This window comes from Bradyrhizobium sp. USDA 3262 (assembly GCF_054060035.1).
Genome location: NZ_JBSSCT010000001.1, coordinates 2,171,384 through 2,618,449, shown reverse-complemented (window position 1 = coordinate 2,618,449; position 447,066 = coordinate 2,171,384). Strand labels below are relative to the sequence as shown.

Below are 447,066 nucleotides of genomic sequence, written 5' to 3'. Positions count from 1 at the left end.
CACATCGCGGAAGCGCGCTCGCACGGCGATCTCTCGGAGAACGCCGAGTATCACGCCGCCAAGGAAGAGCAGTCGCACAACGAGGGCCGCATCGCCGAGCTCGAGGACAAGCTCGCGCGCGCCGACATCATCGACATTTCGAAACTGTCAGGCGACACCATCAAGTTCGGCGCGACCGTGACGCTGATCGATGAGGACACCGAGAAGAAGGCGGTGTGGCAGATCGTCGGCGAAGTCGAGGCCGACGCCAAGAAGGGCCGCATCTCCATCACCTCGCCGCTTGCGCGCGCGCTGATCGGCAAGAAGAAGGGGACCACCGTCGAGGTGATGGCGCCGGGAGGCGCCAAGGCCTACGAGATCACCAAGGTCGAGTGGCGGTAGTTACCTTCGCGTGACTGGTGCAGAAAAGCCGCGTCCCGCACGCGGCTTTTTTGTTGTGCAGTACGTCAATTCCTCACAGCTCTGACAGGATTGTGAGTTGTCAAATCTGCTTAACTTGTTAATAATTCCGACCCGGAATTATTATATATCATAACTATCTGGGACGAGCAATATGATCAGCACTCTCGCCGGGCGGTATTCGCCCGGCCTTCTAAGCATCCTTCGCATCTACGTCGGACTCAGCCTGCTGCAGCACGGTACCGCGAAGATTCTCCATTTTCCGACCGTTCCGATGTTCGCCAACGTCGACATCAGCTCGCTGATGGGCGTCGGCGGATTGATCGAGCTCATCGGCGGCGCGCTGTTTATTGTTGGCCTGTTCACGCGTCCGGTGGCGTTCATCCTCTCGGGATTCACCGCCGTCGCATACTTCATGGCGCATGCGGGCAAGAGCTTCTATCCCATCCTGAACGGGGGCGAACTCGCCGCGGTCTACTGTTTCGTCTTCCTTTATTTCGTGTTCGCCGGCCCCGGCCCGTTGAGCCTCGACGCGATCCGCGAGGGTAAGACCGCGTAGCGCTCCAGCAAGGAACCGCACACCAGGCGTGACAGCGCCGTTTCATTCTCCATAATGCGCGCTCGCAACGGCGCGCATTTTCTTTTGGAGAGCAACATGGACCTGGACCGCCTCGGCAGGATCGCTCAGCCTTATCTGCTGAGCGTTCTTCGCTTCATCACCGGGCTGCTGCTCCTGCAGTTCGGCGTCGCCAAGCTGTTCAAGTTTCCGCATGTCGAGATGTTCGCCGAGGTGACGCCGTTCTCGCTGTTCGGTGTCGCCGGCATGTTCGAACTCGTGCTCGGCGGAATGCTGATGCTGGGTTTGCTGACCCGGATCGTCGCCTTCATTCTCTCCGGCGAGATGGCGTTCGCCTATTTCATCGAGCACGCGCCTGTCAGTTTCTTTCCGCTACTTAACGACGGCACGCTTGCGATACTGCTCTGCTTCACCTGCCTCTACCTGGCCGCGGCAGGCGGCGGGCCGCTCAGCCTCGAGGTCTTGCGAAAGCGGAGGCCATAGCACGCTGGCGGCAGAAGCGTGTTGATATGACGGCCTTACGGCGAAATCCGACAGCATGCGCACCACTCCACCGAGGGCGCAACGTAAGGGCGAAGATACCCTTCACGTATGAAACCACGAACTTGTAAGGACGTTGCGGTCTCGCGATCGCACCACCTCTTGAACCAAAAAGCTCCGCCATTGTTGACGCTAGGGACCAATGGTGGAGAGCGCGATGAATGTGGATCGATTTGCGGCGAGCTTTCAACCGTATCTCTTGAGCCTGTTCCGGTTCATCACCGGCCTGCTTCTGTTTCAGTACGGCGTTGCAAAAATCTTCAAGTTTCCGGCGCTCGCCCCCTTCGCCAATCCGCCGCCGCTCATCATGACGGCCGGCGCGATCGAGTTGGTGCTCGGTGGATTGTTGATGATAGGACTGCTCTCGCGGATATCTGCCTTTATCCTGTCCGGTGAAATGGCCTTTGCCTACCTTCTCGGCCACATGCTGAAGACGGGCGAGCCCGTGCTTCTGCCGCTCAACAACGGTGGAACAGCTGCAATATTGTTCTGCTTTGCCTGTCTGTACCTTGCAACGCTAGGCGGCGGACCGGTGAGCGTGGACGCGGTAATCGGGAAGGAGCGCGCGTCGCGCAATGAAGAGTCGCACTTCAGACCAGCAGCGGAATAGCGCTAGCGTCAGCCGACCGCCTTCAATCCCAGCGGCACCGCCGCCTCGTATTTCGAATTGTGCAGCACCAGTGACGTCCTGACGTTGCGCACGTGCGGCGCCGCCGTCAGATGGGTGACGAAATCCTGGAATGTCGCCATGTCGGGCGCCACGCATTTGAGGATGAAATCGACTTCGCCCGACAACATCCAGCATTCCCGCACCAGCGGCTCGGCGCGCACGAAATTCTCGAAGGCGCGGAGATCGGCGTCGGCCTGGCTCGACAGATGCACCGAGGCGAACACCGTGACGTCGTAGCCGAGGCGGCGCGGATCGAGCAGGCCGCGGTATCCCTGGATGTAGCCTTCCTCCTCCAGCGCCCGGACCCTGCGCAGGCAGGGCGGCGGCGAGATACCGACGCGTTTGGCCAGTTCCACATTGGTGATTCGGCCATCGGCCTGGATCTCGGCGAGGATTTTGAGGTCGATCTCGTCAAGGTTCTTCGACACGCGACTACAGTTCCCTAGGGTTTGGAAGGCTTGGCAGGTCCGCCGGCAACTCTCATAGCGCAGCCAGCCGGCATTGCGCAATTTTATTGCGCGTGCAGCGCAAGATTTCGCGAATGTGACTTCAGTTCCGGGGAAAAATCGCTGCCATGGATTGCAAATCTTGCATAGCTTCCCAGATATCCTAGACTTGGATTTGACACTTTTAGCACCGCCGTGACCTGCCTCCGGGGTGCTTCCCACACAAGTCCCCGTCAAAGTCCCCAGAAGAGAGGGATCAGCTAATGCCCGCGCCTGTCCACGCCAAGGTCGTCATCATCGGGTCCGGCCCCGCCGGCTACACCGCAGCGATCTACGCGGCACGCGCGATGCTCGAGCCGGTGCTGATCCAGGGCATCCAGCCGGGCGGGCAGCTCACCATCACCACCGACGTCGAGAACTATCCGGGCTTCGCCGATGTGATCCAGGGCCCCTGGCTGATGGAGCAGATGGAGAAGCAGGCTGCCCATGTCGGCACCAAGATCGTCACCGATCTTGTCAACAAGCTGGAACTCGGCCAGCGCCCGTTTCGCCTGACCTGCGATTCCGGCGACGTCTATCTCGCAGAGACCGTGATCCTCGCCACCGGCGCCCAGGCGCGCTGGCTCGGCCTGCCCTCGGAAGCAAAGTTCCAGGGCGGCGGCGTGTCAGCCTGCGCGACCTGCGACGGCTTCTTCTACCGCGGCAAGAACGTCGTGGTGGTCGGCGGCGGCAACACCGCGGTCGAGGAAGCGATGTACCTGACCAATCACGCCTCCCAGGTCACCATCGTGCATCGCCGCGATCATTTCCGCGCCGAGCGCATCCTGCAGGAGCGGCTGTTCAAGAATCCCAAGATCAAGGTGGTGTGGGATTCGGCGATCGACGAGATCTGCGGATCGGAGAACCCGAACAAGGTCACCCATGTGCGGCTGAAGAACGTCAAGACCGGCGCGCTCACGAACCTCAAAACCGACGGCGTCTTCATCGCGATCGGCCATGCGCCGGCGACGGAGCTCGTCAAAGGCCAGATCAAGCTGAAACCGTCGGGCTATGTCGAGGTCGCGCCGAACTCCACCGCGACCTCGATGCCCGGCCTGTTCGCCGCGGGCGACGTGGCGGACGAAACCTTCCGGCAGGCGGTCACCGCCGCCGGCCTCGGATGCATGGCGGCGCTCGAGGCGGAACGCTTCCTGGCTCTTCGCGCGAGCGATCGCGCAGCGGCGGAATAATCATGGCACGATCTCGCGACGGATTTACGGATATGGATTGGGACAAGCTGAAGGTCTTTCACGCAGCGGCGGAGGCCGGCAGCTTCACGCATGCCGGCGAACAGCTTGGCCTGTCGCAATCGGCGGTCTCCCGCCAGGTCAGCGCGCTGGAGCAGGAGCTCTCGGTGTCGCTGTTTCACCGCCACGCCCGCGGCCTGATCCTCACCGAACAGGGCGACCTCTTGTTCCGCACCGCGCATGACGTGTTCATGCAGCTGCAGGCGGCCCGCGCAAAGCTCACCGACAGCCGCGAGCGGCCGAGCGGCGACCTCAAGATCACGACGCCGCCGGCGCTCGGCATCAACTGGCTGATCCCGCGGCTCGACGAGTTCACCGCGCTCTATCCCGACATCCGGATCTCGCTGATCGTCACCGACGAGGATCTCGACCTGTCGATGCGCGAGGCCGACGTCGCGATCCGCACCCGCAAGCCGACCCAGCCGGACCTGATCCAGCGCAAGCTGTTCTCGATCGGCTTCCATGCCTATTGCTCGCCGGAATACATCAAGCGCTTCGGCACGCCGCGCACGCTCGATGATCTCGACTCGCACCGCATCATCATGCTCGGCGACTCGCAGGTGCCGGCACATCTGCAAAACCGCAGCTGGCTGATCGATGCCGGCCGCAACGGCTCCGGTCCGCGCGAGCCCTACTTCAAGGTCAACAACATCCTTGGCCTCGTGCGCGCCTGCCAGCAGGGCCTCGGCATCGCCGCGCTGCCGGACTATCTGGTCGAACAGAACAACCTCGTGCAGCTTTTCGGCGAGTCCGACTCGATCGCGCTCGACACCTACTTCGTCTATCCGGAAGAGCTGAAGACGGTGGCCCGGGTGCAGGTGTTTCGCGACTTCGTAGTCAGCAAGGCGCAGCGCTGGCCGTCGTGATTAAGCGGCCCTTATAGGGCTGATTTATAGGGATATCCGTGCTGCCCCCGGTCTCCGCATGACTGACATGCGACCTGGATAGTTGCTGCAGGCCGTCGATGGGGATCATAGTGCTTACACGCTGAGCGTTCGCGTCGCGCATATGTCCCCCTCCTCCAGTGGCGCGGAAGTTCAGTAATCCCTCTTGGAAGGTGATTGTGTCGGCCTCACGTGGCCAATACCTTAAGCCGGGCTCACTCGAGCCCGGCTTTTTTTCATCGCTGTGCCTTTTCACCTCCGTGTCATGCGCAAAACGCACCGCACGCGCCGATCAGCATGTGCATTGACAACAACCTCGCAGCGCAGCATCATTATCTGATGATCACGACTTCGTGCGCCGTTCTGTCGTCGAAAAAAGCTCCCCTCCCGGGGACACGAGATCGCGCGCGATAAGATCACCTTCGCATTCAAACCGATCCCGAAACCCCGCCGCCTGGACGGGGTTTTTTGTTGGTCCCGTCTCCGGCTTTGCCTTCTTGAGGAGATGGAACATGACCGATCTACACCAGCAATTGCAGGGCCTCTGGCTGCCCCTGATCACGCCATTCCGTAACGGCGAGCTCGATGTCACGTCGCTGCGGCGTCTCGTACGGCACTACGCCAATGGCCCCGTCGACGGGTTCATTCTCGGCGCAACCTCCGGCGAGGGCATGGCGCTCAGCATGGACGAGCTGGAGGGGCTGGTGAGCGTCGTGCTCGACGAACTCAGTGCCAGCTCCCGCCATTTGCCGGTCTGTCTCGGGCTCTCCGGCGCCTCGACCGCCCGGATGAAGGAAGCGCTGGATGACACGGCCGACTGGCCGATCAACGGCTATTTGATCGCCAGCCCCTATTATATCAGGCCCTCGCAGCGCGGGCTCGTGCAGCACTTCAACGCGCTCGCCGATCACGCGTCGTGGCCGATCGTGCTTTACAACATCCCCTATCGCACGGCGGTGAATCTGACCAACGAGACGCTGCTGGCGCTCGCGGACCATCCGAACATCGCCGGCATGAAGGATTGCTGCGCCGACCGCGCGCAGTCGATCGACTTCCTCAACCGCCGGCCGGCCGGCTTCCGCGTGCTGACCGGCGAGGATGCGCAGACTTTCGATGCGCTCTCGGACGGCGCCGACGGCGCGATCCTGCTGTCCGCACATCTGGAAACAAACACCTTCGCTGCGATCCGCACGCTGTTGCAGCAGGGCCAGCGCCACGCGGCGCTGGCTGCCTGGCAGAGCGTCGTCGGCCTGACGAGGCTGTTGTTCGCCGAACCGAGCCCCGCGCCCGCCAAGCACTGGCTGTGGCGGCAGGGGCTGATCGACAGCCCCGAGGTGCGGCTGCCGATGGTCGCGGTGAGCGAGGATCTCGCAACCTGGCTCGATGCCGAGATGGAACGCCGCGCCCAGCTGTTGCTGCCGGCGTGAATGCCCCGGCCATACTCTGCTCCCTCGCCCCGCTCTTGCGGGGAGAGGGTTGGGGTGAGGGGCTGCTTCCGCGCAAACGGTGAGAGATAGACTCGTGGAGAGTCCCCCTCACCCGGATCGCATTTCGCTTCGCTCCATGCGATCCGACCTCTCCCCGCAAGCGGGGTGAGGTAAGAAAGTTCAATCCAGCTTCACCCGCGAAAGCCGCAGCGCGTTGCCGATCACGCTGACCGAGGACAGCGCCATCGCGGCGGCGCCGACCATCGGCGACAGCAGGATGCCGAACAGCGGATACAGCACACCGGCTGCGATCGGCACGCCGGCGGCGTTGTAGACGAACGCGAACGCCAGGTTCTGGCGGATGTTGCGCATGGTCGCGACCGACAGCCGCCGTGCGCGGACCAGGCCCATCAGGTCGCCGGTGAGCAGCGTGATGCCGGCGCTCTCGATCGCGACGTCGGTACCGCCGCCCATCGCGATGCCGACATCAGCAGCGGCGAGCGCCGGCGCGTCATTGACGCCGTCGCCTGCCATCGCGACGGTGCGGCCCTCGCCGCGCAGCCGCTGCACCACCTCGCTCTTGCGCTCGGGCAGAACGCCGGCCTCGACCTCGTCGATGCCGAGCGTCTTCGCCACCGCCCGCGCGGTGGTCTCATTGTCGCCGGTCAACATCACGATGCGCAGGCCCTCGGCACGCAGCGCCTGCAGCGCGCTGGTCGCGGACGGCTTGACCGGATCGGCGATCGCGACCACCCCGGCGATGCGGCCATCGACCGCGACATAGATCGCCGTCGCACCGTCCCGCCGCGCGGCCTCGGCCGCCTCGTCGAGCGCTGCCGTCGCGATCTTCAGCTCGGCCATCAGTACCGCGTTGCCGAGCGCAACCTGCCTGCCGTCGACCATGCCGGTCGCGCCCTTGCCGGAGGGCGAGGCAAAATTGCTGACGGCGGACGATGCAAGCTTGCGCTCCCTGGCAGCGGCGATGATCGCCTGCGCCAGCGGGTGCTCGCTGCCCTGCTCGACACTGGCGGCCAGCCGCAGCAGATCGCTCTCGCCGAACCCTTCGGCGGCAATGACGCGCACGACCTTCGGCTTGCCCTCGGTGAGGGTACCGGTCTTGTCGATGACGAGCGTATCGATCGCCTCCATCCGCTCCAGCGCCTGCGCGTCGCGGATCAGGATGCCGGAATGCGCGCCGCGGCCGACACCGACCATGATCGACATCGGCGTCGCCAATCCCAGCGCGCAGGGGCAGGCGATGATCAGCACCGTGACGGCGGCGACCAGGGCGAAGGTCAGGCGCGGCTCCGGACCGAACACCGTCCAGGCGATGAAGGCGAGCACGGCGGCGGCGATTACCGCCGGCACGAACCAGCCGGCCACGCGATCGGCGAGCCGCTGGATCGGCGCGCGCGAGCGCTGCGCCTTCGCCACCATGTCGACGATCCGCGACAGCATCGTGTCGCGACCGACCTTCTCGGCGCGCATCACGAGGCCGCCGCTCTGGTTGACCGTGCCGCCGATCACCCTCTCGCCTTCGGCCTTCGTGACCGGCATCGACTCGCCTGTGACCATGGACTCGTCGATGACCGCTCTGCCCTCGACGACGACGCCGTCGACCGGCACCTTCTCGCCCGGTCGCACGCGCAGGCGGTCGCCGACCTTGATTGCGTCGATGTCGATGTCCTCGTCGCCATGCGCGGTGATGCGCCGCGCGGTCTTGGGCGCGAGGCCGAGCAGCGCGCGGATCGCGCCCGAGGTCTGCGCGCGGGCGCGCAATTCCAGCACCTGGCCGAGCAGCACCAGCACCGTGATCACGGCCGCCGCCTCGAAATACACCGCGACCGCGCCATGCATGTCGCGGAAGGCGGGCGGGAACAGCTGCGGCGCCAACGTCGCGACCACGCTATAGACATAGGCGACGCCGGTGCCCATCGCGATCAGCGTGAACATGTTGAGATTGCGGGTGACGAGCGACTGCCAGCCGCGCACGAAGAACGGCGCACCGGCCCACAGCACGACCGGCGTCGCCAGCACGAACGAGATCCAGTTCGACCAGCCCTGTGGCACCAGATGCATCAGCCCGAGATGGCTGCCCATCTCGAGCACGAACACCGGCAAGGTCAGCGCGAGGCCGATCCAGAATCGCCGCGTCATGTCGATCAGTTCAGGATCCGGTCCGTCGTCGAGCGAGACCTGCTCGGGCTCCAGCGCCATGCCGCAGATCGGGCAGCTTCCGGGGCCGACCTGGCGCACCTCGGGATGCATCGGGCAGGTGTAGATGGTGCCCGCGGGCGCCGGCGGTTCGGGTTCACGCGGCTTGAGGAATTTCTCCGGCTCGGCCTCGAAGCGCTCGCGGCAGCGGCCGCTGCAGAACAGGTACTCCTCGCCCTTGTAGCTGAAGCGGTGCTTGGCGGTCGCCGGGTTGACCTTCATGCCGCAGACCGGATCGATCGCGAACGCCACCTCGGCCGGCGGCGTGTCGTGACCGTGCTTGCCGCCGCAGCAGGAATGCGCGGCCGCGCCGTTGTGGTGATGATCCGCGTGCGAATGGTCGTGCGTTGCGTGTGCCACGAAACTCTTCCCGGCCGCTAACCCGGCCTCTTGATTTGCATACCCTAGAGGGGTATATGAGACCTATGAGAGACGAGGTCAAGACATCCTGCTTAAAACGGCTCAAACGGATCGAAGGTCAGATCCGCGGGTTGGCCGCCATGGTCGAGGACGACCGCTATTGCATCGACGTGGTGACGCAGATCGCGGCCGCGCGCGCGGCGCTGCGCCGCGTCGAGGAAGAAGTCCTCCGCGATCATGTGGCGCATTGCGTCGAGCATGCGATCTCGTCCGGCGACAAGGCCGACCAGCGGCGCAAGATCGCCGAGCTGATGGACGTGATCGGGCGCGCGGATCGGTGATCTAAGCGCCACCCCCATGCTCGATGTCGTCCCTGCGAAAGCAGGGACCCATAACCACAGGACGTGGCGATGGAGCGAGCTGGGGCCACAGCTCGCTTCAACAACGCAACCCTGTGGTTGTGGGTCCCGGGTCGCGCTTCGCTCGCCCGGGACGACGTGGGAAAGAGCGCCACCCGCACACTCAGTGTCGTCCCTGCGAAAGCAGGGACCCATAACCACAGGACGTGGCGATGGAGCGAGCTGGGGCCACAGCTCGCTTCAACAACGCAACCCTGTGGTATGGGTCCCGGGTCGCGCTTCGCTTGCCCGGGACGACGTGGGAAAGAGCGCCACCCGCACACTCAGTGTCGTCCCTGCGAAAGCAGGGACCCATGACCACAGGACGTGGCGATGGAGCGAGCTGGGGCCACAGCTCGCTTCGACAACGCAACCCTGTGGTTATGGGTCCCGGGTCGCGCTTCGCTTGCCCGGGACGACGTGGGAAAGAGCGCCGCCCGCACACTCAGTGTCGTCCCTGCGAAAGCAGGGACCCATAACCACAGGACGTGGGGATGGAGCGAGCTGGGGCCACAGCTCGCTTCAACAACGCGACCCTGTGGTTATGGGTCCCGGGTCGCGCTTCGCTTGCCCGGGACGACGTGGGGATAGAGCGGTGCCGAATTCGCTGCCGCTTCTTGCGCGGCTGAACAGTGCGATCAGGTATTGAATCTGAAGTGCATGACGTCGCCGTCGGCGACGACGTACTCCTTGCCTTCAAGCCGCAGCTTGCCGGCATCGCGCGCGCCGGCTTCGCCGTTGCCGGCGATGTAATCGGCATAGGCGATGGTCTCGGCGCGGATGAAGCCCTTCTCGAAATCGGTATGGATCACGCCGGCGGCGGCGGGCGCCTTGGTGCCGCGGTCGATGGTCCAGGCGCGCGCTTCCTTCGGGCCGACGGTGAAATAGGTGATGAGGTCGAGCAGCCGGTAGCCGGCACGGATCAGCCGATCGAGCCCGGCCTCTTCCAGGCCCAGCGTCTCCAGGAAGTCGGTGCGTTCTTCACGCGACAGCGTCGCGATTTCGGATTCGATCTTGGCCGAGATCACGACCGCGACCGCGCCCTCCTCCTTGGCGCGCTCGAACACCGCCTTGGAGAAATTGTTGCCGTCCTTGGCCGAGCCTTCCTCGACGTTGCAGACGTAGAGCACGGGCTTCGAGGTCAGGAGCCCGAGCATGCGGAACGCCCGCTCCTCCTCCGGCTTGCGCTCCAGCGCACGCGCCGGCTTGCCGTCGCGCAGCAGCACCAGCGCGCGGTTGACGAGCTCGAGCTGCTCCTTGGCTTCCTTGTCGTTGCCCTTGGCCTTCTTCGAGAGGTTGTCGACGCGCTTCTCCAGGCTGTCGAGGTCGGACAGCATCAGCTCGGTCTCGATGGTCTCGATGTCGGCGAGCGGCGCGATCTTGCCCTCGACATGGGTAATGTCGGAATCCTCGAAGCAGCGCACCACATGGGCGATGGCGTCGACCTCGCGGATGTTGGCGAGGAACTGGTTGCCGAGGCCTTCGCCCTGCGACGCGCCGCGGACGAGGCCCGCGATGTCGACGAAGGTCAGCCGGGTCGGAATGATCTGCGCCGACTTCGCGACCGCCGCGAGCTTCTCCAGCCGTGGATCGGGCACCGCGACCTCGCCGACATTCGGCTCGATGGTGCAGAACGGATAGTTCGCCGCCTGGGCGGCCGCCGTCTCGGTCAGCGCATTGAACAGCGTCGACTTGCCGACGTTAGGCAGCCCGACGATCCCGCATTTGAATCCCATGTCTTCCTCAATAATCTCTGGTTCGTCATGGCGGGCTCGTGCCGATGACGATTAAGGGAGATCAGGCCGGCTTCTCGCCGCCGTTCTCACCCTTGTCGAAAAATCCCTTGGACTGCATCGTCAGATGCACCTTGTTGGCGAACGACGCGTCATGCCCCGCAGCCAGCAGGCCGGCATTGTCGGCGACGGCCTGGCACAAGGCCTCCACCCACGCCCGGTCGCTCTTGGCGAAGTCCGACAGCACGTGGCTGTGCACGAGCTCCTTGACGCCGGGATGACCGATCCCGAGGCGCACCCGCCGATACTCGTTGCCGATATGCGCGGAGATCGAGCGCAGGCCGTTGTGGCCGGCGATCCCGCCGCCGATCTTGACCCGCACCTTGGCGGGCGGCAGTTCGAGCTCGTCCTGGAACACGGTGATGTCGGAGGGCGTGAGCTTGAAGAAGTTCGCCGCTTCCTGCACCGCGCGCCCGGACTCGTTCATGTAGGTGGCCGGCTTCAGCAGCACGACCTTCTCACGATCGACGACGCCCTCGGAGGTCTCGCCCTGAAAGCGACGGCGCCATGGTGCGAAACCATGACGCCGTGCAATCTCATCGACCACCAGGAAACCGATATTGTGCCGGTTGCTGGCGTATTTCGCGCCGGGATTACCGAGACCGACAAAAAGGCGCATGGCGCGGCATCCCGCGTCGGCGCGCCATCAGACGATCGCGCGCCGACCTGATCGATTACTTCTTCTTGTCGCCACCGGCGGGAGCCTTGGCACCCGCGGCCGGAGCCGCAGCACTCGCAGCCGGAGCCGCCGCGGCGGCCGGAGCCGCAGCACCCGCGGCCGGAGCAGCGCCACCGGCAGCAGCCGCAGCCGCGGCCTTCTGCTCTTCGGCGTAGCCGGACGGCGGCACGATGGTGACCAGGGTTGCGTCCTCGCGGGTCAGCGACTTCACGCCCGTGGGCAGCTTGACGTCGGAGAGATGCAGCGAGTAGCTGATCTCCAGCGCGCCGACGTCGGCCTCGATGTATTGCGGAATGTTGTCGACCGAGCACTCGAGATCGAGCGCGTGGGTGACGATGTTCACGGTGCCGCCGCGCTTGACGCCCGGCGAACTTTCACCGTTCACGATGTGAAGCGGCACGCTGACGCGGATGGTGGCGCCTTCGCCGAGCCGCATGAAGTCGACATGGAGCGGGAAGTCCTTCACCGGATCGAGGTGGTAGTCGCGCGGAATCACGCGATGCTTCTTGCCCTCGATATCGATGTCGAACAGCGTGGTGAGGAACCGGCCCGCCAGGATGCGCTGGCGCAGTTCACGATCGTCGACCGAGATGGTCACCGGGGGTTGGTTGTCTCCGTAGATCACTCCGGGAACTCTCCCGGCGCGACGCTCTGCCCGGGCGGCCCCCTTGCCGCTCTTCGGACGCGCGGTCGCCTTCAATTCCTTGACGGTCGCCATAGCGTTAAGTCCTTGTATTTAAAAAGTTAAAGGCCGCAGCGCGGCCCATGCTCAGGTCCACAGCAAGCCTCCAGGGGTGCGGGGGCCGCGGACGTGGCGGGCTTTTAGCCCCAAAGGGCCGAAATGACAAGGAAATGAAGGGATTTTTCTTGGGTTACCGAGGGAGGATCGTAGCCCGGATGGAGCGAAGCGCAATCCGGGGCCGGCCCCGCGGAGGCAGAGGTCTCGGATTTCGCTTCGCTCCATCCGGGGTACATGCCGTTTCAGCCCGCCGAGCCGCCGAGCTTGGCCTCCAGCGCCGCGATCCGGGCCTTCAGCGTCTCGTTCTCCTCGCGCGCCAGGCGGGCCATGTCCTTGACCGCGTCGAATTCCTCGCGCTTGACCACGTCGAGGTCGCGCAGGATACGTTCCGCCTGGTTGCGCATGACCGTGTCGACCTCGCGCTTGACGCCCTGGGCGGCGCCCGCGGCATCGTTCATCAGACGGCCGATCTCATCGAAAAACCGGTTGCTGGTCTGGGTCATCTCGCAAAACTCTCCGCGTTCACTGGCCTCGCGCCAAAGACAATGGCGATCTCAGCCATCCGGTTCAAGTCCGCCGCGAATGGCAGGCCTCCCGAGGCTTGCCTTGTCATGCTCCGGTTTCCTTGCAATCGTATGAACTCACAACAGAAATCGCACACATAACGCGAGCAGAAACGCCATGATCGAAGAGACCGTCGAGATCCCGACCAAGGACGGCAAGACCACCACCTTCATCACCCATCCCGAGCGCGGCGGCCCCTTCCCGGTCGTCATCTTCTACATGGACGCGCCTGGTATCCGCGAGGAGCTGCGCGACATGGCGCGCCGGCTCGGCACGTCAGGCTATTATGTGATGCTGCCCAATATGTATTACCGCGCCGGCGTGATGGAGCTCGGCCCGATCAATCCCGATCCGGAATCGCCCGAGCGCAAGCGCATGTTCGAGCTGATGCACTCGCTCAACATCCCGCTGGTCATGGAAGACACCAAGGGCCTGCTCGCCTATGCCGAGACGCAGAAGGCCGCGAACACCAGCATCATCGGCACCGTCGGCTATTGCATGAGCGGCCGCTACGCGGTGAACGCGGCGACGCATTTCGGCGATCGCGTCAAGGCCGCCGCCTCGGTCTACGGCACGCATCTGGCGACCGACCAGCCCGACAGTCCGCATCTTGCCGCGCAAAAGACAAAGGCCGAACTCTATTTCGCCTGCGCCGAGACCGATATCTACGCGCCACAGGACATCATCGAGCAGGTGAAGGCCGGCATGAAGGGATCGAACAACGAGGTGGAGATCTATCCCGGCACGCATCACGGCTTTGCGTTCCCCAAGCGCCCGGTCTATGACCGCGACGCCGCCGAACGCCACTGGGAGCGGCTGCTGGCGCTTTACCGCCGCAACCTCGTGAGCTGAGCCTCAAGACGCACGATGCCGTTCCTGCTGATCGACTTTCCGGTATTCAATCCCGTCGCGCTCTCGCTCGGGCCGATCGTGATCCGCTGGTATGCGCTGGCCTACATCGTCGGCATCGTGCTGGGCTGGATCTACGCCCGCTCGCTGATCAAGAAGGAGCGGCTGTGGGGCGGCCCGGCGCCGATCACGCTGCCGCAGCTCGACGATTTCATCCTCTGGGTCACCATCGGCATCATCGTCGGCGGCCGCACCGGCTATGTGCTGTTCTACAATTTGCCCTTCTTCATCGCGCATCCGGCCGAAATCCTGGAATTGTGGAAGGGCGGCATGTCGTTCCACGGCGGCTTCCTCGGCTGCGTCGCGGCGGTGATGCTGTTTGCCCGCCGCAACGACATCCCGATCCTGTCGCTCGGCGACATCACCACCGCGGTCGCGCCGATCGGGCTGTTCCTCGGCCGGCTCGCCAATTTCATCAACAGCGAATTGTGGGGCCGTCACGCCGACCCGGGCCTGCCCTGGGCCATGATCTTTCCCAATGGCGGGCCGCTGCCGCGGCATCCGAGCCAGCTCTACGAGGCCGGGCTTGAAGGCATCGTGCTGTTTGCGGCGCTGGCCGTCATGATCCGGATGGGGGCGGCTCAAGCGTCCCGGCCTGATCCTCGGCAGCTTCATTGCGATCTACGGCGTTGCCCGAATCATCGGCGAGCACTTCAGGGAGCCCGACCCGCAGCTCGGCTTCCTGTGGGGCGGATTAACCATGGGCATGCTGCTGTCGGTGCCAATGATCATCGTTGGCGTTATCCTCATCACGGCCGCCGTCCGCCGCAGGGCGGGCGGTCCGGCGCCGAGTTCAACCTGAACAAGTTCAATCCAAGGCAAGTGCACTCCAAGGAAGGCCGTGAGCGAACCCTCCCCGCTGCTGGATGAGATCAGGAAGCTGATCAAGCTGTCCGGGCCGATGCCGGTCTGGCGCTACATGGAATTGTGCCTGATGCATCCGCGGTACGGCTACTATTTGTCGCGCGATCCGCTCGGCCGCGAGGGCGACTTCACCACGTCGCCCGAGGTCAGCCAGATGTTCGGCGAACTGCTTGGGCTGTGGAGCGCCTCGATCTGGCGCGCGATCGGCTCGCCTGAGACGCTCCGCCTGATCGAGCTCGGCCCCGGCCGCGGCACCATGATGGCGGACGCGCTGCGCGCGCTTCGCGTGCTGCCGCCGCTCTACCAGTCGCTCAGCATCCACCTCGTCGAGGTCAATCCGGTGCTGCGCGAGAAGCAGTACGCGACACTGACGGGCGTGCGCGATATCACCTGGCACGACAGCATCGACGACGTGCCCGAGGGACCGGCGGTGATCCTCGCCAACGAATATTTCGACGTGCTGCCGATCCACCAGATGGTCCGGCGCGAAACCGGCTGGCATGAGCGCACGGTCGGGATGGATGCCAACGGCAACCTGTATTTCGCTCCCGCCCCCGAGCCGACACCGCATTTCGAGGTGCTGCTGCCGCCGCTGGTGCGCGCCGCCCCGCTCGGCGCGGTGTTCGAATGGCGGCCCGACAACGAGATCATGAAGCTGGCTACGCGGCTGCGCGACCAGGACGGCGCCGCGCTGATCATCGATTACGGCCATCTGCGCAGCGACGCCGGCGACACCTTCCAGGCGATCGCGCGCCACAGCTTCGCCGACCCGCTGAAGAACCCGGGACAGGCCGACGTGACCGCGCATGTCGATTTCCAGGCCCTGGCGCGGGCCGCCGAGGATGTCGGCGCGCGCGTCCACGGACCTGCGACGCAGGGCGACTTCCTCAAGCGCCTCGGCGTCGAGGCCCGCGCCGCCGGGCTGATGGCGAAAGCAAGCCCCGAAGTCTCCGCCGACATTGCCGGCGCGCTGAAGCGGCTGACCGATTCCGGGCGCGGCGGGATGGGCTCGATGTTCAAGGTCATGGCCATCTCCGACCCGCGCCTCACCTCGATCGCCGGATTGAGCGATCAGCCTGACGAGACCGAACAATGACATTGGGATCACCGCTGCTGTCGGCCATTCCGGGCCTGCGCCATGCCTTCTTCTCGCGCGAGGGCGGCGTGTCGGAGGGCATCTATGCCGCGCTGAATGGCGGGCTCGGCTCGCGCGACGATCCGGCCAAGGTCGCGGAGAACCGGCGGCGGATGGCGGCGCAGCTCGGCGTGCCGCTCGATCACCTCGTCAGCGTGCATCAGGTTCACTCGCCTGACGTCGTGGTCGTGACCGGTCCATGGAATGGCGCCGTGCGCCCGAAGGCGGACGCGCTCGTCACGCGCACCGAGGGCCTTGCGATATCGGTCACGACGGCCGACTGCGGCCCGATCCTGTTCGTCGATCCCAATGCGCGGGTGATCGGCGCGGCGCATGCCGGCTGGAAGGGCGCGCTGACCGGGGTGCTGGAATCGACCATCGACGCGATGGAGAAGCTCGGCGCCGAGCGCGGCGGCATCGTCGCCGCCATCGGCCCACTGATCCGCAAGGAGTCCTACGAGGTCGGCAACGAATTCATCGAACGCTTCATCGAGGCCGATGCTGAGAACGGCATGTTCTTCATGCCCGCCGAACGCGACGGACACGCGATGTTCGATCTTGCCGGCTTCATCCGCATGCGACTGGAAAATGCCGGCGTGCTGATGATCGACGATCTCGGCATCGACACCTATTCCGACGAGCGCTGCTTCAGCTACCGCCGCTCCGTGCATCGCAAGGAAGCCGATTACGGCCGCCTCGTTCACGCCATCGCGCTGGAAAGCTGACGCCGGGCGTCCTCCTCATTTTTGTGCGACAAGCGTCTTGACTCTCCACCTGCTGGAGACCGGACAAGCGGCGCATGACACAACGCACCTACAGCATCGGCGAGGCGGCGCGGCTCAGCGGAATTTCCGTCCGCAAGCTCCGCTTCTATTCGGACCAGGGGTTGCTGCCGCCGGCCGGCCGCACCGCGAGCGGCTATCGCGTCTTCACCGACGACGAACTGGTTCGCCTCGACCTGATCCGCTGCCTGCGCGATGCGGGGCTCGGTCTCGACGCCATCCGCGAGGTCCTGACCAAGGAGCTCTCGCTGGTCGAGGCGCTGCAGCTTCGCCTCGAGACGCTGGAAGCGGAGATCGCGGCGCAGCGCCGCGTCGCCTCGGCCCTGCGGGCTGCGTTGCGTTCACCGCAACTCACCGAAGCAGACTTGAGGAGATTCCTGACCATGACGCAGCTGTCCCGCACCGAGCGCAGCAACGTCGTCGAGCGCTTCTTCGAGAAAGTGTCCGACGGCATCAACATCGACCGGAAATGGATCCGGCAGATGATCGAGACCAGCGTGCCCGAATTGCCCGACGAGCCGACGCCCGAGCAGTGCGATGCCTGGATCGAGCTTTCGGCGATGCTCAACGACCCTTCCCTCGTCGCCAACATCCGCGCCAACGCGGAGGACGTCTGGAATCATCACGTGCTGGATCTCGCCGCCTGGCAAGCGGCCAACGAAACCGTACTGGCGAGTGCCAAGAAGATTATCGCGCGCGACCTCGGCCCGACGTCGGAGGCCGCCCAGGCGCTGGCGCGCGACTGGCTGGAAACATCGGCGCGATTGCTGAAACGAAAACCTGATCTGGAATTCCGCAACTGGATTCGCGGCAAATATGCCCTGCACGACGCCCGCGCGGCGCGCTATTGGGAGCTCGTCGCCATCATGCGCGGGCAATCGCCGGACGCGAGCCCGAACCGCGAATGGGCCTGGATCACCGCAGCCATGCGGCACCATCTCTCTGACTGAGCAGGGAAATCCGAAACCTCGCGGCGCGCCGCCCGGATCGGTTAAGTGCTGTGGCCGTCCTGCCCTAGACGTTAAGCCGTTTTAACGATATCGCAGGACGCAATGAGGGAAGCGTCGAACCGCCAGTTTCAAACTGGGACAGCCGCGCGCGCCGCGATCGCAGGCACGTGGCTCGCGATCGCGTGCGCGCTTGGCGGCTGCGCGGCCGGCGGCAACGTGGCCGACTCCTACGCCATGGCCACGCCGGCAAGCAGCGGCGCAACGGTTGCGTTCGAATCGATCGACGGCCCGCCGCCCCAGGTGTTCGACCGCATGGTCGGCGTGCTCGACAGCGAGTCCAAGCTGCGCAGCCTGTCGATCGTGTCGCGCCAGGGCGCTGCCGCCTATCGCGTGCGCAGCTATCTGTCGGCGCAGGTGGTGCGCGGCCGCACCATGATCTCGTGGGTGTGGGACGTCTACGACAGCAACCAGCAACGCGCGCTGCGGCTCTCCGGCGAGGAGCCCGCCGGCAAGGCCGGCCGCGACGCCTGGGCCGCCGCCGACGACCTGGTGCTGCGCAAGATCGCCCAGGCCGGCTTCAGCGGCCTCTCCAGCATGCTCAATGGCGGCCCGGCGGACAGCCCCGCACCCGCCCCGGCACCGGACCTCCGCGGGCCCACGGTGGCAAGCGCCCCGGCCCCCGCCGCGCCCGAGACCGTGGCGCTCGGCTATTCCGCCGACTAAACCCCGTTATCTCCCGGGGAAATGGGTTTTTTGCCCAGGAAAAACGGCGGCCAAGGCCGGCTAATGGGTTGCCATCGGAGGCGCCTGCCTGATATTCCCTCGCGCACCGAAAACCCGCCGGTTCTGTAAGGACTTGAGATGCTGAACGTCGTATCCAGCAAGGCGCGGGGGGAAGCATCGATGTCGGCAAAGAACGGATCAATCAAACTCGTCGCCGGCAACTCCAATCCTGCGCTGGCGCAGGACATCGCCAAGGGACTTGGCATCGAACTGACCAAGGCCGTGGTCCGGCGCTTCGCCGACATGGAGATCTTCGTCGAGATCCAGGAGAACGTCCGCGGCTCGGACATGTTCATCCTGCAGTCGACGTCGTTTCCGGCCAACGACAATCTGATGGAACTGCTGATCATCACCGACGCGCTGCGCCGTTCCTCGGCGCGCCGCATCACCGCGGTGGTGCCCTATTTCGGCTACGCCAGGCAGGATCGCAGGTCCGGCTCGCGTACGCCGATCTCGGCCAAGCTCGTCGCCAACCTGATCTCGCACGCCGGCGTCGACCGCGTCATGACGCTCGACCTGCATGCCGGCCAGATCCAGGGCTTCTTCGACATCCCGACCGACAACCTGTTCGCGGCGCCCCTGATGGTGCGCGACATCAAGGAGAAGTTCGACCTCGCCAAGGTGATGGTGGTGTCGCCCGACGTCGGCGGCGTGGCGCGTGCCCGCGGCCTCGCCAAGCGCATCAACACCCCGCTCGCCATCGTCGACAAGCGCCGCGAGCGCCCGGGTGAGTCCGAGGTGATGAACGTGATCGGCGACGTCGCCGGCTACAATTGCATCCTGGTCGACGACATCGTCGATTCCGGCGGCACGCTGGTGAATGCGGCCGAAGCGCTGATCGCGCACGGCGCCAAGGAGGTCTCGGCCTACATCACCCACGGCGTGCTGTCCGGCGGCGCCGCCGCGCGCATCGCCTCGTCGCGGCTGAAGGAACTGGTCATCACCGACTCGATCCTGCCGACCGAGGCCGTCAACAAGGCGCCGAACATCCGCCAGATCTCGATCGCCGGCCTGATCGCCGAAGCGATCGGTCGCACCGCGGCGGAAGAGTCGGTCTCGAGCCTGTTCGATTAGATCGATATTTGCTGTCGTCCCTGCGGAAGCAGGGACCCATAACCACAGCCGCTGTTGTTGCGAAGGCTGTGGCTCCAGCGTTGTAAATCAATTCGCATTGGTGGTTATGGGTCCGGCTCAAGGCCGGGACGACACCGAGTATGTGGCGCCAGACGCGTTAGAACCCCGGCCGCGGCACGTGGCTCATCAGCGTCCGCGCATAGCCGCCATCGACGATGATTTCCTCACCGTTGACGTAAGACGAGCGATCGCTGGCCAGGAACAGGGTCGCGTCCGCCATGTCCTGCGGTGCGCCGATCCGGCGCATCGGCACCACGGCGGTGCGCCGTTCGGTGACCCCGGGCGTGTCGTAGAAGGCCTGGCTCATCGGCGTCACGACAAGGCCGGGGCTCACCACATTGCTGCGGATGCCATGCGGCCCCCATTCCGCTGCGAGTTGCTGCGAGAGCATCACGACGCCGGCCTTGCTGACGCTGTAGGCGCCGCTCTGCCCCTGCGCATTGCTGGCGGCGATCGAGGCGACGTGGATAAGGCTGCCGCGTCCGGCCTTGCGCATCTGGCGGCCGAACGCCTGCGCGCAGATGAAATAGCCGGTGAGATTGACCGCCAGCACCGCATTCCATTCCGCGAGCGCGAGCGTATCGAGCCCGCCCGGGCGCAGCACCGCCGCGGTGTTGACGAGGATGTCGCAAGCGCCAAACGTGCGCGCGACGGCGTCGGCGACAGCGGCGACATTGTCCTCGCTGGTCGTATCGCAGCTCGCGACGAGATGACCGTCACCGAACTCGCGAAGCGTTGCCTTGGTCTCCGCAAGGGAGCGCTCGTCGCGATCGAGCGCGGCAACCCTGGCACCGGCCCGCGCGAAACTGACCGCGGTGGCGCGGCCGATACCGCCGCCTCCGCCGGTGACGACGGCAACGCGGCCCGACAGGCCGAGCCAGTCAGAGGAATGTTGTTCGGTCATGGGCGCCTCCCGCGCGTTTTGGTTTTATGCCGCAAGCATAACCGAACGCGCCGCAGGCGAGAGCGATCCCGGCACGCATGCCGGAATCGCTTTTCCGCCGATGCTAGCCGGGGATTCCCGCCGCGACCTGGCCGCGCAGCCGCTCGAGGCTGAGCAGCGTGTTGGCGCAGGCTTCCGCGACCTCGATCCCCTTGATCACGAAGTGCTTGCGGAAGAACTCGTAATGCACCTCGGTCTCGTGGAATTGCTGCGGCGTCAGCACCGCCGAGAACACCGGCACCTCGGTGCGCAACTGCACATCCATCAGCGCCTTGATCACGGTATCGGCGACGAATTCGTGGCGGTAGATGCCGCCATCGACCACGAGCCCGGCCGCGACGATCGCGGTGTAGCGGCGGGTCTTCGCCAGCAGCTGCGCGTGCAGCGGGATCTCGAACGAGCCCGGCACCTCGAACACGTCGACATTGGTGATGTGACGCGCCTCGATCTCCTTCAGGAAGGAGATGCGGCATTCTTCCACCACGTCGCGATGCCAGGACGACTGCACGAAGGCAACGCGCTGCGGCTTTGCGAAGTGCGGATGCTCCGGCGTCGGCGGATTTGCCGGCGTATCGGGAGCACTTTCTGCCTGGGAGGTTTGGACTTGAGAAGCTTGAACGTCTTGGTCTTGCAACATCTGATTCATGGCTTTCCTCTTTCAGGACCAGAATCAGGGCACACGGACAACGACACGAGCCCACGCGAAAATCGCGTTGGCCGCCGCAACCGTTCTCTTTCATCCGGACTGTAACCGTCGGCTTCGGAATTGCACCGAATCTGCTGACCCTTCCCCCGGCTTCGCGGAGGAAGGCGCTCGCGGGCTTGGGCTCATCACCCTTACCGCCGGTGGGGATTTTCACCCCGCCCTGAGAACTCGGCACGCCCGGGATGGACGTGCCTGAGGCGAAATATGACCAAAGCGCGACAGCCGGGCAAGGCCTTTGGCATGGGGAAACGGCATGTCCCCATGAGCGCGTTGCGGCTCTGCGAGGTTGATGTGAGGGCCCGACCACTGATTCACAGGCGCGGCGAAGCGCCGGCAAATGGTTAACAAAGCGTTACGCGAACGCTTAGATTCCGATTTGTTCTCAAAATCACAGATGTGGCGGAGATCAGCTGTGGACGATGCGCGCTTTGGCTGTGGACGGACTCGGCGTGCGGTTGCGCGGATTCCGCAAATCACATCACTTCATCGGCGTCAGGTCCAGGGGCATCCGGAAGCCCGCATCAGGAACTGCACTCGGCCACGACGCAGTATGTCGCAAGTGCCGGCTTCCGTGTGCGTATCAAGCGATCATAAGAACAAGGTCCGAGACGGCATGTCCCTCCTCGAAAGCATTATCGATTCCCGGAACAACCCGCTTGCGGTGGTCGAAGATATCGCCACCGACAACAACTGGGCGTTCGAGCGTTCCGGCGAAGACGAGGTGACGATCGTCTCCAAGGGAGACTGGATCGATTATCAGCTCTCGTTCACCTGGATGGGCGAGATCGAGGCGCTGCATCTCGCCTGCGCCTTCGACATGAAGATGCCGCAGGCGCGCCGCGCCGAGGTGCAGCGGCTGGTCGCCGCGATCAACGAACAATTGTGGGTCGGCCATTTCGATCTGTGGACCCACACCGGCATGGTGATGCACCGTCAGGCGCTGGTGCTGCCCGGCGGTCTCACCGCCTCCACCGCGCAGTGCGAGGCCATGGTGGTCAACGCGATCCACGCCTGCGAGCGCTACTATCCGGCATTCCAGTTCGTGGTGTGGGCCGGCAAGTCGACCGCCGAGGCGATGGCCGCGGCGATGTTCGACACCGAGGGCGAGGCGTAACGGTTTCGCTCCAGCAATCCACACCCTCAGTGTCCGTCCCTGCCTAGTGCGCAATTGCGCACGGGAGCAGGGACCCATACTCCGTGACCGCGGGGCTCACGCAAACTGCTTGTGGCTGGCGTCACGCTTCACTAGAACCGCCTGTGGTTATGGGTCCCGGCTCAAGGCCGGGACGACACCGGGTTTGTGGAGACGCCTGTGAACACGAGCAGCGCACTTAAGAACACCACCGGCACCATCGCGCTTGCGGGCGCGGGCAAGATGGGCGGCGCCATGCTGACCGGCTGGCTCGCGCAGGGCCTCGCGCCCGAGCGTGTCGCGGTGATCGATCCGCATCTCTCGCCGGAGATCTCCGCGCTTGCCGCAAAGGGCGTGCGGCTCAATCCGCAGGCGAAGGATCTCGGCACGGTCGACACGCTTGTCGTCGCGGTGAAGCCGCAATCATTCCGCGACGCCGGTGCGGCGCTGAAATCCTTCGTCGGTCCCTCGACACTCGTCGTCTCGATCATGGCCGGCACGACCATGTCAGCGCTGGAAGAGGTTGTCGGCGGCGCGGTGGTGCGCGCGATGCCGAACACGCCGGCAGCGATCGGCCGCGGCATCACCGTTGCCGTACCGTCGAAGCGCGTCACCGCCGCGCAACGCGCGATGACCGATGCGCTGCTGAAAGCGACCGGGCTCGTCGAATGGGTCGACGATGAGAGCCTGATGGACGCGGTGACCGCGGTGTCCGGCTCGGGCCCCGCCTATGTGTTCCTGCTCGCCGAGGAGCTCGCGCGTGCCGGCGTTGCGGCCGGCCTGCCCGAGCAGCTTGCGACCACGCTGGCGCGGGCGACCGTCGCGGGCTCCGGCGAATTGCTGCATCGCTCGGATCTGCCATCCGCGACCCTACGGCAGAACGTCACCTCGCCCGGCGGCACCACCGCTGCCGCGCTCGAGGTGCTGATGGCCAATGACGGCATGCAGCCACTGATGACCCGCGCGATTGCCGCCGCGACAAGGCGCTCAAGGGAATTGGCGAAGTAGTCTTTCGCCGACCCATATTCGTTCCCCGTCACCCTGAGGCGCGAGCGGAGCGAGCCTCGAAGGGTGCACGGCCCGCGGCCCATCCTTCGAGGCGCGCAAGGGCGCGCACCTCAGGATGACGTCTGAACAAGTGGATTAGTGCGCGCCGGCAACTCGATTAATGCGCCTAGCCCGACGCTCCCGCCAGCCGCTTGTTAAAACTCTCGACATTGATCAGGCCGCGGGCGTGGCGGCCTTCGCCGAGCTTGCGCGTGCCCTCGAAGGCCTCGACCTCGAAGCGGATCACGCGGCGCTCGACCGCGACCACCTTCGCGGTGGTCCGCACGGTGGCGCCGACCAGCGCAGCGGCGAGATGGCGGACATCGACCTCGGTGCCGACCGTGACCCAGCCGGGCCGCAGCGCGGCGCGGATGGCATCGCCCGACGCCATCTCCATCTCGAGGATCATCATCGGCGTCGCATAGACCATCGGCATGCCCGCCACGAAATGCCCGACGGTGCGCTCCGGCGGCACCACGAGCATGCGCTCGGCGCTCATGCCGACCTTGATGAAGTCGCGTGCGTCCATGTGGCCTCAAAAAGACTGTCGTCCCGGCCTTGAGCCGGGACCCATAACCACCAAAGCTGGTTTGTGCGAACGCTGGAGCCCCAGCGAACGCAACAACGGGCATCGGTGGTTATGGGTCCCTGCTTTCGCAGGGACGACAGAGGTGAATTACTTCTTCGCCGCAGCCGCGCGCTCGACGAACGACTTGCCGCCCTTCATCTTGTGATGCAGCGGCGCTTCGTTGATCTGGATCACGACCGCGTCGGCATCGACGCCGAGATTCTTCACCAGCGCCTGGGTGATGTCGCGCATCATGCCGAGCTTCTGCTCGTCGGTGCGGCCGGCGGCCATGCTCACGGTGATCTCAGGCATTGTTGCTCTCCCTCTTGTTGTCGCCATGGCCGGGCTCCTCCCGGCCATTCACGTCGCCGCGCATCAAACAAGAGGTGGATGCCCGGCACAAGGCCGGGCATGACGTCACAAGCGAATGGCTATCCCCACGCTACGTCATGCCGCGCCAGGACCTCGCGGACCCTGGCGACCAGATCGGCTTCCGTGCAGGAGAACTGCGCCGGACGCGTTTCACGCCATTCCTGGTTGGAGGCGATCGCAGCCGCGGCCTTGGCGCCCTCGATCAAATCCTTGATTTGCACCTCGCCGCGCGCCTTCTCGTCGGAGCCCTGGATGATCACGCAGGGCGAATTACGGCGATCGGCATATTTGAGCTGGTTGCCCATGTTCTTCGGATTGCCGAGATAGAGCTCGGCGCGGATGCCGGCCTGGCGCAGCTGCGCGACCATCTTCTGGTAGTCGGCGACACGATCGCGGTCGAACACGGTGACGACGACAGGCCCGAACTCGGCCTGCGTATCGAGCTGGCCGAGCATCGTCAGCGCGGCCTGCAGGCGCGACACCCCGATCGAGAAGCCGGTTGCCGGCACCGGCTCGCCGCGGAAGCGCGAGACGAGGCCATCGTAGCGGCCGCCGCCACCGACCGAGCCGAACCGCACCGGGCGGCCTTTCTCGTCCTTGGTATCGAGCAGCAGCTCAACCTCGTAGACCGGGCCGGTGTAATATTCGAGGCCGCGAACAACGGTGGGATCGATGCGGATGCGATCCGCGCCATAGCCGGACGCCGCGACCAGCTTGGCGATCTCTTCGAGCTCACTCACGCCGGCCTGACCAACTTCGCTCTTCGCCAGATAGGTCTCGGCCGCAGCAATCGCCTCTCGCCAATCGTCGCGCTTTTCGGTGACGGCCAGAACGACATGGGCATCAGCCTCACTGAGGTCGGCGCCCTTGGTAAAGTCGCCCTTGCCTTCTTCGCCGCCATCCCATCGTCCGGGACCAAGCAGCTTGCGAACTTCATCGGCGGGAAATTTGTCCAGCTTGTCGATCGCGCGCAGCACGGTGAGGCGACGGCCCGCATTCTCCTCACCGCCGAGGCCGATCGCCTCGAGCACACCGTCGAGCACCTTGCGGTTGTTCACCTTCACGACATAGGAGCCGCGCGGAATGCCGAGCGCCTCCATCGTGTCGGCTGCCATCATGCAGATCTCGGCGTCGGCTGCCGGCGTCGCCGAGCCGACGGTGTCGGCGTCGAACTGCATGAACTGGCGGAAGCGGCCGGGACCGGGCTTCTCGTTGCGGAAGACGTAGCCGAACCGATACGACCGATACGGCTTCGGCAGCGCGTCGAAGTTTTCCGCGACATAGCGCGCGAGCGGCGCGGTCAGGTCGTACCGCAGCGATATCCACTGCTCGTCATCGTCCTGGAACGAGAACACGCCCTCGTTGGGCCGGTCCTGGTCGGGCAGGAACTTGCCGAGCGCGTCGGTGTATTCCATCGCCGGCGTCTCCACCGGCTCGAAGCCGTAGAGCTCGTAGACGGCGCGGATCTTCTCGACCATCGCCCGCGTGGCATTGATCGCGGCCGGGCCGCGATCTTCCAGCCCGCGCGGCAGGCGCGCCTTCAGTTTCTGGGGTTTTTTGGGTTTCTCGGCCATGAGCGGCCGTTTACCAGCCGGCGCGCAAGGCGGCAACCGGTGCCGCTACGCTGTCATTCCGGGGCGCGTCGAACGACGCGAACCCGGAATCTCGAGATTCCGGGTTCGATGCTGCGCCTCGCCCCGGAATGACGTTGCGTCCGTCACTGGACGTTCCTGATCCAGTTATGCGGGTCGTTGGTGCGACCGTACTGGATGTCGACCAGCTTCTTGCGCAGGCCCATGGCGACCGGGCCGGCCACGCCGCCGCTGATCTGGAAATCGCCGCTTGCCGAGCACACCTTGCCGATCGGCGAGATGACGGCCGCGGTGCCGCAGGCGAACGCCTCTTTCAGCTTGCCGCTGGCGGCGTCAGCGCGCCATTGCTGGATCGTGTAGGGCTCCTCGCGCACGCGCGTGCCGGCATCCTTGGCAAGCGCGATGATGGAGTCGCGGGTGATGCCGGGCAGGATGGTGCCGAGCGGCGGCGTCAGCAGCGAGCCGTCGTCGAACGCGAAGAACACGTTCATGCCGCCGAGCTCCTCGATGTAGCGGCGCTCGACCGCATCGAGGAACACGACCTGGTCGCAGCCCCGTTCGATCGCCTCGGCCTGTGCGCGCAAGCTTGCTGCGTAGTTACCGCCGCACTTGACGGCGCCGGTGCCGCCGATCGCGGCGCGCGTGTAATTCTCCGACACCCAGATCGACACCGGCGCCGGGCCGCCCTTGAAATAGGAGCCGACCGGCGAGGCGATGACCGAGAAGATGTATTCGGCCGAGGGCTTCACGCCGAGGAAGATCTCGCTCGCGATCATGAAGGGCCGCAGATAGAGACTGCCCTCGCCGCCCGGGATCCAGGCGCGATCGATCCGCACCAGCTGCTCGACCGCATCGATGAACAGATCCTCGGGCAGCGGCGCCATCGCCATGCGCTCGGCCGAATCATGGAAGCGGCGGGCATTGGCGTCGGGGCGAAACAGGTTCACGCCGCCATCGTCGCGCCTGTAGGCCTTGAGGCCTTCGAAAATTTCCTGGGCGTAGTGCAGCACCGCGCCGGCCGGATCGAGCGGAAAATTCGCCCGGGCCTCGACGCGGGCGCTGTGCCAGCCCTTGCCCTGGCTGTAGCGGACGATCGCCATGTGATCGGTGAAGACCCGGCCGAAGCCCGGGTCCACAAGCTTCGCCGCCCGATCCTTGTCGGACGTTGCATGCGGCGAAGGCTGGATGTCGAATTTCAAAGTCATTTTTCTTGCTTTCCGCTGTCGGAACCGGCGCGATACCCGGCGCCGGCCTGTTTCCCCCGGAGCCATCAGGCTCGGCTGGCCCGAACTTCACCACCGCCGGCCGCGCCGCCGGCTTCCATCGCCAACATGCCGTTTAGACATGCTTTTGCGGAATGCTGAAGTCCAGTATGTTTGCCGAAATGCCGCTCGACAATCGCACGGTAGTCCAATTTGCGGCCCAAACCGCCTCACAGGCTCGTTCAGGCCGCCTTAAACGCTGTCGAGGACAAAACGACCTAATGTTTCGTCGTGACAGGCAGTTTTGTAACATTGAACCCAAGATACGTCAATATGACTGACATAAATTTCTCAGGGGCTGCCAAGCCCGATTCGCAGGGAGACGACCACGCTCCTGCGGCGGGGGCGCGCGACCTGCGCTGGGACATCATCGAGCTGTTGTTCTTCGCCTACCGCGACTTCGTCGGCGACGCCGACCAGGAGCTGGAGGCGTTCGGCTTCGGCCGCGCCCACCACCGCGTCATCCACTTCGTTACCCGCTATCCGGGGCTGAAGGTCGCCGACCTGCTCGACGTCCTGCGCATCACCAAGCAGTCGCTCGGGCGCGTGCTCAAGCAGCTCTTGGACGAGGGCTACATCGTGCAGAAGACCGGCAACAACGACCGCCGGCAGCGCCTGCTCTACGCCACCCCGAAGGGCGAGGCGCTGGTCGCCAAGCTCGCCGGGCTGCAGACCGACCGCATCAACCGCGCGGTCGCCGGCATCGATCCGGCCGGCGTCGAGACGGTTCGCCAATTCCTCCGCGCGATGATCGACCGCGACGATCCCGACAAGGTGCTCGAAGCGATCTTCGGCGGCGGCAAAAAAACGAGGGAGTGAGCTGGTGCAGGCTGCAACCATGATGCGCGCGCCGGTCGAGCCGGCCGACGACGCGCCGCATCTTCTGTTGGTCGACGACGACCGCCGCATTCGCGACCTGCTGTCGCGCTTTCTTTCCGGCGAGGGCTATCGCGTCACGACGGCGATGAGCGCCACCGACGCACGCGCCAAGTTGCTCGGGCTGCATTTCGACCTGCTGATCCTCGACGTGATGATGCCCGGCGAGAACGGCTTCGACCTCGCCCGCTTCATCCGCAGCTCCTCGACGGTGCCGATCATCATGCTGACTGCCCGCCACGAGGCGGAAGCCCGCATCGAGGGACTGCAGATCGGCGCCGACGATTATGTCGCCAAGCCGTTCGAGCCGCGCGAGCTGGTGCTCCGGATCGGCAATATCCTCAAGCGCACCGCGCCGCCGCAGGTCGCAGTCGTCGAGCAGATCGCGTTCGGCCCCTACATTTTCCACATCGAGCGCAGCGAACTGCGTCAGGGCGAGGAGATCATCCATCTCACCGATCGCGAGCGCGAGATGCTGCGCATCCTCGCCAGCGCGCCCGGCGAGACCGTGCCGCGGGCCGAGCTGACCTCCGGCGGCACCGTCAACGAACGCGCGGTCGACGTGCAGATCAACCGCCTGCGCCGCAAGATCGAGCACGATCCCGCCAATCCGCTGTTCCTGCAGGCGGTGCGCGGCATCGGCTATCGCCTGGTGGCCTCGCCCTGAAGCGCGATGAGACCGGGATGAATCGTCATCGCGCTTCAGATCCTTGTTTGAGCATGATCTTGCCGGAAAACCGCTGCGCAGTTTTCCGGATCATGCCGTAGAGCATCCGCATGAGCACGCTCGACTCCGGCCTGACCCTGATCAAGAACGCCTCGCAGCGCGTCTCGAAGGCGAACGGCTGGATGGGCAATGCGTTCAAGAGCTGGATGCCGACCGGCCTCTATGCCCGCGCGCTGCTGATCATGATCGTGCCGATGGTGATCCTGCAGACCGTGGTGGCGTTCGTGTTCATGGAGCGGCACTGGAACACGGTGACGCGGCGGCTGTCGGCCGCGGTGGTGTCCGATATCGCCGCGCTGATCGACGTCTACAAGAGCTACCCGCAGGACAAGGACCGCGCGCAGCTTCGCCGCATCGCCCAGAAACTGCAGCTGGTGGTCGACTTCCTGCCCGCCGGCGACATGCCGCCGCCGGGGCCGAAGCCGTTCTTCTCGCTGCTCGACCAGACGCTTTCGGTGCAGCTCGGCCGCCAGATCAGCCGTCCGTTCTGGATCGACACCGTCGGCAAATCCAATTTGGTCGAGATCCGCGTGCAGCTCGACGATTCGGTGATGCGGATCTTCGCCCAGCGCAGCGCGGCCTACGCCTCCAATTCGGAGATCTTCATCTTCTGGATGCTCGGCACCTCGACGATCCTCTTGATCGTCGCCGTGCTGTTCCTGCGCAACCAGATCAAGCCGATCCTACGGCTGGCGGACGCCGCCGAAAGTTTCGGCAAGGGCCGCGAGGCGCCGAACTTCCGGCCGCGCGGTGCGCGCGAGGTGCGGCGCGCGGCGCAGGCCTTCATCGAGATGAAGGCGCGCGTCGAACGTTCGATCGAGCAGCGCACCGCGATGCTCGCCGGCGTATCGCACGATCTGCGCACCATCCTGACCCGGTTCAAGCTCGAGCTTGCCCTGATCGGCGAAGGCCCCGAGATCGACGCGATGCGCAAGGACGTCGACGAGATGTCGATGATGCTGGAGGACTATCTTGCCTTCGCGCGCGGCGATTCCGGCGAGGTCGCGCAGCCGACCGATATGGCGTTGGCGCTGGAGGAACTGCGCAGCGACGCCGAACGCCACGGCCACACCGCAACCGTTGCGTTCCACGGCCTGCCCGTCGTCACGGTGAAGCCGGCCTCGTTCAAGCGCTGTCTCGCCAACCTCGTCTCCAACGCGGCGCGCCACGCCAACACGATCTCGATCACCGGCCATCGCGACCATCGCTATCTCAACGTCACGGTCGACGACGACGGGCCGGGCATCCCCGCCGACATGCGCGAGGAAGTGTTCAAGCCGTTCCTGCGGCTCGACGATGCCCGCAATCAGGACGAAGGCGGCACCGGGCTCGGACTTGCGATCGCCCGCGACATCGCCCGCTCGCATGGCGGCGACATCATGCTCAGCGAAAGCCCGATGGGCGGCCTGCGCGCCGTCGTGCGGGTGCCGGTGTAACATAGCGTTTTCGAGCGAAGTGGACGCCGGTTCGCGTGAAGACAACGCGTCCAAACAACAAATTCGAACTACCAGCGGTAGGACAAGGTGCCGATGACCTGCCGCCGTTCGCCGGCATAGCAGTAGCCGGACTGGCAGGTCTGGTAGTGCGTGTCGAACAGATTGGTCGCGTTCAGGCGCGCGGTGGCACCGAGGAAGCGCCGGTCCAGCTTGCCCAGATCGTAATCGATCACCGCATCGAACAGCGTCGTCGCTGCGTTCTGGAACGTGTTCTGGTCGTTGCCGAAGTTCGTGCCGATATAACGCACGCCGAGACCAAGCCCGAGCCCTTCGACGGGCACGCCGGACTGGAACGTGTACTTGCCGAAGGCGGCGAAGGAATTCCTCGGAATGCCGGAGAGCTCATTGCCGGTCGTATCGGGATTGCCTTGCGTGATCACGACGTTGAGATGGGTGTAGGCGGCGGTGAGATCAAATCCCTGCTTGAGCGCCAGCTTCGCCTCGAGCTCCACGCCCTTGGATTCGACCTGCCCGGTGGCTGCCTGGAACGCCATGTCGTTCGGATCGGTGCGCAGCACGTTGTCCTGCGTGATGTCGAACACCGCGGCGGTCAACAGCACCGGAAGGTTCGGCATCTGGTACTTGATGCCCACTTCCTTCTGCTCGCCGGTGGTCGGCCTGAACGGCAATCCGGATGCATCGACGCCGACCTGCGGGGCGAATGCCGTCGCATAGCTGACATAGGGCGCAATGCCGTTGTCGAAGACATAACTAAGCCCCGCACGGCCCGTGAAAGCGGTGGCCTTCTGCGTTGACGGCACGCCGTCCAGACCAGCGGTCGTCGTCTGCGACACCCAGCTCTGACGGCCGTTGAGCGTCAGAATGAAGCCTCCAAGCTTGGCCTGCTCCTGCGCATAGACACCGACCTCGTCGGTCGACTGCTTGTTGAAGATCGAGAATGCCGGCGTCGCGATCGCCTGGGCGCCGTAATTCATGGTCAGGAGATTAAGATCGGGCGCCGGCCCGTAACCGATCTTGTCATTGTAGTAGGAGTGACCGTAGTCGACGCCGAACAGCGCCGTGTTCCTGATCGCGCCAAGCATGAACTTGGCCTCGGCCTGATTGTCGAGCGTGACCGTGTTGAAGCTGTCCAGGATCCGCCAGGCCGACCGCGACGCGAGATTGGTGCTGCTGTCGATCGAATCGATCTGTGTGTATTTCGCGTCGACGTCGACCTGGTAGAAGCGGAAGTTCTGCCGCACCGCCCACACGTCGTCGACATTGTGCTCGAACGCGTAGCCGATGCGATACTGCTTCTGATCCATTGCGCTGAACGCCGGATCATTCGAATAGATGTTGGTCAACTGTCCGTCAGGCGTACGGAAATTGCCGATGCTGGCGGCGGTTCGGCTCTTTTGATATTCGCTGAGGATGGTGAAGGACGTATCGGCGTCCGGCCGCCAGGTCAGCGCAGGCGCGATATAGGCGCGATCGTCGTCGTTGCCGGGGTACCAGGTCTTCGCGTCGCGCAGCAAACCGGTCAGCCGGTAGTACAGTTGATCGCTGCCGGGCACCGGACCACCGACATCGAAACTGCCCTGGTAACGGTCGTAGGTGCCGCCTTGCAGCTGCACCTCACCGAATGCCGTCAGCGGCGGCCGCTTGGTCGTGACATCCACGATGCCTCCCGGAGAGCCGAGGCCATAGAGGCCCGAGGCCGGTCCGCGGAGGATCGACACGCTGTCGAGACCGTAAGGTTCGATCTTGGGAATGGCGAAGTTGCCGCCGCCCTGACGCAGGCCGTCGCGATAGATCCCCGTATAGGTCGCATCGAAGCCACGGATGTAGAAACTATCGAACCTTGGATCATAGCCGAACGCCGTGGTCGTCACGCCCGGCGTGTAGCTGACGGCGTCCTTGAGCGTCTGAACGTTGCGATCCCGGAGCTCCTTTTGCGTGACGACCGATAGCGACTGCGGCGTTTCGATCAGCGCTGTGCTGGTCTTGGTCCCGGCGGTGCTGGCGGTCGCGACGTAACCCGTCGTCGTACCGATCGCGCCACCTGTGCCTTGCGACCGCGGAGCCTGACTCTGGGCGGGCGCCGCGGCATTGCGGCGCCGGTTCGCCGCGACCGCGCGCGAAGCCCTGGTATTCTGGCTTGAAACGACGGCACCGCGCTTCTTTGCGGCGGCAGGTTCATCCACCGTCACTGCGGGAAGTTCGCTGACATTGTTCTGCGGAGGACTGGTCTGCGCCTGAGCGCAGGCGACGTCTGAGCCCATTGGCACAAGCATGACCGAACCGAGCAGCGCTGCATTGATCGCAGCCGTTGATCCGAGCAAGCCGCGCTTGCACCGCAACGAAGCCATTCCCACCGAACAAATCCCCACATTGCCTTACGCTGACATCGATCGAGCCGCGTTCGCGACAAGGCCGGCATCGATTGGGGCGGACTACTATCGGCGGGATGAACGAAATTCCACACGCGCAAAATAGAATCCATTGAAACGCACACGATGCGAAACACTGGAACGATTCAAGTTGCGCAACACTGGAAGGGTTCAAAACGACATGTTGGTGGATCACGCTTCCGACACGACGAACGCGATGCGCGTCGTCGCTCGCAGAGAGTCTCGAACGCGAGGCACTCGGTGATCATTCAATGATGTTGCATCCCGTCGACGTCATCGCGCTCCAAGGAGCGCACGAATGCGGTGATCCGTCATCCCCGCGCAAAGGCTATCGCATTTCGTGGCGGTGTGCTCGTGGCCATCCTTCGAGACGCCCGCCTTCGGCGGGTTCCTCAGGATGAGGTCTTGTTCTGCGGCACAATAGTAGACCCTCATGGTGAGGAGCGCCGGTTGCGGCGCGTCTCGAACCACGAGGCCAAGCACTTGCGCGGTCGCCAAGGGGCATATGCGATAGCCCTGGGGGTGACCGGGAGGGATCGGATGGATTGCGCATCGCCTCAGCGCAAGATTGCTCCGCAGTTTCGTCGCGAACTGCTCGCAATGACTGTGGTGCAAGGCGACACAGCCTCTCGGCATGCGAGGCGATGCATTCAGGCGCGCGGCAATGGCCGAATGCGCTGCGCGCTACTTCTGCTTGGGCAGCAGGCCCTTCAGCTTTTCCATGTCCTTGACGTTCATCTTCATGCCGCCGGGCATGATGATGTCACCGGCCTTCTGGTCGCTCTTGCAGGCGCCGAGCCACTTCGCCTCGATGGTCATCGTGGTGTCGCGCGAGCCGGCCGCGCCGCCCTCGGCATGCGAGGTGCTCTTCACCGTGTAGGCGGAATTGAAATCGCCGACGATCTCCGCATGGCTCTGCATCGTCATGCCGGCGACGCTGCAGACGCTGTCGCTGACATAGCCGGTCGCGGTCTTCTGGATATCCTGCTTGGAGCAGACTTCCTTGGCCATCGGCGAGGCCGCCGCGCTCATCTCCTTGTCGGTGGTCTCGTCGGTGCAGTGCTGCATGGTGATTTCCGGCATCGGCCCGCCGGTGCGCACCATTTTCATCTCCCACAGACCGGCCTTGCGGATCGGCAGGTCGACGGCACTTGCGGCGCCAGCGGACAGGACAAGGCACACAGCCGAACCAAGCAAGGCAAGCTGTCGGGTCATGCGGTCGGCTCCCGGCTGAACGATCGAAAGATTTGAAGCGCGCTCAGTAGAGCGTGCGCAACGGCCTCTGGGCTGCGCCATAGGGCACCCAGCGACAGGCGAACGAGATGTAGCCGCCCGGATAGTTCTGCATCGCAAGGAACTTGACCACCTTGCCGTAGGAGGCGCAGTGATCGACGGCGAGTTGCCGGGCGTCGCTCTGGGTCGCCAGCGTATAGGCGATGATACCGCCGGTATCATTGCCCTTGAACGGCGGCACCGGCTGCATCCAATCCGCCCGCGCCGGCACAACGGCCAGCATCCCGCAAACGGCAACCAGGCAAGCGGCCAATTTCCTTCGCATCGCAGACTCCATTTCGCTGAGACCAACATAGAGTGCGCCGGCGACCGTGAAAAGAACGAGCCGGCTCCCCAAGGTGGACTTCTCCGCAGGTGTTGCCGCGCTGCACTTGACCTTGCCGAGGCTTCGCGGCACCGTCCGCGGCATCGGATAATCGGGTGGATTCCCATGCGCAACCTGTTCAGCTCCCGCAATAAACTCGGCCGCAAGCTCGGCCTCGGCGCCGCACTCGTGGTCGGCACGCTGGCGTTCGGGGGCACGGCCCAGGCCGCCAATCCGTTCGAAATGAACTTTTGGCTGTCCGGCCCGCGCTATGACGGCAATGTGGCCCCATGCGAGAAGGCCCTGACGGTCATCAGCACGCAATTCCAGGAAAAGGAAGCGACCTTCTGGAATTCGCCGCTCGTGATCACCGGCTTCAACGGGATTCACGAAACCGCCTTCCGTCCCTGGCAGTCCGACAATATTCCGCGCCGCTATTGCAGCGGCGAGGCGATGCTGAGCGACGGCAAGGTGCGCAAGGTGCACTATTCGATCATCGAGGACGGCGGCTTTGCCAGCATCAATCAGGGCGTCGAATGGTGCGTCGCAGGACTCGACCGCAACTGGGCCTATAACCCGTCCTGCAAGGCCGCCCGGCCCTGATCTCCGACCAGACTGCTAAAGCAGGAGCCGCCGCCATTTGGACGGCGGCTTTTTGTTCTTGAAATGTTCTCGCGGCCTGCTAGGTTCTGGGCGGTCGAGTGAGGGGAGCGTTTGATGCCTCGGTTGGACACAATTTCCCGATTTTTGATTTCGGTTGCCATTATTCTGTGCGGTGCGGTTGGGGCCTCGGCCCAGGATCGCCGCCAGAATGCGCCCGGTGAGTTCGATTTCTATGTGCTGTCGCTGTCGTGGTCGCCCTCGTTCTGCGAGGCGGCGAGCGAGCGCGGCAACAACGGCCGCGGCACGCAGGCGCAGTGCGGCGGACGGCCCTATTCCTTCGTGGTGCACGGCCTGTGGCCGCAATATGAGCGGGGCTTTCCGGAATACTGCCAGCGGCCTTCGCCGCGACTCGCCCGCAGCATCATGAGCTCGATGCTCGACCTGATGCCGGCGCCCGGGCTGATCTACAACGAGTGGGACAAGCACGGCACCTGCTCGGGTCTCGGCGAACGCGCCTATTTCGAAGCCATCCGCAAAGCCCGCGCCACGGTGAAGATCCCCGAGGAATTCCTGCAATTGTCGGAGCCGAAGACGGTCGCGCCCGACGAGCTGGAGGCGGCGTTCATCAAGGTCAATCCGGGCCTCAGCAACTCCGCGATCTCGGTGACCTGCGACAGCAAGCGGCTCAGCGAGGTGCGGATCTGCCTCAGCAAGGATCTGCAATTCCGCTCCTGCGAGGAAATCGATCGCCGGGCCTGCCGCCGCGATCAGGTGCTGATGCCGCCGGTTCGCGGCGGCTGAAACTCTCTGCGTCATGGCCGGCGGACCCGCGCCGTGCGTCGTCGCGCAAAACGTCCCGACCACCTGCGCCATCGCGAAACAAGCAAGATAAGGCGCAGATGCCCGGGAGCCGGCTACGCCAAGCCTTCGCCGAGCTCGGATGTTAACCCCGCCGAAGCTTTAGCGAAGGCCGGGACAAGCCCGGGCATGACGAGTACAACATGCGCGACCCTTTGAGAGCGCAGCACGATCATCACATGAACTACCGTCACGCCTTTCATGCCGGCAGCTTTGCCGACGTCATCAAGCACATCGTGCTGGTGCGCATGCTCACCTATCTGCAGGACAAGCAGGCGCCGTTCCGCGTCATCGACACCCATGCCGGCGCCGGCCTCTATGATTTGACGTCGAACGAAGCGCAGCGCGGCGGCGAATGGCTCACCGGCATCGCGCGACTGATGCAGGCGCGGCTTTCCGACAAGGCGTTGCCGCTGATCGCGCCCTATCTCGACATCGTCAGGGCATTCAATCCGAGAGGCGAGCTGAAAGCCTATCCGGGTTCGCCGTTGATCGCGCGGGCGCTGATGCGTCCGCAAGATCGCCTCACCGCCTGCGAGATCGAACCGACGGCGCGCAAACAACTGATCGACGCCTTGCGCCGTGACGCGCAAGCGCGCGTCGTCGATCTCGATGGCTGGATGGCGCTGCCCGCATTCGTGCCGCCGAACGAGCGGCGCGGCCTGGTGCTGATCGATCCGCCGTTCGAAGCGAAGGACGAGTTCGAGCGGCTGGCCAGTGCTTTCACGGAAGCATTCGCGAAGTGGCCGACCGGCACGTATCTTTTGTGGTACCCCGTAAAAACCCGGAGAGCCACCGATGAGCTAGCGCGCAGCGTGGCCGCTGCAGCAGCAGCGAGTCGGCCCGCCGGCAAATGCCTGCGCTTGGAATTCAGTGTGGCACCGCAAGAAGCAGGCGCAGGCCTCGTTTCCACAGGGCTTTTGCTGGTGAATCCGCCGTGGACGCTGGCGAATGAGTTGAAGATCATCCTGCCCGAACTCGAGAGGCCGCTCGGTCAAGGCGGTGCGGGACGCTTCAGACTCGAGACGCCTAAACCTTGATCGACAGCTCCTACTGAAAAGTTCAATTTTGAGCATAGGCAATTTGCGCGGAACCGTATTATGCTCATCCTGTTACGACTGGCTTTACGTTCCGCTTCCGCGAATGGTTGCGGCGGAGTGACAAGGCCGAAATAAATCCAGGCAGACCGGCGGCGTGACGCTGGCCTGTTCAGGTGGCCAAGCTTCCGACAAGCGAATGTCGGTCAACCGCTACGCGGCGTGCGCGTAGCGGTGGAGCAATACGGGGGAGGAGTTTCCCGATGGCCATGACTGGGACAGTCAAGTTCTTCAACGGAGAGCGTGGCTACGGCTTCATCAAGCCTGATGATGGCGGCCGCGATGTGTTCGTTCACATCACAGCTGTCGAGCGTGCAGGATTGAAGGACCTGACTGAAGGACAACGCATTACGTTCGAGGTTGAGCCCGACAAGAAGGGCAAGGGCCCGAAGGCCGTCAACCTGGTGGTCTCATGACGAGCGCTCGCGATTCGCGGCTCGTGGTGAACGCCGAATGAGGCGTTGCGTGTGAGTTGACCGCCGAGCGCGCGGCTGGCGTGCTCTGGATGACCACCTGCATGATGCGGACGCGACTGGCGGTGCCGCATATCCCACACGTGCGGCCCACCGATTGGATTCGCGGACGCCGCGGCGTGTACGCCGCCATGCGCGACGTTGAGATCATCAACACAAAGAAAAACCCGGCCGCGCAAGGCGCGGCCGGGAGTTGATGGTCGACGTCTTCTTGTTCTCAAAAGTGATAGTTGATGCCGGCGCGAACCAGGCTGAAGCTGTAGCCGTTCGACACGCCACCGGTGATCGTGAAATTGCTGTTGGCAAGGTCGACGTAGAGATATTCGATCTTGGCGCTCCAGTGCGGGGCAAAGCCCATTTCGGCGCCGGCACCGACGGTGAAGCCTGCGTTGGTGTGGCTCTCCGTGATGCCGAACGTCTCGCCGCGCAGTTCGCCGAAGGCGAGACCGCCGGTCGCGTAGAACAGCACGTTGTTGACCGCATAGCCGGCGCGGCCGCGCACCGTGCCGAACCACGGGTTGGAGAATTTCCACGGCGCGAACCGGTCGTCGGCCGTGGTGCCTTGGATATCGGCCTCGATACCGAACACCCAGGGGGAGCCGTTCTGGAAGTTGTAGCCGGCCTGCACACCGCCGACGAACCCGGACGGCTTGGTCGGGTTGTTCTCGACCGAGCCCCAGCCATAGCCGACATTGCCGCCAAGATAGGGGCCGGCCCAGCTATAGGCATTGAGCGGCTGATAGACCGTATAGGGCGATCCGTAGTTGAGGTCGGCCGACGCCGCCGAGGTCGTCCAGCCTGCAACGATCAGTGCCAGCGCACGCGCGACAAACCGGGTCATTGGTACTCTCCACCACGCAACAGCCGCAGCCCGCCGGCCAGGGCCGGCGTGGTTACGGAATTCCACTTTTTTCGCTAAGGTTTATCGAGAGTTTTAAGTTAAAGGGCTGTTAAGCCCGGTTACCGGCCCGCTCATCAGTCTTAACAAGGTGTTACGCACCCCGTCCCGGCGTCCGCGCGGGGCCGGTAACCTCCTGCAATCGAGGTGGTTTTCTTGGTGCCGCCAACGCTGGCGACCGGTCGCCCAAGCACTTAGTTTACGGCCCATGGTTCACGATTCTCCCGAGCGTCCGACGCCGGCACCCAAAGCTGATCCCAAGGCTGCCCCCAAGCCACGGCGCGGTTCAAAGTCCGACCTGCCGCAGGACGATCTGGCGCTCGATACAAGCGACGTCGATCCCGAAACCTCCGCCGCCGAGGAGGAGGACGAGGCACGCCTGCCCGAGGCTTCGGAGGACGCCGCCGAGGCGGTCGCCGAGGGCACGCTCTCGGTCGGGCATGCCGCGATCGAGAACGCGGTCCGCCTCGCCCCGACCTCGCCCGGCGTCTACCGCATGCTCAACGCCGCCAACGACGTGCTCTATGTAGGCAAGGCGAAGAACGTCAAAAAGCGGCTGTCATCCTATGCGCGTGCCAACGCGCCGCTGCCGGCGCGCATCCTGCGCATGATCGCGGCGACCACGCAGGTCGAGATCGTCTCGACCATGACCGAGACCGAGGCGCTGCTGCTCGAAGCCAATCTGATCAAGCAGCTCCGTCCGCGCTTCAATGTGCAGCTGCGCGACGACAAGTCGTTTCCCTATATTCTGATCACCGGCGACCATTGGGCGCCGCAGATCCTCAAGCATCGCGGCGCGCAGTCGCGGCCGGGGCGCTATTTCGGCCCGTTCGCCAACGCAGGCGCGGTCAACCGCACCATCACGGCGCTACAGCGCGCGTTCCTGATCCGCTCCTGCACCGACGGCTTCTTCGAAAGCCGCAGCCGCCCCTGCCTGCTCTATCAGATCAAGCGCTGCGCCGGCCCCTGCACGCGCGAGATCGACTTCCCCGGCTATAGCGAACTGGTGCGCGAGGCGACCGAATTCCTGTCCGGCCGCAGCCACGCCGTCAAGGAGCTGCTCGCGGCCGAGATGGAGAAGGCCTCCGGCGAGCTCGAATTCGAGACCGCGGCGCTGTACCGCGACCGTCTCGCGGCGCTGTCGGCGATCCAGTCGCAGCAGGGCATCAATCCGCGCACGGTCGAAGAGGCCGACGTGTTCGCGATCCACCAGGAGGGCGGCTATTCCTGCGTCGAGGTGTTCTTCTTCCGCACCGGCCAGAACTGGGGCAACCGCGCCTATTTCCCCAAGGCCGAGAAGAGCTTCACGCCCGAGGAGGTGCTGTCCTCGTTCCTCGCGCAGTTCTACGACGACAAGCCGCCGCCGAAGCTGATCCTGCTGTCGCACGAGATCGAGGAAAGCGCGTTGCTCGCCGACGCGCTGTCGGTCAAGGCCGGATCCAAGGTCGAGGTCTCCATGCCGAAGCGCGGCGAGAAGAAGGAGCTGATCGGCCACGCGCTCACCAACGCGCGCGAGGCGCTTGGCCGCAAGCTGGCCGATACCGCGACGCAAAGCCGGCTGCTGGAGGGCATGGTCTCGACGCTCGGCCTGCCGCACACACCCAAGCGGATCGAGGTCTACGACAACAGCCACATCCAGGGCACCAACGCGGTCGGCGCGATGATCGTGGCGGGACCCGACGGGTTCATGAAGAACCAGTACCGCAAGTTCAACATCAAGTCCGAAGGGCTGACGCCCGGCGACGATTACGGAATGATGCGCGAGGTGCTGGAACGCCGCTTCAAGCGATTGCTGAAGCCGCCGGAGGGCGAGGCCGCTGCCAGGACAAAAGCGGATGACGATTCGTTTCCGCAATGGCCCGACCTCGTCATCATCGACGGCGGCCGCGGCCAGCTCAACGCGGTCCGGGAGATTTTCCAGAATCTCGGGCTGACCCAGGTCTCGCTGATGGCAGTGGCTAAGGGTCCGGAGCGCGACGCCGGGCGCGAAACCCTCTTCATGCCCGACCACGAGGCCATCAAGCTGGAGCCGCGGGACCCGGTGCTCTATTTCATCCAACGGCTGCGCGACGAGGCCCACCGCTTCGTGATCGGCTCGCACCGCAAGCTGCGCAAGAAGGACATCCGCGAGGCCGGCCTGCAGGAGATCCCGGGCATCGGCCCGTCCCGCAAGCGTGCCTTGCTGCACCACTTCGGAACGCTCAAGGAGATCGAGCGGGCCTCGATCGCCGACCTCGGCAAGGTTCCCGGCGTCAGCGCCGAGAGTGCCCGCAAGATTTTCGAGTTTTTCCACGCGCAGCCGGGTTAAACCAAAGGCGAGTCATCAGGGCGTCGCCTGCGACAGGGCATCTAGGGCATGATGCGAAAAAGTGTGAGGCAGTTATCCGAAAAGATCATGCTTAAACAACGAGCTAAGGCGCTATGACGATCCAGCGCAATCTGGTCGCGACTGACGCGTCCGCACGGTTGACCTTCTCGCTTCAGCGGTATTGGTAGAACGGATGAACATCGCCACGACCCGGGGACAGACCAAGACCATGTCCCTCCCGAATATCCTGACCTACGCCCGGATCGCCGCGATCCCGGTGGTGATCGGCTGCGTCTACTGGCAATCGATCCTGGACGGCCCGTTGTGGCTGCGCTGGGTGGCGCTGGCCGTGTTCATTGCGGCGGGAATCACCGACTATCTCGACGGCTATTATGCCCGGATGTGGGACCAGCAGTCCGCCTTCGGCCGGATGCTCGATCCGATCGCCGACAAGCTGCTCGTCGCCTCCAGCCTTCTGATGCTGGCCGCCGACAATTCGATCCATGGCTGGACGCTGTGGGCGGCGATCGTGATCCTGTGCCGCGAGATCCTGGTCTCGGGCCTGCGCGAATATCTCGCAGGCTTGCGGGTCAGCGTTCCCGTCACCAAGCTGGCGAAATGGAAGACGACGATCCAGCTGGTGGCGATCGGCTTTCTGATCGCCGGCGAAGCGGGCGAGCAGGTCTTCCCGGCCACCACTCTGATCGGCATCGTGCTGCTGTGGATGTCGGCGATCTTCACGATCTACACCGGCTGGGATTATTTCCGTGCCGGCATCCATCACCTCATCAAGGAGGATGAGGGATGAAGCTGAAATATTTCGCCTGGGTGCGCGAACGCATCGGCAAGGCTGAAGAGATCGTCGAGCCGCCGGCCGACGTGCGCACCGTCGGCGACCTGATCGGCTGGCTTGCCGCGCGCGACGATGCCTACGCCTATGCCTTCGAGAAGCCGACGGTGATCCGCGCTGCGATCGACCACGCCCATGTCAAATCGGACGCGACGATCTCCGGCGCCCGCGAGATCGCGTTCTTTCCGCCGATGACCGGCGGCTAAATCCCAACATGACCATCGCAGCGACCATCCGTATCCAGCAAGCCGACTTCGACATCGCGCAGGAGATCGCCGCCTTGAGCAAGGGCCGCACCGATGTCGGCGCGGTCGTCAGCTTCAGCGGCATCTGCCGCGGCAGCGAGCAGGGCGAACCGATCGCGGCGCTGACGCTCGAACATTACCCTGAAATGGCGGAAGCCGAGATTGGACGCCACGCCGACGAGGCGCTGTCGCGCTGGCCGTTGCAGGGCCTCACCATCATCCATCGTTTCGGCCGCATCGCGCCGGGCGAGAACATCGTGCTGGTCGTGACCGCCTCGGCGCACCGGCAGGCCGCGTTCGAGGCCGCCGAGTTCCTGATGGACTATCTGAAGACCAACGCACCGTTCTGGAAGCGCGAGGAAAGCGCGCGCGGCGCGAGCTGGATCGAGGCGCAGGACCACGACGACGCGGCCGCCGCGCGCTGGACCAAATCCTGATGGCCAAGCGCAGCAAAGTGCCGGCCAAGCGCAGCCCCGCCGTGCCGAAAGCGCCGAAAGTCGGTGCCGGCGAGCTTCACACCCTGTTCGATTTCCTGCGCTATGCCGTGAGCCGCTTCAACGCAGCCAAGCTCGTGTTCGCACACGGCACCACCGATCCGGTGGCCGAAGCCGCGTTCCTGATCTGCGAGACGCTGCACCTGCATCCCGACCAGTTCGAGAATTTTGCCACCGCGCGCGTCACGATTGCCGAGGGCAAGCAGATCCTCGACCTGATCGAGCGCCGGATCGCGACGCGGAAGCCGGCCGCCTATCTCGTCAACAAGGTCTATATGCGCGGCCTGCCGTTCTATGTCGACGAGCGCACCATCGTGCCGCGCTCCTTCATCGGCGAATTGCTGGATTCGCATTTCGGCGGCGACGAGCACGGCACCTCGCTGATCGGCGATCCCGAAGAGGTCGAACGCGTGCTCGACCTCTGCACCGGCTCCGGCTGCCTTGCGATTTTGGCGGCGCGACATTTTCCCAACTCCGCGGTCGACGCGGTCGATATTTCAAAGGATGCGCTCGAGGTCGCCGCGCGCAACGTCGCCGACCACGGCCTCGACGATCGCCTGACGCTCCATCGCGGCGACCTGTTCAAGCCGCTCGGCGACAGCAGATACGATCTGATCATCTCGAACCCGCCCTATGTCGACGCCGAAGGCATGGCGGCGCTGCCGCGCGAGTGCCGTGCCGAGCCGAAGATCGCGTTCGATGGCGGCGCCGACGGGCTCGATATCGTCCGTCGCCTGATCGATGAGGCGAGGCAGCATCTGACCCCGCAGGGCGGGCTGCTTTGCGAGATCGGCCGCGGCCGCGACAATCTCGAGGCCGCCTATCCGAACCTGCCGCTGCTCTGGCTCGACACCGAGGACTCCGAGGGCGAGGTGTTCTGGATCGCTGCCGCGGACCTCTGACCGGCGTGCCGCCGCCGGCTCCGGCGATTTACGGAGCCCGATCCGGGCGAAACGAAAATCGTGTGCAGTTCCAGCCGGTTCCGAAGATCGCTGGCCCGTCGAATCAACAATGGTGCTAAGGTCGCGGTCCGGGGACGTTCGGACAGAGGGCGCGGGCGCGCGACATGATTCGCATTTCGACGATCTTCATCGCCATCTGCATGGTGCTGGTCGCAGCCTCGCTCGGCTTCGTGCTGTATTCGGTGGCGGGCATCAGCGGATCGGAATCGGCGATCGTGGCGCTCGCCGCCCTCACCTGCCTGATCCTCTACAACGCGGTCTCGATGCGGCTGCGTGACCGCAGCGACGTCGGCGGCCAGATCGCGGATCTGTCGCGCGGCACCGCCGACCTTGCCCGCCAGGTCGCCGAATTCGGCCGCCGGCTCGCCGCAGTCGAGGGCCGCGTCGCCTCGGCCAACTCCACCGGCGCCGACCGGATGCAGGGCATGGCCGGCGAGATCAGCGAGCTCGGCGGACTGGTGCGGCAGCTTGCGGCATCCGTCGCCCATCATGAGGATCTGCTGGCAGCGGCTCCGGTGCAGACGGTCGCGTCCCCGCGCGACGATGTGCTGCAACGGGTCGCGCCAGCGCCGACCGTCGTGGTTGCGCCTCAGCCGACACCTGCGGCTCCGCCGGAGGTCTCGCGCAGCGAGACCCAACTGATCGGCGCGATCAGGCAGGCCATCGACGAGAACCGCCTCGACATCTACCTGCAGCCGATGGTGACGCTGCCGCAGCGCAAGGTGCGCTACTACGAGGCGGTGACGCGGCTGCGCGACGAGCGCGACCAGGTGCTGGCCGCCGAGGATTTCATCGAGGCGGCCGAGGCCGGCGGCCTGATCGGCCGCATCGATCACATGGTGATGCTCCGCTGCGTCCAGGTGCTGCGCCGCCTGATGATCCGCAGCAAGGATGTCGGCGTGTTCTGCAACGTCTCGGCGGCGACGCTATCCAGCCCGCAGCACTTCACCCAGTGTCTCGACTTCCTCGAGGCCAACCGCGCGCTGGCGCCGTCCTTCGTGCTCGAGTTCAAGCAGGCGACCTTCCGCAATCTCGGCCCGACCGAGAGCGAAAACCTCGCGGCGCTGGCACAGCGCGGCTACCGGTTCTCGATCGACCATGTCAGCGACCTTCGCCTCGAGCCGCGCGAGCTCGCCGATCGCGGCGTCCGCTTCATCAAGGTGCCGGCGGCGCTGCTGCTTGACGCCAGGCAGATCGCGACCACCGATATCCATCCTTCCGATCTGTCCGACCTGCTCGGCCGCTACGGCATCGACCTGATCGCCGAACGGATCGAGGGCGAACGCTCGGTGGTCGACCTGCTCGACTACGATGTCCGGTTCGGCCAGGGGTTCCTGTTCGCGCCGCCGCGGCCGTTGCGGCCGGAGGGGGCATCTGCTACCGCCGAGGCTCCGCAGACCAACCCCCAGGATCTTAATGGCGCCAGCACTTCAGCCCCTGTCTCCAGCCCCGCAGCTCCGCCGCGCGCAACCGGCAGCGCCGCGTTGGCGCGCCGCGCCCTCGGTCCAAATTAGCCGGCAATTCGCATCATGACCTCGCTGCGTTACGTAGAGCGGCTGCGCGATCTCATTGGCGGCGTCGACGTCGTGCTGTCGGACATCTGGGGCGTCGTGCACAACGGCCTCGAGTCCTTCCCCGAGGCCTGCGAGGCACTGCACACGTTCCGCCAGAAAGGCGGCACGGTCATCCTGATCACCAACGCGCCGCGGCCGGCCGATTCCGTGCAGCGACAGCTGCGCAAGCTCGGCGTCGCCGACGAGACCTATGATGCGATCGTCTCCTCGGGCGACCTGACGCGCCACTTCGTGGCCGATCATCCCGGCCAGAAGATCTTCTGGATCGGCCCGGAGCGCGACAGCTCGATCCACCGCGGCCTCGACGCCACGCTGGTGCCGCTGGAGCAGGCCGACTACATCATCTGCACTGGCCTGTTCGACGACGAGACCGAGTCGGCCGAAGATTACCGCGACACGCTGCTGAAGGCGCTCGAGCGCAAGCTCACGCTGGTCTGCGCCAATCCCGATATCGTGGTCGAGCGCGGCGACCGGCTGATCTATTGCGCCGGCGCGGTCGCCGAACTCTATCGCGAGCTCGGGGGCGAAGTGATCTTCTACGGCAAGCCGCACCGGCCGATCTATGAGCGCGCCATGGCGCTGGCCACCGAGCGCCGCGGGGGTCCGACCGAGCTCAGCCGCGTGCTCGCGATCGGCGATTCCGTGCGCACCGATCTCACCGGCGCCCATGGCTTCGGCATCGATCTCCTGTTCGTCACCCGCGGCATCCATTCCGAACAGTTCGAGGGCATCGAGCAGCTCGATGCGGCCTCGATCAAGGAATTGTTCGGCCATCCGCCGCGCGCGCTGATGCGCGAGCTGAAGTGGTAGCGGAAGCAACCCATCGCAGGGGCGCGGGCCAAAATATCGAAAACAACCCCATGCAAAGGAGCCGGCGGCGGCCGACGTTCGACCAGCCAACTTGACACGTCGGGCAACTCAGGGATATTCTTCTAATATTCCGAAATCGTGCAATCCGCGTCATGCTTTAGCCCCGTCATCCTGAGGAGCGCGCTCTTGCGCGCGTCTCGAAGGATGCACGGCCACCAGCCAGGCCGTCGACCCTTCGAGACGCCGCTTCGCGGCCTCAGGGTGACGGTGAGGCGGCGCTGGTCATTCGCTAACGCGCGATGAGATGAGGATGAATCGTGATGCGATGGGCGGGCGGTTACGCCGTCGCCATGTCCGGGAACACCGCCTCGATCTTGGTCTTCAGCGTGGCCGCGTTGAACGGCTTGACGATGTAGTTGTTCACGCCGGCCTTCTTGGCCGCGATCACGTTCTCGGTCTTGGATTCCGCCGTGATCATGATGAAGGGCGTGGTCGCAAGGTTGGGATCGGCGCGGACTTCCTTGAGCAGGTCGTAGCCGGTCATCGGCTCCATGTTCCAGTCGGAAATCACCAGGCCATACTTCTTGCCGCGCATCTTGTTCAGCGCTGCGGAGCCGTCGGAGGCATCGTCGATATTTTCGAATCCAAGCTGCTTGAGAAGATTCCGGATGATGCGGATCATGGTGCTGTAATCATCAACCACCAGAACCGGCATGGACAAATCAACCGCCATCTTTCCCCCCAAAACGACAAACGCAACTTGGCTTCTGCACAAACGCAGCTTTCCGCCAACGACTAACAGCAGGCGTTAAACAGCGCGTTAACCGGCTGAATCCGGATTGTTACGGATTTGACGCGATTTTCGTTAGCCTTGACTTCCACGCCGCCGCCGCGTCACGGTCCGGCCCGCACCAATCATGCTTAAGAATCCTTGAAGAATACCGCTCATGAGCACCGGCTTTACCGTTATCCGCGACAACACCCCCGCAAGCGCCATTCCGAAAGGCGCCGTGGTCGCGATGGGGAATTTCGATGGCGTCCACCTCGGTCACCGCGCCGTGATCGGCGCGGCGCTTGCGATGGGCAGAGCACACGGCGTGCCCGCGCTCGCCGTGACCTTCGAGCCGCATCCGCGCAGCTTCTTCAGCCCGAACACCCCGCAATTCCGTCTCACGGACGAGACCAACAAGCTGCGGCTGCTCGCGGCCACCGGGCTCGCCGGCGCCGTCGTGATGACCTTCGACAAGGCGCGCGCCGGGACCTCGGCACAGGATTTCATTCACCATGACCTGATCGGCCGGCTCGGCATCAGCGGGATCGCGGTCGGTTACGACTTTCATTTCGGCAAGGGCCGGGTCGGCTCGCCGAGCCTCCTGGTCAGCGAAGCGCCGCGGCTCGGCATCGAGGTCGATGTGCAGGCCCATGTCGACATCGAGGAACGCCCGGTTTCCTCCAGCGCCATCCGCATGGCGCTCGCCGAGGGCGAGATCGCGGATGCGACCACGATGCTGGGCGGACCGTGGTTCGTCACCGGCAAGGTGGTCCACGGCGAGAAGCGCGGCCGCGACCTCGGCTACCCCACCGCCAATATCCGCCTCGACAAGCATTGCGGCCTGAAGCACGGCATCTACGCGGTGCGGGTCGGCAAGGGCTCGCAACGGTTCGACGGCGTCGCAAGCTTCGGGCGCCGGCCGACCTTCGACAACGGCGCGCCGCTGCTCGAGGTGTTCCTGTTCGACTTCAAGGGCGATCTGTACGACGCGGTCCTTGATGTCGCATTCATCGGTTTCATTCGCGAAGAGCTGAAATTCGACACCATCGAGGCGTTGATACGCCAGATGGATGACGACAGCGCCAAGGCGCGCGCGCTACTTGCCGCGGCGCCCGACGCGTTCCCGCAGCTCGGAGTGATTGGTTGAACAGGACTGAAAAGCAAAAAATGCTGGCGGGCGAGCTGTATCGCCCGGATGCGGAGCTCGCCGCCGACCATACCGCGGCGGAACACTGGATGACGCGCTACAACGCATCGGGCGCATCGTCCGCGGCCGAGTTGCACGCGCTGCTCGGCGAGCGCTTCCGCAAGGTCGGCAGGGATGCCGTGATCCGGCCGCCGTTCTTCTGCGACTACGGCAGCAATATCAGCCTCGGCGACGGCGTGTTCCTCAACTTCAATTGCGTGATCCTCGACGTCGTCGAGGTCACGATCGGCGATCGGACCCAGATCGGACCCGCGGTGCAGATCTATACCGCCGACCACCCGCGCGATGCCGAAACCCGCCGCGCCGGGCTGGAATTCGGCCGCCCGATCCGGATCGGCAGCGACGTCTGGATCGGCGGGGGTGCCATCATCCTGCCCGGCGTCACGATCGGCGACGGCGCCCTGGTCGGGGCCGGCAGCGTGGTCACACGGAACGTCGCCCCCGGCGCGATCGTGGCCGGAAATCCGGCCCGGGCACGGCTGGCCTAGAGCGGGATGAAGTCAGGTTGAATCGGTTTGACCGCGGGTTCGGTCCACCTCTCCCCGGCGGGGAGAGGTCGATTTGCGCAGCAAATCGGGTGAGGGGCCGCAGCTCCACCGAGAGACCTTAACCCCTCACCCGGCGCTTCGCGCCGACCTCTCCCAAGGGAGAGGTGAACTCGCCGCCGTCGCTCCAGCTCAACCAAGTCCCGCTCTAGGGGCGGTCCCGCGGTACGGGCCGCAGGCCACCGGGGGCTTTGCGATTTCCCCGTCCGGCTGCTATGGAAACCCCATGTTTTCGCGGCGCATCATACGGATTAGCTGCCCGGCTTCCGCCTGAGCCTGAAGGCTCGGCGCAAGACCGGGACTTCGCCGTTTCACCCGCGATTGATCGCGTATCCGCGCCCGCACCTGCCAAATCAGAGCTTTCATGTCCGACAAGCCGCAAAAGACCGACGCCCAAAAGACCGACGTTAGGGACTATTCCAAGACCCTTTACCTGCCGCAGACGGAATTCCCGATGCGCGCCGGCCTGCCGCAGCGCGAGCCGGAAATCCTGAAATACTGGAACGAGATCGGCCTCTACGACAAGCTCCGCCGGGAAGCCGAGGGCCGCGCCAAATTCGTGCTGCATGACGGCCCGCCCTACGCCAACGGCAACATCCATATCGGGCACGCGCTGAACAAGATCCTCAAGGACGTCGTGACCAAGAGCCAGCAGATGCTCGGTTTCGACTCCAACTACGTGCCGGGCTGGGACTGCCACGGCCTGCCGATCGAATGGAAGATCGAGGAGGAGAACTACCGCTCCAAGGGCAAGCAGAAGCCCGACTTCCGCGACTCGGCGGCGATGGTCGCGTTCCGCAGGGAATGCCGTGCCTATGCGACGCACTGGATCAACGTGCAGCGCGAGGAGTTCAAGCGGCTCGGCATCATCGGCGACTGGGATCATCCCTACCAGACGATGAGCTATCCGGCCGAAGCCCAGATCGCCCGCGAGCTGATGAAGTTCGCGGCCAACGGCACGCTCTATCGCGGCTCGAAGCCGGTAATGTGGAGCGTGGTCGAGAAGACCGCGCTTGCCGAAGCCGAGGTCGAATACGAGGACCACACCTCCGACATGGTGTGGGTGAAATTCCCGGTCACCTCGCCGGCGCATGGCGCGCTGGCCAATGCCTCGGTCGTGATCTGGACCACCACGCCGTGGACGCTGCCCGGCAACCGCGCGATCTCGTTCTCGCCGAAGATCGCCTACGGCCTCTACAAGGTGACGGATGCGCCGGCGGACAATTGGGCGAAGACCGGCGATCTGTTGATCCTGGCCGACGCGCTTGCCGCCGAGGTGTTCAAGCAGGCGCGCGTCACGTCCTATGAGAAGGTCCGCGATATTCCCGGCGACACGCTGGACGCCGTGGAATGCGCCCATCCGCTGCGCGGCTTCGGTGGCGGCTACGAATTCATCGTGCCGCTGCTCGCCGGCGAGCATGTCACCGACGACACCGGCACCGGCTTCGTGCACACCGCGCCGAGCCACGGCCGCGAGGACTTCGACGTCTGGACGGCCAACACCCGCGAGCTCGATGCGCGCGGCATCCCGACGGCGATCCCGTATACGGTCGACGAGAACGGCGCGTTTACCGCGCAGGCTCCGGGCTTCACCGGCAAACGCGTGCTCAACGACAAGGGCGAGAAGGGCGATGCCAACGAGGCCGTGATCAAGGCGCTGATCGAGGCCGGCAAGCTGCTCGCGCGCGGCCGCCTCAAGCATCAGTATCCGCACTCCTGGCGCTCCAAGAAGCCGGTGATCTTCCGCAACACGCCGCAATGGTTCATCGCGATGGACAAGCCCATCGTAGACGCCCCGGGCAAGCCCGGGGCTACGGACATCGCCGAGAATGGCCATGCGAAAAAGGGCGACACGCTACGCGCCCGCGCGCTGCACGCGATCTCGGTCACGCAATGGGTGCCGCCGGCCGGCGAGAACCGCATCAACGGCATGATCGCCAACCGTCCCGACTGGGTGATCTCGCGGCAGCGCGCCTGGGGCGTGCCGATCGCCGTGTTCGTGCGCGAGAACAGCGACGGCTCGGCCGAGATCCTGCAGGACGAGGTGGTCAACCAGCGCATCACCGAGGCGTTCATGGAGGAAGGCGCCGACGCCTGGTACAGGGACGGCGCCCGCGAGCGTTTCCTCGGGTCACGCGCGTCCGAGAACTGGAAGAAGGTCGACGACATCTGCGACGTCTGGTTCGATTCCGGCTCCACGCACGCCTTCGTGCTGGAAGACCGCCAGAATTTCCCGCAGCTCGGCAACATCGTCCGCAAGGTCGATGGCGGCGACGACACCGTGATGTATCTCGAAGGCAGCGACCAGCATCGCGGCTGGTTCCACTCGTCGCTCTTGGAAAGCGCCGGCACGCGCGGCCGCGCGCCCTACGACATCGTGCTCACCCACGGCTTCACGCTCGACGAGAACGGCCGCAAGATGTCGAAATCGCTCGGCAACACCGTCGAGCCGCAGAAGGTGATCAAGGATTCCGGCGCGGACATCCTGCGCCTGTGGGTGTGCGCCACCGACTATGCCGACGACCAGCGCATCGGCCCGGAGATCCTCAAGAACACCATCGAGACCTACCGCAAGCTGCGCAACTCGATCCGCTGGATGCTCGGCACGCTGCATCATTTCAAGCCGAGCGAGAAGGTCGCCTTTGCCGAGATGCCCGAGCTCGAGCGGCTGATGCTGCACGAGCTCGCCGGCCACGCCGAGACCATCCGCAAGGCCTATGCCGACTTCGACTACAAGACCGTGGTCGCAAGCCTTGCGGCGTTCATGAACTCCGAGCTGTCGGCGTTCTACTTCGACATCCGCAAGGACACGCTGTATTGCGATCCGCCGTCCTCGGTGGCGCGCAAGGCGGCGCTGACCACGATCGATCTGCTCTGCGACGCGATCCTGAAATGGCTGGCGCCGATCCTCAGCTTCACCACCGACGAAGCCTGGCGGATGTATCGGCCGAACGCCGAGCCTTCGGTGCATCTGACGCTGTTCCCCGAAGGTCTCGAGCAGTTCCGCGACGACGCGCTTGCCGCGAAATGGGAGACGATCCGCAACGTTCGCCGCGTCGTCACCGGCGCGCTCGAACTCGAACGCGCCGCCAAGCGCATCGGCTCCTCGCTCGAGGCATCGCCGGTGATCTACGTCGCCGACAGGCAGATGCTGGCCACATTGTTCGACATCGATCTCGCCGAGGTCTGCATCACCTCGAACTACGAGGTGCGCGAGGGCGAGGCGCCGGCGAACGCCTTCCGCCTCGATGCCGTGCCTGGCGTTGCGGTCGTGGTCGAGAAGGCGGTCGGCACCAAATGCGCCCGTTCGTGGAAGATCCTGCCGACGGTGGGCGAGGACCCCGAATATCCCGACGTCTCGCCGCGCGACGCGCAAGCGCTGCGCGAATGGAAGGCGCTGGGGGGCAGCGCCTAACGTCCTCTGTCGTCCCTGCGAAAGCAGGGACCCATAACCACCGCTGCCTGCAATGGATTGAGGTTGATGACTCCGAGTCATTCAAGCAACGCCCGACACGGCGTATGGGTCCCGGCCTTCGCCGGGACGACACCTTTGGTGGGCTGGCAATGACCCCTCCCGTTCGCGCCGGTGTGCTTGCGGCGATCATCACCCTGATCGCCGACCAGGCCTCCAAGCTCTGGCTGCTCCACGTCCTGGATATCGCGCGTCACGCCCCGGTGCGGGTGACGCCGTTCTTCGACCTGGTGCTCGCCTGGAATCCAGGGATCAGTTTCGGCTGGTTCCAGAGCGAGACCCCGGCGGCCCAGATCCTGCTGATGGTGATCAAGGCCGCGGCCGTGATCGCGCTGGCGATCTGGATGGCGCGGTCGCGGACCTGGCTCGCGACGGTGTCGCTCGGCCTGATCATCGGCGGCGCCATCGGGAACGGCATCGACCGCTTCGCCTATGGCGCGGTGGTCGATTTTGCCCTGCTTCATGCCGAGATCGGGGGAAAAACCTTCAATTGGTACATCTTCAACCTTGCCGATGTAGCCATCGTTGCTGGCGTGGCAGCCCTATTGTATGATTCCGTGGTGGGGACCCCCGCCGTAAAAGCGCCCTGATCCCGGCCGATACGAGCCGGTCAGCGGTCGACACCTGCTCAAGCGGAACTGTGCCTAAGCCAGTGATCGCTTTGGCGAATTTTGAGATGGGAATGGCGCGATGCGCAACACCAAAGCCCGCGGTTACCTGATCGAGACGTCCCGGCTGCCGCTGATGCGCGGCCTGCGCCTGGCGTTCGTCGCAGCCGGGATCGGCCTTGTCATGACGGCCGGCCCGGTGCGCGCCGGCGACGATGAGGATGACGGCGACGACGGCCTGACCTTCGAAGAGCGGATCGTCGACAATCTGATGACCGGGCTCGGCGCCAAGAGCGCGGCCAGCAAGGGCATCGACTACCGCGAGCGCTCGCCGCTGGTGGTGCCGCCCAAGCTCGATTTGCCCCCGCCGGCATCGACCGCCCAGGTCAACGCGCCGAACTGGCCGAAGGACCCTGATCTCGCGGCGCGCAAGGCTGCGATCGCGGCGCGCAAGAAGGAAGTCAAGAAGGAGCCGTGGCAGTCGGCGGTGGCGTTGACGCCGGCCGAGATTGAGGCCGGCCGCAAGCAGCAGACCGCCACCGATGGCCGCAAGGAGCCGCTCGAGCCCGGCGTGAGCACCAATCCGTCGCTGATGCCGAGCCAGCTCGGTTACACCGGCGGCCTGCTCGGCATGTTCAAGGGGAACAGCAGCGAGTCCAAACCCTTCAAGGGCGAGCCGACGCGCGATTCCCTGACTGAGCCGCCTCCGGGCTACCAGACGCCGTCCGCGGGCTATGCCTACGGCACCGGCCCGCAGGCGCCGATGGCGAAGGAAGGCCAGTACGACGTCATGACCGGAAAACCGGTGCAGTGATCGCTTGGCCCGTTCGGGCGAAGGCTGACATGAGCAAAGCTTAATGCGGGGCGGCGGGTGTCTCTCCGCTTCGTGACCATGGGCACGGCAACGACCGTGTACGATGGCTTGCTTTCGCGCCCCGGCTGTGTATCCGGGCTTTCATAAGGACCATGATGCGCTCTCGCCGATCGATCGCCCTGTTCGCTGCCGCATTTGTTTCCACCATCCCGCTGCCGGGTGCCAGCCTCCGCGCCCAGACCACCGTCACCTCGGAACGCCCCGCCAGTTTCACGCTCGATAACGGCCTGCAGGTCGTGGTGATCCCCGACCACCGCACGCCGGTGGTGACGCAGATGATCTGGTACAAGGTCGGCTCGGCCGACGAGACGCCCGGCAAATCGGGCCTCGCGCATTTTCTCGAACACCTGATGTTCAAGGGCACCGCCAAGCATCCGGCGGGCGAGTTCTCGCAGACCGTGCTGCGCGTCGGCGGCAATGAGAACGCCTTCACCTCGGTTGACTACACCGGCTACTTCCAGCGCGTGCCGCGCGAGCAGCTGCCGACCATGATGGAGTTCGAGGCCGACCGCATGACCGGCCTGATCCTCAAGGACGAGAACGTGCTGCCCGAGCGCGATGTCGTCCTCGAGGAGTTCAACATGCGGGTTGCCAACAACCCGGATGCAAGGCTGACCGAGCAGATCATGGCCGCGCTTTATCTCAACCATCCCTATGGCCGGCCGGTGATCGGCTGGCACCAGGAGATCGAGAAGCTCGACCGCGAGGATGCGCTCGCCTTCTACCGGCGCTTCTATGCGCCGAACAACGCGATCCTGGTCATCGCCGGCGACGTCGACGTCAAGGATATCCGTCCGCTGGTCGAGAAGAATTTCGGCCCGATCCCGGCACAGCATGCGATCCCCGAGAAGCGGGTCCGGCCGCAGGAGCCGACACCGGCCGCGCCGCGCACCGTGACGCTGTCGGATCCGCGCGTCGAGCAGCCGAGCCTGCGCCGCTATTACCTGGTGCCCTCGGCGACGACAGCGGCTTCAGGCGAGAGCCAGGCGCTCGATGTGCTCGCGCAGTTGATGGGCGGCGGCGCTAACTCCTATCTCTATCGCTCGCTGGTGATCGACAAGGGCCTCGCGATCTCGGCCGGCGCCGGCTACCAGGGCACCTCGCTCGATCCGTCGCAATTCTCGATCTCGGTGACGCCGAAACCCGGCGTCGAGTTCGCGCAGATCGAGGACGCGATCGACAAGGTGATCGCCGACCTCGCGCAGAACCCGGCGCGCGCCGAGGATCTCGAACGGGTCAAGACCCAGCTCATCGCGGAGGCGATCTACGCCCAGGACAACCAGGCGACACTGGCACGCTGGTATGGCGGCGCGCTGACCACCGGGCTCAGCATCGAGGATATCCGCAGCTGGCCGGATCGCATTCGCGCCGTCACCGCCGAGCAGGTGCGCACTGCCGCCGCCAGCTGGCTCGACAAGAAGCGGTCGGTGACCGGCTATCTGATCAAGGACACTGCGCCGAAACGCGAGGAGAAGCGCTCGTGATCTATTCCCTCACCCGCCGCGCGGCGCTGATCGGCGGCGCCTGCGCCGCACTGCTGACGCTGACGTCGGCGCCCTCGCAGGCCGCGGCCAAGATCCAGCGGCTGGTCTCGCCCGGCGGCATCGAGGCGTGGTTCGTGCAGGACGCGACCGTGCCGCTGATCGCGATGGAATATTCCTTCAGCGGCGGCGCCAGCCAGGATCCGCCCGGCAAGCCCGGCGTCGGCAATCTGGTCGCCGACCTGCTCGACGAGGGCTCCGGCGATCTCGATTCCAAAACCTATCATGAGCGGCTCGAGCGCCGCGCCATCGAGCTCGGCTTCCAGTCGAACCGCGATCAATTCCGCGGCTCGCTGCGCATGCTCAAGGACAACAAGGACGAAGCCTACGACCTGTTGCGGATGGCGCTGACCTCGCCCCACTTCAAGCCGAAGGACGTCGAACGGATCCGCGCCCAGGTGATCGCCAACCTGCGCCGCGAATCGACCAATCCGTCCTCGCTCGCCGGCCGCAAGTTCCTCGAGCTCGCATTCGGCGATCATCCCTATGCCAGGACGGCCACCGGCACGCTCGACAGCGTGCCGACCATCCAGATCCCGGATCTCAAGGACTATACCCGCCGCATCATCGCCAAGGATACGCTGCGCGTTGCCGTGGTCGGTGACGTCGATCCCGATACGCTCGGCAAGCTGCTGGACAAGACCTTTGGCGGCCTGCCGGCGAAGGCCGAATTGACGCCCGTCCCCGACGTCGTGGCGACCAGGCCGCCGCAGCGCGCCTTCGTCCCGCTCGACGTGCCGCAGACCGTCGTCACCTTCGGCGGCCCCGGGATCAACCGGCACGATCCGGACTTCATGGCGGCCTATGTGGTGAACCACATTCTCGGCGGCGGCGGACTGTCGTCGCGGCTCTACAAGGAAGTGCGCGAGAAGCGCGGGCTGGCCTACTCGATCTATGAAGCGCTGGTCTGGATGGATCACTCCGCGCTGTTCATCGGCAACACCGGCACCCGCGCCGATCGCGCCGGCGAGACCGTCGATGCGATCGAAGCGGAAGTCCGCCGCATCGCCGACGAAGGTCCGACGCAGAAGGAGCTCGACGAGGCGAAGTCCTACCTGAAGGGCTCGCAGATGCTGGCGCTCGACACCTCCTCCAAGCTCGCGCAGGCGATGCTGCAATACCAGCTCGACAAGTTGCCGATCGATTACATCGAGAAGCGCAACGCCATCGTCGACGCGGTGACGCTCGACGACGCCAAGCGGGTCGCCAAGCGGCTCTGGGGCAACGGCCTGCTTACCGCAATCGTCGGCCGCGCCCCGCAAGCCGCGGCGCAGCCGGTGTCCGCGCCGCCGAAGGCGAACTGACGCGTTTCGGCGGGCGTCCGCTTCTTCATACACCACCGTTGTGGCCACCCCTCTCCCCACCCTCCCCCGCAAGGGGGGAGGGAGCCTGAGAGGCGTGCTCACCTCACAGCGAGTCACCGCAAACACTACCGCTCATTCTCGGGCCGTCAGGGACGTATAGGCGGTAGGGCTCCCTCCCCCCTTGCGGGGGAGGGTGGGGAGAGGGTAAGCCGCGCGCGGCGCTCTCAGACGTACCCAACGCTGCATCTACGCAGCTGAAGCACGCACAGCACAAACCCGCTATCCTGCAGCCTGCCGATTCTTCCCTCCATGGGTGATGTCATGCTGCGGGTGTCCCGCGACCTTGCGATCGACGAGAACGACATTGAGATCGTCTTTGTCCGCGCCTCCGGCCCGGGCGGGCAGAATGTCAACAAGGTCTCGACCGCGGCGCAGCTTCGCTTCGATACCAACAAGATTGCATTGCCGGCGGACGCCGCGCAGCGGCTGGCGCGGCTCGCCGGCAGCCGCATGACCAAGGACGGCGTGATCGTGATCCACGCCTTCCGCTTTCGCACCCAGGAACGCAATCGCACTGATGCGATCGATCGGCTGCTCGAGATGTTGAGGGAGGCGATGGTGCGGCCGACACCGCGGCGGCCGACCAAGCCGACGCTCGGCTCCAAGCAGCGCCGGCTCGAGGGCAAGAAGCGCCGCAGCGACATCAAGGCGGGACGCGGCGCGCGCCGTTTCGACGATTAAAGCGTTTTCGAGCGAAGTGGATACCGCTTCGCGTGAAGAATACGCGTTAAACCAGAATCTAGAGCCCCCGTTCCGATTCAATCGGAACGGATCATGCTCCAGGGAACGCCGGACGCAGCGCACGCGGCACTGCATCCGGGATCCGGTCAGCGTACCAGACGCGTTTTCGCGCGAAGCGGATGTCGGTTCGCGCGAAGGAAACGCGTCAGAGCAAGAAGCTGGAGTTCCGGTTCTGATCGATCAGAACCGGCAAGGCTCTAGTACTTCTTGGTTGCAGGCGCCATCTCGGAACCGCCCGATTTCGGTGCCGTGCGTCCGCTGCCGACCGTTCCCTTGCTGCCTGACTTGGCGGTGGCACCGCTCTTCTGCGTCGGCGCAGTCGGCTGCGCCGCCATGTCCTCATCGCCGCTGCCGGACATGCCGCCGCCCTGCTGCATGGTACCTCTGCCCTGTGCACCGCCGCGAAGCTGGGTATCCGGTGCAGTCGTTCCCTGTGCCAGGACCGGGCCGGCCATCGCGGCCGAGATGGCAAGGGCGAGCACGCTGGTTTTTGCAAACGTCATCCACTTCTCCTGGGATTTTAATTGACGATGGAGGAGCGGCGCAGGTGGTGCGCCGTTTGCAGCGCCGACCCTGAACCCCATCGCGCGAGACTGCATTTTCCGCAAACGGCGCACGCGAGATGCAAGCTGCGTCGTGTGGTGATCGTGCAGGGATTTCGCGGTCATTTTGCGAAATTGTCGTCCGCATATGCGGCAACCACCGGTTCCGCGCCAGATCACCGCCCAGCTTTGTTCTGCTGTGAAACAGCCCGCTACTACCAACGGCGGATTTCAGCCTCTTACAGTCACCGCACAGAGGCGGTGATGTAGATGACAAAGCTGCGCGCAAGGCGGACGTTGGGGCTGGGATTTTGCAGCGCAATGCTTGCAGTGCAAATGGCCGGCGCGCAGATGCCCTTGCCCGCCGCCAAGCCGCCCGATGGGGCGACGCTGTTCAAGCAGCAATGCGCGACCTGCCACACCACCAACATGTCGGATGCCGTCCGGCAGGGACCGTCGCTCTACGGGATCGTCGGCCGCCATGCCGGCAAGGCCGACGGATTCAAATATTCCGCGGGCTTCGGCAAGGCCGATTTCGTCTGGGACGACGCCAGGCTCGATGCCTGGCTGACCAATCCGCAGGAGGTGATCCCTGGCGCCGTGATGGCCTACCGGCAGGCCAAGCCGGAAACCCGCGCCATGATCATCGCCTATCTGAAGGAGCTGAACTGAATGGCGAAACCCGTGCATTCGATGATCCGCGTGTTCGACGAAGCAAAAGCGCTCGACTTCTACCAGCGCGCGTTCGGCCTGGAGATCGCGGACAATCTGAGATTTCCCGATTTCGCGCTGATCTATCTGCGCCATCCCTCCTCGCCGTTCGAGGTCGAGCTCACGGTCAATTTCGATCGCAAGGAGCCCTACACGCTCGGCGACGGCTACGGCCATCTCGCCGTCATCGTCGATGACGTCGATGCCGAGCACGCGCGCTTCGAAAAGGAGAACCTGTCGCCCGGGCCGCTGCGCGACTTCAAGCATGACGGCAAGACGCTGGCGCGCTTCTTCTTCGTCTCCGATCCCGACGGCTACAAGATCGAGGTGATCCAGCGCGGCGGGCGCTTCGGCTAGAGCATGATCCGGAAAAGTGGAGACCGGTTTTCCGACAGGATCATGCTCAAGCAAAAAGAGCATGCTCAGACAACAAGGCAATTGCACAAATAAAAATTGACGGAGGAACCCATGAGAGAAATCGATCGACGCAGCAGATATGACCGGCGTGTCTTTCTCAAAGGCGCGGCCGTGACCGCACCCGCAGTCGCGATTGCGACCTCGACGGGGCTCGGCATCACCGATGCGTGGGCCGAAGGCGCCACGACGCTGACGCCGGCCACGCTGAAGACGCTGCTGAAGATGGCTCGCGATATCTATCCGCACGATTTCCTCGGCGACAGCTACTACATCGCAGCGGTCAAGCCGTGGGATGAGAAGGCCGCGAAGGATCCGGCGGTCAAGTCGCTGATCAATGACGGCGTCACGAGGCTCGATCAGGCGGCCAACGACCGCCACAAGATGCCTTATGTCCAGGTCGCCTGGGAAAACGACCGCGTCGTGCTGCTGCAACAGATCGAGCAAAGCGCGTTCTTCCAGAAGATCCGCGGCGACCTCATCGTCTCCATCTACAACAACAAGGAGGTGTGGCCGCGGTTCGGCTACGAGGGCTCCTCCGCCGAGCATGGCGGCTACATCAAGCGCGGCTTCGCCGATATCGACTGGCTGCCGAAGGTCTGAACGGGTCGGGAGGAAACAATGGCAAAATTCGATCTGAATGACAGCGGCGTTGTGGTGATCGTCGGCTCCGGTGCCGGCGGCGGAACGCTCGGCAATGAACTGGCGCAGAAGGGCGTCAAGGTCGTGATCCTCGAGGCCGGCCCGCGCATCGAGAACCAGGACTTCATCAACGATGAATGGGACAGTTTTACCCAGCTCGCCTGGTCCGACGCGCGCTCGACCTCGGGCAGCTGGCGCGTCCACCAGGACTTTCCGGGCCTGCCGGCCTGGATCGTGAAGGCGGTCGGCGGCTCGACCACGCACTGGGCCGGCGCATCGCTGCGCTTCGACGAGCACGAGTTCAAGATCAAGTCGGCCTATGGCGCCATTCCCGGCGCCAACCTGATCGACTGGCCGATCACGCTCGCCGAAATGGAGCCGTGGTACGCCAAGGCCGAGGACAAGATGGGCGTCACCCGCACCAACGGCATCCCGGGATTGCCCGGCAACAACAACTTCAAGGTGATGGAAGCCGGCGCGAAGAAGCTCGGCTACAAGGAGGTGCACACCGGGCGGATGGCGATCAACAGCGAGCCGCGCGACGGCCGCGGCTCCTGCCAGCAGATCGGCTTCTGCTTCCAGGGCTGCAAGTCGGGCGCCAAATGGTCGACGCTCTACACCGAGATCCCGAAGGGCGAAGCCACCGGCAATCTCGAAGTGCGTCCCGGCAGCATGGTGATCAAGATCGAGCACGACCAGTCCGGCAAGGTCACCGGCGTGGTCTATGCCGATTCGACCGGCGCCATGCAACGCCAGAAGGCCCGCGTCGTCGCGGTCGCCGGCAACTCGATCGAGAGCCCGCGGCTGCTGCTCAACAGCGCCTCCACCATGTTCCCGGACGGGCTCGCCAATTCATCCGGCCAGGTCGGCCGCAACTACATGCGGCACATGACCGGCAGCGTGTATGCGAGCTTCGAGAAATCGGTGCACATGTATCGCGGCACCACGATGGCCGGCATCATCCGCGACGAGGCCAAGAACGATCCGAAGCGCGGCTTCGTCGGCGGCTACGAGATGGAGACGCTGTCGCTCGGCCTGCCCTTCATGGCCGCGTTCCTCAATCCCGGCGCCTGGGGCCGCAGCTTCACCAGCGCGATCGAGGGCTATCCGCGGATGGCCGGCATGTGGCTGGTCGGCGAGGACATGCCGCAGGAGACCAACCGCATCACGCTGGATCCGAAGATCAAGGACAAGTTCGGCATGCCGGTCGCCAGCGTGCATTTCGACGATCATCCGAACGACGTCGCGATGCGCGATCACGCCTACAAGCAGGGCTCCGCGGTCTATGAGGCGGTCGGCGCCACCGTCACCTATCCGACGCCGCCCTATCCCTCGACCCACAACATGGGCACCAACCGGATGAGCGAGAAGCCGCGCGACGGCGTGGTCAACAAGTTCGGTCAGACCCACGACATCAAGAACCTGTTCGTCTCCGACGGCAGCCAGTTCACGAGCGGTGCTGCCTGCAACCCGACGCTGACGATCGTGTCGCTGGCGATCCGGCAGGCCGACCACATCGCCGGCGCAATGCAGCGCAAGGAGATCTGAGACGGTGCTGCGCTCCCTCGCCCCGTTCTTACGGGGAGAGGGTTGGGGTGAGGGGCTTTCTCCGCATATCCGGCGCTAGCTGCGTTTGCGGAGACTCCCCCTCACCCGGAACGCATCTAGCGATGCGTTCCGACCTCTCCCCGCACGCGGGGCGAGGTAAAACGGAGTGAGCTGCTCGATACGAAGTAAACTCATCTCGGTTCAGCAAGAAAATCCAGTTCCCCTCTCACTGAAGCGGCCTTGCCCAACAGGACAAGGCCGCTTTCTTCTTTGCGTGATGGACCGGTGCGAAATCTATTCCGCGGCATCCATGATCGCCGCCGCCCCGCGATAGTCCGGAACGACCGCCGGCGCATTCGCCTTGGCGCGGTAGATCAGGCAGGAGCAGCGCAGCAGCGAGGCGAAATTGTTCACCTCGCCGTGATGATCCAGCACCTCGTTGTGCAAGGTGGTGAGGAACTTGGCCAGCGTCATGCCTTCCTTGGCCGCGATCTCCTCAAGCGTATCCCAGAACGACATTTCCAGCCGGATCGAGGTGCAATGGCCGTCGATCCGCAACGATCGGGTCTGCGATTCATAGTCGCGTTGCGGCTGATGCGCGAAAAGATGGCACATGGCGTTCCTCCGGCGAGAACTTATAATTTTTCTAAACGATATACCTGTGCGCGCGACCCCACAATCGGGACGTAGGGCGTAACGCACCGGCCGCCGAAGCCAAGCGTCTTCAAGGCGATAGGCCGGACTCATCCCCAACCCGCGTCCGGCCGCCTTATCGGTCCCATGCATTTGCCGGCGCGGCGACTTATAGTAGCGGCCAGCCTCGAATCGCTCTCCAAACGTCCAATCCATGCCCGTCCGCCAGCTTCCCGAACAGCTCGTCAACCGCATCGCCGCCGGCGAAGTGGTCGAACGCCCCGCGAGCGTGGTCAAGGAACTGGTCGAGAACGCAATCGACGCCGGCGCCAGCCGGATCGACGTTTTCACCGATGGCGGCGGGCGGCGCCGGATCGGCATCACGGACGACGGCGGCGGCATGACCCGCGCGGACCTTGCGCTTGCGGTCGACCGTCACGCCACCTCCAAGCTCGACGACGAAGACCTGCTGCGCATCCGCACGCTCGGGTTCCGCGGCGAGGCGCTGCCCTCGATCGGCGCGGTCGCAAAGCTCGGCATCACGACGCGTCATGCCAGCGAGCCGCATGCCTGGTCGCTGTCGGTCGAAGGCGGGGAGAAGTCCGAGGTCATGCCGGCCGCGCTCGGCCAGGGCACCCGCGTCGAGGTCAACGAACTCTTCTACGCCACGCCGGCGCGGTTGAAGTTCCTCAAGACCGACCGCACCGAGGCAGAGGCGATTCGCGAGGTGGTGCGGCGGCTCGGCATGGCGCGCCCGGACATCGCCTTCACGCTGGCCGGCGAAGAGCGCGCGCCGGTCACCTGGGCCGCGGCGCTGCCCGGCGCGGCCGGCCGGCTGACCCGGCTCGGCGATATCCTGGGTGCGGACTTTCGCGCCAGTGCGATCGAGGTGCGCGCCGAGCGCGAGGGTGTCGTGGTCGAAGGCTTTGCCGCCGCGCCGTCGCTGACCCGCGCCAATGCGCTCGGGCAATATCTGTTCGTCAACGGCCGCCCGGTGCGCGACAAGCTGATCCTCGGCGCCGTGCGCGCGGCCTATTCCGACTATCTGCCGCGTGACCGCCATCCCGTCGTGGCGCTGTTCGTGACCTGCGACCCGCAGGAGGTCGACGCCAATGTGCATCCGGCCAAGACCGAAGTGCGCTTCCGCAATGCCGGCCTGGTGCGCGCCCTGATCGTGCACGCCTTGAAGGAAGGCCTCGCGCGCGAGGGCAAGCGCACCGCGGCCAATACCGCCGACGGCGCCGCGCTCTCGGCCTTCCGCCCCGCCTTCACGCCGCCGCGCCCGGGCAATTGGGACTGGCGCGGCTCGCCGTCCTATCCGACTGGTCCGATGCGCGCGTTCGACGGCGCGCCGGCGCCTGCCTTCGCCGAGCCGGGACAGGCCGCCTTCGACGTCGGCACGCCGACCGCCGATGTGCGCTTCGAGGCCGCGCCCGCACCCGACCTGCTCGACCGTCCGCTCGGCGCTGCGCGCACCCAGATCCACGAGACCTACATCGTCTCGCAGACCCGCGACGGCCTCATCGTGGTCGACCAGCACGCGGCCCATGAGCGCATCGTCTATGAGAAGCTGAAGGCCTCGCTGGCGAAGAACGGCGTGCAGCGGCAGATCCTCCTGATCCCCGAGATCGTCGAGCTCGATGAGGCGACTGTCGAGAAGCTGCTCGATCGCGGCGAGGAGCTGGCGTCGTTCGGGCTGGCTATCGAATCCTTCGGCCCCGGCGCCGTCGCCGTGCGCGAGACGCCCTCGCTGCTCGGCAAGTCCAATGCGGCGGGCCTGTTGCGCGACCTCGCCGAGCACATGGCCGAGTGGGACGAGGCGCTGCCGCTGGAACGCCGGCTGATGCACGTCGCCGCGACCATGGCCTGCCACGGCTCGGTCCGCGCCGGCCGCCGCCTCAAGCCGGAGGAGATGAACGCGCTGCTCCGCGAGATGGAAGACACGCCGAACTCCGGCCAGTGCAACCACGGCCGCCCGACCTATGTCGAATTGAAGCTGAGCGATATCGAGAAGCTGTTCGGGCGGCGGTGAAGATTCCGTAGGATGGGTAGAGCGCTAGCGAAACCCATCATCTCGCCGCACAGACGTAGCTTGATGGGTTTCGCTGCGCTCTACCCATCCTACGAATTTTGCCGAGTGAACACCTCCAGCGCCGTGCGCAACTGCGCGATCCATTCGTCGCCATCCTCGAACCCGCCTGCCGCGATCCGCTGACAGGCCTGATCGAGATCATCACCATCGGCCGCGCGCTTGCCGACCTGCCGGACGATCGCGGCATAGCCGTCCACCAGCAGCACGAGGCCGGGCGCGCTCGCTGCAACATATTGCTCCCGCGCATCGCGGAACAGCCGGGACGCGTCGTCGTAGCGGCCGAGCGCAAGGTCGAAGGCCCCCACCATCCAGACGCCCGTTCCCTCGCGCAGCGGTGCGAGCCCCAGGCTCCGCACCAGCGCTAACGAACGTTCCGCAAGCTCGCGTGCGGCCAGCAGATTGTCCTGATTGATCGGCTTGTCGGACACGCTCCAGCCCGGCCAGCAATCGGCCGCCGCATTGAACGTCCAGCGCTGGACCATCATGAGCACTTCACGTTCGTCACCATCCTGCGCGCCGCGACGGCGTTCGATCTGGTCGGCGGCATCGCGCGCTGCGGCAAGCAGCGCCGCATCATCGCCAGCGCCGCGCAACGCCTTGACCTGCGTCTCCAGCTGACCGGCCAGCCCGGCAAGAGTGTCGGCCATGGTTCGCGCTCCGCTAGCGGTGATGAATCAGTATCGCGTAGGATGGGTAGAGCGCGGCGAAACCCATCATCTCTCCCGCGGCTCAGAAGTTGATGGGTTTCGCTTCGCTCTACCCATCCTACGAATTCTGCTTTCGCAGGGACGACAGATTAGATTGCGGCGACAGCTCGCAAAAACACGAACTCCGTGTCGTCATAGGCGCGCCGCTCGAGCTCCTCGAAGCCCTCGGGCGCCGCGAACGCCGCGGCCTTTGCCTCTTCCACCACAAGCAGCGCACCCGGCGTCAGCCAGCCGCCATCGCGCAGCGAGGCGAGCGCCTTCTCGGCCAGCCCCTTGCCATAGGGCGGATCGAGAAACACCAGCGAGAACGGCTCGACCGGATGTGCAGGTCCAAGATCGGTGGCATCGCGGCGATAGACCTTGGTCGTGCCGCCGAGGCCGAGCGACTCGACATTGTTGCGCAGCAGCGCCCGCGCCTCGGCGCCATTGTCGACGAACAGCGTGAACCTGGCGCCGCGCGAGACCGCCTCGATGCCGAGCGCGCCGGTGCCGGCAAACAGATCGAGCACGCGCGCATCCTCAATCGGATTGTCGTAGGCGTGGATCAGGATATTGAACACGGACTCGCGCAGGCGGTCCGCGGTCGGGCGGATCTCGTGGCCCGACGGCGAAGCCAGGTTGCGGCCCTTCAGCCTGCCCCCAACGACACGCATTGACCGTTACTCGTCCTTCGGCGTGAGATCGCGCTTGCCGTGATAGCCGCGCTTGGGACGGCGCGGCGGGCCGTAGCCGCTGGCCTCGTCCTCGTTACGGGCACGCGCTTCCTCGCTGCCGGTGCGCTGCACCAGCACGCGGCGGCCCTTGCGATCATTGATGGTTTCGCGCTTGCTGGGCTTCGGCTTCCTGGCGGGCATATCGTCGCCGTCGGCTGGGTCACGCTGCTCCGGCCGCGTGAAGTCGGCACCCGCGATCTTGGCGATCTTCTCGCCGAGCTGCTCGCGCAGCACCCGCGTCTTGACCTCCTCGACCTTGCCCTCCTCGAGCTCGCCGAGCTGGAACGGGCCGTAGGAGATCCGGATCAACCGGTTCACCTCGAGCCCGAGATGCGCCATCACATTGCGCACCTCGCGATTCTTGCCCTCGCGGATCGCGAACACCACCCAGACGTTGGAGCTCTGGTCGCGCTCCAGCGTCGCGTCGATCGGCCCGTATTTGACGCCGTCGACCTCGACGCCACCCTTGAGCTGGTCGAGCTGGCCCTGTGTCACTTCGCCATGCGCGCGCACGCGATAGCGGCGCAGCCATCCGGTGTCGGGGTGCTCCAGTGTCCGCGCCAGGCCGCCGTCATTGGTCAGCAGCAACAGGCCCTCGGTGTTGAAATCGAGCCGGCCGATCGAGATCAGCCGCGGCAAGCCCTCGGGCAGATTGTCGAACACGGTCGGCCGCCCCTCGGGATCGGCATGCGTCGTCATCAGCCCGCGCGGCTTGTGATACATGAACAGCCGCGTCCGCTCGCGCGGCGGCAACGGCTTGCCGTCGACCGCCACCACATCGTTCTCGGTGATATCGAGCGCCGGCGAGTTGATCACGCGTCCGTTGACCGTGACCCGGCCCTGGGTGACGATCTCCTCCGCATCGCGGCGCGAAGCCAGGCCGGCGCGCGCCAGCACCTTGGCGATGCGCTCGCCGGTCTTCTTCGGCTTCGGCTCGGGACGCTCGCGGCGCTCGTCGTAGGAGCGTTCGCGATAGGCGCCGCGGCCGCCGAAGGCCGGGCGCTTCGCAAAGACCTTGCTGTCGTCTTCATTGTCGCGGCGCGGCCGGTCGGAGAAGCGGCCTTCGCTGCGCGGATGTTCCTGCCAGTCGGTGCGGCCTTCGGGGCGCTCGCGGCGGCGATTGTCGCCACCAGCCTCGTCCCGCTCCCAGCGCGGCCGGCTGAACTTCGGCCGCTCATGGCGATCGCCCTGCTCGCGATCGTCGCGTGAGCGCGAGAACCTGGGCCGCTCGCCGCCGCCACGATCATCGCGCGGCCTGTCGTAACGCGGCTTGTCGAAATTGCGCGGGCCGTCGCGGAACGGACGCGAACCCCGCTCCGGACGATCGGAGCCGCCCTCGCGCTTCTGCCATGGCTTGGATTCGCCGCGCGGCGGCCGATCGCCAAAGTCCTTGCGCGGGCCGCGATCGCCACGATCACCCCCGCGATCCGCCGCACCGCGCTTGAACTTGCTGTCGCCACCGAATTTCGGCGCGGGCCGGTCGCCGCCGCGCGAGGGACGATCGCCGAACGATCGCTCGCCACGCGGCGTATACGGCCGCTTCTCGCCGTCGCGCTCGCGCGCCGCGTAAGGCTTGCGGTCGCCGAACTTCCGATCGGAAGACCGCCCCGCCGGGCGGGCATCATCGCGATCGCGCCGCGGCGCGCGGTCGTCGCGATTGAAGTTCGGGCGGTCGCCACGGGGCGTGTAGGGTCGCTTTTCGCCGCCGCGGTCTTCGCGCGGCTTGAACGTGCGCCTCTCGCCATCGCCGTCACGCGCGGGCCGATCACTAGGGTCGCTGTTGCGATCCCGGCGGACCGGCCGATCGCCGCGGGGGCGGTCGTCGCGGTTGAACCTCGGCTTGTCGCCGAACTCGCGGCGCGGCGGACGGTCCTCGCGATCGCCGCGGTAGGGCCGCTTTTCGCCATCACCCTTGCCGGCAAACTTCTTGTCGCCAAAGCCGCGCTTCGCAAACTTCTTGTCCGGGCCACGGGCGGCACCGGAGCGACCCTTGCCGCCGCCGGGTCGATCCCGCCGGCCGCGGGAATCGTTGTTTTTGTCGCTGTCGCGGGGCATGAATGTTCTCGCCTGGAGGTTCAATTGGGGCGCAGGGCAACCGGCGATACGCGCGCCATCTGGGCGCGACTGACGCAAAACCGGCATCCACTTCTGCTGAAGGCGACGCTACTAGCAGGTTTCTTCCGATGATACGAGGCATGTCTGCCCCTTCTTTCATGGATCTGGCGCTAAAAACCGCCGAAAATGCCGGAAAAGCGGGCGAGGTTCCGATCGGATGCGTGATTGTGCGGGGCTATGAGGTGATCGCCACCGCCGGCAACCGCACCCTGACCGACCGCGATCCGACGGCCCATGCGGAAATCCTCGCGATCCGGCAGGCCGCCGAGGCCATCGGCACCGAGCGGCTGGTCGATTGCGACCTCTACGTGACGCTGGAGCCCTGCACCATGTGTGCCGGCGCGATCTCCTTTGCCCGCATCCGCCGGCTCTATTACGGCGCCGCCGACCCCAAGGGCGGCGCGGTCGAGTCAGGCGTCCGGTTCTTCGCGCAGCCGACCTGCCACCATGTGCCGGAGGTCTATGGCGCGGTCGGCGAGACCGAGTCCGCGCGCCTGCTGCGCGAGTTCTTCAGGGAGCGACGCTGACGATCGCGTAGCGCGGACGAAGCGCAGCGCAATCTCTCCCCTCGTCGTCCCGGCGAAAGCCGGGACCCATAACCACAGGGTTGAGTCGTTAGAAAGCTGTGGCCCCAGCGTCGTGCAACAATAACCTTCGGTGGTTATGGGTCCCGGCTTTCGCCGGGACGACATCGAGTGTGTTGCGTCATCGAGAGTCATATATTCACGGTCTCTTCGGATGACGGTGCGCGAGCGGAGTCACCCCGCCAGGAAAAACTCCCGCAGCAGCTTCGCCGTCGCCTCCGGATTCTCCTCGGGCAGGAAGTGCCCCGACGCCACCGGCGCGCCGCTGACATTGGTGGCCCAGGTCTTCCAGGTGTCGAGCGGCGTCGTTGCGGCGCTCGCAACCCCGGCATCGCCCCACAGCGCCAGCATCGGGACCGTGATCTTCTTGCCGGCGTCGACATCGGCCTTGTCGATCTCGTAGTCGGCATAGGCGCCGGCGCGATAGTCCTCGCACATCGCGTGGATGCGCGCGGGATCGCGGAATGGCGCAAGGTAGTGCGCGAGCGCGCGCGGATCGATCGCCTCCAGCGTCTTGCTTTTGGTCTGGCTCGCCATCTTCTCCTTGAGGAAGAATTCGCCATTGTTGGAGATCAACGTCTCCGGCAGCGGATAGGGCTGCGCCAGGAACGCCCAGTGGTAGATCTTCAGCGCCGACAGGCGATTGAGCTTCTGCCAGTAATCATAGGTCGGCGCGATATCGAGCACCGCAAGCTTCGACAGCCGGCCGGGATGATCGAGCGCGAGCCGGTACGACACCCGGCCGCCGCGGTCGTGGCCGGCGAGCGCGAAATGCACATGCCCGAGTTGCTCCATCACCTCGACCATGGTCTTTGCCCACGCTCGCTTGGTGTAGGGCGTATGGTCCTTGTCGCTGTCGGGCATATCGGACCAGCCGTAGCCCGGCAGGTCGGCGATGATCAGCGTGAATGCATCGTCAAGCTTCGGCGCAACTGTGTGCCACATCACATGCGTCGAGGAGAAGCCGTGCAGCAGCAGCAAGGGTGGGCCCTTGCCGCCGACGCGGGCGAAGATGCGGCCCTGCGAGGTGTTGATCCATTTTGATTCATAGCCGGGAAAAAGATCAGCGAGATCAGGCATCGGTAGCTCCTCCCGGTCGCGTGCGCCGTGCTTCAAACTTTGTTCGGCGTTGCTGCTGGCTCAGGTCAGGTTTATGCCATCCTCAAGTCCTGCCAACAACAACATGAAACGAGGAAGTGCCATGTCGATCGATTTCGAAATCCCGGCCGAAGCCAAGGCGATCCGCGAGAAGGTTCGCAAATTCGTCCACGACGAATGCATTCCGGCGGAAAAGGAACTCGACACCAAGCCGCTTGCCGAGGTGCTGGGACCGCTGCGGAAGAAGGCCCGCGCGCAGGGCCTGTGGTGCCCCTTCGTGCCCAAGGAGTACGGCGGTATGGGGCTCGGCCCGCTCGCCAACGCCCTGGTGCAGATGGAGCTCGGCGAGAGCATGCTCGGCGCGCTCTCGATGAACACGCAGGGACCGGACGACGCCTCGATGATGACGATCCTGGCGCACGGCACCGAGTACCAGAAGGAAAAATTCCTCAAGCCCCTGCTGAACGGCGAGAAGCGCATCTGCTTCTCGATGACGGAAAAGGCCGCCGGCGCCGATGCCACCGGCATGCAGACCACCGCCGTGAAGGACGGCAACGAGAACTACATCCTCAACGGCGAGAAATGGTTTTCCTCGTCGGCGAGCGTCGCCGACCTCGCGCTGGTCATGGCGAAGACCGATCCGAACGCGCCGCGCCACAAGCAGTACTCGACCTTCATCGTCGAGCTGCCCAACCCCGGCTACCGCATCAAGCGCAACGTCGCCAACATGGCGATCGAGGGGCCGCATGACGACGTGATCCACGGCGGCCACTCCGAGATCGAGATCAAGGATCTGAAGGTGCCGGCCGACAATCTGCTCGGCGGCGAAGGCAACGGCTTCAACATGGGGCAGCACCGCCTCGCCTACGGCCGGCTGCGCCACGGCATGCACAACGTTGCCAAGGCGCAGCGCGCGCTCGACATGGCGGCCGCCCACGTGACAAAACGCTCGACCTTCGGCCAGCTGCTGGCCGACCGTCAGGCGGTGCAGTTCATGCTCGCCGACTGCGCGAGCGAGCTCTATATCGGCCGGCTGATGCTGCTGCATATCGCCTACAAGGCCGAGAAGGGCCTCGACATCCGCCAGGAGAACTCGATCGCCAAGATCTTCCATGCCCACATGGTGCACAAGGTGATCGACACCGCGATCCAGCTCCACGGCGCGCTCGGCTTCAGCCAGGATACACCGCTGGCGAAGTGGTACACCCAGGTGCGCTCGCAGCGGCTGGTCGACGGCCCCGACGAGGTGCACAAGTGGAAGATCGGCAAGAACGTCATCAAGGCGTTCCGCGAGCACGGCACCACGGCGTCAGCGGCGGGCGGGGATCTGCTCTGACCACTTCGTCATTCCGGGGCGGCGCAACGCGCCGAACCCGGAATCTCGAGATAAGGTGAGAAGGTGCCCACAACATCGAGATTCCGGATCGGCGCGCGATGCGCGTCGTCCGGAATGACGGCGTGGGGCCGAGCCTAGTCTAGCCACTCGCCGCAAACAGCTCCCATGTCCCGGGCAGTCCCTTCAGCTCGAACGCGCCGCGCTCGGCGAATTTCAACCCGGCGCCCGCGACCAGATCGGTCACCACGCGTGACACCAGCACCTCGTTCGAGCCGCACTGCGACATCACGCGCGCCGCGGCGTGTACCGCTATGCCGCCGATATCCGCCCCCCTCACCTCGATCTCGCCGGTGTGCAGGCCTGCTCGCACCGGCAGGCCGATCTGCCGCGCGGCCGAGCCGAACGCCAGCGCACAGCGCACGGCGCGGCCGGGACCGTCGAAGGTCGCCAGAATGCCGTCGCCAGTGCTCTTCACCAGATGGCCGCGATGGCGGCCGACCATCTGCTGTGCGAGTTGATCGTGATCGTCGAGCAGACGTCGCCAACGATGATCTCCCATCACCGCGGCGCTTCGGGTCGAATCGACGATATCGGTGAACAGCACGGTCGCAAGCACACGGTCGAGTTCGGCATCACCACCATCGCGATGGCCGGTGACGAATTCCTCGACATCGCCGAGCATCGCCTCGGTCTCGCCGACCCAATAGTAGTGATCGCAGCCCGGATATTCCACGTATTTCGCGGCGGGGATCGAGCGCGCGACAGCACGGCCGAGCGCCACGGGAACGCGGGCATCGCCGATCCGATGCAGGACAAGCGTCGGAGTCTGGAGCATCGGCAGGATCGTCGTGACGTCGATCGCGCGATTGAGAACGAGCAGCGTCCGCAACGCTCCCGGACTGCTCGACAGCCGCTCGAATTTCGCGATCTGCGCGATCACTTCTGCATTCGTTGCCTGGCTCGGCGCGACAGTCTTGACCGTGTCGCCGGAACCCCAGTTCCGCACGATCTCGTCGCAGCGCAGCTGCCACACGTCGTCCGGCAGGCGATCCTTCGAGCGGGCAAAACTGCCGAGCAGAACGAGATGCGAAACGCGGTCCGGATAGGTCGCTGCAAACAGCACACTCATCGGACAGCCCTCGGAGAAGCCGAACAACACCGCCTTCGTGGAGCTGATGGCATCCATGATGGCCCGGACGTCGTCCATGCGCTGCTCGAGGGAGGGCGCGCCGGTCATCCGATCCGACAATCCCTGTCCGCGTTTGTCGAAGGTCACGACCCGGGCGAAGCGCGACAGGCGGCGCAGCACGGCGGTGTAGCCGGGCATCTCGTGCATGAACTCGATGTGCGAGAACAAGCCGGGGACAAGGATGATGTCGACAGGACCATCGCCCATCACCTGATAGGCGATGCTCGCGTCGGCGCTTTGCGCATAGTGCGTCTCGGGCAGTCTGAAATCCGTCATTCGAAGGCCCCCGGGCGCGCCATTGTCGCCGCTGAGGCCGGATCGATCAACCCTTCTCCGCCTCCACCGCCTGCCAGGCAATGTCGCGACGGCAGAATCCGTCCGGCCATTTGATCCGATCGACAGCCTGATAGGCGCGGTCGCGCGCCTCGGTGACCGTCTTGCCCATCGCGCAGACGTTCAGCACCCGGCCGCCATTGGCGATGATTGCGCCATCCTTCGCCACCGTGCCGGCGTGGAAGATCTCGACGCCCTCGACCTTGGCGGCGTCGTCGAGACCGTCGATCCGCGTGCCCTTGATGTAATCGCCGGGATAGCCCTTGGCCGCCATCACCACCGTCAGCGCCGGGTCCGGATACCAGCGCAGATCGAAGTTCTTCAATTGCCCGTCGATGGAGGCGAGCAGCGCCGGCACGATGTCCGACATCATCCGCAGCATCAGCACCTGGCACTCGGGATCGCCGAAGCGGACATTGTATTCGAACAGTTTTGGGCCCTGCGCGGTCAGCATCACGCCGGCATAGAGCACGCCCTTGAACGGCATGCCGCGGCTCTTCATCCCGGCCACCGTCGGCAGGATGATCCGCGCCATGATCTGGTCGTGCACCTCTGATGTCACGAACGGCGTCGGCGAATAGGCGCCCATGCCGCCGGTGTTCGGCCCCTTGTCGTGATCGAACACCCGCTTGTGGTCCTGCGCCGAGGCCAGCGGGATCGCGGTCTCGCCGTCGCACAGCGCGAAGAAGCTGATCTCGCGACCCGAGAGGAATTCCTCGATCACGACCTCGGCGCCGGCCGAGCCGAACGCGCCCTCGAACATCATCGCAATCGCGGCCTCGGCCTCGGGCAGCGTCTGTGCCACCACGACGCCCTTGCCGGCCGCAAGTCCATCGGCCTTGACCACGATCGGCGCGCCCTGGGCGCGGACATAGGCCACCGCGTCCTTCGCATTGTCGAAGCGGCGATAGGCACCGGTCGGAATGTCGAACTCGCTGCAGAGGTCCTTTGTGAAACCCTTGGAGCCCTCCAGCTGGGCGGCCTGCTTGCTCGGCCCGAACGCCTTGATGTCGACCGCGGCGAGGTCGTCGACGATCCCGGCGGCGAGCGGCGTCTCCGGACCGACCACCACCAGATCGACCGCATTGCGCCGGCAGAATTCGATCACCGCGGCGTGGTCGGCGACGTCGAGCGCGACGCATTCGGCCTCGCGCGCGATCCCGGCATTGCCCGGCGCGCACCAGAGTTTCGTCACCAGCGGGGACGCGGCGATCTTCCACGCCAGCGCATGTTCGCGGCCGCCGGAACCGAGCAGGAGGATGTTCATCTGTGTCGCCGATCAGAGGGGTTGTAACGCCATTTCGTCCGGTTTAGCACGCTCCCGAACCGCAGCAACACGCGGTTCGATCAGATGTGGATATGTGATTCGACGCCCGAAACGCGGCGTCCGGACCTTGCACACGGGGTCGAAAACCCCGATTCTATAGATCAGATGACCGCTGCTCCGAATCTCGTCAACGCGCCTGAATTCACCGTCTCGGAACTCTCCTCCGCCCTGAAGCGGACGGTGGAGGACCGCTTCGGCCATGTCCGTGTCCGCGGCGAGATTTCGGGTTTTCGCGGCCCGCATTCCTCCGGCCACTGCTATTTCGCGCTGAAGGACGAGAGCGCCAAGATCGAGGCGGTGATCTGGAAGTTCGCCCATGCCCGGATGCGCTTCAAGCCGCAGGAGGGCCTCGAGGTCATCGCCACCGGCAAGCTGACCACCTATCCGAATTCCTCGAAGTACCAGATCGTCATCGATTCGCTGGAGCCCGCCGGCGTCGGCGCGCTGATGGCGCTGATGGAGGAGCGCAAGAAGAAGCTCGCCGCCGAGGGCCTGTTCGACGAGGCCCGCAAGCAGCTCTTGCCCTGGCTGCCCGAGGTGATCGGCGTCGTCACCTCGCCGACCGGCGCCGTGATCCGCGACATCCTGCACCGGCTGGAGGACCGCTTCCCCCGCCATGTGCTGGTCTGGCCGGTCAAGGTGCAGGGCGACGGCTCGGCCGAACAGGTGGCGGCCGCGATCCGCGGCTTCAACGCGCTGCCGGAGGACGGCCGGATTCCACGGCCTGATCTCTTGATCGTCGCGCGCGGCGGCGGCTCGCTGGAGGACCTCTGGTCGTTCAACGAGGAGATCGTGGTCCGCGCCGCGGCCGAGAGCCACATCCCGCTGATCTCGGCGGTCGGCCATGAGACCGACATCACGCTGATCGACTTCGTCGCCGACAAGCGCGCGCCGACGCCGACCGCCGCCGCCGAAATGGCGGTGCCGGTGCGCAGCGAGCTGTTCGTCGAGGTTCGGGCGCTCGCCCGCCGCACCATGGTGTGCTGGCAGCGCGCCCAGGAGGCCCGCCGCAACGAGCTGCGCGCCGCGGCGCGGGCGCTGCCGGCGGCGCACGAGCTGCTGGCGATCCCGCGGCAGCGGCTCGATCATCTCGCAGCAGGGCTGCCGCGCGGGCTGAAGGCCAATACGCACGCGCATTTCCGCCGCTTTGCCGCCAGCAGTTCGCGCCTCACCATCGGCGTGCTGCGCGGCCAGATCGCCCATGCGCGGCAGCGGCTCACCGCATCCGGCGAGCGCATCACGCTGTCGGCGCGCGCGCTGCTGCATCGCCGCCGCGAGCGCTTCAGCGGGCTCGAAATCCGGCTCAAGGCCTCGAAGCTCGCCAATGCCAAGGCCCAGCGCAACGCCATCGCCCGCGACCTCGAGCGCACCCACCGCCTCGCCGAGCGCGCCCGCCGCGCATTGGTGACGACGATGCAGCGGCTCGAGGCACGCGTCGCCCATAGCGGACAGCTGCTATCGGCGCTGTCCTATCGCGGCGTGCTGGCGCGCGGCTTCGCGCTGGTGCGCGACGCGCACGGCCACGCCCTGCACTCCGCCGCGGCGGTCGGACCGAACGCCGGCCTTTCGATCGAGTTCGCCGATGGCCGCGTCGCCGCCACCGCTGACGCCAATCAGCCCCCGGCAACATTAGCGCCCGAGAGCCAGCCGAAGCCTCAGCCGCGCGAGGCAAAGCCTGCGGCGTCGAAGCGCGCCACCAAGCCGGTGGATCAGGGCAGCTTGTTCTAGCCCGGCAACAACTGTCTTAGCGCGACAGCCACTCGGCGACTTGCTTTTGCGCATCCTTGCGCGCGCCGCTATCGGTGCCGATGTGACCGCGCTCGGCGATCTCGGCATCGGAGGCCGCGACCGCGTGCAGCGGCAGGTTGGGACGGTCGAAGTCGTGATAGGCCTCGGGATAGACCACGATCCGCGCCAGCGCGCTGCGGCCGCGGGCGCCGTCGACCATCTGGTGGCAGGCCGATGATGATGTCACGTCGTCACGCGCGCCGATCAGCACCAGCGTCGGCACCCGCGCGCTCCAGCCGAGGCCGAACGAGGCGCGGCAATCCGGATAGAACGCGACCGCCGAGCGAAAATCCGGCTCGACGTTGCGCGACCACATCTGCGGCCGCACCGCCCACAGCAAAGCGGCGGCGCCGTTGCCCCAGCCGATCAGGCTGATGCGGCGCTTCGCCACCCATTTCTGCTGCACCAGCCATTGCCGCGCCGCATTGATGTCGGCGACCCGTGCACGGCGGGTCTGGACCTGATGCTCCCTGATGCGGCACTGCGGACCGAGCTCGCGCGAGCCGTAGCTGTCCGGCAGCAGTACCGCATGGCCGGTCGTCAGCAGTTGCTCGGCCCAGTCGCGATAGCGCGGCAGGACCGGCTCGGAACGGCCGGCGAGACCGCCGCAGCCATGCAGCGCGATCACGGTCGGGAACGGGCCGTCGCCATCGGGCCGGTAGAGCTGTGCGTGCAGCGTGACGTTGCCTTCGGGGATTTCGACCTGATGTGGGGCCGGAAGCGGCGCCGCGGCCGCGGCCGGCACGGCAAGCATGGCGAGGCACATGAAAACTGGCTTGAGGCGCATCCGATCCGGCCGGCTCGTTATGGCGCCGCAAACACAGCGGACCACGGCCGCAAGGCTACCATGCGCGTCCGCCGCCAAATCATCACAAGTCGGTGGTTTAACGGGCGGACATGACACCCTATCTGTGATAGACGGTTTCATCGACATCCAGACGGCCTCGTTGGAGGCAAGGCGGAGAGCTCAATCGTGCTGAACAAGTTCGGTCCCTCGGGCCATGGCGAAGCGCAGGTGCAATATCTCGACGGCGATTTCCGCGTGATCTCGCCCGGCACCTTTGTGCGTTGTGCCATCACCGACGTCCGGATTCCGCTCGACGAGCTGAAGTACTGGAGCGTCGATCTGCAGGAGGCCTACGCCACCCCGACTGCCGTGCTGCAGCGCCACCATCCCGGCGTCCTCAAGCCGCAGGCCTAGGCTCAAGGCCGGGTTCATTTGCGCAGCCTCCTGTCCCGCGCCCTGAACAGCTGATCGGCCACCAGCCGCCGCAGCGCGTCGCCATCATCGAATTGCAGCGTCACCGCGAACGGCACGATCGCCTGGGCCCAGGCCGGCATCCCGTCCGGACCACGCAACCGCGCGAGATCCTTTTCCGTCGTCACCAGCGTCAGGGCATCGCCACGCGCGTCGGCAACGAGCCGCTCGATCTCCTCCTTCGTGAAGGCATGATGATCGGCGAAAGCTTTGCTGCGCACGACGTCGACGCCGCTTGAGCGCAACGTGTTGAAGAAGCGCGCGGGATCGCCGATGCCGGCAAAGGCGAGCGCACGTGTTCCGCCCAGCGTCGCCAGCGAAGCCTGGTCCGGCTTCAGATGCGCCGACAGCACCGGCTTGCCGCGGGACGCCAGCTCGGCCGCAATCCTTTGCGCCGCGCTCCCCTCGCCGACCACGATCAACGCGTCGGTCCCGTTCCAGCTGCGGCGCCAGCGGCGCGCGCAACGGTCCGGCCGGAATCACGCGCCCATTGCCGACGCCGCGCGTGCCGTCGATCACGATCAGGCAGGTGTCCTTGAGCACGCTCGGATTCTGGAAGCCATCATCCATCAGGATCACGCTGGCATCCTGCGCGCGCGCCAGCGCCAGGCCTGCGGCGCGGTCGCGCGACACCACGACCGGCAAGCTCGCCGCCATCATCAGCGGCTCGTCGCCGACATCGGCCGCCGTGTGGCTGTCGCGATCGACCTTGACCGGGCCGCCGAGCCTGCCGCCATAGCCGCGGCTGAGCACCACCGGCCGCTCGTCAATTTCGCGCAGCAATTTTGCCAGCGCCAGCACCGTCGGCGTCTTGCCGGCGCCGCCGACATGGTAATTGCCGACGCAGACCACGGGAATGCCGGCGTCGACGCCGGATTGCCGCATGCGCCGTGCGGCGACCGCGCCGTAAAGCGCGGCAAGCGGTTGGAGCAGTTGCGATGTCCAAGACGACGGCCGGTGCCAGAAGGCCGGCTCACGCATTGGCGGCTCCCATCTCGAGCCGCAACTGCAACAGATAGGGCTCGAGAGCGGTCACCGTGCGCTCCAACGCGCCACCGAGCTGTTCGACGACGCGCTCGGAGGCGGCCAGCGACGTGTCGCGTGCCGCGGAATCGGCAAGGAACTGGCCGAGCTGCTTGACCAGCGCTTCCCGATCATCGGCGCGGCGCGCGCCGCCGGCGCGATCGAGCGCCTCATAGACATCGGTGAAGTTGAACACATGCGGGCCGTGCACGATCGCCGCGCCAAGCTTGATCGCCTCGATCGGATTCTGGCCACCATGCGAGACCAGCGAGCCGCCCATGAACACGATCGGCGCGAGGCGATAGAACAGGCCGAGCTCGCCCATCGTATCGGCGACGTAGATATCGGTGGTCGCGACCGGCAGATCCTCATGCGAGCGCAGGCCGGGGCGCAGGCCCGCCTCCGTCACCAGCCGCGCCACCGCCCCGCCGCGCGCGGCATGCCGCGGCACGATCACTGTCAGCAGGCCGGTGAAGAATCCCGCCAGCGACTTGTGCGCCTCGATCAGGATCTCTTCCTCGCCGGGATGGGTCGACGCGGCAACCACGATGGCGCGGCCGCGCGTGACCGACATCAGCCGCTCCAGCTTGGCCGGATCGGCCGGCGGCGCCGCGACGTCGAGCTTGAGGTTGCCGGTGACGACGACGTTTTGGCTGCCGAGCGCGGCAAAACGTTCGGCGTCGGTGTTCGACTGCGCGAGGCAGATGTCGAACCGTCCGAGCAGCGCGCCGATGGTGTTGGAGACCCGGCGCCAGCGCGGGAACGAGCGCTGCGACATCCGTCCGTTGATCAGCACCATCGGCAGCCGCCGCGCGGCGCTCGACAGGATCAGGTTCGGCCACAAATCGGATTCGATGAACAGCGCCAGCGACGGATGCCAGTGATCGAGGAAACGCGTCACATAACGCGGCGAGTCATACGGCACGTATTGATGGATGACGTCGGGCGGGAAGCGCTTGGCGACGATCGCGGCCGAGGTCACCGTGCCCGAGGTGAGCAGGATGCGCAGATTGAGCGCGCGCAGCCGCTCGATCAGCCCGGCCGCCGCCAGCACCTCGCCGACGCTGGCGCCGTGAATCCACACCAGCGGGCCCTGCGGCCGGGTATCGGCGCTCACGCCGCGCCGCTCGCCGACGCGTTCTGGATCCTCCTTGCCGAGCTTGAGCCGCCGCTTGATCAGGGCAGGCGCGAGCGGCACCATCGCGGACGACAGCTTGCGGTACACACGCAACGTCATCGGTAGCGAGCTAGCCAAGCGCTGCCTCCGGCCGCCCGACCGCTGCATAGGCACGTCGGGTCGCTTCGTTGAGAAGTTCCTCCACGTGCTGCCGAAGCTTTTCCATCGTCGCGGCGTCGGCATCGGGCGGCACATAGACCGGCTCAATACCTACCACTGCGCCGCGCCCGAATGGCAAATTGATGGTGGTCGAATCCCAGTTTTTCAACCGGATGAATCGGCTGGTGACCATCGCAAAGGGCATGATCGGCCGGCCGGTCTCCCGCGCCAGCATGATAGCCCCGAGGCCCGCCACCCGCGCCCGCTTCGGCACATCGGCGGTGGTGGCCATGTTGCAGCCGTCTTCCAGCGCCCGAACCATCTCCAGGAAGGCGCCGACGCCGCCCTTGCGATGGAACGCGCCGGAATGATCGCCGGAACCTCTGATCGTGCCGATGCCGAGCCGCTCCACCGCGAGGGCGTTGAATTCACCGTCGCGGTGGCGGGAGATCAGCACCTTGGCGCGGTAGCTCTCCTTGGTCTTGATGAACGGCGTCATGAAGTGCTGGCCGTGCCAGAACACGAAGATCGCCGGCATCAGGGGCTCGACGATCCCGTACACGTCATGCGGCTGGTAGCTGAAGCGGTTGGTGTACCACACCAGCCTCAGATACTCGGCCGCAAGCACACCCAGCGCGCGCTGCACGAAGCCGCTGCGCAGCAGATCGCGAAAAAGTCGTTTCAATGGGAATGCTTTGTGTCCTGCTCAGGATCGAGCAACCGGTGGAGATGAACGACGAAATAGCGCATCTGGGCGTTGTCCACGGTCTGCTGCGCCTTCGCCTTCCAGGCTGCATAGGCGGTCGCATAGTTCGGGTAGACGCCGACGATCTCGACTTCGTCCAGATTCTTGAAGGTGTTGTGCTCGAGATCGGTCAACTCGCCGCCGATCACGAGGTGAAGCAGCTGGGGCTGGGCATTGTCTGACATGATGGTGGTTTTCCTAACGAGATGCCCGGCAAACAAATGAAGTCGTGGTCGTCACAGGTCTGGTCGTCACAAGGCTGTCGCAGCAGGTCTGGTCGTCACAATCGGAAACGCGGCGCGGATCGGCGGGGCCTCACGGCAAAGGACGGCTGCGAAAATGCTCGACAATGCGTGCATGACGTTCGCGTCCTGCTGCCACCAGCACCCCATGCGTCACCTCCCGGCGATTGTACTCAATCGCGTCCCCCGAGAGCGCGGTCATCTTACCACCCGCTTCCTGCACGATCAAATTCGCGGCGGCAAGATCCCAGTCGCGGCTTTGCCCGCCGGCAAAGGCCGCGTCAAGTCGACCTTGTGCTACACGGCACAGCCGCAGCGCCAGCGATCCGATCCGCGGATAGAGCGTGATCTCGTCCGGCGTCGGGCTGAGCCGCTGCACCAGCGGCTTCGGTCCCGCCATCCGCGGAAAGTTGAAATCGGTGCCTGCGGTTGCATGCACCGCGCCGTCGTTCAGAGTGGCGCCCTGTCCGCGGGCGGCGAAGAAGAATTCCTCGCTGACCGGCGCATACACCGCCGCGAGCACCGGCGCTGCATTTTCAACCAGCGCCACACTGACGCACCAATCCTCGCGGCCGGCGAGATAAGCGCGGGTGCCGTCGATCGGATCGACGATCCAGGTGAAGCGCCTGCCAAGGCGGGTGTCGTTGTCGGCGCTCTCTTCCGACAGCCAGCCATAGCCAGGCGTTGCCGAACGCAGCTGCTGCTCCAGGAGATCGTTGACCGCGATGTCGGCCTCGGAGACCGGCGAGGACGCGCCCTTGATCCAGTTCTTCAATTCGGTGCGGAACAGCGACGATGCGAGCCGGCCCGCCTCCTGCACCGATCTGGTCAGCAAGGCGGCATCGCGCGCCTTGGTCCAGTCGTCCGTATCAGCGTCCGCCAAGCGTCAGGCCCTCGATGCGCAGCGTCGGCGAATTGACGCCGTAGCGGAATTCCAGATCGTTGGCGGCGACCAGCGACTTGAACATCGGCAGCAGATGGCCGGCGATGGTCACTTCGCTGACCGGATAGGTGATCTCGCCGTTCTCGATCCAGAAGCCGGACGCGCCACGGCTGTAATCGCCGGTCACGCCGTTGACGCCGGAGCCGATCAGGTCGGTGACATAGAAGCCCTGCTTGATGTCGGAGATCAGCTCCTTCGGCGTCACCGCACCCGGCTCGAGATGCAGATTATACGTTCCGGGCGACGGCGAGGACGACACACCGCGATGCGCATGCCCCGTCGTCACCAGGCCGAGCTCGCGCGCGGTCGCCGAATCCAGCACCCAGGTGGTGAGCACGCCCGCATCGATCAGCGCCGTCTTCTTCACCCTGACGCCCTCGGCATCGAAGGTCTGCGAGCGCAGGCCACGCACGCGCAACGGATCGTCGATGATGCGGATGTCCCTGGAGAACAGCTGCTCGCCGAGCTTGTCCTTCAGGAAGCTGGTCTTGCGCGCGATCGAGGCGCCGTTGATGGCGCCGACCAGATGGCCGACGATCGAGCCGGCGACCCGCGGATCGAACACCACCGGCACCTTGCAGGTCTCGACCTTGCGCGGATTGGACCGCGCCACCGCGCGCTCGCCGGCCTTGCGGCCGACGGTGGCAGGTGAATCGAGATCGGAGGCATGCGGCGCGCTGGTGAAATCGTAGTCGCGCTCCATGCCGGTGCCCTCACCGGAAATCGCCGTGGTCGAGATGCCGTGGCTGGAGCGCAGATAAGAACCGTGGAAGCCGGTCGACGTCACCAGCACCATGCCGCCGATCCCGGTCGAGGCCGACGCGCCGCCGGACTTGGTGACCCCCTTGACCGCGAGCGCCGCGGCCTCCGCTTCGATCGCGCGCTGCTCGAGTTCGGCCGTGCTCGGAACCTTGCGATCGAGCAGATCGAGATCGGGGAAATCGCGGGCGTGGAGCGCCGGATCGGCGAGACCGACATATTTGTCGTCCGGCGCCACGCGCGCCATCGCGACCGCACGCTCGGCAAGCTTGGCGACCCCGTCGCCGCTGACGTCATTGGTCGACACCACCGCCTGGCGCTGGCCGACGAACACCCGCAGGCCGACGTCATCGCCTTCGGAGCGCTCGGTTTCCTCGACGCGGCCATCGCGCACCTCGACGCCCTGCGAGACGCCGCGCACCGCGATGGCGTCGGCCGCATCGGCCCCCGCGCGCTTTGCGGCATCGACCAGGCGCTGCGCGAGGTCGCTCAGGCCCGATTGGTCGAACAGATCGGAGGTATCGCCGTGTCGCGATGCAGATGGTGAAGAGTTCACGAACGAATTCCTGCGGATTGAGGGGGGCCCGGAACGAGGTCGACAGATCCACCAGATGTGCCGGTTTCACAGGGATTTCAAGCACTTTGCACCGGCAGGCAACAAAGATTTGAGTGATCGGGGCAAGGCTTCGTCAATCATGCGGGCCAACCTCTTGTCAATCATGGCACAAGGTGAGGAGGGGTTAACCAGGCTTTTTAAGGGGGAACGGACATCGCTCGGCTAGGCTCTCACACAACGACTGGGAACAAAATCCCGGCGGGGAGACAGAGCTTTGAGGCGTCAAACACCAACAAGCGGAATCAATTCCGCCGGGTCGAGCTGCGCATTGCGGCTCGACCCTCTTTCCCTTCCGCTCAGCTTCCACGCGCAGGATTCGCGCGCGGATGGCGGCATGCGGCAGGTCGAGCTTCATCGCGAACATGTCGTGCTGCGCCGCGCCGTTCTCGGCATGCGGATGGCGGTCAATGTTCGCGTCAGCGACTTTCTCGGCGTCGCGGTGCGCGGCATCGACGACGCGCAGATGCTGGTGCTGGTTCACCGCGATCCCGCGCTCTCTATTCCGCTCGGCTCCAGTTCGGATGCCGACGAGATCAGCTCCGCCTGGCAGATGTGGAGCGACATCTTCCGTCTCCCGCAACTGACCGAGCCGGCGCCGCGGACGCCCTCCCCGCGCCGCCGTCGCCGCAACGCGATCCGCGCGCGGAGGCCGAAATTCCTGGTCCGCCGCCGTGGCGGCGTCAGCCTCAACGGCACCAGCGTGCATCGCGACGAGCGCGAGATCATCGCGCGGGATTAGTTTTATCGTTTCTTCGTACACAGCTCGCCTCACAACCGCTGTCGTCCCTGCGAAAGCAGGGACCCATACGCCGCAGCCGACGTTGTGGAGACGCGACTTGTCGTTCCAGCCTCGCTCAACAATGAATGTTGGTGGTTATGGGTCCCTGCTTTCGCAGGGACGACACCGAATGTGTGGTTCGGCCGGTGAGTCAGACATCCGCGTGAGGGAGCGCGGCTACGCCGCGCGCAGCACCGCGTCGACGATCAGGCTCGCGAACAGGATGAAGCCGGCGTCGCGGTTGGACTTGAAGATGCGCAGGCAGAGCGCGCCATCGCTGATGTCGAGCCGCCGGACCTGCCAGGCGAGATGCAGCGCGAACGCCGCAAGGCCGATCCAGGCGGGCCAGCGCGCTCCCGCGAGTGCGAATGCCACGCCGATCAAGAGCACGGCGAGACCATAGAAGATCACGAGCGCACGATGGGTGCGTGCACCGAACAGGCGCGCGGTGGATTTGACGCCGATCAGCGCATCATCCTCGGCGTCCTGATGGGCGTAGATGGTGTCGTAGGCGATCACCCAGGCGATCGACCCAGCATAGAGCGCAATCGCGGCCAGATCGATGCGCGCGAGTGTCACCGCAAATCCCATCAGCGCGCCGTAGGAGAAGGCGAGGCCGAGCACGACCTGCGGCCACCAGGTGATCCGCTTCATGAACGGGTAGATCGCGACGATCAGAAGCGAGGCGATGCCGGTCATCACCGCGAAGCGGTTGAACTGCAGCAGCACGAGAAGCCCGATCAGCGCCTGCAGGACCATGAAGACCACCGCCTGCGTCACCGTGACCTGCCCGGCGGGGATCGGCCGCGACCGCGTGCGTTCGACCTTGGCGTCGAGATCGCGATCGGTGATGTCATTCCAGGTGCAGCCGGCGCCGCGCATCACAAAGGCGCCGATGAAGAACAGCAGGACCACGAGCGGCAGCGAGCGGACATCCTGCGCGACGCCGGCGGCAAGCGCCGCCGACCACCAGCACGGCATCAACAGCAGCCAGGAGCCGATCGGCCGGTCGTAGCGCGCAAGCCGCAGATAGGGCCGCGACCAGACCGGCGCATGGGTATCCACCCAGTTGCCTGTGGAATCGGCAACGCGGGTGGAGACGTCGCTCATGGGTGATCCATCAACGGGTGAGGACGTTGCCGTTCAGCGTATCGAAGGTGCTGCCGCCCTTCTTGGTCGGCGTCGCTTCCGGCAGCGAGGCGGACGAGCCGAGCACGTCGCTCAAGCTCGGCCCCGCAGGCCCGCGCGGCTGCGCCGCGGCCTGCTCCGCGACATTGCAGACCTTCTTCAGCAGCGCTTCGGTATTCTTGTGCCCGGCCTTCAGCTGGTCGGCGATCTGCGGCGGAATTCCGCACTTCTGCGCGTTGGTGTCGACATATTTGATCATCTTGATCTCGGCCTGGCTGTAATTGCCGATCAGCTTGCAGGCCTCCTGGGGGCTGGCGTGGCGATCGCTCGCCGCCTTGATCGCCTTGCCGCGCTTCTCCGCATCCTCACGCAGCGGCGTGAAATTCTTCATGCAGGCGTCGGCGGCACCACCACCCGCACCTGGCGGGGGCGGCGACGACACCCCGCCGCCGGCGATGGGGGCCGCGCCACTGCTCGGAAATGCCGATGGCGTGGCACCGACCCTGGCCGCCGGCGCGCCGTTGACCGGCGGGAATGCGGAATCCGAGGCGGTTCCGGCCTGGCTTGGACGCATACCATTGACCGGCGGAAACGCGGGGTCGGACGCGGTGCCGGCCTTACCGGCCTGATTGGGCAACGGGGCCGGAAAGGCGCTCTGCGCGGCGGCTTGCCCCACGGACAGGGCGGTCGCGGCAACGGTCAGCACGATCAGTCGGCGGATCATCGAGGGTGTTTCTCCGGCAAAAGGTCCAGGCAACCCCAGCGCAACAAAAACGAAGCAACGAATTTTGGGGGCGTTTTACGATTCCTGTGAGGCCTTAACAACCCGTCGATTTGGGCGACAGCGCGGCGTAGGGCCACACCGGCCACATTAAATTGTTCCCCGATTCTAAGCCTTTAGGCTACGAACGGCGGTAAAACCGGACCATCAAATTTGCCTGAACGCGATTTTCGGCAAGGCCTCGGTTTGGATTAACGGCCGGATTGCCGCGCACGGGCGACTGAAAAGCAAAAGGGGCTGCGTGCAAGCGGCCCCTTTGGACTAAAGAAATGACTTGGTGACTGAAGCAATATATCGACGCCTCCTTACTACCCGGCCGGCGAGTTCCTGACGAGTCCGCGGGACTACGGTGTCGCATCGTTTGGTAAACCTGCCACACCGCAATGAAGCCGCCTCGGACATGCCTGAACACGATTTTCGCAGCCCCCGCCTGTTTGTCGATGCCCCGCTCGGCGCCGGCGCAACCGTTCCGCTCGCACGCGATCAGAGCAACTATCTCGGCAACGTGCTGCGGCTTAACGCCGGCGACAGCGTGCTGGTGTTCAACGGGCGTGACGGCGAATGGCGCGCGGAGATTTCCGGCCGCAAGCGGGCCGACATGCTGACGGTATCAGCACAGACCCGCGCGCAGGACCGCCTGCCCGACGTCAGCTACGTGTTCGCGCCGCTGAAGCATGCGCGGCTCGACTACATGGTGCAGAAAGCGGTCGAGATGGGCGCCGCGCGGCTGGTGCCGGTGCTGACACGCTTCACCCAGGTGTCGCGGGTCAACGGCGAGCGGATGCGCGCCAATGTGGTCGAGGCGGCCGAGCAATGCGGCATCATCTCGCTCGCCGAGGTCGCCGATCCCCTCCCCCTCGAACGTTTCCTGGCGGGGCGCGATCAGGCGCGATTGCTGGTGTTCTGCGACGAGGCCGCCGAGGTCGAAAGCCCGGTGCGGGCGCTGCAAACCGCAAAGGCTGCGAATGCCGGGATCGATGTCCTGATCGGCCCGGAAGGCGGCTTCGCCGAGGAAGAGCGCGCGCTGCTGCTGCGCCAGCCCGCCATCCTCCGCCTCGCCCTCGGCCCGCGCATCCTGCGCGCCGACACCGCCGCCGTCGCCGCGCTGGCACTGGTGCAAGCCGCACTGGGGGATTGGCGTTCTGCGTAGCCCGGATGAAGCGAAGCGCAATCCGGGAAAGCCCGTCGGCGGCGCGAGAGATGCCCCGGATTTCGCTGCGCTTCATCCGGGCTACGGCCACCCGGTTGTGGGGAACATCTGCCCCTAGCCAAGCCGTCGTAAAATCGTTAACGCACGCAATCATTAAGCCACTTGGCCGATCGCTGTCGAAACCCCGATCCGGCCATGGTAAGGGCTGCCCCGAACCACCCTTGGAACCCCCCCCCCCACCGGAACCGAATCCGGACCTATTGGACGTCGCGATGACCGAAGCTGCCGCACCACGATCCGCCGCCGGATCCGCCGTCTGGGCGGATGCGCTGCTGGCCTCGTTCGCGCAGGCCGGTTATCAGAGGTCCGAGCCCGCGATCCTGCAGCCGGCCGAGCCGTTCCTCGATCTCTCCGGCGAGGACATCCGCAAGAGCCTTTACCTGACGACGGACCCGAGCGGCGAGGAGCTCTGCCTGCGCCCGGACCTCACGATCCCGGTGGCGCGCGACTACCTCGCCTCCGCCCGCGCCGGCGAGCCCGCCGGCTTCAGCTATCTCGGCCCGGTGTTCCGCTATCGCGGCGGTGCGCCGAGCCAGTTCCTGCAGGCCGGCATCGAATCGTTCGGGCGGCAGGACCGTGCCGCGGCCGACGCCGAGATGCTGGCGCTGGCGTTGGAGGCGACCACGGCGTTCGGGTTGAAGGACGTCGAAATCCGCACCGGCGACGTCGCGCTGTTCAACGCGCTGATCGATGCGCTCGACCTCTATCCGGTGTGGCGGCGCCGGCTGATCAAGGACTTCAACCGCAAGGTCTCGCTGACCGACGACATCGAGCAGCTGACGCTCAAGACCGCGCCGGGCCGCAACGAATATGAGGGCGTGCTCGCTGCGCTGGCCGGCTCCGACCGCAAGGCGGCGCTGGCGCTGGTCACCGATCTGATGTCGATCGCCGGCACCACCAATGTCGGCGGCCGCACGGTCGCCGAGATCGCCGATCGTTTCCTCGAGCAATCGACGCTGAAGGGCGGCGCGCTGCCGCGTGACGCGGTCGCGACCATCAAGCGCTTCCTGGCGATCGCGGGCGATCCCGACGACGCGGTCGCGCAGCTGCGCGCGCTTGCCTCCGACGCCAAGCTCAATCTTGCCGCCGCGATCGACCAGCTCGAGAGCCGGATCGGCTTCATGGCCGCGCGCGGCATCGACATCCGAAAGACCCGGTTCTCCACCGCGTTCGGCCGCGGCCTCGACTACTACACCGGCTTCGAGTTCGAGCTGCACGCCAAGGGCAACGGCGCCGAGCCGCTGGTCGCCGGCGGGCGCTATGACGGGTTGATGACGCAGCTCGGCTCGGCGAGCCCGATCCCCGCGGTCGGCTTCTCGGTCTGGATCGAGGCGATGACCCGGCATGGCGAGGCCACCTGCTTCGGAGGCGCCCAATGAGCACGCCCTTCGTCGTCGCCGTGCCCTCCAAGGGGCGGCTGCAGGAAAACGCCGAAAGCTTCTTCGCCCGCGCCGGGCTGACCTTGTCGAAGGCCGGCGGCGCCCGCGACTATCGCGGCACCATCGCCGGCGTCGACAATGTCGAGATCGCCTATCTCTCGGCGAGCGAGATCGCGGCCAATCTGGCCCGCGGCTCGGTGCATCTCGGCGTCACCGGCGAGGACCTGGTGCGCGAGAGCATTCCCGATGCCGACAAGCGCGTGCTGATGATCGAAGGCCTCGGCTTCGGCTACGCCAATGTCGTGGTCGCGGTGCCGCAGGCCTGGATCGACGTCCGCACCATGGCCGACCTCGACGACGTCGCAAGCGGCTTCCGCGAGCAGCACAATCACCGCATGCGGGTGGCGACCAAATACATCAATCTGACGCGCGGCTTCTTTGCCAGGCACGGCGTCGGCGACTACCGCATCGTCGAAAGCGCCGGCGCCACCGAGGGCGCGCCCGCCGCCGGCACCGCCGAACTGATCGTCGACATCACGACGACAGGGGCGACGCTCACCGCCAACGGGCTCAAGGTGCTCGACGACGGCGTCATGTTGCGCAGCCAGGCCAACCTCGTTGCGTCGCGGGATGCCGACTGGTCGACCGGAGCCCGCGAGACCGCGCGCGTCATCCTCGACCACATCGCGGCGCGCGCCCGCGCCAGCAAGTATCGCGAGGTCCGCACCCGCTTCGCCGGCTGCAACGATGCGCTGCTGTCGGAGGCACATAACCGCTTCGGCGTCGTCGCCCCGTTCGGCGGCCCGACCTCGTCGGGCATGCTTACGCTGCACTGCCCACCGGGCAAGCTCTACGCGCTCGGCAGCTTCCTGCGCGAGCACGGCGCCGAAACCGTGTCGGTGGTGTCGCTGGACTATGTGTTCGATCGCGAGAACCCGCTGTTCGCCCGGCTTGAGGCGTTCCTGCGACAATGAGGCGGCCACGCCGTTCATGTTGGCGACAGCTGCCCTGCGGTACCATATTGTGTTCGAGGGATCTCTCGTTTTGACGCGGCTTCTTCGTGCGAGGCGGAAGGCCATTTCGCTCGAAAAACGCTCTAGTTCCGGAACCTGACCGATGATGCTGGGCTCTGACGTTTCCAGCCTGACCACGACCGCCAAGACCGCCGCCGGGCAGGGTCTGTCGATCGTCGTGCCCGTCTACAACGAGGCGGCCGGGCTTGCGGCGCTGCATGAGCGGCTGGTCAGCCTCGCCAGGACGCTGCGCGCCCGCTACGGCCTCGCCTGCGAGGTGATCTATGTCGATGACGGCAGCGCGGACAACACGCTGACGATCGCGCGCGGCCTGCCCGCCGACGGGCTCGACCTGCAGGTGGTGTCGCTGTCGCGCAATTTCGGCAAGGAGGCGGCGCTGATGGCCGGCCTCGACCATGCCCGCCGCGGCGCGGTGCTGTTCATGGACGGCGACGGCCAGCATCCGCCGACGCTCGTGGAGCAACTGGTCGCACACTGGATCGATGACGGCTACGACGTGGTCTACACGGCGAAGGCGCATCGCGACAATGAATCGGCCGCGCGGCGGCTGGCCGTACGCGGCTTCTACGCGCTGATCAACTGGGGCGCCCGGCAGCAGATCCCGGAGGATGCCGGTGACTTCCGCCTGCTGTCGCCGCGCGCGGCCGCGGCCCTGCGGCAATTGCCGGAGCGCAACCGCTTCTTCAAGGGCCTCGCCAGCTGGATCGGCTTCAGGCAGATCCGCGTCGACTACGAGCCGGCGCCGCGCGCGCATGGCGTCACCACCTTCAATGCCGGCCGGCTGATCGGCCTGTCGATCGAGGGCCTGACCTCGTTCTCGGTGGCGCCGCTGCGCTTTGCCAGCCTGCTCGGCGCGCTGCTCGCGGGCGCGGCGTTCCTGTTCGGCCTCTCGATCCTGTGGGAAGTGCTGACGACCGGCAAGCAGGTCCCCGGCTATCCGTCGCTGATGATCGGCATGATGACGATCGGCGGCGTGCAGCTGATCATGATCGGCATCGTCGGCGAATATATCGGCAAGATCCTCTCCGAGCTGAAGGCGCGGCCGATCTACTTCGTCGCCGAGCACACCGAGAAGCACGCCGACGGCGGCGCGGCGCAAAATGCCTCCGAGCGGACCGCCGCGGAATGAACACCGATACGCCGCGCCGGATCTGGCTGTGTGCTGACGATTATGGCTTGAGCGACGGCGTCAACCGCGCGATCCGCGATCTGATCGAGCGCGGGCGCCTCAATGCGACGTCGGTGATGATGGTGACGCCGGCGATCGGCCGCGATGCAGCCAGCGCGCTCACGGCGTCGGTGGCGAACAGCCCGCGCTGCGCGATCGGGCTGCATGTGACGCTGACCGCGCCGTTCCGGCCGCTGACGATGCATTTCCGCCCGCTCGACGGCGACATGTTCCTGCCCTTCCCACGGCTGCTGCGCGCCGGGTTGATGCACCGGCTCGACGCCGAACTGGTCCATGCCGAGGTGCTGGCGCAGCTCGACGCCTTCCACGATCTGTTCGGCCGCGCACCCGACTTCGTCGACGGCCACCAGCACGCGCAGCTGTTCCCGCAGGTGCGCGACGGCTTCCTGCGCGCCGTGAAGGAGCGCGCGCCCGACGCCTGGGTGCGGCAGTGCGGACGCGAAGGCCCGCTGGCGCGCCAGCTGGCGGCGCCGAAGGCGCTGGTGCTGAACGTGCTCAGCACGCAATTCCGGATCAAGGCACAGCGAGCGGGCCTGCGGTTCAATCCGGCCTTCGCCGGCGCCTATGATTTTACGCGCGGCAATGATTTCGCGGCGCTGATGCAGGGCTTCCTCGACGGCATGCCGGAGGACGGGCTCGTGATGTGCCATCCCGGTTTCGTCGACGAGACGCTGAAAAGCCTCGACCCGCTGACGACGCAGCGCGAGACCGAGCATGCCTATCTGGCAGGCGACGATTTCCCCGCGCTGCTGGCCCTGAATAAAGTTACACTGGCCTGAACCGGTCCCTACCCCGCATCAAGTGCGGGGCAGGCTTCGCTCGAAAACGCTTTAAGGTTCACGAAAAACCGCCGGTCGTATTGTCGCATACATAAATTTAATTCTGGCCCCCACTCCTTGCGCCACAAAGCCCGTCATACATCCCGGACGCGCCGATTCGATCGGCGCGATGGAGAACGCCATGACACCGCAAGAACGCCAACTGATCGACGATCTCTTCGACCGGCTCGCCAAGCTGGAGAATGCCCCGCGCGACGGCGAGGCCATGTCCGCGATCGTGCAGGGCCTGCGCAGCGCGCCGAATGCGGTCTACGCGCTGGTGCAGACCGCGCTGGTTCAGGACGAGGCGCTGAAGCGCGCCCATGACCGGATCCAGGAACTCGAGGCCGCGGTCGGCCAGCAGCAGGGAGCCCAGCAGCAGGGCGGCGGTTTCCTCGATTCGATGCGCGACGCGATCTTCGGCGGACAGGGCCAGCAGCATGGTTCGGTGCCGCCGGTGCGGGCGCCCGACATGGGCGGCCGCGATCCGGGCGGCCGCCCGGTCTGGAACTCGGGCCAGGCGATGCAGCAGGCCGGCGGCGGCTATGGCCAGCCTTACGGCCAGCCCGCGCAACCCTACGGCCAGGGCTATGGCGGCCCGCAGCCGCCGGCGTTCGGCGGTGGCGCTCCCGGTGGCGGCGGCGGTTCGTTCCTCGGCACCGCAGCGGCGGCCGCAGCCGGCGTGGTCGGCGGCGGACTGTTGCTCTCCAGCATCCGCGGCATGATGGGTGGCGGCAGCCACCAGTCGCTGGCGGACGCCAGTGGCTTGGGCGGTTCGCGTCCTTGGGGCGGCGACCAGTCGTCGAGCGACCTCGCCCGTGACGCCGGGATCAACGATGTCAGTTCGTCCGGTCGCGACAGTGATTCCGGCTCGCGCGCCGGCGCGTTCGACCAGGCGCAGGCCGACCGGGACAGTGACGATGATCAGGACGCCGACGACTTCGACAATGATGACGACGGCTTCGATGGTGGCGGCGGCGACGGTGACGACAGCAACTACGCGTAAACGCGATCGCTGAAACGACAACGGCCGCTCCAATCGAGCGGCCGTTTTGATTCCGTCGTCCCGGCGAAAGCCGGGACCCAGAACCACAACCGTGCGGGATTTGACACGGCTGGGGTTACAGCTTCTCTCAGTAACAACCGCCTGTGGTTATGGATCCCGGCTTTCGCCGGGACGACACCATCTTTGGGGCAGCTGCTTCAAAACCAACCTCACATCACGACGACCTTGGCCCCGACATTGACGCGGCCGTAGAGGTCGATGACGTCCTCGTTGCGCATCCGGATGCAGCCGGACGAGACGTTGGTGCCGATCGTCCAGGGCTCGTTGGAGCCGTGGATGCGGTAGAGCGAAGAGCCCAGATACATCGCGCGGGCGCCGAGCGGATTCTCCGGGCCGCCTTCCATGTGCCGCGGCAGGTCCGGACGGCGCGCCAGCATTTCCGGCGGCGGCGTCCAGGCCGGCCACTCCTTCTTCGCCGAGATCGTCTTCACGCCGGCCCAGGTGAAGCCGGGCCGGCCGACGCCGATGCCGTAGCGCAGCGCGCGGCCGTCGCCCTGCACCAGATAGAGAAACTTGTTCGGCGTATCGACGACGATGGTGCCGGCGCCTTCCTTGCCGGAATAGTCGACCAGCTGCTTCTCGTATCTCGGATCGAACGGACGCTGCGCGGGGTCGCCCGCGGCCTCTTCCTGCTGCCGGAGCATCTGCTGCTGCGGATCCATCGGCGGCAGCTGACGGTTGCCGTAATAGCCGGGCTGCTGCTGATACATCGGCTGCGGCGAATAACCCTGCGACGACGGTGCATCGCCGAACAGGAATTCGATGAAGCCGCCGCCCATGTTGGAGCGCTGCGGCTGCACATAGGCGGTGCGCATCGGCGGCTGTGGAGCGCCTTGATTGGCATAGATGACGGCAGGCTCGGCGGGCGCTGCCGCGTCGATCGCCATGGCGTGATGTGGAACGGCAATAAGAGAAGACGCGCCGGCGAGCAGCGCAAGCGTAGTTTTCCTGAACATCGACGTACTCTGTACTGGTTTCGTCGTGACGTGATGAGCGAGGGCGCCGACTTTGCGCCATTGCACGTGGTCAATAAGCAATGAAAACCGCATCGGTTTGGTAAACGGGTCGGCCGTTTCGATTCACCACGTCGGCAATGGAGCGCGGTTTTCCCTGACAGCGTTTATTTTGCGTGAACGGCGCGGCGACATGGTTAATCGCCGGTATCGCCGCGCTTGCGCGCTATCCGCGCAAACAGTTCCGGCGTGAACCTGACGTTAAATCCGCTCTGTTTAGAACGGACTTCAGTGAAGGGGCGGGAATGAAAATCATGTCAGTGAAGCGCAAGCGTTTTCGTGTCGAGCAGGCGATGGGCGAGGTTGTGGTGCCGGAGCCGGATGTTTCCAGCGGCGCCGATCTCGGTCCGATGCATCGCGAGATCATGGCCGAGCTTCGCTCGATCCGCGCCCAGATGGCCGCAGCACCGGCACAGCGCAGCGGCGACAGCGTCGATGCCGCGGTCGCCCGCGAAGTCGCCGAGACCCACGCGCTGCTCGAGACCTACCGTGCGCAGGTCGAACAGTGCGAGAAGCTCAAGGTCGAGCTCGATCTGATCCACGACGCGATCAGCCGCACCAAGCGCGAGATCGCCGTGCTGCACGGCAAGAGCTTCAACGGCGAGGAGATGGCCAAGGTCAATGGCGAACTCGGCGCCGTGGTCGGCGGCACCGAACAGGCCACCCAGCAGATCCTCGAGGCGGTGGAGGCGATCGACCAGGCTGCGACCGCGCTCGCGAACAACGTCACGCCCGACCAGCAGAAGCGGCTCAGCGAGGATATTCAGGAGCGCGTGGTCTCGATCTTCGAGGCCTGCAACTTCCAGGACCTCACCGGCCAGCGCATCAGCAAGGTGATGCAGACGATGAAGTTCATCGAACAGCACATCAACGAGATGATGAACATCTGGGGCGGCGTCGACGCCATCAAGTCGCACGTGCCGGCGATCGTCGATACCCGCGAGGGCGATGCCCGCCTGCTCAACGGCCCGAAGCTCGACGGCGACGCCGGCCACGCCTCGCAGGACGACATCGACGCGATGTTCAACTGAGCGCTCGCATCGGCAGAATACAAAACGCCGGCCTCGAGGGCCGGCGTTTTTGTTGAGCCATGGTCGCTCGCAGCGGGTCATCGGAGACAGACGAACCACCCGAATCGCAGCCACCACATGCAGTTTGTGCCAATTGCGACAATTGGAAATTTACTGGCAGCCTCAGCGTCGCTGACGCATACTGTGCGTGAGGGGAAATTGTCATGCGTATGCCGGGAGCCAACATTGGGTGCCGGTTGCATGGGACTTCCGGAGTAAATCCGGTCGTCCCCGCGCGGTACGTCCACTCATCACACCATCACAGGTTCGCGGCCGCTCGCCGTGCGTATCCAACGAGGGCGAACTGCCATCCCTCGCACGCTGCTGAAGCGCGAGGCCGCCTTTTGTAGCTGTGACGATGAGCGGCGGGTTTCATTCATTCGCGCTGACCGCGTCCGCCTTGTTATCGGATCACTGATTTTGGGGGGAGCCACTGGAGTACTCAACATTGGAGATTGAACATGACGCAAGGAATTGTCAGGAATACTGCAATTGCGCTCTCGACTTTCGCTTGTGCGACACTGTTCTCCGTCACCTGGTCTGAGCAGGGCGGCATTTCGGCTTCGGTCGAAAGCGCCCAGGCGCGTGTGGGCCGACCGCTGACGCCCGTGAGCGTCGCGGGCGTTGCGCGTCGCCAAACCCGGCGCGCCGCGTACGGATACGGGGTTGGCGCGGGTGTCGCCGCTACGGCAGCCGTCGCCGCAGCGGCCGCTACCGCGCCGGCCTATTCCGGCTGGGGCACAAACGATTGGACCAATTCGTATGCCGCCCAGACGGATCCCTACTTTGGCCAGCCCTACTATCCGGCACGAGCCTACCAAAGGATCAGTCCGTATTACGGATACGCCGGATGGACGGAGTACAAGGCAGCTAATGGCATCGGCTGCGAACCTGGCACGATGACGAAGATGGCTGACGGCCGCATGTACGTCTGCCAGTGACGTCGGCGCAACGGCGCTCCAGGAGGGCGGCTCGTTGAGCCGTCCTCATTCTTGATGAGGCAAATCGATCTCACGGAGCGACGGGTCGCGCCCGCCGTTGATCTACGTCAACGTCACCTCCCCCTTGCCGCTGAAGATAACCTTGGGCCGCATCTGAAGCGGCGCCATCACCTTTCGGTTCGCGTGCGATGAGGAGGATCACCATGCGTCGGACGAACATTCTCTCGACCAGGTCCGTGACGCTTGCGGGCGTTGCGGCGAGCCTCATGTTGGGGATCGCCGGTGTCGCCGTCAGTTCAGCACCGGCCAAGGCCGTGGTTTACTGCACCTATGTCGGTTATCCGCAGGGTTGCGTGGCGAGGGCGGGCGTCGTGCTCAGGCCGCGTCCGGTGGCGCGCGCCGCGGTCCGTCACAATGCGGGCGGCAACCTGAATGGCGGCGTCAATCGGGTTGGCGTGCGGCGATAAGACAGTTGTTTGCGGCGCCGGATGAATGGGTGTCGCCGCACACGCGGATCGCGAGAGGATCACTCGCGAAGAGAGACCCCTCACCCGGATTGCATCTGGCGATGCAAGCCGACCTCTCCCACAGGGGGAGAGGTGCGCCGACTGTGCGGCCCTATGTCGGCAGATAGCTCGAAGTCCCGCCGTTACGCCCTCGGGGCGCAGCGGACATAGACCATGTTGCCGTAGCGGACCCCGGCGTCCTTGTCGACGAAGCGGGTGATCATGACGCGGCCGTCGAACGAGACGATCTCGCGGTCCTGCTCGCCGGGCGTCGGTCCTGGCGGGCCGATATAGTTCTTGCCGCTCGGGGAACCCTTCAGCCGCAGTTCCTGCGGGGTGGCCTGGTCGGCCAGATGCATGATGACGCCGCCGTTCTGGCCGGCGCCGATCACGTAAGGCTGCTTGCACTGGCCGCGCGCGGCGGCCTCGGTGCGGGCGCGGTCGGCGGGATTCTGGAACGAGGCGAGACCCCAGCGGCCGACGATCTCGTCGGCGCGGATGCTTGCGGGCATTTCGGGGGCTACGCCCGGCTCGGCTGGCGCCGGCTCAGGATTCGACGACAACGACGGCAGGCTCATGCTGCCGCACGCCCCCAAGAGTGTCGTCAGCGCCGAAACAGCCGCGAACCGTGCGACCAATCGCGCGTTGAGTGACCTGATCATATGCATCCCCCGACTATGTCCCGGCCGCACCCGTCCTGCAGCCAAGCGTAAAACTTAAGGCGGAGCAATGACGTCTGACAAAATTACGTCATCGCTACGATTTGGTTTCTGGTCCACCATCCTATATTGGCCTCACCAAGGCCTTAACCCGTTTGCTTGACAGAAACTGCGCCAAGCCATATTTCCCGGCCCACAATTAGCACTCTCGCACCACGATTGCTAAGAGCGCCGGGCGTCCTGCCCAGCGCCGACCGGCCGGCATCCAACGCCGGTCCCGATGAACCGGACCTGAAACCGAGCCTCCAAGAGGGAACGTCATGGCTAAATCCACCTTCCGCCCCCTGCACGACCGCGTCGTGGTCAAGCGTATCGATGCCGAGGAGAAGTCCAAGGGCGGCATCATCATTCCCGACTCGGCCAAGGAGAAGCCGTCCCAGGGCGAGATCGTCGCCGTCGGCCCGGGTGGCCGCGACGAGGCCGGCAAGCTGATCCCGATCGACCTCAAGGTCGGCGACCGCGTACTGTTCGGTAAATGGTCGGGCACCGAGGTCAAGCTCGACAACCAGGAACTCCTGATCATGAAGGAGTCCGACATCATGGGCGTGCTGGCGTAACGCCTTGGACTCCGAGGGCCGCCGCGCCCTCCGCTGTCATGCCCGGGCAGAAGCGCGTCTTCGCGCTAGATAACCCGGGCATCCATCAATCTTCTGAAGCGATGGATTGCCGGGTCATCTGGCACGAAGACGCACTTCGTGCTTTCGCCCGGCAATGACGAGAAAAACGAGCGACAAGCAATCCACAGACATTCCAGGAGTTCAAATCAATGGCTGCCAAGGACGTAAAATTCGCCGGAGAGGCCCGCGACCGCATGCTGCGCGGTGTCGACGTGCTCGCCAACGCCGTGAAGGTGACGCTCGGCCCGAAGGGCCGCAACGTCGTCATCGAGAAGAGCTTCGGCGCTCCCCGCATCACCAAGGACGGCGTCACCGTCGCCAAGGAGATCGAGCTCGACGACAAGTTCGAGAACATGGGTGCGCAGATGCTGCGCGAGGTCGCTTCCAAAACCAACGACACCGCCGGTGACGGCACCACCACCGCGACCGTGCTGGCGCAGGCCATCGTGCGCGAGGGCGCCAAGTCGGTCGCCGCCGGCATGAACCCGATGGACCTGAAGCGCGGCATCGACACCGCGGTCGCGGCCGTGATCAAGGACATCGAGAAGCGCGCCAAGCCGGTCGCCTCCTCGTCCGAAGTCGCCCAGGTCGGCACCATCTCGGCCAATGGCGATGCCGCGATCGGCAAGATGATCGCGCAGGCGATGCAGAAGGTCGGCAACGAGGGTGTGATCACCGTCGAGGAGAACAAGTCGCTCGAGACCGAGGTCGACATCGTCGAGGGCATGAAGTTCGACCGCGGCTACCTCAGCCCCTACTTCATCACCAACGCCGAGAAGATGACCGCCGAGCTCGAGGATGCCTACATCCTGCTGCACGAGAAGAAGCTGTCCGGCCTGCAGTCCATGCTGCCGGTGCTGGAAGCCGTGGTGCAGTCCGGCCGTCCGCTACTGATCCTCGCCGAGGACGTCGAGGGCGAGGCGCTGGCGACCCTGGTCGTCAACCGCCTGCGCGGCGGGCTCAAGGTCGCCGCCGTCAAGGCGCCGGGCTTCGGCGATCGCCGCAAGGCGATGCTGGAGGACATCGCGATCCTGACCGGCGGTCAGCTGATCTCCGACGACCTCGGCATGAAGCTCGAAAGCGTCACGATCAACATGCTCGGCCGCGCCGGCAAGATCGTGATCGACAAGGAGAACACCACGATCGTCAAGGGCGCCGGCAAGAAGAAGGACATCGACGCCCGCGTCGGCCAGATCAAGGCGCAGATCGAGGAGACCACCTCGGACTACGACCGTGAGAAGCTGCAGGAGCGCCTCGCCAAGCTCGCCGGCGGCGTTGCCGTCATCAAGGTCGGCGGCGCGACCGAGGTCGAGGTCAAGGAGAAGAAGGACCGTGTCGAGGACGCGCTGAACGCGACCCGCGCCGCGGTGCAGGAAGGCATCGTGCCGGGCGGCGGCGTCGCGCTGCTGCGCGCCAAGAAGGCGGTCGGCCGGCTCACCAACCCGAATGCCGACGTCCAGGCCGGCATCAACATCGTGCTCAAGGCGCTCGAAGCTCCGGTCCGCCAGATCTCGGAGAACGCCGGTGTCGAGGGCTCGATCGTGGTCGGCAAGATCCTCGAGAACAAGTCGGAGACCTTCGGCTTCGACGCCCAGACCGAGGACTATGTCGACATGGTCGACAAGGGCATCATCGACCCCGCCAAGGTGGTGCGCACCGCCTTGCAGGACGCCTCCTCCGTGGCCGGCCTGCTCGTGACCACGGAAGCCATGGTCGCCGAACTGCCGAAGGACGCGGCGCCGGCAATGCCGGGCGGCGGCGGCATGGGTGGCATGGGCGGCTTCTAAGCCTCCCACATCCCTATCGAGTTCGAAGGCCGCCTCCGGGCGGCCTTCTTTTTTGCAGTTTGATTACGATCGGGATGCAAGGATCATCGCATGTCCCGCGACGCCAAATCACTGACGTCAACGCTCGTGCTGTTCTACGCGATCGGCACGTTGCTCGCTGTCGGCGCCTATGCCCTGGACAGCATCGATGATCTTGCGGTCGTCTTGACGTTCTGGCTCAAGCAAACGCTGACGTTCGTCGTTCTCGGCGCGGGCTATGGGCTCTATTACGTCATTTCCGGTTCTGCCGGTCATCGTCCAAAAGCGCCGCTGCGATTTCTGGACATATCGTTTCTCGCCGCTGCGGCCACGCTCGGGGTTGGCATGCTCGTGCACAGCTGAGCGTTTGACGCGTCTCCAATGTTCGCTTTCGCCTGCCCCGACGAAGCTCTGATGCTTGGCACGCCGTCATTGCGAGGAGCGATAGCGACGAAGCAATCCGCTTCTCCGCTTGCGGCGCCATGGATTGCTCCGCTTCGCTCGCAATGACGTGGATGGAGCAGCGCACGGTATCTGTCGCGCTTCAAGCAACGCACACGCCCGGGATCGCCACCTTCTGGAACAGATGCGGCGAGGCCACCGCCGAGGCCGGATAGGCCGAGAGCTTGGCCCTGAACTCCGGGTTCATGAACGCGGCGCGGAAGGCGGCGGTGGATTCCCAGACGGCGTAGTTCAGATAGGCCGGGCTCTCGCCGATCGCGCGGTGCAGCTGGGTCGAGATGAAACCCGGCTGCCGCTTCATGATGGCGGCGTCGTCCTGCCAGGCCTTGAGAAAGGTGTCCTCGTCGGCCGCATCGAGCGTGAAGAGGTTGATGAGCACCACATTGGTGGCATCGACCGCGAGCTGGCGGTCGATCGGGAAAGCGGGGTCCAGGGGGCGCATCTGCGGCATGGTTGGCTCCGTTCTATATGGTGTTATGATGTCATTCCGTCATGATGGATACATATAGAAGTTGACACTATGATGTCAATACGTTTATATGGTGACAAATGCCGAATGCAAAACGAACGCCGGCGGGCGAAGCCCTGAGCACCCTGATTCCCGACCTGTTCAGGCTCAACAGCCTGCTGTTCACATCAGGCGACCGGCTGGTGGCCGGGCTCGGACTGACCAGTGCACGCTGGCAGATCCTCGGTGCCATCGTCGCCGCCGAGCGCCCGCAACCGGTCGCATGGCTGGCGCGCGACCTCGGCGCTGCCAGACAGAACGTGCAGCGGATCGTCAACGATCTCGAGCGGGACGGGCTCGTTGCCTTCGAAACCAACCCGCATCACCGCCGCGCCCAGCTCATCGTGCTGACCGCCAAGGGGCGGCAAAGCTTCGACGCGGCGATGCGCCTGCAGCTGCCCTGGGTGAACGGCCTCGCCGACGGGCTGTCGATGAAGGACCTCGAGACCGTGGGCCGCGTCGTGACGGTGCTGCGCGGCCGGCTGGAGAACGGCCAGGAACCTGACGAACGCACATGACCGCGATCGCGGCGCGAGGCCGCCGTTAGGCGGCCTTCTTTTTTGGCCAATGACATGGAGGTTTGCTAGTTACGACGGAACCGATTCTGCCCTTCGAGGACTTATCGTATGCGCGCGCTCCCGCTCCTGCTGCTCGGTCTTGCCGTCGCCTCGGCGCCTGCTCTCGCCCAGATGAAGCTGCAATCGAAGGCGGCGCCCGCCAGTGGCCCCGAGACGCGCTATTTCACCTCGATCGACGGCCTGATGGACGGCAATGCCGACGTCGTCCTGAAGGAAACCCGCCAGGGCAAGACCGTGACCGCGGCCGTGCTCGACGTCTGCTATCCCGCCGACAAGAGCTCCGACCGCAAGGATCGCTTCGTCGCCAACCTGACCGTCAGCGGCCAGACGCTTTCCGGCACCACCCAGAGCGTCGCCGACAAGCAACCGGTCACCATCAAGCTGAACCGCAAGCAGAGCGGCGACGGTTTTGAGTTCCGCGGCCAGATCACGATCGGCCAGACGGTGACCGAGGTCGCCTCGACGGACAATTCCGATCTCAGCGAGAAGGAATTCCAGGACAACCAGGCCACCGAGGACGGCATCACGCCGCAGCCGAAGGATTTCACCGACGTTTCGCCGGAATCGATCGGTGTGCGGGTGAAGCTCGACGCGGCGGCGGATTTCCTCAAGAGCCTGAAGGGCGAGGCCGTCGAGATCGGCACCTCCAGCCTCGCGGTGACCTGCGATGCGATGCGCTCCGGCGAGCAGACCATCAACCTCACCGTCGATCCCGAGCACGCCGGCGCGCTGCTCGCCAAGGCAAAATCGGCGCCCGGCGTGACCGCGGCCGGCTGGACCAGCGGCGTCGTCGAGATGGACCGCACCATCCGCTTTGCTGCAGCCGATTGGCGCGAAGGCGACAAGATCAACAAGGACAAGCTGGCAACCGCGATCGCGGGCGTGCTGGCGAAGACGCTTGCCGCAAAGCCCGCCTCGGCGACGTGGAACGCGAACACCGGCAAGCTCAAGCTGGTGCTGAAGCGGCCCAGCACGATCTACCCGGCACTCGGCCTCACCCAGAATTACGAGGTCACTGCCCTGGTCTCGCCCGACAAGCCCGGAAGTTCTGACCGGCTGATACTGTGGGTCTCGAGCCCCACCGTCTCGACATCGGATGACAGCGCCGGCGCCAGGCTGAATCTGTCCGATGATTCCAGCAACGACGAGGAAGGCAGCGAGACCAGGGACGACAACGGCGCGATCGACGCGCTGCTCAAGGAGTTCAAGGGCCAGCGCTGGGACGCCGACAAGTCGGTGTGGCGGTAAGGCCGCCGCTCTCCTGATTCAGGCCGCCCGCGTCTTCAGCGGCACGACGTTGTCGCGCACCGCCTTCGGGGTGGCGTCCGGACCGGACTGAAGCATCCCGTCGCTTCTGACGAACAATTCAGAACGGGGCTCGATCGCAGCGCGATCGAGCAGCGCCCGCAGCTCGGGACGAAGTCCGTCGCCGCGCAGCGCAGCGATCGCATCGAAGTTGCGCATGATGTTCTCCTGTGTGTGATCGCGAAGATGGTCTCGCGTTCGCTTTCCGCGAACCACCCGCTTCCCGATTCCGCGACGACGATCGAGAAGCGGTGCTAAGCGCCATATCGACACAGCGGAATCTCGCTTGCACGCCGACCGAGCCCCCGATCTGAAATCGGGTGGCACGACACACGCCTCCAAATGTTCACTGCGCGCATCGACAGAACGCCGGCCGCGATACCGGCAACGCGCAAATGGAGACGAAGAGATGTCAGAGGAAAACAAGAACGTCGTCGGCCGGTGGTTCAAGGAGTTCTGGGGCAATCCCTGGAATCCGCGCATCATCAACGAGCTCGCCACAGCAGACATTGTCGTGCACTACCCGATGCACGAGCCGAAGCGCGGCCGCGCCGCGGTCATGAAGTTCATGACCGAATTTCGCGAAGCGTTTCCGGATCTCAATTTCTGGGGCGTCGGCGATCTCATTGCGGAAGGCGACCTCGTCGTCGGCCGCTGGGAAGGCGGCGGCACCCACACCGGACCTGCCTTCAGCGACTTCCGGCTCGGTTCGCTGCCGGCAGCCTCGGGCCGCAAGATGACGTTCGCCGGCACCACCGTGCTGCGCGTGCAGGACGGACGGATCGCCGAGGAGCTCGGACAGGAAGATGCGATCACCGCCATGCTTCAGCTCGGCCTCATCCGCCTGCCCGAACACGACGGCGCCGCGTCGCGGCCGGGCGGCGAACTGCCCGCCGGCTGGAACAACATGCCGGGATATCCGGAGGGGCCACGCTGAACACGGCCGGAGTGCATGGCTCCATCGACAATCGCATCATCACTACCCGAACGCGCTTGATGCGTGTTCGGGTAATGCAATCGATCGGTGCGGTGAACTTGAAGGTCTCTAAGCCGCAGGCTTGTTGGAGGCATAAAAATATTGCTGCGCCGGCATCGCATCTTCCGATGCAGTGCCGGCGCGGTCTCGCGGCCGCAATTTGCGTCAAGACGGGAAGATCAGGCACGTCGTCGTGCCGTGGGCGAGCAGCCGGCCCTGCTCGTCGGTGACCCTGCCTTCGGCGGTGCCGATGCGACGGCCGCAATTGAGCACCTGGCCCTCGGCTCTGATCGGACCGGTGTCAGGCGTGATCGGACGCACCAGCGAGATCTTGAACTCCAGCGTGGTCTGGCTGGTGCCGGCATCGAGCGTCGACTGCACCGCAAGCCCCATGCAGCTGTCGAGCAGCGTCGCGGTGAGGCCGCCATGCACGGTGCCCGCCGGATTGAGATGCGCGTCGGTCGGCACCAGTGTGACGACGACGCGGCCGCGCTCGGCCTCGGCGACGTCATAACCGAGTGTCCGCGCGATGGTGTTGAGCGGCAACGCGCCGCTGGCGAGGCCCTGAACGAATGCGAGGCCGCTCATCTCAAGTTTCTGTTCCGCACTGACGGTGCCGTAACTCTTGGCCATTGCCGATCTCCATCGGGGTTCGTTGCATCGTGACGGCTGGCCGCTTGCGCCGCAGCGACGCGGCGGAGCGGCCGTAGAGTTTTGCGAATGCGGCATTCATGCGCCGCGCGCTCGAGAAGCCGGCGCGCTGCGCCACCAACGCAAGCGGCAGCTCGCTGCCGTCGATCAGGCGCTTGGCGCGCTGCACGCGCAGTGACAGCGCGACCTGGAGCGGCGAGGCATCGAGATGCTCGGCGAACAGCCGCGACAGATGCCGCGCGCCGACGCCAAGCCGCCCCGCCAGCGCCTCGACATTGCCGCGGTCGAGCGCGCCCGCCTCGATCAGCGCCAAGGCGCGCTCAACGGTGGTCCTGGTGCCCTTCCATGCCGGGCAGAAGGGCGCCGCCTCGGGACGGCAGCGCAGGCAGGGCCGGAAGCCGGCGCGCTCGGCCGACGCGGCGCTGCCATAGAACCGCACATTGCTCGCGAGCGGCGTGCGCGCCCGGCAGACCGGGCGGCAATACACGCCGGTGGTCTTGACCGCGACGAACACGATGCCGTCCCACGCCGGATCGCGGCGTTGAAAGGCTGCATATTGTGCGGCGAAATCGAGCATGCGACCGCTATAGCCCCGCCCGCGCGCCGCGACGACCCACTTTGCGGAGACGACGTCCGGAGTCGACCGCTGCAGGCAGAAGAAACCCGTGCATCTACGGGCCTGCGACCAAAAGACTTCGTGCTGCCGCAGTTCGGTCACCGAAAATTAAGGCTCGATTTAGTTTCGAGGATCATGCTTCGCGCCATCGAACACAGGTCACGCCATGCAAGACCGCGAGCCGATCAGCGCTGCGAGCATCTGGCCAACAGATGTGACGGAAGGGCATTCGCCGGCACAGACGGCGGACCTCTGGGATGTCACCGGCGAGAATCACGACGCCGCCCTGCTGCTGCGGGAGCCGTTTGCCGACCGCATCGGCACCGCGCTCTTGGCAGCCACCGCGCTCGCCGCAAGCTTCGTCTTGGGATGGACCGGCGGAGCCAACTGGCACGACCTCGCAGCTCCCGCCCAGGTCCCGATGGCCCAGAAGGAGGCGCCGGCCCCGCACATTGCGGAGGTGGCGCCGAGCCGAAAGAACGAGGGCCCGCGCCGGGCCGCGTCCAACGCCGACCCCGTCGTCACCGGCAGCATTCCGAGGACCACGCCGGCCGGCCCGCGCCCGCTCGCCTTGGGCGCCGCGCCGACGACCTTGAATGCACAAGCCGCCGCATTGGGGCCGAAGCAGCCGCAGGCGGCGGCGCCGGAAACGCGGCCGAGCACCATCCCGGGATGGTCGGTGGTCGAAGTCCGCGACGGTACCGCCGTGCTCGAGGGGCCCGAGGGCGTCAAGATGGCCGCGCGCGGCGATGTCGTCCCCGGCCTCGGACGGATCGATTCCATCGTGCGCTGGGGCAACCGCTGGATCGTCGCCACCGCAAGCGGACTGATCGCAACGCCCTGAGCGTTTTGCCTTGACGCGTTTTCTTGACGCGAACCGGCGTCCGCTTCGCTCGAAAGCGCTTTAGTTGCTGTTGATCACGAAACGCAACGACTTGCTGCCGGTGAAGGTTACTTCGTCACCGTGCCGCCGCCAGCCCGTCATGTCGCCGAGCGCAGCCAGCAGATCCTTGTCGGCCTGCGCCCGCGCCGGCGTGCAGTTGCGGTTCTCCATCGCGCCGGGAACGAAGACGATGGTGCTGCCAGCCACCGAAAACTGGCCCTTGCCGCCGTCGCACCACAGCTCGAGAATCACCTCGCCATTGTCGCCGACCTCGATCGAGGGGATCCGCTTGGAGCCCGGCATGCGCGCGGCATCGAGCGTCATCACGAAGCCGAACGGGAACTCGTCCTGAGCCCGCGCCGGACCCGCGCCGAGAGCCGCGGCAACCAGCGCCAACGCGGCGATGCCGCCGTTCAAACTTCGCCTCATCGAAATCCTGCCAATCCTCGAAATGCGACGCGCAACTGCGGGCTCCTTCTATGGGAGCAGAACGCGATTGGCCAGATTGGCAACGCCGGAAAATGGGCTTGAAAAGCAAATCCCCGCAAGCCGTCCGCTCGCGGGGATCCCTGGTTCGACGGACGCGTTGTGGCGCTATTTCAGCACCAGCATCGTGAACGGATAGACATAGGCCTGCAGGGTCACGAACAGGCCGACCAGACACGCCAGCACGATCGAGTGCAGGAACACGTAGCGCAGGATCGAGCCCTCGTGGCCGTACCAGTTGGTCGCGGTCGAGGCGACCACGATCGATTGCGCGTCGATCATCTTGCCCATCACGCCGCCCGACGAGTTCGCCGCCGCCATCAGAATCGGCGACAGGCCGAGCTGCTCGGATGTGATCTTCTGCAGATTGCCGAACAGCACGTTCGATGCGGTATCCGATCCGGTCAGCGCCACGCCCAGCCAGCCGAGCAAGGTGCCGAAGAAGGGATAGAGCACGCCGGTCGCCGCGAAGGCGAGGCCGAGCGTGGCGTCGACGCCGGACAAGCGGGTCAGCGTGCCGATCGCCAGCATCGCCGAGATCGTGATCAGCGAGATCGCGCAGAGGCGGATGGTGCGGCCATACTCGGCGATCAGCTTGAGCGGCGAGAAGCCCATCAACAGACCCGAGATGATCGCGGCAATCAGCATGCCGGTGCCGGTGAACGACAGATAGGTGAAGCCGAACACGGCGCCTTCCGCAGTCGGCTTGGCAGCCACCGGCGGCACCTTGAAGATCAGCTTGTCGAGCTCGGGGACCGGATAGTTCCAGACGAAGTTGGCGTTCGCCCAGGCCTTGAAGGCACCGTTGCCCCAGATCAGCATCAGGATGCAGACGATGATCCACGGCAGCAGCGCGCTCCACATTTCGCTCTGGGTCAGCGGCGTCTTGTCGAGCGGCGGTGCGGCGGCCATCGTCGCCGCCGATTCATCGCGGCCGCGCAGCGCCGGCGACAGCCACAGCTGCCGCGGCTGCCAGACCTTCAGGAACAGGATCAGTGCGCCCATCGAAATCAGCGAGGCGCCGATGTCGACGATCCAGGGATTGATGTAGTTCGAGATCACGAATTGCGGGACCGCAAACGACACGCCGGTGACCAGGATCGCCGGCCACACCTCCTTCATGCCGCGCCAGCCGGCAAACGCCCACACCACCCAGAACGGCACGATCAGCGAGAACAGCGGCAGCTGCCGGCCGACCATCGCGCCGAGGATGTAGGGGTCGAGCCCGGTGACCGAGGCGAGGCCCTGGATCGGCGTGCCGAGCGCACCGTAGGCAACGGGTGCCGTGTTGGCGATCAGCGACAGGCCGGAACGCGGCGAGCGGCGAGAAGCCGAGCCCGATCAGCACCGCGCCGGTGATCGCGACCGGCGTGCCGAACCCGGAGGCGCCCTCGAAGAAGGCGCCGAACGAGAACGCGATCAACAGCAGCTGCAACCGCCGGTCCTCGGTGACGCCGCCGACCGCGCGCTTGAGCAGCTCGAACTTCCCGCACCTCACCGTGACCTGGTAGAGGAAGATGACGTTGAGCACGATCCAGCCGATCGGGAAGAACCCGGTGATCACCCCGAGCAGGGTGGCGCGGATCGACATGTTGGCCGGCATGGTGAAGACGAAGATCGTGATCAGGTTGGTCACGATCACGGCGATGATGGCGGCAATGTGCGCCTTCACCTTGCCGCTGGCGATCAGGACCAGCAGCGTGACCACGGGAATGGCGGCCGCAACCGTCGACAGCGCCGCGTTGCCCAGCGGATTGTAGATTTGATTCCAGGTGTTCATCTCGGGATCCTTCCCACATTTTTTATGCAGCGCGCCGGCCTGCATGCGGGCAGGCGCGACTGGTGCGATTGCGGGAGTCCGTCGGAAAATCTGCAGCCCCGGCTCGCGAATGAACGATCGGTAAGGATCGCTCACATCCTCGCGAAAAATCGAAGGTCCCCCGCCCCTCGCCGTTGTCCTCATGCTAGGGTTGACTCGATTGCCGGGACAAGCCAACGCTTGCATGCCAGACCTACGACTTTAGTCGAGGATCACCCGGATTGTTCCGATTCTTCAGGCCTTTGCGGCCCCTTCCCCGGAGACGATAATCTGTGAACAACATTCGCTCGACGCTCGCGACCGTGTGGCGGATCGCCTCGCCTTATTTCAGCTCCGAGGACAAATGGGCGGGCCGCGGGTTGCTTGCCGCGGTGATCGCGATCGAACTCGCGATCGTCGGCATCAACGTCCTGCTCACGCAGTGGAACAACCGCTTCTACAACGCGCTGCAGGAACGCAATTGGGACTCCTTCGTCAGCGAGATCATCTACTTCTCCGTCCTGGTCGCCTTCTTCATCCTGCTGGCGGTCTACCAGCTCTACCTCAATCAATGGCTGCAGATCCGCTGGCGGCAATGGATGACGACGCACTATCTCGGTGACTGGCTGCGCCAAGCCAATCACTATCGGATGCAGCTGCAGGGCGACGCCGCCGACAACCCCGACCAGCGCATGACCGACGACGTCAAACTGTTCGTCGATCGCACGCTCACGCTCGGCCTCGGCCTGTTGAGCTCGGTCGTCACGCTGGCGTCCTTTCTCACACTGCTGTGGGGCCTTTCCAATGAGGCACCGCTGCATTTGTTCGGTACGGAGTATTCAGTTCCTGGCTACCTTGTCTGGTGCGCGCTGATCTATTCGGCGCTCGGCACCGTGCTGACCCATCTGATCGGCTGGCCGCTGGTCGGCATCGATTTCAAGCAGCAGCAATATGAAGCCGATTTCCGCTTCAACCTGGTGCGCGTACGGGAGAACTCCGAGCAGATCGCGCTGCTGCAGGGCGAACCGGCCGAGCGCGAGCGCCTGCGCGTTCGCTTCGGGCGCGTGGTGGAGAACTGGATCGCCCTGATGAACCGAACCAAGAAGATCACGGCGTTCACGGCGAGCTATAATCAGGCCTCGGTGATCTTCCCCTATGTGCTGGTGGCGCCGGCCTACTTTGCGCAAAAGATCCAGCTCGGCGGCATGATGCAGACCGCATCGGCGTTTTCGAACGTCCAGGGCGCGTTCTCGTACTTCGTCACCATCTATCGTCAACTGGCCGAGTGGCAGGCCGTGGTGAACCGGCTCGATGGTTTCGAGGCAGGCATCGCGGCGGCATCGAACCTTGCCAAGCGCGACCACCGAATTCATCTCACGGCGACGCCGGGCGGCGGCGCCGTCAGCCTGCAGGACCTGGTGCTGCGGCTGCCCGACGGAACGCCGCTGCTGAACGCGGACCGGTTCGACTTCCGCAAGGGCGAGCGCACGCTGATGACTGGCCCCTCCGGCGCCGGCAAGTCGACGCTGTTCCGCGCGATCGCTGGCATCTGGCCGTTCGGCGATGGCGCGGTCGAGATCCCGGCCAATGCCAGCCTGATGATGCTGCCGCAACGTCCCTATCTGCCGATCGGCTCGCTGCATGACGCCGTCGTCTATCCGGGCGAGGCCACGCAATTCGATGCCGGACGGGTCCGCGAGGTCCTCACCGCCGTCGGACTGCCGCAGCTTGCGGCGCGGCTCGAGGAACAGGCGCATTGGAACCGGATGCTGTCGCTCGGCGAGCAGCAGCGGCTCGGCATCGCAAGGGCGCTGCTGCATGCGCCGCAATTCCTGTTCCTGGACGAGGCGACAGCCTCGCTCGACGAGCCGGCGGAAGCCGCGCTGTACAGGCTGATTGCCGAAAGGCTGCCCGGCACCACGGTGGTTTCGATCGGCCACCGTTCGACGCTCGACGCCTTCCATCAGCGCAATGTCACGCTGGTCCGCGACGGCGACCGCTTCACCTTGCGCGACGCGGCCAAGGTCGCCGCGTCGTAGCGGCACTACGGGTCAGCCGCGGCCACGGCTTGTGGCTTACCCCATTGGGGGGCAGCCCACAGGTCTCGCGAGCGCCTTTCGCCATTGTCCGCCCAGTGCCCATCAGACCTATCCGCAAAAACAAAAAGGGCGGCAGATTGCTCTGCCGCCCCTCGATCTCCGGAAGGAGAGATTACTTCAAGTTGGACATCGCGGTCAGGTCGACCGAGAGCTTGGCGATGCCGGCCGCGCCGCACCAGTTGGAGCCCGTGCCGCCCGGATTGATCGGGGTCACGTTGGTATTGCCGCCCGCGGTAAAGTCGCTGGTGAAGGCGCTGCAATCACCCTTCGACATGTCGGTGTCGGAGTAGCGCAGATCGAGCGTGAACACCTTGTAGGTGAAGCCGATGCCGATGTTCCAGGTGTTGTAGTCGGCATACTTGATGCCGTTCGGGAAGGCCGGAACGCCGTAGAAGCTGTCCGAAGTGCCGAGCCACTGCCGGCCGAACTCACCCGACACATACATGCCGACGCCGCTGGAACCGAACACGGTGCTGGGCGCTGTGTACTTGCCGATGATCGACGAGTAGTTGCCCCAGGCGCCGGTGTTGAGGAAATTCGGCGAGTAGTACTCGTTGATGGTGAACGCCCAGTTGTCGTTAATGGTCCAGGTCGCCTTGCCGTAGACTTCGAAGAACGAGACGTCCTTCTTCATCACGTTGAAATTGGTCAGAGTGTTCGCCTGGCATTCTGCGCTCAGCGGATTGCCCGCGAAGTCGGCCACGGCACCGCCGCCGTAGTAGCAGGTTCCACCCGGATACAGGTAACCCCAGACACCGATGTCGAAGGCGAAGGCGCCGAAGGTCGGGCGGATACCGCCGTAGACGTCGACTTCAGCCGCGGCGCGGTTGGCGAAGGAGATGCTTTCGGTCGACGTACCGACGTAGAGCTGCAGGTCCTTGCTGACGTTGTAGCGCGGCTCGAAATAGGCGGTGACCGACGGATTGTGGTTGGACTGGGTGACGCCGCGGAAGATGTAGTCGCTCATGATGCCAGCGCCAAAGGCGATGTCCCACGGGTCGAACGGAGCCGGCGGCGGCGCCTTGACGGCCTTCACCGCCATGTCAGCTGCCATTGCCGAGCTCGAAATCATTGCTAGCGCCGTTGCTAACAAAGCCAGTTTCTTCATGACGATCCCCATCTAACTTTTCCAGACAGCCCAGCTCCGGTGGCCCCCAGGGCGCGCGCTAACGGACTGCAACTAAATCGCGTGGATCAATCTGAGGCCCGTGCACGGTACCGTGAAGCCAAAAAGACATGCATGTGCCGCCTTTTTAGGCGTTCTAGCCATCTTGCCGCATGTTGATTTGCGGGTGTTGCATTTGCACCACAAGACTGCGGCTCCCGCACCGGTTGAACGGATCATCTGGAGAGGGAAACGGCAACAGTCGGCCCAGCGCGAGAGCATCGGCGCGAATCGCCGTGCCCGCAAAAGCACGGATCGTCACCGCACCTACGGAAGAAGCCGCAGCGTGGTGCGCCGCGGCTTCGATCAGTTGAACCTCGGCAATGTGGCAGCGGCCTAGAGCATTTTCGGTTCTGATTGAATCAGAACCGAAGCTCTAGATTCTTGTTTTGACGCGTTTTCTTCACGCGAACCGGTGCCCACTTCGCTCGAAAACGCTCTAGTGGTGCTCGCCCCCGTCGGCCGACCCGGCAATCCAGCCCGGCGCCGGTTCGTGGCTCGGTGTGGCCCAGCTCGGAGCCGGCTGCGGCTCGGGCGCCGGGGGTGCCGCGACCGGGGCGGCCGGCTTCGGCGCGGCAGCCTTCTTCGGAGCAGCGGCCTTCTTCGGCGCGCTCTTCTTGGCGGCGGCTTTTTTGGCGGCCTTCTTCGGCGCAGCCTTCTTTGCAGCTTTCTTTGCCGTTTTCTTTGCAGCCTTCTTGGCCGACTTCTTCGCCGATTTCTTTGCAGTCTTCCTGGCGGATTTCTTTGCAGCCTTCTTGGCCGACTTCTTCGCGGACCTCTTCTTCGCCGCTACCACCTTCTTGGCCTTTTTGGCCTTCTTGCTTTTCTTCGCCTTCTTCGACTTCGCCATCGTGGTCCTCCTGTTGCCGCTATCTGAGTCCACCGGGCGCATTGAAGTGATCGCTTGCCGGACGTTGGCTGCACCTCGAGGAGAGGCACTCTCCACTTCGCTTGTCGGGCATGATGGCCGCGCGATCGCTTCGCGTCTGTGGCAAGGAAGCGCCGGTCCTTCACGTTGCGTCAGGGCAAGGCTGAGGTCCGGATCATGCTCGAGTGGCAGTCGATCAATTCAATCCTGGCCGGGGACCTCCTGTCGCCCAATCGAGAAGCTCAATCGTGTGCACCACAGGAACTGACGTACCGCCGGCAATCTGAACCATGCAGCCAATATTGCCCGCAGCGATCATGTCCGGTTTGACAAGCGCAATATTGGCGACCTTGCGATCGCGCAATCTGCTCGCAATGTCGGGCTGGAGAATGTTGTAGGTCCCCGCCGAACCGCAACACAAATGGCTCTCGGGCACATCTTTCACCACGAATCCATTCTTGGAAAGCAATTCTTTCGGAAGTTGAGTGATTTTCTGTCCATGCTGCAACGAACAAGCGGAGTGATAGGCGACGGTGACGTCGCCTTTCTGCGTTGAAGGCGCGAGCTCGAGAGCCGAGAGATACTCGGTGATATCCTTTGCCAGCGCGGAGATTCGCTTGGCCGGCTCGGCGAATGTTTTGTCCTCGCGCAGAAGATAGCCGTAGTCTTTGACAACTGTCCCACAGCCCGAGGTCGTCACCAGGATGGCGTCGAGCCCGTTCTGGTCCGCTTCCCTTTGCCACACCGTGATGTTGGCCCGCGCTCGCGCCAGCGCGTCGCCGTCCAGTCCCATGTGATGGGTCAACGCGCCGCAGCATTGCTCGTCCTTGACCAGCACCACCTCGACGCCGTGCCGGGTCAGGACGTTGATCGCGGCCTGATTGATGCGTGGCGCCAGCACCTGCTGGGCGCAGCCCTGCAGCAGCGCGACCCGACCGCGCCGCCGGCCGATCGGCGCAAACACGGTTCCCGCAGCCGGCCCCGGCTGCGGCAGGCCGCGTGGCGCGAGCGCCAGCATCGCCTTGATCCGCCGCAGCAGACCCGGGCTCGACGCACCGACCGATGGCGTCGGCAGCAATGCGGCGAACGGACGGGCGAGCCCGGCCACGATCATGCTGATCCGGAACAGGCCCGGCCGCGGCAGCACGAGGGCGAGCACCGAGCGCAGCAGCCGCTCGGTCAGCGGTCTCTGGTAATCCCGCTCGATCCGGACCCGGGCCTGGTCGACGAGGTGCATGTAGTTCACGCCCGAAGGACAGGTGGTCATGCAGGCGAGGCACGACAGGCAGCGGTCGATATGCTTGACCACGTCGGCCGTCGGCGGCTTGTTCTTCTCCAGCATCTCCTTAATCAGGTAGATGCGGCCGCGGGGGCTATCGAGCTCGTCGCCGAGCAGCACGTAGGTCGGGCAGGTCGCGGTGCAGAAGCCGCAATGCACGCAGGCGCGCAGGATCTTGTCGGCTTCCTTGATGTCGGGATCGGCGAGCTGCGCCAGGGAAAACTCGGTCTTCATGCAGCCCCGCCTCGCATCATCCGGCCGCGGTTGAGGACGGACCTCGGATCGAAGCTCGCCCGAACCCGTTCACCGAGCGCGGCAAGCCCGGCCGCCTGCGGCTGGAACACATCGACCGCCCGGCGTACATCCTCGGTGGCGCGGATCAGGGTGGCGTGTCCGCCGATCGCCTCGACCTGGCCGCGGACCAGCGTGGCCTGGGCGTCGGCGCCCGGCGGCACCGCGGCCCAGATCAGCCCGCCGCCCCAGTCGTAGATCACGTCGCCGCCGGTGGCGCGCGACAACGCCTGGCCCAGCGCGCCGCCAGAGGCCGGCGGGCAAACGATGCGCCACACCGGCCAGGCCCCGAGCGCGCCGTTCGCCGCGAACGGCGCCACGTCGCGCAGCGCGCTCCAGATTGCGGCCGACGCATCGTCGGCGAGGCTGTCGACCGTGCCATAAGCCGAGAGTGTCTGGCTCAGCGAGGCCGCCCGGTGTGCCGCCGACGCCGAAATCCCCTCGAGCCGCACCAGCGTGACCGGCTGGCCGGAGGCGAGACCGGCGAGCGCACCGCCCCCGGACCGCAACGCCGAACCCGGCAGATGCGCGGCGCCCGAGACGTCGAAGGGCGAGCCCAGCGCCGCCGTCATCGCCTTGTTGGCGGTGGCGTCGTCGAGCCCGCGCAGCACCAGCGTCCGCTCGGCTTCCGGCTTCGGCATGACCTTAAGCGTCACCTCGGTCATGACCGCGAGCGTGCCCCAGGAGCCGGTCAGCAGCTTGCAGAGGTCGTAGCCGGTAACGTTCTTCACCACCCGCCCGCCGGTCTTGAAGCTGTCGCCGAACCCGGACACCGCGTGCGCGCCGAGCAGATGATCCCTGATACCGCCGGCCTTGATGCGGCGGGGACCGGCCAGTCCGGCGCCGATCATGCCGCCGATCGTGCCGGCGCCCGCGGTGCCGAACAGCACAGACGTGTCCATCGGCTCGAAGGCGAATTGCTGGTTCTTGGCGTCGATCAGGGATTGCACGTCGGCGAGCGGCGCGCCGGCCTGCACACTGATGATCAGTTCATTCGGCTCGTACGAGGTGACCGCATTCAGCGCCGAGACGTCGAGCAGCGCATTGGTCGCCATCGGATGGCCGATGGCGCGCTTCGACCCATGTCCAATGACCTCAAGTGGCTGCTCGCTGGCAACCGCCGCGCGCACCACCTCTTCGACGTCTTTTGCGTCTCTGACCTTGAGCGTATCCACGTCCTAGCCGGTAACCAAATTCGGCTCCGAAATCAAATGCGCGCGCCGAACAAATTTCTGAATGCGAGGAGTCCGGCGTCGGTGATTTCGACGGAGCGGCCCTGCGGCCGGCGCCGGATCCAGTCCCGTTGCAGCGCAAGGTCGGCAACCGCGGCCCCTGCCCGCCCGGCCAGATGCGGACGCCGCTCGCTCCAGTCGAGACACGGCCGGCACAAGATCCGCCGGCTCCGCGCCGGCGCATGCAGGTCGATGCCGAGATCGCCGAGCAATGCACGGCCGGAAGCGGTCAGCTCGCCGGCCTCCTGGTCCAGATTGAGGTGGCCGCGGTCCCGCATCGCATCGGTGACGGCGACGCCGAGCTCGCCGGCAAGGTGGTCGTAGCAGGTCCGGGCCCGGCGCATCTCGGGATCGATGCGCGGCGGTGGCCGGGACGGGTGCGGATCGATCGCGGCAACCGTCATCATGCCCTCGAGCATCTGCGCGACCAGCGGGGTGGCCAGCCGGTAGAAGCGGCGCGGACCACGCCGCTCGACCTTGAGCAGCGCCCGCTCGACCATGCGCGAAAGGTGCCAGCTCGCGGTCTGGGGCGTCACGCCCGCGACCAGCGCCAGTTCGCTTGCAGTCTGCGGGCGTCCGTCCATCAGCCGCGACAGGATGCCGGCGCGGCCGGGATCGGCGATCAGCCCGGCGAGTTCGGCAAGCTCTGGTGCGATGGTCTGCATGGCCGGCTCCGCATTGATCGAAGTCATCTGTTTGTCGCATGTCATGCCGCTGCAACGCTTCGATCATGATCGAAATGTTCACGACATCGACATTTCGATCATCACCGAACTCGGTTCGCCGAACGATCGACTATCTCTCGCATTGCGGTTCGGCCGGCAGGACGGTTGGCGCGAATCATCTGGAGGCGAACATGAAACGTTCGGAAGTTTCGACCACGACGATGATGCTCACCCGGCGATCGGCCATCGGCTCGTTCGCGATCATGGCGATCGCCGGCGTCTCGCCCTTCGCCGGATCGCAAGCTCGATCGGAGCACAGCAACGGAGGACTGCCAATGAAGCACTATGCGATGAGCACGAGAACCATCAGCGATGCAATCAACACCGCTGGCCTTCTGGTTGTGGCGCAATGGGAAGCCAAGGAGGGACAGGCCGACAAGGTTGCGGAAATCCTCGACGGCTTCCTGCCCGAGGCGCAGAAGGACCCCGGCACCAAGCTGTTCCTGATCGGCCGCGGCAAGGACAATCCGGCGCAATTCCTGTTCTACGAATTGTTCCAGGACGAAGCCGCGTTCAAGGCACATCAGGACAGCGCGGCTTTCAAGACCTACATCGCGGAGCAAGCGCTGCCGCTGCTCGCCAAGCGCGAGCGGTCGCAATACGCGCTGCTGTGAAGAAAGGCGCGGCGGGGAGGATGGTAGAGCGTTTTCGAGCGAAGTGGACCCGGTTCGCGTGAAGAAAACGCGTCAAGACGAGAAGCGAGAGCTTCGGTTCTGATTCAATCAGAACCGAAGCTCGTCCTTCCCGCCGGCGCGGGGTCAGATCGACGCGCCGCTGTTGCCGAGCGTTGCGCGCAAGCCGGCCCGCTCGGGCGGCCTGCGCCAGAAGCCGACGATCGAGATCCGCGACAGCACCGCGGCCTCGAGGCTCTCGACCTGGGTTCGGAGCCGAAGCGCGTGTTTCTCGACGAGATACCAGGACGCGACGGCGACGCCGAAGGCGAGCGGCAGGCTGATCAGGAGGTTTAGATACCAATGCTGGACCGGCGGGCCGAACGTGGCGACGCATTGCTGGATGACGAAGCCGTAGAGATAGAGCCCGTAGGAGTAGTCGCCTGACGAGACGATCCAGCTCCGCCGCGGGTTCATCAGGCCGAGATAGCACGCGACATAGGCGGCCGGCACGGGAGCCAGCGCGTCGCCGCGGCCGGTCGCCATGCCGGCGGCGCACAGCACCAGCGCCAGCAGGCACACAGTGCGGTTGAACGGCACCTTGTCGCGCCAGAGGTAGAAGCCGACGCCGGCAAGGAAGCAGAACACCAGAAGGTGCGGGCGAAGCTGGATCGGCACCTCGTCCCAGCGGTAGATGTCGTAGACGATGAGCCCGATCTGGGCGATCACCATGAACCCGAGGAACGCCGCCCGGTTGAAGCAAATCGTGAGCACGGCGAGCAGCGCCAGGATGACGTAGCACCACAGCTCATACGGCACGGTCCAGAGCTGGGCGTTCACCAGATCCGGCAGCGGATTGTGCAGGAATACGCCCGGCAGCTCGTAATGAATGTCGCCGACGATATTGAGAAAATAGGCGTGGAATTTCGGATCGGCGAGATATTGGGCCAACGGCAGCTCGGTGAAGACCGAACCGATGATGATTGCCGATAGCGTGGTTTCGACCGCGAGCGCCGGCCCGATCCGCAGCACGCGCAGGCCGAGGAAGGAAATCAGGCTCTTGCACCGGAGCAGGCTTGCGGTCACCAGGAAGCCGCTCAGGGCAAAGAACAGCGCGAGGATCATCGCGACGCCGATACGCAGCGTGCTCTGGATTTCCAGCGCGCGGCCGAGCCCGAGCGTCACGTTCGTGCTGTGCAGGCCAATGATCGACGCCGCCAGCGCGATCCGCATATAATCGAAGCCCGCGGGCCGATTGCGCGAAAGCGCCAGCTGATCGGCCAGGCTGGGCATCGATGTGCTCCCGAAGACATGCATCTGCGGAAAATACCGAGCAACAGTCTAAGGCCGTGTAAATGGGTCCGCGCTGTAATTGCAGCGACGCGCGACGGCGGCCGCCGCGGCAAGCATTGGTTAAGGTTATCGAATGGCTAGGGCGATCCGTCGAATTGTATCGACCGGCCCTCGCGCGTTGGTGGCTCTGGGCGCACGCTCACGCATGTTGGCCTCGGGACCAATAGCTGACGTGGCTCCTGATGCCGTGGAAGCAGGGCTTGTTATCGTCATTCGGCAACCGTTGATTTGAACGCGGCTCCGCCAGGAGAACCATCACGATGCACATCAAACCGATAGCCATCGCGCTGCTCGCGATGATCGCGCCAGGACAGGCGCGCGCCGCTCTGCTCACCGACGCCGAGGCAACGTTCCTCGACCAGCTCGCTACCGCAGCCGCGGTGCTCGAACAACGATGCACCGGCTATGAGGCCAATGGTGCCGGCGGCGTTCAAACGGGCGCCAGACTCCTCGGCAGCCCCGACGCCGCGATGGCCATGATCAATGCGTTCGACGCGGCCATCAAGGCTCACGACGGCAGTGACTACGATCCGCGCAAATTCCGCCCCGAGGTGTCCGAAGCGGCGGGCAAGACCTTCAAGCGAGTCCGGGCGGCGTTGACCAGAGACCCGGAAGCGGCCTGCGCCGGCTATGGCGATGCCGGCGCGGCGTCGGGGCTGCTCAGACGGTACTAGAACCGCGGGATATCCGGGAACGCCAGCTTGCCGGCGTGGACATGCACACGGCCGAGCTCGGCGCAGCGGTGCAGGGTCGGAAACACCTTGCCGGGGTTGAGCAGGCCCTCGGCATCGAAGGCGCATTTCAGCCGCTGCTGCTGGTTGAGGTCGATCTCGGTGAACATGTCCGGCATCAGGTCGCGCTTCTCGATGCCGACCCCGTGCTCGCCGGTGAGCACGCCACCGAGCTCGACGCAGCAGCGCAGGATGTCGGCGCCGAACGCCTCCGCCTTCTCGATCTCGCCCGGCTTGTTGGCATCGTAGAGGATCAAGGGGTGCAGATTGCCGTCGCCGGCGTGGAACACGTTGGCGACGCCGAGGCCGTATTTCTCCGAGAGGTCGCGGATCCGCGCCAGGGCCTTCGGCAAGGCGCCGCGCGGGATGGTGCCGTCCATGCAGAGGTAGTCCGGCGAGATCCGCCCGACCGCGGGGAACGCCGCCTTGCGGCCGGCCCAGAACAGATTGCGCTCGGCCTCCGAGGTCGAGATCTGGCAGGAGGTCGAGCCGCAGCCTTGCGCGATCGCCTCGACCCGCTTGATCAGCTCGTCGACCTCGACCTGAGGGCCGTCGAGCTCAATGATCAACAGCGCCTCGACGTCGAGCGGATAACCGGCATGGACGAACGCCTCCGCGGCGTGGATCGCGGGCTTGTCCATCATCTCCATGCCGCCGGGGATGATGCCGGCGCCGATGATCCGCGCGACGCATTCGCCGGCCGCTTCGACCTCGGCGAAGCCGACCATCAGCGCACGCGCCGTCTCCGGCTTCTGCAGGATGCGCACCGTGATCTCGGTGATGACGCCGAGCAGCCCCTCCGAGCCGGTGATGATTCCCATCAAGTCATAGCCGGCATTCTCGGCCGACTTGCCGCCGATGCGCAGGATCTCGCCCGACATCAGCACGATCTCGCAGCCGAGCACGTTGTTGGTGGTCATGCCGTATTTCAGGCAGTGCACGCCGCCGGAATTCTCCGCGACATTGCCGCCGATCGAGCAAGCGATCTGCGACGACGGATCGGGCGCGTAGTAGAAGCCGGCGTGGGCGACCGCCTGGCTGATCGCGAGGTTGGTGACGCCGGGCTCGGTGACAACGACGCGGTTGTCGAAGTCGATCTCGCGAATCCGCTTGAACTTGCCTAGTCCGAGCAGCACGCCGTCGGCGAGCGGCAGCGCGCCGCCGGACAGCGAGGTGCCGGAGCCGCGCGGCACCACCTTGATGCCCTGGCCCTGGCAATATTTGAGGACCTTCGACACCTGCTCGGTGGTATCGGGCAGCACCACGACCATCGGCGGCTGCCGATAGGCGGTCAGGCCGTCGGATTCATAGGCCAGCATCTCGGCGGCACTGTCGATCACGCCCTCGCCCGGGACGATTGCGCGCAAGGCGGCCACGATTTCGGCGCGGCGAGCGAGGACGGCCTGGTCGGCCGCCGGCATCATGATGGACATCGTTGTTCCCTCGGCTGGGCTTTTGCCCTTCGCCGATTTGTTACGACAAATCAATCACGTCTGCACCTGTTTCAGTGGGCCGGCCGAAGGTCGGATTGCCCCACCCCGCAATGGCGAGTTCTCTCTCGGACAAGCGGGCGGCCTCGAAACCTGTCAAAGTTTCGTGGCTTGTCCTGTCCAAGCCGGACATGCCACAAACGATCACTACCTCCCGGGACGAAACGAAGAGAACCCCATGAACCTAAAGACCTTGAGCGCGCTGGCGGTCGTCACATCGCTGGCTTCCGCATCCTCCGCGCTGGCGCAGGATGCCGCCGCCGGCAAGACCTCGTTCAATAAATGCCTCGCCTGCCACGCAATCGGCGAAGGCGCCAAGAACAAGGTCGGCCCCGAGCTCAACGGCCTCGACGGCCGCCATTCCGGCTCCGCGCCGGACTACAATTATTCCGATGCCAACAAGAATTCCGGAATCACCTGGAACAAGGAAACCTTCCTCGAATACATCAAGGATCCGAAGGCCAAGATCCCCGGCACCAAGATGGCATTCGCCGGCATCAAGAACGAGAACGAGGCCAACAACCTCTGGGCCTACGTCTCGTCGTTCGACAAGGACGGCAAGCAGAAGTAATCGGCGGTATCGGTCGCCGTCCGCCCGGCGCCAATGCCGGGGCGGACGTTAGAAGGGATGGCTTTTCTTCGAAACGCCATCCCGTCTGGCTCTCTGATTTGAACATGATCTCCGCGCGGACGCGTCCCGCGTTTGTCGCGAGGGAAAAGCGGCACACGCTTCCGGATCATGCCTGGCCGCCGCGATCAGCGCGGCAACAGATTGGTCTTGGCGAGATCGACCACCTCGTCGCCGCGGCCGCTCATCACCGCGCGCAGCACCCACAGGCTGAATCCCTTCACCTGCTCCAGCGTAATGGTCGGCGGCATCGACAGCTCCTGCGTCGCGGTCACGACGTCGAGCACCGCCGGGCCGTCATGCGCGAGCACGTCGCGGATCGCGCCCTCGAGCTCGCCGGGATCCTCCACCCTGACGCCGTGAATGCCCATGGCGCGGGCCATCGCCGCGAAATCCGGATTCTTCAGATCGACCCCGGTCTCGATGAAGCCGGCGGCCTTCATCTCCAGCGCGACGAAGCCGAGCACGCTGTTGTTGAAGATCACGACCTTCACCGGCAGCTTGGCCTGGGTCAGCGTGATCAGATCGCCCATCAGCATGGCAAAGCCGCCGTCGCCGGACATCGACACCACCTGCCGGCCGGGCTGCGCCGCCTGCGCCCCGATCGCATGCGCCATCGCATTAGCCATCGAGCCATGCACCCAGGAGCCGACCAGACGGCGGCGGCCATTCATTTTCAGATAGCGCGCGGCCCAGATCGTCGGCGTGCCGACGTCGGCGGTGAATACCGCATCCTCGCTCGCCTGCTCGCTGAGCAGGCGCGCCAGATATTGCGGATGGATCGGCTTTTGGCCCGGCTTGCCGCGGGCGAGATCGTCGAGCCCGGCGCGGGCGTCCTTGTAATGCGCGAGGCTGGCATCGAGATGCTTGCGGTCGGTCTTCACATGGAGCTTCGGCAACAGCGCGGCGATGGTCTCGCCGACGTCGCCGACGATGCCGAGATCGAGCTTGCAGCGGCGGCCGAGATTTTCGGGGCGGATATCGACCTGCGCGATGTTGATGCCGGTCGGGAAGAACTGCTTGTAGGGAAAATCGGTGCCCAGCATCAGCAGCACGTCGCAGCCGTGCATGGCGGCATAGCCGGAGGAGAAGCCGATGAAGCCGGTCATGCCGACGTCATAGGGGTTGTCGTATTCGACATATTCCTTGCCGCCGAGCGCGTGCACGATCGGGCTCTTCAGCGTCTCGGCAAGCTTGATCAAGCCGTCATGCGCGCCGGCGCAGCCGCGGCCACAGAACAGCGTGACGCGCCGCGCGCCATTGAGCAGCGCCGCCAGCGCATTCAACTCAGGTTCGGCCGGACGCACCACCGGCGCCGGCGGCAGCAGGCCGGCATTCGGTGCAATGTCGCGCTTCGGCGCGGTGCGCATCGCGACGTCGCCCGGCAGCACCAATACGGCGACGCCGCGCTTGCCGACCGCGGCGCGGATCGCGTTCTCCAGCATGTAGGGCAGTTGCGCCGGATCCGACACCAGTTCGCAATAATGGCTGCATTCGCGAAACAGGTCCTGCGGATGGGTCTCCTGGAAATAGCCGCCGCCGATCTCGGCCGACGGGATCTGCGCCGCCAGCGCCAGCACCGGCGTGCGGCTGCGATGCGCGTCGAACAGGCCGTTGATGAGATGGAGATTGCCCGGGCCGCAGGAGCCCGCGCACACCGCGAGCGCGCCCGTGATCTGGGATTCGGCGGCGGCGGCGAACGCGGCCACCTCCTCGTGACGCACATGCAGCCAATCGATCGTGCCGCGCTTGCGCAGCGCCTCGGTCAGGCCGTTGAGGCTGTCGCCGACGACACCGTAGATGCGCTTGACGCCGGCCTGGGCAAGGGTTTCAGCGACGAGGTCGGCAATGTTGTCGATCCGCATGAGACGTGTCCTTTGCTGCAATCCGAAACCGGTGAGCCGCATGATGTTCGGCGCTACGCGGCGGCGCAAGCCTTGCCGGATCACATTCGCGCGGCGCAAAGGCGCGGCAGCTATTGCGCCGTCACCACGTCCCGCACCACCAGGCCGGCCATCGTCTCGATCTCGGACGCCACGAGGTCAGGCACGACGTACTGCACCATGTGGCCTGTGCCCGGCAGCACGATCAGCTTCGCGTTCGGCGCCGATGCGGCGAGCGGCCGCGAGTGGATGCCGGTCGAGACCGTCTTGTCGACGTCGCCCGAAATGATTGACAGCGGCGCCCTGATCTCGGCATAGCGCGGGGCCTGTTCGACAACGGCAGCCTTCAGCGTGACGAGGTCGCGCGCATTGGCGATGAATTCGCGCGGGCGCAGCAGGAGCAATGACTCGCTGTCGCGGACGAAATCGACCGGCATGGGCTGCGGCGCGAACACGCCGCGCGCAGCCGAACTAGCAATGATGAGACCGAGCGGCAGCGTGATCGTGTGCGCGAGCAGCGGTCCGATCAGTGGTGTCGCGATCACATCATTGTAGCGTCCGGCGCCGCCGCGCCACGGATAGGCGACAGGGGCGAGCAGCACGAGGCCGGCGACGCGATCCGGATGATCCAGCGCAATGCGCAAGGCAAGCGCACCGGCCCAGGAATGCGCCACCACGATCGCCCGCTCGACGCCGAGCCTGGTCAGCGCCTCCACGATCATCCGGCCCTGGATCGCGGGCGTCGAATCCGCGACGCGCTCGCGCGGACTCCAGCCGTGGCCCGGCCGGTCGATCAGGATCACCCGGCGCATTTTGGCAATGCGATCGCCGAGCGGCTGCATCGCGCGCAGATTGGAGCTTGCGCCATGCAGCATCACGACGGGCGGTCCGACCGCGTCGCGCGGGCCGAGTTCGACCACATGCAGCCGCGCCCCGGCCACATCGATCATTCGGCCCCGAGGCGGAAAGGTACGCTGGATCAGCAGGGCGCCGAGCTGTGTCGCCAAGGCCAGCGCCAGCCCGGCTACCGCCAGCACAATGATTACGGTCAACATCGAGGGGATCCGAAAGGGCTTAGGCACCTGATTGGGCACCTGACAATTACGACGAAGCCGAAATCAGGTTTCGCGCGGATGTTCCCCCTGCCCGGACATGCTCTTGTTCGAAAAGCCAATTGTCGATTTTCCGGCTCGCGCCCCGGCGCGGAGTTGTCCACAATGCGCCCAGCCTGTGGATAGCGGGTTCATACCTGCGTCATTAGTAATTTCATAGATTGGCGGTGGCATTTTCGCCATCAGACGCGAGGCTTCATCGAAACCGGGACGCCACTGGAACGCTTCCTGGCTTGTACACAGTATCCACAGGAACCGGCGTCCGCATGACGAGTTCAACGGGAAGTAATCGGAGGAGTACCATGATTTCCGACCCTAGCGATGCGGCCATCGATCAGATCGTGGCGAGCTGCAATGGCGACCTGCGCGGCGCCCTGAAGGCACTGTTGCTGGTGAATGAGCACCTGGAGGCGGAGCTTCAGCAATTCTATGCTGCCATAGCCCAGGACACCGCGTCCCGCGGCAAGTTCTTGCACTAGCCTCCTGCGCCGGACCGTATCGCGAGCAAGCATCAGGCTCGTGAGCAACGCGCCCATTCGCGGCCATCGCCCCACGATCGCGATCAATCGCACGCTATCAGATATCGCGGCCTTCGACCTTTTCGGTCAGCTGCTTGACGATCTGCGGCACCTTCTCGAGGTAGGGATCGACAGCCAGCGCCTTGCGGAAGGCGTCGAGCGCACGCTTGTCGTCGCCCATGTCCTGCATGATCATGCCGACGCCCGCCAGCGCGCCGAAATGGCGGGGTTCGCGGGTCAGCACCTGCTGAAGGTCTCCCAGCGAACGAACGTAATCGTTCTTCAAATAGTAGATCGTCGCACGCCGGTTCCAGGCCTCGACATAGTCGGGGCGGAGCTTGATCACCGCGTCCAGCAGCTTCAGCGCGACATCGACATTCTGGGCGTCGATCGCCGCCTTGGCGCGCACCATCAAAAGCGCCGCGGTATCGCTCGGGGTTTGCAGCCACAGCGCCCAGATCCGCGCCTCGACATGGCGGGCGCTGTCCTCGTCGGGGGCGGCCTTCAGGGCGCCGAACAGGAAATCCAGCCCGCGGGTGCGGTCGGCCGGCACCTTCGGCAGCTTGGTCGGCGCTTCAGGTAGTTTTTTCTGGGCCTTGGGCGGCGGGACCACCCGCGGATCGTCCTGCGCGACGGCTGCAACAGGCAAAGTCAAAACAGGCCCGGCCAGAAGCCCGGCGATCAGGATCGCCAGCCGGCGGTTGGCGGGCCCCAGGAACTTGAATCCGAGCTTTAATCCCATGGCCGAAGTCTAGACGCACAACGCCGCACTGCAAAGCAGCGCGGCGTCAAAGACCTGTGAAGGAAGGATCGAAATCGGCCGGCGATCCCGGCGGGATCAGCCTTGTCGATCAGCCTTGGTGGATCAGCCCTGGCGCGCCTTGAAGCGGCGCTGGACCTTGTTGATCACGTAGACGCGGCCCTTGCGGCGAACCAGACGGTTGTTGCGATGGCGGCCGCGCAGCGACTTCAGCGAGTTACGGACCTTCATGGGACAATCCTGTTACTTCGAAAGGCCCGTGTTGGAGGCCGTACCTGATCAATGCCAATATTTGGCAAAATGGGATTTATCCCGATAAGCGGCCTGCCGCCCGGGACGGCCGGGTTCTAAGCCATCGGACCGTTAAATGTCAACCGAGACGGGCCGATTTTCGGGCCTATCCTGGCCCGGAACCCGCGGAAGGCACCGCGCCACACCCTTGAGATCATTTCGGAAACGGCGACGGCCACAATTATCCGGGCCATCGAGGCGACCCGCCATCTCCCTTTGACGATGGCGTCACGGCCGCCGAATCGCGGTTTCGTCCTCCTCGCGGCCGCCCCGGACCGTGACCGAACCGGACTTTGCGCCGGATTGAGCTCCGCGCGCGGCCAGAATCCTTCAACTCCTCGGCGCTTGCGAAAATAGTTATATCATATAATTATTTTCCATCACCAATGAACACGCCGCCGGGGAAGCGCAATGCCCAAGCTCAAACTGCCCGACATCGAAAAGGTCACCGCGATCGACATCCACACCCATGCCGAGGAGCCGTGCGGCATGCATGGCGACGACGGCTATGACGACTTCCAGGCGCAGATGGCCGACTACTTCAAGTCGCCGCACAAGCATCCGCCGACCGTGCCGGAGACCGCGGCCTACTATCGCGCCAAGAACATCGCCGCGGTGATCTTCCCGGTCGACGCCGAGCGCGAGACCGGCTTCCGCCGCTACAACAATTACGAAATGCTCGAGGTCGCCTCCGACCATCTCGACGTGCTGATCCCGTTCGTCTCGATCGACCCGCACAAGGGCAAGCTCGGCGTCCGCGAGGCACGCAAGCTGATCGAGGAATACGGCGTCCGCGGCTTCAAATTCCACCCGACCATGCAGGGCTTCTACGCCAACGACCGCATGGCCTATCCGCTCTATGAAGCCATCAATGACGGCGGCGCGATCGCGCTATTCCACACCGGCCAGACCGGCGTCGGCTCCGGCATGCCGGGCGGCATGGGGATGCGGCTGAAATATTCCAACCCGATGTACATGGACGACGTCGCGGCCGATTTCCCCGACCTCAAGATCATCCTCGCGCATCCCTCCTTCCCCTGGCAGGAAGAGGCGCTGTCGGTCGCGACCCACAAGCCGAACGTCTATATCGACCTCTCCGGCTGGTCGCCGAAATACTTCCCGCCGATCCTGGTGCGCTACATCAACTCGATCCTGCAGGACAAGATGCTGTTCGGCTCCGACTGGCCGGTGATCACGCCGGACCGCTGGCTCGCCGATTTCGCCAAGCTCGACATTCGCGACGAGATCCGGCCGAAGGTCATGAAGGCCAACGCGCGGAAGATTTTGGGGATCTAGAGCATGATCCGGAAAAGTGCGAAGCGGTTTTCCGAAAAGATCATGCTCAAACAAGGAGATGAGATCATGATGCGATTCCGTGGAAGCGCATCATGATCTAAGGGAGTATCATCGGCGGCAAGCTTCGGAGGTGGTTCATGACGAACTTCACCGGACTTGCCACCCTCTCCGCACTCCTGATCGGAAGCGCAGAACTCTGCTGCGCGGCACGCGCCGGGCAGCCGGCCGCGTTCGTCGAATTCGAGAGCCCGCTCGCAAGTGCGCAGCCACTGCAAGGTTATCTGCGAACACCCGATGGACCGGGCCCCTCGCCCGCCGTGGTGCTGCTGCACGGCTGCAGCGGCTTCTTCAAGCAACTCGACGAGCGCTGGGGCAAGCGGCTGGCGGCCTGGGGCTATGTCACGCTCACGGTCGACCGGTTCGGGCCGCGCGGAATCACCAGCGCCTGCACGGGCGGCGCGCCGGCCGCAACCGTCCATGACGCCTATCGTGCGCTGAGCTATCTCGCGCGGCAATCGGCGGTCGATCCCGATCGCGTCGCGGTGGTCGGGTTCTCGCAAGGCGCCTGGCTCGCCCTGCTCTCGGTCGAGCGTGGCGCGATCGAACATAACGCGGCAGAGAAATTCCGCGCGGCCGTCGCGTTCTACCCGCCCTGCCTCAGCATCAAGGGCGACATGACGGTGCCGACGCTGATCATGGTCGGCGAGCTCGACGACTGGACGCCGGCCAAGGAGTGCCGGACGCTAGCCGAGGGCCGCGACGACTACGGCATTTCCCGGCAGAATCGTGCGGGACATCCGATCGAGCTGATCGTCTATCCCGGCGCCTATCACGGTTTCGACGTGCAGCATTACAGCACGCCGGTGCAGATGTTCGGTCATCACCTCGAATTCAACGAGGTAGCCAGGGATCAATCCATCGACGCACTCAGGAAATTCCTGTATGCGACAATCGGCGGGCAAGAGAGATCACAATGACCATCAAGGCAATCGTCTTCGACGCCTACGGCACACTCTACGACGTCCAGTCGGTGGCCGACGTCACCGAGGATGCGTTCCCCGGCTACGGCGACATCATCACGCAGATCTGGCGCATCAAGCAGCTCGAATATAGCTGGCTGCGTTCGCTGATGCGGCGCTACCAGGATTTCGCCGGCGTAACTCGCGACTCCCTCGCCTACACGCTGCGCTGCCTCGGCCTGCAATATGACGCGGCGACCTTCGCTCGCATCATCGACAAGTATCAGCATCTGGCGCTGTATCCGGATGCGGTCGCCGCGCTCGAGGCGATGAAGGACAAGAAGCTCGCGATCCTCTCCAACGGCAGCCCCGACATGCTGAATGCGCTGGTGCGCAATTCGGGGCTCGACCGCGTGCTCGATGCGACCATCAGCGTCGATGCCCACAAGGTGTTCAAGCCGGCGCCCGAAGCCTACACGCTGATCGAGGAGGTGCTGAAAGTACCGCCGGCGGAGGTGCTGTTCATCTCCTCCAATCCGTGGGACGCCTGCGGTGCCAAGTCGTTCGGCCTCAACGTCGCATGGATCGAGCGGGTGACGCCGGAAGCGATGGCGCTGGCCTGCGTCGAAAGCGAGACGGTCGCCCCATTGACGATGTTCAAGGCACTGCGTACCCAGATGGACGAGCTCGGCGTCGTGCCCGATCACCGGATCCACGGTCTCTCCGAACTTCCCGCTCTGGTGTCTGCAAGGTCCTGAACATTATGAGTCTCGACTCCGTCCGCGCCTTCTTCGCCGAGAAGGCGCCCGAAATCTCCGTGATCGAATCCACCACGAGCTCCGCGACCGTCGTGCTGGCGGCGGAGGCCTACGGCGTCGAGCCGGCGCGGATCGCCAAGACGTTGAGCCTGCGGGTCGGCGACCGCGTGGTGCTGATCGTTGCCGCCGGGACGTCGCGGATGGACAACAAGAAGGTCAAGGCGGCGTTCGGCGGCAAGCCGAAGATGCTCGGCCTCGACGAGGTCGCCGACATCACCGGTCACGAGGTCGGCGGCGTCTGCCCGTTCGGGCTGAAGACGCCACTGCCGGTCTATTGCGACGTATCGCTGAAGGCATTCGATGTCGTGGTGCCGGCGGCGGGCTCGACCCACAGCGCGGTCCGCATCACGCCCGACAGGATGGCGGAGCTGACCGCAGCCGAATGGGTCGACGTCTGCGAAGTCAGACCCGAGAATTAGTCCTCATCGTCGAACGGTGGCCGCGATGGCGCCGGCTGCACCGGCTGTGGTGCACGCGGCCGCTGCTGCATCTGCGGCGCACGACCCTGCATTTGCGGCTGTTGGGCCCGCCCTTGTGTCTGCGGCTGTTGCGCGTTCGATTCGAACACGGCACGACAACTGTTGGAAAGTTGCGGCGTGTTCTGCCGCAGGCAAGCCACGATGCGCTGCACGTCGGGCACCCGGTCGCTGCAGAGCCGCCACACGTCCGGTGTGCACGCCATCTGCTGTTCCCAGGTTCCCCGATACTCCTCGGCGACCGCGGCCGTTGCCGTGGCAGCTCCGCCGATCGCTATGGCAAGGCTCAGGACGATCCGCTGCGATCGCATGTCGGGCTCCCGTAGTTCCAGATGTTGGCCCGCGCGCGCAAGTTCCCGCGCCGCGATTTGCTCCAAAGCTGCCCAATGAATGCGGCCAAGGATCGTTCACGCGGACAACTAAAAGTGAAGAGAGTTTGTCCCGGAGGGAGGGACCTATTCGACCTTGCCGATCTTTTTCACCGCCGCGATCAACCGCGCGCTGTCGTCTGCAACAAATTTTGAGAACGCCGGCGCGTCCATATAGGCGACCGGACTGCCTGCGGTTTCGAAGGTCTTGATCACCTCCGGCGCCTTCACGGCATCGGCCATCGCCGCGCGCAGCCGGTCCATGATCGGCATCGGCAGCGCTGACTGCGCGAACAGTCCCGCCCAGATGTAGAACTCGACGTCCTTGTAGCCGAGTTCCTTGAACGTCGGCAGATCGGGGAAGCTCGCGATCCGCTCGGCGCCCCAATTGGCGAGCACGCGCATCTTGCCGTCCTCGACCTGCTGCTTGAGCGTGCCCGGCGCCGACGCCAATGCCTGCACGGTGCCGGAAAGCAGCGCGGTGAGCGCCGGGCCTGCGCCGCGGAACGGCACGTGCAGCAGCTTTATCCCTGCGCTCGCCGCGAACATCTCCATCGCGACATGCAGCGTGCCGTACGGACCGGACGAGCCGTAGGGGATCTGTCCCGGGCGTTTCTTCGCGTCGTCGACGAATTCCTGCAGCGATGTCCACGGCGCCGAGGCCGGCACCGCCAGCAGCGTCGGATCGGCGAGCACGCGCGCGACCGGCGCGAACTGCGACACCTCATAGGCAACCGGACGATCGAACAGCCGGTCGGCCTCCGGCAGCACCGCGAGCGAGGACAGCGTCATCAGCAGCGTATAGCCGTCGGGCTCGGCGCGCGCGGCCTGTGCATTGCCGATCGATCCGCCTGCTCCGCCGGCGCGATTGTCGACGATCACGGGCTTGCCGAGGATGCGCTCCAGCGCGAGCGCCACCGGCCGTGCCGCAAGGTCGGCCTGGCCGCCGGCCGGAAACGGCACGATCATCGTGATGTTGCGGTTGGGATAGGCGCCTTGCGCAAACGCGGAGTTGGCGAGCGCAGTCTGCGCAAGCGGCAATGCGGCAGCGGCGCGCAGGAGTTCGCGGCGGTTCATCGAGAGTTTCTCCCCAGTCATCCTTCTTGGCGATCGCAGCCGATCGCAATGCCACGGTCATGGCCGCGGCTTGGTCGCATGGTGCAGGAGCGGGACGCGCATCTCAAGCGTCCCGCTGCCGCATCCGGTGCGGACTGACTAACGAAGAAGATCGAGGCCAGCTGGGTCAGGTCCTAGCGGTTGACGGAATTAGGCCAAGTGGCAGTCGCAAAGGCGGTGCGCCCCCTCTCCCGCTTGCGGGGAGGGTTGGGGTGGGAGCTCTCTCCACGAGTCGTATCGTGGAGAGAGCCCCCACCCCGTATCGCATCTCTGATGCGATACGACCTCCCCCGCAAGCGGGAGAGGTTCAGCAGTCTGCCGCGAGGCTGGTTCAGCCTGACTCCATCATGCACTAGCTAACGCTTGCGCGCCGCCTTGCGGGTCTTTCCGACCGACCGCTTGCTGGCCGCGCCGCGCTTGGTCGCGGTCTTCTTGCTGGCGGCCGCGCGTCGGACTGGAGCTGCTGCGGCCGGCCGCTTGCGTGCCGGCGCCTTCTTCGGCGCCTTCCGGGCCGTTTCCCTCGCAGCTTTCCTGGCGGCCTTCTTCGCTGCTTGCGGACGCGCGCGTCGCGCCGTTGTCGCGCTGCGGCGCCGCGTGCTGCTTCCTCCGATCGGAACGAGGTGGTCGTCGGCATCCAGCGTGAGCTGCTGGAGCGGGAACGCCGGCAGGAAGCTCGGGTCGTTGTAGAGCTTGCTCAAGCTATCCTGATCGAACTTGCCGCCCTGCCCGCGGTCCTCGCCCGCACCGGCGCGCCAGGCCGCTTCCCAGACCCGGGCCAGGGTCTTGGCACCGTCCTGCATGCAGGCCGCGGTGGCGTCCTTCAGCTTCGACCACAGCGCCTCGACCTGGCCGCTGCCCATATGCGAATTGAACAGGTTGACGATGGTCATCGGCGGCAGCCGCTTCACGGTCCGCTGCATCAGCGCGACCACGGCAACCGCGGCGTCGCGGCCGGTCGGCGTGCCGCCAGGGACAATCTCGGCAACGTCGCTGGTCCGGGCGTCAGGGATCATCTTGATGAGATCCTTGCCGTGCCGGCCGATCATCGTGGTCTCGTACACGCTGTGCACCTTGGCATGCGCCTTGTCGTTCGGATCGAGGCCATGGTGGAATTGCGAGATGTGCAGTGGCTGGCAGGCATCGCCGATGTAATGCGCGACAATGCCCGCGGCGCAGACGAACTCCAGCTTCTTGTTGGCGGCGGCGTACTCCACCATCTCGTCGAAAATCTGCCAGACCCGGAACGGCAGCGCGCCGCGCCGGTCCTCGCCGATCCCTTCGTAATAGTCGTTCCAGACCTTCGGATCGACGTTGCGCGTCGACTCCGCGCAAAGATCGAGCAGCGTCTTGCCGTCCCTGCCCGGCTTGTCCATGTCGGCGAAATGGTTGCTTTCGTCGGTGTGCCGGGTGAAGCGCCAGACCAGGTCGGCGACATCGGCCAGCGGCGAGAACGTGCCTCGCTGATGCGGCTTGAGGTCGGCAAGCAGCTTGTCGTCGAGGCCGATATTGTCGGAATTGGCGTCCATCATGGTGGCGAGCTTGGGCAGCTTCGCATCGATCAGACCGGTCGCGTAGGCGCCGATCTTGACGTGGCCCCATTCGCCCCAATACTCGGTGTGGCCGGCGTTCCAGTCGCCGATCAGTTCGACATCGAGCTCGCGGCACAGCGTCGCCATGCAGATGCCTAGCGCAACCTGCATCGGGACCTTGCCGCTCGATCCGAACAGTTCCTGGCCGCCCCATTCGAGCGCTAGGGGACTGAGGATCCGCGCGCCGCTGGCGTTCTTCTTGGCGTCCGGATCGTCGACAAACCAGACCGTGCCGGAGTCGCCCGGATAATTGTTGAGCGGCGTGTCGCCGTCGCGTGGGCCGACCACGAAATCGCTGACATATTCCATGCCGCCGACGGTCTTGTAGCGATAGAACAGGCCGAGGATCTTGCCCTTCATCAATCCGCTGGTCGCACCGAACGCGATCAGCGGCTGGTTGATGATGTCGAGGCGGAAGGTGCCGACATTGAGGTCGACGACGTCGCCGACCTGGCCGACGCCGTAGACCTGTGCGGTCCAGCCCTTGACGTCATCGACGCGGATCAAGCCGGCATCGAGATTGGCCACCACGCGCGAGCCGGGCCAGCCGGGATAGACCTCGCTGAAGGCGCGCTTGCCGAGTTGCAGCGCATCGCTGACGCCGAGGCGGCGGTCGGTGTTCTTGAAGCCGGCGAAGATCTCGCGGCCGGCGGCGCCGACCACGTGACGGTTGGACAGCGCAAACACCGTCTCGCCATTGGTGACGAGACAGCCGATCGAGCCACGGTGGATCTTGCCCTGGATCATGGTCTGCACCGGAAAGCCGCCGCCGACCAGATCGCTCTTGAACACCGGCGGATCGACGCTGCCGGGACTGCCCTCGTTCGGATCGACCTTGACGACGCAGGTGGGCACGACGCGACCGTCGGGCAGATACAGGAACGGAGGTACCAGCTGGTCCTGCTTCTCCGGATGGTTCTTCAGCTCGGAGCGCTTCATCCAGTCGCGGACGAAGACGAGGATGCAGGGCCACGACCAGTCCTTGACCGACGAATTGAACAGCGTGCGCGGACCGAGCGCCTGCGGTTTGGAGTGCGCCTTCCTTTCCGTCGCGTTGCGATCGTTGTCCCGGATCAGATAGCGCCCGATCGCCGTGGCGTAGACCGATTGCAGATGGGCCAGATGCACGTGATAGGCCTCGCGGGCATCGAGCAGGTCCTTGACCGACAATGACGTGAAATCATGCTTGGTCAGATCAATCATCTGGTTCCTCCGAAAATGCGCTTTGCGGCAACACCGGTTCAGGACGCAGAAATAGACGATCGCGGCAGCCCACGATCATGGGTTAGTTCACATAAGTTATACAATTTAAAAGGGATGACACGAATGTGACGGGCCGCACGGCGGTTGGCCGGTGCGCGTGCGGGCGTCTGTTTCCGCTGAGCGCGGTGCTCTATTTCCGCTGGGCGCGCCCTTTGGCGAAATGCTTGGCCAGGAAATCCGCCAGCACCTCGACCCGCGCAGGACGCGGGCCGCCGGGCGGTGTGACGAGATGCACGGCGCCCTCGGGCTGCTTCCAGCCTTTCAGGATCACCTCGACCTCGCCGCGCGCGATCGCGTCGCCGACGATGAAGTCGGGCAGATCGGCGATGCCGAGGCCGGCGAGCAGCGCGGGCATCACCGCCTCGCCATTGTTGACGCGGAGCTGGCCGGCGGGACGCACGCTCGCCTGCTCGCCCGACGCGTTGGTGTAGTGCCAGACGCCCTGGGTCGAGAGATAGGCGTAGCCGAAGCATTTGTGCTCGGCGAGATGCATCGGATGGGTCGGCCGGCCGTGGCGCTTCAGATAGGACGGCGCCGCCACCGTGTAGCGCGGCATGCCGCACAGCCGCCGCGCGATCAGCGAGGAATCCGGCAGCCGCGCGATGCGCAGGCCGGCATCAAAGCCCTCGCCGATCAGATCGACCGTCGCGTCGCTCAAATGCAGGTCGATCGAAACCTCCGGATAGGCCTCCATGAATTCCGGCAGCAGCGGCGCCACCGTCTTGATGCCGAAACTCATCGGCACCGCGAGCCGCACCAGGCCGCGCGGCGTGGTCGATTGCGCCAGCGCCTCGTTCTCGGCGGCCTCGCCGTCGGCGAGCAGCCGCGCGGCGCGCTCCGACAATTTCTGGCCGGCATCGGTCAGCGCCAGCCGCCGCGAGGTGCGGTTGAACAGCCGGGCGCCGAGCCGCTCCTCCAACCGGCTGACCGCCTTGGACACCGTCGCCTTGGACAGCGAGAGCTCGGTCGCGGCCGCCGCAAACGACCGTAATTCCACAACTTTTGCGAAGATCGCGAGCGCCTCGAAGTCCGGCAGTTTCGACATGGGCCGCTGTCCTGATTGCTCAATACTGGAAACAATGAGTTTCGATAGTTTCTATTTCTATACCACAGCCAAAGGCATATCCAAGTGCCATAAAATTCAACCGATGGAGAAATCCAATGACCAACAAGCTCTCAGGCAAGGTCGCCCTCGTTACCGGCGGTTCGCGCGGCATCGGCGCGGCCAGCGCCCGTGCACTCGCGGCGGAAGGCGCGAGCGTCGCGATCAGCTACGTCGCTTCTCCCGAGAAGGCCGAGGCCGTCGTCGCCGAGTTGAAGGGCAAGGGCGTCAAAGCCCGCGCCTACAAGGCCGACCAGGCCTCGTCATCCGATGTCGATCAGTTGGTGAAGACCGTCGCCAAGGATTTTGGCCGGCTCGACATCCTGGTCAATAACGCCGGTGTCGCATCGGGCGGCGCGGTCGACGATCCCAAGGCCGATACCGCGACGCTCGCCCGCCAGGAGGCGATCAACATCGACGGCGTGATCACCGCGATCCGCGCCGCCTCCAAGCTGATGGGCGAAGGCGGCCGCATCGTCACCGTCGGCTCCATGCTGGCGGATCGCGCCTCGTTCCCGGGCCTTGCCGACTACGTCGCCACCAAGGCGGCCGTCGTCGGCTACACCAAGGGCGCGGCGCGCGACCTCGGACCGCGCGGCATCACGGTGAACGTGGTGCAGCCCGGCTCGATCGACACCGACATGAACCCGAAGGACGGTGGCGAGTTTGCCGAGACGCAACGCCTGCAGCACGCGCTGCAGCGCTTCGGCCGCCCCGAGGAAGTCGCAGCCGGCGTCGTGTTCCTGGCAAGCCCGGAAGCCTCATTCGTGACCGGCACCGTGCTCAACGTCGACGGCGGCTTCGGCGCCTGATCGAAAAATTTTCTGGAGACGCCGGGCGCAGTGCGCCCGGCCCGCTCCTCAACATCGACATCAAGGGGAATGACCATGATCGAACTCAGACCATTCGCAGAGCTTGGCGGCGCCGACCACGGCTGGCTGAAGGCCAAGCACCACTTCTCGTTCGCGAGCTACTACGATCCCGACAATGTCAGCCACGGCGCGCTGCGCGTCTGGAACGACGACGAGATCGCGCCCAACTCCGGCTTCCCGGCGCATCCGCACGCCAACATGGAGATCATCACCTATGTTCGCGAAGGTGCGATCACGCACCAGGACTCGCTCGGCAACAAGGGACGCACCGAAGCCGGCGACGTCCAGGTGATGAGCGCCGGCAGCGGCATCCGTCACTCCGAGTACAATCTGGAGCCGGCGAAGACCAAGATCTTCCAGATCTGGATCGAGCCGACGACGAAGGGCGGCCACCCGACCTGGGGCTCGAAGCCGTTCCCGAAGGCGGACCGCTCCGGCAAGCTCGTCACCATCGCCTCGGGTATCGACGGCGACGACGACGCGCTGCCGATCCGTGCCGATGCGCGGGTGCTCGCCACCACGCTGAAGGCCGGCGAGAGCGCGGAATACGCCGCCGATAAGGCCCGTCACCTCTATCTGGTGCCGGCGGCCGGCAGCATCGAGGTCAACGGCGTGCGCGTCAATGCCCGCGACGGCGCCGCGATCCGCGATGAGGCCAAACTGAAGATCACCGCGCTCGAGGATGCCGAGCTCGTCCTCGTCGACGCGGCGTAAGTACCACATCCACACTTCGTCATGCCCGGGCAAAAGCGCGAAGCGCGTCTTTACGCAGAAACCCGGGCATCCATCCCCTTCCGAAGAGTCTCTGAGACGATGGATTGCCGGGTCAAGCCCGGCAATGACAACCCTTAACCCAACTTCTCTCCCCCACCCAAAGGAGGCCATCATGGCCAAGGTTCTCGTTCTCTATTACTCCGCCTATGGTCACATCGAAGCCATGGCGAATGCCGTTGCGGAAGGCGCGCGCGAGGCCGGCGTCACCGTCGACATCAAGCGCGTGCCCGAGCTGGTGCCGGCCGAAGTCGCCAAGGCCTCGCACTACAAGCTCGACCAGGCCGCGCCGATCGCCAAGATCGACGATCTCGCCAACTACGATGCGATCATCGTCGGCACCGGCACCCGCTTCGGCCGCATGGCCTCGCAGATGGCCAACTTCCTCGACCAGGCCGGCGGCCTCTGGGCCAAGGGCGCGCTGAACGGCAAGGTCGGCGGCGCCTTCACCTCGAGCGCGACCCAGCATGGCGGCCAGGAGACTACGCTGTTCTCGATCATCACCAACCTCCTGCATTTCGGCATGACAGTGGTCGGCCTGAACTATGGTTTTGCCGGACAGATGAGGCTCGACGAGGTCACCGGCGGCGCGCCCTACGGCGCCACCACGATCACCGGTGGCGACGGCAGCCGCCAGCCGAGCGAGAACGAACTCGCCGGCGCCCGCTATCAGGGCCGTGCGATCGCGGAGACCGCGAGGAAACTTCGCGGCTGAGCCGCATGGTGAAGCCAGTTGAGTTTCAAACCTCGGCCGGATTCTCGCGCAACAGGGCGGCACTCTCCTGACGATTGCCGCCCTATCCGCTGTTTTTGGAAGCGCCGGTTCCCGAAGTCATCGGGACCACTTTCGTGCTATGCCGCAAGGCAGCTTGTCGGCGCAGCCCAGAGGTTTGTCATGACCAACACACAGAAGACCCGCTGGCCGGAACTGCCGACCGCGGCGTGGCGCGACAGCTGTGCCACGCTCCAGCTCTTCACCCAGATCGCCGGCAAGATCCGGCTGGCGAAGTCGCCCTGGCTCAATCACTCCTGGCACGTCACGCTCTATGTCACGGCGCGCGGGCTGACGACCTCGCCGATCCCCGACGGCGATCACACGTTCCAGATCGACTTCGATTTCATCGATCACGTGCTCCGCATCTCAACCAGCGACGGCACCGAACGGCAATTCGCGCTGGCCGGTCAATCGGTCGCGAGCTTCTACGCGGCGGTCACGACCAATCTGAAGGACCTCGGCATCGACGTCGCCATTGACGAGATACCGAACGAAGTCGCCGACCCGATCCGCTTCTCGCAGGATACGCAGCATGCATCGTACGATGCGGATGCCGTGCGCCGGTTTCACCAGATCCTTGTGAACTGCGATCGCGTGTTCAAGCAATTCCGGACCGGCTTTCTCGGCAAGGCGAGCCCGGTGCATTTCTTCTGGGGCAGCTTCGATCTCGCGGTGACGCGGTTTTCCGGCAGAACCGCGCCGCGACATCCCGGCGGCGTGCCCCATTTGCCCGACGAGGTGGCGCACGAAGCCTATTCGCACGAGGTCAGCAGCGCCGGCTTCTGGCCAGGCGGCGGTGTGATCGATTATCCCGCATTCTATTCCTACGCCTATCCGGAGCCCGCGGGCTATCGCAGCACGCCGGTACGGCCCGACGCTGCGTTCTTCAGCGAGACACTCGGCGAATTCATCCTGCCCTACGATGCCGTGCGAATGGCTGCAGACCCGGACAAGGCGCTGCTCGAATTCCTGCAATCGAGCTATGAGGCCGCGGCCATCAACGCGAACTGGGACCGTGCTGCGCTGGAATGCGCACCGGGCCAGCCGGGCGTGGTCCGAGGGATCTAGCTCCGGCGCGCAGCACCGGCGGCTCAATCCTCTTCGCGCGACGGCGTCGCCTTGCCGAGCGCCTGCATAAGTTAAATTTTCGTGTTACGTCTTTACCGCATCGTTGCTTGGCCGAGCTATCTTTCGGACGACGCCCCGCAACCCCGGCCGGCTCGAACACAACAGGCAGTAAATTCGTGAGCGCCCCGCAACCCGTCACGATCCCGCGACAACCATCGCACGCTGATCGGTCATGACGCGGCCATCGATCCTTGCCCTCGCGGTCAGCGCGTCCATTCTGCTGTCGGTCGCCGCGCGGGCCTGTCCCGCCTTGATCGAAGGCGTCCCGGCCGACCGGCTCAAGGCGCTGTCACGCGGCGTCAATGCCGACGGCTGGATCGCCGATCCGCGGTCGGCGCCGCCCCGCGCCCTGCTGCTCGAGCTGCGCAAGGCCGGCATGACCCACGTCCGGCTGCCGGTGCCCGCCGACTTCGTCATGCCGCGCTTCGCCGCGAAAGCGGAGATCGACAGCCGCCTGCGCACCGTCGATGCCGCGCTCAAGACCCTGCTCCCGCTCGGCTATGCGGTGTCGATCGACCTGCATTCCGGCGAGCACTTCAACGCGCTGCACAAGGACGATCCCACCAGTGCGATGATCGAAATGAAGCGCGCCTGGACCGAGCTCGCACGGGTCATGCAGCGCTATCCGTCCGACCGTGTGTTTGCGGAACTGTTGAACGAGCCGGATGTCGAGGCCGCGCAATGGCAGGGCGAAGTCCGGGAGCTGGCCGGCTTCATTCGCGGCCTGCTGCCGCAGACCACGCTGGTCACCGGGCCGGTCAACTGGCAGCGCGCGGATTCGCTGCCGGATTTCACTCCGCTCGACGATCCGAATGTCGTCTATGCCATCCACTTCTACGATCCGATGGTGTTCACCCATCAGGCCCATTGGGATCCGAGTGAGCCGCTGCACGACGTCACCGGATTGCCTTATCCGGTCCGCGCCGACGATCCCAGGGTTCGACAGCTGCGGGAGCAGCTCACCGCACTGGACAAGCGCAAGGCACTCGCGATGGTGGACCGCGCCATTCCCGACCGCGGCATCGACAAATGGCTCGAGCCTGCCGCCGCCTGGCAACGGCAATATTCGCGGCCGATCATCATCAATGAATTCGGCGTGCTCAAGGCCGGCGCGCCGCGCGACAGCCGGCTGCGCTGGCTCGCCGGCGTTACGGCCTACGCCCGGCAACAGTGCTGGGGCTGGACCCATTGGGAGCTCTCGCAGGGCTTCGGCCTCGCCGACGCCGTCACCGGCAAGGTCGACCGCGATGCGCTGAGGGCCCTGCTCGGCACCCGCTGACCCATCTGGTTAACCGGTTCTTACACAATGAGCGGCTAGATCGACGATGCTGGTGTGGCACGCCCACACGTCCGGTCACGTTAGGTCAGAGCCTGTGCGAGCAGAGATAGCCCCGCGGCCGCTGTTGGCCGGCGATCTGATTCCTGCACTCGGCATCGCCGTGGCATCGATCGCATTCGCACCGATCATGCAGGCGGCCAACGCCGGGCTCGCGATCGTCGTCGAAAGCCTGATCGGCTGCGCCATCGTGCTCGCGGTGCCGGCCTACGCGCCGTCGATCGCCATCTTCATCATCTTCTTCCAGAATCTCTTCGTCTCGATTCTGTCGTCCTATATGACGACCGAGCAGGAGATGGATTTCGTCAAGGGCTACAATTTCCTGGTCTGCGCGGTGATGTGGCTGGTCACGCTGGCGCTCTATGCGCTGCACCAGCGGAAACATTCCGCCGAGATCGACCGGATCATGAAATGGGGGCTGATCACCCTCGCAACCGTGACGGCGTATTTCCTGCTTGGCGCCACGCAGGATTCGCACGCGGCCCTCGTCTATCTGCGCAACATCGCGCTGCCGCTGTTTCTGTTTCAGCTATCGCTGCTGACGGCCGCAACCTTCGAGATCCGCATCACGCCCTTCCTGGTGACGGTTGCCGCGCTGCTGATCGTCTGCGGATATGTCGAACTGCTGTTTCGCGATTTCTGGCTCTCCATCACCAACGGCTACACGTTCTGGCATTTCGACGAGCTGAAGGCGACCCGTTCCGGATCCTGGGAAGCCGAGATGCGCGCAACCGGCAGGGTGCCGGTGGATCTGATCGATCGCTTCCGTTTCAGCTTTCTCAACAGCCCGTTGTTCGAGGACCTCGGCCTCTCGTCGTTGCTGCGCATCTTCGGACCGAATATGAGCCCGATCAGCTTCGGTTACGGGATCGCCTTCTCCATCCTGTTCCTGTTCGCGGTCGGATATCGCTGGCTGGCGCTGGCTGCGATCCCGCTGCTGATTTGCTGTAGCGTGAAAGGCGCGCTCATCCTGGTCATCTTCGTCGCCTTGGGCTGGACGGCAACCTGGCTGCTCGGCGCCACCATCACCCTTGCCGTGGCGCTGATCGGCCTCGTGCTGTACGCCATCGCGGCGATCTATATCGGACTCCAGATCGGCGACTTCCACGTGATCGGCTTCATGGGCGGATGGGACGGCTTTCGGCAGAATCCCATCGGCCGCGGACTTGGCGTCGGCGGCAACCTCTCCGAAGGTTACTTCTCGATCGACTGGAACGCCGCGCAGGCGGCCGGCACGATGGACGGCGCGGTGGAGAGCGCCGTCGGCGTGCTGCTCTACCAGATGGGGATCGGCTCGCTGGTGCCGCTCGGCTACTTCCTGGCGATGGCGCTGAAGGCCTGGCGGCTCTACGCCTCGTCGGGAATTCTCATCCAAGGGCTCGCCGCTTTCGGCACGATGGTCGTGCTGGTGAACGGCATCTTCCAGGAAGAGGCGCTGTTTGCGCCGCCGGCACTTGGGCTGTTGCTGTGCCTGACCGGGCTCGTGATCGGCCATCATCTGCGCACGCAAGGCGACGATCGGAAGGTCTCTACGACCGACAGTGCTCCTCAATAAGGAGGGGCCTCGTCGCAGTGCGACCGAGGCCCCGCTCAACCGACGCCGTCAGAGCGGCTTGATCTGCACCTTGCGGAACTTGACCACGCCCGAACCATACTGGAGCGCGATGTAGCCGTTGGCGTGCTTGGAGTCCTGGGCGTCGACGGTCTTCTGGCCGTTCAGCGTCACGACGAAATGCGGCCCTTGCGCCGTGATCTCGTAGACGTTCCACTTGCCGGCCGCCTTCGGCATCGGATCGACCTTGCCGACGTCGACAATCGCGCCGGTGCCGTAGGTCGGGTCCGGCCGCTTGTCGAAGATGTTGACCTCGTAGCAAACCTTGGAGTCGATCACCTTGTTGCCTTCGCAGCGGATGAAGATGCCGCTGTTGGCATCCTCGTCGGTCCAGAACTCGGCCCGGATCTGGAAATCCTTGTATTGGGTCTTGCTGACGAGATAGGAGAGATCCTTGCCGTCGAGCTTGTCGGCGACCAGCGCACCGTCCTTCATCGCCCAATTGGCCTTGCCGACCTCGTCCCAGTCACCCTTCTTGGAGCTGTCGAGCAGCGTGACCCAGCCGTCGTCCCCCGAGGCGGTGGTGGAAAATTGCAGCGCGGCCGCACCGATCACAAGTCCCGCCGCCAGTATCGACAGATGCTTCTTCAAGGTTATCCTCCCGTCTTTTGGTTGGCGCGCAACCTATCATCGTCTGCGGCGGCGTAAATGCTTTTTCATATTGCAACTGCGTTGTGTCACGGATCGTTGTCGCAATCCTGAGATCAGACATGCACGGACGCGTCTTGCCGGGCGGAAGCGAGGACGACTAGCATCGCGCGGCATACGGGCGCGGCAGTCGCCCGAGAAATCCGATCTGGGAGCATACCGATGACGGCATCGAACCGATCCTGGCGATACCTGATGATGCCGTTGGCTCTCGCCGCGACGCTGAGCGTCAGCTCCGCGGCCGAGCTCAATCCGGCCGCCGTCACCTACAAGCTGCCGGATCAGATTCCCTGGAGCCCGGTCGATGCGCGCGGCGCGCAGAATGCCGTCGTGGTCGGCGATCCCTCGAAGCCCGGCTTCTACATGGTCTACACCAAATGGACCAAGGGCAATCACTTCAGCCGTCCGCACTTCCATCCCAACGACCGCTACATCGTCGTGCTCAAGGGCACCTGGTGGGTCGGCTCGGGACCGAAATTCGATCCCGATCACGGCACCGTGGCGATGCCAGCCGGCAGCTTCGTCACCCATTTCGGCAAGCAGGTGCACTGGGACGGCGCCAAGGACGAGGATGCCGTGCTGCTGATCATGGGCGAAGGCCGGCCACCGCGACCGAGGTCGAGCAGAAGTAGCCGGAACCGGCTAGCAACCTTTGCATCCACGCGGCGTTTCATCCCCTCATCATCATGACGAGGAGATGACGCATGGCAAACGCTGCCGACATTCGGGAACATATGGATGTGATCTCGTCGGACAAGAAAACGGTCGGCAAGGTCGACCACATGGAAGGCACCGACAAGATCAAGCTGACCAAGCAAAGCTCGCCTGACGGTCAGCACCATCACTTCATTCCGCTGTCCTGGGTCGACCATGTCGACCAGCACGTCCACCTCAACAAATCGGGCTCCGACGTGACGGCGCATTGGCAGCACGGCCGCCAATAGCCGCGTTGCGCGAGGTGGGAGCGATGCTATCATCCCGGCCCAAGGAAGGGCCTTCGATGCATCCCGCCGCCAAGCTACAATTTGCCCGCATCGTCGACGAGTTCGCGCGCTGGCGCGCCATTCCTGAACCGGAACGGCCGCCCGCGCCGGCCTGGTGGTGGGGGCCGGCATTCGAGATGCGCGATGCCGCCGATCCGCTGCCGCCCACCTGGAGCCGCCGGCTCCGCCTGCCTGACGGCGCGAGCTTCGCGGAAGCTGCCCTTCTGTTGCGCCAGACTTTGGCCGGCCAGGACATCCTGCCATGGCCCTATGATTTCTCGCGCAAGATCGCATCCACCGATTCCGACGTTCGCGACCTGCCCGTGCAGCCGTCAGACGACAGCGCGTTTCCGCCCTAGATCCGGCCCGGCCTCGCTGGTCGCCTCGCCATCCAGCGACGGCTGCAACGGCGGCGACGCCTCTGCCTGCGACGGCTTCAACAATTCGGCGAGATCGCGCGGCGGCAGCGGCCGGCTGAACAGGAAGCCCTGCATCTCGTCGCAGGCGTGGGCGCGCAGGAATTCCTGCTGCTCGGAGGTCTCGACACCCTCGGCGACGATGGTCATGCCGAGCGCCTTGCCCATCGAAATGATCGCCTGCGCGATCGCGACGTCCTCGGAATCGTTGGGCAGGTCGCGCACGAAGGAGCGATCGATCTTGATGGTGTCGATCGGGAACTGCTTCATCAGCGACATCGACGAATAGCCGGTGCCGAAATCGTCGATCGCGAGCCGAATGCCGCGATTCTGGATCGCGTCGAGCACGCGCACCGCGCGCGTCACGTTGCGCATCACCATGCTCTCGGTGACCTCGAGCTGCAGCAGCGCCGGTGACATGCCGCTCTGCTCCAGCGCTGCGTCGATGTCGTCGAGCAGATTCGGATCGCCGAACTGCCGCGGTGAAAGGTTGACCGCCATCGTCACGGCCCTGAGGCCGCGGCGCTGCCACGCCATGTTCTGCGCGCAGGCTTCCTTCAGCACCCAGCGGCCGATCGGCACGATCAGGCCGATCTCCTCGGCGAGCGGAATGAACTGCCCCGGCGATACCTTGCCGAGCTCCGGATGGGTCCAGCGCAGCAGCGCCTCGACGCCGCTGATCGCTCCGCTCGCCATGTCGACCTTGGGCTGATAGTCGAGCGAGAACTGGTTGCGCTCCAGCGCGCGGCGCAATGCGCTCTCCAGCGTCAAGCGCTCGATCGACTGCGCCCTGATCTCGTTGGAGAAGAAGCGGAAACCGTTCTTGCCGTCTTCCTTGGCGAGATACATCGCCATGTCGGCATTCTTGGTCAGCGTCTGCACGTCCGAGCCATCGGTCGGATACATCGCGATGCCGATCGAAGCCGTGGTGTGGCACTCATGCCCGCTGATCGTCAGCGGCTGGCTGAGCGAGATCAGCAGATCGCCGGCGATGCGCTCGACGTCGTCGCGTTCGGCGGTCTCCTCGAGGATGACCACGAACTCGTCGCCACCGAGCCGCGCCACCACGTCGCTCGCACGCAACGATCCTTGCAGCCGCTCGGCGATCGCCACCAGCAGCATGTCGCCGGCGTCGTGGCCGAGCGAGTCGTTGATCACCTTGAAGCGGTCGAGATCGATGAACAGCACCGCGAGCTGCCGGCGGCGATCCGCCGCCGAGATCGCGTGATGCAGCATCTCGTTGAACGTCTCGCGGTTGGGCAGATTGGTCAGGCTGTCGTGCGACGCGAGATATTCGATGCGCTCGTCGGCCTTGTGCTTCTCATCGGCGCGATCGAAGCTCTCGAGCGCGAACGCCAGATTGTCGGCGAGGCGCTGCAGCAGCTCGGCGAACTCCGGCGTGAAGGTGTCCTTGTCGAGCGCGACGAAGATCATGACCCCGACCACCCGCCCGCTGACAACAAGCGGAAAGGAGGCGCTGGACTGCGTTCCATCGAGCCGGGCGCGCTCATGGAAAGCGGCGGTCTCGGCATCGGCAAAATAGTCGTTGATGATGCACGCCTTGCCCGAGCGGAACGCCCGGCCGCAGGCGCCGCGGCCCTCGGGGTGGGCCTCGCTGGTCGAGAGCGTCACCTGGCGCGCGCCCTCCGCCGCCGGCCCCGCGATCGCGACGATCCGCAGATAGTCGCTTCCGGTCTGCGCCAGCGCGATCGTGGTCGAGGTGAACTTGCCGCCGGTCGCCGCCGCCGCGCAGACCAGCCGATACAATTCGGCGCGGGACTTCGCCCGCATGATCGCCTCATTGGTCGCGCTCAGCGCCGCGAACATCCGCGACAGCCGCTCCTTCTGCTCGTCGTCCCGCGCCTTCTCGTCGGCGCGATCGAAGTTGGCCAGCGCAAACGAGACGTTCTCGGCAAGCCGCTGCAACAGCGCCATCATCTCCGGGCTGAAGGTGCCGAACTCGCTTGAGAGAAACACCAGCGCGCCGATCGCCTCGCCGTTCTTGAGCAGCGGCAGGGCTGCGCCTGATTTGCTGCCGCTGTCGCGCACGGCCGGATAGACGTGCGATTCGGAGCCGAAATCGCTGAGATAGTCGTTGCTGATGCAGGGCCTGCGCGTGCGGATCGCAACGCCGGTCAGCGTCTGTCCCTCCGGGCGCGTCGCGTCGGCCGACAGCTGAACCTCGCGGGCCCGCACCCGGTCGGGGCCTGAGGCGGCCACATTGTCCAGGAAAACCTCGCCGGGGCGCACCAGCCTGATCGTGGCCGAGACGAACTGGCCGCCCACAGCCGCGGCATCGCAGACCAGATCGAACAGCTCGCTGCGGGATTTCGCCCGCATGATCGCCTCGTTGGTCGCGCTCAGCGCCGCGAACATCCGCCGCAGCCGCTCCTTCTGCTCCTCGGTCCGTGCCTTCTCGTCGGCACGGTCGAAGCTGCCCAGCGCGTACGAGACGTTGTCGGCGAGCCGCTGCAGGAGCTCGGCGAATTCAGCCGAGAAGGTGTTGCGCTTGGCGGAGATGAACAGCATGACTCCGACCGGCTCGTCGTCGACGATCAGCGGAAATGCCGCGCCCGATCGCGCATCCTCGCGGTCGATGACGTCGCGGAACGGGTTGTTGGCAACGTCGCCCAGAAAATCGTTGTTGATGCAGGCGCGCCGCGAGCGGAACGCCCGGCCGCAGACGCCGCGCCCTTCGGGGCGTGCCTCGCTGCGCGAGACGTTGAGACGGCGCGCATTTGCCGCGGTAGGCCCTGCGACCGCCATCATCTCCAGGAAATCGTCGCCGGGCTTCGCGATCAGGATGCTGGTGGAGTTGAACCCGCCGCCATGCGCCGCGGCCGCGCAGACCAGCTCGAACATCTCGAGCCGCGACCTCGCGCGCATGATCGCCTCGTTGGTCGCGCTCAGTGCCGCGAACATCCGCGACAGCCGCTCGCGCTCGGCGTCGGCCTTGGCCTTTTCGGTAGCACGGCCGAAATTGTCGAGCGCGACCGAGACATTCTCTGCGATCCCCGCGAGCAGCGCGATGATCTCCTCGTCGCGCGCCCAGGAATTGCCGGTGAAGAAGATCAGGACGCCGACGCTCTTGCCGAACCGGGTGAGCGGCAGCGCCACGCAGGCCATCAGGCCGCTGCCGCCGATCGGCTCATGCGACGGGCTCATCGATATCGGGATGTCGTGCTCGACGCAGGGCCGCTGGGTCCGGAACGCCTCGCCGCAAATCCCCTTGCCGTAGACGTTGTCCGGATCGGTCGAGAAGCGCGTCTGCGTGATCAGGTCGAGCGCCTCGCCGGTGCCGGCGACGGGCTCGAACCAGTGCGTGTCTGGTTCGGCCAGCAGCACCACCGTGGCGAAGGACTTTCCGCTGAACACCGCGGCATCGCAGACCCGCTGATAGAGATCGTGCTCGGTCTTGGCGCGAAGGATCGCCTCGTTGGTTGCGCTGATGGCACCGAACATGCGGTTGAGCCGGCGCATCGCGCGCTCGCCGCTCTTGCGCGACGCTTCGTGGTCGAAATTGTCGAGCGCAAAGGACACGTTCGCGGCCATGCGCTCCAGCAGCGAAACGATCTCGTCGCCGAGCGACTGGGCCTCGCGCCGCGTCACCATGAAGACGCCGACGCTGCGCCGGTTGCAGACCAGCGGCAGGGCCGCCGCCGCGCCGACGCCGGCCGCCGCGGCACCGCTGCGCCAGGCGACCGAACGGGCGTCGTTGACATAATCGTTGGCGACGCAGGCGTTCTGATCGCGGAACGCCCGGCCGGCGACGCCTTCTCCCTCCGGCGTATTGGCAAGCGCGGAAATGGTGATGCTGCGCAGTCGCGCGACATCGTCGCCGAAGCCGGCCGCGAACTTCAAGAGACCGGTATCCGGCTCCAGCAAAAACACGGTCGCGGCCAGGAAGCTCCCGCTCGAGAACGCGGCTTCACAGACCTTGCCGTACAATTCTTCTGGTGATTTCGCGTACAGGATCGCTTCGTTGGTGGCACTCAACGCCGCGAATGTACGCCCGATGCTCGACTGCACGATCCTTGAAGGCCCCGGGGCCAACCCCTTCAATCTGGCGGGGGAACATTGCCCGCGAGAGGCCTAAGTGGTGGTTAGCGTATCCGGCAAGTTGCACGACAAAGTAAACGGCTGACGAACGCGGACCGAGGTTTTCCGGGATATTACGGACACCGGTGTGCCAGCCTGAGGCGGAGGGCCGTAATGCCGGGATCTGCGCCGTGCCGGCGCCGCCGGAGCGACCAAATTCCGCATCGCGACCGCGCCCGTTCCACTCTGTGAAAACATCGCCGTGAGCACCCTGCTGGCGGTATGGCCGCCCGGATTTTCTGCCCTTGCTCGCCCTGCTGCGCTTTGAGAGCATGATGCCGACAACAGCAAGCAAGACCCGCGCAGCACGCGGGCCGACCACGAGGAAAATCCCATGCCGATCGTCCAGGCCGACCGTCTCACGCGCATCGGCGCGGCACTCCTTAGGGGTGCCGGCGCATCGGAGGAGGAGGCGAACGCCGTCGCCTCCGGCTGCGTCAATGCCAACCTCGCCGGCCACGACTCCCACGGCGTGATCGCAATCCCGACCTATATCGACCGCATCAAGGCCGGCCACATCGTGCCCGGCGCGAAATGGACCGTCGTGCAGGAGACGCCGACCACGACCGTGATCGACGGTCATTGGGGCTTCGGCTTCCACGTCAACGCCAAGGCGATGGAGATGACCATCAACAAGGCGAAGACCGCCAATGTCGCGGCCTGCACCGTGTTCCGGCAGAGCCATGTCGGACGGCTCGCGCATTACCCGATGATGGCGATGCGCGAAGGCATGATCGGGATTGCGGCCGCCGATTCCGGCCGTTCGCCGAAACATGTGGCGCCGTTCGGCGGCCGCGAGGCGCGGCTCGGCACCAACCCGCTTTCGATCGCGGTGCCGTCCGACCTCGAGGCGCCGTTCTACCTGGATATGGCGACCTCGGCGGTCGCCGCCGGCAAGATCCAGCTCGCGGTGGCGCGCGGCGAGAGTATCCCGAAGGGCTGGATCATCGATGCCGAGGGACGCGACACCACTGACCCTGCGGACTATCGCAAGGGCGGCGCGCTGCTGCCGCTCGGCGGCAGCGAAGGCTACAAGGGCTCGGGCCTTGCCGCGATGGTCGAGGTGCTGTGCGGCCTGCTGACCGGGCTCGGCTTCGGCGTCGAGCCGACCGGCCGTCACAACGACGGCTGCTTCATGGCGGTGTTCAACGTCGCCGCATTCCGCCCGCTCAAGGATTTCAGGAAGGAGGTCGCCGACTTCGCCCGCTATTTGAAATCGACGCCGCCCTCGGAAGGGAGCCGCGGCGTGTTCTATCCGGGCGAGATCGAATATCTGCGCGAGCAGCAGCGGCGCAAGGACGGCATCGAGATCGAGGATGCGACCTGGGACAAGCTCAAGGCGCTCGCCGCCGATTACAAGCTCACCGACCAGCTCGACCTTCGCTGATAGTTCCGGACACAGGAGAACGACATGACACGGCAAATGGCGCTGGTTGGCTTTTTGCAGGCGCAGAACTGCACCAACCTGCCGAGTTCGTGGCGCCACCCGGAATCGCGCGACGATTCGATGTCGGCGGACTACTATCAGGAGATCGCGCGCATCCTGGAGCGCGGCAAGTTCCACATGGCGTTCTTCGACGATCGTCTCGCAATGCCCGATCGCTACGGCAACGATCACGCCCACACCGTCGAATACGGCATCCGCTGCGTGAAGATGGACCCGATCGTGGTGCTGACCACGATGGGCATGGTCACCACCAAGCTCGGCCTCGCCTCGACCGCCTCCACCACCTATTTCGAACCGTTCGACGTCGCCCGCCGCTTCGCCACGCTCGACCTGATGACGGGTGGCCGCGCCGCCTGGAACGTGGTGACCTCGGTCAATGACGGCGAAGCGCTCAACATGGGCCGCGAGCAGCATCTCGAGCACGATCACCGCTATGACCGCGCCGACGAGTTCATGGAGGTGGTGCTCGGCCACTGGGACGCCTGGGAAGACGGTTCGCTGGTGATCGACAAGAAGAGCGGCCGTTTCGCCGATCCGACCAAGGTGAAGCGGCTCGACCACAAGGGCGCATTCTTCACCTCGCGCGGCCCGTTCACGGTGCCGCGCTCGCCGCAGGGCCATCCCGTCGTGATCCAGGCCGGCGCTTCCGGCCGCGGCCAGCGCTTTGCCGGGCGCTGGGGCGAGGTGATCTTCACCGCGGCACGCAACCTCGCCAATGCCAAGCAGGGCTATGACGCGATCCGGGGCGAAGCCGCCAAGGCCGGGCGCGATCCCGACCAGATGTTCCTCTGCAATTTGATCACCCCGGTCACCGGCGCGACCAAGGCCGAGGCCGAGGACCGGATGGCGGTGATCCAGAAGCTGCCGCTCGAGATCGACGCGCTGTCGCTGCTCGCCGAAGGCCTCAACTTCGATTTCGGCGCCAAACCGATCGACGAGCCGCTGACATCAGAGGAGCTGCAGGGCATGCAAGGCATGCTCGGCATCCGCGACGGCGTGCTGCGCACCTCCGGCAAGAGCAATCCCTCGACCCGCGACTTCATCACTTTCTCCGGCCGCGGCCAGGTGCAGGACGCGATGGTCGGCGGCCCGAAGGAGATCGCCGACCGGCTGGAGGAGATGTTCGAGGGTCGCGGCTGCGACGGCTTCGTCGTCGCGGCAAGCTACGTGCCGGGCTCCTATGCCGACTTCGTCGACCACGTGGTGCCCGAGTTGCAGAAGCGCGGGCTGTTCCACAAGGACTACGCCGGCACGACGCTGCGCGAAAATCTCGGGCTCAAGCGCCCGGCCGCGGGCGCCTGGAAGACCCGCGCGCAGGCCGCGGAATAGAGGGACATCATCATGCGCTGGCTGAAATTCACCGCCGCGGGTACGACTTCCTGGGGCCTCGTCGAGGGCGACACCGTCACCACCGTCAACGGCGATCCGTTCGGCGAATGGAGCAAGACGGCGAAGACGCATGCGTTGAAGGACGTCAAGATCGAGCTGCCGCTGATCCCGCGCACCTTCTATTGCGTCGGTCTGAATTATTTGAAGCATCTCAAGGAAGCCGCCGACAAGGCCGGCACCGTGCCGAACGTGCCTGACCGTCCCGAGATCGGCTACCGCGCGCAGAACGCGCTGATCGCCCATGACGAGAACGTCGTGATTCCGGCTGGTGCCACCGAGAAGATCCACTACGAGGGCGAGCTCGTCGTCGTGATCGGCAAGAAAGCCAAGCATCTGACCGAAGCCGACGCGATGGACTGCGTGTTCGGCTACACCATCGGCAACGACGTCTCCGAGCGCAGCTGGCAGAAGGCCGATCGCGGGCTGTGGCGTGCCAAGAATGCCGACACCTTCAAGCCGATGGGCCCGTGGATCGAGACCGATGTCGACCTCGACCGCATGGAGACCGCGATCCGCGTCAACAGCAAGGAGACCGGCCGCTTCCACACCAACGAGATGATCTTCGGCATCGTGCCCTTCCTCGTCGAGCTTTCGAAATACTTCACGCTGTCGCCCGGCGATGTGATCTGGATGGGCACCGACGGCGCCTCGCCGGACTTGAAGGACGGCGACGTCGTCGAGATCGACATCACCGGGATCGGGACATTGCGGAACCGGTTCGTGAGGGAGAAAGTGTGAGGCACGCCGCACCGCTTTAGAGTCGTCATCCTGAGGTGCTCGCGAAGCGAGCCTCGAAGGATGCACGGCCCCCGCTCCATCCTTGCGTCGAGAGCCGGGCCGTCGTGCTTCGAGGCTCGCTGCGCTCGCACCTCAGCATGACGGTGATGGAGCTGGTCGCTTCTCTCTCCATTCGTCATCCCTGCGAAAGCAGGGACCCATAGCCACAGGGTTGAATTGTTGAAGAAAGCTGCGGCCACGGCGTCGCGCAACAATGAGCATCGGTGGTTATGGGTCCCGGCTTTCGCCGGGACGACGGCGACTTTATGGCTCGGTTCTCGCGACATGAACCGTCCAAACCTTGCATTTCGTTTCGCCGCTCTCGCAGCGGCAAGCAAAACATGCTGCGTAGGATGGGTAGAGCGAAGCGAAACCCATCGTCTCGAATCCACTGCACGACGATGGGTATCGCTTCGCTCCACCCAACCTACATTTGGCTCCCCTCACCGCCCGGCCCGCGGACTGCTCTTCACGTGATCGATGAAGGCGCGCAGCTTCGGCATGATCTGGCGGTGGCCGGGATAGTAGAGAAACACGCCCGGCGTCGTCGGCGCGAATGCATCCAGCACGCGGACGAGCTTCTTCTCCTTCACGGCGCCTGATACCAGCGGCGCCGGCACTTGCGCCAGCCCCACACCTTCGACCGCCGCGCCGACCAGCGTCGGGAAATCATGGCCGATGAAGGATCCCGACACGGCAAGCTCGATCGAACGGCCATTGTCGTTCAGCGACCACGGCGCGAGCCCGCCATTCGATCGCCGGAGGCGCAGGCACGCATGCGCGCGCAGATCGTCCGGGCGCTTGGGGCGGCCGCGGCGCGCGAGATAGTCCGGGCTGCCGACGATGGCAAACGGGAACGGCTTGGTCAGGCGAACCGCGACCATGTCCGGGTTGATGAACTGGCCCATGCGGATGCCGGCATCGAAGCCGCCGGCGGCGAGGTCGACCAGTTCCTCGCTGGCGGCGAGCTCGACCTCGATCTCAGGATAGGCCTTGCAGAACGAGGCGATCAGCGGCTCGAGCAGGATCGGCACCACCGAGCGCGGCACGGTGAGACGCAACAGCCCGGCGGGCTTCTGCCCGAGCTCGCGCGCCGCCCCGCTCGCCGCGACCAGCTCCTCGAATGCCGGTCTTGCGCGCGCCAGGAATCGTTCGCCGGCGTCGGTCAGCCCGACGCTGCGGGTGGTGCGAATGAAGAGCACAGCGCCGAGGCGCGCCTCGAGCGCGCGCACCGCCTGGCTGATCGCCGACGGCGTGACGCCGAGCTCGGCCGCCGCGCGGCGAAAGCTGCGGTGCTGGGCGACGGCCAGGAATGCCTCGACGCCGTCGAGCGCGCCCTGCCGGACTGTGAAGCTCTGCTTCATGGCCCGTGAACATTATCGCGAATAGTCGCTCGCGGAAAGCCGCATTACATCGGAGCCACAAGCGGCGGCAGCGCGACACGCGCTGCTCACCCGACATCACGACATCACGACATCCGTCGTGAACGGAGACATGCGACCGATGCAAGCAATCCGTCACACAATCCTGGCTCTCACCCTCACTTTGACAGGCACCACTTCCATGACCACTCCCTCCCCTGCCCAAGCTCAAGCCCAAGCCACCTCCACCGTCACCACCGGCGTGATGGTCATCCTCACCGCGAAAGCCGGCGTCACCCGCGATCAGGTGATGGCCGTGATGCCGGACGAAATCCGGCAGACCGTGCAGCTCTATCTCAACGGCAAGATTCGCGAATGGTATTCGCGGTCCGACGGACGCGGCGTGGTCCTGCTGCTCGATGCCAAGGATGCCGCCGAGGCGCACGCGATCATGGAGGGTCTGCCGTTGTCCAAACTCGATCTGATGGATCACGAGTACATCGGGGTCGGCCCGCTGCTGCCGCTCCGCCTGTTACTCGCCAGGCCCTAAGCGCGTTTCGAGCGAACCCAATCGACAACAGAAGGGAATCCGCCGATGCCCCCGGGCTTCAATCTTCCATTCGTCCTCAGCGTCGCCGGTGCGTTTCTGACAAGTGCTGTCGTAGCCGTCACCTATGTCTGGCCGGCGGTCCGCGCGATGCCACGTGATAACGCGCTCAGACTGCTCGCAGCGTTCCATGCGTTCAGGTTTCTGGGCATGAACTTCATGGTCACCGGGTTCGTGTCGCCGCAGTTGAGCGCGGATTTCGCGGGGGAGGTCGGATGGGGCGATCTCACCGCGGCCGGTCTCGCGCTGCTTGCCATGGCCGCGCTGTCCTGGCGCTGGACGATCGCGATTCCGATCGTCTGGGTGTTCAACGTCTGGGGCACGCTGGATCTGCTCAACGCCTATTACAACGGCGTGAAGATCGGCGATCCCGGCCTGTTCGGCGCCGGCATCTACATTCCGGCTCTCTACGTGCCGCTGCTGCTGGTCAGCCATGTCATGGTGTTCATGCTGCTGATGCGGGCCAAATCGGCAGAACAGGCGGCATGACCCGTATCCTCGTAGGATGGGTAGAGCGAAGCGAAACCCATCAAGCGCACCCGCGGCACGAGTGATGGGTTTCGCTGCGCTCTACCCATCCTACGAAGCGCTGCAACGAGCTAAAACGGCAACGCCACGCCGGTCTTGATTTCCTTCAGGATCACGTTGGTGCGGACGTGGCGGATGCCGGGGATGCGGAACATGAACTCGTCGAGAAATTTGTTGTAGGCGTCCATGTCGCGCACCACGACGCGCAGATGATAGTCGGCGTCGCCCGTGGTCGCGAAGCATTCCAGCACCTCGCGGCGCTTCATCACCCGCGCGACGAACTCGTCGACGAACTTCACGTCGTGCCGCTCCAGCGAGACGTGCAGGATCGCCGAGGTGGCGAAGCCGGCGCGCTCGCGCGCGACCAGCGCCGAATAGCCCGAGATGACGCCGGACTCTTCCAGCGCGCGGACCCGGCGCCAGCACGCGGAGGTCGACATCCCGACGGTTTCCGCAAGCTGCTGATTGGTGGCGCGGCCGTCCTTCTGCAGCTCGGCGAGGATTTTCTGGTCCTGCTCTTCGATCACTGCGAGCCCTCCGATTTGGTAGATTCTACCGAATTATATCACTTTCAGCAACATCCTGCCGATTTTTCCGCGACGAATGAATGGATAGGTAAGACCTACCAGGCCCACAGGCATAGCCTTGTCGGATCAGACATCGCGATTCCCGGAGGGGTCAGTCATGGGCCAGATGCCGTTGCTCGACGCCTACCAGCTGTCCGAGCGCTACAGCCGCGACCGCGGCCGCGTCTTCCTCACCGGCACGCAGGCGATCGTGCGCATCGCGCTCGACCAGGCGCGGCGCGACCGCGCCGCCGGGCTCAACACCGCGGGGTTCATCTCCGGCTATCGCGGCTCGCCGCTCGGCGGCGTCGATCTCGAACTGTGGAAGATCGGCGAGCAGCTCAAGGACAACCGCATCGAATTCCTGCCCGCGGTCAATGAGGACCTCGCGGCGACCGCGGTGCTCGGCTCGCAGCAGGTCGAGACGCAAAGGGATCGCGAGGTCGATGGCGTGTTCGCCCTGTGGTACGGCAAGGGCCCCGGCGTCGACCGCTCCGGCGATGCGCTGAAGCACGGCAATGCCTACGGCCCCTCGCCGCATGGCGGCGTGCTTGTCGTCGCCGGCGACGACCATGGCTGCGTGTCGTCCTCAATGCCGCACCAGTCCGACGTCGCCTTCATGAGCTGGTTCATGCCGACGCTGCATCCGGCCGATGTCGGCGAATATCTCGCGTTCGGCGAATATGGCTACGCGCTGAGCCGGTTCTCCGGCATGTGGGTCGGCTTCAAGGCAATCTCGGAGATCGTGGAATCCGGCGCCTCGGTCGAACTGCGGCCGCCGCGCCGTTTCGTGCAGCCGGATTTCGTGCCGCCGGCCGGCGGCCTGCATTATCGCTGGCCGGATCTGCCGGGCCCGCAGATCGAGGAGCGGCTGGAGGCGAAGAAGCACGCGGTCTACGCATTCGCGAAAGCCAATCCGATCGACCGCCACATCTACGACATCAAGGGAGCGCGCTATGGCATCGTCACCACGGGCAAGGCGCATCTCGATTTGATGGAGGCGCTGCGGCTGGTCGGGCTCGACGAGGCGGCCTGCCGCCGCTTCGGCATCGACATCTACAAGGTCGGCATGGTGTGGCCGCTGGCGCTGCACGATGCGATGGAGTTCGTGAAGGGCAAGCGCGAGATCCTCGTGGTCGAGGAGAAGCGCGGCATCATCGAGAGCCAGTTCAAGGAGTATTTCTACGACTATCCCGGAGCCAAGCCGGAGCGGATGGTCGGCAAGCATGACGAGAGCGGCGCGCGGCTGATCTCCTGGACCGGCGAATTGTCGCCGCGCATGCTCGCCGACGTATTGGCGCGGCGTCTCGACCCGATGTTTCCGGAATTGCAATTGGCCCGCCGCGTCGCCGCGCTGGTGCCCGAACAGGACCGCATGATCGCGGTGCCGGGCGCGACGCGGACGCCGTATTTCTGCTCGGGCTGCCCGCACAACACCTCGACCAAGGTGCCGGAAGGCTCCAAGGCGCTGGCCGGCATCGGCTGTCACTTCATGGCAAGCTGGATGGACCGTGAGACCTCGTCGCTGATCCAGATGGGCGGCGAAGGCGTCAACTGGGCGGCGTCGTCGAAATTCACCGGCAACAGCCACGTGTTCCAGAATCTCGGCGAAGGCACGTATTATCACTCCGGCTCAATGGCGATCCGGCAGGCGATCGCCGCGAAAGCCAACATCACCTACAAGATCCTGTTCAACGACGCGGTGGCGATGACCGGCGGCCAGCCGGTCGATGGCCCGGTCAGCGTGCAGGCGATCGCTCACTCTGTCCGCGCCGAGGGCGTCGCGCGGATCGCGCTGGTGTCGGACGATCCCGCGCATTTCTCGCCGGCCGACCTGCCCGCCGGCGTCACCATCCATCCGCGCGAGGAAATGGACGCCGTGCAGCGCGAGCTGCGCGCGATTTCCGGCGTCACCGTGCTTATCTATCAGCAGACCTGCGCCACCGAGAAGCGGCGGCGGCGCAAGCGCGGCACGATCGAGGATCCCGCGCGCTTCGCCTTCATCAACGACCTCGTCTGCGAAGGCTGCGGCGACTGCTCGGTGGAATCGAACTGCCTCAGCGTCGAGCCGAAGGAGACGCCGTTCGGCCGCAAGCGCCGGATCAACCTCTCGACCTGCAACAAGGATTTTTCCTGCCTCAACGGCTTCTGCCCGAGCTTTGTCACCATCGAGGGCGGCAAGCGGCGGGCGAAGACGGCAAGCGCGATCGATCCGCTCGCGCGCGCGGCGGCACTGCCGGTGCCGGAGCTCGCGGCGCTCGAGCGTCCCTACGATCTCCTCGTCACCGGCGTCGGCGGCACCGGCGTCATCACCGTCGGCGCGCTGATCGCGATGGCCGCGCATCTCGAGGGCCGCGGCGTCTCGGTGCTCGACTTCACGGGCTTCGCGCAGAAGTTCGGCCCCGTGCTGAGCTATCTGCGGCTGGCGGCTACGCCCGAGGCGCTGCATCAGGTGCGGATCGACCAGGGCGCGGCCGACGCGCTGATCGGCTGCGACCTCGTGGTGAGCTCGTCGGCGAAGGCGTCCGGCACCTATCGCCAGGGGATGCGCGCTGCGGTCAATATCGCCGAGATGCCGACCGGCGACGTGGTTCGGTTTCGCGATGCCGACCTCGCCTCGCCGGCTCGCTTGCGCGCGATCGAGCGGGTGATCGGGTCGGGCAACCTCACCATGATCGACGCCAACGCGCTGGCCGAGCGGCTGCTTGGCGACAGCGTCTATGCCAACATCATGATGCTCGGCTTTGCCTGGCAGCGGGGCCTGGTGCCGGTCTCGCTGGAGGCGCTGACCCGCGCGATCGAATTGAACGGCGTCGCGATCGAGCGCAACAGGCAGGCGCTGGCCTGGGGCCGCATCGCCTTTGCCGATCCGGATTTCCTGCCGAAGGCTGACGGTGCCTCGGCCAATGCACCGGAGACGATCGAGCAGATGATTGCGCGCCGCGCGGATTTCCTCAGTGAGTACCAGGACGCGGCTTACGCCGCGCGCTATCGGACCACGGTCGATCGCGTCCGCCGCGCCGAGGCCACGCTGAGCAGCAGCCGCGACGGAGGTGCGCCCCCTCTCCCGCTTGCGGGGTCCGAGGCGAGCGAAGCTCGCTCTCGAGGTTGGGGTGGGGGTCTCACCACGAATCGTATCGCGGAGAGAGCCCCCACCCGGATCGCATCTGTCGATGCGATCCGGCCTCCCCCGCAAGCGGGAGAGGCGGACGGGGCACGCGGACAGATCGAATCAAGCAGACAAGATCTTCCCCTCACCGACGCCGTCGCCCGCGCGCTGTTCAAGCTGATGGCCTACAAGGACGAATACGAGGTGGCGCGGCTGCATATGCAGACCGGCTTCCTTGACGAGCTCAAGCGCGAGTTCGACGGCGACTTCACGGTGCAATATCACCTTGCGCCGCCGTTCCTCGCGGCGCGACGTGATGCACGGGGACGGCCGAAGAAGCGCGCGTTCGGCCAATGGATCCAGACGCCGCTGCGGTTGCTCGCGCGGCTCAAGGGGCTGCGCGGCACGGCGTTCGACGTGTTCGGTTACAGCGCGGAGCGCCGCGCCGAGCGCGAGCTGATCACATGGTACGAGGCGCTGATCGAGACCATGCTCGGCAAGCTCGACAAGGCACGGCTGCCCGATCTGGTCGCGCTGGCAAAGGCGCCGATGGAGATTCGCGGCTATGGGCCGGTGAAGGATGCCGCGATCGAAAAGACCAGGGCGGAGGCCGCGCGACTCACCGCGCGACTTGCCTCCGCCCCGTCAGACCAAGGCGACGGCTCAGGCCGCCGCGCGGCGCTTGGCGGGTGATATCAGGCCGACCACGACGGTCGCGAGCACCGCCACGACGATGTTGAGCAGCAGCGCGCCGAACCCGACATAGAAGCTGTAGCTGGAATCGCCGAACGAGATGCTGGCAAGCGGCTTCAGCCCGTTGCTCCACGCCGTATACGTGCCCCAGCCGATGCCGGCCGCCCAGCCGAGCAGCAGCCCTTCGGCGCGGAACCAGACGGTGAACAGGCCGAACACCAGCGCCGGCAGCGTCTGCACGATCCAGAGGCCGCCGAGCAGTTGCAGGTCGAGCGCATATTGCGTCGGCAGGAACAGGATGAAGGCGAGCGCGCCGACCTTGACCACCAGCGATGTGATCTTCGCCACCGACGCCTCACCGGCGTGCGAGATCTCCGGATTGACATAGGACTTCCAGACATTGCGGGTGAACAGATTGGCGGCGCCGATGCTCATCACCGCCGCCGGCACCAAGGCGCCGATTGCAATCGCGGAGAACGCAAAGCCCGCGAACCATTCCGGGAACAGCGTCTTGAACAACATCGGCACCACGTCGTTCGGCGACGTCACCTTGATGTTGGCGGCATGGGCCATGTAGCCGAGCAGCGCGATCAGGCCGAGCAGCAGCGTATAGGCCGGCAGCAGGATCGCGTTCTTGCGGATGGTATCCGCCGACTTCGAGGCGAAGATGCCGGTCAGCGTGTGCGGATACATGAAGGCGGCGAGCGCCGAGCCGAGCGCCAGCGTCGCATAAGGCAGATATTGCGAAGGCTTCAGCGTCAGGCCGGTGGCGCCGCCCTTCGCCGTGAAGGCGTCGTTGGCCGCCGCGAACACCGCGCCATAGCCGCCGAGCTTTGCCGGCACCACGACCACGGCGGTCAGCACCACGATGTAGATCATGATGTCCTTGACGAAGGCGATCAGTGCCGGCGCCCGCAGGCCAGAGCTATAGGTATAAAGTGCGAGGATGACGAAGGCAGCGATGATCGGCAGTTCGCCGGACAGCCCCATCGCCTTGATCACGACCTCCATGCCGATCAGCTGCAGCGCGATGTAGGGCATGGTCGCGACCAGGCCGGTCAACGCCACCGCAAGCTCGAGCGCGCGCGAGCCATAGGCGCCGTGGACGACATCGGCGGCGGTGACGTAGCCGCTTGCATGCGCCTTCTTCCACAGCACCGGCATGACCGCGAACACGAAGGGATAGACGATGATGGTGTAGGGCAGCGCGAAGAAGCCATAGGCGCCGACCGCATAGACCAGCGCCGGCACCGCGATCACGGTGTAGGCGGTGTAGAAATCGCCGCCGACCAGGAACCAGGTGATCCAGGTGCCGAACTGGCGGCCGCCGAGGCCCCATTCGTCGAGATGCTCGCTGACCGGGCCGGATTTCCAGCGCGCCGCGAAGAAGCCCATCACGGTGACGAGCGCGAAGAAGAAGATGAAGACGCAGAGCGCCACCCAGGCGATGTGATCGGTCATGGCTGTCCCCTCACCGCGGCTCGTCGGCATCAGGCCGGCGGCTGCGATAGACCAGCCAGATCAGAAGCGAGGAGATTGGCACCCAGGCGAGCTGGTACCAGTAGAAGAAGGGAAAGCCGAACAGGGTGGGCTCGACGAAATTATAGAACGGCACCCACAGCAAGCCGATGAACGGCAGCAGCAACAAAATCCACATGGCCTACTCTTTGACGCAAGACACAGCTCAAGGCGGCAGGTTCCGCTGATCATGGCAGCGATCCAGGAACCGGTTCGTTGCGTCTAGAATCACGGTTACGGCAATGCGACGCAAAAAGATGTGATCGTCACCTGGCGCATGCCGCCTATTCGGCCTTGATGCCGGCGTCCTTTATCACCTTGCGCCAGCGCGCCTCCTCGCCGGCAAAGTAGCGGTCGAGCTCGGCCGGCGGTGAGGCCACCATCACGAGGCCTTCATTGACGCTGAGCTTCTTGAAGGCCTCTGCCTGCACCGCCTTGGCTGCCGACTTGTTGAGGCGGTCGATGATGTCCGGCGGCGTGTTGGCCGGCGCGTAGAGGCCGTACCAGGATTCCGCGACATAGCCGGATGCGCCGGCTTCCGACACCGTCGGCAATTGCGGGAACGCGGCCGAGCGCTCAGCCGATGTCACCCCGATCGCGCGCAGCTGCCCGGCCTCGACCAGCGAGGCGCAGCTTGCCACCGTGGTGAACATCACCTGGATCTGGCCGCCCAAGAGGTCGGTGATGGCGGGCGCCGCGCCCTTGTAGGGAACGGTGGTGAGATTGACCCCGGCCATGTGCTTGAACAGTTCGCCGGCGAGATGCGCCGAGGTACCGGTGCCATAGGTGCCGTAGGACAGCTTTTCCGGATCGGCCTTCGCGGCCGCGATCAGATCGGCAATCGACTTGATCGGCGAAGCCGGATTGACCACGACGACGTTGAACGAGCGCGCCACCAGCGCCACGGGCGCAAAATCCTTGTGCGCGTCATAGGGCAGCTTGCTGTAGAGGCTCGGATTGACCGCGTTGGCGAAGGTCGCCATCAGCAGCGTGTAGCCGTCGGGCGCGCTCGTCGCGACGCTCTGCGTGCCGATGATGGTGCCAGCGCCCGGCTTGTTCTCGATGATGACGGTGACGCCGAGATCCTTCTGCATCTCCTGCGCCAGCGTCCGCGCCACGACATCGGTGCCGCCCCCCGGCGCGAACGGCACCACGATCTTGACGATGTGATCGGGATAGGCGGCGCGCGCCGGCAGTTGCAGCAGCAGGTTTACTGCGATCGCGAACAGGAGTGATGCGAGAAGACGAAGCGGCATGGCAGGCCCCAGCGGCAGACGGTGCCGTCTTCATACACGCGAACGCCATGCAAGGGATGCCGGGCCGTCATGATACGGAAGGATGCGCGACGCTGCCAGTCCCGTCATCCTGAGGTGGCCGCTTCTTCGCGGCCCTCGAAGGATGGACGGCCACTTCTCTGGCCGATTCATCCTTCGAGGCTCGCTCCGCTCGCACCTCAGGATGACGGAGATGGATTTGCGTACGCGGCACCTTCGCTCACGAATACGGATTGATCAGCTTCTGCTGCTCGGTGGCGTGACGGACCAGGAGGTCGATGAAGGTGCGGACCTTCGCCGAGAGGTGATGGCGGTGCGGATAGACCGCGTTCATCGTGAGCTCGACCGGCCGGTATTCGGGCAGCAGGCGGACCAGCTGTCCCGACTCCAGCTCGTCGCGGACCAGGAAGCCGGCCGCGAGGAAGACGCCGACGCCGGCCAGCGCCGCGAGCTTCAGGGTTTCGCCGCTGTTGGAGATCAGATTTCCGGAGACCCGCACCGCGGCCGGCGTGCCCTTGCGGTCGGCGAAGCGCCACTCGTCGCCATAGGGGTAGTTGGCGTGACGCATGCAGTTGCGCGTGGAGAGATCGGCCAGCAGCGTTGGCTTGCCGTTCTGCTCGATATAGCCGTGCGAGCAGCACAGCACGTGGCGCCAGGTCGCGATAGTGCGCACGATCAGGCTGGAGTCCGGCGGCGGCACCATGCGCACGGCGAGATCGTAATTCTCGTCGATCAGGTCGGCATTGCGCTCGCCGATCGTGAGATCGACCTTGACCTCGGGATAGGTGGCGAGGAACTCGGCCACCGCCGGCGACAGGAACTGGACGAGATGGGTGTTGGTGAAGATGCGCAGCGTGCCGCGCGGCACCGATTGCTGGGCGCCCGCGATGTCGTCGGCCTGCTCGATATCGGCGAGGATCTGGACGCAGCGGTCGTAATAGGCCTGGCCGACCTCGGTGAGGCTGACCTTGCGCGTGGTGCGGTTGAGCAGCCGGGCGCCGAGCCGGTCCTCCAGCGACTGCACGTGGTTGCTCACCATGGTGGTGGACATGTTGAGCTTGCGGCCGGCGGCGGAGAAGCCGCCGGAATCCACGACCCGGACGAAGGCGGTCAGGCTGGTCAGGCGATCCATTCGGCAAGGTCCGGATTATCAGCGCTGGCTTGATAATGCTTCCAGTTTTATCGGGATTATCACAGCGGGGAGGACATTGCATCTAAGGGCCGTACTGGGCGCCCTTTCTGGAAGGACGCAAATGTTCGACCCGGAGGATGCCATGTCGACCACCACTTATGTCCCTGAAGAATCGGCAAAAATCGGTCTCCGCCCGTCGCGGAAAACGGTCAAGCGGGTGGCGCTCGGGCTCGCCGCAATCATCGGCGCCGCCGTGGCAGCCGACTTTGGCTACGACTACGTCACCACCGGCCGCTACCTCGAAACCACCGACGACGCCTATGTGAAGGCGGACTCCACGATCATCGCCCCGAAGGTCTCGGGCTACATCGCCAAGGTGCTGGTCACCGACAACCAGCCGGTGAAGGCCGGCCAGCTGCTGGCCGAGATTGACGACCGCGATTACCGCACCGCGCTCGGCCAGGCCAGGGCCGATGTCGACGCCGCCACAGCCTCGGTGCGCAACCTCGATGCCCAGCTCGAATTGCAGCAGCCGATCATCGACCAGAGCACGGCCGACGTCACCGCCGCCGAGGCCAACCTGAAATTCGCGCAGGAAGAGCAGACCCGCTACGACGGGCTGATGAAGTCCGGCTCCGGGACCATTCAGCGCGCGCAGCAGACCGACGCGGCGCTGCGCGCCAACACCGCGCAATTGCAGCACGCGAAGTCGGCGCTGTCGGCGGCCCAGCGCAAGGTCGACGTGTTGACCACGCAGCGCGCCCAGGCTGTTGCCCAAGCCGACAGGGCTCGCGCGGTCGAGCAGCAGGCCGAGCTCAACCTGTCCTACGCGCGGATCACCGCCCCGGTCGACGGCACGGTCGGCGCCCGCACGCTACGCGTCGGGCAATATGTGCAGGCCGGCACCCAGCTGATGGCGGTGGTGCCGCTCGACGCGGTGTATGTGGTCGCCAATTTCAAGGAGACGCAGCTGACCCATGTGCGCAACGGCCAGCCGGTCGAGCTCACCGTCGACAGTTTTCGCGGCACCACGCTGAAGGGCCATGTCGACAGCCTGTCGCCGGCCAGCGGGCTCGAATTCGCGCTGCTGCCGCCCGACAACGCCACCGGCAATTTCACCAAGATCGTGCAGCGCGTGCCGGTCAAGATCGTGCTCGACGATCACAGCCTCACCGGACTGCTGCGCCCGGGCATGTCGGCGATCCCGACCGTCAACACCAAGGCAACGGTGCTCGCCGAGCGCGAAGAGAAGCGGCGGCTGGCGTCGGCGACGCGGGCGAACGGCGGGTAGCGGCGAACGCTTCTTCGACTGACCTCGCGCGATCGATCACCCACGCGGTGGTCGATCGCGTTTTGCCGTGCCCTTCTTCGCTCCGCGCACACCGGTGGAAGGGCTCCCTCCCCCCTTGCGGGGGAGGGTTGGGGAGAGGGGTGCCGCTTGTGCTGACGTCTGTTGGTAGCGGACGCTCCTGCTGAGAACGCGCACGGCAGCATTGAAGCAGTCTGCGCAAATCTTTGACGTCAGCGCCCTGGGCTTACCCCTCTCCCCACCCTCCCCCGCAAGGGGGGAGGGAGCCTGAGAGGCGTGCTCACCTCACCGGTCGTCATCATGCAGACCAAACGCTGCGCCGTGCCGCTGGCCGCAGCGCGGTCGCAGCCGCGCTTGCCGCCACCATCCGATTATCAACCTCTGCCTGACAATCCTTCCACTGTTTCCCGGATTATCGAAAGGCGCCGCTTAATACATCTTGTGTGGGCAGCAAGGACGACCCCCGATGACCGCGCTCCAGCCCACCGCCAATGCAGCCGACGCTGCAAACCTCACCGCCCCCGCCACGCCGGCGACGCCCGCGATCCCGACAAAGACCTGGATCGCTGTGATCGGGGCGACGCTCGGCGCGTTCATGGCGGTGCTCAATATCCAGATCGTCAACGCCTCGCTCGCCGACGTGCAGGGCGCGATCGGCGCCGGGATCGACGACGGCGGCTGGATCTCGACCTCCTATCTGATCGCCGAGATCGTGGTGATCCCGCTCTCCGGCTGGCTCGCGCAGGTGTTCTCGGTGCGCATCTATCTGCTCACCAACGCCGCCCTGTTCTTGGTGTTCTCGGCGGCGTGCGCGCTGGCGCAGGACCTGCCGCAGATGATCGCGCTGCGCGCCGTGCAGGGCTTCACCGGCGGCGTGCTGATCCCGATGGCGTTCACGCTGATCATCACGCTGCTGCCGAAGGCCAAGCAGCCGATCGGGCTCGCGCTGTTCGCGCTGTCGGCGACGTTCGCGCCGGCGATCGGCCCGACCATCGGCGGCTATCTCACCGAGAACTGGGGCTGGCAGTACATCTTCTATGTCAACCTGGTGCCGGGCGCGGTGATGATCGCGATGCTCTACGTCTCGCTCGATCCGAGCCCGATGAAGCTGTCGCTGATCCGCCAGGGTGACTGGCTCGGCATCATCACCATGGCGATCGGCCTCGCCGCGCTGCAGACCGTGCTGGAGGAAGGCAACAAGGACGACTGGTTCGGCTCGCCCTTCATCGTCCGCCTGTCGGTGATCGCGGCGGTCGCGCTGGTCGCCTTCCTGATCGTCGAATTCACCGTGGAGAAGCCGCTGCTCAATCTGCGCCTGCTCGCCCGCCGCAATTTCGGCTTCGGCATGCTGGCCAACTTCCTGCTCGGCATCGCGCTGTACGGCTCGGTGTTCATCCTGCCGCAGTATCTGTCGCGCATCCAGGGCTACAACGCCGAGCAGATCGGCATGGTGCTGGCATGGACCGGGCTGCCGCAGCTGGTGCTGATCCCGCTGGTGCCGCGGCTGATGCAGCGCTTCGACCCCCGCATCATCATCGGCGTCGGCTTCGCGCTGTTCGCCGGCTCCAACTTCATGAACATCTTCATGACCAACGACTACGCCACCGACCAGCTGTTCTGGCCCAACATCGTCCGCGCGATCGGCCAGGCCCTGGTGATGGCGCCGCTGTCGGCGGTTGCGACCGCGGGCATCGAGCTGGAGAACGCGGGCTCGGCCTCCGCGCTGTTCAACATGATGCGCAACCTCGGCGGCGCCGTCGGCATCGCCGTGCTGCAGACGCTGCTGACCAAGCGCGAGCAATATCATTCCAACGTGCTGATGCAGTCGGTCTCGCTGCTGGAACAGGCCACGCGGAACCGGATTGAGCAACTGACGCAGTATTTCATGAACCACGGCGTCGCCGACCAGGCGGCGGCCGCGCACCGCGCAATCGCGGCGATTGGCAAGGTCGTGCAGAAGCAGGCCTACATCCTCGCCTTCAGTGATACCTTCTACCTGCTCGGCGTCGCGCTGATCATAGCACTCGCGGCGACACTCTTCCTGAAGAAGCCGGGCCAGCTCGCTGGCGGCGGTGCGCACTAACCCAAACCACAACCAAGGAGAACGACATGAAGCCCCGCATGAATTTCTACCAGGCCGCACCCGAGACAATCAAAGCGCTGGTCGCGGTGGAAAACCAGATCGCTGCCAGCGGCCTCGAGCAATCGCTGATCGAGCTGGTCAAGACCCGCGCCTCGCAGATCAACGGCTGCGCCTATTGCATCAACATGCACACCGAGGACGCCCGCAAGCACGGCGAGACCGAGCAGCGGCTCTATTTGCTCAACGCCTGGCGCGAGTCACCGCTCTACAGCGAGCGCGAGCGCGCGGCGCTGGCCTGGACCGAAGCGTTGACGCTGGTTGCAGAGACGCATGCGCCCGACGCCGACTATGAGGCCGTGCGCGCCCAGTTCACCGACAGCGAGCTCGTCAACCTGACGACACTGATCGGCGCGATCAACGCCTGGAACCGCATCGCCATCGGCTTCCGCGCCGCGCATCCGGTGAACGTGAAAGTGGCGGCGTGAGCAGCGCGGACGATCCATCCCCGTCATCCTGAGGAGCCTGCGCAGCAGGCGTCTCGAAGGATGCACGGCCATAGTCGGGCCGTCGACCCTTCGAGGGCCGCTGAAGAAGCGGCCACCTCAGGGTGACGGTGCCAAGGCGATGCGCAGACCGTAGGGTGGGTTAGCCGAAGGCGTAACCCACCATTCTCTCCGCGGTGAGCAAAGTCGGTGGGTTACGCTGCGCTAACCCACCCTACGCGGTGTCAAACCGCAGTCGCGCGGGCGAACTCGATGTAGATCTCGCGCAGGCGGTCGGTGATCGGGCCGACCTTGCCGCCTCCGACCTTCTTGCCGTCGATCGCGACCACACCCTGCACGAACACCGAGGCGCTGGTGATGAAGGCTTCCTTGGCGGCGAGCGCTTCCTCGACTGTGAAGGCGCGCTCCTCGATGCGCAGCTGGCGCTCTTCGGCGAGCTTGACCACCGCCTTGCGGGTGCAGCCGGGCAGGATCTCGTTGCCGTTCTGCCGGGTCACGATGACATCGTCCTGGGTGACGATGAAGGACGAGGACGAGCCGCCCTCGGTGACCTTGCCGTCCTCGATCATCCAGGCTTCGCCGGCGCCGGCCGCGGCCGCCGCCTGCTTGGCCAGCACCTGCGCCAGCAGCGCCACGCTCTTGATGTCGCGCCGCTCCCAGCGGATGTCGGGCACCGTGATGACGTTGATGCCGGTCTTGGCCGAGGGCGCGTTGATGATGTCCTTTTCCGAGGTGAACATCACGAGCGTCGGCTTGACGTCGGCCTTCGGGAACGCGAAGTCACGGCCCTTGTCGGCGCCGCGGGTGACCTCGAGATAGACCATGCCGTTGACAAGGTCGTTGCGCGCAACCAGCTCCTTCTGGATCTCCTCGATCCGCTCCAGCGTCTCCGGCAGCGCGAGCTGGATCTCGCCGACCGAGCGCTTGAGCCGCGCCAGATGCGAGGCGTTGTCGATCAGCTTGCCCTCGAGCACCGCCGCCACCTCGTAGATGCCGTCGGCGAACAGGAATCCGCGGTCGAACACCGAGACCTTGGCCTCCGAATGCGGCACGAACGAGCCGTTGACGTAAGCGATCTTTTCCACGCGAGTTCTCCTGCGGACGAAGGGGGTTTCAGGCCTTCGTATACGCAAATTGTTAACGGGGGAAAACCCTGTAGCCGTCGTCATTCCGAGGCGATGCGCAGCATCGAACCCGGAATCTCGAGATTCCGGGTTCGCCTCTTCGAGGCGCCCCGGAATGACGGGTGGAGAGGCGCCCTCTGCCTCAGTGCTGCAGGATCTTCGACAAGAACTTCTGCGCGCGGTCGCTGCGGGGCTTGCCGAAGAAGTCGGCCTTCTTGGCGTCCTCGACGATCTCGCCGCGGTCCATGAAGATGACGCGGTCGGCGACCTTGTTGGCGAAGCCCATTTCGTGGGTCACGACCATCATGGTCATGCCCTCGCCGGCGAGGTCGACCATCACGTCGAGCACCTCGCTGATCATTTCCGGGTCGAGCGCCGAGGTCGGCTCGTCGAACAGCATCGCGATCGGATCCATCGCCAGCGCCCGCGCGATCGCGACGCGCTGCTGCTGGCCGCCGGACAACTCCGCCGGAAACTTTTTGGCATGATCCTTCAGCCCGACGCGCTCCAGAAGCTTCATGGCCTTGGCGGTGGCGTCCTCATGCTTGCGGCCGAGCACCTTCTCCTGCGCGAGGCGGAGATTGTCGATGATCCGTAAGTGCGGAAACAGCTCGAAGTGCTGGAACACCATCCCGACGCGCGAGCGCAGCTTCGGCAGGTCGGTCTTGGGATCGTTGACCTTGACGCCGTCGAGCGTGATGTCGCCGCCCTGGATCGGCTCCAGCGCGTTGACGCATTTGATCAGGGTCGACTTGCCCGATCCGGACGGGCCGCAGACCACCACCACCTCGCCCTTGGCGACGCTGGTGGTGCAGTCCTTCAGCACCTGGAAGGACGGCCCGTACCATTTATTGACGTGGTTGATCTCGATCATGCGTGACTCAGGCGTTGCAGCGAGCGCGCTTCCACCTCTCCCATCGGGAGAGGTCGGCGCGCGGCGCCGGGTGAGGGATTGCGGTCTATCGATGGAGCAAAACCCCTCACCCGGATCGCTGATGCGATCCGACCTCTCCCGATGGGAGAGGTAAAGGGGGCCGGGTCTCGAATGTTCGAAAGCATGACTGGCTACCGGACAATCGCAATGCGCGCCTGCAGGCGGCGAACGCCGTAGGACGCAATACAGGAAACGACGAAGTAGACCAGCGCGGCGAACAGGTACATTTCGACCAGGCGGCCGTCGCGCTGCGCGACCTTGCTGGCGGCGCCGAGGAAATCCGGGATCGACAGCACGTAGACCAGCGAGGTGTCCTGGAACAGCACGATGGTCTGAGTCAGCAGCACCGGCAGCATGTTGCGGAACGCCTGCGGCAGCACGACGTAGCGCATCGACTGCGCATAGGTCAGGCCGAGCGCGCTGGCCGCGGCCGGCTGGCCCTTCGAGATCGACTGGATGCCGGCGCGCATGATCTCGGAGAAATACGCTGCCTCGAACGCGATGAAGGTGATCAGCGAGGAGGCGAAGGCTCCGACCGTGATCGGCCGCGACGCGCCGGTCAGCCACTGCCCGATATACGGCACCAGGAAGTAGAACCAGAAGATCACCAGCACCAGCGGCAGCGAGCGGATGAAGTCGACATAGAAGCCCGCGATGCGCCCGAGCACCTTGTAGCTCGACAGCCGCATCAGGGCGATCAGGGTGCCGAACACCAGGCCGCCGAACGCTGCGAGCGCGGTCAACGTCAGCGTGAAGCGCATGCCCTCCAGGAACAGGTAGGGCAGCGAGCGGCGGATGACGTCGAAATCGAAACTGCCGATCATCGTCATTTGCCCGTGATGTAGCCGGGGATCGCGACATAGCGCTCGAGGAAGCGCATCGCGGTCACCACGACGAAATTGAGGAGCAGGTAGAGCACGGTCGCCGCCGTGAACGCCTCGAACACCTGGAACGAGAACTCCTGCATCGAGCGGGCCTGACCGGTCAATTCGATCAGGCCGATGGTGATGGCGACCGCGCTGTTCTTGATGGTGTTGAGGAATTCGGAGGTCAGCGGCGGCAGGATGATGCGGAATGCCATCGGCAGCAGCACGTAGCGATAGGTCTGCACCGTGGTGAGGCCGAGCGCGGTCGAGGCCTGCTTCTGCCCGCGCGGCAGCGAGGTGATGCCGGCCTGCAATTGCACGGCGACGCGCGCCGACATGAAGAAGCCGACGCCGATCGCGGCGGTCCAGAACGGCGCGTTCGGCAGTTGCTTCAGCCACAGCCCGGCGGACCGCGGCAACAGTTCGGGCAGCACGAAGAACCACAGGAACAGCTGCACCAGCAGCGGCATGTTGCGGAAGAACTCGACCCAGCAGAAGCCGATCCACGACGCGGTCCGCGACGGCAGCGTGCGCAGCACGCCGATCACCGAGCCGGACACCAGCGCGATGATCCAGGCCAGCACCGACACCTTGATGGTGACCACTAGTCCCGCCAACAACAGGTCGAGATAGGTGCCGGTCCCCATCGGGTTCGGCTCAAGGAAGATGTGCCAGTTCCAATTGTAGTTCACAGGTCCCCCACGCGGCCGCGCCGGTCACGGCATTACGCCGGCATCGCGCGCGGCGTCCATGCAAATGTCCGGCCATTCTCCTCCAAAAATGGCCGGACATGCAAACTTTCAGGACCCACCGCCGCGAGGCGGCAGGTCATACGCAGCAACGCGATCAGTTGACCAGATACGCATCCGGATCCGGTGAATCCGACGGCTTGGCAAGCTGCTTCTTCATCTCCGGCCCGAGCGGCACGTTGAGGTTCAGGCCCTTCGGCGGGATCTTCTGGTTGAACCACTTTTCGTAGATCTTCTGGCCGTCGGCGCTGGTGTAGAGCGCGGCGGTGGCGGCGTCGACGACCTTCTTGAACGGCGCGTCGTCCTTGCGCAGCATAATGCCGTAGGGCTCGGGCTTGGAGAACGCATCCTTGGAGATCACGTAGTCATCCGGCGACTTCGAGCCGGCGACGAGGCTCGCGAGCAGGATGTCGTCCATCACGAAGGCGACCGCGCGATCGGTCTCGACCATCAGGAAGGCCTCGGCATGATCCTTGGCCGGGATGATATTGACGCTCAGCCCGCGCGCGAGGTTGGCCTCGGTCAGCTGCTTGATGTTGGTGGTGCCGGCGGTCGAGACCACCGTCTTGCCCTTCAGATCGTCGATCGAATTGATCTTGCTCGCCTTCTTGGTGACGTAGCGGCTGGCGGTCAGGAAGTGGCTGTTGGTGAAGGAGACCTGCTTCTGGCGCTCGGCATTGTTGGTGGTCGAGCCGCATTCCAGGTCGACGGTGCCGTTGGCCATCAGCGGGATACGCGTCGCCGAGGTCACCGGGTTGAGCTTGACCTCGAGCTTGTCGAGCTTGAGCTCCTTCTTCACGGCATCGACGATCTTGTAGCAGATGTCCATGGCGTAGCCGATGGGCTTCTGGTTGTCGTCGAGATAGGAGAACGGGATCGAGGAATCGCGGTAGCCGAGCGTGATCGCGCCGGTGTCCTTGATGTTCTTCAGCGTGCCGGTCAGCTCCTGGGCTTGCGCCTGGCTCGCGCCGACCGCGGCGGCGAGCGCGAGGCCGATGAGATACTTGCGTGTCATACGTCTACTCCTTGCGTGGAAACGGTCGATTTACTGTGTGAGAATATCGGCGAGGACGGGTGCGATGTAGCGGCGAAACTGTTCCGGATTCTCGCTCATCGGAAAATGACCGAGCTTCTCCATGATCGTGACGCTGGCGCCCCCTATTGCCGCTGCGGTCCGCCTCGTGTCCTCGGGCGTGCAGGAGAAATCATACTCGCCCGTGAGGAGATAGAGCTTGCATACTTTAGTCTCGATTGACGCGACCCGGCCGCGCAGGTCGCCGTCGACACGGTAGAAATACAGATCGCCCTTGAACACGCCGGGGCCGCCCTGCTTGTAGGCCCACAGCGTTTCCATCCGCGCAGGCTCAGGGCTTTGCGGCGCGATCAGCCCGGACACCAGCGCGGCGCAGACTTCGCCGCCGTGAACGTCCGGCCGGTTCAGCCAGTTGGTGTCATACCACGGCGCCTGGAAATCGGCAGCCTCGAGCCCGATCAGCGCGCGGAACTCGGCGGCATATTCGATCGCAAGGTTAAGCACGATGCGGCCGCCGATCGAGCAGCCCATCACCACAGGCTTCTCCAGCCCCAACGCCCGACAGAAAGCGCGGATGGTCTCGGTGTAGCGCGCAGTGGTGAGTTGGTATTCATCGCCGGTCCAGCTCATCGGCGGATTCGACTTGCCATGCCAGGGCATATCGAAGGCAATGATGCGGAAATTTTCGGCAAATTGCGTATCCGCGAGCAGATGGCGCCACTGCCGCGCATCTGATCCCGCGGTGTGCAGGCAGACCAGCGGAATGCCCTTGCCGTTCTCCTCGAAATAGATGCGGTGCAGCTCGCCGCCGATCTCGACGTGAACGTAGCGGCCGACCATCGGCTCGATGTGGCCGTTCATGATCTTGCCGCTCATGACACGGCAGCCGCGAAATGCTGCCGCGGCAGCGCCAGCAGGTCCTTGAAGTATTGCAGATGCGCCATGAAGGGATGCAGGTCGCCTTCCAGCACCGCCTCGCCGCGCTTGGTCAGCGCGAGCAGATCGTGCCAGCCGGGCTTCGGCTCGACCTGCCAATAGGCGGCCCAGGCCTGCGGCGTCGCGCGATAGGAAAAGCGCCAGGAGCGCATCAGGACCGGCGACGGCGCAAGCTCGACGATCCGGCCGGCGCGGATCGCGGCATGAAACGGCCGCGCCATCGGGCCGATCAGGCAGTCGCAATCGAGCAGCCGCCCGCGCGCAACCAGCCGAGGGGCCTCGTCGAGCAATGCGGGAAGGCCGGCAAACACCTTCGTCACAGCGTCGTCGGTGGCGTCAGGCGATGGCGTCATCTGTCGGGCGGCGTTCCTGCAGCTGGCGGCACCATGATGACGGCAAGCGCGCAATCCCGCAAGGCGCCGATACCCTTCGATACCCTTGGGTTCCCTGGATTATTCGCTTGACCAAACCCGGCTTGCCGGTCAGGCGCGCACACCCCGCGCCCTCCTCGCATGTTGTCGGGAACGGCCAATCCGTCAGACCAAATGCCGATTGAATTCCGCCGCTCGGCAGGTCGCGGCAGACCAATTGTCGCAGCCGGCGCTTCGAGCGCAATTCGCGCTTCCGTTGCCCGCCCCGTTCTGTCCAATGCGCCCTCGGTCCCAGCATGACGGGGACGATCATTGCCAACACCGAACAAGACAGGGCCGCGATCGAACGCGGCCACAAGGGAGAGATCGAGATGTCGCACCGCAATCGCTTGATGGTCCTGCTCGCCGCCGCCGGCATGCTGGTGTCAACAGCGGCGCTCGCGCAGGACTATCCGACCAAGCCGATCACGCTGATCGTGCCCTGGCCGGCGGGCGGCTCGACCGATATCTCGATGCGCGCGATCGCCGAGAGCGCCTCCAAGGTGCTGGGCCAGCCGATCGCGGTCGACAACAAGGCGGGCGGGGGCGGCACCGTGGGCCCCGCGACGATGGCCGCCGGCGCCAAGCCCGACGGCTACACCATCGCCCAGATCCCGATCACCGTGTTCCGCCTGCCCTTGATGCAGGAAGTGTCGTGGGATCCGGCGAAGGATTTCTCCTACATCATCCACCTCACCGGCTACACCTTCGGCGTCACCACCAACGCGGAGTCGCAGTTCAAGACCTGGCAGGACGTGGTCGATTTCGCCAAGAAGAACCCGGGCAAGGTGACCTATGCGACGCCCGGCACCGGCACCTCGCTGCATGTCGGCATGGAGCAGATCGCCCTGATGGCCGGGATCAAGTTGACCCAGGTGCCGTTCAAGGGCGGCGCCGAGACCAATGCCGCCGTGCTCGGCCAGCACACCATGCTGCAGGCGGATTCCACCGGCTGGCGGCCGCTGGTCGACGCCGGCAAGCTCCGCCTGTTGATGGTGTGGACCGGCGCGCGCTCGCCGAACTATCCCGACGTGCCGACGCTGAAGGAGCTCGGCTACCCCATGGTCTATGACTCGCCGTTCGGCATCGCCGGCCCCAAGGGCATGGACCCCAAGATCGTCGCCAAGCTGCACGATGCCTTCAAGAAGGCGATCGAGGACCCGGCGGTGATCGCGACCCTCGCCAAATACGACATGGTGCCGAACTACAAGAACACCGAGGACTACAAGAAGTTCGTGGGCGAGGTCACCGAGTCCGAGCGCAAGGTGATCGACACGCTCGGGCTGGCGAAGAAGTAGAGAAATCGAGTTAGGCTCACCACGAACACAGGCGTCATCCTGAGGTGCGCGCTGTTGCGCGCCTCGAAGGATGGACACGGGCACCGCCGCCCTTCGAGGGCTACGCTGCGCTCCGCCACCTCAGGACGACGGTGATCTAAAGGCCGCTTCCCATGACAGACCAAACCAACGTCAAATTCCGCCTCAACAACTCCGAGCTCTGGGGCGGGCTGATCGGGCTCGGGCTCGGCGCCTTCGTGATCTGGTCGGGCCTCAAGCTGAAGCTCGGCACCATCAACGATCCCGGCTCCGGCTACGTGCTGTTCTACACCGGCATCCTGATGTGCGTGTTCGCGGCCTCGATCATGATCGCGGCGGTCACCGAGGGCGGCCCGACCTTCGCCTCGCGCTGGGAGCATGCGCGCTGGGGCAAGCCGGTGCTGGTCATCGTCTGCCTCACCGCGTTCGCCTTTGCGCTGGAGCCGCTCGGCTTCCTGCTGTCGGCGATCCCGCTGATGCTGTTGCTGCTCCGCGTGATCGATCCGGTGCGCTGGTCGCTGGCGATCCCGCTGTCCATCCTTGCCCCGCTCGGGATGTGGTGGGTGCTGAAGCATCTGCTCGCGATCCAGCTGCCGAGCGGCATCTTCGAGATCGGTTGAACGCCCATGGATACTCTCGTCAATGTCGCCCACGGCCTCGGCGTCGCGCTGCTGCCGATCAACCTGCTCTACTGTTTCATCGGCGTGTTCATCGGCACGCTGGTCGGCGTGCTGCCCGGCATCGGCCCGATCTCGGCGATGTCGCTGTTGCTGCCGGTGACGCTGTCAGGCACGCCGGAATCCGGCATCATCATGATGGCCGGCATCTATTACGGCTCGATGTATGGCGGCTCGACCACCTCGATCCTGGTCAACATCCCCGGCGAAGCGGCTTCCGTCGTCACCTGCATCGACGGCCACCAGATGGCCAAGCAGGGCCGAGCCGGCCCCGCGCTCGGCATCTCCGCCTTCGGCTCGTTCATCGCCGGCACCTTCGCGCTGATCGCCCTGATGCTGGTGGCGCCGTCGCTTGCCAGCGTCGCGATCGCGTTCGGGCCGGCCGAATATTTCAGCCTGATGGTGCTCGGCCTCGTGGTGCTGACCTTCCTCACCCAGGGCTCGATGGCCAAGGCGCTGTTGATGGCCTGCATCGGCGTCGTGCTCGGCCTGGTCGGGCTCGACAGCATCACGGCGCAGCCGCGGCTGACCTTCGGCCGCCTCGAGCTGATCGACGGCATCGGCCTCGTGCCGGTCGTGATGGGCCTGTTCGGCGTCGCCGAGGTGCTGCTCAACACCGAGCAGGCGATCAAGCGCGACATCATCAAGACCAGGATCAACCAATTGCTGCCGAGCAAGGAGGACTGGAAGGCCAGCGCCGGGCCGGTGGCGCGCGGCACCGTGCTCGGCTTCTTCCTCGGCATCCTGCCCGGCGGCGGCGCCGTGGTGGCATCGTTCGCGTCCTACGCGCTGGAGAAGCGGCTCTCGAAGCATCCGGAGCGCTTCGGCCATGGCGCCATCGAGGGCGTCGCGGGGCCGGAATCGGCCAACAATTCCGCGGCCGGCGGCGCCTTCATTCCGCTGATGACGCTCGGCATCCCGCCGAACGTGGTGATGGCGCTGCTGCTCGGCGCCTTCGTGATCCACGGCCTGCAGCCGGGACCGCTGATGATCTCGCAGAACCCGACGCTGTTCTGGGGCATCGTCGCCAGCATGTATATCGGCAACCTGATGCTGCTGGTCCTCAACCTGCCGATGATCGGCATGTGGGTGCAGCTGCTGCGGCTGCCCTACAACGTGCTGTTCCCGCTGATCATCCTGTTCACGATCATCGGCGTCTACTGCTCCAGCAACAACGTGTTCGACGTCCACGTCATGATCGCGTTCGGCGTGATCGGCTATTTCATGCGCAAGCTCGGCTACGAGCCGGCGCCGCTGGTGCTTGCCTTCGTGCTCGGGCCGATGCTGGAGAACAATCTGCGCAAGTCGCTGATCCTCTCGCAGGGCGATCTCATGACCTTCGTGGAGCGGCCGATCTCGGCGATCTGCCTCGCCTTCGCGCTGGTGCTGCTGGTCGGCCCGCTGCTGCCCTCGCTGCGCAAGAAGCGCGAGCTGGTGGCGCTGGATGAGGGAGCGTAGCGCGCGACGAGAGGGAGTTGAGTCGCATCAAGTCGGTGGTGCGCCCCTCTCCCGCTTGCGGGCAGGGGAATCGCATTTCGTGGCGGTGCCCTCGTGGCCATCCCTTCGAGACGCCCGCCTTCGGCGGGCTCCTCAGGATGAGGTCTTGTTTTGCGGCACAATAGTAGACCCTCATGGTGAGGAGCGCCGCTTGCGGCGCGTCTCGAACCACGAGGCCCAGCATTTGCGCGGTCGCCAAGGCCACATGCGATAACCCTGCGCTTGCGGGGGAGGGTTGGGGTGGGGTATCTCCACGAGTCACATCGTGGATAGAGCCCCCACCCGGATTGCGTCTTCGACGCAATCCGACCTAAGAGCGAGCTTCGCTCGTCTCGACCCCCGCAAGCGGGAGAGGTGAAGCCAGTCCGCGGAAGGTCTTACTCCCAACCGGCCTCAACCCATCTTCGCCGCCCGTCCATTCTTCGGCGCCTGGGCCAGCGCGCGCGCCAGCACTTGGGCTTCCTTCTTCAGCATGTCGGCGAGCTCGCCTTCGCGGCGGCGGATGCGGTCGGACGCGGCGCCGATCGAGAGTGCGGCCACCACCTCGCCGGCATCGTCGCGGACCGGCACGCCGACGCCGCCCATGCCGGGGAACGCGGCGTCGATCAGCACGGTGTGGCCGGCCTTGCGCGCCATCGCGATCCGCTCGCGCAGGAACTTTGGCGTGATGCGCGGCGATTTCGCCAGCCGCGGCACGATCACCTCGATCACAGCCTCGATCTCGGCATCCGGCAGCCAGACCAGCAGCGCCAGCGCGCCGGCGCCGACGCCGAGCGGACGGCGGCTGCCGATCTGCAGATAGTTCGGTTGCAGCGGATGGTTGCCGACCGAGCGCGCCAGATAAAGCGCCTCGACGCCGGAGCGCACCGACAGCAGCGCCGTATCGGCCGAGCGCTCCGACAGCCGCAGCAGGCTCGGCTGCGCCAGCTCGGCGATGTCGACCGAACGGCGCGCGCCGACCGCCATCACCCGCGCCTCCTGGCCGAGCTCATAGGTCTTGGCGCCGGCGACGCGGCTGACGAAGCCTTCCTCGATCAGCGAGTTGAGGATGCGCAGGGCAGTCGCCTTGTTCAGCGAGGTAGTGTCGGCGATGTCGGTGAGCCGCAGCGGCGAGCGCTGCGCCAGCACGCGCAGGATCGCGCAGACCTTCTGGATCGCGTTGAACTTGTCGGGTTGGCCCGGCTCCGGCGGTGGCCTCTTGCGGCTGGTCCGTGCGGTCGCAGTCGTTGAGGCGTTCATGCCCTGGCCTTCCTTGCCGTCAATTCCAAATCCTGAACCGGGCACGACGAAGAGACGCGCCCGGCCGACATCATCCTAGGACGGATGACGTGCGCCGGACACCGTATATTTTCGTCAGATGAAACTTTGATTTCGACTATCTACGCTGCTGTGCAACAATAAGGATATTTGAATTTCGCATCACGAAATCTGATGCGGTTAGCATGATCCTTTCGAAAAAAACCGCTTCGCACTTTTTCGGATCATGCGCTACGCCAGCCGCAGCCTGCGGATCGTGAACAATGCGCAGAGGCTGAGGATGCAGACCGCGGTGAGATAGTAACCCGGCGCGAGCTCGCCGATCGCCGCGAAGCCGCCCAGCCAGGTCATGATCGCCGGCCCCATGCCGCCGAACAATGTGACACCGATATTGTAGCTGAGACCGAGCCCGGTCGCACGCGTCGCCGCCGGAAACAGTTCCGACATCAGCGCGGCCAGCGGCCCGTAATACAGCGACTTGAGGACGCCGAGCCAGAGCACACCGATCAGGATGATCACAGGCGTCGGCCTGCCGGTGAGCAAGAGGAAGGCCGGGAAGATCGACACCAGCAGCAGCAGCGCGAACAGGATCATGTGGGTGGTGCGCCCGATCTTGTCGGAGACCATGCCTGCGATCGGCGCCAGCAGCGCAACCGCAGTCTGCGCGGCGAACGAGGCGATGAAGCCGACCGACGGCGCGAGGTTGAGCGTCTTCACCACATAGGTCGGCATGTAGACGATCAAATAGTTGACCGCGGTCGACACCGCGAGCGCGCCGATCGCAAGCGTCGTGGCGAACTTCTGCCGCGCGAACACTTCCCTGACCGGCGATTCCTGCTTCGCGGCCGGCGGCGGGGTCGCGTCGTCGACATGGTTGCGGATGTAGATGCCGACCGGGCCGATCAAGACGCCGAACAGGAACGGCAGCCGCCAGCCCCAGGACTGCAGATCCTCCGGGCTCATCAGCGAGGTCAGGAGCGCACCGAAGCCGGCGCCGAGCAGGCCGCTGACGCCTTGGCTCGCGAACTGCCAGCTCGCCACGAAGCCGCGCCGCTCCGGCATGTGCTCGACCAGGAACGCGGTCGAGGAGCCGAACTCGCCGCCGGCTGAAAAACCCTGCACCAGCCGCGCCAGCAGCACCGCGATCGGCGCCAGGATGCCGATGGTCTGATAGGTCGGCATCAGCGCCAGCACCAGCGTGCCGAACGTCATCAGCACGATCGACAGCATCAGCGAGGCCTTGCGGCCGTGACGGTCGGCATAGGCGCCGAGCACGACGCCGCCGATCGGGCGGATCAGAAACGACAGGCCGAAGCTTCCGAAAGTCAGGAGCAGCGAGGTGGTCGGATCATTGGCCAGGAAGAACGCCTTGGAGAGGTAGACCGCGAAATAGGCGTAGACCGAGATGTCGTACCATTCGAGCGCATTGCCGACCGAGGTCGCGACGATCAGGCGGGTGATGTTTTTCTTGTCGACCGCTGTCGTGTGCTGAGCGTCGGCCGAAGTCGATAGTGTCATTAGATTTCCTCTGCCGGCGAAGGCACCGACCTTTCAACTTGTCCCGGCCATCCCCACCATCCCCGTCATCCTGAGGTGCGAGCGGAGCGAGCCTCGAAGGATGCACGGCCCCGCTGGTGGCCGTCGACCCTTCGAGACGCCGCTTCGCGGCTCCTCAGGGTGACGGGGAAAGTGCGCGCTTAGCCCCTCACCCCTTGTGCGGCGCCTCGCCGAGATCCCAGAACAGGCCGGCCATGATGGTCAGCGCCTCCTCGGTCACCGGCAGCAGGATGTGCTCGTCGGGAGCGTGCTGCGAGCAGCCCGGATAGGAATGCGGCACCCAGATCGTTGGCAGGCCGAGGCCTTCGGAGAACACGTCGTTCGGCAGCGAGCCGCCGAAGTTCGGCAGCACCGCCGGCGCCTTGCCGGTGGTGGCGCGGATCGAGTTCGCCGCCCAGTCGATCCACGGACTGTCCATGTCGGTGCGCGAGGCGGCAAAGCGCTGCGTGCCCGAGACCTCGACCATCGGGAAACCGTTGTTGTGCAGATAATCCCGCACCGCGTCGATCACCTCGAGATGCCGGGTGCCGACGACGAAGCGAAGCTGCAGCACGGCATTGGCCTTGCCGGGAATCGCGTTGGCCGGCTTTTCGATATTGCCCGACGACATCGCCAGCACTTCGAGCGTATTCCAGGCATAAAGCCGCTCGGCCGCGGTCAGGCCCTCCTCGCCCCAATCTTCCGCCAACGCCGGCTCGTCCGCAGTCGGCTCGATCTTGACGTCGGCGAGCGCGGCGCGGACGCGGTTGGAGATCGGCGGCGGTTTCAGGATATCGAGCTTCATGCGACCCTTGCCGTCGACCAGGCTCGCGATCGCGCTCGCCAGGATCGTGGCGGGGTTGGCCAGCACGCCGCCCCAATTGCCGGAATGGTTGCCGCCCTCGCGCAGATTGACGTCGAGATGGATGCGGTTGCCGCCGCGGCAGCCGAGGAAGATGGTCGGCCGCTCCGCCGACAGTCGCGGTCCGTCAGAGGCAATGAACAGGTCGGCCTTCAGCTCCTCACGATGCGCCTCGCAGACCTCGCGCAGATCGGGCGAGCCGATCTCCTCGCCGGTCTCGATGATGAATTTGGCGTTGAAGCCGAGCTTGCCGCCGCGCGCCTGCTTCACCGCGCGCAGCGCCGCCATGTTGATCGAATGCTGGCCCTTGTTGTCGGCGGTGCCGCGGCCATAGACGCGCTCGCCCTTGACCGTGGTCTGCCAGGGATCGAGCCCGTCGCGCCATTCGCCGACCATGCCGTCGACGACGTCGCCGTGGCCATAAGTCAGCACGGTCGGCCGCGAGGCGCCTTCCTGATAGTCGGCGATCAGATAGGGCCCGCGGCCGGTCGGCGACTCGATCAGGTGGGTCTTGAAATCGAGCTCGGCGAAGGCCGGCTGCAGATTCTCCACCAGATAGGCGCGCAGCGCATCGGCCTTGTCGGCATTCAGGCTCTCCGTCTGGTAGCCGACCCTGCGGTCCAGCTCCTTCAGGAACTCTCCCGATTGAAAATGCTCTCGCACGTTTGCGATTGCGTCGGCCCGTGTCGCCATGATTGTTCCTTCGTCCGGTCGCGTCTTGGTATGGTCTCTTGGCATGATCGCACTGGAACGCCACGCTTTGCGTCCCGATCATGCTTCTGGAGAGGCGCAACCTATCGGGATCGGATCGCGACCGGAAGGGCGTGAAATGCGAATGGGCCTTGCCAAAACGTGTGAAGTCGCAACAAGTTGATGCGGGACGCCCGGCATCGACCGGGCAGCAATCGAAGCGGCGCGCAAGGTTTCGACCAAGGTTTTCGACAATGACAAAACAAATCCGGCTCAACGCCTTTGCCATGAACTGCGTGGCGCATCAGTCGCCGGGGCTGTGGACCCATCCGCGCGACCGCACCAAGGACTACAACAAGCTGTCCTACTGGATCGATCTGGCGAAGACGCTGGAGCGCGGCCGGTTCGACGGGCTGTTCCTGGCCGACGTGCTCGGCGTCTACGACGTCTATGCCAATAGTCCGGACGCGGCGCTCCGCAACGCGGCGCAGACCCCGGCCAACGAACCGTTGATGCTGATCCCGGCGATGGCCGCGGTGACGGAAAATCTCGGCTTCGGCGTCACCAGCAATCTCTCCTTCGAGCCGCCCTACCCGTTCGCGCGGCGGATGTCGACGCTCGACCATTTGACCGGCGGCCGGGTCGGCTGGAACGTGGTGACCGGCTATCTCGATAGTGCCGCACGCGGCGCCGGCAAGGACAAGCAGACCGCGCATGACGACCGCTACGAACTCGCCGACGAATATATGGAGCTGGTCTACAAGCTCTGGGAAGGCAGCTGGGAGGACGACGCCGCGATCCGCGACGTCACGCGCGGCATCTTCACCGATCCGAGCAAGGTGCATCCGGTACACCATGACGGCAACAACTACCGGCTCAACGCGATCCATCTCTCCGAGCCGTCGCCGCAGCGCACGCCGGTGCTCTATCAGGCCGGCACCTCGCCGCGCGGGCGGCAATTCGCCGCCGAGCACGCCGAATGCGTGTTCATGTCGGGGCCGTCAGCCAAGGTGATCGGCCCACGCGTCTCGGCGATCCGCGAGCTCGCCGCCGCGAAGGGCCGCAACCCGGCCGAGATCCTGATGTTCTCGATGATGTGCGTCGTGGTCGCGCCGACCGAGGCGGAGGCGAAAGCGAAGTACGCCGAGTATCGCAGCCATATCAGCCATGAAGGCGCGCTGGCGCTGATGTCGGGCTGGACCGGCGTCGACTTCTCGACCTATTCGCTCGACCAGGAGGTGCGGCACGTGCAGAACGACGCCGGCCGCTCCGCGATGGACAACGTCACCCGCGCCGATCCCGACCGGGTCTGGACCGTGCGCGAGGTCGCCGAGCATGTCGGCATCGGCGGCGCCGGCCCCGTGGTGGTCGGCACGCCGGAGCAGGTCGCCGACAAGATCGAGCAATGGTTCGAAGACACCGACGTCGACGGCCTCAACGTCGCGTTTGCGATCTCGCCCGGCGATTTCGAGGACATCGCCGACATGCTGGTGCCGGAGCTCGTCAAGCGCGGCCGCTACAAGCGGGAGTATGCCAAGGGCACCTTGCGCGAGAAGCTGTTCGGCGAAGGGCGTGCGAGGCTGGACGCGACTCATCCGGCAAGCCGCTATCGCGTGAAGCGTAGCGCTGCGGCGGAGTGATCCGCGCCGTCATTGCGATCGAAGCGAAGCAATCCATCGTTCCGCATATGCGGGATCATGGATTGCTTCGTCGCTTCGCTCCTCGCAATGACGCGGCACACACATCTGCCGTCCCGTCATCTGAGGTGCGAGCGGAGCGAGCCTCGAAGGATGCACGGCCCGGGCCTTGTGGCCGTCGATCCTTCGAGACGCGCTACGCGCTCCTCAGGATGACGGTGTAGGAGCTGGCGCCCCGTGCGCTCAATTCACCGAATTGCTCACCACCACCTCGATCAACTTCGCACCGGGCCGGCTGAACGCCGACTTCATCACGCCTTTCAGCTCCTGCGGGTCGGTGACCTTGATCGCCTCGAGCCCGAGCGAGCGTGCGAGGGCGGTGAAATCGACCGGCGGATCGATGAAGTCCATGCCGACATAATTGTCATCGCCGTGGAAGGCGAGCAGGCGCTGCTTGATGATGCGGTAGCCGCCATTGTTGACGATGACGAAGTTGAGCGGCAGCTTGTGATTGGCTGCGGTCCACAGCGACTGGATCGAATACATCGACGAGCCGTCGCCGGAATAGCAAACCACCGGGCGCTGCGGATTGGCGAGGCTGACGCCGACCGCGGCCGGCAGGCCCCAGCCGATGCCGCCGGAGGCCAGCGCATGATAGCCGTAGCGGTCGCGATGCGGCCGCAAGCCAATGATCTGGCGCGACGAGGTCAGGCCTTCGTCGACCAGGATCGCGTTGTCGGGCATCGCCTCCACGACCTGCAGCGCGAGCCAGTCCGGATCGATCGGCGAGGTCTGGCTCGCCTTCGATATCTGCTCGACCAGCGCCTTGCGCTTCGCCGCCCAGTTCTTGGTCGACAACGCCGCGAGCCCCTGCCTGGCACGCGTCTCCAGCGCGCCGCCGCCGGCCTCCTTCAACGCAGGGACCAGCGCGCGCAGCGTTTCCTTGACGTCCGCCTTCACCGCGATCTCGGCGCCGTAGTTCCTGGCGAGGTCGCTGTCGACCAGCCCGACCTGCACGATCGAGAGCCCGTCCGGCAGCGGATCGACCTCGCTGTAAACGGACATCCGCAGCGGATCACCGCCGAGTGCGATCAACAGATCATGCGGCGCCAGCACGTCGCGCGCGACCTTCTGCAGCCGCGCGATCGCGCCCATGAAGCTCGGGCTTTCGGACAGGAAGTGCGAACCATAAGGCGTCGGCGATTGCCAGGCCGGGCAGCCCAGCGTCTCGGCAAGATCGGCCGCCTCGCGCAACGCATCGCTTTTGACGATCTCGTCGCCGACGACGATCACCGGTCGCTCCGCTTTCAGGATGCGCGCGGCCAGCGCCTTGAGCGACTCCTCCGACGGCCTCACCCGTGTGTCGATCCGGGTGGAGCGGCCGAGTTCGATGCCGGCTTCGGAATTGAGGATGTCGCCGGGCAGCGAGATGAACACCGGCCCGGTCGGCGGCGTGGTCGCGATCTTGGCGGCGCGGCGCACGATCCGCGGCAGGTCCTCGAGCCGCGTCACCTCGACCGCCCATTTCACCAGCGGCGTCGCCATCTGCACCAGCGGACCGTAGAGCACCGGTTCGGTCAGGCCATGGCCCTGTTCCTGCTGCCCGGCGGTCAGGATCAGCGGCGTGCCGGTGAAGCTGGCATTGTAGAGCGAGCCCATCGCGTTGCCGAGGCCAGGCGCGACATGGACGTTGCAGGCGACCAGCTTGCCGGAGGCGCGGCTAAAGCCGTCGGCCATCGCGACCACCAGACTCTCCTGCATCGCCATCACATAGGTGAGATCGGGATGATCCTTCAGTGCGTGCATGATCGGCAGTTCGGTGGTGCCGGGATTGCCGAACAGGTGGGTGACGCCCTCATCCTTCAGCAGTGCCAAAAATGCCGAGCGGCCGGTAATGCGATTTTTCATGTTCCCTCCAGGCCTGTCGGCGCGTTGGCCGACGGGGATCAAGGGAGATGACCAAACTTGCGCAGCTGGGGCAATCGAGCGAGCGGTCATGGCCGCATTCCGCAGGCGCGCGCCTGAGGTGAAACGCTCGCTAGAACATCCCCTCGCGCTCGCTGCGCTTCTTCTTTTTCGAGCGCTGCCACACCACGCCGGGATAGCCCTTCAGCGGCACCAGCGGCTCGCCGGTGTAGGCCCATTCCTGCAGTTCCTCGATCGCGATGTGATAGAGCGGCTGCCGGCCGGTGCGCCCCGAGAACAGCGCACGCGGGATGTTGACCATGTGCGGTGACCGCGCGCGCTCGTAGACGATCGGCGTGCCGCAATTGGCGCAGAAGCTGCGCGCCGTCTTGCTTTTCGCATCCTCGTAACGCGACAGCTCGCTTTCGCCTTGCGTGATACGGAAGCGCTTCTTCCAGCTGCCGACATAGGTCGCATAAACCGCACCATGGGCGCGGCGGCTGGCGGCGGTGTGATCATGCCAGGCCCAGCGCGCCGGCACGTCGATCTCGAACCGCACCTTGCCGCACAGGCACTGGCCGGCCGCGGGCTTCGCCAGCGCCACGGCTTTTGGTTTCTTGGTCGGCTCGAACTCGTCGTCCGGAAACATCGGGGTCTCCCATCAAGGCATTGCAGCCCGGACGAGCGAAGCGATATCCGGGCTACGAAGACCTACGCCTGCGCCAATTCGTCGTGCACCGGATAATCCGTGTAGCCCTTCTCCTCGCCGGCATAGAAGGTGGCGCGGTTGTACTTGGTCAGCGGATAGCCGCGCTGCAGCCGGCGCGGCAGGTCCGGGTTGGAGATGAAGTAGCGGCCGAACGCGATCGCATCGGCATGACCTTCGGCAACCGCGCTCGCGGCGGTTTCGCCGACGAAATTGCCGGCGGTGATCAGCACGCCGCTCCACATCGGACGGTACAGCACCATCGCGGACGGCACGTTCTGCCAGTCGACCTCGGCGCGGCCGGTGCCCGAGGCGCGCGGCTCGATGAAATGCAGATAGGCGAGCCCGAGCTTGTCCAGCGCCGTGATGGCGTGGCTGTAGAGCGGCATCGGGTCGGCCTCGCCGCTGCCATTGGCGATGCCGTAGGGCGAGAGCCGCACGCCGACGCGGCTCGCGCCCCAGACCTCGGTCACCGCCTGCGTCACCTCCATCAGGAAGCGGACGCGGTTCTCGATCGAGCCGCCATAGCGGTCGGTCCGCAGATTGCTGCGCGACTGCAGGAACTGCTCGATCAGATAGCCATTGGCGCCGTGGATCTCGACGCCGTCGAAGCCGGCGGCGAGCGCATTCTTCGCGCCCTGCCGGTAGGCCTCGACCATCAAGGCGACCTCGTCGGTCTCGAGCGCGCGCGGCGTCTCGTAGTCGACCACCTTGCCGTCCGCCGTCATGCACCTGAACTCGGAGGGGATCGCGACCGCCGACGGCGCCACCGGCAGCGCGCCGCTCGGCTGGAACGAGGAATGCGAGACGCGGCCGACGTGCCAGAGCTGCAGGAAGATGAGGCCGCCCCTGGCGTGCACGGCATCCACCACCTCGCGCCAGCCCGCGATCTGGGCCTCGCTGTAGATGCCGGGAACACCCGGATTGCCGAAGCCGGTGGCGACCACCGGCGAGGCTTCCGCGATCAGCAGGCCGCCGGGCGTGGCGCGCTGCGCATAATATTCCGCGTTCATCGGCCGCGGCGCGAGGCTCGGCCGCGCCGCCCGCATCCGCGTCAGCGGCGCCATCACGACGCGATGTTCGAGTTGGTAAGGACCGATCTTGAGCGGAGAAAACAGCGACGGAGGATTCATGCCTGCCCCAAATATTCTTATGTGGTTTCCGTTATAGTGTGGGCATGATCCGCCCAGAAAACCGGTTACCACTTTTCCGGATCATGCCCGTTATCTAACGGGTTCATCTTGTTCATGAAAGCGGGTAGTGGCAATCTGTTGCCACGAGAACAGGTCTCCCATGTCGAAATCGAGCGCCTCATCGCTCCCCTCCCTCAGCGTCCGCATCGACCTCGATGCCGAGGACCGGATCGGGCCGGGCAAGATCCTGCTGCTTGAGCGGATCAGGGAATGCGGCTCGATCTCCGCCGCCGGCCGCGCCATGGACATGAGCTACAAGCGCGCCTGGGACCTGGTCGACGAGATCAACCGCATCTGCCGGCAGGCGGCGGTGGAACGGCAGACCGGCGGCAAGAATGGCGGCGGCGCGGTGCTGACCCCGTTCGGCCTCTCTTTGGTGGCGCGCTACCGCAAGATCGAGCGCGACGCGGCAAGCGCCGTGCGCAAGGACCTCGAGGCGCTGCGCAGCGACATCGGCAGGCCGAAGAAGGCCGCCGGGCGGTAAACGCAGGAACTGGCGGCCGCAGCAAGGGGCGCTTACGAGAATATCGAAAACAACCCCATGCAAAGTAGCCCGCGGTGGCCGGCGTTCGACACGCAACTTGACGCGCCGGGCAAATCAGGGGTATTATTCTAATATTCCGAAATCATGCGGGCGTTGGGGTGAAGGGCTTCCCTTCTGCGAGCACGCCGAGCGTTGAGACCTGTACCCCCTCACCCGATTGCATCTGACGATGCAACATAGCCGAAGCTTAGATTCGGCGTCGATTTCATGGACGGCCGCCGAAGGCGGCCTATGCCTCTCCCCGCAGGCGGCAGGGCTATCGCATTTCGTGGCGGTGCCCTCGTGGCCATCCTTCGAGACGCCCGCCTTCGGCGGGCTCCTCAGGATGAGGTCTTGTTTTGCGGCACAATAGTGGACCCTCATGGTGAGGAGCGCCGCTTGCGGCGCGTCTCGAACCACGAGGCCAAGCCCTTGCGCGGTCGCCAAGGGGCAGATGCGATACCTCTCCCCGCAAGCGGGGAGAGGTAAGAAGCAAGCGCTAGCCGGTCTTGATCCAGACCGCCTTGACGTTGAGATATTCCTCGACGTGCTGCTTGCCGGACTCGCGGCCGTAGCCGCTCATCTTGTAGCCGCCGAACGGCACCGCCGGGTCCATCGCCTGGTAGCAATTGACCCAGACCGAGCCGGCGCGCAGCGCCTTGGCGACCTGGTGTGCCTTGCTGACATTGGTGGTCCAGACACCGGAGCCGAGACCGAAGGTTGTGGCGTTGGCGCGTTTGATCAGCTCGTCCGGATCCCTGAACGAGATCGCCGAGATCACCGGGCCAAAAATCTCCTCCTGCGCGATGCGCATGTTGTCCTGCACGTTGGCGAACACGGTCGGCTGCACGAAATAGCCCTTCGACAGCGCGCCCTCGGTGAGGCGGCCGCCGCCGGCAAGCGCCTTGGCGCCTTCCTTCTGGCCGATGTCGAGATAGCCCGACACCCGATCCATCTGCTGCTGCGACACCAGGGGACCGATCTGGGTGTTGGGATCGAGGCCGTTGCCGACCTGCAGCTTCTTGCCGAACTCGGCGACGCGGCCGACGAATTCGTCATAGACCTTCTGCTCGACGAACAGCCGCGTGCCGGCGCTGCAGATCTGGCCGGAATTGGCGAACACCGCCATCGCCGCACCCGGCACCGCGGCGTCGAGATCGGCGTCGGCGAACACGATGTCCGGCGATTTGCCGCCGAGCTCGAGCGAGACGCGCTTGAGGTTGCCCGCCGAGGCGCGGATGATCGACTGGCCGGTGACATGCGAACCGGTGAAGGCGACCTTGTCGACATCGGGATGCGAGGCGAGTGCGGCGCCCGCGGTCTCGCCATAGCCCGGCACGACGTTGACGACGCCGGGCGGAATCCCCGCCTCCATGCAGAGCTCGCCGATGCGCAGCGAGGTCAGCGGCGATTCCTCGGCCGGCTTCAGCACCACGGTGCAGCCGGTCGCGATCGCCGGGCCGATCTTCCAGATCGAGGCGGTCAGCGGCCCGTTCCAGGGAATGATGGCGCCGACCACGCCGATCGGCTCCTTCAGCGTGTAGGAGAAGATCTCGCCGGGCAGCGAGTTCTCGATGGTCTCGCCATGGATCGCGGTTGCCTGGCCGGCATAGTAGCGCAGCATGCCGAGCGCGCGCAGCCGGTTGCCGCGGGTCCGGCTGATCGGCGCGCCCATGTCGAGCGTGTCGAGCTGGGACAGTTCCTCGAAATTGGCTTCGACGAGTTCGGCGAGCTTGAGCAGCATGTTCTGCCGCTCGAACGGCTTCACCTTGCTCCAGGGCCCTTCGAACGCGCGGCGCGCCGCCGCGACCGCACGGTTGATGTCCTCGGCATCGCCCTCGGCGACCGACGCGAGCAATTCACCGGTGGCGGGATTGTGGGTCTCGAATTTCTTGCCGGAGGCGGCGTCGACCCATTTGCCGTCGATCAGCATCTTCTTGTAGGAGCCATCGGCATAAGGATGGCGCGTGATCGGAATAGCCTGCGAAACAGCCATGTTTGCACTCCCTGTCAAATTGTCGGCTGAGGTCTTTTGGAAGCGTTATATGCCGAATTCTACAGCGCAGACGCGAAACCGTAAAGCCGAGCCGGCGTTGATCAGGACGGCACGTACGAAAACCTCCCATGCGCCTGCGTGCATGGTACGTGCGGTATGCTCGATCACGGCCTCGTGGTTCGAGACGCGCGGCGTTGCCGCGCTCCTCACCATGAGGGTCTGATATAACACCTCATCCCCGCGCAAAGGCTTTGCCTTGTCGCTGGAGGAGCCGCGAAGCGGCGTCTCGAAGGATGAAGCCACCGAACTGCACTATACCCTCAGCCACATATGTGTCCGGAGACCACCCCATGCCCCACCCCGTGATATCAGCCAATCATGTTGCCGTGATCACCGGCGGCGCCTCCGGCATCGGACTTGCCGCCGCATTGCGGTTCGCGCAGGCCGGCATGAAGGTCTGCATCGCAGATCTCGGCGATGACCGGCTGAAGGCCGCTGCGACAAAACTGTCATCTGCAGCACCCGGCGGCGCTGATGACATCATGACAGCAGCGGTAGATGTCAGCCGCGCCGACGCGGTCGCAAGCCTGGAGGACACGGTCGCGAAAAAATTCGGCGGCACCGACATCCTGATGAACAATGCCGGCATCCAGCCCGGCAGCGCGATGTTCGGGCCCGCGGACAATTGGCAGCGCATCCTCGGCGTCAATCTGTGGGGCGTGATTAACGGCACGCAGGCGTTCGCGCCCAACATGATCAAGCGCGGCCGGCCGGGGCTGATCATCAACACCGGCTCCAAGCAGGGCATCACCACGCCGCCGGGCGATCCCGCCTACAACGTCTCCAAGGCCGGCGTGAAGGCATTCACCGAGGCGCTGCAGCACGAGCTGCGCAACACCGACGGCTGCGAGATCACGGCGCATCTCTTGATCCCGGGCTTTGTCTTCACCGGGCTGACCGCCCGCGGCCGCACCGAGAAGCCGGCCGGCGCCTGGACGGCGGAGCAGACCGTCGACTTCATGATCGAACGCCTCGAGGCCGGCGACTTCTACATCCTCTGCCCCGATAACGACGTGCCGCGCGCGCTCGACGAGCGCCGCATCCTGTGGGCCGCCGGCGATATCGTAGAGAACCGCCCGCCGCTGTCGCGCTGGCATCCGGATTACGGCGACGCGTTCGCCGCGTTCGTGAAGGGGAAGTAAGCCGCGGGGAATCGTAGGATGGGTAGAGCAAAGCGAAACCCATCATCTCTCCCGCGGCCAGCTATTTGATGGGTATCGCTTCGCTCCACCCATCCTACGCGGCTATTTATCCCGTCACCCTGAGGAGCGCGAAGCGCGTCTCGAAGGGTCGACGGCCCGACTAGGGCCGATTCATCCTTCGAGACGCCGCTTCGCGGCTCCTCAGGATGACGGTGATAGTCCGGAGCGTGGGTTGGCCGAGCGTAACCCACCTCTTCTCCCGCCGCGGCACAAATGGTGGGTTACGCCTTCGGCTAACCCACCCTACGAAGCTACGATCTTAATTCGCCCGCACCTGCACCCTTGTCGCCGGCTGCGCCACCAGCGCCTCGCCGAGCTCGCTCTGCTGGGCGCGCGGGATCGAGAAGCAGACGCTGAAGCCGTCCGACGTCTTCAGCGTCATCATGCCCTGCGCCGGATCGGTCGACTGTTCGATCACCCAGGAATCCAGCGGATAGGCGTAGCGCAAGGTCTGGTCGCCGAAGCGGGTCTGCAGCGCCTTGCTGATCAGCCCGGGCAAGGTCATGACCAGCGCGCCGACCTGGTTGATCGACAGGCGGATGGTTGCGGGCTCGCCCTTGCCGTCCACGAACCCCAGCGAAATGGCGCAGCCGTCGGACGCGACTTCGCAGGTGGTGAGCTCCTGGGTTTCGATCTGCATGCCGGCACTCCGGATCATCGTTATATTCAATTCAATATATCGCGAAGACGATCAGCGTCCAGCCCTTAAAAGTATAGCCGCGGCGGCTACCGGCAGAGGCGCGCGCGGCATTAGAATCCATTGAAGCCCGCGGCGCCCCGATTGACGCCGGGCGGGCAACCGCGAATAAATCAGCGCAAAGCTCAGGCTGATTTTTCTTCACGATTTTCCAGAGAATTCATTCGGTTCGGCAGTGCCGCGCGCGTGCCCTGAATGGCCGTGGCGTCCACGCCGCAGCCGTGATATACACATGAATATAGCGAGGTCCGCGAAGGACCCGTTTGACCAGGGAGAGCAAGGCCAATGAGTGATTACAAGCTTCTCATCGACGGCAAGATGGTACCCGGCGACCAGACCATGCCGGTGCTCAATCCGGCGACCGAAGAGGTGGTGGCGCAATGCCCGCGCGCCTCCAGGGAACAGCTCGACAAGGCCGTCGCCGCCGCGAAGGCCGCCTACCCGGCCTGGGCCGCCACGCCGATCGAGGAGCGTCGCAAGCTGATCATCAAGATGGCCGAGGTGATCGAGACCAACGCCAACGAGCTCGCGCATATCCTGACCAGCGAACAGGGCAAGCCGCTCGCCGACGCCACCGGCGAGGTGATGGGCATGGCCGGCTTCTTCCGGTATCTCGGCTCGCTCGAATTGCCGATGCGCGTGATCGAGAATTCCGGCGACCGCAAGGTCGAGGCCTATCGCCGCCCGCTCGGCGTGGTCGGCGCGATCATTCCCTGGAACTATCCGCTTCTGATCCTGGCGTTCAAGCTGCCGTCGGCGCTGCTCGCCGGCAACACGCTGGTGGTGAAGCCCGCGCCCACCACGCCGCTGGCCTCGCTGCGCTTTGCCGAGCTGGTCAAGGACATCCTGCCGAAGGGCGTGCTCAACTTCATCGCCGACGCCAACGATCTCGGCGACCATATGACCAAGCACCCTGACATCCGCAAGATCTCCTTCACCGGCTCGTCGGCCACCGGCCAGAAGGTGATGGCGAGCGCATCGCAGACCTTGAAGCGGATCACGCTCGAGCTCGGCGGCAACGACGCCGGCATCGTGCTCGACGACGTCGATCCGAAGAAGGTCGCGCCCGGGATATTCGAGGGCGCGTTCCAGAACTCCGGGCAGGTCTGCCTCGCCATCAAGCGGCTCTACGTGCATGAATCCGTCTATGACGAGATATGCAACGAGCTGGTCGCGATCGCCAAGAACACCGTGGTCGACGACGGCTCAAAGCAGGGCACGAAGCTCGGGCCGCTGCAGAACAAGATGCAGTACGAGAAGGTGAAGGCGTTCCTCGACGACGCCCGCAAGAACGGCAACGTGATCGCCGGCGGTGCCGCGATGGACCGCCCCGGCTATTTCATCGAGCCGACCATCGTGCGCGACATCAAGGAAGGCTCCAAGCTGGTCGACGAGGAGCAGTTCGGTCCGGTGCTGCCTGTGATCAAATATTCCGACAAGGATGACGTGATCCGCCGCGCCAATGCCACCACCTACGGCCTCGGCGCGTCGGTCTGGTCGTCCGACATAAAGCGTGCGCATGAGATCGCGACCCGGATCGAGGCCGGCACGGTGTGGATCAACAAGCATCTCGACATGGCCCCGAACATTCCGTTCGGCGGCGCCAAGCAGTCGGGCATCGGCACCGAATTCGCCGAGGAAGGCCTCGCCGAATTCACCCAGCTGCAGATCATCAACGGCCCGCCGGCCGCCTGATCCGCAAATCCTGCGGCCGCGACGCCTTGGCTCCCCTTGGCGCCGCGGTTGCCTCCCTCCTCCACAACGAACAGAGCCCGTCATGTTCGACGCCGAATGCGACCTCGCCGCCCTGGTCTATGACGCCAATGACGATCCCGACGCCGTCCTGCGCGATTTCGCCGGCGATCTGAGAGCACACGGCGCGCGCGTCGTCGGCATGGTGCAATCAGGCCAATGCGCCGATTCCAGCCTGTCGGCCGTGCTGGTGCATAGCGGCGAGACGCTGCTGCTGGCGCAGCCGCCGAGCCAAAGTCCTACGAGTCCTGGCGCCACCGGCTGCAAGCTCGATCTGTCACGGCTGCAGGCCGCCGGCATCCGCGTCGCCGATGCGCTCGCTGACGGCGCCGATCTCGTCATCATCAACCGCTTCGGCAAGCGGGAGCGCGACGGCAAGGGGCTTGGCTTCCTGATCGAGCGCGCGCTCGGCGCCGACATTCCCGTCGTGATCGCGGTGTCGCGCGCGAGCTTTGCGGACTGGATCAAGTTCGCGGGCGGGATGAGCGTGAAGCTCGCCTGCGACCGTCACGCGCTCGATGCCTGGTGGCGCAGCGTCTCGCTGCGGGCCGCGGCCCGGACCGCACCGGATCACACCACGGTCTGCGAGGCGTTCAAGTAAAGGGGCTTCGTAGGATGGGTGGAGCGCAGCGATACCCATCATCTCGCCGCGCGGATGCAATTGATGGGTATCGCTTGGCTCCACCCATCCTACGCGACTGCGCACTATCACCGTCATCCTGAGGAGCGCGCACTTGCGCGCGTCTCGAAGGATGCACGGCCCGGTCGGTGGCCGTCGATCCTTCGAGACGCCGCTTCGCGGCTCCTCAGGATGACGGGACAAATAGAATCGTAGGATGGGCAGCTAACCCACGCTACGGACCACGGCCCGGCTCAGAGCGTCTCCTGCTTGTGGTCGCAATTCTTGCAGGTGAACTTGACGCGGGACTGGCCCTTTTCCGCCTGCACCCGGTTCGGCGCACCGCATTTGCCGCAAACGGCCTCGATCCGGGTCGTGCCCTGCTTGATGACCAAGTTCCGCTTTTCCATGGTCTCGCGGATGAGGCGTTCAGCCTCCTCGCGCAGCGATTGCTTCGACATCATCTCCACCGGTCGTTGGTTAGCGGGCGGCGTCATAGCACGACCGCGTGAAGTTTTGACAGCGGGGATTGCAGCTTAATTTTCAGACAATGAGCCGGTCAACCGGCAACCGGAAATGCCGCGGTTTGATCGGTTTTGATGGCCGGCCGATGCGGAACACGTTGACGAGGCGCAGATCGGCGCCAATTTTGCCGAGCTTTCGCAGCCGGTCGTTGAAATCAGGATGATCTGATAGCGCCGAGATCGGGCACGCCGCGAAACCGGCGCGATCGATCTCCAGCCAGGCGCGGTAGAAATGTCGTCCGGTCGTGAGTGGATCCTCACCGACGGGACGGCAAAACAGCACGATCGCCGATGCCGACGCGGTCTTGGCGCCGTCGGCAAGCAACGACGCGGCGAGGCCGAGACGATCGAGCGGCTTGAACAGGGTGCCGAGCACGTAGCGCGCGGCGGCGGCCTCGACCGCATTCATGGCGAGCGCATCACGGTTGAGCCCGTCGAGCAGATAGTGCGGATGGCCGGGCGACAGCCGCATCCATGCAAGCAGCTCAGCCCGGTAGTCGTCACCGCGGACAAAGGAGAATTCGGCCCGGTCGGCCCAGCCGGCGATATCGGCAATCGCCCCGCGATCGCCAATGCAGATCACATCGTCGCGCGCGGCGGCCAGCTGCGCGAGCGCCGCCGCATCGTCAGCCGACGCCACGAACTTGCCGCGCCACGACATGCGGCGTGCCACGAGGTCCGCCAGCGGATCGGGCTCGGCTCCTTGCCTGATCGCAAAAGAGCAGAGCAGGGAGAGTTGCGGCGACAGCGGCTGCTCGATCGTGGTCATGCCCGTGATTGCGAAGCCACGGCGGTTAAGCGCGAGGCTCATACCCTCCAGCGCCGCGCCGTGCGACACCCGAACGTCATGCCCCGCGGGGTCGGCGACCGGCGCGCGCACACCGGTCGCGTCGACCAGCGCCAGCCGCCCATCGTCGAGCAAGCGCCAGCGCGTCGGCTGGATGTTGTGGACGCTCGGCGCCAGCCGCGCCTCCGCGACCACCTCGCGCAGCAAATCCGGCGTCAGCTCGCTCATGCCGCGGCCAGCCGCTTGGTGAACAGATGCAGCCGATGCAGCGGCGTTGCGCCGACCTTCTCGACCTGGCGCAGCGAGGGACCGTTGATATCGGCGATCCAGGTGCCGCCCAGCGTGCGGTAGCCGGCCTCCTGCAACGCCAGCGCGGTGCGGTAGAGCATCGCGCCGTTGAGGCCGCGATTGTGCAGGTCGCGGCAGACCGACTGATAGATCAGCACCGCGCGCCTGTTCATCACGCGGTGCTGCACGAATTTGACCGGCGCTGACAGCCCGACCCGGCCGCCGATCGCCTTGATCAGCGGATTGAGGTCGGGGATCGCGATGATCGCGCCGGCGGGGCGGCCGCGGTGATAGACCACGGTCGAAATCCGCTTGTCGATGATCCACATCATGTCGCCCGCCTGGAACAGATATTCGGCGGCGGTCGGCGGCACGAACATCGGATTGTCGGCAAAGCCGTCATTGAGGATCAGCCGCGCATCCTCCAGCCGCACCTTGAAGGCGGAACGCTTGATCGGCTGCCAGACGAAATCCGGGTCAGTGAGCACCGCGCGCTGCTTGTCGCCGAGCAGTTGCTCCGGCTTGCCGCCGTCGAGCGCGATCTCGAACGTCGTCATCGGGAAGGTCGCGGCGTAGCCGGCGCGTTCGAGATGCTTTGCGATGTGCGGCGGCGACCACATCATGTCGGTGAACGGCGCATGGTCGAACCCGTCGGTCATCACGCCGATCTGCTGCATGGCCGTCAGATTGAAATTGCCGGCGACGCGGCTCATGCCGCGCGCCGACAGCCATTGCTCGGCGGCGTGCAGCAGCGCATCGGCCACCTCGACCTCGTCGATGCAATCGAAGAAGCCGAATGCGCCGTGGCGGGTGCCGTGCTTGCGGTTGGACGCATCGTGGATCGAGGCGGCAATGCGGCCGACCGGCCGCCCATCGCGATGCGCGGAGAACAGCGCATAGCGGCCGTGGCCTTCGGTGACGAACGGGTTCTTCGCCGGATCGAACATCCGGTCGAAATCGCTCCACAGCGGCGGCACGTAGAGGCTGTCGCGCCCATAGGCATTGAGCGCGGCGTCGAATGCCGCCCTGCGGTCGCCCTCGCGGATCTCTGATGTCATTTGGCCTCCGGGGTCAACGCCAGCAGCCGACGTACCAGCGCCAGCGCGGTTTCAGTGGCGGGATCGGCCGCGGTGACGGGCACCGCGAGCACGATCAGGTCGAGCGGATCATGTCCGAGCACGATGACATGGGAGGCGTTGTTGGCCGAGATCAGCGACACCATGCGCTCGGCCGCGGGATCGGTCGGCGCCAGCCCCCATGGCGCGTCGGACCGCCGCAGCACGCGCCGCGTCGACAGGAAGTCGTGCAGCAGCGGCGGATCGTAGGGCGCGAGCTCGTTCTCGCGGAAGCGCCGCGCGCTTTCGAAGATCGGATGCCGCGCCAGCTCGGCGATCAACTGCTCGCGGGTCTGCGCCGGCGATGCCGCGACCGAATTGAGCACGCCCGGCTCCTGCGATTCGAACAGCGCCCGCAGCGCGTCCGTCATCAGACCGATGGTCAGCACGCCGGCGATCGCAACCGCGACGAAACGGACCATCTGCGCGGCGTCGACGTCGGGCGCCATGAAGGCAGCGGCGAGGCCCAAGAGGCCCGACGAGATCAGCCGCAGCGCCATCATCGCAAGGCCGTGCCGGCGCGTCTCGGCGCCGCCGCCGGCAATCAGCATCACGGTCACGGTGAGCAGAGCGCCCAGCGCGCCGAGCCGCACAGGGATATCAGGAAACAGCGTGCGGAAATCGGTGAGGATGAACGGGATCACGACCAGCGCGCCGACCGCCATACGGCCGATGCTGCGGTTTTCCGAGGCCATCAGCGCGGCGCGATCCCGCGTCGCCAGCAGGAACGCGCAAGTGGCGAAGCCCAAGAGCTGGAACAGCGCCAGCGCGATCGCGTAAGGCATCGCCAGCCGTTGCAGCCCGAACAGACCACCAAGACCGAGCAGGATGCCGCCCGCGAGCGCCGCGATCTTGACCGGGCGCGGCGCGTGGCGCCGCAAAATGCCTTCGGTGACGATCAGGGCGCCGAGCGGGACCAGCGAGGCCGGGATCACCGAGAGGCGGTCGAGCAGGCGGCTTCCGGTCGACCAGGCAAGGCCGCGGTCGAGGAACAGGATCGCGATCACGCCGAGCGCGAGGAGCAGGCGGCGCGTCAACGGGCTCCTTGGATCGCGCCGGTAGAACGTCATCATCGCCACGGCAAGCCCGATGGCGCCGCACAGATTGACGATGGAATCGGCGATCACCCCGGAGGTCATTTGCTGCCAGTCAGTTCATCGATCGCCCGCCGCACCAGCGGACGCATCAGGGCGGCAACGAGCGCATTGCGCGGCTTCTCGATCGCGGGCCGATGCGGGTTGAGAAACCAGCCGCGGCAATCGGTGCCGGAGGTGCGGCCCAGGATCAGCGCGACCGCCTCGTAGGCCATCAGCATGCCGGTCGAGATCACCATCGGCGCGAACGACATCCGGCTGCGGCGACCGGCGGCGACTTCGCCCGCAATGGCGAGGTCGACATAGTTGCGCGACGAGGAGTGCAGCATCACGTGCTCGATCTCGGCGCGCATCGCGGCGCGGCGGTCGTCCTCGGTGATATCGGTCCAGTCCTTGCCAAGGGTCGGGAAGCCGAGGCGCTGCTCGGGCCGCGGATCGTGCGGGCGCACCACGATCACCGACGGCAGCGGCGACATGTAGGCGTCGATCACGGTTGCATCGGCGTGCTTCGCGGTCCGGTACAGATGAACGCCGGCAGCGATATCGTCCATGCCGTTGACGATGACCGGGCACTGCGCGGCGATCGCGGCGAGCTCGCTGGTCCAGTTCTCGCCAAGCACCTCGATCTCGATGGTCGGATTGATGCGCCTCGCCGCTTCGGCGGCGACCGCCGCCTTCTCTCGCCCGACCTCGTCGGCGAAAGCGAACACCTGGCGGTTGAGGTTGGAAACCTCAAAGCGGTCGATGTCGGCGATCACGAATTTGCCGACGCCGGCGCGCGCCAGCGCCATGAAGGCCGCGCCGCCCATGCCGCCGACGCCGCAGACGAACACCCGCGCCTGACGCAGCAGCTGCTGCTCGTGCTCGTCGATGAAGCCGATATTGCGGCCGGTGAAGGAGTAGTAGTCGAAATTCATCGCGCGGCCCCGCTATCCTGCTTGCGCGGACGCAGCGTGCCGAAGGCGCGGCTGTCGTCCATCCAGTAGACCACCGGCAGCACCAGCCGCTGCAGCGCCAGCATCGCGGACGCCGCGAGCAGCGACGGCAGCGAGCCCGAGGGCACCTCGCTCATGAGATAGCGGCGCGCGCCGGCAAGATCGACGCGGCCGATCTGCAGCACGTCGTCGCCGCGGCCGTAGTCCAGCTCGCGCTCGCAAAACTCGTTGTAGACGGCATCGCGGTGCTTCGGCGCGATCTCGAAGGTCTTCTTCAGCGCGTCCGAGCCGCCGGTATAGGCGTTGGTGATGACCGAGCGCGCCTCGTCGAACCCGGCCTCCTCGCCGACGCCGAACACCGCGCGATGCCTTGCCATGATGCCGCGCGCCAGCTGCAGATGCGCAAAGCTCTGGCGCGCGCCCGGCAACGGGGACGGAAACACGTCCGAGAATGTATCGCTGACCATGCCGACCACCGCGGGCACCTGGGTGACGTTGGAGATCCATTTCGGCCGCAGCCCGTCGCGGGCGAACAGCACCAGCGCGGTCAGGCCGTAGAGCACCCAGGACAGCCCCTGCCCGCGCACATCGGGATCGACCATGACGAGGCCGAGATGGGTGACCTCGGCCGGCTCGCCGTCGAGCGGCACGTCCATCACCGACAGCGCGTTGAAGGCGATCGGCCGCCCGGTGTCTTCCTCCGAGATCAGCGTGACGATGGCGCGCGACAGCCGCTCGGGTTCACCGGAGAAGATGCCATAGGTCAGGCTCTCCTCGGGCAGCGTCTTGGCGGCAACGATACGCAGCTGCTCGACCAGCGCGTCGAGCTCGTCCCTCGGCAGCGACAGGCCCGGGGATTCGACGACGCGGGTGCGTTGGCCGGCCTGGGTGCGCAGGCTGAGATCGATGGTCGGCTGCGACAGCGCCTTCAGCCAGAAGCCGCCATGGCTGCGCAGACCGTCAAAGGCGGCGCGCGCTCTGCCGAGACTCTTGGCAAGGCTCTTGCCGCCGCGCGAAGCCGGCGTGGGATTGTCCGTGGACGCCATTTCTCTGTCCCTCGGGCGCGATCTCTGCACTCGCCCCTGTTAAGGAGCCATGAGCGCAACCTGACGCTGTTTGCCGCAGGGTAAACAAGGCCTTCCGGAAACGAAACAAGTTGGCCGTAAGAGCTGGCGACTCATCCACCGTCATTGCGAGGAGCAAAGCGACGAAGCAATCCATCGATCCGCATACGCGGAGGAATGGATTGCTTCGCTCCGCTCGCAATGACAACGGGAGGCAGCTTCCGCCACCCAAGGCAAAAGCGGCGAGTGCGAAACACCCGCCGCTTCCTGTCGGCCGCCTTCTCACCCTGCCTTGGAGACTTCCATCAGCAGGCGCTCGGCCTTGGCGTCCTCGATGCGGTTCACGAACTTGCTGCTCTCGTAATTGTCGCGCACCGTCTTGGTCAGCGTGACGCAGGTCTGGATCAGCATCACGATGCCCATCGTCAGATAGCCCTTCATCCAGAGGTCGATCGGCAGGAAGAACACGCCGATGGCGACGAGGAAGGCGGAAGCCGCGAAGGACGCGTAGGTGAAGGTAACCCAGCTGCCGCTGTGGGGTTGGATGGTCTGGTTCATGGCAATCTCCTTGATGTTGCGAAATTTGACGAAGGATCAATTTCAGGCTTGAGGTTTCAGGCTGCGTTCGGGCGCTTGGCTTTCAGCCGCGCCAGCACGTCGTCGGCGGTCGATTTCATGCGCGGGCCAAAACCCTGCTCGGCGAGCTTCTCGGCGGTGACTGATGGTCCCGCGGCGGCGTCGATCTCGATCAACGCCTCGTCGGCGGCCTGGATCTCCATCTGCCGCTCGCGCAGCCGCTTCAGCGTCGCCTCGGCTTCCGGCAGCGTCGACTCGTAGGGGCGGGCTGCCTCGATGCCGCTCCGGCGCAGTGAACGCACCGCTTCCGAAGCGCGGGCCAGCCGCCGGCCGCGGTCGAGCTCGGCGATCCGCGCCTCGGCGTTGCCGACATGGCGCTTCAGCCGGGTGATCTCGGAGGCGAACAGCGCGCGTGCGGTCATCGCGGCATCGCGCTCGGCTTCGAGATTGGCGATCGCCTGCGCGGCTTCGCGGGCGAGATCTTCCCGGCCGCCCTCGAGTGCCGCCGACGCGCGCACCTCGAGATCGGCGATCCGGGCGTTGGTGGCGTCGAGCCGTCGGCCCTCCTGCTGGTCGCCGGCGATGGCCAGCGCCAGGGTCCGCTTCGAGCGGTCGACGGCGGCGGCGGCATCGCGCATCTGCTGGTCGAGGATGACCAGCGCGGTCCGGTCTTGCAGTTCCTCCTCCGCTGCTGCCACGCTGCCGCGGAAAAGAGTGAAAACAGTTTTGAACATTTCATCGCTCCCTGTTATGAGCATCGCTCATGAATCTCTTGTACCACATAATGAGCAACGCTCAAGAATTATTTGAGCATCGCTCAAAGTTGTGGTTAACGAAGGATCAAAGATGTCCAAGGCATTGGAACGACGTGCAAAACTGCGGGAAGCGCTGATCGAGGCGGCGGAACGGGCGATTGCGGCAAAGGGTCTCGGTGGCCTGAAAACCCGCGAACTGGCCCAGGAAATCGGCGTCGCCAATGGCGGCGTCTACAATCTGGTCGAGGATGTCGACGAGCTGATCCTGCGCGTCGGCTCGCGCACGCTGGCGCGGCTCGATGCGTCGCTGTCGCTGGCCGAGATCGGCGGGGCTGCGGCGCCGCGCGAGATGCTGGTGCGGATCGCGGTCGCCTATTGCGACTTCGCCGCCGACAATCTCGAACTGTGGCGCGCGCTGTTCGAGCATCGCATGCAGCCCGGCAAGCCGGTGCCGGAATGGGCGATCACCGAGCAGATGGAATTGTTCCGCCACATCTACAAGCCGCTCGCCGCGCTGTTTCCGCAGCGTTCGCCGGCGCAACTCGGCGTCACCGCGCGCAGCCTGTTCTCCGCCGTGCATGGCATGGTCGCGCTCGGGCTGGAGCACAAGCTGATCGCGGTGCCGATCGGCGCATTGCGCAGCGAGATCGCCACGTTGACGCGCGCGATGGTCGACGGGCTGACGGCGAAGAAGGATTAGGACGTGTGGCCCCGCACGACGTCCCCGCCAATGCGGTCAAGCAAAGGTGCCGCAGAGCACCGTGAATTGCAGCCGTTGCCCCAGGGGGACGCAGCGGCCGAGGTCAGAAAGGGAGAAAACCGCTTGCGGAATGACCGAACCGTAGCCATATACCACAGATGGAGTTTCGGCCGAACGACTTGGCCTCGCCGCTGATAGCGTGCCTGACTGACGACCCTCACCCCCTAAACTTCGAATTCGCCTGCTGCGCTCGTGAGTGCGGCTCCAAACACGCATCTATAGGACGATTTTCCATGAGCATGGGAACTGTGAAGTGGTTCAACAGCCAGAAGGGTTTCGGCTTCATTCAGCCGGACCAGGGAGGCCAGGACGTTTTCGTTCATATCAGCGCAGTCGAACGCGCCGGCATGAGCACCCTCAACGAGGGACAGAAGGTCTCTTTTGAGATCGTTGCAGACCGCCGGACCGGCAAATCTGCTGCGGACAATCTGCGCGCGGTGTAAGCTGCGACAATCGGCCATGCTGCTTTGACCACGGATGAACTGGCAAAGCCTCTGGTTACGCGACCCCGCGACTGGTCACCCGGCCGCGGGGTTCTCTTTGTCAACACCGCGCGCGATGCCCGCCAGGATCAGGACTTGAACCGTCCGCCTGCGAAACGGCCTGCGCATTGAAGCAGCCGAGGTCGCGAGCGTGTCCACCAATATCGATCCAGCTCCGCAGCACGACGACATCATGTACCCGCAGGTCCTCCCGTTCCTGTTGGTGCACGCAGGATGTCTGGCGGCGGTCTGGACGGGCGTCTCATGGCCGGCGATTGCAATTTGCGTCGCTCTGTACTGGCTGCGCATGTTTGCGATCACGGCCGGGTATCATCGCTACTTCTCGCATCGGGCTTACTCAACAAGCCGGGCGTTTCAATTCATCCTTGCATTCCTCGCCCAAAGCAGCGCCCAGAAAAGCGTCCTTTGGTGGGCCGCGAAACATCGACATCACCATCTTCATTCGGATACGGGGCAGGATGTGCATTCACCGGGGCATAAGGGCTTCGTGTACAGTCATCTCGGCTGGATCTTTTATCGACAGCACGATGCAACGGATCTGACGAAAGTTGCGGATTTCGCCTCGTATCCGGAGTTGATGTGGCTGCACAGATTGGAGGTCTTGCCGGCGATCGTGGTCGCAGGTCTGTGCTTCCTCATCGCCGGATGGCCCGGGCTCGTGGTCGGTTTCTTCTGGAGCACCGTGCTGCTGTATCACGCCACGTTTTGCATCAACTCCCTCGCGCATGTTCACGGGCGCAAGCGGTATGTTACGGGCGATGACTCCCGCAACAATTGGCTGCTGGCTCTGTTTACGATGGGTGAGGGTTGGCACAACAATCATCACGCCTACCAAAGCAGTGCGCGGCAAGGCTTCCGGTGGTGGGAGATTGACGTGACCTATTATGTCTTGGTGGCCTTGTCCTGGCTCGGTATTGTCTGGGATCTGAAGGCGCCGCCCATGCAGGTCCTCCGCAACGAGCAGCGCTTGGGATCGCGCGTGATCAAGCGAACGGCTGAGCAGCTCGCTGGTCGCTTCAATCCCGAATACATCGCGCTGGCTATCAAATCGTCGGTCCACGAAACCGGACTGTCGGTGCGGGAAGCGCTTGCTCTGTTGCAGCATCGTGCCGACTTGCATCTGCCCAGCATACCAACGCGTGACCGGTTGTTGGCTGAAGCCCAGGCCATGTTCGCGAAGACGAGTTCGTTGGACGACATTGTCGACCGTGCACATGAACTCCTGGTGGAATCGGTTTGCCTCCTGCTCGCCGTTCCACCTCCGCTGGCTGGCGCAAACCCGAAACCTCAAGCGAGCCAGCGGTAGTATTTTGCCTCTGGCCTTTTCGCAACCTCACGGCTCCATCGTGTAGGCGCGCCCGGGTTCGAGCGCGTAGATCGTCAGGAAGCGCAGCGGCCGCTCCGGATCGCGATTGCGAAACAGCGTGTGCGGAACGTCGGGTCGATCCTGCAAGGTCTCGCCTGCCCGATACTGGCGCGGCGCCTCGTCGCCATAGGCGGACTCGGCAACGCCTTCGACGATGAAGACCACGCCGCCAACGGGGTGGCGGTGCAGCGGAGCGACGCCGCCGGGCGGATAGGTCACCTCGGCAACGACAAGCTCGCGATCATCGCCGGGCAAAGCGAGACGCTCAAGGGTCTTGCGGGTGACGCCGGCAAATCCGGCTGGTTGAGCGTTTGCCTGACCGTCGTTGCTTTCAGCCATTGGAACCCTTCCCTGTCGCGCGCGCCTTTGCCCCGATCGGATCAAGGCTGCGATGACTATGGGGACGCTTCAGCGACGCAACAAGCGCCCAGGCATTTCAACACATGTCGCGCGGGCGAGGCGAAGCCCTTGCCACCCCTGCCCCCACGTTGCAGGATTCCTGCGCCGAGAACCTTCAGCAGTGGGCCTTGCATGAAAACGAGTATCGTCACGACGCGGGCGTCGGGGGTCGCCGCCCTGGCGCTCATCTTTACATCAAATGTCACGCCAGCGTCTTCGGCGCAGCCCGTGCCGGAATGCTCGATGTCGGTGACATTGGCGGATTGGGGCGAGAATTCGACCGGCGATATCGACGTCGCATCAGGCCAAAGCTGCCAGATCCCGATCGGAATCCGCGGCACGGTGACGGACTCCTCGATCTCGCAAAAGCCGGCCTACGGCAAGCTGAAGAAGATCAACGCATCGACCTTCGAATACAGGGCGAAGGCCAAGTACAAGGGCAGCGACACGTTTGCCATCAGGGCAACGGGCCAGGGGCCGAAGGCATCCGGCACCTCGGTCATCACCGTGCACGCGACGATCAAGTAGTCACTCGCTCGCACGCCGCACAAGCGACGCGCGAGCATTCCGTGGTCGCGATCGCACCTCCTGTCGTATCGGTACTTTTTTCACCCTTGGCTCGTCCTGACGTTCTGTTAGCCTCGGCACGCTTGGGAAAGAACCTCAATGCTGACGTTGATGTTCGCCGGCGTCTCGCTGCTCTATGCTACGGTTGGTCAAGCTGGCGGGACAGCATTTCTTGCTCTCATGGCATTCGCCTCGTTCCCTTCGAACGAGATGCGTCCAACGGCGCTGCTACTCAATATCATCGCAGCTACCTATTCGACCTGGCGCTTTCATCGCGCGGGCCTGGTTGATTGGGCCAAGCTAAGGCTGCTCCTCATTGCGTCGCTCCCGACCGCTCTTGTCGGCGGGTTCATCGTTCTTGACGAACGTCTGTATGACGTCGCGACCGGAGCGGTTCTTCTCGCTGCTGCGGCTATCCTTGCCTTCCGTCGTCCTAAGGCTGGTGAGCCGGATCGACTGACGCCGGTATGGGGCGCGGGCGCAGTAGGCGCGGGTGTCGGCCTTGTCTCCGGGCTAACCGGCGTCGGCGGAGGGGTCTTTCTCGCGCCCATCTTGGTCGCATTACAATGGGCGTCACCCAAGCAGACAGCGGCGCTGTCAGCGCCGTTTATTCTCGCGAATTCGGCGGTCGGATTGATCGGGGCTGTTTATGCCGGCCAAATGCCTACCAGCGGCACATGGCTTTACGCATTGGCAGCGCTGGCTGGCGCCATGATCGGGACGACGATAGGTCTGCGGTGGCTATCGCAAACCGCTACCAGATATGTTTTGGCCTTCATCCTGGCCGCGGCGGCTATTCAACTGCTGTTCTTCACCGGTCACAAGTCGTTCGGATAAAAATTCGAAAACTACTGGCCTTGCGGCTGCGACGATCTCGCCCCGACGTCTCAAGATGCAATGGTAAAGGCGGCACGAGTCACGCGAGGCCGTTGGAATCGAGGCCTAGGACACTTTGCCGCACGCGACCTAACTGATGGGTGTGACACCCATCATAGATGCTGCATTGAAATTCTGCGATCCTGAATTTGATATTAACGATTTCTTTGGAATGCGCTGATCCCAGCCGAACGACACTGGACCAGGAATAGCCCGCCTCACGGTCCAAAATTGATTGCCTTGCACCTTGGAAATTAGCCGGTCTCGACCGGCGCACCCCACGAGGACGCAAACCATGGCCAATACCGCACCGGTCGTCACGATTGGCAACCACAGCCTGTTGTCCAATCACTGGCAAAAAATACAGCCATGGCTCACTTATTCCGACGCCGATGGCAATTCCGCGGTCAGCTATCAGTTCTTCGACAGCGGTACGTCCGCGACCAGCGGCTACTTCTGGACTCCAACCAATTCCCACTGGGACGCCAACACCGTCATCGACGTCGCGGCGTCTGACCTCTCCGAGGTGTGGTTGCGTTCCGGTTCGGTCAGCGGCTCGGAAACGCTGTGGGCACGTGCCTTCGACGGGACTGCCTGGAGTACCTGGACGTCGTTCACCTTCACGACGATTCCGAACAGTACGCCGGTTGCCACGATCAGCGACCAGTCGCTGCATATCAACACATGGGTGCAAGCCACGGATTGGCTGAATTACACCGACGCCAACGGGGATGCCGCCACCAAATACCAATTCTGGGACAGCGGCACGTCCGCAACCAGCGGCTACTTCTGGACTCCAACCAATTCCCACTGGGACGCCAACACGACGATCGAGGTGTCGGCGGCCGAGCTGGCCGATGTCTGGATCCGCGGCGGTTCGACGACCGGCTCCGAGACGCTGTGGGTCAGGGCGTTCGACGGATCGGACTGGGGCAACTGGGACAGCTTCACGTTGACGTCAACGAACTCGACCCCCGTCGCGACGATCGGCGATCATTCCACGCACATCGATCAGTGGGTCACCATCAGCAGCTGGCTGACGGCGACGGATGCCGATCATGATGCGATCACGAAGTACCAGTTCTGGGACAGCGGCACGTCTGCCACCAGCGGCTACTTCTGGACTCCAACCAATTCCCACTGGGACGCCAACACGACGATCGAAGTCTCGGCGGCCGACTTGGCCGACGTCTGGGTGCGAGGCGGCTCGACGACCGGTTCCGAGACGATGTGGGTCAGAGCGTTCGACGGAACGGGCTGGGGCAACTGGGACAGCTTCACGTTGACGTCGACGCCGAACACGGCTCCGGTCGCGACCGTCAACGACCAGTCGCTGCACGTCAATCAATGGATCAAACCGCAGGGCTGGCTCACTGCCACCGATGCCGAAGGTGACACGATCACCAAATACCAGTTCTGGGACGGCGGCGCGGGGACGACCAGCGCCTATTTCTGGACGCCCGACAATTCCCACTGGGCTGCCAACACGACGATCGACGTTTCAGCATCCGATCTGGCCAATCTGTGGATTCAAGGCGGCTCGACCACCGGTTCCGAGACGATGTGGGTGAGGGCATTCGACGGTGCCGCCTGGAGCAATTGGGACAGCTTTACTCTGACGTCGACCAATACGGCTCCGACCGCGACGATCAACGATCATACCCTGAACGCCGCGCAATGGGCGCAGCTCGTCAACTGGACGACGGCATCCGACGCTGACGGCGATGCGATCACCAAATACCAGTTCTGGGACGGTGGCTCGGCCGCCAACAGCGCCTATTTCTGGACGCCGGCCAATTCACACTGGGCAGCCAACACGGTGATCGACGTTCCGGCGTCCGATCTGTCCAGCATCTGGGTGCAAGGCGGCACCGCCGGCGGCTCCGAGACCATGTGGGTCAGGGCGTTCGACGGCACCGCCTGGAGCAATTGGGACAGCTTTACCCTGACGTCGCTGCCAAACCACGCACCCGATGCCTCGGTCAGCAATCAGACCTTGCACATCAATGAGTGGAGCCAGGTCAGCAATTTGTTGTCCTATTCCGACGTCGACGGAAATCCCGCGGCCGCATACCAGTTTTGGGATGGCGGCAGCAACGCCAACAGCGGCTATTTCTGGACCTCTGCGAACTCCCATTGGGCAGCCAGCACCGTGATCGACGTCAATGCCGCCGACCTCGATGACATCTGGATGCGTGGCGGCGCCACCACCGGCACTGACAGCATGTATGTGCGAGCGTACGATGGCATTGACTGGGGTGCGTGGCACGCGTTCACGCTCTCGACCATCGTCTAGCTGGCCCGGCTTGCCGCGATTTCGGTCCACCTCTCCCCCTCGGGGAGAGGTCGGATTGTGCCTGGCGATGCGAAGCATCGTCCGGTGCAATCCGGGTGAGGGCTCTCTCGATAGACCGTAACCCCTCACTCGATTTGCTGCGCAAATCGACCTCTCCCAAGGGATCTCCCAAGGGAGAGGTGAACCTTCGACGCGGTTTACAGCTCAACCTAATCTCATCGTGCTCTAGCTTGGCGTGAAGATCACCTTGCCCTTGAATGCCGACGCCTGCGCGATCGCCTGCGAAAAATCCTCCAGGCGATAAGTCCCCACGACCGGCGCGCTGATCGCGCCCGATGCGACCATCGGCACCAGATGGTCGTACATTCCGGCCAATGCCTGATCGGTCGCGGTCTTGCCCCAATGGCCGAGCCAGAAGCCGCGCACCGACACCTCGTTGAAGATCACGCTCAAGGCCGAGCCGGAGAACGGCTGGCCGCTCATCGCGCTGTAGATCACCAGCACGCCCTTTGACGCGAGGCAGTTCATCAGGTTCAAGGCGGATGAACCGCCGACGACGTCAAGCGCCAGCTGGATCGGCGCCCGACCCGTTTCCCTGGCGACGCGCTTGGCGAGATCCGGCCCGTCGAGCAGCACGATATCGCCGCCGATCGCCTTGACCTCATCCACGACCTCCTCGCGCCGGACGATGTTGACGGTCTTGAGCCCGAGCGATCTGGCGATTGCGATCACCGCGCGGGCCGTCGCCGAGTTGGCGCCGTTCTGGATCACCCAGCCGCCGGGCGCGACTTTCACGAAATCGGTCAGCAGCAAATAGGCGGTGGCCGGGTTGACCCCGATCATGGAGAGCTGCCGGACATCCGCATTCTCGGGCAGCGGACGCTGCCATGACGCCGTGAATTTGACCCGCTCGGTCCAGGTCGGGACTGTGAACGGAATCAGCGTGCGGTCGCCTTCCTTCAGGTTCCTCACCTGTGATCCTCTGGCGACGACCCTTCCAACGCCCTCGATCCCGAGCGTGGCCGGCGGCGACGGCAGATAGCCGTATCGCCCGGCGATGATCATGAAATCCGAATTGTTGATCGGCGCGGCCTCCACCGCGACCACGACCTCGTCGGGGCCGGGGCTGCCCACGTCCGGCACCTCGTTGAGCTTGACCACCTCCGCAGCACGTCCGAACGCAACGACCTGAACAGCTTTCATGGCGTGACCTCCCGATTTCATTATGTACTTCTAAGTACAGAATAGAGATTACGTCAATAGCCGGACCTGCCTTCACGGCAAGGTGAAGGCTTCACATCCGACGCGAGAGTACATAAAAGACGGATATGGCAAGGCCGCGCAGCTTCGATCCGGACGATGTCCTGGAAATCGCCCGCCAGATGTTCTGGCGGAAGGGCTTTCAGGCGACTTCGCTCGACGACATCACGGCGGCGAGCGGCGTCGCCAAACCCAGCCTCTACGCGGCGTTCGGCGACAAGAACACGTTGTTCCTGAAGGTGCTGGACCGCTATCACGACGGCATCCTCGGCTGGGCCGAGCGCGTGCTGGCGCAGCCGGGGCCCGCGCGGGACATCATCAAGCAGTGGCTCACCGGCTTCATTCCCTATTGCTCGGGCGAGAAGGGACAGCGCGGCTGCCTGTCGATCAATTCCGCGACCGATGGCTCGCTCGACCAGGTCGAACTCCGCAAGAGCATCGAGCGCTACAACCGGCGGCTTGAAGAGCTGCTCCGCACGCGGCTGCGCACCGATCGCGCCCAGTTCAGCAAGGGCTTTGACCCCGACGTCACCGCCCACACCATCATGGTGGTGCATGCCGGCCTGCTGGCGCTCGCGCACCAGAGGCCGGATTCGAAGCAGGTGAAGGCCGTGATCGACCAGGTGATGAGCCTGCTCGCCTGAGCTGGCCAGCCCCCGGCCTTCCGGCAGCGCCCCGCGCGCCTCTCACGAATGTGATAAAATGACGATCATCATCTGATTGATGTCCTGATCCCGATGACCATGTCCGGGTTGGCTGTCATGGGCTTTCCGGATTTGAGGATCAGATGAGCAAACGGTTTTGGCGTGCGACGCTCGTTGCAGTCACCGCCTTCTTGGCGAAGCCGGCGATCGGGCCGGCGCAGGCCCATGATCACCAGCAGCCCGAGTTGAACGGCTGGTATGAGAGCCTGCGCAGCGTCAAGGGACCCTGCTGCGACGGCAGCGACGCGAAGCGTGTCGATGACGCCGATTGGGACACCAGGGACGGCCACTATCGTGTCCGCCTCGAGGGTGAGTGGGTCGACGTTCCCGATGACGCCGTCGTCGCCGGACCGAACCGCGCCGGCCGCACCATGGTCTGGCCGTATTACCTGGACGGACATCCGAGGCCACGCTGCTTCATGCCGGGCAGCATGGGCTGAGCATGATGAAGTCAGTTCGATCAATCTCACGACGCACTGACTCCACCTCTCCCGCTTGCGGGGGAGGTCGCATCGCATCAAAGATGCGATGCGGGTGGGGGCTTTCTCCGCAGCGTGACTCGCGGAGAGAGCCCCCACCCCAACCCTCCCCCGCAAGCACAGGGGAATCGCATATGCCCCTTCGGCGGCTGCGGAGGTAACTCGGCCTCGTGGCTCGAGACGCGCCGCAAGCGGCGCTCCTCACCATGAGGGTCTACTATTGTGCCGCAAAACAAGATCCTCATCCTGAGAGCCTGACTGAAAAATGGGGTGAGTGATCTCAGTGGGGTGTGATTCCATCGGATTTGCAAAGATTCGAGGGAGAGCACGATGCCCTGGACTGAGATCACTCGGGAGCAATATCGGCGGGACGATCTGCGTTATGCAAGCGATATGACCGATGCGGAGTGGGCGCTGATCAGACGCCTGTTGCCGCGAGCGAACCGGCGCGGCCGGCCGCGTAAGACGGAGCTGCGTCGTGTGGTCGAAGCGATTCTCTATATCGTTTCGACCGGCTGCCAGTGGCGGGCGCTGCCGCGGGAGTTCCCGCCCTACTCGACGGTGCAGGGCTATTTTTATAGATGGCGGGATACAGGCCGGTGGCAAAGGATTGTCAGCGTCCTTGTCCGACGGGCGCGAAAAAAGCTTGGACGCGCACCGAAGCCGACGGCAGCCGTGATCGACAGTCAAAGTGCGCCGACCACGCAAGCTGGCGGACCGCGCGGCTACGATGCAGGCAAGCGCATCTACGGCCGCAAGCGGCATATTGTGACGGATACCAATGGCCTCCTCCTCGGGGTTCATGTTCATCCGGCCAACGTTCAGGACTGCCATGGCGCCGTACCGCTGCTGAAGAACGTGCGGATGAACTTCCCCCGGCTGCGCCACGTCTTTGCCGACCGGATCTACCGCGGAAATCAACTCCTCGACGCGCTCTCAGACTGCGGTCCATGGACTGTCGAGATCGTCGAGCGGCCCCAAGGCGTCAAAGGCTTCCAGCTTCTGCCGAGGCGGTGGGTGGTCGAACGCACATTCGCTTGGTTCGGCAGATGCCGCCGCCTCGCCAAGGACTTCGAGGCGACGGTGGCAACCGAAGCTGCCTGGCTGCTGATTGCACACATGAGGCTCCTGACCCGCAGACTTGCCGCTGCCCGCAAGGATGGGTGACTTATGAGTCAGACTCTGAGGAGCCCGCCGAAGGCGGGCGTCTCGAAGGATGGCCGCGAGGATACTGCCCGACAGATTTCTTTCCATATGCGATTGCCCTGCCCGCAAGCGGGAGAGGGGGCGCACCACCTTGCGATTGCCATTCAACCTCATCTCTTAGGCGATCAAGTTGCGCAGGCCGGCGTCCTGCGGCACGGCTGATCAGAGATCAAGCTGGATCCGATCCTCGCCGTCGGCCGCCCCCTTCGCCGGCACCGCGCAGCAGATCAGCACCTCGTCGTCGGCCACCTCTGCAGTGGGCTGCTTCACATAGGTCACGGCACCTGCCAGCAATCTGGTTCGGCAGGTTCCGCAATTGCCTTCCCGGCAGCTGAAGGCGGGGCTGAGGCCGCGCGCTTCCGCCAGTTCGAGCAGCGTCCCCGCCTCCGGCGTCCAGCGCGCCTCCTTCAGCGATGTGGTGAAGGCGACCGGGATCGGCGTCGTCGCCCGTGGCCGGCGCGGCGGCGCTGCAGTGACGAGGTCGGGCTTCCGGACCAGCGATGAAGGACCGAAGGCTTCGGCGTGAACCCTGCCGTCGGCAATGTTGTAGCCGCGCAGGGCGTCGTAGAGCGATTGGGTGAACTGCGGCGGCCCGCACAGATAGAAGTCATAGTCGTTGAACGGCAGGACGCGCGACAACAGCGCCATGTCGATCCGTCCCGCAGCGTCGTAGTCTGTGCCCTGCTCGGCGCCGTCGACATCGCCGAGGACGCGGATGATCCGCACCGCGCCGCCGGCGGCATCCACCAGCTGCTGCAATTCATCGCCGAACGCGCGGTCCCGTTTCGCATGCGCGGCCTGGATCAGGGTCGTCGGCCGGATGCCGCGGGTGCGCAGCCCTTCATAGACCACGTGGCGCAGCATCGCGAGCAGCGGCGTGATGCCGACGCCGCCGGCGAGCAGCACCGCGGGACGCTTCTCGCGCGCATCGATCGTGAAGCCACCAGCCGGCGCGCGCGCTTCGATGATGTCGCCGACATGGATGGTGTCGTGGAGATGCTGCGATACGACGCCGTCGCGCTTCACGCTGATGCGGTACATGTCGTCCGACGGCGCGACCGACAGCGTGTAGGTGCGGATCACCGGCTTGTCGATACCGGGCAACGAGAGACGGATCGGCAAATGCTGTCCCGCCTGGTGCGGAAGCAGCCCCGCGCCGTCGTCCGGCTGCAAATGAAACGAGCGGATCGATCGGCTCTCGTCGACGATCCCAGTCACCTTGAACGGCCGCCACTGCGTCGCGCGCTCGGCCGCGCGGACCCGCTCGGCGGCCTGCGCCCAGTCGCCGGTCATCAGCGAATTCGGCGACCAGCCTTCGGCCCGGAACGCCCAGCGCAGCGGCAGCGCGCCGCGCCTGCGCACCACGCGGCGGGCACGGAAACTCCACAGCCGTTCGGCGCCCTGAAACGCCGCGATCTCCGGCGAGTCCAGCATCACCTCGGCATCACCGCTCAGCTGCAGCAAGTCGCCGGTTTCGAAATCGACGAACACCAGCCCGGCCTTGCCGTTGACGAGGATGTTGCCGAGCGTGTTGAAGAACAGGTTGCCGGCGAAATCGGGGATCGTCAGCGTGCCGTCGTCGGCGACGCGGACGAAGCCCGCGCGGCCGCCGCGATGCGAGACGTCGACCTGGCGACGGTCCTCCCGCTCGGCATAGGACGCCACGAAGAACGTGTCGGCCGCCTTGATCGTGTCGCGCGCGGCCTGATCGAGCGTCGTGCTCGCCTCGACCTCTCCCGCAAAAGGTTCATCCGGCTCGCGCACGAAGGCGAAATCGCGAAGCTGGATGTACTGCGCGCAATTGCCAAAGCTCTGATCGAGCTCGAAGCTGAGCGTCTTGCCTGATCCTGCGCGCAGCAGCCCGTTCGCACGGTTGCGGCGCCGCGTGTGCAATTCGATTCCGAGCAGTCCGATCGCATCGCCGTCGCGCATGCCTTCGCTGACGGGATCGCTGGCGTCAGGCCGCGCATCGATCTCGAGGCTGCGCGGCGTCGGCGAGGAGATGAAGCCGGGCCGGCCGGTCAGCAGCGAGGCCCAGGCGTCGCCGCTTTGGTCCACGCTGCCGACGACGATGAAGGGAATCTGCGCGAAGAAATCGCGATGCTGGTCGGGCATGAAGTCGCGCACCGCGCGCTGGCCGACGGCCTCCATCTTCTCGGCGACACCAACCTGCTGCTGGATCGCCTTTTCGCCGGCATGCCAGGTCGCGAGCTTGTGCTTGGTTCGTCTGTCGCTCATCGTATCGCCCTCCCCTTCGGGGTTGGACGGGCGCGCCCGACGGCACGCCCGGTCAGCAGGTCACGCAGCCGCCAGACCGACAGGGGTCTTGGCGAAGGCCACGAAGCCCGGCAGCGCCTCGATCCGGCGCAGCCACGCGTTGACGCGCGCATAGGCGGAGAGATCGACATTGCCTTCGGGCGCACTCGACAGATAGCTGTAGAGCGCAACGTCTGCGATCGTCGGCGCCGTACCGACCAGCCAGTCGCGACCGGCGAGATGGGCTTCGAGCCGCTTCAGCAGAACGTGCGCCCGCGCGATCACGTCGTCCGGATTGTGCTTTGCGCCGAACACGGTGATGAGGCGTGCCGCAGCGGGCCCAAACGCGAGATCGCCGGCAGCAACCGACAGCCAGCGCTGGACCGCGGCAGCGCCCTTTGCATCCTGCGGCAGCCAGTCGGTGCGGCCGAGCTTGGTCGCGAGATAGACCAGGATCGCGTTGGAGTCGGAGATGATGACGTCGTCATCGTCGAGCACCGGCACCTGGCCGAACGGATTGAGCGCGAGGAATTCCGGCCGCTTCTGCGCGGCGGACTTGAGGTCGACGTCAACCAGTTCGTGCGGAATTCCCAGCAGGGACAAAAACAGCCGCGCGCGATGCGCGTGGCCGGAGAGAGCGAAGTGATAGAGCTTCATGTGCCGTTCCTGATGTGGTGGACGGGTTCATTCCCGACCGCGACCTCAAGGTGGCCCATTGCAGCGGTTATTATAATTGCCGTTGACGGCACTTCATTATTGCATAATCCGCAACAACCTTATCTGGGTTACGGCCGGGCTTGTCCCAGGCATGACGAGGTCCGCGGCGGTGCGCACGGTCGCACGAACTACGCCAACGCGCCGGCTAGATCTCGACGATCACGTAATTGTCCTCGATGTGCACCGGGAACGTCTCGGCGACATACGGCCCCTTCTGCAACTCGGCGCCGCCTTCGACCGCGACCGGATAGGAGCGGATCCTGAACCGCTTGGGATCGAACCAGGACTGCCCGTTGCGCATGTCGAATTCCCAGCCGTGCCACGGACAGCGCAGCATCTCGCCGACGCGGTCGCGCTGATAGATGCCGGGCTCCGGCGAGGTCAGGCGCGCGACGCAGGCCGCCTTCTCCAGCGGCGCGCCTTCATGCGGACAGCGATTGAGCAGCGCGAAGAACTCGCCATTGACGTGGAACACGACGATGTCGCGGCCCTCGAGGCCGAACACCTTGTTGCCGCCGGCCGGAATCTCACTGGTGCGCGCGACGATGTGACGGGTCATGATCAGAACTTGTAAACCGCGCGGGCGTTGGCATTGAAGATCTTGCGCCGCTCGGCGTCCGTCAGCGGCGTCTTGAAGGCGTAGCGCGCGTCGTCATAGTCCCAGTGCGGATAGTCCGACGAGAACAACAGCCGGTCGATCCCGACCCATTCGATCAGCTGACGCAGGTGCCTTGCTTCATCCGGCTCGTCGATCGGCTGGGTCGTGAACCAGAAATGCTGCTTCACATATTCGCTCGGCCTGCGCTTCAGATGCGGCACCTCGCTGCGGAAACGTTCGAAGTGCTGATCCATCCGCCACATCGTCGCGGGGATCCAGCCGAAGCCGCCCTCGATGAACACGATCTTCAGTTTCGGGAAGCGCTCGGGAACACCTTCCAGCACCAGGCTGGTGAGGTTCGAGGCCACCGTGTGCGCGTTCGACTGATGCTCCTCGCAATAATAGGACGGCCAGCCGCCGCCGGTCGGCGCATGCCCGCCATAGCCGCCGACATGGATGCCGAGCGGCAGATCGAGCTCTTGCGCGCGTTCATAGATCGGCCAGTAGCGGCGGCGGCCGAGCGGCTCGTTGGCGCGCGGCGAGACGTTGATCTGGATGTATTCGCCTGATTTGGCGCAGCGCTCGATTTCGGCGAGGCCGAGGTCGGAGCCGTCCTGCCCGACCAGGATCGAGGCCTTCAGGCGCGGATCGCGATGCGCCCAGAACGCCAGTTGCCAGTCGTTGATGGCGCGCTGGATAGCGGCGCCGAATTCCAGATTCTGCTGCGAGAAGATGAAGAGGTCGAGCACCTGCAGGATCCCGAACTCGACGTCGAAGGGATCGAGATGCTGCTTGCGCATGAAATCGAGATCGGAGCCGGGCACGCCGCCGGTCGGCGGCCAGGCATCGCGCCGCGCGATCAGCGGCGAGGAGCGCGGATACGGCGTGGTGCCGATATAGGGCGTGCGCAGATGGCTGCCATATTCCTTCAGATGCTGCTGCCAGCGCTTCGGCAGGAACTCGTTAAGGTCGCTGTGCGCGTGAATGCTCGGATGGATGTCGCAATCGATGATTCTGAGCCGCGACGCGGCGGTCTTCTCCTGGTCGAGCATCGGGCGGTCGATGACGTCACTCATGCGATCCTCCTTTGAATTTGGTCAGGCGTCGAGCTTCAGACGCGGGAACGTTTCAATCGGATTGTCCTCGCACATCCGCTTGACGATGCTGTCAGGCAGATATCGCGGGATCGGATCGTCGCCGTCGAACTGCCAGTGCGGATAGTCGGATGCGAACAGGAACATCTTGTCGGAACCGATCTGGTCGATGATGTCGGCAACGCTTGTTGCATCCAGCGGCGCGTCGAACGGCTGCATGGTGACGCGGAAATGGTCGCGGATGATCGCGGCCGGCTCGCGCTCTACCCACGGCACCTCGACGCGCACGCCGCGCCAGGTCTTGTTGGCGCGCCACATGAAGGCCGGCAGCCAGCTGACGCCCGACTCCATCAGCACGACCGTCAATCCGGGATACTTCCCGAACACGCCCTCATAGATCAGGCTCAATGTCTGCGCCTGGAACGCCTGCGCTTCCGCGAGATAATATTCGTAGCGATAGGACGGCCAGCCGATCGAGCTCGGCGCACCGCGGTAGGCGCTGCCGGCGTGGATCGCGATCGGCAGCTTGTATTTCTCCGCCGCCTGATAGATCGGCCAATAATGCCGCCGGCCGAGCAGCGTCTCGCCCTGCGAGGGCACCAGCACCGAGACGAAGCGATTGTCGCCGGCCCTGCGCTCGATCTCCTCGACCGCAAGGTCCGGCGCCTGGATCGGCACCACGATCGAGGCGCGCAGCCGCTTGTCCCTGGCAAGCCACTCGGCCGCGATCCAGTCGTTGATCGCCTTGCAGAAGTCCGCCGCCATGTAGGAATCGAACACCGCCTGCGCGCCATAGACGACGTTGCAGATCGCGTGGCTGGCGCCGAGCTGGTCGAATGCCCCGCGCTGCACCATGGCGAGATCGCTGCCGGGCTTGCTGCCGTCGGCCGGCCGCCAGTCGGCGCGGCCGGACAGCGGCATCGACGGCGGATAGGAATTGAGGTCGAGCCCGTCGATGGCGCGGCTGACGACCTGTTCCTTCCAGTGATCGCTGAGATAGGGCAGCAGCGTGGTGCGCGTTCCCCCCACCGCGGGATGGATGTCGCAGTCGATGCGCGTGGCCGCCATGGCGTTCCCCGGATTGATCTTCTTGTCGTCATTGTTGGCGGCATCGCTGCCACGGATCGGACTGTGCCGCCGATGGCGCTATCGTGCAAGCGGGTCCACGCGGGGCCGCCCTGCCCTGTGCGCATCCGCGCCTCACGCGAAGTTGCGGGATCGCGTGTGAATGGCGTCACCTGTTCAGTCCGCAAGACGTGCTAGCGATTCCGCGCCGCGGAAAGCGCAGATACAGGAGATGGGAATGAGACTGGGCCGATCGACGATCCTCGCATGTTCGATGTCGCTGGCCGCGTCGGCCGCGTGGGCTGCGCCTGCGACCACCTCGGGCTCGGTCGCGCTGGCGCTCGCCGGCGTGGTGGCGCCCTACTCGCCGTTGCCGGCCAAGGAGAAGAAGGCGGTCGCCGCGTTCTTCAATGGTGACAGCAACGTCCCCTATGCCAGGAAGCTCGCCGTCACCGCCGACAAGGTGGTCTGCCGCGCCAGCAATGTCGCCATCACCTCGCGTTCATGCGAACTGAGCTTCGGCAGCAAGACCCACACCGTGAAGGGCAGCGAAGCCAACGCGATGTTCGCGACCGTGGCGCTGGCCGGCGTGCCGCCCGACGGCGCCGCGGGCACGATCTACGAGGCGCTGTCGAAATTGTCCTGCACGCTCGATCCAACAGTGATCAAGGACAAGGCCGGCGGCGGCGCCGACTGCAGCTTCGAGCCGGGAAACTAGTCCACGCTCAGACTCCCTGCACGACGACGCCCAGCCTCGCAGCCACGCGGCGCGCGGTCTCCTCCCGCTGCGCCGTGATCGCGCGCACGGCCTGGCGGGCCTGTTGCAGGATGGCAGGCGGCGCCGTCTCCGGCGTGCCGCTGTCGAACGGCGGCTCCGGTGCATAGGCCATGTAGAGCTGGATCGACCGCGCGGCATCGTCGCCACGCAATTCAGCGGCCAGCCGCAACGCTCCGTCGATGCCCGAGGTCACGCCGGCGGCAAAGATGTAGCTGCCATCGATCACCACGCGCTCATTGACGGGAACGGCGCCGAAGAATGGCAACAGATGCAGCGAGGCCCAATGCGTCGTCGCCCTGCGTCCCTTCAAGAGGCCGGCCGCTCCGCACAGCAGGGCGCCGGTACAGACCGAGAAGATGCGGCATCCGCCCGCCGCCTGCCGGCTGATCCAGCCGAGCACCTCCGCATCTTCCATCAGGGCTTCCTGACCGAACCCGCCGGGCACATGCAGCACATCGAGCGGCGGCGCATCGGCCAGCGTCGCGTCGGGCAGCAGCTGCAATCCCTTGAGGTCCCGCACCGGCGCGATGGTCCTGGCATAGATGCGGCAGGTCGAATTCGGAATCCGTGACAGCACCTCGAACGGCCCGGTCAAATCGATTTGATCGACGCCTTCGAACAGCAGCGAACCGATCCGCAGATGAACATCGTGAGCAATCATCGAACTTACCTCGAACTTTCCTTGCGCTATGGACAAAGCGAATCTAGCGCGGCAGGTTTCGGCGATGACGCCAACCAGCCCACGTTTTTCGCCAAACCGCCGCTCGATCGAAGTGCTGGCCTATCCGGCCGTGCAGTTGCTCGACGTCACCGGGCCATTGCAGGTGTTCGCATCCGCCAATGCGTTGGCCGCCAAGGCAGGCAACGCGGAGCCTTATGACGTCCGCGTCGTTGCCAAGGCTGGCCCGAACGTCGAGTCGTCCGCCGGCGTCGGGCTCGCGGTGCATCCACTGCCCGCCATCGGCACCACGGTCGACACGCTGGTGATTCCAGGCGGTGACGGCGTCAACGCGGCGGCGAACGATCGCATGCTGGTTGACTGGGTGTGCAAGCGCGCCGGGCAAGCGCGCCGCACCGCGTCGGTCTGCACCGGCGCGTTCCTGCTCGCCGCATCCGGCGCCCTCGATGGCCGCCGCGCCGTGACCCATTGGCAATTTTGCGCAGAGCTCGCCGAGCGCTTTCCCGATGTCCGCGTCGAGCCCGATCCGATCTTCGTGCGCGACGGTTCGTTCTGGACGTCGGCCGGCGTCACCTCCGGCATCGATCTGGCGCTGGCGCTGGTGGAGGAGGATCTCGGCCGCACGGTGGCGCTTGCCGTCGCCCGCTATCTCGTGGTGTTTTTCAAGCGGCCGGGCGGACAGGCGCAATTCAGCGAAATCCTGTCGCTACAGGCAACCGACGACAGGTTCAGCGCGCTGCACGACTGGATCAGCAACCATCTGGCCGGCGACCTCTCGCTGTCGACGCTGGCGAAACAGGCCGGCATGAGCGAGCGCAGCTTCAGCCGCCACTACGCTGAAGCGACCGGCTTGACGCCGGCGCGCGCGATCGAGCGGCTCCGGGTCGAGGGCGCGCGGCATCTGCTCTCGGAAACGCGCCTGCCGATCAAGCGCATCTCACAGCGCTGCGGCTTCGGGTCCGAGGAGACGATGCGCCGCAGCTTCCTGCGCTTGCTGTCGACCACACCGCAGGACTACCGCGCCAGATTTGCGGTCTAGGACATGAAGCTATTTGCGGTCGGCACGCAGTGAAAGACGCTGAAGCGCGATCGCCTCAGCCGTTCCAGGCATATTCCTGCAACGCCGCCTCCAGCGGCGGATTGGTGACGCTGCCGGTGTAGTTGGTGATGGTCGACGCCGCCACGATGGTGATCACCTCGAGCACGAGGTCCTTGTAGAACCCGGCCGCCAGGAATCGTTCGATCTCCTCTTCGTCGAGCCGGCCGCGCTTCTCGATCAGCGACCGCGCCAGCGTCGAGAGCGCGCCGAGTGTCTTGTCGGCAGGCGAGCGGCCGGCACGCATCGCATCGACATCGGCCGGATCGAGGCCAGCCTGCAAGCCGAGCGCGGAATGCAGCGCGACCGCCCAGGTGCAGCGATTGGTCACGGCATCGGTAAGCAGCACGGTCTGGATCTGCTGCTCGGTGAAGCTGCCGCCGTGAACCTTGTCGAAGATGCCGATGAAGCTCTGGATCAGCACGGGTGAGGTCGCCATCGTCGCCGCAAGGTTCGGGATCATGCCAAACCGCGCCTCGACGTCACGCAAAGCAGGCCTTGAGGCTTCGGGGGCAGACTCGAGCGTATGGACAGGAAAACGTGCCATCGGAAATGCCTTTCGCGGTGTTGATTGAACCCGAAGCCTCCGGTCGCAACCAGGCTGTTGCGATCGACGCGCCGGCATCAGGATTCGATGGGAGCTATCTAGCCGCGCCCTGACGCGCGCGTTCGCCAAACTTCCCACATTCCGCGCCATCCGGGCGGCGGTGCGAGGCTCGCTGAGCTTCAGCTCCGTCCACTGTCATTGCGAGCGAAGCGAAGCAATCCATGTTTCCGCGCAACGGATGGATGGATTGCTTCGTCGCTTCAGCGCAAAATTGCGCGCAATTTTGTCGCGAGCTCCTCGCAATGACGATTGCAAGTCCCGCTTAGACCCCGGCACGGTCCTTCACCCGCCGCGAGACGATCCCGAGCAGGCGGCCGAGCGTGCCGCCGGCGGGGCCTTTCTTGCGCGCCAGCGCGAGCGGCGCGACGAGGCCCGTGGCGCGGTCGAGGCGGAGATAGGACACGCCGGCGGTCTCGAGCCGCGCCATCGATTCCGGCACGATCGAAATGCCGAGCCCTGCCGCGACCAGGCTGAGCGTCGACACCATCCGCGTCGCCTCCTGCGCCACCTTCGGGCTGAAGCCCGAGGCGCGACAGGCGGCGATGATGCTGTCGTAGAGGCCAGGCCCGGTCGGACGGCGGTAGAGGATCAGCGGCTCGTCGGCGAGCGAGGCCAGCGAAATCCGCCGCCGGGTGTCCTTGCGGGCGCGCGGATGATGGTCCGGCAATGCGACCACCATCTCCTCGTCGAGCAGATGCGTGATCGTGAGGTTCTCCAGCCGCTCGCTTGGCGCGCGCACGAATGCGGCATCGAGGCGATCGGCCTCGACAGCTGCGATCAGCTCTCCGGTCGAGGCCTCCTCGAGCGACAGCGTGATCGCCGGCGCGCGTTCGCGCATTTCGCGCATCACGCCGGTGACGAAGGGATGGAATGCGGCCGAAGAGGTGAAGCCGATGGCCAGTTGGCCTTCCTGGCCGCGGCTCGCGCGGCGCGCGGCCTCCACCGCGAGGTCGGCGTCGCGCAGGATCGCGCGCGCCTTGCCGACGAAGGCACGGCCGGCGGCGGTCAGCTCGACCCCGCGCGGCTGCCGGCGAAACAGCGGCGCGCCGATCGCGGCTTCCAGCGCGCGGATCTGCTGGCTCAGCGGCGGCTGCTGGATGCCGAGCCGCGCGGCGGCGCGGGTGATGTGGCCTTCCTCGGCCACCGCGACGGCATAGCGGAGATGGCGCAGTTCGATCATCGGCAATCCATATCGAAAAGATATGCGAATTCCCGTATCCATATATTGGATATTTGGCACGCGGCCAACTAGAGTCGTCTCAAAGAACAAATCGAACCGGAGCCGCCCCGCCGATGGACGCCATCCCCGCCGCGCAAACCACCAAGCATGTCGCGCCTGATGTCGGCGAGTTGTTCACGGGCTTCTTCATCCTCGGACTGACCGGCTTCGGCGGCGTGCTGCCGATGGCGCGCCACATGATGGTGGACAAGCGCCGCTGGCTCAGCGGCGCGGAGTTCACCGACCTGCTCGGGCTGTGCCAGTTCCTGCCCGGCGGCAACATCATCAACATGTCGGTCGCGGTCGGGCTGAAGTTTCGCGGCATTCCCGGCGCGTTCGCGGCGATCCTCGGCCTGATCGCGGTGCCGACCGCGGTCGTGATCGGCCTTGGCGTGATCTATGGCCGCTTCGCCGACGACCCGGTCGTCCGTCACCTGTTCGGCGGTCTCGCCGCCGCAGCAGCCGGACTGCTGATTTCCACCGCGATCAAGATCGCCTGGCCGCTGCGGCGCGATGTGCTCGGCCTGTTCATCGGCGCGCTCTGCGTGCTGGCGATCGCCGTGCTCCGCTTGCCGCTGCTGCCGACCCTGCTGACGCTGGCGCCGCTCAGCATTGTCCTCAGGTCGAGGCAGGCGTCATGAGCGCAACTCTCGTCACGCTCGCGCTGATCTTCGCCGAGCTCTCGCTGCTCGCCTTTGGCGGCGGCAACACCATCCTGCCGGAGATGCAGCGTCAGGTGGTCGACGTCCATCACTGGATGACGGCGCAGGAATTCGGTGCGCTATTCGCGCTGGCGCAGGCAGCACCCGGGCCGAACATGATGGTGGTGCCGCTGGTCGGCTGGCATGTCGCGGGCTTCTCCGGCGTGCTGGTGACGTCGCTCGCCAAGTTCGGGCCGTCGTCGCTGGTGACAGGCTTCGCGCTTCGGCTCTGGGAACGCTTCAAGGACCGGCCCTGGCGCCGCACCGTGCAGGCCGGTTTGGTTCCGGTCACCGCCGGGCTCGTCACCGCCAGCGCCATCGTCATCACCCACGCATCGGCCTCGAGCTGGGGCACGATCCTGATCGCGGCAATGGTCGCGATCGTCACCACCACGACGCGCATCCATCCGCTTGTCGCGCTTGCCGCCGGCGCGGTGCTCGGCCTGTCCGGCATCGGACAGCCCTGACGTTCGGCCTGCTTGCGGCGATGGCGCATCGTTCCACGCGGCCGAGTGCGCGCTTTCGCCGCAATGGATGCGACGTCGCCAGCGGCTATGTTGATGGTGCCATGATCAACACGCTCCGCATCGACACCCGCATCGCGCGCCGCGAATTGCGCGCCGGACGTCTGCACGCAGGCAATTAGCCGGCCGGCGATCGCACGCCGTCCGGATTCCTCGACGCCATCAAATCATTTCAGTCCGTCGCGTCGCGAGATATCCGCGCGCCGGCGCTCGTGCGCCTCCGATCAACCGCAAAGATCAACCGACATGACCCGAACCATTCAGAGCAGCTTTACCGCCCCGGCATTGCCGCCGATCGTGATCACCGCGAGCGAGGCGCATCGCCTCAGCGCGCTGGCCGATTCCAGCATGGCGGTGTTTCCCCGCGTCGCCCAGTTCCTCGCACGCGAGACAGACCGCGCCCAGCTCGTTGCCGACGACGCCGATTTGCATGACGTGGTCCGCATGGGCTCGCTTGTGCGCTACCGTGACGACGAGACCGGCGACGTCAGGGAGGTCGTGCTCGTCTACCCGCACGAAGCCGACATCGCGCTGCGGCGCATCTCGGTGCTGACGCCGGTCGGCGCCGCGCTGATCGGATTGTCGGTCGGCCAGACGATCGATTTCCAGACGCCGAGCCAGCAGACGCGTTCGGTGACGGTTTTGGCCGTGACGCATCAGGGCTAGCGGTCGCTTCGCGTTGGTGACTAACTTCTCGTAAGGGAGCCACTGGCGGAAGGGCTCCCTCCCCCCTTGCGGGGGTCCGAGGCGAGCGAAGCTCGCTCTCGAGGTTGGGGAGAGGGGTGCGACACGGCACGCTCTCTCCATTCAGTAGAGCACACACGACACGTAGCCGAGATTGCGCGCTGACTTCATTTCGATCATCTCGCCCGGAGCCACCCCTCTCCCCACCCTCTCCCGCAAGGGGAGAGGGAGCCTGACCGGCGTGCTCACCTCACATGCGCTATCGGAGCGCTGAGCGTGTAGCTCATGCCGCCTGATGACACTGCCCCATCTCGATCCCGTGCCGGCGCCCGCGCGCGATACCCTCCGCGATCGCCTTCACGACGATCTCGGCGTCGTCGGGGGAAAGATGGTCGAGCGGCTGCCAGGCGCGCATGATATCGCGTGCGCGATCGAGGTCGCCGTAGATTGCAAGGAGAGGAAGCGATTTGCTCGGCATGTCCGTTGCTCCCAACCGCAGCTGAGCGAGTCTATCTCATCTGGACAGGTCGAGCCATGCGTCCGGCAACCGCGATTGCGCACATTGCAGATCGCCGATGCATGGCGAGGGCGTTCCTGCCCCCGCCATCAACGCATTCGGTCACTCCGCGCCGGAGCCGCCCTGCACGATCTTCTCGTTCAGCTTCTGATCGACGGTCTCGACCGTACGGTCGATCTCGGCGCTCGGCGTGCCGAGCTGGTGCGAGATCAGCTTCACCAAGAGGTCGACGCGCTCGATGAAGGGCGCGCCGGCGGCGACCGCGCGGGCCGCCGATGACGGCTTGAGCAGGCTTTCCGCGGCCTTGGCGTATTTTGCGAACGGCACCTGATCGGCTGGGTCGGCGCCGAGCTTGCGCGCGATGGCGTCGACGTGATCATAGATCGCCTGCGAGCGCGTCAGGTCGCCGTGCACGGCGTCGCGGATCGACTGCGGCTCCGTCGGCGTGATGCAGCGATAATTGCCGGTCAGCAGCATCGACCACTTCGCCAGCGGCACGAACAGCGAATCGAACACCTTCAGCTTCACCGGAACGTCCTGGCCGTCGAGCGTCACCGCGTCGATGTCGGCTTCGAGCTCGCGCAGCACCTTGTTGTGCTTGTCGTCGGCAAAGACGGAGGCCTTGAAGTTGGTCGGCAGGCCGACATGCAGCACGTTGGCCTTCTCCTCCGGCGGACGGAAGGCCTGCGGATCGGGCGAGCACAGCGTGACGAGGCCCGGCTCGAAGCGCTCCCACACCTGCGCGTTGGTGTAGGCCTCCTCGAGGTCCATGCCGGCGAGTGTGGGAATCCGCTTCAGATACGGCAGCGGCGGCATGTTCATGATCGACAGGCAGGGCAGCTTCGCCGCCGCGATCTTGATCATCAGCACGCGAACCGTGTGGTTGGTGTATTGCGGCTCCTGCATCGCAAGGCCGACCATGTCGTAGCGCGACACGTCGACATCGGCGGGCGTGACGGCATCGAGCTTGCCCGGCAGATCGCGCGAGAAGATCGAGCGGTGCTCCTTCTCGTCGCGCAGCTTGATCCGCACCTCGGTGCCTTCGCGGTTGATCAGGTCGGCGGTGTTCTTCCGGCACACCAGGGACACGTTGTGACCCGCCATCAGCAGCTTGGTCCCCAGCAGGGAGCCGTAAGAAGCTCCCAAAATCAGAATGTTGCGCGCCATGCTCTCTCCAATAGCCCTCCTCACGAAAGGCTTGCTCTCCAAAATCCTGTCCGAAGCTGCTGCCGAACCGATGCCCGGTCGATATTGGCCGTCCCGCATCCACGGGCCGACGGTCGCCACATCACCAGACAATCAAGACCCGCTGGTGTATGGTATGCCACCGTCTATCGCAGATCGACAAGCGGCTGCCAAGGGGATTATCTCGCGTGCGGATTTTCGTTCCGCGATCAGGAAGGGCATTCGAGCTTGCAAGTCGCCGCCGACCCGACGGATCGGGCTGAAGAAATCCTCGTCTCAGCTTCCCGGCTGTTTGCCCGTCACTCCTATGCCAACGTGACGATGGAGCAGGTCGCAGCATCGGTGCAGGCCGTACCGGGCGCGCTGTACCACTATTTCCGCGACAAGGAAGATCTCATCTTCCACTGCTATCTGCGCGGCCTTGCAATCTATCGGCACGAAATCGAGGCGGCAGCCGAGCCCGGCATCGACGGGCTCGAGATCGTCAGGCGCTTCGTGCGCGGCAGGCTGCGGCCCGAAGGCCAGCGCATGATCCTGTTCAGCGATATCGATGCGCTGGCCGCGCCCTACAGCAGCGAGGTCCATGCCAAGCGTTGGCAGAACGCCGCGCTGCTGGCGGACATCCTCGATCGGGGCGTGGCGGACGGCTCGATCGCCTGCGACGAACCGCTGCTCACGGCGGTGGCGCTGATCTCCGTCCTGGATTGGGTGCCGTTCTGGCTATCCGAACGCGACTACTACACGCGGCAACAGGCGATCGATGCCATCGACGACATCATCACGCACGGAGTCTACCGGCGCGAGATCGCGCTTCCCAAAATGCCCGAGGCGCTCAGCCTCGCCCCGTTCCTCGAGGCTCGCACAGCGCTGAACAAGCGGGCCGCAAAGTTCGACCGGATGCTGTCGATTGCCTCCGACAGTTTCAATCGCAGGGGCGCGTCGGGCACGTCGCTCGAGAGCATCGCCGTGGATGCGGGCATGACCCGCGCCGGCATCTACTATCACTTCAGCGAAAAGGAGAGCCTGCTGCTGGCCTGCCTGCGACGCGGGCTCGCCGGCGAGGTCAGCATTCGCGAACATCTGCAAGAGCACAGCCTTGGGGCATTCGATCATATCGTTCAGCGAATCCGCCTGCTGTTGATGCTGCACGACACGCCCTGCGGCCCAAAGGCGACCTACCACAACATCAACTATCTCAACGACGCCGACCGGAAAGCCTATGTCGGAGACGTACTGGCGACGATCCGGCAAGACCAGAACAGCTATCAGCGCTGGATCGACGAGGGCCGTTTCCGCCGCATCGATACCTATTTCGCGGAGCGCATTCTCACCGGAATGGGCCATTGGTATCCGATCTGGTTCAAGACCAGGCGTGACTGGTCTCCAGCCGAGATCGCCGATCATTTCGCGCGGCTATTCCTCGCAGGCCTCAAGCCGCGGCGACATCCGGGCTAGTCCGCCACGGCAGCGATCCAGTTTTCTCCTTCCCCTTGAAAGGGGGAAGGTCGGGATGGGGGTCAGCGGCAGGCTATGATGTATGCGGAGAGAGCCGATCCCCACCCGCTTCGCTCTGACGAGCGAAGCGACCTCCCCTTTTCAAGGGGAGGTTTTGAGGCAAGCCCGGACGACGTCAGTTCCAAATGGTGAACCAGCGAGTGAGCGAGTGCTGCTTCATCCAAAAGTTTACCTGTAATTCAAAACAGCGCCCGATTCCGACGATATATAGCCTATAACATCATAATACCTTCCGCTAAAACTTGACGCAGTATTCAAAGCGAAAGTTGCGAAGGCTCGGCGATTGGGGTTATGAGACGGCCTCGATCGCTAAAGATCAAGAAACACGAGCAAGGGAGAACGCAGGATGCATAGGCTGATCGTTGCCGCCGCGGCAGCGCTGACGGTGTTGGGAGGCGCGGCGTCCGCGCAGGAATCCATCAAGATCGGCTATATCGATCCGCTCTCCGGCGGCGGCGCCAGCGTTGGCGAAGGCGGCCTGAAGACGTTTCAGTATCTCGCCGACGAGTTGAACGCCAAGGGCGGCATCCTCGGCCACAAGGTCGAGATCGTGCCGCTCGACAACAAGACCAATCCGCAGGAAAGCCTGGTGCAGGCGCAGAAGGCGGTCGACGCCGGCGTCCACTACATCACCCAGGGCAACGGCTCGTCGGTCGGCGCGGCGCTGGAAGACTTCGTCACCAAGCACAATTCGCGCAACCCCGGCAAGGAAGTGCTCTACTTCAACTACGCCGCGGTCGATCCGGCGATGACCAACGAGAAGTGCAGCTACTGGCATTTCCGCTGGGATGCGAACTCGGACATCAAGATGGAAGCGCTGACCAACTACATGAAGGGCCAGCCGTCCATCAAGAAGGTCTATCTGATCAACATGGACTATTCGTTCGGCCAGTCGGTGCGATCAACGGCGCGCAAGATGCTGGGCGAAAAGCGGCCGGATATCCAGGTCGTCGGCGACGAGCTGCACCCGATGCTCAAGGTCACCGACTTCTCGCCCTACATCGCCAAGATCAAGGCGTCCGGCGCCGACACCGTCGTAACCGGCAACTGGGGCCAGGACTTCGCGCTGCTGCTGAAGGCGGCGGCCGACGCCGGCCTCAAGGTCAACTGGTACACCTATTATGCCGGCGGCGCCGGTGGACCGACCGCGATCAAGCAGGCCGGCCTCGAAAGCCAGGTGTTCCAGATCAGCGAAGGCGTCCCGAACTCCGGCAACAAGGCGGCGATGGATTTCGAGAAGGACTTCCGCGCCAAGACCGGCATTTCCGTGTGGTATCCGCGCGCGGTCAACGAGATGCGGATGTTCAAGGCGGCCGCCGAGAAGGCCAATTCGATCGATCCGGTGAAGGTCGCGGCCGCGCTCGAAGGCATGAAGTTCGAAGTGTTCGACGGCGGTGAAGGCTTCATCCGCAAGGATGACCACCAATTCTTCCAGCCGATCTACATCTCCTCGTTCGGCTCGCTGGCCGACAAGACCAAGGAGCCGTTCGACGAGGAAAACACCGGCTGGGGCTGGCGCATCGTGTCCAAGATCGACACCGCGCAGACGATGCTTCCGACCACCTGCAACATGAAGCGGCCCTGATCGGCCGTCTCAGTCATTCCGGGGCGATGCGCAAGCATCGAACCCGGAATCTCGAGATTCCGGGTCTGGTGCTTGCGCACCATCCCGGAATGACAAGCAGTTCATTTCAGCGACAGGTCTTTGATCACGTGAACCGTTCCAGTCTCAAGCGAGTGCGCCGTGGCTGAGCTGATCGTCATCTCGACGCTCAACGGCGTCCTGTTCGGCATGCTGCTGTTCCTGTTGTCCAGCGGGCTCACCGTCATCTTCAGCATGATGGGCGTGCTGAACTTCGCGCATGCCAGCTTCTACATGCTCGGCGCGTTTTTCGGCTTTCAGCTCACCCGCTGGATCGGATTCTGGCCGGCCCTGGTGCTGGCGCCGCTGCTGGTCGGCGCGGTCGGCATGGCGGTCGAGCGCTACGGCCTGCGCAACACCCACAAGCACGGCCATGTCGCCGAACTGCTGCTGACCTTCGGACTTGCGTTCGCGATCGAAGAGATCGTCTCGATGATCTGGGGCAAGAGCCCGGTCGACTACCGCGTTCCGGCGGCGCTCGACTTCCCCGCCTTCACCGTGTTCTCCACCAATTACCCGGCCTACAAGATCTTCATGCTTGTCGTGTCGGTTGTGATCTTCATCGCGCTGCTGGTGACGCTGAAGAAGACGCGCGTCGGCCTGATCGTGCAGGCCGCGCTGACCCATCCGAGCATGGTCGGCCATCTCGGCCACAATGTCGGACGCGTGTTCATGCTGGTGTTCGGCGTCGGCAGCGCGCTCGCCGGCCTTGCCGGCGTCATCGCCGGTCCCTCGCTGGTGACACAGTCCGACATGGCCGCGCTGCTCGGCCCGATCCTGTTCGTCGTCATCGTGTTCGGCGGCCTCGGCTCGCTGCCCGGCGCCTTCATCGCTTCGCTGTTGATCGGCTTGATCCAGACCTTCGCGGTCGCGCTGAACGGGTCGCTCGCCAGCGTGTTCGGCCCGCTCGATCCGAGCCTCGGCCCCTCGCCGCTCACCGACATCTGGAACGTCACGATCGCGCAGATCGCGCCGATCCTGCCCTATGTGCTGCTGGTGCTGGTCCTGATCTTCCGCCCCATGGGCCTGTTGGGGACGCGCGAGTCATGACCAACGCTTCCACGCCCTCCATCGCTGCGGCCAAGCAGGAGCCCGGCAGCGCCCTGAGCTTCTATGCCATCTGGCTGCTCGCAGCCATCGCGCTGGTCGTGCTGCCGCTGGTGTTCGGCGCCGGCGGCTCGCTGACCTCGTTCTGCCTGATCGGCATCGCGATCATCTTCGCGCTGTCCTACAACATCCTGCTCGGCCAGACCGGGCTGCTGTCGTTCGGACACGCGGTGCAGTACGGCCTCGGCGGCTTCCTCGCCGTGCACGTCATGAACGCGGTCGCGAGCCACAACTGGCCGATCCCGCTGCCGGTGATCCCGCTGGTCGGCGGCATCGGCGGCATGGCATTCGCCCTCCTCGTCGGCTGGGTGATGACCAAGCGCGCCGGCACCGTGTTCGCGATGATCTCGCTCGGCATCGGCGAACTGGTCGCCTCGTCGTCGCTGATCCTGCGCAGCGTGTTCGGCGGCGAGTCCGGCATCACCACCGACCGCACCTCGCTGATGCCGATGTTCGGCTGGACCTTCGGACCGCAGATCCAGGTCTACTACCTGATCGCGTTCTGGGTGATGGTCTCGGCGATCGCGATGTACGCGCTGACCCGCACGCCGCTCGGGCGGATCTGCAACGCGGTGCGCGACAATCCGGAGCGCGTCGAGTTCATCGGCTACGATCCGCATGTGGTGCGCTATCTCGCCTACATGTTCGCCGGCTTCTTTGCCGGCATCGCCGGCGGGCTGACCGCGATCAACTTCGAGATCGCCAACTCGGCCTATCTCGGCGCGACGCAATCGGGCCTCGTGCTGTTCTCCGCGTTCATCGGAGGCACCGCCTATTTCTTCGGTCCGATCCTCGGCGCCATCCTGGTGACCTATCTGCAGCTTGGGCTGACCAGCGTCACCTCGGTCTGGCAGCTCTATTTCGGCATCATCTTCATCGGGATCGTGATGTTCGCGCCCGGCGGCATCGCCGGCATCCTGATGAAGCACCGTCCGCTGATCCGCGCCGGAACGCTTGGTTCCGTGATCCCGTCCTACCTGGTCGCGGCGATCCCGACGCTGGCGCTGGCGCTCGGTATCATCCTGACCATCGAGACCGTCGCGCGCTTCTCGGGCGGCGACGCGATCAACCTGCTCGGCATCCCGTTTGTCGCCACCGCGCCGACGACCTGGGTCGCTGCGGCAGTCCTGCTCGTCGGCGGCTTCCTGGTCGCGCGCATCACCTGGCGGCGCGTTGCGGAAGCCTGGGATCGCGCCGCGACGGTGGCCCGTGACCGGGGGTATCTCGCATGACCGCAGCCATCCAAGTCAACGCCGTCGAGAAGAGCTTCGGCAATGTCGCCATCATCCGCGACCTCAATCTGAGCGTCGCCAAGGGCGAGCGTCACGCCATCATCGGCCCCAACGGCGCCGGCAAGTCGACGACGTTCAACCTGATCAGCGGCCACATCAAGCCGACCTCGGGCGAGATCCGCCTCAACGGCGAGGTGACCTCGGGCTTGCGGCCGTTCGAGATCAACCGGCGCGGGCTGTCGCGCTCGTTCCAGGTCACCAACGTGTTCGCCCGCATGACGGTGTGGGAGAACGTCCGCTGCGCCGTGCTGTGGGCGACCGGCCACCGCTACGCGTTCTGGAAGAACGTCGACAATCTGCCCGAGGTGAAGCAGCGCACCGCGCAGATCCTCGACGACATCCATCTCAGCCATCGCCGCGACGTGCCGGCGGGACTCTTGACCTATGCCGAGCAGCGCGAGCTGGAGATCGGCATCACGATCGCGGGCGGCGCCAGCGTCATCATGCTGGACGAGCCGACCGCGGGCATGAGCCATGCCGAGACCGAGCGCGCCGTCGCACTGATCCGCCGCCTCACCGAAGGGCGCACGCTCGTCATCGTCGAGCACGACATGAGCGTGGTGTTCGGCCTCGCCGACCGCATCTCGGTCTTGGTCTACGGCCACATCATCGCCTCCGGCACGCCCGAGGAGATCCGCGGCAATCCGAAGGTCAAGGAAGCCTATCTCGGCGAGGAGGTCGACTGATGCTCGAGGTCAGGAATCTTCACGCCTATTACGGCAAGAGCCACATCCTGCAGGGCGTCGATCTCGACATCGCGGCCGGCGAGGTCGTGAGCCTGCTCGGGCGCAACGGCGTCGGCCGCTCCACCACCGTCAAGGCGATCATGGGCGAGGTGCCGCCGCAGGGCACCATCCGCTTCAAGGGCCAGGACATTGCGGGCCTGCCGAGCCACAAGATCGCCCGCCTCGGGCTCGGTTATGTGCCCGAACATCGCGACATCTTCCCGGGGCTGACGGTGCGCCAGAACCTGATCCTCGGCATCAAGGACCCGCGCCGCCCCGGCAAGTGGCGGCTGCAGGAGATGCTCGACATGTTTCCGAACCTCGCCGCGCGCGCCGACACGCCGGCGGGCGTGCTGTCGGGCGGCGAGAAGCAGATGCTGACCACCTGCCGCACGCTGCTCGGCGACCCCGAACTGATGATGATCGACGAGCCGACCGAAGGGCTGGCGCCGCTGATCGTGCAGCAGGTCGGCGAGCTGATCGCCCGGATCGCCAAGGCCGGCGTCGCCATTCTCCTGGTCGAGCAGAAGCTGTCGATCGCGATGAAGATCTCGAACCGGGTCTACATCATGGGCCACGGCCGCGTCGTGTTCGAAGGCACACCCGACCAGCTCAAGAGCAATGCGGCCGTTCGCGAGGAATGGCTCGAGGTGTAGGCGGGCAGCGGCGGATCGACAAAGCAATCAAACGTCGGCGTAGCAGCGCCATAAGTCAGTTCGCGAACACGACCCAGACCAGCGCGACCAAGAGACTGTGGAAACAAATTATCGAAACCAGGAATAGCCAGTCGTCTCTGGTCATCGGGCCGAAGGCCTCGGCCGAAGCGCGGCGACAGCGACACGCGAGTTGGGAAAGGAGGTTCGACCGCATGGAACTGCCCTAGCGGAGGACGATCCGCCAGGTCTTGCTAGTCTGTGCCAGCTACTTGATACCTCGTGTCAGCCCATCACCGACCGCCATTCGAACTGCGATAGGCCCTCGGCGTGAGGCCGGTCCAGCGGACGAACGCATGTGTGAAGGAAGAGACCTCGCTGTAGCCCAATAGCCATGCGATCTTGGAAATGGGCAGCTCCTCATCTTCGAGGTAATGGCGGGCAAGGGCAATTCGAAACGCCTTGAGAACGTCTGAAAAGTCCGCCCCTTCCGATGACAATGCTCGAGCGAGAGTTCTCCGGCTCATGCCAAGACGACGCGCGACCGCCTCGGCATTGGCTTTGCCGTGCGGAAGCAAATGGGCGATGTGTCCTTCGACGCGAGACCGCAAGCTGCTTCGTCTTGGTGCCCGGTTACGAAGCGCTTCGTCGGCATATTGAAGCAGCATCCTGTTGAGATGCAAATCCGCACCGACGACAGGCAATGCGCCGATCCGGGACGGAAACAAGAGCTCGTCCCTGTCCGCTGCAAATTCGATCTCGCATCCGAGAAGAGATCGAACATCCAACGGCGTTTCTCGTCTGGCGTGCCTCAGCTTGATTTGCTTCGGCACCAGCCTGCCGTCAGTCAGTGCGCGGCAAATACGGATCAGCGTAACCAGCCAGAACTCCGCATGGTGACGATCCGACGACCGATCGATGTTGACATATTCGAACCCGATGGCGAAGCCGCGATCCAGAGAGCTCCGCAACCGCACGCCCTCGTTGTTGATCGAGCAGTAGCGTCCGCCGATTCGCAAGGCGTCAACGAGATGCTCCGATGAAGCCATGACGTAGTACAGAAGCCCGATCTCGCCCAACTCGAAGCCTTGAGCCAGATGGAGTCCGAAGCAGTCGTCCTGCAATTCCCTTGCGGCGAGTTCGAGCAGCCTGACCTGCGCTCGCGCATCGATCCGGCGCTTGCGGTCCTCGACGTCGTCGATTGCCAGGCCTGCAGCCGACACGATCGGGGCCGGATCAACCTGCGCATCCCGCAGCCGGGCACATGTGAGACGCGCGATCCCCCCGGCAGAGCTCGGTATCGACGGCAAGGCGCTTGCAAGGCGTGTGGCGGTTTTCATTCGGCACCGAACTGTGTTCGTGGCTCAGCGTCGGGAGCTTCCGGAATCGTATTTTGACCTATGTCAAACGAGCTCATGGGTTCGGGGCATCCGCTGACACCATCTCGCAATTTAAAGACCCAGGATCACAAGACGCAACGGACACAAATCATCTAGCCGATTGCTTCGCGGCCACTCCATTTCTGCCTTAAACGACGGCAGTCGGCTTCCAATGGGCCCGCGCAGGGGCGAACTCGTGATGGGCTTGGTCAAGCATGCAAATTCGCTGGGACAGGCGATTGGCGCCGAAGCGAACAGCCATATGAGCTAGGTCGTGGTTGGAGAAACACGTGCCCAGCATAGCGGCATTCATCGTTCAATTCATTACATGATCATTGAAGGCGAGGCCGCCGGCACCTGGCGTTACTCGTTTTCCATCGGCAATCGCAACTTCTCAGGAACGGTCCAGGCGGTCCTGGGATTGCTGGCGGCACGCCGCGTAAGGATGAAGATCGATCGGATGCTAAGGCAAAACGCGTCAACCGATCATCAAGGCCGGCAGCGGCCGGAGAAAGAGGGCGAGACGCCCTCTCCGCCCGTCCCACCGGCCGATCCCAAGGACTAGCGCGGCCGTGTAGCCGCGCTAGCCCGGCCGGAGCAACGCCACGACATCGCCCGCGCGCAGCGTCTGGCCGGGCTTCACCGGCACCGACGCGATACGGCCTGCCGCGGGCGAGAGCACCGAAATCTCCATCTTCATGGACTCGATGATCGCGAGAGTGTCGCCGGCTGCGACCTCGGCGCCCTCCTCGACCAGGATCTTCCAGATGTTGCCGGGCACTTCCGAGAAGGCCCCCAGCTGACCATCGGGAATACCGGTCGCGGCGACGCTCGCATCGACCGATTCCGCCGGCGCCTCGTCGAGCTTCATCTCGCGCCAGCGCTGGCGCTCGGCGTCGAACGCTGCCTGCTGCGTTGCCTTGAACGCGGCGATCGACGGCTGCGTCTCGGCCAGCGACTTGGCGTAGTCGGCGTAGGAGAATTCGCCCTCTTCGATCCTGATGTCGTACTGCCCGTGCGGGAATGCAGCGCGTGCGTCCAGGAGCTCGTCGGCACCGACCGGGAAGAAGCGGATCTTGTCGAAGAACCGCAGCAGCCAGGGATGGCCTGATGCAAACACCCGCGTGGTGCGCCAGGTGTTCCAGACCTGGACGGTGCGGCCGAACAGCTGATAGCCGCCCGGCCCCTCCATGCCGTAGATGCACATATAAGCGCCGCCGATGCCGACCGCGTTCTCGGGCGTCCAGGTCCGCGCCGGGTTGTACTTCGTGGTCACCAGCCGATGCCGCGCGGTCGAGCGGGGTTGCCACCGGCGCGCCGAGATAGACGTCGCCGAGGCCGAGCACGAAATAGTCGGCGTCGAACACGATGCGGCGGACATCGTCCTCGCCGGCGAGGCCATTGATGCGCCGGATGAACCCGACATTCGACGGACACCACGGCGCATCCACGCGCACCAGCTCCTGATATTTGCGCATCGCAAGCTCGGCCTCCGGATCGCGCCACGACAGTGGCAGATGCACGGTGCGGCTCGGCACCCGCATCGCGTCGACCGGCGGCAATTCGCGCTCGATCCGCTTGAGCACGTCGAGCAATTTTCCGCGCGACAACGCTGTGCCGTCATAATGGATCTGCAGCGAGCGGATGCCGGGCGTCAGATCGATCAGGCCGCCGAGCTTCGCCTCCTCCAGCGCCTGCGCCAGCACATGCACGCGCAGCCGCAGCGCGATGTCGAGCTCCATCGGGCCATATTCGACCAGGAGATTGTCGTCGCCGGCGCGGCGATAGACCACCGGGATCGGGCCGTCATCATTGCGACCGACGATCGCCGATCCAAGTTCGGGCGCGCGCAGCACCGTGGGGCCGGCAACCGGATCGTCGCGTTTGACCGGCACGAAGCGGACGGTGTCGCCGGGCCTGAGCTGGCCAACCTTCCAGAGCTCGTCGCGGGCGACGACGGCCGGACAGACGAAGCCGCCGAGGCTCGGTCCGTCGGGCCCCAGAATGATCGGCATGTCGCCGGTGAAGTCGATCGAGCCGACGGCATAGGCGTTGTCATGGATGTTCGACGGATGCAGCCCGGCTTCGCCGCCATCGGCGCGGGCCCAGCGCGGCTTCGGCCCGATCAGCCGCACGCCGGTGCGGGCGCTGTTGAAGTGCACCTCATAGTTCGCCGCGAACAGCGTCTCGATATCCTCATCGAGGAAGAAGTCCGGCGCGCCGTGCGGGCCATAGACGACGCCAATCTGCCAGGCCGATGTGAGCTGTGGCCGCTCGTCCTCCGCGGCGCGCCGCGGCGCGACAAGGCCCGGCCGCTCGGCGCCGATATGCAGGACGTCGCCGGCCTTCAGCGAGCCCGTCGCATGGCCGCCGAAGGCGCCGAGCGCAAACACCGCCCGCGACCCGAGAATCTGGGGCACGTCGATGCCGCCGCGCACGGCGAGATAGCTGCGCTGGCCCGGCCCCTTGATGCTGCCGATCGCAAGCGTCTGGCCGGCGCGCACCGTGACCGGCTCGTCATAAGCGACATCGGCACCGTCGAGCGACGCCTTCATCCGCGCGCCCGAGAGCGCGACGATCGCGTCGGTGTTGAAGCGCAAGGTCGGTCCGTTGACCGTCAGCTCCAGCGCCGTCGCTACTTCCGGATTTCCAACCACGCGATTGGCGAGGCGAAACGATCGCTCGTCCATCGGCCCGCTCGGCGGCACGCCGACATGCCAGAGATGCAGGCGGCCGGGCAATTCCTGCACCCCGCTCTGCGCCCCCGGCGCGACGACGTCGATGGTGCGCGGGCGATAGGCGAAGGCGCCGAGCACACTCGTTGCCACCTGGCCGCCGCGGAACACGTCGGAGGCTGCAATGGCGCGCAGATAGTCCAGATTGGTCTCGATGCCGGCTACGACCGTATGGTCCAGCGCCTTCGAAAGCCGCGAGATCGCGGCCTCGCGCGTCTCGGCCGAGACGATGATCTTGGCCAGCATCGGATCGTAGAACGGCGACACTTCGGTGCCGGTCTCGATCCAGCCGTCGATCCGCGCATCCGGCGAAAAGCTGACCTGCGTCAGCCGGCCCGCGCTCGGCCGGAAGCCGGCACCCGGGTTCTCGGCATAGAGCCGCACCTCGATCGCCGCGCCCTTTGGGGCGAGCGCGCCCGCCTGGCCGAGCACGTCGTCGCCGGCCGCCTGCCGGATCATCCATTCGACGAGGTCGACGCCGGTGACCTGCTCGGTAACGGGATGCTCGACTTGGAGACGGGTGTTCACCTCGAGGAAGTAGAAATCCTCACGCTCGACGTCGTAGATGAACTCCACCGTGCCGGCGGACTCGTACGACACGGCCTTGCCGAGCGACACCGCGGCCGCATGCAGCCGCCGGCGGATGTCGGCCGACAGTCCCGGCGCAGGCGTCTCCTCAAAGACCTTCTGGTTGCGCCGCTGCAGCGAGCAATCGCGTTCGCCGAGCGCGACCACGTCGCCCTTGCCGTTGCCGAAGATCTGCAACTCGATATGGCGGGCCCGGGCGACGAACCGTTCGAGATAGACCCGGGCATCGCCGAAGCTTGCCCGCGCGGTGCGTTGCACCGATTCGAAACGCTCGCGCAGCGTCGCCATGTCGTGGCACAGCTGCATCCCGATGCCGCCACCGCCCGCCGTGCTCTTCAGCATCACCGGGAAGCCGATCGCTTCGGCCTGCTGCACCGCCTCGTCGATGGTCTCCAGCAGCCCGGAGCCCGGCAACAATGGCACGCCGCTGCGCTCGGCGATCTCCCGCGCCTTGTGCTTGAGACCGAAGGCGTCGAGATGCTCCGGCCGCGGCCCGATGAATTTGATGCCGTGCCCGGCGAGCCGCTCGGCAAAGCGGCGGTTCTCCGACAGGAAGCCGTAGCCGGGATGCACCGCCTGCGCACCGGTCGCGAGGCACGCCGCCATGATCGCATCGACATTGAGATAGCTCTCCGCGGCGGGCGCAGGACCGATCCGCACCGCCTCGTCGGCGTCGAGCACCGGCCGGGTGAAGCGGTCGGCGTCGGAATAGACCGCCACCGAGCCGATGCCCATGCGGCGCAATGTTCTGCCGATCCGCCCGGCGATCTCGCCGCGGTTGGCAATCAGGACCTTGCTGAACATGCCTCACGCCTCCGGCTCGACGATCGCGACGTCGAAGATCGTCACCTGAACCGGCGTCGGAAAGAATCCGTTGCAGGGGTTGTTGATCTGCGGACAGTTCGAGATCAGGCACAGCACGTCCATCTCGGCGACCAGCTCGATGGCGTCGCCCGGCTTGGAGACGCCATCGACCACGGTGAAATTGCCGACGGGACCGATCGGCACGTTCATGAAGAAGTTGAGATTCGGCACGATGTCGCGCTTCGACATGCCGTATTTCGCGGCTTCAATCACGAAATTCTCGCGGCAGGCGTGCTGGTAGCGGGTCTGGTGCCCGAACCGCACGGTGTTGCTTTCGCAGGAGCAGGCACCCGCCGAGGTGTCGTGCAGGCCGCAACTGTCTGCCGTCACGCGCAGCATCACGCGACCTTCGTTGGACATGATCCTGGTGCCCAGCCCGACATAGGCCGAGCCCTGCGCGCACAGCGTATCCTGGCCGCTGTAGCGCTCGCCGAAATCACCGGCGCAATAGAACAGCGTGTCGACCGCCTGCTGGCCATGGCTATCGGTGATCCGCAGCGTCTGCCCCTTGCGGATGATCGCCGACCACGGCTTGCGCGCGGGAATTTCGACATCGAGAACGATGCGGCCGCCGGTGCGAACAGATTGAACAGTCATCGCACGGCTCCTTCCAGGGTTTCGCCGAGATACAGCGCGTTGTTCTCGTAGGCGCGGACCGCTTCCGCGGTGGCGGTCCGGCACAGATCGTCGGCCGCCGGCGCGGCCGCGCGGTAGCGCACGATCTCCACGCCCGCCTGCGGATAGGCTTTCGCGGGATCGAGCGGATGCGGGCAGTTCGACAGCGCGATCAGAAGGCCCATCTCCGCGCGCAGATCGACGAAATCGCCCTTCTGCCGCCGCTGCTCCGACCAGACAAACTTGCCGTCGGCGTCGATCGCGACCGGTGCGAAGAAGCTGACGCAGGGATGGACGTCGCGGCGATCAAGGCCAAGCTTGGCCGCGGCGAGAATGAAATTGTCACGTGTGTTGCGGAAATTGCCTTCGCCGTATTTGGCCACGTTGGTCGCCGCGGTCGAGCCGCCGACCACAGCATCATGCGCGGCGCCGCTGTCCTCGGTGATGCCGAGCAGCGCGCGCCCCATGTCGGACAGCAGCACCCGGCCCTTCTGCAGCCGCGCCGCCCACTGCACCTTGATGGTGTCGGCGTGGTTGAGCCGCTCGGTGGTGTCGGCGCTGTTCCAGGCGAGCAGGCTGACGGTCGACGTCCCCGACGTATTGACGATGCGTAGCGTATCGCCGCGGTTCAGCCGGGTGGTCCAGTACCAGCCGGACGGGATCGTCTCACGGTGAATGACCGTGTCGGCGTCGATCGGCGCGGTGTCGCGCGCAGTCGGCGCCGGCAGTGCCCGCGGCGCGTGCTCCTGCCCCGCCGCCTTCAGCTCGTTATACCGCCGGGTATGCGCGGCGATCTCGGCCTTTTGTTCCTCTGACAGGATCATGGTTGCTCCTTCAAGACGAGAGCGCCGGGCCGTCCCGGCTGATGCTCCTTGCCTGACCGGGTCGTCCCGGTCGGAGCTGGTTGAACTGACGACCGCAGCTCCGCGCTGCGGCGCGGAAAGATCTCGAGGTCGCGCGACACCGTGGCGCCGTAGCGGTCGCGCTCCTCAGGCCGGTTGCGCTGCCGCTCCAGCGCGATCACGCGCGTCGCGAGTCCGAAGGCTTCGCTGAGGTCATGCGTCACCATCACGACCGTCAGATGGGTCTCGTTCCAGAGCCGCTTCATCAAGAGATGGATGTCGGCGCGTATGCCGGGATCTAGCGCGCCGAACGGCTCGTCGAGCAGCAGGATCTTCGGGCCGCGCATGATCGCCTGTGCCAGCGCGAGCCGCTGCTGCATGCCGCCCGACAGCGCCGACGGATATTTGCCCTCCTGGCCGGCGAGCCCGACCTCAGCGAGCAGCTTCATCGCTTCGTCAGTGGCGGCGCGGCGCGCGGCGCCGAACAGCCGGCCGGTGAATTTGGCGTCGCGCAGTTCGCGGCCGAGCATGACGTTCTGCAGCACGGTCAGATGCGGAAACACCGAGTAGCGCTGAAACACGACGCCGCGATCGGCGTCCGGCTCGCCGGGCAACGGCTTGCCGTCGACCAGGATCTGCCCGCGGGTGGGCTGCTCCTCGCCGAGCAGCATGCGGAGCAGCGTGGTCTTGCCGCAGCCGGACGGGCCGACCAGCGCGATGAAGGCGCGCGGCTCGACCTCCATCGTGATGCGCTCGAGCACGATATGGTCGCCATATTCCTTCCACACGTCGTCGAAACGGATCGCGCTCATTCCGCCCTCACCGAGGCAAACCACGGAAATAGTTTCCGCTGCGTGACGCGCAGGCCGACATCGATCAGGAACGCCAGCAGCGTGATCCAGGCGACGTACGGGATGATGACGTCCATCGCGAGATAACGGCGGACCAGGAAGATCCGGTAGCCGAGCCCGGAATCGGATGCGATCGCCTCGGCTGCGATCAGGAACAGCCACGCCGGCCCGAGCTGCAGGCGCAGCACGTCGATCAGCCGCGGCAGGGTTTGCGGCATCGCGACGCGTAGCGCGATCTGCCAGGTCGAGGCGCCGAGCGTCTGTGCCTTGACGATCTGCTCGCGCGGCAGCTCCTGCACCTTCATGGCGAGATCGCGGATCATGCAGGGCAACGTCCCGATCACGATCAGCGCGATCTTGGAATTCTCCCCGAGCCCCATCACGATGAACAGGATCGGCAGCAGCGCCAGCGGCGGCACCATCGAGGTCACCGACACGAATGGACCGAGCATGGCATTGGCGCCCGGCAACAGCCCGATCACGATGCCGAGCACCAGGGCCGCCACCGTCGAGATCGCCAGCGCCGAGCCCAGCCGCCCCAGGCTGGCGACGGTGTCGGAGGCCATCAGATAGCCGCCGGTGCGTGGGTCAACCTCGAACGCCATCTGCTTGACCGCCTGCACCATGCTCGGTAGCGCCGGCAGCAGCTTGTCGTTCGGGTTCTGCGCGAGCCGCGCGCTGGAGCCGGCGAAGTACGCGATTGCGACCAATACGAACGGCAGCGCGAGCAGATAGAACCGCGTCTGCCGTCCCGGCCGTATGTTCACAAGTCGCATGGTCGGCTCCTGCCTGATGCGGCACTACATGGTCACAGCTTGCCCTTGGCGGCTTCGTCCATGTAAGTCGGGTCGAAGCGCAGCTTGACGTTCGACTTGTCGCCGAGCACCGACTTGTCGGCGAGTTCGATGCCGACCGCGTCGGCCGACTTCGCGCCCTTGCCGAGCAGGTCCTTCTCGAACAGGAACTTGCGCACGCGATCCATGGTCACGCCGACCGTCTGGCTGCGCGTGAAGGCTTCGGCATCGGTCGCCTTGTCGAACAGTTTTGTGGTCGAGAGCTGGCTGTCGAAGCCAGCAAGGTCGGTGCCGGAGGCCTTGGCCATCGCTTCCTTGGCGGCCTTCGCGGCAGGATCGTTCGCCGTCATTTTCGACAGCGTCTCGTACCAGATGCCGACCAGCGCCTTGGCGAAATCCGGATTGTCCTTGGCGACCGCGGTGTTCACCACCATCAGGTCCATGATCTCGCCGGGGATCTGCGAGGAATCGAACACCTTCTTCGCATCGGGCGAGCCGAGGATTTCCGTCACGATCGGATTCCAGGTCACCACCGCGCTGACGTCAGGCGTCTTATAGGCGGCCGCGATATCGGCGTCGGAGGTGTTGACGACCTTGACGTCCTTCTCGCTCAGCTTGCTGGTCTCGAGCGCGCGCGCCAGCAGATAATGCGACACCGAGAACTCGACCAGGTTGACCGTCTGGCCCTTGATCGCGGCGAGATCGGCCTTGTTCTTCAGGATCACGGCATCATTGCCGTTGGAGAAATCGCCCATCACGACCGCTGTCGTGTCGACGCCGCCGGCTGCCGGAATCGACAGTGCGTCCATGTTGGTGATGGTGACGGCGTCATAGCCGCCGGCGGTGTACTGGTTGATCGATTCGACGTAATCGTTGAACTGCTTGACCTCGATCGCGATGCCGTATTTATCGGCCCATTTCTTGACGATGCCGGTGTCGGCCGCATAACCCCACGGCATCCACCCGACATAGATCGACCAGGCGACCTTGAAGCTTTTCTTCGGCGCGGCGTCGGCCGCAGGCGCAGCCGCCAGCACGACCGCGCAGCCGATGACAACAGAGCGAAGGAAGAAAACGAATTTGTTCATTGCCGATCCCTCTTGCGAAATTTCACAAAAAGGGACTGGCGAAAAGACCATCGCTCCGCCAATCCCTTGGCTGACGAGGTCTCCCGGGCTTTTATCCCGCCGTGCACCTGCGGGGATGTCTCCCCCGCAAGCGGCTGCTCTCGGACCAGCATCTTGCTCGGCAAGATCGGAACCCTAGCGGCCAACTCGACGCCATTGATGCACGAGGCGTGCCAGCCGACCGGCAATTGAATCTCATGAGATTTTTTCGCACGCACTGCGCCGCAGCGACGGCGCCTTGCTTAAAGATTGCGCAGACCTGCTCAGAATTGGCTCTGTCCTCTCGCCACCGACGTCAGCAGGATCACACGATGGCTGATGTCGAGGGGAGTTCGATGCGCAAGCTTCTGAGCATTCTGTGCGCCGGCCTCTGGCGCGGGCTGCACGGCCGGTTCGGCCTGGTGCCGAAGTCCGACGTGAAAGGCTGATCGCAAGATCAAAAAAAAGGGCCCCGCTCTGCAGCGGGGCTCCTGTCCAAGGATCCTATTTCCGATCGGAGTTTTGCGCCGGCGTCTGCGGGCTTTGGCCTGGGCCTGACGACGGCGGATTGTTGTTCTGGTTGGGCTGGCTGGGCTGCGCATCCCGGCCGGCATTTGGCTGGTTGCCGCTGCCCTGACCGACGGTCGACTGGTTCTGCGGTGCAGCCTGGCCCGTCGTATTCTGCTGCGGAGCCTGCTGCTGAGCGGACGGCTGATTTCCGCTCTGGCCGGTTGTCGACTGGTTCTGCGGCGAGTTCGCCTGACCCGTGGTCTGCCCGATCGTATTCTGCTGGGCAGGCTGCTGAGCGCCGGTCTGGCCGGTCGACTGGTTCTGCGGCGCGTTGTTGGTCTGACCAGTCGTCTGTCCAGTCGTGTTCTGCTGGGTGCGGCTCTGGCCGACCGTCGACGACGCGCCCGCGCCCTGACCGATCCGATCGGACAGGCCGAGTGCGGTCACCGTGCGCGTGTCGACGCTGCCGCTGGTCGTGATGCCTTCTCGACGCTGGAAGGTGATCAGCGCCTCGCGAGTCCGCGATCCCAATACGCCGTCGGCCTCGCCGACCAGCAGGCCGCGGTCGATCAGCACCTGCTGCACCTCGCGGATCTGCTGCGGGTTCAGGTCCATCATCGCAACGCTACCGCCACCACCGCCGCCGCGATGGCTGAAGCGCGTCCGCGGTCCGACCGGGACCACGTCGACGACACGGCGCTCGCGATCGAGGAATACGACCTCATCCTCGACGACGAAGAAGCTGTCGTCGCGATAATACGGGAACGCATCGATCAGCGCCGGGAAGGCGGCGACCGACACCACGTTGAACCTCCGCGGCACCACCACGCCCGGATTGACCGCGAAGTTGATCGTGCTGACATTGACGCGCGGGGCGTTACGCGCCGACAGCACCGAGCGCTGGATCGTGCTCTGCTGCTGCGCGGTCACGGTGCGCCCGGCCTCGGTCTGGACCGTGGCGTTCGACTGGGCCTGGGTCTGAGCGGTTGTCCCGGTTTGTCCCTGCGCCTGACCGGTGGTCTGTCCGGAGTTCATCCGGTTTTGCGTCGTACCGGACTGCGGAGCGGCCGCGCCCGTGGTCTGGCCGGCTCGCGTATTCGGGGCCGCCGTTGTGCCTTGGCCGGTGGTCGTGTTCGCGCCCTTTGCTTGGCCCGTGGTCCTGCTCTGGCCGGTTGTCGTGTCCGCCTTGCCTTGAGTTTTGCCTTGAGCCTTGTCCTGAGCCGTCCCTTGGCCGGTCGTGGTGCCCTGGCCGCGGTTCGCGGTGTTGGCGCGATTCTCCTGCTGCTGCTGGCTTTGCCGCGTCGTGGCGCTGCCGCGTTCGCGGGATTCAGATCGGCCCATCTGCTCGCGCTGGTTTCGGCTCTGGCCGACGGTCTGCTCCTGCTTGCTCTGGCTGCGCTGACCCTGCTCGGCGCGGCCGCTCTCGCGGGCCCGGCCGGTGGTCTGGCTGCGCTCGGCCGCACCGCGGCCCATTTGACCTTCAGCCCGACCGCTCTCAGCCCGACCGCTCTCTCGTGCGCCGCCCTGGCCGCGGCCGGCCGTCATGCCTTCGCTTCGAGACGCCCCGGGACTGCCATGCATTGCGCCGCCGGAACTACCGCCCGACGGGCCTGCGGATCGGCCGTGTTCACCACCGCCGCCGCCCGCGCCGACGCTTCCGCCGCCACCCACGCTGCCACCGCCGCCGCCCTCGCGCATGCCCTGCGCCGATGCGAGACTGACGCCGGCCAACAGTACAGCCGTCGTCAGCAGAAATTTGCTCTTCATGATCTTGCTCTGCATTACCGATTCCTCCTGGAGTTTGGCGGCTACCCGAATTGCGAAGCCGGCACCAATGGCCGGCACGCTCCGCACCGCGGCCGCATTCCAACAAAGCCGGCGAGGACGCGGCACAGCCGTGCGCGCTTTTCACCGGTGAACTGTGAGAAAACAGCGTCGCCGCCCGCACCGTTCCTAGATGCCGGCGCGACGCGACATTTCGCGCGACATTTCGCGCCAAGGGAACTGCCGCGCGATCATCCTTCAGGAACCGATGGCCGCGCTTTCCCGTTTTGAAATGAAGCGTGGGTTCGCCGTCACGTCGATGTTCAGCGAGCTCGCGCGGATCATCATCCGCTGCGACCGGCGGAAGATCGGAACAGGTTCCGTTCGGCTTTGAACATTTGCTTCGCCGTCAACGGCAGCACCACTGCGCCCACCTCGCCAGCCAGGCCTGTTGCAGGCCCGGGTTCGTTGCAGACGCCGCCATTCGCAACCAATGCCCCCCTACCCCGTTGACCGGCTGGGCAATCATCATCGAGGAGGATCCCATGAGGAAGACAGGGCTTGTTCTTGCAACAGTCGGTGCGCTTGGGGTGAGCGCCATCGCAGCCCCGGCGCCCGCCGAAGCACGGTGGGGACACGGCGGGTGGGGGTGGGGTCCCGCGCTCGCAGGCGGATTGATTGCCGGCGCAGTCGTCGGCGGCCTCGCCTCGTCAGCCTACGGCTATCCGGGCTATGGCTATGGTTACGGCTACCCCGGCTACGGTTACGGCTATTCGCCCGCCTATTACGGCGGCGGCTATGCCTATGATGACGGCTATTACGCTGCGCCCTATCGTTGGGGCGGCGGCTACACCACGACATATTATAGCGGATACCGGCCGGCCTATTACGGCTACCGCTATCGTCACGTGGTGCGCCCGGCATACGCCTATTATCGCGGCGGCTACCCGCGCTGGCATCATCGCTGGCGTCATTGGTGAGATCGGCCGGACCGACGCGGCGCGGCCAGCCGGGCTGACCGGCGACGGCACGGGTCGACCGGGTTGAGCAGCAGCGCTACCCGGCGACCCGCAGCGCGGTCACCGCGACGCAAGAATTGCCTAACGGAATCAGCACCACCTGCGCGCCGTTCGGCAGCGCCATCGTCGCGAGATCACCGAGCGAGCCGGTCTGTCCGTTGATTTTGGCGAGCTCGGCGGCAACCGTCGAGCAATTCTCCGTCCGCGGCGTCACCCGCACCAGATTGCCTTCGCAGGACGATCCGACCGGCGCGGCAAACACGATGCCGGCGGCCTGCTGATTGGCGGCGGGCGTGGTCTGGCTGGGCTGGTTAGATGCGAGCGCGACCAGCGACTGCACCGAATGCGAATTGCCGGCCTTGGCGTCCCACTGCGACTGCGCGGTGTAGTTGGAGTTCATCGCGAGGCCGCGGCCGAGCGTCCCGAACAGATTGGCGCAGGTCACGATGTTGCCCTGCCGCGCGTGCTCGTCGAACACGGTCGGTTGCTGGCCCGCCTGCTGCGGCGAAACAGATGCCGCGGCCGACGGCAGCGTCGGTGCTTCCTGCGGGCGCTGCTTGTGCGGCTGCGGCTTCGCGGCGGCGGCGGGCTTCTTGGCCGGCGCGGGCGTGGCCGGCTGCAGCGGCATCGGCTGCGACTGGGCCGGCTGCATCTGCTGGGCATAGCCCACGACGCCGGCTGCACTGAGCGCCGCCACGACGACCGCCGTGAAAATCAGGATGGGGGTCTTCAGTCGCATCGACGTATTCATCCTCTCGTCCCGCACTTCGATGCGTCGCTCCGGATTCCGGATCCGCATGCAGCTTGTCGTCTCATTTCAGTTTCGCCAGCACGCCTGACAGTCCGTCCAGCGGCGCCTCCAGCGCGATCGGCCCTTGCGGCAGCTGATAGGACACGCGGCACGGCGTCGCCGCGCGGATGTGTCGCCTCAGCACATTGCCGATCGCGACCGTGGCGAAGCAGAAACTGCCATCGCAGCGGTCGGTCTGCGCGACGATGCGGTCCGGACTGTCGCCCATCGCGAGCTCGATCTGCGCGCCGACCCCGGCGGCGGCGGGAATCCGCATCGCCATCAGCGGTTTGCCGTCGGCGGTCGCGATCAGCGACCAGTTGAAGGCGACCGCGCCCTGCGCATTGACGATCGATTGCGTGACGTTGCAGACGCGGCGCTTCGATTTGAGACTCTCGTCGCAAATCAGGGTCCAGTTCTTGAACGGCTGGATCATCCGCCTGAACTCGCCGAGCGTCTCGCCCTCCGGCACCACGACGTCCGACGGCTTCACGGCGTAGGCGCCAGGCGGCGCGCCCTGCGCGGCCGCGTTCGCCGCCGCCCCGAGCCAGATCGCCAAAGCCAGACACGCCAGCCGCCTCGTCGCCGTCAGCGTCAATTGAGCGTCAGGCTCACGCCGGCGCTGACGCCCCAGTCGCCGCCGGCGGTGGTTGCCGCGGCGTTGGTGCGCAGCTTGCCGTTCTCGCTGGTGTAGCCGATGCCGAAGGCGAGCGCGCCCTGGCTGCGCCAGACGCCGCCGCCCGCCGAGGCGCTCACCTTGCCGGGCCGGTCGTCATAGCGCAGCGATGCGGCAGCCATGCCGATCGCGGCCGCCCGCCAGGCGTCCTGCCGTACCTCGCCGATCTGGCCGTTGAGCTGCTGGAACGCGCTGTTGAGCTGATTGACGTTGACCGCATCGGTGCCGAGGACGCCGGGCGCCACGTTGCTGATGGTCACTGGCGCGCCGTTGCCGCTGTTCAGCGTCAGCTTGTTGGTGGTGTTGCCGGAACCGTCGGAGTCGTAGCGGATCGAGCTCGACGCAACCGCCTGGAGCTGGCTGACATTGACCGCATCGGTCGCCGCCGAGCCCGCGGCAACGTTGGTGACGCGGCGTTCGGCGCCGGATGAGCCGACCGACACTTCGCCGGTCGCAACGCCGGCGACGGTCTTGCCGACCACAGGCGTATAGGCCGCGTCGCTCAGATTGGCCGTGGTGGTGGCGTTGGCGCCGAGCGCCAGCGAATTGGCCGCCGTCGCCTTGGCGCCGGCGCCGATCGCGACCGAGTTGTCGGCCGACGCCGCAGAGCCGTTGCCCATCGAGATCGCATTGCTGCCGCTCGCGACCGACTGCGGCCCGATCGCGACGCTCTCCGCGCCGGTCGCGATGGAATCCGCCGCGGTCGAATTGGCGTGGAAATATTTCACGCCGCCACCGCCGGTCGAGATGTTGCTCACCGTGGTGTAGAGAGCGGCAAGCGAGGTGTTGGTGGCCCAGAGCTGCGAGCCGTTGATCGCGTCGGTCGAGGTCTGGGTGATCTGGCCCGCGGCCACGTTGGTGATGGTGCGCTCCGCACCGGCGCTGCCGACACTGACGGTCGAGGTCGGCGTCGTGCCGGCGAAGTTGTAGGTGGTGCCGCCGATCGAGGTGCTCGAAGTCGCGACCACCGCCTGTGTGGTCGAATTGGCGCCGAGCGCAACGTCGCCGGCCTGCGCCGTCGCCTTGGCGTTCGGACCGAGCGCAACGCTGGTCGGGTTGGTGGTCTGGGATCCGGCGCCGATCGACACCGACTGGACGCCGCTCGCCTGGGCATTGGTGCCGAACGCGATCGAATCGGCGAAGTTGGACACCGAATTCTGGCCGATCGCGATGCCGCCGGGCGCGGTCTGCGCCACGGTTGCGCCGAAGCCCATGCCGATGCCGTTGTCGCCATTGACCACGGTCGCAGGGCCCACCGCGACCGAATTGTTGCCGACCGCGAGCGAGTCGGCGAGCGTCGAGTTGGCGTGGAAGTATTTCGTCGTCGTGGTCGCGAACGACGTCAGTGCGCCGGTCAGCTGCCGCACGGTGACAGCGTCGCTGTCCTGGGTGCCGTCGGCCACGTTGGTGATCTGCCGATAGCTCGTCGCATTGCCGACCGACACCGCGCCGAGCAGCGCGAGATCGGTGGTGTTGTAGGGAATGATGGTGCCGCCGATCGTGCCGGAAGCCGGCGCGAGCGCGCGATTGGATATCGACCCCGAGCCGATAGCGACGCCGCCATCCACCGATGCCTGGGTGTTGAAGCCGAGCGCGGTGGAGTTCGTCGCGGTCGCCGAGGCGGCAACGCCCGCCGCCATCGAGTTGGTTCCGGTCGCACCGTTATTCGTGTAGTTGGCCTGCTGCGTGCCGCCGTCGTTGACGGCATAGTAGTGCGTCAGGCCGTTGGAGACGACGGTCGAGAGGCTGTCGATCGCCGAGGTGGCGGCGAACAGCTGCGAGCCGTTGATCGCATCGGTCGAGCCGTTGCCGACCCGCCCCGCCGCGACATTGGTGATGGTGCGCTCATTGCCGACCGAGCCGACGCTGACCGTCGAGGTCGGTGTCGTTCCGGCGAAGCTGTATGTATTGCCGCCAATGACCATGCTGGCGGTTTGAACCGCCGTGCCGGTCTGGCTGCCCGAGCCGAGCGCGATGTCGTTGGCGTTCGCGGCGTTGGCGCCGTTGCCGATCGACACCGAGCCGCTGCCGGTCGCGGTCGACACCGGTCCGATCGCAACCGAATCGGTGCCCACCGCAGAGGAATCCGCCAGCGTCGAATTGGCGTGGAAATACTTGATGCCGCCGCCGGTGTTGATGTTGTTGACGGTGGTGGCGAGGCCGTCGACCGCCTGGTTGGTGGCCCAGAGCTGCGAGCCGTTGATCGCATCCGTCGAAGAGTTGCTGATCCGGCCCGCCGCGACATTGGTGATGGTGCGCTCGGCGCCGAGCGCGCCGACGCTGACGGTCGAGGTCGCCGTCGTCCCCGCGAAGCTGTAGGTGGTGCCGTTGATCACCGTGTTCGGCGTGTTGACAGCGGCGGCGGTGACGCTGCCGGAGCCAAGCGCGACATCGCCGGAGCTTGCCGCCGCCGTGGCGCCGTTGCCCAATGCGACGTTGCCCGCAAGACCGGCGGCGCCCGCGGTGGAGCCATTGCCGAGCGCCACCGAGCCCTGCCCGATCGCCTTGTTGTTGTTGCCGATCGCAACCGCGCCGTTGGCCTGGTTGGCGGCGGTGGCGGTGGCGGTGCCGTCACTGTTGGCGATATTGTTCGCGCCGCCGGTGAAGGCGCCGGTGCCGCTGGCATAGCTGGGATCGCCGATCGCCACAGCGCCGTTGCCAAAGGCGACGTTGTTCGCGCCGATCGAGACGGCCTGCCCGCCGGAAGCCGTCGCATTGGTGCCCACGGCGACAGCATTGGCGGAACTGGCCGCGGCATTGTTGCCGACGGCGATGGCGCTCGTAGCCGACGCATTGGCGCCGATGCCGAGTGCGGTACTGGCGATTCCGCTGGCGCTGGCGCTGACGCCGGCCGCAAGAGAATTGTCTCCTGTCGCGTGCGCTCCAGACCCGAATGAGGAGGCGTTTTGGCCGCTGGCAACGGCCGTGTTGCCAACCGCAGTGCTGGCGGCAGCACTCGCATTTGAGGCAGTGCCAATCGCCAGCGAACTTGTGCCGGCGGCACTGGCCCCAACGCCGGTCGCGAGCGAATTGATGCCGGCGGAGGCCGCGTTGTTGCCGATCGCGATGCCGCCCGTCGCTGCACTGTTGACGACCGCGCCCGACCCGATCGCGACCGAGCCCCCGGTGCTGAGCGCCTGCGCTTGATTGCCCACAGCCACGGCAAAATCTGCGGCTGCGTTGCTGGAGCTGCCTCCGGCGAATGAGTTGATCCCCGACGCGGTCGCCTGCTTGCCAAGCGCAGTCGCACTGTCCGCCGAGGCAACGGATGCCCAGCCTCCGGCCCACGAATAGTTGCCGCTCGCCAAGGAGCTGACGCCGACCGCGGTAGCATTGCCTCCGGTGGCATTGGCGAAGGTGCCCAAGGCGCTGGTGCCGGCGCCTGTGGCGATGGCTTGAACGCCGAGCGCGACCGAGTTGACGCCACTCGAGACCGTGCCCTGGCCCAGCGCCATCGCGCCGCCAGTGCCCGTCGCCTTCGCGTTCAGGCCAAGAGCCACCGAGTACTGCGCTGACGCAACGGATGAACGCCCAACCGCAATCGCGTCGACCTGAGATGCTGTCACGTCCGTGCCGATGCCGATGGCACTCGTAGCAAGCGCACCGGTTCCCGCGGCCGTGCGCGAGCCGAGATAGAGCGAATTTAGCTGTGAAGCGATCGACTGAAAACCGATCGCGATGGCGTTCTGGGCGCCTGCGCTGGTGCCGGTGCCCTGGGCAACGGCATCCAAGCCGGCCGCGTTTGCTCCACTTCCGATCGCGATGGCGCGCAGGCCGCTGGCTGACGAATTGGTATCGATCGCTACGGAATCGGTGCCGGTCGCACTTCCACCACCGAGCTGCACGCTTCCCGCGCTCGCGGCCGAGGCGGTCAGCACCGCGACGGCTAACGCGAGTGCCGTCGCGACGGCCGACCCGCCGATTCCCAGTGACCCGAGGCTTAAGCGATCCCGCTTCACGCCAAGGACACGGTGCGCCTGACGCAGCACGGCCAGCAGCCGTCGCCGCAGCGAAGTGCTGCCCGCATCGCCCGATGCGACCCAGCTCCGGACGAAGCCGGCGCGCCCTCGACGCTTCAGCGATTTTGTTGAGTTGTGTGCGACAGCCATGGTGCGCCCCTTTCGCGACATCTGGTCCAGACGCCGGAGGCGACGCGCCATGGACCGGGCCGACGCGCGGGCCCGCCGGCCGCACGCGCGAAAAAATAACGATGATCGTGCACACCATCATCGTCCCGTCCTGGCCAACGATGTGTCGAATTCAACGAGCGCATCTTGCCACCCAGCGCTCGCTCGACTGCCCCATCAATGTGCCCCGAGTCGTCATGTTGCAAAATGATAGACACAATTTTGCCAGCGTCACTCAGCAGGCCGTCCAAATAACACGCAGATCGTCTCACAAGTTGAAGGATTCGCTCGATGCACCATGAGTTGTTTTCATACACCTCAACCGGTAGTTGATCGGCGGCGCATGCGTTCGCGCATCTCGCGCGGGCTGACGCCGAATTCGCGGCGGAAGGCGCGGGTGAAATCGGACGCCAGCTTGAAGCCGTGGCGATAGGCGATCTCCTGCACCTGCCTCTCGGCGGACGAGACAAGTTCAGCATGCGCCGCGCGCAGCCGCTTGCGCAGGATGTAGCCGGCAACGCCGCCGACGCTCTCGAATGCACGGTAGAGGGCAGAACGCGAGATCCGCAATTGCTGCGCAATGCGGTCCGGCGTCAGGTCGAAGTCGGCGAGATGCGACTCTATATAAAGACGCGCACGCTCGAACAACACCGACTCGATCGCGCCGTGCGCCTGCTCCAGCCGATCCGAGGAGAGCTGGATGCACGCGGCGATCATCTGCGCGGTCGCCCGCCCCGCCTGCCTCAACTCCTCCGAGGACATGAAGGTGATGCGCGTTTCGAGTCGGTCGAAATAATCGGCCAACAATTCGATCAGATTGCCTTCGAGTAGAATATTGCAGACACCGTCGAGTCGATCGGCCACATCGGCGAACGACTGGCGCGGCAAACCCAGCACCAGGCCGTCATAGTCCGTGATGCTGCCGCGGAAATCCTCATCGAGCGAGATCAGGAACATGGCGCCCGGCCCGGCGTGAATCCGCCGGTCTGCGGTCTCGAAGCGGGCTTCGCCGGAGCGCACCCGGTACAGCCACCAGATATCGACGGGCGTGCCATGCGACGGTTTGATGACACGGGCGAATGATTGCGCGGCGAATCGCCCCGACGTGAAGACGACATCGGCCATGTTGCAGGTCAGGTACTCCACCAGGAACCCGTGCGCAGGGCTATGACCTTCCGGTGGCGCAACGTCGACCAGCGAAGCCATCCGCGTCTTCCAGACCTCGAACTGCTCCGAGGGCGGATAGTGTCGTGTCGAGAACAGCCGCGGCGGCGCGGGGGTTACATCCCTGATGTTCCGCGGCTCGCGCGGCAGGGGAACGTGTTCCAGAAGCTGCGCTGCGTGTGCCGGCGTCTTGTCGTCTGGTTGCATGTACTTTCGTGCCCCGTTGGCGCGAACGACGAACGTTGGCTCAACGGAAGCGCATTCCCAAGGTTGCGTCGCCGGCCGCTCACAGACCGGCGAATTTCGGGGAGACAAGGAAGAGGCATTTCGGGATTCGGACATCGACGGCTTACGCCGGCCGCTCCCGATAGGGTTGACGCAGGTTCCTCTGGCAGTCGTGCTCGCACATGGCGTTCATCATTGTCGCGTCATTGCCGTGTCCGGCTCGGATGCTCCGTCACGAGCAGGCTTGACTGATCTAGAGAACAATCTGCGCGAGAACCAGAGGGGCGGCAACGCGCGGCGTGCAGAAATCCAAGATTGCGTTCATGCGATGCGATCGGGCAACGCATCATCGCAGAGTCTTCAGAAAATTTTCTCGATCTCCGCGCCTGGACGAAACGCATGTCGCTGCAAAGGCGCCACCTAAGCACGGTAGATGACATATCGAGAATCCCGCGCATGATCGCATTGCGAACGCTCCTGCCCAATCATGCGGCAATCCACCGCGCACGACGTGAATGCAATCCGTACGAATCGAACACGCGCGAGGCGTACATGCGCGCGCACGCTGCGGCATTCACATGTGAGCGTCGAGATGACGAAAGTCACAAGTGCCCGTCGAATTTTTCTGCGAGCACAGCGCGCTAAGCAAAGCGATTGCGTCGCGGGCGGCTCGCGCCGTCCCGCGAGGTCATGCCGAGCGCAACGCGAGAGAAGGCCTTGCCGCTGGTGCTTAAGCCTGCATGCGCGCGGACTTCCTGTAATCAGCGGTTTCGGCGCGCAGCAGATCGCAGAATTGAAGTGCGAGACGGCTTCGCGGCCGCTGCGACGGAAGCAGCAACATGGTGGCGATCTCCAGCCGTGGCACGAACGGCTTGAGTACGATTTTGGAGCTTGCAAAATCCCGAGCCACGATCGGGTCGACGATCGAGAAACCCAGTCCCTGTGCAACCAGGGCGCAACGCTGCATGCTGTACTGGATCTCCGCGACCGTCTTGATCTCGACCTTGGCCTCATCGAGGATGCGTTCAAAGCGGGATCGATGCGGTGCGCTCGGGGAAGCTGCGATCATGGGCTCTCCCCGCAGATCTTGCGCTGCGATCGATCGCTTCGAGCGCAACCGGTGCTGGCGGGGCAGGACGCAGACCGCCTCCTTTATCATGAGGAGCTCGTCGTCGACCGCGGCAAACCCCGCCTGCGGCCGCGCCAGTCCGACGTCGCATTGTCCCGAGGCCACCAGACTCCAGACGCGCTCGGGGCTGTGGACAGCCACGGATACGACGATGTCGGGATTCTTCCGCAGGAAGCTGCTGACGATCTGCGGCATCAACGAATAGGTGAACGCCGGAAGACATGCGATCCTGAGTGTCCCGCTGCCGCGCTCGCGATTGCCACGCGCGGCGCGCGCCAGATACTCGAGGCCGGCCTGGTTTCTCTCGACCTCGCGCAGGAATATCTCGCCTTCCGGCGTCAGCGTGACGCCGCCTCGCCCGCGTTCGAACAAAGCAAAACCGATCTCGCGCTCGAGACGTGCGATCGCGCGGCTGATGAAAGGCTGCCCCACCCGAAGGCTCAAGGCGGCCTTCGTGATTCCGTTGTGGCGCACGACCTCTCGAAACAGGTCGATATGTCTTGGATTCAGGGGCATAACCAATTTGCATATGAACTGGCGTTCCGGTCATTTGACGGCATGCTCATCGGGTGCGTCAATAGGGCATGTACCTGTCGAGCAACCATGCAAGCTTCGCCACCGACCGCATCCTGTTGACCAGGATCACCGGCCCGGAGTCTTCGCGCGCACAGCAGCTTCGCGAGGCAGCCATGCTGCGGCGGCTCGATCGCGGCACATCTGACCGGCCGAACACCGCGCGCCTGGCGGCGGCACGGGAGCAGGTCGACACCGCGGCTGCGTTCGCAATCGAGGCCGCGGGATCGGGAGACCTGCTCGGCGTTTCCGGGTTCGGCGCGATCGACCGGCACGAAAAGCGGGCTACGTTCGCCCCCATCTGGAGCATCGGACGGCTGGACGAGGCCATGCTCGTCAGTCACGTTGCACATCTCATGACGCGGTATGCGTTCGAGGTGCTCGACGTCGAGCGAGCCGAGCTGCATCTGGACTGGCGCCTGAGGCACATGCTCGATCTCTACGCCGCCCTCGGCTTCCGCCGCGAAGGAAGGCTTCGCGCATATTTCGCGGCCGATGAAGGTCCGTCCGCCGATGCTGCGGTCCTGAGCATGGTTCGCTCCGAATGGCCCTCCGTTGTGCGTCGACAGCGCGGGGTTCTCGCCGGCGAAACGTGGCGCTACCGGCTTCCGTCCGACCGCCCTCCATAGCGGCGGCCAAGCTCGGACAAAACGATGTCACGCGAATGCGGGCGTATGACTCGCCGGCAGCGCAATACATCCGGTGTCGTCCCTGCGAAAGCAGGGACCCATAACCACCGAAGGTGATTGTTGCGCGATGACTGAGCGACGAATCCCTTCAACAGCATCCGCCGCGGAGTATGGGTCCCTGCTTTCGCAGGGACGACGCCTGGAGGGAGCCGCGGCCCCTCGGTTCAAACACTGCTGTCTCTGGAATACCCGCCTGCGCGGATGACATCGCGCTGTTTGACAGGTTGAAGCAGAAACCACGATTTCGTCGTTGTGACGCGTGGCTTGCCGAGCCGAAGCTCGCGGCCACAACCCCGCCTCCGCCCGTCGGGCTTCGGCGCGGCATCCTTCTCTCGCTGCGCGAGCGAAGGATGGTGGGTGCGACAGGGATCGAACCTGTGACCCCTACCATGTCAACGAAGCAGCAAGGCTGAGAAACGCATTTCGGTCAGATGCTTACGGTGTCGTTGACTATAGAACGTCGGTAGATCAGACGGCGAACGGAAGCGGTGCAACGCGCAAGTCGCGCGCAAGTCCGGATGTCCGAAAAGTGCGAAGGGCCGGCTCTGGAAAGCCGACCCCAAATCGCACCGCTGCTGTATCTAGCACCACGACAATGCACGACGACGTCACAGACCGTCAAGCTTCCCGTATCGCCCGCACATTCCTAGTTGGCTATGCGGTAGCCAGCACCATCGCGGCCTTGGCCTTCGGAGTCGCCCGATGACGGTTCGGCGCGCTCCTCCGATCTTTGCATCCGACATCCGCCGGCTCGGCGGCTTCGTCAGGGTGACCCCAGTCCGAGATCGTCACGGCGGCGAGCCGGCCTTCGCCGTGGTCCACACCAGTCGCGGCGGCGATTGTGTGTTCCAGTCGCGTGGCTTGGTCGACCAAGACCGAGCCGACGCTGCAGCTCGGGTGCTGGCCGAATTCACCGGAGCGACGTTCCGGACATGAATAAGATCGTTGCCCTTACTCCATCGATCGAGCCTTTGTCGTTCCCCCCACTCACCGACCTGACGCCCTCGATGGCGAACGGCGAGTACGCCAAGGCTAGATTTTTGCTCTCCGGACGCGAGCCCGGGGACGAATTGCGGGCGCTGGCGGCGTTAAGCCAGCGTCTCACCCGCGTGCAGTTGAATGGCTTCTTGGCCGACAAAGACGTTCCGGAGCGCCTTTGGATGGCTGCCGAGCTGTGCGGCATAGTCGACCGTCACGACGCCGACACGGTGCAGAACATCATCTCAGCGGCCTGCGACGCGGCAGCAGCCGACCCCTACGAACGGAAAGACTTGGAGGGTCCCGCTGGCGAAGCCCCGATAAAGGCGACACCCTACCTTTGGCGGTCGCCCGAGACTTTGCCGCAGCGGGATTGGCTGTACGGCCATCTACTGGTCCGGAAGTTTCTGTCCGCAACCGTGGCGCCTGGCGGCGTTGGTAAGTCCGGGCTGGTCACCGCGGAGACCCTTGCCCAGACGTCCGGCAAGCCCTTGCTGGGCATCAAGCCGGCCCAGCCGTTGCGGGTGTGGCTCTGGAACTTGGAGGATCCACAGGAGGAGACCGCGCGCCGGATCCAGGCGGCAGCCCTGCATTTCGGGCTGTCCGCAGATGACATAGCCGATCGGCTCTTCGTCGACAGTGGGCGGGATCAACGGCTTGTTATCGCAACGGCGATACGGAACGGCGCCGTGATCGTCCGGCCCGTCGTCGAAGGGCTCATAGCCGAGATCAAAGCCCGTCAGATCGACGTCATCGTGATCGACCCGTTCGTGAGCTGCCACGAGGCCAGCGAAAACGACAACGGTGCGATGGACATGATTGCAAAGGAGTGGGCCGCGGTCGCCGACCGCGGCAACTGCGCCGTCCAGCTTGTTCACCACACGCGAAAACTCAGCGGCACCGAGACGGAGGTAACTGTCGAGTCCGCTCGAGGCGCGAAAGCCCTCACAGACGCTTGTCGGGTGGTACGCGCCATCAACCGCATGTCGGAGAAGGAGGCGCAGGACAGCGGCGCCGACAACCCGCGCCTGCACTTCCGTGCGTTCAATGACAAGGCCAACCTCGCCCCGCCGGCCGACAAGTCGGACTGGTTCAAGATCGAAAGCGTAAGGCTCGGCAACGGGCCTGATGGGCTCGGGGATAGCGTTGGCGTGGTTATCCCCTGGGAATGGCCGTCCGCGTTCGGCGACGTCACCACGGACGATTTGTTCCGCGTGCAGAGGGCAATCGCCGGGGGTGAATGGCGGCAGAGCTCCAGTGCGAAGGGCTGGGCTGGCAACGCGGTCGCCGATGTGCTCGGCATCGACTTGGCCGATCTGGCCGGTAAGGCGAAGGTGAAAACCTTGCTTCGGACATGGATCGAAAACAGGGCTCTCAAGGTCGTCCAGCGTCCAGACGAATCGCGTCACGAACGACCGTTCGTCGAGGTGGACCAGTGGGCAAATTGCTGATGCCTGCGACACTATTAAAAACTGTCGCAGCAAAGGTGCCGCAACTGTCGCAACCCCGATCAAGCTTGCGACACTGCGCCAGCTGCCTTTCCCCCTATGGGGGGAAGGCACCTACTGGCGCGGTGTTGCTGAGAGGGTTGCTGGCGCAAAACCAGAGTGTCGCAAATGAGGCTGTTGAATGAGCTCAACAGACAGTCCGCCATGCGACCCGGTGGCTAAGAAAAGACGACGACAGCATGCTCGTCACTCGAAGGAATCTCGGCTTCGCAAGAAACTGGGATTGATCCGCATCTGGGTCACCGTCCCACGGACGGCCGCGGATTTTCTCCAGGATCGCGGTTACCTCCCTGAGTGGGACACCGAGGACCGCGAGGCAATTAGCGCCGCAGCTTCGAAATTCATCTTGGCCAATCGTTTATTCGATGACCGTGCGTGACACCACACGCGGTCGACATAGCGAGATGGGGTAATGATTCGGAAACTAGCGAAGTGGGTTTTGCAAATGGGAACACCCAACCGGGAAGCGATCAGGGCAGCGGCACGGCGTGCGATGCCGGCCACCATGGCCTCTGCAGAGGCTGAACTCGCTGAGATCCAGCGAGCGCAAGGTGATCTGTGCACCGAAATCCGTACTCAACAGGACATCGCGAGCGGAGTGTTTAAGTCCGCGCTGAGGTTCGTGTCCGAGGATGATCGGCGCGCGGCTCAATCTCGACTCGACAGCCTCAACGCTGAAGCGGTTAGGCTAGACCGGTCGGCCGCAGCAGTTCGTGAGCGTATCAGGTCCTGCAGCTCGGAGAATGCGAGTGCCGTTCGCGACGCGATAATCCCTCTCCGCAAAGCCGCAGCGGAGCGCATCGTCTGCAATATCAATGAGCTAACATCAGCGATCGATGCCCTCAACGCATCAGGCCTCGCCTTAAAGGAGGCCGGCATTCGAGCGGTCTCGATGCCGGCGCCGCTGCTCAGCGGCATGCTGGCGATCGCGCAATCAATCATCGCGGCGAGCGCGCCGGAAGAGGAGAAACACTGATGCCGCCCGTAGTCAGGTTAAAGAGATCGAAGCCCGTCAAAATCCTGCCCGAGGTCAAAGACCTGCACAGGATACGAGCGCTTCGGAAAGAGCTGGCGCGCGACCTCGATCTTGCCCGCGTCGGCGAATCCAGACCTATGGGCGCCAGAGCCCGGCACCTCGCTCGGCTGGAGCTCGACTACGCGCGCCGCTACGGGCGCGCCCCCGATATCCGATAGGATTTGGGGGTAACGCAATGGCTCGAAAATATTTGATCGATGGCGTGTCCATGACCGCCGAGGAAGTCGGTGCGATCAAGAATCCAACCGAGTCCCAAAAGCAGCAATTCATCAAGCAGTCCGGGATCTCGGATCAAAAATTGCGAGAGATCGAGACGCTTATGGAGGCGATTGCTCCTGTGATCAGGGATTACGTAGTCAAGGCGGTGACGCCTCTGGTTGATCGCCTCTGTGCGGTTGAGCAAAAGACGTTCGAGCTGCAAGAAAAGCCGCTCGTGCCATGGGTTGGCACTTGGGATTCTGAGAAGGAATTTAAACGCCATACTTTTTGCAGCGATCGCGGAGCGATGTGGTTCGCCGTGACCGACTCGAAGGGCGTACGCCCCGGGTCTGGGGATGGCGTTTGGAGGCTGTGCGTCAAGGCCGGACGGGATGCGCGATGACGAAGGTCAGCGACATCGATGCCATCATGACGAAGGTGCGCGCAAAGAGCCTAGAACTCATTGCGAAGTCTGAGGAGCGCTTCGTCGAAGACGTGCTGGTTTCCGGTGCGATGACCTTCGACGAAGCCATGAATGTCCTCCGCGATCATCGCGAGACGGTACTGCAGGATTCAATGGAAGAGAGCATGACGAAGGTGCGTGCATGGCTCGAGCGCGGCTGCACCGATCTTCATTAAGGGCAAAGCTATGTACAGCGGCAAAATCAAGATGTGGGATACTGATCGCGGCTTCGGCTTCATCCGACGCGACGACGGTGGCCCTGATGCGTTCGTGCATATTAAGCACCTCTCGGCAGTATTCAGGCCCGAAGCTGGCCAGATCGTGACGTTCGACCTCGTGATTGACGAGCGCAACGGCCGCGAGCGCGCGGACGCGGTCAGGCTGACTGACCCAGTTGAACAGCCCCCGGGGGGCGTCATTTGAAAACGCGATCGAAAAAGGCCCCGTAACCGCACGGAGTGTCGCCCGCAGATTTTTTCCCGCTGGGTAAACTCACCGGGACCTAATCAAAGGGACGCTAAATCAAACACCCCACGTTTTGTGGGCACTTCTTGCATTCTTAAATCAAAGAGAAAGGCTTCAATCCGGTGACGAAATCAAAGGGTCTTGGCCGAGGCGGAGTTCGGAAGGGCGCCGGCCGCCCGACAAGGGCGGCAACAGTAGATTGGGATGCCGTAGGGCTAGCCTACTTCACCGGGAACCAATCCATCATGGAGATTTGCTCCGAGTTCGGCGTCGGCTACGGCGACCTGCTCGCCTATGGCGCTCAGCATCACTGGATGCGGCGCCCGACGAAACCGCACCCCGATGACCTGGGTGACTTGGCTAGCGCGTTGGCCATGGAAATGTTCTCCGTGAAAGGGGTGGCAAATCGCGCCTCTCGTTTCGTCGCAGCCATGGTTGCACTGGGCGCAAGCGAAACTGATATCGCCGACGTGCTGAACATTGGATTGGCGGGCCTGCGGTCAGAGTTCGGCCGAGAGCTTGGACGGCGCGCATGATCTTGCCGACTGCGGATGAACCAGCGGCGAACGTCGAGGCCGAGCGAGCGCGTCTTGCTCCGCCTCAGGCGGACGAATGGCTAAGGCAAATGCCCCAAACGAATTACAGCGCGATCATCGATGAGATGAAACGTGCCGCCCGGGCTACAGCGCACGATTAATCCCGGATAAGGAGAGATTTGGATGTTTTGTAGCCCGCAAATTCTTGCCCGTCCCACTCCCAGACCTTCGGCCGGCGGCGGCCTTACGCCGACAACGTTCGACGGAGCCTCGCTCTCCAACGCCACGCTATCCAATGGCAATCTGACCGCAACGCGCAGCAACACGAGCACGGGCGGTGCGCAATCGATCGCTTACAAGAGCGCCGGTAGATTCTATTTCGAGGTCACTATCGGCGCATCGAATGCCAACACCGATTTCATCGGCATCATGGCGTCGTCGGCCGGATATTTTGCGATCACCAACGGAACGACCGGTAGCTATTCCGGGTACTGGGTGAAGAACGGCACCCTTTTGACGAACGGCGGTAGTGTTGGTTCGTTGGGCGCGGGCGCCGCTTCCGATGTGATCAGCGGCGCTTGTGATATCGACAATCTGCGCCTTTGGCTGAGGCGCAATGGAGGCAATTGGAATGGGAGCGGCACTGCCAATCCGGCCACCAATACCGGAGGGATCGTTACGTTCGCCAACGTGGCTCCCGTCTTGGGGTTCAGTGGTATCGGCAGTCCTGTAGCCGGCGACAACTTCACTGCCAACTTCGGCGCATCCGCATTCATCTACGCCATTCCATCTGGCTTCACGGCAGGATGGTCGGCGTGAGTTCTGCCTTCGACCCCACCTCGCTTTCCAACGCCACGCTTTCGAACGGCGATTTGACCGCGACACGCACGAGTACGAGCACTGGCGGTGCGCAGTCGACTGACTACAAGAATTCCGGAAAGTTCTATTTCGAGGTCACCGTAGGCGCATCGCATGGCTCAACCGATTCCATCGGCGTCATGGCGTCCAGCTACGGGTATGGTGCGCTTACAAACGGCAATGCCGGCGCCGGGTCTGGCGTCTGGTTGGGCGGCGGCAGTATCGTAAATAACGGCGGCACTGTCGGATCAGTTGGCGGTGCGGCCAACGCTGCTGGAAGTGTGATCTGCGTAGCGCATGACGCCGGCAATGGAAGAGTCTGGTACAGGCTGAACGGCGGCAGTTGGAATAATAGCGGAACAGCAGACCCGGCGACGAACACCGGGGGCATCAACTTGCTTGCAGCGCAATACGCACCAGTCGTCGGGTTCAGCCCATTCGGAAGCCCAACGGTCGGCGACAACTTCACAGCCAACTTCGGCGCATCCGCATTTGCCTACAGTGTCCCGTCAGGCTTCACCGCTGGATGGCCGGGAAGCGGAGGTGGCCCGGCCTTTGTCATTGGTGGTGGCGTAGGTGGCGCCGGGTGTGTAATCGGCTCTTAAAGACGTCAGCAGATAGTGCGGCGCGTTCGCCAACACGAATTCAAGGCTCGACCACTACTACGTCGAGCTGCTCGTCGCGCGTTTGACGACGCGGGCCGGAAGCCGGGGCGGCGGAGGTGGCAGCTTACGGAGTGATCGGATAGAACGCAGCTACCGATACTCTCTGGTCACCGTGTGGGCGTTGCCGTCTTTGTCGGTCTTGGTGTCCGAGATGATCGCTGCGGACGGTCCAGACGTGACGTCGGTGTTGACCCGGCCGCAGCCGCGCTGAGAGCAGATATAGCTGTTGTATTCGTCCCCGGTCTTGAGCGCCGGGGTCGGTCCCTGGCCATAGATTTTCACGAGGTGCCCGGCGACGCCGATGCCGAACCGATGGACTTCCTTGCCGCCGGGCCCGTAAGCGATCGCAACCGTAGATCCAGCACTGAGTGCCTGAACCGAGTATGTCCTGTCGGTCATCGGAACGACTTTGACGAGACCTTCGCCCGCTATTTTGATGTCTGACACGGGTTGATCGAATTCGACGACTTTGATCTCCCCAGGCTGAAGCTCAATTGAATCGTCGGGTGTGATTTCGACTGGCGGCTGGGCAAGGGCGGCACCGGACAGCAACGCCAGCGCAGCGACAATGGCAAAGCGTTTCATAAAATTGCTCCCCTGAAATATCGGGAAGCCTATCCCGCTACAACCCGACCGTGCAAGCCCGGCCCGTAGTCTGCCGGGGATAGTGGTTAACCCATTCAGCAACCTTAGGAATTTTCTACTTCCCCGCGCAGCCGGCATTCCGCTCGCCGCGCAATTTCCCTTGGAGCATCACCATGCAGCAGTGGCCGTCGTGACGTCGGAGAGGCGTGCCGGCTCGGTCATCGCATCAGCATTCGACGGAGCTACGCGGGTCGAATAGAAGCGAGATCGCCATCTCTGTCCTTATATCTAAAGCGTTCGCGTCCAAACGTCATAAATGGCTTCTCGACCAATCGCCAGAGGACAAGTGACGCTAGGACGGAAAGAGCCAACGCAATTGCTGATATGTATTGGCCGACGACTCCAATAGCGAGAAAGAGACATATCCGGTGAGTCAGGTAGAGCGAGTAGGCGCCAAGGCCTAGCCAACAAAGAGGAGACAGAATAGCGGGGACGCCCTGTTCCCCTGTCACGACGAGCAAGAGCACGACAAAGAATAGAAGCGGCGGGGCGCTGTAACCCAAATATTGCATCAAAGGGCTTCGCCCATCGACCTGCTGCCACGAAATCAGCCACGTCATTAGAATCACAGGCAGGGCCAGAAGCAACGCCCCAGCATACAACTCCCGACGATGTTCATTCAGCCAGCGATTGCTCCGGGGCATGCGGATCAAAAATGCCGCCAAAACTCCTAGAAACAATCCGTCCATTCGTGCGGGCAAGAGAAAGTATGCCGGAGCAGTGTCGCCATAGGCATGATTGAGTACGATCCTAGCGATCGGCGCGGCGCAGATTAGTGCAACAATCAAATGGAGCAGTCGGCCAGTTGGCCAAAACCGAACCAATCGCTGGCAGGACCAGGTAAAACTGCTCTTCGACCGCTAGCGACCATGTGATGACGGTAAGAGGATTGCCGACTCGTCCATCCGCCCAAAGAAAGTTTTGCGTGAATGTGAGAAAGGGAAGTAGTGGCTCGCCGACCAAGTTGCAGATTGGAATGACCAGAAGGGCGTACAGTGGGAGGATGCGTAGAGCGCGCCGCACGTAGAAGATCTCGAAGTAGTTTTGCTTGTCTCGATTATCCATCAGGATTCCTCCAATCAGGAAGCCGGACAGCACGAAAAATAGATCCACGCCACATGCACTCAAGACGAACAACTTCGCCAACAGACTGTCGGGGTATATTTCGACAAATAGGTGCCTGATCAGCACCAGCCCGATTGCAACGCCCCTGATCGCATCTAGCCCAGAGCTATGCTTCATTTCGTCATCGAAAATTGTTTGCTCAATAAAAGAGCATCATAGTAGCGCTGCTCGTCTGGATTCAAGGTCTGCGAGGCGCCGCTAGCCAGCCTGTTCAAGGGCTCGGTCAAGTGCTCGAAGCGCGACGGGCCGCATCATGGCATAACCGGCGGCATTGGGATGGACACCATCAGGCATGATGGCCGCCTTTCTGGCGTCATCCAGCTCTCCGAGTGCAGCTCGATAGTCGGCGAAGATACATCCCCGTATTCTTGCGGTATCCTCGATCCATGCATTCATGCGCCGGATCCAAGGTTTGGGATCGACGTCTGGCGCCCATGCGAACTGGTCGTAATCGGCATAATTGCCAAGGATCACACGCAGGCCATGCGCATCGGCAAGTGTCAGCATCGCCAACACGTTGTTCTGATAATCGCGGAAGGTCGTCGGGCCGGTATTGCCGGCGATGTCATTGCAGCCGCACAGAATGTGAACAACCCTGGGTCTGAGTGCGACGACGTCTGCCATGAAGCGCAACAGCATCTGAGGCGTGGTCTGCCCGGCGATGCCGCGCCCAACGATCCCGTTGGAGAACAACTCCGGATCGACTTGAGGCCATGCTTCGGTGAGAGAATCCCCGATGAACACCGCGCGCAACGGGGCCGTTATCGCGGCATTGCTATCTCGGTATCGACCGAGATTTGGCCAGTCGTCGGCCGTTTCTCCCGTTAGATGCTCGACCATGCCGATTGGGCTCATCATGCGAGCTTCTCCCTTGATCCGGTAAGGATGCATGTTGGCTCGGTCGCTGCGATCAGCCCGAACAGCTCGAGCCAGCCTTGATCCTTAGCGTACTCCAAGCCGACCCAGTATTCCGCCCGCGTCGCCTTTTGTCCCTGGTAGAACCCGGATAGTTGATCTTTTCAATATGGAGCGGCTATCCTGGGCCGGCTCGAACGCGCGGGCATGCTCCACAAGCCTGCGCGCGGCCTTTTCTGAGAAACCAGGCCTGCTGGAGGCTTTGCCTCGGCCCTGATTAGCGGCGGCGTACAAAGCTCCAGCCTGATCCCTGGCATGCGGGACAAGTAGCGCCGACTTCGCGGCCCGATCCGCCGCAAGACCTGCACCTCGCCCAATCGTCATTATTGAGGGCGCTGCCATAAATGCCATTGCAGCGCTTGCCACCCGGCTTCCTGCCGCATTGATTGTTGATCCGCTCAGCCCGAAACGTGATGTCGCCGCACTTGGTGCAGACTGCTACCGGCGGAAGGTCGGTGCTCATCGGTTGGGACGCTTTCTTAATGGGCGATCAGGCCGGCAGCAAAGAGCGTGTCGACTGAGTTTGGGAGGGCTGAAATTCGTCGACCTAACCGAGAATGGGCCACCGCCACCAACGCTTGTTATTCTCTGCAGCGTAAGTGCGGTCGATGATCGGACGGCAGCGCCGCTCCGTGTCCTCGATAAACTGTCTGATTCGAACATCAACGCGGTTCACGTCGGGATAGTCTGCGAGGTACACCTCAGCCAGGCCGTCCCAAACGTCGCACTCCATTTGAGTACGAAGTTCCTGGGCATTCGGCCCGACGAATGGGCGGTAGCAGAGATGCTGCGCGGAGACGACTATGAATGCTCGGGCCTCCCTGATCAACTTAAAGCTATCGGCCGCCGGTACGCCGAAGAGAGCCATATACCGCGGTCGCAGCTTCGCAAGCCTCTCGAAGAAGTCCGCTTGCGCCTGCATCCGCTTCAAGACTGCATAGAACGGACCGCGTTGGTGCCACTGACTTTCGTCCTCGTGCTCCCGCCGCGGCATATCCGCGTATTCGTGTCCGAGGGTGCCCGCGTTTCGGATGACTTCAAAAATCTCTTGGCAATCGTATGCGAGAGCGAGCGCCTCGATTGCAATGTCAATGCGCTTCTCCTCGATTCTCTCTCGCTTCCAGCGATGGAATGTTCGAAATCCGAAGATTGCAATGCTGATGGTAACAAAAAAGCCAACGATGGTGAGTACGTGGCTCCAACCGAAAGCCCATGGGTCCATTATTCCCCCTACAAATCTACTGAGTCGCAATATAACCCGATGAGCGAGGGCGTCCTTTGGTTCTTCAACGAACGACAGCTCGCAATACGAGGAGAGCTCCTAACATAAAAAAGAATGCAGACGCTGCAGCGAATGCTAGCGCGGCATTGCGCGACCGATCCATTCTCTTACCGAAGCGCTTGTAGAAGGCGCTCGTATCCTCCCCCTTTTCTTGCAGACGCGCAGGCGGCCAAGCCATGTTGTCCGGTTTGAGAAAATAGTGAAGGCTCTCCGCCGAGGGTTGGAACCCAAATCCAACCTGCCATTCCCGCGGCAAACACAGTGGCGCCCGGCCCAGCCACATCCCTCAGATTTAGCGGTTCTCCAAAAAACATGGCTGCTATCGCCCAAAGTGCCGTAGCGAATAACGCTCCTAAGAACAGTTCAACGGCCGACTGTCGCATTCACCTGGGGCTCACTTATCATCTAGGTACTTTTTTACTTTTGCGACGGATTTTCCGACGGCTCGGATTGCACCCGCTAGTTGTTGCCCAGATACGTCGAGCTTCTTTTTCCAATACTCCTTCTCCCATTCCTCATTCATGTTGATCGTCTTGCTATCAGGCGATCCGCGCTTCTTCAGGTTATCAGCCATTTTGGTCGCTCCTCTGCTCCTGCAATCGGCGTGGGCGTAAGGCGCTCGTATAGGGTGGCTCCTAAACCGAAAAGACCCCCTCACCCAGCAGCCGCTCATGATGTGGGGCAAGTTGCGCAGAACCGCAACACTCAACCAGCGCGTTAATCCGATTGACTCTTAAATCGCAAGGCCGGTAGCGACATCGATTCGACTTCATCCATGGATCGCGCCGCTATCTCATCTGCCAAAGTACGAGATCGACGATCTTCATGTCAGTCACAGCGGCCCGGCGGAAATCATCGGAATAGCCGCGAAACGCGGCGATCATGCTGCCGCCTCCCGCCGAGTGCACATACTCGACCATCCTATCGGTGAGGCGCCCGTATATAGCCGCAGACTTTTCAATGCGGTCGGTCGCATTCCATGCAGGCAATTTCAGCGAGAGATGCCCGAGCACGACACTATCAAGAACCGGCAACGTCGGATTAAGCGTCGCGAGCAATTTGCTCGCGAACGAAGCTTCCACCCTGCCGGTCATGGCATGGAGCCGAGTCAGACAGGTGCGGAAATCAGGGGCGGTACCTCGCACCTCGCCCATCAGAGCGAAATAGGCCCGGCGCCAAGCTGCGTCTCGCGCCCGCAACCTGTAGAAGCCGCTAAACCGTCGGCAAAACTCTTCGTCGACTTCGGGATTTTTTAGCTCCGCTGCTCGGCTTTGGAGCCACAGATATTTCTCAAGCGGCCTCACGATTTTCGGAAGCGCCTTTAAGACCTTTTCCTCGGTCAATTCCAACATGACACGCTTCCGGACTAAAACTTCTTCAATCCGTAGACGGTTACATAGAGCTTCCGATCAGAGGTTTGCTCAACCTTAAAGGTGATCGGCAAAGTCCAATCGTATTTGCCAGCCTTGGCATTCAGCGTCGCGGCGCAGGTTAATGCTCCCACCAGATTCTTATCTGTGGTGCGAACGTCATCTAGTGTATAGCGGACCTCATTTCGTAAGGTCGCAGATGCCGCTGCGCGATTAGCAGCATCGGCCTTATCATCTGCTGCACGAGCAGCGCGATCGGCCTCGCCATAAGCGAAATCATAGTTTCGTTGCGCGATGAAAAGGTCCTGTCTCACTAGAGTTGCGCGTCGTGAGGCATCATTGTTTGGCCTCGGAACATTTAGGACCTGATTTCCAGAGTTCAAAACTTGTGGAGATCCTTGCCCGCCAGGGCGCACACTGTCGATCCACTCCCGATTCGCTTTGGCTACGGCCTCTTTCAAAGCTGCTATACGGTTCTCGGCCGCAATGCGTTCGGCCGATTTAGGCGCTTGCGATAGCTTTGGAGTGGAATTGGCTCGGACGTATTGCGTAATGAGCTCATCCAAGGCCGCTTGATTTTCAGTTGCGATTTGAGCGACCAATGCGCGCGCCTCAGCACCTGCACATTCAATATCTCGCGGCTTCAATATCCATACACCACAGCCGAGGGCTGCTAAGATCAAGATCGCGCCGCCCAGTACGCCCGGCTTCAAATCCATAAAAACACCTCAGAACTATCTTGTACGTTGGCACGCAAAGTCGTTTGGCAAAGACGGGCTCACCACATCGAATCAATTGGGGTTTTGAGGTCGCCGTCTGAAAAATCAGAGCCTACCGCAACCTTGGCGGGCGGGGAAGCTGGCGCCGCGTGCGTCTCAGCCCGTGAATTTACGGTGGAGAGCACGTCGCCCTTGCCACCCAGATAATTCCGACCGACAGCCGATTTAGGAACGCGGCCTTTGTTAGAGTCCGCTCGACAGTTGCTCAATACGTTGAGTCGTATCGTCAGTTGAAAGAGTACTAATGGCGTGTGTGAAGATTTTAATTGCGCAGACGCCCACCTGCGCGGCCGTTCTCAACGCGTGCTCCAGAGAGGCACCGCTTTCCCCCAGCATTTTGAACTGGATTTGCTTGCTCGTCCGATTGAAGCTATCTCGCACCAATGAAGGAGTTAAGGCCTTCTCATTAGGGTGCGCTCCCCAATCGATCGTGCGCTCATAAAGGCCTTGGTAGATCTCGGAGAGTTTTTCGTCCTTCGATGAAATCGCGCTCCGAATGCGTCTGAGGGTGAATGAATCGCGCACAAGTTTTTTTGTCTGCTCGGTATCGTCGCGTTGCAGCCAGACCTCTGCCAGCTTTATCTCGTTTCTGATCAGCAGCGCATAGCCTGAATATTCTAGGCTCGATCGAAGCAATGGGAAACCGTCGGTCGGCAGACTGAGCAACACCATAATGCTTGCGCGATACGAGACAAATGCACGCATGAACAGCAAAGCTGGCACCAATTCATCAATGACTGCCGGCTTTAATCGCTGTTGCAGCGACAGGAATAGTTCATCAATCTCGCTGAGCCGTTGGCAGGCAATGCCCCTATTTCCAACGGTCGCTAGCGAGTTGTTCCAGCATTCTTCGATGAACGAAAAGAGCTCGCTTGTTTGCCAACCAATTGGTCGCCCCTGTTCAAGGTTGCTTGTCGTCACTTTGACTTTAGCCCGATCTCCACCAGCCGGCGGATGGCCTCGGAGCGAGTGGGCTTGTCCGGCTGCTGCGCGGCCCATGCATCAAGGTTTGCCATGAACTCGTCTGAGAGGCGGAACGTACGCGAGGGATCCACACCTGTCGCCGGACGACCGGCGCCGGGACGTCTTCCGCCTGGCGTTTTTCGTATTGCATTTTTCACATTTAAGCAATACGCTATTCAAGCTTGAAAAACAAGCGGCCCGCCGATCGTGTTGGAAGCACGTCGACAGGCCTGGCCCAAACTATGAGGTGTTTCATGGCTCAGGTTAATCCAGAGCATAGCATAGCTATGCCCGGCGCCGCGGCATTCGCTAACGCGCTTTACTTCAAGACCGGCGTTTCCCCCGAAGAACTATTCGTCGCTATAGGCCGCCTCCGCAGGGAGGCCAGGGACGAGATCGACCGACTAATCCGGTTTCTCGACGACACCGACGATCACATGGAGAGGGAGCCAGACGATGACGAGCCGTGGCTGGGCTGGCTCGAAGGGCGGTCTAGTGCCTGGTCCGGAGGCAGCGGGGATGACCGCGAACTGGACGGCGCCGACGATGAGGACGGCGGGGATACCGAGCCGAGCTTGGGCAGTCTGGACCACGACCAGAGCCAAGAAGTATGGGGCGCGGGCGGGCGTCGCGATCTAGAGCGCGACCCCGCCGAGTCCGGCATCGGTGACCGCGACGGCCTACTCGAGCAGGTCGGCACCGAGGACTACTGGCGGGGAGGGTTAGCATGAAGCCCGTAACCCGAAGGCTCAGCCTGCAGCTCATAGCGGCTACCGCAGCCGCTCCTGCTGCGGCAACAACTACACCGCTTGCAAACCCGGATGCCGAGCTGATCGAGCTCGGCCACCGGTTCATTGAAATAGCGCGCCTCCGCGATGCCGCCAACGATGAAGCCTCCCGCCTAGTCGAGATCGCCCGCCGGTCATATCCGCCAGGAACGTATCTTGACGCTGTTTCACGCGGCGCCTCGGCGCGGGACGCATACGTTGCCGCTGTTGATGCTGCGGATGAGGCCGCGGGCTTCACTGAGGCGGATGCTGCGTTTAATGACTCCATGGATCAACTGCGAGCAATGTTCGCCCGCATGATCACGATGCGCCCCACGACAGTCGAGGGAATGCGGGCGATAGCCTCAGCGGTCCTCCATTTCGAATGGGACGGCAACAACGTCGAGTTCACCGACGGGGCCATCGAGGGCGTGGTCCTCGGCGTGCTGGTCGCCGGCTTGCTCGAAAAGCCGCTTCCCGACCTTCCCGACTGGGCGACGGCTTGGATCTGAAAGTTTAAGTGGCCCGCCGGTCCCATCACCGGCGGGCAACTCCAAAACGAAGGGCAAACGATCATTCGATATACGCATTTCACGCGCGCGTGACTGCGATCATAGAGAGGAATATCGTGGACGGCCTGTTGATGACTGGTGATTTCCATTGCGATCAGTCTGCGCCGCAAGCAGATATTGGAGCGTCAACGGCGGGTGTGTGGGGCACTCCAAAAAAGAGAATTCATTGATCGGGAGCTAACCGAGCGATGAGCTTTTTTGGGAGAGGATTCCTGCCATGGTTGATAGCGACCCATTCATTGAGATCGACGCGGTCGACGATCTTTCCCATCTCTCAGACATTACGCGTAGGCGCCTTGAGCGCCGGCAGCGATTTCCCAAGCGGATAAAGCTGTCCACTCGGCGCAGCGTCTATCGCCGGTCAGAGATCGAGGCGTGGGTGCGCGATCCCGAAGCTTGGCGGCCTGCGATGGCTTGTGCGGAGGCGGCGTCGTGATCGGATCGTCTCCGCTAGCACAGTTCGAAGACTACCTAACAGAGGCGGAGGTCTGCAAACGGTTCTCGCGCTGGTTGGGCGTGCGCGAGCTCCGTGAGGCCAGGCGCAACGGCCAAATCGAATACGCAACCGGGAAAAAGGGCGTCATCCTTTATGATCCTGTGTCAGTGGCAAACTATCTCAACCGAAAGATCACTCCATGCCAGCCGCAAAACGGATCTGGGAATATCGAGGTTACTGGATCGGTCGTGTCGCTGGTTCGGACTATCTCTACGCCAACTGGTGGGACCAGCGCGGACGACGAACTCGTCGAAAGAGTCTTGACACAAAAATTCTCGCCGAAGCGCAAAAACGATTGATAGATCTCGCTGGCAACGCGCCAGTGACAGGAAGCCGATCCGCAGATTCGGTGCTGCTCGTGCAGCCGCTGGACTTCTATTACGAGAACGACGTCAAGCAAAAGCCATCAGCGAAGCCGGCCTTTCGCGCTATCCAGCTAGTCACCGAGTTCGCGCGAGAGAAGATGGGATCGAAGGTGCGTGTCGCTGCCTTTTCCCCGCTGCGTCAGAAGGAGTTCATGCGTTGGTGCGTCGATAAATACGACCACGGCGCGGGCACGATCGCGCGCAACCTCTCGGTCATATCGGCGGCCTTCAAGTTTTCCTGCAAGGTCCAGATCGTCCGCGACGGCTTCGGCAGAGAAGAAGAGGTTCTATTGCTCGACAGCGCTCCGCGCGTCTACACGCAGGCGAAGGACGTCGCGGAACTAACTGCCGTCCCCGATTCGGAGCCTCGCAACTGGTTGCCGACGCTCGAACAACTCGGCCACTTCATAGACACGATCGACGCAAGACAGGAGAACCTGTTTCGATTTGTGATCATGGCTCTCAATACCTGGGCGCGCCCGGAAGCGATCCTCGATCTCCGAACTGATTCGCAGATCAAGTGGAACTTTGGATTGGTTGATCTCAACCCTCCCGGCAGGCGCCAGACCAAGAAGCATCGGCCCAAGATCAGGCTAACTGAGAACCTTAGGGATTGGCTGCGTCATTGGGACCAGTCCGCCCCGATGACGTGGGACGATCAGCCCATCACTACGATGAAGCGGACGTTCAAGCGGCATGCGGTCGATTGCGGCCTTCCTCAGTTCACGCAGTACACGATCCGCCACTTCATGGCGACCGCGGTTCGCCGCGCCAAGCCGCCTGTATCGAAGGAGCAGCGCGACGTATGGCTCGGCCACGACGATGGACGCACCGCCGCCAATTGGTACGAACACCACGATCCGGACTTTCTAGATGATGCGCGACGCGCAACTGAAGAGATCATCGAGGAGCTGCAGCGACACACCCAACGTCCGCTGTCAGCGCGCAAACTACGCGCAAAATCTCCAATCAGGCTTATTCACTCGAAAAAGGAGGCCAGTTAAGTGACTGAACCAACTTTCAAAAGTGGTGGGTGCGACAGGGATCGAACCTGTGACCCCTACCATGTCAAGGTAGTGCTCTCCCGCTGAGCTACGCACCCAAAGCGTATTTGGATCGGGTCCCTATAACGGACGGCGGCGGGGCAGGCAAGGATACAAAGTGAAGGTTTTTTGGCGAATCAGGCCGCCAGCAACTTGTTCACTTCGCTAACCAATTCCCTAAGGTGCACGGGCTTGGCCAGCACCTTGGCGTTTTTCGGCGCCTCCGAATCGGAATTGAGGGCCACCGCGGCAAAGCCGGTGATGAACATGATCTTGATATCGGGATCGAGTTCCGAGGCACGGCGCGCCAGCTCGATGCCGTCCATCTCGGGCATCACGATGTCGGTGAGCAGCATTTCGAACGGCTCCTCGCGCAGCCGCTGGTAGGCCGACATGCCGTTGTCGTGCGGCGAGACCTTGAAACCCGCGTTTTCGAGCGCCTTGACCAGGAAGCGGCGCATATCGGTGTCGTCTTCGGCGAGAAGTATTTTCGGCATGGCAGGAATCGTCGAATCCGGCTTGAGGAGCAGTCCGAACAGTTAGCCCGACAGACGGTAAATTTCGGGTGAAATTTGCGTCAAGCCAGCGGCAAATGCGCGCCACCCATTTGTGGACTGAACCGGACATCGAATCAACCGGGTGCCGCATTTGCTGCTTTTAAGACGCGTTCCAACCGAAACCACACTCTTTTCACTTGGCAGAATGATCGCGATTACCGACAATGTCTGCCCATAAATCTCCGCTTTTCCGGCACACTCAGTTGTTGCGGGCGAGGCGGACGCAAGGGACGGCGCCAAGGGAATGACCGAATTTGCTGGCGAGTTGTCGCCCCCGTTCGAGATCGTTGAGCCGCAGGCCTGGCGCGCGCCCATCATCTTCAATTCCCCGCATTCGGGCTCGGTCTACCCGGCCGAATTCCTCGAGGCGTCGCGAATCGATGTGGTGTCGCTGCGCCGCTCCGAAGATTCCTTCATGGACGAGCTGATCGCGGGCCTCAGCGATCGCGGCTTTCCGATCGTGCGGGTCAACTTCCCGCGCTCCTATGTCGACGTGAACCGCGAGCCCTACGAGCTCGACCCGCGGATGTTCACCGGGCGGCTGCCGAGCTTCGCCAATACGCGCTCGATGCGGGTGGCCGGCGGACTCGGCACCATCCCGCGCGTGGTCGGCGACGGCCAGGAGATCTATCGCGAGCGGCTCGACGTCGACGAGGCGCTGCGCCGGATCGAGGTGCTCTACAAGCCCTATCACCGCGCGCTGCGCCGCCTGATCAACAAGGCGCACCAGGCGTTCGGCGCGGTGATCGTGGTCGACTGCCACTCGATGCCGTCGGTCGGCGTGTCGCGCGACGAGCCGCGCCGGCCCGACGTCGTGATCGGCGACCGCTACGGCACGAGCTGCGCGCCGCTATTGCCCGACCTCGTCGAGGAGATCATGAGCTCGCTCGGCTATTCGATCGGCCGCAACAAGCCCTATGCCGGCGGCTTCATCACCGAGCATTACGGCAACCCGGCGAGTGGCCTGCACACCGTGCAGATCGAGCTCAACCGCGCGGTCTATATGGATGAGCGGCGCCGCGAGCGCGGGCCGCGTTTCGCGCAGGTGGCCGCCGACTTCGCCAGTCTGGCGGATGCGCTCGCGAAAATCCCGTTCGGCGATCTCGGCCCGTTCCAGGCGGCTGCGGAGTAATCAATCCTTCGTCGGGCACTGCGATCCCGACGAAGTCATGAACCAAGAATTCAAGTGGCGGCGCGATAAGCGCCGAACTGGATTCTCAGTTCACTTGCGGAAACGACGGCCCAAGAAAAAAGGGCCGCTTGAATGAACAAGCGGCCCAAGTCTAGGGAGGAAACGCCCAAGGAGGGCAGCGATAGCGCGAGGCGCTACCGCACCGCAACAATATGCGACCGCGCTGCACAAAACGCAAGAACTTTCGAAACATTTCTTGGGTAATGTTGGAAAGTCTGGCGAAACTGCAACAGGCCGGCAGGAGCGGCTTTCCGTATGTAGGATCAATATCTTACAAGGGAAGTCCCGATCGGTCGGCGCTCCGCGCATAGCTTGTATACCAGAATTCGCAACTTCGTGATCGAGGCCGAGACCCGGCGCGCTTTCGAATCCGAAGCCAAATCGAAAGTCCGGAACCGCGTCGTCGGGCTGGATAACACTCCGTTAACCGTGCGCGCCGCGCCGGATTGAGCTAGGCAAGAACGCATCCGATTTCTACCGCGTCGTTTGCGCAGTTCAGGGACATGCCGTGACGGTCATCGACTTTACCGCCTTCATCGGCCGCCTCGCGACCGCATCCGGCGAAACCATCCTGCCCTTCTTCCGCACCTCGCTCTCGGTCGACAACAAGAGTTCGAACGATTTCGATCCGGTCACCGAAGCCGACCGGGCGGCGGAAGCCGTGATGCGGCGGCTGATCAAGTCGAACTTCCCCCAGCACGGCATCGTCGGCGAGGAGTTCGGCAATGAGCGCGAGGACGCCGACTATGTCTGGGTGCTCGATCCGATCGACGGCACGAAATCCTTCATCGCCGGCTTTCCGATCTGGGGCACGCTGATCGCGCTGCTGCACAAAGGTACGCCGGTATTCGGGATGATGCACCAGCCCTATATCGGCGAGCGCTTCTCGGGCGACAACGGCTCGGCGCACTACTCCGGCCCGTCGGGCGAACGGCGGCTCTCGGTGCGGCGCTGCGCCTCGCTGAAGGAGGCGACCGTCTTCACCACGAGCCCGCTGCTGATGAATCCGGATGACCGCGCCCGCTTCGGCCGCATCGAGAACGCGGCGCGCCTGTCGCGCTATGGCGGCGACTGCTACTCCTATTGCATGCTCGCCGCCGGCCATCTCGACCTCGTGGTCGAGACCGAGCTGAAGCCCTACGACATTGCCGGCCTGATCCCGATCGTCACCGGCGCCGGCGGCGTCGTCACCACCTGGGACGGCAAGCCGGCGCAAAGCGGCGGCCGGATCATCGCGGCCGGCGACCCGCGCGTGCACGAAGCGGCGATGAAGCTGCTGAACGCCTGAGTTCCTGGCCTGATTCTTGAGTTGCCGGGCAACTGATCTGCGCCCATCCTGACCGCAACCAGAAAAGTCAGGGATGGGCGACATGACGATGTGCGGCAGGCTGCTGGCAGCCCTTCTCCTGCTTCTCGCGCCCGTCGCCGCTTTCGCCCAGGATTTCCCGACCAAGCCGCTCCGGCTGATCGTGCCGTTCCCGCCCGGCGGGCCGAACGACATCATCGCACGGGTGATCGGGCAGAAGATCTCGGAGCTCGCAAGGCAACCCGTCATCGTCGACAACCGCGCCGGCCAGGGTGGCGTGCTCGGCACCGACGCAGTCGCGAAGGCGGCGCCCGACGGCTACACGGTCGCGATCGCGAGCGCGGGCGCGCTGGCGATCAGCCCGAGCATGGAGAAGGTCGCCTACGACACGCTGAATGACCTCGCGCCGGTGACGCTGGTCGCGACGGTGCCGGAGATGCTGGTGGTCGCTGCCAACGTGCCGGCGAAGAACATGAACGAACTGGTCGCGCTCGCCAAGGCGCAGCCGGGCGAGCTCAACTTCGCCTCCTCCGGCCCCGGCAGCCTGCCGCATCTCGCCTGCGAATTGTTCAAGCTGACGGCGAAGATCGACATCGTGCACGTGCCCTATCGCGGTGCCGCGCCGGCGGTGAACGACCTGCTGGGTCAGCAGGTGCAGATGACCTTCCTCGACCTGCCGGTGATCCTGCCGCAGATCAAGGCGGGTGCGCTGCGGCCAATCGCGCTCGGTGGGCGCGAACGCGCGCCGACCGCGCCCGACGTGCCGACCACGGCGGAAGCCGGCATGCCCGACCTGATCATCGAGAACTGGTACGGCATGGTCGCGCCGGGCGGAACGCCGCAGGCGATCGTCGCAAGGCTGAACCAGCTCGCCACCGCGGCGATGGCCGATCCGATCGTCAAGCAAAAGCTCGCCGAGCAAGGCCTGACGCTGGCCGGCGACACGCCGGAGCATTTCCGCGACTTCATCGCTGCCGACATCAGGAAATGGGCGAAGGTGATCCAGGACGCCGGCGTGGTGACGACGAAATGAGCCAGCCGTCAGCGCTGCGCTTCGGCGCGCAGATAGTCCACGAGCTGCTTGGCCGCCCGCGGCAGCGCCTTGAAGCTGCGCGCGCAGATCGTCAGCCGGCGGTTGGCCCAGGCGTCGCGGATCCTTATCGTCGTGATCGGCATCGACGCCGCGCAACGCCGCGCCGCGGTCTCCGGGATCACGGCGATGCCGACATCGGCGGCGACCATCTGGCAGATCGCATCGAAGCCGCGCAGGCGGGCGCGGAAGCGCAGCCGCGCACCGAGCTTTGCGGCGTGCCGCGAGATATGAACCTGCAGCGCGGACGTTGCCGTGAGCCCGACGAAATCGCGGCCGACCACTTCCTGGAAGTCGATCTGGCGACGGCCGCCGAGATCGCTGCGTCGCGACGCCACCAGCATCAGGCGGTCCTCGCTGAACAGGAAGCGCTCGACGCTGTCGGGCAGCGCGTGCTCCGCGGCGAAGCCGAGATCGGCGGCGCCGCTGGCGATCGCGGTTGCGATATCGGTGCTCTCGCGCTCCTCGACGTCGACGCTGATATCGGGATGCTCGTGCAGGAATGCCGCGAGCGCGCGCGGCAGATGCTCCGACAGGCCCGAGGTGTTGGCCAGCAGCAGCACGTTGGCGCGAACGCCGCTGGCATAGGCGGCGAGATCGCTTTGCAGCGCCTCGACATTGTGGATCACGATGCGGGCATGGCCGAGCAGGCTCTCGCCCGCCGCCGTCAGTTCGACGCCGCGCCGACCGCGCTTGAGCAGCGCGACGCCGAGCGCTTCCTCGAGGCCCTTGATCCGCTCGCTGGCCGAAGCCAGCGCAAGGTTCGCGCGCGCCGCGCCCTGCGTGATGCTGCGCGCATCGGAAACCGCGATGAACAATTGCAAGTCGGTCAGGTCGAACCGCATGACGTTTCCCGCCCCCATACCTTCGGGTCGCCCGAAGGCTAACTCCGTAACCTCCAGATTGTGCCGTTCGCATCGATCGGTCAATGTGCCGCCATGGTCGACCATCTCCTGATCTTCATCGCTTTCGCCTTCCTGCTCGCCGGCTTCGTCAAGGGTACGCTCGGCCTCGGCCTGCCGACGGTCGCGATGGGGCTGCTCGCAACCACGATGGCGCCGGGCCAGGCGATTGCGATCGTGATCGTGCCGGCGATCGTCACCAATATCTGGCAGACCTTCGTCGGCCCCTATCTGCGCGACATCATCAGGCGGCTGTGGCCGTTGATGCTCGGCACCGTGGCGGGCATCTGGATCAATGCCGGGCTGTTGACCGGGCCTTACGCGGCCTACGGCACCGTGGTGCTGGGCGTGCTGCTGGTGATCTACGCGATCGTCGGCCTGAACAGGTTCAGCTTCAAGGTCGCACGGCGCGACGAGAAATGGATCGGCGGCATCGTCGGCGTCGTCACCGGGCTGATCTCGGCGGCGACCGGCGTTCAGGTCATCCCCTCGATGCCGTTCATGCAGGCGATCGGCATGGAGAAGGACGAACTGGTGCAGGCGCTCGGCGTGTTCTTCACCACCGCGACCGTGGCGCTTGCCTTCAACCTCACGGCCTCGGGCCTGTTGACGGCGGCCACCGCGCTGCCGGGCGCGGTCGCGATGGCGGCGTCGTTCACCGGCATGTTCATCGGCCAGGCGGTTCGCACGCGGATGCAGCCCGAGGTGTTCCGCTGCTGGTTCCTGATCTCGATGATCCTGCTCGGCATCTACCTCGCCGGCAGCGCGCTGCTCAAGATCCACGGCTAGAGCGGCACAGCAGAGCGCCAAGGCGCGAGCTAGCGCGCTTCCAGCGTCGCAACGCGGACGCCGAGATAGATGAAGAGCGCGCCGAGCGAGCGGTTGATCCAGGCGATCACGCCGGCCGATTGCCTGATGCGGCCGGCGGCCCGCGCCGCGAAGGCCGCAAGACCAAGGCACCACAGCGTGCCGCCGGTGATGAAGATCAGCCCGAGCACCAGGAAGGCGAGCGTCTTGTGTGGCGCGTCCGCCGCTACGAATTGCGGCAGGAAAGCCAGGAAGAACAGCGCCACCTTGGGGTTGAGGATATTGGTCAGCGCCCCCTGCCAGAACACGCGCGAGATCGAGGTCTCGCCGCCCTGCCCCGTGATGTCAGCGATTGGCTTGGCGCGCGCCAGCAGCATCTGCAGGCCGGTCAGCACCAGATAGGCCGCGCCGACCAGCTTGACGGCCAGGAACGCGGTCGACGAGGCCATCAGCAGCGCCGACAGGCCGATCGCCGCACCCAGCACATGGACCAGGCAGCCGCAGCTGATACCGATCGCCGCAGCGGCGCCGCCGCGCCATCCGAGCTGAATCGTGCGCCCGATGATATAGGCGGTATCCGGCCCCGGTGTGACGTTGAGCAGCAGCCCGGACAGGACAAACAGCCAAAGCTCGTGAATTCCCAGCATGTCAGCGACGTTAACCTATGCAAGTAACCGGCCGGAAAGGATGATCGGCCAGCCGGCGCCATCCCAGCGACACACGAATTCAGTAGAGAAACGACTGTACCATCCGTTGGTCGCGTGCCAATTCCTGCTACTATGCATTATAGGTGCCTGCAAACCGGGCTTCCGCCGGACCCGGCCTGTCTTGTAAGTATCGGATTCGGTCACCTCGGCTAAGTGGCCATTCCAGGGCACAGGAGACATGGAAAGACGGCTCGCTGCCATTCTTTGCGCTGACATCGCCGGCTATTCCCGCATGATGGGTGCCGACGAGGCGGGGACGCATGCCTCGTTCAAGGCGCACCGCAGCGCGATCTACCCGATCATCCTCAACCATGGCGGCCGTATCGTCAAAAACACCGGCGACGGCTTCCTCCTGGAATTTCCGAGCATCATCGGCGCGATCGAGGCCGCCGTCGCGATGCAGACCCTGATGGCCGAGCGCAACGAACATCTGCCGGCCGACCGCGCCATGCACTTTCGGATGGGCGTCCACATGGGCGACGTCATGGCCGACGAGGACGAGGTGTTCGGCGACGACGTCAACATCGCGGTCCGTCTCGAGACGGTCGCAACGCCGGGCGGCATCGCGGTGTCGGACAAGGCCCGCACCGAAGCGGGACGGCGGCTTGCCGTCACCCTCGTCGACGCCGGCCCGCACCGCTTCAAGAACATCGCCGAGCCGGTCAATGTCTGGACCTGGGCGCCGGCCGGGTCCGATGCGCAGGAGCAGGTTCCGGACGACGGCCCGCATCTGCCGGGGCAATATCGCACCGCCATCGTCGGCGTGCTGCCGTTCGACAATCTGAGCGGCGGCGCCGACGAATATTTCTCGGACGGCCTGACCGAGGACCTGATCCACGCGCTGTCGCTGCAATCCTTCTATCGCGTGCTGAGCCGCAACTCGACCTTCGCCTACAAGGGCAAGAACGTCTCGACCCGGCTGATCGCGCGCGAGATCGACGCAACCTATCTGATCCAGGGTTCGGTACGGCGCGCCGGCAACAAGATCCGCGTCTCCGCCGAACTGATCGCGCCCGAGAAGGGCGAGCAGCTGTGGACCGGCCGCTACGACCGCGACATGGGCGACCTGTTCGCGATGCAGGACGAGATCACCGCGAATCTCTCCGCCGCCGTCGCCCAGGAGATCTATCGCGCCGAGGCCCTCGGCACCGGCGCGCTCGCCGAACGCCGAACTGACGGCGTGGGATCGCTTCCTGAAGGGGCTGTCGCACTACTACCACCAGACCAAGGACGATTGCGAAACCGCGATCGCGCTGTTCAAGGAGGCGATCGAGCTCGACCCTGCGCTGTCGATCGCGCGCGCCTATCTGGCGCTGATCCAGATCCAGAGCATCCAGTTCGGCTGGATTCCGAGCACGCGCGAATTGTGGGCCTCGTCAGTCAGCTTGGCCGAGAGCAGCGTGCGGCTCGACCCGCGCTCCTCGTTCGCGTTTTCGCTGCTGGCCTATCTGCACGCGATGCAGGGCCATTACGAAGCCGCGATGGATGCCATCAAGCGGGCGATCGAGCTCAACCCCTACGACATGGGCGCGCGCGGCGTGCTGGGAATTTGCCACATGGTGATCGGCGACCATCGCAAGGCGGTCGATCTGTTCTCGACGGCGGTCCAGCGCGGCAACAGCGACCCGCGCTACCAATGGGCGGCGCTGAACGCGTTCAGCCATTATCTGCTCGGGCAATATGACGCGTCGCTGTCGTGGTCGCGCGAGGGGCTGTATCTGAACCCGAACCATCTGCAGTGCCTTGCGGTGCGCACCGCAGCGCTCGCCCAACTCGGCCGCGCCGACGAGGCCGCGCAGGCAGCCGAGGCCCTGCTCGCCAACCATCCCGAGCTGACGGTCGAGCGTCACTTGCGCAATTTCCACTGGAAGAACCCGGCCGACATCGCGCATTATCGCGACGGCCTCTTGAAAGCCGGCCTGCCGTTCGGCAAACTCGCTCTGGTTGCGTCCACATCGAAATTCGCCGTCGACTCCTGAGCGAATTCATCCACCGGTAATGGATGCTTTTTAAGCTGACGCTTTTCAGGATGTGGTTTGATGTCCGATACGGCTGCAAGCAAGGCGCCCACCCCGCAGATTTCTCCTGACAATCCCTGCCCGTTCCTGCGGGCGCTCGTCGCCGGCAACTATGTCGGCGGCCATATCGTGCCGCTGCCTGAGCTGACCGGCACCATCGGGCGCGCAACCGGCAAGACCGGGTTCGAGGGGTTCACCGCGCGAGCGAAGATCTTCATGGTTGCGCAGATCGCCAACGGCCTCGGTCCTTTCAGCCAGCTGCGCAGCCTGTTCCATGGCACCATTCTCGACGCGTTGCGCAACGGCCCGCTCGACAAGCACGGCGCCGGCTCGCGCATTCTCGACCAGCACGCGGTGGTCCATGAGGACGAGATTGCGCGGCTCGCGACCTTCGGCAAGGATTACAAGGCCCCCGACGGCAGCGTCGAACGCGGGCTGTCGGCCGCCGAGATCAAGACCTTCATGGCGGCGAACTTCCAGCGCGCCAAGGACGAGCATCCGCCGTCCTACGGCATCGCGCACTGCTACTATCCGCTCCTGATGCTCGGCGAGTGGCCGGTGCTGCTCGACATCATGGGCAAGGGCGAAGGCAAGGACCGCTATCTCAGCGTCGCCGAGGTCAGGACGCTGTTCGTGGACAAGCGCTTTCCGGATCGGATCATCGCGCTGCTACAGCGCTAGATTTTTGTTTGACGCGTTTTCTTCACGCGAACCGGGATCCACTTCGCTCGAAAACGCCATGTTTCACTTGAACAGCGGCGTGCCCGGCACGAACGCATCGAACGCCGCCCAGAACTGGCCGCGGTAGCGGTCCTGCTCCTGCAGGATTTCGTGCTTGGAGCCGGCGATCACGAGATGCGAGCCGGCGCGCAAGTGATAGGCGAACTCCTCGATCGCGGCCGTCGACACCACCTCGTCATTGCTCGCCGCCAGCATCAGGATCGGCTGGCGGATTTCGGACGGATACGACATGCCGCGGAAGGTGCGCATCGCGGTGAACGCGGTGTCGGCCCAGGCGATCGTCGGCGCCGCGATGCCGAGCGTCGGATCTTCTTCCAGGATCGCCGCGTTGCGGGCGTGGCGCACCGGATCGCTGGTCACGGGATTGCCGATGAAGGGCGCGAGGCCGACCAATTCGTCGCCGCCGCCGGGTACATAGCGGCCGCCCTGCCCGGCCAGCCGCATGATCCGAAGCAGCGCGCTCGGGAAGAACGACACGCGGCGGCGCGGCAGGTCGATCATCGGCGCCGACAGCACCATGCGGTCGAACCAGCGCTTGCCGGCATGCGCGAGGCGCAGCATCACCGCACCGCCCATCGAATGCGCCAGCGCGAAATAAGGCGGCGGGCAATCCGGCAGCACCACCTGCTGCACGAAGGTCTCGACGTCGACCTCGTAATCGGCGAAGTCGCGCACGTAGCCCTTGCGGGGATCGCGCAGCCGCCGCGACGAGTGGCCCTGCCCGCGCCAGTCGATGATCGCCACCGCAAAGCCGCGGTCGCGCAGATCGCGCACGGTCTCGAAATATTTTTCGATCATCTCGCCGCGCCCGCCAAACACGCAGACCGTGCCCTTGCGACCGGGCGGCGGCGCCCAGCGCGCAAAGCGCAGCTCGGCCCCGTCTGGTGTCTTGATGGTGCCACTGACAACGTCGTCCGGAACCGGGTTGGCGGGAATCGAGACGAGCGTCATGAAGGGGACCGGAGTGGTGAGACAGGGTGGAGATCAAGGACGCCAGCGCCAAAAAATGCGACGCGGTTTCCGCCTCTTGAACGCGACGTGACCCCTCCCATATCACCTCCGTGCAGGCCGCTACCAGTGTTTCGGAACCGAAACATCAGGCTGCACACATCTAAGCCCGGCCCGATGGCGGGCGGGTAACTGAAACAGTCGCTCAATGGAGGACTATTCCTATGCGTAGCTACGACCTCACGCCGTTTTATCGTTCCACCGTCGGCTTCGACCGCCTCTTCAACCTGCTCGATCAGGTGACCTCGGACGGCAGCCCCGGTTATCCCCCCTACAACATCGAGCGCACCGGCGAGAATGCTTACCGGATTAGCGTTGCGGTCTCCGGCTTCTCGCAGGCCGAGCTTTCGATCGTCGCGAAGGAGAACACGCTGACGATCAAGGGCGAGAAGAGCGCCAACGAGAACTCCGGCAACGGCTCCGAAGTGCTCTATCGCGGCATCGCCTCCCGCGCCTTCGAGCGCGTCTTCCAGCTTGCCGACTTCGTGCAGGTGAAGAACGCCTCGCTCGAGAACGGTCTGCTCCACGTCGATCTCGTCCGCGAGATTCCCGAGGCCAAGAAGCCCCGCAGCATTCCGATCGGCGGCGGCGAGAAGGCCCCGCAGGTCGTTGACGGCTCGGCCGGCAAGGTCGCCGCTTAAGCAACAAGCCCCGCGTCAGCAGATATTGGCTGATCGCGAAAACGCCCCGGGAAACCGGGGCGTTTTTTGTTGGGGCGGGCCGTGGCCCAGATCAGGCCTTCGTAGCCCGGATGGAGTGAAGCGCAATCCGGGAAGGTCTTGCCGCCGAAACGTCCCCGGATTTCGCTGCGCTCCATCCGGGCTACGGATCTCACTCCAATCCCTGCACCTTGGGCATTGCCTGGGTCGGCAGGATCGCGGGCGCCGGCGCAGCCGGCGGTGGAGCACCCTGACCGACGGTCGGAGCCTCGGCTTGCTGGACGGCTTGCGGGGCAGCCGCGGCCTCGGCCGGCTTCGGGGCAGCTACGGCTTGCTCGGCCGGCGCGGGTGCGGCCGCCTGGGCAGGCTGCGGCGTGGCCGCCTGCGGAACGGCGGCCTGAGCCGCCGGGGCGGGAGCCTGAGCTGCCGCCGCCGGAACCTGAGCCGCCGGAGCCTGGGCGGCCGGAGCCTGGGCCTTGGCCGAGAGCGGGCTGCGTTTGGGCACCGGCACGCGGCTGGCGACATGCGGGATCGGGAGCGGCGGGCGCGGCACCCGGGCCTGGATCGGCCGCGGCATCTGCCCGGCGGGACCGTCGGTCGCGCTCATTTCCTCTTCGTAATTGTCGCCGAGCCGAGAGGCCGGCGTGAAGCGGATGATGTGGCCGTCGCGGGCATCGATCACCAGCCGGCCGTCGTCGCCGCCGTGGTCGATCACCGAGATCGTGTAGACGAACCCGCGCTGCCGGGGCGCACCAAGCGGCAGATAGCCGTTCTCGCGGAGCACGGTATAGACCTCGACCGGCGGCAACAGGCTCGGCACACGGCCGTAGCGCGGCGGCGGCGGAACCTCGGGCATGGCGGCATAGGGCCCGTCCATGTCGGATACCCTGACCAAAAGCGGGCTGCCGATCCGGGCGGGCGTCGCCAGCTGGGCCTCGGCCGCGGCTGCGCTGAGCGCGAGGGCCGCGGCAGCAACCGAACCTGTGAACAACTTCATCGCCGTAACTCCTGTCTGCCCGCCCTTGGGAGCGTTCCCGCTCTCTTGCCGGCTTGCCTGGGACAAAATTTCAGTTTCAAATTCGGCGGTCCTTGGTCGCTCCTTGGGCCAGATCACGGCGTGTTTGCTTCGAATCAGGGGCGCGGCGCGGCGGCCGAGCCGTTCGATCCGAGCATGCGGGCGAGGACTTCCTCGCGCTTGTGTGATAGACAAAAATTTGGCAAGGTCGTAGTTAGGACAGCAAAGCTGTCTCAATTTCGCGGCCATCCCGGCATAGGGATTGCAACGAGACCTCGGCGCCCCGAGCTCCGAGAATGCTGCAGGCAGGGCCGTCCCTCAGGGGACGTTGAAACGCCCGTCGTCTGAATTTAGGAAAATGCGGCTCGCGGCGGACGAGCGGTGGCCCGGTGGGTGCCGCAACGTCCAAGGTGCGCCAAATATGGTGGGGCCCTTACGAAAGGGAGAGGACACATGAGCGGGTCGGAATTCGAGCGCGAAAACATCGTGGCAGGAACGCTGTCGGCGACCGCGGACTCGAAAGCCGCCGAGCCCGCGCGTGAGCTCCACACCTGGCGTCCTGAAGCCGAAGGCCTGTTTGATCCGAGCCTGGAAAAGGATTCCTGCGGCGTCGGCTTCATCGCCAACATCAAGGGCCAGAAGTCGCACCAGATCGTCTCCGACGCGCTGAACATCCTGTGCAACCTCGAGCATCGCGGCGCCGTCGGCGCCGATCCGCGCGCCGGTGACGGCGCCGGCATCCTGGTGCAGATCCCGCACGCCTTCTTCGCGCGCAAGACCGCGGAGCTCGGCTTCAAGCTGCCGCAGCCCGGCGAATACGCCATCGGCGCGCTGTTCATGCCGCGCGATGCCGCGTGGCGGAACGTGATCAAGAGCATCATCGCCGACGAGATCAAGAACGAGGGCTTCAAGCTGCTCGGCTGGCGCGACGTGCCCAGTGACAATTCCTCGCTCGGCGTCACCGTGAAGCCGACCGAGCCCTACCACATGCAGGTCTTCATCGGCCGCAATGGTGCGGCCAAGACCGAGGACGATTTCGAGCGCCACCTCTACATCCTGCGCAAGTCGATCTCGCAGGCGATCTATCAACGCCGCGACCGCGGCATGGCGGGCTACTATCCGTGCTCGCTGTCGTGCCGCACCGTGATCTACAAGGGCATGTTCCTCGCCGACCAGCTCGGCAAGTACTATCCCGACCTGCATGAGGCCGACTTCGACAGCGCGCTGGCGCTGGTGCATCAACGCTTCTCGACCAACACCTTCCCGACCTGGTCGCTGGCGCATCCGTACCGGATGATCGCCCATAACGGCGAAATCAACACGCTGCGCGGCAACGTCAACTGGATGGCAGCGCGGCAGGCTTCCGTGCATTCGGAGCTCTACGGCAAGGACATCAGCCGCCTCTGGCCGATCTCCTATGAAGGCCAGAGCGACACCGCCTGCTTCGACAACGCGCTCGAATTCCTGGTGCAGGGCGGTTACTCGCTGCCGCACGCCGTGATGATGATGATCCCGGAAGCGTGGGCCGGCAATCCCCTGATGGATGAGCAGCGCCGCGCCTTCTACGAATATCACGCTGCGCTGATGGAGCCGTGGGACGGCCCGGCCGCGATCGCCTTCACCGACGGCCGCAAGATCGGCGCCACGCTCGATCGCAACGGCCTGCGCCCGGCGCGCTATCTCGTCACCAAGGACGACCGCATCGTGATGGCGTCCGAAATGGGCGTGCTGAAGATTCCGGAGGACCAGATCGTCACCAAGTGGCGGCTGCAGCCCGGCAAGATGCTGCTCGTCGACCTCGAGCAGGGCCGCCTGATTCCCGACGACGAGATCAAGGCCGACCTCGCCAAGAGCCATCCCTACAGCGACTGGCTGCATCGCACCCAGATCCAGCTCGAGGAGCTGCCGGATGCGCCGGCCAAGGGCGTGCGCTCCAACCTGCCGCTGCTCGATCGGCAGCAGGCGTTCGGCTACAGCCAGGAAGACATCGCGATCCTGATGACGCCGATGGCCGCCACCGGCGAGGAAGCCGCCGGCTCGATGGGCAACGACACGCCGATCTCGGCGCTGTCGGACAAGCCGAAGCAGCTGTTCACCTACTTCAAGCAGAACTTCGCGCAGGTGACGAACCCGCCGATCGATCCGATCCGCGAGGAAATCGTCATGAGCCTCGTCTCGATCATCGGGCCGCGGCCGAACCTGTTCGACCTGCAGGGCGTCGCCTCGACCAAGCGCCTCGAGGTGCGGCAGCCGATCCTGACCGACGCGGATCTGGAAAAGATCCGCTCGATCTCCGACGTCGCCGAGACCCACTTCAAGTCGCGCACGCTCGACACCACCTTCCACGCCGGCTTCGGCGCGGCGGGCATGGAGCAGGTGCTCGACGAGCTCTGCGCGCGCGCCGAGGGCGCGGTGCGCGAGGGCATCAACATCATCATCCTGTCGGACCGCATGACCGGCACCGACCGGATTCCGATCCCGTCGCTGCTGGCCTGCGCCGCCGTGCATCATCACCTGATCCGCACCGGCCTGCGCACCTCGGTCGGCCTCGTCGTGGAATCCGGCGAGCCGCGCGAGGTGCATCACTTCGCTTGCCTCGCCGGCTACGGCGCCGAAGCGATCAACCCCTATCTCGCGTTCGAAACCATCCTCGCGATGAAGGACCGGCTGCCCGGCGCGCTCGACGACTACGAGATCGTCAAGCGCTACATCAAGTCGATCGGCAAGGGCCTGCTCAAGGTGATGTCCAAGATGGGCATCTCGACCTACCAGTCCTATTGCGGCGCGCAGATCTTCGACGCGGTCGGCCTGAAGGCGGACTTCGTCGCCAAGTATTTTGCCGGCACCCACACAAGGATCGAGGGCGTCGGCCTCGGCGAGATCGCCGAGGAGACCGTGCGTCGCCACACCGACGCGTTCGGCGACGGCCAGATCTACAAGAGCGCGCTCGATGTCGGCGGCGAATATGCCTACCGCACCCGCGGCGAGGACCACGCCTGGACCGCGGAGTCGGTCTCGACGCTGCAGCACGCCGTGCGCGGCAATTCGCAGGAGCGCTACCGGGCGTTCGCCAAGATCCTCAACGAGCAGTCCGAGCGTCTCTTGACGCTGCGCGGCCTGTTCCGGATCAAGAGCGCCGAGGACGACAAGCGCAAGCCGGTCAAGCTCGAGGACGTCGAGCCGGCCAAGGACATCGTCAGGCGATTCTCGACCGGCGCGATGTCGTTCGGCTCGATCTCGCGCGAGGCGCACACCACGCTCGCGATCGCGATGAACCGGATCGGCGGCAAGTCGAACACCGGCGAAGGCGGCGAGGAGTCCGACCGCTTCAAGCCGATGCCCAACGGCGACAGCATGCGCTCGGCGATCAAGCAGGTCGCCTCGGGCCGGTTCGGCGTGACGACGGAATACCTCGTCAACTCCGACATGATGCAGATCAAGATGGCGCAGGGCGCCAAGCCCGGCGAAGGCGGCCAGTTGCCCGGCCACAAGGTCGACGCAACGATCGCCCGCGTCCGGCATTCGACGCCGGGCGTCGGCCTGATCTCGCCGCCGCCGCATCACGACATCTACTCGATCGAGGACCTCGCCCAGCTGATCTACGACCTCAAGAACGTCAATCCGGACGGTCAGGTCTCGGTGAAGCTGGTGTCGGAGGTCGGAGTCGGCACTGTTGCCGCCGGCGTCGCCAAGGCCCGCGCCGACCATGTGACCATCGCGGGCTTCGAGGGCGGCACCGGTGCCTCGCCGCTGACCTCGATCAAGCATGCCGGCTCGCCGTGGGAGATCGGTCTTGCCGAGACCCATCAGACGCTGGTGCGCCAGCAGCTGCGCAGCCGCATCGCGGTCCAGGTCGACGGCGGCTTCCGCACCGGGCGTGACGTCGTGATCGGCGCGCTGCTCGGGGCCGACGAGTTCGGCTTCGCCACCGCGCCCCTGATCGCGGCGGGCTGCATCATGATGCGCAAGTGCCACCTCAACACCTGCCCGGTCGGCGTCGCGACCCAGGATCCGGTGCTGCGCAAGCGCTTCACCGGCCAGCCCGAGCACGTCATCAACTACTTCTTCTTCGTCGCCGAGGAAGTCCGCGAGATCATGGCGCAGCTCGGCTACAAGACGTTCGACGAGATGGTCGGCCAGGTCCAGATGCTGGACCAGACCGCGCTGGTCTCGCACTGGAAGGCCAAGGGCCTCGATTTCTCCAAGCTGTTCGTGCGGCAGAAGGAGGAGAAGGGCCAGACGATCTATCACTCGGAGAGCCAGAACCATCATCTGGAGGCCGTGCTCGACCGCCGGCTGATCGGCAAGGCGCAGGCCGCGCTCGATCGCGGCGCCCCGGTCAAGATCGAGGAAGAGATCAACAACACCGACCGTTCCGCCGGCGCGATGCTGTCGGGCGCGGTGGCCAAGATCTACGGCCATGCCGGCCTGCCGCTCGACACGATCCATGTCGGCCTGAAGGGCACGGCGGGACAGGCGTTCGGCGCCTGGCTCGCCAAGGGCGTCACCTTCGACCTCGAGGGTGAAGGCAACGACTATGTCGGCAAGGGCCTCTCGGGCGGCTGCATCATCGTCAAGCCGCCGAAGATCTCCGGCATCGTGCCGGAGGAGTCGATCATCGTCGGCAACACCGTGATGTACGGCGCGATCGCGGGCGAGTGCTACTTCCGCGGCATCGCCGGCGAGCGCTTTGCGGTGCGCAATTCCGGCGCGGTCGCGGTCGTCGAGGGCGCCGGCGATCATTGCTGCGAATACATGACCGGCGGCATCGTCGTGGTGCTCGGCAAGACCGGACGCAACTTCGCGGCCGGCATGTCCGGCGGCATCGCCTATGTGCTGGACGAGGCCGGCGACTTCGACAAGCTCTGCAACCTTTCGATGGTCGAGCTCGAGCCGGTGCTGTCGGAGGAGATGATCAACGCCGACACCTACCACCACTCCGGCGATCTCGAGGCGCATGGCCGGGTCGACGTGTTCCAGAACCTGCTCGACTCCGATGTGGAGCGGCTGCACGTCCTGGTCACGCGTCACGCCAAGCTGACGGGTTCGAAGAAGGCGGCGGAGATCCTCGCCGATTGGAAGAGCTGGCTGCCGAAATTCCGCAAGGTGATGCCGGTGGAGTACCGCCGCGCGCTGAAGGAAATGAAGGCGAACGCCGACGCCGAGCCGAAGATCGCGATCGGCGCGTAAGCCTGGAAGACCCTCATGGTGAGGAGGCGCGCAGCGCCGTCTCGAACCATGAGGCCGCCACACGGGCCTCCATCCTTCGAGACGCGGCGCACGCGCCGCTCCTCAGGATGAGGGTCAAACAGAACAGACGAACACATGATGCAGGGGCATCGGGTTTCAATGGGCAAGATCACAGGTTTTCTCGAGATCGAGCGGCATGACCGCAAGTACGAGCCGGTCGCCGATCGACTCAAGAACTTCAGGGAATTCGTCATTCCGCTGAGCGAGAAGGACACGCGCGACCAGGCTGCGCGCTGCATGAATTGCGGCATCCCCTATTGCCACGGCACCGGCTCGACCGCGCCGGGCACGCCGGGCTGCCCGGTCAACAACCAGATCCCCGATTTCAACGACCTCGTCTATCAGGGCAACTGGGAAGAGGCCTCGCGCAACCTGCACTCGACCAACAATTTCCCCGAATTCACCGGCCGCATCTGCCCGGCGCCGTGCGAGGCGTCCTGCACGCTCAACATCGACGACAACCCGGTCACCATCAAGACCATCGAATGCGCGATCGTCGACCGCGCCTGGGACAATGGCTGGCTGAAGCCGGAGATCGCAGCCGTCAAGACCGGCAAGAAGGTCGCCGTGATCGGCTCGGGTCCCGCCGGCATGGCCGCCGCGCAGCAGCTCGCGCGCGCCGGCCACGAAGTGCATGTCTACGAGAAGTTCGCCAAGGCCGGCGGCCTGCTGCGCTATGGCATTCCCGACTTCAAGATGGAGAAGGGCATCATCGACCGCCGCGTGGCACAGATGGAAGCCGAGGGCGTCACCTTCCACTACGGCAAGGCCGTCGGCGGCTCGACGCCCGGCGCGATCGATCCGCAGGAGCTCGCCAAGCAGTATGACGCCGTGGCGCTGACCGGCGGCGCGGAAGCCCCGCGCGACCTGCCGATCCCCGGCCGCGAGCTTTCCGGCATCCACTTCGCGATGGACTTCCTGCCGCAGCAGAACCGCCGCGTCTCCGGCGAGCCGCTGAACGGCGCTGCTGACATCCTCGCCGGCGGCAAGCATGTCGTCGTGATCGGCGGCGGCGACACCGGTTCGGACTGCATCGGCACCTCGTTCCGGCAAGGCGCCAAGTCGGTGACCCAGCTCGAGATCATGCCGGCGCCGCCCGAGCATGAGAACAAGGGCGTGACCTGGCCGAACTGGCCGCTGAAGATGCGCACGTCCTCGAGCCAGGCCGAAGGCGCGGTGCGCGAATACGCCGTGCTGACGACGAAGTTCGAAGGCGTCGACGGCAAGGTGACCAAGCTGCATTGCGTCAAGGTCGACGACAAGTTCAAACCGCTGCCCGGCACCGAGTTCACGCTCGACGCCGAGCTCGTGCTGCTGGCGATGGGCTTTGTGCATCCCGTGCACGAGGGCCTGCTCAAGACGCTGGGCGTCGAGCTCGACCAGCGCGGCAACGTCCGCGCCTCCCTGCAGGACTACCAGACCTCGCGCGCGAAGATCTTCTCCGCCGGCGACATGCGCCGCGGCCAGTCGCTCGTGGTCTGGGCGATCCGCGAAGGCCGCCAGTGCGCGCGCTCGATCGACACCTTCCTGATGGGGAAGACGGATCTGCCGGGGTGAGCCCCCGGCGGTTTCGCCCAACTGCATCCCACAAACTCAGCTGTCATCGCCCGCGAAAGCGGGCGATCCAGTATTCCAGAGACGTCAGGGCTTGAACGGACAGGCCGCGGCGTACTGGGTGCCCCGCCTTCGCGTAGCACGACACCTCATTTGAGATGCGACTTAGGCATCCTCACCGCTAATTCTGCACCCGCACGCCCAGCATCACCACGGTCGATGCCGAGCTCTGTCCCGGCTGGTTGGAATCCAGCCAGTCGCGGCGCAGCGTGCCCTTGATCCAGAGGCTGCGGGTCATCTTGTAGATCAGGTCGCCTGACACCGAGTAGATCGTGTCGTTGCGGTTGTCGCCCTGGTAATCGAGCGTACCGTAGGTGAACTTGCCGATGCCGGTCAGCCAGCGGCGGAAGTCGTGGTCGACCTCCACGGTGTAGGTGCGCGACAGCACGCCCGAGGTGCCGGGCAGCGTGGTCTCGCCGATCTGGGTGTCGGAATAGAATTTGGCCGTGGTCAGCGGCGTCGCATTCCAGGTCAGCGAGGCGGTGGTCAGCAGGCCCTTGAGCGGGCTAAGCCGCGGATCGACATAGTCGCGCCTAGCATAGCCGATCGAGACCTCGCCGAACAGAATCCGGGTGAACTCGAACGATGTGCCGACCTTGGCGTAACCGCCCGACGAATTGCGCGCGTAACCGTTGCGGTCGAGATAGAGATCATGGAAGCGGCTGTCGCCCTCCACTTCCACGAACGGCTTCACGGCCGGATTGAGCTCATAGCTGACGCGGCCGACACCGCCATACTGCGTGAAGTTGCGATCGTCGTTGGACGACGAGGTGCCGTCGGTCAGCTTCGACCACTGATAGTCGGTGCGGTCGACGGTGCCGCCGAGCGAGACCTGCATGCGGTTGAAATTCTGGTCGACGCCGAAGGTGCCGCCGACCGTGCTGTAGAGCGGATATCTGGCGAGGCCGGCCTGCACATTCGGGCTGCCGGGATTGTCGGTCGAGACCAGCAGGCGGGCCTGCGCCGTGAGATGCGTGTATTTGGAGACGTCGAGCCGGCCGTCGACATGACCGGTGAAGTTCGGACGGTCGATGTCGAGCGGCGCCGACAGTGGGGTGCCGTTGGCGTTCGGCGTCAGCTCGGAGCCATAGCCGGTGAAGGAGCCGCGCAGATCCGCGACGACGGCGTGACGTTCCCAGTCGGAGACCGCAAGGAATTCCGGCGCGACCATGTAGAACGCCCTGCCCTGCGGCGAGTAGAGCCGGCCCGGATTGGTGTCGTAGCCGGCCATCGCCTCGACCGCGGTCTTGACCATGAACGAGCCGGCGTAGTCGCCGACGGCGCCGAACGGATCGTCGTCGATCCTGAGCCGCTTGCGCGGCGGCTGGCCGACGATGGTGCCGGCCATCGCCGGCGGCAGCGGCGTCTTGTTGGCGGTCTCCGAGGGCGGGATCGACAGCCGCAGCTGCCCCGTGCCGTTCAATGGCACCGGCGTCGGCTGCGGCGAGCCGGGTCCCGCCGGCGGCTTCGGTTTGGCCTGACCCGGATAGTATTTCGGCTTCTGGCGTTTGCGGTTGAGCGAGTCATAGCCCGACGTCGAGGCGCCGTTCGCCGCGGGGAGCCCGTAGGTCGGGACCTGCCCGATCCGCGTCGTCGATGTTGATGTCGATGAAGACGAGGAGGAACGGCGATCGCGATCGGCGTCGGGCAGCTTCAGGCCGTTGAGCGGATCCATGGCGTCAGCCGTGGTCCGGCGCAGCGGCGAATCCTGCGTGATCACCTGGCTCTGGCGATTGGGGCTGAACAGATCGGGCGTCACGGTCTGGGCCGCGGCGAACCCGGTGGTCACGGTCAGCGCCAGGACGGTCACGGCAGGGCATGGCAAAACCGCGCGGACGAGGCGTCCACGCCGGTCTTGGCCGCTTGCTGGCCGCCGCAACACGATGGAAAAACTCCAACGAATTCACATACTTGTGGGGCGCACTCCGCCGGGCGGCGGAAAACGTCGTTAATGGAGTTAAAACAATTATGGTTAATGAGCCGTTGAGGATCGGCCGCCGCGCGTCGCATCGCGGAATCGAACGTGCTAAGGGAGACGCCCGGGTGCAAAACCCTCCCTTGGAATCCTAAATGGCCAAACCGAAACCGCTGATGACCAAATCATCCGGCCCCGATGACGGCGCCGTTCAATCGGCGCTCCGCACCCTCGATGCCGAAGCAAGCGGCGTCGCAGCCCTCTCCGCGGCACTGAAGTCCGACCTCGGCGCGCCGTTCGCGGCGGCGTCCGAGTTGATCGGCAATGCCAAGGGACGGCTGATCGTCACCGGGCTCGGCAAGTCCGGCCATATCGGGCGCAAGATCGCCGCGACCTTTGCCTCGACCGGCACGCCGGCGTTCTTCGTGCACGCCGCCGAAGCGAGCCATGGCGACCTCGGCATGATCACGATCGATGACGTGATCCTGGCGCTGTCATGGTCCGGCGAGCAGCCGGAGATGCGCAACCTGATCGCCTATGCCGCCCGCTTCGGCATTCCGCTGATCGCGATGACGGCCGACAAGGACTCGACGCTGAGCAAGGCCGCCGACGTGCAGCTGACGCTGCCGAAGGCCCGGGAGGCCTGCCCGCACAATCTGGCGCCGACCACGTCCTCGCTGATGATGCTGGCGCTCGGCGATGCGCTGGCGATCGCGCTGCTCGAGGGCCGCGGCTTCACCTCGACCGATTTCAGCGTGCTGCATCCGGGCGGCAAGCTCGGCGCGCTCCTGAAATATGCCCGCGACCTGATGCATGGCGGCGACGCGCTGCCGCTGAAGCCGCTCGGCACCAAGATGTCGGATGCGCTGGTCGAGATGACCTCCAAGGGTTTTGGCTGCGTCGGCATCGTCGACCGCCACGGCCATCTCGTCGGCATCGTCACCGACGGCGATCTGCGCCGGCAGATGCGCCCCGACCTTTTGACGCTGTCGGTCGACGAGGTCATGACCAGGACGCCGAAGACGATCAGCCGCGATACGCTCGCCGGCGAAGTGCTGGAGCTGCTCAACGCCTCGAAGATCACGACGCTGATCGTGACCGATGCGAAGAAGCCGGTCGGCATCATCCATCTGCACGATCTGCTGCGGGCGGGCGTGGCGTAGGCCCTTTTGTCATTCCCCGATGCGCAATGGCGCATCTGAGGGCGTGCCTGTTGGCGCGACCCCCGAAATGACAGCGATTACCTCGGAAACCGCGCCGCCGTTTCCTCCAGCGGCAGGGCCAGCGCGTTGGCGAGGTAGGAGACCGTGCGGTAGAAGCCGCACAACAGGATGATCTCCAGGATCTGGTCCTCATCGTAATGGGCCGATAACGCGGCGAATTCCGCGTCATCCAGCGTCGCGCGGGCATGCAGCGCGTCGACCGCCGCGATCATCGCCTGTTCGGCCGGCGACCAGCAGTCGGCATCGGCCGCACCGCGCACGGTGGCGTAGACCTGCTGCTCCGTCAGTTCGGCGGCCGCGCCGAACGCCGTGACATGGACGCCCCATTCATATTCGCAGGCATTGAGTGCGCAGGTGCGGTCGATCACGATCTCGCGCTCCCTGAGCGACAACGGCCCGCGGTCCAGCAGGCTGCCGCCGCGAAACTTCTCCCAGGCGCGTGGATGGCCGGCCATCATGCGGAACAGCACCAGCGGCGGCTTGCCGCGCATGATGCGATCAAAATGCTGTTGAACGTCCGCCGGATAGGGCGGATCGAGCGGCGCGATGCGTGACATGGGCTGATCCCGTTGCTACATTTAATGTAGCAATACGCTACAATATCTGTAGCAACTCGCAAGAGGGATTCGAAAGGAATTCGCGACATGCCGAAGCAGGGCCCAGTCACAAGACCCGCCGTCCGCGGCTCGCGGACCGGCCGCCCGATCATGGCGCTGCTCGATCTCTTGGGACGGCGCTGGACCTTGCGCATCGTCTGGGAGCTGCGCGAGAACGCGCTGACCTCGCGCGCGCTGCGCACCGCCTGCGACGAGGCCTCGCCGACCATCCTGCAGACGCGATTGACCGAGCTGCGCGAGGCCGGCTTCGTCGAACTGTCGGAGGATGGTTACGGCCTCACCGCGCTCGGGAGGGAGCTGTTCCAGACCTTCACGCCGCTCCATCGTTTCGCCGAGCGCTGGAGCAAGCGGGGCGCCAGCTAGACCGCGGCGACCGTCAGTGTGTAGCCCGCATGAGCGGAGCGATATGCGGGACCGGTTTCCCCGGGTATCGCGGAGCCTGTCATCGGGCGCGCATTCGCGCGACCCGTTGGCTCACCCGGGCTACGGATTACTCGTCCGAAGCAGCATTCGACGCTCGGGCCAAGTCGTCGTCGATGGGCCAGGTCAAACTAAGCGATCGCCACCGTCAGGCTGGCACCGTCGGCGCGGACCACCTTCACCCGGCTGCCGGCAGGCGCATCGGGGCCGGCGACGCGCCACACCGTGTCATCGATCCGCACCGTGCCCGATCCGTCGATGATCGGCTTCTCCAGGGTGAATTCGCGGCCGACCAGGGCTTCGTTGCGGCGGTTGAGGAACGGATTGGTCTTGCTCGCCGCCGTCGCGCCCTTGGCAAAATGCCGCCATGCCGGCACCGCCAACGCGGCAAACACCGCGAACATCAGCAGCTGCGTTTGCCAGGACGGCGTGAAGGCGAACGACAGCAGGCCCACAAGGAGCGCCGCGAGCCCGAGCCAGAACAGGAATACCCCGGGCGCCGCGAGCTCCAGCGCCATCAGGATGAAGCCGAAGATCAGCCAGTTCCAGGTACCCAATGTCGAAAACATCTCGGCCATGACAGGACCTCTACCATTGCGGGCGCGACGCCGTCACGCCCTCACCGCTGCGGCGGCACCGGCGGCGGCGCAGTCGGGCCGGCCGGCGGCACCGAACCGCCGCGCCGCGCCGCGGCCGTGGCGGACGCCGCACTCTCGCCGAAGGTGGCGCGTGCGATCTCGCCGATGCCGGCCAGCGAGCCCAGCACGCTCGAGGTCTCGATCGGCAGCATCAAGACCTTCTGGTTCGGCGATTCCGCGAGCTGGCCGAACGCCTTGATGTATTTGTCGGCGATGAAATAGTTCAGCGCGGCGACGTCGCCCTTGGCGATCGACTCCGACACCATCTGGGTCGCCTTGGCTTCGGCCTCGGCGAGCCGTTCGCGCGCCTCGGCGTCGCGGAAGGCAGCCTCGCGGCGGCCCTCGGCCTGCAGGATCTGACCCTGCTTGGCGCCCTCGGCGCGCAGGATTTCGGATTGCCGCTGGCCCTCGGCCTGCAAAATGTCGGCGCGCTTGACGCGCTCGGCCTTCATCTGCCGGCCCATCGCCTCGACGAGGTCGGCCGGCGGCACGATGTCCTTGATCTCGATGCGGTTGACCTTGACGCCCCAGGGCGACACCGCGGCGTCGACCACGCGCAGCAGCCGCTCGTTGATCTCGTCGCGATGCGACAGCACCTGGTCGAGATCCATCGAGCCCATCACCGAGCGGATGTTGGTCATGGTCAGGACGGTGATCGCCTGGTTGAGATTGGCGACCTCGTAGCTCGCCTTCGCGGCATCGAACACCTGGTAGAACGCAACGCCGTCCACCGTCACGGTGGCGTTGTCCTTGGTGATCACCTCCTGCTCGGGGATGTCGATCACCTGCTCCATCATGTTGATCTTGCGCCCGATGCGATCGAAATAGGGCACGATCAAATTGAGACCGGGCGACAGCGTGCGGGTGTATTTGCCGAACCGCTCGATGGTCCAGTCATACCCCTGCGGAACGGTCTTGATCCCGGCGAACAGCGTGACGATGACGAGAAGAACGAACGCGATCGCGAAAACGTCGAAGCCAGTCATAAAGTCCTCCAGGGCCGGCGAGACCGTCGCCAGTCACGGTCGTGCATTGGTCGGCAGGACCGCTCCGCCGGTTCAGCCGGCTGTTGTTCTCCCTAGCACATAGGAAGCTGCCGTCCGACTACCAGATGCAAGTGAATAGCCGTGTCCGGTGTCACTGATCGTTAACAATCAGATCCAGCCCTGAAGCTCGCGCAGCACGAGCTGGCGGATCACGTCCATGCCGCCGTCGCTGTCGTTGAGGCAGGGGATCGCCGCGAACTGCTCGCCGCCATTGTGCCGGAAGATCTCGGCATTCTCCTGCGCGATCTCCTCCAGCGTCTCCAGGCAATCGGCGGAGAAGCCGGGCGTCACCACGGCAATGCGCCGCACGCCGTCCTTGGCCAGCTTCTCGACCGTCTTGTCGGTATAGGGCTGCAGCCACTCGGCCTTGCCGAAGCGCGACTGGAAGGTGAGGATCAGCCCGTTGGCATCGAGCCCGAGCCGCTTGCGCAGCGCATTGGTCGTGGCGATGCATTGCGCCTGATACGGATCGCCCTTGTCGACATATTCCTTCGGCATGCCGTGGAACGAGGCGACGATGATCTCGGGCTGGAACGCCAAGGTCGCAAGATGCGCATTGATCGAGACCGCGAGCGCCTCGATGTAGTCGGGATCGTCGTAGTACGGCGGCGTCACCCGCAGGATCGGCTGCGCGCGCATGCCGGCCAGCACGCGAAACGCCTCGTCGCAGACCGTCGCAGACGTCGCGGCGGAATATTGCGGATAGAGCGGCACCACCAGGAGCCGGCCGCAACCCTGCGCCGCCAGCGCCTCGATGCGCTCCTTGATCGAAGGGTTGCCGTAGCGCATCGCCCAGTCGACCACGACGTGGTCGTGATCGGCGATCGCCTCGGCCAGCTTGTCGGCCTGCGAGCGCGTGATGGTCTTCAGCGGCGACTCGTTCTTCTCGGTGTTCCAGATCTTCAGATAGTCGCGCGCCTTGCGGGCCGGCCGGACACGCAGGATGATGCCGTTGAGGATCAGCTTCCAGAGCAGGCCCTGATCCTCGATCACCCGCGGATCGGACAGGAATTCCTTGAGATAGACCCGCACGCCGGCGGCATCCGCCGTATCGGGCGTGCCGAGATTGACCAGGAGCACGCCGACGCGTTCCGGCTTCGGCGCCGCCGCAGGCTTCGCGCTGTCGAAGGGGATCACCGTGCTCATGATGGCCTTGCGCTAGATATCCTTCGCTTGGGAGCTTTGGGCTTCGCGCGTTGCTCCAACCTTGTCAAGCCGAGTGCGGGTTGGCTACGTTCCCGTGCGGAATAAGGGGGAACCATGACGATCGCCGAATGGTGCGTCTTCGGGACGCTGATGCTCTCGCTGCTGACGATCGTATCGGTGAAGTGGACCGGCTTCCGCAGCTTCGACAATGCCAGGCCGCGCGATCCCGATTTCTACGACGACCCGATCCGCTCGCGGGCGCTCGGCGCGCACCAGAACGGCATCGAGGCCTTCCCGTTCTTCGCCTTCGCCGTGCTGCTCGCCGAATTCCGCGTCGGCCCGCTGCGGCTGATCGACGAGCTCGCTGTGCTGTTCCTGATCGTGCGGATCGCCTACGTCTTCACCTATATCGGCAACCGCCCGACGCTGCGCTCGATCCTCTGGAGCATCGGCTTCGCGATCAACATCGCGATCTTCCTGCTGCCGGCGATCAGGGGATATCTGACGAGTTGAGCCGCGCAGCTTCCCCGTTATCCGTCATCCCCGCGCAAAGGCTTCGCCTTTGTCGCTGGAGGAGCGCGCCCTTGCGCGCGTCTCGAAGGATGCACGGCCCGGCTGGTGGCCGTCGATCCTTCGAGACGCCTGCTGCGCAGGCTCCTCAAGATGACGGATTACCTGGAGTGGGGCTCTACAAACACGTCGCCCGCTCGGCCGCGACGTAGCCGAACAGCAGGCCGAGCCCGAACAGCAGCACGAGGCCCGCGGCGGCGAACTCCAGGCCGCGCATGATGACCATGCCGCCGCCGTCGCGCGCCGCGCTCAGCCGCTCCGCCACGCCGCGCGCCGACACCGCGACCAGCGCGATCGCCGCCACCGTGATGGCGGTGCCGAGCCCCATCACGAAGGTCGCGGCAATGCCGGCCCAGAACAGGCCCTGCGCCAGCGCGAACACCAGCACCAGGATCGCGCCCGAGCACGGCCGGATCCCGACGGTCAAGATCGCGCCGAGCCCCCGCCGCCAGCCGCCAGGACCGGCAAGCTCGGCCGGCGTCGGCCCGTGCGAATGGCCGCAATGCTCGTCATGGACGTGCCCCGCGTCATGCCCGTGATCGTGGCCGTGATGATGATGGCCATGATCGTCATGCGCGTGACGATGATGGTGATCACGGCCATGGTCGTGGTGATCGTGGTCATGATGGTCGTGATCGTGCTGATGCGCGCCGGCGATCGCCAGCGCCGGGCGCGGCATCTGCAGCGCGCGGAAGAAGCCGCCGCCCTTGACCCAGACCAGCCGGGCGCCGAACGCCGCGATCAGCGCGTAGCTTGCGATCTCGATCGCCTTCTCCGCCCCGCACATGGTCTTCGCGGTCGCGTTGAGCAGCCACGCGCAGATGCCCACGATGAGAACGGCGACCACCGACTGCATCAGCGCCGAGGCGAACGACAACACGATGCCGCGCCGCGCGGTCTCGCGGTTGGCGACCATGTAGGAGGAAATCACCGCCTTGCCGTGGCCGGGGCCGGCGGCATGGAAAATCCCGTAGGCAAAGGAGATCACGAGCAGCGTCCAGACCGCCGAGCCGTCGGATTTTGCGGCGCGGATGGTCTGCGATATCTCGCGATAAAACTCCGACTGTTTGGCCAAGAGCCAGCCGACCAGCCCGCCCTGCGGCTCGGGCGCACGCGGTGCGCCGAACGGATTTTGCGCCAGCAGCGCATGAACGGCGCCATCGAGCAGCGCAAATGCCGCCAGCACGGCAGCGGACACGGCGAGGCCGCGCATCATGCGCGAGACGATCGGCGTCATGGGCACTCCACCGAGACCTTGTTGGCGAACATCATGCCGAAATTACCGTTGCCACCGTCGAGAAAGGTCTGCTCGCCGAGTTTCTGCGCGGCGGCGGTGCCGTCACTGTTCGGCCGTTCGAACTGCATCTTGCAGTCCGCCGCGGCGCCGACCAGCTTGACCGGCTCCTTCGCGGCATACTGGAAGTCGATGAAATAGGTCGGGTCGAACACTTCGAGCGAGAGCTGCCTCGCCTTGAACGGCGTCTTCAGCGGCAAAGTGAAGTGCAGCGTCAGCGCCGAATCCTTGTATTCGAGGAAGTAGTCGACCGGTTCGGTGAACTTCTGCTTCTTGCCGTCGCCCTTGGCGAAGGTGAAGTAGGCGTATTCCTTCAGCGACTCGACGTTGGTCTGCGCCAGCGGCGCCAGCTCCTCGCGGCTGTAGGCACCCTTCACCTTGGTCTCGATGCCCTGCAGCGCATAGGTCGAGAACATGTCGTCAAAGGTCCAGGCGTGACGGACCCCCGTGATGGTGCCGTCGGGCGCGTAGATCAGCTCGCTCTTGGCAACGATCCAGACATGCGGATGGGCCTCGGCAGCCGCCGTGCCGAGCACGACGGACACCGCAAGCACGAGCCAGGCGATCAGGCGCTTCAACGACGGCCGCACCTTCAGGCCGCCTCAGGCGTCTCGAGCAGGCCGCGACGGCGCAAAAGCGCGTCCGGCTCGGGCTCGCGGCCGCGGAAGGCGACATAGGCCTCCTCCGGATCGCGCGAGCCGCCCGACGAATAGATGTCGTCATGCAGCCGCTTGGCGGTCGCGGGATCGAAGATGTCGCCGGCCTCCTCGAAGGCGCCGAACGCGTCGGCGTCCATCACCTCCGACCACATGTAGCTGTAATAGCCGGAGGCATAGTGGTCGCCGGAGAATATATGGCCGAACTGGGTCGGCCGGTGCCGCAGCGAGATTTCGGCGGGCATGCCGATCTTCTCCAGCTCCTTCTGTTCGAAGGCGCGGACGTCCCAGCTCGCCGCCGCCGGCTGGGTGTGGAATTCGAGGTCGACCAGCGCGGAGGAGACGAACTCCACGGTGGCAAAGCCCTGGTTGAACTTGCGTGCGGCGAGGAAGCGCTTGAGCAGGTCGTCCGGCAGCGCCTCCCCGGTCTGGTAGTGGCGGGCGAAGCGCTGCAGCACCTCGGGCCGCTCCTGCCAGTGCTCGTAGAGCTGCGAGGGCAGCTCGACGAAGTCGGTGAACACGCTGGTTCCGGACAGCGACGGATAGGTCACGTTGGACAGCATGCCGTGCAGGCCATGGCCGAACTCGTGGAACAGGGTCCGCGCATCGTCGGGCGACAGCAGCGACGGCGCGCCGTCGGCGCCCTTGGCGAAGTTGCAGACATTGATGACCAGCGGTGCGATGGCGCCGTCGAGCTTCTGCTGGTCGCGCAGCGAGGTCATCCAGGCGCCGGAACGTTTTGACGGCCGCGCGAAGTAGTCGCCGTAGAACAGCGCCTTGTGCTGGCCGTCGCGACCCTTGACCTCCCAGACCCGGACATCCGGATGCCACACCGGGACGTCCTTGCGTTCCTCGAAGGTGACGCCGAACAGGCGGGTGGCGCAGTCGAACGCGGCCTCGATCATGTGGTCGAGCACCAGATAGGGCTTGATCGCGGAATCGTCGAAATTGGCGCGGCGCTGGCGCAGCTTCTCGGCGTAGTAGCGCCAGTCCCAGGACGCCAAAGTGAAATTGCCCCCCTCCTCCGCGATCAGCGCCTGCAGCGCGTCGCGGTCGGCGAGCGCCCGGGCCCGCGCCGGCTTCCAGACCCGCTCCAGCAGGCCGCGCACGGCCTCCGGCGTCTTCGCCATGGAATCCTCGAGGCGGTAGGCGGCGTAGGTCGGGAAGCCCAGGATCTTGGCGGTCTCCTCGCGCAGCCTGAGGATCTCCACGATAGTCGCGTTGTTGTCGTTGGCGTTGCCATTGTCGCCACGCGCCGTGAAGGCCTTGTAGACCTTCTCGCGCAGATCGCGCCGCGACGAGCTTTGCAGGAACGGCTCGACCGAGGAGCGCGACAGCGTCACGATCGCCTTGCCTGGCATGCCGCGCTCTTCCGCCGCAGCCTTGGCGGCCGCCACAAATGTGTCGGAGAGGCCGGCGCGGTCGTCCTCGCCGAGCTCCATGGACCACTCCTGCTCGTCGCCGAGCAGATGGTGGCTGAACGAGGTGCCGAGATGGGCGAGGCGCTCGTTGATCTCGGCCATGCGGGCCTTCGCCGCATCGTCGAGGCCGGCGCCGGAGCGGCGGAAGCGGGTGTAGGTGCGTTCCAGCAGCCGCATCTGCTCGCCGGTCAGGCCCAGCGAGGCGCGCTTCTCGTGCAGCATGGCGATGCGGCCAAACAGCACAGCGTTCATCATGATCGGATTCCAGTGCCGCGCCATTCGGGGCGACACTTCCTTGTCGATCTCCAGGATCGCCGGGCTCGAATGCGCCGAGACCAGATCGTAGAACACCGCCGAGACCTTCGACAGCAGCTTGCCGGAGCGCTCCAGCGCCGTGATGGTGTTGTCGAAGTCGGGCAGCGCCGGATCGTGGGTGATCGCAGTCACTTCCGCCGAATGATCGGCGAAGGCCTGCTCGAAAGCGGGCAGGAAATGCTCCGGCTTGATCTCGGCGAAGGGCGGCGTCTCGAGCGGCGTCTGCCATGCCTTCAGGAGGGGGTTGGCCAAAGTCTCGACCTTGGCGTCTGCGCTGGTTCCTGACATCGAATGTCCCGTTTTTCGCCTTGAAAATGCTGCCCAATCTATATCATGCGATACGGCATTTTTGGGCCTTTTGCGCTTGATAGATGGGCACTTTTCGGAGAGATTGCGCCCCCTGAACAGGACCTATTCCATGACCATGCAGCCCTCCACCTCAGGCAACCGCACCATCGTCTGGCCGAGCGTCATCACCGTGATCTCGGCGGCGATCCTGATCGGCGCGGAAGTGTTCGGCGCGGCGTTCGCCGGCGGCTGGGCGCTCGCGATCCTGCTCGGACTCGACGATGTCGCCGCGCACATCCTGCAGGCGGTGCTGTTCGGCATCGGCGTCTTGATCATGATCGCCTTCATCCGCGCCGCGCAGCGCGTCGAGCCGTTCACGCGTCGCGCGTGAGCTTTGAGCGATTCAAGAAAGCGCTGCGGCACAGGGCTAAAACGCACACACGCTTCGTTAGTCATTCTTAACAGCCGTTCATCTTCAGCACCTCCGACGCGTGCTGCGCGCAACATCGCGAGCACGCGTTAGGGAAATTTGCCGCTATCGCAAAAAAATTCTTGCGCCGCGAAGTCAAAAGACTTATTTCCTGCCTTGCCCAATTTCGCACGTGCCTGTGGTCGTGTGTCAGTCGGTAGGTATCCGGACAAGAGGCCGGACAGCCGCCAAGGGGTGGAAGAACCGAGGGTCGCTTACGTCCATCAGGACACGAGGCGGCCAGCATCTCTCTCCAGGGATGCCGTTGAAGGTCTCACCACTCTTTGCAACCGTGACTGGCAGCCGGAGGCGAACCGGCGCACCCCGCTCTCAACGGGGGACGCGACTTAAAGCAACGACGGATCGGGCTTTTTTGGTCTCTACCGGCGGTCCAACGCCGGCCCGGGCTACTGAAAAGGCTTGTCCTTCATTGCCAGGTGAGCGGGCGGGAAACTCTCCCAACCAATCCACGGCAGCACAGTCTGGTTTGAGTCTCTTGGCCTCAACGCGCCTCCATCGCGCGATGTGGCCGAAGCGCTCTTACCCGACGTCACGTTGATGCGGATCCCGTCGCTGGGGCCGTTGGAGAGTGCCATGACTGAACGTATCCAGGAATTCCTGCGCAACCGCCGCCAGGATGGTCTCGACACCGAGCCGTGCCTCGTCGTCGACCTCGAAGTCGTGCGCGACAATTACCAGACCTTCGCGAAGGCGCTGCCGGACAGCCGCGTGTTCTACGCGGTGAAGGCCAATCCTGCGCCCGAAGTGCTGTCGCTGCTGGCCTCGCTCGGCTCCTGCTTCGACACCGCGACGGTCGCGGAGATCGAGATGGCGCTGGCCGCCGGTGCGACGCCGGACCGCATCTCCTATGGCAACACGATCAAGAAGGAGCGCGACATCGCGCGTGCCTTCGCGCTCGGCATTCGCCTGTTCGCGGTCGACTGCGCCGCCGAAGTCGAGAAGGTCGCCCGCGCCGCCCCCGGCGCCAAGGTGTTCTGCCGCATCCTCTATGACTGCGCCGGCGCCGAGTGGCCGCTGTCGCGCAAGTTCGGCTGCGACCCGGAGATGGCGGTCGAGGTGCTCGACCTCGCCAAGCGCCTGGGTCTGGAGCCGTGCGGCATCTCGTTCCATGTCGGTTCGCAGCAGCGCAAGGTGAAGGCGTGGGATCGCGCGCTCGCGATGGCGTCGACCGTGTTCCGTGACTGCGCCGAGCGCGGGATCAACCTCACCATGGTCAACATGGGTGGCGGCTTCCCGACCAAGTACCTCAAGGATGTTCCGCCGGTCCTGCAATATGGCCGGTCGATCTTCCGCGCGCTGCGCAAGCATTTCGGCAACCAGATCCCGGAGACGATCATCGAGCCGGGCCGCGGCATGGTCGGCAATGCCGGAATCATCGAGACCGAAGTCGTTCTGATCTCGAAGAAGAGCGACGAGGACGAGGTGCGCTGGGTCTATCTCGACATCGGCAAGTTCGGCGGTCTCGCCGAGACGATGGACGAATCGATCCGCTACGCCATCCGCACCCCGCATGACGGGGCGGACATGACGCCGTGCGTGCTCGCGGGCCCGACGTGCGACAGCGCCGACGTGCTGTACGAGAAGCTGCCGTATCCGCTTCCGGTGACGCTCGAGATCGGCGACAAGCTGCTGATCGAAGGCACCGGCGCCTATACGTCGACCTACTCGTCGGTGGCGTTCAACGGCATTCCGCCGCTGAAGACCTACCACATCTGACCCGCCTCCTTTTCGAGGCTCGATAAACCGGGAGCCGGCCCCGCCGGCTCCTCCCCGATCATTTTTGATCTTCCTGAACGACGCTTGCCGCGGCGTACGACATGCCGTTGCAAGCGGGGACTGACGTGCCATGACTGCAAAACGGAACACCCCCGTTGCCCTCATCCGAGATGCCGCCCCGTTCGCGATCCGTGCGGAGCGTGGCTCGGACGTCGTCGCACGCGAAGCGCTGCTGGATGCCTGCTTTGGCTGTAATCGCCATACGCGCACCTGCCAGCGCCTGCGCGACGGACGCGCGCCCGCCGAAGGCCTGAGCCTTGCGGCCGTGCGCCAGGACGGCCGGCTGGTTGGAACCGTGCGGTTGTGGCACGTCAGCGCGGGGGGCCGCAGCGCGCTGATGCTGGGGCCGCTGGCAGTCGACGACGACTGCCGCGGCCTCGGCGTCGGCGCCGCGCTGATGCAGCGTGCGCTGGCGGTCGCGAAGGCGCGCGGCCACGGCGCCGTGATCCTGCTTGGCGATGCGCCCTACTACGCCCGTATCGGCTTCACCGCGGCCAAGACCGGCGAGCTGTCGCTGCCTGGCACGTTCGAGCGCGAGCGGCTGCTCGGCCTCGAGCTTGTCGCGGGCGCGCTGGACGGCGCTTGGGGCATGATCACGCCGACCGGCGCGCCGCTGCCCGAGGCCAAGGCATCGCGGACGCGATCCCGGACCCCGAAGGCACCGCTCGCCGTGCCGCACGCGGCGTAAGGTGGGCCGTCATGTCGGAGCACCTCCCCATCACCGATGGCGCGCGCCCGCGTTGGCGCGGCCTCGTCACCACGGTCATGCTGATCCTGATCTCGGTGATGATCGTCAGGGATATCCTGGTCCGGCGCTGGACCGGCACGCCGCCATCGCCGCCGGACACCACGCTGCAGTCCCACTAGTGCCGGCCGCACCAGGCCTGAACCAAGGGGTTGCGCGGGCGGCAAAAATGCCCGTAAACCCCGCGCAAAGCCATTTTCAGTCGAGGTCCAGATGTCCCGCCGCCTGATTTCCACCGGCTCGCCCTTTGAGAAAACCGCCGGCTACAGCCGTGCCGTGATCGACGGCGACTTCGCCTTCGTCGCGGGAACCACCGGCTATGACTACGCCACGATGACCATGCCATCGGATGTCACGAGCCAGTCACGGAACTGCTTCAAGACCATCGAGGCCGCCCTCAAGGAGGGAGGCTTTGCGATGGCCGACATCGTCCGCGCGACCTACTACCTCACCGATGCCCGTGACGTGGATGCCCATTTCGCGGTCTGCGGCGAGGTCCTCGGCGACATCCGCCCGGCCGCAACGATGCTGATCGTCGCGGGGCTCTACAAGCCCGAGATGAAGGTCGAGATCGAAGTCACCGCGAAGCGTCGCAACCCCTGATCCACTCTATCCGCCGCTAGGCACTCTCCTGGAGAAAATGATGAGCCCCGCCTCGCAGATCTACGCGAAGATCACAGGTCCCATTGTCATGATCGGCTTCGGCTCGATCGGCAAAGGCACGCTGCCTTTGATCGAGCGGCATCTCGATTACGACAAGTCGCGCGTCACCGTGATCGACCCCAAGGACGAGGGCCGCAAGGCGCATTGCGAGAAGCACAACGTCAAATTCATCCAGAAGGCCGTGACCAAGGACAATTATCGCGACCTGCTGAGCCCGCTGCTCACTGAAGGCGGCGGCCAGGGCTTTTGCGTCAATCTGTCGGTCGATACCGGCTCGACCGACATCATGGAGCTCTGCAACGAACTCGGCGCTCTCTATATCGACACCGTCAACGAGCCCTGGCTCGGCTTCTATTTCGATTCCTCGAAGGGCCCGGAAGCGCGCTCCAACTACGCCCTTCGCGAAGTGACGCTGGCCGCCAAGAAGGCGCGCCCCGCTGGCTCGACGACCGCCGTCTCCTGCTGTGGCGCCAATCCCGGCATGGTCTCGTTCTTCGTCAAGCAGGCGCTGCTCAATGTCGCTGCCGATCTGAAGCTCAATGCCCCGAAGCCGAAGACCAAGGCCGAATGGGCGGACTTGATGCGGCAGGCCGGCGTGAAGGGCATCCACATCGCCGAACGCGACACCCAGCGCTCCAAGTCGCCGAAAGAGCCTGACGTCTTCGTCAACACCTGGTCGGTGGAAGGTTTCCTGTCGGAAGGCGTGCAGCCGTCCGAACTCGGTTGGGGCACCCATGAGAAATGGATGCCCGAGAATGCCCATACCCACGAAGCCGGCTGCGGCGCGGCCATCTATCTGATGCAGCCCGGCGCCAACACGCGCGTGCGCACCTGGTGCCCGACCCGCGGCGCGCAGTATGGCTTCCTCGTCACCCACAACGAGTCGATCTCGATCGCCGATTACTTCACGGTGCGTGACGCAGCGGGCACGGCGATCTATCGGCCGACCTGCCACTATGCCTATCATCCGGCCGACGACGCCGTGCTGTCGCTGCATGAAATGTTCGGCCGCGCAGCGAAGATGCAGGAAAAGCACCACATCCTCGACGAGAACGAAATCGTCGATGGCATCGACGAGCTCGGCGTCCTGCTGTTCGGCCATGACAACAATGCTTACTGGTACGGCTCGCAGCTCTCCATCGAGGAGACCCGCAAGCTCGCGCCCTATCAGAACGCCACTGGCCTGCAGGTGACGTCCGCCGTGCTCGGCGGCATGGTGTGGGCGCTGGAAAACCCGAACGAAGGCATCGTCGAGGCCGACGAGATGGACTTCGATCGTCTCTTGGAAATCCAGCTGCCGTATCTCGGCCCGGTGAAGGGTTTCTACACCGACTGGACCCCGCTGACGGATCGTCCGGGACTGTTCCCGGAAGATATCGACACCAGCGATCCCTGGCAGTTCAAGAATATTCTGGTGCGCTGACCCGAAAGGTCATCCCGGGATGCGCGCTCAGGCGCGCAGACCCGGGATCTCGAGATAGCTGCGCGAGATTCTCCGGTGCGCGAGTGCGCACCGCTGTTCATCGCTGGCGCGATGCCCCGGAATGACTTCGTCATCTCGCCATGTAGTCGAACGCGACCGAGCCGAGGCCGAGCGTCAGGTCCGCCTTGAAATGCAGCGCCGAGATCACCTCGCGCACCGGCAGGCGGGCGACGTCGCACAGCGCGTGCGGAAACAGCCCGAGAGCGGCGGGACCGGTCCAGGCCTCCTTCAGCGTGATGTCTTCCAGATGAAACCGCACCAGCTCGCAGATCCGCGGGCTGCCGTCGACATGCGGGATGATTTTCAGAATGAAGTTCGGCGCCGTCATCGATTTCAAGACGGTGTCGAGGTCGACCTTGCGGTGCTTGTAGCCCATGGTGGCGGAGGCGCAGAGCACCGAGCCGTAATGCAGCGAGCCGACCAGCACGTCGCTCTCGACCTCGATCCTGGGCTTTGCCAGCTTCTTCGGAAATCCCCACAGCTCGCGGCCGCCGGCGATCGGACCTTCATCGTCGAGATACATCGCGTGGGTGTAGGCACCCTCCTCGCCCCTGAAGCGAACCGGGATCACCTGCCCGGTCTCGGTGTAATCGCCGAAGCCGGTCGAGTCCGGCATGCGGATGAACTCGTACTTCACCACCGGCTCGGCGACCTCGAGCGGCTCCGGCACCACGGCGGCGAGCGCTTCCGGGTCGGTCTTGTAGGTGATGATGAAATATTCGCGGTCGAAGAACCGGTAGGGCCCCGGCGGAAACGACGGGTTGGTGAGTGGCATCGAATAGGCGGTGCGCCGGACGTCCTCGATCTTCATGGCAGGCCCCATCTGTCGTTGGCAAGACGACAGATTATGAAGGGCGTCGGCGGCGGAGGCGAGACCGTATAATCGGCAGTGTCCGTCAAATCCGCGTCACAATGCGAGCCTGCGGCGCGCTTACTTTTTCTCGATCGGCGGCGCGGTCTTCTCCGCGGGCGCGGGCGGCAGCACCGGCTTGGCGCCGGCCTTCCGTGCCTCATCGTCGGGACGCGCGGGCTGCGGCGCCGGCGTGGTCGGCCGCTCGCCGCCCGGCTTCGACTCGGCCGGCGGGGCCGTCTGCTGCGGCTCGGGCGTCGGCGTCGGTTGCAGCGGCTGGGTCGCCTGCGCGATCTCCTGCGGCGGGGCCGCATTGATCGCGTGTAGCGAAAGCACCGCGATCGCAACGCCCGCTGCCACCAGCGTCGAGGCGATCAGCATGTCGATTCGCAACCTGGTCCGATCCACAGCCATCTCGTTCACCTGCGCCTTGTCCGCGGGGTCAACGATCCGGCCACGGCATGGTTCCGAAGCGGCGTATGCGGGAACCGCGGCTCAATCCGTGGTGCTGACCTCCCAGGTCGCGTGCCGCACGCCGGGCTGATGCTGCAGGTCGACCACCACGGCGTTCAATTCGTTGGGCTCGACCGCGGTCGAGACCAGCGTCGCCACGATCTCGAGGAAGTCGTCGCCGGCCTCGACCACGTCGACATCGGCGACCGGATAGTTCGCGGCCTCCAGCTTCTCGACCAGGCGGTCGCGCATGTCGGGCAACGCCTCGGGAGTCACGGCGAGCTTGAAATAGTAGGTCGCCTCCGAGGCCTTCTCGTTCAGCGGGATGCGGTTGATGGCGTTGACCAGCGGACGCAGCAGCGTGTTGCCCGCGATCACGAACACGGTCAGCGCCGCCGCCTGCGCCACGAGGTCAGCACCGGCGCAGGAGCCGACCGCGGCCGAGGCCCACAGCGTCGCCGCGGTGTTGAGGCCGCGCACATCCATGCCCTGCTTCATGATGACGCCGGCGCCGAGGAAGCCGATCCCCGACACGACATAGGCGATCACCCGGACCGCGCCGTCGGCGCCGGCCAGGTGCATCGCGAGGTCGACGAAGGCTGCAGCGCCGACCGCGACCAGCACATTGGTGCGCAGGCCCGCGGTGCGCTGCCGGTACTGTCGCTCGGCGCCGATCAGGGTGCCAAACACAAAGGCCGTGGTCAGGCTGACCAGCGTGTCGATGAAGTCGGCGAGCTGGAACGTGGTGAGAAATCGCATGACGCTGCGGCCCCGGCGCGAGCTTCGTCTTTTGACGCGTTTTCTTCAGGCGAACCGGTACCCACTTCGCTCGAAAACGCTTCGTCTGCCGCGATCTCTTACAGTTCCACGATGCCCGCGTCACCATCTTCCGTGCCGAAGGCGAGCAGCGTGCCCTTGGCATTCCATCCGAGCGCCGAAACCGCCGTGCCGGCGTTCCGGCGCACCAGGATCTCGGCGCCGTCCTCGAGGCGGACCATCAGCACGGTGCCGTCGGCATAGCCGACCGCCATGATGTCGTTCTTCGGATGGCAGGCGACCACCGCGACCCGCGCCGGCATCGGCGCCAGCATCGCCGGCTCCTTGCCCATCGGCCCGTCCTTGCTGGTGAACGGCCAGACGATCACGGTATCGGCGCCCGAGGTCGCGAGCCCCTTGCCGCCGACGCTCCATGACATCGAGCGGACGCGGCCGGGATAGCCGCTCATCCGCATGTGCCGGTTGTCGGCGAGCCGCCAGCCATGCATCGCGGGCTCGTGCATCGCGGTGACGAGGAACTTGTTGTCCGGGCTGAACATGACGGCGAGATGCGAGCCGGCCCATTCCAGAAATTCCGGATTGGCCGCCATGTTGGGAAACCACAAGGTCACGCCGTTGTAATGCGCGATCGCGAGCCTCAGGCCCTTCGGCGCAAAAGCAAGCCCGCCGACGGTCGACGGCACCTCGAAGGTTTTCTCTTCGCCCTTGGGATTGCGCACGAAGGCGGTCTTGCCCGCCGACCACGCCACGGTGCCGTCGCTGTGCAGCGCGACATTGTCGATCCAACGCCGCTTGGCGTCGGTCGCAATGACAGAGGTCTCGCCCTTGGCGTCGATCGCGATCAGCTTGCCGTCGTCACCGCCGGTGACGAGCCGCTTGCCGTCGGAGGCGGCGCACAGGATGGCGCCGAAATGCGTCTCCGTCCGTGTGATCTCGCCGTCGGCGGTCGCGATCGCAACACCCTCCTCGGCGCCGACGAAGAACGCGCGGTCGCCAAGGAAATGCACCGAGCTCACCGCCGCGCCGAGCGGCAACGGCTTGACGCGGTCGGTGATCGAAACGATGGAAGAAGGGGCCTCGCCCGGATCGAACTCTTTCATCACGTGGTGATGCACTGCTCGAAGCCGTCGCGAATCGCCTGCTCGGGTAGTTCGCGACCGATGAACACGACGCGGCTCTCGCGCTTCTCGCCGTCCTTCCATTTCCGCTGATGGTCGCCCTCCAGCATCATGTGGACGCCCTGGAACACGTAGCGGTCGTCATCGCCGGTGAAGGCGAGAATGCCCTTCGAGCGCAGGATCTTCTGGCCCTCGGTGGCGACGAGGTTCTGCAGCCAGGGCATGAACTTGGTCGGATCGAGCGGCTTCTCCGAGCGCAGCGACAGCGATTGCATGTCCTCGTCGTGGTAGTGCTTCAAGCCATGGCCGTGGTCGTGATCATGATGATGGTGGTCATGGTGATGATGATCGTGATCATGGTCGTGATCGTCGCCGGCCTCGAGGAAATCCGGCTCGATCTCCAGGATGCGGTCGAGATCGAATGCACCGCGCTCCAGCACATCGGTCAGCCCGACCTGGCAACGCTCGGTGCGGTGCAGCTTGGCATAGGGATTGATGCCGCGGATGCGGGCTTCGACCTCGGCGAGCTCGGGCTTGGAGACCAGGTCGGTCTTGTTCAGCACGATGACGTCGGCGAACGCGATCTGGTTCTTGGCTTCCGGCGCGTCCTTGAGGCGGTCGCTCAGCCATTTTGCATCGGCGACGGTCACAACAGCGTCGAGCCGGGCGTTCTTCTGCACGTCCTCGTCGACGAAGAAGGTCTGCGCGACCGGCGCCGGATCGGCAAGGCCGGTGGTCTCGACAATGATGGCGTCGAACTTGCCCTTGCGCTTCATCAGGCCGTCCATGATGCGGACGAGGTCGCCGCGCACCGTGCAGCAGACGCAGCCATTGTTCATCTCGAATACTTCCTCATCGGCGCCAATGATGAGGTCGTTGTCGATGCCGATCTCGCCGAATTCGTTGACGATGACGGCGTATTTCTTGCCGTGGTTTTCCGACAGGATGCGGTTCAGCAGCGTGGTCTTGCCGGCGCCGAGATAGCCCGTCAGCACGGTCACAGGAATTTTTTGCGAAGCTTCAGCCATAACAACTCCGAAGGAACTTGAATCACGGCACTCAACCCGGCAAGGAGGCCCCTGCCCTAGTCGGCGAGCGCGCTGGTCAGGGCCTTTATATTGTGCCTGACCATATCAATGTAAGTGGGTGCATCGCCCTTTTCGGCCGTCAAACCGTCCGAATACAGGGTGCCGCCGATCCGGGCGCCGGTCTCGGCCGCGATCCGCTCGATCAGGCGGGGATCGCTGATATTTTCGAGAAAAACCGCCGGAATTTTCGCAAGCTTGATCTGGGCGATGATCGCGGCGATATCGCGCGCGCTGGGCTCGGAATCGGTGGACACGCTGAGCGGCGAGAAGAACGTGACCCCGTAGGCATCGGCGAAATAACCGAAGGCGCCGTGGGTCGAGATCACCTTGCGCCGCGCCTCCGGCACTTTCGCCACCGCCTCGTGCACCTCGCGGTCGAGCGCCTCGAGCTTGGCCAGATAGGCGTCGGCATTGGCCTTGAAGATCGCCGCCTGGTCGGGGGCCACGGCGATCAGCCCGTCGCGAATATTGACGACATAGATCTTCGCATTGGCTACGGATTGCCAGGCATGCGGGTCGTCATGGCCGCCCATTTTCCGTGGCATGATCCCCTTGGTCGCCACCGCGACCAACGCCTTGCTGCCCGAAGCCTGCAGCAGCCGCGGCATCCAGCCTTCGAAGCCGAGGCCGTTGATGACCACGAGCTTGGCGTCGGCGACCTTCTTGGCGTCTGCCGGCGTCGGCGCGTAGACATGGGCATCGCCGTCGGGCCCGACCAGCGCCGTCACGTCGACATTGTTACCGCCGACATTGCGCACCATGTCGGCGAGGATCGAGAAGCTTGCGACGACGTTGATGCGCTCCGCGGCGCGCGCCGGTCCGCTCGCCAGCAGCAGCGCCAGACCAATCAAACCGAACAATCGCAGCATCGTACTCACGCCTCGAGATGGCGGCCGGGAAACAACTGCCGCACCAGGCCGCTGACATTGCCGAACAGCAGCGACACAATATAGAGCCCCGCCGCGACCAGGATGATCGCGGGACCGGAAGGAATCCGGGTTTGGTACGACAGCACCAGCCCGGCATAACCCGACACAATCGCGCTCGCGACCGCGATGCAGATCATGGTGGTGATGTCGCGCGACCAGAACCGCGCGATGCCCGCGGGCAGGATCATCAGTCCGACCCCGAGCAGCGTGCCGAGCGCGTGGAAGCCGTTGACGAGGTTGACCACGACGAGTGCGAGGAAGGCGAGATGGGCCGGCGCGCCGGCCCGGCTCACGGTGCGCAAAAAGACCGGATCGACGCATTCGATCACCAGCGGGCGATAGATCACCGCGAGCACCAAGAGCGTAAGGGTGGCGTTGAACGCGATCACCAGCAGCGTCTGGTCGTCCATCGCCAGGATGTTGCCGAACAGCACATGCAGCAGGTCGATATTGGTGCCCTTGATCGAAACAATCGTGACGCCGAGCGCGAGCGAGACCAGATAGAAGGTCGCGAGCGAGGCGTCCTCCTTCAATTCGGTGGTGCGGGCGACGAGGCCCGCGAGCAGCGCCACGGCAAAGCCCGCGATCAGGCCGCCGGTCGTCATCGCGAACAGATTGAGCCCGGACAGCAGGAAGCCGATCGCAGCCCCCGGCAGGATCGCATGCGCCATGGCGTCGCCGACCAGGCTCATCCGCCGCAGCATCAGGAACACGCCGATCGGCGCACCGCCGAGCGACAATGCGATCACCGCCGCCAGCGCGCGGCGCATGAACTCGAATTCGGTGAAGGGCGTGACCAGCGCGTCGGATAGCATCGGCGTCAGGCGGCCCGCGAGCGTGGATCGGCGGCGCAGGCCGCGGCGCTGTCGTCGAACGCCTCGCACATTCGCATCGCGACCATCAGATTGTCGGCCGTCAGCGCCTCGGCGGTCGGTCCCCATTCCACCGGGCCGCGCGCCAGCAGCAGCGTCTCCGGGAAATTGTTGCGCACCATGTCGAGGTCGTGCAGCGCCGCCAGCACGGTGCGCCCCTCGCCGTTCCAGCGCTTCACCAGCGCCAGCAAGTCAGCTGATGTCTTGGCGTCGATGGCGTTGAAGGGTTCGTCGAGTACGATCAGGCGGGCGTCCTGCAACAGCACGCGCGCGAACAGCATGCGCTGGGTCTGGCCGCCGGAGAGCGTGCCGATCGGGCGGTTCTCGAAACCGTTGAGGCCGACCGCGGCGAGCGCCGCCAAAATCTTCTCGCGCGCGGCCCTGCCGATGCCGCCGAAGAAACCGGTCGAGCGCCACAGCCCGGTGCCGACAAAGTCGAACACCGAGATCGGGAAGCTGCGGTCAATGTCGGCAGACTGCGGCAGATAGGCGATGTCGCGATGATCCAGCCCGTCGAGATCGATCACGCCCGACAGCGGCTTGAGCACGCCGGCGATGCCGCGCAGCAGGGTCGACTTGCCGGCGCCGTTCGGGCCGATCACGGCGAGCAGCGCACCCGCCTCGACGGCACCATTGAGATGATGCACCGCCGGGTGGCGGTCGTAGCCGAGCGTGACGTCGCGGAAGGTAACAAGAGCAGCCACCGGTCTCACCTCATCGCCAGCCAGACGACCGCCCACAGGCCGGCGCTGACCGCGAGCGCCGCGAGCAGCCGGGCCGGCACGGGCATGCGCAGGATCGACCAGTGCGCGGCCTGCGCCGGATGCGCGTGCGGGCCGTGGCTGTGCCCGTTGGGGGCGTGGCCGTGATGGTGGTGGTCGTGGGTGTGCGTATGCGCCATGCAACGACTGTTATATTATAACATAACGCGAGTCTACAAACGAGGAACTCATGGCCGACCCGCAAAACCGGGGAGATTTGAGCCGCGGCTGGGGGGCAAGTCGTTTGTCTACCAGCTTGTCCATGAGAGCCAGACCCAAAGCTGCCAATTCCGTCACCCTGAGGTGCGAGCAGAGCGAGCCTCGAAGGGCGACGGCCCGGCTGGTGGCCGTGCATCCTTCGAGGCTCGCAAGAGCTCGCACCTCAGGATGACGGGATGTACTGGATCGCTTGGTCGAGCCGGGCGATGACAGCTTTAATGGTGACGCAGCTTCGCATTCTGGCGGCATGTTATCGATTGGCGCGTGCGGAAAATACCGGCGGAAGGCCTTCGGCGACGGAGAGTCAGCCCTTATGCGACCAGCACATAGACCAGCATGGCGGCGGTGATCGCCATCCAGACGAGCGAGAGGCGGAAATACAGCAGATCCCAATTCATGGGCGCGAGCGTACACGCCCGCGCTGACGCCAACCTTTCACCAGGTTAAGGCATCGCGGATTGATTCACTAAGCACGCCAGCGGAATGGATTGGTGGTTGGCACGCCGGAAGACACAGCTCCGGCCCTCAATTCAAGAACATGGCAATCGCCATGAGGATAACCGGGCTTAGCCCCATCAGCACGACAAACACGCTGTAAAGTAGGTTGCCCATAACGCCGCCCTACGTTGGAAGGGGAAGCTATGCCGGGAGGAACTCGGCAAGCCAGTGCAGTTTGTGCCAGCGGTGTTCGAGCTTTAGGAATTACCGAGTTATCTCCGTGGCTTAGCTTAATACCCCCGTAACATTACGGGGGCGACGCAGCTCAGGCAGAGAAAAGGGCGACGAGCGCCACCACCGCCAAAGCGGTAGCGACGCACCCTGCGATCATGACCCAGTCCTGACGCTTCGCCATGCCGGGCACGCTCACCCTGGCCGGCGCAGGTCGTGTTGACCTAGGTCAACCGGCCAAAATCATTCATCGGCCGTCGAGGCATCACGCAACGAAGCGCCCTCACGCCTCGCGCGCGTAACTCTTCAACCGTGCCTGGAGCACCGCGATCACCTGGTCGCGGACCGGATCGCGGGAGCCTTTGAGCCAGGCGGCGGCGAGCGGCAACCGGCCGGCGCTGCTGCCGCGCTTCAGGCGGAGCGGCACAAAGCGGACGCCGGGGATCGCCATCCGCGCGGTCCAGCGCGGCACGATGGCGACGCCGAGCCGCGCTGCGACCATGTTGACGATGGTCTGCTTCTCGTCGGCAATCTCCTGGATGCGCGGCGTCAGCCCGGCCTCGTCGAACAGTTTTGTCGTCAGATCGTGGCTGTGCGGCCGCGAGCGGCGCTCCGGCACGATCAAGGGCTGATCCGCGATGTCGGGCAGCACGATCTGCTTGCGCCGCGCCAGTGCGTGCTTGTGCGACAGCGCCACCACGGCGGTCTCCTGCAGCAGCGGGACAAACTCGATGCGCCGGTCGGGCCGCTCCGGCGGGCGCACGAACGCAAGGTCGAGCGCGCCCGACAAGAGCTTCGGCAGCAGGCGGATGGTCTTCTCCTCGAGCAGTTGCACCGCGACGTCCGGATAGGCGGCGCGAACGTCGCGCAGCAACGGCGGCAAGAGGCCGGCCGCGGCGCTGTCGATCGCGCCGATCCGGAAGCGCCGCGCCTGTGGCTTGCGCAGGCGGCGGCGAAAGCCGTTCTCGATCGCCTCGGCGCGGCCGAGCAGCGCGCGGCCCTCACGCAGCAGCACAGCCCCGTCCTCGGTCAACGACACCGCGCGCGTGGTGCGCGCGAACAGCCGCACCCCGAGATCCTCTTCCAAGAGCTTGATGTGGCGGCCCAGCGCCGACGGCATCATCTGCAGGCGCTGCGCCGCGCGGCCGAAATGCAGTTCCTCGGCAGCCGCGACGAAGCAGCGAAGCTGGTGCAGTTCCAAGACGTCGCTTCCTTATGCCCTGCGTTCGTCATGGCCGGGCTTGTCCCGGCCATCCACGTCTTTCTTTGCCGCCAAGACGTGGATGCCCGGCACAAGGCCGGGCATGACGCCAAGTGAGACCGGGCCCGATTATATCATTTTTTTGTATAAACCGGCGCGGGTTGAAGCGAAAGGGCGCGAGCTTCTAGGCTTTCCATTGGTGATGAATTCAGGTTGAGCTTCGGCCGCGAAGAAACTGCGCCCCCTCTCCCGCTTGCGGGGGAGGTGGAACGGAGACTACAGGCGCCACCTCAACCCCACATTCATCACGACGAAAAAGAACACGAACCCGGGGAAGAAGCCCATGGAAAGCGAGCTTGGCACGCGCGTATTGCGCAAGATCTCACTGCGCATCGTGCCGTTCATCATGCTGCTGTACTTCGTGGCCTTCATCGACCGCGTCAATATCGGCTTCGCCTCGCTGACCATGAACAAGGACATCGGCCTGTCGCCGACCGTCTATGGCTTCGGCGCCGGTATCTTCTTCTGGGGCTACTTCCTGTTCGAGGTGCCCTCCAACATCATCCTGCACAAGATCGGCGCGCGGATCTGGATCGCGCGGGTGCTGATCACCTGGGGCCTGGTCTCGGCGGCGATGGCGCTGGTGCAGGGCGCGACCAGCTTCTACGTGCTGCGCTTCCTGCTTGGCGCCGCCGAAGCCGGCTTCTTCCCCGGCATCATCCTCTATCTGTCCTACTGGTTCCCGGCGCGGCAGCGCGCCGCCGTCACCGCGCTGTTCATGGCGGCGGCGCCGCTCTCGACCGTGCTCGGCTCGCCGCTCTCAGGTGCGCTGCTGGAGATGGACGGAATGCTCGGCTTCAAGGGCTGGCAATGGCTGTTCGTGCTGGAGGCCGTGCCCGCCGTGCTGCTCGGCTTCGTCGTGCTGGGCTTCCTGACCGACCGTCCGGAGCAGGCCAGATGGCTTGCCGACGACGAGCGCGCCTGGCTGGTCAAGACCATGAAGGCCGAGACCGACGGCAAGGCCTCAACCGCGAGCCACAGCATCTGGCGCGGCCTCGCCGACCCGCGCGTGCTGGCGCTGGCGCTGGTCTATTTCGGCACCTCGGCCGGGCTCTACACACTTGGGGTGTGGGCGCCGCAGATCATCAAGGCGTTCGGCCTGTCGTCGATCCAGGTCGGCTTCCTCAACGCGGTACCGGCGTCAGTTGCCGTGATCGCGATGGTGTTGTGGGCGCGGCATTCCGACCGTAGCGGCGAGCGCACCTGGCACGTCGTGCTGGCCTGCCTGATAGCCGCGGCGGGACTTGCGCTTGCCGGGCTGTGGACCGGCCTTGCCGCCGTGATCGCGGCGCTGACGCTGGTCAATATTGGCATCTCCTCGTCGAAGCCGCCGCTATGGAGCATGCCGACCATATTCCTGTCGGGCTCGGCCGCCGCGGCCGGAATCGCCACCATCAACTCGATCGGCAATCTCGGCGGCTTCGTCGGGCCGGCGATGATCGGCTGGATCAAGGAACGCACCGGCAGTTTCGACGGCGGCCTCTATTTCGTCGCCGGCCTCCTGGTGCTCTCGGCCGTGCTCACGCTGCTGCTGTCGCGCGCGCAGAGCGCGCCGGCACAATCCGAACCGCAACCCAATCCCGTGCAAACCCGCTAAACATCGATCCGGAGACAACCCATGCGTACCCATTCCATCGCCGCCATCCCCGCCGACGGCATCGGCCCCGAAGTGATCTCCGCGGGCGTCCGCGTGCTGGAGGCGCTGGCGAAGCGCAGCGGCGACATCAGCTTCAACGTCAAAACCTTCGACTGGGGCTCGGACTATTACAAGAAGCACGGCGTGATGATGCCGGCCGACGGGCTCGCGGAGCTGAAGAACTTCGACGCGATCTATTTCGGCGCGGTCGGCGCGCCCGATGTGCCCGACCACATCACGCTGTGGGGCCTTCGCCTGCCGATCTGCCAGGGCTTTGACCAATACGCCAATGTGCGGCCGACCAAGATCCTGCCCGGCGTCGCCTCGCCGCTGCGCAATGTCGGCGTCGGCGATCTCGACTGGGTGATCGTGCGCGAGAATTCCGAGGGCGAATATGCCGGCATGGGCGGCCGCGCACACAAGGGCCTGCCGGAGGAAGTCGGCACCGAAGTCGCTGTCTTCACCCGCGTCGGCGTGACGCGGATCATGCGCTATGCGTTCCAGCTGGCGCAGTCGCGGCCGCGCAAATTCCTCACCGTGGTGACCAAGTCGAACGCGCAGCGCCACGGCATGGTGATGTGGGACGAGATCGCCGCCGAGGTGGCGAAGGACTTCCCCGACGTCACCTGGGACAAGATGCTGGTCGACGCCATGACGGTGCGGATGACGCTCAATCCGAGGAGCCTCGACACCATCGTCGCGACCAACCTGCACGCCGATATTCTCTCCGACCTCGCCGGCGCGCTCGCCGGCAGCCTCGGCGTCGCGCCGACCGGCAACATCGACCCGCAGCGCCGCTACCCCTCGATGTTCGAGCCGATCCACGGCTCGGCCTTCGACATCACCGGCAAGGGCATCGCCAACCCGGTCGCGACCTTCTGGACCGGTGCGCAGATGCTGGAGCATCTCGGCGAGAAGGACGCCGCGGCGCGCCTGATGGCGGCGGTGGAGAAGGTGTGCGCCGCCGGCGTGCTGACGCCCGACGTCGGCGGCAAGGCGACGACCAAGGAAGTCACCGACGCGGTGATCGACGCGATCCATGGGTCGAATGTGTGAGCGGGCGGTCGCTTCGCATCATGCAGTGAGGCGAGCACACTAGTAGGGCTCCCTCCCCCCTTGCGGGGGAGGGTTGGGGAGAGGGGTACCGCTTGCTCCGCACTCAGTTAGAGCGGCGACACCTGCTGCGCGCTGATGCAACGGCATCATCCACTCTGACACCACGCCCGGGGCCACCCCCTCTCCCCACCCTCTCCCGCAAGGGGAGAGGGAGCCTGAGAGTGTGCTCACCTCACTAAGCGCCGGCCGAGAGTGCTCACCTCACGAAAACGTCCCCGCCTCCGCGCAATTCGTTAGCCGCGCCGGCACGCCGACGGCGGTGCAGCCGGCGGGCACATCCGTCGTGACAAGCGCGCCGGCGCCGATCCTGGCGAAATCGCCGATCGAGAGATGTCCGATCACGGTGGCGCCGGCGCTGAGCAGCACGCCGCGGCCGATCTTCGGCGCGCGGCGCGGATCGTCCTGATGCCGCGCGATGGTGACGTTCTGCAGAATCGTGACCTCGTCGCCGACCGAGGCCAGCGCGCCGATGATGATGCCGGTGCCGTGATCGAGGAACACAGCGGTTCCGATCCGGGCCGACGGGTGAATGCTGATCTGCAACTGGTCCGCGGTGGCGCTTTGCATCATGAGCGCAAGGTCGGGGCGGTCCTCGCGCCACAGCCAGTTCGATACCCGCCACGCTTGCAGCGCGACGAAGCCCTTGAAGTTGAGCAGCGGCGGCAGGAAGCCCGTGATCGCCGGATCACGGCGCACGATGGCTGTGAGATCGGTGGCCGCGGCATCGACCAGCGCGGGCTCGGCCGCATAGGCTTCGCGGGCCGCGCGCATGAACTGCGCACGATCCTCTTCCGCGCGGCCGATATGCCGGCCGATCAAAAAGGCGAGCGCACCGCCGAGGTCGCCCTGATCGAGGATGAAGGCGGAAGACGCCTCGAGAAACGGATCAGCCGCGATCGCGGCTGCCGCTTCGCGCCGGATCGCAAGCCAGAGGTCGCCAGCCGTCACAGTCACCGATCCCGCCATGGTCTTCACCTCATCGTCCGGATCCCAAACGATAGAGTGGGCGTCACCATCCCAAAATGCAAACCGCCCGCTTGCTCATCGCAAACGGGCGGCTCAGGGCCATCAGGTTCTATGGGGGCACATCGCCTGAAGGCTAGCTGTTGCCTCGCGTGATCAGCTCTGCGGCGGCTGGTCGGTCGGCGGGGTCGGACGGGTCTTGTGCTGCGCCATGAAGGCGTCGAACTCTTCCTTGTCCTTGGCGTGGCGCAGGCGATCGAGGAAGTTCTTGAACTCGACCTGCTCCTCCTCGAGACGGCGCAGCGTGTCCTGACGGTACTCGTCGAAGGCGCGGTTGCCGCTGGAAGGCGGACCGAAGCCGCCGAACGGGAAGCCGCGGCGCTCCATGCGGCTCTTCATCCGCTCCATCTTGTTCTGCCAGCGATCCATGTCGTTGTGACTCCAACAGGCCATCTTTCTGCTCCCGAGTGTGAAAAAGAGAAGGGCGAGGCCGATCGGCCACCAGATCATGAAGCCGAGGATGATCCCGGCGATCTTCAGGGGATGCCACGGCGTCGCGTAGAAGTAGGGACGGTAGGGCTCTTCGACGGGGCCGCGCCAGCGATTGACATCAGCGGTGTAGGCCATTTCCTTCTCCATCACGGCATCACGCCGTTGTGAATGTAAATAACATTTACATAGGTAGCCGATCCCTTGGGAAAGTCAAGCAGCGCGGATGACGCACCCTTCGGATTATTTTTGGCTCTGCCGTTGAACCTTATTTCGGCTTGCCCCACGGACCGGCCGGCTTTTCGTCGGCGGCCGCGGTTCCAGGCCTGCGGTCGGTCGGGAAGCCCAGCCCGCGCAGATAGATCAGCACTTCGGCCTCGAGCAGGTCCTCCGGCGACATCGGCAGCTTGCGCCGCGCGGCATCGCCGCGGCCGAACAGCGAGGCGACACCGTGCGACATCGCCCAGATGTGCAGCGCCATCATCATCGCCGGCGGACGCGGCATGCCGGGCGGCGCCAGTGCCGCGAGCCGTTCGGCGGCGGCGCGGATGATCGCAAAGGCGCGCTCGCTCGCGGCCATCAGGGTCGGATTGGAATCGACCGGCAGGCCGGATTCGAACATCGCCGAATAGAACGCGGGTTCCTCGCGGGCGAAGGCCAGATAGGCCTTGCCGACGCGCTCGAACGCCGTGACGGTGTCGGGGCGGCCGTCGTCCCAGGCCTGCGTCAGCAGCGATTCGAACTGCTCGAAGCCGCGTTGCGCGATGCTGGCGATCAACTCGTCACGGTCGCGGAAGTGGCGGTACGGCGCGGCGGGGCTGACGCCGGCCATCCGCGCGGCATCGGCGAAGGTGAAGCCGGCCGGCCCCTTCTTCGAGATCAGGTCGAGGGCGGCCTGCAGCAACGCCTCTTTGAGATTGCCGTGATGATAGCCGCGCTCGGCGCGGCCTTGGTCCTTGCGCCAGCTCATGTGAACGGCTTTTACATGAGCCGGCGGTAAAGGTCACTAGCGGGCGGCGGCGCGTCAATCAAGATTAACGGACCAGTCAGTCAGGGGGCTTCCGCGCAACGCCGTCAGGCGCGTTGCATGACTAGGCGGGGACGTAGGTCAACCTGATCGTGTTCTCGCCTATCCGATCGCTTGCCACCAGGCGGAGCGGCGCGCGGGGCCCGACGAAGAATGGCTTGCCGTGCCCGAGTACGATGGGCCGGAGGTACAGTCGATACTCGTCAATCAGGCCAAGCTCGGTCAGACTCCCCGCCAGGTCCGGCCCGGCGACTTCGATCTCCCCGTCGAGCCGGGCCTTCAGCCCGCGCACCGCCGCCTCAAGGTCCCCCTCGACCAGTGTCGCGTTGGGTCCGACGGATTTGAGCGAGCGCGACACGACCCACTTTGGCCGTCTCCGCCACGCTGCCGCATAGTCGCACTCCTCCGCATCCCAATCAGGAAGGTCGTCGTCCCAATACCGCATCACCTCGTACATGCGACGGCCATACAACATGCCGGCCACGCCGCGCACCTGCTCGATGAAATGACGAAAGAGCCCGGTGTCCGGCACCATCGCCTGATGATCGACATAGCCGTCGAGCGACTGGTTCAGTCCGAAGACGAGCGTCGCCATGGCGCAAGACCTCCACTTCAGGGCTTTCAGATTTGCTCGAGCCGGCGTGACCTGACTCGTCAATGGCGAGCGGAGGCCCTCTCCGCGAGTTACGCAGTGGAGAGGGCCTCCATCCGCCGCGTTGCGCGCGACGACCTAAGAGCGAGCTTCGCTCGTCTCGACCCCCGCGCGCGGGAGAGGTTCAGGGAGCCCATGATCTGAAACGATTTTGCCTATCGCCCCGGGATCGGCAGCACCGGCATGATCTCCACGGCTTCGCCCGGGAAGATCGAAAAATGCGGATGGTTCTCGAACAGCTTTGCCGCCGCTTCATGCGAGGGCGCGCGCAACACGGTGAAGCCGGTCATCAGATTGGCGATGTCGGTGACGCCGCCCTGCCCGACCTTCTTGGTCTTGCCGAGCGGTCCGCCCATCTCGACGATCACGTCATGGTGCTTCTCGACCCAGGCGCCCCAGGCCGCCATGCCCTGCTGCTCCTTGGCGCGCCGTTCGGCCTCGGGCAGCGCGTTCCAGGCGGCCATGCGCGAGCCGGTGCTGCCGCCACCGAGATAGACGGCGAGGAAGGTGTTGGTGCTCATCTTGCGTCTCCATTGTAGTTGTTGCTGGTTGACGATGGTTAGTGATGCGATGCCGCCCTGCGGCGGCATCGCGACTTGGATCATGCGGTGTCAGCGCAGCGCCTTGCCCCAGCCGCCCTGCGGATGCTCGAAGGTCGCGGCCGCCTGCTGCACCTCTTCGGAGAAATCGGCCATCTCCTGCACCTGGCGGATCTCGATCATCTCGTTCGCGGTGGCCGGGCATTTCCTGGCCCATTCGATTGCCTCGGCGCGCGAGGCGACCTCGATCATCCAGAAGCCGCCGATCACTTCCTTGGCCTCGGTGAACGGGCCGTCGATCACGACCGGCATGCCGGTGTCGAACTTGACGCGCGCGCCGGCAGCCGGCGGATGCAGGCCTTCCAGCGTGATCAGCACGCCGGCGTCCTTCAGCGCCTGATTGTACCGCATCATCGCGGCGACCCGTTCGGGGTCGAGTTCGAGCTTGGCCGGCGCGGACTCGTAGCCGAGCGGGATCATCAGCATCATGAAGCGCATTGGTCGGATTTCCTTGCCTGTTGAATCACTCGCAATCTTCACCCTCGTCATGCCGGGAAGCCCCACACGGCGCCGGCCCGGAATCCACGACTTGCGACGGAGATCATGTATTCGGAGCGCATCGCCGGCGCGATATCGCGGAATGACGTCGGGTGTCATTTCCTGCCCACCTGTGCGCGCAGGCGCTCTCCCCGCTCGCGCAGCTCGGGCGTCAGCGCCTCGCCGAAATCCTCCGCGGCAAACACCTGGCGGATTTCGATCTCGGAGCCGACGTCGAACGGCGCGCGCTTCATCCAGTCGATCGCTTCATCGAGCGACTTGGTCTCGATCAGCCAGAAGCCGCAGACGAGATCGCCGGTCAGGCTGAACGGTCCGTGGCTCACGGTGCTCTGCGCGCCGGCATATTTGACCCGCGCGCCCTTGTTGGTCGGGTGCAGGCCCTCGCCGGCCTGCATGACGCCGGCCTTGACCATCTCCTCGTTGAATTTGCCCATCGCGGCGAGCAGTTCGGTGCTCGGCATCACGCCGGCCTCGGTATCCCTGCTCGCCTTCACGATCACCATGAACTTCATCGTCCTGCTCCGTTGTCTTGTTCAGCTGCTTTGCCGGTATCTCCGGTGCTCGTCTCAAGGACGACGCGGGGCTTGCCACGCCGACAGGGTTTGCGAAATTATTTCGGAGGTCATTGCGTCGCGCGCCACAGCCCTCAGCGTTCTTGCCTGACGAGCTCTCCGTCCTGGTGCGACGGGCCGAAATAGACCTCGATGCGCGACACCTTGTCGCCGTCGAACACGAAGAACTCGGTGTTGCGAAAGCTCTTGCCGTCACGCGCGACGCAGCGATAGGTGACGAAGGCCTCGACGCCGTCGACCATGATGCGCTCGATCTCGTGGCGGCCGATCCAGGAGTCGCGCCAGCACTCGGCGAAATAGGTCGGCTTGTCGATGTTCTCGCCATAGGGCGTCGAGAAGCGGAAATCCTCCGCGAACGCCGCCTCGACACTCGCGCGGTCATTGGCGAGGTAGGCGGCGAAAAGGGAGCGGATGATCTCCGCCCTGTTGCCAGCTGCAGCCATGTCGTCTCCCACACGTATCGCCCGGGCCTCCGGAGCGGCCAGCGCTCCGGAAACCCCCTCAGGGAGATGACGAGCGAGACGCCGCGAAAGCGACATCACGCCACAATTTATTTTCGGAACCGGATCGCAGGCCGGTTTGCTTCAGGTTTCCTGCGGGAACATGCCGAAATAGGGCTCGGCCTCCTTCAGGACGCGCGCGAAGGACGGCCGCCCCATCAGCCGCTCGAGATAGGCCGCCAGATGCCGATGGCCATCTCCGATCGGCTCGACCTTGTTGCCGTAGAACATCGTCGGCGCGGCCGCGCAATCGGCCAACGAGAAGCGCTCGCCCATCATCCAGCCGCCCTGCGCGCATTGCTGATCGAGGATCGCATAGGAGGTGCGGAGCTGCGCCCGCGCCTCGGCGACGCCATGGGGGTCCTTGCGACCGGCAGGCCGCAGGCGGTCGCCGACGACCTTCTGCATCGGCAGATGGACATAGAGATCGAGAAAGCGGTCGCGCAGCCTGGTCTGCAGCGCGAGGTCCGGATCCTCGGGGATCAGCCTGACGGCACCGGGATAATGCCGGTCGAGATATTCGATGACGATGCTCGATTCCGGCACCGTCTCGCCCCGCGTCTCGTCGCGGAGCACGGGAAAACGGCCGATCGGCGACAGCGCGAGCAGCGCCGCGCGCTCGGCGGGATCGCCGAGATTGACCATGTTCGGCTTGAACGGCGTGCCGTTCTCGTAGAGCGCAATCAGCGCCTTCCAGCAGAACGAGGACAGCGGGTGGTAATGCAGGGTGAGCGACATCGGAACTCCATCATGGAACCAGTGCCCGGAGGACGAATCGGAGTCCGCCCGGCCGACATCTCGTGCCACGATTATTTTGCGATCGCGGTGAGCAGATACTCGAACCTCGACGCGCCTTCGTCGAGGACGCGAATCAGAGAGCGAGATCGATCGGCGAAGCGGCCAGTAATATCAAACTTCGTAATAGGCCTATCAGCGCTGCTGAAGTGAACGCGTTGCGATCATCCGCATCAGACCAAAGTCGTCCTCGATTTTCGCCCGTAAGATTACGGTGAACATCGCATGCAGACTACGGATGATAACGTGCATACTGAAAAAATACGCCGCAAGTTGAAAGAGATGGCGCGGGTGCATCGGCGCATTATGCAGATCGTGCCAGGCGCGCGCGAGCAGCAGGCTTTACCGATGCTAAACGGCTCGCTGCAACCTTTCCGTGAGTTGCCGCGATCCGCTTTTCCCCATCCCTTTCATTTGGACCTTCACGGAGCCCTGATGTTCAGTTTCAGCAACAAGGCCAAGATCGAGAATGCGCTGGCGCAGACTGCCGCGATCGGCAAGTCGCAGGCGGTGATCGAGTTCAAGCTCGACGGCACCATCGTCGACGCCAACGAGAACTTCCTGAATGCGATGGGCTACACGCTCGACGAGATCAAGGGCAAGCACCACAGCATGTTCGTCGATCCGGCCATTCGCGACAGCCAGGACTATCGCGTGTTCTGGGCCAACCTGAACCGCGGCGAGTTTCAGGCCGCGCAATACAGGCGCATCGGCAAGGGCGGCCGCGAGATATGGATCCAGGCCTCCTACAACCCGATCCTGGACAAGGGTGGCAAGCCGGTCGGCGTGATCAAGTTCGCCACCGACATCACGGCGCAGAAGATTCACAGCATGGAGGAGGCCGGCAAGATCGCCGCGATCGGCCGGGCGCAGGCGGTGATCGAGTTCAACATGGACGGCACCATCGTCAATGCCAACGAGAATTTTCTCGGCGCGCTGGGATACTCGCTCGCCGAAATCCAGGGCAAGCACCACAGCATGTTCGTGCCGCCGGCCGACCGCGACAGCGTGGCCTATCGCGACTTCTGGGCACGGCTGAACCGGGGCACGTTCGAGGCCGGCGAATTCAAGCGGCTCGGCAAGGGCGGCAAGGAAATCTGGATCCTCGCCACCTACAACCCGATCCTCGACGACCGCGGCAAGCCCTTCAAGGTCGTCAAGTTCGCCACCGACGTCACCCAGCAGAAGGTGAAAACCGCCGACAATGACGGCCAGATCGATGCGATCGGCAAGTCGCAGGCGGTGATCGAGTTCAACATGGACGGCACGATCCGCACCGCGAACCCGAACTTCCTCGCCGCGATGGGCTATTCGCTTGCCGACATCCAGGGCAAGCATCACAGCATGTTTGTCGAGCCCGCTGAGGCGAGCGCGGCCGGCTACCGCGAGTTCTGGGGGGCGCTGAACCGCGGCGAATTTCAGGCCGCCGAATACAAGCGCATCGCCAAGGGCGGCCGCGAGATCTGGATCCAGGCCTCCTACAACCCGATCCTCGATCTCAACGGCAAGCCCTACAAGGTGGTGAAGTACGCCACCGACATCACCGCGCAGGCGATCGGCCGCAAGAAGGCAGACAGCGCGCGCGGCCTGATCGAGGCGGTCGCCGCCGGCAGCGAGGAGATGAGCGCCTCGATCCGCGAGATCTCGGAAACCATGACCAAGTCGAAGCAGAACGCCGCGGTCGCCACCGGCCGGGTCGAGGCTGCCGACGGACAGGCGCAGAAGCTCAATGCCGCAGCTCAGGCGATGAGCGGCATCGTCGAGATGATCTCGAGCATCACCGGGCGAGATCAACCTGCTGGCGCTCAACGCCACGATCGAGTCGGCGCGCGCCGGCGAAGCCGGCCGCGGCTTCGCGGTGGTCGCCTCCGAGGTGAAGAGCCTCGCCAATCAGGCCAAGCAGGCGACCGACACGATCTCCTCTGAAATCGACGCGCTGAACTCGATCGCCGCCGAAGTGGTGAGCTCGCTGTCCGAGATCAAGGCGGCGATCGCCGGCGTCAACGAATACATCACCTCCACCGCCGCCGCGGTCGAGGAGCAGAGCATCGTCACGCAGGACATGTCCACCAACATGCAGCGCGCCTCTGCCGAACTCGCAGCGTAAGCCACGGTGCGATCCTCGAAGGATGGGCGGCCCGGGCTGGGGGCCGTGCATCCTTCGAGACGCGCCTTCTTCCCATGCTGAAAGAGTATAGAACGGCCGTCGCACCCATGTCATTGCGAGCGAAGCGAAGCAATCCACCTCGCCACACGGGAAGAATGGATTGCTTCGTCGCTATCGCTCCTCGCAATGACGGCCGAGCCAGTTGAGCGCCTCTCAGGTTGACATCACCAGGTAAAGGTCGCAGACGGTCGGGACTTCCTGCCCGAACCGATGGACCATCCGATGAATTCCGCCTCCCCCAAAGTCGCACTCGTGACCGGCGCCGCGCGTGGCATCGGGCTTGCTGCGGCGAAACGCTTTCTCGCCGACGGCTGGCGCGTCGCGCTGCTCGATATCGAGGGCGAATTGCTGCGCGCGGCGGTCGCGGCGCTGAGACAGCCCGACGACACGCTGGCGCTCACCTGCGACGTATCGGATGCCGCTAGTGTGGCAGCCGCGATCTCTGCGATCACCGACCGGTTCGGCCGGCTCGACGCGCTGGTCAACAATGCCGGCATTGCCGTGTTCACGCCGGTGCTGGAGACTTCGGACGCCGACTGGAGCCGGATCATGGCGGTCAACCTCACCGGCCCGTTCTTGTGCACCAAGGCGGCCGCGCCGATAATGCGCGAGCATGGCGGCGGCGCGATCGTCAACATCACCTCGATCTCGGCGGTGCGCGCCTCGACGCTGCGCTCGGCCTACGGCACCAGCAAGGCCGGCCTCGCGCATCTCACCAAGCAGCTCGCGGTCGAGTTCGCCTCGCTCGGCATCCGCGTCAACGGCGTGGCGCCCGGCCCGGTCGAGACCGCGATGGCCAAGGCCGTCCACACACCGGAGATCCGCGCCGACTATCACGACGCCATCCCGCTCAACCGCTATGGGCTGGAGGAGGAGCTGGCGGAAGCGATCTTCTTCCTGTGCTCGGATCGCGCCAGCTACATCACCGGACAGATCCTCGCCGTCGACGGCGGCTTCGACGCCGCCGGCATCGGCCTGCCGACCCTGCGCGGCGCGCGGCGGAACGGCTGAGGACACGCAAGTCCTCCCGTCATTGCGAGCGAAGCGAAGCAATCCATCGCCCCTCGCAATGACAGAACCGACGCTACGCGCTCAATCTATCACCGTCACCCCCGCGCAAAGGCTTCGCCTTTGTCGCTGGAGGTGGCCGCTTCTTCAGCGGCCCTCGAAGGGTCGACGGCCCGGCTGGTGGCCGTGCACCCTTCGAGGCTCGCCCAGCGGCGCAATTGCGCCGCAAGGCTCGCACCTCAGGATGACGGAACTAACATTAGCGCAATTGGCTTAGCGGCCGTTCACCGCAACCACGCGCCAGGCATCGGGCAATCGGTCGATCCGCGTCAATGACAGCGGATCGATGACGAAGCGCAGCGCGAACTCCGGCGCGAGATCGAGTGCAATCGCAAGGATCGCGCGGATGGTGCCTGAATGCACGACCAGCACGACGTCGCCGGCCGGCAGACGCCCGAGCCCTGCCCGCGCCCGCATGATCTGATCGGCAAAGCTTTCGCCGTCCGGCGGCCGGTTGTTGCCCGGCGATTGCCAGAACGCGCGATAGGCTGCGCCGAGCTCGGCTTCGATCTCGCTGTGGCGCCGGCCGGTCCAATCGCCAAAATCCTGCTCGCGAAAGGCGTCGTCCTCCGCTGCCGTCAGGCCGAGCTTTGCTGCGGTCTCGCGGGTGCGCCGCGCCGGACTGCAGACCGCGAGCGCATGAGCCGGCAGCCTCACCTGCAACGACGCGAATGCTGCGGCATCGCTGAGGTCGGCGGGCGCATCCGGCGCGTGGATCACGCCGCGCGGACCGTCCACCGGCGCATGACGGATTAGCCAGAGACGGGTTTCGCGATCCATGTTCCGCTCACGCTTTCATTTTGACGCGCTTTCTTCACGCGAACCGGGATCCACTTCGCTCGAAAACGCCCTAACCTAACCGCGCCGCAAGCAGCACCAGGATCGCGGTCTCCGCGACCTGCTCGGTGCCGCCGAGCACATCGCCGGTCTGGCCGCCGATTTGCCGCTTTGCCACGAGCACCATGATCAGTGCGCTCGCACCGGCCACGATCGCCGCCAGCAGCGCGCTGCCGAACGGCAAGGCGAGGACTGCGATCAACAGCGCCAGGCCGGCCGCGACCACGGCAATTGTCCCATCGGGCCTACCGGCATTGGCGGCGAGCCCGTCCTTGCGCGCATAGGGCAGGCTGATCGCGATCCATGGCAGCACGCCGCGGCCCAGCGCGTGCGCAGATATCAGGCTCTGCACCACAAATCCGTTCGGCAGCGCAGCCAGCGCCGCGAGCTTGGCGGTAAAGCTCACCACCAGCGCCAGCGCGCCATAGGTGCCGAGCCGGCTGTCGCGCATGATCTCGAGCTTGGCCGCGACATCGCGGCCGCCGCCGAACCCGTCGGCAACATCGGCGAGCCCGTCCTCATGCAGCGCGCCGGTGAGCAGCGCACCGCCGCCGAGCGCGAGCGCGGCGGCGGCCAGATCCGGCACACCGATCGCCCGCAGCAGCAGGCAAAACAGGCCGATCGCCGCCCCGATGGCGGCCCCGACCAGGGGAAACAGCCGCTGCGCCCGGGCAAAGCTCTCCGGCCGCGCGCCGTCCGGATGCGGCATCGGCAGGCGGGTCAGGAAGGCGGTGGCGGTCCTGAGTTCGTCGAGCCATTGATTCATGGTGAAGGCCTGGAAATTGGGCTAAAGCGCGACGAGATCGGGCTCGATCTCATCGCGCTTAGCTTCCTGTTAGGGCATGATCTCCGCGCAAATGCTACGCATTTGTCGCAAGGAAAACCGCTTCACACTTTTCCGGATCATGCATTAGCTTGCGGCCCGCTCGACGAGGGAATCGCATGCAGTTCAGTACTCTAGACGACATCCGCGGCTTTTGTCGCGACCTGCCGCAGGGCGACGAGGCCAGTGCCGCGGCCGCCACGCAGCGCCAGCAGAACCTGACCAAGCCGCCGGGAAGCCTCGGCCGCCTGGAAGAGGTTGCGATCTGGCTGGCGCGCTGGCAGCGGCGCGAGATGCCCCGGCTCGATCACGTCACGATCGCCGTGTTCGCCGGCAATCACGGCATCGCCGAGCGCGGCGTTTCAGCCTATCCCTCCGAGGTCACCGCGCAGATGGTGGCGAACTTCGCCGCCGGCGGCGCTGCGATCAACCAGATCGCCAAGCTTGCCGGTGCCGAGCTGCGCGTCGAGCCGCTCGAGCTGGCGCGCCCGACCCGCGACTTCACGACCGGGCCGGCGATGGACGCCGCCGATTTCCTCGTCGCGCTCGATACCGGCTGGCGCACGGTGCCCGAGCAATGCGATTTGCTCGTGGTCGGCGAGATGGGCATCGCCAACACCACGGTCGCCGCGACGCTGTGCGCCGCCTTGATGGGCGGGCGCGGCGTGCGCTGGGCCGGCCGCGGCACCGGCGTCGACGATGCCGGGCTGATACGCAAGCGCACCACGATCGATGCGGCGCTCAAGCTGCATCGCGGCGCGATCGACGATCCGCTCGTCACTGCGATGTCGCTCGGCGGACGCGAGCTCGCGGCGATCGCGGGCGCTGTGCTGGCGGCGCGCGCACGCTGCATTCCGGTGCTGCTCGACGGCTTCGTGGCGACAGCCGCGGTGCTGCCGCTGGCGCGGCTTCAACCCGACAGCCTCGCGCATTGCCGCGCCGGACATGTGTCGGCCGAACTCGGCCACCGCGAATTGCTGCGCGAGCTCGAACTCGTCCCCTTGCTCGATCTTAACATGCGGCTCGGCGAAGGCTCCGGCGCGGGGGTTGCGATCCTGCTGTTGCGCGCGGCGCTCGCCTGTCATGGCGGCATGGCGACCTTTGCCGAGGCCGGCGTCTCCGGCGCGGGCTGAGGCTCTCGGGAGAGCCGGAAGGTTCCCTCAAAAAGCCGGTGCATAGCGTCGGCACGGGCCGCAATCTTCGCGTGCGCAGCATGACCTCTACGCGCTTAAGGCCTAACCTTCGCGGCGGTGGGACGCCGGCCGGCGTCTCGGCCGTGCTGAACCAGATACCGGGGAGAAATCACCTCATGTCGGGCGTTCTCATCAATCTGATCATTCAAGTCATCAGCGGAGCCGTCGGCGGCAATGTCGCGGCGGGAGCGGCCAAGAACATCGATCTCGGCACGCTCGGAAACACCATCGCAGGCGCCATCGGCGGCGGCGCAGGCGGACAGCTTCTGGGCATGCTGATCCCGCTGCTCGCCAATTCCGGCGCGACGCCTGACATCGGCAGCATCATCGGTCAGGTCGCCGGCGGCGGCGTTGCCGGCGCCGTGCTCACTGCGATCGTGGGGGCGCTCAAGAACCGCGCGGCCTGAGCCACCTGCTGTCGCGACCGGGACATCGGTCTTGACGATGCCCCATTCCGGCGCGAGCCTTGCGGCTTCAGATGCGGCACCTCGATCGCATCGTGGCAGGGATTGCGCGCATGAAAATACTTGTCGCGGCGGCAGCTCTCTGCGCAACGGTTAGCTGCGCGCAAGCCGATGTTCGTATCCTCGCCAGCCCCGGCGGGGAGGTCGGCCCGTTCATCGAACTGTTCGACAAGGTGCGCGAGTCGGGCGAACGCGTCGTGATCGACGGGCCCTGCCTGTCGGCCTGCACCCTGGTGCTCTCGATGGTGCCGGGCGACCGCATCTGCGTGACGCGGCGCGCCGTGCTCGGCTTCCACGCCGCGCGCTCGATAGACCGGCGCGGCCGGACATATGCCGAGCCGGAAGCGTCCGTGGCGGTGCTGCAAGCCTATCCGGCACCGGTGCGCGGCTGGATCGTCCGCCGCGGCGGCCTGACCTCGCGCCTGCTATTGCTGCGCGGCCGCGAGCTCGCGGCGATCTATCCGCGGTGCAGGTAGCGGCGTGGATTGCGTCTTTCTTGACCCGCCGACGCTACCGGACCGTCATCCTGAGGTGCGAGCCCTTGCGAGCCTCGAAGGATGAACGGCCCCGCCGGTGGCCGTCGATCCTTCGAGGGCCGCTGAAGAACCGGCCACCTCCAGCGACAACGGCGGAGCCGTTGCGCGGGGATGACGGGGCAATCAGGCTGCTCGGGGTTACATCCCCTGCGGGCAGTTCACCATCCAGGGGATGCCGAACTGATCGACGCACATGCCGAAGCCGTTGGAGAAGAAGGTCTTGCCGAACGGCATCGTCACCGTGCCGCCCTCGGACAGCGCCTTGAAGCGGCGTTCGGCTTCCGCGGGATCCTCGACCTGCAACGCGACGTGAAAACCCTGCGGCTTCTGGAAGTGGCCGGGCGGGGCGTCGGACGCCATGATGATCTCGCCGTCGATCGTGAGGCGGGCGTGCATGATCTTGTCTTTCCAGCCGGGCGGCGTCTGCATCTCCGCACTGCCCTCGCCGTAGGGGAAGGTGTCCTCGATCCGCGCGCCGAGAACCTTCTCGTAGAATTTCAGCGCGGCGCCGCAATTGCCGTCGTAGGAGAGATAGGGGTTGACTTGCATCGCATGCTCCCTTGGGTCATTCGAGCCTCGTCCCGATGGTATCGGAACGAGGGCTCTGGATTGTTATCTTGACACGTTTTCTTGACGCAAACCGGTAACCACTTCGCGCGAAAACGCGCTACTTTTCAGTCAGCTTCTTCAGATTGGCGAGACCGACCTCGAAATCCCTGCCGATCATGCGATCCAGGTTCATGAACACCTGCATCACCTTCGACATGAAGACGGCCGGACCATACATGGTCCATGTGACGCTGGTCGCATCTCCCTGCGGCAGCATTGTGAACTCGGCGGTGTTGTGGCCTTCGAACGGCTTGATGAAGTCGAGCTTGATGACGATCTTCGACGGCGCGGAGGATTGCAGGATCTCCATGCGGCCAGCGCCGACATTCTTGTTGCCGTCCCAGGCGTAGACCGCACCCTGCCCGCGCCCGGCGCCGCTATAGATGCGCTTCATGGCCGGATCCCGGTTCTCGTAAGGCGACCAGACCGTCCACTGATGGAAATCGTCGATCAATGGAAAGATCCGCTCGGCCGGCGCGTTGATGCTGACCGCACGCGTGACGCGGAGCGTGCCCGGCTTGGTCGCCGCGAGGACGAGGATGACGGCGATCGCGGCGCCGAGGACGATCGCGATGATGGCAACCGTCTCCAACATGACAGTCTCCACAAGGATGGATTGAACAACGGAAGCGTTTTCAAGCGAAGTGGGTACCGGTTCGCGTGAAGAAAACGCGGCAAACAAGCAGCTCACCGGCGAAATGGAAGCATTGCGCGCAGATTGCCGTCGCGCAGATAGAGCCCGCCCCACAGCATCAGGCCGAGATAGAGCCCGAACAGCGTGTGGGTGAACAGCGGGCTGCCGATCCGCACATGCGATGCGATCGCGCCGCCGAGATAGCCGGTGAGCAGGATCGCGCCGAGGATCGAGGTCGGCGGCACCGAGTACAGCAGCGTGCAGACGATGGTGATGATGCCGAGGCTGCGCGCCAGCGCATCGCTCGCGCCGAAGCCCATCCTGTCCATGGTCTCGGTGACGACAGACAGCGGCACCAGCTTGAGCGCGCCGTCGAACAGCAGGAACAGGACGACCACGCCGCTCATGACGCGTCCGGTGATGCGGGCGGGCTTTGAGACTTCGGTGTCGACGATCGTCGGCATGACAGGCTCCGTAACGCTTGGTGATGCTCTCTGCCTTCATGACGAACGGCGGAGTACGGGGCCGACACCCCCGGTGAAGATTTTTGCATGTCGTCGCAATGCATGATCGAGGCTCCCGGTGCGGGAGCTCGAGTCACGGGCATCCGGCCAGATTCAATGTGGTTTACCCCTTCAACGGGGTCGGCCCCGCGGCCCCTCGCCCTCAGTCACCTTGCGTGAAAAAGGCTTCCTCGTTGGGCAGCGAAGGCGGCCCGTGTGCCGCGCCCTTGACCGCCGCGAAAGCGTCGGCAAGAAACAGAGACTTGGCGCTCTCCCTGGCGAGTTGTTCGATGCGGGACTGCAGCTCCCTGACCTTCTGAGGGTTGCTTTCGGCCAGGTTGGTTTTTTCCGACGGGTCTTGCGGGATATTGTACAGCTCGATCGCCGAAGGGAGCGGTGTCCGCCAGATCAGCTTCCAGTCACCTGCGCGCACACCGCCGCGGAATGGCTCGATGTTGTAGACCACCTCCTGCCTGGGTGAGGGGGCGCCTTTGCTGACGGTGGCCCAGACGTCCAGCCCATCAAGCAACTTTCCCTTGCCTGGCTTGGCGAGGTTGGCGCCGGCGAGGCCGGCGAGCGTCGGGAACATATCGACGACGTGCATCATCTCCCTCACCTCCCCGGCTCTGATTTGCCCGGGCCAGTTCGCGAATGCGGCGACGCGCGTCCCGCCTTCGTACAACATGCCTTTTCCGCCGCGGTACGGACCGTTGTCGGCCGGCAGCTTCAGCTTCGACACGTCGGCATCCCCGGCAAGGAGCGCGGTCTGGTTGCCGCCATTGTCGCTCATGAAGACGATCAAGGTGTTCTCGCGCATCTTCTTCCGTTCGAGCGCGGAGACCAGCTTGCCGATCTCGTCGTCCATGCACGTGATCATGGCGGCGTAGGTGCGTCTCGTCGGATCTTCGATGTGCCGGTACCTGTCGATGTATTCCTTCGGAGCCTGGTAAGGCGAGTGCGGAGCGGTAAAGGCTAGATACAGAAACAGCGGTACCTTTGGATCATGGGCGTCGATTTGCGCGACTGCATCCGCACCCCACAATTGAGTGACGTAGCCCGGCTCGTTCACCGGCTTGTCGTTGCGATACCAGTCGCGCACATTTGCCGATGAATGGGTGAAGTAATCGACCTCGCCCACCATCGATCCATAGTGGTAATCGAACCCGCGTTGACGCGGCCAGAACTTGCGGTCGGCGTGCCCAAGATGCCACTTGCCGACCATGGCGGTCCTGTAGCCCGCTTCCTTGAGCGCCTGCGGCAGCAGCCATTCATCGGTCGGCAAGCCGTATTTGGCGGGCGTCGGGATGACCAGGGTTTGCAAGCCGTAGCGGCACGGATAGCGGCCGGTCATCAATGCTGCGCGGGTTGGGGTGCACATCGGCTGGACGTAGAATTGCTCGAGCCGGGCCCCGTCCTGCGCAAGCTTGTCGATATTTGGGGTCTTGATGTCGGAGCCGTGAAATCCGACGTCCTTCCATCCGAGATCGTCCGCGACGATGTAAACGATGTGCGGGCGCGGCGCGGTCGATTGCGCGGCGGCAGACGTGGGGTTCGCAGGCGCAATTGAGGCCAACGCAAGCATGGCCAGGACCGAGCTGCCGTTCAACAGGAGATCGCGGCGATTTATTTGGCGATTGCCTTGCGCTGAATGCATCGATTCATCGAGCGGGCGATCAATCATTTCGTTCTCCGGGCAATGTTTTTGTGTGCAATTCACGCAGGCTACTGCGGAGGTGCGCCGCAGGGAAGCAGGCAATCGCAGCAGCGGCGGCGTTTCGACGCCGGGCGGCAATCGGGGCTTCGGGGGAAGCATCGCTTTCGGGGGGGGAAGCGATACGGGCTCAGGGCCGCGCATGACGGCCGCGCGACACCTTGGACGACTATTTCCCCGCCTTCGCGTTGCGCGGCTGGCTGTCGCGCATCAGGCGGTCGATATGCATGCGGATGTGGGCGGCTTCAGCGGTGGTGTTGGCAAGCGCGATGGCGCGGTCGAAGGCGATGCGGGCCTCCTCGTTGCGGCCGAGCTGCATCAAGAAGGCGCCGCGCACGCCGAAATAATGGAAGTAGTTGGCAAGCCGCGGTGCCAGGGGCTCGATCATCTCGAGCGCGGCTTCCGGCCCCTTCACCTTGGAGACCGCAACGGCGCGGTTGAGCGTGATCACCGGCGACGGCTGCATGACCTCGAGCGCGCCGTACAGTAGATCGATCTGGGTCCAGTCGGTATCCTCGGGCTTTTCCGCACGGGCGTGCAGCGCTGCGATCGCCGCCTGCACCTGATACGGCCCGCTGCGGCGGTGGCGCATCGCCTTGTCGATCAGCGCGAGGCCCTCGGCGATCTGCTTCTGATTCCACAGGCTGCGGTCCTGGTCGTCGAGCAGGATCACCTGGCCGTCGGCGTCGAAGCGCGCCTCGGCGCGGGCGTGCTGCAGCAACAGCAGCGCGGTGAGCCCCATGATTTCGGGCTCGCTCTGGAACAGCCGCAGCAGCAGGCGGGCGAGGCGAATCGCCTCCTCGCACAGCGGCGCGCGGATTTCGGCGGTGTCGCCGCTCGCCGAATAGCCCTCGTTGAAGATCAGATAGATCATCGCCGCGACCGAGGCGAGCCGCTCGCTGCGCTCGACCGCACCCGGCGTCTCGAACGGCACGTTGGCATCGGCGACGCGCGCCTTGGCCCGCGTGATGCGCTGCTCCATCGCCGCTTCCGAGACCAGGAAGGCGCGCGCGATCTGCTTCACCGTGAGACCTGAGACGATGCGCAGCGCGAGCGCGATCTGCTGCGTCGCCGGCAGATCCTTGTGACAGCAGATGAAGAGCAGCCGCAGGATGTCGTCGCGGTAGTGCGAGCCGTCGAGCCGCTCGGCGATCTCGTCCTCGGCATCGTCGAGGTCGGAGATCGCCTGGTCGTCGTCGGGCAGCGGCTGCTGCTTCTTGTTGCGGCGGACCTCGTCGATCGCGACGTTGCGGCCGACCATGATCAGCCACGCCGCGGGATCGCGCGGCGGGCCGTTCTGCGGCCAGCTCTTGAGCGCCCGCAGGCAGGCGTTCTGGAACGCCTCCTCGGCGGTGTCGAGATTGCGGAAGTAGCGCAGCAGGGCGCCAACCGCCTGGGGACGCGCGGACGTCAACGCAGCATCGATCCAGGCGGTGTCGGTCACGCTCACGCCTTGGTACCCCCCTGATTGAAGTAGCCGACCGGGCGAATCTCATAGGTGCCGCCGGGATTGGCCTCGCCGAGGTCGCGCGCGATGTCGAGCACCTCGTCGAGGTTCTTGCCCTCGACCAGATAGAAGCCGAGCAGCTGCTCCTTGGTTTCGGCGAACGGGCCGTCCAGCACCAGCGGCGGATTTTCCTTGCGCAGCGTGGTCGCCGCGGTGGTCGGCAACAGCCGCGCCACCGGGCCGAGCTTGCCCTGCTTGGCGAGCTTGTCCTGCACGACGGACAGTTTCTGCATGACGGAGGCGTCGTGTTCCTTGCTCCAGGAGCCGACCATGTCTTCGTCATGATAGCAGAGGATGGCGTACAGCATCGAAAAGGCATCTCCGTTCATTGCAAGAACGAACGATTATGCCCGCTGCCGACAGGTGGCGCGAAAGAAATTTGGGTTCCGGATGCCGGCGGCGGATTTTGATCGAGGCTCCATGGCGAGCTTCGACGGACGGGACGTTTGTCGCGGCGAAGGCGCGTCAGGCCGTCGCCGCGACGATGAACGTGCGGTTACTAATAAACGCTGTAGCGGGCGGGCGATCCGGCGCCTCGGCTTCATCGCTCTCGCGATGGCGGACGTGGCTCCTCGTCACCGGCCGGGACGCCTGCTGCCGCAGGGACTCCACGGGTTGCGATTGGGCCGGCCGGGCCTCGCCCAGCGCTGGAGCAACGGCCGGTTGCGCCTGTGCCGGTGCATCAGGGTTTGCGAGCACGAGGCCGCGGCTTTGATCGGCGTGGGCCGTGGCGACGGCAGCGAGGATGAAAGCCGACACCGGGATCAGTTTGCGCATGGAAGTTCTCCCCTGTTGATGGCAGGAGACGGGTGCGGGCTGGACCCGTTCTGTGACATATATCACATTGACGTTGGAGGTATCCGGATGGGCAAGGGCGCACTCGCGCTGCTGATCAATGGCGGCTCGGAAAACTGGTCGTCGGCGCGCTGGAAGGCGCGGTTCGATGCGGTCTGCCCGGACCGCCGCGTGGTGCTGCTGCCGGACGGCGCGCTCGATCCCGCCGAGGTGCATTACGCCGCGGTGTGGAAGCCGAAGCCGGGCGATCTCGCGGCGTTCAAGAACCTGCGCGTCATCTTCAATCTCGGCGCCGGGGTCGACGCGCTGATGGCGGATCGCTCGCTGCCCGACGTGCCGCTGGTGCGGGTCGCGGTCTCCGATCTCACCGACCGCATGACCGAATATGTCGTGCTGCATGTGCTGATGCATCACCGCCAGGAGCTCTATTTACGCGAGTCGCAGCGGGTGAAGCGCTGGGCGCCGGACTATCAGTGGGCGGCGAGCGCGATCACCGTCGGCGTGATGGGGCTCGGCACGCTCGGCGCCGCCTCGGCGCAGGCACTGCGCGCGCTCGGCTTTCGCGTCGTCGGCTGGAGCCGCAGCGAGAAGCGGATCGACGGCATCGCCTGCTATCACGGCGCGGACGGGCTCGACGCATTCCTGCGCGAGACCAACATCCTGGTCTGCCTGCTGCCGCTGACGCCCGATACAAGGCACGTGCTCAACCGCGACGCGTTCGCGAAGCTGAACCGCGAGAGCCCGCTCGGCGCGCCCGTCATCATCAATGCCGGCCGCGGCGGCTTGCAGAACGAGGCCGACATCCTGCGCGCGCTCGATGACGGCACTTTGGGCGCCGCCTCGCTCGACGTCTTCGAGACCGAGCCGCTGCCCGAGGCGAGCCCGTTCTGGAGCCACCCCAAGGTGGTGCTGACGCCGCACAACGCCGCCGACACCGACGCCGACGAGATCTCGAAATACGTCGCGCAGCAGATCGCGCGCTTCGAGCAAGGCGGCGCGCTGGACAACCTCGTCGATCGCAAGCGGGGGTATTAGCACCGCCGTCACCCAACACAGAGTGTCGTCCCGGCGAAAGCCGGGACCCATACTCCGCGGCCCCTCATTGGGGCATGCGGGGAAACCATCCTGCGCAACAACGAGGTCCTGTGGTTATGGGTCCCGGCTTTCGCCGGGACGACAAGGGGAGAGGCCGCTTCTCAGCCCATCCCGGCAACGAGTTCGGCGAGCCGGTCGTCGGCGAGCTCGACGCCCTTCTGGATGCCGGAATTGAGGTGACGCTGCTGACGCAGGCGTGAGCGGTCTAGGATTTGCGCGCGAAGGTGACGTGGGTCGCGTGCGGGCTCGCGACATGCGAGACGACGGCATAGCCGAGGGCGGGCAGATCGAGGCCCGCGAACAAACTCTCGCCGGCGCCGAGCGCGACCGGCGGCAACACCAGTTGCAGCTCGTCGAGCAGGCGCGCCTGCAGGAATTGCCGCACCACCGACACGCCGCCGCCGACGCGGATGTCCTTGTCGCCCGCAACCGCGCGCGCCCGCTCGAGTGCGGCGAGCATGCCGTCGGTCACGAAGTGGAACGTGGTGCCGCCTTCCATCTTGATGTCGGGCCGCGCGTGTTGGGTCAGCACGAACACCGGGGTGTGGTATGGCGGATTGTCGCCCCACCAGCCCTTCCAGGAATGATCCGGCCACGGTCCGCGGATCGGGCCGAACATGTTGCGGCCCATGATCCAGGCGCCGATCCCCTCCATCGACTTGCGCGCGATTTCGTCGTCGAGCCCGGTGGTGCCGCCGTCCTGTCCGGTCATCGCGCGAAAGGTTCGCGTCTCGAAGAACCAGGCGGCGGGCAGCGCCAGGCCGCCCACGCCGAACGGATGTTCGAGGCTCTGATTCAGCGCCGCGCCAAATCCGTCGATCGAGACCGTGAATACTGACGTCCTGACTTTTCCCATGATGTTCCGCTTCCGTGAGTGGGGAGACCTTACGGAAGACGGGCGGGAAAGCCAGCGCCCGACATTTGCTACGCGAGAAAGTTCCCCGCGGCTATTTCGCCCCGCACAGCACGTCGACGGCGCCCTTCACGATCGCCTCGAGTTCCCGGCGCGGCACGCGGGCGCGGGCGCGGATCGCGATGGTGTGGATGGTGGCGGAGGCGAGATGCGCCAGCGCCGCCGGATCGGTGCCGTCAGCCAGTTCGCCGCGCTCCTTGGCATGGCGGAAGCAGATGCCGAACGCCTTGTCGAGCTCGGTCAAGCCCTCCAGCACCATGCTGCGGATGTCCGGATCCGACACCGCCTCCGACGCCGCCGTCATCACGGTGAAGCAACCGCGCGGACCGGACTCGCCGGAGAGATAGATGTCGAGCGCGATGCGATAGATGCGCTCGAGCCGCTCGCGCAGCGGCGCGTCGGCGCGGAAGATATCGACCATCGCGGCGCGCGCGTCGTCGCGATAGCGCTGGTAGCTCTTGATGTAGAGCTCGCGCTTGTCGCCGAACGCGCCATAGAGGCTCGGCCGGTTCATGCCGGTCGCAGCGCTCAGATCATCGAGCGAGGTCGCGGCAAAGCCGTCGCGCCGGAACAGATCCAGCGCCTTGCCGAGTGCGACATCGGGCTCATAGGCGCGCGGCCGCCCGCGGCGCTTCGGGGTGACCGGCGCCACGATTTTGGCAGCAGACGGCGGCTTCTTACTTTTTTGTACCATCTCGCATTTAATTCCTTGACGCCACCAATATTATCCAAGACAGTACAAAAATCAACAACGGCCGGACACCCGCGCCAGACATTGGAGGCACCCATGGACCTTTATTTCTCGCCCCTCGCCTGCTCGATGGCGACCCGCGTCGCGCTCTATGAAGCCGGCCAGCCGGCCAACTACCTTGAGGTCGACCCGAAGACCAAGGCCGTGCGCACCGACGGCTCCGACTTCAACAAGGTCAACCCGCTCGGCTTGGTGCCGACGCTGCGCACCGACGACGGCGTCGTGCTGACCGAGAACGCCGCGATCCTGCAATATGTCGCTGACCAGTTTCCGCGCGCCGGCATCGGCACGGCGTCGAACGCCGAGCGTTCAAAGCTGCATCAATGGCTGTGCTTCATCGGCACCGAGCTGCACAAGGGCTTGTTCCTGCCGCTGCTCGACAAGAAGGCGCCGCCGGAGGCCAAGACCTATGCGCTGGAGAAATACGTCTCGCGGCTCGACTATCTCGAGGATCATCTGAAGGGCCGCGAGTACCTGCTCGATCATTTCAGCGTCGCCGACGCCTATCTCGTCACCGTCATCAACTGGACCATGGCGACGCCGCCGATCGAGCTCGCGAAATGGCCGGCGCTGAAGGCCTATTACGAGCGACTGCGCACTCGGCCCTCGGTTGCGAAGGCGCTCGCGGAGGAGTTCGAACTCTACAAGGCCGAGATCGCCCGGCACAAGGCGGCGGCGTAAGGGACACTGAGAGGCGACGGCTCCGAGCGCGGGGCCGTCCACCCTTCGAGGCTCGCTCCGCTCGCACCTCCAGCGACAAGGGCGAAGCCTTTGCGCGGGGGTGACGGAGCGAGGATCCGCGCGCTTATGCTCTTTACGCAATTTCGCGTGGCTCGTTCGTCGACGCGACCCATGCTATTTTTATTTGATGAACCAGCATCGAATCTTCATGCGGCAGCTCAGCAAAAGTTAATCGAGTGCTTTCCCGAAATTGCGCGGGCCGAGCACACATTAGCGTATACTACGCATAGTCACTACATGATCGAGCCGAGATGGCTTGAGCAGACATTTATCGTGACAAATAGAGCCGACACCCCTCAAAATTCTATGCTCGACGAAATCTCGTTAGATGACGAGTCGCTCGACGTTAAGGTCGCAACGTACAGGTCGTTTGTTAATGAACATCCCAATCAGACGAGCTATTTCCAACCCATCCTAGACCGACTAGAAGTTGTCCCGTCCCGATTTGATCTACACAAAGCGTCCGTTATCGTCGAAGGACGATCAGATTATTATGTCCTCCGATATGCAGCGAAGCTTCTAAATCGCCCTGATATTCCGATATTGCCCGGACTAGGGGCTGGGACCTTCGGTGCACTAGTTTCGCTACACGTCGGATGGAGTTTGAGTTTCTTCTTCTTTCTTGATGGTGACCGTCAGGGAAAAATTGAACGAGACCGATATGTTTCTGAATTCGGTATCCCTGAAAATTGTATAGGAACGATCGACGAATTCCTTCCCAAAATCACCGATATTGAAGGGTTGCTCGATAGCGAGGCCTTGGATCGGATTGAGCAGGACTTGCAATTGGCTCAGCGCCCGACAAAAGGCCAAATAAAGCGCTTCTTTCAGGAAAAATTGGCGGCATCTGCAATACTCGACCTAGGCAACGGTTTTCGCGACCGCGCCAAAGCATTGTTGGACGGACTGTCAAGCAAGCTTGTCTAGAAGTTTCGAGCCACCACGTTCACAGCTTGAACGACTTCCATTGATAGCTAGGCCAGATCGGCCTTCATCAGCGCGCGAATAGCCTTCGGAATCGGCTGCGCGCGGCCGCCGCTGATGAAGGCGACGCGGACCTCGGCCTTCACAAGCACGTCATCGCCGCGCCGGACTTCCTGAGCGAGCATGATGGAGGCGCCCTTCACAGCGATCGGCCAGGTCACGACGTCGAGCACGTCGTCCATCCGCGCCGGCTTGAGGAAGTCGAGCGTCATCGAGCGCACGACAAAGGCGAAGCCGCCGGTCTCCTCCTGCGCTTCATCGAACAGCGCCTGCTGCTCGGCGCCCATCAGGCGGAGATGATTGGTGCGGCCGCGCTCCATGAAGCGCAGGTAATTGGCGTGATAGACGATGCCGGAAAAATCGGTGTCTTCATAATAGACGCGGACCTGCATATGGTGGCGGCCGTCGCGGATCTGGCCGTCGAGAATGGGTGAGGTCATTTCGAAAACTCTCGTTCGATGTCCGTGCGGCCGTCGAGAACGCGAACGATCACGATCCGATCCGTCTCCACCAAATAGAATGCAATGTACCCCTCGATCAACAGCCCGCGTAGCGACGGCCCCAACTCGCTTCGATCGGGGCCTAGCTGGGGAAATTCGCTTAGTTCATCAAATCGCTCCGACAGGCGAGCCAGCATACGGTCCGCCGCCGAAGGACTGCGCTCGGCCAGATAGGAATGAATATCGAGAATGTCGGAGCGTGCTCGAAGAGAAACGACGATCGGCAGGCTCATGGCCTATCGCCGGGCTCGCGTGCGCGCCTGTTTTAGGAATTCTTCGAGGTCCCATGGAACGACACGGCCCGCCTCAACATCGGCCATGCCCTCGTCGATCGCATCCTTGAGTGCCCGAAACTTTCTCGCCTGAGACAGAAGGTAGTCAGCCGCCTGCTCCTGCATATCCTCAGGCAGCAACTCCAGCGCTTCCATGGCTTTTTCGACGGCTGAACTCATATAGACAATATAGCATGGCCATTTCCCAATAGACAGTCGCGGCCACCGCCAATTGGGGATCAGGACACCACCGGCCCCTTTGCGCCAAGCGTGATCTGCACGATCTCGGGCGGCACGCCGAGGCGGAACGGCATGATGCTGCAGCCGAGGCCGCCGGAGACGACGACGTCGCATTTCAGCTTGATATGGCCATAGGCGAGCCGCATGCCGTGCTTCACCGGCACCGCAGGCGACCAGCCGAGCAGCCGCACCTGTCCGCCATGTGTGTGGCCGGACAGCTGCAACGCGACGCGCGAGGGCACGCGGAGCGCGACGTCGGGCTCATGCGCGAGCAGGATCACCGGCGCATCGTCCGTGACCTTGGCAAGCGTCGCGTTGAGATCGTCGACGCCGATGCGCGAGACCTGGCGATAGGGCCGCGCCGCCATGAAGGCGAGCTGGTCGCCGAGACCGGCGAGCCAGAATGGACGGCCGTCCTTGGCGAGCCGCACCGCGTCGTTCTCGTAGACCGGAATCCCCGCCGCCTCCAGCGCACGGCGCGCGAGCGGGATGCCGCGCCCCAAGCGCTGTACCGCCTTGTCTTCCCAGTAGTCGTGGTTGCCGAGCACGGCGTGCACGCCGAGCGGCGCCTTCAGGCCCTTCAGCACCGCGGCCCAGTCGGAGGCCGGAATGAAGCGCGTCACATGACGTAGCCCGGCGACATAGTCGCCGAGCAGCACGATGATGTCGGGGTTCAGGGCGTTCGTCCGCTCGACGATCTCAGCGATGCGATCGAGCGACATCCAGGGATCGCAGGCGTGGATGTCGGCGAGTGCGGCGATCTTGAGCGGAAAGTCCGCCGGCCATTGCCGCGGCGACAGATCGTAGCGCGTGAGCGCGAGGCGGACGACCGGCTCGCTCAAGCCATAGGCCGCGGTCGAAGCGGTGGCGGCGGTCAATCCACCGAACCCGCGCAGAAAATGACGACGTGAAATCATGGACGTGTGATCGGTGATGCCTGGCGCTTGTCGAAAATGCTCTGAGTTATCATTGGCCCTTTGATTGGAGCGAAATTGGGCCGCGTTTGTGCCGATGGGCCTGCAGAGATGCCGCAATGGTTAGCGCGCAAGGTTACCGGCAAGCGCGACGCGCCGCATCAACACGTCTCTTCACGACTTCGGGAGCGGAGGCCTTTGAGCATGAAGAACCGCTTCGCGCTCTTCCGGATCATGCGTCAATCCTCGTCGCCATTGCCGCCAAACAGGCCGAACTGCGAGGGATCGCGGTTCGGCTCGGCGAGGCCGAGATGGCGGAAGGCGTGCGAGGTCAGAAGCCGGCCACGCGGAGTACGTTGCAGATAGCCGCACTGGATCAGATAGGGCTCGATGATGTCCTCGATCGCATCGCGCGGCTCCGACAGCGCCGCCGCCATGGTCTCGACGCCGACGGGTCCACCGCCATAGTTCAAGGCGATGGTGGTGAGATAGCGCCGGTCCATCGCATCGAGCCCGGCGCTGTCAACCTCGAGCGCGCTCAACGCCCGGTCGGCGATGCCGCGGTCGACGGAATCGGCGTCGGCGGCGGAGGCAAAGTCGCGCACCCGGCGCAGCAGGCGGCCGGCGATGCGCGGCGTGCCGCGGGCGCGGCGCGCGATCTCGTTGGCGCCGTCGGGGCTCATGCCGATGTTGAGCACGCGGGCGCCGCGGGTGACGATCTTCTCGAGCTCTTCCTCGGTGTAGAAATTGAGCCGGATCGGAATGCCGAAGCGGTCGCGCAAGGGATTGGTGAGCAACCCCGCACGCGTCGTCGCGCCGACCAACGTGAATTTCGACAATTCGATTTTCACAGAACGCGCCGCGGGGCCTTCGCCGATGATCAGGTCGAGCTGGAAATCCTCCATCGCGGGATAGAGCACCTCCTCGACCGCCGGGCTGAGGCGATGGATCTCGTCGATGAACAGCACGTCGCGCTCTTCGAGATTGGTCAGCAGCGCCGCGAGATCGCCGGCCTTCGCAATGACAGGGCCGGAGGTGGCACGAAAGCCGACGCCGAGCTCACGCGCGACGATCTGCGCCAGCGTGGTCTTGCCGAGGCCGGGCGGACCGACGAACAGCACGTGATCAAGCGCCTCGCCGCGTTTCTTCGCAGCCTCGATGAAGATCGAGAGATTCTTGCGCGCCTGGGCCTGGCCGACGAACTCCGTCAGCGACTGCGGCCGCAGCGCGGTGTCACCGACATCGTCGGAGCGGCGTTCGGGCGAGACCATGCGCGAGGGCGTGTTCATGATGCGAGACTAACACGAGATTGTTCTCCCTCTCCCCGCTCTTGCGGGGAGAGGGTTGGGGTGAGGGGCTCCTTCCGCGAGCGCAATGTGTGTCGAGACCTGTACCCCCTCACCCGGATCGCATCTGCGATGCGATCCGACCTCTCCCCGCAAGCGGGGCGAGGTGAAGAACAGAGGCGCTCCAATCCACTCATCACTTCGACAATTCCTTCAGGCCCAGCCGGATCAGCTGCGCGGTCTCGGCCTTCTCACCCGCGCTGCGCGAGGCGGCGGCGATGGCGGCGGCGGCCTGCGGCTGGCCGTAGCCGAGATTGACCAGCGCGGAGATCGCGTCGGTGACCGGACGCGGCGCGCGGTTGTTGTCGATCGCACCCGAGAGCTGCACCACCGCGGGATCGACATCGGCAAAGCCCGGCGCCTTGTCCTTCAATTCGCTGACGATGCGCTCGGCGACCTTCGGCCCGACCCCCGGCGTGCGCGCCACCGCCGCCTTGTCGCGCAGCGCGATGGCGTTGGCGAGATCGGTCGGCGGCAGCGTGCCGAGCACCGCGAGCGCGACCTTGGCGCCGACCCCCTGCACGGTCTGCAGCAGGCGAAACCATTCGCGCTCATGATCCGAGCGAAAGCCGAACAGTTTGATCTGATCCTCGCGGACATAGGTCTCGATCGAGAGCACGGCGGCGCCGCCCGGCGACGGCAACGCCTGCAACGTGCGGCTCGCGCAGTGCACCTGATAGCCGACGCCGCCGACGTCGAGGATCACGTAATCCTCGCCATAGGAATCGATCAGGCCCTTCAGCTTGCCGATCATAGGCTCGCCACCCTGAGCCGCAGCGCGGTGCTCTGGCGGTGATGCGCGTGGGTAATCGCGACCGCGAGCGCGTCCGCGGCGTCGGCGGACGGCGGCTCGGCTTTCGGCAGCAGGATCTTCAACATCACCTGGATCTGGTTCTTCTCGGCATGTCCGGCGCCGACCACGGTCTTCTTGACCTGGTTCGGCGCGTATTCGGCGACCGAGATACCGAACATTGCGGGCGCCAGCATGGCGACGCCGCGCGCCTGGCCGAGCTTCAACGTGGCAACGCCGTCCTTGTTGACGAAGGTCTGCTCGACCGCCGCCTCCGCAGGCTTGTAGTCGCCGAGCACGGCGGCGAGCCCCTCATGGATCGCGAGCAGCCGGCTCGCCAGCGGCAGATCGTCCGGCGGCTCGACCGAACCACAGGCGATGTAGACCAGACGGTTGCCTTCAGTCTCGATCACGCCCCAGCCGGTGCGGCGGAGACCCGGATCGATACCGATGATGCGGACGGGAGAGCGAATCGGCTGGGATGTCATGGGCTAGTGATACCGCCTGCGCCGGGAGAACGAAACACAAACGGAGCCTCATCCCCTGCCGCGGTCGTTGTACTCGGCCCACTCGTCATCCCCGCCTAGTGCGAAATTGAGCACGGGAGCGGGGATCCAGTACGCCGCGGCTTCTCGGATCGAATGCAGGTCTCTGGAATACCGGGTCGCCCGGTCCAGCCGGGCGATGACAGCGGAGCAAGTGGATCAGCCGCCCATCTTCGCGATCAGAGCGTCGGACACCTCGAAATTGGCGAACACGTTCTGCACGTCGTCGTGCTCGTTGAGCAGGTCCATCAGCTTCAGCAGCTTTTCGCCGGTCTCGTCGTCGACCGCGACAGTGTTCTGCGGCTTCCAGGTCAGCGCCGCCTTGCGCGGCTCGCCGAACTTCGCTTCCAGCGCTTTTGCCACTTCGCGGAAAGTGTCCTGCGAGGCGTAGACCTCGTGGCCGCCTTCGCTGGAGACCACGTCGTCGGCGCCGGCCTCGATCGCGGCGTCCAGCATGGCGTCGTCGGAGGCGACCTTGGCGTCGTATTCGATAATGCCGGTGCGGTCGAACATGAAGGCGACCGAGCCGGTCTCACCGAGATTGCCGCCAGACTTGGTGAAGAAGGAGCGGATATCGGAGGCGGCGCGGTTGCGGTTGTCGGTCAGCGCCTCGACGATCACGGCGACGCCCCCGGGGCCATAACCCTCGTAGCGGATCTCGTCATAGTTCTCGCCCTCATTGCCCGCGGCCTTCTTGATGGCGCGGTCGATATTGTCCTTGGGCATGTTCTCGGCGCGGGCCGCGACCACGGCGGCGCGCAGCCGCGGATTCATCGCCGGGTCCGGGGTGCCGAGCTTGGCCGCCACGGTGATTTCGCGGGCCAGCTTGCCGAAAAGCTTCGACTTCTGGGCATCCTGCCGGCCCTTGCGGTGCATGATGTTCTTGAATTGGGAATGGCCGGCCATGCGACGTCTCTTCGGAGCTTAGGGTCTGAACAGGGATGGAAAACGCGGCCTTATAGGCCCCTCACGGTCAAAATCAAAGGATCGGCGGGGCCTTCCGGCGGAGGAATACTACCGCAAGCCGGAATATGAGGCACTTGTTAACCATGACTTCATGACCGGATGCGAGGATCGCCCCGTCCCGCCGCAACTTTCCAGAGCCCCCAAAGAGCCCACATGGCGTTCGGTTTGTTTCGAAAGCAAGTGCCGGAGCCGGCTACGCCGGCCGTCGCGCCGCAGGTTCCAATCGTGGCCGCGGCCCCTGGTGTCTCGACCGAGACTGATTCGGCCAAGGATTCGTCCAAGGAGATCCTGGAATTGCTGGAACTCGAGCTCGGCGCGATGATCCGCCAGCTCGAACGCGCCGCGAGCTCGGTCGCCGACGGCGCCGAGGCGACGGCAGCCAAGCTCGCCACCATCCGCACCCGCACCGACGCGCTGACCGGCCGCAGCAGCGATGCGCAGAGCACCGCGACGACGTTCTCGCAAGCCGCCAACCGCTTCACCCACTCCGCCGAGGGCATCGGGGCGCAGGTGCGCAGCGCGAGCCAGCTCGCCGACGACGCCGCGGCCGCGGCGCGCGAGGCCACCGCCAATGTCGATCGCCTGCGCGAGTCTTCAGCCGCGATCGGCAACGTCGTCAATCTGATCGCGCAGATCGCGCGGCAGACCACGCTGCTCGCGCTGAACTCGACGATCGAGGCGGCGCGCGCCGGTGCCGCCGGCAAGGGCTTTGCGGTGGTCGCAACCGAGGTCAAGGCGCTGGCGGTGCAGACCCAGAGCGCGACCGAGGAGATCACGCGGAAGATCGAGGCGTTGCAGAAGGACGCCACCGGATCCGCGGACGCGGTGCACCGCATCTCGCAGGCGATCGAAAAGATCCGCCCCGTGTTCGAGAACGTCAACGGCGCGGTCGCCGAGCAGAATGAAATCACCGGCGAGATGGGCCAGAACGCCGACTCCGCCTCGCACTTCATCGTCTCGGTCGGCACCAGCGCCGGCGAGATCGACAGTGCAACGCGCGAAGCCGCCGCGCATGGCGACAATGTCGCCAAGGCCGGCAAGGCGGTGACCGCCTTCGCCCAGAAGCTGAAAGCGCGCTGCGCGGTGCTGCTGCGCCAGGACGAGCGCGGCGATCCGCGCAAGAACGAGCGCCTGCCTTGCAGCCTCAAGATCGAGATCACGACCGCGCGCGGCATCGTCACCGCGCCGGTCTACGAGATCGCGATGGACGGCATTTTGATCGGCGGCCCCGATGCCGAGAAGCTGCCGGCGCAAGAGACCCTGAACGCGACTTTGCAGGAGATCGGCGCGTGCAGGATCCGGATCGGCGAGCGCTCCAAGGCAGGCAGCCAGGCCCGCTTCGAGGCGGCAACCGCCGAGCTGCGGGAAAAAATCGAAGACCGGATGTGGGCGATCCACGAGGAGAACGCCGAGCTCGTCACCCGCGCGATCGAAGCCGGCAGCGCGCTGAGCAAGATGTTCGAGAAGGGACTGGCGAGCGGCGCGATCACGATCGCCGACATGTTCGACACCGACTATGTCGAGATCGCAGGCACCAAGCCGGTGCAGTACCGCACCAAAATGCTGGACTGGGCGGAGCGCACGCTGCCGGCGTTCCAGGAGGCGTTCCTCGCCAGGGACAAGCGAATGGCGTTCTGCGTGATGATCGACCAGAACGGCTATCTGCCGGTCCATAACAAGCTCTACTCGCAGCCGCAGCGGCCGGGCGACGTGGCATACAACACCGCCAACAGCCGCAACCGCCGCATCTTCAACGACGCCGCGGGTCTCGCCGCCGGCCGCAACCAGCGCGCCTATCTGATCCAGACCTATGCGCGCGACATGGGAGGCGGCAGCACGGTAATGATGCGCGAGATCGACGTACCGATCCGCGTGCGCGGCCGGCACTGGGGCGGATTCCGCACCGCCTACAAACTTTGAACGCTTCGTAGCCCGGATGCAGCGGAGCGTAATCCGGGATGCGTCTTTCCACGGGCAGGAGTCCCGGATTTCGCTGCGCTGCATCCGGGCTACACAGTGCGCGCTCAGGCAAGACCGGCAGCGCGAATCACGCTGTAGGATTGGAATGGGGAATGCTGCGGCGGCCGACAGGCCGCTGTAACGGAGGAAGCGTCGATATGTCGGCCGCGCAGCTTGCAGTTCTGGATACGTCATCGGACCGAACGCTGGCCGAGCGGCTGGTGGACCAGCTCGCCGACCGCATTGGCGGCCTCGGGGTGGAACTCGCCGACATCGCTGGCAACGTCCAGGAGGTCGCGAACCGCGTCAGCAGCCAGTCCGAGCGCTTCCATCATTTGCAGACGACGGCCGAGACGATGGTCGCTGCCAATCACGACATCGCCAACGCATCGCAGGCGGTGCAAACGACCGCATCCGCCGCGGTCGGCCAGATCGCGGAGTCCCGCCATGTGGTCGAGACGGCGGTCAGCCATATTGCCGAGCTCGTCGCCGCGGTCGGACGGATCGAGGCGCGGCTCGCCGCCGTCGGCTCCGCGCTGAGCCAGGTCGCCAAGGTTTCCGGTTCGATCGAGGCGATCGCCAAGCAGACCAATCTATTGGCGCTCAACGCCACCATCGAGGCGGCGCGCGCCGGCAACGCCGGCCGCGGCTTTGCCGTGGTCGCGAGCGAGGTCAAGAACCTTGCGGAAGCGACCCGCCAGGCGACGCATCAGATTTCCGACACCGTGCGCGATCTCGACGGCCAGATCGGCAACCTGATCGGCGAGAGCAGCGATGCCTCGTTGCGCGCCAAAAGCGCCGGTGAAGGCGCGCAGCAGATTTCGGGCATCATCATGCGCGTGCAGGAAGGCTTCTCATCCGTCGGCGCCGAGATCGGCAGCGTGGCGCGCGCCGCGACCTCCAATCTCGGCCATTGCGACAGCGTGATCGCCGAGCTGAACGAACTGGCCAAGGGCGTCGATCTCTCCTCGCGCGACCTCAAGCACGCCGACAGCCGCGTCGCGAAACTGCTCGAGCTCTCCGAGAGCCTGATCGTGACCATCGCCGACAGCGGCGTGGAGACCAGTGACACGCCGCTGATCCGCGTCGTGATCGACACCGCAAGGCAGATCTCCGAGCTGTTCGAGACTGCCGTCGCGCGCGGCGAGATCACGCTCGCGCAATTGATGGACGAGAATTATCGCGAGATCGCCGGCACCAATCCGAAGCAGTACCTGACCGACCACGTCGCCTTCACCGACCGCGTATTGCCCGCGATCCAGGATCCGATCCAGAAGAGCGACCCGCGCATCGTGTTCTGCGTCGCCTGGGCGCGCAGCGGCTATCTGCCGACCCACAATCCGAACTACCGGCAGCCGCAGGGGCCGGACCCGGTCTGGAACAACGCCAACTGCCGCAACCGCCGCCTGTTCAACGACCGCGCGGTGAGCAAGGTCGCGGCCAACACAAAACCGTTCCTGCTGCAGACCTATCGCCGCGACATGGGCGGCGGCAATTTCGTGCTGATGAAGGACCTGTCATCGCCGATCGTCGTGAACGGCCGCCACTGGGGCGCATTCCGGATGGGTTTTCGGCAGGGCTAAGGCCAACCCCTGGCCGGGATGGGGGATGCAATGCCAAAATATGGAAAACAACCCCATGCAAAGTAAGCCGGCGACTGTCGGCGCTCGACACTGCACTTGACACGTCGGGCAACTCAGAAGTATTTTTCCATTATTCCGAAATAATGCGAACACTCCTCGTTCCGGGCAGTCGTGAAATCCGCGACCCCATCCCCGTCATTGCGAGGAGCGACAGCGACGAAGCAATCCATGCCGCCGCTTGTGGTAAGATGGATTGCTTCGCTTCGCTCGCAATGACGAAAAAATCTGCAGCTAGCGAGCGCTGAAACTCACTTCACCCAGAATCCCGGCACCGCGGGCTCGAGCCGTCCGCCGGCGCGCACCGGCGCGACCTTCACCGCGAGCCCGGTCGCATCGTCGGTCTCGACCGCGACGCCGCTCAGCGTGGCCACACCGCCCGCCGGCTCGAAACGGCCGGAGGGAATGCCGGTGAGGAAGCGCTGCAGCGGCTCCTCCTTCTGCATGCCGATCACCGAGTCATAGTCGCCGGTCATGCCGGCATCGCTCATATAGGCGGTGCCGCCCGGCAGCACCTGATGATCCGATGTCGGCACATGGGTATGCGTACCGACCACGAGGCTGACGCGGCCGTCGCAGAAGAAGCCGACGCCCTGCTTCTCGCTGGTCGCCTCGGCATGGAAATCGAGCACGATGGCGTCACAGCCCTCGCGCAGCGGGCAGGCCTCGAGCTCGCGCTCGATGGCGCTGAACGGATCGTTCGAGGACGGCTCCATGAAGACGCGGCCGATCGCGTTGATGACCAGCGCGCGCTTGCCGCTCTTGGTATCGACCAGCGTGGCGCCGCGGCCAGGCGAATGGCGCGGAAAATTCAGCGGGCGGATCAGGCGCGGCGCGCGCTCGATGAAGACCAGCGCCTCCTTCTGATTCCAGGCGTGGTTGCCGAGCGTGATCGCATCGGCGCCGGCGTCGAGCAGCTCCTGATAGATCGCCTCGGTGATGCCGAAGCCGCCGGCGGAATTCTCGCCATTGACGACCACGAGATCGAGCGACCAGTCCCTGATCATGCCGGGAAGGTGGTCGGCGATGGCGGTGCGGCCGGTCCTGCCGACGACGTCACCAACGAAGAGAATTCGCAAGGCTAGCTACTCCGGAAATCGAACGTCTTGCGCTCCGTTAGCACATAATCGAGCGGGACGTCGTGCGACAGCGCCGGAATCGCCTTGGTCTCCTGTGCAGCAAAGGCAAGTCCGACCCCGATCACATGCTTGGCCTTGCGCAGATGCGCGAAGGTATAGTCGTAATAGCCGGCGCCGTAGCCGATGCGGTGACCGAGCTTGTCGAAAGCCGCGATCGGCACCAGCATCACGTCCGGATGCACCTCGGCGGCGGCCGGCGACGGCTCGGGAATGCCGAGCGGCCCGAGCATCAGCCGGTCCTGCGGCGACCAGCTGCGGAAGGTCAGCGACTGGCCGCGCGCGTTGATGCAGGGCAGCGCGAGCCGCGCGCCCTTGTCGGCAAGCTTCTTCATCAACGGCGCCGGATCGAGCTCGCTGCGGATCGGCGCATAGCCCGAGACGATCATGCCCTGCGCGATCTCGAACGGCGCGCCGCGCTTGGCGAGCGCTTCGGCAGCCGTCGCGCGCTGCTCGTCGCTCAGCGCATCGCGCTTGGCGAGAGCAAGTGCCCGAAGCTCGGCCTTCGATGGAGATGCGTGCATGATCCATCTTCCGCTGTCGTCGTCCGCGACAACGGACGATCCATCATTCCAGAGACGCTAGCTTTCGTTAAGGCCAGAGCTTTCGTAAGACCGCCGCGGCGCGCTGGACGCCCCGTATCGCGGGGCACAACACTGCTAGACAATTCAACCGCCGCAGCGCGACGACAAGGCAACAAGAAAAATCAGTGCGAAGCCGCAGAGGCCGTTGGAGCGCTCGATCCCGGAGTTCCCTACGAAAGTAGGTGGGCACCATATGTCCGGGTCCACGGACCCGGCCAGGGACAGTTCCCTAAAGGATCGATAAGGCCCCGGGGATATATGGCTCCTGACGCACGACGCAGCTTCGCGGGGCTAATCTAGCCATCGTTGCCGCAATCCGCCAGCGGTAAGGAAGACGCAGTCGAGGCTCCTGGAAGAAACTGTCATGGCCGGGCTTGTCCCGGCCATCCACGTCTTTCTTTTCATGGAGACAAATACGTGGATGCCCGGGACAAGCCCGGGCATGACGAATGTGTGGAAACACCGAGACCAACAGGGACGAACGAAGATCACCCGATCGCGATGCCGCCGCCGATGGTGCGGTTGAGCACCTGCGTGGTGCGCTCGATCCGCTCGGCGGCGGCGTTGAGCGCGTTGGAGACCGCGGTCTGGGTGGCGCGGGCGCGGTCGGTGGCGGCAACGCGCGCATTGCGCAGCTGCTCGACCTCTTCCTCGAGGCTGCGGATGCGTGCGCTGGCGTCGACCAGTTCGTCGCAGGCGGTGAGCGCCGCCATCACCGTCAGCCGCGCATCGCCGATCTCGCCGAACTTGCCACGCAGCGATTCCACGCGCTGCTGGAGATTTTCCGCGAGCTTCAGCAGCCGCACCTCCTGGCCCTCCTCGCAGGCCATCCGGTATTGCCGGCCATTGATGGTGACGTTGATGTGGCTCATCTGCTGTCTCCGCCATCGAGCACGGCGCGAATGCTGCCGATTGCCGCGTCGAGCTTTTCCGCGATCTCGCGATTGGCGCGCTCGAGCTTGCGCGTCTTCACCAGCGAGCCGTCGAGCTCGTCGGCAAGCCGCGAGCGATCGGCGCCGAGTGCCTGGATCCGGCTCGCCAATTCGTTCTCGTCGCGATCGGCCTCGCGGCGCCGCTCCACCGAGCTCTCCAGCGCATCAAGCGCTGACATCAGCCGCTTTGTCGCAGCATCGATATCGGCAAGCGGTGCCTCGGTATTGCCAGACCCGTTGGCGAGACGATCACTCATGACACGCGGCGTGGACCCTTCGATTGGCTTGGTAGCCTGCTGCAGACAAGCCTGCCGCACGGCAAAACTGGCGGTTCGGCAAGCGTTTACGGGACGAAATTTACGTGGCAAGCGAGCCCAGCGCAACGGCGGCGCAGAACTATGCACCGTTGAATGAAATAGGGCGATTTCGGGCAACTTTTCCCCGTTTTGAGGCGTTTCATCGCCTTGGACTTGCGGAATTGAGGTGCTAATCCACCCGCAACCCGTAAGGCCATCCACGCGCGTATCGCGGCTGCCCGCCCCGATCCGTCCCGCAATCAGCTCCTCATTTTTAGGCGGACTTTTCATCATGACGCAGGTCGATCACACCCGTATGGCCAATGCGATCCGTGGCCTTGCCATGGACGCCGTCGAAAAGGCGAATTCCGGCCATCCCGGCCTGCCGATGGGCGCCGCCGACGTCGCGACCGTCCTGTTCACAAAATTCCTGAAATTCGATGCGGCCGACACGGCCTGGCCTGATCGCGACCGCTTCGTGCTCTCGGCCGGCCATGGCTCGATGCTGCTCTATTCGTTGCTGTACCTCACCGGCAACAAGGACATGACGCTCGACCAGCTCAAGCATTTCCGCCAGCTCGGATCGCTGACGCCGGGACACCCCGAGAACTTCCACACCAAGGGCATCGAGACCACCACCGGTCCGCTCGGCCAGGGCATTGCGACCGCGGTCGGCATGGCGGTCGCCGAGAAGATGCTGGCCGCCGAGTTCGGTAAGAAGATCGTCAACCACCACACCTATGTGCTCGCCTCCGACGGCGACCTGATGGAGGGCATCTCGCAGGAAGCGATCGCGCTCGCCGGTGTCTGGCGGCTCAACAAGATGATCGTGCTGTACGACGACAACGGCATCTCGATCGACGGCCCGACCTCGATCTCCGATTCCGTCGACCAGGTGAAGCGCTTCAAGTCCGCAGGCTGGGCCGCCGAATTGATCGACGGCCACGATCCGCAGGCGATTGCCGCTGCAATCACCCGCGCGCAGAAATCCAACAAGCCCTCGATGATCGCCTGCAAGACCACGATCGGGTACGGCGCGCCGCACAAGGCCGGCACCGCCAAGGCGCATGGCGAGGCGCTCGGCGCCGACGAGCTCAAGGCCGCCAAGGAGAAGCTCGGCATCTCGCTCGAACCGTTCTCGGTGCCCGACGATGTGCTGAAGGCCTGGCGCGAGGCAGGCGCCCGCGGCGCCGCCGAGCACAAGGCGTGGGACGAGCAGTTCGCGCAGCTCGGCAGCCGCAAGCGCGCCGAGTTCGAACGCCGCATTCGCCACGAGCGGCCGCAGTCGCTCGCCAAGGGGCTGCGCGCCTTCAAGAAGGGGCTCCTGGAAAATCCGCTCAACGTCGCGACCCGCAAATCCTCGGAAGCCGCGATCGAGGTGATCGCGGCTGCGATGCCGATGGAGTTCGTGGCCGGCTCGGCCGACCTCACCGGCTCCAACAACAACAAGGCGAAGTCGGCGACGGCGTTCGGCGCCAAGACGCCGAAGGGCCGCTTCATCCATTACGGCGTCCGCGAGCACGGCATGGCGGCGTGCCTCAACGGCATCTTCCTGCACGGCGGCTTCGCGCCGAACGGCGCCACCTTCCTGGTGTTCACCGATTATGCGCGCCCCGCGATGCGGCTGTCGGCGCTGATGGGCACGGGCGTCGTCTATGTCATGACCCATGACTCGATCGGCCTCGGCGAGGACGGCCCGACGCACCAGCCGGTCGAGCACCTCTCCGCACTGCGCGCGATCCCCAACATGCGCGTGTTCCGTCCCTGCGACGCGGTCGAGACCGCCGAGTGCTGGGAACTGGCGCTCAACCGCGTCGACGGACCGACGGTGCTGGCGCTGACCCGCCAGAACCTGCCGCAGCTCCGCACCACGGCGCCGAACGACAACCCGTGCAGCCACGGCGCCTATGAGCTGGTCGCAGCGCAGGGCGACGCAAAAGTGTCATTGTTCGCGTCGGGTTCCGAGGTCCAGATCGCGGTCGAGGCGCAGAAACAGCTCGCCGGACGCGGCATCGCGACGCGGGTGGTCTCGGTCCCGTCGCTGGAATTGCTGCTGGCGCAGCCCGCCGAGCGGCAAAATGCCATTATCGGCAACGCCCCGGTCAAGATCGCGATCGAGGCCGCGGTGCGCTGGGGCTGGGATGCCGTGATCGGCCATGACGGCGAATTCATCGGCATGCACGGATTTGGCGCCAGCGCCCCGGCGAAGGACCTTTTCCGGCATTTCGGCATTACTGCTGAAGCCGTCGTTAACGCTGCCACCAAGCGCGTCTGACGCTGGCCTGACACCCGTCGGCCAAGGTTGAGCTTGTCGCAAAAAAGGATTACCTAAGCTCCATCTTTTCCGTACGCGCCCGGCCGAACCGGGCGTTCCGCCGTAAAAACCTCGTGGGAGCGCTCCCGCGGGGCTGACAACAGCATTAGAGGAGACGAGCATGGCAATCCGCGTCGCGATCAACGGGTTTGGGCGTATCGGCCGCAACATTCTGCGCGCCATCGCCGAGTCCGGCCGCAAGGACATCGAGGTGGTCGGCATCAACGACCTCGGCCCGGTCGAGACCAATGCGCACCTGCTGCGCTTCGATTCCGTGCATGGCCGCTTCCCCGGCACCGTCACCGTCGACGGCGACTCGATCAGCCTCGGCGACAACAAGATCAAGGTTTCGGCCGAGCGCGATCCCTCCAAGCTGCCGTGGAAGGCGCTCGGCGTCGACGTCGCGCTGGAATGCACCGGCATCTTCACCGCGAAGGACAAGGCCTCCGCGCACCTCACCGCCGGCGCCAAGCGCGTGCTGGTCTCGGCGCCCGCCGACGGTGCTGACGCCACCATCGTCTACGGCGTCAACCACGACACGCTGACCAAGGATCACCTGGTGATCTCGAACGGCTCCTGCACCACCAACTGCCTCGCGCCGGTCGCCAAGGTCCTGAACGACACCGTCGGCATCGAGACCGGCTTCATGACCACGATCCATGCCTATACCGGCGACCAGCCGACGCTCGACACCCTGCACAAGGATCTCTATCGCGGCCGCGCCGCGGCGATGTCGATGATCCCGACCTCGACCGGTGCCGCGAAGGCGATCGGCCTCGTGCTGCCCGAGCTGAAGGGCAAGCTCGACGGCGTCTCGGTCCGCGTGCCGACTCCGAACGTCTCGGTGATTGACCTCAAGATCGTCGCCAAGCGCAACACCGACGCCAAGGAGATCAACGAGGCGATGAAGCGTGCGTCCGAGCAGCAGCTCAAGGGCATCCTCGGCTACACCAACGCGCCGAACGTCTCGATCGACTTCAACCACGATCCGCACTCGTCGACCTTCCACATGGACCAGACCAAGGTGCAGAACGGCACCTTCGTGCGCGTGATGTCCTGGTACGACAATGAGTGGGGCTTCTCGAACCGTATGGCGGACACCGCCGTCGCGATCGGCAAGCTGGTTTAAGTTCGACTGTTCGTGATGCCCGGCCAAGCGCCGGGCATCTGCGTGTTTGCCGCTCCGTCATTCCGGGATGGTCCGCAGGACCAGACCCGGAATCTCGAGATTCCCCGATGCGCAATTGCGCATCTGAGGTTCGATGCTCCGCATCGCCCCGGAATGACCCCAGGAGTTCGACACCCCCCATGACAAAATCGTTCCGCACCCTCGACGACGTCAACGTGAAGGGCAAGCGCGTGCTGCTGCGCGTCGACCTCAACGTCCCCATGGAAAATGGCCGCGTCACCGATGCCACCCGGCTCGAGCGCGTTGCCCCCACCATCACCGAAATTTCCGACAAGGGCGGCAAGGTGATCCTGCTCGCCCATTTCGGCCGCCCCAAGGGACGCGATCCCAAGGAATCGCTGAAGCCGGTCGCTGACGCGCTGTCGAAGGTGATCAAGCGCCCGGTCGCCTTCGCCGAGGACTGCATCGGCGATGCCGCAGCCAAGGCGGTCGCCGCCCTCAAGGACGGCGACGTCCTCTGTCTCGAAAACACTCGCTTCCACAAGGAAGAGGAGAAGAACGACGCCGGCTTCGTCGCTGAACTCGCCAAGCTCGGCGATATCTGGGTCAACGACGCCTTCTCCGCCGCGCATCGCGCCCACGCCTCGACCGAAGGCCTCGGCCACAAGCTTCCGGCCTATGCCGGCCGCACCATGCAGGCCGAGCTCGACGCGCTCGGCAAGGCGCTGGAAGCGCCGACCAAGCCGGTGATCGCGATCATCGGCGGCGCCAAGGTCTCGACCAAGATCGACCTCTTGGAAAATCTCGTGAACAAGGTCGACGCGCTGGTGATCGGCGGCGGCATGGCCAACACCTTCCTGCACGCGCAGGGCGTCGCCGTCGGCAAATCGCTCGCCGAGAAGGACCTCGCCGCGACCGCGCTGCGGATCATGGAGAAGGCCAACGCGGCCAACTGCGCGATCATCCTCCCCGTCGACGCGGTCGTCGCCAACCAGTTTGCCGCCAACGCGCCGTCGCATGCCTATGGCCTCGATGCGATCCCGGCCGACGGCATGATCCTCGACGTCGGTCCGCAATCGATCGCGCGCATCCATGCCGCGATCGACGACGCGGCGACGCTGGTCTGGAACGGCCCGCTCGGCGCCTTCGAGCTGACGCCGTTCGACCGCGGCACCGTGGTGTCGGCCAAGCATGCCGCCGAACGCACCAAGGCCAAAAAGCTCGTCTCGGTCGCCGGCGGCGGCGACACCGTCGCGGCGCTGAACCAGGCGGGCGTCGGCGGTGATTTTTCCTACGTCTCGACCGCGGGCGGCGCGTTTCTTGAATGGATGGAAGGCAAGCCGCTGCCGGGCGTCGAAGTCTTGAAAAACGGTTGATTTAGGTCACATCCGCGAACTTGCACTACAGGGAGAAATGGAAATGGCTCGCATCACGTTGCGGCAACTGCTCGACCACGCGGCCGAGCATGATTACGGCGTACCTGCCTTCAACATCAACAACATGGAACAGGCGCTGTCGATCATGGCGGCAGCCTCCGAGGTCGACGCGCCCGTCATCATCCAGGCTTCGCGCGGCGCGCGGTCCTACGCCAACGACGTCATGCTCAAGCACATGATGGACGCCGTCACCGAGATCTATCCGCAGATCCCGGTCTGCGTGCATCTCGACCACGGCAACGAGCCCGCCACCTGCATGACCGCGATCCAGGCCGGCTTCACCTCGGTCATGATGGACGGCTCGCTGAAGGCCGACGGCAAGACCCCCGGCGACTGGGACTACAATGTCGGCGTCACCAAAACCGTGACCGGCATGGCCCATCTCGGCGGCATCTCGGTGGAAGGCGAGCTCGGCGTGCTCGGCTCGCTCGAGACCGGCATGGGCGACAAGGAAGACGGCCATGGCGCCGAGGGCAAGCTGTCGCACGACCAGCTGCTGACCAATCCGGACGAGGCCGTGAAGTTCGTCAAGGAAACCAAGGTCGACGCGCTGGCGATCGCGATGGGCACCTCGCACGGCGCCTACAAGTTCACCCGCAAGCCCGACGGCGACATCCTCGCCATGAACGTGATCGAGGAAATCCATCGCAAGCTGCCGAACACGCATCTGGTGATGCACGGCTCCTCGTCGGTGCCGCAGGAGCTGCAGGAGATCATCAACGCCAATGGCGGCAAGATGAAGCCGACCTGGGGCGTGCCGGTCGCCGAGATCCAGCGCGGCATCAAGAACGGCGTGCGCAAGATCAACATCGACACCGACAACCGGATGGCGATGACCGGCCAGATCCGCAAGGTGCTGAAGGACAATCCGGAAGAGTTCGATCCGCGCAAGTACCTGAAGCCCGCGATGGAGGCGATGACCAAACTGTGCAAGCAGCGCCTGCAGGAGTTCAACACCGCGGGCCAGGCCAGCAAGATCAAGAAGGTGCTGACCACCGCGGAAATGGCCAAGCGCTACGCCGCGGGCCAGCTCGACCCCAAGGTCGCCTGACAAGGTTGCCTGACAACATATCGCCTGAAACATTACGGCGGGACACCGGCTCCGGCGCAGTCGGAAGCGGTGTCCCGAAGGCTTGATCGCCGGCTGCGACAAACATCGGCCGCGACGAACGTTTTCTAGGCATTTGCCCGAGAACCGCCTATTTTGGTTTGCAAAGGCAATGGCTCTGGAGGACGTCCCGATGAACCTCTCCGACCTCAACAAAATCGCGCTTGCCATGGTCACCCCGGGCAAGGGCATCCTCGCCGCAGACGAATCCTCCGGCACGATCAAGAAGCGCTTCGACGCCATCAAGGTCGATTCGACCGAGGACAATCGCCGCGACTATCGCGAGATGCTGTTCCGCTCGCAGGAGGCGATGAGCAAGTACATCTCCGGCGTCATCCTTTACGACGAGACGATCTGGCAGAATGCCAAGGACGGCACGCCGCTGGTCAAGCTGATCGAGCAGGCCGGCGCGATCCCCGGCATCAAGGTCGACGAGGGCACGCAGCCTTTGCCGAACTGCCCGGGCGAACTCGTCACCGTCGGCCTCGACAAGCTCGCCGAGCGGCTGAAGAAATATTACGAGCGCGGTGCGCGCTTTGCGAAATGGCGCGCGGTGATCGACATCGGGCCGCGAATCCCGACCCAGACCGCGGTCCGCGTCAACGCCCATGCGCTGGCGCGCTACGCCGCGTTGTGCCAGGCCGCGCAGATCGTCCCGATCGTCGAGCCGGAAGTGCTGATGGACGGCGATCACGACATCGACCGCTGCTATGAGGTGACGCAGCGCGTGCTGAACCGAACCTTCCAGGAATTGCGGGTGCAGCGCGTCGCGCTCGAAGGCATGATCCTGAAACCGAACATGGCGATCTCGGGCAAGAAGTGCCCGAAGCAGGCGCCGGTGCAGGAAGTCGCCGAGAAGACCATCCGCCTGCTCAAGAGCTGCGTGCCGGCCGCGGTGCCCGGCATCGCCTTCCTCTCCGGCGGCCAGAGCGACGAGGAAGCGACCGCCCATCTCGACGCCATGAACAAGATCGGCAATTTGCCCTGGCGGCTGACCTTCTCCTATGGCCGTGCGCTGCAGGCGGCGCCGCAGAAGGCGTGGTCCGGCAAGCCCGACAACGTGCCCGCGGGCCAGCATGCCTTCTCGCATCGCGCCCGGATGAACGGACTCGCGAGCACCGGCAATTGGGAAGCCGGCCTCGAGAAACAGGCGGCATAGTTGGCGACCAAGCCCGTTCCGCCGCGGCCGGCGCCGCGCCTCTATCTGGCAACGCCGCCGGTCGATGAGCCCGCGCGGCTTGCGGCCGAGCTCACCGAGCTGCTTGCCGCGGCCGATGTCGCGGCCGTGCTGGTGCGGCTGCGCGAGAGCGATCCGCGCAGCATGATCTCCACCATCAAGGCGCTGGCGCCTGCGATCCAGAACGCCGGCGCGGCGCTGTTGATCGACGGCTATCCCGATATCGTGGCTCGCGCCGGCGCCGACGGCGCGCATCTGACCGGCATCGCCGCGATGGAAGAGGCGGCGCCGTCGCTGAAGCCCGACCGCATTGTCGGCGTCGGCGGGCTCGCGACCCGCCACGATTCCATGGCCGCAGGCGAAGCCGGTGCCGACTATGTGCTGTTCGGAGAGCCCGACGCCAACGGACAGCGGCCCTCGCGCGAGGCCATCGCCGAGCGGCTGGAATGGTGGAACGAATTGTTCGAGCCACCCTGCGTCGGCTTTGCAACCTCGCGCGAGGAAGCCGAGGCGTTTGCGGCGGCCGGCGCGGATTTCGTGCTGGTCGGAGACTTCATCTGGTCCGATCCGCGCGGCGCCAGGGCGGCGCTCGTCGAGATCGGCGACGCGATGGCGCAGGCGCATGCCGGCACATTCGGCAAGGCCAAGGCCGACGGAAAGGCCGAGGGATGACGCCGGAATGAAATGCCTGCGTCCGATAGGTGTTGCGCTCGGCTGCACGATGCTGGCGAGCGGCGCGATGGCGCAGCTCTCGATCACGCCGCCGGCCCAGACGCCGCCGCCCGCGAAGAAGGAGGCTCCGAAGCCGAAGGTGCATTCGCCGGTCGCGAAGAAGCCGACGCCGAAGCCCGCCGCCTCCGCAACACCGAAGCCTGCCGCATCCCCGACGCCCTCGCCGACCCCGACCCAGGCCGTCGAGGATCCCAATGTCGACCTCGTCTACGGCGCCTATCAGCGCGGCATGTACAAGACCGCGTTCGACCTCGCGACCGTGCGCGCGCAGAACAACAACGATGCCAAGGCCATGACGATGCTGGGCGAGCTCTATGCCAACGGGCTCGGCGTCAAGCGCGACTACGTCAAGGCCGACGAGTGGTACAAGCGCGCCTCCGATGCCGGCGACCGCGAGGCGATGTTCGCGCTCGCCATGATGAAGATCGCGGGCCGCGGCGGCACGGTCGACAAGGATGCCGCGGTCAAGCTGCTGGCCTCGTCGGCCAAGCTCGGCGAGCCCAAGGCGGCCTATAATCTCGCGCTGCTCTATCTCGACGGCCAGACCCTGCCGCAGGACCTCCGCCGCTCCGCCGAGCTCTTGCGCATGGCCGCCGACGCCGGCAGCCCCGAGGCGCAATACGCGCTCGCGACCTTCTACAAGGAAGGCACCGGCGTGCCGAAGGACCTCGAGAAGGCGGCGCGGCTGCTGCAGGCCGCCTCGCTGGCCGACAATGTCGATGCCGAGGTCGAATATGCCATCGCGCTCTACAACGGCTCGGGCACGCCGCGGAACGTGCCGGCGGCGGTGGCGCTGCTGCGCAAGGCGGCCCGGCAGAACAGCGCGATCGCGCAGAACCGCCTCGCCCATGTGCTGGCGACCGGTGCCGGCGCCCCGGTGGACAAGGTCGAGGCGCTGAAATGGCACACGGTCGCCAAGACCGCCGGCAAGGGCGACCCGCGATCTCGACGACATCCTCGCCGATATGAGCCCGGAAGACCGCGCCAAGGCCGAGGCAGCCGCGCGAAAATGGATCGGAAACAACGTCAAATGACGCCTTGACGGCGCCACTTCCAGAGGGCACCCAGTCCGAAACCCAGGGCGCCACAGGCCGTTTCCCGTCATCCTGAGGTGCGAGCGGAGCGAGCCTCGATGGATGCACGGCCCCGGACCGGGCCGACGATCCTTCGAAACGCGCGTTCCGCGCTCCTCAGGATGACGGGCAGGGTCTTGCCCACGCTGCCCGATCGATTTCCAACGCTCGAAAGCCACCAGCTTCCATCATGCTCTACTCCGCTCTCATCAATGTCATGGTCAAGGCCGCGCGTCGCGCCGGCCGCAGCCTCAAGCGCGACCTCGGCGAGATCGAACATCTCCAGGTGTCGCTGAAGGGGCCGGCGAACTTCGTCTCGCTCGCCGACAAGCGCGCCGAGGAGATGCTCTACACCGACCTCGAGAAGGCCCGGCCCGGTTACGGGTTCCTCGGCGAGGAAGGCGGCAAGCGCGAAGGCAGCGACAAGAGCCACACCTGGATCGTCGATCCCTTGGACGGCACCACCAACTTCCTGCACGGCATCCCGCAATTCGCGATCTCGATCGGGCTCAAGCGCGAGGACACCGTGATCGCGGGCGTGATCTACAATCCCGCCAATGACGAGCTCTACATCGCCGAGCGCGGCAAGGGCGCGTTCCTGAACGACCAGCGGCTGCGCGTCGCCGGCCGCCGCCAGCTCAACGAATGCGTGGTCGCCTGCGGCCTGCCGCATATCGGCCGCGGCAATCACCAGCTGGCGCTGCAGGAGATGGCCGCGCTGCAGACGAAGGTCGCGGGCTTCCGCCGCTTCGGCGCCGCCTCGCTCGACCTCGCCTTCGTCGCCGCCGGCCGCCTCGACGGCTATTGGGAGCGCAACCTGCAGGCCTGGGACGTCGCGGCCGGCCTGCTGATGGTCCGCGAAGCCGGCGGCACCGTCTCCGGCATCCAGGGCAATGACGATCCGCTGCAGACCGGCCACGTCGTCTGCGGCAACGAGTTCGTGCACGGCGAGCTGATCAAGATCCTGAAGCCGCTCGGGCAGTAAGGCGAAGGCGCGACCTAATCGTCGTCATCGTCATCCTCGTCGTCTTCCCGGTCACGAAATTCACCGCCGAGGGACAGGCCCTCGATGGTCGTGGCGCCCTTTGCCTTGATCACCCGGCGCAGCGGGACAGAGCTCTCGCTTCGCAACGCCTCCATCAGATGTTCCGAATGGGTGACGATCCAGATGTCGGCGCGGCGCGACGCCTTGGCGATCAGCCTCGCCAATGGCGCCAGCAGCGACGGATGCAGGCTGGTCTCGGGCTCGTTCAGCGCGATGAACGGCGGCAGCCGATAGCCCATGAACACGGCGAGCAGGCAGATATACTTCAGCGTCCCATCGGATAGTTCGTGCGCCTTGAACGGACGCGGCATGTCCGCCTGTTGCAACTGGAATTCACATAGCCCATTTTTTTCCCATGCCCGCAGTTCGGCGCCCGGAAATGCGTCCTCGATCGCATCCTGCAGATCGCCGGCATCCTGCCTGATCGTGAACAGGGTTGCCAACACGGCAGCCAGATCGTGGCCATCGGCGCTCAGCGAAGGTGTCGTGATCGCGAGACACGGCTTTCGTATCGGCGACGCCGGATCGGTCCGGAAGTCGTGATAGAATCGCCAACTCAGCATTGCATTTCGGATCAGGTCGATCTCGGGACTTCCCTTACCATCCGAAAATCCGGCCAGCGCGGTTTCCGACGGCAGCACCGCATCCTTGTGCTGGCTCCAGGTGCCGTTCTCATCGCGGACACTGACGAGTGAGTTAGTGCGCTCCATCATCAGTATAGTTTTCTTGCCGTGGGTCGCCTCGATCGTTTCGGACTTGATCATCGGCTCACCGGGAAATGCCGCCACGATCGGGCTCGGGAATCCGAGCTCGATGGAATATCTGACGTGGTCGAATCTCACAGCCAACCGCAGACGCGCATCGTCTCCGCGTCTGCGATTGCCGGACCAGAAGACGGAATACAAACCGCCTTCGTCGGAGATCGTGCGTGTGATCCGGCCGGTCGCCGCGTCGCGTAGCAGCGACAGGGACTTGTAGAGATTGGATTTGCCGACACCGTTCTCGCCGACGAAGACTGACAGCGGCTGGATGGGCATGAAGAGCCGCCGGATCGAGCGATAATTCGAGATCGCAATATCGCTCGGCCGCATCGCATGCCCTCAATCCCGGGGTTGCCCAAACGCTCCCCGTTCAATCCAGAGCTGCAATCTGGATTGGTCGGCTTGCGAAAGCAAGCCGCTGATCTGACCGGCGTCGGTCTCTGATATCAGTGACCGATCCTCGCCGGCGCGGGCGGTCCGTACGCCTCACCCTGCCCCGGCGCCGTCTCGCGATCGCCGGCCAGCACGCGCTGCACGCTGACGAAGAACACCGGCACCAGCAGCAGCGCGAGGATCACCACCGCGATCATGCCGCCCATCACCGACGTGCCGAGCGCCTGCTGGCTGGCGCCGCCGGCGCCGGTCGCGATCGCCATCGGCAGCACGCCGCAGACGAAGGCAAGACCGGTCATCAGGATCGGGCGGAATCTGAGGCTGCACGCCTCGATGGTCGCCTCGACCAGCGGCTTGCCCTGCGCGCGCAGATCCTTGGCGAACTCGATGATCAGGATCGCGTCCTTGGCGGCAAGGCCGATGATGGTGATCAGGCCGACGGTGAAATAGACGTCGTTGGAGAGCCCGCGCATCGTCGCCGCCACCACCGCACCGAGAATGCCGAGCGGAATGGTGAGCAGCACCGCGAGCGGAATGGTCCAGCTCTCATAGAGCGCGGCCAGCAAGAGGAACACCACCAGCACCGACAGCGCGAGCAGGAACGGCGCCTGCGAGCCCGACAGCTTCTCCTGCAGCGACTGGCCGGTCCATTCATAGCCGAAGCCGCGCGGCAGCTTGTCGGCGAGCCGCTCCATCTCGGCGATCGCATCGCCCGAGGTGAAGCCGGGCCGCGCCTCGCCGGAGATGCGCACCGCCGGATAGTAGTTGAAGCCCGCGATCTGCGTCGGCCCCTTCGTCCACTCGATGGTGGCGAAGGCCGAGAACGGCACCAGCTGGCCGCGGCTGTTCTTGACGTTGTAGTTGAGGATGTCGTCCGCGTTCATGCGGCTGGTCTTGTCGGCCTGCACGATGACGCGCTGCATGCGCCCGCGGTTCGGGAAGTCGTTGATGTAGTTCGAGCCGAGATTGGTCGAGATCGTGTTGTTGATGTCCTCGAAGGTGAGGCCGAACGCGCCCGCCTTCTCGCGGTCGATCATCAGATTGACCTGCGGCGCCGGCGGCAGGCCTTCGACATAGACCTTCTGCAGGATCGGGCTGGCATTGGCCTCCGCGATCAGGCGATCGGACGCGGCGATCAGCGCCGAGTAGCCCTTCTGGCCGCGGTCCTGCAGGCGGAACGAGAAGCCCGAGGAGTTGCCGAGGTTGTCGATCGGCGGCGGCTGCAGCGCCGAGATCCTGGCGTCGCGGATCGACGACAAATCGCGGTTGATGTCGGCAACGATGGCGGCGGCGGAATCCTTCGGGCCGCGCTCCGACCAGTCCTTCAGGGTGATGAAGGCCTGCGCGGTGTTCATGCCCTGGCCGAGGAAGCTGAAGCCGGTGAGGAAGGTGACGTTCTCGATGCCGGCGCGGTCCTTGAGGTATTTCTCGACCTGCTCGACCGCAGCTTCGGTGCGCGCATAGGACGACTCCGACGGCGTCTGCACGTCGGTCGTGATGAAGCCCTGGTCGTCGACCGGCAGGAAGCCGCCGGGCAACCGCACGAAGCCGTAGGCGACGCCGAGGAACAGCACGAGGTAGATCAGCATCAGGCGGCCGGTGCGCTTCAGCGAACCCTGCACGGTGCGGGTATAGCCGGCGCGGCTGGTGTCGAGCACGCGGTTGAACCAGCCGAACACGCCCTTGCTGGCATGGCCGTGGCCCTTCTTGACCGGCTTGAGCAGCGTCGCGCACAGCGCCGGCGTTAACGACAGCGCGAGCAGCGCCGAGAACGCGATCGCCGCCACCATGGTGACCGAGAACTGGCGGTAGATGATGCCGACCGAGCCGGGGAAGAACGCCATCGGCACGAACACCGCCATCAGCACCAGCGTGATGCCGATGATGGCGCCGGTGATCTGCGACATCGCCTTCTTGGTCGCTTCCTTCGGCGGCAGGCCTTCCTCCGCCATGATGCGCTCGACGTTCTCGACCACGACGATGGCGTCGTCGACGAGGATGCCGACCGCCAGCACCATGCCGAACATCGTCAGCATGTTGATCGAGAAGCCCGCGATCATCAGCGTGGCGCAGGCGCCGAGCAGCGCCACGGGAACCACGATGGTCGGGATGATGGTGTAGCGGATGTTCTGCAGGAACAGGAACATCACGATGAACACCAGCACCACCGCCTCGACCAGCGTCATCAGGACCTTCTCGATCGAGGCCTTCACGACGGGCGTGATGTTGTAGGGGATTTCGTAGGAGATATTGGCCGGGAAGAAGCGCGACAGCTCCTTCATCTTGGCTTCGACCGCGCTCGCGGTCGCCAGCGCATTGCCCTTCGGCGACAGCAGCACCGAGAGGCCGGCGGTCGGCTTGCCGTCCAGGCGCGTGTTGAACTGGTAGCTGAGGCCGCCGATCTCGATCCGCGCGACGTCGCGCAGCCGGACCGTCGATCCGTCGGCATTGGCGCGCAGGATGATGGCGCCGAACTCGTCGGGCGAGGACAGCTGGCCCTTCACCAGCACCTGCGCGGAAATCTTCTGGGTATCGGTGCTCGGCTCAGCGCCGATGCTGCCGGAGGCGACCTGGGCGTTCTGCGCCGTGATCGCCTTGTTGACGTCGTCGGCGGACAGGCCGTAGCCGACCAGCTTGGCCGGATCGATCCAGATCCGCAAGGACCGCTCGGTCGAATACAGCGTGGCGCGGCCGACGCCGGGGATGCGGCGCACCTCGCCCAGCACGTTGCGGATCATGAAGTCGCCGAGGCCCACTTCATCCAGCGAGCCGTCGGTCGAGTTCAGCGTGATGATCTGCAGCACGGCGGACGAGGCTTCCTCGACCAGGATGCCCTGTTGGATCACCGCGCGCGGCAGCCGCGCCTCGACGCGCTTGAGGCGGTTCTGCACCTCGACCGAGGCTTGGCTGGTGTCGGTGCCCGGCTTGAAGTTGGCGATGATCTCGACCTGGCCCAGCGAGTCGGAGGTCGATTCGAAGTTCAGGATGTTGGCGGCGCCGTTGAGCTCCTCCTCGATCAGCCGCGTCACGCTGTTGTAGAGGTTCTCCGGCGACGCGCCGGGATAGCTGGTCGAGATCGAGATCGAGGGCGGCGCGATGATCGGATATTGCGCGACCGCGAGCAACGGAATCGAGATCGCACCGATCAGACAGATGAACAGCGCGACGACCCAGGCGAAGATCGGCCTGTCGATGAAGAAGCTAGGCATGCCGGATCACCGCACTGCGTGCGCGGTCTGGTGCGGATCCGTCGGTGCTGCAGCTGCGTCGACCTCGCGCCAGGCTTGCGGCCGGACCTTGTCGCCGGCGGCGAATTTCTGGAACCCCTCGACGACGACCTTGTCGCCGGCTTTCAGACCGTCGGTCACGAACCAGGAACCACCCTGCAGCGAGCCGGTGCGCACCGGCTGCACCGCGACGTGATTGTCGGCCTTGACGACGAACACCTCGCTGCCGCCGCCGCCATTGCGCTGGATCGCCTGCTGCGGCACGGCAATCGCATCGCTGTCGATGCCCTGCTCGATCAGCACGCGCACATACATGCCCGGCAGTAGGATGCGATGCGGGTTCGGGAACTCGCCGCGCAACGTCACCTGCCCGGTATAGGCGTCGACCTTGGCGTCGGAGAACAGCAGCTTGCCCGGCAGCGGGTAGATCGAGCCGTCATCGAGCACGAGGCGCACCTTCATCGCGTCGGGCGCGATGCGGTCAAGATCGCCGCTCTCGAAGGCACGGCGGAGCTGGTTCATCTCGGTCACCGACTGCTGGAAGTCGGCGTAGATCGGATCGAGCTGCTGGATGGTCGCAAGGCTCGCGGCGTCGTTCTGCACCACGAGGGCGCCCTCGCTGACCAGCGCAGCGCCGATGGTGCCGTCGATCGGCGCGCGGATCGTGGCGTAGTCCAGATTGAGCTTGGCGCGCGCGACTTCGGCCTCGCGGCCCTGCACGTCGGCTTCGGCCTGCTTCAGCGTCGCGATCGCCTTTTCGTTCTCGGCTTCCGGCGCCGCGCGCTGGCTGGTCAAGGTGGCGATACGGCGGGCCTGCAGCGCGGCCTGTTCGAGCACGGCCTTGGCGCGCGCCAGCGCCGCCTCGGTCGACTGCAATTCGACTTCGAACGGGCGCGGATCGATCTGGTACAAGGGATCGCCGACCTTCACCTCGCTGCCCTGATGGAACATGCGGTTGACGACGATGCCCGAAACGCGCGGGCGGACCTCGGAAACGCGGGTCGGCGCGATGCGGCCCGGCAGCTCGCGCAGCATCGCGCGCGCCTGCGGCTTCACGGTGACGACACTGACGTCCGGCTCGGGTGCTTGTACGGCGGCGGTTGCGGTGTTCGGCTCGTCGCAGCCTGCAAGCAGTGGCGCCGTCACGGCCAGCATCAATGCAATGCATGCCGATTGCGCGCGAAGTCCAGACATTGAGATAATCGCCCCTGAAAGGTTTGAACAAACGAACGGCGGTGTCACGGCGACACCGCTCGTGTTGCTGCGATGAAAATAAAATCTGCTTGCTGCGACGCAATGCGTTTTTCGGCGGCTCAATGTCACAGAACGCTATCATCCTGATTTCGCGGCATCTTTTACCTTGTCACCGCATTGTGAGCGGGTTCCATCGCAGGCTGTGGGAATGCGTTAAGGTCTGCGTGAGCGGGAACCCCGCCATTTTGCCTGCGCAGAATGCCGCACCTCGCAACATCGAGACGATCGGACCGAATCACCGCGGGCCGCGCGCGCCTCATCCGAGGGTGCGTGCAAACGGACCTCATCTCGCGATTGACGGGTGGGACGCTCAGCTCTGTGGATGGTGATGCGCCGAGCGGTCGGAAAGCCGTGCAAAGCGGCAACGGCCCGCGAGATTCCAACCCAAGGTGCTGTTTGCTGCCCTTGGAATCGGCTTTCCTCACTCGGCCGCTGTGCCATATTGCTTGCAGATGCGGCCTTCGCGAACGGATGACCCGGCAATGCCCCCTTCCCGCTCCGACATGGAGATCGAATTGAGCAAGCTGTCCTCGCCCCGGATCTTCCTGGTGCGGATGCTGGTGTTCCTGGTGCTCTGCGGCCTGGTCGGGGTCGTGCTGTACAAGCAGATCGTCACCGCCTTCTTTGCCAATCCGGGGCTGAACGCCCTGATCGGGGCGGTGCTGCTGATCGGCATCATCCTGGCGTTCCGCCAGGTGATCCGGCTCTATCCCGAGGTCGCCTGGGTCAACAATTTCCGCATCGCCGATCCCGGCCTTGCGATCGAGCGCCGCCCGACGCTGCTTGCCCCGATGGCCGCGATCCTCGGCGGCGAACGCTCGGGGCGGATGTCGATCTCGCAGCAGACCATGCGACATCTGCTCGATTCGATCGCAACCCGCCTCGATGAAGCCCGCGACATCTCGCGCTACATGACCGGCCTGTTGGTGTTCCTCGGCCTGCTCGGCACGTTCTGGGGCCTGATCGAGACGGTGGGCTCGGTCGGCAAGGTGATCGACGGGCTCAAGGTCGGCGGCGACTCCGGCGCGCTGTTCGATACGCTGAAGGAGGGCCTCGCCGCGCCGCTCGGCGGCATGGGCATCTCGTTCTCGTCCTCGCTGTTCGGCCTCGCCGGCTCGCTGATCCTCGGCTTCCTCGACCTGCAGTCGAGCCAGGCCCAGAACCGCTTCTACACCGACCTTGAGGACTGGCTCGCCGGCACCGTGCGCGGCATTTCCGGCGATGAAGCCGGCGTTTCCGGTAACATGCAGGGCGCGATCGACCGGCTCCGCACCGCGCTTGAGGAAGGCGGCGGCGGCCGCAGCACCACGGCCGCGATGGCCAATCTTGCCGAGGCGATCCAGGGGCTGGTTGCGCATATGCGCACCGAGCAGCAGATGATCCGGGAATGGGCCGACGGCCAGGGCGAGCAGAACCGCGAGATCAAGCGGCTGCTGGAACGCCTCGCCCGCCAGCCCGAGAAGAGCTAGCCGGGGAGCAAGCCCAAGGAGAAACCCATGGCCCTCGCCCGCTCGCGCCGCAGCGAATCCGGCTTCAACTACTGGCCCGGCTTTGTCGACGCATTGTCGACGCTGGTGCTGTCGATCGTGTTCCTGCTGTCGGTGTTCCTCGTCGTGCAATTCTTCCTGTCGCAGGAGGTCACCGGCAAGGACAAGGCGCTGGAACAGCTCACCGCCAAGATCGCCCAGCTCAACGACCTGTTGTCGCTGGAGAAGCTCTCCAAGCTGACGCTCGACGACCAGGTGGCGCAGCTGCGCGCCGGCCTCGCTTCCGCGGAAGGCGAGCGCGACCGCATGAAGGGGCTCTATGAGGGGCTCGCGAGTTCCGGCAGCGACGCGCAGGGCCGCGCCAACGAGCTCAACAAGGCGCTGGAGTCCGAGAAGGCCGTATCGTCGCGCGCGCTGGCGCAGATCGAGCTGCTGAACCAGCAGATCAGCGCGCTGCGCCGCCAGCTCGCCGCGCTCGAAGAGGCGCTCGACGCCTCCGAGAAACGCGACAAGGAATCGCAGAACCGCATCGCCGATCTCGGCCAGCGCCTCAATGTCGCGCTGGCGCAGCGGGTACAGGAACTGTCGAAATACCGCTCGGAATTCTTCGGCCGGCTGCGTGCGATCCTCGGCAACCGTCCCGATATCCGCGTCGTCGGCGACCGCTTCGTGTTCCAGTCGGAAGTGTTCTTCGACACCCGGCCAGGCGACGCTGCTGCCCGAGGGCAAGACCGAGCTCGAAACGGTCGCGAGCGCGCTGATCGATCTCGACAAGCAGATCCCACCCGAGATCGCCTGGGTGCTGCGCGTCGACGGCCACACCGACGTGCGGCCGATCAACAGTCCGCTGTTCAAGTCGAACTGGGAATTGTCCTCGGCGCGCGCGATCTCGGTGGTGCAGTACCTGGTCTCGCTCGGCGTGCCGGCGCAGCGTCTGGTCGCCGCAGGCTTCGCCGAATTCCAACCGCTCGACACCGCACAGACCGAAGACGCCTACAAGCGCAACCGCCGCATCGAGCTGAAGCTGACGGAACGCTAGGACGACGGCGTCCGGCCAACCAGCCGTCATTGCCGCGTTCGACTGTGTTTGCGTGCACACGGCACTATCCGTTCGTCGTCCTGGCGAACGCCAGGACCCATAACCACCGCATTTGATGATGAACGGGATCGCGGCCCCAGCGTCGCGCAACAATTGAGATTTGGGGTAATGGGTCCGGCTTTCGCCAGGACGACGGTGAGGATGGGTTGCAATTCAAGATGTCAAACGGCGCGGTGTCGTCACCCGCGCATGCGAGGCGGCGAGCCGGGCGATGACGGTGCGGATGCCACACACACGATCGTCGTCCTGGCGAAAGCCAGGATCCATAGCCACCGCACTTGATGATGAACGGGATCGTGGCCCCAGCATCGCGCAACAATTGAGATTTGGGGTAATGGGTCCTGGCTTTCGCCAGGACGACATTGAGTGTGTGGCGCGGTCCGTGAGTCACACATCCGCATTCTCGCGACATGAATGTCCAAACTTCATGTCGAAAGATCCGCAACACCGGCGAGGCGTCGCCGCGATCGGTGGAGACCGTTCATTACACGGATATTTGCTTCGTCCTGGCGAGGCGTTCGGGAACGCATCAAATGCGGCTGGCGTTATGTTGGCATCGCAATCTCGCGGGCTTGGCGGATGTCTCGTCTCCGTCGCGGCTGTGCGTATGCTCCAGCCTCACCGCGCCATCTCGGACCTGCGCATGCTCAAGACCAAATTCGCCATCATCATCGCCGCCGGCCTCATCCTCGCACCGGCCCAGCTTCTCGCGCAGAACACCGGCGGCACCCCGCTGCCGCCGAGGCCAGGCGACCGCGCCGCGCCGTCGAACGGCGTCGGCGGCACTGCGCTCCCGACCCAGTCCGGCCAGCGCGTCGCACCGTCCTCCGGCACCGGCGGCGGCAGCGCCGCACCGGCGCTTCCGGGAGGCCCGACCGGTACCACCGGCAATGCCGACACCCCGCAGCGGCGATGACGTGAGCCACGCTTTCGGGACGTCCTGGCGTGAACAATTGAACGCGCAGCCGATGCGATCGGCGATGTCTGCGCCGACGTCCCTTCGAACATTGATTGACGAAACGCCGCGCTAGGTCGCGCCGGCCGGCTCCGCGGCCGGTTCAACCGGCTCGACTTCGGCGGTCACGAATCTGAGCCCGTAGGTCTTGCCGCGACGCCAGACCACCTCGCAAGGGTAGCGCTTGGCGTGATCGGCGAGCAGCGTCAGCGCGAGGCGGTCCTTCACCTCGAACTCGACCTCGGTCGTGATCTTGGCGCCGCCGGGCGAGATGTCGATCACGGCGCATTCGCGCTCGGCCGCGCCATCATCGATCGTGATCCACGCCGCACGATTGTTGAGCTGGCGCCGCGGCTCGCGACTGACCTTGATCCGTGCTCCATTGCTCGCCATCGTCGCCGTCCTTGAAGCCATTGGTCATTGAAAGACATTGCACACCGAAAGACATTGCACACCGCGCACGTCGATCGACGCGTCCGGCACAGAACCGCAACGGCCACAATGCCGGCCCCCCGTAAAGCCCGGCTTAGCGCGATCGCTTGAACTTTACCGGAATCTTGACCCGGCTTTTAGCGAACAGGGATTCCGCAATTCCATCAGCGGGATACCGGCCATATGCGCAGCCGCCGGCTTGACACGGAGACTGCACTCTTGGTCAAGTGGCGGCCGTGGCGTTGACCACATCCCTGCAACAAGAGCGCTTCAAGCCGCCTTTTCCGACGGAAACGACCCATGCTGATCCCCCTCGCCGACGTGCCGCGCTGGTATGCCGAACGCAAGCCCACGGATGCGATAGCCATTAGTCATGGCGCGGATGCGTTGACCTGGCTCGAGCTCGAGCGTCGCGCCAATGCACGGGCGCGCGCCTTCGCGGCCAAGGGCGTCAAGCCCGGCGACTTCGTCGCGATCGGGCTGCCCAACAGCAACGCGTTCTTCGAGACGACCTTCGCGGTGTGGAAGTGCGGCGCGACGCCGACCTCGCTGTCATGGCGGCTGCCGCGCGGCGAGGCCGCTGCGGTGCTCGAGATTCTGAAACCGTCGCTGGTGGTCGGCGGCGAGGCCGACTGGAATGCGCCGAATTCGCTACCGGTGAATTTCGTGCCGGACGGCTTCTCCGAGGAGCCGCTCGATGCGCCGGTCGCGCGCTACTGGAAGGCGATGACGAGCGGAGGCTCGACCGGACGGCCGAAGGTGATCCTCGATCACAACCCCGCGGTGATCGAAACCACGGCCGAGGCCACGCTTGGCATTGCGCGCGACACCTCGCTGCTCAATCCAGGGCCGCTCTATCATAATGCGCCATTCATCCTCTCGCACTTTGCGCTGTTCGGGGGCGGAAGGGTCACCGGCATGGTGAAGTTCGACGCCGAGGAGACGCTGCGGCTGATCGAGCGCGAGCGCGTGCAATGGGTGAATTTCGTGCCGACCATGATGCACCGGATCTGGGCGCTGCCAGAGGAGGTGCGCAGCCGCTACGACGTCTCCAGCCTGAACATCGTGTTTCACATGGCAGCTCCGATGCCGCCCTGGCTGAAGGAGAAATGGATCGAATGGCTCGGCCCCGAGCGGATCTGGGAGCTCTATGGCGGCACCGAGCGGCAGGGCGCCTGCGTGATCTCGGGCACCGAATGGATGGCGCACAAGGGCTCGGTCGGCAAGATCGGCGAGACCGCAAAGCTGCGCATCATCGGCGAGGACGGCAACGACGTCGCGCCCGGCGAGACCGGCGAAATCTATTTCCTGCCCAATGACGGCGCCGGCTCGACCTATCACTATCTCGGCGCAACGCCGAAGCGGCGGCCGGACGGCTGGGAGTCGCTCGGCGATATCGGCCGGCTCGATGAAGAAGGCTATCTCTATCTCGGCGACCGGCTCGCCGACATGGTGCTGCGCGGCGGCGCCAACATCTATCCGGCCGAGGTCGAGGCCGCGGTCAGCGAGCATCCCGAGGTGCGCTCCTGCGTCGTGGTCGGACTGCCCGATCCGGAATTCGGCCAGCGTGTGCACGCGATCCTCGAGCTCGCCGACAGCGCCGATGCGCAAGCGATCGCCGACGGCATGGGCGATTTCCTGAAGGACCGGCTCAGCCGCTACAAGCATCCGGAAAGTTTCGAGCGCGTCGGCACCGCGCCGCGCGACGATTCCGGAAAGGTTCGCCGCACCATGCTGCGCGACGAGCGCGCCGCGTGGATCAAGGACAACCGTGCCTTCCGCATCATGCCGGCGCGTGCGGCAAAAACCGAATAGGTTCAATTATCTTGCGAGGGGCAGGTCTGCACGCCACATGAGCTGTGCAGGCGGCCCTGCAAGGTATATCATTCCATCTTCCCTGCCGGCAGAACCTCGGTCTACCTTGAGGTTCCAGCGCCCTGCACGCCAGGAGATCCCTTGATGCCCTCCACGACCGAATGGAAAGTGCCCGCGGCCTTTCAGCCTCGCCCCGAAGATTACCGCTACGATCTCGATCGCGCGCTGATGAGTGTGGTCGGGCTGCATTCGATCATTCCGCCGGATGCTTTCAGCGCCGAGACGCTCGGCACCGAGCGCGCCGGCAATGGCGTCCTGATCGACGACGGGCTGGTGCTGACGATCGGCTATCTGATCACCGAAGCCGCCACGGTGTGGCTGCATCTCGGCGACGGCCGCGCGGTCGAGGGCCACGCGCTCGGCTTCGATTTCGAATCCGGCTTCGGCCTGGTGCAGGCGCTCGGCCGGCTCGATCTCGAACCGCTGCGGATCGGCTCGTCGGCGGCGACGCAGGTCGGCGACAATGTGGTGCTCGGCGGCGCCGGCGGCCGCACGCGCTCGGTCGCAAGCCAGATCGCGGCGAAGCAGGAATTCGCCGGCTACTGGGAGTATCTGCTGGACGAGGCGATCTTCACCTCTCCGTCGCATCCGAACTGGGGCGGCACCGGACTGATCAACAATGCCGGCGAGCTGATCGGCATCGGCTCGCTGCAGCTCGAACGCGAGCGCTCGGGCCACGCCGAGCATGTCAACATGATCGTGCCGATCGATCTGCTCAATCCGGTGCTGGACGATTTGCGCAAGTTCGGCCGGGTCGACAAGCCGGCGCGGCCGTGGCTCGGCATGTTCACGACCGAGATCGACAACCGCCTCGTGGTGGTCGGCGTCGCCAGCAAGGGACCGGCGGCGCGCGCCGAACTGAAGACCGGCGACGTGATCCTCGCGGTCGACGGCGACAAGGTGACGAGCCAGGCCGGCTTCTACCGCAAGCTCTGGTCGCTCGGCGCGGCCGGCGTCGACGTGCCGCTGACCATCTATCACGAGGGCGTCACCTTCGACGTCACGCTGACCTCGATCGACCGCATAAAGCTGTTGAAGGCGCCGCGGCTGCATTGAGGTGCGATGAATTCTCGATGGATCACTCCCTCTTCACCTCTCCCGCTTGCGGGGGAGGTCGGATCGCATCGAAGATGCAATCCGGGTGGGGGTTCTCCCCACTCGAAGGTTATCGCTCGTAGCAACACCCCCACCGATAGCCGATGCTTTGCATCGGCGTTCTTCGTGGGAACGGCGGCCGAAGGCCGCCTATGCCTCCCCCGCAAGCGAGGGCTTTGCGCAAAGGGGAATCTGCGATTCTCTAAGAGTCTGACTCAAAATTCATGACTTGACGTTGGCCGATCTGGCGATGCGGCGGACCAGTTGTCGAGTTGACGCAATAAGGAGCCATGCTTCAGCCGAGGTGACGGAGGCCTCCCAATCCTTGGCAAGACGTCGGCAGCGGTTAAGCCATGCCAACGTTCGTTCGACGACCCAGCGTCGGGCAACAACAACGAAGCCTTTTGCCTCATCCGGGCGTTTGACAATTTGAATAGTGGGCCCGTCGATTCTCCGGAGCGCGTTCTCAAGCTTTTCGCCGGCGTAGCCGCCGTCAGCAAACAAGTGCGCAATAGTCGGGTAGCTCGCACACGCCAAAGTGACGACGGTCGGCGCACCGTCCCGATCCTGAACATTGGCCGGGTGCACGATGGCGCTCAGCAAATTTCCTTGTGTGTCGGTGACGATATGACGCTTGCGACCTTTGATCTTCTTGCCCGCATCAAAGCCGCGCGGCCCACCGCTCTCGGTCGTCTTGACCGATTGACTGTCGATGATCGCCGCCGTTGGTTGCGGCTCCCGTCCAGCAAGCCTGCGCGCGATTTCAACCAAGGCGTCATTGATCAAGTCCAACACCCCGCTGTCGCGCAGGCCATAAAAATAGTACTGGACCGTCGTAAAGGGAGGAAAATCCTTCGGCAAAAGCGCCCATTGGCATCCCGTCGTCGCAATGTACTGGATCGCATCCCATACCGATCGCATGCAGGTCTTGCGCGGTCGACCCACCTTGCTCCGCCCTGGCATCAACAGCTCGATCAAGGCCCATTCCGCATCCGTACAATCGCTTGCATAGCGCAGCGCTCGTCTGTCATGCTGACAGCGGGTGATTTCGGTCCAGGTCATCTGCTTCTCCGATGGCTTCGAACACCTCGAAGAATCACAACCTGCTGAAATCACCCAACTTTAATTTCCGGTCAGCCTCTAAGACCGATCTGAAGGGGGAGGCGGGGATGGCGTATCGGCAGGTTGGTCAAGCGAGCTTCGCAGATGCGCTGGTGTCGCGGCGGGGGAAAGGGAGTTCGGTGCTGAGGCGGATTTGCGAGCTGGTCGATTGGGCGGCTGTGGAGTGCGTGCTGCGCAGCCTTGCTGAACCGGAGCGTGGAGCGCCGCCCTATCCACGGCTGGTGATGTTCAAGGCGTTGCTGTTGCAGCAATGGTATGGGTTGTCTGATCCGGAGCTGGAGGAGGCGCTCGATGATCGGGCCTCGTTCCGCGAATTCTGCGGCTTTGTGCTCGGTGACGAGACGCCCGACCACACGACGATCTGGCGCTTCCGCGAAGCTTTGCAGCAGGCCGATCTGGAGGAGAGGCTGTTCGGCGAGATCCTGCGCCAGATCGACGCGCGCGGGCTGGTGCTGCGCCGGGGCACATTGATCGATGCGAGCCTGATCCCGGCGGCGGTGAAGCCGCCGAAGCCGCCGAAAGACCCGCTGCCGCTCGGCCCGGACGGGCGTGCGCCGAGCAAGCTGGTCAACAGCGAGCGGGATGCGGATGCGCGATGGACCAAGAAGGGTGGCAAGCGGTACTTCGGCTACAAGGCGCATGTCGGCGTCGACCAGGGCTCGGCGATCATCCGTCGCAGCAAGCTGACCGACGCCGCGGTCAACGACACGGTGCCGGCCGACGAGTTGATCTGCGGCGACGAGAAGGCGGTCTACGCCGACCAGGCCTATGACAAGCACGAGCGCCGCGCCCTCCTCGCGGCCCGGGGCATCAAGCCGCGGCTGATGTTCCGGCCCAACAAGCATCATCCCCTGACCGCGCGTCAGAAGCGCTTCAACGACGCCGTGGGACGGCGCCGCGCCCCGGTCGAGCAGGTCTTCGCGCGCCTCAAGGGCGTCTATGGCTGGGCGCGCGCTCGCTATCTGGGCTTGGCACGCAATCAGACCCATCTGCATCTTCTCTGCCTCGCCATGAACCTCAAACGATGGGCAATGCTGCGTCCAACGGGTGTTGCGCTGTGACCGCCGCTCCGCAATGCCGTCAATCGGCCGCCCAAACGAAGCTGTCCACTCCCGCGCGCCCCCAGAAGCCACGCAAAAAAATGCCTGACACTGGCCTGCACCCGCGCACGCCCGATTGCGCAAAGCCCTCGCAAGCGGGAGAGGGGGCGCAGGTCTTGCGCGGCTACAGCGCTGATCTAACAACAAGGAAGGACAGCAGCGATGAGCGAGGCGGTGGTTGACGACATCGTGGCCGTGCTGCCGCCGCTGCTGCAGACGCTGGAGTCACTGTCCTTCGTCGCGCGTAACCTCAACCCGCCGGATTTCGATCGGGTGATGCAGATCGCGGGTGAACCGGAGGAGGCCTTGCAGGCGGTGCGGCCGCGGCTTGCCGATTGGCCGGAGAAATTCGCGCACATCAAGACCGCGCTGGAAGCCGCGATCGAACCGGCGCTGTCAGGCTATGCGGGACTGCGCGCGGTGCAGAACGGCGAAGGCGATCTGGTCAGCGTGTTCCGCGCGCTGCGCTATCTGCCGCGGGCGCAGGAGGCGCTCTATCCCTTGACCGAGCTGCCGCCGGTCAGCGGTTTCTTCCTCGCGCCCGATCTGCGCGAGGATACCGCGCTGCAGGCGAAGCTCGCCGCCAAGCCCAACGCCGACACCGGCATCTTCCACGAGCGCAACGAGCCGGGCAGCCGCGGCGGCTTCTCGATGTATGTGCCGGAATACTACACGCCCGATCGCGCCTGGCCGCTGGTGATGGCGCTGCATGGCGGCAGCGGCAACGGCCGCGGCTTCTTGTGGAGCTGGCTGCGCGATGCGCGCAGCCGCGGCGCCATCCTGGTGGCGCCGACCGCGACCGGCCAGACCTGGGCACTGATGGGCGAGGACACCGACACGCCGAACCTCAACCGCATCCTCGACCAGGTGCGTGCGCGCTGGAAGATCGACGAGACGCGCCTACTGCTGACCGGCATGAGCGACGGCGGCACCTTCAGCTATGTGAGCGGGCTCGACGGCGCCTCGCGCTTCACGCATCTGGCGCCCGTTGCGGCGACCTTCCATCCGCTGATGGCGGAGATGGCCGACGCGGAGCGGCTGCGCGGCTTGCCGATCTTCATCACCCATGGCCGGCTCGACTGGATGTTTCCGGTGCAGACCGCGCGGCAGACGCAAGGCCTGCTAGCGGCCGCCGGCGCCAAGGTGACCTACCGCGAGATCGACGATCTCAGCCACACCTATCCGCGCGAGATCAATGCGGAGATCATGCAGTGGCTGAATGGTGAGCGGGCCGACGGCGTCTGATGCGCCGCCGGCTTGTAGCTGCGTTGCGTAGCTCTATTCCCGTCACCCTGAGGAGCGCGAAGCGCGTCTCGAAGGGTCAACGGGCCCGGCTGCGGCCACGCCGTTGCATCGGGGCCGTGCATCCTTCGAGGCTCGCTCCGCTCGCACCTCAGGATGACGGTGATGGACGGCGCGTGCAGCCCTGTCGCGAATGTAACGCCTGCCAGACTACCCGTTCACTCGCGGCTTGAGCAGGTCGGAGAAGCCGACCCGGTGCAGCATCTCGCTGCGGACGCGGTCGATCACGCCGAATGCGACTTCGGCACCATCCTGGGTCGGATCGATGTGGACGCGGAACGGTCGCTTGCCGAACGGTGTGTCGACCACCTTCACGATCGCGTCCGCGACCGACGAGGCGTCGGCATCCTCGGGCACGATCGCCGCGAACGCCTTCATGATCTCCTCGCCGAAGCCGGCATAGGGACCGGCCTCGTATTCGGCGACGCGGGCCTCGTCGGCGGGACGGCCGGAATGCGCAAAGTGGTTGGTGCCGCCGGTGAAGGCGCCGGGCACGATGATCGAGGTCTCGATGCCCCAGCGCGACAGCTCGCGGGCATAGACCACGGCCATCGCATCCATGCCGGCCTTGGCCGCGAAATACGGCGCGAGATAGGGCGGCGTGCCGCCGGCCGAAGAGCTGCTCGACACCCAGACCACGAGACCCCTGCCCTGCTTGCGCAGCTGCGGCAGCGCCGCGCGATTGACGCGCTGGGTCGAGAGCACGTTGACGTCGTAGAGCTCGGCAAGCTGCTCGGGCGTGAACGCCTCCGCCGGACCGAACACCATGTGGCCGGCATTGTGCATCACGACGTCGAGGCGGCCCTCCTCGGCGACGATCTGCGCAATCGCCGCATCGACCGACGCCTGCGAGCCGACATCGAGCTCGAGCGAGCGCAGGTCGACCTTGTTGTCGCGCGCGAACTCCTCGATATCGGCGACCGCGGCGGCGTTGCGGCCGGTGGTTTGGCGCATCGAGGCGTAGACGGTGTGGCCGGCCCTGGCGAGCGCGTTGGCGGCGAGGCGGCCGAAGCCGCTCGAGGCGCCGGTGATGACGATGACCTGTTTCATGACAAATATCCTGGTGAAGTCGGTTGAGTGCGCGTTGGGTTGGAGATGTGAAGACGTCAGACCAGGCCGCCATTGGCGCGCAGCGTCTGGCCGTTGATCCAGGAGCCGTCGGGGCCGGCGAGGAACGACACGACAGAGGCGATGTCGTCGGGCGTGCCGAGCCGCTCCAGCGGGACCATCTTGGCGAAGCGGTCGATCAGCTCGTCCGACTTGCCGTGCAGGAACAGATCGGTCGCGGTCGGCCCGGGCGCGACCGCATTCACCGTGATGCCGCGGCCCCGCAATTCCTTCGACAGGATCGCGGTCAACGACTCGATCGCGGCCTTGGTCGCGACATAGATGCCGTAGGTCTCGAGCCTGGTGCCGACGACGCTGGTCGAGAAGTTGACGATGCGTCCGCCGTTGCGCAGCCGGCGCGCCGCCTCGCGCATGGTGTTGAAGCTGCCCTTCAGGTTGACCGCGACCTGCTGGTCGAACGCGGCATCGTCGCTGTCGGCGATCTTGCCGAGTTTCATGATGCCGGCATTGTTGACCAGCACGTCGACGCCGCCGAAGGCGGCTTCCGCGGCGTCGAACATGCCGCGCACCGCGTTGGCATCGCTGACATCGGCCTTCGCGGTCAGTGCCCGGCCGCCGGCGGCCTCGATCCTGTCGGCCACCGCCTGCGCCGGCTTGGCCTCGCCGGAGTAGTTGATGACGACGGTGAAGCCGTCGCTGGCGAGGCGTTCGGCAACCGCCGCGCCGATCCCGCGCGAGGCTCCCGTCACCAGGGCGACCTTGTTGGATTGGTTGGTCATTTTAGTCCCTCATCGGGTTGTGCGGCCGCGCCGCGTTCGATGGGAGGACACTATGCCTTGGCATCTTCCGGATAATCATGCATCATCCGACATCACTATTCGTTATTTCCGGATAATAGATGGACCGTTTCGACGCGATGCGCGTGTTCACCCGGGTGGTCGAGCGGCGCAGCTTTTCGCTCGCCGCCGAGGATCTGGGGCTGCCGCGCTCGACGGTGACGGACGCGGTGAAGGGGCTAGAAGCGCGGCTCGGCGTGCGGCTGCTCGAGCGCACCACGCGCACGGTGCGCCCGACGCTCGACGGCGAGGCGCACTACCGTCGCTGCCTGTCGCTGATCGCGGACCTCGAGGACGCCGAGGGCGCCTTCGGCGGCGCGCGGCCGAAGGGGCTGCTGCGGCTCGAGGTGCAGGGCACGCTAGCGCGGCACTTCCTGCTGCCGAACCTGCCGGGCTTCCTCGCCGAATATCCCGATATCGAGATCAACATGAGCGAGAGCGACCGTTGGGTCGATCTGATCCGCGAAGGCGTCGACTGCGTGCTGCGCTTCGGCAAGCTGCCCGACAGCGACATGATCGCGCGGCAGGTCACGATGCTGGAGCGGCTGACTTGCGCGACGCCGGATTATCTTGCGCGCTTCGGCACACCGGTCGACCCGTTCGCACTCGACGGCCATCGCATGATCGGCATCCGCTCACTGACGACCGGACGCCTGCGGCCGATGGAGTTCGTGATCGACGGCGTGCTGAAGCAATTTCCGCTGCCGGCGCCGATGTCGGTGACCGGCCCCGAGAGTTATCTGGCGAGCGCCAAACTCGGCCTCGGCCTCGTGCAGGTGCCGCGCTTCCATGCCGAAACCGATCTGGCAAACGGAACGCTAGTCGCGGTGCTGCAGCAATATCCGCCGCCATCGGTGCCGGTAAACCTGCTCTATCCGCGCAACCGGCAGCTCTCGCCGCGCGTGCGCGTATTCATCGATTACGTGATGCGGGCGTTCGTGCGCAGCTGATCGATCGCCGGAACCACACCGAGCCCCACAACGTTATGCTTCCGACACCGGAGGGATTAAGCGATGCGGACCTTTTTCGGCATGATTTTGGGCGCGCTGCTGCTGATATGCGGCGTTTATGTCTATGACTCGATGCGGACGTCGAGCGTCGCCAATGGCGAGGTGGCGCAGGACACGCGCACCATCGTCAATTGGGACGTCGCGGCGCATGACTGGAACCTGCTGAAGACGCGCACCCGCGAGCAGTGGGACAAGATCGCGGCGAAGTAACGATTGCTTTCAAGCCGACACAAAAGCAGATGGCCTCTCCGACGCCGGAGAGGCCATTTTCGTCGCAGGAAGCGCGATCAATTCTGCTCGGTCTTGCGACCCATATTGGCCTTGCGGGCGTCGGCGATCACCTGCTCGAACTGATCCATGCTGAGCACGCCCGGCACGCGGTACTTGCCGACGATAAACGACGGCGTGCCGTTGAAGCCGAATGCCAGTGCCTGCTCGTTGTTGCGCGAAAGGATCGCGCCGATCGTCTTGGCGTTGGCGTCGTGATCCTTCTTCAGGCGATCCATGTCGAGGCCGGCGCCCGAGAGCAATTCGGCGATGCGCGGCTCGGTGATGCGCGAATTGACCGAGATCATCGCCTCATGCGCGACGTCGAACTTGTCCTGGTACTTCGCCGCCAGCGCCATCCGCGCCGCGACCTTGGAGACCGGCCCGAGGATCGGCCAATCCTTCAGCACGAGGCGGACCTTGCCGTCGTCCTGCACCACCTGGCGCAGTTCCGGCGCAAGCTTGCGGCAATACGGGCAGTTGTAATCGAACCATTCGACGATGGTGATGTCGCCCTTGGGATTGCCGATCACCGGAATATCCGGATCGCGCAGCACCTGCTCCTCGGTCAGGACATTGTCGTCCTCGGCGCGCGCGGCGCCCGCGGCCATGAGTGCGATGCCGGCACCGATCAGGCCGAGCGCGCCTCGGCGAGTGGCACCGGCGTTGATCAGGGGCGATTTCGTCAGTTGATTCATGGCTGGCTTTCGTAAGGGCACTTCGCCCTTCTACGTTCAGGACACATTGATGTTACGCAGCAGCATATAGATCGCCACCACGATAATCACAGTCGCAAACACGATATTAAGCGCGCCGCGCCGTTCCGACAGGTGGCGGGCGCTGCTCGTGCCGAGCAGGCCGCCCGCGACACCGCCGGCGACGAATAGCCCCGCCAGGCCCCACGACACCAGCCCGGACCACGCATAGCTCAGGGCCGTGGTCATGCCGAAGGCGGTGACGGCGACCAGCGAGGAACTCACGGCGTTCATGATCGGCATCCCGGTCGCCAGCATCAACGCCGGCACGATCAGGAAGCCGCCGCCGATGCCGAAGAAGCCGGACATGGTTCCGGTGGCAAGCCCGAGGCCGATGATCGCGGGCATGTTGGACATCGAGATCTTGACGTCGGTCAGCCCGACCCGCGCGCGGTTCTTCAGCATCAGGCCCGCGATGACCAGCATCACCAGCGAGAACAGCGCGAGCAGCTTCTGCCCCTCCAGCATCTTGCCGAGGATCGAGCCGCCGAACGCGCCCAGCATGCCCGACAGCGCGAACACCAGCGCGCAGGACCAGATCACGGTGCCGCCGCGGGCGTGGTTGGAGAGATTGACCGCGGCGTTGGCAGCGACCGCGATCGCCGAGGTGCCGATCGCGACATGCGGCTCCGGCACGCCGACCACATAGACCATCAGCGGCACGGCAAGGATCGAGCCGCCGCCGCCGACCAGGCCCAGCGAAAAGCCGACCAGCATGCCCGATGCCAGCCCAAGCACGCTTTGAGTTGCGGAGAAGACCAAGGGGAACAGACTCGCGTTTGAGGCGGCGACCCTAGAAGGATTTGCTGCTCAACGCCATACAAATAGCACAAAACTGCCCTGCAGCCGGACTCTCTATATCAGCATGATCGTTTCGGAAAACCGGTTCCCACTTTTCCGGATCATGCTCAGCGCAGCAGATATGTCACGGCCAGCGGCACCAGCAGCGAGGTGACCAGCGCATTCAGGCTCATCGCGATCCCGGCAAAGACGCCGGCGACCTCGTCGACCTGGAAGGCGCGCGCGGTGCCGATGCCATGGGCGGCGATGCCCGCCGCAAAGCCGCGGGCGCGAAAGTCGGTGATGCCGGTGAAGTTCATCAGGGGCGTGACGATGATCGCTCCCATGATGCCGGTGAGGATCACCGACACCGCGGTCAGCGAGGGATCGGCATGCAGGGATTCGCTAATGCCCATCGCAACGCCGGCGGTGACCGATTTCGGCGCCAGCGACAGGATGACGTCGCGCGGCAGGCCGAACGCCTGCGCCAGCAGCACCACCGAGACGATCGCCGTCAGCGAGCCGATCGCGAGCGCAACCAGCATCGGCAGGATCGCCGCCGCGACCCGCCGGCGGTTCTCGTAGAGCGGCACCGCGAGCGCCACCGTCGCCGGCCCGAGCAGGAAGTGCACGAACTGCGCGCCGGCAAAATAGGCGGTGTAGGAGGTCCCGGTCAGCAGCAGGAACACGCCGATGATCCACACCGAATGCAGCACGGGATTGGCGAGCGGGTGCCGCCTCGTCTTCAGCGACACCGCGTCGGCCACCGCATAGGTCAACAGCGTCACCGTCAGCCAGAGCAGCGGCGACTGCGAGAGATAGACCCAGAGCGAAAAGGGATTGTCGCTCACGGCCGCTCCTCCTCGCGTGAAAACAAACTGCTCGCCGCAACGAAGGTCGCAACCGTCGCCAGCAGGGTGACGATGACCGAAACCGCGAGGATCACCAGGACCGCGATGCCGTGCTCGGCGAGCAGATCGAGCTTCTGCACCACGCCGACGCCGGCCGGAATGAACAGCAGCGAGAGATTGGCGAGCATGCCGCGGCTCGCGCTCTCGACGCCGTCATCGCCGAGCGGCCCGCGCGCCAGCGCCGGAAAGCGGTCGCGCGCCAGCAGCAGCAACAGCAGCAGCACGAGGCCGACCACCGGGCCCGGCACCGGCACCGCCAGCGCGCGCACGGCGACCTCGCCGACCAGCTGGCAGAGCAGGATCAGGCTGAGGCTAGCGATCATGACAGGAAGCTCACGCGACGCATCCGCCTATCAGGTCGCCGCGATGGTGGGTTGTCAATGCAGCGGGCCCGAGAGGATGCGCAGATATTGGGCGCCGCTGCTTTCAGTCCCGTCATCCTGAGGTGCGAGCGGAGCGAGCCTCGAAGGATGGACGGCCACTAGCCGGGCCGTGCATGCTTCGAGACGCCGCTACGCGGCTCCTCAGCATGACGGGATTAGCCTTCCGCCGCGACCACACGCGGCTCTCGCCGCGCCAGCGCCATAAGCGTGCCGCTCATGGTTGCGACCAGCGTCTCGACGCCGTCCTGGATCGCGTAGGCGCGGCCGTCGCAGACCGTCAGCGTGCGGCCGGGCTTGACCACGACGCCGCGGAACACGAACCGCTCGCCGCGGGCCGGCGCCAGCAGATTGGTCTTGAACTCCACGGTGAGGATGTCGGAGCCTTCGGGCATCAGCGTGAAGGCGGCGATGCCGCAGGCATTGTCGAGGCCCGCGGTGATGATGCCGGCATGCACGAAGCCGTTCTGCTGGCAGAACTCCGGCGCGTAGGGCATCGCGAGATCGACCTCACCGGGCTCCATGCGCGCAATCGAGATACCAAGCGTCTGCATCGCGCGCTGGCGCGCGAACGTATCGGTCGCGACCGCGCGATAGTTGGGATTCTTCGGCTCGAAGCGGGGCATGGCGGGTCACGCACTCACGGGCTCTGACGGCACGAGATGCGGCATCGCGGCGTAGCGGATCGCCGGCGCAAACGGCGCCGCCTTGCGCGCGGCGCGGTCGATATGCACGGCCGCGATCTCGCAGGTCGCGGCGATTTCGCCGGTCTCCGCGTTGCGCATCTCGTGCAGGATACGGATCGACTTGTCGCGGAACTCGACCAGCCGGCTCTTGACCTCGACGAGGTCGCCGGCGAGCAGCTCGCGCTTGTAGGAGATGTTCTGCTGCACGGCGGCCATGCCGCGGCCGGACTCGCGCAGGTAGCTCGGGGTCAGGCCGAGCCGCGCGAACATGTTCCAGCTCGCCTCGTCGAACTTGCCGACATACCACATGACGTTCATGTGGCCGATATGGTCGCAATGCCAGGGATAGACCGTGCCGCGATAGGTCGCCTCGCCCTCCATCGGATCCTCCTTCGATCTTTGATACGGTAGCGTATCAAGGACGAAGCGGGCTAGCAATACGGTACCGTATCAAAGCATGGTCCGGAAAAGTGTGAGCGGTTTTCCGAAAAGACCATGCTCGAACAAACGATTAGTGCGTGATGATCCAATCGCGCATTGGGGTACGCGGAGATCACATGACTGAAAGCAAGGGCGACGTCTGGGTCGCGGCGGGCTTTGCCGAACTCGCGCATAGCGGCGTCGACGGGGTGCGGGTCGAGGTGCTGGCGAAGAATCTCGGCGTCACCAAGGGCGGCTTCTACCGCCGCTTCAGGGATCGCGCCGCGCTGCTCGAGGCCATGCTGACGCGCTGGCGCGACGGCCGCATCGCATCGATCGAGAAGCACACCGCGCTCGACGGCGCCAGCGCGCGCGAGCGGCTGAAGGCGATCATCACACTGTATTCGGAGCGCATGAACACCGAGGCGATGGCGGTGGAGCTCGCGATCCGGCAATGGGCGCGCACCGATGAGGCCGCGGCCGCCGCCGCCGCGAGCGTCGATGCCGCGCGGCTGAAGAATGTCGCCCAGCTCTATCGCGCCACCGGGCAGCCGACAGAAGAGGCCGATGCGCAGGCCTTCCTGTTCTACTGCTTCATCTTCGGCCAGAGCCTGCTGTTCCTCGAGCGCGGCCCGCGCAAGCGCGCGCAATTGCTGGCGCAGTCAGCGGACAAGCTGCTCACGGACAGCCAATAGCTCCAGAGCGAGCCGCCATAGAAAAGCGGCCGGCTCGCGCCGGCCGCTCTCGTCGAACATCCGTACGGGCAACGACTCAGGCGCCCTTCAGGCGCTTGTTGCATTCGCTGTAATAGCCGCCGCCCTTCTGGATCCACTTCAGGCCGCCATTGCCGCCGGTGGCCTTGTTGGCGTTGTACTGGTCGACGCAGGTGTGCATGCGTCCCTTGCCTTCGGACTCCTTGGCGTATTTGGGATCGATGGCGTTCGGAAACACGGCGGGTCCTGACGGCGCCGCCGGTGCCGCGGCGGGCGCCTGCTTGGCTTCCTTCGGCGCGGCCGGAGCGGGCGCGGCGGCTGCCGGCGGCGGAGCGGCGGGCGCCGCGGCCGGGGTCGCGTCGGCGCCGCACTGGGCCTTGCGGAAATCATTCCACTTCTGGCCGCCGAGGGTGCCGGCCGACTTGGCCGCCTGGTACTTGGCGCTGCATTCCTGCGCGGTCAGGGCCTGCGCCGGCGCGCTCGCCGCAAAGGCTGCAAAGCCCGACACCGCAATCACGCACAACAATCTGGTTTGAATGGTCATCCCTGGTCTCCCGTCATCCCTGGTTTCCCGTTGGTTTCCCGTGGGGGGCATTGGCGTAAGACCATTATCCTAGCGCAACCCCGACTTGCGACAACGCGCCAGCGCGCCTGCGCGTTAAAATATTGTGGCGGCGGGACCGCTGCATGTTCATCCACGGTTCAGCATCGTCGCGCGACGTTTCGGACCTCTTTCCCTCACGAGGTGCCCCATGAAGACGATTTCCACGCTCGCGTCCGCAACCGCCCTTGCCTCCCTGCTGCTGATGGGCGGAGCTTTCGCGCAAACGGCCGCGCCCGCCGCCAAGGACGCCGCTCCGAAGGCCGAGACCAAGGCGCCGGCCGAGAAGAAGCCGCGCACTGCGGAGTCGCTGGAATGCTCGAAGGAAGCCGACGCCAAGGGGCTGCACGGCAAGGAGCGCAAGAAATTCCGCTCCGAGTGCAAGAAGGAGAAGTCGGGCGGCGCCGCTGCCGCGCCCGCGGCGACGAAGTAACTCCCGGACAGATTTGAAGCGGTTCGCTCTCCCCATCGGGGAGGGCAATCGCACATGCGCTCGATCCCTCGGCGAACCCGTCATGCCCGGCCTTGTGCCGGGCATCTACGTCTTGGCTTGCGCGTGGGAATGACGTCGATGGCCAGGAGACCTGCGCGAAGACGCGCTTCGCGCTTTGACCCGGTCATGACGAGTTTGTGGCGATACTGATCGCCATCCCCAGCTTGTTTCGAAGGGTGAAAATCTGTGCGCCACGCGAGCCGGGGCGCAATGCTGCAATCGCGAGATGCATTTGTCGCGTTCACGCGAATTTGCCATAAGGCGGCGTGACCCTGATCCGCGCTTCGATGGCAACGGCCATTCCCGACCGCAGCAAAGTCCTGAACGGGCTCGAGACCCTCGTCATCGGCACCGTCGGCGGCTTGCTGTTTCTGTGGGCAGAATTGCCGGGCGGCCTGATCTCGGGGGCGATGGTCGCGGTCGCGATCGCCGCCTTGGCCGGCCGGCCGCTCGCGGTGCCGGCGGTGTTGACGCAATCGGTGCTGCTGCTGCTCGGCATCTCCCTGGGCTCGCTGATGTCGCAGCAATTGCTGCAGCACATGAGCTCCTATCCGCTCACCATCGGCCTGCTGGCGCTGGCGACGTTCTGCTCGACCTTCGGCTCGAGCCTCTATCTGCAACGCGTCCATGGCTGGGACCAGACCTCGGCTTTCCTTGCCGGCAGCCCGGGCGCGCTGTCGCAGATCACGATCCTCGCCGCGGAAAAGGGCGCCGACGTCGCGGCGATCGCGGTGGTGCAGACCATGCGCGTGATCATTTTGACCGCGGCGCTGCCGCTGGTGCTGGCGCTGACCGGCGTGACGCATGCCGCGCCGCCGCCGTTGCCGACCTCGGTCGCCTCGCCGTTCGGCCTCGTCGCGCTGGTAGGCTTATCGATCGGAGTCTCGCTGCTGCTGCGCTGGATCAAATTCCCCGCCAGCTGGATGTTCGGCGCGATGCTCGCCTCCAGCCTGCTGCACGGATCCGGGCTGGTCGATGGCGGCCTGCCGCCCTGGCTGCGCAACATCGCGCTGGTCGGCATCGGCGCCATCATCGGCACCCGCTTCGCGCGGATGAAAACCTCGACCCTGCTCAGTCATGTCAATGCCGGGCTCGGCTCGTTTGCGATTGCCATCCTGATCTCGGCGGTGTTCGTCGCGGTGATCGGCTTCACCACCCATGTACGGCTCGCCGACGTCGTGGTCGCCTTCGCGCCGGGCGCGATGGACGCGATGCTGGCGCTGGCGCTGACGCTGCACATCGACCCGATCTTCGTCGGCGCGCATCATCTGTCGCGCTTCCTGTTCGTCACCATCTCGACGCCGGGCATCATCCATCTGTTCGGCCGCCCGCAGGACGACGTCGATGATTAGGGCCTCTTTGTCCCGTCATCCTGAGGAGCACCACCGGGTCCGCGCGAAGCGCGGCCCGATGACAGGCTCCGCGCGTCTCGAAGGATGAACGGCCCGGCCGGTGCCCGTCCATGCTTCGAGACGGCTGCTTCGCAGCCTCCTCAGCATGACGGATCGAGAGACGGGCGGGCTTTATCCGTGGAAGCGTAGGATGGGTAGAGCGCAGCGAAACCCATCGGCTTCGTTCCGCAGCAAGGATGGTGGGTTTCGCTTCGCTCTACCCACCCTACGGGCTTATGCCCGCGCGGCTCGCATCACGCCCCAACCGGCGATCGCGGCCATCACGAGCGAGATCAGCACGTTGTAACCGGCCAGCGAGATGCCGAGGAAGCGCCACTGTACCTCGTCGCAGCGGACCACCTTCACCTTGTCGAGCTGGTCCAGCAGCGAGCCGGCCTTGCCGAAATCCACCATCGGGCCCGTGCAATCGGTCGGCCCCGGCCAGAACCCCCATTCGACGCCGGCGTGATAGGTGCCGAGCCCGGCATTGGCGAGCGCGGCGAGGCCGAGGATTGCAAGGCCCGCGAGCAGCACCGGACGCGGCGCGCCGCGGGCGGCCGCGACCGCGACGAGGGCGCCGAGCGGCACCGCGAGGTAATAGGCATAGCGCTGCTCGAGGCAGAGCGGACAGGGCATGATCTCCAGCACGAGCTGGAAGAACCAGGCACCGGCCAGCGTCGCCGCCGCGATGGCGGCAATCGCCAAGGCCGAGGTCAGCGCCGGATTGCCGGCGGCGGAAGCATGCGACGGATGGGCGGTGGCAATCGTCACGTCGGTCCTCCTGCGGGCATCGTTCGGGAGGGTCATTGGCCCTGCTCCAAGGTCGTCGATTGCGGTCGTATCGCGTGAAAATACCGCTGTCGAGGCGCGGGACAATCACATCCGCGCGGGTTGACCGTGACGGCCGCCGTCCGCCGCGGTCAGATCGCATTCAGTCGATGATGCGTGGGAACGCGCAGGCGCCACTGGGTCATCGCCGCTTGCAACTCATCGGAAAAGAAAAGACTCGGATTGAGCAGCCTGCGTTCGTGTGCGTCATCGAGATCGACGAACCGGACAATACCGTTACGCTCGCGCCTCCGTCCCGGAGTAGGTTGCCGCAGCCGCGGCCGGCATAGGCACGGTGGCAGGCGGCCGCCGCCGGGCAAACTCTTCTGTGACCGCCATACGGACGGCGACGGCGTTGCGTCGTCCCTGGGATCACACCCCCCGGAAATTCCGCTGCCGGGGCGCGGGACATCCGGTCCGCGCGGGTTGACCGTGACGGGCCGCCCGCTATAGTCCGCCGCGCTTCGCGACCCCGGCCTTCCCGGCCGGGACCATTGCGAATGCCCCTGTGGCGGAACTGGTAGACGCGCTCGACTCAAAATCGAGTTCCGCAAGGAGTGCTGGTTCGATTCCGGCCAGGGGCACCATTCAGCGCAGCCGTAGCCGACAAGCCATCCGCACGAAGGCTCGTCCCGGCGTAGCCCGAAGGGCGAAGCCGAATCCCGCCCCTGGGCGCCATTCGCGTGCGATCCAGGCCGTAAACATTCGAAAGACCTTCCTCCGGCTAGAGGGGGGCCGGTTTCCTGCCGCGCCCGAGCGCGAATTGACCGACCGGGCCCTCCACGTGGAATTCAAGCCCCGTCATTTTTGCAAACAGATCGATGTTGCAGGTGCCGATTGCGCAGCCACCGAGGCCCATGTCGGTCGCCGTCAGATAAAACGTCTGGATCAGGTTGCCGACGTCCTTCAAGATCAGCGAATATGCGATTGAGCTGTATTTCCAGGAGATCCGCCCAAAGCGCGCGGCGATCGTGATCAGGACCTGCGGTGGACCGGATGTGTCCATGGCAAACTCGGCCGCCGTAGAAAGCGCTTGGAGTTGTTGGGCGGAGGTGTCGATCGCGACAAGCGCGTGGCTGCCCGCGTCATAGTGGTAAAGTCCACGTGCAAGCCCCCCGCAGTTCAAGACCGCCAAGTATAGTTCCAGCTCGTACGCGCCGCCTGCCGACGGATAGGGTCTTGCGCTGTAGGTGACCTCGGGATCGCCGTCAAAATCTGCGCCGATCTTCCATTCCGACAGCACGCGGGCTGTCGTGTCGAGAAACTGCGCGAGCTCGGCGAGCGTGACCGGATGCTGGTCGTCGAAATCTCGTATTGAATGGCGTTCGCGCAACAGCTTCGCGAAGTGCGAGACCGACCCCGACGTGGAGAATTTGCCGAGGTCGATCTTCTTGCCGGGCCAAGGCGGACGCACCGCGGGTAGGGGTGGAACGACGCCCGCATGGGTGAACGCGCCGCCAACTGGATTGGTGTGCCGGCCCTCCGTGCTCCTCGTATGAAACACGAGATCGTGGAAGTCCCAGAGAACGAGATTGCCGTCGCCTTCATTCACCCGAAGGCCGTCGCCGTCTTTCGCATTGAGCTTGATCAGCATCTTGCTGTCGATCAGCAATCCGAGCAGATCGAGGTTCGCGGAGGCCGCATGGCGGCGAAGGTTGCTGATCTTCTGAGGCCGCGACAGGGCAGCGAGGGTGGCAGCGATGGCGGGATCGAAAATCCGAAACAGCGCGCCGGCGCGCGGCGATTCCAACACCATCTCGCTGCCGCGCCGGCGCAGATAGGCGAAGCGCGACAACACAATGGTATCACCGTTCCCCAGCTTTGCGCGTTGTGGCCAGTATTCGGCGACCTGCGGCTCGATGACCACGAGGTCTTGCTCGTCACGCGGAGAGTATAAGCGGTATTCGAGAAATCCATGCCCTGCCAGTCGCCGCACGAGGGCATGAACCTGCCTCGCGAGGACGCCTTTGCCCGCAAAGGAGGCGAGCGGCAGGCCGCTGGTGAGATGTCCCGCACGGTCGACCGCTGCCGCACTGAATTGTCCCAGATTGATCGAGTAGCCGCCCAAGCCTGCAGCGATGCTTCCGTCCGCCTGCATGTGAAGGGAGCAACGACCGTTCAATCGGGCGGCGATGACGGGTGCGATCTTCCTGAGCTTCGTTTTCCGGAAGTTGCGCAACGGGCCAGCCTTCAGGTGTGTGGAAGGAATGGCGTGAGCTCGCTTTCCAGTCGCGGACGATTCAGCAATCCGAGCTTCATCGGAACATCGTAAAGTCGGCCGGGCGCGAAGCGGCGATAGAAATGTCGCAACCCCGGAACGAGCACTCTGACGACGGGCACCTGGACATCGGGCCGCGTCTGGTCGAGCACGAGGAAATCAAATCCCGCGCCGGTGGCAATCTCGATGCAGGCATTGACCTGGTCGCGCGCGTTGTCGTGAACCTTGAGGCTCGGCGCCGACGGCACGATCGGATTGTCGCTGGGGATCAGGAACGGATAATCGTCCAGTCGCAGCGGCGTGACACCGTCCAGCGTCGGCTTCTCGCCACTTCCGCCGCCCATCATGCCAATCGACATGAACTGGGTCAGCTCGGTGAGGGAACGCAGCAGGGCTATGCGGCGATCGAAATGCGAGCCGGAACCGAATTCGATATTTTCGTGCCCGTTCTGCGTCCAATGGATGATCGCCACGTAAGAGGGAATGCCGAGATCGCTGGTGATGTCGAGCACCCAAAGCCTGCGCCCCGCATCGGCAAGCTGGGCTTGCAGATCCCGCACATAGGGATCTTCGAATTGCGCGAGGTCGACTTCTGCACGTTGCAGCCGGTTGTACCACCAGATCGCGTAGGCGTCGCGTTCGACCAGTTCGAGGAAGCCTTGAACGATGGCTTCCTCCCGGGTGTTGCCGGCCGCGCATCCGTTGGAATCGGTGTGGAAGCCGCCATAGAAGAAGTACAAGAGGCCCGTTGGAAGATGTTTGAATCGCTTGTCGCGTAACGACCAGACCGGCGACCACTCCGTCTTGGTCGAGGGATCGAGCGGCTCAGGCACCAGATGTGAATCGTCCGGCTGCGAGGTATGTCTGCTTTGAAACTGCGCGTCGCTGAAAAGCTGTACTTCGTTGGGAAGAAGAGCGTCGCCAGGAGCGAAATCGACAAAGCGGCGCTTCGTCCTGATCTCGTCCCCCTGGAAAATACCCGAATAGCGCTCGATCGCCTCCATCAACGCGCTTGCCTCGCCCTGCTCGGCTGTGGAGCCCTTGCCGAAGCTGCCGCCGCTTAATCCGGATCTGAGTTGGTCGACGTTCCAGGCCGGCGCCGAGAAATTGTGGTAGGCGAAAAAATTCGTGTTCATCGGCAGATCGGCCTCGATCCGCTCGAGCCGTGAGACGACGCCGGTCAGCGGACTGACGTGCTTGCGGAACCGTGCTACGGTGGCTCGCGACGTCACGGCGCGGTAACCGCCGCTGGTCATGACGAGCTTACCGCCCTCCGCGATCTCGATCGGCGCTGCCGCCCGGCGCGGACTCTGCAGCTTCCTGCTGCCACAGGTAGGACACTGCGGGCGTCGCGCGACGTAATGCTTGGCAATGACGGCACCGGTCAGGTCGAAGCTTGCGATGTGATCGCGCAGATCGGTACGAAATCCCGAGGCAATCGCTTTTGCGATTTCAACAGCAGCGAAGTGGATGCCGATCTGTCCGACGGCGTCGCCGACCAGGGGCGATACGGCGACCACCTGCGCCGCTCTGCGATCGAGAAATCCCTTGATCTCCCGATTGCGTATCATGCGATCGAACAGGCAAGTCCAGCAGGCGCTCTCGCCCGGCTTGAACACGGGTCCCACCAGCGGAAACACGCCGGACGGCTGCGCCAGCAGCCAGGGCGTCCCATCGCCAAAGCGCTTTCCGTTCAATTCGACGAGCCGCCGGTCAAGATAGTCGTTCGCCAGTGTGATCGTGAGCTTGGGCGACCGCTTGGTGATCCGAACACCGAGCTTGCTCAAGGCCGCGGCAAGTTCGTTGGCGCCTTTGACATCGATCGCTTCGACCCGCACGGGGCAATCGCGGAGATTCTGTTCTGCGACCTCGGGGGGGAGGCCGAGACTCGCCCAATATCCATCGACGGCGCCTGCGAACGCGTGCGGCGCTCCGCTTACGACATATCGGCGCTCTAGCAGCCGCCTGATCGCTTCCTCGATCTTGTCGGCGGGAAAACTCTTTGAGAGCTGGCGAACGATCTCTGGTGCAGCCTTACCATTTTTGCCGATCGCCGCGGCCACCGCACAATAGAGATCACCGTGCAGGAAGAATTTGCGGTTCTCGGAGTAGAGGCAGACCACATCGGGAGGAATCACATAAGCGGTGAAGTTCGGCGCGAATCGCAAAATGCCCTTGCGGCTCTGCCTCGCGGTGCGGCTCTTGCCATTGACTGTCATCGGGGCGGCACGCTGATCCTGTTGCTGTCACTTCCGATCGCCGGCGCGCGGCCGACCATTGGCATCGCGCGACTTGTGCGCCGCGTTCGGCCACCGGCATTCTGCGAGCAATTTGGATCACACTCGCCCACCATCGGCAAGCTGATCAGCCAGGCGCGGCGAATGGATAACGAAGCAAAAATTTGGCCGGGTCGTTCGGGCGCCCGGCCAATAAAATCGCGACGTGTCGACGCCCAGTCAGTGAGCGCTAGCACCAGCGGCAGCGGCCCCAGGATGCACAGCAGCCTGCGCATGAGACCAATGGCACGCCTACGCCGATCCAACCAACGCCGCAGCCGCCACATCCACCGCAACCGACACCGCAGCGGCAGCCTCTGCAGGCCCTGCATCCTCCGCAACCCCTGCAGCCTCCGCAAGCTCTGGCGCCTCCGCAGCCACGGCAACCACCGCATCCCCGCGCGAGCAGCACGCGGCCTCCGACGCTTTCATCGTCGATGAGATTGAGGTGGAAGGTGGCGAGACTGACGTCGGCGAGTTCTTCCTCACTGAGCGTCGTCATATGGCCCGGCGCGAAGTTCGGCTTGTGTTGAACGTCGCCGGAGGGCACGGCGGAGGCATATGCGCTGCCCGCGAGCGAAAAAGTCAGACCCGCTAATCCCAGCGCCGGTACCGCGGCGTTGGTCGTTCGCTTCTTTCTCGAAGCTTGCTTCGCTCGCTGCATGGCCGCATCCTCCCAGTTTGGAAGAAAGGACTTCCGAAGGACGATCTTACGCCGAGCGAACGAGGCAGACAAGAATTACGGTATACACAAAATGTAATAGAGCTCGTTCTGATTGCATTCATCTTCATGAACGATATCGCGCAATTTGGTCGATTAAATCGAGAATCCGCGCCCGTGGAGCGGATTGCAACGGGTGCAATTTGATGCAGTGCGCAATCGTCGGCCCGCTTGAACGGGGAAATTAGCTTGGTCGATCAACTCGGACGCTTCGCTTGGTATGAGTTGCTGACGACGGACATGCCGGCAGCAGCTGCTTTTTATGGCAAGGTCATCGGCTGGGCGGTGGAAGATGCGTCGACTCCGGAATTCGCCTACACGCTGCTTACTGCAGGCGACGCCCCGGCAGTTGGACTCATGCATCTCCCGGAAGAAGGGCTGCGATTGGGAGCGAGGCCGAGATGGGTCGGCTACATCGCCGTCGATGACGTGGATGCGAAAGCCGTGCAGATCCGCCGTCGTGGGGGCGCCATTCTGGTAACACCGACCGCCAGCAATATTGGCCGAATTTCGGTGGTCGCCGATCCGCAAGGAGCGACGTTTGCACTGGTTTCTGGGCTAACATATGGCCAACGGCAGTCCAGCGGATTGGACGAGCCTGGACGCGTGGGCTGGCACGAGTTGCTGGCTGAAGACCGGAGCAAGATCTTCCCGTTTTACGGCGAGCTTTTTGGCTGGCAGAAGGCTCACGCTGGAACCGGGCCGGCCGACCTGTATGAATTGTTCTCGGCGGCCGGCCAGACGATCGGCGGAATGCTCACCAAACTTCCGAGCGTATCGCAACCCTGCTGGCTCTATTACTTCAATGTCGACGACATCGGCGCGGCTGCCAAGCGCGTTGATGCTGGCGGGGGCCGGGTCCTCCAAGGTCCAATCGAGTTGCCCGATGGTTGCTGGATCTTGCGATGTGCCGATCCCCAAGGCGCTCTATTTGCGCTGCAGGGAGCCTGGGATCAGAAAGGCACCGGGCGACCTTCCGCCTCGGAAGTCAATTGGTCCGCCAGGTGGGGTGATGTCGCTTCACAGGGCAAATTGGTCCTTCACAAGACGAAGCGCTAGGTCGGAACGTTTCGACCTTGTCCGCACCAGAATTATATAGGTATTTAAATTAGGTAGAGGTGCGCAATCGTATTCTGAATGGTGCACCACGCTTAGCCCTTGCGGGCTTCGCGTGGCGCGGCCATGCGATGGCCGCAAGGGCGAAGCGTGTCCGGCGGAGCTTGAGCACGCGAAAGCGAATACGGACTGGCGCCTCCCAAGAAGCTCTCTCACTGGTTCATGATCGGCGGCTTATCCTTGGCGGACCTGAGGCTCGGCAACGCGTCCTCGTCCGGACAGCCCCAACCGCGGTGATCAAATTACCCGCCATCGCGCGGACCACGCCTGAGGTCTTCGGCAGCGTCGCGGCCGCCGGACGAGACGTACCGGCCATATTTTGGCCATAGCCCGTTTCTTAAACGCCTGCGCGGGCCATGCCCCGCCTTCGTTTTGCGTCGCCTGACCGATCCGGTCGCTTCGCAAGCCAATCGCAGATCATCGCTGCGCTTCCCCCCACAACATGGATGGTCTGCCAACAGCAAGAAGGACTTTGTAATGCGTAAACTTCTAGCCGCTGTGGCGGTTCTTTTGGCGTTCGCTTCAACTGCCGAAGCCCGCGGCCGTCACCATCATCACCGGCACTATGCACATTCCGGTCGCCCGGCCGCGTGGTGCGGCTGGTTCATGCGCACCCAGGTCGGCAGCGATCCCGGTCCGCAATTCAATCTGGCCCGATCCTGGGCGCGCTACGGCAGCAATGCCAGCGGCCCTTCGGTCGGCACCATCGTGGTTTGGCGTCACCACGTCGGCAAGATCGTGGGTCAGGAGAACGGCCAGTGGATCGTGCAGAGCGGTAACGACGGGCATGCCGTGCGCACGCGGCCGCGCTCGCTGGCTGGCGCCATCGCATTTCGAAATGCCTACGCTTCGTTCTAAGGCGCGATGAGATTGGATCGAATCGTCACCGCGCTTTAGCCTCTTGTTTGAGCATGATCTCCGCGCAAACGCTGCGCGTTTGTCGCGAGGGAAAACCGCTGCGCACTTTTCCGGATCATGCTTGGGGAACCTCGACGCTTCAGCTGACATGCGAGCTTGCGACATCCGGCGGTATACGAACCGTTCATGATCGCGGCTTACGCTGAAGCGGGGTTTCGCCCTGAAGCCCTCAGACGGGCGCCGTCATCTGTGTTGACCAGATGGCGGCGCCTTTTTTCAGGAGCGAATTGGCTTGCCCCAGAAATCGAAAAAAGTCGCGACGCCCTCCCAGACGGTTTCTTACTGGTCGGCCGCTTACGTGAGTTTCCGCAACGGCGTGACGGTTTTCGCCGTGACCGGCGGCGTGCTCGGGTTTCTGTTGGTCGCCAAGCACTATCTGTGAACGACGGACAGCGCTTTAGCGCTTTCCGAGGCTCTTCAGATACGCGCAGAACATGTCGGCCATTGCGTCGGCATAGGCTTTGATCTCCGCGAGCGTTCGCGGGCTCTGCGAAAAATCCTTGCCCACCGTGCTTAGCATCGTCGTGATCAGATCGCCGGCCATCGCGCGCACCGCGTCGGACGCTTGCGGCAATGCCTCGCGCATGAAGGCCTCGACGATGCGCTCGCCCGATGCCCGCGCTTCGCGCGCCTCGGGCGCATCGCGATAGAGCGGCGCGGCGTCGCTCAGCGCGACGCGCACCGCGGCCTCCTCGCATTCGGAGCGGATGAAGGCGTGCACCAACGAACGCAGCCGATCCAATGGCGGCCGCTTGGCATCCTCGAGGATGTCACGCAGCAGGCGCGTGGTCTGCCGCCACTCGTCGCTCTGCAACCGGAACAGGATCGAGGCCTTGTTCGGGAAATACTGGTACAGCGAGCCGACGCTGACGCCGGCCTTCTCGGCCACCCGCGCCGTGGTGAAGCGCTGCGCGCCCTGCTTCGTCAAAACCTGAACAGCCGCATCGAGAATCGCCGTGACGAGCTCGGTCGAGCGGGCCTGTTGCGGCTGTTTTCGCGAGGAAATTGAGGAGCTTCGCCGTTCGGTCATGGACGTCCTGGGGAATGCGATTAGCGAATGCGAATAATTATTCGTATTTCTGGCGAGGCGCAAGGACGCGCCGCTTTCACACCGGAGACCGACATGACCACCCTCATTTCACCCACGCTCGTGGGCCTGCTCGAGCGCCTGTTCGCGCAAGCCTCCGCTGCGGTCGAGGAAACCCGGCTCGCGGTGGCCGACCTTTCCGACACCGAACAGGCGCGCCTGATGCGGAGCAAGACCGACTACCGCGCGCTGTACGGCCGGCTGAGCAATGTGCCGCTCGCGGTCTCGCGCGAGACCGGCGCGCTGCTCTACATGCTGGCGCGCGGCAGCCGTGCGCGGAACATCGTCGAGTTCGGCACGTCATTCGGCATCTCGACGCTGCACCTTGCCGCCGCGCTGCGCGACAATGGCGGCGGGCGCCTGATCACCAGCGAGTTCGAATCGTCCAAGGTGGTGCGTGCGCGGGACAATCTCGTCGCCGGCGGGCTCGATGACCTTGTCGAGATCCGCGAGGGCGATGCACTCCAGACGCTGCGCGCAGGTCTGCCCGATACGATCGACCTCGTGCTGCTCGACGGCGCCAAGGCGCTCTATCCCGATATCCTCGATCTCGTGGAGAGCCGTCTGAAGCCGGGCGCCCTCGTCGTCGCCGACAACGCCGACGACAGCCCCGACTATCTGGCGCGCGTGCGCTCGCCGGCGAACGGCTACATGTCCGTACCGTTCGGCGACGACGTCGAACTGTCGATGCGGTTCGGCTGAGGCGGATGACCAGAAAAGCGCGCGGTCAGGCTGCCTTGATCTTGTCGATGATGGCAGACAGCCGCGCGCGCTTTGCAGGATCGGTGACGTATTGGAGACTGGCTTCGAGGTCGCGAAGGACACTGCTCACTTTCCATTTCGCTTGCCCCTCGGCAACCACCTGCATTGCCAGTTCTTCGGCCTTGTCGGGATCACCAAGGTCAAAGGCCGCGGCAAGCTGCGTCGGGCGCAGCCATTCGTCGGCAAGTTGCAATCGTCTGGCCCGTTCGCAGGCGGCAATCGCGACCCGCACAGTGGCCTGCGCAAGATCCTCGTCGCCCGGATTTCCCCGGGCGCGATAGAGACGGGGCAGGTTGCTGGAGCAATAATAGGCGTTGAGATCGAGCTCCATACCCTGCTGATAACAGTCGATCGCCTTCTCGAGCTCCTCCTTGCGGCGAGGAGAGTCGGCTGGTGCGCCTCTGGCGAGGCGTTTGTGGCGGCCACCCATCAAGCCGAGCCGTTCCGGCGTCAGCCCCGCGAAATCAATCAATGTCTGTATCTCGGCAATGGCCTGGATGTCGTCGCCGGCCTGGGCCGCGGCAAATGCACGATTCTCCTGCACTTCAGGCTCGTTGGCGAAGCGGTCGGGAAGTCTGCCGATGAAATCCAGCACGATGTTCCAGTCGGCGGCATCATTGACGCAGTCGCGCAGCATCAGCAACAAAGCGAGCGCCTTTGCATAAGTGGCGGGCGGACTTCCCTCGGTCGCGATCAGCGCTTGGGCCCGCGCCATGCGCTGATCCGTGGGCGCCGCGCGCACCGCGCGTATCTTGGTCTGAAACGCGGCTTGCTCGGCGAGCTGGCTCCGCATCGTCATCGCCTTGCGCGGGTCGACATTGTCTGGATAGCCCGGGATCGACTGGTGCATCGGCGAAATCCCGTCAGCAAGCGCCTTGATGGGATCCTTGATCGCGGCCTGCATGGCTGCCGCGGTCGCCTCGGTGATCTCGCCCTCGGGCAGCGGATAGCGGACGGTTCGCATCTGCACGACATCGAACAATTGTTTGGACCAGTCGGCCGCAAGCAACACGCACCCGGTCTTTTGCGATGCGTGGCGGATACCGACCTCGTAATAGACATTGCCGTTCGGAATCGTCATGTCGGCCAGCACGAGATCGGCGAAGTAGATCCGTTCCAGCATTTCACTGACGATCAATGCGCTGGTGTCCTGGTCGGCACGCACCGGCTGATAACCGAGCGCCTTGATCGCGGGTACGTAGGCGCGATCCCACAATGCGTTAAAATCGATCTCGGCTGGACCAAACTTGGGATCGGCCTGGGTCGGCTTGCGGCCATAGGGCATGATCATGAAACACGACGGCATATCGCAATTCCTTCAGTCCCATAGTTTCTTCGTATCCAGCCAGTAAACCCACGTCGTCTTGCGCCCGGCCTCATCCATCAGGTGCTTGGCGCCGCCGGGACCATCGCCGCCTTCGCCATTCCACAGGCAGACAAAGGCGAGCTTCCTGTCGCCAAATCGGGCGGCCCGTTCCAGCATCCATTGATTTTCGCGCTCATAGGCGTTTTCACCGGCCGGCAGCGGCCCCAGTTCGTCGGGCATGACATGGAGCGTGGCTCGCGATTTCGCCGCGAGATAGCGCGCGCGCCAGTTGCCGCCAGCGAAATCGACCGAGCCGGCAAGGAACGTCGGTTCGTCGAATGGAATATAGATTTCAAGCTGCATGCCCTTCGCGAGGGCAGCTTCCGCAAACAACAGATCGCCGCCGCAGGCGCCGCCGCAAATGGCGAGATCACCCTTGGTAACACCGATCTTCGCAAGCGCGTCGGCGATCGCAGCGGCCGCAACAGGCTCCTTGTCCGGCGGAAAGCGTGGCGTTTTTCGATCTGGCGCATCGATCATGTGACCGCTGAAAAGGACCACCGTGTTCGGCGATCCGGCATCTTGCTTTGTGGACATCGCGACACCTGGACGAATGACTGGATCATCATGTCTCGGTGACGAAGATAGCCGAAGGCGAATTGGTTGTCGAAACTGCGACTTGCGTGTCGAGATGGCACCTCGCGCGGCATCACGTGAGATCGAAGGCCGGCGGGAAATGTTCCGGCTTGAGCTGCCTGACGGCTGCGAGCCGTCCGATCTCGGCAAGCTCGTCCATGTTGTTCGGGTCATCCATCGCGGCGATCTTCGCCAGCGCGTCCGGCGTCCGGTCGATCGCGACCGTCTTCTTCAACCAGGCGGTTTCCAGCAGCACGTTGTAGCGCGCATAGGTCGCGAGTTGCGGTCCGACCCGACTGTCCGCCACCATATCTTCCACCGCGCGATCGATCGACCAGGGCGTCAGGCAGTTGGTCAGCCATTGCAGCATGCCGTGATTATGCCGTCCGCAATCGTCCATGAGCGATTGCAGCGAGCGCAGGCCCTGCTCGGCCGCCGGCATGTGAACGATTTCTTCCGTCGAGAAGGTCGACTTGAACACGCCGGTGCCCGCCGAGATGAGCAGGAGATTGTCCCTGCCGGTTTGCCAGCGAAAGCCATGGCCATGGAGCGACGCCAGCATCAGGAGCTGCAGCGCAGGATCGTTAAACGGGCTGACGCCGCCATCGACGAAGGCGCCGCTGACCGTGCCGCCGGAGCGCGACGAGATCGTGATCTCCTGGGGACTGAAATAAGTCGGCGCCGCGGTGCTGGCGCGCACCACTTGCGTCAGCCGCAGCCCGCCGTCCTGCTTGGCAAAGGGCGCGTCCGGATGGTTGTGCAGCGGCCAGGGACTGCCGGTATCGAGCCGCTTGGTCATGATCATCAGGCCGGTACGGATGCGATCGCCGCCGAGCGAGGTGTCGGCGCCGAGTTGCGCGTCGAGAGCGTGCTGCAGGGCATCCGACTTGAATTTCGGCGCCAGCAGCCCGCGCCGCCAGAACGAACCCTGGAAGACGTCGGTGCCGATGCCGCGATAGAGCCGCTTCAACGCGTCGGCCGTCATTCCGCAGGCCAGTCCGGCAGCGATGATCGATCCGGTCGAGGTGCCGCCGATCAGATCGAAATAATCGCAAAGCAGGAGATCGCTGTTGCCGAACCGCTTGCGCAACATCGCCTCGATGGCGCTGACATATTCGAGCGTCAGGATGCCGCGGATGCCACCGCCATCGAGCGCCAGTATCCGCTTCGGCCCGAATGCGCGATCGAGATGCTGCTGCTTGGTTTTCGGCATAACTGCCCCCCGACTATGACTTTTGCTGATCTCGATACGGCCCGACCGATTACGGCCGAAGGCTCAATTGGTCGCGCGCCTGCGCAAACGGCGCCGGGGCATAAAATGAAGCGATGCGTTCGACACATCAGCTGAGTTTCGAAAAATTTCAGCGAGTCCATTCCGGAGCCCGACAAGCGTCGCGCGCCGGGTCCCTGGGTATCTTGCACATGGCACACCCTAAGGTATAGTGAGATAAATCACTGGCAGGCGGTTTTTCTTTTTCGCGCCCGGCGATCGCAGATTTCAGAGACGAGCTATCATTGAGCTCGCGGCAGGATGTGCAGCCGCGGCATTCGGCCGATGAGACACGGCCAGCCGTCGCATAAGATTCATGCAGATCGGGTTTTGCCATGCCAAATGATTTCTCGGTCTTTATCAGCCATCGCGCCGAAGACAGGTTTCTCGCGCGCCTGCTCAAGGCGCGGCTCGAATATCTCAGCAGCCTGGACGGCCAGCGTCCGGTGCAATGCTTCGTCTGCGAGGAAATTCCCGGCGGCTCGGAATGGCGGCAATGGATGATCGACAACACGGCGAAGGCCGATTGCCTGATCTTCATCCACACCAATGCCGAGCACAATTGGACCTGGTGCGCATCCGAGATTGCCCAGTTCGACGGTTACAAACGCGCGCTGAAGCTCATCTCCAAGGTGCTGTGGTTCTCGGTCGACTCTTCGCCTTCGTTTCCGATGCTGGCGGAGAACGAGTTCTACGGAATCGGCGAGGACGACGTCCGGCGATTCCTCGAAGACCTGTTCGTGAAGCCGACCTTCGGTCCTGCGCCGCTGCGGCCGCGACTGAACGCCAACTACGCGCCCAAGTTCAACGAGGCGGCGAAGGACATCCACGCGCAGTTCCTGCAGATCACCCGGCCGGAAGAGCTGTTCCGCCTGCGGCTTCGCATCGTGTTCAGCGACGAATTGTCGTTCCGGCAAAAGGCCGAAACGCTCAGGCCATTGCCCCCAGCCGATCGCGCGCGCGGCTTCCTGAAGGATGCCGTGCTGGAGGCGGATGCCGGCACCACCACGCTGTTGTCCGGCCCTGATACGGCGGAGCTCGACTGGGAGGATCTGCTCCGCGCGCAAAACCGCTACGACAGCGGGGCCTGGCTCGACGAGCTGACGAGCTATGTCGCGAACTCGTTCGCCGACTTGGATATCGCCAGCCGGCGCAGCCGCGAGCAGGTCCTCAGCCCGATCTTCCGCGATCTGAAGCTGTATCAGCCGGTCATTGCCCGGCTCGAATATCTCGACAGCACGCCGTTCTCGATCGTCATCATCTTCGTGCCGATGCCGCCATTCAGCGAGGATCCCCGTCTGATGGTCGCGCAGAACATGCCGAAGGACATCGTCTTCCTGTCGATCCTGCTGCGGCTGGCGCGGCGCTTCCGGTGGTCGTTCCTCGAGCCGCTATACAACGCCGTCGAGGGCCTGGACGATGACTTCAGCGCCAAGCGATGGGACGATCTGCTGGAGCGCTACCACGAATGCCTGGAAAACCTGGATTCGATCCTGCGACAGGGCAATATGCGCGAGCTCGAAACCGTCGGCGACATCAAGTCGGCGATCAACATCTCCGACGATGCGCTGCTGAAGGAGATGTTCAAGGATTGGGGGACGTTTCAGACCCGGCTGGCGCAGGCCATCGAGAAGAAGTCGCCAAGCGACGTCAGGCAGACGCTCGAGCCCTGGCTGAAGCGCAACAAGGACTTCATGAAACAGCTGCTCGTCGAAACCCAGGGCAAGGTGGAGAAGCTGCGGCCGCTGGAGGCCCGCTAGAGCAGAAGGAGCGCAGAACTGGCTCGGCCGAAGCCTGCGCTCAGATCATCGCAGCGACGCGTTCCAGGCCGATCAGGCGCGCCAGCGAACGAACCTCGTTCTTCTGATCCTCGCGGAGCTGGAACAGCAGCGGCATCGCCGCCGACTTCAGCTGCTGGACCTCCTCGGAGTCCGGATCGATCGGCATGCTGCCGGATGCGGGATCGCCCTGGCGCTTGGCGTGGATCTTGCGGGCGACGGCGCGCAATGCGGTCTCGACCGCCGGCCAGTAATATTCCTGAGACGACGACAGCTTGAGGCGGTCCTTGATGCCGGCGATCTGGGCGTCGCTCAGCAGCGCGTAGCTCTTCTGCGGCGCCGGCTTGGCCGCAGCCTTGGGCTTCGGCGGCGCCGGAGCGACCGGCGCGGGCTCGGCGGCCTTCGGCTGAGCCGCATCGACGGGGTCGGTGATCTTCGGCAGGCCGATATCGGCGGGCTCGACGGAGGCATAGGCCTGGCGCACCGTATCGGTCGCGCCCGGAATCGCGGCTTGCGCCCGCAACAGGAGCGGAGACGGATTGGCGGAAGGCTCAATCGGCTGGGGCGCCTCAAACGAGGCCGCGGCAAGCGTCGTGACGGCGAGCTTGTCCTGCTTGCTGGCACGGTTGGCGACCGGGCCAACGTCGGCCTGCGCCGCCGGCAGGCTGTCACGGCCCAAAATGGCTGTTATCGCGGCGCCGGCGAGGAGGAAGCATGTCAGCGCGGCGAGGGTGATGGCTCTGGTCAAAAACTACTCCATTGCCGGCCGGTGTCACCGCAAACTGCGCGTGAAATGCGGCGGTACCGTGCCGTGACGACGCCAAATAGGTGAAATTGTCCCGAAACGGCCGGAAAATCAGGCCGCGATGTCGAGCTCATAGGCCTCTTGGATGTCGGCGACGATCTCATGCGCCGTCCAGAGCGCGCCGGGCTGGACCGTGTGCATGCTGACCGTCCAGTTGGTCCGGCGGGTGCGCGGCGTGCTGACAATGTCGAATTCGACCTGACGGCACAGCGGATGCCGCTGCAGGGCGTAGAACACCCGGGTCCGGAGCTCGTCGAGCGATGCCGGGGTCTTGGAGAGCGCCTCAAAGGCCATGTCGCATTCCCACAAACTGCCAGGCGGCCAGCCGTGGCCGCCCGTGACGCTATTGTTGGGACTGGCATGGTTAATGCCGCGTTAAGCGGGTGAGCGCGATTTGAGCGGCTGCTGTTTCGCGGCGGATCAGGCGAGCCGCACCCGTCCGCTCGCCGCCTCATACTCCGCGATCGTCTGCGCCACGAGCTCGTCGACGCCGAGCACCCCGGTGACCCCGGAGGTGGAATGACCGCCGCTCCAGATATCGCGCCAGCGTTTGGGGCGGCTTTCGCGGGCGCCGATGTCGATGTCCTTGCCGATGTCGATCGCGCCGCGCGCCGGCAGGTCGTCGGGATCGAGACCGGCGGCCTCGATCGAGGGCCGCAGCATGTTGGTCTGCAGGCCGGTGAACGCCGTCGTCAACAGGATGTCGTCGGCGGTGGCGTCGACCAGCATCTGCTTGTACCTGCCGTCCGCCATGCTCTCGCGCGTCGCGATGAACTTGGTGCCCATATAGGCGAGGTCGCAGCCGAGCGCCTCCGCGGCACGGAGCGCGTGGCCGTCGCTGATGCCGCCGGCAAGCACGATCGGACCTTCGAAGAAGCCGCGCACCGCGCGGACGAACACGAACGGATTGAGCCAGCCGGTCTGCCCGCCGGCACCCGCAGTGAGCAGCACGAGCCCGTCGGCGCCGGCCGCGACCGCGCGCTCGGCATGGCGGATCGAGGCGACGTCGGCGAACACCAGCGCGCCGGCATCGTGCAGAGGGCCAAGCACCGGCGCGGGCGAGCCGACCGAGGTGATCACAAGCTCCGGCTTGTGCCGCAGCAGCACGGCGAGATCCTGGGCCAGCCGCGTGTTGGAGCGATGCACGATCAGGTTCGGGCAGATCGGCGCGGCTGCTTGGCCACTTGCATCGGCATGTGCCTGCAGGCGGCGCGCGATGTCGCCGAGCCAGGCATCGAGCTGTTCCGTCTCACGGCAATTCACCGTCGGAAACGAACCGATCACGCCGTTGCGGCAGGCAGCTACCACCAGCTCGACACCGGAGACCAGGAACATTGGTGCTGCAATCAGCGGCAGCCGGAGGCGATCGCGAAAACGCGCGAGAAGATCGGCGGACAAGTTGTTTCTTCCCATCATCATTGTGTTAGCGTTGCCGCCAACATTGGCACGACAAAAGCCAAAGACAAAGGCGGGAGGGACAACGAGATGAGCAATCCGCTCTATGCATTTCCGGCAGTGTGCGAACAGACCTTGCGGGCGCTGGCGCGCTATCCGTCGCGCACCGCCTTCGCATGGCCGGGCGGCTCGCTCAGCTATCAGGGCGCGACCGACCTCATTGGACGAATGCAGGGCGTGTTCATGCGGCTCGGCTTTGCGCCTGGCACCCGCGTCGCGCTGCTCACCGCCAACCGCGCCGACAGCTGGTGCGCCGGCGTCGCCGCGCAATTGTCGCGGCTCGCGATCACCTGGCTGCATCCGCTGGGCTCGCTCGACGACCAGCTGTTCCAGATCGAGGATTCCGAAGCGCAGATGCTGATCGTCGACGGCATCACGTTTCGCGATCGCGGCGGCGAACTCGCGACGAAGGCACAGGGCCTCAAGACCGTGTTCACGCTCGGCCCGGCGGATTACGGCGCCGACCTGTTGCAGGTGGCCGAGGATGCCGGCAGCGCGAGCGCGAAGAGCTTCGCCCGCGAGGACGACATCTCGACCTTGAACTACACCGGCGGCACGACAGGCAAATCCAAGGGCGCGCTGCGCTATCACCGCGAATATGGCGGCTTCGCCGCCGCCATCCTCGCCGATTTCGAGATCCCGGAGACGCCGCGCTACCTCACGGTGGCGCCGATCAGCCATGTCGCCGGCACCAAGGTGCTGCCGACGCTGATGCGCGGCGGCACGGTGCACATGCTGAAAGGGTTCGATCCGGACGCCGTGTTCACGACCATCGCGCGCGAGAAGATCAACTTCACGCTGTTCGTGCCGACCATGATCTATGTGATGCTGGATCATCCCGCGCTCGACAAGACCGACCTCTCCTCGCTCGAGCTCCTGCTCTACGGCGCGTCCGCGATGTCGCCGAGCCGGCTGGTCGAAGGCATCGAGCGGATCGGCCCGGTGTTCTCGCAGCTTTACGGCCAGACCGAATGCTATCCGGTCTCGGTGCTGCGCAAGGCGGATCATGACCCGAAAACGCCGGACCTGTTTTTGTCCTGCGGCTTCCCGATCACCGCCTGCCAGGTGAATATCCTCGATCAGGACGACCAGGAGGTCGCGACCGGCGAGGCCGGCGAGATCTGCGTGCGCGCCACGCATGTGATGGCCGAATACTGGAAGCGGCCGGACATCACGGCGGAGACGCTGAAGAGCGGCTGGCTGCACACCGGCGACATCGCGCGCATGGACGAGCGCGGCTACATGTTCATCCTCGACCGCAAGAAGGACATGATCGTCTCCGGCGGCTTCAACATTTTTCCGCGCGAAGTCGAAGATGTCCTGTCGCAACATGCCGACGTCGCGATGGTCGCCGTGGTCGGCGTGCCCGACGACAAATGGGGTGAGGCCGTCACCGCCGTCGTGGTCGCGCGCGAGGGCGCTGTGCCCAACGCCGACGAGCTGATCGGCCTGGTGAAGGCGAAGAAGGGCTCGGCGCACGCGCCGAAGCAGATCCAGTTCGTCAAGGAGCTGCCGATGACCGGCGTCGGCAAGGTCGACAAGAAGGTGCTGAAGGCGCGCTTCTGGACCGGCCGCGACCGCATGGTGGGGTAGGATGCTCGCGCGACGATTGCCGATCCCGTCATCCCCGCGCAAAGGCTTCGCCTTTGTCGCTGGAGGTGCGCGCTCTCGCGCGCCTCGAAGGATGCACGGCCCTGATGTTTCAGCGCGCGCTATCTCTGCTTGCGGCACCAGCCGGGCCGGCGCCCTTCGAGGCTCGCTCCGCTCGCACCTCAGGGTGACGGGGAGAGAGTGGAAGGCGCGGCAAGATCGTCAGTGCCGGTTGCGGCCGCACGCTGCTGCATCCCCTGCCCGAGCAACCGATCGAGCCGGTCGCGCAGTTGATCCTGGTGGTAGGGCTTGGCCAGCCGCGGCAGGTCGACCTGGGTGCCGTCGGGCAGTTCGGCATAGCCGGTGGCGAGCAGGACCAGGAGCTGCGGCCGCACCTTGCGCGAAGCCGCGACGAGTTCGATGCCGGTCATGCCGGGCATCACGTGATCGGTCATCATCAGGTCGATCTCCTGGTCGCTCCTGAGGATCTCGAGCGCCTGCGGTCCGGAATTGACGCCGATCACGCGGTGACCGAGGTCCTCCAGCATTTCCATGGTGGACATCGCGATCAACGGATCATCGTCAACCAGCAGGATCACCGCCGAGCGCTTGATCGTCTGCGCCGCAGGCGCCGGGCTCTCGACTTCCGGCACCGCCGTTGCAATCGGCAGCACCAGCGCAGCCGTGGTGCCCTCGCCGACCGCGCTCGACAGCTGCAGCTCGCCGCCGAGCTGCACGGCGAGCCCATGCACCATCGACAGGCCGAGCCCGGTGCCCTTGCCCACCGGCTTCGACGAGAAGAACGGCTCGATCGCGCGCTTCAGCACATCCGGCGACATGCCGGTGCCGCTGTCGATCACCGAGAGCTTCAAATAGTCGCCAGGCTGCAGCGTCGGATCATTCTTCGCCTGCCAGGCCGCGAGGCGGATCTCGATCACGCCGCCATCCGGCATCGCGTCGCGTGCATTGATCGCAAGGTTGAGGACCGCAAGCTCAAGCTGGTTGCTGTCGACGCAGGCCAGCGGCAGCCCCTCCGGAATGTCGAGCCGCAGCATGATGCGCGGTCCGAGCGAGCGCTCGAGCAGATTGCTCATATCGCGCACCAGCGCGCCGAGATCGACCGGCACCGCGCGCAGATCCTGCTGCCGCGCGAATGCCAGCAGCCGCTGCGTCAACGACGCGCCGCGCTCGGCGCCCTGCAATGCGCCGTCGACCAGGCGACGCAGGCGCGGATCCTCCGGCATGCGCTTGCGCAGCAGATCGAGATTGCCCATCACCGCCATCAGCAGATTGTTGAAGTCGTGCGCGACGCCGCCGGTCAGCTGGCCGATCGCCTCCATCTTCTGCGCATGGCGGAGCTGTTCCTGCGCCCGCTCGCGCGCGGCGACCTCCTTCATCAGGTCGGCGGTGCGCTGCTCGACCCGCTGCTCCAGCGTCGCGGTGAGTTCGGCAAGCGCGGTGCGCTCGGCGGCAAGCTGCGCCAGCAATGCCTCGCGTTCGATCTCCGCGGTCTTGCGCGCGGTGATGTCGGAGCAGACGCCGACCAACGAGCGGAGGACGCCGTCGGGCCGCCGCACCGCACGGGCGCGGACATCAACCCAGTGCTCGGTGCCGTCGGGCCAGATGTTGCGGTATTCGATCCGATAATCCGAGCCGGTGCGCAACGTTTGTTCGACGATCTCGCTCCGGCGGGCGCGGTCGTCGGGATGCACCGCGTCCAAGAGATCCTGATAGGTGAAGGGATCGCCCGGCCTGCGCCCGAAATAGGTCTTGCAGGTCGGCGACGCCTCGAGCTCGAAATCCGGCAGATGGAGCTCGAGCGCGCCGAGATGACCGGCATTGAGCGCAGTCTGCAGCAGACCTTCGCTCTCGGTCAGATCCTCGAGGATCTGGCGGGTCTGGTATTGACGGCGGCGGCCGCGCACTGTCGCGGCGACCAGGCTTACCAGCGTGGTCGGATGAAACGGCCGCTCGATGAAGGTGACATTGCCGAGCGCCCGGCCGAGCCGCGCGGCTTCGGGATTGCGCTCGGATCCCCCCTTCTCGCTGATCAGCACGATAGGAAAGTCCGACCATGACGGCTGCTCGTTCAACCAGTGCGTCAGGCCGGCGAGATCGGCGGCCCTGATCACCTCGTCGGCAATGATGGCAAGGCCCGCCCCGTTCGCGATCTGGCGCTCGAGCTCGGCGAGGTCACCGCAGATGTTGGCGTAATAGCCGGCTTCCTTGATCAGGTGGGCAGTCTTGACGGCGTCCCGCTCGCTCGCGGCGAGGATGACCGCGCGTTCCGAGGACGGACCAGGCTTCATCGCGTCTGTCCCTGCGGCGGCCGGCCGTCGACACCGGCCGGCACATCACACAACCGCCGGACGGCCATGGCCACGATGCCGGCGGCGGGATCAATACGCATCATGGGACCCCCTAACGGGAGCGAAACTCGCACGTGCCGCCAACCGTTCCCGGGAAGCGGAGTTATTTTTGCCGCAGGGGCAGTCGCTTGGCGCTCCCGCACTGCGAATCGGTGAAACAACCCCATGCACCGTAGACGTGACTGGAGTTCGCCTTCCCCCTGAAAGGGGGAAGGTCGGGATGGGGGTCAGCCCCAGGCGATGCTGCAAGTGGAGAGAGCTGATCCCCACCCGCTTTGCTCTGGCGAGCAAAGCGACCTCCCCTTTTCAAGGGGAGGTCGAAGAAGCGTAGCGCGTCCTAGCGCCGCTCGATGACCAGGCTCTGGACCGCCTGGCCGAAATAGCCGCGCTGATCGGCGAGCCGCGACATTGCAAGCCCGGCGCCGTCGGACCCGATCCAGGACTGGCCATCGAGCAGGATCCAGTCGCCGACCGGCTCGCGCGCGAGACTCACCGAGAGATCGGCGTTGATGAAGGTCCATTGGCTGAAATCGAGCGCCGGCGAGGTGCCGTTGGAGAAATCCGAGGCAACCACTGCCCGCATCGCCTGCGAGACGGCGGCGCCCGCAATCAGCGGGCGGTCGACGCGGAACCAGATCGCGCCGGGTCCCACCACGCCGAAGCGGCCGCGCGCGGCCCGCATCGAGATGCATTTCACGAACGGACTGTTCGCAAGGTTGCCCGGCTCGATCATACTTTCGTCGGGGCCCGGCAGATCGACGGCGAGCGCGGCGACGTCAGGCGGCAGCTCGGCCGCCTGCTGCTTGATCTTCAGCACGCTGGCCGAAACGACCACGACACCGTCGGCGAGCAGCCTGACGCCGCAGAGCTGGATCTTGCGGCCGTCGCGCAGGATCTCGCTCGAGACCGTCAGCGGCGCGACCGGCACCGGGCGCATCAGGTCGATGGTGACGCGCGCGATCCGCATCGGCACCGGCGTCGGAAGGGCCTCGGCCGCCCACACCACCAGCGCCGCCGGCGCGGAGCCATGCTGCATCCGCGGGTCCCAGGGACCCGCGGCATCCGGACTGGTGACGACGCGGTCGCCGTCGACGCGAAAAATCGGCTCCATCAGGCAAGCGCCGGATCGACCGCGTCTTCATACTCTTTCCTGAACCGGGCGATCAGCTCGGCTGCGGGCACCACCTTGGAGATGCTGCCGACGCCCTGGCCCGAGCCCCAGATCTCCTTCCAGGCCTTCGGCTTGGCGCGCTCGCCGGACGCATCGGTGCCGAAGCTCATCTTCGAGGGATCGGAGGTCGGCAGGTTTTCCGGATCCATGCCGGCCGCAACGATCGACGGCTTCAAATAATTGCCGTGCACGCCGGTGAACAGGTTGGAGTAGACGATGTCCTCGGCGGACGAATTGGTGATCATGCTCTTGTAGTCCTCGACCGCGTTTGCCTCTCTGGTCGCGATGAAGGCGGAGCCGATATAGGCGAAGTCGGCACCGATGATGCGCGCCGCGCGAATGGCGCGGCCGTTGGCAATCGTACCCGAGAGCGCAATGGGCCCGTCGAACCATTGCCGCGTCTCCGACACGAACGGGAACGGCGACAGCGTACCGGCATGACCGCCAGCGCCGGCCGCAACCAGGATCAGGCCGTCGGCGCCTTTCTCGATCGCCTTGTGTGCGAACTTCTGGTTGATCACGTCGTGGAACACGATGCCGCCCCAGCCATGGACCGCCTGGTTGAGCTCCTCGCGCGCGCCGAGCGAGGAGATGATCATCGGCACCTTGTGCTTCTCGCAAAGCGCCATGTCGTGATCGAGCCGGTTGTTCGACTTGTGCACGATCTGGTTCACCGCGAACGGCGCCGACGGCCGCTCCGGATGCGCCTTGTCATAGGCGGCGAGCTCTTCCTTGATCCGATACAGCCATTCGTCGAGCAGCTCCGGCGGCCGCGCGTTCAACGCCGGAAACGAGCCGACCACGCCGGCCTTGCACTGCGCGATAACGAGGTCGGGCACGGAGATGATGAACAGCGGCGCCCCGATCACGGGAAGAGACAGGCGGCCCTTGAACAGAGCAGGCATGGACATTGGAAGCGGATCCTCAAGCGTTGGTCGTTGGTTGGTCTCGAATGCTGATCGTCATACCAACAAGGCAATCTTTCCAGTGTCAAGGATTGCGTTTTGGCGCTGCAAAAGGATGACAAATCCTCATCCTGAAACCGTGTTTTCGCAGGCGCCTGGCATCCCAGACACAAGCCTGGCCGCCGCTATTGGCAGACGGCCCGTGTCACGAAATTTTCCGTCCTGCAGTCGTTCGGGCCGCGCTTGTGGCCCGGCAGATAGACCAGCGGCGAGCATTTCTCGGAGGCGTCGGTATCGATGCCCTTGCCTTCCCGAAACCCCTTGCTCTGGCACAGCCGGTCGGCGCCGATCTTGCAGTCCGGCGCACCGTTCGAGGCCACCACGCAGGCCGCGCGTCCGGTCACCACCGTCGAGGGGCGCGCGATGTTCGACAGGTCGTTGATGGTCTCGCCGGGGCTGTTCAGCGGCGGCAACGCCGATTTCGACTTCTCGAACAGCTTTCCGATTTCGTTGATCAGCCCGGGATTCTCGCGCTCGACCGGCGCCAGCGGCAACTCGATCTGCTGCTGCTGAGGCGGGACCGGCTGCTGCGCCGGCGACTGCACGCCAAGCGTCGGCGGTGCTGTCTGGGCCCAGCTGTGGTCGAGGGTCGTCAGTGTCACCGACAGCGCAAGACCCGATAGCACAAGACCCGCCAGCGCAATGCGCGCCTTTGCACGCGTCAGCCTGACGAGCGTGAGCCCGGCAGGATTGAGCAGGTCCGCGATTCCATCAGCCATCGCGGCAAGCGTAACCCGAAGCCGCGCGCGGGCAAAGCCGCAAGCGGTCCGTCGCTAGATCAGCTTGAATGCGACGACAAAGCCCAGCACCAGCACGATCGCGCCGATCGCGACCCACAGGCCGAGCCGCTTCTCGAGCTCGGCGCGGATGAAATCGCCATAGCGGTTGAGCAACACCGCAACGAAGAAGAAGCGGCCGCCGCGCGCGACGATCGAGCACAGGATGAACAGCCAGATGTTGTAGCCGGCAAAGCCCGAGGTGATCGTCACGAGCTTGTAGGGGATCGGCGTCAGTCCCTTCAGCAGGATGATCACGGCACCCCATTCGGCGTAGGAGGCGCGGAACGCGTCGACCTTGTCGGAGAGGCCGTAGAGATGGATCAGCCATTGCCCGAGCGAGTCATAGAGCAGCGCGCCGATCGCGTAGCCGAGCACGCCGCCGGCGACCGACGCTGCCGTGCAGACCGCGGCGAACCACCACGCCCGCTTCGGCCGCGCCAGCGACATCGGCAGCAGCATGATGTCGGGGGGGATCGGAAAGAAGGAGCTCTCGGCGAAGGCGACGGCCGCGAGAATCCACAGCGCATAGGGCTTGTCGGCCGCCTCGACGCACCAGTCGTAAGTCCGTTTCAACATGGGCGCGATGAACCATCATGGAGCGGATTTGTCCATGGCGGGATTGAGCTGAATTTTTGTTGATTTACGGCTACCGTTTGCGCAGCCGGTTCTCCAGCGCAACAATTCGGCGCCGAACCACCGGGACCGGCGCCGGTTTGGGCAGCTTGACCGGCGACTTCGGCAGCTTCTCGGCGATCCCGAGCAGCCGTTCGCGCCGCTCCATCTCGCGCCAGACATCCTCCGGCTTCACGCCGGCCGACGCCCAGAGAACGGCGAGGTTGTAGAACAGGTCGGCGCTTTCGCGAATGACGGCATCCGACTTGCCGCTGACGGCGTCGATCACGACTTCGATCGCTTCCTCGGCGAGCTTCTTGGCCATCTTGGCCGGCCCGCGCTGGAACAGCCGTGCCGTGCGCGACGTAGCCGGATCAAGATCCTTGGCCGCGATCACCGCCTGGTAAAGCCGCTCGATCGAATCACTCATGCTTCGAGCCTAGTCGAAACGCGTCGCCAGCGTGTTAACGGCGACGACGAAAAAATCCACCGGCCCGCGGCCGGTGGATCGGTTGCTTTGTGACAGTTCCGAGAACCGCCGACGGCGGTCAGTACGGCTGATACGGCAGTTGCGACCGCCGCCCGTAATAGCCGCGGTAACCATAGTACGGTCCGCCGCCGTAATAGACCGGGCCGCCACCATAGTAGACGGGACCACCGTAGTAGCCCGGGCCACCATAGTAGCCGTAGGAGTCGTAATAGTCGCGGCGGCTCTGGGCAGCGGCGATCGCGAGGCCCGTGCCGACGATCCCGGCGAACGCAGCCGCAGCGGCCGCGCCACCACCGCCATAGTAGCGACGGCGGGCACTGATGTCGGTCGCGCCGCTCGTGCCTTGTGACGTCGTCACAGCGGTCACCTTGCCTGTCTGAGCAGAGCCTGCGAACGCCATCGTCGGCTCGACGGCCGTCAACGCCACCGCGGCAACCGTTGCCAATGTGGCTGCGCGGCCAATGGACGAAAAAACACCTTTTCGCGCAAACATTGCAGTCATCCTTTGTGGAAGCCGGCCCGACGGGCCTTGGTTAGCTAACCCACTGCCTCCAGATTAGGTTCCCCAAACCGAATGCAAGCTGAACGACCTGAGGTGAAAACATGGCAAGCCGAAGCTTGGCAGTCATCGGCCGTTCACCTTGCCTGGGGCAAAATGCCTGCAAATAACGCTTGAAATTGACGCTTGCTCTGGCGCATTCGATGTCATGAAGCAGGCGCGCCGGCGCGGCACTTTGTCTCGCCTCCCGGATGTCATGATGCAGGTAAGTCGGACCACCGTTCTCCGCTGGATATTGGCCGGCATGATCGGCCTCGCGGGGGGCGTGTGGCCGGCGTTGACGCCGCTGCGCGCCAGCGATCTGCCGCCGCCGATCACCATCCAGTTCACGCTCGACCGTCCGCTTGATGCCGCCGCAGCGCCATTCGTGATGGCGTCGACCGGAGGCCTGTTCAGCGCCGAGGGCCTTGCGGTCGGCACCAACGTCGCGACCAGCTCGGCGGATGCCATCGCGCGTGTCGCCGACGGCTCGAGCGATTTCGCCCTCGTCGACATCAACTCGCTGATCCGCTTTCGCGACAAGCCTGGCGCGGCCCCCGTCAAGGCGGTGTTCGTGCTGTTCAACCAGGCGCCTTATGCGATCATCGCGCGCAAGAGCCGCGGCATCCGGACATTGACCGACATGCAGGGCAAGAGCCTCGGCGTCGCCGACGGCGACCTCTCGATCCGGCTGTGGCCCGCGGTCGCGAAGCAGAACGGCATCAAGCTGTCGAGCGTGAAGCAGAGCACGATCAGCGCCGCGGTGCGCGAGCCGATGCTCTCCGCCGGCCAGGTCGATGCCGTCACCGGCTTCTCCTATCTCTCGGCGATCAATTTGCGCGATCGCGGCGTGCCCGCCGACGATCTCGCGGTGCTGCGCTTCGCCGACTATGGCTGCGAGGCCTACGGCTTTGCCGTGATCGTCAGCCCGCACCTTGCCGCCGCGAAGCCGGATGCGGTGAAAGGGTTCGTGCGCGCGGCGATCGGCGGCACCAACCTCGCGGTCAAGGATCCGGCCCGCGCTGCCGGCGAGGTCGCGAGCCGGATGGATGGCGGCTCGCGCGATCTGGAGCTGGAGCGGCTGAACGCCATCATCCGCGACAACATCCTGACCAGCGAGGTGAAGCGCGACGGCATCGGCGGCATCGAGGCGGAGCGCTTCGAGCGCTCGGTCGACCAGCTCGCTGAGGACTTCAAATTCCAGAAGCGGCCGCACGCCGCCGACATCTTCGACGAGGCTTTCCTGCCGCCGATCGACAGCCGTCTGGTGAATTGAGAGCATGCGAATGCACGACTGACGAGCGGCACCAACACTCAGTGTCGTCCTGGCGAAAGCCAGGACCCATTACCCCAACCGTTTGTTGTTGCGCGACGCTGGGGCCACTATCCCGCTCTCAATCAAATTCGGTGGCTATGGGTCCTGGCTTTCGCCAGGACGACGGCGTAGGGAGCCGCTCGCCACAATCACCCTCACCCTGAGCATGACGCGCTGTCACCGCTGGCCCTGCATCGCGAACCCTGATTAGATTGCATCCCGCCTGATCGGGCGCCCACCGCTGACGAGTGCCGCCGGCATGTCCATGCTTCGCCTCTATACCCGCGTCCTCGAACTGCTCGGCAAGGAGGCGCGGCTCGGCTGGATCCTGGCCATTGCCAACGTGCTGCTCGCCAGCGCGCAATTCGCCGAGCCGGTGCTGTTCGGCAAGATCGTCGACGTGCTGTCGGGCCGGCCGGTCACCGGACTGTTCGCGACCTCCTCGGCATGGCCGTTGCTCGTCGCCTGGGCGGCGTTCGGCCTGTTCACGATCGGCTGCAGCGCGATCGTCGCGCTGCAGGCCGACCGGCTGGCGCACCGCCAGCGCCAGGCGGTGCTGACCGATTATTTCGAGCACATCCTGCAGCTGCCGCTGACCTTCCATTCCGGCACCCATTCCGGGCGGCTGATGAAGGTGATGCTCAACGGCACCGACGCGCTGTGGCGGCTCTGGCTCGGCTTCTTCCGCGAGCATTTCGCCGCGATCATGTCGCTGATCGTGCTGTTGCCGCTTTCGCTCTACATCAACTGGCGGCTGGCGGTCCTGCTGTTCGGGCTCTGCGTCGTGTTCACCGTGCTGACCACGCTGGTGGTGCGCAAGACCTACGGCATGCAGAGTGAGGTCGAGGCCTATTACAGCGATCTCTCGACGCGCGCTTCGGACGCGCTCGGCAATGTCGCGCTGGTGCAGAGCTTCGTGCGGATCGATTCCGAGGTGCAGGGCCTGCGCTACGTCGCCGACAAGCTGCTCGCGGTGCAGATGCCCGTGCTGTCATGGTGGGCACTGGTCACCGTGATCACGCGCGCCTCGACCACGATCACGGTGCTCGCGATCTTCACCGTCGGCATCGCGCTGCATAACCAGGACCTCACCACGGTCGGCGAGATCGTGATGTTCGTCTCGTTCGCCACCATGCTGATCCAGAAGCTCGAGCAGGTGGTCAGCTTCATCAACAACGTGTTCATGGAAGCGCCGCGCCTGCAGGAGTTCTTCGACGTGCTCGACGCGGTGCCGGCGGTGCGCGACCGGCCCGGCGCGGTCGATCCCGGACGGCTGTCCGGCCTCGTCGAGTTCGACGACGTCTCGTTCTCCTATGACGGCAAGCGGCCGGCGATCGAGGATCTCAGCTTCACCGCCTTGCCGGGCCAGACCATCGCGCTGGTCGGCTCGACCGGCGCCGGCAAATCCACCGCGATCGCGCTGCTGCATCGCGCGTTCGATCCGCAATCGGGCATCATCAGGATCGACGGTATGGACATACGCGCGCTGAAGCTGACGGCGCTGCGGCGAAACATCGGCGTGGTGTTCCAGGAGGCGCTGCTGTTCAACCGCTCGCTCGCCGACAATCTGCGCGTCGGCAAGCCCGACGCGACCGATGAGGAGCTGCGCACCGCCGCGGCGCGCGCGCAGGCGCTGGATTTCATCGAGCGCAGCGAAAAGAAGTTCGATACCCATGCCGGCGAGCGCGGCCGTATGCTGTCGGGCGGCGAACGCCAGCGGCTGTCGATCGCGCGTGCGCTGCTGAAGGATCCGCCGATCCTGATCCTCGACGAGGCCACCAGCGCCCTCGACGCCGTCACCGAGGCCAAGGTGAATGCCGCTCTCGACGAAGTGATGAAGGGCCGTACGACCTTCGTGATCGCGCACCGCCTGTCCACCATCCGCCACGCCACCCGCATCCTGCTGTTCGACCAGGGGCGGGTGATCGAAAGCGGAACTTTCGATGAACTGGTGGCGAAAGGCGGGCGTTTCGCCGAGCTGGCGCGGGCCCAGTTCATGGTCCAGGAACAGGCGCGCGCCGGCATCGAGACACCATAATTCCCGCCTTTCCAATTGAGGCGGCTGCCGAAATTCAGCCGATTTCGTCCACGATATAATTCCCCGGCCTCTGTTCTCTGCTGGCAAGCCGGTATAGGGTTTGCATCGCCGCAATGCGGCGCCGGACACGCTTGAAACCCGTACGTCACAATCGCAAGACCTCCTTTTTTCAAGGCGGGTCTCAAAGGACCGGAACCGGATTCGTGCACCTTCCTCGCCCGTCATTGAAATGGATTCTGGCCGTCGCGATGCTCGCCGTCGCCGCGCCGCAAATGGCGCAAGCCGAGGCGCTGCTGGTTGTCGAGGCCGATTCCGGAAAGGTGCTGCAGGCCGACAATGCGACGATGCCGTGGTACCCGGCTTCGCTCAGCAAGATGATGACGGCCTATGTGACGCTGAAGGCGGTCAAGGACGGCCGCGTCTCGCTTGACACGCTGCTCACGGTGTCGCCGACGGCGTCGTCGCAGTCGCCATCGAAGATGGGCTTCCGGCCCGGCACCCAGGTCACCGTCGACAACGCGCTGAAGATGATGCTGGTGAAGTCGGCCAACGACATGGCCGTGGTGCTGGCCGAGGGCATCGGCGGTTCGATCGACGGCTTTGCCGGGATGATGAACCAGACCGCGCAAAGGCTCGGCATGACGCAAACGAGCTACGTCAATCCGAACGGCCTGCCCGCCGACGGCCAGATCACCTCGGCGCGCGACATGGCGATCCTCGCTCGCGCCATCATCCGCGACCTGCCGGAGTACGAGTATTTCGTCCACATCCCGTCGATCCGCTTCGGCCGCCGCATCACCCAGAACTTCAACAAGCTGATCGGCCGCTATCCCGGCGCCGACGGCTTCAAGACCGGCTTCATCTGCGCCTCCGGCTACAATCTCGTGGCGTCGGCGACGCGTGACGGCAAGCGGCTGATCGCCGTGGTGCTCGGCGCCTCCTCGGGCCGCATGCGCGCGATCCGCGCCGCGCAGCTCCTGGACCGCGGCTTTGCCAACAATGGGATGGCGTGGCTGCGGCCCTCGCTCGGCACCGTCGACAATCTGGTGCCGATCGATTCCACGCCGCCGAACCTGCGCGAGGAGATGTGCGGTCCCAAGCACAAGCGGCCCGCCAGCGACGAGGACGCCGAAGACACCGTCGCCAGCGCCGGAAGCTCCAGCACCAATGGCGACGGCGGCGTCAGCTTCTTCGCCTCGGGCCTGCAGGCTGCGATGCCGACCAAGCCGGCCGACATGCTGGCGCAGCCGGCGGCGGCGTCCGAACCGGTCGTGGTTTATACGGGGCCGACCAAGACCGGGGCTGCGTTGATCGCCGCGGTCGAGGCCGACAGCGAGAAGATGCAGCCGGTCAAGCGCGCCAAGGGGCAAGCACAGCCGCGTCGCGGGCAAGAAGCCCGATGCGGCCGATGACGCGAAGGCCGACGCCAAGAGCGCCTCCAAGTCGGACAACAAGCCGGCGGCCAAGCCCGTGCGTCACGCCAACGCCAAGCCGGATGCCGCAGGTGCGAAGCCGGCCGCGGACAAGCCCGCCGCCGCAAAGCCTGCCGGCAAGCCGGCGGCGGCAAAGCCGGCTGCCAAGCCCAAGACTGCCGCCGACAAACCCAAGGCTGCCGACAAGCCGAAAGCCGACGCCAAGCCGGCCGGCTAGCGGAGCGCCCGACCGTCATTTCCGACCGTCATTTCCTCCAATGCGTCGATAACGCGCAGCGGCTTGCCATTGGCCGCGGCATCGCTCAATACTGCCTGAAATAACGCGGCCAAAGGTCGGAAAACCCGGAAGCAATCCGGGACATCAGCCAAATTTGAGAGAGGGGATTGACCATCATGGAGCGCATCTGGCTCAAGCATTATCCGGCCGGCGTGCCCGCCGATATCGACGTCACGCAATATTCGTCGCTGGTCGAACTGCTCGAAGAGAGCTTCAAGAAATTCGCCGATCGCAAGGCGTTCATCTGCATGGACAAGGCGATCACCTATCGCGAGCTCGACGAGATGTCGGCGGCGCTCGGCGCCTACCTGCAGAGCAAGGGCCTGCAGAGGGGCGCGCGGGTCGCGCTGATGATGCCGAACGTGCTGCAATACCCGGTCGCGACCGCCGCCGTGCTGCGCGCCGGCTTTGCCGTGGTCAACGTCAATCCGCTCTACACCCCGCGCGAGCTCGAGCACCAGCTGAAGGATTCCGGCGCGGAGGCGATCATCGTGCTGGAGAACTTTGCCACCACCGTACAGAAGGTGCTGCCCAACACCGCGGTCAAGCACGTCATCGTCGGCAGCATGGGCGACCTGCTCGGCCTCAAGGGCGTGATCGTCAATCTGGTGGTGCGCCGGGTGAAGAAGATGGTGCCGGCCTGGTCGATCCCCGGCGCCGTCGGCTTCAACGAGGCGCTGTCAGCCGGCCGCGGCCTGAAGCTCAACAAGCCCGCGCTGACGCTCGATGATGTCGCCTTCCTGCAATATACCGGCGGCACCACCGGCGTCTCCAAGGGCGCCACCCTGCTCCACCGCAACATCCTGGCCAACGTGCTGCAGAACGACGCCTGGCTGCAGCCGGCGCTGGCGAAGCCGCCGATCGTCGAACAGATGGTCATCGTCTGCGCGCTGCCGCTCTATCACGTCTTCGCGCTCACCGCCTGCTATCTGCTGGGCATGCGGGCCGGCGGCACCAATCTGCTGATTCCGAATCCGCGCGACATGGCGGGCTTCGTCAAGGAGCTGTCGAAGTACCAGGTCAGCTTCTTCCCGGCGGTCAACACCCTCTACAATGGCCTGCTGAACACGCCCGGATTCGACAAGCTCGACTTCTCCAAGCTGAAGATCGCCAACGGCGGCGGCATGGCGACGCAAAGGCCGGTCGCCGAGAAATGGTTGAAGGTCACGGGCATCTCGTTGTCGGAAGGCTATGGCCTGTCGGAGACGTCGCCGACCCTGACATGCAATCCTGCGACGATCGAGGAGTTCTCCGGGACGATCGGCCTTCCCGTCCCCTCGACCTGGCTCTCGATCCGCGACGATGACGGCAATGAGTTGCCGATCGGCGAGGCCGGCGAAATCTGCGCCAAGGGCCCGCAGGTGATGGCGGGCTACTGGAACAGGCCGGACGAGACCGCGCGCGTGATGACCGCGGACGGTTATTTCCGCACCGGCGACATCGGCGTGATGGACGAGAAGGGCTACACCAAGATCGTCGATCGCAAGAAGGACATGATCCTGGTCTCCGGCTTCAACGTCTATCCGAACGAGATCGAGGAAGTGATCGCAAGCCATCCGGGCGTGCTCGAATGCGCCGTGATCGGGGTGCCCGATGCGAAGTCCGGCGAAGCGGTGAAGGCCTTCGTGGTCAAGAAGGACCCGAACGTCACCGCCGAGGACATCATCAAGTTCAGCGCCACCCAGCTCACCGCCTACAAGGTGCCGAAGCAGATCGAGTTCAGGACCGACCTGCCGAAGACCAATGTCGGCAAGATCCTGCGCCGCGAATTGCGCGACGAGAAGAAGGCCGCGGCTTAAGGCGTGAGTGGACTGACGTTCGATGTCTGACGCAAGCCTCGCGACGCCGGCTGACGTGCTTGGCTTCTGGCGGAATGCCGGCCGCGACCGCTGGTACAAGCACGACGACGCCTTCGATGCCGAGATCCGCAGCCGCTTCCTCGCCACCTGGCAGAAAGCGGCTGCCGGCGAATTGTCGTCGTGGGAGGCCAGCGACGACGGTGCGCTGGCGCTGACCATCGTGCTCGACCAGTTTCCGCGAAACCTGTTTCGAGGCGACGCCAGGACCTTTTCAAGCGATGTGCTGGCGCGTGACGTGGCAAGGCGCGCCATCGACCGCGGCGTCGATGCGCGGACAGACCCCGTGCTGCGCGAATTCCTCTATCTGCCGTTCGAGCATTCGGAGGACCTCGCCGACCAGCAGCGCTGCGTGACGCTGTTCCGGCAATATGACTGCCATCCCCACAACCTGAAATACGCCGAGGACCACGCCGATATCATCCGCCGGTTCGGCCGCTTCCCGCACCGGAATCGCGTGCTGGGCCGGCAGACCACGGCCGAGGAGAAGGCCTTTCTCGGCGCCGGCGGGTTTTCCGGCTGATGACGGAACGGTGACCAGAGCCTTTTTCCGTTCCGATTGAATCGGAACGGGGCTCTAGATTCTTGTTTTGACGCGTTTTCTTCACGCGAACCGGTATCCACTTCGCTCGAAAACGCTTTGGCCTCCGGCATTGCCGTTCTTCGGCGAGCCCGTATTGTGCCGTGCTGTAGCCGGGTTTAAGACAGTTCCGCTTCACCGAGGGAGAACAACGATGACGATCAATGTTGGCGACAAGCTGCCGGAAGCCAAGTTTCGCGTGATGACCGCCGAGGGTCCGCAGGTCAAAACCACCGACGATATTTTCAAGGGCAAGAAGGTCGCCCTGTTCGCCGTGCCCGGCGCCTACACCGGCACCTGCCACAAGATGCATCTGCCGAGCATCTTCCTCAACGCCTATGCCCTGAAGAACAAGGGCGTCGACACCATCGCGATCGTTTCGGTCAACGACGCCTTCGTGATGAACGCGTGGAAGCGCGACACCGACCAGCGCGACGAAGCCGTCTTCCTCGCCGACGGCAATGCCGACTTCGCCAAGGCGATCGGCATGGAGCTCGACGCCTCCGGCAACGGCCTCGGCATCCGCTCCAAGCGCTACTCGATGCTGGTCGAGGACGGCGTGGTGAAGAAGCTCAACCTCGAGCCCGCCCCGGGCAAGGTCGAGGTCTCCGGCGGCGACACGCTGCTCGGGCAGCTCTGAGCCGACGCTTTCGCCGCAAACATAGCTGTCGTCGCCCGGCTCGACCGGGCGACCCAGTACGCCGCGGCCTCTCGTTTCAATCACCACCGTCTCTGGAATACTGGATCGCCCGCTTTCGCGGGCGATGACAGTTTTAGGCATGGTGATCGCCGGGGTCGCGGCTTCGTAGGATGGGTAGAGCGCAGCGAAACCCATCGACTTCGTGCCATGCATTGAGATGATGGGTTTCGCTTCGCTCTACCCATCCTACGCAGCCGACTCGCTGCGGCCCTAACTCTTCAACCTCGCCATCGCCACGCCCTCACGCGCCAGCTCGTCGGCGCGTTCGTTCTCGGCGTGGCCGGCGTGGCCCTTGATCCAGTGCCAGCGCACCTCATGCGGCTTCAGCGCGGCATCGAGGCGTTGCCATAGTTCGACATTCTTGACCGGCTTCTTGTCGGCGGTGCGCCAGCCGTTGCGCTTCCAGCCATGGATCCAGCCGGTGATGCCCTGGCGGACATACTGGCTGTCGGTGGTGAGATCGACCACACAGGGCTTCTTCAGCGCTTCCAGCGCCGAGATCGCCGCCATCAGCTCCATGCGGTTGTTGGTGGTATGCGGCTCGCCGCCCTTCAATTCCTTCTCGACCTCGCCGAACCTGAGGATCGCGCCCCAGCCGCCCGGCCCCGGATTTCCGGAGCAGGCACCATCGGTGAAGACAATCACATGCGGCTTGTCGCTCACGCCGCGCACCCGGCCGGCGTGATGCCGTAATCGCGCAGGCTCGCGACGTTCTGCTGGAAGCGCAACTTGCGGACATATTCCAGCGGGTCCTTCGGCTGCACCAGCGCGCCTTCGGGCACGTTGAGGAAATCGACCAGCCGCGTCAGCAGGAAGCGCATCGCGGCACCGCGCGCGAGCAGCGGCAGCGCGGCCTCTTCCGCCGCCGACAGCGGGCGCTCGCGGCCATAGGCGTTGAGCAATGCGCGCGCCTTGGTGACGTTGAAGGAATGGTCCGGCTCGAAGCACCAGGCGTTGAGGCAGATCGCGACGTCGTAGGCCAGGATGTCGTTGCAGGCGAACGGGAAGTCGATCAGGCCCGAGAGCTTGTCGCCCAGAAAAAAGACGTTGTCGGGAAACAGGTCGGCATGGATCACGCCGACCGGCAGATCCGCCGGCCACGAGGCTTCGAGGTGATCGAGCTCACGCGCGATGAAGTCGTGCAGGCCCGGCTGCACGCTGTCGGCCCGCGCGGCGGCGAGATCGAACAGCGGCCGCCAGCCGGCGACCGACAGCGGATTGTTGCGGACCAGCGGGAAATCGCGGCCGCCAACGTGCATTTTGGCCAGCGCCTCGCCGACGCCGGAGCAATGCGCCACGTTCGGCCGCCGCGGCCACACGCCCTCGAGGAAGTTGATGATCGCCGCGGGCCGGCCGGCGAGCCGGCTAGTGACCTCGTCCTTGCGGTTGCGCGCCGGCTGCGGGCACGACACGCCGCGCTCGGCGAGATGCGCCATCAGCGACAGGAAATACGGCAGGTCGTCCTCCGCCACGCGCTTCTCATAGAGCGTGAGGATGTAGGCGCCCTGGCTGGTGTGCAGCAGGAAGTTCGAATTCTCGACGCCCTCGGCGATGCCCTTGTAGGAAAGCAATTCGCCGATGTCGTAGCTTTTGAGGAATTCCGCGAGGTCTTCGGCGGCAACGTCGGTGTAGACCGCCATATGGTCTATTCCGCCGCGGCAGCGTCGGGCCGCAGCGAACGCGGCAGCGGGAAGAACTCGTTCTCTTCCGCGGCCGAGACCGTCTCCACGTGCAGTTCGTAGCGCTCGGCGAAGGCGCCCATGATCTCCTCGACGATCACCTCCGGCGCCGATGCGCCCGCGGTGATGCCGAGGCTCCTGATGCCTTCGAACCTGCCCCAGTCGATGTCGCTGGCGCGCTGGGCGAGCACGGCGATCGGGCAGCCCTCGCGCTCGGCGACTTCGCGCAGGCGCTGCGAGTTCGACGAGTTCGGCGCGCCGACCACGATCAGGGCGTCGACCACCGGCGCCACCTTCTTCACCGCAAGCTGGCGGTTGGTGGTCGCGTAGCAGATGTCTTCCTTGTGCGGACCGTTGACGTTCGGGAAGCGCTGCTTGAGCAGCGCCACGATCTCCGCGGTGTCGTCGATCGACAGCGTGGTCTGGGTCACGAAGGCGAGGTTGTCGGGGTCCTTCGGGACGAAGGTCTTGGCGTCCTCGGCGGTTTCGATCAGGGTCACGGCGCCGGCCGGCAGCTGGCCCAAGGTGCCGACCACCTCAGGGTGGTGGGAATGTCCGATCAGCAGGATCTCGCGGCCGCGCTTGAAATGGATCGCCGCCTCGCGGTGGACCTTGGTCACCAGCGGACAGGTCGCGTCCAGCGAGAAGAAATTGCGGGATTTCGCCTCGGCGGGAACCGACTTCGGAACGCCGTGGGCCGAAAACACCACCGGCGCGTCGGTATTGTCGGGGATTTCGGCCAATTCCTCGACGAAAATGGCGCCTTTGGTCTTCAGGCTGTCGACCACGTACTTGTTATGGACGATTTCGTGCCGGACATAGACCGGCGCGCCATAAATGGTGAGGGCACGTTCGACCGTATCGATGGCGCGGACCACCCCGGCACAGAAGCCGCGGGGGGAACAAAGCACGATTCTAAGGTCGGGTTTTTTCGCTGACATGGGGCTGTCTTGGGGCTGTCTTGGGGCTGTCTCGGAGCAATCTCGGGACCGAATCACCCCTCGCCGGCGGGGCGGGGAACGGCCAGTTACGGTAAGGACTTGGGACTGCTTTCGGGCGCTGTCAAGGCGATTTTGCTGGGCCATTGCGCCATTCCCCCCGGAGGGCTTATATAGGCGCCATAATTCCCGTCATCGCCGATGACTACCAGCTTCGCCTCGACAGAGGTGGGCGAAGCACAAAGGAGATTTGCCATGAGCAACGCACCGCTGATGCCGAAGGCGACTGCCGTGTGGTTGGTCGACAATACCGCCCTGACCTTCGATCAGGTGGCCGATTTTACCAAAATGCACCCCCTCGAGGTCCGCGCCATCGCCGACGGCGACGCCGCCCAGGGCATCAAGGGCATGGACCCGATTTCCAACGGCCAGCTGACCCGCGAGGAGATCGAGCGGGGCGAGCGCGACCAGAACTACCGCCTCAAGCTCCAGGAGAGCAAGGTGGTGCTGCCCTCCGCCGCCAAGAAGAAGGGCCCGCGCTACACCCCCGTGTCGCGCCGCCATGAGCGGCCGAGCGCGATCCTCTGGCTGGTGCGCAACCATCCCGAGCTGAAGGACGCCCAGATCATGCGCCTGGTCGGCACCACCAAGACCACGATCGCCAGCGTGCGCGACCGCACCCACTGGAACGCCTCGACCCTGACCCCGATGGACCCGGTCACGCTCGGCCTGTGCTCGCAGATCGAGCTCGATTTCGAGGTGCAGCGCGCCGCCAAGGAGAAGCCGACCACCACCGTCTATGGCGGCGCCACGCTGCTGCCGGCCTCCGAGACCACGCGCAAGGACGAGCTGGACGACCAGCCGATCGAGCGCCACGACGATCTCAACGTCGACGCGGTGTTCGCCAAGCTGAAGACGATCGGCGGCAAGAAGCCCGACGACGAGGAAGAGTAAGCGCGGATCGCGCAACCCGAAGAGCAGAACACGAAACGCGGCAGGGCAACCTGCCGCGTTTTTGCTTGGAAGCGCATGCGATGGGCGTGACGGCGCCCATCGGCGCGGCTCAGTGCCGGTCCGGATTGTTCATCATGTATTCGCCGAGATCGCGCTGCCGCCGATCGGTGCGGGCCTCGGCGTTCTGGCGCTGCACGTCGCGGTTCTTGCGGCAGGCGACATAATCAGGCGAGCCGACCGCCACCTTGCCGCCGGCCTGGCAGTACTGATCGTCGTCGCCCATGCTCTCCGCGATCGGCGATCGGCCGCGCTCGAGACAGCCCGCCAAAAGCGGCAGGGCGAGCAGCAAGGCGAGAGGCGCGCGTGCGGAAATGGATCGCATCCGTGGGTCCGTATCTCGTGGCATATGACAGGGAAGGCCGGGATGACCCGGCAATCCATCAAAATCAAGGCCGTTTTGCTTCCGATGGGTTTCGCGGGTGCGCGGCCGGATTGCGCTATGGGTGCCCTCATCGTCCATCGCGCCCGGGGCCACCCCTCTCCCCAGCCCTCCCCCGCAAGGGGGGAGGGAGCCTGACGAGCGCGCTCACCTCACGTAACGCAGCGCAAACTGTTTGCCGGCCAGCTCGTCTTACGTGATGGAGCCACCGGCGGACGGGTTCCCTCCCCCCTTGCGGGGGAGGGTTAGGGAGAAGGGTGCCACACGACATGCTGTCTCAACAGCGAGCCAGCAACACGACGACGAGCTACTACGCCTTCCCCTTCAGCGCCTCGCCGATTTCGTCGAGCACTTTCGGGTCCTCGATCGTCGCCGGCATGGTCCAGGGCTCGCCGTCGGCGATCTTCTTGATGGTGCCGCGCAGGATTTTGCCGGAGCGGGTCTTCGGCAGCCGCGCCACCGTGATCGCGAGCTTGAACGCGGCGACCGGCCCGAGCTTGTCGCGCACCAGCGCCACGACGTCCTTCTCGACCTCGGCGGGCGCTTTGGTCACGCCGGCCTTCAGCACCAGGAAGCCGCACGGCACCTCGCCCTTGATCGCGTCCTTGACGCCGAGCACGGCGCATTCGGCGACGTCGGGATGCGAGGCGAGGATCTCCTCCATGCCGCCGGTCGACAGCCGGTGGCCGGCGACATTGATGATGTCGTCTGTGCGGCCCATCACCCAGACATAGCCGTCCGCATCCTTGTAGCCGGCATCCGAGGTCTTGTAGTAGCCGGGGAATTCCGAGAGATAGGCGTCCCTGAAGCGATCGTCCTGCTGCCACAGCGTCGGCAGGCAGCCCGGCGGCATCGGCAGCTTGATCACGATCGAGCCCATCGTGCCCGCCGCGACCGGCTTTGCCGCCTCGTCGACGATGTCGACCTGATAGCCCGGCATCGGCACCGTCGGCGAGCCGTGCTTGACCGGCAGCTGGCCGAGCCCGACCGGATTGCCGGCGATGCACCAGCCGGTCTCGGTCTGCCACCAGTGGTCGATGACCGGCACCTTCAGCTGCTGCTCCGCCCACTCCACCGTCGGCGGATCGGCGCGCTCGCCGGCGAGGAACAGGGTGCGGAAGCTCGAGAGATCGTAATTCCGGATGAACTTGCCCTCGGGGTCTTCCTTCTTGATCGCGCGGAACGCGGTCGGCGCGGTGAAGAAGGCGACTGCCTTGTGCTCGCTGATCACGCGCCAGAACGCGCCGGCATCCGGCGTGCCGACCGGCTTGCCCTCATACATGATGGTGGTCGCGCCGTGAATCAGCGGGCCGTAGACAATGTAGGAATGGCCGACCACCCAGCCGATGTCCGAGCCGCACCACCAGATCTCGCCGGGCTTCACGCCGTAGAGATTGTGCATCGACCATTTCAGCGCGACGAGATGACCGCCATTGTCGCGCACCACGCCCTTCGGGATTCCGGTCGTGCCTGACGTGTAGAGGATGTAGAGCGGATCGGTGGCGGCTACCGGCACGCACGGCGCGGCCTTGCCGGCGTCGAACGCGGCCTGGCGCAGCGTCGCCCAGTCATGGTCGCGGCCCGCGGTGAGCTCGCAAGCCTGCTGCGGCCGTTGCAGGATGATGCAGGTCTCGGGCTTGCTGCCGGCGAGGCGGATCGCCTCGTCGAGCAGCGGCTTGTATTGCACGATGCGCCCGGGCTCGATGCCGCAGCTTGCAGAGAAGATCAGCTTCGGCTTGGCGTCGTCGATGCGGGTCGCAAGCTCCTTGGCCGCGAAGCCGCCGAACACCACGCTGTGCACCGCGCCGATCCGCGCGCAGGCGAGCATCGCGACGACGGCCTCCGGCACCATCGGCATATAGAGGATGACGCGATCGCCCTTGGTGACGCCGAAATCCTGCATCACCGCGGCCAGCGTCTGCACCTCCTCCAACAATTCGGAATAGGTGAACTTGGTGATCGTGTTGGTGAGCGGCGAATCGTGGATCAGCGCGACCTGGCCGGCGCGGCCGCCGGCGACATGGCGGTCCAGCGCGTTGTAGCAGGTGTTGACCACGGCGCCGGCGAACCAGCGCCCATAGGCGCCCACGGAGGGATCGAAGATCTTCTTGGCCGGCTCGATCCAGTCGATCTCGCGCGCCGCTTCCGCCCAAAAGCCCTCGGGGTCCCGAAGCGAGCGGGCATACACCTCATGATACCGGCTCTGCTGGATATTCATCGCGTTTCTCCCTCGCGCGGTCGCGCGTCATTTGCCGACCATTGTCACGGGAAGTGGCGCCGTTTCAAGCCGAAATGACCGCGACCTTCGGCCGGTCGGAGCAAAGCGTTTTCGAGAGAAGTGGGTACCGGTTCGCGTGAAGAAAACGCGTCAAAACAAGAATCTAGAGCCCCGTTCCGCTTCAATCGAAACGGAGCACTAGTAGCCGTCGACCCCGTTGATCCGCTGCAGACGCTCGCGCATCGCCTTTTCCAGGTCGTAGTCCGGCTTGCCGAAGTCGGCATTGCGGCGGGCGACGAACTGATCCTGCGCGCGCTGCAGCTCGCGCGCCTGGCGCGGGTTCTGCGCTTCGCGCACCGCGCGGAAGGTCGACGCGCCGATCTCGCGATCGAGATCGGCGAGCTCGGGATTGGCGCAGATCGCCTTCTCCACGGCGCGGCGCGCCTTGCGGCAATCGAAGCTCGGCTTGCCGGCAACCGCCATCATGGCACCGATCCGCTCCAGCTCCAGCGACAGCGATTTGTAGTTGACCTTGGCCGCGGTGTGATTGGGATCGAGCTTGACGGCGGCGCCGAAATCCAGGATCGCCTTCGGCCGATCGCCCTTGCGGCGCCACAGCTCGCCGCGCGCATTATGCGCATCTGCAAGCGATGGATCGAGCTTGAGCACGGTGTCGTAGTCCGCGATCGCGCGATCGATCATCTGCTTGCGGTCATAGGCGGCCGCCCGCGCCATCAGCGCCTTGACGCGATCGGGCCGCGCCGCCTTCTCATTGTCGATCAGCGCGCCACAGACGTCGATGATCTTGTCGTCATCGGCCGCCGCTGCCGCCGCGATGCAGGGGCCGGCATTGGCCTGCACATCCTCGCCCGGCTCGCTGCCGGTGGCGCGCGCAACGCCCGACATCAGCCCGCCCGACAAGCCAACGCAGACCAGCATCACGGCCAGATTTGCGCGTTTGTGTCGCATCCCGGTCGCCGACAAGACATCCCTCTCTTGCGCCCGAACCGCCGGCCTCCGATGTCCGACAGCGAGCCATTTGCCGCAAAACCACACGCTGGATTATACGTCAATTGCGACGATCGGCTGCATCGGGGGTTCGGCTTGCTCACATTCGAATGGATCATCGGCCTGTTGCTCGCAGCGGTGGCGCTGTCGGCGCTGGCGCGGCGGATCAAGGTGCCCTACCCGACCTTTCTGGCGCTCGGCGGCGTGCTGCTGACGCTGCTGCCCTGGGCCCCGACCTGGGCGCTGGAACCGAAACTGGCGCTGGCGCTGTTCGTCGCGCCGGTGCTGCTCGATGCCGCGTTCGACACCTCGCTGCGCGATCTCCGCAACAACTGGCTGCCGGTCTCGACGCTGGTGGTGGTCGCGGTCGGCGTCACGACGGCGGCGGTCGCCGTGGTCGCGCATTGGCTGCGCCCGGACATGCCGTGGGCGGTTGCGATCGCGCTCGGCGCCATCGTGGCGCCGCCGGATGCCGCCGCGGCCACCGCGATCCTGCGCCAGGTCAACCTGCCCTACCGGATCCAGAAGATCCTCGAAGGCGAAAGCCTGCTCAACGATGCCAGCGCGCTGTTGATCTATCGCGTCGCGGTCGGCCTCGTCGCCGCAGAGCACATGAAAATCCGCGAGTTCGTGCCGTCCATCACGATTGCGCTGGTCGGCAGCCTCGCCGCCGGCTTCCTGTTCGCGCAAGTCTGGATGATGATCACGCGCCGCATCACCGAGGCGCCGAGCGCGATCATCACGCAGTTCGGCGGCACCTTCATGGTGTGGATCATTGCCGAGCATCTCGGGCTGTCCGGCATCCTCACCATCATCGCCTATGCGATCACCATCTCGCGCACCGCGCCGGCCCGCACATCGGCGCGACTGCGCGTGTCGTCCTACGCGGTGTGGGAAACCGTCGTGTTCGTGCTCAACGTGCTCGCCTTCATGCTGATCGGCCTGCAGTTGCGCCCGATCTGGTCCGGCCTCGACGACGAGGTGCGGTGGAAATATTGCAGCTTTGCTGCCGCGATCCTCGCCGTCGTGATCCTCGCCCGCATCCTCTGGGTGATGCCCTACGGCGCGCTGCTGCGCACGCTGAAGGCGCGCAACCTGCTGCCCGTCCATGTGGTGGACGCCGTGCCGACCTTGAAGCGCGGCTTCATCGTGTCCTGGTGCGGAATGCGCGGCATCGTCACGCTGGCGGCGGCGTTTGCGCTGCCGGAATGGTTTCCATATCGCGATCTGATCCTGCTGACGGCGTTTGCCGTGGTGCTCGGTTCGCTCGTGATCCAGGGGCTGACGCTGCGGCCATTGATCCTGGCGTTGAATTTCGCCGACGACGATCCGGTCGGACGCGAGGCGGCCCATGCCCGCGGTGTGGTGTTTCGCGCCGCGCTCGACGAGATCGACGCCGACCCGTCGGAAGAGGCCGAAATCCTCCGGCTCGAATATCGCGCCGTGCTGCTGCGCGCCGAGAATGATCCCGACGGCGGCCTGACCTCGCGTGAGCTGCCGTCGGATCCGCTGCGCCGCCGGGCCATCGCCGCGGCGCGTCAGGCATTGCTCAATCTGCGCCGCACCGAGGCGATCGGCGACGATGCATTCCATCTGGTCGAGGAGGAGCTCGACCGCGCCGAGCTCAGCGTGGAGGCGTAGCGCCGGGCCGCAATATCCTTTGAACCATCACAGGGTTTGTCAGACCTAACATCATGACAATCCTCATTGATCGCAATTCCCCGCGCGCCTCGGCGAAAGTCGAGGCGAAGTTCTTTTATTTCTATATGGCGCTGTCCTGCATGGCGGTCGCCTTTCTCGGCTTTGCACCGACCTATTGGATGCCGATGGCGAGAGGCTCGCTGTCATCGCCTCCCGTGGTGCATCTGCATGGGCTGCTGTTCTTCGCCTGGACGCTCTATTTCGTGCTCCAGAGCTGGCTCGCCGCCTCGGGACGAATCACCCGGCATCGCAGCGTCGGATTGATCGGCATTTCGCTGGCGACCGCGATGACCATGATGGGCATCGTGGCCTCGATCAGCGTCATGAAGCGTTCGGCTGCGATCGGACAGGCTAATGAGGGCCTTACGTTTGCGATCGTTCCGCTCAGCGGCATCCTGTTCTTTGCCGTCGTGTTCGCGCTCGCGATCATCTATCTGCGCGACCGCGAGACGCACAAGCGGCTGATGCTGCTGGCGTCGATCTCGATCCTCGATGCGGCTGTCGCGCGCTGGTTCCTGACCTTCCTCGCGCCGCCGGGACCGCCCGGCCCACCGCCGGTCCCGGTCACGATCGCACCGGCGTTCGTCGCCTATCTGCTGCTGGTCGTCGCGATCGTGTTCGACTGGCGCACCCGCGGCCGCCCGCACCCGGTCTACGTCTATGGCGGGCTGGCACTGGTCGCGGTGAAGCTCTTGAACTGGCCGATCAGCACTTCGGCGGCCTGGCATTCACTGGCCGGCGGCATCCTGGCGCTGGCGCAATAGAGCATGATCCGGAAAAGCGGGAACCGGTTTTCCGAAGAGATCATGCTCAATCAAGAGTGTGAGATCATGATGCGGTCCCGTCCGATCGCATCATGATCGCCCTTCACGCACCCGACTTGGAGGTGATGCCGCCGTCGACCACGAGCTCGATGCCGGTGACGTATTTCGATTCGTCCGACGCGAGGAAAAGCGCGGCGTTGGCGACGTCCCATGCGTCGCCCATGTGCCCCATCGGCACCTGCGCGTCGCGCGCGCGCCACATCGCCTCGACATCGCCCTTGGCGTAGCTCTGCGCCAGCCCCGCCGAATGCGCGACCATCGGCGTCTTCATCAGTCCGGGCAGGATTGCGTTGACGCGGACATGCTTCGAGGCGAACTCGACCGCGGTCGAGCGCGTCATCTGGTTCATCGCGGCCTTGCTCGCGTTGTAGCTGACATAGGAAATGCCGACATGGCGGATCGAGGCGATCGAGGAGATGTTGATGATCGAGCCGCCGCCCTGCTTGATCATGACGGGAATGACGTGCTTCATCGACAGATAGGCGCTCTTGAGGTTGACCGCGAAGACGCGGTCCCACTCCGCTTCCCCAACTTCCACCACGCTGCCGACCTCGGCGATGCCGACATTGTTGTCGAGCACGTCGATGCGGCCATAGGCCTTCAGGCAGGCCGCGACCATCGCCTCGACCTCGCCGGCGCGCGAGACATCGGCGGTGAATGCGACAGCCTTGCCGCCCTCGCCGGTGATGATGCCGACGGTCTCCTCCGCCGCGGCGCCGTTGCGATCGACGCAGAAGACGCTGGCGCCCTCGCGCGCAAAGGTGACGGCGGTCGCCTTGCCATTGCCCCAGCCGGGCCCGATCGAGCCCGCGCCGACCACCATCGCAACCTTGCCCTTGAGCCGATCCATCGGTCTTTCTCCCTGTTGTTCTTGCTGCCGGACCGTAGCCCGCATGAGCGAAGCGATATCCGGGGCGCTATCCCCGCATATCGCTGCGCTCATGCGGGCTACGGATCCCTACGGATTTTTGCAAACACTCATCGTCGTGACATTAGCACCGATCGGATGGCCGAAAATCTCCGATAGCGTCTGGCAGTGTCCCTCCTGGCACAGGTGCCATTCACCCGCGGCGCCGGAATTGCCGAGCACGACTTCCGCCCGTGGCACCGGCGGCGGCGACCATTGAAACCAGCCATCGACGAGGCGCGCCTCCGGCGGCGGCTCCATGCCGGCGCCCGTGCCCTTGACGCGCGCCTGTTGCAGCGTGAGCCCGGCCGGCGTGACCAGCCAGTCCTCCTGCCACGCGCTCTTCTCGATCGAATGCGTCCAGGCGAGCGTGAAGGCCGCAATCGACAGCGCCTTCACGACCCCCGCGGAAGCGAGGCAGAGGCTCAAGCCGCCGCCACCGCATCGCGCGGACGCTGCCGCCATTGCCACAGCACGACAGCAGCGGCGAGCGTGAAGCCCGCTGTATCCGAGAACGGAAAATCGCCGAGCAGGCAGAGCGCGGCGCCGAACGCGACCAGTATCTCGATGAAGGTCAGCCGCGTGAACAGGAATCCGATCGCGACGATGCCGAACAATCCGATCGCCACCAGCGCCTTGAAGGTCGCCAGCGCCACCGCGCCGTAGAAGCCTAGCTGCGCGGCCATCGGATCCCCGGTCTGCAGCATCAGCGCCGGCGAATAGACGAAGATGAACGGAATGACGTAGCCGGCCAGCGCGATCCGCATCGCCTCCCAGCCGATCTTGTCCGGGTTCTCCTTGGCGATCGGCGCCGCCGCCAGGGCTGCGAGCGCGACCGGCGGCGAGAGGTCGGCCATGATGCCGTAGTAGAAGGCGAACATGTGGCTTGCGATCAGCGGCACGCCGAGCTTGGCGAGCGCCGGCGCAGCCAGCGCCGCGGTGATGATGTAGGTCGGGATCGTCGGGATGCCGGTGCCGAGCAGGATCGACAGCAGCATGGTCATGATCAGCGCCAGGAACAGGCTCTTGGCGCCGAGCCCGATGATCCAGCTGCCGAAGATGGTGCCGACGCCGGTCTGCGTCATCATGCCGATGATGGTGCCGACGATGGCGCAGGCCATGCCGACCGTCAGCGCCGACTTGGCGCTGTCGGCGAGCGAGTCGCGGCAGGCTTTCAGCGTGGCGCGGCCGCCGCGGGTGATCGCCGCGATGACGATCAAACCCGCGACGACGCTCGCGACCGGAACGATCTCGATGCCGTGGCGCGAGACCGCTGCAACCACGAGCGCAAGGCCGATCCAGAAGATGTAGCGCACGACGGTGTTGGAGAAGCCGAGCGTGATGCTGGCGCCGAGGATCAACGCGACCGTGAGCGCAAGTCCCATGCTGCCGGCATAGAGCGGTGTGAAGCCCTCGAACAGCATGTAGACCAGCGCCGCGAGCGGCAGCACGAGATACCAGCGCGCCACCAGCGCCTTCCAGGCGCTCGGGATCTCCGAGCGCTTCATGCCGACGAGGCCGTGCTTGCCGGCCTCCAGATGCACCATCCAGAACGCCGAGGCGAAGTAGAGAATCGCCGGAATCACCGCGGCCTTGACGATCTCCGAATAGGGCACGCCGAGCGTCTCGGCCATGATGAAGGCGACCGCGCCCATGACGGGCGGCATGATCTGGCCGCCCATCGAAGCGGTGGCCTCGACGCCCGCGGCGAAGGCGCGGCGATAGCCGAACTTGATCATCAAGGGGATCGTGAACTGGCCGACGGTAACGACGTTGGCGACGCCCGAACCCGAGATCGTGCCCATCATGCCCGAAGCGAACACCGCGACCTTGGCGGGGCCGCCGCGGGTGCGGCCGAACAGGCCGAGCGAGACGTCGGTGAACAGCTGGATCATGCCGGCGCGTTCCAGGAACGAGCCGAACAGGATGAACAGGAAGATGTAGGTCGCCGAGACGTAGATCGGCACGCCGTAGAAGCCTTCGGTGCCGAACGAGAGGTGGGTGACGATCTGGTCGAAGTCATAGCCGCGGTGATTGAACGGCGACGGCAGATATTGCCCGAAGAACCAGTAGAGCAGACAGGCTCCGCACATCAGCGGCAGCGCCGCCCCCATCAGCCGCCGCGTGCCCTCGAAGATCAGGACGGCAAGCAGAGCGCCGACCGCGAGGTCCATGGTGGTCGGATCGCCGTCGCGGGCGATCAGGTCGGCATAGAAGATCCACTGATAGAGCCCGCAGAGGAATCCGGCCGCGCCGACGATCCAGCTCACCGCGCGGCCGAAATCGGTCTTGGCGGTGAAATTGCCGATCAGGCCGAAGGTCAGGAGGATCAGGAAGCCGACATGGACGCCGCGCACCACCTGGCTCGGCAGGTAGTTGAAGGCCGCGACATAGAGCTGGAACACCGCAAAGGCGAGACCGATGGCATAGGCCAGATGCCCCCAGGCGCCCGGGCCGAAGCCTTCCGGAAAGCCATGCTCGAAATTGTCGAATTCAACCTTGATGGGCTGCTCGCCCTCAACCTGCTGCTGCATATGATTAGTCCCCCGCCGTGCCCGCGACGCTTATATCCACTGAGTCCGCTCACCGAAAGCCGGGACAGGAAAAACGCGCCCCGTCATTGCGAGCGAAGCGAAGCAATCCATCGCGCCACAAGGGGGGAGATGGATTGCTTCGTCGCGGAGCCTGTCATCGGGCGCGCATTCGCGCGACCCGTTGGCTCCTCGCAATGACAAAGGAGCAGACGTCTCGGCCCTACTTGATGAGGCCCTTCTCCTTGTAATAGCGGATCGCGCCGGGATGCAGCGGCACCGGGCTGCCGGTCGCGGCGGCCTCGAGCTTGATCTCCTTGCCCGCGGCGTGGGCGTTGGCGAGTTCCGGCAGCGATTCGTAGACCAGCTTGGTCATCTGATACGCGAGATCGTCCGACACTGCGCTCGAGGTCACGAGGTAGTTCACGACCGCGGCGGTCGGCACGTCCTTGTCCTGGCCGGTATAGGTGTTGGCCGGGATGATCACGGAGACGAAGGGCGGGCCGATCTTGTCGACGGTCTCCTTCGGCACGGCGACCACGGTGATCTCGCTCGAGGTCGAGAGGTCCTTCAGCGAGGCGACGCCGAGGCCGGCGGACTGCAGCGTGGCATTGAGCTGGCGGTTCTTCATCAGATCCACCGATTCGGCGAACGGCAGGTACTCGACCTTGCCGAGATCCTTGTAGCTCATGCCGGCGGCCGCGAGGATCGCGCGCGAGTTGAGCTCGGTGCCGGACTTCGGCGCGCCGACCGACAGGCTCTTGCCCTTGAGATCGGCCAGTGTCTTGATGCCGCTCTCGCCGGTTGCCACGATCTGGATGTAGTTCGGATAGATCGCGCCGATGGTGCGCAGCTTGTCGAGCTTGTTCTTGAAGCCGGCCTCGGCGTCGCCTTCCCAGGCCGCCTTCAGCGAATCGCCGAGCGTGAACGCGATCTCGCCGCGGCCCTGCTGCAGCAGCACCAGGTTCTCGACCGAGGCCTTGGTCGCCTGCACCTGGGTTTTCACGCCGGGGATCTTGTCGCCGTAGATCTTCCCCATCGCGACGCCGAGCGGATAGTAGACGCCGGAGGTGCCGCCGGTGAGCACGTTAATGAACTGCTCGGCCTGTGCGACAGGCGCGGACAAAACGCTGGCTGCCACGATCGCGGCAGCCATCAACTTGGAATTCATGAGTATTATTCTCCCCTTAAGCCGGCCGGAAATTGGCCGGACACCCCCGCCGGGTCAACCCATCCAAATGACGCATGCGCGGCGGAAATCCCTGATGGCAACACCACTTTACCTGCACGGGAACTCTCCGCCTGCGGGCGGGTTGAGATGCGCAATCCCGCCGCGAGGTATGACTTGCAGCCGTCCGGGACGACGACCGTTGAGCGCGCGCTTGATGCGTTGAACTTCTTCCTCGCCGACGTGCGGGACGGGCTCGGCCCCTATCTGGCGATCTACCTCCTGACCGAACGGAAGTGGGACGAGGCCCCGATCGGCTCGGTGATGTCGATCGCGGCCATCGCCGGGATCCTCGCCCAGACCCCGGCCGGCGCCCTCATCGACCGCAGCCGCGCCAAACGTGCCCTGATGATCGCCGCCGCCATTGCCGTGACCGCCGCGTGCCTCCTGCTGCCGCTGCTCAACCGGTTCGAACTGGTCGCCGCGACCCAGGCACTGGCGGCCGCTAGCGGCTCGGTGTTCGCGCCGGCGATCGCCGCGGTGACGCTCGGCATTGTCGGACCCAAGGCGTTCGCGGCGCGGACCGGCCGCAACGAAGCCTTCAATCACGCCGGCAACGCGGTGGCCGCGGCGATCGCCGGCGGCACTGCCTACTGGTTCGGTCCAGTCGTCGTGTTCTGGCTGCTCGCGGCGATGGCGCTCGCCAGCATCGCCGCGACGCTGTCGATCCCACCCACCGCCATCGATCACCAGGTCGCACGCGGGCTCGACGATATGGAGGAGCACGGCGCATCGCAGGACCGGCCATCCGGCTTTCGCGTGCTGCTGACCTGCAGGCCGCTGCTGATCTTCGCGGTCTCGACCGTGACCTTTCATTTCGCCAATGCGGCGATGCTGCCGCTGGTCGGACAGAAGCTCGCATTGGTCAACCGCAACCTCGGGACCTCGCTGATGTCGGTTTGCATCATCGCGGCGCAGATGGTGATGGTACCGGTCGCGATGCTGGTCGGACGCAAGGCCGACGTCTGGGGCCGCAAGCCGATCTTCGCGACCGCGCTCGCGGTGCTGGCGATCCGTGGCGCGCTCTATCCGTTGTCGGACAACCCATACTGGCTGGTGTCGGTGCAATTGCTCGACGGCATCGGCGCCGGGATCTTCGGCGCGCTGTTCCCGCTCGTGGTTGCCGATCTCACGCACGGTACCGGGCATTTCAACATCAGCCAGGGCGCGATCGCCACCGCAACCGGCCTCGGCGGCGCGCTGAGCACGGCCGTCGCCGGATTCATTATTGTCCACGCCGGTTACAGCGCCGCATTCCTGTTCCTTGCAGCCGTCGCTTGCGCTGGGCTGATCGGCTACTGCGCGTTGATGCCGGAGACGTTGCGAGCGGCAACGACGACGTCACGCACAACTGCGTTGGCATCGCTAAACGAGTGATCTGATTCGCCATCGGCGCTCTGCGGAGCACTCCGCATGAAGCGATCTGATGTCCGACAATGACGCAGTTCCGCATCTGCATCGACGCGACAACACAGTCATTAACGCCGTCTCTCGATGACACACGCGCACAGTGTTTCTGCCGATGTGCAAAGTCGAACGCGATCGCGCTTATGAATGTCAGATGACGCATTTGTTGCACGTGTAACAGCGGTGAGACGTCGCGATTCCAGCGCCATTTGAATCGAATTGAATCCTTTAAGGTTAGCGGGGCAATCAATGTATGATCCAGAAATTTCCATGATTGCCGCCGCTCTAGGATGTACGAGTCAAGCCGGGGTAACTACGGACAAGGCGGGGCATGAATCACATCAGTCACATCGAACGCACGCGAGCCGGCTGGTTCGGACATCGCAAGCTGACCCCACGCGCATGCATTGCGGACAGCAAAAAACACCTTCGGACCTTCCTCGCGGAGGCGCTGGAAGACCTCGGCTTCATCACCAGTGAATGCAGCCAGGCTTTGGAACTCGACACGGTTCTGGACGCGGAACGGCCCGATCTTTTGGTGCTCGGCGTGTCCGTGGACGGCATCGAAGTCAGTAAAATTCTCGAGACTTTGGTGAGAAAGGACTATGACGGAAAGGTCCTCGTCATCGGGCAGCCGGACTCGATCATCGTCAAGGCGGTCCGGCAAATCGGCGATGAGTACGGCATTGCCATGCTGCCGGCGCTGTCGACGCCGTTCAGCGCCGGAACCCTTCGCGACAGTCTCGCGTCGTTGATGCCGCTTGAACCCGCGCCGAGCCCGGCGGTGGACGTGCCCGAAGCGCTAAAGGCCGGCTGGCTCGAGCTGTGGTATCAGCAGAAAATTCATCTCCGGACGCTGGTGCCGAGCGGCGCCGAGGCGCTGATCCGGATGCGCCATCCGGCCTGGGGCGTCGTGCCGCCGGCCTACTTCATCCCGGACGAATGCGATCCGCATTTTCATGCGCTGTCCGAGTTCGTGATCGAGCGCGCAATCGAGGACTGGCGCTATCTCCTTGAGCAGACCGGGCCGGTCAATCTCTCGATCAACCTGCCGATCTCCTTCCTCGCCGACGATCATGCCGTGCGCGAGCTCTGTTACCGGATGCCGGATCATGCGGCCTTCGCGGGCCTCTTGATCGAGATCGACAGCACCGAGGTGGTCGATAATCTGGATCTGGCGATCGATGTCGCCCGGCGCGTTCGGCTGCACAATATCGGCATCTCGATCGACAATGTCGGCGCGAACTGGCCGTCTTTGCTGGGACTGCCGAACTTTCCGTTCGTCCAGCTCAAGGTCGACCATCAATTCGTCACCGGCTGCGCGGATCAGCGCCTGAAGCAGACGGTATGCCGGCGTGTCGTGGAGCTGGCCCACGACAACAGCGCGCAGGTCGTGGCCCAGGGGGTCGAGACGCGCGCGGACTTTCTCGCCGCGCATGAAATGGATTTCGATCAGGTCCAGGGCTACCTGTTCGGCAAGCCGATGGGTGTCAAGAAGTTTGCCCGCTCACGCATGCACTTCTCGGAGAAAGAGCCGGCGTCCTGAGGCGCGGCCACTGATCAGGCCCGAACGTCGCGATCGATCGCGCGCAGCGCTTCGCCGCGCGCGATCAGGCGTTTTGCATTGGAATAGGTCGGGACCTCCAGCAACGAGCCGTCAAGTTCGACGCGCCCAAAGCCCTGCGTCCGCGCCGCTTCGAACGCCGCGACGATCCTGCCCGCCTGGCGCATCTCCTCCTCGCCCGGCGTCAGGACGCCGTTGACGATCGAGGCATGCACGGGATCGACCAGGCTCTTTGCGGTGTAACCGAGCCGTCGCGCCCAGATCGTGTCGCGTTCGACGCCTTCGGCGTCGCTCCAGGTGTAGGGACAATCGACCGCGACGACGCCGGCGGCGCGACATTCGACGATGAAGCGCTGCCGCGCGTAAGCCAGCTCCAGGCCATCGCTGCCGCGCTCGGCACCAAGATCGGCGGCGAGGTCTTCGGAGGCCATCAGGCAGCCGGTGATGCGCCGGCTCGCCATGGCGATCGCACCGGTCTGCACCAGACCGCGCGCGAACTCGATATTCGGCAGCAGCGACGTCGATCCCTCGGCGATACCGTAGTCGCGCTCGAACCGCGTCACCGCCTCGTCGAGCCAGACGACATGGTGCGGCTCGGCGACCTTCGGCAGCGCGACGATATCCGGACGTCCGCGCATCACGGCGGCGAGATCGTCCATGCCGTCCTGGTCCAGCGGATTGACGCGGACCGCGACCACCACGCCTCGGCCGCGCCAGGCCGCGTAGAGCTCGGCCGCCAAGGCCCGCGCCTTCGGGCGCAGCGGCGGCGGGGTAAAATCCTCGAGCTCGTGGATCAGCACGTCGGCGCCGCTGGCGGCCGCGTGCTGCAGCACGTCCTCGTTGGCGCCCTCTAGAAACAGCCAGGAGCGGCACAGCGGGGCCGGACGCAGCTTGCGCATCACGCGACCCGCGCCGCCGTCACTGGAACGTCATGTCGAGGCATTTCGAGATGTCGGAGCCAAGGCCGGACGAGATGGTGATGCAGCCGCGGATCTTCTGGGTGTTGACGTCGCTCGCCCAGATCGCATAGCCGCCCGGACCGAAGAACGAGTTGGTGTTCGGCGGCTCGGTCTCGGTGGCGTCGAACGTGTAATTGCCGTCGGTCTCGAAGATGCGCGGCTTCTTGGTGCAGCCGCCGTCGGCCTGCACGTTGATGACCTCCTTGTTGTCCCGCGTCAGCGCCAGCGAGACCTGGCAGCGGAAATATTCCGAGGTTTTGGCGTTGAATAGATAAGCGTAGGACTTGCAGGTCGCGGTGTTGAGCTTGCCGGCGGACAGGCCGCGGCTGCAGGAGATCCGCTGATTGTTGGAGAGCTTGAACTCGTCCGCCTGCGCGACTGACGCCAGCGTCATGAACGACAGAGCGACACCGATACCGATCTTCATGACGTGGTTCATCCTGATCATCCCAAGGTCGTGTTTCCGGCAATCAAAGCGTTTGTAAACGGTAACGCGAAAATAGTCGCCAAGCTTGATGCGGGAATTCACAAAGTCGCCGATCCGCGCGAGCGGTCGCGCCGATTGTCGTATTGACGCACGAATATCGTTCGTGATTTGTTCAGAAACGTGGGGACGACGCCGTTTTCTCGGCCGGAGGTGGATCATGACGCATTTTTTGACCAAGACTTTTATTGCGACTGCGGCGTTTGCCGCGATGACGACCTGCGCATTCGCGCAGGAGGCGGCGCCCTGGGAGCTGAAGCCCGACATGGGCTACGCCTATGACAAGGACGGCAAGACCTGGTCCTACAAGATGGGCACCAACAATGCCGGCACGCTGCTGAAGGGCGCCAAGAAGGTGCCGAAGGGGACGCTGTTCTTCATCGGCCAGAACGGCCAGCTCTACATGCGCTCCGGGCCCTATCTCGAGGGCGACGGCAAGTTCAAGTTCGGCTCGAACTGACGTTGCTCGGCAGGCCTCAGAACGCGGCGACCAATTCCCGGGCGCCGGGCTTGTTGCTGTTGAAGTCCATCCGCTCGTTGGTGACGGCAAGCAGCCTGGCCACCGTGTTGTGGCGAATGGCGACCGGGTTGCGCTCGTAGCCGGAGCGCTGGAAGAAGTTCGAGGTCGGCACCTGCTCGCGCATCGCCTGGGGCATGGTCACCATGTCGAGCCCGGTGCCGTCGCCGGTCAGGTTCATCATCTCGAGCTCGGCCGCGGTCAGCGGCCGGCTGTAGCCCTTGTTGCGGGCGAAGATCACCGAGGTCAGCAGCTTGTGGGTCTGCAGCATCGGGCCGACATCGATGTCGAGCACCATGGCATGGCACGCCCAGCCCTGCGGCGTGTCGGCGAGGCGCTGATGCGCCGACCAATCGTCGGGCACGGTGCGCGTGAACGCGACCATCTTCTTCAGCACCGCGAGCTTGTGCTCCATCGCCTTGCGCGCGGGCCCCTGCGTCCTCGCGACCCGCTCGGTCAGGTCCCGCACGAATTCATGGCCCTGCTCGGCCAATAGCTCGACGGTGTTGGTGGTGAGCAGCTGGTTGTAGCCCATCGCGGTGGAGATGGCGCGCTTGCCGCCGTGCTCGATGCCCGCCTGCACGTCGTAGGTGCCGGTGCCGCCGGTCTCGAACGAATAGACCCGCACCGCCTGCTCCGGCGTCAGCCCCGCAGCGCGCGCGTAGCGGGCATAGGCGCGCTTGAACTCGACCTCGCTGGCCGGCCGCTGCGGCGTGAACTGGAATTGCTCGGCCGCCGCCCTGACCAGATCGGAGGCTACCGGAAGCGTCTTGGGCGGACGCGGCGGCTTGCCTTCCTCCTCTTCCGGAGCCGGATTGACCGGCCGCTTCGGACCCTCATAGACCGGCGGCTGCTGCAGCACGTAATCGTCCAGCGAGATCTGCACGCGGTCGCGGCGCTTGGCATTGCGGCCGCGCCTCTTCTCGGTGATCGCGTTCCAATAGGCGCTCGCGTCCTGCTCGAAGGCGGCGCGCGCCTCCTGATATTCCTGCAGCTTGCGGCGATATTCCATGATCGCCTGCGGCGATGCCTGCGCCATCGCATTGGCGACGGAAGGCGGCAGCGCGCCGGCCTCGCCGGCAAGGACGGACGGCGCGCTGGCGGCGAGCGCGAGCGCGACAAATCCCGGGCACAGGCGAATCAATTGCGGGCGCATGGCCTCGTTGTAGCAAGCACGGCCGCGAAGTCAGCCCGGAATTGTCCGGATCGCAGCGGCCGGATGCCGCGATCAGTGCAGAATATTCGCCACAATGCGGTGTTTTCCGAACGAAGCAGTGGAGAGACTGCCATGAGGATGACCGTCTGGCTGGTTGCCGCCTGCGCGTTGACGCTCGCCGCACCGGCGCGCGCTGAGCGTCCGGACTGCGGATCGTTTCCGGATACGCGTTCACGCTTCACCTGTTACGAGAATGTGTCGCGGGCGCCTCCGGAACCCGAGGCCGCGGCGCATTCGCCTGGTGCGCAGGGGAAATCAATGAAGATGAACGCCCGCAAGCGGCGTCACAAATAGCGTCATCGTCGCTACTTCCATGCGAATACCGGCTGCTCCAGTTCGGCGACGCGGGTGCTGCGGCCGGCCAGCACCTCGCGAAATTGATAGATCAGCGCGGCGGTCGGCGCATGGATCTGCTGGCCACCGAGGCGGAAGCGGATCACGCGGCGCGAGCTTTCCGGGATCGTCGCGAAGCTGAACGCGTCCTCCAGCTCGATCGCATCGAGGCCGATGCGATGAACGGAAGCGACCTCGTCCGGGTTCGGGATGATCGCCGCATGCGCGCCGGCCCAGACCACGACCGGCGTGATCAGATAGCCGGACCGCGTCGGATAATCGTCGAGCATGCCGAGCACGTCGCGCTCCGACAGTGCGAGCCCGAGCTCCTCATGCAATTCGCGCAGCGCGGCCTCGGCCTGCGTCTCGCCGGCATCGCAGCGCCCGCCCGGCAGCGCCCATTGCGCGCTGTGGGCGCGCAGGCGCGCGCTGCGGCGGGTCAGCAGGAATGCAGTGCCGCTGCCGTCGTCGCCTTCGGTCAGCGCGATCGCGACCGCCGCGCGCTTCAGCGTCGGCGCGGCGTCCGCCGGCGCCAGGCGCGCGAACGCGGCACAGAGCTCTGCGATATTCCGCCGGGTGGCATCGTCAAATGTGCGGGCCATTGACCTTGACTACAACACAACAGCGTTTGATGAAATGACTGCTACCACATGCCTCCTGCGATCAATCATCAGCAAGCAACGGACCCCACCTCATGACGGCCAAGGCCGCGGACAAACTCAAATCCGACGGCTGGAAGATCGCCGAAACCACGGGATTCCTGACGCTGATCGGCCCGTTGTGGGAACGGTTGAAGGATGGCGCGCTTGAACTCGCGCTGATCACCGAGGACAAGCACCACAATCGCCGCGGCCTCGTGCAGGGCGGCGTGATCATGACGTTCGCCGATCGCGCCTGCGGCATGGCCGCACGCTTCGTCTCGGGCAAGCCGACGCTTGCGACCGTGCAGCTCGACACCCATTTCGTCGAGGCCGGCAAGATCGGCGAGATCCTGACGACGCGGCCGCGTGTGGTACGCTCGACCCGCAGCCTGATCTTCATCACGGCCGAGGTGACCGTCGACAAGCGCTGTATCGCGATGGCCAACGGCGTGTTCAAGATCCTGAAGAACGAGAGTTGATCCCGTCATTCCGGGACATCGCGCAGCGATGAACCCGGAATCTCGAGATTCCGGGTTCGATGCCAGCGCATCGCCCCCGAATGACACCGGAGGGAGTGCCCGATGCAATATCGCCAGCTTGGCCGTAGCGGCCTGAAGGTTTCGCCGATCTGCCTCGGCACCATGATGTTCGGCGGACCGACCGACGAGGCGACCTCGGCGCGGATCGTGGCGAAGGCGCGCGAGGCCGGTATCAACTTCATCGACAGCGCCGACGCCTATAATGGCGGCAAGTCCGAGGAGGTTGTCGGACGCGCGATCTCGAACAGAAGGTCGAACTGGGTGCTCGCGACTAAGCTCGCCAATCCGATCGGCGACGATCCCAATCACGGCGGGCTGTCGCGTCGCTGGGTGTTCCAGGCCGCCGATGAGAGCCTGAGACGGCTCGGCACCGACTACATCGACGTCTATTATCTGCACAAGGAAGATCACACGACGCCGCTCGACGAGACCGTGCGCGCGATGGGCGATCTGATCCGCGCCGGCAAGGTGCGCTATTTCGGCGTCTCCAACTACCGCGCCTGGCGCGTCGCCGAGATCTGCAACATCTGCGACCGGCTCGGCATCGACCGTCCGGTCGCGAGCCAGCCCTATTACAATGCGATGAACCGGATGCCCGAAGTCGAGCATTTTCCGGCCTGCGCCCATTACGGGCTCGGCATCGTGCCCTATAGCCCGCTGGCTCGCGGCGTGCTCACCGGCAAATACGCCCCCGACGCGGCGCCGCCCGCGGACACGCGTGCGGGGCGGAATGACAAGCGCATGATGCAGACCGAGTGGCGGCCGGAATCGCTCGAGCTCGCGCAACAGATCAAGCGCCACGCCGAGAGCCGCGGCATCACCGCCGGGCAGTTCGCGGTGTCCTGGGTGCTGAACTCGTCCTTCGTCAGCGCCGTCATCGCAGGCCCGCGCACCGAAGCGCAATGGGACGACTACATCCGCGCGCTCGATTATCGCTTCACCGCCGAGGACGAAGCCCTGATCGACCGCCTCGTCGTCACCGGCCATCCCTCCACGCCAGGCTTCAACGATCCCGCCTATCCGATCGAGGGGCGCCGGGCGCGGACCGGATAGCCACTGTAATAGCGACGCACAATGTGCAGATTGCGCTCAATTCCAACCGCGCGTCATTGCGAGGAGCGTTAGCGACGAAGCAATCCATCCTTGCAAAGGGATGAGATGGATTGCTTCGCTTCGCTCGCAATGACGAGGGACAATTGAATCGGCAGCGCCGAAGTTACGTTTCGTAGCTTCCGAATTGCGCGAAGCCCGACTCGGCTGCAGCATCAGGACATGGAAATGCTGATGCTGGTGCTGCAATGACGGCATCCAATGTACTGGACTGGATCGTCGCCCTCCTCGTCTGCTGGGCGAGCCTGACTGCAATCTTCGAGCCGCGGCGCGGCGCCTGGCAATGCGACGTGTCCACCGCGACAAGCAGCGCCCCGCAAGTCTCACTGGCGACCCCGACGCAAGCGGAGTTCGAGGAGATGATCCGCGATATGAAGCTGCATGATTGAACGGGATCGGCAAACCGCGAAAATCCTTCCTCGTCGTCCCCCAAATGAAACAGGGCGGCGCCGAAGCGCCGCCCTGCCCTGATTGCCGTTTGCTCGCCGCTTACTTCGCGAGGTCGAAGCGGTCGGCGTTCATCACCTTGGCCCAGGCCGCGACGAAGTCCTTCACGAACTGCTCCTTGGAGTCGGACTGGCCGTAGACCTCGGCGAACGCCCGCAGCTGCGAGTGCGAGCCGAAGATCAGGTCGACGCGGGTGCCGGTCCATTTCACCGCCTTGGTCTTGCGGTCGCGGCCCTCATAGACGCCCTGGCCGGCATCGCTCCACACCGTGCCCATGTCGAGCAGGTTGAGGAAGAAGTCGTTGGTGAGCGTCCCCGGCTTGCTGGTGAAGACGCCGTGCTTCGACTTCTTGGCATTGGCGCCGAGCACGCGCAGGCCGCCGACGAGGACCGTCAATTCCGGTCCGGTCAGCCGCAGGAGTTGCGCACGGTCGACCAACGCTTCCTCGGGCTGCAGGAACTGATGCTTGCTGCCGATATAGTTGCGGAAGCCGTCAGCCCGCGGCTCGAGCGGAGCAAAGGACTCGACGTCGGTCTGGTCCTGCGTCGCATCGGTGCGGCCCGGCGTGAAGGGGACCTTCACATTGGTACCGCCGTCCTTGGCCGCCTTCTCGATCGCGGCGGCGCCGCCGAGCACGATCAAATCGGCCAGCGAGACCTTCTTGCCGAACTCCTTCTGGATGGCTTCGAGCTTGCTCAGCACAGTCTTGAGCTGAGCCGGCTCGTTGACATCCCAGTCCTTCTGCGGCGCAAGGCGGATGCGTGCACCATTGGCACCTCCGCGCTTGTCGGAGCCGCGGAACGTGGAGGCCGAGGCCCAGGCGGTCGACACCAGTTCGGACACCGACAGACCCGAGGCGAGGATCTTCGCCTTGAGCGCCTCGATATCCTTGTCGTCGATCACGGCGTGATCGAGCGCCGGCACCGGATCCTGCCAGATCAGCGTCTCCTTCGGCACCAGCGGGCCGAGGTAACGCTGGATCGGGCCCATGTCGCGGTGCGTGAGCTTGAACCAGGCGCGGGCGAAAGCGTCCGCGAACTGATCCGGATGCTCGTAGAACCGGCGCGAGATCTTCTCATAGGCCGGGTCCAAGCGCAGCGACAGGTCGGTGGTCAGCATGGTCGGGACATGCTTCTTCGACGGGTCGTACGCGTCCGGAATGTCGGCCGCCGCGCCCTTCGCCTTCCACTGCTTCGCACCTGCGGGGCTCTTCGTGAGCTCCCATTCGTACTTGAACAGGTTATCGAAGAAGTGGTTGCTCCACTTCGTGGGCGTCTGAGTCCAGGTGACCTCGGGGCCGCCGGTGATCGCGTCGGCGCCGACGCCGGTGCCGTGCTTGCTCTTCCAGCCGAGGCCCTGATCCTCGAGCGCGCCGCCTTCCGGCTCCGGCCCGATCAGCGACGGATCACCCGCGCCGTGGGTCTTGCCGAAGGTGTGGCCGCCGGCGATCAGCGCAACGGTCTCCTCGTCGTTCATCGCCATGCGGAAGAACGTTTCGCGAATGTCCTTCGCGGCAGCGACCGGGTCCGGATTGCCGTTCGGGCCTTCCGGGTTGACGTAGATCAGGCCCATCTGCACCGCGCCGAGCGGCTCGGAGAGCTGGCGCTCGCCGCTGTAGCGCTCGTCGCCGAGCCAGGTGCCTTCCGGACCCCAGTACAGCTCTTCCGGCTCCCACACGTCGGCGCGGCCACCCGCAAAACCGAACGTCTTGAAGCCCATCGATTCCAGCGCGACGTTGCCGGCGAGGACCATCAGATCGGCCCACGAGATCTTGCGGCCGTATTTCTGCTTGATCGGCCACAGCAGCCGGCGCGCCTTGTCGAGGTTGGCGTTGTCGGGCCAGCTGTTCAGCGGCGCGAAACGCTGCTGGCCGGCGCCGGCGCCGCCGCGGCCGTCGGTGATGCGGTAGGTGCCCGCCGAGTGCCAGGCCATGCGGATCATCAGGCCGCCGTAATGGCCGAAGTCGGCCGGCCACCATTCCTGCGACGTCGTCATCAGGGCCGTGAGATCCTTGATCACGGCATTGAGATCGAGGCTCTTGAATTCCTTGGCGTAGTCGAACCCCTTGCCCATCGGATCGGACAGGCTGGAGTTCTGATGCAGCACCTGAACGTCGAGCGTCTCCGGCCACCAGTCACGATTCGAGTGCCCGCGAGGCCCGCCCGTGAATGGGCACTTGCCCGCGCCTTCGTCGGTTTTTGCGTCCATGTTTCTTCTCCGAGGTGATGGATTCTGGAATGCGCTGGAGCTCTTCCAAGAACGATTCTACGCAACCCAATCCATCAGAGGAAATTGACTTTAGTGATCGCTCCGATAAGATTATCTGATGATAAATGTCACACTCCGGCAACTCAGGTATTTTGATGCTCTGGCCCACCACCGCCATTTCGGGCGTGCCGCGGATGCCTGCGCGATCTCGCAGCCGGCGCTGTCGATGCAGATCCGCGAGATGGAACAGGCCGTCGGCGGCGTGCTGATCGAACGCAATGCGCGGCAGGTGACGCTGACGACGTTCGGCGAGGACCTGCTGCGCCGCGTGCGCGACATCCTGCGCTCGGTCGACGAGCTCGGTGACTTCGCGCGTGCCTCGCGCGACAAGCTTGCCGGGCGGCTGCGGGTCGGCATGATCCCGACGATCGCGCCATATCTGCTGCCGAAGGTGATCGAGAACCTGGCGCGGCTGCATCCCGAGCTCGACATCCATGTCCGCGAAACGCTGACGCCGAAGCTGATCAAGGAGGTCGCCGAGGGCAGGCTCGACACCGCGATCGTGGCGCTGCCGGTATCGGAACCGTCGCTGACCGAGGTCGCGCTGTTCTCGGAAAACTTCCTGCTGGTGCGGCCGGGCGAGGACGCCAAGACACCGGTGCCGAGCGCCGAGATGCTGCGCGAGATGCGGCTCTTGCTGCTCGAGGAAGGCCACTGCTTCCGCGACCAGGCGCTGTCGTTCTGCAACATGCAGTCCTCGCCGCCGCGCGAGGTGCTGGACGCGAGCTCGCTGTCGACGCTGGTGCAGATGGTCGGCGCCGGCATCGGCGTCACCCTGATCCCCGAGATGGCGGTGACGGTGGAGACGCGCTCGGCGCCGGTCACGGTCTCGCGCTTCAAGCACCCGCAGCCGTCGCGCACCATCGGCATGGTCTGGCGCAAGACCTCTCCGCTCGCCGCGCAGCTCCAGCAGATATCCGAGGTCGTCAGCCTCGCCGCCCGCGCCCTGCGCGCGCCGAAGCAGGACGGCGCCAAGGAGCCGGCGAAACGTGCGGGACGAAGGAAGGTGGCGTGATCTCGGCTGTGCAGTGGAGACGATGCCGTCCGTGTTTACCGCACCAAACGCGCCACGCTTTCAGCTGTCGTCCCAGCGAAAGCAGGGACCCATAACCACGACTGTAATGCTGGAACGGCGAGTCCCATTCACTGCGCCTGCCGCGGAGTATGGGTCCCTGCTTTCGCAGGGACGACATCGAATATGTTGCACGGTCTATGAATCACACGTCCGCATTCTCGCGGCGAATGACGAGATGAGGCGGCGCGCCTACTTCTCCAGGTACTTCTTCATCTCTGCGATCAGGCCGTCGCGCAGTTCGGGGCGCTTGAGGCCGAAGGCGATGTTGGCGCGGAGGAAGCCGGGCTTGGAGCCGCAATCGTGACGCTCTCCCTCGAACTCGACGCCGTAGAACTTCTGCGTCTTCGCAAGGCCGATCATCGCATCGGTGAGCTGGATCTCGCCGCCGGCGCCGCGCTCCTGCGTGGCCAGGATGTCGAATATCTCCGGCTGCAGGATGTAGCGGCCGGTGATCGACAGGTTGGACGGCGCGGTGCCCTGCGGCGGCTTCTCGACCATGCGGTCGACCTCGAAGATGTTGCCGTTGCGTTTACCGACGCTGCAGATGCCGTATTGATGGGTGAGTTCGTCGGGCACCGCCTCGACCGCTATCAGATTCGACTTGTCACCAAGCCTGCTCGCGGCATCGATCATCT

General features: G+C 64.9%; 428 protein-coding genes, 2 tRNA genes, 1 other RNA gene, 9 pseudogenes and 2 riboswitches (2 of these 442 only partly in view). Of the genes and pseudogenes, 215 read left to right on the top strand and 225 right to left on the bottom strand.

The features are described from left to right. The 4 genes from greA to ACVWYP_RS12215 all read left to right on the top strand — a co-directional run. Nucleotides 1–381 carry the 3' portion of a transcription elongation factor GreA gene (gene greA, locus ACVWYP_RS12230; protein WP_018269816.1) on the top strand. Its footprint begins 93 nt before the window's first position, so only the last 381 of its 474 coding nucleotides appear in the window; its start codon lies beyond the left edge, outside the window; its stop codon occupies nucleotides 379–381. A gap of 172 nt (nucleotides 382–553) precedes the next feature. Next, a complete protein-coding gene (locus tag ACVWYP_RS12225) occupies nucleotides 554–958 on the top strand; it encodes a DoxX family protein (protein WP_304498807.1) in 405 nt (134 codons plus the stop codon). Nucleotides 959–1,054: 96 nt separating this feature from the next. Further along, nucleotides 1,055–1,459 (top strand): DoxX family protein, encoded by a 405-nt coding sequence (locus ACVWYP_RS12220; protein ID WP_304498806.1) that lies wholly within the window; start codon nucleotides 1,055–1,057, stop codon nucleotides 1,457–1,459. A gap of 214 nt (nucleotides 1,460–1,673) precedes the next feature. Further along, complete coding sequence (locus ACVWYP_RS12215; RefSeq protein ID WP_304498805.1) at nucleotides 1,674–2,126, top strand: DoxX family protein; 453 nt, start codon at nucleotides 1,674–1,676, stop codon at nucleotides 2,124–2,126. 8 nt (nucleotides 2,127–2,134) lie between these two features. On the opposite strand, the gene ACVWYP_RS12210 is transcribed toward ACVWYP_RS12215, so the two are convergent. Continuing rightward, the gene (locus tag ACVWYP_RS12210) at nucleotides 2,135–2,614 is read right to left on the bottom strand and encodes an Lrp/AsnC family transcriptional regulator (protein ID WP_016845095.1); all 480 of its coding nucleotides are present in this window, start codon (nucleotides 2,612–2,614) and stop codon (nucleotides 2,135–2,137) included. 281 nt (nucleotides 2,615–2,895) lie between these two features. On the opposite strand from ACVWYP_RS12210, the gene trxB reads away from it, so the two are divergent. The 3 genes from trxB (at nucleotide 2,896) to ACVWYP_RS12195 (ending at nucleotide 6,229) form a co-directional block, all read left to right on the top strand. Continuing rightward, the gene (gene trxB, locus ACVWYP_RS12205) at nucleotides 2,896–3,861 is read left to right on the top strand and encodes a thioredoxin-disulfide reductase (RefSeq protein ID WP_304498804.1); all 966 of its coding nucleotides are present in this window, start codon (nucleotides 2,896–2,898) and stop codon (nucleotides 3,859–3,861) included. A 2-nt stretch (nucleotides 3,862–3,863) separates the two neighbouring features. Continuing rightward, complete coding sequence (locus tag ACVWYP_RS12200; RefSeq protein ID WP_026192264.1) at nucleotides 3,864–4,784, top strand: LysR family transcriptional regulator; 921 nt, start codon at nucleotides 3,864–3,866, stop codon at nucleotides 4,782–4,784. A gap of 530 nt (nucleotides 4,785–5,314) precedes the next feature. Beyond that, entirely contained in the window at nucleotides 5,315–6,229 is a 915-nt protein-coding gene (locus ACVWYP_RS12195) for a 4-hydroxy-tetrahydrodipicolinate synthase family protein (protein WP_304498803.1), read from the top strand. A 180-nt stretch (nucleotides 6,230–6,409) separates the two neighbouring features. On the opposite strand, the gene ACVWYP_RS12190 is transcribed toward ACVWYP_RS12195, so the two are convergent. Beyond that, nucleotides 6,410–8,803, bottom strand: coding sequence for a heavy metal translocating P-type ATPase (locus tag ACVWYP_RS12190; RefSeq protein WP_304498802.1), 2,394 nt, complete (start codon nucleotides 8,801–8,803; stop codon nucleotides 6,410–6,412). A 65-nt stretch (nucleotides 8,804–8,868) separates the two neighbouring features. Between ACVWYP_RS12190 and ACVWYP_RS12185 the strand changes: the two genes are divergently transcribed. Next, entirely contained in the window at nucleotides 8,869–9,144 is a 276-nt protein-coding gene (locus ACVWYP_RS12185; RefSeq protein WP_018269815.1) for a metal-sensitive transcriptional regulator, read from the top strand. A 695-nt stretch (nucleotides 9,145–9,839) separates the two neighbouring features. Here ACVWYP_RS12185 and ychF read toward each other — a convergent pair. From ychF to ACVWYP_RS12165, 4 genes are all read right to left on the bottom strand, one after another. After that, on the bottom strand, nucleotides 9,840–10,937 hold the full coding sequence (ychF, locus tag ACVWYP_RS12180; protein ID WP_018269814.1) for a redox-regulated ATPase YchF: 1,098 nt from the start codon (nucleotides 10,935–10,937) through the stop codon (nucleotides 9,840–9,842). A gap of 61 nt (nucleotides 10,938–10,998) precedes the next feature. Further along, nucleotides 10,999–11,613 (bottom strand): aminoacyl-tRNA hydrolase, encoded by a 615-nt coding sequence (gene pth, locus ACVWYP_RS12175; RefSeq protein ID WP_304498801.1) that lies wholly within the window; start codon nucleotides 11,611–11,613, stop codon nucleotides 10,999–11,001. Nucleotides 11,614–11,668: 55 nt separating this feature from the next. After that, on the bottom strand, nucleotides 11,669–12,391 hold the full coding sequence (locus ACVWYP_RS12170; protein ID WP_304498800.1) for a 50S ribosomal protein L25/general stress protein Ctc: 723 nt from the start codon (nucleotides 12,389–12,391) through the stop codon (nucleotides 11,669–11,671). A 263-nt stretch (nucleotides 12,392–12,654) separates the two neighbouring features. Then, entirely contained in the window at nucleotides 12,655–12,915 is a 261-nt protein-coding gene (locus tag ACVWYP_RS12165) for an accessory factor UbiK family protein (RefSeq protein ID WP_028344323.1), read from the bottom strand. Nucleotides 12,916–13,093: 178 nt separating this feature from the next. Here ACVWYP_RS12165 and ACVWYP_RS12160 point away from each other — a divergent pair, with 178 nt between their 5' ends. From ACVWYP_RS12160 to ACVWYP_RS12130, 7 genes and pseudogenes are all read left to right on the top strand, one after another. Continuing rightward, a complete protein-coding gene (locus ACVWYP_RS12160; protein ID WP_304498799.1) occupies nucleotides 13,094–13,828 on the top strand; it encodes a dienelactone hydrolase family protein in 735 nt (244 codons plus the stop codon). Nucleotides 13,829–13,843: 15 nt separating this feature from the next. Then, nucleotides 13,844–14,687 (top strand): annotated as a pseudogene (gene lgt, locus ACVWYP_RS12155) (prolipoprotein diacylglyceryl transferase). Nucleotides 14,688–14,786: 99 nt separating this feature from the next. After that, complete coding sequence (locus ACVWYP_RS12150; protein WP_304500223.1) at nucleotides 14,787–15,845, top strand: class I SAM-dependent methyltransferase; 1,059 nt, start codon at nucleotides 14,787–14,789, stop codon at nucleotides 15,843–15,845. After that, nucleotides 15,842–16,609 (top strand): peptidoglycan editing factor PgeF, encoded by a 768-nt coding sequence (gene pgeF, locus ACVWYP_RS12145; RefSeq protein ID WP_304498797.1) that lies wholly within the window; start codon nucleotides 15,842–15,844, stop codon nucleotides 16,607–16,609. Before ACVWYP_RS12150 ends, pgeF begins: the two co-directional genes overlap by 4 nt. A 74-nt stretch (nucleotides 16,610–16,683) precedes the next feature. Further along, nucleotides 16,684–17,616: a MerR family transcriptional regulator gene (locus tag ACVWYP_RS12140; RefSeq protein ID WP_304498796.1), complete on the top strand. Its 933-nt coding sequence runs from the start codon at nucleotides 16,684–16,686 to the stop codon at nucleotides 17,614–17,616. A gap of 102 nt (nucleotides 17,617–17,718) precedes the next feature. Continuing rightward, nucleotides 17,719–18,339 (top strand): hypothetical protein, encoded by a 621-nt coding sequence (locus ACVWYP_RS12135; protein WP_212061819.1) that lies wholly within the window; start codon nucleotides 17,719–17,721, stop codon nucleotides 18,337–18,339. A gap of 180 nt (nucleotides 18,340–18,519) precedes the next feature. Then, a complete protein-coding gene (locus ACVWYP_RS12130; protein WP_028344316.1) occupies nucleotides 18,520–19,473 on the top strand; it encodes a ribose-phosphate pyrophosphokinase in 954 nt (317 codons plus the stop codon). 157 nt (nucleotides 19,474–19,630) lie between these two features. Here the strand turns inward: ACVWYP_RS12130 and ACVWYP_RS12125 are convergent, their stop codons facing one another. Then, nucleotides 19,631–20,437, bottom strand: coding sequence for an SDR family NAD(P)-dependent oxidoreductase (locus ACVWYP_RS12125; protein WP_304498795.1), 807 nt, complete (start codon nucleotides 20,435–20,437; stop codon nucleotides 19,631–19,633). A gap of 103 nt (nucleotides 20,438–20,540) precedes the next feature. Continuing rightward, nucleotides 20,541–21,122: a 6,7-dimethyl-8-ribityllumazine synthase gene (locus ACVWYP_RS12120; RefSeq protein WP_304498794.1), complete on the bottom strand. Its 582-nt coding sequence runs from the start codon at nucleotides 21,120–21,122 to the stop codon at nucleotides 20,541–20,543. Between the two features lie 78 nt (nucleotides 21,123–21,200). Beyond that, nucleotides 21,201–21,354: riboswitch (FMN riboswitch) on the bottom strand. Between the two features lie 441 nt (nucleotides 21,355–21,795). Here ACVWYP_RS12120 and ACVWYP_RS12115 point away from each other — a divergent pair. Together ACVWYP_RS12115 and proC are read left to right on the top strand one after the other, a co-directional pair. After that, the gene (locus ACVWYP_RS12115; protein WP_016844492.1) at nucleotides 21,796–22,296 is read left to right on the top strand and encodes a type III secretion system chaperone family protein; all 501 of its coding nucleotides are present in this window, start codon (nucleotides 21,796–21,798) and stop codon (nucleotides 22,294–22,296) included. A 261-nt stretch (nucleotides 22,297–22,557) separates the two neighbouring features. Next, nucleotides 22,558–23,322, top strand: coding sequence for a pyrroline-5-carboxylate reductase (proC, locus tag ACVWYP_RS12110; protein WP_304500222.1), 765 nt, complete (start codon nucleotides 22,558–22,560; stop codon nucleotides 23,320–23,322). Between the two features lie 166 nt (nucleotides 23,323–23,488). On the opposite strand, the gene ACVWYP_RS12105 is transcribed toward proC, so the two are convergent. The 4 genes from ACVWYP_RS12105 to ACVWYP_RS12090 form a co-directional block, all read right to left on the bottom strand. Continuing rightward, entirely contained in the window at nucleotides 23,489–23,890 is a 402-nt protein-coding gene (locus tag ACVWYP_RS12105) for a thioesterase family protein (protein ID WP_304498793.1), read from the bottom strand. A gap of 147 nt (nucleotides 23,891–24,037) precedes the next feature. Continuing rightward, nucleotides 24,038–24,241 carry a tautomerase family protein gene (locus ACVWYP_RS12100; protein ID WP_018269806.1) on the bottom strand — a complete coding sequence of 68 codons (204 nt, stop codon included), beginning with the start codon at nucleotides 24,239–24,241 and terminating at the stop codon, nucleotides 24,038–24,040. A gap of 119 nt (nucleotides 24,242–24,360) precedes the next feature. After that, on the bottom strand, nucleotides 24,361–25,875 hold the full coding sequence (gene hisS / locus ACVWYP_RS12095) for a histidine--tRNA ligase (protein WP_304498792.1): 1,515 nt from the start codon (nucleotides 25,873–25,875) through the stop codon (nucleotides 24,361–24,363). Between the two features lie 143 nt (nucleotides 25,876–26,018). Next, the gene (locus tag ACVWYP_RS12090) at nucleotides 26,019–27,098 is read right to left on the bottom strand and encodes a branched-chain amino acid aminotransferase (RefSeq protein WP_304498791.1); all 1,080 of its coding nucleotides are present in this window, start codon (nucleotides 27,096–27,098) and stop codon (nucleotides 26,019–26,021) included. Nucleotides 27,099–27,428: 330 nt separating this feature from the next. Between ACVWYP_RS12090 and ACVWYP_RS12085 the strand changes: the two genes are divergently transcribed. From ACVWYP_RS12085 to ACVWYP_RS12075, 3 genes are all read left to right on the top strand, one after another. After that, on the top strand, nucleotides 27,429–27,974 hold the full coding sequence (locus ACVWYP_RS12085; protein ID WP_304498790.1) for a MarR family winged helix-turn-helix transcriptional regulator: 546 nt from the start codon (nucleotides 27,429–27,431) through the stop codon (nucleotides 27,972–27,974). Between the two features lie 19 nt (nucleotides 27,975–27,993). Then, nucleotides 27,994–28,698 (top strand): response regulator, encoded by a 705-nt coding sequence (locus ACVWYP_RS12080; protein ID WP_038377300.1) that lies wholly within the window; start codon nucleotides 27,994–27,996, stop codon nucleotides 28,696–28,698. A gap of 110 nt (nucleotides 28,699–28,808) precedes the next feature. After that, nucleotides 28,809–30,194 (top strand): ATP-binding protein, encoded by a 1,386-nt coding sequence (locus tag ACVWYP_RS12075; RefSeq protein WP_016844484.1) that lies wholly within the window; start codon nucleotides 28,809–28,811, stop codon nucleotides 30,192–30,194. 68 nt (nucleotides 30,195–30,262) lie between these two features. On the opposite strand, the gene ACVWYP_RS12070 is transcribed toward ACVWYP_RS12075, so the two are convergent. From ACVWYP_RS12070 to ACVWYP_RS12060, 3 genes are all read right to left on the bottom strand, one after another. Next, nucleotides 30,263–32,476, bottom strand: a complete 2,214-nt coding sequence (locus ACVWYP_RS12070; RefSeq protein ID WP_304498789.1) for a TonB-dependent siderophore receptor — start codon at nucleotides 32,474–32,476, stop codon at nucleotides 30,263–30,265. Between the two features lie 813 nt (nucleotides 32,477–33,289). Then, nucleotides 33,290–33,820, bottom strand: a complete 531-nt coding sequence (locus tag ACVWYP_RS12065) for a DUF3617 domain-containing protein (protein ID WP_018269802.1) — start codon at nucleotides 33,818–33,820, stop codon at nucleotides 33,290–33,292. A gap of 43 nt (nucleotides 33,821–33,863) precedes the next feature. Then, a complete protein-coding gene (locus ACVWYP_RS12060) occupies nucleotides 33,864–34,163 on the bottom strand; it encodes a hypothetical protein (protein WP_028341043.1) in 300 nt (99 codons plus the stop codon). A 165-nt stretch (nucleotides 34,164–34,328) separates the two neighbouring features. Here ACVWYP_RS12060 and ACVWYP_RS12055 point away from each other — a divergent pair, with 165 nt between their 5' ends. The 5 genes from ACVWYP_RS12055 to ACVWYP_RS12035 all read left to right on the top strand — a co-directional run bounded on the left by ACVWYP_RS12055 (nucleotide 34,329) and on the right by ACVWYP_RS12035 (nucleotide 37,430). Beyond that, nucleotides 34,329–34,805 carry a hypothetical protein gene (locus tag ACVWYP_RS12055; protein WP_304498788.1) on the top strand — a complete coding sequence of 159 codons (477 nt, stop codon included), beginning with the start codon at nucleotides 34,329–34,331 and terminating at the stop codon, nucleotides 34,803–34,805. 114 nt (nucleotides 34,806–34,919) lie between these two features. Next, nucleotides 34,920–35,606 (top strand): ribonuclease T2, encoded by a 687-nt coding sequence (locus tag ACVWYP_RS12050; RefSeq protein ID WP_304498787.1) that lies wholly within the window; start codon nucleotides 34,920–34,922, stop codon nucleotides 35,604–35,606. A gap of 236 nt (nucleotides 35,607–35,842) precedes the next feature. Further along, the gene (locus ACVWYP_RS12045) at nucleotides 35,843–36,703 is read left to right on the top strand and encodes a 23S rRNA (adenine(2030)-N(6))-methyltransferase RlmJ (RefSeq protein WP_456684308.1); all 861 of its coding nucleotides are present in this window, start codon (nucleotides 35,843–35,845) and stop codon (nucleotides 36,701–36,703) included. A 260-nt stretch (nucleotides 36,704–36,963) separates the two neighbouring features. Next, nucleotides 36,964–37,176 carry a cold-shock protein gene (locus ACVWYP_RS12040; protein WP_016844477.1) on the top strand — a complete coding sequence of 71 codons (213 nt, stop codon included), beginning with the start codon at nucleotides 36,964–36,966 and terminating at the stop codon, nucleotides 37,174–37,176. A 56-nt stretch (nucleotides 37,177–37,232) separates the two neighbouring features. Then, complete coding sequence (locus tag ACVWYP_RS12035; protein WP_304498786.1) at nucleotides 37,233–37,430, top strand: hypothetical protein; 198 nt, start codon at nucleotides 37,233–37,235, stop codon at nucleotides 37,428–37,430. Between the two features lie 20 nt (nucleotides 37,431–37,450). Here the strand turns inward: ACVWYP_RS12035 and ACVWYP_RS12030 are convergent, their stop codons facing one another. Further along, on the bottom strand, nucleotides 37,451–38,074 hold the full coding sequence (locus ACVWYP_RS12030; RefSeq protein ID WP_016844476.1) for an outer membrane protein: 624 nt from the start codon (nucleotides 38,072–38,074) through the stop codon (nucleotides 37,451–37,453). A 265-nt stretch (nucleotides 38,075–38,339) separates the two neighbouring features. Between ACVWYP_RS12030 and uvrC the strand changes: the two genes are divergently transcribed. From uvrC to ACVWYP_RS11995, 7 genes are all read left to right on the top strand, one after another. Further along, nucleotides 38,340–40,439 (top strand): excinuclease ABC subunit UvrC, encoded by a 2,100-nt coding sequence (uvrC, locus tag ACVWYP_RS12025; protein WP_304498785.1) that lies wholly within the window; start codon nucleotides 38,340–38,342, stop codon nucleotides 40,437–40,439. Nucleotides 40,440–40,632: 193 nt separating this feature from the next. Continuing rightward, the gene (gene pgsA, locus ACVWYP_RS12020) at nucleotides 40,633–41,247 is read left to right on the top strand and encodes a CDP-diacylglycerol--glycerol-3-phosphate 3-phosphatidyltransferase (protein WP_016844474.1); all 615 of its coding nucleotides are present in this window, start codon (nucleotides 40,633–40,635) and stop codon (nucleotides 41,245–41,247) included. Further along, nucleotides 41,244–41,495 carry a molybdopterin converting factor subunit 1 gene (gene moaD, locus ACVWYP_RS12015; RefSeq protein ID WP_304498784.1) on the top strand — a complete coding sequence of 84 codons (252 nt, stop codon included), beginning with the start codon at nucleotides 41,244–41,246 and terminating at the stop codon, nucleotides 41,493–41,495. The genes pgsA and moaD overlap by 4 nt, the downstream gene beginning before the upstream one ends. Before the next feature lie 8 nt (nucleotides 41,496–41,503). Beyond that, complete coding sequence (locus tag ACVWYP_RS12010) at nucleotides 41,504–41,971, top strand: molybdenum cofactor biosynthesis protein MoaE (protein ID WP_304498783.1); 468 nt, start codon at nucleotides 41,504–41,506, stop codon at nucleotides 41,969–41,971. Next, on the top strand, nucleotides 41,971–42,930 hold the full coding sequence (gene prmB, locus ACVWYP_RS12005; RefSeq protein WP_304498782.1) for a 50S ribosomal protein L3 N(5)-glutamine methyltransferase: 960 nt from the start codon (nucleotides 41,971–41,973) through the stop codon (nucleotides 42,928–42,930). Before ACVWYP_RS12010 ends, prmB begins: the two co-directional genes overlap by 1 nt. 164 nt (nucleotides 42,931–43,094) lie before the next feature. Beyond that, entirely contained in the window at nucleotides 43,095–44,504 is a 1,410-nt protein-coding gene (locus ACVWYP_RS12000) for an EAL domain-containing protein (protein WP_304498781.1), read from the top strand. Nucleotides 44,505–44,519: 15 nt separating this feature from the next. Beyond that, entirely contained in the window at nucleotides 44,520–45,374 is an 855-nt protein-coding gene (locus ACVWYP_RS11995) for a TIGR01459 family HAD-type hydrolase (protein ID WP_304498780.1), read from the top strand. A gap of 337 nt (nucleotides 45,375–45,711) precedes the next feature. On the opposite strand, the gene ACVWYP_RS11990 is transcribed toward ACVWYP_RS11995, so the two are convergent. Then, on the bottom strand, nucleotides 45,712–46,107 hold the full coding sequence (locus tag ACVWYP_RS11990; RefSeq protein ID WP_016844467.1) for a response regulator: 396 nt from the start codon (nucleotides 46,105–46,107) through the stop codon (nucleotides 45,712–45,714). Between the two features lie 214 nt (nucleotides 46,108–46,321). Here ACVWYP_RS11990 and ACVWYP_RS11985 point away from each other — a divergent pair, with 214 nt between their 5' ends. From ACVWYP_RS11985 to arfB, 8 genes are all read left to right on the top strand, one after another. Next, nucleotides 46,322–47,293 (top strand): bifunctional riboflavin kinase/FAD synthetase, encoded by a 972-nt coding sequence (locus ACVWYP_RS11985; protein WP_304498779.1) that lies wholly within the window; start codon nucleotides 46,322–46,324, stop codon nucleotides 47,291–47,293. Beyond that, nucleotides 47,290–47,841 carry a sugar O-acetyltransferase gene (locus tag ACVWYP_RS11980; RefSeq protein WP_304498778.1) on the top strand — a complete coding sequence of 184 codons (552 nt, stop codon included), beginning with the start codon at nucleotides 47,290–47,292 and terminating at the stop codon, nucleotides 47,839–47,841. The genes ACVWYP_RS11985 and ACVWYP_RS11980 overlap by 4 nt, the downstream gene beginning before the upstream one ends. Before the next feature lie 421 nt (nucleotides 47,842–48,262). Next, nucleotides 48,263–51,313, top strand: coding sequence for an isoleucine--tRNA ligase (ileS, locus tag ACVWYP_RS11975; protein WP_304498777.1), 3,051 nt, complete (start codon nucleotides 48,263–48,265; stop codon nucleotides 51,311–51,313). 149 nt (nucleotides 51,314–51,462) lie between these two features. Further along, entirely contained in the window at nucleotides 51,463–51,960 is a 498-nt protein-coding gene (lspA, locus tag ACVWYP_RS11970) for a signal peptidase II (RefSeq protein ID WP_304498776.1), read from the top strand. Nucleotides 51,961–52,060: 100 nt separating this feature from the next. Continuing rightward, nucleotides 52,061–52,792, top strand: a complete 732-nt coding sequence (locus ACVWYP_RS11965) for a hypothetical protein (protein WP_225163783.1) — start codon at nucleotides 52,061–52,063, stop codon at nucleotides 52,790–52,792. Nucleotides 52,793–52,944: 152 nt separating this feature from the next. Then, the gene (locus tag ACVWYP_RS11960) at nucleotides 52,945–54,336 is read left to right on the top strand and encodes a M16 family metallopeptidase (RefSeq protein WP_304498775.1); all 1,392 of its coding nucleotides are present in this window, start codon (nucleotides 52,945–52,947) and stop codon (nucleotides 54,334–54,336) included. Then, nucleotides 54,333–55,697 carry an insulinase family protein gene (locus ACVWYP_RS11955; protein ID WP_439711155.1) on the top strand — a complete coding sequence of 455 codons (1,365 nt, stop codon included), beginning with the start codon at nucleotides 54,333–54,335 and terminating at the stop codon, nucleotides 55,695–55,697. The genes ACVWYP_RS11960 and ACVWYP_RS11955 overlap by 4 nt, the downstream gene beginning before the upstream one ends. Before the next feature lie 321 nt (nucleotides 55,698–56,018). Beyond that, nucleotides 56,019–56,438, top strand: a complete 420-nt coding sequence (gene arfB, locus ACVWYP_RS11950; protein WP_304498774.1) for an alternative ribosome rescue aminoacyl-tRNA hydrolase ArfB — start codon at nucleotides 56,019–56,021, stop codon at nucleotides 56,436–56,438. A 257-nt stretch (nucleotides 56,439–56,695) separates the two neighbouring features. On the opposite strand, the gene ACVWYP_RS11945 is transcribed toward arfB, so the two are convergent. Continuing rightward, nucleotides 56,696–57,001, bottom strand: coding sequence for a hypothetical protein (locus ACVWYP_RS11945; protein ID WP_028341061.1), 306 nt, complete (start codon nucleotides 56,999–57,001; stop codon nucleotides 56,696–56,698). 390 nt (nucleotides 57,002–57,391) lie between these two features. Here ACVWYP_RS11945 and ACVWYP_RS11940 point away from each other — a divergent pair, with 390 nt between their 5' ends. From ACVWYP_RS11940 to ACVWYP_RS11925, 4 genes are all read left to right on the top strand, one after another. After that, a complete protein-coding gene (locus ACVWYP_RS11940) occupies nucleotides 57,392–57,712 on the top strand; it encodes a c-type cytochrome (RefSeq protein WP_038388030.1) in 321 nt (106 codons plus the stop codon). Next, the gene (locus ACVWYP_RS11935) at nucleotides 57,713–58,108 is read left to right on the top strand and encodes a VOC family protein (protein ID WP_304498773.1); all 396 of its coding nucleotides are present in this window, start codon (nucleotides 57,713–57,715) and stop codon (nucleotides 58,106–58,108) included. A gap of 111 nt (nucleotides 58,109–58,219) precedes the next feature. After that, complete coding sequence (locus ACVWYP_RS11930) at nucleotides 58,220–58,768, top strand: gluconate 2-dehydrogenase subunit 3 family protein (RefSeq protein ID WP_304498772.1); 549 nt, start codon at nucleotides 58,220–58,222, stop codon at nucleotides 58,766–58,768. 18 nt (nucleotides 58,769–58,786) lie between these two features. Further along, nucleotides 58,787–60,355, top strand: coding sequence for a GMC family oxidoreductase (locus ACVWYP_RS11925; protein WP_304498771.1), 1,569 nt, complete (start codon nucleotides 58,787–58,789; stop codon nucleotides 60,353–60,355). A 294-nt stretch (nucleotides 60,356–60,649) separates the two neighbouring features. Here ACVWYP_RS11925 and ACVWYP_RS11920 read toward each other — a convergent pair whose 3' ends face one another. Continuing rightward, nucleotides 60,650–60,970 carry a ribbon-helix-helix domain-containing protein gene (locus ACVWYP_RS11920; RefSeq protein ID WP_016848007.1) on the bottom strand — a complete coding sequence of 107 codons (321 nt, stop codon included), beginning with the start codon at nucleotides 60,968–60,970 and terminating at the stop codon, nucleotides 60,650–60,652. A 232-nt stretch (nucleotides 60,971–61,202) separates the two neighbouring features. On the opposite strand from ACVWYP_RS11920, the gene mutL reads away from it, so the two are divergent. Continuing rightward, nucleotides 61,203–63,020, top strand: a complete 1,818-nt coding sequence (gene mutL, locus ACVWYP_RS11915) for a DNA mismatch repair endonuclease MutL (protein WP_304498770.1) — start codon at nucleotides 61,203–61,205, stop codon at nucleotides 63,018–63,020. 89 nt (nucleotides 63,021–63,109) lie between these two features. Here mutL and ACVWYP_RS11910 read toward each other — a convergent pair whose 3' ends face one another. The 3 genes from ACVWYP_RS11910 to ACVWYP_RS11900 form a co-directional block, all read right to left on the bottom strand. Then, complete coding sequence (locus tag ACVWYP_RS11910; RefSeq protein WP_304498769.1) at nucleotides 63,110–63,727, bottom strand: hypothetical protein; 618 nt, start codon at nucleotides 63,725–63,727, stop codon at nucleotides 63,110–63,112. A 149-nt stretch (nucleotides 63,728–63,876) separates the two neighbouring features. Beyond that, nucleotides 63,877–64,440: a 16S rRNA (guanine(966)-N(2))-methyltransferase RsmD gene (rsmD, locus tag ACVWYP_RS11905; RefSeq protein WP_304498768.1), complete on the bottom strand. Its 564-nt coding sequence runs from the start codon at nucleotides 64,438–64,440 to the stop codon at nucleotides 63,877–63,879. Nucleotides 64,441–64,446: 6 nt separating this feature from the next. After that, a complete protein-coding gene (locus ACVWYP_RS11900) occupies nucleotides 64,447–66,555 on the bottom strand; it encodes a pseudouridine synthase (RefSeq protein ID WP_304498767.1) in 2,109 nt (702 codons plus the stop codon). Between the two features lie 140 nt (nucleotides 66,556–66,695). Between ACVWYP_RS11900 and ACVWYP_RS11895 the strand changes: the two genes are divergently transcribed. Continuing rightward, the gene (locus ACVWYP_RS11895; RefSeq protein ID WP_244978690.1) at nucleotides 66,696–67,142 is read left to right on the top strand and encodes a nucleoside deaminase; all 447 of its coding nucleotides are present in this window, start codon (nucleotides 66,696–66,698) and stop codon (nucleotides 67,140–67,142) included. A gap of 231 nt (nucleotides 67,143–67,373) precedes the next feature. On the opposite strand, the gene ACVWYP_RS11890 is transcribed toward ACVWYP_RS11895, so the two are convergent. Further along, the gene (locus ACVWYP_RS11890) at nucleotides 67,374–68,279 is read right to left on the bottom strand and encodes an alpha/beta fold hydrolase (RefSeq protein ID WP_304498766.1); all 906 of its coding nucleotides are present in this window, start codon (nucleotides 68,277–68,279) and stop codon (nucleotides 67,374–67,376) included. Nucleotides 68,280–68,400: 121 nt separating this feature from the next. Here ACVWYP_RS11890 and ACVWYP_RS11885 point away from each other — a divergent pair, with 121 nt between their 5' ends. Then, on the top strand, nucleotides 68,401–69,633 hold the full coding sequence (locus ACVWYP_RS11885; protein WP_038388024.1) for an acyl-CoA dehydrogenase family protein: 1,233 nt from the start codon (nucleotides 68,401–68,403) through the stop codon (nucleotides 69,631–69,633). A gap of 139 nt (nucleotides 69,634–69,772) precedes the next feature. Here ACVWYP_RS11885 and ACVWYP_RS11880 read toward each other — a convergent pair whose 3' ends face one another. Both ACVWYP_RS11880 and purD read right to left on the bottom strand, forming a co-directional pair. Next, entirely contained in the window at nucleotides 69,773–71,098 is a 1,326-nt protein-coding gene (locus ACVWYP_RS11880) for an adenylate/guanylate cyclase domain-containing protein (protein ID WP_304498763.1), read from the bottom strand. 46 nt (nucleotides 71,099–71,144) lie between these two features. Next, complete coding sequence (gene purD, locus ACVWYP_RS11875) at nucleotides 71,145–72,422, bottom strand: phosphoribosylamine--glycine ligase (protein WP_304498762.1); 1,278 nt, start codon at nucleotides 72,420–72,422, stop codon at nucleotides 71,145–71,147. A gap of 165 nt (nucleotides 72,423–72,587) precedes the next feature. Between purD and xseA the strand changes: the two genes are divergently transcribed. Then, nucleotides 72,588–74,210: an exodeoxyribonuclease VII large subunit gene (gene xseA / locus ACVWYP_RS11870; RefSeq protein ID WP_304498761.1), complete on the top strand. Its 1,623-nt coding sequence runs from the start codon at nucleotides 72,588–72,590 to the stop codon at nucleotides 74,208–74,210. A gap of 16 nt (nucleotides 74,211–74,226) precedes the next feature. Here xseA and ACVWYP_RS11865 read toward each other — a convergent pair whose 3' ends face one another. Further along, nucleotides 74,227–75,057 (bottom strand): dienelactone hydrolase family protein, encoded by an 831-nt coding sequence (locus ACVWYP_RS11865; RefSeq protein WP_304498760.1) that lies wholly within the window; start codon nucleotides 75,055–75,057, stop codon nucleotides 74,227–74,229. A gap of 186 nt (nucleotides 75,058–75,243) precedes the next feature. Here ACVWYP_RS11865 and ACVWYP_RS11860 point away from each other — a divergent pair, with 186 nt between their 5' ends. Continuing rightward, nucleotides 75,244–75,471: a DUF2093 domain-containing protein gene (locus ACVWYP_RS11860; RefSeq protein ID WP_016848019.1), complete on the top strand. Its 228-nt coding sequence runs from the start codon at nucleotides 75,244–75,246 to the stop codon at nucleotides 75,469–75,471. A 14-nt stretch (nucleotides 75,472–75,485) separates the two neighbouring features. On the opposite strand, the pseudogene lpxK reads toward ACVWYP_RS11860, so the two are convergent. The 6 genes and pseudogenes from lpxK to ACVWYP_RS11830 form a co-directional block, all read right to left on the bottom strand. After that, nucleotides 75,486–76,509: pseudogene (lpxK, locus tag ACVWYP_RS11855) on the bottom strand (tetraacyldisaccharide 4'-kinase). Beyond that, a complete protein-coding gene (locus tag ACVWYP_RS11850) occupies nucleotides 76,502–77,836 on the bottom strand; it encodes a 3-deoxy-D-manno-octulosonic acid transferase (protein WP_304498758.1) in 1,335 nt (444 codons plus the stop codon). Before ACVWYP_RS11850 ends, lpxK begins: the two are co-directional and overlap by 8 nt. Further along, entirely contained in the window at nucleotides 77,799–78,512 is a 714-nt protein-coding gene (locus tag ACVWYP_RS11845; protein WP_028341079.1) for a lysophospholipid acyltransferase family protein, read from the bottom strand. The genes ACVWYP_RS11850 and ACVWYP_RS11845 overlap by 38 nt, the downstream gene beginning before the upstream one ends. Continuing rightward, nucleotides 78,509–78,757 carry a DUF4170 domain-containing protein gene (locus ACVWYP_RS11840; protein ID WP_016848023.1) on the bottom strand — a complete coding sequence of 83 codons (249 nt, stop codon included), beginning with the start codon at nucleotides 78,755–78,757 and terminating at the stop codon, nucleotides 78,509–78,511. The genes ACVWYP_RS11845 and ACVWYP_RS11840 overlap by 4 nt, the downstream gene beginning before the upstream one ends. 130 nt (nucleotides 78,758–78,887) lie before the next feature. Then, complete coding sequence (locus ACVWYP_RS11835) at nucleotides 78,888–79,697, bottom strand: 3'(2'),5'-bisphosphate nucleotidase CysQ (protein ID WP_304498757.1); 810 nt, start codon at nucleotides 79,695–79,697, stop codon at nucleotides 78,888–78,890. After that, nucleotides 79,684–81,072 carry a TldD/PmbA family protein gene (locus ACVWYP_RS11830; RefSeq protein ID WP_028341081.1) on the bottom strand — a complete coding sequence of 463 codons (1,389 nt, stop codon included), beginning with the start codon at nucleotides 81,070–81,072 and terminating at the stop codon, nucleotides 79,684–79,686. The genes ACVWYP_RS11835 and ACVWYP_RS11830 overlap by 14 nt, the downstream gene beginning before the upstream one ends. A gap of 274 nt (nucleotides 81,073–81,346) precedes the next feature. On the opposite strand from ACVWYP_RS11830, the gene ACVWYP_RS11825 reads away from it, so the two are divergent. Then, complete coding sequence (locus ACVWYP_RS11825; RefSeq protein ID WP_304498756.1) at nucleotides 81,347–81,871, top strand: DUF6101 family protein; 525 nt, start codon at nucleotides 81,347–81,349, stop codon at nucleotides 81,869–81,871. A gap of 216 nt (nucleotides 81,872–82,087) precedes the next feature. Here the strand turns inward: ACVWYP_RS11825 and ubiA are convergent, their stop codons facing one another. After that, a complete protein-coding gene (ubiA, locus tag ACVWYP_RS11820; protein WP_304498755.1) occupies nucleotides 82,088–83,020 on the bottom strand; it encodes a 4-hydroxybenzoate octaprenyltransferase in 933 nt (310 codons plus the stop codon). A gap of 10 nt (nucleotides 83,021–83,030) precedes the next feature. Further along, nucleotides 83,031–83,762 carry a hypothetical protein gene (locus ACVWYP_RS11815; RefSeq protein WP_028341084.1) on the bottom strand — a complete coding sequence of 244 codons (732 nt, stop codon included), beginning with the start codon at nucleotides 83,760–83,762 and terminating at the stop codon, nucleotides 83,031–83,033. Nucleotides 83,763–84,219: 457 nt separating this feature from the next. Here ACVWYP_RS11815 and ACVWYP_RS11810 point away from each other — a divergent pair, with 457 nt between their 5' ends. From ACVWYP_RS11810 to ACVWYP_RS11785, 6 genes are all read left to right on the top strand, one after another. Next, nucleotides 84,220–84,969 (top strand): 16S rRNA (uracil(1498)-N(3))-methyltransferase, encoded by a 750-nt coding sequence (locus ACVWYP_RS11810; RefSeq protein ID WP_304498754.1) that lies wholly within the window; start codon nucleotides 84,220–84,222, stop codon nucleotides 84,967–84,969. 272 nt (nucleotides 84,970–85,241) lie between these two features. Next, nucleotides 85,242–86,408: an ATP phosphoribosyltransferase regulatory subunit gene (locus ACVWYP_RS11805; RefSeq protein WP_304498753.1), complete on the top strand. Its 1,167-nt coding sequence runs from the start codon at nucleotides 85,242–85,244 to the stop codon at nucleotides 86,406–86,408. Further along, nucleotides 86,405–87,382, top strand: coding sequence for an ATP phosphoribosyltransferase (gene hisG, locus ACVWYP_RS11800; protein ID WP_016848035.1), 978 nt, complete (start codon nucleotides 86,405–86,407; stop codon nucleotides 87,380–87,382). The genes ACVWYP_RS11805 and hisG overlap by 4 nt, the downstream gene beginning before the upstream one ends. Before the next feature lie 142 nt (nucleotides 87,383–87,524). Further along, nucleotides 87,525–88,571: a glycosyltransferase family 2 protein gene (locus ACVWYP_RS11795; protein ID WP_028341088.1), complete on the top strand. Its 1,047-nt coding sequence runs from the start codon at nucleotides 87,525–87,527 to the stop codon at nucleotides 88,569–88,571. Further along, nucleotides 88,568–89,410, top strand: coding sequence for a ChbG/HpnK family deacetylase (locus ACVWYP_RS11790; protein WP_304498752.1), 843 nt, complete (start codon nucleotides 88,568–88,570; stop codon nucleotides 89,408–89,410). Before ACVWYP_RS11795 ends, ACVWYP_RS11790 begins: the two co-directional genes overlap by 4 nt. Nucleotides 89,411–89,591: 181 nt before the next feature. Beyond that, nucleotides 89,592–90,455, top strand: a complete 864-nt coding sequence (locus tag ACVWYP_RS11785) for a DUF2076 domain-containing protein (protein ID WP_411784775.1) — start codon at nucleotides 89,592–89,594, stop codon at nucleotides 90,453–90,455. A 209-nt stretch (nucleotides 90,456–90,664) separates the two neighbouring features. Here the strand turns inward: ACVWYP_RS11785 and ACVWYP_RS11780 are convergent, their stop codons facing one another. Next, on the bottom strand, nucleotides 90,665–91,471 hold the full coding sequence (locus tag ACVWYP_RS11780; RefSeq protein WP_304498750.1) for a L,D-transpeptidase family protein: 807 nt from the start codon (nucleotides 91,469–91,471) through the stop codon (nucleotides 90,665–90,667). A 311-nt stretch (nucleotides 91,472–91,782) separates the two neighbouring features. Between ACVWYP_RS11780 and ACVWYP_RS11775 the strand changes: the two genes are divergently transcribed. The 3 genes from ACVWYP_RS11775 (at nucleotide 91,783) to ACVWYP_RS11765 (ending at nucleotide 94,006) form a co-directional block, all read left to right on the top strand. Further along, entirely contained in the window at nucleotides 91,783–92,559 is a 777-nt protein-coding gene (locus ACVWYP_RS11775; RefSeq protein ID WP_304498749.1) for a protein phosphatase CheZ, read from the top strand. Between the two features lie 500 nt (nucleotides 92,560–93,059). Further along, nucleotides 93,060–93,539: a hypothetical protein gene (locus tag ACVWYP_RS11770; protein WP_245288728.1), complete on the top strand. Its 480-nt coding sequence runs from the start codon at nucleotides 93,060–93,062 to the stop codon at nucleotides 93,537–93,539. A gap of 203 nt (nucleotides 93,540–93,742) precedes the next feature. After that, nucleotides 93,743–94,006 carry a hypothetical protein gene (locus ACVWYP_RS11765; RefSeq protein ID WP_028341093.1) on the top strand — a complete coding sequence of 88 codons (264 nt, stop codon included), beginning with the start codon at nucleotides 93,743–93,745 and terminating at the stop codon, nucleotides 94,004–94,006. Between the two features lie 182 nt (nucleotides 94,007–94,188). Here the strand turns inward: ACVWYP_RS11765 and ACVWYP_RS11760 are convergent, their stop codons facing one another. Beyond that, nucleotides 94,189–94,707: a hypothetical protein gene (locus tag ACVWYP_RS11760; RefSeq protein ID WP_028341094.1), complete on the bottom strand. Its 519-nt coding sequence runs from the start codon at nucleotides 94,705–94,707 to the stop codon at nucleotides 94,189–94,191. Nucleotides 94,708–95,024: 317 nt separating this feature from the next. Here ACVWYP_RS11760 and ACVWYP_RS11755 point away from each other — a divergent pair, with 317 nt between their 5' ends. The 3 genes from ACVWYP_RS11755 (at nucleotide 95,025) to ACVWYP_RS11745 (ending at nucleotide 97,549) form a co-directional block, all read left to right on the top strand. Next, on the top strand, nucleotides 95,025–95,321 hold the full coding sequence (locus ACVWYP_RS11755) for a co-chaperone GroES (RefSeq protein ID WP_018269780.1): 297 nt from the start codon (nucleotides 95,025–95,027) through the stop codon (nucleotides 95,319–95,321). 209 nt (nucleotides 95,322–95,530) lie between these two features. Continuing rightward, nucleotides 95,531–97,168, top strand: a complete 1,638-nt coding sequence (gene groL, locus ACVWYP_RS11750; protein WP_304498748.1) for a chaperonin GroEL — start codon at nucleotides 95,531–95,533, stop codon at nucleotides 97,166–97,168. A 90-nt stretch (nucleotides 97,169–97,258) separates the two neighbouring features. Next, entirely contained in the window at nucleotides 97,259–97,549 is a 291-nt protein-coding gene (locus ACVWYP_RS11745) for a hypothetical protein (RefSeq protein ID WP_304498747.1), read from the top strand. Between the two features lie 181 nt (nucleotides 97,550–97,730). Here the strand turns inward: ACVWYP_RS11745 and ACVWYP_RS11740 are convergent, their stop codons facing one another. Further along, nucleotides 97,731–98,099 carry an antibiotic biosynthesis monooxygenase family protein gene (locus ACVWYP_RS11740; protein ID WP_304498746.1) on the bottom strand — a complete coding sequence of 123 codons (369 nt, stop codon included), beginning with the start codon at nucleotides 98,097–98,099 and terminating at the stop codon, nucleotides 97,731–97,733. A gap of 98 nt (nucleotides 98,100–98,197) precedes the next feature. Here ACVWYP_RS11740 and ACVWYP_RS11735 point away from each other — a divergent pair, with 98 nt between their 5' ends. Together ACVWYP_RS11735 and ACVWYP_RS11730 are read left to right on the top strand one after the other, a co-directional pair. Then, a complete protein-coding gene (locus ACVWYP_RS11735) occupies nucleotides 98,198–98,674 on the top strand; it encodes a MarR family winged helix-turn-helix transcriptional regulator (protein ID WP_304498745.1) in 477 nt (158 codons plus the stop codon). Between the two features lie 108 nt (nucleotides 98,675–98,782). Next, nucleotides 98,783–99,982: a hypothetical protein gene (locus ACVWYP_RS11730; protein ID WP_304498744.1), complete on the top strand. Its 1,200-nt coding sequence runs from the start codon at nucleotides 98,783–98,785 to the stop codon at nucleotides 99,980–99,982. Between the two features lie 18 nt (nucleotides 99,983–100,000). Here ACVWYP_RS11730 and ACVWYP_RS11725 read toward each other — a convergent pair whose 3' ends face one another. Beyond that, nucleotides 100,001–100,198, bottom strand: a complete 198-nt coding sequence (locus ACVWYP_RS11725; protein WP_304498743.1) for a hypothetical protein — start codon at nucleotides 100,196–100,198, stop codon at nucleotides 100,001–100,003. A 250-nt stretch (nucleotides 100,199–100,448) separates the two neighbouring features. Between ACVWYP_RS11725 and ACVWYP_RS11720 the strand changes: the two genes are divergently transcribed. Further along, a complete protein-coding gene (locus ACVWYP_RS11720) occupies nucleotides 100,449–100,976 on the top strand; it encodes an ester cyclase (RefSeq protein ID WP_369525556.1) in 528 nt (175 codons plus the stop codon). A 204-nt stretch (nucleotides 100,977–101,180) separates the two neighbouring features. Here the strand turns inward: ACVWYP_RS11720 and ACVWYP_RS11715 are convergent, their stop codons facing one another. Continuing rightward, a complete protein-coding gene (locus ACVWYP_RS11715) occupies nucleotides 101,181–101,648 on the bottom strand; it encodes a PaaI family thioesterase (RefSeq protein ID WP_304498742.1) in 468 nt (155 codons plus the stop codon). Then, the gene (locus tag ACVWYP_RS11710) at nucleotides 101,605–102,243 is read right to left on the bottom strand and encodes a bifunctional transcriptional activator/DNA repair enzyme AdaA (protein ID WP_304498741.1); all 639 of its coding nucleotides are present in this window, start codon (nucleotides 102,241–102,243) and stop codon (nucleotides 101,605–101,607) included. Before ACVWYP_RS11710 ends, ACVWYP_RS11715 begins: the two co-directional genes overlap by 44 nt. A 205-nt stretch (nucleotides 102,244–102,448) precedes the next feature. Between ACVWYP_RS11710 and ACVWYP_RS11705 the strand changes: the two genes are divergently transcribed. Beyond that, a complete protein-coding gene (locus ACVWYP_RS11705; RefSeq protein WP_304498740.1) occupies nucleotides 102,449–103,126 on the top strand; it encodes a hypothetical protein in 678 nt (225 codons plus the stop codon). 60 nt (nucleotides 103,127–103,186) lie between these two features. On the opposite strand, the gene ACVWYP_RS11700 is transcribed toward ACVWYP_RS11705, so the two are convergent. Then, nucleotides 103,187–103,594: an META domain-containing protein gene (locus ACVWYP_RS11700; RefSeq protein WP_304498739.1), complete on the bottom strand. Its 408-nt coding sequence runs from the start codon at nucleotides 103,592–103,594 to the stop codon at nucleotides 103,187–103,189. Between the two features lie 165 nt (nucleotides 103,595–103,759). Further along, nucleotides 103,760–105,431: pseudogene (locus ACVWYP_RS11695) on the bottom strand (L-lactate permease). A 311-nt stretch (nucleotides 105,432–105,742) separates the two neighbouring features. Between ACVWYP_RS11695 and ACVWYP_RS11690 the strand changes: the two are divergent. Then, nucleotides 105,743–107,488, top strand: coding sequence for an ABC transporter ATP-binding protein/permease (locus ACVWYP_RS11690; protein WP_304498737.1), 1,746 nt, complete (start codon nucleotides 105,743–105,745; stop codon nucleotides 107,486–107,488). Nucleotides 107,489–107,660: 172 nt separating this feature from the next. On the opposite strand, the gene ACVWYP_RS11685 is transcribed toward ACVWYP_RS11690, so the two are convergent. Then, the gene (locus tag ACVWYP_RS11685; RefSeq protein WP_026192245.1) at nucleotides 107,661–108,656 is read right to left on the bottom strand and encodes a TorF family putative porin; all 996 of its coding nucleotides are present in this window, start codon (nucleotides 108,654–108,656) and stop codon (nucleotides 107,661–107,663) included. Nucleotides 108,657–108,819: 163 nt separating this feature from the next. Here ACVWYP_RS11685 and ACVWYP_RS11680 point away from each other — a divergent pair, with 163 nt between their 5' ends. Beyond that, complete coding sequence (locus ACVWYP_RS11680; RefSeq protein ID WP_456684106.1) at nucleotides 108,820–109,053, top strand: hypothetical protein; 234 nt, start codon at nucleotides 108,820–108,822, stop codon at nucleotides 109,051–109,053. Nucleotides 109,054–109,152: 99 nt separating this feature from the next. On the opposite strand, the gene ACVWYP_RS11675 is transcribed toward ACVWYP_RS11680, so the two are convergent. From ACVWYP_RS11675 to ACVWYP_RS11660, 4 genes are all read right to left on the bottom strand, one after another. After that, the gene (locus ACVWYP_RS11675; protein ID WP_304498735.1) at nucleotides 109,153–109,563 is read right to left on the bottom strand and encodes a histone; all 411 of its coding nucleotides are present in this window, start codon (nucleotides 109,561–109,563) and stop codon (nucleotides 109,153–109,155) included. Between the two features lie 214 nt (nucleotides 109,564–109,777). Continuing rightward, the gene (gene glcF / locus ACVWYP_RS11670; RefSeq protein WP_304498734.1) at nucleotides 109,778–111,094 is read right to left on the bottom strand and encodes a glycolate oxidase subunit GlcF; all 1,317 of its coding nucleotides are present in this window, start codon (nucleotides 111,092–111,094) and stop codon (nucleotides 109,778–109,780) included. Beyond that, nucleotides 111,091–112,326: an FAD-binding protein gene (locus tag ACVWYP_RS11665; RefSeq protein ID WP_304498733.1), complete on the bottom strand. Its 1,236-nt coding sequence runs from the start codon at nucleotides 112,324–112,326 to the stop codon at nucleotides 111,091–111,093. The genes glcF and ACVWYP_RS11665 overlap by 4 nt, the downstream gene beginning before the upstream one ends. Before the next feature lie 32 nt (nucleotides 112,327–112,358). After that, a complete protein-coding gene (locus ACVWYP_RS11660; RefSeq protein WP_420888147.1) occupies nucleotides 112,359–113,075 on the bottom strand; it encodes an ArsR/SmtB family transcription factor in 717 nt (238 codons plus the stop codon). Between the two features lie 164 nt (nucleotides 113,076–113,239). Between ACVWYP_RS11660 and ACVWYP_RS11655 the strand changes: the two genes are divergently transcribed. Then, entirely contained in the window at nucleotides 113,240–113,722 is a 483-nt protein-coding gene (locus ACVWYP_RS11655) for a putative quinol monooxygenase (protein ID WP_304498732.1), read from the top strand. 144 nt (nucleotides 113,723–113,866) lie between these two features. Here ACVWYP_RS11655 and ACVWYP_RS11650 read toward each other — a convergent pair whose 3' ends face one another. Further along, a complete protein-coding gene (locus ACVWYP_RS11650) occupies nucleotides 113,867–115,012 on the bottom strand; it encodes an acyltransferase family protein (RefSeq protein ID WP_304498731.1) in 1,146 nt (381 codons plus the stop codon). A gap of 320 nt (nucleotides 115,013–115,332) precedes the next feature. Between ACVWYP_RS11650 and ACVWYP_RS11645 the strand changes: the two genes are divergently transcribed. Continuing rightward, on the top strand, nucleotides 115,333–115,746 hold the full coding sequence (locus tag ACVWYP_RS11645) for a hypothetical protein (protein WP_304498730.1): 414 nt from the start codon (nucleotides 115,333–115,335) through the stop codon (nucleotides 115,744–115,746). On the opposite strand, the gene ACVWYP_RS11640 is transcribed toward ACVWYP_RS11645, so the two are convergent. Continuing rightward, a complete protein-coding gene (locus tag ACVWYP_RS11640; protein ID WP_076827554.1) occupies nucleotides 115,743–117,236 on the bottom strand; it encodes an FAD-linked oxidase C-terminal domain-containing protein in 1,494 nt (497 codons plus the stop codon). The genes ACVWYP_RS11645 and ACVWYP_RS11640 overlap by 4 nt on opposite strands. Before the next feature lie 235 nt (nucleotides 117,237–117,471). On the opposite strand from ACVWYP_RS11640, the gene cycA reads away from it, so the two are divergent. Further along, on the top strand, nucleotides 117,472–117,864 hold the full coding sequence (gene cycA, locus ACVWYP_RS11635; protein WP_018269764.1) for a cytochrome c-550 CycA: 393 nt from the start codon (nucleotides 117,472–117,474) through the stop codon (nucleotides 117,862–117,864). 185 nt (nucleotides 117,865–118,049) lie between these two features. Here cycA and poxB read toward each other — a convergent pair whose 3' ends face one another. Both poxB and ACVWYP_RS11625 read right to left on the bottom strand, forming a co-directional pair. Further along, complete coding sequence (gene poxB / locus ACVWYP_RS11630; RefSeq protein ID WP_304498729.1) at nucleotides 118,050–119,786, bottom strand: ubiquinone-dependent pyruvate dehydrogenase; 1,737 nt, start codon at nucleotides 119,784–119,786, stop codon at nucleotides 118,050–118,052. Between the two features lie 110 nt (nucleotides 119,787–119,896). Then, a complete protein-coding gene (locus ACVWYP_RS11625; protein WP_304498728.1) occupies nucleotides 119,897–120,859 on the bottom strand; it encodes an alpha/beta fold hydrolase in 963 nt (320 codons plus the stop codon). Between the two features lie 359 nt (nucleotides 120,860–121,218). Here ACVWYP_RS11625 and ACVWYP_RS11620 point away from each other — a divergent pair, with 359 nt between their 5' ends. Beyond that, nucleotides 121,219–121,395 (top strand): hypothetical protein, encoded by a 177-nt coding sequence (locus tag ACVWYP_RS11620; RefSeq protein WP_304498727.1) that lies wholly within the window; start codon nucleotides 121,219–121,221, stop codon nucleotides 121,393–121,395. A 97-nt stretch (nucleotides 121,396–121,492) separates the two neighbouring features. Here the strand turns inward: ACVWYP_RS11620 and ACVWYP_RS11615 are convergent, their stop codons facing one another. Beyond that, nucleotides 121,493–122,176: a tetratricopeptide repeat protein gene (locus ACVWYP_RS11615; RefSeq protein ID WP_304498726.1), complete on the bottom strand. Its 684-nt coding sequence runs from the start codon at nucleotides 122,174–122,176 to the stop codon at nucleotides 121,493–121,495. Nucleotides 122,177–122,299: 123 nt separating this feature from the next. Further along, complete coding sequence (ykgO, locus tag ACVWYP_RS11610) at nucleotides 122,300–122,425, bottom strand: type B 50S ribosomal protein L36 (protein ID WP_002718645.1); 126 nt, start codon at nucleotides 122,423–122,425, stop codon at nucleotides 122,300–122,302. A gap of 471 nt (nucleotides 122,426–122,896) precedes the next feature. Between ykgO and ACVWYP_RS11605 the strand changes: the two genes are divergently transcribed. The 4 genes from ACVWYP_RS11605 to ACVWYP_RS11590 all read left to right on the top strand — a co-directional run bounded on the left by ACVWYP_RS11605 (nucleotide 122,897) and on the right by ACVWYP_RS11590 (nucleotide 125,977). Beyond that, nucleotides 122,897–123,781: an amidohydrolase family protein gene (locus ACVWYP_RS11605; protein WP_304498725.1), complete on the top strand. Its 885-nt coding sequence runs from the start codon at nucleotides 122,897–122,899 to the stop codon at nucleotides 123,779–123,781. 137 nt (nucleotides 123,782–123,918) lie between these two features. Beyond that, nucleotides 123,919–124,758, top strand: coding sequence for a dienelactone hydrolase family protein (locus ACVWYP_RS11600; RefSeq protein WP_304498724.1), 840 nt, complete (start codon nucleotides 123,919–123,921; stop codon nucleotides 124,756–124,758). After that, nucleotides 124,755–125,498, top strand: a complete 744-nt coding sequence (locus ACVWYP_RS11595; protein ID WP_283064660.1) for a haloacid dehalogenase type II — start codon at nucleotides 124,755–124,757, stop codon at nucleotides 125,496–125,498. Before ACVWYP_RS11600 ends, ACVWYP_RS11595 begins: the two co-directional genes overlap by 4 nt. 5 nt (nucleotides 125,499–125,503) lie before the next feature. Further along, on the top strand, nucleotides 125,504–125,977 hold the full coding sequence (locus ACVWYP_RS11590) for a YbaK/EbsC family protein (RefSeq protein ID WP_028341121.1): 474 nt from the start codon (nucleotides 125,504–125,506) through the stop codon (nucleotides 125,975–125,977). Here ACVWYP_RS11590 and ACVWYP_RS11585 read toward each other — a convergent pair. From ACVWYP_RS11585 to ACVWYP_RS11570, 4 genes are all read right to left on the bottom strand, one after another. Further along, nucleotides 125,974–126,345 carry a hypothetical protein gene (locus tag ACVWYP_RS11585; RefSeq protein WP_304498723.1) on the bottom strand — a complete coding sequence of 124 codons (372 nt, stop codon included), beginning with the start codon at nucleotides 126,343–126,345 and terminating at the stop codon, nucleotides 125,974–125,976. The two genes, ACVWYP_RS11590 and ACVWYP_RS11585, sit on opposite strands and share 4 nt — an antisense overlap. Nucleotides 126,346–126,489: 144 nt before the next feature. Next, nucleotides 126,490–127,479, bottom strand: a complete 990-nt coding sequence (locus ACVWYP_RS11580; protein WP_028341123.1) for a tripartite tricarboxylate transporter substrate binding protein — start codon at nucleotides 127,477–127,479, stop codon at nucleotides 126,490–126,492. Between the two features lie 395 nt (nucleotides 127,480–127,874). Then, complete coding sequence (locus ACVWYP_RS11575) at nucleotides 127,875–130,310, bottom strand: Nal1-like putative serine protease (RefSeq protein WP_304498722.1); 2,436 nt, start codon at nucleotides 130,308–130,310, stop codon at nucleotides 127,875–127,877. A gap of 190 nt (nucleotides 130,311–130,500) precedes the next feature. Beyond that, nucleotides 130,501–131,415, bottom strand: coding sequence for a LysR family transcriptional regulator (locus ACVWYP_RS11570; RefSeq protein WP_016846155.1), 915 nt, complete (start codon nucleotides 131,413–131,415; stop codon nucleotides 130,501–130,503). Between the two features lie 116 nt (nucleotides 131,416–131,531). On the opposite strand from ACVWYP_RS11570, the gene ACVWYP_RS11565 reads away from it, so the two are divergent. The 6 genes from ACVWYP_RS11565 (at nucleotide 131,532) to ACVWYP_RS11540 (ending at nucleotide 137,909) form a co-directional block, all read left to right on the top strand. Beyond that, a complete protein-coding gene (locus ACVWYP_RS11565) occupies nucleotides 131,532–132,284 on the top strand; it encodes an SDR family NAD(P)-dependent oxidoreductase (protein ID WP_304498721.1) in 753 nt (250 codons plus the stop codon). Nucleotides 132,285–132,359: 75 nt separating this feature from the next. After that, nucleotides 132,360–133,058 (top strand): pirin family protein, encoded by a 699-nt coding sequence (locus ACVWYP_RS11560; protein ID WP_028341125.1) that lies wholly within the window; start codon nucleotides 132,360–132,362, stop codon nucleotides 133,056–133,058. A 172-nt stretch (nucleotides 133,059–133,230) separates the two neighbouring features. Beyond that, on the top strand, nucleotides 133,231–133,830 hold the full coding sequence (gene wrbA / locus ACVWYP_RS11555; protein ID WP_028341126.1) for an NAD(P)H:quinone oxidoreductase: 600 nt from the start codon (nucleotides 133,231–133,233) through the stop codon (nucleotides 133,828–133,830). 180 nt (nucleotides 133,831–134,010) lie between these two features. Then, a complete protein-coding gene (locus ACVWYP_RS11550) occupies nucleotides 134,011–134,958 on the top strand; it encodes a DUF5996 family protein (protein WP_304498720.1) in 948 nt (315 codons plus the stop codon). Nucleotides 134,959–135,190: 232 nt separating this feature from the next. Next, nucleotides 135,191–136,297: a glycoside hydrolase family 5 protein gene (locus tag ACVWYP_RS11545; protein WP_304498719.1), complete on the top strand. Its 1,107-nt coding sequence runs from the start codon at nucleotides 135,191–135,193 to the stop codon at nucleotides 136,295–136,297. Between the two features lie 124 nt (nucleotides 136,298–136,421). Next, nucleotides 136,422–137,909: a hypothetical protein gene (locus ACVWYP_RS11540; protein ID WP_304498718.1), complete on the top strand. Its 1,488-nt coding sequence runs from the start codon at nucleotides 136,422–136,424 to the stop codon at nucleotides 137,907–137,909. Nucleotides 137,910–137,957: 48 nt separating this feature from the next. Here the strand turns inward: ACVWYP_RS11540 and ACVWYP_RS11535 are convergent, their stop codons facing one another. Beyond that, complete coding sequence (locus tag ACVWYP_RS11535; RefSeq protein WP_304498717.1) at nucleotides 137,958–138,557, bottom strand: 3-keto-disaccharide hydrolase; 600 nt, start codon at nucleotides 138,555–138,557, stop codon at nucleotides 137,958–137,960. A 219-nt stretch (nucleotides 138,558–138,776) separates the two neighbouring features. On the opposite strand from ACVWYP_RS11535, the gene ACVWYP_RS11530 reads away from it, so the two are divergent. From ACVWYP_RS11530 to ACVWYP_RS11520, 3 genes are read left to right on the top strand one after another with little or no spacing between them, the layout of a single operon-like run. Further along, nucleotides 138,777–139,304, top strand: a complete 528-nt coding sequence (locus ACVWYP_RS11530; RefSeq protein WP_304498716.1) for a cupin domain-containing protein — start codon at nucleotides 138,777–138,779, stop codon at nucleotides 139,302–139,304. Between the two features lie 14 nt (nucleotides 139,305–139,318). Beyond that, entirely contained in the window at nucleotides 139,319–139,558 is a 240-nt protein-coding gene (locus ACVWYP_RS11525) for a DUF2171 domain-containing protein (RefSeq protein ID WP_016846164.1), read from the top strand. A 23-nt stretch (nucleotides 139,559–139,581) separates the two neighbouring features. After that, nucleotides 139,582–139,956 carry a hypothetical protein gene (locus ACVWYP_RS11520; RefSeq protein WP_456684105.1) on the top strand — a complete coding sequence of 125 codons (375 nt, stop codon included), beginning with the start codon at nucleotides 139,582–139,584 and terminating at the stop codon, nucleotides 139,954–139,956. On the opposite strand, the gene ACVWYP_RS11515 is transcribed toward ACVWYP_RS11520, so the two are convergent. Then, nucleotides 139,930–144,042, bottom strand: coding sequence for a bifunctional diguanylate cyclase/phosphodiesterase (locus ACVWYP_RS11515; protein ID WP_304498714.1), 4,113 nt, complete (start codon nucleotides 144,040–144,042; stop codon nucleotides 139,930–139,932). The two genes, ACVWYP_RS11520 and ACVWYP_RS11515, sit on opposite strands and share 27 nt — an antisense overlap. Before the next feature lie 403 nt (nucleotides 144,043–144,445). On the opposite strand from ACVWYP_RS11515, the gene ACVWYP_RS11510 reads away from it, so the two are divergent. From ACVWYP_RS11510 to ACVWYP_RS11500, 3 genes are read left to right on the top strand one after another with little or no spacing between them, the layout of a single operon-like run. After that, nucleotides 144,446–145,498 carry an Ldh family oxidoreductase gene (locus ACVWYP_RS11510; RefSeq protein ID WP_304498713.1) on the top strand — a complete coding sequence of 351 codons (1,053 nt, stop codon included), beginning with the start codon at nucleotides 144,446–144,448 and terminating at the stop codon, nucleotides 145,496–145,498. A 24-nt stretch (nucleotides 145,499–145,522) separates the two neighbouring features. After that, a complete protein-coding gene (locus tag ACVWYP_RS11505) occupies nucleotides 145,523–146,887 on the top strand; it encodes an LLM class flavin-dependent oxidoreductase (protein ID WP_304498712.1) in 1,365 nt (454 codons plus the stop codon). A gap of 12 nt (nucleotides 146,888–146,899) precedes the next feature. Beyond that, nucleotides 146,900–147,685, top strand: a complete 786-nt coding sequence (locus ACVWYP_RS11500) for a fumarylacetoacetate hydrolase family protein (protein WP_304498711.1) — start codon at nucleotides 146,900–146,902, stop codon at nucleotides 147,683–147,685. 482 nt (nucleotides 147,686–148,167) lie between these two features. On the opposite strand, the gene ACVWYP_RS11495 is transcribed toward ACVWYP_RS11500, so the two are convergent. Continuing rightward, a complete protein-coding gene (locus ACVWYP_RS11495; RefSeq protein WP_304498710.1) occupies nucleotides 148,168–149,088 on the bottom strand; it encodes a LysR family transcriptional regulator in 921 nt (306 codons plus the stop codon). Nucleotides 149,089–149,287: 199 nt separating this feature from the next. On the opposite strand from ACVWYP_RS11495, the gene ACVWYP_RS11490 reads away from it, so the two are divergent. Both ACVWYP_RS11490 and ACVWYP_RS11485 read left to right on the top strand, forming a co-directional pair. After that, complete coding sequence (locus tag ACVWYP_RS11490) at nucleotides 149,288–149,635, top strand: hypothetical protein (protein ID WP_304498709.1); 348 nt, start codon at nucleotides 149,288–149,290, stop codon at nucleotides 149,633–149,635. 45 nt (nucleotides 149,636–149,680) lie between these two features. After that, nucleotides 149,681–150,181 (top strand): hypothetical protein, encoded by a 501-nt coding sequence (locus tag ACVWYP_RS11485; RefSeq protein ID WP_304498708.1) that lies wholly within the window; start codon nucleotides 149,681–149,683, stop codon nucleotides 150,179–150,181. A 110-nt stretch (nucleotides 150,182–150,291) separates the two neighbouring features. Here ACVWYP_RS11485 and ACVWYP_RS11480 read toward each other — a convergent pair whose 3' ends face one another. Continuing rightward, nucleotides 150,292–150,747, bottom strand: coding sequence for an Lrp/AsnC family transcriptional regulator (locus ACVWYP_RS11480; protein ID WP_304498707.1), 456 nt, complete (start codon nucleotides 150,745–150,747; stop codon nucleotides 150,292–150,294). Nucleotides 150,748–150,904: 157 nt separating this feature from the next. On the opposite strand from ACVWYP_RS11480, the gene ACVWYP_RS11475 reads away from it, so the two are divergent. After that, nucleotides 150,905–154,588 (top strand): indolepyruvate ferredoxin oxidoreductase family protein, encoded by a 3,684-nt coding sequence (locus ACVWYP_RS11475; protein ID WP_304498706.1) that lies wholly within the window; start codon nucleotides 150,905–150,907, stop codon nucleotides 154,586–154,588. Here the strand turns inward: ACVWYP_RS11475 and mctP are convergent. The 4 genes from mctP to ACVWYP_RS11455 all read right to left on the bottom strand — a co-directional run bounded on the left by mctP (nucleotide 154,559) and on the right by ACVWYP_RS11455 (nucleotide 158,512). Beyond that, a complete protein-coding gene (gene mctP, locus ACVWYP_RS11470; RefSeq protein WP_304498705.1) occupies nucleotides 154,559–156,049 on the bottom strand; it encodes a monocarboxylate uptake permease MctP in 1,491 nt (496 codons plus the stop codon). The two genes, ACVWYP_RS11475 and mctP, sit on opposite strands and share 30 nt — an antisense overlap. 10 nt (nucleotides 156,050–156,059) lie before the next feature. Further along, a complete protein-coding gene (locus tag ACVWYP_RS11465; protein ID WP_028341143.1) occupies nucleotides 156,060–156,245 on the bottom strand; it encodes a DUF3311 domain-containing protein in 186 nt (61 codons plus the stop codon). 145 nt (nucleotides 156,246–156,390) lie between these two features. Then, nucleotides 156,391–157,362 (bottom strand): Bug family tripartite tricarboxylate transporter substrate binding protein, encoded by a 972-nt coding sequence (locus ACVWYP_RS11460; RefSeq protein WP_304498704.1) that lies wholly within the window; start codon nucleotides 157,360–157,362, stop codon nucleotides 156,391–156,393. 238 nt (nucleotides 157,363–157,600) lie between these two features. Next, nucleotides 157,601–158,512, bottom strand: a complete 912-nt coding sequence (locus ACVWYP_RS11455) for a LysR family transcriptional regulator (RefSeq protein ID WP_304498703.1) — start codon at nucleotides 158,510–158,512, stop codon at nucleotides 157,601–157,603. 142 nt (nucleotides 158,513–158,654) lie between these two features. Between ACVWYP_RS11455 and ACVWYP_RS11450 the strand changes: the two genes are divergently transcribed. The 3 genes from ACVWYP_RS11450 to ACVWYP_RS11440 all read left to right on the top strand — a co-directional run bounded on the left by ACVWYP_RS11450 (nucleotide 158,655) and on the right by ACVWYP_RS11440 (nucleotide 162,389). Then, nucleotides 158,655–159,803, top strand: coding sequence for an HlyD family secretion protein (locus ACVWYP_RS11450; protein WP_304498702.1), 1,149 nt, complete (start codon nucleotides 158,655–158,657; stop codon nucleotides 159,801–159,803). A gap of 484 nt (nucleotides 159,804–160,287) precedes the next feature. Next, nucleotides 160,288–161,904 (top strand): MDR family MFS transporter, encoded by a 1,617-nt coding sequence (locus tag ACVWYP_RS11445; protein ID WP_304498701.1) that lies wholly within the window; start codon nucleotides 160,288–160,290, stop codon nucleotides 161,902–161,904. Between the two features lie 26 nt (nucleotides 161,905–161,930). Then, the gene (locus ACVWYP_RS11440; RefSeq protein ID WP_304498700.1) at nucleotides 161,931–162,389 is read left to right on the top strand and encodes a carboxymuconolactone decarboxylase family protein; all 459 of its coding nucleotides are present in this window, start codon (nucleotides 161,931–161,933) and stop codon (nucleotides 162,387–162,389) included. 242 nt (nucleotides 162,390–162,631) lie between these two features. On the opposite strand, the gene ACVWYP_RS11435 is transcribed toward ACVWYP_RS11440, so the two are convergent. From ACVWYP_RS11435 to ACVWYP_RS11405, 7 genes are all read right to left on the bottom strand, one after another. After that, entirely contained in the window at nucleotides 162,632–163,492 is an 861-nt protein-coding gene (locus ACVWYP_RS11435) for a D-amino-acid transaminase (RefSeq protein ID WP_212058436.1), read from the bottom strand. 181 nt (nucleotides 163,493–163,673) lie between these two features. Continuing rightward, nucleotides 163,674–164,405, bottom strand: a complete 732-nt coding sequence (locus ACVWYP_RS11430) for an amino acid ABC transporter ATP-binding protein (RefSeq protein ID WP_304498699.1) — start codon at nucleotides 164,403–164,405, stop codon at nucleotides 163,674–163,676. A 191-nt stretch (nucleotides 164,406–164,596) separates the two neighbouring features. Continuing rightward, nucleotides 164,597–165,289: an amino acid ABC transporter permease gene (locus tag ACVWYP_RS11425; RefSeq protein WP_028341151.1), complete on the bottom strand. Its 693-nt coding sequence runs from the start codon at nucleotides 165,287–165,289 to the stop codon at nucleotides 164,597–164,599. Nucleotides 165,290–165,291: 2 nt separating this feature from the next. Beyond that, nucleotides 165,292–166,023, bottom strand: a complete 732-nt coding sequence (locus ACVWYP_RS11420; protein WP_016845630.1) for an amino acid ABC transporter permease — start codon at nucleotides 166,021–166,023, stop codon at nucleotides 165,292–165,294. Nucleotides 166,024–166,177: 154 nt separating this feature from the next. Then, entirely contained in the window at nucleotides 166,178–167,095 is a 918-nt protein-coding gene (locus tag ACVWYP_RS11415) for an amino acid ABC transporter substrate-binding protein (protein WP_304498698.1), read from the bottom strand. A gap of 30 nt (nucleotides 167,096–167,125) precedes the next feature. Further along, a complete protein-coding gene (locus ACVWYP_RS11410; RefSeq protein WP_304498697.1) occupies nucleotides 167,126–167,989 on the bottom strand; it encodes an alpha/beta fold hydrolase in 864 nt (287 codons plus the stop codon). Next, entirely contained in the window at nucleotides 167,986–168,402 is a 417-nt protein-coding gene (locus ACVWYP_RS11405; RefSeq protein WP_304498696.1) for a hypothetical protein, read from the bottom strand. Before ACVWYP_RS11405 ends, ACVWYP_RS11410 begins: the two co-directional genes overlap by 4 nt. A gap of 389 nt (nucleotides 168,403–168,791) precedes the next feature. Between ACVWYP_RS11405 and ACVWYP_RS11400 the strand changes: the two genes are divergently transcribed. From ACVWYP_RS11400 to ACVWYP_RS11390, 3 genes are all read left to right on the top strand, one after another. Next, nucleotides 168,792–169,757 (top strand): Bug family tripartite tricarboxylate transporter substrate binding protein, encoded by a 966-nt coding sequence (locus ACVWYP_RS11400; RefSeq protein WP_038384272.1) that lies wholly within the window; start codon nucleotides 168,792–168,794, stop codon nucleotides 169,755–169,757. 152 nt (nucleotides 169,758–169,909) lie between these two features. After that, nucleotides 169,910–170,395 carry a tripartite tricarboxylate transporter TctB family protein gene (locus ACVWYP_RS11395; protein WP_304498695.1) on the top strand — a complete coding sequence of 162 codons (486 nt, stop codon included), beginning with the start codon at nucleotides 169,910–169,912 and terminating at the stop codon, nucleotides 170,393–170,395. Between the two features lie 6 nt (nucleotides 170,396–170,401). Further along, nucleotides 170,402–171,910 (top strand): tripartite tricarboxylate transporter permease, encoded by a 1,509-nt coding sequence (locus tag ACVWYP_RS11390; RefSeq protein WP_028341157.1) that lies wholly within the window; start codon nucleotides 170,402–170,404, stop codon nucleotides 171,908–171,910. Nucleotides 171,911–172,342: 432 nt separating this feature from the next. On the opposite strand, the gene ACVWYP_RS11385 is transcribed toward ACVWYP_RS11390, so the two are convergent. From ACVWYP_RS11385 to ACVWYP_RS11375, 3 genes are all read right to left on the bottom strand, one after another. Further along, a complete protein-coding gene (locus ACVWYP_RS11385) occupies nucleotides 172,343–173,188 on the bottom strand; it encodes an IclR family transcriptional regulator (protein ID WP_051447909.1) in 846 nt (281 codons plus the stop codon). Nucleotides 173,189–173,437: 249 nt separating this feature from the next. Further along, nucleotides 173,438–174,724: an MFS transporter gene (locus tag ACVWYP_RS11380; protein ID WP_304498694.1), complete on the bottom strand. Its 1,287-nt coding sequence runs from the start codon at nucleotides 174,722–174,724 to the stop codon at nucleotides 173,438–173,440. Nucleotides 174,725–174,911: 187 nt separating this feature from the next. Continuing rightward, entirely contained in the window at nucleotides 174,912–176,297 is a 1,386-nt protein-coding gene (locus ACVWYP_RS11375) for a M20 family metallopeptidase (RefSeq protein WP_304498693.1), read from the bottom strand. A 251-nt stretch (nucleotides 176,298–176,548) separates the two neighbouring features. Between ACVWYP_RS11375 and ACVWYP_RS11370 the strand changes: the two genes are divergently transcribed. After that, nucleotides 176,549–177,934: an LLM class flavin-dependent oxidoreductase gene (locus ACVWYP_RS11370; protein WP_304498692.1), complete on the top strand. Its 1,386-nt coding sequence runs from the start codon at nucleotides 176,549–176,551 to the stop codon at nucleotides 177,932–177,934. 240 nt (nucleotides 177,935–178,174) lie between these two features. On the opposite strand, the gene ACVWYP_RS11365 is transcribed toward ACVWYP_RS11370, so the two are convergent. The 3 genes from ACVWYP_RS11365 to ACVWYP_RS11355 all read right to left on the bottom strand — a co-directional run bounded on the left by ACVWYP_RS11365 (nucleotide 178,175) and on the right by ACVWYP_RS11355 (nucleotide 181,675). Then, nucleotides 178,175–179,839 (bottom strand): thiamine pyrophosphate-binding protein, encoded by a 1,665-nt coding sequence (locus tag ACVWYP_RS11365; protein ID WP_304498691.1) that lies wholly within the window; start codon nucleotides 179,837–179,839, stop codon nucleotides 178,175–178,177. A 130-nt stretch (nucleotides 179,840–179,969) separates the two neighbouring features. Then, nucleotides 179,970–180,485 (bottom strand): GFA family protein, encoded by a 516-nt coding sequence (locus ACVWYP_RS11360; protein ID WP_304498690.1) that lies wholly within the window; start codon nucleotides 180,483–180,485, stop codon nucleotides 179,970–179,972. A gap of 62 nt (nucleotides 180,486–180,547) precedes the next feature. Further along, nucleotides 180,548–181,675, bottom strand: a complete 1,128-nt coding sequence (locus ACVWYP_RS11355; RefSeq protein WP_304498689.1) for an alkene reductase — start codon at nucleotides 181,673–181,675, stop codon at nucleotides 180,548–180,550. A 160-nt stretch (nucleotides 181,676–181,835) separates the two neighbouring features. Between ACVWYP_RS11355 and ACVWYP_RS11350 the strand changes: the two genes are divergently transcribed. Next, the gene (locus ACVWYP_RS11350) at nucleotides 181,836–182,219 is read left to right on the top strand and encodes a winged helix-turn-helix domain-containing protein (protein WP_304498688.1); all 384 of its coding nucleotides are present in this window, start codon (nucleotides 181,836–181,838) and stop codon (nucleotides 182,217–182,219) included. 538 nt (nucleotides 182,220–182,757) lie between these two features. Here the strand turns inward: ACVWYP_RS11350 and ACVWYP_RS11345 are convergent. Next, nucleotides 182,758–184,254, bottom strand: a complete 1,497-nt coding sequence (locus ACVWYP_RS11345) for an aldehyde dehydrogenase family protein (protein WP_304498687.1) — start codon at nucleotides 184,252–184,254, stop codon at nucleotides 182,758–182,760. 350 nt (nucleotides 184,255–184,604) lie between these two features. On the opposite strand from ACVWYP_RS11345, the gene ACVWYP_RS11340 reads away from it, so the two are divergent. Then, on the top strand, nucleotides 184,605–185,456 hold the full coding sequence (locus ACVWYP_RS11340) for an SDR family NAD(P)-dependent oxidoreductase (protein WP_304498686.1): 852 nt from the start codon (nucleotides 184,605–184,607) through the stop codon (nucleotides 185,454–185,456). Between the two features lie 319 nt (nucleotides 185,457–185,775). Here the strand turns inward: ACVWYP_RS11340 and ACVWYP_RS11335 are convergent, their stop codons facing one another. Further along, nucleotides 185,776–186,156 (bottom strand): hypothetical protein, encoded by a 381-nt coding sequence (locus tag ACVWYP_RS11335; protein ID WP_304498685.1) that lies wholly within the window; start codon nucleotides 186,154–186,156, stop codon nucleotides 185,776–185,778. Between the two features lie 342 nt (nucleotides 186,157–186,498). Between ACVWYP_RS11335 and ACVWYP_RS11330 the strand changes: the two genes are divergently transcribed. After that, a complete protein-coding gene (locus tag ACVWYP_RS11330) occupies nucleotides 186,499–187,908 on the top strand; it encodes an aldehyde dehydrogenase family protein (protein ID WP_304498684.1) in 1,410 nt (469 codons plus the stop codon). 82 nt (nucleotides 187,909–187,990) lie between these two features. After that, nucleotides 187,991–188,566: a DUF2478 domain-containing protein gene (locus tag ACVWYP_RS11325; protein WP_304498683.1), complete on the top strand. Its 576-nt coding sequence runs from the start codon at nucleotides 187,991–187,993 to the stop codon at nucleotides 188,564–188,566. Between the two features lie 272 nt (nucleotides 188,567–188,838). Here the strand turns inward: ACVWYP_RS11325 and ACVWYP_RS11320 are convergent, their stop codons facing one another. The 8 genes from ACVWYP_RS11320 to ACVWYP_RS11285 form a co-directional block, all read right to left on the bottom strand. Beyond that, complete coding sequence (locus ACVWYP_RS11320; RefSeq protein WP_024581255.1) at nucleotides 188,839–189,045, bottom strand: hypothetical protein; 207 nt, start codon at nucleotides 189,043–189,045, stop codon at nucleotides 188,839–188,841. 82 nt (nucleotides 189,046–189,127) lie between these two features. After that, nucleotides 189,128–190,123 carry a hypothetical protein gene (locus ACVWYP_RS11315; protein ID WP_304498682.1) on the bottom strand — a complete coding sequence of 332 codons (996 nt, stop codon included), beginning with the start codon at nucleotides 190,121–190,123 and terminating at the stop codon, nucleotides 189,128–189,130. Continuing rightward, nucleotides 190,120–191,241, bottom strand: a complete 1,122-nt coding sequence (locus tag ACVWYP_RS11310) for a GNAT family N-acetyltransferase (protein ID WP_304498681.1) — start codon at nucleotides 191,239–191,241, stop codon at nucleotides 190,120–190,122. The genes ACVWYP_RS11315 and ACVWYP_RS11310 overlap by 4 nt, the downstream gene beginning before the upstream one ends. Further along, nucleotides 191,238–192,437, bottom strand: coding sequence for a hypothetical protein (locus ACVWYP_RS11305; RefSeq protein ID WP_456684104.1), 1,200 nt, complete (start codon nucleotides 192,435–192,437; stop codon nucleotides 191,238–191,240). Before ACVWYP_RS11305 ends, ACVWYP_RS11310 begins: the two co-directional genes overlap by 4 nt. Next, nucleotides 192,434–193,309 (bottom strand): HesA/MoeB/ThiF family protein, encoded by an 876-nt coding sequence (locus ACVWYP_RS11300; protein WP_304498680.1) that lies wholly within the window; start codon nucleotides 193,307–193,309, stop codon nucleotides 192,434–192,436. The genes ACVWYP_RS11305 and ACVWYP_RS11300 overlap by 4 nt, the downstream gene beginning before the upstream one ends. After that, nucleotides 193,306–194,373 (bottom strand): hypothetical protein, encoded by a 1,068-nt coding sequence (locus tag ACVWYP_RS11295; protein ID WP_304498679.1) that lies wholly within the window; start codon nucleotides 194,371–194,373, stop codon nucleotides 193,306–193,308. Before ACVWYP_RS11295 ends, ACVWYP_RS11300 begins: the two co-directional genes overlap by 4 nt. Before the next feature lie 300 nt (nucleotides 194,374–194,673). Beyond that, complete coding sequence (locus tag ACVWYP_RS11290; protein WP_028341289.1) at nucleotides 194,674–194,949, bottom strand: YiaA/YiaB family inner membrane protein; 276 nt, start codon at nucleotides 194,947–194,949, stop codon at nucleotides 194,674–194,676. 56 nt (nucleotides 194,950–195,005) lie between these two features. Next, the gene (locus ACVWYP_RS11285; protein ID WP_304498678.1) at nucleotides 195,006–195,701 is read right to left on the bottom strand and encodes a PspA/IM30 family protein; all 696 of its coding nucleotides are present in this window, start codon (nucleotides 195,699–195,701) and stop codon (nucleotides 195,006–195,008) included. A 112-nt stretch (nucleotides 195,702–195,813) separates the two neighbouring features. On the opposite strand from ACVWYP_RS11285, the gene ACVWYP_RS11280 reads away from it, so the two are divergent. From ACVWYP_RS11280 to ACVWYP_RS11270, 3 genes are all read left to right on the top strand, one after another. Further along, entirely contained in the window at nucleotides 195,814–196,422 is a 609-nt protein-coding gene (locus ACVWYP_RS11280) for a TetR/AcrR family transcriptional regulator (protein ID WP_028341291.1), read from the top strand. Nucleotides 196,423–196,715: 293 nt separating this feature from the next. Continuing rightward, nucleotides 196,716–196,925, top strand: a complete 210-nt coding sequence (locus tag ACVWYP_RS11275) for a cold-shock protein (RefSeq protein WP_028341292.1) — start codon at nucleotides 196,716–196,718, stop codon at nucleotides 196,923–196,925. Nucleotides 196,926–197,157: 232 nt separating this feature from the next. Then, nucleotides 197,158–198,291, top strand: coding sequence for an acyl-CoA desaturase (locus ACVWYP_RS11270; protein WP_304500219.1), 1,134 nt, complete (start codon nucleotides 197,158–197,160; stop codon nucleotides 198,289–198,291). A gap of 27 nt (nucleotides 198,292–198,318) precedes the next feature. Here the strand turns inward: ACVWYP_RS11270 and ACVWYP_RS11265 are convergent, their stop codons facing one another. Then, nucleotides 198,319–198,690, bottom strand: a complete 372-nt coding sequence (locus ACVWYP_RS11265) for a cupin domain-containing protein (RefSeq protein ID WP_304498677.1) — start codon at nucleotides 198,688–198,690, stop codon at nucleotides 198,319–198,321. A gap of 303 nt (nucleotides 198,691–198,993) precedes the next feature. Between ACVWYP_RS11265 and ACVWYP_RS11260 the strand changes: the two genes are divergently transcribed. From ACVWYP_RS11260 to ACVWYP_RS11250, 3 genes are all read left to right on the top strand, one after another. After that, the gene (locus ACVWYP_RS11260) at nucleotides 198,994–199,278 is read left to right on the top strand and encodes a hypothetical protein (RefSeq protein WP_304498676.1); all 285 of its coding nucleotides are present in this window, start codon (nucleotides 198,994–198,996) and stop codon (nucleotides 199,276–199,278) included. A gap of 138 nt (nucleotides 199,279–199,416) precedes the next feature. Beyond that, nucleotides 199,417–200,154, top strand: coding sequence for a sulfite exporter TauE/SafE family protein (locus ACVWYP_RS11255; protein WP_304498675.1), 738 nt, complete (start codon nucleotides 199,417–199,419; stop codon nucleotides 200,152–200,154). A gap of 334 nt (nucleotides 200,155–200,488) precedes the next feature. Next, the gene (locus ACVWYP_RS11250) at nucleotides 200,489–202,489 is read left to right on the top strand and encodes a hypothetical protein (RefSeq protein ID WP_245288739.1); all 2,001 of its coding nucleotides are present in this window, start codon (nucleotides 200,489–200,491) and stop codon (nucleotides 202,487–202,489) included. A gap of 225 nt (nucleotides 202,490–202,714) precedes the next feature. On the opposite strand, the gene ACVWYP_RS11245 is transcribed toward ACVWYP_RS11250, so the two are convergent. Beyond that, nucleotides 202,715–203,692: a zinc-dependent alcohol dehydrogenase family protein gene (locus ACVWYP_RS11245; protein WP_028341297.1), complete on the bottom strand. Its 978-nt coding sequence runs from the start codon at nucleotides 203,690–203,692 to the stop codon at nucleotides 202,715–202,717. Nucleotides 203,693–203,817: 125 nt separating this feature from the next. On the opposite strand from ACVWYP_RS11245, the gene ACVWYP_RS11240 reads away from it, so the two are divergent. The 3 genes from ACVWYP_RS11240 to ACVWYP_RS11230 all read left to right on the top strand — a co-directional run bounded on the left by ACVWYP_RS11240 (nucleotide 203,818) and on the right by ACVWYP_RS11230 (nucleotide 206,099). After that, nucleotides 203,818–204,393: a TetR/AcrR family transcriptional regulator gene (locus tag ACVWYP_RS11240; RefSeq protein ID WP_304498674.1), complete on the top strand. Its 576-nt coding sequence runs from the start codon at nucleotides 203,818–203,820 to the stop codon at nucleotides 204,391–204,393. Between the two features lie 143 nt (nucleotides 204,394–204,536). Continuing rightward, nucleotides 204,537–204,893, top strand: a complete 357-nt coding sequence (locus ACVWYP_RS11235; RefSeq protein ID WP_304498673.1) for a hypothetical protein — start codon at nucleotides 204,537–204,539, stop codon at nucleotides 204,891–204,893. 369 nt (nucleotides 204,894–205,262) lie between these two features. Beyond that, entirely contained in the window at nucleotides 205,263–206,099 is an 837-nt protein-coding gene (locus tag ACVWYP_RS11230) for an IS5 family transposase (RefSeq protein ID WP_028341158.1), read from the top strand. Nucleotides 206,100–206,300: 201 nt separating this feature from the next. Here the strand turns inward: ACVWYP_RS11230 and ACVWYP_RS11225 are convergent, their stop codons facing one another. The 5 genes from ACVWYP_RS11225 to ACVWYP_RS11205 form a co-directional block, all read right to left on the bottom strand. Beyond that, a complete protein-coding gene (locus tag ACVWYP_RS11225) occupies nucleotides 206,301–208,376 on the bottom strand; it encodes a 2Fe-2S iron-sulfur cluster-binding protein (RefSeq protein ID WP_304498672.1) in 2,076 nt (691 codons plus the stop codon). Nucleotides 208,377–208,436: 60 nt separating this feature from the next. Beyond that, complete coding sequence (locus ACVWYP_RS11220) at nucleotides 208,437–209,051, bottom strand: glutathione S-transferase family protein (protein ID WP_304498671.1); 615 nt, start codon at nucleotides 209,049–209,051, stop codon at nucleotides 208,437–208,439. A 205-nt stretch (nucleotides 209,052–209,256) separates the two neighbouring features. Beyond that, nucleotides 209,257–209,670 (bottom strand): Rieske (2Fe-2S) protein, encoded by a 414-nt coding sequence (locus ACVWYP_RS11215; RefSeq protein ID WP_304498670.1) that lies wholly within the window; start codon nucleotides 209,668–209,670, stop codon nucleotides 209,257–209,259. Nucleotides 209,671–209,672: 2 nt separating this feature from the next. After that, nucleotides 209,673–210,785: an amidohydrolase family protein gene (locus ACVWYP_RS11210; protein ID WP_304498669.1), complete on the bottom strand. Its 1,113-nt coding sequence runs from the start codon at nucleotides 210,783–210,785 to the stop codon at nucleotides 209,673–209,675. 21 nt (nucleotides 210,786–210,806) lie between these two features. Next, entirely contained in the window at nucleotides 210,807–211,871 is a 1,065-nt protein-coding gene (locus ACVWYP_RS11205) for an amidohydrolase family protein (protein ID WP_304498668.1), read from the bottom strand. A gap of 235 nt (nucleotides 211,872–212,106) precedes the next feature. Here ACVWYP_RS11205 and ACVWYP_RS11200 point away from each other — a divergent pair, with 235 nt between their 5' ends. Next, nucleotides 212,107–212,586 (top strand): hypothetical protein, encoded by a 480-nt coding sequence (locus ACVWYP_RS11200; protein ID WP_304498667.1) that lies wholly within the window; start codon nucleotides 212,107–212,109, stop codon nucleotides 212,584–212,586. A gap of 7 nt (nucleotides 212,587–212,593) precedes the next feature. On the opposite strand, the gene ACVWYP_RS11195 is transcribed toward ACVWYP_RS11200, so the two are convergent. Next, nucleotides 212,594–213,307: a DJ-1/PfpI family protein gene (locus tag ACVWYP_RS11195; RefSeq protein ID WP_304498666.1), complete on the bottom strand. Its 714-nt coding sequence runs from the start codon at nucleotides 213,305–213,307 to the stop codon at nucleotides 212,594–212,596. A gap of 64 nt (nucleotides 213,308–213,371) precedes the next feature. Between ACVWYP_RS11195 and ACVWYP_RS11190 the strand changes: the two genes are divergently transcribed. Next, nucleotides 213,372–214,364 carry a GlxA family transcriptional regulator gene (locus tag ACVWYP_RS11190; RefSeq protein ID WP_304498665.1) on the top strand — a complete coding sequence of 331 codons (993 nt, stop codon included), beginning with the start codon at nucleotides 213,372–213,374 and terminating at the stop codon, nucleotides 214,362–214,364. A 55-nt stretch (nucleotides 214,365–214,419) separates the two neighbouring features. Here the strand turns inward: ACVWYP_RS11190 and ACVWYP_RS11185 are convergent, their stop codons facing one another. After that, entirely contained in the window at nucleotides 214,420–214,884 is a 465-nt protein-coding gene (locus ACVWYP_RS11185) for a carboxymuconolactone decarboxylase family protein (RefSeq protein ID WP_304498664.1), read from the bottom strand. Between the two features lie 406 nt (nucleotides 214,885–215,290). Continuing rightward, entirely contained in the window at nucleotides 215,291–216,208 is a 918-nt protein-coding gene (locus tag ACVWYP_RS11180; RefSeq protein WP_304498663.1) for a LysR family transcriptional regulator, read from the bottom strand. A gap of 113 nt (nucleotides 216,209–216,321) precedes the next feature. On the opposite strand from ACVWYP_RS11180, the gene ACVWYP_RS11175 reads away from it, so the two are divergent. From ACVWYP_RS11175 to rnk, 3 genes are all read left to right on the top strand, one after another. Then, nucleotides 216,322–216,888 (top strand): chromate transporter, encoded by a 567-nt coding sequence (locus ACVWYP_RS11175; protein WP_304498662.1) that lies wholly within the window; start codon nucleotides 216,322–216,324, stop codon nucleotides 216,886–216,888. Then, a complete protein-coding gene (locus ACVWYP_RS11170) occupies nucleotides 216,885–217,415 on the top strand; it encodes a chromate transporter (RefSeq protein ID WP_304498661.1) in 531 nt (176 codons plus the stop codon). The genes ACVWYP_RS11175 and ACVWYP_RS11170 overlap by 4 nt, the downstream gene beginning before the upstream one ends. Nucleotides 217,416–217,718: 303 nt before the next feature. After that, the gene (gene rnk / locus ACVWYP_RS11165) at nucleotides 217,719–218,138 is read left to right on the top strand and encodes a nucleoside diphosphate kinase regulator (RefSeq protein WP_244980786.1); all 420 of its coding nucleotides are present in this window, start codon (nucleotides 217,719–217,721) and stop codon (nucleotides 218,136–218,138) included. Nucleotides 218,139–218,439: 301 nt separating this feature from the next. On the opposite strand, the gene ACVWYP_RS11160 is transcribed toward rnk, so the two are convergent. Both ACVWYP_RS11160 and ACVWYP_RS11155 read right to left on the bottom strand, forming a co-directional pair. After that, nucleotides 218,440–218,634, bottom strand: a complete 195-nt coding sequence (locus ACVWYP_RS11160) for a hypothetical protein (RefSeq protein WP_028332921.1) — start codon at nucleotides 218,632–218,634, stop codon at nucleotides 218,440–218,442. A 141-nt stretch (nucleotides 218,635–218,775) separates the two neighbouring features. Beyond that, nucleotides 218,776–219,840: a ketopantoate reductase family protein gene (locus ACVWYP_RS11155; protein ID WP_304498660.1), complete on the bottom strand. Its 1,065-nt coding sequence runs from the start codon at nucleotides 219,838–219,840 to the stop codon at nucleotides 218,776–218,778. Nucleotides 219,841–220,086: 246 nt separating this feature from the next. Between ACVWYP_RS11155 and ACVWYP_RS11150 the strand changes: the two genes are divergently transcribed. The 6 genes from ACVWYP_RS11150 to ACVWYP_RS11125 all read left to right on the top strand — a co-directional run bounded on the left by ACVWYP_RS11150 (nucleotide 220,087) and on the right by ACVWYP_RS11125 (nucleotide 226,795). After that, nucleotides 220,087–221,313, top strand: a complete 1,227-nt coding sequence (locus ACVWYP_RS11150) for a TetR/AcrR family transcriptional regulator (protein WP_304498659.1) — start codon at nucleotides 220,087–220,089, stop codon at nucleotides 221,311–221,313. Between the two features lie 406 nt (nucleotides 221,314–221,719). Further along, entirely contained in the window at nucleotides 221,720–222,958 is a 1,239-nt protein-coding gene (locus tag ACVWYP_RS11145) for a branched-chain amino acid ABC transporter substrate-binding protein (protein ID WP_028341314.1), read from the top strand. 159 nt (nucleotides 222,959–223,117) lie between these two features. Further along, on the top strand, nucleotides 223,118–224,065 hold the full coding sequence (locus ACVWYP_RS11140; RefSeq protein ID WP_137476931.1) for a branched-chain amino acid ABC transporter permease: 948 nt from the start codon (nucleotides 223,118–223,120) through the stop codon (nucleotides 224,063–224,065). Then, nucleotides 224,062–225,354 carry a branched-chain amino acid ABC transporter permease gene (locus tag ACVWYP_RS11135; protein ID WP_304498658.1) on the top strand — a complete coding sequence of 431 codons (1,293 nt, stop codon included), beginning with the start codon at nucleotides 224,062–224,064 and terminating at the stop codon, nucleotides 225,352–225,354. Before ACVWYP_RS11140 ends, ACVWYP_RS11135 begins: the two co-directional genes overlap by 4 nt. Beyond that, on the top strand, nucleotides 225,351–226,100 hold the full coding sequence (locus ACVWYP_RS11130) for an ABC transporter ATP-binding protein (RefSeq protein WP_028332917.1): 750 nt from the start codon (nucleotides 225,351–225,353) through the stop codon (nucleotides 226,098–226,100). The genes ACVWYP_RS11135 and ACVWYP_RS11130 overlap by 4 nt, the downstream gene beginning before the upstream one ends. Beyond that, nucleotides 226,100–226,795 carry an ABC transporter ATP-binding protein gene (locus ACVWYP_RS11125; protein ID WP_016847028.1) on the top strand — a complete coding sequence of 232 codons (696 nt, stop codon included), beginning with the start codon at nucleotides 226,100–226,102 and terminating at the stop codon, nucleotides 226,793–226,795. Before ACVWYP_RS11130 ends, ACVWYP_RS11125 begins: the two co-directional genes overlap by 1 nt. 290 nt (nucleotides 226,796–227,085) lie before the next feature. On the opposite strand, the gene ACVWYP_RS11120 is transcribed toward ACVWYP_RS11125, so the two are convergent. Continuing rightward, a complete protein-coding gene (locus ACVWYP_RS11120) occupies nucleotides 227,086–228,132 on the bottom strand; it encodes an AraC family transcriptional regulator (protein WP_304498657.1) in 1,047 nt (348 codons plus the stop codon). 313 nt (nucleotides 228,133–228,445) lie between these two features. On the opposite strand from ACVWYP_RS11120, the gene ACVWYP_RS11115 reads away from it, so the two are divergent. Further along, a complete protein-coding gene (locus tag ACVWYP_RS11115) occupies nucleotides 228,446–228,736 on the top strand; it encodes a hypothetical protein (RefSeq protein WP_304498656.1) in 291 nt (96 codons plus the stop codon). Nucleotides 228,737–228,754: 18 nt separating this feature from the next. On the opposite strand, the pseudogene uca reads toward ACVWYP_RS11115, so the two are convergent. The 7 genes and pseudogenes from uca to ACVWYP_RS11080 form a co-directional block, all read right to left on the bottom strand. Further along, nucleotides 228,755–232,298: pseudogene (gene uca / locus ACVWYP_RS11110) on the bottom strand (urea carboxylase). A 3-nt stretch (nucleotides 232,299–232,301) separates the two neighbouring features. Continuing rightward, nucleotides 232,302–232,955, bottom strand: a complete 654-nt coding sequence (locus ACVWYP_RS11105; protein WP_304498654.1) for an urea amidolyase associated protein UAAP2 — start codon at nucleotides 232,953–232,955, stop codon at nucleotides 232,302–232,304. Continuing rightward, nucleotides 232,952–233,797: an urea amidolyase associated protein UAAP1 gene (locus ACVWYP_RS11100; protein WP_304498653.1), complete on the bottom strand. Its 846-nt coding sequence runs from the start codon at nucleotides 233,795–233,797 to the stop codon at nucleotides 232,952–232,954. The genes ACVWYP_RS11105 and ACVWYP_RS11100 overlap by 4 nt, the downstream gene beginning before the upstream one ends. Continuing rightward, nucleotides 233,794–234,627 carry an ABC transporter ATP-binding protein gene (locus ACVWYP_RS11095; RefSeq protein WP_304498652.1) on the bottom strand — a complete coding sequence of 278 codons (834 nt, stop codon included), beginning with the start codon at nucleotides 234,625–234,627 and terminating at the stop codon, nucleotides 233,794–233,796. The genes ACVWYP_RS11100 and ACVWYP_RS11095 overlap by 4 nt, the downstream gene beginning before the upstream one ends. After that, nucleotides 234,624–235,442 (bottom strand): ABC transporter permease, encoded by an 819-nt coding sequence (locus ACVWYP_RS11090; protein WP_304498651.1) that lies wholly within the window; start codon nucleotides 235,440–235,442, stop codon nucleotides 234,624–234,626. Before ACVWYP_RS11090 ends, ACVWYP_RS11095 begins: the two co-directional genes overlap by 4 nt. A 32-nt stretch (nucleotides 235,443–235,474) precedes the next feature. Then, the gene (locus ACVWYP_RS11085; RefSeq protein ID WP_304498650.1) at nucleotides 235,475–236,548 is read right to left on the bottom strand and encodes a putative urea ABC transporter substrate-binding protein; all 1,074 of its coding nucleotides are present in this window, start codon (nucleotides 236,546–236,548) and stop codon (nucleotides 235,475–235,477) included. A 78-nt stretch (nucleotides 236,549–236,626) separates the two neighbouring features. Then, a riboswitch (guanidine-I (ykkC/yxkD leader) is annotated at nucleotides 236,627–236,737 on the bottom strand. 333 nt (nucleotides 236,738–237,070) lie between these two features. Then, complete coding sequence (locus ACVWYP_RS11080; RefSeq protein WP_453946173.1) at nucleotides 237,071–238,843, bottom strand: peptidoglycan-binding protein; 1,773 nt, start codon at nucleotides 238,841–238,843, stop codon at nucleotides 237,071–237,073. 265 nt (nucleotides 238,844–239,108) lie between these two features. On the opposite strand from ACVWYP_RS11080, the gene ACVWYP_RS11075 reads away from it, so the two are divergent. After that, complete coding sequence (locus tag ACVWYP_RS11075) at nucleotides 239,109–239,234, top strand: hypothetical protein (protein ID WP_276325852.1); 126 nt, start codon at nucleotides 239,109–239,111, stop codon at nucleotides 239,232–239,234. A gap of 151 nt (nucleotides 239,235–239,385) precedes the next feature. Further along, nucleotides 239,386–239,820, top strand: a complete 435-nt coding sequence (locus ACVWYP_RS11070; protein WP_028341331.1) for a hypothetical protein — start codon at nucleotides 239,386–239,388, stop codon at nucleotides 239,818–239,820. 76 nt (nucleotides 239,821–239,896) lie between these two features. Here the strand turns inward: ACVWYP_RS11070 and ACVWYP_RS11065 are convergent, their stop codons facing one another. The 5 genes from ACVWYP_RS11065 to ACVWYP_RS11045 form a co-directional block, all read right to left on the bottom strand. Further along, nucleotides 239,897–240,598 carry a hypothetical protein gene (locus ACVWYP_RS11065; RefSeq protein WP_304498646.1) on the bottom strand — a complete coding sequence of 234 codons (702 nt, stop codon included), beginning with the start codon at nucleotides 240,596–240,598 and terminating at the stop codon, nucleotides 239,897–239,899. 73 nt (nucleotides 240,599–240,671) lie between these two features. Further along, complete coding sequence (locus tag ACVWYP_RS11060) at nucleotides 240,672–241,247, bottom strand: invasion associated locus B family protein (RefSeq protein WP_304498645.1); 576 nt, start codon at nucleotides 241,245–241,247, stop codon at nucleotides 240,672–240,674. Next, a complete protein-coding gene (locus tag ACVWYP_RS11055) occupies nucleotides 241,244–245,434 on the bottom strand; it encodes a beta strand repeat-containing protein (protein WP_304498644.1) in 4,191 nt (1,396 codons plus the stop codon). Before ACVWYP_RS11055 ends, ACVWYP_RS11060 begins: the two co-directional genes overlap by 4 nt. A gap of 336 nt (nucleotides 245,435–245,770) precedes the next feature. Further along, nucleotides 245,771–246,658, bottom strand: coding sequence for a helix-turn-helix domain-containing protein (locus ACVWYP_RS11050; protein ID WP_304498643.1), 888 nt, complete (start codon nucleotides 246,656–246,658; stop codon nucleotides 245,771–245,773). 913 nt (nucleotides 246,659–247,571) lie between these two features. Then, entirely contained in the window at nucleotides 247,572–248,486 is a 915-nt protein-coding gene (locus tag ACVWYP_RS11045) for a LysR substrate-binding domain-containing protein (RefSeq protein ID WP_304498642.1), read from the bottom strand. Nucleotides 248,487–248,554: 68 nt separating this feature from the next. Between ACVWYP_RS11045 and ACVWYP_RS11040 the strand changes: the two genes are divergently transcribed. From ACVWYP_RS11040 to ACVWYP_RS10990, 11 genes are all read left to right on the top strand, one after another. Next, nucleotides 248,555–249,172 carry a GNAT family N-acetyltransferase gene (locus tag ACVWYP_RS11040; RefSeq protein WP_304498641.1) on the top strand — a complete coding sequence of 206 codons (618 nt, stop codon included), beginning with the start codon at nucleotides 248,555–248,557 and terminating at the stop codon, nucleotides 249,170–249,172. Nucleotides 249,173–249,934: 762 nt separating this feature from the next. Beyond that, on the top strand, nucleotides 249,935–250,168 hold the full coding sequence (locus ACVWYP_RS11035; RefSeq protein ID WP_304498640.1) for a hypothetical protein: 234 nt from the start codon (nucleotides 249,935–249,937) through the stop codon (nucleotides 250,166–250,168). Further along, nucleotides 250,165–251,661, top strand: a complete 1,497-nt coding sequence (locus tag ACVWYP_RS11030; RefSeq protein WP_304498639.1) for an AAA family ATPase — start codon at nucleotides 250,165–250,167, stop codon at nucleotides 251,659–251,661. The genes ACVWYP_RS11035 and ACVWYP_RS11030 overlap by 4 nt, the downstream gene beginning before the upstream one ends. Before the next feature lie 502 nt (nucleotides 251,662–252,163). Beyond that, nucleotides 252,164–252,694, top strand: a complete 531-nt coding sequence (locus ACVWYP_RS11025; RefSeq protein ID WP_304498638.1) for a hypothetical protein — start codon at nucleotides 252,164–252,166, stop codon at nucleotides 252,692–252,694. Beyond that, nucleotides 252,694–252,912, top strand: a complete 219-nt coding sequence (locus ACVWYP_RS11020; RefSeq protein ID WP_304498637.1) for a hypothetical protein — start codon at nucleotides 252,694–252,696, stop codon at nucleotides 252,910–252,912. Before ACVWYP_RS11025 ends, ACVWYP_RS11020 begins: the two co-directional genes overlap by 1 nt. Nucleotides 252,913–252,929: 17 nt before the next feature. Beyond that, the gene (locus tag ACVWYP_RS11015; RefSeq protein WP_304498636.1) at nucleotides 252,930–253,355 is read left to right on the top strand and encodes a hypothetical protein; all 426 of its coding nucleotides are present in this window, start codon (nucleotides 252,930–252,932) and stop codon (nucleotides 253,353–253,355) included. Further along, entirely contained in the window at nucleotides 253,352–253,591 is a 240-nt protein-coding gene (locus tag ACVWYP_RS11010) for a hypothetical protein (RefSeq protein WP_304498635.1), read from the top strand. Before ACVWYP_RS11015 ends, ACVWYP_RS11010 begins: the two co-directional genes overlap by 4 nt. 10 nt (nucleotides 253,592–253,601) lie before the next feature. Next, entirely contained in the window at nucleotides 253,602–253,838 is a 237-nt protein-coding gene (locus ACVWYP_RS11005; protein WP_304498634.1) for a cold shock domain-containing protein, read from the top strand. Nucleotides 253,839–254,125: 287 nt separating this feature from the next. Then, nucleotides 254,126–254,416 carry a hypothetical protein gene (locus ACVWYP_RS11000; protein ID WP_304498633.1) on the top strand — a complete coding sequence of 97 codons (291 nt, stop codon included), beginning with the start codon at nucleotides 254,126–254,128 and terminating at the stop codon, nucleotides 254,414–254,416. Between the two features lie 183 nt (nucleotides 254,417–254,599). Continuing rightward, nucleotides 254,600–255,235, top strand: coding sequence for an SPRY domain-containing protein (locus ACVWYP_RS10995; protein ID WP_304498632.1), 636 nt, complete (start codon nucleotides 254,600–254,602; stop codon nucleotides 255,233–255,235). Further along, on the top strand, nucleotides 255,232–255,879 hold the full coding sequence (locus ACVWYP_RS10990; RefSeq protein WP_304498631.1) for an SPRY domain-containing protein: 648 nt from the start codon (nucleotides 255,232–255,234) through the stop codon (nucleotides 255,877–255,879). Before ACVWYP_RS10995 ends, ACVWYP_RS10990 begins: the two co-directional genes overlap by 4 nt. A gap of 150 nt (nucleotides 255,880–256,029) precedes the next feature. On the opposite strand, the gene ACVWYP_RS10985 is transcribed toward ACVWYP_RS10990, so the two are convergent. The 8 genes from ACVWYP_RS10985 to ACVWYP_RS10950 form a co-directional block, all read right to left on the bottom strand. Continuing rightward, nucleotides 256,030–256,524, bottom strand: coding sequence for a pilus assembly protein N-terminal domain-containing protein (locus ACVWYP_RS10985; RefSeq protein WP_304498630.1), 495 nt, complete (start codon nucleotides 256,522–256,524; stop codon nucleotides 256,030–256,032). 810 nt (nucleotides 256,525–257,334) lie between these two features. Beyond that, nucleotides 257,335–257,826, bottom strand: a complete 492-nt coding sequence (locus ACVWYP_RS10980) for an acyltransferase family protein (protein WP_456684103.1) — start codon at nucleotides 257,824–257,826, stop codon at nucleotides 257,335–257,337. 81 nt (nucleotides 257,827–257,907) lie between these two features. Then, nucleotides 257,908–258,567: a GDSL-type esterase/lipase family protein gene (locus tag ACVWYP_RS10975; RefSeq protein WP_304498628.1), complete on the bottom strand. Its 660-nt coding sequence runs from the start codon at nucleotides 258,565–258,567 to the stop codon at nucleotides 257,908–257,910. A gap of 604 nt (nucleotides 258,568–259,171) precedes the next feature. Next, a complete protein-coding gene (locus ACVWYP_RS10970) occupies nucleotides 259,172–259,846 on the bottom strand; it encodes a hypothetical protein (RefSeq protein WP_304498627.1) in 675 nt (224 codons plus the stop codon). A gap of 454 nt (nucleotides 259,847–260,300) precedes the next feature. Then, entirely contained in the window at nucleotides 260,301–260,480 is a 180-nt protein-coding gene (locus ACVWYP_RS10965) for a DUF3606 domain-containing protein (protein WP_304498626.1), read from the bottom strand. A gap of 214 nt (nucleotides 260,481–260,694) precedes the next feature. Beyond that, nucleotides 260,695–261,258: a hypothetical protein gene (locus ACVWYP_RS10960; protein WP_304498625.1), complete on the bottom strand. Its 564-nt coding sequence runs from the start codon at nucleotides 261,256–261,258 to the stop codon at nucleotides 260,695–260,697. A 14-nt stretch (nucleotides 261,259–261,272) separates the two neighbouring features. Beyond that, entirely contained in the window at nucleotides 261,273–261,995 is a 723-nt protein-coding gene (locus ACVWYP_RS10955; RefSeq protein ID WP_304498624.1) for a hypothetical protein, read from the bottom strand. A 243-nt stretch (nucleotides 261,996–262,238) separates the two neighbouring features. Next, the gene (locus ACVWYP_RS10950; RefSeq protein WP_304498623.1) at nucleotides 262,239–263,054 is read right to left on the bottom strand and encodes a hypothetical protein; all 816 of its coding nucleotides are present in this window, start codon (nucleotides 263,052–263,054) and stop codon (nucleotides 262,239–262,241) included. A gap of 218 nt (nucleotides 263,055–263,272) precedes the next feature. Here ACVWYP_RS10950 and ACVWYP_RS10945 point away from each other — a divergent pair, with 218 nt between their 5' ends. The 4 genes from ACVWYP_RS10945 to ACVWYP_RS10930 all read left to right on the top strand — a co-directional run bounded on the left by ACVWYP_RS10945 (nucleotide 263,273) and on the right by ACVWYP_RS10930 (nucleotide 266,222). Continuing rightward, nucleotides 263,273–263,749, top strand: coding sequence for a hypothetical protein (locus ACVWYP_RS10945; RefSeq protein WP_304498622.1), 477 nt, complete (start codon nucleotides 263,273–263,275; stop codon nucleotides 263,747–263,749). Beyond that, nucleotides 263,746–264,297, top strand: a complete 552-nt coding sequence (locus ACVWYP_RS10940; protein WP_304498621.1) for a hypothetical protein — start codon at nucleotides 263,746–263,748, stop codon at nucleotides 264,295–264,297. Before ACVWYP_RS10945 ends, ACVWYP_RS10940 begins: the two co-directional genes overlap by 4 nt. 277 nt (nucleotides 264,298–264,574) lie before the next feature. Next, entirely contained in the window at nucleotides 264,575–264,793 is a 219-nt protein-coding gene (locus tag ACVWYP_RS10935; RefSeq protein ID WP_304498620.1) for a helix-turn-helix transcriptional regulator, read from the top strand. A gap of 199 nt (nucleotides 264,794–264,992) precedes the next feature. Continuing rightward, complete coding sequence (locus ACVWYP_RS10930) at nucleotides 264,993–266,222, top strand: site-specific integrase (protein WP_304498619.1); 1,230 nt, start codon at nucleotides 264,993–264,995, stop codon at nucleotides 266,220–266,222. Between the two features lie 23 nt (nucleotides 266,223–266,245). Here ACVWYP_RS10930 and ACVWYP_RS10925 read toward each other — a convergent pair. Continuing rightward, nucleotides 266,246–266,320: transfer RNA gene (locus ACVWYP_RS10925), tRNA-Val, on the bottom strand. 78 nt (nucleotides 266,321–266,398) lie between these two features. Further along, on the bottom strand, nucleotides 266,399–266,758 hold the full coding sequence (gene cpdR / locus ACVWYP_RS10920) for a cell cycle two-component system response regulator CpdR (protein WP_016843340.1): 360 nt from the start codon (nucleotides 266,756–266,758) through the stop codon (nucleotides 266,399–266,401). 304 nt (nucleotides 266,759–267,062) lie between these two features. Between cpdR and ACVWYP_RS10915 the strand changes: the two genes are divergently transcribed. The 3 genes from ACVWYP_RS10915 (at nucleotide 267,063) to ACVWYP_RS10905 (ending at nucleotide 270,349) form a co-directional block, all read left to right on the top strand. After that, nucleotides 267,063–267,950, top strand: a complete 888-nt coding sequence (locus ACVWYP_RS10915) for an N-formylglutamate amidohydrolase (RefSeq protein ID WP_304498618.1) — start codon at nucleotides 267,063–267,065, stop codon at nucleotides 267,948–267,950. A gap of 568 nt (nucleotides 267,951–268,518) precedes the next feature. Beyond that, nucleotides 268,519–269,298, top strand: coding sequence for a histidinol-phosphatase (hisN, locus tag ACVWYP_RS10910; RefSeq protein ID WP_038384338.1), 780 nt, complete (start codon nucleotides 268,519–268,521; stop codon nucleotides 269,296–269,298). Between the two features lie 73 nt (nucleotides 269,299–269,371). Next, complete coding sequence (locus ACVWYP_RS10905) at nucleotides 269,372–270,349, top strand: tripartite tricarboxylate transporter substrate binding protein (RefSeq protein ID WP_304498617.1); 978 nt, start codon at nucleotides 269,372–269,374, stop codon at nucleotides 270,347–270,349. Nucleotides 270,350–270,357: 8 nt separating this feature from the next. On the opposite strand, the gene ACVWYP_RS10900 is transcribed toward ACVWYP_RS10905, so the two are convergent. Continuing rightward, nucleotides 270,358–271,251, bottom strand: coding sequence for a LysR family transcriptional regulator (locus ACVWYP_RS10900; protein WP_018269712.1), 894 nt, complete (start codon nucleotides 271,249–271,251; stop codon nucleotides 270,358–270,360). Nucleotides 271,252–271,344: 93 nt separating this feature from the next. Here ACVWYP_RS10900 and ACVWYP_RS10895 point away from each other — a divergent pair, with 93 nt between their 5' ends. Continuing rightward, nucleotides 271,345–272,097, top strand: a complete 753-nt coding sequence (locus ACVWYP_RS10895; protein WP_304498616.1) for a sulfite exporter TauE/SafE family protein — start codon at nucleotides 271,345–271,347, stop codon at nucleotides 272,095–272,097. Nucleotides 272,098–272,126: 29 nt separating this feature from the next. Here ACVWYP_RS10895 and ACVWYP_RS10890 read toward each other — a convergent pair whose 3' ends face one another. Further along, nucleotides 272,127–272,762, bottom strand: coding sequence for a LysE family translocator (locus tag ACVWYP_RS10890; protein ID WP_304498615.1), 636 nt, complete (start codon nucleotides 272,760–272,762; stop codon nucleotides 272,127–272,129). A 238-nt stretch (nucleotides 272,763–273,000) separates the two neighbouring features. Between ACVWYP_RS10890 and ACVWYP_RS10885 the strand changes: the two are divergent. Together ACVWYP_RS10885 and ACVWYP_RS10880 are read left to right on the top strand one after the other, a co-directional pair. Continuing rightward, nucleotides 273,001–274,801, top strand: a pseudogene (locus ACVWYP_RS10885) (adenylate/guanylate cyclase domain-containing protein). A 60-nt stretch (nucleotides 274,802–274,861) separates the two neighbouring features. After that, nucleotides 274,862–275,521 (top strand): hypothetical protein, encoded by a 660-nt coding sequence (locus tag ACVWYP_RS10880; RefSeq protein ID WP_304498614.1) that lies wholly within the window; start codon nucleotides 274,862–274,864, stop codon nucleotides 275,519–275,521. A 63-nt stretch (nucleotides 275,522–275,584) separates the two neighbouring features. On the opposite strand, the gene ACVWYP_RS10875 is transcribed toward ACVWYP_RS10880, so the two are convergent. Then, nucleotides 275,585–276,532, bottom strand: coding sequence for an alpha/beta fold hydrolase (locus ACVWYP_RS10875; RefSeq protein WP_453946178.1), 948 nt, complete (start codon nucleotides 276,530–276,532; stop codon nucleotides 275,585–275,587). Nucleotides 276,533–276,753: 221 nt separating this feature from the next. Between ACVWYP_RS10875 and ACVWYP_RS10870 the strand changes: the two genes are divergently transcribed. Further along, entirely contained in the window at nucleotides 276,754–277,230 is a 477-nt protein-coding gene (locus ACVWYP_RS10870) for an Hsp20 family protein (protein ID WP_038384347.1), read from the top strand. 190 nt (nucleotides 277,231–277,420) lie between these two features. On the opposite strand, the gene ACVWYP_RS10865 is transcribed toward ACVWYP_RS10870, so the two are convergent. Beyond that, nucleotides 277,421–278,245, bottom strand: a complete 825-nt coding sequence (locus ACVWYP_RS10865) for a hypothetical protein (RefSeq protein WP_304498613.1) — start codon at nucleotides 278,243–278,245, stop codon at nucleotides 277,421–277,423. Between the two features lie 471 nt (nucleotides 278,246–278,716). Between ACVWYP_RS10865 and gltB the strand changes: the two genes are divergently transcribed. Further along, complete coding sequence (gltB, locus tag ACVWYP_RS10860) at nucleotides 278,717–283,453, top strand: glutamate synthase large subunit (protein ID WP_453946180.1); 4,737 nt, start codon at nucleotides 278,717–278,719, stop codon at nucleotides 283,451–283,453. 159 nt (nucleotides 283,454–283,612) lie between these two features. Further along, nucleotides 283,613–285,070 carry a glutamate synthase subunit beta gene (locus ACVWYP_RS10855; RefSeq protein WP_304498612.1) on the top strand — a complete coding sequence of 486 codons (1,458 nt, stop codon included), beginning with the start codon at nucleotides 283,613–283,615 and terminating at the stop codon, nucleotides 285,068–285,070. Between the two features lie 178 nt (nucleotides 285,071–285,248). Here the strand turns inward: ACVWYP_RS10855 and ACVWYP_RS10850 are convergent, their stop codons facing one another. Then, entirely contained in the window at nucleotides 285,249–286,937 is a 1,689-nt protein-coding gene (locus tag ACVWYP_RS10850) for an outer membrane beta-barrel protein (RefSeq protein ID WP_304498611.1), read from the bottom strand. Between the two features lie 260 nt (nucleotides 286,938–287,197). Here ACVWYP_RS10850 and ACVWYP_RS10845 point away from each other — a divergent pair, with 260 nt between their 5' ends. Next, nucleotides 287,198–288,205 carry a KpsF/GutQ family sugar-phosphate isomerase gene (locus ACVWYP_RS10845; protein ID WP_057016246.1) on the top strand — a complete coding sequence of 336 codons (1,008 nt, stop codon included), beginning with the start codon at nucleotides 287,198–287,200 and terminating at the stop codon, nucleotides 288,203–288,205. Nucleotides 288,206–288,282: 77 nt separating this feature from the next. On the opposite strand, the gene ACVWYP_RS10840 is transcribed toward ACVWYP_RS10845, so the two are convergent. Beyond that, on the bottom strand, nucleotides 288,283–288,822 hold the full coding sequence (locus ACVWYP_RS10840; RefSeq protein ID WP_304498610.1) for a carboxymuconolactone decarboxylase family protein: 540 nt from the start codon (nucleotides 288,820–288,822) through the stop codon (nucleotides 288,283–288,285). 87 nt (nucleotides 288,823–288,909) lie between these two features. On the opposite strand from ACVWYP_RS10840, the gene ACVWYP_RS10835 reads away from it, so the two are divergent. Further along, nucleotides 288,910–289,245 carry a winged helix-turn-helix transcriptional regulator gene (locus tag ACVWYP_RS10835; RefSeq protein ID WP_304498609.1) on the top strand — a complete coding sequence of 112 codons (336 nt, stop codon included), beginning with the start codon at nucleotides 288,910–288,912 and terminating at the stop codon, nucleotides 289,243–289,245. A 188-nt stretch (nucleotides 289,246–289,433) separates the two neighbouring features. Here the strand turns inward: ACVWYP_RS10835 and ACVWYP_RS10830 are convergent, their stop codons facing one another. From ACVWYP_RS10830 to hemH, 3 genes are all read right to left on the bottom strand, one after another. Then, nucleotides 289,434–289,880 carry an NfeD family protein gene (locus tag ACVWYP_RS10830; RefSeq protein ID WP_304498608.1) on the bottom strand — a complete coding sequence of 149 codons (447 nt, stop codon included), beginning with the start codon at nucleotides 289,878–289,880 and terminating at the stop codon, nucleotides 289,434–289,436. 41 nt (nucleotides 289,881–289,921) lie between these two features. After that, a complete protein-coding gene (locus tag ACVWYP_RS10825) occupies nucleotides 289,922–290,926 on the bottom strand; it encodes an SPFH domain-containing protein (RefSeq protein WP_304498607.1) in 1,005 nt (334 codons plus the stop codon). Nucleotides 290,927–291,094: 168 nt separating this feature from the next. Continuing rightward, complete coding sequence (hemH, locus tag ACVWYP_RS10820; RefSeq protein WP_304498606.1) at nucleotides 291,095–292,132, bottom strand: ferrochelatase; 1,038 nt, start codon at nucleotides 292,130–292,132, stop codon at nucleotides 291,095–291,097. 114 nt (nucleotides 292,133–292,246) lie between these two features. Here hemH and ACVWYP_RS10815 point away from each other — a divergent pair, with 114 nt between their 5' ends. Continuing rightward, nucleotides 292,247–292,645, top strand: coding sequence for an MAPEG family protein (locus tag ACVWYP_RS10815; RefSeq protein ID WP_016842609.1), 399 nt, complete (start codon nucleotides 292,247–292,249; stop codon nucleotides 292,643–292,645). Nucleotides 292,646–292,820: 175 nt separating this feature from the next. Here ACVWYP_RS10815 and ACVWYP_RS10810 read toward each other — a convergent pair whose 3' ends face one another. Genes ACVWYP_RS10810 through ACVWYP_RS10800 form a run of 3 tightly spaced genes read right to left on the bottom strand, consistent with a single transcriptional unit; the run spans nucleotide 292,821 to nucleotide 296,676 of the window. Then, nucleotides 292,821–293,939: a nickel/cobalt transporter gene (locus ACVWYP_RS10810; protein ID WP_304498605.1), complete on the bottom strand. Its 1,119-nt coding sequence runs from the start codon at nucleotides 293,937–293,939 to the stop codon at nucleotides 292,821–292,823. Further along, nucleotides 293,936–294,574 carry a DUF1007 family protein gene (locus tag ACVWYP_RS10805; RefSeq protein WP_304500218.1) on the bottom strand — a complete coding sequence of 213 codons (639 nt, stop codon included), beginning with the start codon at nucleotides 294,572–294,574 and terminating at the stop codon, nucleotides 293,936–293,938. Before ACVWYP_RS10805 ends, ACVWYP_RS10810 begins: the two co-directional genes overlap by 4 nt. Before the next feature lie 14 nt (nucleotides 294,575–294,588). Next, nucleotides 294,589–296,676, bottom strand: coding sequence for a M3 family metallopeptidase (locus ACVWYP_RS10800; RefSeq protein WP_304498604.1), 2,088 nt, complete (start codon nucleotides 296,674–296,676; stop codon nucleotides 294,589–294,591). Nucleotides 296,677–296,806: 130 nt separating this feature from the next. Here ACVWYP_RS10800 and ACVWYP_RS10795 point away from each other — a divergent pair, with 130 nt between their 5' ends. The 6 genes from ACVWYP_RS10795 to ACVWYP_RS10770 all read left to right on the top strand — a co-directional run bounded on the left by ACVWYP_RS10795 (nucleotide 296,807) and on the right by ACVWYP_RS10770 (nucleotide 301,773). Continuing rightward, on the top strand, nucleotides 296,807–297,067 hold the full coding sequence (locus ACVWYP_RS10795) for a hypothetical protein (protein ID WP_028341358.1): 261 nt from the start codon (nucleotides 296,807–296,809) through the stop codon (nucleotides 297,065–297,067). 672 nt (nucleotides 297,068–297,739) lie between these two features. After that, entirely contained in the window at nucleotides 297,740–298,882 is a 1,143-nt protein-coding gene (locus ACVWYP_RS10790; RefSeq protein WP_016842601.1) for a type III PLP-dependent enzyme, read from the top strand. Between the two features lie 130 nt (nucleotides 298,883–299,012). Beyond that, a complete protein-coding gene (locus ACVWYP_RS10785) occupies nucleotides 299,013–299,630 on the top strand; it encodes a GNAT family N-acetyltransferase (protein WP_304498603.1) in 618 nt (205 codons plus the stop codon). 11 nt (nucleotides 299,631–299,641) lie between these two features. Further along, nucleotides 299,642–299,809, top strand: coding sequence for a hypothetical protein (locus ACVWYP_RS10780; RefSeq protein WP_162832417.1), 168 nt, complete (start codon nucleotides 299,642–299,644; stop codon nucleotides 299,807–299,809). A 91-nt stretch (nucleotides 299,810–299,900) separates the two neighbouring features. After that, complete coding sequence (locus tag ACVWYP_RS10775) at nucleotides 299,901–300,290, top strand: RidA family protein (protein WP_028332860.1); 390 nt, start codon at nucleotides 299,901–299,903, stop codon at nucleotides 300,288–300,290. Between the two features lie 40 nt (nucleotides 300,291–300,330). Next, the gene (locus tag ACVWYP_RS10770) at nucleotides 300,331–301,773 is read left to right on the top strand and encodes a homospermidine synthase (protein WP_304500217.1); all 1,443 of its coding nucleotides are present in this window, start codon (nucleotides 300,331–300,333) and stop codon (nucleotides 301,771–301,773) included. 130 nt (nucleotides 301,774–301,903) lie between these two features. Here ACVWYP_RS10770 and ACVWYP_RS10765 read toward each other — a convergent pair whose 3' ends face one another. From ACVWYP_RS10765 to ACVWYP_RS10720, 10 genes are all read right to left on the bottom strand, one after another. After that, on the bottom strand, nucleotides 301,904–302,644 hold the full coding sequence (locus ACVWYP_RS10765; protein ID WP_304498602.1) for an acetoacetate decarboxylase: 741 nt from the start codon (nucleotides 302,642–302,644) through the stop codon (nucleotides 301,904–301,906). Nucleotides 302,645–302,764: 120 nt separating this feature from the next. Next, a complete protein-coding gene (locus ACVWYP_RS10760; protein ID WP_092087548.1) occupies nucleotides 302,765–303,097 on the bottom strand; it encodes a hypothetical protein in 333 nt (110 codons plus the stop codon). An 81-nt stretch (nucleotides 303,098–303,178) separates the two neighbouring features. Continuing rightward, the gene (locus ACVWYP_RS10755; protein WP_038384367.1) at nucleotides 303,179–303,895 is read right to left on the bottom strand and encodes an MgtC/SapB family protein; all 717 of its coding nucleotides are present in this window, start codon (nucleotides 303,893–303,895) and stop codon (nucleotides 303,179–303,181) included. 98 nt (nucleotides 303,896–303,993) lie between these two features. Then, on the bottom strand, nucleotides 303,994–305,013 hold the full coding sequence (locus ACVWYP_RS10750; protein ID WP_304498601.1) for a WD40 repeat domain-containing protein: 1,020 nt from the start codon (nucleotides 305,011–305,013) through the stop codon (nucleotides 303,994–303,996). After that, nucleotides 305,013–306,059, bottom strand: coding sequence for a CobW family GTP-binding protein (locus ACVWYP_RS10745; protein WP_304498600.1), 1,047 nt, complete (start codon nucleotides 306,057–306,059; stop codon nucleotides 305,013–305,015). The genes ACVWYP_RS10750 and ACVWYP_RS10745 overlap by 1 nt, the downstream gene beginning before the upstream one ends. Nucleotides 306,060–306,115: 56 nt before the next feature. Further along, nucleotides 306,116–306,988, bottom strand: coding sequence for a metal ABC transporter substrate-binding protein (locus tag ACVWYP_RS10740; RefSeq protein WP_304498599.1), 873 nt, complete (start codon nucleotides 306,986–306,988; stop codon nucleotides 306,116–306,118). Between the two features lie 5 nt (nucleotides 306,989–306,993). Beyond that, on the bottom strand, nucleotides 306,994–307,863 hold the full coding sequence (locus ACVWYP_RS10735; RefSeq protein WP_028341367.1) for a metal ABC transporter permease: 870 nt from the start codon (nucleotides 307,861–307,863) through the stop codon (nucleotides 306,994–306,996). A 5-nt stretch (nucleotides 307,864–307,868) separates the two neighbouring features. Further along, nucleotides 307,869–308,624: a metal ABC transporter ATP-binding protein gene (locus ACVWYP_RS10730; protein ID WP_304498598.1), complete on the bottom strand. Its 756-nt coding sequence runs from the start codon at nucleotides 308,622–308,624 to the stop codon at nucleotides 307,869–307,871. A gap of 5 nt (nucleotides 308,625–308,629) precedes the next feature. Further along, nucleotides 308,630–308,821: a hypothetical protein gene (locus tag ACVWYP_RS10725; RefSeq protein WP_304498597.1), complete on the bottom strand. Its 192-nt coding sequence runs from the start codon at nucleotides 308,819–308,821 to the stop codon at nucleotides 308,630–308,632. A gap of 1,031 nt (nucleotides 308,822–309,852) precedes the next feature. After that, a complete protein-coding gene (locus ACVWYP_RS10720; protein WP_304498596.1) occupies nucleotides 309,853–310,770 on the bottom strand; it encodes a LysR family transcriptional regulator in 918 nt (305 codons plus the stop codon). Between the two features lie 343 nt (nucleotides 310,771–311,113). Between ACVWYP_RS10720 and ACVWYP_RS10715 the strand changes: the two genes are divergently transcribed. Next, nucleotides 311,114–312,427 carry an MFS transporter gene (locus ACVWYP_RS10715; protein ID WP_304498595.1) on the top strand — a complete coding sequence of 438 codons (1,314 nt, stop codon included), beginning with the start codon at nucleotides 311,114–311,116 and terminating at the stop codon, nucleotides 312,425–312,427. Between the two features lie 21 nt (nucleotides 312,428–312,448). Beyond that, entirely contained in the window at nucleotides 312,449–313,522 is a 1,074-nt protein-coding gene (locus ACVWYP_RS10710) for a tartrate dehydrogenase (protein ID WP_028341372.1), read from the top strand. 261 nt (nucleotides 313,523–313,783) lie between these two features. Here ACVWYP_RS10710 and ACVWYP_RS10705 read toward each other — a convergent pair whose 3' ends face one another. The 9 genes from ACVWYP_RS10705 to ACVWYP_RS10665 form a co-directional block, all read right to left on the bottom strand. After that, on the bottom strand, nucleotides 313,784–314,548 hold the full coding sequence (locus tag ACVWYP_RS10705) for a serine O-acetyltransferase (RefSeq protein ID WP_304498594.1): 765 nt from the start codon (nucleotides 314,546–314,548) through the stop codon (nucleotides 313,784–313,786). 153 nt (nucleotides 314,549–314,701) lie between these two features. Next, nucleotides 314,702–315,172, bottom strand: a complete 471-nt coding sequence (locus tag ACVWYP_RS10700) for a DUF2852 domain-containing protein (protein WP_038384393.1) — start codon at nucleotides 315,170–315,172, stop codon at nucleotides 314,702–314,704. 130 nt (nucleotides 315,173–315,302) lie between these two features. Continuing rightward, a complete protein-coding gene (locus ACVWYP_RS10695; protein ID WP_304498593.1) occupies nucleotides 315,303–316,004 on the bottom strand; it encodes a TetR/AcrR family transcriptional regulator in 702 nt (233 codons plus the stop codon). 121 nt (nucleotides 316,005–316,125) lie between these two features. Next, nucleotides 316,126–316,656: a dihydrofolate reductase family protein gene (locus tag ACVWYP_RS10690; protein ID WP_304498592.1), complete on the bottom strand. Its 531-nt coding sequence runs from the start codon at nucleotides 316,654–316,656 to the stop codon at nucleotides 316,126–316,128. A gap of 212 nt (nucleotides 316,657–316,868) precedes the next feature. Beyond that, complete coding sequence (locus ACVWYP_RS10685; RefSeq protein ID WP_304498591.1) at nucleotides 316,869–317,234, bottom strand: YciI family protein; 366 nt, start codon at nucleotides 317,232–317,234, stop codon at nucleotides 316,869–316,871. A gap of 90 nt (nucleotides 317,235–317,324) precedes the next feature. Further along, nucleotides 317,325–317,750, bottom strand: a complete 426-nt coding sequence (locus ACVWYP_RS10680) for a YciI family protein (RefSeq protein WP_038384380.1) — start codon at nucleotides 317,748–317,750, stop codon at nucleotides 317,325–317,327. A 155-nt stretch (nucleotides 317,751–317,905) separates the two neighbouring features. Then, entirely contained in the window at nucleotides 317,906–318,322 is a 417-nt protein-coding gene (locus ACVWYP_RS10675; protein WP_304498590.1) for a YciI family protein, read from the bottom strand. 134 nt (nucleotides 318,323–318,456) lie between these two features. Next, a complete protein-coding gene (locus ACVWYP_RS10670; protein ID WP_304498589.1) occupies nucleotides 318,457–318,825 on the bottom strand; it encodes a nuclear transport factor 2 family protein in 369 nt (122 codons plus the stop codon). Nucleotides 318,826–318,966: 141 nt separating this feature from the next. Further along, nucleotides 318,967–319,620 (bottom strand): glutathione S-transferase family protein, encoded by a 654-nt coding sequence (locus tag ACVWYP_RS10665; RefSeq protein ID WP_304498588.1) that lies wholly within the window; start codon nucleotides 319,618–319,620, stop codon nucleotides 318,967–318,969. A 492-nt stretch (nucleotides 319,621–320,112) separates the two neighbouring features. Here ACVWYP_RS10665 and ACVWYP_RS10660 point away from each other — a divergent pair. Further along, nucleotides 320,113–321,784 (top strand): annotated as a pseudogene (locus tag ACVWYP_RS10660) (methyl-accepting chemotaxis protein). A 282-nt stretch (nucleotides 321,785–322,066) separates the two neighbouring features. Then, nucleotides 322,067–322,855 carry an SDR family NAD(P)-dependent oxidoreductase gene (locus ACVWYP_RS10655; RefSeq protein ID WP_304498586.1) on the top strand — a complete coding sequence of 263 codons (789 nt, stop codon included), beginning with the start codon at nucleotides 322,067–322,069 and terminating at the stop codon, nucleotides 322,853–322,855. Between the two features lie 270 nt (nucleotides 322,856–323,125). On the opposite strand, the gene ACVWYP_RS10650 is transcribed toward ACVWYP_RS10655, so the two are convergent. Both ACVWYP_RS10650 and cobS read right to left on the bottom strand, forming a co-directional pair. Next, nucleotides 323,126–323,692, bottom strand: a complete 567-nt coding sequence (locus ACVWYP_RS10650) for a histidine phosphatase family protein (RefSeq protein ID WP_304498585.1) — start codon at nucleotides 323,690–323,692, stop codon at nucleotides 323,126–323,128. A gap of 70 nt (nucleotides 323,693–323,762) precedes the next feature. Further along, entirely contained in the window at nucleotides 323,763–324,515 is a 753-nt protein-coding gene (gene cobS, locus ACVWYP_RS10645) for an adenosylcobinamide-GDP ribazoletransferase (protein WP_304498584.1), read from the bottom strand. 176 nt (nucleotides 324,516–324,691) lie between these two features. On the opposite strand from cobS, the gene cobT reads away from it, so the two are divergent. From cobT to ACVWYP_RS10630, 3 genes are all read left to right on the top strand, one after another. After that, nucleotides 324,692–325,705 (top strand): nicotinate-nucleotide--dimethylbenzimidazole phosphoribosyltransferase, encoded by a 1,014-nt coding sequence (cobT, locus tag ACVWYP_RS10640; protein ID WP_304498583.1) that lies wholly within the window; start codon nucleotides 324,692–324,694, stop codon nucleotides 325,703–325,705. 176 nt (nucleotides 325,706–325,881) lie between these two features. Continuing rightward, on the top strand, nucleotides 325,882–326,172 hold the full coding sequence (locus ACVWYP_RS10635) for a hypothetical protein (protein WP_016842535.1): 291 nt from the start codon (nucleotides 325,882–325,884) through the stop codon (nucleotides 326,170–326,172). Nucleotides 326,173–326,282: 110 nt separating this feature from the next. Beyond that, a complete protein-coding gene (locus ACVWYP_RS10630; RefSeq protein ID WP_028343956.1) occupies nucleotides 326,283–326,705 on the top strand; it encodes a S49 family peptidase domain-containing protein in 423 nt (140 codons plus the stop codon). 198 nt (nucleotides 326,706–326,903) lie between these two features. On the opposite strand, the gene ACVWYP_RS10625 is transcribed toward ACVWYP_RS10630, so the two are convergent. From ACVWYP_RS10625 to ACVWYP_RS10595, 7 genes are all read right to left on the bottom strand, one after another. After that, complete coding sequence (locus tag ACVWYP_RS10625; protein WP_028343957.1) at nucleotides 326,904–327,314, bottom strand: VOC family protein; 411 nt, start codon at nucleotides 327,312–327,314, stop codon at nucleotides 326,904–326,906. A gap of 118 nt (nucleotides 327,315–327,432) precedes the next feature. Further along, on the bottom strand, nucleotides 327,433–327,969 hold the full coding sequence (locus ACVWYP_RS10620; RefSeq protein ID WP_304498582.1) for an SRPBCC family protein: 537 nt from the start codon (nucleotides 327,967–327,969) through the stop codon (nucleotides 327,433–327,435). A gap of 92 nt (nucleotides 327,970–328,061) precedes the next feature. Next, nucleotides 328,062–328,472, bottom strand: coding sequence for a DoxX family protein (locus ACVWYP_RS10615; RefSeq protein ID WP_304498581.1), 411 nt, complete (start codon nucleotides 328,470–328,472; stop codon nucleotides 328,062–328,064). Nucleotides 328,473–328,674: 202 nt separating this feature from the next. After that, nucleotides 328,675–330,192 carry an arylsulfatase B gene (locus ACVWYP_RS10610; protein ID WP_304498580.1) on the bottom strand — a complete coding sequence of 506 codons (1,518 nt, stop codon included), beginning with the start codon at nucleotides 330,190–330,192 and terminating at the stop codon, nucleotides 328,675–328,677. A gap of 199 nt (nucleotides 330,193–330,391) precedes the next feature. After that, nucleotides 330,392–331,672, bottom strand: a complete 1,281-nt coding sequence (locus ACVWYP_RS10605) for an RNA polymerase sigma factor (protein ID WP_304498579.1) — start codon at nucleotides 331,670–331,672, stop codon at nucleotides 330,392–330,394. Continuing rightward, on the bottom strand, nucleotides 331,669–332,037 hold the full coding sequence (locus tag ACVWYP_RS10600; RefSeq protein WP_028332829.1) for a YciI family protein: 369 nt from the start codon (nucleotides 332,035–332,037) through the stop codon (nucleotides 331,669–331,671). Before ACVWYP_RS10600 ends, ACVWYP_RS10605 begins: the two co-directional genes overlap by 4 nt. Before the next feature lie 157 nt (nucleotides 332,038–332,194). Further along, entirely contained in the window at nucleotides 332,195–332,506 is a 312-nt protein-coding gene (locus tag ACVWYP_RS10595) for a hypothetical protein (protein WP_304498578.1), read from the bottom strand. A gap of 87 nt (nucleotides 332,507–332,593) precedes the next feature. Between ACVWYP_RS10595 and ACVWYP_RS10590 the strand changes: the two genes are divergently transcribed. Beyond that, nucleotides 332,594–333,559 (top strand): 2-hydroxyacid dehydrogenase, encoded by a 966-nt coding sequence (locus ACVWYP_RS10590; protein ID WP_304498577.1) that lies wholly within the window; start codon nucleotides 332,594–332,596, stop codon nucleotides 333,557–333,559. Between the two features lie 116 nt (nucleotides 333,560–333,675). Beyond that, nucleotides 333,676–333,819 carry a hypothetical protein gene (locus ACVWYP_RS10585; protein WP_456684102.1) on the top strand — a complete coding sequence of 48 codons (144 nt, stop codon included), beginning with the start codon at nucleotides 333,676–333,678 and terminating at the stop codon, nucleotides 333,817–333,819. A gap of 5 nt (nucleotides 333,820–333,824) precedes the next feature. Here the strand turns inward: ACVWYP_RS10585 and ACVWYP_RS10580 are convergent, their stop codons facing one another. Together ACVWYP_RS10580 and ACVWYP_RS10575 are read right to left on the bottom strand one after the other, a co-directional pair. Then, complete coding sequence (locus ACVWYP_RS10580) at nucleotides 333,825–334,475, bottom strand: dihydrofolate reductase family protein (RefSeq protein ID WP_304498575.1); 651 nt, start codon at nucleotides 334,473–334,475, stop codon at nucleotides 333,825–333,827. A 91-nt stretch (nucleotides 334,476–334,566) separates the two neighbouring features. Continuing rightward, nucleotides 334,567–335,226 (bottom strand): TetR/AcrR family transcriptional regulator, encoded by a 660-nt coding sequence (locus ACVWYP_RS10575; RefSeq protein WP_304498574.1) that lies wholly within the window; start codon nucleotides 335,224–335,226, stop codon nucleotides 334,567–334,569. A gap of 93 nt (nucleotides 335,227–335,319) precedes the next feature. Between ACVWYP_RS10575 and ACVWYP_RS10570 the strand changes: the two genes are divergently transcribed. Both ACVWYP_RS10570 and ACVWYP_RS10565 read left to right on the top strand, forming a co-directional pair. Next, a complete protein-coding gene (locus ACVWYP_RS10570; RefSeq protein WP_304498573.1) occupies nucleotides 335,320–335,964 on the top strand; it encodes a glutathione binding-like protein in 645 nt (214 codons plus the stop codon). 171 nt (nucleotides 335,965–336,135) lie between these two features. Beyond that, a complete protein-coding gene (locus ACVWYP_RS10565; RefSeq protein WP_304498572.1) occupies nucleotides 336,136–336,951 on the top strand; it encodes an OLD family protein in 816 nt (271 codons plus the stop codon). Nucleotides 336,952–336,998: 47 nt separating this feature from the next. Here the strand turns inward: ACVWYP_RS10565 and ybgC are convergent, their stop codons facing one another. From ybgC to ACVWYP_RS10525, 8 genes are all read right to left on the bottom strand, one after another. Next, nucleotides 336,999–337,448, bottom strand: a complete 450-nt coding sequence (gene ybgC / locus ACVWYP_RS10560; protein WP_028332822.1) for a tol-pal system-associated acyl-CoA thioesterase — start codon at nucleotides 337,446–337,448, stop codon at nucleotides 336,999–337,001. After that, the gene (locus tag ACVWYP_RS10555; RefSeq protein WP_304498571.1) at nucleotides 337,445–337,741 is read right to left on the bottom strand and encodes a type II toxin-antitoxin system RelE/ParE family toxin; all 297 of its coding nucleotides are present in this window, start codon (nucleotides 337,739–337,741) and stop codon (nucleotides 337,445–337,447) included. Before ACVWYP_RS10555 ends, ybgC begins: the two co-directional genes overlap by 4 nt. A gap of 3 nt (nucleotides 337,742–337,744) precedes the next feature. Next, nucleotides 337,745–337,936, bottom strand: coding sequence for a hypothetical protein (locus tag ACVWYP_RS10550; RefSeq protein WP_304498570.1), 192 nt, complete (start codon nucleotides 337,934–337,936; stop codon nucleotides 337,745–337,747). Nucleotides 337,937–338,019: 83 nt separating this feature from the next. After that, nucleotides 338,020–338,937: a metallophosphoesterase gene (locus ACVWYP_RS10545; protein ID WP_304498569.1), complete on the bottom strand. Its 918-nt coding sequence runs from the start codon at nucleotides 338,935–338,937 to the stop codon at nucleotides 338,020–338,022. 236 nt (nucleotides 338,938–339,173) lie between these two features. Continuing rightward, nucleotides 339,174–340,223 (bottom strand): Holliday junction branch migration DNA helicase RuvB, encoded by a 1,050-nt coding sequence (gene ruvB / locus ACVWYP_RS10540; RefSeq protein WP_016842550.1) that lies wholly within the window; start codon nucleotides 340,221–340,223, stop codon nucleotides 339,174–339,176. A 193-nt stretch (nucleotides 340,224–340,416) separates the two neighbouring features. Continuing rightward, entirely contained in the window at nucleotides 340,417–341,034 is a 618-nt protein-coding gene (ruvA, locus tag ACVWYP_RS10535) for a Holliday junction branch migration protein RuvA (protein WP_038386561.1), read from the bottom strand. Next, nucleotides 341,031–341,558, bottom strand: a complete 528-nt coding sequence (gene ruvC / locus ACVWYP_RS10530; protein ID WP_028343970.1) for a crossover junction endodeoxyribonuclease RuvC — start codon at nucleotides 341,556–341,558, stop codon at nucleotides 341,031–341,033. Before ruvC ends, ruvA begins: the two co-directional genes overlap by 4 nt. A 216-nt stretch (nucleotides 341,559–341,774) precedes the next feature. Beyond that, on the bottom strand, nucleotides 341,775–342,521 hold the full coding sequence (locus ACVWYP_RS10525) for a YebC/PmpR family DNA-binding transcriptional regulator (protein WP_016842553.1): 747 nt from the start codon (nucleotides 342,519–342,521) through the stop codon (nucleotides 341,775–341,777). Between the two features lie 213 nt (nucleotides 342,522–342,734). Between ACVWYP_RS10525 and ACVWYP_RS10520 the strand changes: the two genes are divergently transcribed. Together ACVWYP_RS10520 and ACVWYP_RS10515 are read left to right on the top strand one after the other, a co-directional pair. After that, nucleotides 342,735–344,501 carry a methyl-accepting chemotaxis protein gene (locus ACVWYP_RS10520; protein ID WP_304498568.1) on the top strand — a complete coding sequence of 589 codons (1,767 nt, stop codon included), beginning with the start codon at nucleotides 342,735–342,737 and terminating at the stop codon, nucleotides 344,499–344,501. A gap of 197 nt (nucleotides 344,502–344,698) precedes the next feature. After that, nucleotides 344,699–346,123 carry a methyl-accepting chemotaxis protein gene (locus ACVWYP_RS10515; protein ID WP_304498567.1) on the top strand — a complete coding sequence of 475 codons (1,425 nt, stop codon included), beginning with the start codon at nucleotides 344,699–344,701 and terminating at the stop codon, nucleotides 346,121–346,123. A gap of 308 nt (nucleotides 346,124–346,431) precedes the next feature. Here ACVWYP_RS10515 and ACVWYP_RS10510 read toward each other — a convergent pair whose 3' ends face one another. The 5 genes from ACVWYP_RS10510 to ACVWYP_RS10490 form a co-directional block, all read right to left on the bottom strand. Further along, nucleotides 346,432–347,259 carry a TIGR00282 family metallophosphoesterase gene (locus ACVWYP_RS10510; protein ID WP_453945706.1) on the bottom strand — a complete coding sequence of 276 codons (828 nt, stop codon included), beginning with the start codon at nucleotides 347,257–347,259 and terminating at the stop codon, nucleotides 346,432–346,434. Nucleotides 347,260–347,261: 2 nt separating this feature from the next. Then, entirely contained in the window at nucleotides 347,262–347,840 is a 579-nt protein-coding gene (locus ACVWYP_RS10505; RefSeq protein WP_304498566.1) for a 5-formyltetrahydrofolate cyclo-ligase, read from the bottom strand. A 186-nt stretch (nucleotides 347,841–348,026) separates the two neighbouring features. Continuing rightward, nucleotides 348,027–348,187: non-coding RNA, 6S RNA (gene ssrS, locus ACVWYP_RS10500), on the bottom strand. A 201-nt stretch (nucleotides 348,188–348,388) separates the two neighbouring features. After that, a complete protein-coding gene (locus tag ACVWYP_RS10495) occupies nucleotides 348,389–348,772 on the bottom strand; it encodes a cell division protein ZapA (RefSeq protein WP_024579212.1) in 384 nt (127 codons plus the stop codon). Beyond that, nucleotides 348,769–349,089 carry a DUF4164 domain-containing protein gene (locus ACVWYP_RS10490; RefSeq protein ID WP_028343976.1) on the bottom strand — a complete coding sequence of 107 codons (321 nt, stop codon included), beginning with the start codon at nucleotides 349,087–349,089 and terminating at the stop codon, nucleotides 348,769–348,771. Before ACVWYP_RS10490 ends, ACVWYP_RS10495 begins: the two co-directional genes overlap by 4 nt. Before the next feature lie 331 nt (nucleotides 349,090–349,420). Here ACVWYP_RS10490 and tkt point away from each other — a divergent pair, with 331 nt between their 5' ends. From tkt to ACVWYP_RS10450, 8 genes and pseudogenes are all read left to right on the top strand, one after another. Next, a complete protein-coding gene (gene tkt, locus ACVWYP_RS10485; protein WP_304498565.1) occupies nucleotides 349,421–351,403 on the top strand; it encodes a transketolase in 1,983 nt (660 codons plus the stop codon). A 160-nt stretch (nucleotides 351,404–351,563) separates the two neighbouring features. Next, nucleotides 351,564–352,571 (top strand): type I glyceraldehyde-3-phosphate dehydrogenase, encoded by a 1,008-nt coding sequence (gene gap, locus ACVWYP_RS10480; protein ID WP_304498564.1) that lies wholly within the window; start codon nucleotides 351,564–351,566, stop codon nucleotides 352,569–352,571. 179 nt (nucleotides 352,572–352,750) lie between these two features. After that, on the top strand, nucleotides 352,751–353,947 hold the full coding sequence (locus tag ACVWYP_RS10475; protein ID WP_304498563.1) for a phosphoglycerate kinase: 1,197 nt from the start codon (nucleotides 352,751–352,753) through the stop codon (nucleotides 353,945–353,947). A gap of 43 nt (nucleotides 353,948–353,990) precedes the next feature. Beyond that, the gene (gene fba, locus ACVWYP_RS10470; RefSeq protein ID WP_028332808.1) at nucleotides 353,991–355,058 is read left to right on the top strand and encodes a class II fructose-bisphosphate aldolase; all 1,068 of its coding nucleotides are present in this window, start codon (nucleotides 353,991–353,993) and stop codon (nucleotides 355,056–355,058) included. A gap of 190 nt (nucleotides 355,059–355,248) precedes the next feature. Beyond that, on the top strand, nucleotides 355,249–356,274 hold the full coding sequence (locus ACVWYP_RS10465; protein WP_304498562.1) for a class I fructose-bisphosphate aldolase: 1,026 nt from the start codon (nucleotides 355,249–355,251) through the stop codon (nucleotides 356,272–356,274). Continuing rightward, nucleotides 356,275–356,964: a thiamine phosphate synthase gene (locus ACVWYP_RS10460; RefSeq protein WP_304498561.1), complete on the top strand. Its 690-nt coding sequence runs from the start codon at nucleotides 356,275–356,277 to the stop codon at nucleotides 356,962–356,964. Between the two features lie 7 nt (nucleotides 356,965–356,971). Then, nucleotides 356,972–358,058, top strand: a pseudogene (locus ACVWYP_RS10455) (tetratricopeptide repeat protein). A 229-nt stretch (nucleotides 358,059–358,287) separates the two neighbouring features. Next, on the top strand, nucleotides 358,288–359,082 hold the full coding sequence (locus ACVWYP_RS10450) for an inositol monophosphatase family protein (protein WP_028332804.1): 795 nt from the start codon (nucleotides 358,288–358,290) through the stop codon (nucleotides 359,080–359,082). 14 nt (nucleotides 359,083–359,096) lie between these two features. On the opposite strand, the gene ACVWYP_RS10445 is transcribed toward ACVWYP_RS10450, so the two are convergent. From ACVWYP_RS10445 to ACVWYP_RS10435, 3 genes are all read right to left on the bottom strand, one after another. Beyond that, on the bottom strand, nucleotides 359,097–360,233 hold the full coding sequence (locus tag ACVWYP_RS10445) for an AAA family ATPase (protein WP_304498559.1): 1,137 nt from the start codon (nucleotides 360,231–360,233) through the stop codon (nucleotides 359,097–359,099). 116 nt (nucleotides 360,234–360,349) lie between these two features. Further along, the gene (locus ACVWYP_RS10440) at nucleotides 360,350–363,505 is read right to left on the bottom strand and encodes a multidrug efflux RND transporter permease subunit (RefSeq protein WP_304498558.1); all 3,156 of its coding nucleotides are present in this window, start codon (nucleotides 363,503–363,505) and stop codon (nucleotides 360,350–360,352) included. A gap of 6 nt (nucleotides 363,506–363,511) precedes the next feature. Further along, complete coding sequence (locus tag ACVWYP_RS10435; RefSeq protein WP_141341973.1) at nucleotides 363,512–364,717, bottom strand: efflux RND transporter periplasmic adaptor subunit; 1,206 nt, start codon at nucleotides 364,715–364,717, stop codon at nucleotides 363,512–363,514. A gap of 542 nt (nucleotides 364,718–365,259) precedes the next feature. On the opposite strand from ACVWYP_RS10435, the gene ACVWYP_RS10430 reads away from it, so the two are divergent. The 3 genes and pseudogenes from ACVWYP_RS10430 to ACVWYP_RS10420 all read left to right on the top strand — a co-directional run bounded on the left by ACVWYP_RS10430 (nucleotide 365,260) and on the right by ACVWYP_RS10420 (nucleotide 368,279). Then, on the top strand, nucleotides 365,260–366,246 hold the full coding sequence (locus ACVWYP_RS10430; RefSeq protein ID WP_028342555.1) for a hypothetical protein: 987 nt from the start codon (nucleotides 365,260–365,262) through the stop codon (nucleotides 366,244–366,246). Nucleotides 366,247–366,273: 27 nt separating this feature from the next. Next, a pseudogene (locus ACVWYP_RS10425) lies at nucleotides 366,274–367,303 on the top strand (peptidoglycan -binding protein). A gap of 703 nt (nucleotides 367,304–368,006) precedes the next feature. Beyond that, nucleotides 368,007–368,279, top strand: coding sequence for a hypothetical protein (locus tag ACVWYP_RS10420; protein ID WP_304498557.1), 273 nt, complete (start codon nucleotides 368,007–368,009; stop codon nucleotides 368,277–368,279). A 111-nt stretch (nucleotides 368,280–368,390) separates the two neighbouring features. Here the strand turns inward: ACVWYP_RS10420 and ACVWYP_RS10415 are convergent, their stop codons facing one another. Beyond that, nucleotides 368,391–368,711, bottom strand: coding sequence for a PilZ domain-containing protein (locus tag ACVWYP_RS10415; protein WP_304498556.1), 321 nt, complete (start codon nucleotides 368,709–368,711; stop codon nucleotides 368,391–368,393). 339 nt (nucleotides 368,712–369,050) lie between these two features. Between ACVWYP_RS10415 and ACVWYP_RS10410 the strand changes: the two genes are divergently transcribed. Beyond that, complete coding sequence (locus ACVWYP_RS10410; protein WP_453945707.1) at nucleotides 369,051–370,565, top strand: AMP-binding protein; 1,515 nt, start codon at nucleotides 369,051–369,053, stop codon at nucleotides 370,563–370,565. 144 nt (nucleotides 370,566–370,709) lie between these two features. Further along, on the top strand, nucleotides 370,710–371,681 hold the full coding sequence (locus tag ACVWYP_RS10405; protein ID WP_028342559.1) for a S1C family serine protease: 972 nt from the start codon (nucleotides 370,710–370,712) through the stop codon (nucleotides 371,679–371,681). A gap of 261 nt (nucleotides 371,682–371,942) precedes the next feature. Here the strand turns inward: ACVWYP_RS10405 and ACVWYP_RS10400 are convergent, their stop codons facing one another. After that, a complete protein-coding gene (locus tag ACVWYP_RS10400) occupies nucleotides 371,943–372,782 on the bottom strand; it encodes an IS5 family transposase (protein WP_168859419.1) in 840 nt (279 codons plus the stop codon). Between the two features lie 107 nt (nucleotides 372,783–372,889). Here ACVWYP_RS10400 and ACVWYP_RS10395 point away from each other — a divergent pair, with 107 nt between their 5' ends. Then, on the top strand, nucleotides 372,890–373,903 hold the full coding sequence (locus ACVWYP_RS10395) for an IS5 family transposase (protein WP_259244704.1): 1,014 nt from the start codon (nucleotides 372,890–372,892) through the stop codon (nucleotides 373,901–373,903). 201 nt (nucleotides 373,904–374,104) lie between these two features. After that, complete coding sequence (locus tag ACVWYP_RS10390) at nucleotides 374,105–375,187, top strand: carboxylesterase family protein (RefSeq protein WP_304498555.1); 1,083 nt, start codon at nucleotides 374,105–374,107, stop codon at nucleotides 375,185–375,187. A gap of 207 nt (nucleotides 375,188–375,394) precedes the next feature. On the opposite strand, the gene ACVWYP_RS10385 is transcribed toward ACVWYP_RS10390, so the two are convergent. Next, nucleotides 375,395–376,294, bottom strand: a complete 900-nt coding sequence (locus tag ACVWYP_RS10385; protein ID WP_304498554.1) for an SDR family oxidoreductase — start codon at nucleotides 376,292–376,294, stop codon at nucleotides 375,395–375,397. A 56-nt stretch (nucleotides 376,295–376,350) separates the two neighbouring features. After that, complete coding sequence (locus tag ACVWYP_RS10380; RefSeq protein WP_304498553.1) at nucleotides 376,351–377,091, bottom strand: SDR family oxidoreductase; 741 nt, start codon at nucleotides 377,089–377,091, stop codon at nucleotides 376,351–376,353. Between the two features lie 119 nt (nucleotides 377,092–377,210). Here ACVWYP_RS10380 and ACVWYP_RS10375 point away from each other — a divergent pair, with 119 nt between their 5' ends. Beyond that, on the top strand, nucleotides 377,211–378,098 hold the full coding sequence (locus ACVWYP_RS10375) for a LysR family transcriptional regulator (protein ID WP_304498552.1): 888 nt from the start codon (nucleotides 377,211–377,213) through the stop codon (nucleotides 378,096–378,098). 63 nt (nucleotides 378,099–378,161) lie between these two features. Continuing rightward, a complete protein-coding gene (locus tag ACVWYP_RS10370; protein ID WP_016841536.1) occupies nucleotides 378,162–378,368 on the top strand; it encodes a hypothetical protein in 207 nt (68 codons plus the stop codon). 77 nt (nucleotides 378,369–378,445) lie between these two features. Here ACVWYP_RS10370 and ACVWYP_RS10365 read toward each other — a convergent pair whose 3' ends face one another. From ACVWYP_RS10365 to ACVWYP_RS10340, 6 genes are all read right to left on the bottom strand, one after another. Then, nucleotides 378,446–379,123 (bottom strand): DsbA family protein, encoded by a 678-nt coding sequence (locus ACVWYP_RS10365; RefSeq protein ID WP_304498551.1) that lies wholly within the window; start codon nucleotides 379,121–379,123, stop codon nucleotides 378,446–378,448. Between the two features lie 36 nt (nucleotides 379,124–379,159). Beyond that, complete coding sequence (locus ACVWYP_RS10360; RefSeq protein ID WP_304498550.1) at nucleotides 379,160–379,897, bottom strand: sulfite exporter TauE/SafE family protein; 738 nt, start codon at nucleotides 379,895–379,897, stop codon at nucleotides 379,160–379,162. Nucleotides 379,898–380,088: 191 nt separating this feature from the next. Further along, on the bottom strand, nucleotides 380,089–380,811 hold the full coding sequence (locus ACVWYP_RS10355) for an LrgB family protein (protein WP_304498549.1): 723 nt from the start codon (nucleotides 380,809–380,811) through the stop codon (nucleotides 380,089–380,091). Further along, entirely contained in the window at nucleotides 380,808–381,194 is a 387-nt protein-coding gene (locus tag ACVWYP_RS10350; protein ID WP_137476834.1) for a CidA/LrgA family protein, read from the bottom strand. Before ACVWYP_RS10350 ends, ACVWYP_RS10355 begins: the two co-directional genes overlap by 4 nt. 215 nt (nucleotides 381,195–381,409) lie before the next feature. Continuing rightward, the gene (locus ACVWYP_RS10345; RefSeq protein ID WP_304498548.1) at nucleotides 381,410–381,877 is read right to left on the bottom strand and encodes a PaaI family thioesterase; all 468 of its coding nucleotides are present in this window, start codon (nucleotides 381,875–381,877) and stop codon (nucleotides 381,410–381,412) included. A gap of 6 nt (nucleotides 381,878–381,883) precedes the next feature. Further along, nucleotides 381,884–382,318, bottom strand: coding sequence for an acyl-CoA thioesterase (locus tag ACVWYP_RS10340; RefSeq protein ID WP_018269668.1), 435 nt, complete (start codon nucleotides 382,316–382,318; stop codon nucleotides 381,884–381,886). Nucleotides 382,319–382,494: 176 nt separating this feature from the next. On the opposite strand from ACVWYP_RS10340, the gene ACVWYP_RS10335 reads away from it, so the two are divergent. Beyond that, a complete protein-coding gene (locus tag ACVWYP_RS10335) occupies nucleotides 382,495–383,052 on the top strand; it encodes a TetR/AcrR family transcriptional regulator (RefSeq protein WP_304498547.1) in 558 nt (185 codons plus the stop codon). Between the two features lie 76 nt (nucleotides 383,053–383,128). Here the strand turns inward: ACVWYP_RS10335 and ACVWYP_RS10330 are convergent, their stop codons facing one another. Then, entirely contained in the window at nucleotides 383,129–383,614 is a 486-nt protein-coding gene (locus ACVWYP_RS10330; RefSeq protein ID WP_018269666.1) for a hypothetical protein, read from the bottom strand. A gap of 208 nt (nucleotides 383,615–383,822) precedes the next feature. Here ACVWYP_RS10330 and ACVWYP_RS10325 point away from each other — a divergent pair, with 208 nt between their 5' ends. Both ACVWYP_RS10325 and ACVWYP_RS10320 read left to right on the top strand, forming a co-directional pair. Next, on the top strand, nucleotides 383,823–384,104 hold the full coding sequence (locus tag ACVWYP_RS10325; RefSeq protein WP_168857374.1) for a PsiF family protein: 282 nt from the start codon (nucleotides 383,823–383,825) through the stop codon (nucleotides 384,102–384,104). A gap of 326 nt (nucleotides 384,105–384,430) precedes the next feature. Further along, the gene (locus ACVWYP_RS10320) at nucleotides 384,431–385,516 is read left to right on the top strand and encodes an AbrB family transcriptional regulator (RefSeq protein ID WP_085970728.1); all 1,086 of its coding nucleotides are present in this window, start codon (nucleotides 384,431–384,433) and stop codon (nucleotides 385,514–385,516) included. 273 nt (nucleotides 385,517–385,789) lie between these two features. On the opposite strand, the gene ACVWYP_RS10315 is transcribed toward ACVWYP_RS10320, so the two are convergent. Further along, nucleotides 385,790–386,362, bottom strand: coding sequence for a disulfide bond formation protein B (locus tag ACVWYP_RS10315; RefSeq protein WP_304498546.1), 573 nt, complete (start codon nucleotides 386,360–386,362; stop codon nucleotides 385,790–385,792). A 523-nt stretch (nucleotides 386,363–386,885) separates the two neighbouring features. Between ACVWYP_RS10315 and ACVWYP_RS10310 the strand changes: the two genes are divergently transcribed. Further along, nucleotides 386,886–386,970, top strand: a tRNA-Leu gene (locus tag ACVWYP_RS10310). Between the two features lie 137 nt (nucleotides 386,971–387,107). Here ACVWYP_RS10310 and ACVWYP_RS10305 read toward each other — a convergent pair. Together ACVWYP_RS10305 and ACVWYP_RS10300 are read right to left on the bottom strand one after the other, a co-directional pair. Next, on the bottom strand, nucleotides 387,108–388,481 hold the full coding sequence (locus ACVWYP_RS10305) for a SagB/ThcOx family dehydrogenase (protein WP_304500215.1): 1,374 nt from the start codon (nucleotides 388,479–388,481) through the stop codon (nucleotides 387,108–387,110). A gap of 92 nt (nucleotides 388,482–388,573) precedes the next feature. Further along, entirely contained in the window at nucleotides 388,574–390,820 is a 2,247-nt protein-coding gene (locus ACVWYP_RS10300) for a TOMM precursor leader peptide-binding protein (RefSeq protein WP_304498545.1), read from the bottom strand. 967 nt (nucleotides 390,821–391,787) lie between these two features. On the opposite strand from ACVWYP_RS10300, the gene ACVWYP_RS10295 reads away from it, so the two are divergent. The 3 genes from ACVWYP_RS10295 to ACVWYP_RS10285 all read left to right on the top strand — a co-directional run bounded on the left by ACVWYP_RS10295 (nucleotide 391,788) and on the right by ACVWYP_RS10285 (nucleotide 394,014). Continuing rightward, nucleotides 391,788–392,657 carry a VOC family protein gene (locus tag ACVWYP_RS10295; protein WP_369525555.1) on the top strand — a complete coding sequence of 290 codons (870 nt, stop codon included), beginning with the start codon at nucleotides 391,788–391,790 and terminating at the stop codon, nucleotides 392,655–392,657. A gap of 534 nt (nucleotides 392,658–393,191) precedes the next feature. Further along, a complete protein-coding gene (locus tag ACVWYP_RS10290) occupies nucleotides 393,192–393,572 on the top strand; it encodes a C40 family peptidase (RefSeq protein WP_304498543.1) in 381 nt (126 codons plus the stop codon). Nucleotides 393,573–393,864: 292 nt separating this feature from the next. Then, nucleotides 393,865–394,014, top strand: a complete 150-nt coding sequence (locus ACVWYP_RS10285) for a hypothetical protein (RefSeq protein WP_155258637.1) — start codon at nucleotides 393,865–393,867, stop codon at nucleotides 394,012–394,014. Between the two features lie 15 nt (nucleotides 394,015–394,029). Here the strand turns inward: ACVWYP_RS10285 and ACVWYP_RS10280 are convergent, their stop codons facing one another. After that, nucleotides 394,030–394,662, bottom strand: a complete 633-nt coding sequence (locus ACVWYP_RS10280; RefSeq protein ID WP_304498542.1) for a TetR family transcriptional regulator — start codon at nucleotides 394,660–394,662, stop codon at nucleotides 394,030–394,032. 93 nt (nucleotides 394,663–394,755) lie between these two features. Here ACVWYP_RS10280 and ACVWYP_RS10275 point away from each other — a divergent pair, with 93 nt between their 5' ends. Next, nucleotides 394,756–395,421, top strand: a complete 666-nt coding sequence (locus ACVWYP_RS10275) for an O-methyltransferase (RefSeq protein ID WP_304498541.1) — start codon at nucleotides 394,756–394,758, stop codon at nucleotides 395,419–395,421. Between the two features lie 25 nt (nucleotides 395,422–395,446). On the opposite strand, the gene ACVWYP_RS10270 is transcribed toward ACVWYP_RS10275, so the two are convergent. The 3 genes from ACVWYP_RS10270 to ACVWYP_RS10260 all read right to left on the bottom strand — a co-directional run bounded on the left by ACVWYP_RS10270 (nucleotide 395,447) and on the right by ACVWYP_RS10260 (nucleotide 398,636). Continuing rightward, nucleotides 395,447–396,787, bottom strand: a complete 1,341-nt coding sequence (locus tag ACVWYP_RS10270; protein WP_304498540.1) for a TRAFs-binding domain-containing protein — start codon at nucleotides 396,785–396,787, stop codon at nucleotides 395,447–395,449. A 12-nt stretch (nucleotides 396,788–396,799) separates the two neighbouring features. Beyond that, nucleotides 396,800–397,327 (bottom strand): hypothetical protein, encoded by a 528-nt coding sequence (locus tag ACVWYP_RS10265; protein WP_304498539.1) that lies wholly within the window; start codon nucleotides 397,325–397,327, stop codon nucleotides 396,800–396,802. Between the two features lie 169 nt (nucleotides 397,328–397,496). Further along, nucleotides 397,497–398,636, bottom strand: a complete 1,140-nt coding sequence (locus ACVWYP_RS10260; RefSeq protein ID WP_304498538.1) for a patatin-like phospholipase family protein — start codon at nucleotides 398,634–398,636, stop codon at nucleotides 397,497–397,499. Between the two features lie 392 nt (nucleotides 398,637–399,028). Here ACVWYP_RS10260 and ACVWYP_RS10255 point away from each other — a divergent pair, with 392 nt between their 5' ends. Continuing rightward, complete coding sequence (locus ACVWYP_RS10255) at nucleotides 399,029–400,453, top strand: toll/interleukin-1 receptor domain-containing protein (protein ID WP_304498537.1); 1,425 nt, start codon at nucleotides 399,029–399,031, stop codon at nucleotides 400,451–400,453. Between the two features lie 40 nt (nucleotides 400,454–400,493). On the opposite strand, the gene ACVWYP_RS10250 is transcribed toward ACVWYP_RS10255, so the two are convergent. From ACVWYP_RS10250 to ACVWYP_RS10240, 3 genes are all read right to left on the bottom strand, one after another. Continuing rightward, nucleotides 400,494–401,219, bottom strand: coding sequence for a hypothetical protein (locus tag ACVWYP_RS10250; protein WP_304498536.1), 726 nt, complete (start codon nucleotides 401,217–401,219; stop codon nucleotides 400,494–400,496). A gap of 108 nt (nucleotides 401,220–401,327) precedes the next feature. Next, the gene (locus ACVWYP_RS10245) at nucleotides 401,328–401,570 is read right to left on the bottom strand and encodes a hypothetical protein (RefSeq protein WP_304498535.1); all 243 of its coding nucleotides are present in this window, start codon (nucleotides 401,568–401,570) and stop codon (nucleotides 401,328–401,330) included. Nucleotides 401,571–401,696: 126 nt separating this feature from the next. Continuing rightward, nucleotides 401,697–402,695 carry a nitronate monooxygenase gene (locus ACVWYP_RS10240; RefSeq protein WP_439711148.1) on the bottom strand — a complete coding sequence of 333 codons (999 nt, stop codon included), beginning with the start codon at nucleotides 402,693–402,695 and terminating at the stop codon, nucleotides 401,697–401,699. Between the two features lie 66 nt (nucleotides 402,696–402,761). On the opposite strand from ACVWYP_RS10240, the gene ACVWYP_RS10235 reads away from it, so the two are divergent. After that, a complete protein-coding gene (locus tag ACVWYP_RS10235; RefSeq protein ID WP_304498533.1) occupies nucleotides 402,762–404,324 on the top strand; it encodes an AMP-binding protein in 1,563 nt (520 codons plus the stop codon). 179 nt (nucleotides 404,325–404,503) lie between these two features. Here ACVWYP_RS10235 and ACVWYP_RS10230 read toward each other — a convergent pair whose 3' ends face one another. From ACVWYP_RS10230 to ACVWYP_RS10200, 7 genes are all read right to left on the bottom strand, one after another. Beyond that, nucleotides 404,504–406,630, bottom strand: a complete 2,127-nt coding sequence (locus ACVWYP_RS10230; protein WP_304498532.1) for a hybrid sensor histidine kinase/response regulator — start codon at nucleotides 406,628–406,630, stop codon at nucleotides 404,504–404,506. A 397-nt stretch (nucleotides 406,631–407,027) separates the two neighbouring features. Continuing rightward, entirely contained in the window at nucleotides 407,028–407,801 is a 774-nt protein-coding gene (locus tag ACVWYP_RS10225) for a thioesterase family protein (protein WP_028342587.1), read from the bottom strand. Beyond that, nucleotides 407,801–408,772 carry an NAD(P)H-dependent flavin oxidoreductase gene (locus tag ACVWYP_RS10220; protein ID WP_304498531.1) on the bottom strand — a complete coding sequence of 324 codons (972 nt, stop codon included), beginning with the start codon at nucleotides 408,770–408,772 and terminating at the stop codon, nucleotides 407,801–407,803. Before ACVWYP_RS10220 ends, ACVWYP_RS10225 begins: the two co-directional genes overlap by 1 nt. Before the next feature lie 179 nt (nucleotides 408,773–408,951). Beyond that, the gene (locus tag ACVWYP_RS10215) at nucleotides 408,952–409,545 is read right to left on the bottom strand and encodes a hypothetical protein (RefSeq protein ID WP_304498530.1); all 594 of its coding nucleotides are present in this window, start codon (nucleotides 409,543–409,545) and stop codon (nucleotides 408,952–408,954) included. Between the two features lie 54 nt (nucleotides 409,546–409,599). Next, complete coding sequence (locus tag ACVWYP_RS10210) at nucleotides 409,600–410,181, bottom strand: YqaA family protein (protein ID WP_038386176.1); 582 nt, start codon at nucleotides 410,179–410,181, stop codon at nucleotides 409,600–409,602. A 70-nt stretch (nucleotides 410,182–410,251) separates the two neighbouring features. Continuing rightward, nucleotides 410,252–410,647: a phosphoribosyl-ATP diphosphatase gene (gene hisE, locus ACVWYP_RS10205; protein ID WP_028342591.1), complete on the bottom strand. Its 396-nt coding sequence runs from the start codon at nucleotides 410,645–410,647 to the stop codon at nucleotides 410,252–410,254. Between the two features lie 118 nt (nucleotides 410,648–410,765). Further along, nucleotides 410,766–411,200, bottom strand: coding sequence for a hypothetical protein (locus tag ACVWYP_RS10200; RefSeq protein WP_253604604.1), 435 nt, complete (start codon nucleotides 411,198–411,200; stop codon nucleotides 410,766–410,768). Between the two features lie 265 nt (nucleotides 411,201–411,465). On the opposite strand from ACVWYP_RS10200, the gene ACVWYP_RS10195 reads away from it, so the two are divergent. From ACVWYP_RS10195 to ACVWYP_RS10170, 6 genes and pseudogenes are all read left to right on the top strand, one after another. Beyond that, a complete protein-coding gene (locus ACVWYP_RS10195; protein ID WP_304500214.1) occupies nucleotides 411,466–412,521 on the top strand; it encodes an ABC transporter substrate-binding protein in 1,056 nt (351 codons plus the stop codon). 298 nt (nucleotides 412,522–412,819) lie between these two features. Further along, nucleotides 412,820–414,598 carry a glucan ABC transporter ATP-binding protein/ permease gene (locus ACVWYP_RS10190; protein WP_304498529.1) on the top strand — a complete coding sequence of 593 codons (1,779 nt, stop codon included), beginning with the start codon at nucleotides 412,820–412,822 and terminating at the stop codon, nucleotides 414,596–414,598. A gap of 203 nt (nucleotides 414,599–414,801) precedes the next feature. Next, nucleotides 414,802–416,248: pseudogene (locus ACVWYP_RS10185) on the top strand (D-alanyl-D-alanine carboxypeptidase family protein). Nucleotides 416,249–416,424: 176 nt separating this feature from the next. Next, nucleotides 416,425–418,107: a long-chain fatty acid--CoA ligase gene (locus tag ACVWYP_RS10180; protein ID WP_304498528.1), complete on the top strand. Its 1,683-nt coding sequence runs from the start codon at nucleotides 416,425–416,427 to the stop codon at nucleotides 418,105–418,107. 22 nt (nucleotides 418,108–418,129) lie between these two features. Continuing rightward, nucleotides 418,130–418,687 carry a DUF924 family protein gene (locus ACVWYP_RS10175; protein WP_456684101.1) on the top strand — a complete coding sequence of 186 codons (558 nt, stop codon included), beginning with the start codon at nucleotides 418,130–418,132 and terminating at the stop codon, nucleotides 418,685–418,687. 211 nt (nucleotides 418,688–418,898) lie between these two features. Then, nucleotides 418,899–419,384, top strand: coding sequence for a peroxiredoxin (locus ACVWYP_RS10170; RefSeq protein WP_028342598.1), 486 nt, complete (start codon nucleotides 418,899–418,901; stop codon nucleotides 419,382–419,384). Between the two features lie 270 nt (nucleotides 419,385–419,654). Here the strand turns inward: ACVWYP_RS10170 and rnhA are convergent, their stop codons facing one another. The 3 genes from rnhA to ispH are packed head-to-tail and all read right to left on the bottom strand — an operon-like array spanning nucleotide 419,655 to nucleotide 422,064. Continuing rightward, the gene (gene rnhA / locus ACVWYP_RS10165) at nucleotides 419,655–420,107 is read right to left on the bottom strand and encodes a ribonuclease HI (RefSeq protein WP_028342599.1); all 453 of its coding nucleotides are present in this window, start codon (nucleotides 420,105–420,107) and stop codon (nucleotides 419,655–419,657) included. Then, nucleotides 420,104–421,084 carry a homoserine kinase gene (locus ACVWYP_RS10160; RefSeq protein ID WP_304498526.1) on the bottom strand — a complete coding sequence of 327 codons (981 nt, stop codon included), beginning with the start codon at nucleotides 421,082–421,084 and terminating at the stop codon, nucleotides 420,104–420,106. The genes rnhA and ACVWYP_RS10160 overlap by 4 nt, the downstream gene beginning before the upstream one ends. A gap of 5 nt (nucleotides 421,085–421,089) precedes the next feature. After that, nucleotides 421,090–422,064, bottom strand: a complete 975-nt coding sequence (ispH, locus tag ACVWYP_RS10155; RefSeq protein ID WP_304498525.1) for a 4-hydroxy-3-methylbut-2-enyl diphosphate reductase — start codon at nucleotides 422,062–422,064, stop codon at nucleotides 421,090–421,092. 252 nt (nucleotides 422,065–422,316) lie between these two features. Between ispH and ACVWYP_RS10150 the strand changes: the two genes are divergently transcribed. Then, nucleotides 422,317–423,015 (top strand): DUF1013 domain-containing protein, encoded by a 699-nt coding sequence (locus ACVWYP_RS10150; RefSeq protein WP_018269648.1) that lies wholly within the window; start codon nucleotides 422,317–422,319, stop codon nucleotides 423,013–423,015. A gap of 109 nt (nucleotides 423,016–423,124) precedes the next feature. Here the strand turns inward: ACVWYP_RS10150 and ACVWYP_RS10145 are convergent, their stop codons facing one another. The 3 genes from ACVWYP_RS10145 to ACVWYP_RS10135 form a co-directional block, all read right to left on the bottom strand. Continuing rightward, nucleotides 423,125–423,397, bottom strand: a complete 273-nt coding sequence (locus ACVWYP_RS10145; protein ID WP_075969207.1) for a hypothetical protein — start codon at nucleotides 423,395–423,397, stop codon at nucleotides 423,125–423,127. Between the two features lie 367 nt (nucleotides 423,398–423,764). After that, a complete protein-coding gene (locus tag ACVWYP_RS10140) occupies nucleotides 423,765–425,672 on the bottom strand; it encodes a propionyl-CoA synthetase (RefSeq protein ID WP_304498524.1) in 1,908 nt (635 codons plus the stop codon). 198 nt (nucleotides 425,673–425,870) lie between these two features. Beyond that, nucleotides 425,871–426,641 carry a tetratricopeptide repeat protein gene (locus tag ACVWYP_RS10135; RefSeq protein WP_304498523.1) on the bottom strand — a complete coding sequence of 257 codons (771 nt, stop codon included), beginning with the start codon at nucleotides 426,639–426,641 and terminating at the stop codon, nucleotides 425,871–425,873. Nucleotides 426,642–426,776: 135 nt separating this feature from the next. On the opposite strand from ACVWYP_RS10135, the gene ACVWYP_RS10130 reads away from it, so the two are divergent. Then, entirely contained in the window at nucleotides 426,777–428,321 is a 1,545-nt protein-coding gene (locus ACVWYP_RS10130; protein ID WP_304498522.1) for a cation:proton antiporter, read from the top strand. Between the two features lie 53 nt (nucleotides 428,322–428,374). Next, nucleotides 428,375–429,145 (top strand): hypothetical protein, encoded by a 771-nt coding sequence (locus ACVWYP_RS10125; RefSeq protein ID WP_304498521.1) that lies wholly within the window; start codon nucleotides 428,375–428,377, stop codon nucleotides 429,143–429,145. A gap of 103 nt (nucleotides 429,146–429,248) precedes the next feature. Here ACVWYP_RS10125 and ACVWYP_RS10120 read toward each other — a convergent pair whose 3' ends face one another. The 4 genes from ACVWYP_RS10120 to ACVWYP_RS10105 form a co-directional block, all read right to left on the bottom strand. Further along, nucleotides 429,249–430,055 (bottom strand): SDR family NAD(P)-dependent oxidoreductase, encoded by an 807-nt coding sequence (locus ACVWYP_RS10120; protein WP_018269644.1) that lies wholly within the window; start codon nucleotides 430,053–430,055, stop codon nucleotides 429,249–429,251. A gap of 108 nt (nucleotides 430,056–430,163) precedes the next feature. Further along, the gene (locus ACVWYP_RS10115; protein WP_304498520.1) at nucleotides 430,164–430,577 is read right to left on the bottom strand and encodes a DUF1850 domain-containing protein; all 414 of its coding nucleotides are present in this window, start codon (nucleotides 430,575–430,577) and stop codon (nucleotides 430,164–430,166) included. Further along, nucleotides 430,538–432,646 carry a TRAP transporter permease gene (locus ACVWYP_RS10110; RefSeq protein WP_304498519.1) on the bottom strand — a complete coding sequence of 703 codons (2,109 nt, stop codon included), beginning with the start codon at nucleotides 432,644–432,646 and terminating at the stop codon, nucleotides 430,538–430,540. The genes ACVWYP_RS10115 and ACVWYP_RS10110 overlap by 40 nt, the downstream gene beginning before the upstream one ends. 220 nt (nucleotides 432,647–432,866) lie before the next feature. Beyond that, a complete protein-coding gene (locus ACVWYP_RS10105) occupies nucleotides 432,867–433,814 on the bottom strand; it encodes a TAXI family TRAP transporter solute-binding subunit (protein ID WP_304498518.1) in 948 nt (315 codons plus the stop codon). A gap of 174 nt (nucleotides 433,815–433,988) precedes the next feature. Here ACVWYP_RS10105 and ACVWYP_RS10100 point away from each other — a divergent pair, with 174 nt between their 5' ends. Further along, nucleotides 433,989–435,248 carry an MFS transporter gene (locus tag ACVWYP_RS10100; protein ID WP_439711188.1) on the top strand — a complete coding sequence of 420 codons (1,260 nt, stop codon included), beginning with the start codon at nucleotides 433,989–433,991 and terminating at the stop codon, nucleotides 435,246–435,248. A 361-nt stretch (nucleotides 435,249–435,609) separates the two neighbouring features. Then, nucleotides 435,610–436,824, top strand: a complete 1,215-nt coding sequence (locus tag ACVWYP_RS10095; protein WP_304498516.1) for an EAL domain-containing response regulator — start codon at nucleotides 435,610–435,612, stop codon at nucleotides 436,822–436,824. Between the two features lie 14 nt (nucleotides 436,825–436,838). On the opposite strand, the gene ACVWYP_RS10090 is transcribed toward ACVWYP_RS10095, so the two are convergent. Next, the gene (locus ACVWYP_RS10090) at nucleotides 436,839–437,741 is read right to left on the bottom strand and encodes an HpcH/HpaI aldolase/citrate lyase family protein (RefSeq protein WP_304498515.1); all 903 of its coding nucleotides are present in this window, start codon (nucleotides 437,739–437,741) and stop codon (nucleotides 436,839–436,841) included. 19 nt (nucleotides 437,742–437,760) lie between these two features. After that, nucleotides 437,761–438,240, bottom strand: coding sequence for a hypothetical protein (locus ACVWYP_RS10085; protein ID WP_028342613.1), 480 nt, complete (start codon nucleotides 438,238–438,240; stop codon nucleotides 437,761–437,763). 205 nt (nucleotides 438,241–438,445) lie between these two features. Here ACVWYP_RS10085 and ACVWYP_RS10080 point away from each other — a divergent pair, with 205 nt between their 5' ends. Continuing rightward, nucleotides 438,446–438,745, top strand: coding sequence for a hypothetical protein (locus ACVWYP_RS10080; protein ID WP_038386153.1), 300 nt, complete (start codon nucleotides 438,446–438,448; stop codon nucleotides 438,743–438,745). Nucleotides 438,746–438,761: 16 nt separating this feature from the next. Here ACVWYP_RS10080 and ACVWYP_RS10075 read toward each other — a convergent pair whose 3' ends face one another. After that, a complete protein-coding gene (locus ACVWYP_RS10075; protein ID WP_304498514.1) occupies nucleotides 438,762–439,958 on the bottom strand; it encodes a hypothetical protein in 1,197 nt (398 codons plus the stop codon). Nucleotides 439,959–440,096: 138 nt separating this feature from the next. On the opposite strand from ACVWYP_RS10075, the gene ACVWYP_RS10070 reads away from it, so the two are divergent. Then, the gene (locus ACVWYP_RS10070) at nucleotides 440,097–440,312 is read left to right on the top strand and encodes a hypothetical protein (protein ID WP_304498513.1); all 216 of its coding nucleotides are present in this window, start codon (nucleotides 440,097–440,099) and stop codon (nucleotides 440,310–440,312) included. A gap of 11 nt (nucleotides 440,313–440,323) precedes the next feature. Here ACVWYP_RS10070 and ACVWYP_RS10065 read toward each other — a convergent pair whose 3' ends face one another. Next, complete coding sequence (locus ACVWYP_RS10065) at nucleotides 440,324–440,953, bottom strand: NUDIX hydrolase (RefSeq protein WP_304498512.1); 630 nt, start codon at nucleotides 440,951–440,953, stop codon at nucleotides 440,324–440,326. 92 nt (nucleotides 440,954–441,045) lie between these two features. Here ACVWYP_RS10065 and ACVWYP_RS10060 point away from each other — a divergent pair, with 92 nt between their 5' ends. The 3 genes from ACVWYP_RS10060 (at nucleotide 441,046) to ACVWYP_RS10050 (ending at nucleotide 443,030) form a co-directional block, all read left to right on the top strand. Further along, complete coding sequence (locus ACVWYP_RS10060; protein ID WP_016845608.1) at nucleotides 441,046–441,471, top strand: PaaI family thioesterase; 426 nt, start codon at nucleotides 441,046–441,048, stop codon at nucleotides 441,469–441,471. 102 nt (nucleotides 441,472–441,573) lie between these two features. Beyond that, nucleotides 441,574–442,584, top strand: a complete 1,011-nt coding sequence (locus tag ACVWYP_RS10055; RefSeq protein WP_304498511.1) for an aldo/keto reductase — start codon at nucleotides 441,574–441,576, stop codon at nucleotides 442,582–442,584. A gap of 245 nt (nucleotides 442,585–442,829) precedes the next feature. Further along, complete coding sequence (locus ACVWYP_RS10050; RefSeq protein ID WP_304498510.1) at nucleotides 442,830–443,030, top strand: hypothetical protein; 201 nt, start codon at nucleotides 442,830–442,832, stop codon at nucleotides 443,028–443,030. Nucleotides 443,031–443,130: 100 nt separating this feature from the next. Here the strand turns inward: ACVWYP_RS10050 and katG are convergent, their stop codons facing one another. Then, nucleotides 443,131–445,296 (bottom strand): catalase/peroxidase HPI, encoded by a 2,166-nt coding sequence (gene katG, locus ACVWYP_RS10045; protein WP_304498509.1) that lies wholly within the window; start codon nucleotides 445,294–445,296, stop codon nucleotides 443,131–443,133. Nucleotides 445,297–445,414: 118 nt separating this feature from the next. On the opposite strand from katG, the gene ACVWYP_RS10040 reads away from it, so the two are divergent. Next, the gene (locus tag ACVWYP_RS10040; RefSeq protein WP_304498508.1) at nucleotides 445,415–446,371 is read left to right on the top strand and encodes a hydrogen peroxide-inducible genes activator; all 957 of its coding nucleotides are present in this window, start codon (nucleotides 445,415–445,417) and stop codon (nucleotides 446,369–446,371) included. A gap of 249 nt (nucleotides 446,372–446,620) precedes the next feature. On the opposite strand, the gene galU is transcribed toward ACVWYP_RS10040, so the two are convergent. Continuing rightward, nucleotides 446,621–447,066, bottom strand: partial view of a UTP--glucose-1-phosphate uridylyltransferase GalU gene (galU, locus tag ACVWYP_RS10035; protein ID WP_304498507.1) — the 3' portion only. Its footprint extends 430 nt past the window's final position; 446 of the gene's 876 nt are visible here — the last part of the coding sequence; its start codon lies beyond the right edge, outside the window; it ends in the stop codon at nucleotides 446,621–446,623.

Bases quoted from the DNA above. Each gene is read 5' to 3' on its own strand.
- ACVWYP_RS12225 (WP_304498807.1), top strand. From the start codon at position 554: ATGATCAGCACTCTCGCCGGGCGGTATTCGCCCGGCCTTCTAAGCATC.
- ACVWYP_RS12220 (WP_304498806.1), top strand. From the start codon at position 1,055: ATGGACCTGGACCGCCTCGGCAGGATCGCTCAGCCTTATCTGCTGAGC.
- ACVWYP_RS12215 (WP_304498805.1), top strand. From the start codon at position 1,674: ATGAATGTGGATCGATTTGCGGCGAGCTTTCAACCGTATCTCTTGAGC.
- trxB (WP_304498804.1), top strand. From the start codon at position 2,896: ATGCCCGCGCCTGTCCACGCCAAGGTCGTCATCATCGGGTCCGGCCCC.
- ACVWYP_RS12200 (WP_026192264.1), top strand. From the start codon at position 3,864: ATGGCACGATCTCGCGACGGATTTACGGATATGGATTGGGACAAGCTG.
- ACVWYP_RS12195 (WP_304498803.1), top strand. From the start codon at position 5,315: ATGACCGATCTACACCAGCAATTGCAGGGCCTCTGGCTGCCCCTGATC.
- ACVWYP_RS12185 (WP_018269815.1), top strand. From the start codon at position 8,869: ATGAGAGACGAGGTCAAGACATCCTGCTTAAAACGGCTCAAACGGATC.
- ychF (WP_018269814.1), bottom strand. From the start codon at position 10,937: ATGGGATTCAAATGCGGGATCGTCGGGCTGCCTAACGTCGGCAAGTCG.
- pth (WP_304498801.1), bottom strand. From the start codon at position 11,613: ATGCGCCTTTTTGTCGGTCTCGGTAATCCCGGCGCGAAATACGCCAGC.
- ACVWYP_RS12170 (WP_304498800.1), bottom strand. From the start codon at position 12,391: ATGGCGACCGTCAAGGAATTGAAGGCGACCGCGCGTCCGAAGAGCGGC.
- ACVWYP_RS12165 (WP_028344323.1), bottom strand. From the start codon at position 12,915: ATGACCCAGACCAGCAACCGGTTTTTCGATGAGATCGGCCGTCTGATG.
- ACVWYP_RS12160 (WP_304498799.1), top strand. From the start codon at position 13,094: ATGATCGAAGAGACCGTCGAGATCCCGACCAAGGACGGCAAGACCACC.
- ACVWYP_RS12150 (WP_304500223.1), top strand. From the start codon at position 14,787: ATGCCGGTCTGGCGCTACATGGAATTGTGCCTGATGCATCCGCGGTAC.
- pgeF (WP_304498797.1), top strand. From the start codon at position 15,842: ATGACATTGGGATCACCGCTGCTGTCGGCCATTCCGGGCCTGCGCCAT.
- ACVWYP_RS12140 (WP_304498796.1), top strand. From the start codon at position 16,684: ATGACACAACGCACCTACAGCATCGGCGAGGCGGCGCGGCTCAGCGGA.
- ACVWYP_RS12135 (WP_212061819.1), top strand. From the start codon at position 17,719: ATGAGGGAAGCGTCGAACCGCCAGTTTCAAACTGGGACAGCCGCGCGC.
- ACVWYP_RS12130 (WP_028344316.1), top strand. From the start codon at position 18,520: ATGTCGGCAAAGAACGGATCAATCAAACTCGTCGCCGGCAACTCCAAT.
- ACVWYP_RS12125 (WP_304498795.1), bottom strand. From the start codon at position 20,437: ATGACCGAACAACATTCCTCTGACTGGCTCGGCCTGTCGGGCCGCGTT.
- ACVWYP_RS12120 (WP_304498794.1), bottom strand. From the start codon at position 21,122: ATGAATCAGATGTTGCAAGACCAAGACGTTCAAGCTTCTCAAGTCCAA.
- ACVWYP_RS12115 (WP_016844492.1), top strand. From the start codon at position 21,796: ATGTCCCTCCTCGAAAGCATTATCGATTCCCGGAACAACCCGCTTGCG.
- proC (WP_304500222.1), top strand. From the start codon at position 22,558: ATGGGCGGCGCCATGCTGACCGGCTGGCTCGCGCAGGGCCTCGCGCCC.
- ACVWYP_RS12105 (WP_304498793.1), bottom strand. From the start codon at position 23,890: ATGGACGCACGCGACTTCATCAAGGTCGGCATGAGCGCCGAGCGCATG.
- ACVWYP_RS12100 (WP_018269806.1), bottom strand. From the start codon at position 24,241: ATGCCTGAGATCACCGTGAGCATGGCCGCCGGCCGCACCGACGAGCAG.
- hisS (WP_304498792.1), bottom strand. From the start codon at position 25,875: ATGGCCGAGAAACCCAAAAAACCCCAGAAACTGAAGGCGCGCCTGCCG.
- ACVWYP_RS12090 (WP_304498791.1), bottom strand. From the start codon at position 27,098: ATGACTTTGAAATTCGACATCCAGCCTTCGCCGCATGCAACGTCCGAC.
- ACVWYP_RS12085 (WP_304498790.1), top strand. From the start codon at position 27,429: ATGACTGACATAAATTTCTCAGGGGCTGCCAAGCCCGATTCGCAGGGA.
- ACVWYP_RS12080 (WP_038377300.1), top strand. From the start codon at position 27,994: ATGATGCGCGCGCCGGTCGAGCCGGCCGACGACGCGCCGCATCTTCTG.
- ACVWYP_RS12075 (WP_016844484.1), top strand. From the start codon at position 28,809: ATGAGCACGCTCGACTCCGGCCTGACCCTGATCAAGAACGCCTCGCAG.
- ACVWYP_RS12070 (WP_304498789.1), bottom strand. From the start codon at position 32,476: ATGGGCTCAGACGTCGCCTGCGCTCAGGCGCAGACCAGTCCTCCGCAG.
- ACVWYP_RS12065 (WP_018269802.1), bottom strand. From the start codon at position 33,820: ATGACCCGACAGCTTGCCTTGCTTGGTTCGGCTGTGTGCCTTGTCCTG.
- ACVWYP_RS12060 (WP_028341043.1), bottom strand. From the start codon at position 34,163: ATGCGAAGGAAATTGGCCGCTTGCCTGGTTGCCGTTTGCGGGATGCTG.
- ACVWYP_RS12055 (WP_304498788.1), top strand. From the start codon at position 34,329: ATGCGCAACCTGTTCAGCTCCCGCAATAAACTCGGCCGCAAGCTCGGC.
- ACVWYP_RS12050 (WP_304498787.1), top strand. From the start codon at position 34,920: ATGCCTCGGTTGGACACAATTTCCCGATTTTTGATTTCGGTTGCCATT.
- ACVWYP_RS12045 (WP_456684308.1), top strand. From the start codon at position 35,843: ATGAACTACCGTCACGCCTTTCATGCCGGCAGCTTTGCCGACGTCATC.
- ACVWYP_RS12040 (WP_016844477.1), top strand. From the start codon at position 36,964: ATGGCCATGACTGGGACAGTCAAGTTCTTCAACGGAGAGCGTGGCTAC.
- ACVWYP_RS12030 (WP_016844476.1), bottom strand. From the start codon at position 38,074: ATGACCCGGTTTGTCGCGCGTGCGCTGGCACTGATCGTTGCAGGCTGG.
- uvrC (WP_304498785.1), top strand. From the start codon at position 38,340: ATGGTTCACGATTCTCCCGAGCGTCCGACGCCGGCACCCAAAGCTGAT.
- pgsA (WP_016844474.1), top strand. From the start codon at position 40,633: ATGAACATCGCCACGACCCGGGGACAGACCAAGACCATGTCCCTCCCG.
- moaD (WP_304498784.1), top strand. From the start codon at position 41,244: ATGAAGCTGAAATATTTCGCCTGGGTGCGCGAACGCATCGGCAAGGCT.
- ACVWYP_RS12010 (WP_304498783.1), top strand. From the start codon at position 41,504: ATGACCATCGCAGCGACCATCCGTATCCAGCAAGCCGACTTCGACATC.
- prmB (WP_304498782.1), top strand. From the start codon at position 41,971: ATGGCCAAGCGCAGCAAAGTGCCGGCCAAGCGCAGCCCCGCCGTGCCG.
- ACVWYP_RS12000 (WP_304498781.1), top strand. From the start codon at position 43,095: ATGATTCGCATTTCGACGATCTTCATCGCCATCTGCATGGTGCTGGTC.
- ACVWYP_RS11995 (WP_304498780.1), top strand. From the start codon at position 44,520: ATGACCTCGCTGCGTTACGTAGAGCGGCTGCGCGATCTCATTGGCGGC.
- ACVWYP_RS11990 (WP_016844467.1), bottom strand. From the start codon at position 46,107: ATGGCGGTTGATTTGTCCATGCCGGTTCTGGTGGTTGATGATTACAGC.
- ACVWYP_RS11985 (WP_304498779.1), top strand. From the start codon at position 46,322: ATGAGCACCGGCTTTACCGTTATCCGCGACAACACCCCCGCAAGCGCC.
- ileS (WP_304498777.1), top strand. From the start codon at position 48,263: ATGTCCGACAAGCCGCAAAAGACCGACGCCCAAAAGACCGACGTTAGG.
- lspA (WP_304498776.1), top strand. From the start codon at position 51,463: ATGACCCCTCCCGTTCGCGCCGGTGTGCTTGCGGCGATCATCACCCTG.
- ACVWYP_RS11965 (WP_225163783.1), top strand. From the start codon at position 52,061: ATGCGCAACACCAAAGCCCGCGGTTACCTGATCGAGACGTCCCGGCTG.
- ACVWYP_RS11960 (WP_304498775.1), top strand. From the start codon at position 52,945: ATGATGCGCTCTCGCCGATCGATCGCCCTGTTCGCTGCCGCATTTGTT.
- arfB (WP_304498774.1), top strand. From the start codon at position 56,019: ATGCTGCGGGTGTCCCGCGACCTTGCGATCGACGAGAACGACATTGAG.
- ACVWYP_RS11945 (WP_028341061.1), bottom strand. From the start codon at position 57,001: ATGACGTTTGCAAAAACCAGCGTGCTCGCCCTTGCCATCTCGGCCGCG.
- ACVWYP_RS11940 (WP_038388030.1), top strand. From the start codon at position 57,392: ATGCCCTTGCCCGCCGCCAAGCCGCCCGATGGGGCGACGCTGTTCAAG.
- ACVWYP_RS11935 (WP_304498773.1), top strand. From the start codon at position 57,713: ATGGCGAAACCCGTGCATTCGATGATCCGCGTGTTCGACGAAGCAAAA.
- ACVWYP_RS11930 (WP_304498772.1), top strand. From the start codon at position 58,220: ATGAGAGAAATCGATCGACGCAGCAGATATGACCGGCGTGTCTTTCTC.
- ACVWYP_RS11925 (WP_304498771.1), top strand. From the start codon at position 58,787: ATGGCAAAATTCGATCTGAATGACAGCGGCGTTGTGGTGATCGTCGGC.
- ACVWYP_RS11920 (WP_016848007.1), bottom strand. From the start codon at position 60,970: ATGTGCCATCTTTTCGCGCATCAGCCGCAACGCGACTATGAATCGCAG.
- mutL (WP_304498770.1), top strand. From the start codon at position 61,203: ATGCCCGTCCGCCAGCTTCCCGAACAGCTCGTCAACCGCATCGCCGCC.
- ACVWYP_RS11910 (WP_304498769.1), bottom strand. From the start codon at position 63,727: ATGGCCGACACTCTTGCCGGGCTGGCCGGTCAGCTGGAGACGCAGGTC.
- rsmD (WP_304498768.1), bottom strand. From the start codon at position 64,440: ATGCGTGTCGTTGGGGGCAGGCTGAAGGGCCGCAACCTGGCTTCGCCG.
- ACVWYP_RS11900 (WP_304498767.1), bottom strand. From the start codon at position 66,555: ATGCCCCGCGACAGCGACAAAAACAACGATTCCCGCGGCCGGCGGGAT.
- ACVWYP_RS11895 (WP_244978690.1), top strand. From the start codon at position 66,696: ATGTCTGCCCCTTCTTTCATGGATCTGGCGCTAAAAACCGCCGAAAAT.
- ACVWYP_RS11890 (WP_304498766.1), bottom strand. From the start codon at position 68,279: ATGCCTGATCTCGCTGATCTTTTTCCCGGCTATGAATCAAAATGGATC.
- ACVWYP_RS11885 (WP_038388024.1), top strand. From the start codon at position 68,401: ATGTCGATCGATTTCGAAATCCCGGCCGAAGCCAAGGCGATCCGCGAG.
- ACVWYP_RS11880 (WP_304498763.1), bottom strand. From the start codon at position 71,098: ATGACGGATTTCAGACTGCCCGAGACGCACTATGCGCAAAGCGCCGAC.
- purD (WP_304498762.1), bottom strand. From the start codon at position 72,422: ATGAACATCCTCCTGCTCGGTTCCGGCGGCCGCGAACATGCGCTGGCG.
- xseA (WP_304498761.1), top strand. From the start codon at position 72,588: ATGACCGCTGCTCCGAATCTCGTCAACGCGCCTGAATTCACCGTCTCG.
- ACVWYP_RS11865 (WP_304498760.1), bottom strand. From the start codon at position 75,057: ATGCGCCTCAAGCCAGTTTTCATGTGCCTCGCCATGCTTGCCGTGCCG.
- ACVWYP_RS11850 (WP_304498758.1), bottom strand. From the start codon at position 77,836: ATGCAGCGGTCGGGCGGCCGGAGGCAGCGCTTGGCTAGCTCGCTACCG.
- ACVWYP_RS11840 (WP_016848023.1), bottom strand. From the start codon at position 78,757: ATGTCAGACAATGCCCAGCCCCAGCTGCTTCACCTCGTGATCGGCGGC.
- ubiA (WP_304498755.1), bottom strand. From the start codon at position 83,020: ATGAGCGACGTCTCCACCCGCGTTGCCGATTCCACAGGCAACTGGGTG.
- ACVWYP_RS11815 (WP_028341084.1), bottom strand. From the start codon at position 83,762: ATGATCCGCCGACTGATCGTGCTGACCGTTGCCGCGACCGCCCTGTCC.
- ACVWYP_RS11810 (WP_304498754.1), top strand. From the start codon at position 84,220: ATGCCTGAACACGATTTTCGCAGCCCCCGCCTGTTTGTCGATGCCCCG.
- ACVWYP_RS11805 (WP_304498753.1), top strand. From the start codon at position 85,242: ATGACCGAAGCTGCCGCACCACGATCCGCCGCCGGATCCGCCGTCTGG.
- hisG (WP_016848035.1), top strand. From the start codon at position 86,405: ATGAGCACGCCCTTCGTCGTCGCCGTGCCCTCCAAGGGGCGGCTGCAG.
- ACVWYP_RS11795 (WP_028341088.1), top strand. From the start codon at position 87,525: ATGATGCTGGGCTCTGACGTTTCCAGCCTGACCACGACCGCCAAGACC.
- ACVWYP_RS11790 (WP_304498752.1), top strand. From the start codon at position 88,568: ATGAACACCGATACGCCGCGCCGGATCTGGCTGTGTGCTGACGATTAT.
- ACVWYP_RS11785 (WP_411784775.1), top strand. From the start codon at position 89,592: ATGACACCGCAAGAACGCCAACTGATCGACGATCTCTTCGACCGGCTC.
- ACVWYP_RS11780 (WP_304498750.1), bottom strand. From the start codon at position 91,471: ATGTTCAGGAAAACTACGCTTGCGCTGCTCGCCGGCGCGTCTTCTCTT.
- ACVWYP_RS11775 (WP_304498749.1), top strand. From the start codon at position 91,783: ATGTCAGTGAAGCGCAAGCGTTTTCGTGTCGAGCAGGCGATGGGCGAG.
- ACVWYP_RS11770 (WP_245288728.1), top strand. From the start codon at position 93,060: ATGACGCAAGGAATTGTCAGGAATACTGCAATTGCGCTCTCGACTTTC.
- ACVWYP_RS11765 (WP_028341093.1), top strand. From the start codon at position 93,743: ATGCGTCGGACGAACATTCTCTCGACCAGGTCCGTGACGCTTGCGGGC.
- ACVWYP_RS11760 (WP_028341094.1), bottom strand. From the start codon at position 94,707: ATGATCAGGTCACTCAACGCGCGATTGGTCGCACGGTTCGCGGCTGTT.
- ACVWYP_RS11755 (WP_018269780.1), top strand. From the start codon at position 95,025: ATGGCTAAATCCACCTTCCGCCCCCTGCACGACCGCGTCGTGGTCAAG.
- groL (WP_304498748.1), top strand. From the start codon at position 95,531: ATGGCTGCCAAGGACGTAAAATTCGCCGGAGAGGCCCGCGACCGCATG.
- ACVWYP_RS11745 (WP_304498747.1), top strand. From the start codon at position 97,259: ATGTCCCGCGACGCCAAATCACTGACGTCAACGCTCGTGCTGTTCTAC.
- ACVWYP_RS11740 (WP_304498746.1), bottom strand. From the start codon at position 98,099: ATGCCGCAGATGCGCCCCCTGGACCCCGCTTTCCCGATCGACCGCCAG.
- ACVWYP_RS11735 (WP_304498745.1), top strand. From the start codon at position 98,198: ATGCCGAATGCAAAACGAACGCCGGCGGGCGAAGCCCTGAGCACCCTG.
- ACVWYP_RS11730 (WP_304498744.1), top strand. From the start codon at position 98,783: ATGCGCGCGCTCCCGCTCCTGCTGCTCGGTCTTGCCGTCGCCTCGGCG.
- ACVWYP_RS11725 (WP_304498743.1), bottom strand. From the start codon at position 100,198: ATGCGCAACTTCGATGCGATCGCTGCGCTGCGCGGCGACGGACTTCGT.
- ACVWYP_RS11720 (WP_369525556.1), top strand. From the start codon at position 100,449: ATGTCAGAGGAAAACAAGAACGTCGTCGGCCGGTGGTTCAAGGAGTTC.
- ACVWYP_RS11715 (WP_304498742.1), bottom strand. From the start codon at position 101,648: ATGGCCAAGAGTTACGGCACCGTCAGTGCGGAACAGAAACTTGAGATG.
- ACVWYP_RS11710 (WP_304498741.1), bottom strand. From the start codon at position 102,243: ATGCTCGATTTCGCCGCACAATATGCAGCCTTTCAACGCCGCGATCCG.
- ACVWYP_RS11705 (WP_304498740.1), top strand. From the start codon at position 102,449: ATGCAAGACCGCGAGCCGATCAGCGCTGCGAGCATCTGGCCAACAGAT.
- ACVWYP_RS11700 (WP_304498739.1), bottom strand. From the start codon at position 103,594: ATGAGGCGAAGTTTGAACGGCGGCATCGCCGCGTTGGCGCTGGTTGCC.
- ACVWYP_RS11685 (WP_026192245.1), bottom strand. From the start codon at position 108,656: ATGAAGAAACTGGCTTTGTTAGCAACGGCGCTAGCAATGATTTCGAGC.
- ACVWYP_RS11675 (WP_304498735.1), bottom strand. From the start codon at position 109,563: ATGGCGAAGTCGAAGAAGGCGAAGAAAAGCAAGAAGGCCAAAAAGGCC.
- glcF (WP_304498734.1), bottom strand. From the start codon at position 111,094: ATGAAGACCGAGTTTTCCCTGGCGCAGCTCGCCGATCCCGACATCAAG.
- ACVWYP_RS11660 (WP_420888147.1), bottom strand. From the start codon at position 113,075: ATGACTTCGATCAATGCGGAGCCGGCCATGCAGACCATCGCACCAGAG.
- ACVWYP_RS11655 (WP_304498732.1), top strand. From the start codon at position 113,240: ATGAAACGTTCGGAAGTTTCGACCACGACGATGATGCTCACCCGGCGA.
- ACVWYP_RS11650 (WP_304498731.1), bottom strand. From the start codon at position 115,012: ATGCCCAGCCTGGCCGATCAGCTGGCGCTTTCGCGCAATCGGCCCGCG.
- ACVWYP_RS11645 (WP_304498730.1), top strand. From the start codon at position 115,333: ATGCACATCAAACCGATAGCCATCGCGCTGCTCGCGATGATCGCGCCA.
- ACVWYP_RS11640 (WP_076827554.1), bottom strand. From the start codon at position 117,236: ATGTCCATCATGATGCCGGCGGCCGACCAGGCCGTCCTCGCTCGCCGC.
- cycA (WP_018269764.1), top strand. From the start codon at position 117,472: ATGAACCTAAAGACCTTGAGCGCGCTGGCGGTCGTCACATCGCTGGCT.
- poxB (WP_304498729.1), bottom strand. From the start codon at position 119,786: ATGCGGATCGACAACATTGCCGACCTCGTCGCTGAAACCCTTGCCCAG.
- ACVWYP_RS11625 (WP_304498728.1), bottom strand. From the start codon at position 120,859: ATGTTGACCGTAATCATTGTGCTGGCGGTAGCCGGGCTGGCGCTGGCC.
- ACVWYP_RS11620 (WP_304498727.1), top strand. From the start codon at position 121,219: ATGATTTCCGACCCTAGCGATGCGGCCATCGATCAGATCGTGGCGAGC.
- ACVWYP_RS11615 (WP_304498726.1), bottom strand. From the start codon at position 122,176: ATGGGATTAAAGCTCGGATTCAAGTTCCTGGGGCCCGCCAACCGCCGG.
- ykgO (WP_002718645.1), bottom strand. From the start codon at position 122,425: ATGAAGGTCCGTAACTCGCTGAAGTCGCTGCGCGGCCGCCATCGCAAC.
- ACVWYP_RS11605 (WP_304498725.1), top strand. From the start codon at position 122,897: ATGCCCAAGCTCAAACTGCCCGACATCGAAAAGGTCACCGCGATCGAC.
- ACVWYP_RS11600 (WP_304498724.1), top strand. From the start codon at position 123,919: ATGACGAACTTCACCGGACTTGCCACCCTCTCCGCACTCCTGATCGGA.
- ACVWYP_RS11595 (WP_283064660.1), top strand. From the start codon at position 124,755: ATGACCATCAAGGCAATCGTCTTCGACGCCTACGGCACACTCTACGAC.
- ACVWYP_RS11590 (WP_028341121.1), top strand. From the start codon at position 125,504: ATGAGTCTCGACTCCGTCCGCGCCTTCTTCGCCGAGAAGGCGCCCGAA.
- ACVWYP_RS11585 (WP_304498723.1), bottom strand. From the start codon at position 126,345: ATGCGATCGCAGCGGATCGTCCTGAGCCTTGCCATAGCGATCGGCGGA.
- ACVWYP_RS11580 (WP_028341123.1), bottom strand. From the start codon at position 127,479: ATGAACCGCCGCGAACTCCTGCGCGCCGCTGCCGCATTGCCGCTTGCG.
- ACVWYP_RS11575 (WP_304498722.1), bottom strand. From the start codon at position 130,310: ATGATTGATCTGACCAAGCATGATTTCACGTCATTGTCGGTCAAGGAC.
- ACVWYP_RS11570 (WP_016846155.1), bottom strand. From the start codon at position 131,415: ATGTCGAAACTGCCGGACTTCGAGGCGCTCGCGATCTTCGCAAAAGTT.
- ACVWYP_RS11565 (WP_304498721.1), top strand. From the start codon at position 131,532: ATGACCAACAAGCTCTCAGGCAAGGTCGCCCTCGTTACCGGCGGTTCG.
- ACVWYP_RS11560 (WP_028341125.1), top strand. From the start codon at position 132,360: ATGATCGAACTCAGACCATTCGCAGAGCTTGGCGGCGCCGACCACGGC.
- wrbA (WP_028341126.1), top strand. From the start codon at position 133,231: ATGGCCAAGGTTCTCGTTCTCTATTACTCCGCCTATGGTCACATCGAA.
- ACVWYP_RS11550 (WP_304498720.1), top strand. From the start codon at position 134,011: ATGACCAACACACAGAAGACCCGCTGGCCGGAACTGCCGACCGCGGCG.
- ACVWYP_RS11545 (WP_304498719.1), top strand. From the start codon at position 135,191: ATGACGCGGCCATCGATCCTTGCCCTCGCGGTCAGCGCGTCCATTCTG.
- ACVWYP_RS11530 (WP_304498716.1), top strand. From the start codon at position 138,777: ATGACGGCATCGAACCGATCCTGGCGATACCTGATGATGCCGTTGGCT.
- ACVWYP_RS11525 (WP_016846164.1), top strand. From the start codon at position 139,319: ATGGCAAACGCTGCCGACATTCGGGAACATATGGATGTGATCTCGTCG.
- ACVWYP_RS11520 (WP_456684105.1), top strand. From the start codon at position 139,582: ATGCTATCATCCCGGCCCAAGGAAGGGCCTTCGATGCATCCCGCCGCC.
- ACVWYP_RS11510 (WP_304498713.1), top strand. From the start codon at position 144,446: ATGCCGATCGTCCAGGCCGACCGTCTCACGCGCATCGGCGCGGCACTC.
- ACVWYP_RS11505 (WP_304498712.1), top strand. From the start codon at position 145,523: ATGACACGGCAAATGGCGCTGGTTGGCTTTTTGCAGGCGCAGAACTGC.
- ACVWYP_RS11500 (WP_304498711.1), top strand. From the start codon at position 146,900: ATGCGCTGGCTGAAATTCACCGCCGCGGGTACGACTTCCTGGGGCCTC.
- ACVWYP_RS11495 (WP_304498710.1), bottom strand. From the start codon at position 149,088: ATGAAGCAGAGCTTCACAGTCCGGCAGGGCGCGCTCGACGGCGTCGAG.
- ACVWYP_RS11490 (WP_304498709.1), top strand. From the start codon at position 149,288: ATGACCACTCCCTCCCCTGCCCAAGCTCAAGCCCAAGCCACCTCCACC.
- ACVWYP_RS11485 (WP_304498708.1), top strand. From the start codon at position 149,681: ATGCCCCCGGGCTTCAATCTTCCATTCGTCCTCAGCGTCGCCGGTGCG.
- ACVWYP_RS11475 (WP_304498706.1), top strand. From the start codon at position 150,905: ATGGGCCAGATGCCGTTGCTCGACGCCTACCAGCTGTCCGAGCGCTAC.
- mctP (WP_304498705.1), bottom strand. From the start codon at position 156,049: ATGACCGATCACATCGCCTGGGTGGCGCTCTGCGTCTTCATCTTCTTC.
- ACVWYP_RS11465 (WP_028341143.1), bottom strand. From the start codon at position 156,245: ATGTGGATTTTGTTGCTGCTGCCGTTCATCGGCTTGCTGTGGGTGCCG.
- ACVWYP_RS11460 (WP_304498704.1), bottom strand. From the start codon at position 157,362: ATGCCGCTTCGTCTTCTCGCATCACTCCTGTTCGCGATCGCAGTAAAC.
- ACVWYP_RS11455 (WP_304498703.1), bottom strand. From the start codon at position 158,512: ATGGATCGCCTGACCAGCCTGACCGCCTTCGTCCGGGTCGTGGATTCC.
- ACVWYP_RS11450 (WP_304498702.1), top strand. From the start codon at position 158,655: ATGTCGACCACCACTTATGTCCCTGAAGAATCGGCAAAAATCGGTCTC.
- ACVWYP_RS11445 (WP_304498701.1), top strand. From the start codon at position 160,288: ATGACCGCGCTCCAGCCCACCGCCAATGCAGCCGACGCTGCAAACCTC.
- ACVWYP_RS11440 (WP_304498700.1), top strand. From the start codon at position 161,931: ATGAAGCCCCGCATGAATTTCTACCAGGCCGCACCCGAGACAATCAAA.
- ACVWYP_RS11430 (WP_304498699.1), bottom strand. From the start codon at position 164,405: ATGATCGAGATCAACCACGTCAATAAATGGTACGGGCCGTCCTTCCAG.
- ACVWYP_RS11425 (WP_028341151.1), bottom strand. From the start codon at position 165,289: ATGATCGGCAGTTTCGATTTCGACGTCATCCGCCGCTCGCTGCCCTAC.
- ACVWYP_RS11415 (WP_304498698.1), bottom strand. From the start codon at position 167,095: ATGACACGCAAGTATCTCATCGGCCTCGCGCTCGCCGCCGCGGTCGGC.
- ACVWYP_RS11410 (WP_304498697.1), bottom strand. From the start codon at position 167,989: ATGAGCGGCAAGATCATGAACGGCCACATCGAGCCGATGGTCGGCCGC.
- ACVWYP_RS11405 (WP_304498696.1), bottom strand. From the start codon at position 168,402: ATGACGCCATCGCCTGACGCCACCGACGACGCTGTGACGAAGGTGTTT.
- ACVWYP_RS11400 (WP_038384272.1), top strand. From the start codon at position 168,792: ATGTCGCACCGCAATCGCTTGATGGTCCTGCTCGCCGCCGCCGGCATG.
- ACVWYP_RS11395 (WP_304498695.1), top strand. From the start codon at position 169,910: ATGACAGACCAAACCAACGTCAAATTCCGCCTCAACAACTCCGAGCTC.
- ACVWYP_RS11390 (WP_028341157.1), top strand. From the start codon at position 170,402: ATGGATACTCTCGTCAATGTCGCCCACGGCCTCGGCGTCGCGCTGCTG.
- ACVWYP_RS11385 (WP_051447909.1), bottom strand. From the start codon at position 173,188: ATGAACGCCTCAACGACTGCGACCGCACGGACCAGCCGCAAGAGGCCA.
- ACVWYP_RS11380 (WP_304498694.1), bottom strand. From the start codon at position 174,724: ATGACACTATCGACTTCGGCCGACGCTCAGCACACGACAGCGGTCGAC.
- ACVWYP_RS11375 (WP_304498693.1), bottom strand. From the start codon at position 176,297: ATGGCGACACGGGCCGACGCAATCGCAAACGTGCGAGAGCATTTTCAA.
- ACVWYP_RS11370 (WP_304498692.1), top strand. From the start codon at position 176,549: ATGACAAAACAAATCCGGCTCAACGCCTTTGCCATGAACTGCGTGGCG.
- ACVWYP_RS11365 (WP_304498691.1), bottom strand. From the start codon at position 179,839: ATGAAAAATCGCATTACCGGCCGCTCGGCATTTTTGGCACTGCTGAAG.
- ACVWYP_RS11360 (WP_304498690.1), bottom strand. From the start codon at position 180,485: ATGTTTCCGGACGACGAGTTCGAGCCGACCAAGAAACCAAAAGCCGTG.
- ACVWYP_RS11355 (WP_304498689.1), bottom strand. From the start codon at position 181,675: ATGAATCCTCCGTCGCTGTTTTCTCCGCTCAAGATCGGTCCTTACCAA.
- ACVWYP_RS11350 (WP_304498688.1), top strand. From the start codon at position 181,836: ATGTCGAAATCGAGCGCCTCATCGCTCCCCTCCCTCAGCGTCCGCATC.
- ACVWYP_RS11345 (WP_304498687.1), bottom strand. From the start codon at position 184,254: ATGGCTGTTTCGCAGGCTATTCCGATCACGCGCCATCCTTATGCCGAT.
- ACVWYP_RS11340 (WP_304498686.1), top strand. From the start codon at position 184,605: ATGCCCCACCCCGTGATATCAGCCAATCATGTTGCCGTGATCACCGGC.
- ACVWYP_RS11335 (WP_304498685.1), bottom strand. From the start codon at position 186,156: ATGCAGATCGAAACCCAGGAGCTCACCACCTGCGAAGTCGCGTCCGAC.
- ACVWYP_RS11330 (WP_304498684.1), top strand. From the start codon at position 186,499: ATGAGTGATTACAAGCTTCTCATCGACGGCAAGATGGTACCCGGCGAC.
- ACVWYP_RS11325 (WP_304498683.1), top strand. From the start codon at position 187,991: ATGTTCGACGCCGAATGCGACCTCGCCGCCCTGGTCTATGACGCCAAT.
- ACVWYP_RS11320 (WP_024581255.1), bottom strand. From the start codon at position 189,045: ATGTCGAAGCAATCGCTGCGCGAGGAGGCTGAACGCCTCATCCGCGAG.
- ACVWYP_RS11315 (WP_304498682.1), bottom strand. From the start codon at position 190,123: ATGAGCGAGCTGACGCCGGATTTGCTGCGCGAGGTGGTCGCGGAGGCG.
- ACVWYP_RS11310 (WP_304498681.1), bottom strand. From the start codon at position 191,241: ATGACATCAGAGATCCGCGAGGGCGACCGCAGGGCGGCATTCGACGCC.
- ACVWYP_RS11305 (WP_456684104.1), bottom strand. From the start codon at position 192,437: ATGACCTCCGGGGTGATCGCCGATTCCATCGTCAATCTGTGCGGCGCC.
- ACVWYP_RS11300 (WP_304498680.1), bottom strand. From the start codon at position 193,309: ATGAATTTCGACTACTACTCCTTCACCGGCCGCAATATCGGCTTCATC.
- ACVWYP_RS11295 (WP_304498679.1), bottom strand. From the start codon at position 194,373: ATGGCGTCCACGGACAATCCCACGCCGGCTTCGCGCGGCGGCAAGAGC.
- ACVWYP_RS11290 (WP_028341289.1), bottom strand. From the start codon at position 194,949: ATGAACCAGACCATCCAACCCCACAGCGGCAGCTGGGTTACCTTCACC.
- ACVWYP_RS11285 (WP_304498678.1), bottom strand. From the start codon at position 195,701: ATGTTCAAAACTGTTTTCACTCTTTTCCGCGGCAGCGTGGCAGCAGCG.
- ACVWYP_RS11280 (WP_028341291.1), top strand. From the start codon at position 195,814: ATGTCCAAGGCATTGGAACGACGTGCAAAACTGCGGGAAGCGCTGATC.
- ACVWYP_RS11275 (WP_028341292.1), top strand. From the start codon at position 196,716: ATGAGCATGGGAACTGTGAAGTGGTTCAACAGCCAGAAGGGTTTCGGC.
- ACVWYP_RS11270 (WP_304500219.1), top strand. From the start codon at position 197,158: ATGTACCCGCAGGTCCTCCCGTTCCTGTTGGTGCACGCAGGATGTCTG.
- ACVWYP_RS11265 (WP_304498677.1), bottom strand. From the start codon at position 198,690: ATGGCTGAAAGCAACGACGGTCAGGCAAACGCTCAACCAGCCGGATTT.
- ACVWYP_RS11260 (WP_304498676.1), top strand. From the start codon at position 198,994: ATGTCGGTGACATTGGCGGATTGGGGCGAGAATTCGACCGGCGATATC.
- ACVWYP_RS11255 (WP_304498675.1), top strand. From the start codon at position 199,417: ATGCTGACGTTGATGTTCGCCGGCGTCTCGCTGCTCTATGCTACGGTT.
- ACVWYP_RS11250 (WP_245288739.1), top strand. From the start codon at position 200,489: ATGGCCAATACCGCACCGGTCGTCACGATTGGCAACCACAGCCTGTTG.
- ACVWYP_RS11245 (WP_028341297.1), bottom strand. From the start codon at position 203,692: ATGAAAGCTGTTCAGGTCGTTGCGTTCGGACGTGCTGCGGAGGTGGTC.
- ACVWYP_RS11240 (WP_304498674.1), top strand. From the start codon at position 203,818: ATGGCAAGGCCGCGCAGCTTCGATCCGGACGATGTCCTGGAAATCGCC.
- ACVWYP_RS11235 (WP_304498673.1), top strand. From the start codon at position 204,537: ATGAGCAAACGGTTTTGGCGTGCGACGCTCGTTGCAGTCACCGCCTTC.
- ACVWYP_RS11230 (WP_028341158.1), top strand. From the start codon at position 205,263: ATGCCCTGGACTGAGATCACTCGGGAGCAATATCGGCGGGACGATCTG.
- ACVWYP_RS11225 (WP_304498672.1), bottom strand. From the start codon at position 208,376: ATGAGCGACAGACGAACCAAGCACAAGCTCGCGACCTGGCATGCCGGC.
- ACVWYP_RS11220 (WP_304498671.1), bottom strand. From the start codon at position 209,051: ATGAAGCTCTATCACTTCGCTCTCTCCGGCCACGCGCATCGCGCGCGG.
- ACVWYP_RS11215 (WP_304498670.1), bottom strand. From the start codon at position 209,670: ATGACCCGTCACATCGTCGCGCGCACCAGTGAGATTCCGGCCGGCGGC.
- ACVWYP_RS11210 (WP_304498669.1), bottom strand. From the start codon at position 210,785: ATGAGTGACGTCATCGACCGCCCGATGCTCGACCAGGAGAAGACCGCC.
- ACVWYP_RS11205 (WP_304498668.1), bottom strand. From the start codon at position 211,871: ATGGCGGCCACGCGCATCGACTGCGACATCCATCCCGCGGTGGGGGGA.
- ACVWYP_RS11200 (WP_304498667.1), top strand. From the start codon at position 212,107: ATGAGACTGGGCCGATCGACGATCCTCGCATGTTCGATGTCGCTGGCC.
- ACVWYP_RS11195 (WP_304498666.1), bottom strand. From the start codon at position 213,307: ATGATTGCTCACGATGTTCATCTGCGGATCGGTTCGCTGCTGTTCGAA.
- ACVWYP_RS11190 (WP_304498665.1), top strand. From the start codon at position 213,372: ATGACGCCAACCAGCCCACGTTTTTCGCCAAACCGCCGCTCGATCGAA.
- ACVWYP_RS11185 (WP_304498664.1), bottom strand. From the start codon at position 214,884: ATGATCCCGAACCTTGCGGCGACGATGGCGACCTCACCCGTGCTGATC.
- ACVWYP_RS11180 (WP_304498663.1), bottom strand. From the start codon at position 216,208: ATGATCGAACTGCGCCATCTCCGCTATGCCGTCGCGGTGGCCGAGGAA.
- ACVWYP_RS11175 (WP_304498662.1), top strand. From the start codon at position 216,322: ATGGACGCCATCCCCGCCGCGCAAACCACCAAGCATGTCGCGCCTGAT.
- ACVWYP_RS11170 (WP_304498661.1), top strand. From the start codon at position 216,885: ATGAGCGCAACTCTCGTCACGCTCGCGCTGATCTTCGCCGAGCTCTCG.
- rnk (WP_244980786.1), top strand. From the start codon at position 217,719: ATGACCCGAACCATTCAGAGCAGCTTTACCGCCCCGGCATTGCCGCCG.
- ACVWYP_RS11160 (WP_028332921.1), bottom strand. From the start codon at position 218,634: ATGCCGAGCAAATCGCTTCCTCTCCTTGCAATCTACGGCGACCTCGAT.
- ACVWYP_RS11155 (WP_304498660.1), bottom strand. From the start codon at position 219,840: ATGGCGCGCAACATTCTGATTTTGGGAGCTTCTTACGGCTCCCTGCTG.
- ACVWYP_RS11145 (WP_028341314.1), top strand. From the start codon at position 221,720: ATGCATAGGCTGATCGTTGCCGCCGCGGCAGCGCTGACGGTGTTGGGA.
- ACVWYP_RS11135 (WP_304498658.1), top strand. From the start codon at position 224,062: ATGACCAACGCTTCCACGCCCTCCATCGCTGCGGCCAAGCAGGAGCCC.
- ACVWYP_RS11130 (WP_028332917.1), top strand. From the start codon at position 225,351: ATGACCGCAGCCATCCAAGTCAACGCCGTCGAGAAGAGCTTCGGCAAT.
- ACVWYP_RS11125 (WP_016847028.1), top strand. From the start codon at position 226,100: ATGCTCGAGGTCAGGAATCTTCACGCCTATTACGGCAAGAGCCACATC.
- ACVWYP_RS11120 (WP_304498657.1), bottom strand. From the start codon at position 228,132: ATGAAAACCGCCACACGCCTTGCAAGCGCCTTGCCGTCGATACCGAGC.
- ACVWYP_RS11105 (WP_304498654.1), bottom strand. From the start codon at position 232,955: ATGACTGTTCAATCTGTTCGCACCGGCGGCCGCATCGTTCTCGATGTC.
- ACVWYP_RS11100 (WP_304498653.1), bottom strand. From the start codon at position 233,797: ATGATCCTGTCAGAGGAACAAAAGGCCGAGATCGCCGCGCATACCCGG.
- ACVWYP_RS11095 (WP_304498652.1), bottom strand. From the start codon at position 234,627: ATGAGCGCGATCCGTTTCGACGACGTGTGGAAGGAATATGGCGACCAT.
- ACVWYP_RS11090 (WP_304498651.1), bottom strand. From the start codon at position 235,442: ATGCGACTTGTGAACATACGGCCGGGACGGCAGACGCGGTTCTATCTG.
- ACVWYP_RS11085 (WP_304498650.1), bottom strand. From the start codon at position 236,548: ATGAACAAATTCGTTTTCTTCCTTCGCTCTGTTGTCATCGGCTGCGCG.
- ACVWYP_RS11080 (WP_453946173.1), bottom strand. From the start codon at position 238,843: ATGAAGAGCAAATTTCTGCTGACGACGGCTGTACTGTTGGCCGGCGTC.
- ACVWYP_RS11075 (WP_276325852.1), top strand. From the start codon at position 239,109: ATGGCCGCGCTTTCCCGTTTTGAAATGAAGCGTGGGTTCGCCGTCACG.
- ACVWYP_RS11070 (WP_028341331.1), top strand. From the start codon at position 239,386: ATGAGGAAGACAGGGCTTGTTCTTGCAACAGTCGGTGCGCTTGGGGTG.
- ACVWYP_RS11065 (WP_304498646.1), bottom strand. From the start codon at position 240,598: ATGCGACTGAAGACCCCCATCCTGATTTTCACGGCGGTCGTCGTGGCG.
- ACVWYP_RS11055 (WP_304498644.1), bottom strand. From the start codon at position 245,434: ATGGCTGTCGCACACAACTCAACAAAATCGCTGAAGCGTCGAGGGCGC.
- ACVWYP_RS11050 (WP_304498643.1), bottom strand. From the start codon at position 246,658: ATGGCTTCGCTGGTCGACGTTGCGCCACCGGAAGGTCATAGCCCTGCG.
- ACVWYP_RS11045 (WP_304498642.1), bottom strand. From the start codon at position 248,486: ATGCCCCTGAATCCAAGACATATCGACCTGTTTCGAGAGGTCGTGCGC.
- ACVWYP_RS11040 (WP_304498641.1), top strand. From the start codon at position 248,555: ATGTACCTGTCGAGCAACCATGCAAGCTTCGCCACCGACCGCATCCTG.
- ACVWYP_RS11035 (WP_304498640.1), top strand. From the start codon at position 249,935: ATGACGGTTCGGCGCGCTCCTCCGATCTTTGCATCCGACATCCGCCGG.
- ACVWYP_RS11030 (WP_304498639.1), top strand. From the start codon at position 250,165: ATGAATAAGATCGTTGCCCTTACTCCATCGATCGAGCCTTTGTCGTTC.
- ACVWYP_RS11025 (WP_304498638.1), top strand. From the start codon at position 252,164: ATGGGAACACCCAACCGGGAAGCGATCAGGGCAGCGGCACGGCGTGCG.
- ACVWYP_RS11020 (WP_304498637.1), top strand. From the start codon at position 252,694: ATGCCGCCCGTAGTCAGGTTAAAGAGATCGAAGCCCGTCAAAATCCTG.
- ACVWYP_RS11015 (WP_304498636.1), top strand. From the start codon at position 252,930: ATGGCTCGAAAATATTTGATCGATGGCGTGTCCATGACCGCCGAGGAA.
- ACVWYP_RS11010 (WP_304498635.1), top strand. From the start codon at position 253,352: ATGACGAAGGTCAGCGACATCGATGCCATCATGACGAAGGTGCGCGCA.
- ACVWYP_RS11005 (WP_304498634.1), top strand. From the start codon at position 253,602: ATGTACAGCGGCAAAATCAAGATGTGGGATACTGATCGCGGCTTCGGC.
- ACVWYP_RS11000 (WP_304498633.1), top strand. From the start codon at position 254,126: ATGGAGATTTGCTCCGAGTTCGGCGTCGGCTACGGCGACCTGCTCGCC.
- ACVWYP_RS10995 (WP_304498632.1), top strand. From the start codon at position 254,600: ATGTTTTGTAGCCCGCAAATTCTTGCCCGTCCCACTCCCAGACCTTCG.
- ACVWYP_RS10985 (WP_304498630.1), bottom strand. From the start codon at position 256,524: ATGAAACGCTTTGCCATTGTCGCTGCGCTGGCGTTGCTGTCCGGTGCC.
- ACVWYP_RS10980 (WP_456684103.1), bottom strand. From the start codon at position 257,826: ATGAAGCATAGCTCTGGGCTAGATGCGATCAGGGGCGTTGCAATCGGG.
- ACVWYP_RS10975 (WP_304498628.1), bottom strand. From the start codon at position 258,567: ATGATGAGCCCAATCGGCATGGTCGAGCATCTAACGGGAGAAACGGCC.
- ACVWYP_RS10970 (WP_304498627.1), bottom strand. From the start codon at position 259,846: ATGGACCCATGGGCTTTCGGTTGGAGCCACGTACTCACCATCGTTGGC.
- ACVWYP_RS10965 (WP_304498626.1), bottom strand. From the start codon at position 260,480: ATGGCTGATAACCTGAAGAAGCGCGGATCGCCTGATAGCAAGACGATC.
- ACVWYP_RS10960 (WP_304498625.1), bottom strand. From the start codon at position 261,258: ATGTTGGAATTGACCGAGGAAAAGGTCTTAAAGGCGCTTCCGAAAATC.
- ACVWYP_RS10955 (WP_304498624.1), bottom strand. From the start codon at position 261,995: ATGGATTTGAAGCCGGGCGTACTGGGCGGCGCGATCTTGATCTTAGCA.
- ACVWYP_RS10950 (WP_304498623.1), bottom strand. From the start codon at position 263,054: ATGGGCCGCGCAGCAGCCGGACAAGCCCACTCGCTCCGAGGCCATCCG.
- ACVWYP_RS10945 (WP_304498622.1), top strand. From the start codon at position 263,273: ATGGCTCAGGTTAATCCAGAGCATAGCATAGCTATGCCCGGCGCCGCG.
- ACVWYP_RS10940 (WP_304498621.1), top strand. From the start codon at position 263,746: ATGAAGCCCGTAACCCGAAGGCTCAGCCTGCAGCTCATAGCGGCTACC.
- ACVWYP_RS10935 (WP_304498620.1), top strand. From the start codon at position 264,575: ATGGTTGATAGCGACCCATTCATTGAGATCGACGCGGTCGACGATCTT.
- ACVWYP_RS10930 (WP_304498619.1), top strand. From the start codon at position 264,993: ATGCCAGCCGCAAAACGGATCTGGGAATATCGAGGTTACTGGATCGGT.
- cpdR (WP_016843340.1), bottom strand. From the start codon at position 266,758: ATGCCGAAAATACTTCTCGCCGAAGACGACACCGATATGCGCCGCTTC.
- ACVWYP_RS10915 (WP_304498618.1), top strand. From the start codon at position 267,063: ATGACCGAATTTGCTGGCGAGTTGTCGCCCCCGTTCGAGATCGTTGAG.
- ACVWYP_RS10905 (WP_304498617.1), top strand. From the start codon at position 269,372: ATGGGCGACATGACGATGTGCGGCAGGCTGCTGGCAGCCCTTCTCCTG.
- ACVWYP_RS10900 (WP_018269712.1), bottom strand. From the start codon at position 271,251: ATGCGGTTCGACCTGACCGACTTGCAATTGTTCATCGCGGTTTCCGAT.
- ACVWYP_RS10895 (WP_304498616.1), top strand. From the start codon at position 271,345: ATGGTCGACCATCTCCTGATCTTCATCGCTTTCGCCTTCCTGCTCGCC.
- ACVWYP_RS10890 (WP_304498615.1), bottom strand. From the start codon at position 272,762: ATGCTGGGAATTCACGAGCTTTGGCTGTTTGTCCTGTCCGGGCTGCTG.
- ACVWYP_RS10880 (WP_304498614.1), top strand. From the start codon at position 274,862: ATGTCCGATACGGCTGCAAGCAAGGCGCCCACCCCGCAGATTTCTCCT.
- ACVWYP_RS10875 (WP_453946178.1), bottom strand. From the start codon at position 276,532: ATGACGCTCGTCTCGATTCCCGCCAACCCGGTTCCGGACGACGTTGTC.
- ACVWYP_RS10870 (WP_038384347.1), top strand. From the start codon at position 276,754: ATGCGTAGCTACGACCTCACGCCGTTTTATCGTTCCACCGTCGGCTTC.
- ACVWYP_RS10865 (WP_304498613.1), bottom strand. From the start codon at position 278,245: ATGAAGTTGTTCACAGGTTCGGTTGCTGCCGCGGCCCTCGCGCTCAGC.
- gltB (WP_453946180.1), top strand. From the start codon at position 278,717: ATGAGCGGGTCGGAATTCGAGCGCGAAAACATCGTGGCAGGAACGCTG.
- ACVWYP_RS10855 (WP_304498612.1), top strand. From the start codon at position 283,613: ATGGGCAAGATCACAGGTTTTCTCGAGATCGAGCGGCATGACCGCAAG.
- ACVWYP_RS10845 (WP_057016246.1), top strand. From the start codon at position 287,198: ATGGCCAAACCGAAACCGCTGATGACCAAATCATCCGGCCCCGATGAC.
- ACVWYP_RS10840 (WP_304498610.1), bottom strand. From the start codon at position 288,822: ATGTCACGCATCGCGCCGCTCGATCCGCCCTATCCGGCGGACGTTCAA.
- ACVWYP_RS10835 (WP_304498609.1), top strand. From the start codon at position 288,910: ATGCCGAAGCAGGGCCCAGTCACAAGACCCGCCGTCCGCGGCTCGCGG.
- ACVWYP_RS10830 (WP_304498608.1), bottom strand. From the start codon at position 289,880: ATGGCCGAGATGTTTTCGACATTGGGTACCTGGAACTGGCTGATCTTC.
- ACVWYP_RS10825 (WP_304498607.1), bottom strand. From the start codon at position 290,926: ATGACTGGCTTCGACGTTTTCGCGATCGCGTTCGTTCTTCTCGTCATC.
- hemH (WP_304498606.1), bottom strand. From the start codon at position 292,132: ATGAGCACGGTGATCCCCTTCGACAGCGCGAAGCCTGCGGCGGCGCCG.
- ACVWYP_RS10815 (WP_016842609.1), top strand. From the start codon at position 292,247: ATGACGATCGCCGAATGGTGCGTCTTCGGGACGCTGATGCTCTCGCTG.
- ACVWYP_RS10810 (WP_304498605.1), bottom strand. From the start codon at position 293,939: ATGACGCCGATCGTCTCGCGCATGATGCGCGGCCTCGCCGTGTCCGCT.
- ACVWYP_RS10800 (WP_304498604.1), bottom strand. From the start codon at position 296,676: ATGTCAGGAACCAGCGCAGACGCCAAGGTCGAGACTTTGGCCAACCCC.
- ACVWYP_RS10795 (WP_028341358.1), top strand. From the start codon at position 296,807: ATGACCATGCAGCCCTCCACCTCAGGCAACCGCACCATCGTCTGGCCG.
- ACVWYP_RS10790 (WP_016842601.1), top strand. From the start codon at position 297,740: ATGACTGAACGTATCCAGGAATTCCTGCGCAACCGCCGCCAGGATGGT.
- ACVWYP_RS10785 (WP_304498603.1), top strand. From the start codon at position 299,013: ATGACTGCAAAACGGAACACCCCCGTTGCCCTCATCCGAGATGCCGCC.
- ACVWYP_RS10780 (WP_162832417.1), top strand. From the start codon at position 299,642: ATGTCGGAGCACCTCCCCATCACCGATGGCGCGCGCCCGCGTTGGCGC.
- ACVWYP_RS10775 (WP_028332860.1), top strand. From the start codon at position 299,901: ATGTCCCGCCGCCTGATTTCCACCGGCTCGCCCTTTGAGAAAACCGCC.
- ACVWYP_RS10770 (WP_304500217.1), top strand. From the start codon at position 300,331: ATGAGCCCCGCCTCGCAGATCTACGCGAAGATCACAGGTCCCATTGTC.
- ACVWYP_RS10765 (WP_304498602.1), bottom strand. From the start codon at position 302,644: ATGAAGATCGAGGACGTCCGGCGCACCGCCTATTCGATGCCACTCACC.
- ACVWYP_RS10760 (WP_092087548.1), bottom strand. From the start codon at position 303,097: ATGGCTGTGGATCGGACCAGGTTGCGAATCGACATGCTGATCGCCTCG.
- ACVWYP_RS10755 (WP_038384367.1), bottom strand. From the start codon at position 303,895: ATGCGATTTCTCACCACGTTCCAGCTCGCCGACTTCATCGACACGCTG.
- ACVWYP_RS10750 (WP_304498601.1), bottom strand. From the start codon at position 305,013: ATGAAAGAGTTCGATCCGGGCGAGGCCCCTTCTTCCATCGTTTCGATC.
- ACVWYP_RS10745 (WP_304498600.1), bottom strand. From the start codon at position 306,059: ATGGCTGAAGCTTCGCAAAAAATTCCTGTGACCGTGCTGACGGGCTAT.
- ACVWYP_RS10740 (WP_304498599.1), bottom strand. From the start codon at position 306,988: ATGCTGCGATTGTTCGGTTTGATTGGTCTGGCGCTGCTGCTGGCGAGC.
- ACVWYP_RS10735 (WP_028341367.1), bottom strand. From the start codon at position 307,863: ATGCTATCCGACGCGCTGGTCACGCCCTTCACCGAATTCGAGTTCATG.
- ACVWYP_RS10725 (WP_304498597.1), bottom strand. From the start codon at position 308,821: ATGGCGCATACGCACACCCACGACCACCACCATCACGGCCACGCCCCC.
- ACVWYP_RS10715 (WP_304498595.1), top strand. From the start codon at position 311,114: ATGGAAAGCGAGCTTGGCACGCGCGTATTGCGCAAGATCTCACTGCGC.
- ACVWYP_RS10710 (WP_028341372.1), top strand. From the start codon at position 312,449: ATGCGTACCCATTCCATCGCCGCCATCCCCGCCGACGGCATCGGCCCC.
- ACVWYP_RS10705 (WP_304498594.1), bottom strand. From the start codon at position 314,548: ATGGCGGGATCGGTGACTGTGACGGCTGGCGACCTCTGGCTTGCGATC.
- ACVWYP_RS10700 (WP_038384393.1), bottom strand. From the start codon at position 315,172: ATGGCCTACACCGCTGATGTCAATCGCTGGCGCGGCCCCGTCGAAGAG.
- ACVWYP_RS10695 (WP_304498593.1), bottom strand. From the start codon at position 316,004: ATGAGCTGGCGCAAGGACCAAGGCCGCGCCGAGCGCGGCTATCATCAC.
- ACVWYP_RS10690 (WP_304498592.1), bottom strand. From the start codon at position 316,656: ATGGCGACGCTCGTCTTCGGACTGAACCAGTCGCTCGACGGCTATGTC.
- ACVWYP_RS10685 (WP_304498591.1), bottom strand. From the start codon at position 317,234: ATGAGCACCAACACCTTCCTCGCCGTCTATCTCGGTGGCGGCAGCACC.
- ACVWYP_RS10680 (WP_038384380.1), bottom strand. From the start codon at position 317,750: ATGCGCTTCATGATGCTGATGATCCCGCTCGGCTACGAGTCCGCGCCG.
- ACVWYP_RS10675 (WP_304498590.1), bottom strand. From the start codon at position 318,322: ATGAAGTTCATGGTGATCGTGAAGGCGAGCAGGGATACCGAGGCCGGC.
- ACVWYP_RS10670 (WP_304498589.1), bottom strand. From the start codon at position 318,825: ATGGCTGCAGCTGGCAACAGGGCGGAGATCATCCGCTCCCTTTTCGCC.
- ACVWYP_RS10665 (WP_304498588.1), bottom strand. From the start codon at position 319,620: ATGTCGCTCACCCTGCATTACCACCCGCTGTCCTCGTTCTGCTGGAAG.
- ACVWYP_RS10655 (WP_304498586.1), top strand. From the start codon at position 322,067: ATGAATTCCGCCTCCCCCAAAGTCGCACTCGTGACCGGCGCCGCGCGT.
- ACVWYP_RS10650 (WP_304498585.1), bottom strand. From the start codon at position 323,692: ATGGATCGCGAAACCCGTCTCTGGCTAATCCGTCATGCGCCGGTGGAC.
- cobS (WP_304498584.1), bottom strand. From the start codon at position 324,515: ATGAATCAATGGCTCGACGAACTCAGGACCGCCACCGCCTTCCTGACC.
- cobT (WP_304498583.1), top strand. From the start codon at position 324,692: ATGCAGTTCAGTACTCTAGACGACATCCGCGGCTTTTGTCGCGACCTG.
- ACVWYP_RS10635 (WP_016842535.1), top strand. From the start codon at position 325,882: ATGTCGGGCGTTCTCATCAATCTGATCATTCAAGTCATCAGCGGAGCC.
- ACVWYP_RS10630 (WP_028343956.1), top strand. From the start codon at position 326,283: ATGAAAATACTTGTCGCGGCGGCAGCTCTCTGCGCAACGGTTAGCTGC.
- ACVWYP_RS10625 (WP_028343957.1), bottom strand. From the start codon at position 327,314: ATGCAAGTCAACCCCTATCTCTCCTACGACGGCAATTGCGGCGCCGCG.
- ACVWYP_RS10620 (WP_304498582.1), bottom strand. From the start codon at position 327,969: ATGTTGGAGACGGTTGCCATCATCGCGATCGTCCTCGGCGCCGCGATC.
- ACVWYP_RS10615 (WP_304498581.1), bottom strand. From the start codon at position 328,472: ATGCCGACGATCGTCGACACCGAAGTCTCAAAGCCCGCCCGCATCACC.
- ACVWYP_RS10610 (WP_304498580.1), bottom strand. From the start codon at position 330,192: ATGATTGATCGCCCGCTCGATGAATCGATGCATTCAGCGCAAGGCAAT.
- ACVWYP_RS10600 (WP_028332829.1), bottom strand. From the start codon at position 332,037: ATGCTGTACGCCATCCTCTGCTATCATGACGAAGACATGGTCGGCTCC.
- ACVWYP_RS10595 (WP_304498578.1), bottom strand. From the start codon at position 332,506: ATGCGCAAACTGATCCCGGTGTCGGCTTTCATCCTCGCTGCCGTCGCC.
- ACVWYP_RS10590 (WP_304498577.1), top strand. From the start codon at position 332,594: ATGGGCAAGGGCGCACTCGCGCTGCTGATCAATGGCGGCTCGGAAAAC.
- ACVWYP_RS10585 (WP_456684102.1), top strand. From the start codon at position 333,676: ATGGGTCCCGGCTTTCGCCGGGACGACAAGGGGAGAGGCCGCTTCTCA.
- ACVWYP_RS10580 (WP_304498575.1), bottom strand. From the start codon at position 334,475: ATGGGAAAAGTCAGGACGTCAGTATTCACGGTCTCGATCGACGGATTT.
- ACVWYP_RS10575 (WP_304498574.1), bottom strand. From the start codon at position 335,226: ATGGTACAAAAAAGTAAGAAGCCGCCGTCTGCTGCCAAAATCGTGGCG.
- ACVWYP_RS10570 (WP_304498573.1), top strand. From the start codon at position 335,320: ATGGACCTTTATTTCTCGCCCCTCGCCTGCTCGATGGCGACCCGCGTC.
- ACVWYP_RS10565 (WP_304498572.1), top strand. From the start codon at position 336,136: ATGCTATTTTTATTTGATGAACCAGCATCGAATCTTCATGCGGCAGCT.
- ybgC (WP_028332822.1), bottom strand. From the start codon at position 337,448: ATGACCTCACCCATTCTCGACGGCCAGATCCGCGACGGCCGCCACCAT.
- ACVWYP_RS10555 (WP_304498571.1), bottom strand. From the start codon at position 337,741: ATGAGCCTGCCGATCGTCGTTTCTCTTCGAGCACGCTCCGACATTCTC.
- ACVWYP_RS10550 (WP_304498570.1), bottom strand. From the start codon at position 337,936: ATGGAAGCGCTGGAGTTGCTGCCTGAGGATATGCAGGAGCAGGCGGCT.
- ACVWYP_RS10545 (WP_304498569.1), bottom strand. From the start codon at position 338,937: ATGATTTCACGTCGTCATTTTCTGCGCGGGTTCGGTGGATTGACCGCC.
- ruvB (WP_016842550.1), bottom strand. From the start codon at position 340,223: ATGAACACGCCCTCGCGCATGGTCTCGCCCGAACGCCGCTCCGACGAT.
- ruvA (WP_038386561.1), bottom strand. From the start codon at position 341,034: ATGATCGGCAAGCTGAAGGGCCTGATCGATTCCTATGGCGAGGATTAC.
- ruvC (WP_028343970.1), bottom strand. From the start codon at position 341,558: ATGACATCCCAGCCGATTCGCTCTCCCGTCCGCATCATCGGTATCGAT.
- ACVWYP_RS10525 (WP_016842553.1), bottom strand. From the start codon at position 342,521: ATGGCCGGCCATTCCCAATTCAAGAACATCATGCACCGCAAGGGCCGG.
- ACVWYP_RS10520 (WP_304498568.1), top strand. From the start codon at position 342,735: ATGGCGTTCGGTTTGTTTCGAAAGCAAGTGCCGGAGCCGGCTACGCCG.
- ACVWYP_RS10515 (WP_304498567.1), top strand. From the start codon at position 344,699: ATGTCGGCCGCGCAGCTTGCAGTTCTGGATACGTCATCGGACCGAACG.
- ACVWYP_RS10505 (WP_304498566.1), bottom strand. From the start codon at position 347,840: ATGCACGCATCTCCATCGAAGGCCGAGCTTCGGGCACTTGCTCTCGCC.
- ACVWYP_RS10495 (WP_024579212.1), bottom strand. From the start codon at position 348,772: ATGAGCCACATCAACGTCACCATCAATGGCCGGCAATACCGGATGGCC.
- ACVWYP_RS10490 (WP_028343976.1), bottom strand. From the start codon at position 349,089: ATGAGTGATCGTCTCGCCAACGGGTCTGGCAATACCGAGGCACCGCTT.
- tkt (WP_304498565.1), top strand. From the start codon at position 349,421: ATGACGCAGGTCGATCACACCCGTATGGCCAATGCGATCCGTGGCCTT.
- gap (WP_304498564.1), top strand. From the start codon at position 351,564: ATGGCAATCCGCGTCGCGATCAACGGGTTTGGGCGTATCGGCCGCAAC.
- ACVWYP_RS10475 (WP_304498563.1), top strand. From the start codon at position 352,751: ATGACAAAATCGTTCCGCACCCTCGACGACGTCAACGTGAAGGGCAAG.
- fba (WP_028332808.1), top strand. From the start codon at position 353,991: ATGGCTCGCATCACGTTGCGGCAACTGCTCGACCACGCGGCCGAGCAT.
- ACVWYP_RS10465 (WP_304498562.1), top strand. From the start codon at position 355,249: ATGAACCTCTCCGACCTCAACAAAATCGCGCTTGCCATGGTCACCCCG.
- ACVWYP_RS10450 (WP_028332804.1), top strand. From the start codon at position 358,288: ATGCTCTACTCCGCTCTCATCAATGTCATGGTCAAGGCCGCGCGTCGC.
- ACVWYP_RS10445 (WP_304498559.1), bottom strand. From the start codon at position 360,233: ATGCGGCCGAGCGATATTGCGATCTCGAATTATCGCTCGATCCGGCGG.
- ACVWYP_RS10440 (WP_304498558.1), bottom strand. From the start codon at position 363,505: ATGCCTAGCTTCTTCATCGACAGGCCGATCTTCGCCTGGGTCGTCGCG.
- ACVWYP_RS10435 (WP_141341973.1), bottom strand. From the start codon at position 364,717: ATGTCTGGACTTCGCGCGCAATCGGCATGCATTGCATTGATGCTGGCC.
- ACVWYP_RS10430 (WP_028342555.1), top strand. From the start codon at position 365,260: ATGCCCCCTTCCCGCTCCGACATGGAGATCGAATTGAGCAAGCTGTCC.
- ACVWYP_RS10420 (WP_304498557.1), top strand. From the start codon at position 368,007: ATGCTCAAGACCAAATTCGCCATCATCATCGCCGCCGGCCTCATCCTC.
- ACVWYP_RS10415 (WP_304498556.1), bottom strand. From the start codon at position 368,711: ATGGCGAGCAATGGAGCACGGATCAAGGTCAGTCGCGAGCCGCGGCGC.
- ACVWYP_RS10410 (WP_453945707.1), top strand. From the start codon at position 369,051: ATGCTGATCCCCCTCGCCGACGTGCCGCGCTGGTATGCCGAACGCAAG.
- ACVWYP_RS10405 (WP_028342559.1), top strand. From the start codon at position 370,710: ATGCCCTCCACGACCGAATGGAAAGTGCCCGCGGCCTTTCAGCCTCGC.
- ACVWYP_RS10400 (WP_168859419.1), bottom strand. From the start codon at position 372,782: ATGACCTGGACCGAAATCACCCGCTGTCAGCATGACAGACGAGCGCTG.
- ACVWYP_RS10395 (WP_259244704.1), top strand. From the start codon at position 372,890: ATGGCGTATCGGCAGGTTGGTCAAGCGAGCTTCGCAGATGCGCTGGTG.
- ACVWYP_RS10390 (WP_304498555.1), top strand. From the start codon at position 374,105: ATGAGCGAGGCGGTGGTTGACGACATCGTGGCCGTGCTGCCGCCGCTG.
- ACVWYP_RS10385 (WP_304498554.1), bottom strand. From the start codon at position 376,294: ATGAAACAGGTCATCGTCATCACCGGCGCCTCGAGCGGCTTCGGCCGC.
- ACVWYP_RS10380 (WP_304498553.1), bottom strand. From the start codon at position 377,091: ATGACCAACCAATCCAACAAGGTCGCCCTGGTGACGGGAGCCTCGCGC.
- ACVWYP_RS10375 (WP_304498552.1), top strand. From the start codon at position 377,211: ATGGACCGTTTCGACGCGATGCGCGTGTTCACCCGGGTGGTCGAGCGG.
- ACVWYP_RS10370 (WP_016841536.1), top strand. From the start codon at position 378,162: ATGCGGACCTTTTTCGGCATGATTTTGGGCGCGCTGCTGCTGATATGC.
- ACVWYP_RS10365 (WP_304498551.1), bottom strand. From the start codon at position 379,123: ATGAATCAACTGACGAAATCGCCCCTGATCAACGCCGGTGCCACTCGC.
- ACVWYP_RS10360 (WP_304498550.1), bottom strand. From the start codon at position 379,897: ATGCTGGTCGGCTTTTCGCTGGGCCTGGTCGGCGGCGGCGGCTCGATC.
- ACVWYP_RS10350 (WP_137476834.1), bottom strand. From the start codon at position 381,194: ATGATCGCTAGCCTCAGCCTGATCCTGCTCTGCCAGCTGGTCGGCGAG.
- ACVWYP_RS10345 (WP_304498548.1), bottom strand. From the start codon at position 381,877: ATGCCCCGCTTCGAGCCGAAGAATCCCAACTATCGCGCGGTCGCGACC.
- ACVWYP_RS10340 (WP_018269668.1), bottom strand. From the start codon at position 382,318: ATGGAGGGCGAGGCGACCTATCGCGGCACGGTCTATCCCTGGCATTGC.
- ACVWYP_RS10335 (WP_304498547.1), top strand. From the start codon at position 382,495: ATGACTGAAAGCAAGGGCGACGTCTGGGTCGCGGCGGGCTTTGCCGAA.
- ACVWYP_RS10330 (WP_018269666.1), bottom strand. From the start codon at position 383,614: ATGACCATTCAAACCAGATTGTTGTGCGTGATTGCGGTGTCGGGCTTT.
- ACVWYP_RS10325 (WP_168857374.1), top strand. From the start codon at position 383,823: ATGAAGACGATTTCCACGCTCGCGTCCGCAACCGCCCTTGCCTCCCTG.
- ACVWYP_RS10315 (WP_304498546.1), bottom strand. From the start codon at position 386,362: ATGACCCTCCCGAACGATGCCCGCAGGAGGACCGACGTGACGATTGCC.
- ACVWYP_RS10305 (WP_304500215.1), bottom strand. From the start codon at position 388,481: ATGCAGGCGGACGGAAGCATCGCTGCAGGCTTGGGCGGCTACTCGATC.
- ACVWYP_RS10300 (WP_304498545.1), bottom strand. From the start codon at position 390,820: ATGACAGTCAATGGCAAGAGCCGCACCGCGAGGCAGAGCCGCAAGGGC.
- ACVWYP_RS10290 (WP_304498543.1), top strand. From the start codon at position 393,192: ATGCGTAAACTTCTAGCCGCTGTGGCGGTTCTTTTGGCGTTCGCTTCA.
- ACVWYP_RS10280 (WP_304498542.1), bottom strand. From the start codon at position 394,662: ATGACCGAACGGCGAAGCTCCTCAATTTCCTCGCGAAAACAGCCGCAA.
- ACVWYP_RS10275 (WP_304498541.1), top strand. From the start codon at position 394,756: ATGACCACCCTCATTTCACCCACGCTCGTGGGCCTGCTCGAGCGCCTG.
- ACVWYP_RS10270 (WP_304498540.1), bottom strand. From the start codon at position 396,787: ATGCCGTCGTGTTTCATGATCATGCCCTATGGCCGCAAGCCGACCCAG.
- ACVWYP_RS10265 (WP_304498539.1), bottom strand. From the start codon at position 397,327: ATGATCGATGCGCCAGATCGAAAAACGCCACGCTTTCCGCCGGACAAG.
- ACVWYP_RS10260 (WP_304498538.1), bottom strand. From the start codon at position 398,636: ATGCCGAAAACCAAGCAGCAGCATCTCGATCGCGCATTCGGGCCGAAG.
- ACVWYP_RS10255 (WP_304498537.1), top strand. From the start codon at position 399,029: ATGCCAAATGATTTCTCGGTCTTTATCAGCCATCGCGCCGAAGACAGG.
- ACVWYP_RS10245 (WP_304498535.1), bottom strand. From the start codon at position 401,570: ATGGCCTTTGAGGCGCTCTCCAAGACCCCGGCATCGCTCGACGAGCTC.
- ACVWYP_RS10240 (WP_439711148.1), bottom strand. From the start codon at position 402,695: ATGATGATGGGAAGAAACAACTTGTCCGCCGATCTTCTCGCGCGTTTT.
- ACVWYP_RS10235 (WP_304498533.1), top strand. From the start codon at position 402,762: ATGAGCAATCCGCTCTATGCATTTCCGGCAGTGTGCGAACAGACCTTG.
- ACVWYP_RS10230 (WP_304498532.1), bottom strand. From the start codon at position 406,630: ATGAAGCCTGGTCCGTCCTCGGAACGCGCGGTCATCCTCGCCGCGAGC.
- ACVWYP_RS10225 (WP_028342587.1), bottom strand. From the start codon at position 407,801: ATGGAGCCGATTTTTCGCGTCGACGGCGACCGCGTCGTCACCAGTCCG.
- ACVWYP_RS10220 (WP_304498531.1), bottom strand. From the start codon at position 408,772: ATGTCCATGCCTGCTCTGTTCAAGGGCCGCCTGTCTCTTCCCGTGATC.
- ACVWYP_RS10215 (WP_304498530.1), bottom strand. From the start codon at position 409,545: ATGGCTGATGGAATCGCGGACCTGCTCAATCCTGCCGGGCTCACGCTC.
- ACVWYP_RS10210 (WP_038386176.1), bottom strand. From the start codon at position 410,181: ATGTTGAAACGGACTTACGACTGGTGCGTCGAGGCGGCCGACAAGCCC.
- hisE (WP_028342591.1), bottom strand. From the start codon at position 410,647: ATGAGTGATTCGATCGAGCGGCTTTACCAGGCGGTGATCGCGGCCAAG.
- ACVWYP_RS10200 (WP_253604604.1), bottom strand. From the start codon at position 411,200: ATGTTTGCGCGAAAAGGTGTTTTTTCGTCCATTGGCCGCGCAGCCACA.
- ACVWYP_RS10195 (WP_304500214.1), top strand. From the start codon at position 411,466: ATGCAGGTAAGTCGGACCACCGTTCTCCGCTGGATATTGGCCGGCATG.
- ACVWYP_RS10190 (WP_304498529.1), top strand. From the start codon at position 412,820: ATGTCCATGCTTCGCCTCTATACCCGCGTCCTCGAACTGCTCGGCAAG.
- ACVWYP_RS10180 (WP_304498528.1), top strand. From the start codon at position 416,425: ATGGAGCGCATCTGGCTCAAGCATTATCCGGCCGGCGTGCCCGCCGAT.
- ACVWYP_RS10175 (WP_456684101.1), top strand. From the start codon at position 418,130: ATGTCTGACGCAAGCCTCGCGACGCCGGCTGACGTGCTTGGCTTCTGG.
- ACVWYP_RS10170 (WP_028342598.1), top strand. From the start codon at position 418,899: ATGACGATCAATGTTGGCGACAAGCTGCCGGAAGCCAAGTTTCGCGTG.
- ACVWYP_RS10160 (WP_304498526.1), bottom strand. From the start codon at position 421,084: ATGGCGGTCTACACCGACGTTGCCGCCGAAGACCTCGCGGAATTCCTC.
- ispH (WP_304498525.1), bottom strand. From the start codon at position 422,064: ATGTCAGCGAAAAAACCCGACCTTAGAATCGTGCTTTGTTCCCCCCGC.
- ACVWYP_RS10150 (WP_018269648.1), top strand. From the start codon at position 422,317: ATGAGCAACGCACCGCTGATGCCGAAGGCGACTGCCGTGTGGTTGGTC.
- ACVWYP_RS10145 (WP_075969207.1), bottom strand. From the start codon at position 423,397: ATGCGATCCATTTCCGCACGCGCGCCTCTCGCCTTGCTGCTCGCCCTG.
- ACVWYP_RS10140 (WP_304498524.1), bottom strand. From the start codon at position 425,672: ATGAATATCCAGCAGAGCCGGTATCATGAGGTGTATGCCCGCTCGCTT.
- ACVWYP_RS10135 (WP_304498523.1), bottom strand. From the start codon at position 426,641: ATGCGACACAAACGCGCAAATCTGGCCGTGATGCTGGTCTGCGTTGGC.
- ACVWYP_RS10125 (WP_304498521.1), top strand. From the start codon at position 428,375: ATGACAATCCTCATTGATCGCAATTCCCCGCGCGCCTCGGCGAAAGTC.
- ACVWYP_RS10120 (WP_018269644.1), bottom strand. From the start codon at position 430,055: ATGGATCGGCTCAAGGGCAAGGTTGCGATGGTGGTCGGCGCGGGCTCG.
- ACVWYP_RS10115 (WP_304498520.1), bottom strand. From the start codon at position 430,577: ATGGCGGCAGCGTCCGCGCGATGCGGTGGCGGCGGCTTGAGCCTCTGC.
- ACVWYP_RS10110 (WP_304498519.1), bottom strand. From the start codon at position 432,646: ATGCAGCAGCAGGTTGAGGGCGAGCAGCCCATCAAGGTTGAATTCGAC.
- ACVWYP_RS10105 (WP_304498518.1), bottom strand. From the start codon at position 433,814: ATGAATTCCAAGTTGATGGCTGCCGCGATCGTGGCAGCCAGCGTTTTG.
- ACVWYP_RS10095 (WP_304498516.1), top strand. From the start codon at position 435,610: ATGAATCACATCAGTCACATCGAACGCACGCGAGCCGGCTGGTTCGGA.
- ACVWYP_RS10090 (WP_304498515.1), bottom strand. From the start codon at position 437,741: ATGCGCAAGCTGCGTCCGGCCCCGCTGTGCCGCTCCTGGCTGTTTCTA.
- ACVWYP_RS10085 (WP_028342613.1), bottom strand. From the start codon at position 438,240: ATGAACCACGTCATGAAGATCGGTATCGGTGTCGCTCTGTCGTTCATG.
- ACVWYP_RS10080 (WP_038386153.1), top strand. From the start codon at position 438,446: ATGACGCATTTTTTGACCAAGACTTTTATTGCGACTGCGGCGTTTGCC.
- ACVWYP_RS10075 (WP_304498514.1), bottom strand. From the start codon at position 439,958: ATGCGCCCGCAATTGATTCGCCTGTGCCCGGGATTTGTCGCGCTCGCG.
- ACVWYP_RS10070 (WP_304498513.1), top strand. From the start codon at position 440,097: ATGACCGTCTGGCTGGTTGCCGCCTGCGCGTTGACGCTCGCCGCACCG.
- ACVWYP_RS10065 (WP_304498512.1), bottom strand. From the start codon at position 440,953: ATGGCCCGCACATTTGACGATGCCACCCGGCGGAATATCGCAGAGCTC.
- ACVWYP_RS10060 (WP_016845608.1), top strand. From the start codon at position 441,046: ATGACGGCCAAGGCCGCGGACAAACTCAAATCCGACGGCTGGAAGATC.
- ACVWYP_RS10055 (WP_304498511.1), top strand. From the start codon at position 441,574: ATGCAATATCGCCAGCTTGGCCGTAGCGGCCTGAAGGTTTCGCCGATC.
- ACVWYP_RS10050 (WP_304498510.1), top strand. From the start codon at position 442,830: ATGACGGCATCCAATGTACTGGACTGGATCGTCGCCCTCCTCGTCTGC.
- katG (WP_304498509.1), bottom strand. From the start codon at position 445,296: ATGGACGCAAAAACCGACGAAGGCGCGGGCAAGTGCCCATTCACGGGC.
- ACVWYP_RS10040 (WP_304498508.1), top strand. From the start codon at position 445,415: ATGATAAATGTCACACTCCGGCAACTCAGGTATTTTGATGCTCTGGCC.